We start from the raw sequence: 461,373 nt of genomic DNA on the forward strand, positions 1-461,373 counted from the left end.
GGAGATAGAGCTAGATCAAGAGCCACGCTCTCGCCATCATGGCTTGCCACCATCCAGCCGCTCTTTGGAACTTCAGTGACTACTAAGTCATCGATATCAATGGCGAATTCACCCAGTGTGGCTGATCCGGTAGAGCGCAGACCTTTTACAAGAGCGGTTGCATCAGCTGCAGCAACTAACTTTGCAACATCTTGAACAGCCTTGCCGTATTTAGCGCCGAGTGATTTGAAGTTTGCCTTCACTGAGATATCTACTAAATCTCCGTCAGCGTTGGCGATATCTTCAAGCTCGATGACATTGAGTTCGTCAGAGATCTGAGCCTTCATATCTTCTGGAAGGGAAGCCCATCCTTGCGCCGAGATAAGTGCGCGCTGAAGAGGCTGGCGAATCTTGATGGCAGATTCTGCGCGAGCAGAACGACCTAACTCAACAACGCGTCGAGTCATGGCAACCTGCTCGTTAAGTGCAGCATTAATGAGAGATAAGTCTGCAACAGGGAAATCAGTGAGATGCACTGAAGCAACTGCTCCTGAATCCGCTGGGCGCACCAGTACCTGCCACGTGTGTTCTGCGATAAATGGAACCATCGGTGCCAATAGTTGAGTCACGGTGGTGAGGCACTCATGCAACGTTGCAAGAGCTGCAACATCGCCATCCCAGAAACGGCGACGCGAACGACGCACGTACCAGTTGGATAGATCGTCGATGAAGCGAGCAAGAACGCGACCAGCAGTCTGCGAATCGAAATCGTTATATGCCTTATCTACCTCAACAATGAGTGCATTGAGTTCACTGATGATCCATTGATCCATCATGGAACGTTCGCTCAAAGCCGGGCTCTGCGAAAGTTCAAACTTTGATGCTTCTGCATAGAGAGCATGGAATGAAATGGTGTTCCAGTAAGTAAGTAGCGTCTTTCGAACAACATCAGAGATTGCATCGTGGCCAACGCGACGAGCAGACCAAGGTGAACCGGCGGCCAACATGTACCAACGAACAGCATCTGCGCCATGTTGATCCATAAGCGAAATTGGTTCTAGAACATTGCCGAGGTGCTTACTCATCTTGCGACCATCTTTATCCAAGATGTGACCAAGACAGAGAACGCTCTTGTAAGAACTTTCATCGAAGACCAAAGTTCCAATAGCCATCAAGGTGTAGAACCAGCCACGGGTCTGATCGATTGCTTCACAGATGAAGTCAGCTGGATAGGCAGCCTTGAACTTCTCAACTGAACCTTCCTTATGCGGATATCCCCACTGAGCAAATGGCATCGCGCCTGAGTCATACCAACAGTCGATTACTTCAGGAACGCGATTCATAGTTGTCGAACATTCGGCACAGGCAAAGGTGATGTCATCAACGAATGGGCGGTGTGGGTCCATTGCACTGAGCTCTTGTCCTGCAAGGGCGCCTAGCTCTTTGAGCGAATCAACGCAGACTTCATGCTTATTCTCGCAACGCCAGATGGGAAGGGGAGTACCCCAATAACGATTACGTGAAAGTGCCCAGTCAATATTGTTGGTGAGCCAATCGCCGTAGCGACCAGTCTTAATTGTTTCTGGATGCCAATCAGTCTTCTGATTTTCACGGATCAATTCATCTTTGATAGAAGTGGTGCGGATATACCAAGATGGTTGTGCGTAGTAGATCAGCGCAGTGTGACAACGCCAGCAATGTGGGTATTCGTGCTCATATGGTTGGTGCTTATAGAGAACGCCGTTTGCCTTTAACTCTTTCACGAGTGGCTTATCTGCTTCCTTAAAGAACATTCCTCCAACGACTGGCACATCTGAAAGGAATGTTCCATCAGGTGCAATCGGGTTCACAACAGGTAATCCATAGGCGCGACAAACCTGAAGGTCATCTGCACCGAATGCAGGGGATTGGTGAACAAGCCCTGTTCCATCTTCAGTGGTGACATAGGTAGCCAAGACAATGAAATGTGAATCCGGAATTTCAAGGTAATCAAATGGGCGCTTATAGGTGGTGCGCTCTAAATCCTTACCCTTAATAGTCTTCAGGATTTCGTGCTCTCCTGCGACCTTGGAAAGTAGAGGCTGTGCAACAACGAGAATTTCACTTGCCTCTTCAACAGTTGCCTTCACCACTACATAATCAACATCTGGGTGAACTGCGACAGCGGTATTAGAGACAAGTGTCCACGGAGTTGTTGTCCATACTAAGAATGAAGCGCCAAGTTCTGCGAGTTCTCCTGATGTTGCAGGAAAACGTACGAAGACAGATGGGTCGGTAACAGTTTCATATCCTTGCGAAAGTTCGTGATCGGAAAGACCTGTTCCACAACGTGGGCAATATGGTGCAACACGATGGTCTTGAACAAGCAGACCTTTCTTCCAAATTTCCTTGAGGCTCCACCAGACGCTCTCGACGTATTCCGGAGCCATCGTCCAGTAAGCCTGATCGAAATCAACCCAGAAGCCCATTCGCTCTGTCATGGTCGTAAATGCATCTACATGTCGGGTTACTGATTCACGACACTTATCGTTAAAGGGAGCGATGCCAAACTTTTCAATATCGCCCTTGCCGGAAAAACCTAACTCTTTCTCAACAGCAATTTCTACAGGGAGTCCGTGGCAATCCCATCCAGCTTTACGGGTGACGTACTTTCCCTTCATCGTTTGATAACGAGGAAAGACATCTTTAAATACGCGCGCCTCAATGTGGTGAGTGCCTGGCATTCCGTTAGCAGTAGGAGGGCCTTCATAAAAAGTCCAAGGAGTTCCATTGGCACGTGATTGCATGCTCTTCTGGAAAATCTCATTCTCGCGCCAGAAATCTAGAATCGAGTGTTCCATCGCTGGAAGGTCGATCGCTGCGGGGATTGCGCGAAATGGTGATGACATAAAAAATCCTCCAAGAAGTTAAGAACTTCTGGAGGGACGAAATCTGGCGACTTCGCGGTACCACCCGCCTTGTAGCTTCAGCCGTGATGCTGGAGATACCTCTTTATTACTTACATCCGGCTGGTTCTACCCCGCTTATATGGCGGATCTTCCAGCGTGCTCCGAAGGTGATGGCCTCATCAACGCACTTTTCCTGCAAGGTCTTGCTCGCAAAGTCTAAACCATGCGTGGCAAAGTTGGTTACGAGGGGAAAAACGCATAAGGTGCGCGGCGTGCCAGGAAAAAAGATTGTGAAGAAGGCGGCTAAAAAAGCCCCAGCCAAGAAAGCGCCTGCAAAAAAGGTCGCTAAGAAGGCTCCTGCTAAGAAGGTTGCAGCGAAGAAGGTTGCTAAGAAAGCACCTGCAAAGAAGGCTGCGGTTAAGAAAGCTCCTGCAAAGAAGGCAGCTCCTGCCAAGAAGGCGCCAGCTCCAAAAACTTCTGTGGCAAAGTCACCAGGTCGCCCATTTCCATCAAAGATTGGTAAGACAACTCTTACCGTAGATGAAAAATCTCAGACAGTTTCTGTGGCAACAGTCGTTGCACCTACTGCGGCACCTGTTGTTGAAGAGCGCCGCTTAGTAATGCCACCTCCACCGCGTCCAGTTAAGAGCGGAAAGAAAGTTGCACCGCTGAAGCCAATTAAGGCAGCTCCTACTCCTGTTACTGCAGCTGAAGGCGAAGCGCCTTGGACTACTGCAGAGCTCAAGACGATTCGTGCTGATATTGCAAAAGATCTCGAACGTCTTCGCCACGAGCTCGCACTCGTCGAAGCCGAGATGGATGACCTCATCGCTGATTCTGGTGAAGGCGCTGGCGATGATCAAGCTGATTCTGGAACAAAGACTTTCGAACGCGAACATGAAATGTCACTCGTGATTAATGCTCGCGACATGGTCTTGCAGACAGAACGCGCTCTCGAGCGCATCGACGCAAAGTCATATGGATATTGCGAAGATTGCGGTTCTGCAATTGGTAAGGCACGACTACAAGTATTTCCTCGCGCTACTTTGTGCATGATCTGCAAGCAGAAGGAAGAGCGCCGCTAACGTGCGCCGATTGTTCGCAATCGCGTGGACTATCTGGCTCTTCGATTTTGTAACAAAGACGTGGGCGCTCTCCACTTTCTCAGCTACTCCTAAATCAATAATCGGAAACCTTCTGCAATTCACCCTCATTAAGAATTCTGGTGCAGCATTTAGCCTGGCAACCGGATTTACGATTCTCTTCTCACTTCTTGCCTTAGCTGTTGTCGTGACAGTTATTTCCTATGCCTCACGAATTACATCTCATGGTTGGCAATGGACAGCAGGGCTCTTATTGGGCGGAGTTCTGGGCAATCTCACTGATCGAATCTTTCGCGAACCATCATTTCTCAATGGACATGTGATTGATTGGATTCAGATTCCTAATTGGCCGGTCTTCAATATTGCAGATATGGCTATATCAACAGCTGCGGCAATTGCATTTGTGCTGACGATGCGAAATATCCCTCCCATTACACGGGTAAGGTAGCCACATATGACAAGAGATTTACGACAGTTAACAGTCCCCGAAGGTGTCGCAGGGGAGCGCATTGATAGCGCGCTGACTCGCGTTTTAGGTCTTTCGCGCACAACAATCGTCAAACTTCTTGAAGATGGTGATATCACCACAGGCAATCAAGCGATGCAAAAATCAGATCGCGTTGCAGCAGGACAAGTTATTGAAGTGCTGATGCCAGCGCCTCTCAACCAAGATCCCATTCCTCTTACTCCGCTCGAAGGTCTGACTGTTGTCTATAACGATGATGACATCGTCGTGATTGATAAGCCTGTTGGATGCGCTGCCCACCCAAGTCCAGGATGGATGGGACCTACAGTCGTTGGTGCTCTCATGGCTGCGGGTTACACAATTTCTACTTCAGGTCCGGCAGAACGTGCCGGCGTTGTACATCGCCTCGATGCCGGAACTTCAGGCCTCATGATTATCGCAAAGACAGAAGCTGCGTATCTCAAACTCAAGGAAATGTTCCGTGAACATGAAGTTGAGAAGACCTATCACGCACTCGTCCAAGGACATATGGATCCATCGACTGGAACAATCGATGCTCCTATTGACCGCCACCCAAAGGAAGATCATCGCTTTGCAGTTGTTGCAACAGGTAAAGAGAGCATCACCCATTACGAAGTTATCGAGTATTACCGCTCTGTCTCATTGGTGAAGGTCGAACTCGAAACTGGACGCACACATCAAATTCGCGTGCACTTCTCTGCCCTCGGTCATCCACTCGTGGGGGATACGACATATGGCGCAGATCCTGTCCTCGGCAAGAAAATGAAAATGTCTCGACCTTGGCTTCATGCTCTTGAACTGCGGTTCAACCACCCAACGAATGGAAACCCGCTCGTGTTAACCGCGCCATATCCAGCCGACCTTCAGGCTTCTCTGGCGTTGCTATCCGAAGCAGTTCTGCCTTAGGCGCTAATGTTGCGCCACCATGTCATCTGAAGATTTTTCAGCTTCACGGGCATCGACGCAAGACTCGTTTGTACATCTTCATGTGCATACCGAGTACTCGATGCTCGATGGTGCCGCGCGCGTTGGAGATCTCGTTGATGAGGTAGCCCGCCAAGAAATGCCGGCAATCGCCATGACAGATCACGGAAATGTCTTCGGCGCATTTGATTTTTATAAACAAGCAACGAAAGCTGGCGTCAAACCAATTATTGGTATTGAAGCCTACGTTGCACCTGAATCTCGTTTTGATAAGAAGCGCGTGCAGTGGGCCGATGGTGGTGAAGACGATGTCTCAGGTGGCGGCGCATATACGCACATGACCATCCTGGCTGAAAACAATCAAGGGCTGGCTAACTTATTCAGGCTTTCATCGCTGGCATCTCTCGAAGGTTATTACTACAAGCCTCGTATGGACCGCGAACTTATTTCGCGCTATGCCGATGGCCTGATTGCAACGACAGGTTGCCCAGGTGGAGAAATTCAAACTCGTCTTCGTATGGGTAATTACAAAGAGGCGTTACGTGCAGCAAGTGATTACCGAGACATCTTTGGTGCCAATAACTTCTTCCTCGAAGTCATGGACCACCAAATTGATATTGAATCTCGCGTAAAAGCCGATCTTCTTAAACTCGGTAAAGAGCTCAAACTTCCATTGCTCGCCACAAATGATCTTCACTACACACGCCATGAAGACGCCGCAGCTCACGAAGCACTTCTCTGCGTGCAATCAGGATCAACACTTGCCGATCCCAAGCGCTTTAAATTCGATAACGATGAGTTCTACCTCAAGACTCCTGCACAGATGCGCGAGCTCTTTAAAGATATCCCTGAATCCTGCGATAACACTCTTCTCATTGCCGAACGCTGCAACGTCAAATTACGCGAGAACGAGAACTTGCTTCCCGCATTCGAAGTTCCCAAAGGCGAAACAGAAGATACCTGGCTACGCAAAGAATCTGTCCGCGGTCTGATTGAGAAACTCGGCGATAAAGCAACCGAGGAATATCGCACTCGTTTGCAATACGAACTCGATGTCATGGCGAAGATGGGATTCCCGGGTTACTTCCTTGTTGTGGCAGACCTTGTTGGACATGCAAAGAAAGTTGGAATTCGCGTAGGTCCAGGTCGTGGATCTGCAGCAGGTTCACTCGTTGCATATGCACTTGGCATCACAGGTCTTGATCCCATCGAACACGGTCTCTTGTTTGAACGATTCCTCAATCCAGAACGTATCTCAATGCCTGATATCGACCTCGACTTCGACGAACGTCGTCGCTCAGAGATGATCCGTTATGCAACTGAAAAGTACGGCGAAGATCGCGTAGCTCAGATCATCACCTACGGAACAATTAAATCTAAGCAATCACTTAAAGATGCAACGCGCGTTCTTGGCTATCCATATGCAATCGGTGAAAAGCTCACCAAAGCTCTTCCTCCTTCAGTCATGGGCAAAGACATCACACTTTCTGGTGTCTTCGACTCTAAAGATGCGCGCCATGGCGAAGCAGGTGAATTCCGCCAGCTCTATGAGACAGATCCAGATTCAAAGCGCGTCGTTGATTTAGCAAAGGGCCTTGAAGGTCTAAAACGTCAGTGGGGAGTGCATGCAGCGGGCGTGATTCTCTCGCGCGAACCTTTGCTCGATGTTATTCCTATCCATCGCCGTGAAGCAGATGGCGCAATCATCACGCAGTTCGATATGGGTGCTTGCGAATCAACAGGGCTTCTCAAGATGGACTTCCTTGGCCTTCGAAATCTTTCGGTTCTCGATGACGCTCTTCTTAATATCAAAGCGAATCAGAATATCGATGTCGTTCTAGAAGATCTTCCACTGAGTGATCAGAAGACTTTCGAACTTCTTTCGCGTGGCGATACCTTGGGCGTATTCCAGCTCGACGGCGGGCCGATGCGCGCACTTCTTCGCAGCATGGCACCTGATTCATTTGCCGACATCTCTGCGGTGATTGCCCTTTATCGCCCAGGTCCAATGGGCGAGAACGCGCACAATAACTATGCCGATCGCAAAAACGGTCGTAAACCTGTCGAACCAATTCACCCTGAACTCTCTGAACCACTTCAAGAGATTCTCGGTGACACTTACGGCCTCATTGTTTATCAAGAGCAAGTTATGGCGATTGCACAGAAAGTTGCTGGCTTTACCCTCGGCCGCGCAGATCTCTTGCGTAAGGCGATGGGTAAGAAGAATAAAGAGATCCTTGATAAGGAGTACATCCCATTCGAAGCAGGCATGAAGGAGAACGGTTTCTCTGTCAGCGCTATTAAACGTCTCTGGGAAGTTCTGATTCCGTTCTCTGATTACGCATTTAACCGCGCACATAGCGCGGGTTACGGAGTTGTTTCTTTCTGGACCGCCTACCTCAAAGCGAATTATCCAACTGAGTACATGGCAGCACTTCTCACCAGTGTGCGCGATGATAAAGATAAGTCTGCGCTCTATCTCTCCGAGTGTCGCCGCATGGGAATCAAAGTTCTTCCACCTGATGTCAATGAATCAGATGCCGAATACACCCCTCGTGGAAAAGATATTCGCTTCGGCCTTGCTGCAATTCGTAACGTAGGTGAAGGAGTAGTTGCTTCCGTAAAGGCTGCTCGTGAAAGCAAGGGAGCGTTCGCATCCTTCGGAGATTTCCTCGCCAAGGTCGATGCCAACGTCTGCAATAAGAAGACCATCGAATCTCTCATTAAGGCAGGAGCATTCGATTCTCTTCAACATCCTCGTAAGGGGCTCATGGCTATCCACCTCGAAGCTATTGATTCAGTGATTGAAACAAAGCGCGCTGAGGCCATCGGGCAGTTCGATCTCTTCGGTGGAGATTCGATTACGCAAGTTGCAGGTCTTGATATTGAAATCCCAACAACCGAGTGGGATAAATCAACGCTGCTCACCTTCGAGCGCGAGATGTTGGGTCTCTATGTTTCAGATCATCCGCTCTTAGGTGTTGAACATGTTCTTCGGTCACATACAGATATGTCGATCAGCCAGCTCCTTGATGACGGCCCACAAGATGGCATGGTCACAATTGGTGGGCTGATCACCGGCATTCAGCGAAAAGTTTCACGACAAGGCGCATCGTGGGCGGTTGTTAACGTTGAAGACCTGGAAGGCGCTATTGAAGTTCTCTTCTTCTCAAATACTTATAACCAATACGCGCTCTCACTCACCGAAGATCGCGTAGTTGTTGTTCGCGGTCGATTCTCACGAACCGATGAACAAGTTCGATTTACCGCTCTTGAAATGAAGATGCCTGATATTTCTGCAGCTCCTACAGGACCGCTACTAATCTCATTGCCAGCAGCCCAAGTAACTCCACCGATTGTTGAACGAATGAAAGAGATCCTTCGCTCACATCCAGGAAAACGTGAAGTTCATCTGCAAGTCATTGATCAACAGAAATCAACGACTCTCAAAATTGACGCGCTAGTAACATCATCACCAAGTTTGAGCGCAGATCTCAAGGCAATTCTTGGGTCAGACTGTCTCATCAGGATTTAAAGGGTCTTCGCCCTCTCGCTACACAAAGTAGAATCGCGCTGTGATTCGCACCGTTGACCTCCGTGGAAAGTCTCTCGACAAAGCTGGCTATCAAGCCGAGCTTCCACGTGCACAGCTCGATGTTGCGCAAGCGATGGTTCTCATTGAACCGATTCTCCGTCGCGTTCAGCACGGAAACGAATCAGATCTGATCGCTCTCGCTCAAGAGTTTGATGGAGTAACGCCTGCTTCAATCCGAGTTCCACAATCGGCATTGGATCAAGCGCTAGCTCAATTAGATCCTGCAATTCGTAGCGCACTCGAAGAATCTGCTTCACGTATTCGTAAAGTTCATAACGATCAAGTTCGCGGTGAAACCCGAACAACAGTTGTCGATGGCGGAACTGTTACAGAGAAGTGGGTCCCCGTAGATCGTGTGGGCCTTTACGTCCCAGGTGGTCGCGCGGTCTATCCAAGTAGCGTCATGATGAATGTGATTCCCGCTCAGATTGCACAAGTGCAGAGCATCGCAGTTGCATCTCCGCCACAGAAAGAATTTGGCGGACTTCCGCACCCAACAATCCTTGCGACCTGTGCACTCCTTGGAGTCACCGAGGTCTATGCGGTTGGGGGAGCGCAAGCAATTGCACTCTTTGGTTATGGAATGAAGGACGTGGCACAGAAGTGTGACCTCGTTACTGGTCCTGGAAATATTTATGTGGCAGCAGCTAAGCGCGCATTGCGTGGAATCATCGGTATCGATTCAGAAGCGGGCCCAACAGAGATCGCAATTCTTGCCGATGAGAGCGCCATCGCTGCAGATGTGGCAGCTGACCTCATCAGCCAAGCTGAGCACGATGTCATTGCAGCAGCAGTCCTAGTTACAACATCAACTCAGCTTGCCAAGGATGTTGAAGCAGAACTAGGGAAGCGAGTTGCCGCCACTAAGCACTCCGAACGTATTCGCACTGCGCTTACTGGCATCCAATCAGCAATCGTCTTAGTGGATTCAGTTGAACAAGGGCTTGACGTTGTAAATGCTTATGCAGCGGAGCACCTTGAAATTCAGACAAAGAACGCAGCGCGCGATGCTGCGCAGATTCGCAATGCTGGTGCAGTTTTCATTGGTCGCTTCTCGCCAGTTTCACTCGGAGATTACTCAGCTGGTTCAAACCACGTTTTACCTACTGGTGGATGTGCATGCCACAGCAGCGGGCTCTCTGTGCAAACTTTCTTACGCGGCCTTCACTTCATTGAGTATGACCAAAAAGCATTTACCGACATTCTCGATACCGTCGTCACTCTTGCAAACTCCGAAGATCTTCCTGCTCACGGCGAAGCAATGACAGCGCGTTTGGAAAATCTATGAACCAGTGGCCAGCGTGGCTTCCACTTCGCCAAAATCTTCGCGAACTCTCACCATATGGAGCGCCGCAACTTCCTGCAGATGCTGTGATGAATACCAATGAGAACCCATATGCGCCTTCACCCGCTCTTGCAAAGGCGATTGCTGATCGAGTCTCAGAAGTAGCGCTCACTCTTAATCGTTACCCAGATCGTGATGCAGTCGTTCTGCGTACCAAGCTTGCTGAATTCATCAATGGGCTATCCGCAACCAACTTCGATGCAAAGAATCTATGGGCTGCAAATGGCAGCAATGAAATTATTCAATCTCTCTTTATGGCATTCGGCGGAGGAACAGCTCTCGGCTTTACTCCTTCTTATTCGATGCATCCATTGATTGCCAAGGTAACTCAAGTGCAGTGGCTTAATGGAAGTCGCCGCGAAGATTTCAGCCTCGATATCGACTCTGCAATTTCACAGATTCAGCGGGACAAGCCAACTCTCACTTTCATCACAACACCAAACAATCCAACAGGTTCTGCAGTCACTATCGATGAAATCGAGAAGATTGCACGTCTCACCTCAGGGCTCTTGATAGTCGATGAGGCTTACGCAGAATTTTCTGAAGAGACCTCAGCGGTAACGCTCATCAAGAAATATCCGCACGTTGTTGTTATTCGCACTATGAGTAAAGCCTTTGCATTTGCAGGTGTTCGCCTTGGTTATCTGGTTGCAGATCCAGCAGTCATCGATGCCATGTTCCTTGTTCGCTTGCCGTATCACCTCAGCGCGCTCACGCAGGCAGCTGGTGAAGTCGCACTCGATTACAAGAATGAGTTGCTTGGCACGGTTGCTCAACTTCGCACCGATCGCGATCGCGTTGCAGCGCAACTTACCGATATGGGGCTTACCGTCATTCCAAGCGCATCAAACTTCCTTCTCTTCTCAGGATTCGATATGCCTTCGGCGCAGCTCTGGCAGGCGATGCTCGATAGGGGAGTTCTCATCAGAGATGTGGGATTATTGGGTTACTTAAGAGTCACCATTGGCAATGAGGCCGAAAACACCAGATTTGTTTCAACGCTATCGGCATGCCTGGGAGAAAAATGAGCAGAACATCACGAGTTGAACGCACTACTAAAGAGTCAAGCGTTCTTGTAGAACTCAATCTCGATGGAACTGGCGAGATTTCAGTGGATACCGGCGTCCCATTCTTTGATCACATGCTCAGCCAACTAGGTAAGCACTCTGGCTTTAATCTCACTGTAAAGACAACAGGTGATGTCGATGTCGATTCACACCACACCGTTGAAGATACTTCACTCGCATTTGGCCAGGCACTTCGCGAAGCACTTGGCGATAAGGCAGGCATTCGCCGCTTTGGCGATGCGATGGTGCCACTTGATGAAGTTCTCGTGCAGGCAGCTGTCGATCTTTCGGGTCGTCCATATCTTGTGCACCGCCAACCTGAAATAGTCGAACTCATCGGAACATTCGATACAACTCTCGGAAAGCACATCTGGGAATCAATCGTTGCTGAAGCGCGCATCGCACTTCACGTACGTGTTCTCGAAGGCCGTAATGCTCACCACGTCTTTGAAGCACAATTCAAAGCTGTTGCGCGCGCACTGCGTGATGCGGTTGCACTCGATGGTCGCGTTGCCGGGATTCCTTCTACAAAGGGCTCTCTCTAACGTTCGTGATTGCAATTCTCGATTACGGATCTGGCAATCTTCGTTCAGCCCAACGCGCTTTTGAAACTTCTGGCAAAGAGGTCGTGCTGACATCTGATTACGACGTTGCACTCAACGCCGACGGTCTCGTAGTTCCTGGCGTGGGTGCTTTTGCTGCTTGCATGCAAGGACTTGCTGGTGTTCGTGGAGATCAACTTGTTCGCGAGCGAATTTCTTTAAAACGTCCAACTTTAGGTATCTGCGTGGGTATGCAGATTCTCTTTGCACGCGGCGTCGAACATGGCAACCATGAAGGCGTTGGCGTCTGGGATGCAACAGTAGAAAAACTTGAAGCACCGATATTGCCTCATATGGGCTGGAACACCGTTTCTGCCCCAGGCGGAAGTTCACTCTTTAAAGGCGTTGAAAATGAGTCGTTCTACTTCGTTCATTCATACGCAGTAAAGAAGAAGGTCGGTGCAATCGCGACGATGGCACACCACGGCGAAGATTTTCTGGCAGCAGTTGAAGATGGAGTTATTGCAGCGACGCAATTTCACCCAGAAAAATCCGGAGATGCAGGACTACATCTGATTAAGAATTGGACGGACTCACTATGAGCTACCTCGAACTTTTACCTGCAGTCGATGTCAAAGATGGACGCGCTGTACGCCTCGTTCAAGGCGAACTTGATGCTGAAACCGCTTATGGAAACCCACTTGAAGTTGCCCTCGAATTCCAAGCAGCTGGCGCTGAATGGCTCCACCTTGTTGATCTCGATGCAGCATTTGGTCGCGGAGAAAATAGCGCGCTGCTTGCAGAGGTAGTGGGGAAACTTGATATCAAAGTCGAGCTCTCTGGTGGAATTCGCGATGACGAATCACTTCGTCGCGCACTTGCAACTGGTTGCGTTCGTGTAAACCTAGGTACTGCTGCGCTTGAAAATCCCGAATGGACTGCGCGCGTTATCGCAGAACATGGAGATCGCATCGCAGTGGGTCTTGATGTTCGCGGACATGTTCTTGCAGCTCGCGGTTGGACCAAAGAAGGCGGCGATCTCTTTGAAACTATCGAACGCCTTGAGCGTGATGGTTGTTCTCGTTATGTAGTCACAGATGTGACTAAGGATGGAACTCTTAAGGGTCCAAACTTGGAATTGCTTCAAGAAGTCTGTGCAGTTACCAAGAAACCTGTTGTCGCATCAGGCGGCATTTCTTCCCTTGATGACATAGCTGCCCTTGCATCCCTTAACGCAATCGGTGTTGAAGGTGCAATCGTTGGTAAGGCTCTCTACGCTGGCGCATTCACACTCGAAGATGCTTTAGAGCTCACGCGTCGATGACACTTTCAGTTCGCATCATTCCTTGCCTCGACGTCACCGACGGTCGAGTTGTGAAGGGCGTTAACTTCACCGATCTCGTTGATGCTGGAGACCCCGTTGAGATGGCTGCGCTCTATGGACGAGAAGGTGCTGATGAACTTACCTTTCTTGATATCTCAGCAAGTGTCGCAGGGCGTGAAACAACTCTTGATGTAGTTCGCAGAACAGCTGAACAAGTGTTTATTCCGCTCACAGTAGGTGGTGGAATTCGCACCGTCGACGATGTTGATCGCTTGCTGCGCGCAGGTGCTGACAAAGTTTCAATCAATACAGCAGCTCTAGCTCGCCCTGAATTGATTGCTGAAATCGCAGATCGCTTTGGTTCACAAGTATTGGTGCTATCCGTTGATGCGCGTCGCGCGCGTACCGATTCAGGTTTTGAAGTGACAACTCATGGCGGCCGCGAATCCGCGGGTGTTGATGCACTCGCTTGGGTAGAAAAGGCGTGCACGCTTGGCGTTGGTGAAATCCTTCTCAACTCTATGGATGCTGACGGAACTCGCGCCGGATATGACATCGGAATGATTACCGCCGTCCGCGCTGTCTCAAAGGTTCCGCTGATTGCCAGTGGTGGCGCCGGCACCCTCGAAGATTTCGCCTCGGCACTCGATGCTGGAGCTGATGCACTCCTCGCAGCCAGCGTCTTCCACTTCGGAATTCACCGTATCGGCGATGTAAAGAAGTACCTTTCTGGTCACAATTATTCAGTGCGCAATGCGCATACGGTCTAAGGCAGAATACGCATATGAGCACAGAGCTAAGCCCCGAGATTTCTGCGCTCCTCAAAGATCCTGCAGCTCTCATTCCAGCCGTTGCACAAGATATTCACTCAGGTGAAGTCTTGATGCTCGCCTATGTCAATGCGGAATCACTTGCCGCCACTCTTGCCACAGGGCGCGCAACATATTGGTCACGTAGCCGCAATGAACTCTGGGAAAAGGGCGCCACTTCTGGCCATACACAACTCGTACATTCGATCGCTCTTGATTGCGACGGAGATGCACTTCTATTTAAGGTTGAACAAACCGGGGCTGCTTGCCACACAGGCGATCGCACCTGCTTCCATAGAAATATCGAGATTGCGCGATGAAGCTTGAAGAATTTCGCGAGTACGCGAAGAACAACAACGTCATTCCTGTCTATCGCAAACTCTTAGGCGATGGCGAAACCCCGCTCAATATTTATAAGAAGCTGGCAAAGAACTTGCCCGGAACTTTTCTTTTGGAATCTGCCGAGCATGGGGGAGTCTGGTCTCGCTACTCATTTATTGGCGCGCATAGCCAGACAACGCTGACCGAAAAAGATGGTGTCGCGGTATGGCTAGGAAAACCACCTGCCGGAGTTCCGCAAGGAATGAATCCTCTTGAAGCTTTGCGCAAAACAGTGGCACACCTGAAGTCTCCAAAGATTGAAGGGCTTCCAACTCTTACAGGTGGCCTTGTTGGATACATGGGATATGACTCTGTGCGCAGACTGGAAAAGATTTCAAACCTTGCTACAAAGGATATCGATCTGCCAGAAATCGCATTTATGTTAACGAGTGATTTAGCTGTGATGGATCACAGCGAAGGAACCATCACGTTGATTGCAAATGCCATTAACTGGGATGGCTCAAACGAACGTATCGATGAATCCTATGCAGATGCGGTATCTCGTCTTGATCGCATGCAAGCCGAACTTATGGCACCTCTTGCTGGAGATGTCTCAAAGATCCCGGCAAAGACAGCGCCTCAATTTGATCGCAATATGAGCGCCGAAGAATTTATGTCTAAGGTAGAAATTGCCAAAGAAGAGATTCGCGCGGGCGAAGCTTTCCAAATAGTTCTTTCGCAGCGATTCTCAATGCCGTGCGCAGCCGATGCACTCGATGTGTATCGCATGCTTCGTCTCAATAATCCAAGCCCATATATGTACCTCTTCAGATTTGAAGATGGAATCGAAGTCGTCGGTTCAAGCCCAGAAGCGCTCGTCAAGGTAACTGGTACCGAAGTGATGGTCCACCCAATCGCTGGAACACGTCGTCGCTCTGCATCGGTCGAAGAAGATATTCGCCTCGGAGAAGAACTTCTTGCCGATCCTAAAGAACGTGCAGAGCATTTGATGCTCGTTGACTTGGGCCGAAATGATCTTGGCCGCGTCTGTGCACCCGGAAGCGTCGAAGTAATCGACTTCATGCACATTGAACGTTATTCACACGTCATGCATATTGTTTCCACAGTCATCGGAAAGCTTGGAAAAGATTCAACACCTATCGATGCACTCTTCTCAGTCTTTCCTGCCGGAACACTTTCTGGAGCACCTAAGCCGCGCGCTATGGAGATTATCGAGACTCTCGAACCAACTCGTCGCGGACTTTATGGCGGCGCTATTGGTTACTTCGACTTCACAGGAAATATTGATGCCTGTATTGCCATTCGTACTGCGCTACTTCACAAGGGGACTGCATACGTTCAAGCGGGAGCAGGGCTCGTCGCAGATTCAGATCCAGCATCTGAAAATGAAGAGACTCTCAACAAGGCAGCTGCCGTTCTTGGCGCAATTACTGCTGCTAATGAATTGAAGCGCAGCTAATGTTCAAATTAGGACTATCCCTCTTTCTTGTCTCCGTAGTTGCAATTGCGCTCAGTCGAAGAATTCGTCTCTCTGCACGCTATGAACGCGAGCCAAAGAAGCTCACGCCATGGAATGCAATGGATAAAGGAATTGATCCAACAGAGGACCGCACATGAGCGTTCTTGATTCCATCATCGAAGGTGTTCGCGAAGATCTTGCCGCACGACGTCTTCCATTGGCGCAGATTCATAAGCGTATGGAAGAGACTGCGCCGGCACTAGATGCGCATTCATTCCTATCTCGCGACGAGATGAATGTGATTGCAGAAGTAAAGCGTTCATCTCCAAGCAAAGGAGAACTTGCCACAATCACAGATCCAGCTTCTCTTGCCGAGCAATATCAAGAAGCGGGCGCTGCAGCTGTCAGCGTTCTCACCGAACGCCGTCGCTTCGGTGGCTCACTCGAAGATCTTGATGCTGTGCGAAAGCGCATCACAATTCCAGTTCTGCGAAAAGATTTTATGGTCGATGAATATCAGTTCTTAGAAGCGCGGGCACATGGCGCAGATATTGTTCTTCTCATCGTGGCCGCACTTTCAAAGAGCCAGCTCAGAGATTTCTACGATCTTGCAACTGAATTAGGAATGGCTTCTCTCATTGAAGTACATACCGCGCAAGAACTCGAGAGCGCGATGGATATTGAACCGCGCATCATCGGAGTTAATTCACGGAATCTGAAAACCCTCGATGTCGATAGCGCCGCATTTGCAGACCTCATCCCGCGTATTCCTGCTGATGTGATTCGGGTCGCCGAATCAGGTATCGCAACTCGTTCAGACGTCGAGTTCGCTCAGAACGCTGGCGCAACAGCGATCTTGGTCGGGGAAACTCTTGTGAAATCTGGGAATCCAATTTCCGCCATGCAGGAACTACTTGGGCGCAGGTAGTCTTTCGCCATGACGACTGTCGATGATCTCGCAGGACACTTTGGCCCCTATGGCGGTCGCTTCGTTCCTGAAGCTCTCATCGGAGCGCTTGAAGAGCTAGACACTGCTCGCATCAAAGCCCAGACAGATCCAACATTTATTGAAGAGTTAGCCGAACTACACCGTACATACACAGGTCGTCCCAGCATCATCACCGAAGCAAAGCGTTTTGGCGAACATGCAGGGGGAGCGCGTATTCTTCTTAAACGCGAAGATCTCAATCACACCGGCAGCCACAAGATTAATAACGTGCTTGGTCAAGCACTCCTCACAAAGCGCATGGGCAAGAAGCGCATCATTGCTGAAACTGGAGCGGGACAACATGGCGTTGCATCTGCAACTGCTGCAGCTCTGATGGGTCTTGAGTGCGTTGTCTACATGGGCGAAGAAGATACAAAGCGCCAGGCTCTCAATGTTGCTCGTATGAAATTGTTAGGCGCAGAAGTAGTTCCCGTTACTTCAGGTTCGCGCACACTCAAAGATGCAATCAACGAAGCGATGCGCGACTGGGTTACCAATGTTGAAACTACTCACTACATGCTCGGAACCGTTGCCGGTCCACATCCTTTCCCATCTATGGTCCGTGATTTCCATAAGATCATCGGCGAAGAATCTCGCGAACAAGTTCTCGCCCTAACCGGCCGACTTCCTGATGCAGTTCTTGCCTGCGTTGGCGGAGGCTCTAACGCAATTGGAATCTTCCATCGTTTTATTGGTGATAAAGATGTCCGCCTCATTGGACTCGAAGCCGCTGGAGATGGCGTTGAAACAGGACGCCATGCAGCAACCATTACGGGTGGATCACCTGGCGTTCTTCACGGAAACCGCACATATGTTCTGCAGGATGAAAATGGTCAGACCATTGAGTCTCACTCAATCTCTGCTGGATTGGATTACCCAGGCGTAGGACCAGAACATGCATACCTGCATGACATTGGCCGCGCCGAGTATCGCGCAGTCACAGATGCAGAAGCGATGCATGCATTCGCACTTCTTTGTAAGACTGAAGGCATCATTCCTGCAATCGAAACTGCGCACGCTCTTGCTGGCGCGCTTCAAGTAGGAAATGAATTAGGCAAGGATGCAATCATCTTGATCAATCTCTCTGGACGCGGAGATAAAGATGTTCACACTGCAGCTCAATACTTTGGAATCCCTCTCTAAATGACAACTGCGCTCGATGACCTCTTCGTAAAAACACGCGCCGAAAACCGCGCCGCACTTATCGCCTATATCCCTGCTGGTTTTCCCAGCATCGAAGGTTGCAAGAAAGTAATTCAAGCTTTTGTCGATGGCGGAGTCGATGCCATTGAAATCGGTTTCCCTTATAGCGATCCAGTTATGGATGGCCCAACGATTCAGGCAGCAGCTGATCAATCACTTGCTCAAGGGACAGGTGCGAAAGAAGTTTTTGAAGCGCTGAAAGTTGCCACCGATGCAGGCGTCCCAGCGGTTGTTATGACGTACTGGAATCCCATTGAAAAGTACGGCGTTGAAAAGTTTGCTCAGTCGATTTCAGATAATGGTGGATCTGGCGTTATTACCCCCGACCTCACCATTGAAGAATCTGCGCCTTGGAAAGATGCTGTCGAAAAGACTGCAATCAATCCCATCTATGTTGTCGCACCAAGTACAACTGACACTCGTCTGCCTCAAGTAACTTCACGCTGCGGAGGATTTATCTATGCAGCTAGCTTGATGGGCGTTACCGGAACTCGCACCACAGTCTCATCGGGCGCACCTGATTTAGTCGCACGAATCCGTAAGACATCACAACTTCCTATCGCGGTGGGACTCGGAGTCTCTACGCGCGAACAAGCTAAAGGTGTTGCAGGTTATGCAGATGGTGTCATCGTGGGTTCAGCATTTATTAAAGCTTTACTTGATGCACCTGATGAAGCAACAGGTTTGGAAGCGGTAAAGAACCTTGCCAGCGAATTATCGTTAGGAGTACGTGAAGGTCGATGAAGAAATATCTTCCATGGATCGGACTTGTGGCCCGCCTCGTTCTAGGCGGAACCCTAATTGTTGCCGGATACCTGAAATTTGATGAGCTCGATAAGTCGCAGATGGCAGTTCGCGCCTACGAACTTCTTCCCATCCCGCTAGCAAATTTCATGGGCGTCTTCCTCCCATTCTTTGAATTAGCTGTCGGAATTCTTCTTGTCTTGGGCGCCGCAACTCGTCTATCTGCTCTCGCAAGCGGGTTACTGATGTTCGCCTTCATGATTGGAATCTCACAAGCATGGGCACGCGGACTTTCCATCGATTGCGGCTGCTTCGGTGGCGGGGGGCAGGTTGAACCAGGTGAGGCAGATTATTTAACGCCGCTTCTGCGCGACACGGGCCTCACTCTGCTTGCCGTGTACCTAACTTTCTTCCCACACACTAAATTTGGTCTCGATAAAGAACCGAAATCTCTCACCCAAACAGGAGAAGGCACAAATGACTAAACAACAACCAGGCAAAGATAACTTCACTCGCAATCTCGTTGTTGCAGTAGTTGTAGGCGTACTTCTCATCATGTTGGTACCGACACTTCTCTCAAAGCAGACAGATTCATCTGCAAAGACTCCAGCAAGCGTTTCTGCTGATCGCGGTTATGGAATCGTATTCAATGACGAACTCAAGGGTGTTCCGGTTATTGATATCTACGAAGATTTCCAATGCCCAGTCTGTGCGCAATTTGAAGGCCTCCAGGGCGATTACATCGAATCACTTATCGCCGATAAGAAGGCAACAGTTGTTTATCACACCCTTTCATTCCTCGGACAAGAATCTGTGAACGCTGCAAATGCAGCAGCATGTTCAGCTGATGAAGGAAAGTTCTTGCAATACCACCGCGCTCTTTATTCAAATCAGCCAGCTGAAAATACCGGTGTCTGGTCAACCGATGTACTTGTAGTACTTGGTCAGGCTGCAGGCATCACATCGAAGAAGTTCTCATCATGCGTCAATGACATGGCATACCAAGGCTGGGTATCAAATGCCGCAGCTGCCGGAGCCAAGGCAAATGTGAATTCAACTCCAACTGTATTTATCAACGGTAAAGAGATTGATCGCAATGGCGAATACTTCAACGCCGATAAGTTCAAGGCAGCAGTCGAACGCGGATAAATATGAAGTACGCCTTCCCAACTCCGACAACGTCGGCAGTTGAGATTGGTCCGCTGACTGTTCACTTTTACGCGCTCTGCATCATTGCGGCAATCGCTGTAGCAATCTGGGTGGCTGACAAACGCTTTACTTCTGCGCACTCTGGCGTCGAAGGCGTTGTCGGCGATATTGCTGTCATCGCTGTTCCTTCTGGAGTTATTGGTGGACGGCTCTATCACGTCGTTACTTCTCCAGAAAATTACTTTGGAAGCAACGGATCAATCTCTAACGTATTTAAAATCTGGGAAGGCGGTCTCGGAATCTGGGGCGCTATCGCACTCGGTGCAGGTGGTGCGTATGTGGCATATAGAAAGCGCGCTCAGCAGATTCAACTTCCACCATTTTCAGAGTTTGCTGGAGCACTTGCTCCAGGGTTACTTCTCGCACAAGCGATTGGTCGTTGGGGTAATTGGTTTAATGGCGAACTCTTTGGGCGCCCGCTCACTGCGCCGTGGGCCCTCGAGATTCCTCAATATCTTCGCCCAGTTGGTTTTAGAGAGTTCTCAACTTTTCATCCCACATTTCTCTACGAATCGATCTGGTGCGCTGTCCTTGCGATCGTCTTGATTCGTCTCACCCCTCGTCTTTCTGGGGGTGCCATCTTCGCTCTCTACATCTGCGGATACAGTCTCGGCCGATTCTTCATCGAGGGACTTCGCATTGATGAAGCGCATGCTCTGGGTGGTCTTCGTCTCAATCAATATGTCGCAGCGCTGATTTTTGCTGCAGGGCTCGTTGCCTTCAGCCGAATTATGCGACGTACGAGGTAGGCTAGAAAGATGGCGCTCGAAGATGTCTATGAACGCAATCTCCACCATCGCACACACCGCGCTGGTTGGTTGCGTGCTGCTGTTCTTGGCGCAAATGATGGGCTCGTCTCCACAGCAAGTTTGATGATTGGTGTTGCTGCGGCGCGAAGCGAACAGAGTTTTCTTGTCACAGCAGGAGCTGCAGGAATTGCAGCAGGTGCAATGTCGATGGCTGTCGGAGAATATGTTTCGGTACGTTCTCAAAATGATATTGAAGAATCAGATCGACTTCTTGAAATCGAACACCTTGCCATCGATCCTGAAGGTGAATTTGAAGAACTCGTTCATATCTATATTGAACGCGGATTAACTCGCGAACTCGCAGTGCAAGTTGTCACCGAGATGCATAAGAAGGATCCTCTCGAAGCACATCTGCGTGATGAGCTAGGGCAGCATCCACACACCAAGGCTCGTCCAGTTCAAGCGGCGATCGCTTCGGCGCTCAGCTTCACCGCAGGTGGATTGATTCCTTTCGCTGGCGCTTTTGCCCCTTCAGCAGGTAAAGCGGCATGGAGCATCGTTGGATTTACGATTGTTGGCTTAATTGCTACTGGAATCATTAGTGCCAAGACTGCCGGTTCCAAGCTATTTATTCCGACTATCCGCGTGATTGCGGGTGGCTGCCTCGGTATGGCAATCACCGCTGGAATCGGCCAGCTCTTGCATGTGAGTGGCATCTAGCCAACCCCCTTGCTACCCTTTCGCTACTGATTTACCGTTTCACCCACGCTTCACCGGGCCAAAGTTGTCCCTTTTGATTCACTAAAAAAGGACAACGGGTTATGGCACTTTCATCGAACTATCCCGCAGCGCAGGGACTCTACGATCCTGCAAACGAACACGATGCATGCGGCGTCGCGATGGTGGCTACCCTCAATAAAGTTGCAACGCACGAAATCGTAGAGAAGGCGCTTACTGCCCTTCGCAATCTCGAACACCGTGGTGCATCAGGAGCTGAACCTGATTCAGGCGACGGTGCAGGAATCCTAATTCGTGTACCCGATGCTTTCTATCGCGCAGAAACCAAGTTTGATTTACCAGCTGAAGGTTCATATGCCACTGGTATCGCATTTATTGCACAAGGCGCAGATGTCACAGCAGAAATAGCAAAGATTGCAGAAGAAGAGGGCCTTACCGTTCTTGGTTGGCGCGAGCTTCCGATTAACGCTTCTTCACTAGGAAAGACTGCAGTTTCAGTAATGCCTCAGTTCAAGCAACTCTTTGTCGCTGGCAAAAATGGCGAATCCGGAATTGTTCTTGATCGTTTGGCTTTCGCTCTTCGTAAGCGCGCAGAACACGCTCTCGATCTCTACTTCCCATCACTTTCATCTCAGACAATTGTTTATAAGGGAATGCTTACAACTGGCCAGCTGGAAGAGTTCTTCCCTGATCTCAGCGATGTGCGCGTTGTGTCTCCACTTGCACTCGTTCACTCACGCTTTTCAACAAATACCTTCCCATCTTGGCCGTTGGCGCACCCTTACCGCTTTATTGCACACAACGGTGAAATCAATACCGTTAAGGGAAACCGTAACTGGATGCGCGCCCGCGAATCACTTCTTGAAAGCGATTTGATTGGTGGAGATCTCAAGCGACTCTTCCCAATTGTCGAAATGTCAGGCTCAGACTCTGCTTCTTTCGATGAAGTTCTCGAACTTCTCTATCTCGGTGGACGTTCACTTCCACATGCAGTTTTGATGATGATTCCAGAAGCGTGGGAGAACCATGCAACGATGTCTGCAAAGCGCCGCGAGTTCTATGCATTCCACGCGTCACTCATGGAGCCATGGGATGGTCCAGCGTGTGTGACATTTACCGATGGACATCAAGTAGGTGCAGTACTCGATCGCAACGGGCTTCGTCCATCACGTTTCTGGGTTACCGATGACGGTCTTGTAGTTCTTGCATCAGAAGTTGGCGTACTTGATTTCCCTGCAGAAAAGATTGTCCGTAAGGGCCGCCTGCAACCAGGCAAGATGTTCTTAGTTGATATCGAAGCAGGACGCATCATCGAAGATGATGAAATCAAGGATTCACTTGCTGATGCCGCTCCATATGGCACATGGCTCAAGGATGGAATGATCAAGCTTTCAGATCTTCCATCACGCGAACACATTGTGTACCCACATAAATCAGTTATTCGCCGCCAGAAAGCTTTTGGCTATACAGAAGAAGAAATCAAAATCATCGTGACACCGATGGCAAAGGGCGGGGGAGAAGCTCTCGGCTCCATGGGAACTGATACTCCAATTGCGGCACTGTCAGCAAAGCCTCGTCTGCTCTTTGATTACTTCACACAGCTCTTCGCTCAAGTAACTAACCCACCACTCGATGCAATCCGTGAAGAGTTGGTAACAAGTCTTGGGGGATCCATTGGTCCAGAGCACAACCTGCTCGATCCAGGTCCAGAATCTTGCAAGCAGATCTCGCTTGCATTCCCGGTTATCGATAATGATGAACTTGCAAAGATCATCCACGTTAACGCAGACGATGACTATCCAGAGCTCGAGGCATACGTTGTTCGTGGCCTCTTCCCAGTAACTGGAGATGGAAACACTCTTCGTACTCGCCTTGAAGAGATTAAGCGCGAAGTTTCAGATGCAATTTCAAATGGCGCACGCGTCATTGTTCTCTCTGACCGTGATGGCGATGCAGAAGATTGCCCAATTCCATCACTCCTACTTACAGCAGCAGTGCACCACCACCTCATTCGCGAGAAGACACGTACCAAGGTCGGTCTCGTTGTTGAAGCTGGCGATGTGCGCGAAGTTCACCACGTTGCACTTCTTATTGGTTACGGCGCAGCAGCGGTAAACCCATATCTTGTTATGGAGACTGCAGAAGATCTCGTCAATCAAGGAATCATCACTGGCATTGCTCCTGAAAAGGCAGTCCGCAATGTCATCAAGGCGCTCGGTAAGGGTGTTCTTAAAGTGATGTCCAAGATGGGTATCTCAACTATCGCCTCTTACACAGGCGCGCAGGTATTTGAAGCGATTGGTCTCGCGCAAGATGTTGTCGACGAGTTCTTCGTCGGAACAACTTCACGTCTTGGTGGCGTCGATCTCGATGTCATCGCAGAAGAGACCATTAAGCGCCACCACTTTGCATACCCTGTAGGCGGAGAAATTCCTGGCGCAAAGCGTCTTGCTGTAGGTGGCGAGTACCAGTGGCGTCGCGATGGCGAACCACACTTGTTCAACCCTGAAACAGTCTTTGCGCTCCAGCACTCAACTCGCAATAAGCGTTATGACATCTTCAAGCGCTACACAGATAAGGTCAATGATCAGAGCAAGACGCTCATGACTCTACGCGGACTCTTCAAATTTAAAGATGGAGAACGCGCACCAATTTCCATCGATGAAGTCGAGCCAATCTCAGAGATCGTAAAGCGCTTCTCAACTGGTGCGATGTCATACGGTTCTGTTTCACAAGAAGTTCACGAGACACTTGCCATCGCCATGAACCGCTTGGGCGCTAAGTCCAACACAGGTGAAGGCGGAGAAGATCCTGCTCGCTTTATTCCCATGGCAAATGGTGACTCTAAGAAGAGCGCAATCAAGCAGGTTGCATCTGGTCGTTTTGGTGTAACAAGTAATTACCTCATCAATGCAACAGATATTCAGATCAAGATTGCACAGGGAGCAAAGCCTGGTGAAGGCGGACAGCTTCCTGGCTACAAGGTCTATCCGTGGGTAGCGAAGGCTCGTTACTCAACTCCGGGTGTGGGACTTATTTCTCCACCACCTCACCACGATATTTACTCGATTGAAGATCTTGCTCAATTAATTCACGACCTTAAGAACGCAAATAAGGATGCACGTGTTCACGTCAAACTTGTTGCTGAAGTTGGCGTCGGAACAGTTGCAGCTGGTGTTTCAAAGGCGCATGCAGACGTTGTCTTGATCTCAGGTCACGATGGCGGAACTGGTGCATCACCTCTGACATCTCTTAAGCACGCTGGCGCTCCTTGGGAGCTCGGCCTTGCTGAAACGCAACAAACTCTTCTTCTCAACAACTTGCGTGATCGCATTGTTGTTCAGGCAGATGGCCAGCTCAAGACAGGTCGCGATGTGGTTATCGCAGCACTTCTTGGCGCTGAAGAGTATGGATTTGCAACAGCTCCACTTGTTGTTTCAGGTTGCATCATGATGCGCGTCTGCCACTTAGATACATGTCCAGTCGGCGTTGCAACACAGAACCCAGAACTTCGTAAGAAGTTCTCTGGAAAGCCTGAATTCGTTGAAACATTCTTCGAATACATCGCAGAAGAAGTTCGCGAAATCTTGGCTTCCCTTGGCTTCCGCACATTGCAAGAAGCGATCGGACATGTCGAATATCTCGATACACGCGATGCCGTCGACCACTGGAAGGCGAGCGGTCTTGATCTCTCACCACTTCTTGTTCGTCCAGATGTTGATTCACCACTACACAACACAACGAAGCAGGATCACGGTTTAGCTGCAGCGCTGGATAACCAGCTCATCGAGCTTTCGAAGGCTGCGCTCGATAAGAAAGAGCTTGTTCGAATCGATCTTCCTGTCCGTAACGTCAACCGTACTGTTGGAACGATGTTGGGCGCTGAAGTTACTCGTCGCTACGGCGCAGAGGGACTTCCTGTCGGAACAATCGATGTCACTCTGCATGGTTCAGCCGGTCAATCACTCGGTGCATTCTTGCCACAAGGTGTATCAATTCGCCTCTACGGTGATTCAAATGACTATGTCGGCAAGGGCATCTCTGGTGGACGCGTTGTTGTTCGTCCAGATGAGAAGGCAACCTTTAAATCCGAGAAGAACGTCATCGCAGGAAACGTCATTGGTTATGGCGCAACATCAGGTGACATCTTCATCCGTGGTTTAGCTGGAGAACGTTTCTGTGTACGTAACTCAGGTGCCATTGCAGTCGTCGAAGGCGTGGGTGATCACGCACTCGAATACATGACTGGCGGAACTGTCGTTATTCTCGGACAGACTGGTCGCAATATTGCAGCCGGTATGTCTGGTGGTCGCGCATTTGTTCTCGATCTCAATACTGCAGTGGTCAACACCGAGATGGTTGATATCTTGGCGGTTCCTGCAGATCAACGCGAGAATCTCAAAGCAATCGTCTCTTCATTCCATGTCGAGACTGGTTCAGAAATCGCAGCAGCGCTTCTTGCGAACTGGGATACAGAAATCTCACGCTTCTCACTCATTATGCCTCGCGATTACGCAAAGGTGCTCGCAGCGATTGAGCGTGCAACTAAAGAAGGTTTACCAGTCGATGAATACATCATGGAGGTAGCAGCAAATGGCTGATCCAAAGGGTTTTATGACCACACCTCGCGAGACTCCAAAGCGACGTCCCGTAGATATTCGTATTCAAGATTGGCGTGAAGTCTACGAACCACAATCTTTCGAGCACTTGCAGAAGCAAGCTGGTCGTTGCATGGATTGCGGTATTCCTTTCTGTCATAACGGTTGCCCGCTCGGTAACCTCATTCCAGAATGGAATGACCTCATCTATCGTGGAGATAAGAACGAGGCAATTGATCGTCTTCACGCAACAAATAACTTCCCAGAGTTCACAGGTCGCCTCTGTCCAGCTCCTTGCGAAACCGCATGTGTTGTTGGAATTAACCGCGATGCAGTCACCATTAAGCAGGTCGAACTTCGCACCATTGAAGAAGCATTTGATGCCAACAATGTGAAGCCACTTGCACCAGACCGTCTCTCTGGCAAGACAGTTGCAGTCATTGGTTCAGGTCCTGCAGGACTTGCAGCAGCGCAACAACTCACACGCGCAGGTCACACAGTTGCCGTCTACGAACGCGCTGAGAAAATCGGCGGACTTCTACGTTACGGAATTCCTGAATTTAAGATGGAGAAGCACATCGTTGATCGTCGCCTTGCTCAGATGGAGCAGGAAGGAACTCGCTTCCGTCCAGGCGTTAACGTTGGTGTAGAACTTACTGGTTCAGATCTTCGCTCTAAGTACGACGCAATTGTTCTTGCCATGGGTGCAACGCAATGGCGCGATCTTCCTATTCCTGGCCGCGAAAATAAGGGCATCTATCAAGCGATGGAGTTCTTGCCATGGGGCAATAAGCAAGCGCTCGGTGAAATCGAAGTTCCGCCAATTAACGTTGCAGGTAAGCACGTCATCATCTTGGGTGGCGGAGATACCGGTGCTGATTGTCTTGGTACATCGGTACGTCAAGGTGCAGCGAGTGTTACTCAACTTGAGATCATGCCTCGTCCAACTGAAGAGCGTCCATCTTCACAGCCATGGCCTACATACCCAATGATCTATCGCGTCTCTAGCGCACATGAAGAACTCGATAATCGAATCTTCTCTGTCAGCACTCAAGAGTTTGTTGGCGATGGAAATGGCAATCTCAAAGCCCTCAAGATTGTTGAAACAAAGTTCGAGAACGGAAAGTTCGAGCCAGTTCCAGGAACTGAAAAAGAACTCCCAGCGGACTTCGTATTCCTCGCAATGGGCTTCACGGGTCCTGAAAAATCAGCGCTTATCGATCAGCTTGAGGTTGAACTCGACGAACGTGGAAATATTCGTCGCGATGAAAACTTCCAGAGCAGCGAAGAAGGAATCTTCGTTGCAGGAGATGCTGGCCGTGGTCAATCTCTCATTGTGTGGGCAATTGCAGAAGGTCGCTCAGCAGCAGCTGCAGTGGATCGATATCTCGCAGGGGAGACTCAACTCCCTGCACCTATCGAGCCAACAACTCGCCAACTCATGGTCTAACTTCTAAGTAACTACTAAGCACAGATAAGGTACCGACATGCGCCGCGCCAAAATTGTTTGCACGATGGGTCCAGCAGTTGAATCTCCAGAGAAGGTTAAGGAGCTCATCGCCGCTGGCATGAATATGGCTCGACTCAACCTTTCTCATGGTGGTTATGAAGAGCACCAGGCTCGCCTTGATCGCGTGCGCTCTGCGGCAAAAGAAGCTGGCAAGGCTGTGGCAATCCTCGTAGACCTACAAGGACCAAAGATTCGTCTCGGTCGCTTTGCTGATGGTCCTCATGATCTTGCTCGTGGAGATATCTTCACGATTACTACTGATGAGATTTCAGGAACAAAAGAGCGCGTCGGAACTACGTACAAAGGTCTTCCCGGAGATTGCAAAGCAGGAGACCGCATCCTTATCGACGATGGAAAAGTTACCGTCGAAGTTATTGAAGTAAAGGGCAACGATGTTGTCACCAAGTGCATTCAGCCAGGAGCAGTAAGCAACAACAAGGGAATCAACCTTCCTGGTGTTGCTGTATCAGTTCCTGCAATGTCTGAAAAAGATGAAGATGATCTTCGTTGGGGACTTCGCGCAGGAGCAGATTTCATCGCGCTCTCATTCGTTCGCGATGCGGCAGACGTTAAAGATGTTCACGCAATCATGGATGAAGTCGGAATTCGCGTTCCGGTTATCGCAAAGATTGAAAAGCCACAGGCCGTTGAAAACTTGGTAGAAATCGTTGCAGCATTTGACGGCATCATGGTTGCTCGCGGTGATCTCGGTGTTGAACTTCCTATTGAAGATGTCCCAATGGTCCAGAAGCGTTGTGTCGAGCTCGCTCGCGATGCTGCAAAACCTGTCATTGTTGCAACACAGATGCTTGATTCGATGATCACAAACTCTTCACCAACTCGCGCAGAAGCCACAGACTGCGCAAACGCTGTTCTTGATGGCGCAGATGCGCTCATGCTTTCAGGTGAAACTTCCGTTGGAGAATTCGCTATTCAGGCAGTTGAAACAATGGCCCGCATCATCGAGCGCACTGAAGAACTTGGCCTCGATCGCATTCGCCCATTGATGACTAATCCACGTACAAAGGGCGGCGCAATCACTAAGGCTGCTGCTGAAGTTGGACTCATTGTCGGTGCGAAGTTCCTTGTGACATTTACACAATCCGGTGACTCTGCACGCCGTATCTCACGCCTTCGTTCACCTATTCCAATCCTTGCAATCACTCCTGAAGAAGGCACATATAACCGCCTAGCTCTCTCATGGGGCGTTGAACCATTGGTAACTCCAATGGTCAAGCACACCGATGAGATGGTTCTTCAGGCAGACAAGATGCTCATCGAAGGCAAGCGCGCTGAAATCGGCGAATCTGTGATGATCGTTGCTGGTTCACCTCCAGGAATTCCTGGATCTACAAACGCTATGCGCGTACACACAGTAGGCGATGCCGTTAACGGCGTAGTCGCTGCGTATCGCTAGTACACAGCCCAACTCGTTTCTCGTATCCGCGCTTCTCTAATACGATAGGGGAGTACGCCTCGGTACTCCAACGGTAGAGAGGGCAGTCTCAAACACTGCATAGTGTCGGTTCGAATCCGACTCGAGGCACATGAGCAACGAAGCTACATCGAAGACAGCAGTGCGCATTCTCGTCGCCGAGGATGAAGCGCTCATTCGTATGGACCTTGTCGAAATGTTGCAAGAAGCTGGCTATGAAGTTGTAGCGCAAGCAACCAATGGCGAAGAAGCAATTGCACTCGCTACTGAACATCACCCTGATTTAGCGATTCTCGATGTCAAGATGCCAGTGCTCGATGGAATTTCAGCAGCGGAAAAAATTATCTCGATTGCTCCAGTTTTAATGTTGACCGCATTTAGCCAGAAAGAACTCGTTGATCGCGCGCGCGATGCCGGAGTCATGGCCTACGTTGTTAAGCCATTCACTATCGGAGATCTTGTTCCTGCCATAGAAATTGCAATTAGTCGCCATACGCAGATGAGATCACTTGCTGAAGAAGTTGCCGACCTTCACGAACGTCTTGAAACGAGAAAGATTATTGATCGCGCAAAGGGCATCTTGATGAAGGCTCTCAATCTCTCAGAGCCTGAAGCTTTCTCATGGATTCAAAGGGCGGCTATGGACCGTCGCCTGACCATGAAAGAGGTCGCAAATGCGGTCATTTCCCCTGAGGCTGCCCTCGATAAGTAGCTCGTTGTGCAGTTGGCCAGCCCACAGGAAAGTCTCTTAATTTCGTAATCAAAAAGTAACCTCCCACGCCCGATTTCAGACCATTTGACCTTGTCTCAAGCATGGGTTGAGCATTACTCTTCACACCTCCCTGTCCCGGGACACAAGCAAGAAAAAACAGGAAGGCAATACATGAACAAGAAGATCGTAAGCGGCTTCGCTATTGCTGCTGCTGCAACTCTCACCCTTGGTGCAGTTGCAACAGCTCCAGCGAACGCAGCACCAAAGACAGTAAAGCTCGCATTTATGGGCCCACTAACTGGAGATTATGCTGGCCTTGGCCAGGATCAGATCCCAGGAGTTATCTGGGCACTTGATCAGTACAACCGCACAAACCCTGCAGTAAAGGTCACCCTTGTTAAGGCTGACTCACAGTGCGACGGAACAGTTGCTGCAAACGTAGCTCCTGGTGTTGCTGCAGATAAGGCAATCATCGGCGTCGTCGGAACATCATGTTCAGGTGAAGCACGTAACTCATTCCCTGCATACAAGGCTGCTGGCCTCACAATGGTCGCACCTTCAGCATCAGCAGTTGACCTAACAAACCGTAAGGCAAAGTCAAACGGTTTCCCAGTCTTCCACCGCGTTGTTGCGAATGACTCACTTCAGGGTCCAGCACTTGCTCGTTACGCAGCATCAGGTGTTGCAAACCCTAAGTACTACATGATCGATGATCAATCAACATACGGAGCTCCACTTATCAAGCAGGATACAACTCCTACTGCTAAGAAGCTTGGAACAATTGTTGGTACAGATTCAGTCGCTCAAAAGACAGCTGACTACACTTCAGTAGTAGCAAAGGTAAAGGCTTCAGGAGCGAACATCGTCGTATACGGTGGTTATGACTCAGACGCAGGTAAGTTGTTTAAGGCACTTCGCGATGGTGGATACACAGGCATCCTTGCAGGTGGCGATGGAATCAACACATCTGACTTCGTTGGATTTGCTGGTTCAGCAGCTGAAGGCGTTCGCATGACTGCGGCATCAGTTCCTTTCGCTACATTGCTAACAGCAGCTCAGCTTGCTGACTTCGTTAAGGTCACAGGCGTCAAGGTTCCTGGTCTTTACGCAGAAACAGCTTGGACAGCAACTAACGTCTTCCTAGACTGCATCAAGGCAGGCAAGTTGACACGTTCTGCTATCCAGGCATGCGTTAACAACAGCACATTTACTGACGCAGGTGGCGCTAAGTTCAAGTTCGATCGCTACGGTGATCCAACAACTGCTGCTGCAGTTGGTGGATGGGTAGTCAAGGGCGGCAAGGTCGTCTACGACAAGGTTGCTTAATAAAGCAATCAAATAGCAACATCGTATTAATGTAATAAGGCGTGGTCACTTCTTCGCACAACTTAGAAGTGACCACGCTTAACACTTATCAGCATTCATCGGATTGGTCACAATGAACTTTTCAGTTATAACGTCTCAATTTTGGTCGCTCATGCTTCAAGGCTTGGCGCTCGGCCTCATCTATTCGCTTGTAGCGCTTGGATACACAATGGTCTATGGAGTGTTAAGACTTATTAACTTTGCTAACTCAGAAGTATTTATGCTGGGCACTTTCGCAACACTTTACTTCCAAGTCACGGTTCTGGGTTTCCCAAGTAGTTCTCCTTCAATCCATGGACTTAAGCTCGTTGGGGTTTTAGTGCTCTCAATGATTGTGTCGATGATTGCATGTGCTCTCATTGCCATCTTGGTTGAAATTGTTGCTTATCGCAGATTGCGAGCACGTGGAGCTAGCCGACTCGCATCATTGATTTCAGCAATCGGAGTTTCAATTTTTCTTCTCGAAGGAGTAAGTCAGCTAACCGGAGGACGTCCAAGAACTGCCCCACGTCTTCTCGATAAGTGGTCATTTGGTGAATTTGGTGGCGCCAACTTCCGAATTGATACGATGATGGCAATTGTTTTCCCAATCATAATTTTTGTAGTTCTAGACCGATTTGTTACGAGATCTAGATTAGGTAAATCAATTCGAGCTGTTTCTATGTCAGAAGAGAATTCGAAATTAATGGGTATCAATATCAATAGAGTTATTACACTAACTTTTTGCATCGGTGGCTTAACTACCGGCGCGGCAGCGTTTCTTTACACAACGGTCTACGAGAACACAGTGTTCAATGTTGGCTTTAATATGGGAATCGCAGCCTTCACTGCTGCAGTTCTCGGTGGCATTGGAAACCTCCGAGGCGCCTTCTATGGTGGTCTTGCCCTGGGAATGGTTGAACAATTTGCCTCAGCGGTTCTTGGTTCTCAGTGGAAAGCAGTGACCGTATTTGTTATTTTGGTAGTAGTGCTTTTGTTCAAACCTAATGGTTTATTTGGCGAAGCAGTTCAGCAGACAAGGACGTGATGAGAATTATGAATAACTTCAATCTCCGCGATAAAGGTGCCGAAATTTGGTCCAAGTGGAATAAACCAACGAGGTTTATTTTCGCAGTGGTAGTCATCTTTTTGGTAGGACTTCTTCCGCTTGCGGCATCTTGGGGCCCAACTAGTTTCTTAAATACTCCGATTACTTCTTATGAAAATGTCCTTGTTTATCCGGTCGGAATGTTCGTGCTCATGGCGCTTGGGTTGAATATCGTGGTCGGAAAGTCTGGCCTCCTCGATCTGGGTTACATCGCATTCTTTGCAATTGGTGCCTATACCCAAGGAATCCTTTCAACTCTTTATGGCTGGAATACTTGGGAGACACTCCCATTCGGAATTGCATTCGCAATGTTGGCTGGAGTCCTGCTGGGACTTCCAGCGCTACGTCTTCGTGGCGATTACCTAGCAATCATCACACTCGGATTCGGTGAGATCGTACGTATCGTCGCTCTCAATATCGAAGTGACCGGGGGACCTAACGGAATTCCCGGAATTCCGAATCCGCCAAGTTTGTTTGGCCTTAAATTCGATTTAATGCACACCAGAAACTTCTTCTGGTTGGTTTTGGCACTTATTCTGCTGACGATTTGGATGATTCGCCGCTTCACAGTTCGCCGTCCAGGTCGCGCGTGGGAAGCAATCCGCCAAGATGAAGATGTCGCAGCCCTTATGGGAGTGAACACGCTGGTCTACAAGCTCTGGTCATTCGTAATCGGAGCCGCGGTTGGTGGAGCAGCTGGAGTTATTTATGCATCAAAGGTTATGGTGATTTCACCGGATATGTTCCGATTTGATATCTCGATTTTGATTCTTGCCTGCGTGGTATTCGGTGGAATTGGAAACATTTGGGGTGTCGTGGTTGGAGCTTCGTTACTGGCTTATCTTCCGGACCGCATTCGATTCTTATCTGATGCGCGTCAAATGGTATTCGGACTTGTTCTAATCATCATGATGAACCTTCGCCCAGATGGACTACTCCCTCGTAAGAAGCGTGAAAAAATTGAAGAGAAGAGGTCAATGTAATGTCTGAGAAACTTCTCGAACTCAAGAACGTCACCATCAAGTTCGGTGGTGTGACAGCGCTCAACGAAGTTAACTTCCATGTTAACAAAGGTGAAATCTGCGCACTCATCGGACCCAACGGCGCCGGAAAGACAACAGTCTTTAACGTCGTCACAGGTGTCTACCCAATTACTTCAGGCGAAATCACCTTCAAGGGCGAAAACCTTGCAGGTAAGAAGCGCCATCAAGTAACTAAGTCAGGCCTTGCACGTACATTCCAGAACGTTCGCCTCTTCGGAGATATGACCGCTCTCGAAAACGTTGTCACGGCAACGGATGTACATAAGAAGACAGGTCTCTTGCGTGCTCTATTTGGCACACCGCTTAACCGCAAGGAAGAGCGTGAGTCCCATTCTCGTGCACATGAGCTCCTAGCCCTCATGGGTATCGATCACCGTGCAGACCAGCTTGCAAAGAATCTTCCTTACGGAGATCAGCGTCGTCTCGAAATTGCTCGCGCTCTCGGAACAGAGCCTGAACTTCTTCTTCTCGACGAACCAGCAGCTGGCTTCAACCCTGCGGAAAAGGTAGAGCTTGCAAATCTCATCAAGAAGATTCGTGACAGGGGCTACACAGTCCTGCTCATTGAGCACGATATGTCGCTCATCATGGGAATCTCAGATCGCGTTGCTGTTCTCGACTTCGGTCAGAAGATTGCAGATGATCTTCCATCAGTTGTACAAAACGACCCTCGTGTTATCGAGGCTTATTTAGGAGTGCCAGCAGATGCGTCTTGAAATTAAAGATCTTCGCGTTCACTACGGCAAGATTGAAGCCATCAAGGGCGTATCAGTCGTTGTAAACCAAGGTGAGATCGTCACACTCATCGGAGCTAACGGCGCCGGTAAGACAACTATCCTTAAAACCATCTCAGGACTTCGCCCTGTTTCAAGCGGCGACATCACATTCGATGGCACAAGCATTAATAAGATCCCTGCCCACGAGCGCGTTGATCTTGGTATTTCACAGGTTCCAGAAGGCCGCGGAATTTTCCCAGGCATGACGGTCCTTGAAAACCTAGAGATGGGTAAGTTCAATCGTCCTGATCGCAAGAACGAGATGGAAGAAGATCTCGATCGCATTTACACCTTGTTCCCACGTCTTAAGGAGCGCACAGCACAAGCCGGCGGAACTCTTTCAGGCGGAGAGCAGCAGATGCTTGCAATGGGTCGCGCACTTATGGCACGTCCTAAGGTTTTATTGCTTGATGAGCCTTCAATGGGTCTTGCTCCTCAGATGATTGCAAATATCTTCCGCATCATCACAGAGATCAACAAGCAGGGCGTAACGATTCTCTTGGTAGAACAGAATGCACAGCAGGCGCTTCAGCGCGCACACCGTGCATATATTCTCGAAACAGGAAGCGTTACAAAGGAAGCAGCAGCTTCTGACCTACTCAATGACCCAGCTGTACGCGAGGCTTACCTCGGAACAGGTGCTCACTAAGTAAGTTACTCCTTAATTAAAATGAGGCAGGTTATGCGAGCTGTACAAGTTCGCTGACCTGCCTCGTTTGTTATAACGATCTCATAGACACAGAGAGTGCGACCGAGTGAAACTGGTGTCGCAACTGCGGTGACGTAGCCACTCGTTGCTGATTTGTGGTGAGTTGCATTGATATCAACACCAACAATCTTGCGATCAGGGCCAGCATGTAACTGAGTGCCGATAGAACCTAAAGACTCAGCAAGAACTACGTTCGCACCGCCGTGAAGGAGGCCGATAGGTTGCGTATTGCCTTCTACAGGCATGCGAGCAACCAAGCGCTGTGGCGACACTTCGAGCATTTCGATACCCATCTTGATATCGAGAGCCCCTTGGCCGCGATCTTTGATGATTGCTAAGTAATCAGGTTCAGTCATAGTTGCAGAGTTTATATCTATGATGAGCGCCATGGCTACGAAGAGCAATTCGACGCAAAAAAGATTGCTACTTATCGATGGCCATTCAATGGCATATCGAGCCTTCTTCGCACTTCCTGCCGAAAACTTCACAACGGCGCAAGGTCAGCACACCAACGCAATTTATGGCTTTGCCACAATGTTGATCTCACTACTCAAGGATGAAAAGCCAACGCACGTAGCTGTCGCTTTCGATGTTTCGCGAAAGACATTTAGAACAGAGATTTTCCCAGAGTACAAAGCTAACCGAGCAAAGACCCCTGATGAGTTTCGCTCTCAGATGTCTTACTTGCATGAACTCGTAAAGGGTTTTGGCATCAACCAATTTGAAATCGAAGGCTTCGAAGCCGACGACATCATCGCAACTATTACTAAGCGCGCAGAGAAAGAGGGCGCTGAGGTTCTCATCTGTACAGGAGACCGAGACAGTTTCCAACTTGTAACTCCGCAGACGACAGTTCTCTACCCAAAGCGCGGAGTCTCTGAAATGGCGCGCATGACTCCTGATGCAGTGCAAGAGAAATACGGGATGTCACCTGATCAGTATCCTGATTTTGCAGCCTTGCGCGGAGATCCCAGTGATAACTTGCCATCGATTCCTGGTGTCGGTGAAAAGACTGCAGCGAAGTGGGTTGTCGAATATGGCTCACTCACCGAACTTCTTGCGCAGGCCGAAAAGGTGGGCGGCAAGGTAGGAGAGTCGCTGCGAGCAAATATTGATAATGTGAAGCGAAACCGTGAACTGACTCAACTAATCCATGACGCACCCATTGATTTCACGATTGATGCCTTGGCTTGGAGCGGTGTTACTGAATCTGACCTCACCGGGCTCTTCGAGCAACTTGAATTCCGCACTCTCAAAGATCGCCTTAAAGTTATTTCATCCGGTGCCGAAGCAGCTCCTGCAAAGAAATCAGCAAAGAGTGCCGAACCTGAATTTTCACTCTTTGGTTCAGATATTGATTCTGCCGTCATAACTGCAGATGAAGTGAGCAAGAAGATTTCAGCGCATACAGGTGCGATCTCCATTGCATACGAACTTGTCGATGATCACCTTCATCGTTATGCAGTTGCCCTCGATAAGAAGACAGCTTTTCTTATTCACTCATCTGAAATGGGGGAGTGGGCGACTACTTCATCTACCGAGAAGATCGCTCATGATGCAAAAGCAATTGCTCGCGAAAACGGCCTCACGGGAATTACTTTCGATACAGCCCTCGCCGCGTATCTAGTGAATCCTGGTGTTCGCACACAAGAGGTAAAGGATTTACTCGAAAGGTGGGGCGATGGAAGTCAGATTGATGAATCTTCTCCTGAGCAAGTGCTTCTCACGACCGCATGCGCACTCTTCGGACTCCGTGATTCGCTCACCAAAGAACTCTCTGACCGCGGCTTAACAAAGCTCTATCAAGAACTTGAACTTCCCATCGCTGACTTGTTGGCGCTGATGGAGAACCGCGGAATTGCCGTAGATAAGAAGGGTCTTGAAACCCTTGCCACGTTCTTTGACGGCGAAGTTGCTCGCGAAACCAAGGCGGCACACGAGGCAGCTGGCCATGAATTTAATGTGGGTTCACCTAAGCAACTACAGGTAGTTCTCTTTGAAGAGCTAGGCCTACCAAAGACTAAGAAGATTAAGACCGGCTACACAACAGATGCCGATGCTCTTAACTGGCTCTTTGAAAAGACATCGCACCCATTGCTCGCTTCTCTTCTTCGCATCCGAGAGACAAAGAAGCTGGCAACAACCATCGAAGGTCTGCTTGTAGAAATCCAGAAAGATAAGCGAATTCATACGCACTTTGCGCAAACTGTTGCAGCTACCGGCCGACTCTCATCGGTAGGTCCTAACCTGCAGAACATTCCCGTGCGCACAGAAGAAGGTCGCAAAATCCGCGGATGTTTTATCGCAGGTAGCGGTTATGACGCACTTCTGACCGCTGATTACAGCCAAATCGAAATGCGCATCATGGCTCATTTATCTAATGATGCACATCTTCTGAAAGCTTTCGAATCTGGTGAAGATCTACACGCAACCGTTGCTGCTGAAGTTTTTGGCGTAAAGCCAACTGATGTCGATCCCGAAATGCGACGTCAGATTAAGGCGATGTCCTATGGCCTTGCGTATGGGTTGAGTTCTTATGGTTTAGCTGTGCAGCTTGATTTAACGCCACCTGCAGCTCAAGATCTGATGGATCGCTATTTCGAACGCTTTGGCGGTATCCGTGATTATCTAAAGACCGTGGTCGATGATGCGCGCAAAGTTGGATACACCGAGACTGTTATGGGGCGCCGCCGCTACCTGCCAGATTTAATGCACGATAACCGCCAACGTCGCGAAGTCGCAGAGCGCATGGCGCTCAATGCTCCGATTCAAGGATCAGCTGCCGACATCATTAAGCAAGCGATGCTCAATGTTCAGAGCGCACTTGTCGCTGGTAAATTCACATCCCGACTCTTGCTTCAGGTGCACGATGAATTGATTCTTGAGGTAGTGAACAAGGAAATTGATGAAGTCTCAGAGCTGGTACGCCTTCAGATGGGTAAGGCTTATCCGCTTCGCGCACCACTTGATGTTTCAGTGGGAATTGGAAAGAGCTGGAACGAGGCAGCTCACTAACTTGTAGTCGGAGAGTTATCTTTCATTGCTTCAAGATCTTCCTCATCGGTTGGAATTCGATCTGCTGCCACAAGTCGTGATTTACCGATTGCAAGGATGATGTAACCGATTCCGATACATGCTGTGGTGATGCAGAGCGCAATTGTCGGCGAGAGATGTTCTGAGATAACTCCGCCCGCAGCGGATCCGATAGACATCAAAGTACCTTCGACAGTCCAGAGCCAACCCATCATGGCAGTTGGTGAACCCTTAGGTCTGATTGCTTCCATCACTTCCCAATAGAAGACCATGATCGCTCCACCAAGAAGACCTAGTAGCGCGGCAGCGATAATCATTGACCAACCTGGATATGACAGAGCCATTGGAATCGATGCAAAGAACCAAATGCCATATGTGCGTCGCATCGCGCGCAGCGAAGATGTTCGCTTAGAAACGAGGCCCGCAAGAAGACCACCCAAAATGTTTGCAACTCCCATTGATGTAAAGATCCACGCGGTCAGATGCGGGACCTTCTCAATAGTTGTAAAGGCTGGTACTGCAACATCGAAGACGCCCCAACCGAAGCCAAGGAAGCACCCTTCAATCATTAAGAGTTGAAGCGGCTTATGGCGCCATAGCGGTTGGTAATCCGCAGACTTCTTCTCAGGAACCCAACTGCGTGAAACTTTTGTAAGAGCGAGTGCGCCTCCGCCGAGCAACATCAAACCACCAACAATATTTAACGGAAGTGATGGATTGGATGAGAGCGCCAATGACGTCGCAACAACAGGACCAACAACACCAGCAGCGCTCATGATTGCTGTATCCATTGCATATGCAGTGCGAAGGAAATCTTCAGGAACAACTATTTTCCACAATGGGCGAACAGATAAATTAATTGGGGGAGCGCTTAGCCCCATGACAAATGCGAGGATCAACATCCATGATTTTGACTCCACTGCGTTGAGAGCAAATGCCATGCCAGCATAAGTAGGAACCATGATGCGAAGTGGCCACGTTTGACCGTACTTATCCATAATCGATCCGCGAATTCCTGCGGTAAAAGATCCGGCTGCAGCATTTAATCCAATGGCAATTCCTGCGAAGGCAACGGAGTCTGTTGATTGTTCAGCTTTAAAGAAGATCGACAATCCGACCATTCCATAAGCAACTCGAGCAGGAAAACAAGCGATGAGCAGGGTCCAAACATTAGGAATCCCGAATAACTCGATATAGCGCTTCATTTGCCTGCAATTCTATTGGGTAGGCCATCTTTCTAAGCGAGGATTTGCCTGTAAATCACCCCCGCCCGTACTCTTACGCTCCTGATAATTCATTATCGGGAAAATTTCATAGTCCTATCCCTACTACTTTCTATCCCTACGGAGCATCTTGACTACACAAATTGCAGTAAATGACATTGGATCAGCAGAAGATTTTCTAGCCGCAATCGAAGGCACAATCAGAAATTTCAGTGACGGAGACCTCGTCATTGGCACAGTCGTTCAAATTGATCGCGAAGAAGTACTCCTAGACGTCGGTTACAAGACCGAAGGCGTAATTCCATCACGCGAACTCTCTATCCGCCACGATGCAGATCCAAATGACATCGTAAAAGTTGGAGATAAAGTCGAAGCTCTTGTTCTTCAGAAGGAAGATAAAGAAGGCCGCCTCATCCTTTCTAAGAAGCGTGCTCAGTACGAGCGTGCGTGGGGAGAGATCGAAGGCAAGAAGGAACGCGACGAAGTTGTCGTCGGCACAGTTATTGAAGTTGTTAAGGGCGGACTCATCGTCGACATCGGATTGCGCGGCTTCTTGCCAGCTTCCCTCGTCGAAATGCGTCGCGTTCGTGACCTCACTCCTTACATCGGTAAGCAGGTTGAGGCTCGCATCATCGAGCTCGACAAGAATCGCAACAACGTTGTGCTTTCACGTCGTGCATTCCTTGAGCAGACACAGTCACAGTCACGCACTGAATTCCTTAACCAGCTCCAAAAGGGTCAGGTTCGTACAGGCGTTGTCTCATCAATCGTTAACTTCGGTGCATTCGTTGACCTTGGTGGCGTAGATGGTCTCGTTCACGTTTCAGAGCTTTCATGGAAGCACATCGATCACCCAGGTGAAGTTGTTGAAGTTGGCGATGAAGTAACAGTCGAAGTTCTCGAAGTCGATTTCGAACGCGAGCGTGTTTCTCTCTCACTCAAGGCGACACAAGAAGATCCATGGCAAGCATTTGCACGCACACACACAATTAACACTGTTGTGCCAGGCGTCGTAACAAAGCTTGTTCCATTCGGTGCATTCATCCGTGTTCACGAAGGAATTGAAGGCCTCGTTCACATCTCAGAGTTGGCAGAACGCCACGTTGAGATTCCAGAGCAGGTTGTTGCAGTAGATGACGAACTCTTCGTCAAGATCATCGATATCGATCTTGAGCGTCGCCGCATCTCACTCTCATTGAAGCAAGCTAATGAAGGAACTGAAGTTGAGATCGAAGCATTCGATCCAACACAGTACGGAATGGCTGCTCGCTACGATGCTGAAGGAAACTTCATCTATCCAGAAGGTTTCGATCCTGATACACAGGAATGGAAGCCAGGCTTCGATGCACAGCGCGAAGAGTGGGAGCGTCAGTACGCTGTTGCTCAAGAGCGCTTCATGGCACATAAGAAGCAGAAGGCAGAAGCAAAGGCAGCTGAAGAAGCAGCTGTTGTAGCTGAATAAGTAATTAACGAAGAGGGACTCATACGGGTCGCGAGCTGCTCCTTAACCTCGCTTACCCCGCATGAGTCCCTCTTTATTTTTCCCTCTGCGCTAAATGAATTACTTCTTCGGCTGCCGAAGGTAGGGTAAGTACATGTTGGTGGTGGGGCTTACTGGTGGAATCGGTGCAGGTAAATCAACTGTCGCCGAACTCTTCGCTCGTTTAGGTGCGCTGGTTATTGATGCCGATCAACTTGCACGTATGGCAATTGAACGCGGAACTGACGGATTTGCAGATGTCATGCTCCGCTTCGGTGAAGAAGTAATCATCAATGGCGATATTGATCGTAAGAAGTTAGCTGAGATTGTCTTTAGCGATGAGCAAGCACGTAAAGATCTTGAGGCGATTATCCATCCGCGGGTACAAGCGCTCTTTGCTGAGGCCGTTGCCGATTTAGACCACGATGACATTTTGATTTATGAAATTCCGCTCCTTGTTGAGACCGGTGCGGCTGAAAAATTCGACTATGTCATCACAGTTGAGTCCAAGATTGAACTCCGTAAGGCACGGCTTCTGAAGAAGGGCCTTTACATCTCTCAGATTGAAAAGCGAATGGCTTCACAGGCATCCGAGGAAGCTCGCACTGCGGTTGCCGATTCGGTAATTCGTAACGATGGCGACGAGGATTCCTTGCTCAGACAGGTCGAAAATCTCTGGGAGAGCGTTCTCGTTCCGCAATCGCTAGGCTAACCACGTGCGCCCAGTAACCGATTTACAGCGAAAAGTCGCACCCTTTCAAGTCATCAGCGATTACGTTCCGGCCGGAGATCAGCCCGCTGCAATTGAAGAGATCACGCGCCGCATCAATGCCGGCGAACAAGATGTTGTTCTCTTAGGAGCAACAGGTACTGGAAAGTCTGCAACAACTGCATGGTTGATTGAACGTCTGCAGCGCCCCACGTTGGTGCTGGCTCCTAACAAGACTCTTGCTGCTCAGCTTGCAACCGAGTTCCGCGAACTTCTTCCTAACAACGCTGTCGAATACTTCGTCTCGTATTACGACTATTACCAACCCGAAGCCTACGTTCCACAGACCGATACCTTTATCGAGAAGGACTCCAGCGTCAACGATGAGGTCGAGCGTCTTCGTCACTCTGCCACCAACTCACTTCTCACGCGTCGCGATGTCATCGTTGTCGCAACCGTCTCGTGTATTTATGGTCTTGGAACCCCGCAGGAGTACATCGATCGCATGATCCGCCTCAAAGTTGGCGATGAAATCGAACGAAATGCTCTCTTACGTAAATTTGTTGATGTTCAGTACAAACGAAACGATATGGCTTTCGAGCGCGGAACATTCCGTGTCCGTGGAGATACCGTCGAAATCATTCCGATGTATGAAGAGCTCGCCGTTCGTATCGAGATGTTTGGCGATGAAATCGAGAAAATCATGACACTCAATCCGCTCACCGGTGAAATTGTGCGTGATGAAGAAGAGATTTACATCTTCCCAGCTACCCACTACGCAGCAGGTCCTGAAACCATGAAGCGTGCAATGAGCGATATTGAAGATGAACTTCAGATTCAACTCAATCTCTTCAAAAAGCAAGGGAAGTTGCTAGAAGAACAGCGCCTTCGTATGCGCACGACCTTCGACCTCGAAATGATGCAGCAACTGGGATTCTGTTCAGGGATCGAGAATTACTCACGGCATCTCGATGGTCGTGAACCGGGGTCAGCACCTAACTGCCTGCTCGATTACTTCCCAGAAGATTTCCTTGTCGTCATCGATGAAAGCCACGTCACCGTTCCACAGATCGGTGCGATGTTTGAAGGCGATTCAGCACGTAAGCGCACACTTGTTGAACATGGTTTCCGCTTACCAAGCGCGCTCGATAACCGACCACTGAAGTGGCCTGAATTTCTTGAGCGCACTGGCCAAACTATTTATCTCTCAGCTACGCCTGGAAAGTACGAGATGGCGAAAGTAGATGGAGATGTTGTCGAGCAAGTAATTCGCCCTACAGGTCTGGTCGATCCACAAATCGTTATCAAACCAATTAAGGGTCAAATCGATGACCTCTTGCATGAGATCAATATTCGCGCCGAGCGCAATGAACGCGTTCTTGTCACAACGCTTACCAAAAAGATGTCAGAAGATCTCACCGATTACCTTCAAGAGAAGGGTGTGCGAGTTCGCTATCTACACTCAGAAGTAGACACCCTTCGCCGCGTCGAACTTCTGCGTGAACTTCGCAGTGGTGAATACGACGTTCTTATCGGTATCAACTTGCTCCGTGAAGGACTCGATCTTCCTGAAGTTTCTCTTGTTGCGATTCTCGATGCAGATAAAGAAGGCTTCTTGCGTTCTGCCACATCTCTCATTCAGACCATCGGTCGAGCTGCTCGAAATGTTTCGGGTGAAGTTCATATGTATGCCGACAATATGACCGCATCCATGACTAAGGCGATTGATGAGACCAACCGCCGCCGCGCAAAGCAGGTCGCCTATAACCTTGAACGAGGTGTCGATCCTCAACCGCTACGTAAAAAGATTTCAGATATCACCGATCTCATCGCACAAGAGAGCGATGACACAGATGACATCATGGCCGCGCTCAAGGGAAAGAAATCCAGCTCCGCTCTTCCGTTCTCTTCGAAGCCAACCGACTCCATGCCGCGCCAAGAACTCATTGCGTTGATAGGCTCCCTCACCGAGCAGATGCGTGGCGCCGCTGATGAACTTCAATTTGAACTCGCAGCGCGCTTGCGTGATGAACTGAAAGATTTAAAGCGCGAACTTCGCGGAATGGATGAGGCTGGCACATGAGCATCGATAAGTTGGTTGTCCGCGGAGCCCGCGAACATAACCTCAAAGATGTCTCCATCGAACTTCCACGCGATGCGCTGATTGTCTTTACTGGACTTTCAGGTTCAGGTAAATCAAGCCTCGCTTTCGACACCATCTTTGCTGAAGGTCAGCGCCGCTATGTTGAATCACTCTCAGCTTATGCGCGCCAATTCTTGGGGCAGATGGATAAGCCCGATGTAGATTTCATCGAAGGTCTTTCACCAGCTGTCTCAATCGACCAGAAGTCCACGAACCGCAACCCGCGTTCGACAGTGGGAACCATCACCGAGGTCTATGACTATTTCCGCCTGCTCTTTGCGCGCGCAGGTCGTCCGCACTGTCCTAAGTGCAGCAAGGCCGTTTCTCGGCAGAGCCCACAGCAGATCGTTGATCAAATTCTTGCAATGCCAGCAGCCACAAAGTTTCAGGTTTTGGCTCCTGTCATTCGCGAACGTAAAGGTGAGTTCGTCGATCTCTTTGCAGATCTCGTAACGCAGGGCTATTCCCGTGCTCGCGTGGATGGCGAAACCATTCAGCTCACCGAACCTCCCAAACTGAAGAAGCAAGAGAAGCACACCATCGAAGTCGTTATCGATCGACTTACTGCGAAAGCTGAGAGCAAGTCTCGCCTTACTGATTCCATTGAGACCGCCCTCAAACTCGGCAACGGTTTAGTTCTTCTGGACTTCGTTGATGCCAAGGGTCCTGAGAAAGAACATACGTACAGCGAGCACCTTGCTTGCCATGATTGCAATCTCTCCTTTGAAGAGCTCGAACCACGTTCATTCTCATTTAACTCACCCTTTGGCGCCTGCGCCGAATGTTCGGGTATCGGCACCAAGTTAGAAGTAGATGAAGATCTCATCATTCCCGATGACTCAATCTCAATTAATGAAGGCGCAATTGCTCCGTGGGCTGGGGGACAGTCATCTGAATACTTCCTTCGTCTCCTCGAAGCCCTCGCTGAGGAACTTCGCTTCTCTCTCGATAACCCTTGGAAGAAACTTTCCGCAAAAGCGAAAGATGCAATCATCAATGGTTTTGAGTATGAAGTGCACGTTAAATTTAAGAACCGTTACGGTCGCGTTCGTAACTATTCAACGGGTTTCGAGGGCGTAGTCCCATTTATTCATCGTCGCCATAGCGAAACCGATAGCGACTACAGCCGTGATAAGTACGAGGCCTATATGCGTGAGACTCCATGTCCTGCATGTAAGGGAGCTCGTCTTAAGCCTGAGGTTCTTGCAGTAACGCTTGGCGGAAAGAGCATCGCTGAAGTATGTGCGCTCTCCATCGATGATTGTGCAACGTTTCTTAAGCAAGTAACTCTCAATAAGCGCGAGGCACAGATTGCTGAACGCGTCATGAAGGAAGTACATGCACGCCTTGGCTTCTTGCTTGATGTCGGACTTGATTACCTTTCGCTTGATCGCCCAGCGGCAACGCTCTCTGGTGGTGAGGCGCAACGTATTCGCTTAGCCACCCAGATCGGTTCAGGTCTTGTCGGTGTCCTCTATGTTCTGGATGAACCTTCAATCGGACTTCACCAACGCGACAACCGCCGCTTGATTGACACTCTTACTCGTCTTCGCGATCTTGGAAATACTCTCATCGTTGTTGAGCACGATGAAGAAACGATTCGCACCGCCGACTGGGTAGTCGATATCGGCCCAGGTGCGGGCGAACATGGCGGCAAAGTTGTCGTCTCAGGCTCCTACGAAGAACTTATTGCATCCGAAGAATCAATTACTGGCGCCTACTTGTCAGGCCGCAGATCTATCGAGATTCCTGATTCTCGCCGGCCTGTTGATCCAAAGCGTCAGCTTGTCATCAAGGGTGCAAAAGAGAATAACCTGAAAGATATCGAAGTATCGATTCCACTCGGACTCTTTGTATCTGTCACCGGAGTTTCTGGTTCTGGAAAATCGACACTGGTAAATGACATCCTCTACACAACTCTTGCCAACAAACTCAATGGTGCTCGTCTTGTGCCTGGTCGCCACCGCACTGTTACCGGAATCGATCAACTCGATAAAGTTGTTCACGTTGATCAATCTCCAATCGGTCGTACGCCACGTTCTAACCCAGCTACCTACACAGGCGTTTTCGACAAAGTACGCGCGCTTTTCGCTGAAACGACTGAAGCCAAGGTCCGTGGATATCAACAAGGTCGCTTCTCATTTAACGTTAAGGGCGGCCGCTGCGAAAATTGCTCAGGCGATGGAACCATCACCATCGAGATGAACTTCCTGCCGGATGTCTATGTTCCATGCGAGGTCTGCCATGGTGCGCGCTACAACCGCGAGACACTTGAAGTTCATTACAAGGGTAAGACAATTGCTCAGGTTCTCGATATGCCAATCGAGATTGCACATGAATTTTTCGAATCCGTTCCTACTATTGCGAGATACCTCAAGACGCTCTGCGACGTAGGACTTGGCTATGTCCGCCTAGGGCAATCTGCACCAACGCTTTCAGGTGGAGAAGCGCAACGCGTCAAGCTTGCGACCGAACTTCAGCGACGTTCTACCGGTCGCACTATTTATGTACTCGATGAACCAACTACCGGACTTCACTTCGAAGATGTCAATAAACTCTTAGGAGTTCTCAAGCGCCTTGTTGAATCAGGAAATACAGTCATCGTGATTGAACATAACCTTGATGTCATCAAATCATCCGACTGGGTCATCGATATGGGACCTGAAGGTGGTTTCCGTGGCGGAACAGTTGTTGCCGAAGGAACACCTGAAGAAGTTGCGAAGGTAAAGGCAAGTTACACAGGTCAATATCTCGCTGAAATTCTTGCGACCAATCGAAAAATCAACAAGAAGAAGTAGCAATGGCTGAGCCATCCAGTTATCGCCCCAAGGAGATTCCTGAAGAGCCTGGCGTCTATCGTTTTTATAACGGCAGCGACAAAGTTATCTATGTCGGTAAGGCAAAGAACTTAAAGAATCGACTCACCACCTACTTCGGATCTAATCTGGCACAGAAGACGTACCGCATGGTCCACGAGGCAGTACGCGTTGACTGGACAATTGTCGGCACCGAACTTGAAGCACTCGCTCTCGAGTTCTCTTGGATCAAGCAGTATCACCCGACCTATAACGTGCAATTTAAAGACGATAAGTCATATCCATATTTAGCCATTTCCATGGCCGATGAATTTCCTCGCATCTTCATCACTCGCAAAGAGAAGCGACCTGGCCTTAAATACTTCGGTCCATATACAAATGCGTGGGCGCTACGAAATACGTATGAAGTACTTCTAAAGGTATTCCCAGTTCGTTCCTGCAGCGCCGGAAACTTTCAGCGAGCTCAACGCACCAAGCGCCAATGTCTCTTGGGGGATATCGGAAAGTGTGCAGCTCCATGCGTTGGTTGGGTGACCCCAGAAGAACATAAAGAGATTGCCGTAAAGCTCGATGCCTTTATGGAGAAAGGTATGGAGAACCTTCTTCCAACCCTGCGCGCCGAAATGGCGGCAGCCTCTGAAAAGGAAGAGTTTGAACGCGCAGCTCGTCTACGCGATCAGATCGAATCATTCGAAAAGGCGCAACGATCTACCCAAGGAAACCTCTCTGATGATCTTGACGGAGATTTCATCTCGCTCCACGAAGAAGGTCTGCATGCCGCTGGCTCAATCTTCATCGTTCGTCGCGGTTCGATAAAGGGATCGCGATCATGGATTGTTGATCAAGAACGTGCCCTTGAAGGTGACGATCAAGTTGGCTCGCTCTTCTTCTCTATCTATAGCCAGAGCGCACCTGCCGATATTCCATCTGAAATTTATCTCAACGCCGAACCTGCTGATCGCATAGCGCTAGAGGAATGGTTGACCTCTCTGCGTGGCGCGCGAGTATCAATCAAGGTTCCGCAACGCGGGGAAAAGGTTGAACTTCTGCAAACTGTCGAGCGCAATGCTCATTACGCACTCGTCCAATACTTGAGCAAGCGAGCAACAGATGCAGCGGTATCTGGCAAAGCCCTTATTGAACTTGAAGAAGAGCTCCAACTTTCCCGAACCCCGCTTCGCATTGAGTGCTATGACATCTCAAATATTTCCGGTACGTCTGTTGTTGCATCTATGGTGGTCTTTGAAGACGGCCTAGCTAAGAAGAGCGAATATCGCAGATTCATCATCGATACCGATACTGCCCAAGATGACACTCGTGCGATGCATCAGGTGATTACGCGCCGCATGAAACGCCTGCTGGCTGATCGCAACGTAAATCAAAGCGAGGTCGCTGAGACGGGTGGCAAACTCAGCAAATTTGCATACCCGCCACAACTCATCGTTGTTGACGGTGGAGCGCCACAAGTTGCAGCTGCGCAACGAGCGCTCGATGAACTTGGAATAACGGATGTCGCTCTATGCGGATTAGCAAAGCGTCTTGAGGAAGTCTGGATGCCGGGGGATAAGGACCCACTGATTCTTCCGCGCACTTCTGAAGGAATGTATTTACTTCAGCGCATCCGCGATGAGGCGCATAGATTCGCCATCACCTTCCATAGATCGCGTCGCTCAAAGGTTATGCTCGAATCTCTGCTGGATGAGATTCCACAACTTGGAGAAACAAGGCGCGCAGCGCTCCTCGATAGGTTCGGTTCAGTAACTGCAATGCGCAAGGCGACCGCCGAAGAGCTTGCATCTACTCCAGGCATTGGCGCAACGATTGCATCCATCATCTTTACCCACCTGCAGAGCTTGTCCCAGTCGGGCGTTGAATTAGCAGGCGTTGATATGGCAACAGGCGAGATACTTGACACCTAAGGCAGAATGTTAGGTATGGCGACACAAGAACTTCTGATTCTTACAGGCATGTCAGGTGCTGGGCGTTCAACAGTTGCCCACGCACTCGAAGATCTCGGTTGGTATGTCGTCGATAACTTGCCTCCAGCGCTTTTGCCGCAGCTAGCCGAACAGAGCCTTGATACTCATGCTGCTCTCGCCGTCGTTGTCGATGTTCGCGGCGGAAAGTTTTTCGATGAACTCAATAGCGCTCTCTCACAACTGAAGAGTTCATCTACTCCTTACCGCCTACTCTTTCTCGACGCCACGGATCAAGCGCTCGTTCAGCGCTTTGAATCAACGCGTCGTCCGCATCCATTGCAGGCAAAAGATCGCATCGTTGATGGAATCGCACGCGAACGCGCCAAGCTTGAAGAAATTCGCGCGCAGGCCGATGTCGTCATTGACTCTTCCAATCTCAATGTCCATCAACTAGAAAAGCGCACCTCTGAAATCTTTGCAGCAGGAATGCTGCCAAGCCTGCGCGTCAATGTTCTCTCATTCGGTTACAAGTACGGAATTCCGGTTGACTCAGATCTCGTTCTTGATTGTCGCTTCATTCCCAATCCGCATTGGATCCCTGAACTTCGTCCACTCAATGGTTTGGATAAACCTGTCTCTGACAAAGTCCTCGGCAGTGATGGTGTCGAAGATTTCGTGAAGAGTTACGTGGGCGTGGTGCAGAAGATGATTCCTGGATATTTTCGAGAAGGTAAGAAGTACGTAACTATCGCGATTGGTTGCACAGGCGGAAAGCATCGTTCTGTCGCAATCGCTGAAGAAATTGCTCGTCAGTTGACGACTTCATCTAAGGATCTTGAGATCACAGCTCATGCAACACACCGCGATGTAGGACGGGAATGAGTCAAGAAAGAAAAGTTGTAGCGCTCGGTGGAGGACATGGCTTAGCCGCAACTCTCACCGCGCTCCGTAGTTTTACTTCGAGCATCACTGCAATTGTTACCGTTGCGGATAATGGTGGATCTAGTGGTCGCCTTCGTACTGAGTTTCCTATTCTGCCTCCAGGTGATTTACGTATGGCACTGGCGGCGCTCTGCAGCGATGATGAGTGGGGCAGAAGCTGGGCTGAGATCATGCAATATCGCTTTACCAGCGAAGGCGAACTCAATGGTCACGCAGTCGGCAATCTTTTACTCGCAGCGTTATGGGATCGCGATGAAGATACTGTCGCTGGTTTAGATCGCGTTGGGGCACTTCTTAAAGTGATTGGCCGCGTGCTGCCGATGGCATCAGTGCCTCTGGATATCGAGGCCACCTTTGAGAATTCCATTGGGACAAAGATTGTTCGTGGCCAAGCTGAAGTTGCCACAACAAAGGGAAGACTTAAATCAATCCGCATAATTCCTGAAAATCCAACTGCTCATCCAGATGCGCTCACCACTATCGCTGATGCTGAGTGGATAACGATGGGACCTGGTTCTTGGTTCTCGAGTGTTATTCCGCATCTTCTGGTTCCCGCACAACGTGATGCCATCGTTGCATCTAAGGCAAAGAAGATTCTGCTACTCAATCTCGATACCGCAGATAAATCAGCAGGGGAGTACGCAGGTTATTCACCACTCGAACACCTTCGCATCTTGTCCGAATATGCCCCAGAACTTCACTTTGATTGCGTTGCTATCGACAGCTCCGCCGATGGACAGGACGAATTACGTGCACATCTTTCAACCATAGGTTCAGAGTTGGTGGTCGCTGATTTACGCAGTGCAGGGTCGCCCCTGCACCATGATGTGAAAAAATTGGGTCAACTTTTCTCACACATTGACTCCGAAATACTGGTTGGATAACCCCCATGGCAATGACAGCAGCAGTGAAGGATGAGCTCAGTCGTCTCTCCGTGACCAAGCCTTGTTGTCGTAAAGCTGAAGTTTCCTCACTCCTGCGTTTTGCTGGCGGACTTCATATCGCCGCAGGAAAAGTTGTTATTGAGGTCGAGCTCGATACCTCACAGAGCGCACGACGTCTTAAGAAAGATATCGCCGATATTTACGGCCACGACAGTGATTTAGCGGTGCTCTCATCAAGTGGGCTTCGTAAAGGATCTCGCTACGTGGTTCGAGTAATTGAGGCAGGAGATGCTCTTGCTCGCCAGACAGGCTTGATTGATGCAAATGGTCGCCCAGTTCGTGGACTCCCACCGCAAGTTGTTGCTGCCAATGTCTGCGATGCCGAAGCTGCATGGCGTGGCGCATTTATCGCACATGGTTCATTGACCGAGCCAGGTCGCTCTTCATCTCTCGAAATTACCTGCCCAGGTCCAGAGGCAGCCCTTGCTCTTGTTGGCGCAGCGCGTCGACTCAATATCGTTGCAAAGGCACGAGAAGTTCGTGGCGTAGATCGAGTTGTTATTCGTGATGGTGATGCGATTGGTGTTCTACTCACTCGCCTGGGTGCACATGAGAGCGTCCTTGCTTGGGAAGAACGACGCATGCGTCGTGAAGTGCGTGCAACAGCAAATCGACTTGCCAACTTTGATGACGCAAACTTGCGCCGTTCTGCACGAGCTGCTGTTGCAGCTGCAGCACGTGTACAACGTGCGATGGAAATCCTTGGTCCAGAAATTCCAGATCACTTGAAGGAAGCTGGCGAACTTCGAATTTCTCACGGACAAGCAAGTCTTGAAGAACTTGGTTCACTTGCGACCCCGCCAATGACTAAGGATGCAATCGCAGGTCGCATCCGCCGCCTCCTTGCTATGGCAGATAAGCGCGCACAAGAGCTCGGAATTCCTGACACTGAAGCGGGACTTTCTCCAGATCTACTCGGCGAGTAATACTCAGCTCGCATCGAAAGTGAGCCTTCGCACGCTCACTGACCGGCCAGTAGCAATCCACAGGCTGATAGACTTCGGGCCAAGCCCCCAATGTTGTGGTGTAACTGATAGCCACCTATATGCGGGGCATTTCACTTTCTAGAAGAGGTTCTCATAATGATTAATGTCGGAATTAATGGTTTTGGACGTATTGGCCGCAACTTCTTTCGCGCAGCGCTCACAAACCCAAACATCAATATCGTAGGTATCAACGACCTCACAGATAACGCAACTCTTGCTCACTTGCTCAAGTACGACTCAATCTTGGGACGCCTTGGACTTGAAGTCTCACACACAGAAGACACTATTACTGTCGGCGGAAAGACCATTAAGGTATTTGCAGATCGCGATCCAGCAAACCTTCCTTGGGCATCAGTCAAGGCAGATATCGTCATTGAATCGACAGGTCACTTCACAAAGGCAGCGGATGCGCAGAAGCACATCACAGCTGGAGCTAAGAAGGTCATCATCTCTGCACCCGCAACAGATGAAGACATCACAATCGTGATGGGTGTAAACCACGAGAACTACGACCCAGCAAAGCACAACGTGATTTCAAATGCTTCATGTACAACTAACTGCCTTGCTCCAATGGCAAAGGTTTTGGATGAGAAGTTCGGAATCGTCCGCGGTCTCATGACAACAATCCACGCGTACACAAACGATCAGGTCATCCTCGACTTCCCACACAAGGATCTCCGTCGCGCACGTGCCGCAGCGACAAATATCATCCCAAGCTCAACAGGTGCTGCAAAGGCAATCTCTTTGGTACTTCCACAGCTCAAGGGCAAGCTTGATGGTTTCGCAATGCGCGTACCTGTTCCAACAGGTTCAGCTACAGACCTCACAGTCGAACTCGCTAAGGAAGCAACAGCTGCTGAGATCAACGCAGCGATGAAGGAAGCGGCAAATGGTTCACTCAAGGGCTTCCTCACATACACAGAAGATCAGATCGTTTCTTCAGATATCGTGACAGATCCTTCATCATGTATCTTCGATGCAGGTCTAACCAAGGCAATTGGAACAACAGTCAAGGTTGTTGGTTGGTATGACAACGAATGGGGCTACTCAAACCGCCTCGTTGACCTTGTTGGATATGTAGGTAAGTCCCTCTAATGTCTTCTTTGGTTGACCTAGATGTAGCTGGTAAGCGCGTATTTTTACGTTGCGATCTCAATGTTCCTTTGAAAGAAGGAAAGATCACTGATGATGGCCGTATTCGCGCTTCACTTCCGACTATCAATGCCCTCCTTGCAAAAGGTGCAAGCATTGTTATTGCAGCTCATCTAGGTCGACCGAAAGGCGAGGCAAAAACTGAACTTTCACTTGCACCTGTTGCAGTTCGTCTCTCTGAACTTCTTGGAAAGCCTGTGCAATTTGCAGGTGCAATCACTGGCGCAGATGTCACAGCGAAAGCCGAGGCACTTGCAGCAGGTGAAGTTCTTCTTCTAGAAAATATTCGTTTCAGCGCAGCCGAGACATCTAAGGATGAATCAGAGCGCGCTGCACTCGCTGCAGAGCTTGCAAAGCTTGCTGACTTCTATGTTGGCGATGGCTTCGGCGCAGTGCACCGTAAGCACGCCTCCGTATTCGATTTAGCCAAGCTTCTCCCGCATGCAGCAGGAACTCTCGTTGCCGCAGAAGTTGAAGTTCTCAAGAAGCTAACCATCGATCCTGTTCGTCCATATGGCGTTGTTCTCGGTGGTTCAAAAGTTTCAGACAAGATCGGTGTTATCTCAAACCTTCTTGGAAAAGTTGATGTCATGGCTATCGGTGGCGGGATGCTCTTCACATTCCTTGCAGCGCAAGGCAAAGAGATTGGTTCTTCCCTTGTAGAACGCGATCTCATTGATACCGTCAAGGGCCTCATTAAGCAGGCTGAAGATTCTGGCGTAAAGCTCTTGCTCCCAACAGATATCGTCGTTGCTCCAACGTTTTCTGCAGATGCGACACCAACTTTGGTAAGTGCTGATGCAATTCCTGCAGATCAGATGGGCCTCGATATTGGACCTGAAACTGCGGCGGCATTTGCTGCAGCAATCAAGACGTGCAAGACAGTCTTCTGGAACGGTCCAATGGGCGTCTTCGAATTTCCTAACTTTGCACACGGAACGAAGGTTGTTGCGCAAGCACTCACTGAAGTTCCCGGGATCTCCGTTGTCGGAGGTGGTGATTCAGCAGCAGCTGTTCGCGCACTCGGCTTTGCAGATTCTGCCTTCGGTTACATCTCAACTGGCGGCGGAGCTTCACTTGAATACCTCGAAGGCAAAGAACTTCCGGGTCTGACAGCCCTCGATCTCTAATCTTTAATTTTCACGTAACAACGACGAAGGAGTAACAATGCGTAAACCACTCATGGCTGGTAACTGGAAGATGAACCTCAATCACCTCGAGGCGATTGCAGTTGCACAGAAGCTTGTCTACTCACTCGAAGATAAGGATTACGACGCAGTAGATGTCGCAATCATTCCTCCATTTACAGATATCCGCTCTATCCAAACTATGGTCGATGGTGATCGCCTCCGCCTGCAGTATGGTGCGCAAGATCTTTCACCGGAAGGCTCCGGTGCATTTACTGGTGATATCTCTGGTTCAATGCTTGCAAAGCTTGGCTGCACATTTGTTGTCATTGGTCACTCAGAGCGTCGCGCAATCCATCATGAAGATGACGCACTCATTAATCGCAAGATTAAAGCCGCCCTTGCCAATGAACTCACACCCATTTTCTGCGTTGGTGAAGAGCTAGCAATCCGCGAATCCGGAACCCATGTTTCACATGTCATCCGTCAGGTACGTGCAGGCCTCGAAGGTTTCCATAAGCCAGACCTTAAGAAGATCGTTATTGCTTACGAACCAGTCTGGGCAATCGGCACAGGCAAGACAGCAACTCCTGAAGATGCACAAGAAGTATGTGCCGCTATCCGCGAAGAAGTAGAGCAGATCGGCTCATCCGAGATCGCAGCAAATATGCGCATTCTTTATGGCGGTTCTGTGAAGTCAGCGAATATCGTTGAAATCATGAAGCAGACCGATGTCGATGGCGCCCTCATCGGGGGAGCAAGCCTTGACCCTGAAGAGCTGGCAAAGATCGTTAAGTTCCACGCTCAGGCGTAGTTCGCATCTAATTCCTATCTAATTCAAAGCTTTCCAGTTCATTCGGGTATCCTGTACCCCTACCTCTAGAGGAGTTTTACGCATGGCTTTAGCTCTATCAATCTTTCTTGTCATCACAAGCGTCTTGATGATTCTTCTCGTCTTGCTTCACAAGGGCAAAGGTTCTGGCCTCTCCGATCTATTCGGTGGCGGCGTCTCATCAAACTACGGCGGATCATCTGTCGTGGAACGAAACCTTGATCGAATCACAATCGTCGTAGGCGGACTCTGGTTCGCTGGCGTTGTTAGCCTCTCACTCGTTTTGAAGGGTTAATCCATGGCAAGTGCAATTCGCGGAAGTCGTGTCGGCGCTGGCCCAATGGGCGAAGCGGAGCGCGGAGATCAGATTGAGCGCGCAACAGTTTCGTACTGGTGTGCCAATGGCCATGAAGTTCGTCCATCATTTGCAGTTGAAGAAACTGTTGTAATTCCCGATCAGTGGGATTGCCCTAAGTGCGGCCTACCTGCAGGTCGCGATAAGAACAATCCACCAAGCGCTGTAGTTAATATCCCTTACAAGACTCACCTTGCTTATGTAAAAGAGCGTCGCTCAGATAAGGAAGGCGAGAAGATCCTAGAAGATGCTCTCCGCAAACTTCGTGGAGACGATATCGAGTAATCGGCCTCTATAGAGATCGGGCAGCTGCCAAGATTTCATCAATACCCGCACTTCGCTTCTGCAGATGCAGACGAAGGAGCGGGTATTTTCTTGTAGCTAGCGCACGGTTATCACCGATTGCCTGAGCAAAGAGAAGAGTGCGCAGGCTATAGCTACGACCTGGAATCTCGTAATCAATGGAAGTCTCACCCGTAATTTGAAGGAAGGATCCGTTCTTCTGTCCACCTTTATGGAATTGACCCGTAGAGTGCATGAAACGTGGACCCCAACCAAATGAAGTTGGATGGCCAGACTTCTCTGCAAGTACCGAACGAAGCTCTGCAATCTTTACATCATCACGGCGATCGAGATAAGCCATGATGGCGATGTAACCACCATCTTTTACATCTTCGATAAACGTTGCAAGTGCATCCTTGAGTGATTGCCCATCACCAAAGATTTCAACTGACTTCTCAGAACATGCAGGAGTGAGTACAGGTACGGAGTTATTCCATTCGGTTAAACAAGCCGCAGTCTGCTCTTTTGCTTCAGTCACATTTGGTTGATTGAAGGGATCAATCTTGAGCGCAGCCCCAATAAGAGCGGTGACCCACTCCCAGAAAATAAAATGAGCTCCAAGTGGGCCTTCAACAGTGAGATCGGTAGATGATCCTGCGTAGGCCACAGTAAAAGATCCACCAACTTTGGCACGAGGACTATCTTCGGTAGCGATAGGTAAGCGCCCAATCGAATCTTTACCGGTTGATTCAGCGATGAGCTGCTCAATCCAATCTGAAAGTCCAGGAACTGCTGAACCTGCATCTGTGAAAGCTATGTACTGCTCTGCTTGGGTAACGAGAAGGTATGCAACATCGAGAATTGCTTGATCGTCTTCAAGAAAGGCGCTCTTTTCGGCGCGAGCATCTGCAAGTAAGTCAGCAATGGGTGCGCCAACGAGAGCAGATGGAAGCAATCCAAATGCGCTCAATACGCTAAAACGTCCACCAACATTGGGATCTGCATTGATGACTGAATATCCACCTGCGCGAACTTCGATATCAAGCGGAGAGCCAGGATCGGTAACAAAGAGCATGTGGTCTACAGGATTAAGCCCAGCGTATTCAAACTGTGATTGAAAGAGCGCGCGCTGTGAAGAAGTTTCAATTGTCGAGCCAGATTTCGAACTTACGACTACAACGGTCTTAGCTAAATCGCTGCCGATTGCATGCTGCGCATAGTTGGGATCCGTTGAATCGAAGATGAAGATATCTTTCTTGTAGGTATGTGCAATCACTTCAGGTCCGAGTGATGAACCACCCATGCCACAGAGAACTACTCGTGAATGTGAAGAGAATTTCGCTACAAGATCTGCAATCTGGGGGAGTAGCGCTTGCGATTCTTCAGGTAGATCTACCCAGTTAAGACGAACGGCCGCTTCTGCAGCTGCCTTCGAACCCCACGTCTGTGAATCCTTTTTAGCAATTCGTGGGTGCGTTTCGCGAAGCTTGCGATAGATATCGCTTTCGCGATCAATTGCGGCAAGCGATGGACCAGAAATCTTCATTACGCAAGAGCCTTCTTTACATCCGACACTACGCGCTCCGAAGTAAGGCCGAACTCAGTGAAGAGTTTGCCAGCTGCAGCCGATGCACCCCAATGATCGAGTGAGACGATAATTCCTGAATCGCCGACGTATTCACGCCATCCGAGTGCGATACCTGATTCGATACTGACGCGAAGAGTCGAAGTCGAAATAACTGATTCGCGGTAAGAAGCAGGTTGTTCGTTAAACCATTCAAGACATGGAGCGCTGACTACTCGTGTTGCCACGCCTTCTGCTTCAAGAGCGATCTGGGCATCGAGTGCGATTCCAACTTCAGAACCTGTCGCAATGATTGTCACCTTTGCAGCAGTTGATGACTCTTTGAGGACGTAAGCACCCTTTTCTACGCCGCTTGCCGCGCCATGTGTTGTGCGATCGACGGTACGAAGATTCTGACGTGAGAGCAGGAATCCGGCAGGCTTATTTCGCTTAATGACAGCTTTCCAGGCTTCAGCAACTTCATTGGCATCAGCCGGACGTAGCACAGCAAAGTTAGGGATAGCGCGAAGGGCAGCAAAGTGTTCGATTGGCTGGTGAGTTGGACCATCTTCACCAACGCCGATGGAATCGTGAGTCCATACAAAAGTTGATGGAATATCCATGATTGCAGCAAGGCGCACAGATGGACGCATGTAATCGCTAAAGACAGCGAAGGTTCCGCCGAATGAACGCGACAAACCGTGGAGTGCAATTCCATTGAGAATAGAACCCATCGCATGTTCGCGAATACCGAAGTGGATGATGCGACCATATGGGTCTGCATTCTTCATATCACTCGTTGCCGGCAAGAATGAATTGCCGCCCTCGATAGTTGTCATATTCGAATCAGCAAGGTCTGCCGATCCTCCCCAGAACTCTGGGAGCGCCTTAGCAATCGCATTAATGACATGACCTGAGGCAGTACGTGTAGCAACATCTTTTCCAGATTCAAAGACCGGAAGAGTTGCTTCCCAACCTGCTGGAAGTTCACGAGCGACAAGTCGCTTGAGAAGTGATGCGCGCTCTGGATGAGCGCTCTGCCACTGAGCAAACTTTCCATCCCATTCCTTGCGAACTGCAGCGCCGCGCTCTTTGACCGAACGAACATGGGCAAAGACATCTGCTGGCATTGCAAACTTCTCGTCAGGGTTAAGACCCAACTCCTTCTTTGTTGCCGCAATCTCTTCATCGCCGAGGGCTGATCCATGTGACTTTGCTGTTCCGCGAAGTTTTGGCGCTGGCCACGCAATAGTTGAGTGCATGCGAATAAGTGATGGCTTTGTCAGTTCAGCTTTTGCCGTCAGCATCGCCTTATCGAGAGATTCGAGATCAACGTTTCCATCAGCAAGTGCTGCAACTTCAATAACATGCCAGCCATATGCGCGGTAGCGAGCTGCAACATCTTCTGTAAATGAAACGTGAGTGTCGCCTTCAATAGAAATTCTGTTGTCATCATAAATGACGTTGAGATTACCGAGCGCTTGTGTTCCGGCGAGAGATGATGCTTCTCCTGAAACGCCTTCTTGTAGGTCGCCGTCCGAACAGATGACCCAGATTGAGTGATCGAAAATAGATGTGCCAATTGCTGCTTCAGGATCTAACAAGCCACGTTCGTAACGTGCCGCCATTGCAAAACCAACAGATGTTGCAACGCCTGCGCCCAATGGACCCGTTGTCATTTCAACACCTGCTGTGTGGCCAAATTCTGGGTGTCCGGGAGTGAGCGAGCCCCATGTACGGAATGACTGAATATCTTCCATCTCAAGACCGTAACCGCTGAAGAAGAGTTGTGTGTAGAGCGTCATTGAAGAGTGACCGCATGACAAGATGAAGCGATCGCGACCTAACCATTGTGGGTCTGATGGATCGTGGATGAGATGACGCTGAAAGAGGTTGTAGGCAACAGGCGCAAGTGCCATCGCTGTACCTGGGTGGCCATTGCCAACCTTCTGAACCGCATCCATTGCAAGTGCGCGAGCGTATGCAACTGCGCGATCGTCTAATTCGGTCCAACCATTGATCTTTGTCATCTTCTTCTCCTTATGCCGCTTTACGAACTACTGAAAGTCGGATGCGCCACGCTGCGATCCATACGAGTACTGAACCAAGTAAATGAAGGACTACAAGCCCTTCGGGAACTCCGAGGAAATATTGGATGTAACCGAGACCGCCTTGTGCGATAGCAAGAACGAGAAAAATTCTTAGCCAACGCTTAGTCTCGAAATTTAGACTCTTTGAAAAAAGGAATATGAGAGTTAGTCCCATCAAAAGCCAGACAGAAGCGCTGTGAAAACGCGTGATGGTGGTGATCGTAAAATCTAAACGGGGCGCATCAACATCACCGGCATGAGGACCGCTACCAGTAACCAAGGTTCCGATGGTGATTGCGACAAATGCAACGTTGATGTGGGCAAGTGATAGACGTGAAATTCGAACTTGAGAAGATGAAGTTCGTACATATGGATGATGGCGACGCGAGTGCAGTGATGTTGCTGCCGCGATGAGAAGAATGGAGAGAAGTAGATGTGAACCAACAGCTAAGGGGTTGAGATCAGTTAAAACCGTGATCCCACCCAAAACGCCTTGACCGAGAATTCCAAGTACTTGTGTTGCTCCAAGGAATCTGAGATCGCGACGTCCAGCTCGGAAAATTGCAATGACTGTTGCAAGTGCTGCAAAGAGCAGTGCGAAGGTAAGCAACCTATTTCCAAATTCAATCCATGCGTGCAGCGCACCTTCAGCTTGCCCCGGAACCGGTGTGTACGAGCCCGGTGTGCACTCAGGCCACGTGGGGCAGCCAAGTCCAGAACCAGTTACTCGAACCGCACCGCCAGTAATAACGAGCGCTGATTGAAGAAAGAGGAGTAATCCAGAGAGCGCCGGAAGGGCTCGGGTGGCTAACGATCTGGTTCGACTCACGCTCGTAGCCTATGACCCGTAGCCGCACGACGCGGACCTTTTGGATTGGCGAGGCTCAGCGAATTACGACACAATACTGTTGTGAAAATCGATGACCTCAGCACCCGCGAAGCTATCGCGCGCTCCGTCCTCGAAAATGGCCCCTCTACAGCCGTCGTTCTGGGGGAGCGCCTTGGGCTGACTCCCGCTGGTATCCGCAGGCACCTCGACCTCTTAGTCGCTGACTCGATTCTCGAAGCCCGCGAACCGCATCAGGCAATTAGCCGTGGGCGCGGACGACCTTCCAAGGTATTTGTCATGACCGATTCTGGCCGCGAAAAGTTTGAACATTCTTATGACGATCTTGCAGTTGCCGCGTTGAAATTTATGTCAGCACAATCTGGCGAACATTTAGTCAAAGCATTTGCGCAATCTCGCGCCGACGATATCGAACGTAAAGCAACGCTCGCTCTGGCAAAACGTGCCAATAAATCAGAAGCACTCGCAACTTTTCTTACTGAACAAGGTTACGCAACCAGCATCGAAAGCCGCCCATTGGGCGAGCAGTTGTGTCAGCACCACTGCCCAATTGCGCACGTTGCCGCCGAATTCCCGCAACTCTGCGAGGCAGAGACTGAAGCTTTCTCCCGTGTTCTTGGAACACACGTACAACGTTTAGCGACTATCGCTCATGGCGATGGCGTTTGCACTACTTACATCCCCAACCTCACCAAACAATCTAAAAAACTAACCGCTGGAAAGGCGTCCTCATGACAACAGCACACCCAGAGCTCGATGGCCTCGGAAATTACGAATACGGTTGGTCAGATAATAATGAAGCCAGCTCTAACGCGAAGCGTGGCCTTAGCGAGGAAGTTGTTCGCGATATCTCAGCGAAGAAGAGCGAACCTCAGTGGATGCTTGACCTTCGCCTCAAGGGCTTAGATCTCTTTTACAAGAAGCCGATGCCATCATGGGGATCAGATCTGTCTGGAATCTTCTTCGACACAATCAAGTACTTCGTGCGCTCAACTGAGAAGCAGGCGACAACTTGGGATGACTTGCCTGATGACATCAAGAACACATATGACCGTCTTGGAATTCCAGAAGCAGAAAAGCAGCGCCTTGTTTCAGGCGTAGCAGCTCAGTACGAGTCAGAGGTTGTTTACCACTCAATCCGTGAAGATCTTGAAAAGCAAGGCGTTATCTTCCTTGATACAGATAGCGGTCTAAAGCAGCACCCAGAACTCTTCAAGGAGTACTTCGGTTCAGTTATTCCTGTTGGCGACAACAAGTTCGCAGCTCTCAACACATCTGTATGGTCTGGTGGATCATTTATCTATGTACCAAAGGGCGTACATGTAGATATTCCATTGCAGGCTTACTTCCGTATCAATACCGAAAATATGGGTCAGTTCGAACGTACTTTGATTATTGCGGATGAAGATTCATACATTCACTATGTAGAAGGTTGCACAGCTCCTATCTACAAGTCAGATTCACTTCACTCAGCAGTTGTTGAAATCATCGTCAAGAAGGGTGCACGTGTTCGCTACACAACCATCCAGAACTGGTCGAACAACGTTTATAACTTGGTAACAAAGCGCGCAACATGTGCAGAAGGTGCAACCATGGAATGGGTCGATGGAAATATCGGCTCGAAGGTCACCATGAAGTACCCAGCTGTCATGTTGATGGGTCCACATGCAAAGGGTGAAACTCTCTCACTCGCATTTGCAGGTCCTGGTCAGCACCAGGATTCAGGAGCGAAGATGGTTCACGCAGCTCCTTACACATCATCTTCAGTTATCTCTAAATCTGTAGCTCGTGGAGGCGGACGTACTTCATACCGTGGACTTGTTCAGGTACAAGAAGGGGCTCACCACTCTGCCAGCACAGTTAAGTGCGATGCACTTCTTGTCGACACAATCTCTCGATCAGATACATACCCATATGTTGATATCCGTGAAGACGATGTCTCTATGGGACACGAAGCAACTGTTTCGAAGATCTCCGATGACCAACTCTTCTATCTCATGTCACGTGGGCTCAATGAAGATGAAGCGATGGCGATGATTGTTCGTGGATTTATCGAACCTATCGCTCGCGAACTTCCAATGGAGTACGCACTCGAACTTAACCGCCTCATCGAACTTCAGATGGAAGGCGCAGTCGGATAATGTCTACATTGCAATCAAACCTTCTTGAAAACCATACACCTACGGGCCGTGAAGAAGCTTGGCGCTTTACACCGCTCAAGCGTCTAGGTGGAATGCACGATGGAACAGCAACTGCTGTCGAACGTAATTCACTTGCGGTTAAAGGTTCACTTCCAACAGGCGCAACATTTACGCATCAAGATATCGAAGCTGTTACCGAAAGTGATGATGCAATTGTTAACCGTATTCGCCAGTTCACAAGCAAAGGTGCAGTTCTTGCGATTGCTGCGAACGCAGAGATTGCTGAACCAATCTTTCTCAATCGCGCAGCCTTCGGCACAGATTCAGCAGAACTCTCACGCGTACTGATCAAAGCTGGCAACCACTCGAAATCAGTAATTGTTATTGAGAACTCGGGAGATATGCACCTCGCTGAAGACCTCGAAATCGTGGTCGAGCCAGGCGCTCATCTGACTCTCATCGCTCTACAAGAATGGGGATCAAAAACCATTCATGCAGCGCGACATCATGCAATCGTTGATCGCGATGCCACATTTAAGTCAATCGTTGTCACTGTTGGGGGAGATGTAGTTCGTCTACTTCCAACCGTTGACTTCATCGCACCGGGTGCATCTTGTGATCTCTCAGGTGTGTACTTTGCAACAGCCGGACAATTCTTCGAACACCGTATGTTTGTCGATCACAAAGTTCCCAATGCCAAGTCACGCGTTAACTACAAGGGCGCACTTGCTGGCGATAAGGCACACACAGTCTGGATCGGTGATGTCTTTATCCGCGCCGCCGCTGAAGGCACAGATACCTACGAGCTCAACCGCAACTTGTTGCTCTCTGATGGAGCACGCGCGGATTCAGTTCCAAACCTCGAAATCGAAACCGGCGAAATCGTTGGAGCAGGTCACGCTTCTACAACTGGTCGCTTCGATGATGAACAACTCTTCTACTTAATGTCACGCGGAATCAATATGGACGACGCACGTCGTCTCGTTGTTCGTGGCTTCTTTAATGAGATTGTCTCTGAAATCGGCATCGAAGAAGTCCAGGAGCGCATCATGGCTCGCATCGATGATGAACTTGCAAAGGCAGGTAAGTAATGTCTGATTTAACTTTCTCATCACTTCAAGCGGGCAAGCCTGTCCGTATCGAAAAGAATGGTGAATCCATCTGCGTCACTCGCGTGGGCGATGAAGTATTTGCTATCAACGATATCTGCAGCCATTCGGATGCATCCCTTTCAGAAGGCGATGTCACAGATTTCAAGATCGAATGCTGGCTCCATGGAGCTGAATTCGATTTACGCACAGGAGAGGCGCTAACACCTCCTGCAGTAGCCCCAGTAAAGACCTATTCAGTAACTGTCGACGGAGACTCCGTCACGGTAGAGATGTAACGGAGATAGATATGAGCACTCTAGAAATTCGCGGATTGAAAGTATCTGTCGATACCGAACAAGGTTCGATTGAAATCCTTAAGGGCGTAGACCTCACCATCAAGTCAGGTGAAACACACGCAATCATGGGACCAAACGGTTCAGGCAAGTCAACACTTGCTTACTCAATCGCCGGACATCCTAAGTACACAATTACAGGTGGAACAGTCACTCTTGATGGCGCAGATGTCCTCGAGATGTCTGTTGATGAGCGCGCTAAGGCGGGTCTCTTCTTAGCGATGCAATACCCAGTTGAAGTTCCTGGTGTATCAGTTTCAAACTTCTTGCGTACAGCAGCTACAGCACTTCGCGGAGAAGCTCCAAAGCTTCGCGAGTGGGTAGGCGAAGTTAAGAGCGCAATGGAATCACTCAAGATGGATGCATCTTTTGCACAACGTAACGTCAACGAAGGATTCTCTGGCGGCGAAAAGAAGCGCCACGAGATCATGCAGCTCGAGCTCCTCAAGCCAAAGTTTGCAATCCTTGATGAGACAGACTCAGGCCTAGATGTTGATGCGCTACGTATCGTCTCTGAAGGTGTTGTCCGCGCAAAGGCTGCCAACAACCACGGAATTCTCTTGATCACTCACTACACACGCATCTTGCGTTACATCAAGCCTGACTTCGTACATGTATTTGCTAACGGCCGCATTGTTGAAGAAGGCGGACCAGAGCTTGCAGATAAGCTCGAAGCAAATGGTTATGCGGAGTACGTCACCGCTTAACCATGACATTTGACGCTCAGGCTATCGCTAAGGATTTTCCGATCTTGGATCGGACAATCCGCGATGGCAAGCGCCTTGTTTATTTAGATTCTGGAGCAACGAGCCAGAAGCCAAATGTGGTGATCGATGCAGAATCTGATTTCTACAGATTTCACAACGCCGCTGTTCACCGTGGAGCCCATCAATTAGCTGAAGAAGCTACTGATGCCTATGAAGGTGCGCGCACCATCGTGGCCAACTTCCTTAACGCACATGTTGATGAAGTTGTATTTACAAAGAGCGCTACTGAATCGCTTAACTTGGTTTCCTATGCGATGGGTAATGCTGCTCCTGGTAATCGCTTCCACCTGAAGGCAGGGGATTCGATTGTCATCACCGAGATGGAACACCATGCCAACCTCATACCGTGGCAACAGCTTGCAGCGCGCACAGGCGCAACCCTTAAGTGGTTCTCGGTTACCGAAGAGGGTCGCCTTGACCTTTCGAATATTGATTCAGTGATTGACTCGTCCACCAAGGTTGTTGCACTCACTCATCAATCAAATGTTCTCGGAACCATTAACCCACTTGACGCAATCACGCGCCGTGCGCACGAAGTTGGCGCTGTTGTTGTGCTTGATGCGTGTCAGTCAGTTCCACATATGCCAGTCGATGTGAAAGCACTCGATATTGATTTCTTGGCATTCTCTGGGCATAAGGCAGTCGGGCCAACTGGAATTGGAATTTTCTGGGGCCGTTCAGAACTACTGGCAGATCTTCCACCGTTTCTTACTGGCGGTTCCATGATCGAAAACGTCACTATGGAATACGCATCATGGGCCCAGGCTCCGAAGAAGTTTGAAGCAGGCGTTCCTAATATGGCGCAAGCTGTTGGATTGGGCGCTGCACTTAATTACTTAACGACGATCGGCATGGATAACATCCATCGCCACGAAGTAGAACTGACTTCATATCTTCTCAATGGACTTTCTGAGATAAAAGATCTGCGAATCATTGGACCAAAGACAACAGAGTTACGTGGGGGAGCCATCTCATTCACTCTCGGAGATATTCACCCACATGATTTGGGGCAGTATCTCGATAGCCAAGGAGTTGCTGTTCGTACAGGTCACCACTGTGCGTGGCCGCTTACTCGCAAGCTTGGAGTTCCAGCCACTACTCGTGCATCCGTTTATTTGTACAACACAACTGATGATCTTGATGCCCTCGTTGAGGGTGTACAAGGCGCACAGAAATACTTTGGTCGCTAATGCAACTAGATAATCTCTATCAAGAGGTAATTCTTGATCACTATAAGAACCCACAGAACAAGAAGCTCAATCCGGTTTTCGATGCTCAGGTGCATCACATCAATCCAAGTTGTGGTGATGAAATCACTCTCAATGTGACGCTCGATGGCCAAACAGTGAAGAGCGTTTCATGGGATGGCGTCGGTTGCTCTATTTCTCAGGCGAGCGTTTCAATCCTGACCGATCTCTTGATCGGTAAAGACCTCACGCAGGCGCAAGTGATTGCTGATTCATTTATGCATTTGATGCAGAGCAAAGGCACTGAAAAGGGAGATGAAAACCTTCTTGAAGATGCCGTCGCCCTGGCTGGTGTTTCGCAATACCCGGCACGAATTAAGTGCGCCCTCCTTGGTTGGATGGCCTTTAAAGATGCAAGCGTCCAAGCTTTAGCTAAGCAGAATTAACCAGCACCGTAAAAAGAAAGTAGGATGGCCACATGGTTGCAAAGATTGAAGATATCAACGAGGCGATGAAAGATGTTGTCGACCCAGAACTTGGTATCAACGTTGTTGACCTTGGTCTCATCTACGACATGATGGTCGACGATAACAACATTGCAGTACTCAATATGACCCTCACCTCGGCGGCTTGCCCACTTCAAGATGTCATTGAAGATCAAACTCGTCAGGCACTTGCTCCATTTACCGACGATGTAAAGATTAACTGGGTATGGATGCCGCCTTGGGGTCCTGACAAGATTTCAGACGATGGACGCGAACAACTTCGCGCTCTCGGCTTCACTGTCTGATCCGCATAAACTTTTCTTATGTCACAACATGCAGTCTGGATGACCTTTCGGTCAATGACTGCAGATCCTTCAGTGAAATCTCAAAAGCTAAAGCCAGGGACAATCAAAAGAATCATTTCCTATGGTCGTCCCTATAAATCTCAGATCACAATCTTTCTCATCACTGTTGTCATTGAGGCGCTCTTAGTCGTCTCGTCACCTCTCTTACTGCGAGAACTGATTGATAAAGGCGTCATTCCAAAGAATGCAGGTTTAGTAACAAAGCTTGCTCTTGCTGTTGGACTTCTTGCAGTCGTTGATGCTTTCTTCAATATCTTCGGCCGGTGGTACTCAGCTCGAATTGGTGAAGGCCTCATTTACGATCTTCGTTCCCAAGTCTTCGCTCATATTCAACGGCAATCCATTGCATTCTTCACTCGCACCCAAACAGGCGCACTCATATCGCGTATCAACTCTGATGTCATGGGCGCACAGCAAGCCTTCACCGGCACCCTCTCGGGCGTCGTCAGCAATGTGGTTTCACTCGTTCTTGTAGTGACGACGATGCTGATTCTTTCTTGGCAAATCACAGTTGTTTCACTCTTGCTCTTGCCGGTCTTCTTGCTGCCAACTAAATGGGTTGGAAAGCGTATTCAGGCTTTGACTCGCGATGCTTTCAATCTCAATGCCACGATGTCGAGCACAATGACAGAGCGATTCAATGTTTCGGGAGCGCTTCTAGTCAACCTTTATGGAAAACCTGCGAAGGAGGAGAACTTCTTCCGTACGCGAGCACGAAAAGTCGCTGATATTGGTATTCAGACTGCGATGCTCAACCGGGTCTTCTTTGTTGGAATCACCAGCGTCGCAGCAGTTGCCACCGCTTTTGCCTATGGCATTGGTGGCCACCTCGCGATTAGCGGATCAATCTCCGTCGGAACTTTGCTTGCCATTACCGCTCTCTTGGCTCGACTTTACGGGCCGCTTACCGCTCTCTCAAATGTTCGCATCGATGTAATGACGGCACTCGTCTCATTTGAACGAGTATTTGAAGTGCTCGACTTACATCCCATGATCACTGATAAACCAGGTGCATTAGAACTTAAGAATAAGAACCTACAAATTGATTTTGAAGATGTGGTTTTCACTTATCCAAGAGCTGAAGAGATTTCATTGGCTTCTCTTGAATCCGCAGCCAAGCCAGAAACCATTGATAGCGGCGAAGTCCTTAAAGGAATTTCATTTACAGCTCCCGCAGGCACGCTGACAGCCATTGTTGGCCCATCAGGTGCTGGTAAAACAACGATGAGCGCGCTTATTCCACGTTTATATGATGTAACGCGTGGTTCGATAAAAATTGATGGTCAAGATATCCGCGACTTCACGGTTCAATCACTTCGAGATTCAATCGGCGTAGTAATGCAAGATGCGCACTTATTCCACGAGACCATCGCCGAGAACCTTCTCTACGCAAAAGAAGATGCAACTGAAGCTGAAATGATTGAAGCGTGTAAGGCTGCGCAAATCTGGGAACTAGTTTCATCCTTACCCAATGGATTCGACACCATGGTGGGTGAACGAGGACATCGTCTTTCCGGGGGAGAGAAGCAACGTTTAGCGATTGCCCGACTTCTACTTAAGGCTCCTGCGATAGTTATTCTCGATGAAGCAACGGCACACCTCGATTCTGAGAATGAATCGCTCGTACAGGCTGCTCTTAAGGAAGCTCTCAAAGGTCGCACATCAATCGTTATTGCGCACAGACTTAGCACTGTGATGGAGGCAGATCAGATTCTCGTTCTTGAGAAAGGTCTGATTGTCGAACGAGGCAAGCACGAAGAGTTAATTACAACCAACGGTCTTTACTCAGAGCTCTTTAACCGACAGGACCTCACGGCGAATTAAGTAACGGCCATACACAACCAGGCCACCGAAGAAAACCCACTGCAGTGCATATGCCATATGTGGTCCATCAGAAAGTTCAGGTAGTTGCGCAGGCACTGCCGGAGTAAGTGAGCTTTGCGATCCTTCGAGTAAATCAATATAGAAGTTTTCAGATGTTGAATTAGATTGAGCATTGGCCTTCGATATCAAGCCATCGCTCTTATCGGCTGGAAGTGCGAAGAAGGAGCCCCGGGGAAGTGATGAGTCAAGACGCAAGCGACCCACGATATTGATCTGGCCAGTTGGCAGTTCTGGAATTGTTGGAGCAGTCAATGCATTGATGCCAGCTTTGACCCATCCGCAATCAACCCAGAAGCTCTTTCCATCTTCTGAAGTAAATCGCGTCAGTAGCTCAAAGCCATAAACGCCTTCGAAGTATCTATTGCGTAGCAGGATTTGCTTGCTGGCATCGAATTGTCCAGTAACCGATACCGGCTTCCACTCGTGTTTTGTTGGCTCAGATTGAACTCGCGCCAGGGCGATAGGTGGAAGCGAAGAGTTGGTTTCGATAATCGAGTTTCGTGCGTGTCGATCAAGACCTCTATGGAATTGCCATTGTGCGGCCCATAAGCAAGCTGCGATTAAAAGTAGCGCGACAAACGATTTGAGAAGTGAGAACTCCTCTTTCTTCTGAGACTTACTCAATTCCTCGCGGCCTCTTCTTCAAGATGGCAGCTCCTGGAAGTACGGTTTCACGTCCGGCATTTGCAACAACAACTGCAATATATGGAAGCACTACAGCTCCGAGAAGAGCGATCCATCGATATGGGCTTGGAAGAACGACGGTGAGAATGAAACAAGCCGTACGCAACATCATTGAAAAGAAGTAACGGCGTTGTCTCGCAGACTGGTCAGTAGTTAAGCCTTTAGGCGCACTTGTGATGTCGTAAACGTCATCTTCTTTAGCCATAGCGCAACAGTAGGGTAGTTTTCTCTCATGAGCGACTCGACATCAATCGCACTTGTAACCGGCGGAAATCGCGGAATCGGTTTAGCAATCGCTACCGCCCTCAAGGCCGCGGGTCACCGAGTTGTCATCACATACCGAAGCGGAACTCCACCCACTGGTTTCGATGCAGTTCAGATGGATGTCACGGATTCAGCCAGTGTTGATGCCGGCTTTGCAAAGATTGAAGCCGAGATTGGTCAACCAGAAATCATCGTGGCTAATGCCGGAATAACTAAAGACACTCTCGTAATGCGAATGAGCGATGAAGATTTCGAAAGCGTCATTAACGCAAACCTCACCGGCGCTTTCCGTGTTTCAAAGAGAGCAACTAAAGGCTTACTGAAATTAAAGCGTGGTCGTCTGATTTTTATCGGCTCAGTAGTCGGGGGAGTAGGCGCTGCTGGACAAGTAAATTACTCGGCTTCGAAATCAGGTCTCGTTGGAATGGCGCGATCATTTGCGCGCGAACTCGGCAGTCGCGGAATCACTGCAAACGTTATCGCTCCAGGGTTTGTTGAAACTGATATGACAGCCGAGCTCGATGAAAAGCGCCGCTCAGACATTGCGGCGCAAGTTCCGCTGGGTCGTTTCTGCTCGGCTGAAGAGATTGCAGATGTTGTTGCATTTATTGCATCGCCACAAGCAAGTTATATAACTGGTGCCATCATTCCTGTCGATGGCGGATTAGGAATGGGTCACTAGATATGGGCATACTCCAAGGAAAAAATATCCTCGTTACCGGTGTTCTCACCGATGGATCTATCGCTTTCCATATCGCCAAGATTGCTCAAGAAGAAGGCGCCAACGTTGTCCTCACTGGCTTCGGTCGCGCACTTAGCCTCACGACTCGCATCGCGGGACGCTTGCCACAACCTGCGCCAATCATCGAACTCGATGTCACGAGCCAAGAACACCTCGATGGTTTGGCAGATGAAGTGCGCAAGCACGTTCCTCATCTCGATGGCGTAGTGCACTCGATTGGTTTTGCTCCCGAAGCAGCACTTGGTGGCAACTTCCTCAACACTGCTTGGGAAGATGTCGCAACTGCAGTTCATATCTCTGCGTACTCGCTCAAATCTCTGACAATGGCATGTCGTCCAACATTTAAGGATGGCGCATCTGTTGTGGGCCTCGATTTCGACGCTCAGGTTGCATGGCCCAAGTACGACTGGATGGGCGTTGCTAAGGCAGCGCTTGAATCAACTTCACGTTACTTAGCTCGCGATTTAGGTGCTGAAAATGTTCGCATCAATCTCGTTGCCGCAGGCCCAATCCGCACCATGGCTGCAAAGTCGATTCCGGGCTTCGATGAATTTGAAAAGGTGTGGAACGATCGCAGTCCACTTGAATGGGATGTCACAGATCCAGTTCCTGCAGCTAAGGCAGCTGTTGCCTTGTTGAGTGATTGGTTCCCAAAGACCACTGCTGAGATCATCCATGTCGATGGCGGACTTCACGGCATGGGCGCCTAGGCACGCTCGGATTTTTCATTCCCAGCCCCCTCGGGTAACCTTTACCCCAGACCAGTAGCCCAGCTACTGCAAGAGGAGCTCACCGCTCCCACCTCTTCTGCTTAGGCGGATTGGTTCGTCGGTAAGTAATTCGGTCCTTGCGGGCCAATTGCTTCCTATGTGCGGTGCGCAATTTCATGCAGCGACTTGGATACTCAAGAACAAACATAGGAGCAGAAATCACAACAGAACCGCGCATCAATGACCGTATCCGCACACCCCAAATTCGTCTCATCAATTACACCGGTGAACAAGTTGGAGTTGTAGATATCGAAGCAGCGCTAGCTATGGCAGATGAAATCGGACTCGATCTCGTAGAGATCGCACCCGAAGCAAATCCACCAGTGTGCAAGATCATGGACTTCGGCAAGTACAAGTACCAGGAAGCACAGAAGGCTCGCGAAGCACGTCAGAACCAGACCCACATCGTGGTGAAGGAAGTGCGCATGACGCCAAAGATCGAAAATCACGACTACGAGACAAAGCGGTCAGCAGTCGAGAAGTTCCTCAAGGGTGGCGACAAGGTGAAGATCACGATGAAGTTCCGTGGCCGTGAACAGACACGTCCAGAGCTTGGATTCAAACTCTTGCAGCGTCTTGCAGAAGATGTAAAAGAGATTGCATTCGTGGAGTTCGCTCCTAAGCAAGAAGGTCGACAGATGACGATGGTCCTAGGGCCAACGAAGAAGAAGACCGAAGCGGTAGCTGAACAGAAAGCGGCGCGAGCTGCCAAGGAAAAGGCTGCTGAAGAAGCAGCTGCACAGTAGTTTTTAACAACGACGAAGTAACAGGAGAAGATAAATGCCAAAGATGAAAACCCACAGTGGTGCGAAGAAGACCTTCCGCGTCACAGGTTCAGGAAAGATCATGCACGAGCGTGCAGGCAAGCGCCACCTTTTGGAGCACAAGTCATCACGCGTTACTCGTCGTTTGAGCCAAGAGTCATCAGCAAAAGCAACAGTCACAATGACAGCCAAGCGCATGCTTGGTTTGAAGTAAGGGAGTCGACCAATGAGAGTAAAGCGCGGAGTACACGCAGCAAAGAAGCGTCGCACAACCCTCGAGCGCGCAGCCGGATATCGCGGTCAGCGTTCACGTCTTTTCACAAAGGCGAAGGAGCAAGTAACGCACTCAATGGTTTATGCCTTCAATGACCGCAAGGACAAGAAGGGCGATTTCCGTCAGCTATGGATTCAGCGTATTAACGCTGCAGCTCGCGAAAACGGAATGACATACAACCGCTTCATCCAGGGCCTTAAGGCATCTGGTCTTGAAGTAGATCGTCGCGTTCTTTCAGATATCGCAACAAACGATCCAGCAGCATTTAAGGTTCTCGTGGATGTTGCACGCAAGAACCTTCCTGCAGCTTAAGTAATTCATACCAATGATTGAGAGCCTTCATTCGCCGCACGTTGGGCGAGTGAAGGCTCTTATTGGTTCTAAGGGCGCAAAAGAACGTCGTGAACAAGGACTCTTTGTGGCTGAAGGCGTGCAATGTGCACGAGAAGCGTTGACCTCACAAAATGGTCCGCAGTTAAAGATTCTCTACGCAACTGAAAATGGTCTCTCGAAGATTTCTGAGTTAGATCTTGGTTCCGTTGAAATCGTTGAAGTGAACGATGCGGTTATGAAGGCGATGTCTGACACAGTCTCACCACAAGGTCTCATCTCACTCTGCTACAAGCCAGAATCTACTTTCTCCGAACTCGGCGCAACCGGAACATCGACTTTTATTTACCTCCATGAAATTCAGGACCCAGGAAATGCTGGAACTATTCTGCGTACAGCAGATGCAATGGGGATTTCGGCCATCATTACTTCCCCTGATTCAGTCGATATGTTTTCGCCAAAGGTGGTGCGTTCAACTGCCGGCTCTTTATGGCACATCCCGGTCTATGAAGGCGTTGCATTCGACCGCGTCGAAAAGCAATTCCCAGGGATTCAAAAGTTTCTACTTTCTTCACATGCCCGCACTTCAATTCTTGATCTCACAATTCCAGGCGATTGCATCGCAATCTTTGGAAATGAAGCTAGGGGAGTAAGTGCTGCAGATCTTGGAGCGGATGTCACTGAGGTAACTATTCCAATGGCTGGACGTGCCGAAAGCCTCAACTTATCTGCAGCCGCTTCCATCGTAATGTTCACCCTTTCTTCAAAGGTCGCAGGTTAGAATTACCCCCATGAATCCGGCAGATATTGCATCGTGGATAAGCGATGCCCAGAAGGCTTTTGCTGCCGCATCTGATCTCGACGCCCTCAAAGTCGCCCGCCTTGCACATACAGGCGATAAGGCTCCAGTCTCTTTAGCTAGCCGTGCGCTTGGTTCTTTGTCTCCTGAAGAGAAGGCCTCTGCTGGAAAGCTCATAGGAGATGCCAAGGGTGAAATCGCAAGGGCGCTTGCATCAGCAACCGAAAAGCTTGAAGCAGAGCGCGATGCCAAGGTTCTTCTTGAAGAAGTCGTTGACATTACATTGCCAGTTCAACGCACACACCGCGGGGGACTCCATCCCATTTCAATCATCAAGAATGAAGTTTCAGATTTTTTTATCGAACAAGGATTCTCAGTAGAAGAAGGTCCTGAACTTGAATCAGGATGGCTCAATTTCGATGCTCTCAATATTCCAGCAGATCACCCAGCTCGAACCATGCAAGATACATTCTTTATCGAGCCCATTGATTCGGGTGTAGTTCTTCGTACTCAAACTTCGCCGGTGCAGATTCGATCGATGCTTACTCAAGAACCGCCGATTTATATGATCTGCCCTGGTCGCACTTTCCGTGCCGACGAACTCGATGCAACTCATAGCCCGGTCTTCCATCAGGTTGAAGGCCTCGTGATTGATAAGGGCATCACTATGGCGCACCTCAAAGGCACTCTCGATAACTTTGCTCAACACATGTTTGGCCCTGACGTCGTTACTCGACTTCGTCCATCGTTCTTCCCATTCACCGAACCAAGTGCTGAAGTAGATATCTTCTTCAACGGCCGCTGGATTGAATGGGGCGGTTGCGGAATGGTTAACCCAAAGGTTCTTGCTACTTGTGGAATCGATACCGAGGTTTACACCGGCTTCGCATTCGGAATGGGCCTCGAGCGCACTCTCATGGTTCGTCATGGAATCACCGACATGCACGACATCGTCGAAGGCGACCTCCGCTTCACTCGTCAGTTTGGAGTCGGACTCTAAATGCGCGCACCGTTATCTTGGATAAAAGAGTTTGTTGAAATTCCCGCATCAATTACCGCTGAAGAAATCTCTGATGCGCTCATTCGAGTGGGTTTTGAAGTAGAAGAGATCATCAAGCAGGGATCTGATCTCACAGGTCCTCTCGTCTTTGCAAAGGTTCTCAGCATTGAAGAACTTACTGAGTTTAAGAAGCCAGTTCGCTACGTCGGTCTCGACTGCGGTGAAAAGGAGACCCGTTACGTTATTTGTGGCGCCACCAACTTCGTAGTTGGTGACCTCATTGTTGCTGCTCTTCCCGGTGCAGTACTTCCTGGTGATTTTGCCATCGGAGCGCGCGAGACATACGGCAAAACTTCAAATGGAATGATCTGCTCAGCTCGCGAACTTGGACTGGGTGATGATCACTCAGGAATCATGACTTTCGCGGAAGGCACAGTAAAGATTGGCGATGATGCTATTGCTGGTCTGATGATTAACGATGTCATCTTCGACGTTGCAGTGAATCCTGATCGTGGATACGCACTTAGCATTCGTGGAATTGCCCGCGAAGTGGCTGGCTCACTAGGGCTGAAATTTACCGATCCTGTTGAAGCGCTACGCACCCTTACCTTCCCAGAGACAGGCAAGGGTGTCAGCGCAAAGATTGCAGATCCCGCCACAGCATCTGTCTTCTACCTTCGAACACTGTCGAATTTCGATCCATCGGCAACAACACCACTCTGGATGCGTCGTCGCATTGAGAAGATGGGGATGCGTTCAATCTCTCTCGTAGTAGATGTGACCAACTACGTCATGCTCGAACTCGGTCAACCACTTCACGCTTTCGATAAGTCAAAGATTCAGGGCGGTCTCACGATTAAACGCGCAGGCAAGGCGCAACCATTCACCACTCTTGATGGCCAAGTGCGTCAACTAGATCCTGATGATCTTATGGTCTGTGATGATGCGCAACCTCTTGCTCTCGCCGGAACAATGGGTGGGGCGTCATCTGAAATTTCTGAAACAACGACAGATATTGCGCTAGAAGCTGTTCGTTTCGATCCGGTATGCGTCGCTAAGAACTCACGCCGTCATAAGTTGTCATCTGAAGCTTCGCGTCGTCTCGAACGAAGCGTTGATCCATCACTTGCTCAATTCGCATCAGCTCGCTTTGTTCAATTACTTACCGAGAATAGCTCTGCGCAGCACGTTGCTACGGTTATTGATGGTGAGCCTCGCTTCGCACCTGTCGTTAAAGTGGACCCTGCCTTTATTTCGCGCATTCTCGGCGTAGAAGTAACACCGAAGCAGATTGCAGAAATCCTTCGCACAATTGGTTGCGACGTAGATGAGAAAACTTTTGAAGTCGACCCACCATCATGGCGTTCAGATCTTCTGACATCTGCAGACTTCGCTGAAGAAGTAGCGCGCATGATTGGCTACGACAAGATTCCATCAATTCTTCCACCGCGCCCTAAGCACGCATCTTTGACTTCGACACAGAAGCGACGTCGTGCAGTTGCGCAGATGCTGGCAAGTCGAGGTTTGGCTGAAGTGCAAACTTTCCCTTTCACCAACCAAGAGACAATCGAATCGATGGGCTTCGTTGGCGAACGCGCTTCCACTTATCGCATCGCTAATCCAATGTCTGAAGAGTTCCCATTGATGCGTGTGCACCTCGTTCCTGGACTCATTGAAGTGGCTCAGCGCAACATCAGCCGTGGCGCTAAAGACTTTGCCATCTTCGAAATGGGTTCAATTTTCCGTAGCTCACAGAAGCTAGTGCCATTCATTTCACCCGACTTGTCTAAGCGCCCAGACCAGAAGGTTATCGACGAGATTTTTGCCAGCGTTCCACCTCAGGCTTATCACGTTGCTGGTTTGCTAGTTGGAAAAGTTGAGAATGAAGATTGGCAAGGAAAGGCTCGTGCCTACAACTGGCAGGATGCAATCGCTTATGCCCAAGACATTCTCCAACTCTGTAATCTCGAGTGGACAGTAAAGCGTTCCGATTTTGCGCCTTGGCACCCAGGTCGTTGCGCCGAACTCATTGTCGACGGAAAAGCCGTGGCTCACGCCGGTGAACTCCACCCACGTATCGTTGCTAAGTACGGTCTACCTGAACGATCTGTTGCATTCGCAGTTGGCTTAAGCGCGCTTCCAGATTCAGAAATCATTCGCCCCACAACGGTTGGCACTATGCCGGCTGCTCTTCAGGACGTTGCACTGATTGTTAACGCTGATGTCACTGCATCTCAGGTTGAATCAGCACTGCGCGATGGAGCAGGCGAACTCCTTGAATCCATCACCCTCTTTGACCGCTACGACAAGCTAGGAGACGGCAAGATTTCCTTAGCTTTCTCACTCGTATTCCGCGCACCTGATCGAACACTGACTGGCGCAGAGGTAACTGAGATGCGTGAATCCGCAGTCGCTGCCGCGGTAAAGGCAACTGGGGCCGTTCTCCGTACTGCATAATTATGCACACATTTGCATAATTATGCTATTGTCGGTCCATGAAAATCGGTGTTGTAGGCGCTAGTGGCTATGCAGGAGGCGAACTTCTTCGTCTTTTAGCTTTCCATCCTCATTTTGAAGTAACTGCCATTACGGCTCACTCCAATGCGGGGGAGTTGATCACATCGGTGCACCCACAGTTGCAGAGTTATGCGGGCAAGAAATTCAGCGCATTTGATCCGAACGATTTTGCTTCATGTGATCTCATCTTCTTGGCTCTTCCGCATGGCGAATCTGCCAAGGTTATTGCTCAGCTTCCGACTACTTCAAAGATTGTAGACCTCGGAGCTGATTACAGATTAGAGAGCGCTGATCAGTGGAGTAAGTATTACGGTGGTGACTATGCCGGCTCTTGGACTTATGGGTTAGCCGACATTGAGCCATTTAAGAGCCAGATTTCTCAATCAACAAAGGTTTCTAACCCTGGTTGCTATGCGACATCCATTGCTTTGGGCGCGGCGCCAGCAGCTTCTATCGCTGATCTATCGGATTTGGTTGTAGTCGCAGCTTCGGGCACAACTGGTGCAGGAAGAAGCGCGAAGATTAATCTCATTGCAAGTGAAGTCGCTGGTTCGCTCACCTCTTACAAGTTCGGGGGAGTACATCAGCACACGCCTGAGATTGAGCAAACGCTCACCAAGATTTCCGGAACGCAAGCAAAAATCTCCTTCACTCCAATCCTTGCGCCAATGCCGCGCGGAATCCTTTCTACAATCACAGCCAAGTTAGTTAAGACAATGACAACCGAAGAGGCTCATAGTCTCTATGTGAAGTACTTCGCTGACTCGCAATTCGTTACCGTTCTACCAATCGGAGTTATGCCAAAGACTGCAGCTCTTACCGGTACAAATCACGTGCAGATTCAAGTTGCAGTCGACGATCACACTTCGCGTCTAGTTATTTCAGTGGCCATCGATAACCTTGGAAAAGGTGCTGCAGCACAAGCAATTCAGAATGCGAACCTTATGTGTGGTCTCGATGAGGCAGCGGGGCTGCGTTTTGATGGCCTAGGCGTATGAAGTCGCTACCTAAAGGATTTAGAGGCGCTGCAATCGCTGCGGGACTTAAATCGACAGGCGCACTTGACCTCACAATTATTGAAAATTTAGGACCACATTTCGATGCAGCCGCCGTCTACACAACTAATAAAGTCGTTGCGGCACCCGTTATTTGGTCACGTGAAGTAACTAAGGGCAAGCTCGTACGCGCTGCTGTTCTCAACTCTGGCGGAGCCAATGCATGCACAGGTCCTCAAGGATTCGCAGACACTCATAAGACTGCGGAAAAGGTCGGCGAACTATTGGGAGTTTCGGCTGGTGAGGTAGTTGTCTGCTCCACGGGTCTCATTGGAGAACTTCTACCAATGCCAAAGATTCTCTCAGGACTTGAATCGATTGCCACAAATCTCAAGCCAGATTCACTTGATGATGTATCTCGAGCAATCATGACCACAGATAGCGTCCCAAAAGTTGCGACAACTTCAGTGAACGGTGCTGAATTCGCGGGAATTGCGAAGGGAGCTGGAATGTTGGCACCTGCATTAGCGACAATGCTTTCAGTTGTAATGACAGACGCGCAATTACCTAACAATGCGCAAGAGATTTTCACCCGGGTCACTGATCGTACTTACAACCGCATCGATTCAGATGGCTGTACCTCAACAAATGACACAGTGCTTCTCATGGGCAGCGGAGCCTCAGGAGTGTCACTTTCAGAGAGCGAGTTCGAGAACGCTTTAATGGATATCTGCGGCTCTCTTTCATCTCAACTTATTGCCGATGCTGAAGGATCGACCAAGACTGTCGCAATCACAATCAAGGGCGCTGTAACTGAAAGTGAAGCTGTAGAAGTTGCGCGTGCCTGCGCAAGAAACAATCTCCTTAAATGCGCAATTTTCGGTGCGGATCCAAACTGGGGTCGCGTGCTTGCCGCTGTCGGAACGGCAGATGCTCAAATGGATGCACTAAACATTGATGTGATTCTGAATGGCATTCATGTGGCTAAGGAATCAGCACCATACGAGGATAAGAACTTGGTCTCATTTGCAGAACGCCTGGTAAACCTTGAGGTAAATCTCAATATGGGTAGCGCTACGGCCACAGTAATGACCAACGACCTATCGCATGATTATGTTCACGAGAATTCGGCATATTCAACATGATCGTCATCAAATTCGGTGGTCACGCAATGACTGATGAACATGGAGGTTTTGCTAAAGCTATAGCTGAAGCAATTTCTTCTGGCGTTACACCTGTCGTAGTTCATGGCGGGGGTCCTCAAATTGGCGAGGCTCTCAAAGCTGCAGGTATCGAATCCTCATTTATAGGCGGTTTCAGAGTCACGACTCCTGAAACGTTTACCGTTGTTGAACGAGTCTTGGCAGGCGAAGTTGGACCGTCCGTGGCGCAGTCACTGAAGGAACATGAAGTGAACGCTGTTGCGATATCTGGCAGAACTTCAGGAACATTGGTTGCCACAGCTCTGACAACACTCGTTGATGGAACTCCAGCGGATTTAGGTTTAGTCGGTGTTGTTACTTCAGTAAACCCAAAGGCAATCAAAGAGCTTGTATCTACTGGCAGTGTTCCTGTCATCTCGCCGATTGCTACAAGCGAAGATGGCACTCATGGATTTAACGTCAATGCCGATTTAGCTGCTGCAGCAATAGCAGGAGCACTTGATGCCCAATGGTTGATCATTATGACGGATGTCGAAGGTATCTATAGGAGTTGGCCGGATAAGAGCTCACTGATTGGTTCAATCTCTGCAGAAGAACTTGATTCGATTAAGGGAAGTTTTGCTGAAGGAATGGCGCCAAAGGTTCAGGCTTGCCTTGAAGCAATTGAAGCAGGCGCGAAAGCAGTAAGAATTATCGATGGAACAAATCCATCGGCTCTCAAGGATGCCCTCTTAGGTGTGGGCGGAACGTTGGTGGTTGCATGAAGCGTTGGCAGAAGGCACTTCAAGATAATTACGGAACTCCGACAATCGAACTTGTCTCTGGCAAGGGATCAGTCGTAAAGGATGTCAATGGCAATACTTATCTCGATTTCTTGGCAGGAATTGCGACCAATGTATTGGGACATGCGCATCCTGCAATTGTTAAATCAGTTACGAAGCAGATTTCAACGTTGGGACACGTAAGTAATTTCTACGCTCATCCCAATGTTCTAGAACTTGCCGAAAAACTTCAGAAGTTAACCGGTGATAAAAGCGCACGTGTCTTCTTCTGTAACTCAGGAGCTGAAGCTAATGAGGCAGCATTAAAGCTCTCTCGCAAGACAGGAAAGTACAAGGTGGTGGCAACTCAAGAGGCATTCCATGGTCGCACCATGGGAGCGCTTTCACTTACTGGGCAACCTTCAAAGAGAAACCCTTTCAAGCCACTTATAAAGGGCATCAAGCATGTTCCATTCGGTGACTCTGCTGCGATGAAGCGCGCCATCACAAAGAAGACTGCAATGGTCATTGTTGAACCGATTATGGGTGAAGCAGGTGTCATCGTTCCACCGAGTGACTATCTCAAGAATTTGCGTCAATACTGCGACGATAACGGTGCGCTTTTAGTTTTCGACTGTGTCCAAACAGGCATGGGTCGCACCGGAGATTGGTTCGGTTATGAATATTCGGGTGTCAAACCTGATGTGATCACTTTGGCTAAAGGACTTGGCGGGGGACTGCCACTGGGCGCGATGATTGCACTTGGTTCTGCTTCAAGACTTTTCGTTGCCGGCGATCACGGCTCAACTTTTGGTGGCAACCCGGTTGCAACTGCAGCAGCGCTTGCAGTTATAACCTCAATTGAGAAAGAGAAAATTCTTTCTCATGTTAATGAAGTTGGTGAGTACCTCTTGACCGAGCTCGCTCTTATTCCAGGTGTAACCGAAGTTCGCGGTGCAGGACTACTCATCGGATTAACGCTCAATGCACCGGTTGCCAAAGCGTTAACGAAGAAGTGCCAAGATCTTGGCGTCCTGATTAATGCACCAGGAGATTCAACTATTCGCATTGCGCCTGCCCTCAATGTCTCAATGAAACAGGCCCAGAAATTTGTCGTGATTTTCAGCCAAGCCATGAAAGAGGTATCCCATGTCTAGCGTGACCGCTCGTAGAGCAAAGGCGATTTCACTCATTAAGGCAGGCCTCATTCATTCGCAATCAGATTTGGTGAAGCAGTTAAAGAAGGCTGGCTTCGCGGTCACTCAAGCAACGGCAAGTCGAGACCTTGAAGAGATTGGCGCGGTCCGCGGACGTTCTTCATCTGGAGAATCTATCTACAAGATTTCAAATAGTGACGATGAATCAATCTCGCGCACTATGCCCGTTCCTTCTGATTTGATCATCTCTGTTGAGGCGAGCGGAAATCTGGCCGTAGTTCGCACCCCACCTGGGGGAGCGCAGCTGCTTGCGAGTTCACTCGATCATTCTGGAATTTCCGAGATTATTGGCACGATTGCAGGCGACGACACGGTTCTCGTTGTATCGAGAAAAGCGACGGGTGGAGCCCAACTCGCGAAAGAATTGCTCGCTTACGGTGGAATCAAAAGAAGTGGAAGAGGTAGCAAATAATGGCGCTCTGGGGCGGACGTTTTTCTGAAACACCAGCTGATGCTGTCTTCGCGCTCTCTCGCAGCGTCCACTTTGATTGGCGACTGGCGCCTTATGACCTACGTTCTTCACTTGCTCACTTAGCCGTTCTTCAGTCGAGCGGCTTGCTTGAAGATTCCGTAGCTGAACCTATTCGCGGAGCTTTGAAAGAGCTCATCTCTGAAGTTGCTTCTGGAAAATTCGTCGCAAACGAGACCGATGAGGATGTTCATAGCGCTCTTGAACGTGGATTAACTGAGAAGTTGGGCGCCATCGGAGGCTCTCTTCGCGCTGGTCGTTCACGTAATGACCAAGTAGCAACTGACCTTCGCCTTTACGCCATCGATCACATGATCGAAGTTGCCCAGCAAGTTTTAGCGCTACAAAACGCACTCATCGCAAAGGCATCTGAATATGGAGATGCTCCAGCACCAGGTTTTACTCATTTACAGCATGCGCAACCCGTGCTTTTCGGTCACGAGATTGCAAAGCATGTACAAGGTTTTTCTCGTGATCTCGATCGCATCAACGATTGGCTTGATCGCGCACTCGTTAGTCCATTGGGATCAGGTGCGCTGGCTGGTTCATCGCTTCCACTTTCACCTGAGGTAACTGCAAAGAACCTTGGCTTTACATCAAGTGCCGCAAATTCAATTGATGGCGTATCTGATCGCGACTTCGTTGCTGAAGCGCTCTTCATTCTTTCCATGGTCGGCATCCACCTTTCTCGCATCGGCGAAGAATGGTGCATCTGGGCAACAACTGAATTCGGTTGGGCGAAAGTTGCAGATGCTTATTCAACTGGCTCGTCAATCATGCCTCAAAAGAAGAATCCGGATATGGCTGAACTTGCTCGTGGAAAAGCGGGACGTCTAGTTGGAAACCTCACCGGCGTTCTCACCATGCTGAAAGGTTTGCCTTTCGCTTACAACCGAGATCTCCAAGAAGATAAAGAACCTCTCTTTGATTCGATTGATACCGTGCTTCTAGTTCTTCCTGCAGTGACAGGAATGGTTGCCACAACGGATTTCGATCGCGAGAAAATGGCACTTGCTGCTCCTCTCGGATTCTCACTCGCAACAGAGATTGCTGATTATTTGGTTCAAGCAAAGGTTCCATTTGCTCACGCTCATGAAGCTGCCGGTAAGTGCGTTGCGATGTGCGAAACATCAGGGCGCCAGCTGCATCAACTCACTGATGAAGAGTTTGCAGCGATTCATCCATCGCTCAAGGGCGATGTGCGTGATGTATTGACAGTCAATGGCGCACTTGAATCCCGCACGACTGTAGGCGGCACTTCACCTTCATCCTTTAAGCAGCAGATCAAAGAGTCGACAGCAATCACTGCTTCCTACTCGAAAGAATTCACCGACAAGGCAAAGGCCTTCTCAGAGATGATGGGTGCGTGAAAAACGACATGACTGACCTAATCGATGACCTCAAATGGCGCGGGCTTATCTCGCAGACCACAGATGAAAAAGAGCTACGCGAAGCTCTCAAGAAGCCAGTCACTCTCTATTTAGGCACCGACCCAACTGCGCCCAGCATTCACGTTGGAAACCTTGTAGTACTCCTCGTTCTCCGCCGCTTCCAGTTGGCAGGACACCACACGCTTCCTTTGGTTGGGGGAGCGACCGGTCTGGTTGGAGATCCAAGCGGTAGAAACGATGAAAGAACTTTGAACACCACTGAAGTCGTCGAACAGTGGGTCAATCGCATTAAGGGTCAACTCTCCAAATTTATGGACTTTGAAACAAAGCAGAATCCAGCAGAGATGGTTAATAACCTCGACTGGACTGCTCCAATGTCCGCGATTGAATTTCTTCGTGATATTGGAAAACACTTCAGTGTTAACCAGATGCTCAATAAGGATTCAGTTTCTACCCGTCTTGAAAAAGATGGAATTTCATACACTGAATTTTCCTACCAGGTTCTGCAATCAATGGATTACCTAGAACTTTATCGTCGCTATAACTGCACACTTCAAATCGGTGGTTCAGATCAATGGGGAAATATCACCGCAGGGCTCGATCTGATTCGTCGCGCAGAAGGTGGATCAGCACATGCACTTACTGTTCCGTTGCTTACAAAAGCCGATGGAACAAAGTTTGGTAAGACTGCAGGTGGTTCCGTGTGGCTTGATCCTGAAATGACTTCGCCTTATGCATTTTTCCAATACTGGCTGAATTCAGATGATAAAGATGTCATCAAGTTTATTAAGGTCTTTTCATTTAAATCACGTGAAGAGATTGAAGCGCTTGAAAAAACACATAATGAAAATCCTGGTGCGCGTGAAGCGCATCGCGAACTCGCACGCGAATTAACTTCACTGGTTCATAGCCCAGAGATTGCACAGCGCGTAGAAGCAGCTGCACGTGCACTATTCGGACAAGGTGATATCACCGAACTCGATGAAGCAACTTTGTCTGCTGCCCTTGCAGAACTTCCACGAACTCAAGTAAAAAGTGGCGAAGAGATTCCAACATGGGTAGATCTCTTAGCAGCCACTGGCGTTGTGGACTCAAAATCGGCCGCCCGTCGCATTGTTAAAGAAGGTGGCGCATATCTCAATAATGAGAAGATCTCTGGCGAAGATTTCCGCCTCGAAAAAAGCCACTTTTTATGCGGAAAATATGCAGTTTTACGTAAAGGCAAGAGAGACTTGGCGGCTGTCGAGTTCATTTAAGTAAATTCTTACCCCAAAAAACCTCACTTTTTACGCATAAAAGTGGGGTTTTTTCATATTTCGACCCAATTTGGCCAATTCGGGGTGATCGCCAGGACCCCGATTTGACCTGTATGGGGGAGAGACCTATAGTTACGCTCCTTGCTGTGGAACGGACACGAAAGTGGTCGTACAGCATTTCCTCCAGATTAAGGCCATTACCGCCGTTTTGACGTGCGCGTAGCCATGGACTAGATTTGGCGGTCTGCCCTGAAAAGTGGAAGAGATTCCGCAAAGCAGTGCGCATCCGTACCTTGAGAACTCAACAGCGTGCCATAAGTCAATGCCAGAGAATGGTGTTAATTCGCCATTCTCTAAATAAATACTTCAATGAAGTATGTACCAGACACTATTTATAGCGTCTGGAAATACTCGTTGATTTCCTTTGGTAAAGACAAAATAAACGACAGTTTGTTTGTCTCGTAAGCCATGAACAAAACTTTCTATGGAGAGTTTGATCCTGGCTCAGGACGAACGCTGGCGGCGTGCTTAACACATGCAAGTCGAGCGATGAAGCACCTTCGGGTGTGAATTAGCGGCGAACGGGTGAGGAACACGTGAAGAATCTGCCTTCAACTCTGGGATAACTCCGGGAAACCGGGGCTAATACCGGATATGAGCCTTGATCGCATGATCGGGGCTGGAAAGTTTTTCGGTTGAAGATGACTTCGCGGCCTATCAGCTTGTTGGTGAGGTAATGGCTCACCAAGGCGACGACGGGTAGCCGGCCTGAGAGGGCGACCGGCCACACTGGGACTGAGACACGGCCCAGACTCCTACGGGAGGCAGCAGTGGGGAATATTGGGCAATGGAGGAAACTCTGACCCAGCGACGCCGCGTGAGGGATGAAGGCCTTCGGGTTGTAAACCTCTTTCAGTAGGGAAGAAGCGAAAGTGACGGTACCTACAGAAGAAGCACCGGCTAACTATGTGCCAGCAGCCGCGGTAATACATAGGGTGCAAGCGTTGTCCGGAATTATTGGGCGTAAAGAGCTCGTAGGTGGTTCGATACGTCGGATGTGAAAATCAGGGGCTCAACCCCTGACCTGCATCCGATACGGTCGAGCTAGAGTTTGGTAGGGGAGACTGGAATTCCTGGTGTAGCGGTGGAATGCGCAGATATCAGGAGGAACACCGATGGCGAAGGCAGGTCTCTGGGCCAATACTGACACTGAGGAGCGAAAGCGTGGGGAGCGAACAGGATTAGATACCCTGGTAGTCCACGCCGTAAACGGTGGGCGCTAGTTGTGCGAACCTTCCACGGTTTGTGCGACGCAGCTAACGCATTAAGCGCCCCGCCTGGGGAGTACGATCGCAAGATTAAAACTCAAAGGAATTGACGGGGCCCCGCACAAGCAGCGGAGCATGCGGCTTAATTCGACGCAACGCGAAGAACCTTACCAAGGCTTGACATATACAGGAATATGGCAGAGATGTCATAGCCGCAAGGTCTGTATACAGGTGGTGCATGGTTGTCGTCAGCTCGTGTCGTGAGATGTTGGGTTAAGTCCCGCAACGAGCGCAACCCTCGTTCTGTGTTGCCAGCATTTAGTTGGGGACTCACAGGAGACTGCCGGGGTTAACTCGGAGGAAGGTGGGGATGACGTCAAATCATCATGCCCCTTATGTCTTGGGCTGCACGCATGCTACAATGGCTGGTACAAACGGCTGCAATACCGCAAGGTGGAGCGAATCCGAGAAAGCCAGTCTCAGTTCGGATTGGGGTCTGCAACTCGACCCCATGAAGTCGGAGTTGCTAGTAATCGTAGATCAGCAACGCTACGGTGAATACGTTCCCGGGGCTTGTACACACCGCCCGTCACATCACGAAAGTCGGTAACACCCAAAGTCAGTGGCCCAACCGCAAGGAGGGAGCTGCCAAAGGTGGGATCGGTGATTGGGATGAAGTCGTAACAAGGTAGCCGTACCGGAAGGTGCGGCTGGATCACCTCCTTTCTAAGGAGCATCGAGTAGAGAAGCTAATAGTTAGCTTCATTAAACTACTCGGCTCATAAGTGGAGCATTGACTTAGGTTTATTTAAGATTTCGCAATTAGTACAGCCTTTTGAGGAGTGGAAAATTAGCGTTTATCGAATTTCAACTAGGCACGTTGTTGGGTCCTGAGGGGACGGCTAGCGCCAAACCTCTGGACTTAATAAGAAGAGATACTGCGAATTTATTCGTAAGTCTCAACTCTTATTGAGTACCGCCCGTATTTTGAGAACTACACAGTGGACGCGAGCATCTTTGTGGAAAAATTATTAAGCGCACATGGCGGATGCCTTGGCATCAGAAGCCGATGAAGGACGTAGTAGGCTGCGATAAGCCTCGGGGAGCTGTCAAACGAGCTTTGATCCGAGGATTTCCGAATGGGGAAACCCAGCTGGAGTAATGTCCAGTTATTTCCACCTGAATATATAGGGTGGATAAAGGGAACGTGGGGAAGTGAAACATCTCAGTACCCACAGGAAGAGAAAACAACCGTGATTCCGTTAGTAGTGGCGAGCGAAAACGGAAGAGGCCAAACCAATACTGTGCCAAGCCGGCAGGCGTTGCAGTATCGGTGTTGTGGGACCAGTTAGATCAGACTGCCGTTTGATCAAAGAGTCAAAAACTAGCTAGGTAGATGAATGGTGTGGGAAAGCCAGTCATAGAGGGTGAGAACCCCGTAGTCGAAACTTAGTTAACTCTTTACTGGTATCCCAAGTAATACCGAACTCGAGGAATTCGGTATGAATCTGGCGGGACCACCCGCTAAGCCTAAATACTCTCTGATGACCGATAGCGGACTAGTACCGTGAGGGAAAGGTGAAAAGAACCCCGTAAGGGGAGTGAAATAGAATCTGAAACCGTGTGCGTACAAGCCGTTGGAGCGACGAAAGTTGTGACAGCGTGCCTTTTGAAGAATGAGTCTACGAGTTAGTGTCGTGTTGCAAGGTTAACCCGTCGAGGGGAAGCCGTAGCGAAAGCGAGTCTGAATAGGGCGATTCAGTAGCACGATCTAGACCCGAAGCGAGGTGATCTACGCATGGCCAGGTTGAAGCGCGGGTAAGACCGCGTGGAGGACCGAACCCACTAATGTTGAAAAATTAGGGGATGAGCTGTGTGTAGGGGTGAAAGGCCAATCAAACTTCGTGATAGCTGGTTCTCTCCGAAATGCATTTAGGTGCAGCGTTGCGTGTTTCTTACCGGAGGTAGAGCTACTGGATGGTCGAGGGGTCCTACAAGATTACCAACATCAGCCAAACTCCGAATGCCGGTAAGTGAGAGCGCAGCAGTGAGACTGTGGGGGATAAGCTTCATGGTCGAGAGGGAAACAACCCAGAATAGCAACTAAGGTCCCAAAGCCTGTGCTAAGTGGAAAAGGATGTGAAGTCGCATAGACAACCAGGAGGTTGGCTTAGAAGCAGCCACCCTTAAAAGAGTGCGTAATAGCTCACTGGTCAAGTGATTTCGCGCCGACAATGTAACGGGGCTCAAGCACAGCACCGAAGTTCTATCATTCAAGCACTACCCCGATCGCAAGATCCAGGGGCTTGGATGGGTAGGAGAGCGTTGTGTGGCTGGTGAAGCGGCAGAGGAATCTAGCCGTGGAAGCCACACAAGTGAGAATGTAGACATGAGTAGCGAGAGAGGGGTGAGAAACCCCTCCGCCGAAAGACCAAGGGTTCCTGGGCCAGGCTAATCCGCCCAGGGTAAGTCGGGACCTAAGGCGAGGCCGTCAGGCGTAGTCGATGGACAACTGGTTGATATTCCAGTACTCGCTTATTTTCGCCCAGGACGAGGCAACTAATGCTAAGGCCGTGAAGTTGATCTGGCTTTTGTCAGATTGATGGAACCGCTGACCCAGTGTTGTAGTAGTTCAGCAATGGTGTGACACAGGAAGGCAGTCCAGCCCGGGCGATGGTTGTCCCGGGGTAAGGTCGTAGGGCGTTACGTAGGCAAATCCGCGTAACACATGCCTGAGAGCTGATGCCGAGCCGTAAGGCGAAGTGGATGATCCTATGCTGTCAAGAAAAGCATCTAGCGAGAAAATAAGTGACCCGTACCCGAAACCGACACAGGTGGTCAGGTAGAGAATACCAAGGCGATCGAGATAATTATGGATAAGGAACTCGGCAAAATGCCCCCGTAACTTCGGGAGAAGGGGGGCCCTTTGACGTGTAGGAGTTTTCCTCCGAAGCGTTGGAAGGCCGCAGAGACCAGGCTCAAGCGACTGTTTACCAAAAACACAGGTCCGTGCGAAGTAGCAATACGATGTATACGGACTGACGCCTGCCCGGTGCTGGAAGGTTAAGGGGACTGGTTAGCCGCAAGGCGAAGCTGAGAACTTAAGCCCCAGTAAACGGCGGTGGTAACTATAACCATCCTAAGGTAGCGAAATTCCTTGTCGGGTAAGTTCCGACCTGCACGAATGGCGTAACGACTTGAGCGCTGTCTCATCCGTAAACTCGGCGAAATTGCATTACGAGTAAAGATGCTCGTTACGCGCAGAAAGACGGAAAGACCCCGGGACCTTTACTATATCTTGATATTGGTGTTCGGAACGGTTTGTGTAGCATAGGTGGGAGACTTTGAAGCGGGCACGCCAGTGTTTGTGGAGTCATCGTTGAAATACCACTCTGATCGTTTTGAACTTCTAACCTCGGTCCGTAATCCGGATCAGGGACAGTGTCTGGTGGGTAGTTTGACTGGGGCGGTCGCCTCCTAAAAAGTAACGGAGGCGCTCAAAGGTTCCCTCAACCTGGTTGGCAATCAGGTGTCGAGTGTAAGTGCACAAGGGAGCTTAACTGTGAGACAGACATGTCGAGCAGGTGCGAAAGCAGGAACTAGTGATCCGGCGGTGGCTTGTGGAAGCGCCGTCGCTCAACGGATAAAAGGTACCCCGGGGATAACAGGCTGATCTTGCCCAAGAGTCCATATCGACGGCAAGGTTTGGCACCTCGATGTCGGCTCGTCTCATCCTGGGGCTGGAGTAGGTCCCAAGGGTTGGGCTGTTCGCCCATTAAAGAGGCACGCGAGCTGGGTTCAGAACGTCGTGAGACAGTTCGGTCCCTATCTTCTGTGCGCGTAAGAAACTTGAGAAGGGCTGACCCTAGTACGAGAGGACCGGGTCGGACGAACCTCTGGTGTGTCGGTTGTTCCGCCAGGAGCACCGCCGATTAGCTACGTTCGGAAGGGATAACCGCTGAAAGCATCTAAGCGGGAAGCTCGCTTCAAGATTAGGTTTCTCATTGGTTTACCAAGTAAGGCCCCCAGGAGACTACTGGGTTGATAGGGTGGAAGTGGAAGAGCCGTAAGGCTTGGAGCTGACCACTACTAATAGGCCGAGGATTTAACTACAAAGTTGCTACGCGTCCACTGTGTGGTTCTCGAGATACGGTCGAGAACCACGAATAAGTAGATCAAATTAATTTTTGATCAGACTTACTTTTCGTAGGTTCATGCCAAAAACTCAATAGCGTTTCGGCGACCATAGCGAGAGGGAAACACCCGGTCCCATTCCGAACCCGGAAGTTAAGCCTCTCAGCGTCGATGGTACTGCACGGGTGACCTTGTGGGAGAGTAGAACGTCGCCGGACTTCTTTTATAAAAAGGGGCGCTTATTTTTAAGCGCCCCTTTTTTATTTCTCAAACGTTTTTACAACGCTTTAGAAATGTAGAAGTTAAACTTAACTAAAAAATATTGGAGTAAGCAATGGAAGAGCGTCCACGCAACAGCGATCGATCAAGCAGCGATCGACCAGCGCGACCATCAAACGGTCGCCCTTCTTCGCGTCCATCTTCATCAAGACCATCGAGCGGTCGCCCATCATCGGATCGTCCAAGCTCTGGCCGTCCATCTTCATCCAGACCTTCATCTTCTCGCCCGCAATCTCGCGAAGATCGTCCAGCTCGTGGTGGTCGCGATGACCGCGCTGGCGCAACACGTCAAGTTTCACAGGGCCGTGATGTCAGCGATCCACGCGGGTTTCGTCCAGCTCCACAGGAACGAGACCAATCACGAATTCGTCCACGCATCTTTGAACCAGATATTCCTGAAGATGTAACAGGTGAAGAGCTCGAGAAGAGCGTTCGCGCAGAGCTACTAAGTCTCTCTGCTGAGAATGCAAAAGTTGTGGCTCGCCATATGGTCTGCGTAAATCTCTATATGGATATTGATCCTGAACTTTCTCATAAACATGCAGTTGCTGCTGCGCACCATGCAGGACGTCTTGCAGTAGTTCGCGAGACCGCAGGGTATGCCGCATATCGTGCAGGTCATTATGAAATCGCGCTGAAGGAGTTGCGTGCATCAAATCGAATCTCTGGCGATGTTTCGATGTGGCCAGTAATGGCTGATTGCGAACGCGGTCTAGGAAACCCTCTAAAAGCCCTGAATTTGGCTGGTTCTGACGAGGTCAAGCGATTGGCAAAGCCTGAAGAAATCGAAATGCGCATCGTCGCGTCCGGTGCACGTCGCGATCTTGGTGAATTTGATGCAGCTGTTGTCACGTTGCAATGTAAAGAGTTAAAGAATGAGAGTGAAGATTGGGCATTCCGTCTTCGCTACGCATACGCAGATGCACTTGAAGCTGCAGGTCGTTCTGAAGAAGCGCGCGAGTGGTTTTCGAAGTGTGCAGATCTCGATCCTGATGACGAGACAGATGCGCGCGAACGTTCACAGAAGTAGAGATATCCACACACTCTCTTAAACTCTGAAAGTTTGTCAGAGCAATACTCAATCATCGCCCCTTCATCTATTGAAAGGGTTTATATGGCTGCCACAAAGAGCGTTGCTAAGAAGACTGAGAAGAAGAGCGAGCAGATTGAAGAAGAAGTTGATTATTCACTCAATGATTTGCTCCTTCGAGGCCGAGTCTCAGCTCCAGCAACTACTAAAGAATTGCCAAGCGGAGATAAGGTTGTTGAATTTCGTTTGATTGTGACTCGCTCTGAACGAGAAGGCGTCGACACCCTCGATATCGCAGCCTGGAGCGCAAAGATGCGAAAGGCAGCTCTTACCCTCGAAGGCGATGAGTGGATCGAAGTTTCAGGCTCGATTCACCGCCGTTTCTGGCAGAGCCCAACTGGCGTTGCCAGCCGTTGGCAGATTGAGGCTGCTGAGATTGTCCGCCTCTAGTCGTATGGAATCGATACTCTTACGTCATGGCAAAAGCCCCTATCACCGAGATCTTCTCAACCCTCAAGAGCTATGCCCAGAAACTCTCTGACGGCGAACGCACACCTGCTGAAATCGCCACCGCTCTCAACGATTGGGCGCACGAGAGCGCAGAATCAGTGCGAGCAAAGATTCACGAAGAGGTAGAAGCTGCTGTCCTTAAGATGGGTTTTGTAAAGCGCGAAGAGTTTGATGCTCTTGCAAAGGAAGTCGCTGCTTTGAAGAAGAAATCTCCAGCTAAGAAGGCTGCAAAGAAATCTCCAGCTAAGAAGATTGCTAAGAAGGCACCTACAAAGAAGGCGGCAAGTCGATGACAGAAGAGAATGAAGTAGACCTCGTTCAAGAAATTCGTACAGAACTTGAAGAGATTGATGCCAGCGACCTCTCTGAACATTCAGCACGTTTTGAGGCGCTCCACGAAAAACTTCAAGAGTCACTCAAGTCAATCGATAACCTCTAAGAACTCACGCCATGAAGACTCGTCTCGATGCAGAACTAGTTCGTCGCGAACTCGCACGTTCGCGTGAGCATGCTGCTGATTTAATCGAGTCGCGTTCTGTACTTGTTGGTGGAATCCCTGCCACAAAGCCAGCGACCCAAGTTGATGCCGAAACTTCCATCACCATTCAAGGCGATCGCGATGATTTCGTATCTCGTGGTGGGCATAAATTGGCAGGCGCTCTTGATGCATTCACTGGCGTTGCCGTTGAAGGTAAGACTTGTCTTGATGCGGGCGCGTCCACTGGTGGTTTCACTGATGTCTTGTTACGTCGTGGTGCATCGCTCGTAGTCGCAGTAGATGTTGGTTACGGACAGCTGGCGTGGGAACTTCGACAGGACCCACGAGTGAAAGTCCTTGATCGCACCAATATTCGCCACCTCACCGGTGAACAAGTCGGTGAAGGTATTGATTTAGTCGTAGCAGACCTCTCTTTCATTTCACTCTCACTCGTATTGCCTGCTCTCGCTGCAGTGTCAAAGCCTGAGTCTGATTTCGTTCTTATGGTTAAACCACAATTTGAAGTTGGCCGCGAAAAACTTGGTGCCGGGGGAGTCGTACGCGATCCGGCACTTCGTCGAGCAGCGGTCCTCGATGTGGCAGAATCGGCTTACGACGTAGGCCTTGGAACTATGGGAATCGCTGCAAGTCCGCTTCCAGGTCCTGCAGGTAACGTCGAATACTTCTTATGGCTACGACGTGGGGCACCGGAAATTGATGAGGCTGCACTTGATACTGCGATTGCAATGGGACCGGCCTAATGACTATTCGTTCAGCTGCGCTAGTAATTAGCCCATCCCGTGCCGAAGCGATTGCGGCTGCAAAGGAACTTGCACCGCTTCTCTATTCTGCGGGTTTCTCGCTCTACACAATTTCTGATGTATCAATCGAAGGAATCAAAAAGGTTGCTCCATCTGATCTTCCTGAAATAGAGATCGCTGTTGTTCTTGGTGGCGATGGCACCATCCTTCGCGCTGCTGAAATTACTTTGAGCCGCACTGTTCCGCTACTTGGAATCAATATGGGCCATGTTGGTTTCATGGCAGAAGTACAGCGTCCAACTATCTCTGCTATCGCTGAAAGCATTATTTCCAAGAGTTACGTCTCAGAAGATCGCATGATTCTACGTTTCTCTGTCGAACGCTCTGGCAAAGAGATCGGAAAAGGATGGGCTCTTAACGAAGTAACTGTCGAACGTGATGGCACAACTATGGTTGAACTCTTCGTGGAAATTGATAGTCGGCCACTTTCACATTGGGGTTGCGATGGGCTCATCTGTTCAACTCCGACTGGTTCTACCGCCTATGCATTTAGCGCAGGTGGGCCAGTGCTGTGGCCTGAAGTTGATGCTCTTGTGTTGTTGCCAATCTCTGCGCACGCACTCTTCTCGCGTCCTATGGTCGTTTCGCCAAAGTCTGAAATTGTCGTCACCATCGAATCAACAGAGGCGCTTCTCTCTGCAGACGCACTCCGCAAGATTCCACTTCAGAAGGGTGATCGTGTTCTCATTACTCGCGATGATCAGACCATTAAGCTCTCACACGTTTCGAAGACTCTCTTCACAGATAGATTGGTAGCAAAGTTCAAACTTCCCGTTGAAGGTTGGCGCGGTGAGTGAACGTTCTTATCTAGAAGAGATTTCTATTCGTAATCTCGGAATTATCGAGCAATCTGAACTAGAACTTGGCCGCGGCCTCAATGTCCTTACCGGCGAAACCGGTGCTGGTAAGACGATGATTTTGACTGCTCTCAACCTAGTTCTCGGCGGCAAGAGCGATAGCTCTCTAGTGCGCCACGGTTCTGAACGACTGGTTGCTACTGCGCAATTTTCGATAACGAAGGATTCTAAAGATCAACTCGATGAAATCGGAGCCGAAGTTGATGGCTCTTCACTGATTGTTACCCGCACGGTCAACAGCGACGGAAAGAGCAAGGCATCATGTGGGGGAGTTACGGTTCCTGCAGGGACTCTCGCCGATGTCACCGAACCACTCATCGAGATTCACGGACAATCAGCAAATTCGCAGATCGTAAAACCCGCTCGTCAAAGAGAACTACTTGATCGTTTTGGTGGCGCTTCTGTTACTTCTTCCCTTGTCGCGTATCAGCAGAAATACTCCGGATATCTAGAACTTAAAGAACGCATCAAAGCGATGAAGGCATCTGCCAATAAGCGAGATGGTGAAATTGCAGAACTCGAAGAATTCTTAGCCGGCTGGGCAAAACTCAAAGCTGTACGCAACGAACCTTCCAGCGTCGAAGATGAGATCAAGCGACTTTCTAGCGTAGAAGATTTACGCATTGCATCAAGTGGCGCAATGTCGGCTCTTGATTCCGAAGAGTCCGGAGCTTTAACTCTGCTTCATTCCGCCCGACGTTTCCTTGATGCCGCTAAGGGAAAAGATTCAAAACTCGAAGAGATTGCAGAACGCGTTGCAGAATCACTCTTCATCCTCGATGATGCATCTTCTGATCTGGCATCGTATGCAACATCTCTTGAAGCGGACCCTGAGCGTTTGGATTTCCTGCAGAATCGAAAAGCTGAGCTCAATCTCTTTATCAAGAGATGGGGCGGCGCCGAAAGCGCTGATGAAGAGCTTGTTCTCCTTGCCGCAAAAGCTAAATCAGGTAAGGAATCAATCGCAGACCTTAAGGGTGGCGACGAACGCATTGCAGAGTTAGAAACTGAACTCGCAAAGATAAAGAAGAGCCTTTTGGCCGCTGCGCAAGAATTATCTAAGGCAAGAAGCGCTTCTGCGGAATCACTGTCACAATCAGTGACATCTGAGATTCAGGCACTTTCTATGCCGCACACTCGATTCTTTGCAGAAGTTATCTCTCCGGATTATTCCGGCGCTCTAAAGGAAAGTGATTTCACGCAATTAGGTTGCGATGAAGTTTCCATGCAAATCCAGGGACAAATGGATGGACCGAAGATTGCACTTGGAAAAGGCGCAAGCGGTGGCGAGATGTCTCGCATCATGTTGGGACTTGAAGTTGTCATCGCTAAATCACATCCAGTCGGAACATATATCTTCGATGAAGTTGACGCAGGTGTTGGCGGAAAAGCTGCGATTGAAGTTGGTAAGCGCCTTCATGCACTTGCACAGAACTCTCAAGTTATTGTCGTTACGCATTTACCTCAGGTGGCGGCATGGGCCGATACTCACTTTGTCGTAAAGAAGAGCAGCGATGGATCCGTTGTTCAGTCAGGTGTCTCGAAACTTGGACAATCTGAGCGCGTTGAAGAGATTGCGCGCATGCTGGCAGGGCTTGAAGAATCCTCAAGTGCGCGAGAACACGCCGCCGAATTGCTAGCTATGCGAGGCTAAAGCCCAGAGAGCTATAAGATGGTCTTCCATGAGCCAAGCGCATGTGACTAAGCATATTTTCGTAACAGGCGGAGTCGCCTCAAGTCTTGGCAAAGGCCTCACAGCATCATCCTTAGGTCGCCTCCTGGTAGCCCGCGGTATCCGCGTCACCATGCAGAAGCTCGATCCATACCTCAACGTAGATCCAGGCACCATGAATCCTTTCCAACACGGTGAAGTTTTTGTCACCGACGATGGCGCTGAAACGGATCTTGATATCGGTCACTACGAACGTTTTCTCGATCGTAATCTTGAAGGTTCAGCCAACGTCACAACAGGCCAGGTTTATTCACGAGTCATTGCGCGCGAACGTCGCGGTGAATATCTAGGTGAGACTGTTCAGGTTATTCCGCATATCACCAATGAAATTAAAGAGCGCATGCTTGCAAATGATTCAGCCGATGTAGATGTAGTCATCACTGAAATCGGTGGAACTGTTGGAGATATTGAATCGCAGCCATTCCTGGAAGCAGCTCGTCAGCTTCGCCAAGAAGTAGGCCGCGATAACGTTTTCTATCTTCACATCTCGCTCGTTCCATATATCGGGCCATCAGGTGAGTTGAAGACAAAGCCGACACAGCACTCAATCGCAGCCCTTCGCAGCATTGGTATTGCACCAGATGCAGTGGTTCTCCGTTGCGATCGACCAATCCCTGAAGGCATCAAGAAGAAGATTTCGCTGATGTGCGACGTCGATGTTGAAGCGGTAGTTGCAGCTGTTGATGCTCCATCAATCTATGACATTCCAAAGGTTCTATTCACCGAAGGCCTCGATTCCTATATCGTCCGTCGACTTTCTCTCGGTGGCCACGAGGTTCAATGGGGCGAATGGGATGACTTGCTTAAGCGAGTTCACTCTCCAAAGCACCACGTAAAAGTTGCTCTCGTTGGAAAGTACATCGATCTTCCAGATGCTTATCTCTCTGTTTCCGAAGCTCTTCGCGCAGGTGGATTCGCCAACGAAGCGAAGGTCGAAATTGTTTGGGTTCCTAGCGATGAATGCGAAACACCAGAAGGCGCAAAGAAGGCACTCGGAGAAATCGATGCAATCTGCGTTCCTGGTGGATTCGGTATTCGCGGAATTGAAGGAAAACTAGGGGCACTTAAATTTGCTCGCGAAAACAAGATTCCGACTCTCGGACTCTGCTTAGGTTTACAGTGCATGGTTATTGAAGCTGCTCGAAACCTTGCTGGAATTAAAGATGCAAACTCTGCAGAATTCTTAGGCGATAGCGGAACACATGTCATTGCAACTATGGATGATCAGAAAGATATCGTTGCGGGTGGAGGAGATATGGGTGGTTCGATGCGCTTAGGTCTCTACAAAGCAACCCTTACTCCTGGTTCAATTGTTGCTGGTGTTTACGGTGCAACTGAAGTCTCTGAACGTCACCGCCATCGCTACGAGGTCAATAACCAGTATCGCGATCAGATTGCAGCGGCCGGCCTTGTCTTCTCTGGAATGTTCAAGGATCGCGATCTTGTTGAGTTCGTAGAGCTTCCTCGCGAAGTTCATCCATATTACGTTGGTACTCAGGCTCACCCAGAGCTTCGTTCTCGACCAACGCGCCCACATCCGCTCTTTTCGGGGCTGATTGCTGCTGCACTTGTCCGTAAGGGCGCTCACTAAATTACAGTTGTGCAATGAAGTTCGAGGCGGCACGTAGCTCTTACCTCGATCAACTGCGCATTGAACGAGGGCTTTCGAGTAATTCGATCTCTTCCTACGCACGTGATTTAACAAAGTTCGAGCTATTTATTGAAAGCTCACGTAAGGATTTTTCAAAGCTTACGACGCAAGACTTAACCGATTTTGAAGTCTCACTTAAGACGATGGGACTGGCGCTTTCGAGCATCAATCGCACCTTGTCTGCCGTCAAGGGTTTCTATAAGTATGCATCTCTTGAATTTGATATCTCTAATCCAACTCTTGAAATCGTTAGTGCAAAGATTGCGCGGAAACTTCCTAAGGCCTTGTCTGTAGATGAAGTAACAACTCTGATTGAATCTGCAAAGCGAGAAGGTGATCCCATTTCACTTCGAGATTTCGCGATGTTGGAACTGCTTTACTCATCGGGTGGCCGTGTAAGTGAAATAGTGGGAGTAAATACCGGTGACATTTCTGTCACGCAGACCAATGATGGTGATGTAACAGTTGTGAAATTGCGGGGGAAAGGCTCTAAAGAACGCCTTGTTCCACTCGGAAAATTCGCGGTTGCGGCAATTGAAGATTACTTCACGCGAACTCGACCAGCGCTAGCTGCAAAGAACTCAAAATCCGAACCAGCGCTCTTTCTTAACGCTCGCGGAAAACGTTTATCAAGGCAGAGCGCATGGCAGATTGTTCTCGATGCTGCGGTTTCAACTGGGCTCGAGGGCAAGGTGAGCCCACACGTTTTCAGGCACTCGTATGCAACGCATTTGCTGGATGGGGGTGCAGATATCCGCGTTGTTCAAGAGTTGTTAGGACATTCATCAGTTACAACAACACAGATTTACACACTGATTACAATCGATAAAGTGCGCGAGACGTACAGCACCGCACACCCAAGAGCAAAGTGAAAGTCTGTAGGTATTAAATCCCGCGAAGGCGACGAGCAAGAATGCTCTGATCGCCCTTTGCTTCAAGGTCAGCAATTATCACTGCGATTGATTCGCGAACGATACGGCCGCGATCTACTGCAAGCCCTAGATCTCCGCGAAGCATGAGGCGCGCTTGATCGAGATCGAAGAGTTCATCTGTAGATAAATAGACAGTGATCTTCTCTTCATGAAGTTCGCGACCAGAAGGTGACTTCTCGGCGGCTGTAACGCGACGACGAGAAATGGTGCGCACACCTTTCTTTGTCTTTGGTGCAGCGCTCTGTGTTACCGCTGTAACTGGTGCTGAAGTTTGAATTGGTTCCGCAACTTGGCGTACTGCGCTTAGTGCTGGAGTGTTTGCGCGGAAGAGTTCATCCGCTCCTGGCAAGCTAGCTCTACGTGTCATCGGGCGCCTCCTCGGGTAATTAGTTCACGGGCAAGACGGCGGTATGACTGCGCACCACCCGAAGAAGATGCATAAGCAGTAATGGGTTCGCCTGCAACAGTTGTTTCAGCAAAGCGAATTGTTTTAGCAATGATTGTTTCAAATACATCTTCAGGGTATTTCTCGAGAATTGCAGTAAGAACTTCGCGGTTATGCAGAGTCTTACGGTCGTACATCGTTGCAAGGATTCCGATCAATTTGAGTTCAGGGTTAAGGAAGCTACGAACCTTGTCGATATTTCCCTTAAGTTCGATAAAGCCGTGCAGGGCGAAGTATTCGCACTGCAATGGAACGATAACTTCATCAGAAGCCACGAGTGCGTTGATTGTGAGTTGACCCATTGTTGGTTGGCAGTCAATCAAAATCACGTCGTACTCTGAGCGAAGGCGACCGAGTGCGCGCTTTAGATATTGCTGGCCGCCGATTTCAGCGCCGAGAGTTGTCTCAGCTGTTCCTAAATCGCGGTTAGCTGGAAGAAAATCAAGACCGGCAACTGATGACTTCAAAACAATCTCATTGATATTTGCATCCGGTGTCATGAGTGCGTAATAAACAGTGTTCTCAAGTGGAAGTGCGTGTGCATTTACACCGAGACCAAGAGAGAGACCGCCTTGCGGGTCGAAGTCGACGAGAAGAACGCGACGTCCTAGCTCTGCGAGCGCTGCACCTAAGTTAATTGTTGACGTTGTCTTACCGACTCCACCCTTTTGGTTGAAGATCGAAATGACCTTTGCATCGCCATGCTCTGTAATTGGCGCAGGGATGGGGAAATTCTGGGGAGTTCGCCCGAGGAGAGTGGCGGTAGTGGCCACATCATCATCAAATGTCGATTTAGCGTTCAAGCGAGAAACCTCTTTTCAGTTGCCGCGACTCTACGCGTAAAACGCGACGAACTGCAAGTAAGACAAGTATGGTTCGCCTCGTGGAAAGTGCCGTAGCGCCTGAGGAAATTACCTCAGAACAAGCTGAATCAATCGCTCCTGAGAGCGGTTTTAGCGTCCACCTCGATAATTTTGATGGCCCCTTTGACCTCCTGCTTCAGCTGATCTCGCGCCACAAGCTTGATATCACCGAAATCTCGCTCAGCATCGTCACCGATGAATTCATCGCCTTTATCCGCGCCCTCGAGGCTAGCGGTGAGGGTTGGCGCCTTGATCAAGCAACCGAATTCCTGGTCATCGCCGCCACCCTTCTAGACCTCAAGGCGGCCCGACTCTTGCCTAGCGGTGAGATCGAAGATGAAGAAGACCTTGCTCTACTTGAGGCCCGAGACATCCTCTTTGCCCGTCTGCTCCAATATCGAGCTTTCAAGGAAGTCGCCGCCTCATTCCAAGATGCAATCGCCAACGCCGATAAATCCTTCCCACGCGTTGTTGCCCTTGATCCAGCTCTTGCTTCGCTTCTGCCTGAGGTACTCATTGGCGTTGGCGCTCAGCGCTTCGCCGCTATCGCCGAGCGTGTCTTGACCCCAAAGGCCCCGCCTGTGGTGGCAGTTGAGCACCTCCATAGCGCCCTCGTGAGCGTGACTAAGGAGTCAAAGCTGGTCGTCGAAGCCCTGCGCAAGGGTCGAACTGTCTCCTTCAGAAACCTCGTCCAGGGAGCAGATTCCACCCTTGTGGTTGTCGCTAGATTCCTTGCTCTGCTAGACCTATATCGCCAGGGCGCGCTCCGATTTGAGCAGGTTATCGCCCTCGGCGAGCTCCAGATCAGCTGGGTTGGCTCCGATGAAGGCGACATTCTTGTCACCGATGAATTTGACGTACCCGTTGTGCTCGACGAAAGCGTTGTCGAAGAGCTCGAGACTGCTATGCAGGTTGTATCTGAAGAGATTTCTGATGAAAATGAGACAGAAGAGGATGAAAATGTCTAATCCCGAAGTTGAGACTCCCGAGGTTGAGGTCGCTGAAGATACCCAGCTTTCCCATGTATTTGATCCAGCTGCGCTAGCTCGTTCGATTGAGGCGATCTTGATGGTCGTTGATGAGCCAGTCACCGAGCTCACCCTGGCATCTGTTCTTCAGGTGACCGTCGATCAGGTCGTGGATTCACTTGAAGCCCTTGTTCCAACCTACGAAGACCGTGGATTCACGCTCAAGGCGATCAATGGGGGATGGCGGTTCTATAGCCACCCAGATTGCAGCGCAGTGGTCGAGAAATTTGTCCTCGATGGCCAGCAGAACCGTCTTACCCAGGCGGCCCTCGAGACCCTTGCGGTCATCGCTTATCGCCAGCCCGTATCCCGCGCCCGCGTCTCAGCCATCCGTGGTGTCAACGTTGAAGCCGTGATGAAGACTCTCATTACCCGTGGCCTCGTCGAGGAATATGGGGTCGAGAACGAGACTGGAGCGATCTTGTACAAGACGACCAGCTACTTCCTCGAGCGTCTCGGACTCAATGCTCTGACCGACCTTCCGCCTCTGGCCCCACATCTGCCAGACCTCGATGGTCTCGATGAGATCCTCGATTCGCTAACTGACTAAGTAACGCCCTACACTTCTCGCCTAAGCCTCCCGCACCCTTTGCGGGGGGAGTTGACTGTCGAGAATGGATAGCCACATGGCCGAGATGCGCCTTAATAAGATCATCGCCGATGCCGGAATTACCTCGCGCCGCGGCGCTGATGAACTCATCATGGATGGTCGAGTCACCGTCGATGGACATCAAGTTCGTGAACTCGGAGCGAAGTTTGACCCTGAAAAGGTTAAAGTCGAAGTTGATGGCGAGACAATTACTCGTTCTTTGTCTAAGACTTATTTAGTTCTTCATAAGCCTAGAGGCGTTCTGTCTACGATGTTTGACCCCGAAGGACGCCCTTCACTCGCTGACTTCATTGACCTCCGTACCGAACGTCTATTTCACGTTGGCCGCCTCGATAAGGATTCCGAAGGCCTCATTTTGCTCACAAATGATGGGGATCTGACCTTCCGTGCCACCCACCCATCTTTTGGCCTGGAAAAGACCTACATTATTGAATTCGATGGAAAGCTTCCAACAGGGGTCGATAAGGTCCTTTTGAAGGGGATTGAACTTGAAGATGGAATGGGTCGAGTTTTGAGCTTTAAGCATCTCTCGCCTCAGTGGATTGAGGTCACGATCCACGAAGGTCGATATCACATCATCCGTCGCCTCATGGAGGCTGTGGGTGTCGATGTCCTCAGGCTGATCCGCACCAAGTTCGGACCCATCTCTTTAGGAGAAACCCTCGAAGGAAGATGGCGAGATCTCAATAGTAATGAATTGATTAGCCTGCAAAACGCTTTAGATATAAAGCCTTAAATCGTTACAGCATAAATAAATATATTTATCTATAAATTGATACGATTGAGTTTGGGTTGGAATAAAAGATATATATCGACAATTATGCGCTCAGAAAATACCCGAAAAAATCGTTTTATCGATATTGGTTAAGGCTAGAATAATCGGAAGATCTTAATGCGAAGATACTTCGCTCTATTCGAAGTGAAGAAAGATTGAAAGAGATTTATCGGCAAAACGCTAAATATATAGATCCGAGATATTACGTAGAAGGGTACGATTGTTCAATGTCAGTGCGCGCAATTCGTGGGGCTACCCAAGTTGAGGTCAATACCGCCGAGGCGATCACAGCTGCCACCCAAGAGTTGATCCTAGAGATCCTCAAGGTCAACTCACTTACCCCTGACGATGTCATCTCCGTTCTCTTCACATCTAGCCCTGATTTAGATGCCGCATTCCCGGCAGCTGCGGCGCGCTCAGTTGGCTTCGAGAACACTCCTCTTATCTGTTCTGTTGAAATCGATGTTGCTGGAGCCCTTCCTCGCACCGTTCGAGTAATGGCTCATGTCGAGAGCAGCCTTTCGAAGGCCGATATCGCCCATATCTACCTCCACGGGGCTAAAGCGCTTCGTCGAGATATCGCCCAGTAGTCTCGAGGCTCACCATGACACTTTCCCACGTACGAATCGTCGGCTCAGGGCTGATCGGAACATCTATTGGACTCGGTTTAGCGCTCAAGGGCGTGGGCGTGACCATGAAAGATTCAGATTCCAGAGCCCAAGGGCTGGCCGAAGACCTCATTAAAAGCCCTTCAGATCTTCCAGTCGACTTGGTTATCTTTGCAACGCCTATCGGTGCCTTAAAATCGGTGATTGAGGGCGAGTTTGAGGCCAATCCAAAGGCAGCATTTATAGATATTGGTTCAGTAAAGTCTAAAGTTAAGGTTGAGGTATCGACATCATCGTTCCCCTCAAGCCGTTTTCTTCCCACCCATCCGATGGCAGGACGTGAAGTAGGTGGCGCGGAATCTGCGCGAGCTGATCTATTCCAGGGGCGACCTTGGATTGTCGACGCCCAAGGTGTCGATGGCGATGTACTTGAAAAGGCGTCAGAGCTGATTGAACTTCTGGGCGGCCACAAGATTGATCTCGATTCAGCTGAGCATGACAAGGCAGTCGCACTGGTTTCTCACCTGCCTCAACTTGTCTCATCACTTCTTGCCAAGCAGCTGACCGGGGGAGAAGAGCGTTGGCTCGACCTGGCAGGTGCGGGACTTCGAGACACCACCCGAATCGCGGGATCAGACTCCAAGCTCTGGCGCGAGATCGTGACGGCAAATAGCCAAGCTCTGACTCCATTACTGAAGGCGCTACAGGGCGATTTGAACAAACTCATCGACTCACTTGAGGATGAAAATTCAGTTGCAGATTTGATCAATGAAGGCCAGAAAGGTCGCGCCCGCATTCCAGGTAAACACGGCGGAAAAGCTCGCGAATACACATTCCTTCCAATCGTTATTGAAGATAAGCCAGGTCAACTAGCTGCTCTATTTGAAGAGTGCGCACAGGCATCAGTCAACGTTGAAGATCTGACAATCGAACATAGCCCGGGTCAATTCACCGGTTTAATCACACTGGCACTCTCTGAGAACGATGCGATAAAACTTTCGGGCCATCTAAAGAGCCATGGTTGGAGCGTTCACGCACCAAAGAAGTAAATGCTTCGAAGCAATTGCCAATAGAATTAACCAACTAAAGATGGGCTGTGAAAATGATTGTTGTAGCGCTAGATGGACCAAGCGGCTCAGGCAAATCAAGCACATCTAAATCAATCGCAATTCGCGCTGGATGGAATTACTTGGATACCGGCGCACTCTACCGAGCGATGACATTTCTTGCTTTATCGATAAAGAGTGAAGATCCAAAAGATATTATCTCCGCAGTTATTGATTCACCTATCTCGTTTAATTCAGATCCGCGCGATCCAAAAGTTTTCCTTGATGGACGCGATATCTCAAAAGAGATTCGATCACATGAAGTAACCGAAAAAGTTTCGGTAATTAGTGCGCTCCCTGAAGTTCGTGCAGAACTACTCACTCTACAACGTTCAATAATTAGCAAAGCTGATCGTGGCATCGTTGTTGAGGGCCGCGATATCGGAACAGTTGTTTGTCCTGATGCAGCGCTCAAGATTTATCTCACCGCAGATATTGCAGCTCGTGCCAACCGTCGTGATGCCGAACTCGCAGAAGATTCACGAGGGACAGAAGCGGTTGCACAATCACTTGCAGCGCGTGACGAAATCGATTCAACTCGCACCGTATCTCCACTCGCGATGGCTACGGATGCTGTTCATATTGATTCAACTGAACTTAATCTTGAAGAGACTGTAGATCGTATTTGGGAGCTACTTTCACAACGTTCTCTACTAGGTCTTCCAATCGTTGCAATCCTTGGCCGACCTAACGTTGGCAAATCAACTTTGATTAACCGATTCATTGGTCGTCGAGAAGCAATCGTTGAAGATACTCCGGGTGTAACTCGCGATCGCGTTCAGTACGAATGCGAATGGGCTGGTCGTCGCTTCATCATTATGGATACAGGCGGCTGGGAATCAAAGCCTGACGGAATTTCTGTTCAAGTAAGTGCAAGTGCCGAGCTTGCAATGGATGAAGCTGATGTTCTCTGTTTCGTTGTTGATGCGCAGGTTGGCGCACTTGATGAAGATGACATCTTGGTTCAAGAGCTTCGTAAAGCGAAGAAGCCAACAATTCTTGTTGCAAATAAAGTCGATGGTGATAACGATGAATCAGATGCGCATGCTCTCTGGAATATCGGATTAGGCGAGCCGCACTTTGTTTCGGCTCTGCATGGTCGCGGTAGCGGAGATTTACTCGACACAATCGTGAAGGAACTTCCTGAAGTAGGAGCTGCACAAGTTCAAGATGGCTATCGCCGTATTGCCTTGATCGGTCGCCCTAACGTTGGTAAATCAAGTTTGTTCAACGCACTTGCTGGTGAAAGTCGTTCTATTGTTGATGATGTTGCAGGCACAACACGCGACCCAATCGATGAGTTGATTGAATTTGGTGGAAGCATCTGGAGATTCGTAGACACAGCAGGTTTAAAGAAGCGCGCTAATCAAGCAAGCGGAACTGATTACTATGCAACGCTTCGCACGCAGACCGCTCTTGAACGTTGTGAGTGCGCAGTGATTGTTCTCGATGCCTCGGTGCCGATTTCTGAACAAGACCTTCGCATCATCACGATGGTTGAAGAGGCAGGAAAAGCGATGGTCATCGTGATGAATAAATGGGACCTCGTGGATGAAGATCGCCGCACCCAGTTGGATAAAGAGATTGAACGCCACCTCGATCAGGTTGAATGGGCACAGATTGTTAACGTTGCAGCCAAGACCGGTTGGCACCGAGACCGCCTAGCTCCGGCACTTCGTACAGCAATCGATTCATGGGAACGTCGCGTTCCGACATCAAAGCTCAATTCATTCTTGGGTGCCCTCATCGGCGCCACACCACCACCAGTTCGTGGAGGAAAGCAGCCTCGCGTTTACTACGCAACGCAAGCAGGAATCGCGCCACCGAAGTTCGTTGTCTTCTCATCCGGCTGGATTGAAGCTTCGTATCGTAGATTTATCGAACGTCGCCTCCGCGAGGAGTTCAAATTCCCGGGAACTCCTGTCCAGGTGGCCATCCGAGTGAAGGAACGAGATAAGGAGCAGTAAGTGCTGACTATTCCCAACGCGCTTACCTTTCTACGATTCCTCGGAATCCCACTCTTTATCTATCTTGCCCTCGACAAAGAGGCTGACGGTTGGGCAATTCTCGTTCTCGCCATCGGGGGAGCCACCGATTACTTTGATGGAAAGCTAGCTCGCGCCCTCAATCAAGAATCTAAGTTTGGCGAAATCGCCGATCCCACCATTGATCGCCTGTACATCGCAGCGACTTTGGTGGTTCTCTATTTGCGTGACGCGATTCCGCTGTGGCTTATTGCGATCCTGGTTGCTCGCGATCTTTTCATGGCAGGGGTTGCAGTTCTACTTCAACTCAAGGGTTACCAACCTCTTAAAGTCACCTACCTCGGCAAGGCTGCGACATTTAATCTTCTCTACGCCTTTCCGTTCTTGCTGCTTGCACTAAGCGATACCTGGTACGGAGCTGCTGCATTTATCTTTGGGTGGGCATTTGCAATCTGGGGCGTGACTCTCTACATAGGTACGGCCGTTGGATATTTCCGAACCGCGATAAAGACCATTACAGTTCGACCACACATCATCGAGGGCCAGTAGGAGCGCGCAATGTCAAACATTCCATCATATCTTCAGTACACAAAAGAGCATGAATGGGTTGCACCTACATCGACTGCACTTCGTATCCGTATGGGAATCACTGATTACGCACAAGGCGCACTAGGTGACATCGTTTATGTCCAGATGCCTAAGGTTGGCGAGCCAGTAGTGGCAGATAAAGTGTGTGGAGAAGTTGAATCAACTAAGAGCGTCTCTGAAATCTTCGCGCCAGTTACCGGAACAGTTGTTGCAATTAACGAAGAGCTGACAAATGCGCCAGAACTCATCAACTCAGATCCCTATGGGGCTGGCTGGTTGGTCGAGATCGAGGTTCCAGCAGAGCCATCTGGCTTGCTCTCCGCCGCAGAATATGGCGCAATTACCGCGTAAATCCCGGCTTGATTTAATTTTCTTAACTCTCTAGTGTCACCCTTAAGTTGACGTCCAAAGTCGAGGCGTTCTTTTGGGTAAAGGGGGAGTTCAATGCCATCAGCAGATGAAAATCGCGAACTCACCAGCACCCTCCACCTCGGCCTTCGCTCAGTAGTAGGCAATTCCCCAGCCGATCTCATCAGCGAGCTCATTAACCAAGCCTCAGCAGAAGAGCGTCAGATTATTGATGGCGTCCTTTCTGGCGATGGCAACTCAGCGATGGTCTTTATCCATCGTGGAGCGCAGAAAGGTTCACGATTCCTCGTTAGCGCCGAAGGCGTTTCGATCGGTCGCTCACCTGAAAGCTCAATCTTCCTTGATGATGTCACTGTTTCTCGTAAACATGCATCTATCGAAAAGGTTGGAACCAACTTCACCTTCAAGGATTCTGGAAGTCTCAACGGTTCATACGTCAACAACGAATCTGTCACCGAAAAGGTTTTGACCTCAGGAGACGAAATACAAATCGGAAAATTCCATCTGCTCTTTATCGGCAGCAAACTAGGGGAGAAGTAAGTTGAGCGTTCCAGCACGTGCTTATCTAAGTATTGGTGAAGTACTGACAAAGTTGCGCGGCGACTTTTCAGATATAACTATCTCAAAGATTCGCTTCCTTGAATCAGAAGGTCTCATCGAGCCACAGCGCACTCCTTCGGGATATCGCAAGTTCACAACAACAGATCTTGATCGACTTCGCTATGTTCTTCTCGCACAGCGCGACCAGTACTTACCGCTCAAAGTAATTAAAGAGAACCTCGATGCCCTAGATCGCGGTCTTCAGCCAGCAGCGCAAGGCGGAGTCCCATCTCCACGTCCAACACTCGGTTTAGCAACAATCGATGGCGAATTTGCACCAGCTGCTTTTGCTGAGCAGTCAGAGATGCGCCTTTCCCGCGAAGAGCTTTTGAAAGCTTCAGGGCTTGAGGATTCCCAACTCGTAGAACTCGAATCATTTGGTTTGATCACAATCCGCGGGCGCCACTACGACAGCGATGCGCTCTCCGTCGCAAAGGCTGTAGCTGAAATGGCTGGCTTCGGAATCGAACCACGCCACTTGCGTTCATTTAAGTCTGCAGCAGATCGTGAAATTGGTTTGATTGAACAAGTCATCACACCATTTACACGCCAGAAGAGCACCGAAGCAAAGGCTCGCGCCGAAGAAGTTCAGAAAGAGATTGCATCTCTCTCAGTCCGTCTCCACGCAGCACTTGTGCGCGGTGGACTTAACCGTCCTCGTTAATCGACTCGGTTAGGTATCCCACGTGTTGGTTCAGGTTGAAGTTGTTGGAGTCCGCATCGAGATGCCATCTAACCAACCAATCGTCTTACTCAAAGAGCTAGATGGAACTCGCTTTCTGCCTATCTGGGTCGGAGCTGTCGAAGCCACCGCCATTGCATTTGCGCAACAGGGCCTTGAAGCGCAACGTCCGTTAACCCATGACCTGATTCGCGATCTTTTGGACCGAGTAGACATAACTCTGACAAGTGTCCACATCACTGAGATTAAAGACGGGGTCTTCTATGCCGATCTTCTCTTGCGCAATAGCGAGGGAGGACTTGAACCGTTATCGGTAAGACCGTCTGATGCCATTGCAGTAGCTCTTCGCACAAAGAGCAACATCTTGGTCAATAGCGACCTACTCGATGAGGTTGGAATCGACATCCCAGAGCAGGTAGCGAACGAGGCATCGGCTGCGGGGGACCAGGAGCTAGAAGCCTTCCGGGAATTCCTCGATGGAATTAACCCTGAGGACTTCGCAGGCTAAGGCTCAGAAGTCTCAACCTCAAGTAGAGGTTATGTTCGTGTCGGTCTGCCATTTCAAGGAGCCTCAGGCGTAGCCTTACGCCAACCCCACTACGTGAAAGCGAGCCCCCTCTCGTGACAGATCAAGAATTTGAAATTGGTTACCGCGGCGCAACTGCATGTTCAGCTGCAGGTATTTCTTATCGTCAACTCGATTATTGGGCACGTACTGGTTTAGTTGAACCTTCAATTCGAACAGCAACAGGTTCTGGAAGTGCGCGCCTTTACGGCTTCCGCGACATCCTCGTTCTTAAAATTGTTAAGCGACTTCTTGATGCAGGTGTTTCTCTTCAAAATATTCGCACCGCTGTTGATCATCTTCGCAGCCGCGGCGTTACTGAGCTAGAACGCATCACGTTAATGAGCGATGGCGCCTCAATCTATGAATGTGCAAGCCCTGACGAAATCATCGACCTTCTCGCTGGTGGCCAAGGTGTATTTGGTATTGCAGTAGGCAAGGTGTGGAATGAAGTCGAAGGTTCGCTGGCCACACTTCAAGGTGAGGTTAACGGTGAGGTTGTTGGTGGCGAAAATAACGATGAACTCTCTCTCCGTCGCAAGGCGAAGGGCGCTTAACACTTCTATATTCCTCTCCTAGAGCGCATTAGCGCACCTTTTAGGGGAGTAGCTCGTTGAGTAATTATCAGGACTTCGAAGATCGGCATATTGGTCCATCTGCATCTGATGAATCAGAGATGCTCGGGGTACTTGGCTATTCAGATATTAAGAAGTTCATCGCCGATGTAGTTCCTGAAAATATTCATATCGAAAAGCAACTTAGAGATGTACTCGATGGTGCAAAGAGTGAAGTTGAAGTTATCGCTGAGCTTCGCGAGATAGCTTCGCAGAATGAAGTATTCACGTCGCTGATCGGTGGGGGCTATTACGGAACCATCACTCCACCTGTTATCAAAAGAAATGTTTTAGAAAATCCTGCTTGGTACACCGCCTACACCCCTTATCAACCTGAAATTTCTCAGGGTCGCCTCGAAGCACTCTTCGCTTTCCAAACAGTAATTTGCGATATGACAGCACTCGCTCTATCGAATGCTTCGATGCTTGATGAAGGTACAGCAGCAGCTGAAGCTATGACGCTCGCTCGTCGTAGTTCAAAGGCATCTGATGATGCTGTGTTTCTCATCGAAGAACACGTTCACCCACAGACAAAGGCAGTCGTCGCCACTCGCGCAAAGCCGCTAGGAATCACCGTGGTTGAAGTTGATTCTGGACATGTTGCCCGCGATGGTTATGACGGAGAATTTTTCGGTCTGCTCCTTCAATATCCAGATACAACCGGTGAAGTCTGTGATTATGCGAAGGTAACTGAATTCGCACATTCAAAGGGCGCACTTGTTATTGCCGCAACAGATCTTTTAGCGCTTACTCTTCTGAAGGCGCCAGGGGAGTGGGGCGCTGATATCGCCGTTGGTTCAGCTCAACGCTTCGGAATTCCCATGGGATTCGGTGGACCACATGCAGGTTTCATGGCGGTACGTACAGGGCTCGAGCGTTCTCTTCCGGGACGTCTAGTGGGACAGAGCGTTGATGCCCACGGTAATCCAGCATTTCGTTTAGCTCTGCAAACTCGCGAGCAACATATTCGTCGCGATAAGGCCACGAGCAATATCTGTACTGCGCAAGTGTTGTTGGCAAATATGAGCGCCTTCTATGCGATGTGGCATGGACCAAAGGGTCTGCAACAGATCGCGATGCGTATTCATGGATTCGCTTCGCGCCTACAGAAAGCGTCATCATCGCGCAATGGAATCGTTTTCGACACTGTCACAGTTGATGTGAAGAACGCTGATGCGATTCACACCTTGGCAAAGGCTAAGCGCATTAACTTCGGCCGAGTATCCGATACAGAAATTCGTATTTCTTTCGATGAAACTACGACGGAGAAAACCTTCGGAGACGTTCTCGAAATTCTTGGACTATCAGATGTTGCAGCTTCTCCGATCGCCGATTCAGTAGTGCGCTCGAGCAAGTACCTACAGCATCCAGTCTTTAACACTTACTTCTCTGAAACTTCGATGTTGCGTTACTTGCGCACACTCGCTGATCGCGACTTAGCGCTCGATCGCACGATGATTCCATTGGGTTCTTGCACCATGAAGCTCAATGCAACTACCGAAATGGAAGCGGTGACGTGGCCTGAGTTTGCTTCCCTTCACCCATTTGCACCTGCCGAACAAACTCGTGGCTCACGATTACTCATCGACCAACTTTCGAAGTGGCTCGTTGAAATTACTGGCTATGACGCAGTTTCATTGCAGCCAAATGCAGGAAGCCAAGGCGAGTTTGCAGGTCTGCTTGCCATTCGCAACTATCACGATTCACGCGGTGACCAAGGTCGCAATATCTGCTTGATTCCATCAAGTGCACACGGAACAAATGCAGCAAGTGCGGTGATGGCTGGCATGAAAGTGGTCGTTATCGAATGCGATGAAGCCGGCAATGTAAGCGTTGACGATCTCAAAGCAAAGATTGCAGAGCATGGTTCAGCACTTGCGGCGCTGATGGTTACTTACCCTTCGACTCACGGGGTATTTGAATCCGCAATCAGTGAAATCTGTGGACTTGTGCATGATGCGGGCGGTCAGGTTTATGTTGATGGTGCAAACCTCAACGCACTTGTAGGAACTGCGCAGCCAGGAAAATTTGGCGCAGATGTTTCACACCTAAATCTTCACAAGACTTTCTGCATTCCTCATGGTGGTGGGGGACCAGGAGTAGGACCGGTTATCTCTAAGGCGCACTTAGCTCCCTTCCTTCCGAACCATCCGATGGATGCTCTCGCCGGCCCAGCAACAGGACCAGGACCAATTTCCGCCGCTCCATTTGGTTCAGCAAGCATCCTGCCGATTTCCTGGGCTTACATTCGTTTGATGGGGGGAGAAGGACTCACTCACGCCACCGAGGTAGCGATTCTCAACGCTAACTACATGGCTCATCGCCTAAAAGATGCGTATCCAATTCTTTACACCGGTAATAAGGGTCTTGTAGCCCACGAGTGCATCTTGGATGTCCGTGAAATAACCAAGGTTTCTGGTGTGACCGTTGATGACATTGCAAAGCGTTTAATGGACTTCGGCTTCCATGCTCCAACCATGTCTTTCCCTGTTGCAGGAACTCTGATGATTGAGCCAACTGAGTCAGAAGATGTCTCTGAAATGAACCGCTTCATTGATGCAATGATTGCAATCAGAGGCGAGATTCAAGAGATCATCGACGGCAAGATTGCAGTGGAAGAATCCGCTCTTCGCCATGCACCCCACACCATTGGAGCTATTGCAGGCACAAACTGGGAGAGAAGCTACCCACGCGAACGTGGAGCCTTCCCAGCGACCCTCACGGGCCTGATTCCAGGTGAATTGATTGGCGCTAAGGGAAAGTATTGGCCGACTACAGGGCGTATCGATGGAGCGTACGGGGACCGCAATCTGGTCTGCTCATGCCCACCGATAGAGGCCTTTGCATAGCCTGATTCTTCTTACTTTACATAATGTAACTTATCGGCGTTAGGCCGTAAGCGTCTAGCAAAGCCCCACAGAGTTGTCTGCCACAGAGCTTCAATGACGATCGCTCGGCTCATCTTGGAAACGCCATTAATGCGTTCTACGAAGGTAATTGGAACTTCGACCATTTCAGCGCCAGCTAATTCAGATGCCATCGCCATTTCGATCTGAAAACAATAACCGGTTGCAGTCATATCTTTAAGATTTAACTTGTTGAGTAAAGCTGCACTGTAGACACGGAATCCTCCAGTTAAATCATTTAAAGGAATGCCCAGTGCAATACGTGCATATTTGGTGCCAGATTTAGATAGTAATTGTCTACTTTTCGGCCAATTAACAACCGATCCGCCAGCCATCCAACGCGTACCTAAAGTGATTGAAACCAGTGAATCGGTTGCATCAAGCATTGCCGGTAGATCCTCAACTCGATGCGATCCATCAGCATCCATAGTGACAATCCTTGAATACTTGTTCATGGACAAAACATGATCGAAACCAGCACGATATGCAGCGCCTAGCCCAGCCTTACCTGGACGCCTGAGAACACTCACCCAGGAAAAATTCATCGAGTCGACAATGTCCGCGGTCTTATCAGGAGAATTGTCGTCAAGAACGACAACATCGAAATCGCGTACATTATGTAAAGTCGATAATTGGTTGAGAAGTTCAACAATCGCAATTGACTCGTTGTAAGTCGGAATCAAGATAACCGGCTTCATATTTACTCCCCTTACCAGCCTAACGCTGATATTAATCTATCAACGCTGGCACCAAGGCCGTACTCATCCTTCATCTGATAAATCGTCGACAAATCATCGGGTTTCTTTGGCATCGAGATATCCATCTTCGGAATTGCAACATCTTTTGCACAATGCACCAAGGTTGGTGCGATCTTTAAGTAGTCAGCGCCATCAATAATCTTTTTCGCTAGAGATTTCGTGAGAGCTTCATGTTCAGCTTTAGCGCCGGCGAGTGCCTCATCCACCGTTGAGAAGTGGTTGGCGATGAGGGCAGCCCCCTTCTCTCCGATTCCGCGAACACCAGGTAATCCATCGGATGGATCTCCACGGAACATGGCAAAGAGTGCGTACCTATCCCCTGGTATTCCATATTTTTCCGCAACCCATTTGCTATCAACTAAATCATGTTGAGAAATTCCGCGTGCCAGATAAACAATCTTTACATCGCGCTTATCGTCAACCATCTGGAAGAGGTCCCTATCCCCTGTCACAACACGGATTGGCCCTTTCTCTTTAACGGCGAAGGTGGCCATGACATCGTCAGCCTCGTAATCATCAACACCAAGCATTGGTATACCGAATGCATCGAGAAGATCGAGAAGAACTGGAATCTGAGGTGTCAGTGTTTCTGGCTCTTCCTCTTCATCGCTCTCATCCTCAAGACGATTAGCTTTGTAATCCGGGAATAGATCTACGCGCCACGATGGACGCCAATCGCCTTCAATGCAGGCAACGATGCGATCTGGTGAGTACATACCGATGAGACGAGCAGTCATATCAAGATAACCGCGGATCGCATTGACCGGCATACCTGAAGGTGAGAGCAAGGTGTCAGGCATTCCGTAATAAGCGCGATACCAAAGTGAGGCGCTATCTAAGAGCATCAGTGTCATAGATCGCCCAACATATATGAAATGACGCCTCTATCCAAGCGTTTGATTCCTTCACGGCAGGCAGGTCGAAGTTCTTCCGCAGCTCCGCCAATTTGAGTAAGCAAGTCGATGAGTTGTTTGATGCTTCGCACAAAGTCACCAACTGTCATATCAGTTCCCTTGAGAATACTACTGAGCGAGTGCCCATTGGCCCATCGGAATGATGCGTAACAGAATCCAAAATCAGGTTCACGTTGTGTCTTCACATCGAACTCATTTTCAATTGCTTCTAGTTCGATCCATATCTTCGACACTGCAACGAGAGCATTTGCAACGTTGTCATTTGGCATCTTCGGCGCATATGGTTCAGAGCTTCGGCCCTGATAAATCATCGCTGATGCAACCGATAACAACTCGGGCGGGGTAAGAGAATCAAATACTCCGCGTCGAATAGATTCGGTAAGTAATAAATCAGATTCTGCAAATATTTTCGCAAGAATCTTGCCTTGTTCTAGCGGCTTCTCCCCTTCGATATAACCAAGGTGGGTCAATACATCGCAGATACGATCGAAGGTCTTAGCAATTACGTGGGTACGGTTTTCAACTCGTGCACGCAAACCCTCAGATTCACGATTTAAACGATCAGCCTTCTCCGCAAAACGAGCGTGGGTTTCCCGATCATTGCAAGAGTGACATGAATGCTGGCGCAGTGAACGACGCATTCCATCAAGTTCATTCTCTAATTTCACGCGCTGGCGTTGGTCGATACTGCGTCGACCATCACGCTTACTCAATAGACGCTCTAGATCCTTAATATCAATTCGAATTCTGGAGTACTCTGAAAAGTCTCCCAAGTGACACTGTGCAGAATCCGTTAGCTCTGCGGCTGCAGAATTATTCTTCTTAATTTGGCGAACTAAACCGACAACAGCGCGGTCCGCTTGGAACTGAGCAAAGGAAGACTCGAGACTTCCGTGGGCACGCTCTCGACCGAACCGCGCAATAAGATTGATAGACATGTTGTATGTCGGAGTGAACGATGAACGAAGAGGATAGGTACGAGTTGATGCGAGTCCTGCCGCAGTTGCTGAATCAACAGTTGGAGACCACTGGACTACAGCATTACCCTCGATATCGATACCGCGACGACCAGCTCGCCCTGTTAGTTGGGTGTACTCCCCTGGCGTGATCGAAACGTGAGCTTCACCGTTCCACTTGGTGAGTTTTTCAAGCACAACAGTTCGTGCCGGCATATTGATTCCGAGTGCAAGGGTTTCGGTTGCGAATACCGCCTTCACTAAACCGCGCTTAAAGAGATCTTCAACCGCACCCTTAAAGCTTGGCAGTAAACCGGCATGGTGGGCTGCGATTCCGCGCTCGAGCGCAATCAGCCAGTCACGATACCCAAGTACTTCGAGATCTTCTTCGGCAAGGTTCTGCGTATATCTTGCCGCGGTTTCAGCGATTTCCAGACGTTCTTCAGTATTGGTCAACTTAATTCCAGCTGCTAAACATTGTTTGACTGCAGCATCGCACCCAGCGCGAGAAAAGATAAAGGTGATTGCTGGAAGCAAGTTCTCACGTTGCAACTTTTCGATGATGTCAGGTCGCGTCAATCTGCTATCGCCATCACCGAAGCGCTCACGTCGATGGCGTGGAGTTCGTACTTGTCGAAGCGCTTCACGCTCGAGTCCCAATATCTCTGGATTAATCCGCCCTTGCTCGCGGAATAGATCCACGAGGCGATCACCGATAAGAACGTGCTGATACAGAGGAATTGGGCGGATCTCGGAGACGATGACTTCGGTTGATCCCCGTACTTCACCGAGCCAGTCACCAAATTCTTCAGCATTGGAAACGGTTGCAGAGAGTGAAATTACCTGAACACTCTCCATCAAGTGGATGAGAACTTCTTCCCATACTGCACCACGTGATTTATCTGCCAAGTAATGGACCTCATCCATGACTACAGAGCCAAGATTCTTCAACGTGGTTGAATTTGCGTACAACATATTACGAAGCACTTCGGTAGTCATCACCAAAACATCTGCTTCGGAATTGATGTTGGTATCGCCCGTAAGAAGACCTACGCGATCCTCGCCAAAGCGCTCGACAAATTCCTGAAATTTCTGGTTAGAGAGAGCCTTAATTGGTGTTGTATAGAAACATTTCTTACCTTGAGCGAGTGCGCTAAATGCTGCAAACTCACCGACAACGGTCTTGCCAGCTCCAGTAGGTGCAGCGACGAGAACACCCTTGCCATCTTCAACTGCTTGACAGGCCTTGATTTGAAACTCGTCGAAGCCGAAATCGAACTGCTCGATAAATGCAATTGTGAGTGGGTGCTTTCCACGTTGTTTGGCAGCGGCGTAACGTTCTGCAGGAGTCGTCATAGCGCCCACGTAAGTCCAGCATTGCTCACGCATTCAGCTGAAATTGGTGCTGCACCGATTCTCTCGCCGTCAGCATAAGCAATCGCATTAGCTACAAGTTTGACTCGCTTTGATCTATAGATCTTCACCTTTGGATGTGTGATGTGAGAACCGGAATAGACCTTTGGAAATACCTTGAGGAACTCAACCTTTGAGACCGGTTCTAAAACCATCACATCAAAGAGCCCGTCGTGAAGTTGCGCTTGCGGACATACATACATTCCACCGCCGTAAGAACGGCCATTACCAATGGCGATGAGCATCGCCTCAGTCGTAATCGAGTGCGTATCCAGAGTGATCTCGTAAGATAGCGGTTTAAACTTCGGAAGTTCTAGAGCGATTGCTACGTTGTATCTCTGCGGTCCCTTTGGCCAAGCCAGTTCATTGGCTCGCTCATTTACAACTGAATCGAACCCTGTTGAAAGAATCGCAGCAAACCATTCGCCATCAACATTTCCAAGATCAATGGGTTTAGCTGGTATCGAGGTGACTCGATCAAGATATGAATCAACGTCATCAAGTGACCAACCAAGAGTGCGAACGATGTCATTACCTGTCCCCGCTGGCATTACCGCGAAGGGAATATGTCGCGGAACAGCTATCTGGAGAACTAGATGAGCCAATCCATCTCCCCCGACACTAACTATGCCTTCGCAGGTATGAGAATCTAGAAAAGCCTCCAGATGAGATCTTAAATCTGCAGCGCTATGTCCTGAGAAAACCTGGTAATCAAAGCTGCGTTCTGAGAAGTAACGTACAACCGATTGGCCAACAGTGATTCCTTTGCCATGGCCAGAGGTTGGATTGATCGCTATCGCCCACATGGGTCGACTCTATCGGCTATTCGGTAATTGAGGTCGGTGCTTCAATTCTGGTGCTGCCGGTTTCCAAACTTTCGATTTTTCTATCTCGCTTCCTATCGACAAGGAGAGCGATACCACCTGCCATGAAGTAGAAGAGAATCAAAGGTGCCGACAACAAAACCATACTCATTGGATCAGCTGTTGGTGAGAGAGCGGCGACGGCGAAGAAGATTGCGAACACCCACGCCCGCCATGGCCTGAGGATAGTTCGCCCTCTCAAGAAACCGATTAAGTTAAATGTAAGTAGGAATATGGGAAGTTCGAAAGCGAGACCAACAAACAAGATTATTCTCAGTACGAAATCTAAGTAATCATCAAAGCGAACCAAATTGCTCACCGCTCCTGGTGTGAAACCTAGGAGCGCCTTTATGGCAACCGGAAGAATCAGATAGCCAAGGGTTGCACCCATCATAAAGAATGGCGTTGCTGCCGTGACAAAGAGAACGCTATTGCGCTTCTCTTTTCTGTGAAGTGCGGGAGCTATAAAAGCCCAAAGTTGGAAGAGCCAAATAGGAGCAGAGACTATGACGGCGGTCATCAACGCCACCTTTATCTGCAGATCTAGTGGACCTAAGACGCCACTGATATAGAGAGCTCCGCAACTTGCAGCTCCTGATGCTTGAGCCTCGCGCAAATCGCAGACAGGTTTAGCCAAGGTGACGAGGATTGAATTGTAGAAATACCATCCCCCACCAAATGCCACAGCAACTGCAAGTGCCGAAGTAAGAACTCGTTTCCGGAGTTCTCGTAAGTGGTCGATGAGCGGCATCTGTCCTTTTGGTGAAGATGCCATGGGATTACTTCTCTTTTTTGCCGTCTTCTTCAATAACTGAATCGTCGGCCTTCATCTCTTTCATTTCACTCTTGAAGATTCGCATTGAGCGGCCGAGAGAACGGGCTGAATCAGGGAGACGCTTCGCGCCGAAAAGGACCAGAACAACAATAAGCAGAATGACGATTTCTCTTGGGCCTAAATTCATAGTGCGAACTCCTTAACGTGAGATTTGACCATAGATTACACCAGGTATCTTTGAATGGGTAGGCGAGGAATTTACCTCTCATAACGATTGAGTATCGATTCCGCTCTTCTCGCGATTTCACTTCGAATATCCACTGGGGAAAGTAGTTCGACCGCCCCTGCCGATGCAAAGACAGATCTTGAAATCCATTGTTGTGAAAATGATGATCCTTTGAAGACGGTCCCGGCATCCAGGTGGGATTCTGCAAAGCGTTCAGCAACATCCCTGGTTGGCCTCACCACTCTTACCTGAAAACGAAGCTTCTCGGGATTCTCGGGTGATGTCGTAGAAGGTTGTTCGACTTCAGCGGTTTCGGCTGATTGAACTCTATCTATTCGAAAATGCCTGAAATCCTTGGCTGTTGAACAGTACGCGTGCAGATAGAGGTACCCCTGGTTCTCGAGTATCTCTAATGGCAATACGACTCTTGTTGAAATCTCATCTTTATATAGCGAGTGATAGGCAATCTTAAGACCACTGCGATGAGCGATTGCATCCTTTATTGATGTGGTCACTTCATGGCTGAAGTCGGTTGATGCAGTCAACGCCATGGGAAGTTTAACTAAGTCTGCGATACGTTGTGAAAGAGAAGAAATCGCTTCGATCAAATCTTCTCTTTCACTTGAGATTGCAGAACGTAAAACATCTAAACCAAGCACAAGTGCAACACCCTCTTCGTGCGTGATTGAACGAGGCTTTGCCAGGGTCGGCGCATTGGTTATCGAGACATAACCGGATTCAAAATCTAGGTCCATCAGCTCTAGTGGCGTGTAGCCGGGAAGGCCACACATCCAGAGAGTTGTTAAGTCGTTGATCATCTGTTCGGTGGAGACTTCAAATACTCCCGCTAATTCAACGATTGAGATTCCCTGATGAGTGTTGATATATGGAACGAGATCCAACATCCGAGAAGTACGCTCGAGAGGGTTGGCAGAATTCCTCTGATCGTTCTTAGCCATGTGTATTCACCAACTCTTTGAGACTTGTGATGATGCTTTCACGGAGTTCAATCGGTGAGTGAACATAAACATCCTCTCCATGCCAGAGAATCAAGCCGGCGAGAGTTCGCATATCTAGGATTGGAATCTGAACCTGATCCCACTCGCCTTTAGATTCTGTCGACGAGGCCAATGCGCGAAGCGACCTACCCTTCCCGTGCCGAATATCTACGACAGCGTGGAGATTCTTATCGCCTTCAAAAACTCGTTTTGAATCGAAGTTTTCAGGAGTTTCGAAATCTTTTGGACCCTTTTTTACCGAAAAACTTCCGATTACTCGATCGAAGCGGAATGTTCGAATCTCCTCGATGTCCTGGTCTACACCAGTGAAATACCAGAAGGTAGAACGGGTTGATAGACCTATGGGAACAATGCGCCTAACTTCTTCTGACAATTCATAGTTTCTGTAAGTGAATTCAAGGATCTGATGTTCTGCAATAGCTCGAGTGATTACAGGTAGATCAATGCCGCTTTCTGAGAAAAAGGGAACGGTATCGGGCAAATTCTGTTCATCAACGGCAATTCCTAGCGAATTCAATTTAACTAAAGCTCGCTGCGCGGCATCATCAAGTGAAGCTCCTTGCCAAGCTTGTGCTGCTAAAGAGAGGAGAGAAATCTCAAGCGGGGTGATCTGGCCAAGATCAAGTTGGTATCTCTCTTGCTTGATTCGATAACCGGCCTCATCGTTAAAGAGCGGGTCGAAGGAACCGACTTCAATTTCTATTCCAAGGGAGCGAAGATCATCCTTATCTCTTTCGAACATTCGCTCTTTAGATTCAGCGTTTCCATCGTATCCTTCGATAGTTTTAAAGATTTCAGACTTTGTGATAAATCTCTTCGTTGCTAAGAGCGCAATGGTGAGATTAATGAGCCGCTCACTCTTCCGCGACACCGTAGGCACCCTTTGCTGGACGTCTGCGTCGTGGTAGCACATCGACACCAGGAGCCATGCGACGGCTTTGAATGAGGAAACCGGTGTGACCAATCATTCTCTGCTGCGGACGAACTGCCAGACCTTCGTGATGCCAACCGCGCACGATTGTCTCCGAACTTTCTGGTTCAGTGAAATGTCCATCTTCTTTAAGTGCTTCGGCTGTCGCCGAAAGCTGAGTAGTGGTTGCAACGTAGGCAAGGAAAACTCCACCAGGACGCAAAACCTTTGCAGCCATTTCAACGCATTCCCATGGTGCGAGCATGTCTAAAATGACGCGATCGAATTCCTCTGTGAACTCTTTCTCCTGAACAGACCCCACATCGAGTGACCAATTGGCTGGCTTCTCGCCAAAGTAGTCCGTGATATTTGCGGTGGCATTGTCGGCAAAGTCTTGGCGTCGTTCGACAGAGTGAACCGAACCTTGTGGACCGACTGCGCGAAGTAAAGAAAGAGTCAAAGCTCCGCTACCAACGCCAGCTTCTAGAACACGTGCTCCTGGGTAAATATCGGCTACACCAACAATCATCGCAGCATCTTTTGGATAGACAATGGTGGCACCGCGAGGCATTGAAAGAACGTAATCAGCGAGTAACGGAATGAAGGCGGTGAATTTCAAGCCAGCGGTAGTACTTACTACCGAACCTTCGGGTAACCCGATCAAATCATCGTGAGTAATCCAGCCTTTATGGGTATGCCACTCTTTGCCTGGGGTAATCGTGAAGCTATATAGCTTGCCCTTTGGATCGGTAAGTTGAATTCGATCGCCCGCTTGGAAATACCCTTGTTTAGACACAAGCGCATCTTAGGTGAAAGTAACCATCCTGTCGGAACCTCGCTGTATCGTCCGTGCGATGGAACCGTTACGCCTCTCCCCTAGCCGCATGAACGATTTCACCAATTGTCCACAGCTCTACAAATATCGCGCTGTAGACCAGTTGCCTGAACCGCCAAGTATCGATGCCGAACGTGGCAAGTTGATTCACTCAGTACTTGAAGATCTCTTTGAACTCCCCGCCAACTCTCGTACCTTCGATTCAGCTCTCAAACTCCTCCCTACAAAATGGCGCGAGCAACTCGAAGGTAAGCCTGAACTAGCGGCTCTCGTACTTGACGAGAAAGAGTGGTTCGACCGAGCCCAGGCGTTACTCACCAATTATTTCTCATTAGAAAAACCTCCCACCTTTGAATCTACCTATCGCGAACTTCATTTAGAACGCGATATATCTGAAGAGATTTATCTGCATGGGTATGTAGACCGTCTCGATGTGGCACCAACCGGTGAAGTTCGTATCGTCGACTATAAGACAGGCAAATCTCCTAAGCCTGGTTGGGAAGAGAAAGCGCTCTTCCAATTACGCGTCTATGCACTCCTGTATTGGCAGAACGAAGGCGTCTTACCGAAGTTACTTCAGCTCATCTATCTCGGTGATTCACGCATCGTAAAGAGTGAACCAACCGAGGCTCAGTTGAAATCGACAGAGAAGATTCTTAAGAATATTGGCGATGAAATTCTGACCGCTCTTGAGACCAATCACTTCCCGACGAAGAAATCTCGACTATGTGATTGGTGTTTCTTTAAAGCAATCTGCCCTGCCCACAACTAATCATTTAAAACTTTAGTTGGCGTTGAAGTACTTAGCCTCTGGGTGGTGAACGATGATTGCAGATGTTGACTGCTCAGGGTGCAGTTGGAACTCTTCTGAAAGCTCAACACCGATACGCCCTGGTTCAAGAAGTTCACAGAGTTGAGTCTGCTGTTCAATATCGGGACACGCTGGATAGCCAAATGAGTAACGTGAACCGCGATATCCCTGATCCAGAATTCCCTGCAAATCAGGTGAATCTTCACCACGAACTGCCATCTCTTCACGGATACGCGCGTGCCAATGTTCAGCAAGTGCTTCAGTAAGTTGCACAGACAAACCGTGGAGTTCAAGATAATCACGGTAAGCATTGGCTGCGAAGAGCTCGTTAGCTGCCTTGCTTACAGTGTTTCCCATTGTGACAACGTGGAAAGCAACAACATCTGTTTTGCCCGAATCCTTCGAGGCAAAGAAATCAGCTAAACACAATCTGCGATCACGAGACTGGCGAGGGAATGAGAAACGAACTCGCTCTTTACCTGCATCAGGTCCCTCGTGATGAAGGATGATCAAATCGTTTCCCTCTGAAACACATGGGAAATATCCATAGACAACAGCAGCTTCTAGCCAACCATTGGATTGGACTTCATTGAGAAGCTTACGAAGACGCGGGCGTCCTTCTGTCTCAGCCATCGCTTCGAATTCACCACGTGCACCCTTAAGACCCCACTGCCCCATGAAGAGAGCGCGCTCATCAAGCATTCCAACGTAATCTGCAAGAGGAATGCCCTTAACAATTCGCGAACCAAAGAATGGAGCTTTAGGGATATCGATATCAAGTGCGACATCACTTCGCACTGTGTCGATTGGTCGATCCTCTGACTTACGAGCAACGGCTTTCACTTTACGTTCACGAAGAGCTGGAAGTTCAGCGCCTTCATCCCCGCGTTTAACGGCCATGATCGCATCCATCAGACGCAAACCTTCAAATGCGTCACGGGCGTATCGAACTTCACCTGGAAATATTGCGGCAAGATCTTGTTCTACATATGCGCGGGTAAGGGCTGCGCCACCAAGAACGACTGGCCACTTATCTGAAAGTCCTCGAGCTGTAATCTCTTCGAGGTTCTCTTTCATGATAACGGTTGACTTAACCAAGAGTCCTGACATGCCAATTGCATCGACTTCATTTTCTAGCGCAGCATCAATAATCTGATTGATTGTCTGCTTGATTCCAATATTGACAACCTGGTAACCATTATTGGAAAGAATGATGTCAACAAGATTCTTGCCGATATCGTGAACGTCGCCCTTAACGGTTGCAAGCAACATACGTCCACGTCCGGCATCGCTGGTCTTCTCCATATGTGGTTCGAGATATGCGACTGCTGATTTCATCACTTCAGCGCTCTGTAAAACGAATGGGAGCTGCATTTCGCCCTTACCAAAGAGTTCGCCCACAACCTTCATGCCCTCGAGAAGATGATCATTAATGATGGCAAGAGGTGCAATTCCTTCAGCCATTGCTGTATCGAGATCTTCGTTAAGACCTACCTTTTCGCCATCGATGATGCGGCGTTCAAGGCGTTCACGTAGTGGAAGAGCTGCAAGTTCGGAGGCTCGAATATTTCTTGAGGCTGCTAACTCGACACCTTCAAAGAGCTGCAGGAACTCTTGTAAAGGATCGTATGTGCATACATCGCCGTCGTAGGTGCGACGATCGTAGATGAGGTCTAGGGCAACCTCTTTTTGACGGGCTTCAATACGCGCCATCGGCATAATCTTCGAAGGATGAACAATCGCTGAATCAAGTCCTGCTTCAACGCACTCGTGAAGAAAGACTGAGTTGAGAACAACTCGCGCAGCTGGATTAAGTCCGAAAGAGACGTTACTGACTCCAAGAGTTGTCTGAACTCGTGGATATTCGGTCTTTAAGGTCTTAATTGCGCTGATTGTTTCAATTCCATCACGACGAGTTTCCTCTTGCCCGGTTGCGATTGGGAATGTCAAAGTATCAATCAAGATATCTCCGACATTCATCCCCCAGTTGCCAGTGAGATCTTCAATCAGGCGACGAGCCACGCGAAGTTTCCAATCGGCAGTACGAGCTTGTCCTTCTTCATCAATAGTGAGTGCAACTACAGATGCTCCATGTTCTTGCGCCAAAGGCATAATGCGCGCAAAGCGAGATGTAGGCCCATCACCATCTTCATAGTTGACTGAGTTAATGACGCAACGCCCACCGAGAGCTTCAAGACCTGCCTTTAAGACCGCGGGCTCTGTCGAATCAAGAACGATGGGAAGCGTTGAGGCAGTTGCGAAACGTGAAGCGATTTCAAACATATCGCGTGCGCCATCACGGCCTACATAGTCAACGGAAAGGTCGAGCATATGAGCGCCGTCGCGAATTTGATCGCGCGCGATTTCAACACACGTTGCCCAATCTTCTGCAACAAGTGCATCTCGGAAGGCGCGTGAACCATTGGCATTGGTGCGCTCTCCAATGGCTAAGTAAGTTTTATCTTGTCTAAACGGAACGTATTGATAGAGCGAAGAGGCACCAGGATCTAGTTCAGGTACGCGTGACTTTACAGAATGGCGATCGAGTCTTGCGACAACGGCTGCAAGATGGGCTGGCGTTGTTCCGCAACATCCACCAATGAGTGAAATTCCATAATCATTGACGAAGGTTTCAAGCGCTGTAGCCAATTCCTCAGGTCCAAGCGGATATTCCGCACCCTTTGCTCCGAGAATCGGCAAGCCAGCATTAGGCATTACTGAAATTGCACAGTTCGCGTTCTTGGACAGATAGCGAAGGTGTTCTGACATCTCAGCAGGACCAGTTGCGCAGTTAAGGCCGATCAAATCGATATCTAAAGGTTCAAGGGCGTTGAGTGCGGCGCCGATTTCAGAACCGAGCAACATTGTGCCCGTGGTTTCCACAGTTACTTGCGCAATCAACATGACGTCTCGTCCGGACTCTGTAATTGCCTTACGTGCACCATTGACCGCAGCTTTTGCCTGCAGCAAATCTTGGGTGGTCTCAATCAGAAGTGCGTCCGAACCAGAATCTACGAGTCCTTTGGATGCTGTGTAGTACGCATCTCTCAAATGTGAATACGTTGTGTGGCCAAGGCTAGGTAACTTTGTACCGGGCCCAAGTGAACCTAAGACGAAGCGAGGTTTATCTGTAGTACTGAAAGCATCAGCAGCTTCACGCGCAATCTTTCCACCTGCAAATGCAAGCTCGTAAATGCGATCTTCAATTCCGTATTCTGCAAGATTTGCCCAGTTAGCGCCGAAGGTATTGGTCTCGATGGCATCTACGCCAACCGAGAGGTAGGCATCGTGAACTGAACGCACTAAATCAGGACGAGTAACGTTGAGAATCTCATTGCAACCCTCGTGGTTTTGGAAATCTTCAAGAGAAGGATCTGCCGCCTGGAGCATGGTTCCCATGGCTCCATCAGCAATCACGGTGCGGCTAGAAAGTGCTTGACGGAGAAGGCCATCAGCTACAGATGCTGCCTTCTTATCGCTCGTCATGGTGCAGAGGTTATCGTAAGGTGTACGTCATGGAGATTCATAAGATTCCTGACCTGCGCTCACCTGTGATGGTGATTGCATTTTCCGGTTGGAACGATGCTGGCGAAGCAGCCACCGGCGCTGTCTCACATTTACTCTCCTCGTGGACCGACCCTTCAACTGATGTTGTCCCCGAACTCATTGCAGATGTCGATCCCGAAGATTTCTATGATTTTCAAGTAAATCGCCCCATGGTTGAAGTTGATGATTCGAGTATTCGCAGCCTTACCTGGCCCGGCACTCAAGTCTTCGGTCTTCGAACACCTGATCTCAAACATGATTTCGTGGTGGTTCGTGGCGTTGAGCCATCAATGAAGTGGAAGACCTTCGCTGCTGACATTTTGGATCTTGCTGATGATCTTGAAGTGGATATGGTTATCACCTTAGGTTCGATGTTGGCCGATACACCGCATACACGTCCGATTACAGTCAGCGGAAGCGGCGCTCACCCAGAGATTTCTCGTCGACTTGGTGTTGAAATTAGTAAATACGAAGGACCTACAGGAATTCTCGGAGTACTTCAGGATGCGTGCGTGCGACGTGGCATCGATGCAATCTCACTGTGGGCTGCAATTCCACATTACGCCTCAAGCTCTCCATCGCCGAAGGCAACTCTTGCACTCGTGAATGCACTTGAAGACTTCCTCGAAGTTTCCCTTCCGCTAGGCGATCTTCCTGATGAATCAGCATCATGGGAAGAAGAAGTCACTGAGATGGCTAAGGAAGATGCGGATGTGGCCGAGTACGTGAAAGCACTTGAAGAGAGCAAAGACTCATCCGACCTTCCCGAAGCAACAGGTGAATCAATAGCTCGAGAATTAGAACGTTTTCTTCGCAGACAGAGCGAGAACTAAAGAGTAATTCCCAGCAGAGTATCGAGTGCACGAGAAAGTTCTCCGGCTACTCCCCCCGTTACTCCAGCTTCGGTCTCATCCATCCACGTTGTGATTGATGCAAGAACACTTGGTGTATCCAAATTATTTGAAAGCGCATCAAGGATTTTCTCAATCACCGAATCTGTGGGCGCAACTTCCATACACGCAAGATTCAGTTGCAATCGTTCAATATCAATAGAAGCTTTCTGAATGAGAGAATCGCTCCACATTAAGTCGCTTGAGTATGGATGCCCCATGAGCGCCCATCGAATGGCAGCGGGATTAATACCTGCAGAAATCAGTTTTGATACGAAGACTAAGTTGCCCAGCGACTTACTCATCTTCTCGCCATCAAGACCAATCATTCCAGCGTGCACGTAGCTACGCGCGAACCTTTGATTGTTGATGCTTCGGCTCTGTGCTGCAGACATCTCGTGGTGAGGAAAGATTAAATCGCTTCCGCCACCTTGAATATCGATAGCGTATTCATCGTTCGAATCGGGGTCCAGGTAATGAAGCGCGATGGCGCAGCATTCGATATGCCATCCAGGACGGCCTGGTCCGAATGGACTTGGCCATCCTGGTTCACCATCACGTTGTGAAAGCCAGACCAAAGCATCGAGTGGGTCTTCTTTTCCAGGTTTCTGTGGATCTCCACCACGCTCGGCAAATATTTCGAGCATCTTCTCTTGCGAGTAATGCGAGCGTTCTCCAAATTCGGAGTCAGAATGAACGCGATAGTAGATATCTGAACCAACCTCATACGATGTGTTCGCGTTCTTCAACTTTTGAACTGCATCAACAACGAGAGTCATGGCCTCGACAACTCCAATGTAATCCTTAGGTGGAATCACGTGTAAGTCGGTCATATCGCCTCTGAAGAGATCAATTTGCGATTGCGCAAGATCCTTCCAATCAACACCATCGCGGTGAGCGCGCTCTAATAGCGGGTCATCGATATCGGTGATGTTTTGAACAAAATCTACCTGCGCACCCGTCGCACGTAAGAATCGATTGATGAGATCAAAAGTTAGGTATGTGGCTGCGTGGCCAAGATGCGTGGCATCGTAAGGAGTGATTCCGCAGACATACATTCTGTAGAGAGACTTCTTCGGAAGTGGCTCGACCTTTTGGGTTGCCGTATTGAAAAGCGAAAGTTGCGGAACGCTAAAGCGAGCAGGAAGCTCGGGTAGATATACATCTGGCCAGGCGCGCATATTTCACACCCTAACTTAAAACGGTGGCCATGGGACAGCAGGCCACTCATCGCTCGGAGACGGATACTTCTTTTCGCTCAACAGCCTATTGATACGTGCCAAAAGCGCTGAAAACTCGTTCTCAGAAATTAGTTGAAGCAGTTGTTCTGATGAATCGCGGACGGCGATCTCGAGTTTCTCTAGTCGATCGATCTCTATTGGAGATAGCGGCTTATCTGCCCACTGCCAAAGAACGGTGCGCAACTTGTCATCTTCATGAAAAGTTACCCCGTGGTCACAGCCATGAACAAGGTCTTCACGAATTGGAAGTAAGTGACCAATCTTTCGGTCGGTGTTATTAACTACTGCATCAAAGAGAGCCATCTTGCGAAGCTCAACGTTATCTTCCCGGTAGAACATCGCTAGATCGATATCTTCGTTGATATCAATCCATTGTTGAACCATTCCAATTCCGAATGGGCCCTCTCGCAAAACAGTAGGTGGGACGACTCCGAATTCTCCGAGTTCACTAATGAAATACGCAGCGAACTCACGTTGGGCGAGATTGCCATCCTGGAAATCCCATAGTGGTCTTTCGCCAGCAACCGGCTTATAGATGACCGGAATTGTTGAGCCATTGAAAGTGCAGTTTGCGTAGAGCGTTGCGTTGGAGGCATGAACAAGACGACCAGTAACTTCTAAATCCCCTAGGGTTAGATGTTCAATGATTTCACTCATCGGCGATATCCGTTTGCTCTTGGACAGAGGTGACCGCGAATATCAATAGGTCCACCACAGAATGGACATGGCAATCTTCCTGCGCTTACAACAGTGAGGGCACGTTTGGAGAATTGATCAGCTACTGATGGAGAGATGAGGACACGCAGAATGTCTTGATCGCCACTGAGATCATCTACATCGATGAAATCAGGTTCTTCCTGATCATTTTCTGAGACAGCCTGTAAATCGATCTGAATCAACTGACGAGAGTCATCAAATGCAATCCCAATAACACCCACTCTAAATTCCTCTTCAATCGGAGTATCCAGCGGCGCGTCATCACGAGCGATTTTCGGAATCGCAATTGTGGGGTCACTCTGCTTAATTTCTCGGAGCATGTAGATGAGGCGATCGGCGAGGGCCTGTACTTGCGACTTCTCGAGTGAAACTGAAATCAATCGCGAACCGTTGCGAGCTTGAATGAAGAAGGTGCGCTCCCCTGGTTGCCCAACAGTTCCGGCTACGAAACGTTCAACTGGATCGAAGAGCAATATTCGAGATGTCATGACTTTTTGCTCATGGATTTCCGCGAACCGCCACCGAGTAGCGCCTTAGTCGTTTTCTCCATCGCTGTCATTGGCGCTAACGGACTATGAGAATCGTTAAAGGCTAGAAGACGAGATTTGTTGCCGTCAAAATCAATAACTGTTACTGATGCTGGGTCGATGACGAGAGATTGAAAATCATCTAACTTCATCTTAAGAAGGGAGGCAATAAGCGCTTTGAGTACATCGCCATGGGAAACGAAGAGATGAGTGCCGTTCTTCTTCTCGGCCAGGGCGCTAGAAACGCTTGTGAGAGCTCGTTTCTGCATTGCTTTCATTCGTTCGCCGTCAGGAAACTGGACGGTACTTGGGCGTTCTTGAATCTCTTTCCACATCTTCTCGCGTGAGAGAGATGACAACTTTCGACCACTCCAAGAGCCGTAATTCATCTCAATCAGAGCATCATCAATCTGATAGCTCTTAAGACCTTTGGAATACTTGGAGTTAAGCCAAGGTGCAATGGTCTCTTCACAACGTTGCAATGGACTTACTCGAGCGCTATCAAATGAACTGGCGCCGATTCGCTCGACCAAATCTCGGGCTTGCTTCTCTCCCTTTTTGCTCAGCGAGACACCAGGCAATTGCCCGCTAAGAATCCCTGCATCATTCGCTGTTGAATGAGCATGTCGAATAAACACTAGGCGAGCCACAACACGAAGATTATCGTGCTATTTCTAATAACGAACTTTGAAGGCTGCTATTGCTAGGGTTGCCAACCATGGAGATGAGAAGAGCAGGTAATTCAGGGCTCTCACTCTCCCGTTTAGGGCTCGGAACTATGACGTGGGGTCGCGATACGGATACCCACGAGGCAGCCGATCAATGCAGAGCATTTATCGAAGCAGGTGGAAATTTTCTCGATACTTCTTCAACCTATGGTGATGGAGATAGTGAAAGAGTTATCGGCGGTCTAATTGGAACTCTCTTTAAGCGTGAAGATGTCGCTATCGCTTCGAAGGCTGGAGTTTCATTCCCTGATGGAGTAAGAACCGTTAACAATTCACGACAAACCCTGATCGCAGAACTCGATCGATCACTGTCACGACTAGAGACTGACTATCTAGATATCTGGCAGATTCATTCGTGGGATCCTCATAACCCACTCGAAGATACGCTCTCTGCTCTCGACTATGCATATTCATCGGGCAAAGCTCGCTATGTGGGTATATCGAATTTCTCTGGATGGCAGAGCTCTCGTGCGATCACGATTCAAGAGACCAACTCCGCAAAGGCTCCGATTGTCACCCATCAAGTTGAGTATTCATTACTCAATCGTGAAATTGAAAGCGAAGTACTTCCTTGTGCTGACGAGACCGGAGTCGGAATTTTGGCGTGGGCTCCATTGGGACGAGGAGTTCTCACCGGCAAGTATCGTCGCGGAGTTCCCAGCGATTCCCGTGCTGCGGCTCCACACTTTGTAAAGCATGTCGAGCCATATTTACGTGAAAAGCCACAACGCATCGTCGAAGCGGTCTGCGTTGCAGCCGAAGGTTTAGGTTTTGCACCTCTTGAAGTTGCCCTAGCTTGGGTGCGAGACACACCAGGTATTACTAGCGCGATTGTTGGAGCTAGAACCGGCGCGCAACTGCGTGGGATTCTTGCTTCTGAAGAGATCTCACTTCCTGACGTTGTTCGTCAGGCACTCGATGAGGTTTCAGCTCCCTAACAATTAGTCAGTTAGCAATTCTCCAAGAAGTCAGCAAGAACATTGACACCAAACTCAAGTCCTGAAATTGGCACTCGTTCATCAACACCATGGAATAACGCCATGAAATCTAAATCTGCAGGTAGTCGAAGCGGGCTAAAGCCATAGCCGATGATTCCAAGTTCTGACAGGGCCTTGTTATCCGTTCCCCCACTCATTAAATATGGAACAGGAATTCCTTCTGGATCATGTTTGGTAATTGCATTACACATCGCATCTACCAGATCACCTTCGAAGTTAACTTCCAGAGCAATATCTCGTGAAACTGTTTCAATGGTGATATCTGGACCAATAATCGAACGAATCGTCTCGTTTAACTCGTCTTCATATCCTGGAAGGAAGCGCCCATCGATGACAGCGCTGGCACTTCCGGGGATTACATTTGCCTTATATCCAGCCTCAAGCATTGTTGGGTTGGCAGTATTTTGTAGCGTTGCGCCAATCATGCGCGCTGTAGGTCCAATCTCTTTGAGCAATGGTCGCAAATCCTTTTCGTCATAAGGCATCCCTGTTGCTTGCGAGATCTTCTTAAAAAGAATTTTGACGGTGTCGGTATAACGCTGAGGCCAATTGAATTTACCAATTTTGGCGACAGCCTCCGAAAGTGCTGTCAGCGCATTCTCATCGTTCATCATGGAACCATGTCCGGCTCTACCGGCTGCAGTGAGCTTCATCCAGTGAATACCTTTTTGCGCAGCTTCAACGAAGTAGAGTCGTTTTCCATCTCCCACAGTTACAGAGAAACCGCCAACTTCTGAAATTGCTTCTGTGCAACCAGCGAAAACTTCAGGGTGCTCAGCAGCCATCCATCGTGAACCGAATGTCATTCCCGCTTCTTCATCGGCAAAGAATGCAAGAACGATATTGCGTGGCGGCTTGTAGCCAGTTCGGGCCCACTTGCGAACAATCGCGAGAATCATGGCATCGACATTCTTCATATCTACTGCGCCTCGACCCCAGATCATGCCGTCGCGAATTTCGGCGGCAAATGGATCGACAGACCAATCAGCTGCGTTAGCGGGAACTACATCAATATGACCATGGACTACCAATCCTGGGCGAGAAGTATCTGCTCCTTCAATATTCGCGATCACGTTACAGCGATTGGGCGCTGACTCGTAGATAGTTGCCTTGATTCCGACCTCTGCAAGAGATGCGACAACATATTCGGCAACTGCTTTTTCGTCGCCTCTTCCTTCTCCATAATTAACTGAAGGGATACGGATGAGATCCTGGCAAATCTTTACAACTTCTTCTTCGAGAGTCATATCCGTATTCTGCCTCGTTTCGCACTCTCTCGGTTGGATGGCTTGGCTCACTTTTGCGCGAGAAGGCGTGGCTAGATATAGTTACCCAGTTATTTCGGCCCGAACGCTTAGACTCACATCTTGAGCGAGCGGGTTACTCGTCCGGGTGGCGGAATTGGCAGACGCGCTAGCTTGAGGTGCTAGTTCTCGCAAGGGATTCGGGGTTCAAGTCCCCGTTCGGACACAGTTACGGTGGTTGGATACAGCAATGGATTTACCCTGGTGGAATTCACGATGATGGATTTAGGTCGCGCGCTTTCACTGATTCGCCCTATTCCTGATTATCCAAAGCCAGGAATTCTCTTTCAAGATATCACTCCACTTCTTGCAGATTCTGAAGCTTTCCATCGAGTTATCTCCGAGATCGCTTCACTTGATGCTCTTTCCGAAGTCGCCGCAGGAATTGAAGCGCGCGGATTCATCTTTGCCAGTGCTGTTGCCCTGCAGAAGAAGATTGGTTTTGTGCCAGTAAGAAAGAAGGGCAAGCTTCCATCGGCTACTTATTCGCGTTCGTATGGACTCGAGTACGGAATTGATGAGATTGAAATTCATCAGGATTCTTTAACACCTGGTTGCAAGGTGACTCTCATTGATGATGTCTTAGCAACCGGTGGCACTTTAGAAGCCGCCGTCGCACTGATCGCAGATGCTGGTGGCGTAGTTTCAAGCATTGTGGTTCTTCTTGAAATCGCCTCGCTCGAGGGCCGATCTAGGATCGAGAAGATTGCACCAGGTGTTCCACTCCATGCGTTGGTGACCATCTGATGCGTATCCCCCAAATTCAAGCTCTACGCGCTTTTGCTGCAACTCTTGTCGTTGTTTATCACGCTGGAATCACATCGGGTGGATATATCGGCGTCGATATTTTCTACGTAATCTCCGGTTACCTCATCACAGGATTGCTATTGCGCGAGTTAGATAAGACCGGAACTCTTGGGCTTAAGGCCTTCTATCTCCGGCGCGTCAAGCGCCTCTTGCCTACATCTTTCTTCGTTCTCTTTGTAACAGGCGTAACTGCTTGGTATCTATATCCCGCGACAATGCGTGCAGATCTGGGTAAAGATATTGCCGCAGCGGGTATTTATATCTCTAACTATTTATTCGCTTTCTGGCAGATGGATTATCAAAATCTCAGCGCTGTTCCGCCAGTAGTAATTCACTATTGGTCGCTGGCTGTTGAAGAACAGTTCTATCTCTTCTGGCCATTCATTATTCTCGCCCTGTACAAACGTGGGGGTCGCCGAACAGTTGGTTTTGGGATTCTTGCAATCTCCATTGCATCGTTTCTCTTCAGTTTGTATCAAACATCGACAGAACCAATCTGGGCTTTCTACTCGCTACCTACGCGCGCTTGGGAACTTGGAGTAGGTGCGCTACTTCTTTATATACCGCAGCGAATAAAGTTCTCCCAGAACTACCTTTGGATTGCTCTCGCACTCTTTATCTACGGAACTCTTCAGTTCAGAGATAACACACCATTCCCAGGAACGGCGGCACTCGTACCGGTTTTGGCGACAGCTATCTCAATTGCGGCAGTGCACTCTTGGCCAAAGATTCTTAACTCCATCGGAAGCCATCGAATAGTTCAGTGGTTAGGCGAGATTTCATATCCTCTCTATCTATGGCATTGGCCTCTCTTGGTTATTCCGGCAATTTACTTTGGTCGCAATTTAACGATTTTTGAACGCTTCCTCGCTGTATTGGCAACGCTTCTCTTTGCCGAGCTCACACATCGATATATTGAAGAGCCTCTTCGTCACGCGAAATTTCCACAGAAGACGGTGATCCGCGGTGGTGTTGCAGCAACGGTAATTTCTCTCACGCTGGGTCTAGCAATTAATTCATCGTATTCAGATATCGTGACGCTGAAGGATGGAAAGCAGATCTCTCTACAGGAAATCATGAAGAAGCCAGCTGTCTATGACGATGGATGTCATGTCAATAATGGCGAAACTACATCCCCTGACTGCACTTACGGAGTTCGTGGATCCGCGCGCAAGATCGTTCTCTTTGGTGACTCTCATGCAGCGCAGTGGTTCCCAACACTCGAGAAGCTGGCACGCGAGCAGAGATTCGAATTGATCTCACTTACCAAGTCGGCATGCCCAGGGGCTGCGGTCACGAAGGTAGATACTGGCGAATATAAGAACTCTGATTGCTTTGCGTGGCGTGATTATGCCTACAAGCGAATAAAGTCGATTAATCCTGATGCCGTTCTTGTGAGCGGGTTCCAACACTTCGAAGTTCCATCACAGTACTCAAGTCGTGAATCTTGGTGGCGCGAAGGTCAAGTCAAGACTTATAACTCACTTCGTGGAAGTTCACCACGAATCATCTATATCTCCGACACTCCGCATCCAAACCGAGATATTCCAAGTTGTATCGCATCCGGAAGTCTTGACCGTTGCAACGGTTCTGAACGTTCAACTCCGATCTTCTCCCCTGGGTTCTTGAAAATCAATCCGACTTCTTGGCTCTGTGAACGTAATTGCCCCGGGGTTATTGATAGCGTTGTTGCCTATCGCGATGCTTCGCACCTCTCGGTCGATATGGCGCGTGCGCTCTCACCTAATCTGCTGCAAGCTCTAAGAAAACTTGGTGCGCTCAGCAAGACATCCGATGAGCAGAAGTAGTCAAAAAGTGGCAGGATGCCGCCGTGGCTGAATTGGTGTACTACTGCGGAACAATGGATAGCGGAAAATCAACTCTCGCTCTCCAAACTGCGCATAACCATAAGAGCCGGGGACGTTCAGGTCTGATCTTTACCAACAAGGATCGAGCTGGTTCAGGTGTTATTAGTTCGCGTTTAGGTCTGAAATCAGATGCAATTGAGGTAGAACCTGAACTCGATATCCATAAATTTGTGGTTGAACATCTCTCGATGGGCGATCGCATCGATTACATCATCTGCGATGAAGCTCAGTTCTATCAGCCAGATCAAATTGACGGCCTAGCCAAAATTGTTGATGGACTTGGTATCGATGTCTATGCATTCGGCATTCTCGCTGACTTTAGAACAAAGCTATTTCCGGGTTCGGCGCGACTGGTCGAACTAGCCGATCGCGTAAACACTCTTCAGGTTGAAGCTCTCTGCTGGTGCGGTTCCCGCGCAACGCACAATGCCCGCACCGTCAATGGCGTCATGGTCACTGAGGGCGAACAGGTTGTTGTAGGCGATGTCGGTAAGAGCGATGAGATTGCCTACGAAGTTCTCTGTCGTCGCCACCATATGCGTCAGGTTACAGCGCGCGCATCGCGTGCAGGCCATATAAGTTCTGATCCCCTCCCATTCAACGAGTAGAAAAGGTCCCACTTATGAATACACGCTCCTACGCAGTGATGGAAGCAAAGAAACCTCTCGTTCCTTACGAATTTGATCGTCGCGAGCTTGGAGCTCATGACGTCGCACTTGATATCGCATACGCGGGAATCTGCCATAGCGACATTCACCAGGCACGCGAAGAATGGGGCCCTGCGATATTCCCAATGGTTCCAGGCCATGAGATCGCCGGCACTGTCACATCCATTGGATCATCTGTCACCAAATTTAAGGTTGGCGACAAGATTGGCGTTGGGGTATTTGTTGATTCATGCCGAAACTGTGAAAATTGCAAGCAAGGTTTACAGCAGTACTGCCTCGAAGGAATGACCGGCACATATAACCAACTCGAGCGCGATGGAAAGACAGTCGCAATGGGTGGATACTCAAACTACTTCGTCATTAACGAAGATTACGCAGTACACATTCCTGAAAATCTTCCACTCGAAGGCGTTGCACCGCTTCTGTGTGCGGGAATCACTCTCTATTCTCCAATTAAGCATTGGAACGTTGGACCTGGCAAGAAAGTCGCCGTCATGGGCCTCGGTGGCCTTGGCCATATGGGAGTTAAGTTCGCTGTCGCCATGGGCGCAGAAGTAACCGTTCTCTCTCATTCACCTAATAAAAAGGATGACGCTCTTGCAATGGGCGCCCATCACTTCGTTGCAACTAATGATGACTCTGTATTTGCCGCGCACGTAAAGACTTTTGACGTCATTCTAAACACAGTCAGCGCTGAGCTTGATATCAATAAGTACGTCTCACTCTTGAAGCTCGATGGCACCTTGGTGGTAATCGGTCTTCCTGGAAAGCCTTACGCGGTGCATGTGGGATCACTCCTTGATGGTCGACGCTCGATTGCAGGCTCAATGATTGGTGGAATTCCACAATTACAGGAGATGCTCAACTTCTGTGGAGAAAAATCGATTGTGAGCGACGTCGAAGTCATCAAAGCTGATTACATCAACGAGGCATACGAACGCACAGTTGCTAGTGATGTGAAGTACCGATTTGTTATCGACGCTTCAACAATCTAATTCTGACTATAAATTCGCATTTAGATAAATTGATGTAGCAGAGTGGCGATTACTGGCGCGATAATCAGCGCTGGTAAAAGGTTCGCTACTGCAATCTTTTTGACATCCAAAAGGCGCAATCCAATGCCCACAAGCATTAGGCCTCCACAGATTGTCATGGCATCGATCTGATAAGGCTGTAGGACTGAGCCCAAAAATAGGCCGACCAAGGTCCAGGCGCCTTGATAAATAGCAACAGGGATAGCCGAAGCCGCAACTCCCCATCCCAGCGATGATGCAAAAGCCATTGCTGCAAAGAAGTCGAGAGAGGATTTAAGAATCAATTGATCCAAGCCCTCTGACATTCCATCACTCACGCTTCCAAGAATTGCAAGTGGTCCAATCACAAAGAGAAGCGAAGCCGAGACAAATCCTTCAATGAATGGTCCGTCACTTGATGCCTTGAATTTCTGGCGCAGGGTTTCGCCAAACTTATCCAATCTATTTTCAAGAGAGAGTGCGGATCCGATAAGGCCGCCAATAAGCATCGCTCCTAAAATTACGAGTAGGGTTGAACCCTTCGGTAGTGAATCAATAAAGCTCGATGACCATAATGGAATGAGCGCTGATGCCGCCCCGAGCAAAGTGATAAGACCAAGAATGTCCGTGATGAGGCTCAGAGATTTCTTAGTCAAACGAGCGCCGGCACCGATACCAATACTGGATCCGATGACAATTGCAATGACATTGATGAGCGTTCCAAGACCTACGAACATTGTTTAACTATAGACTTCCATAATGAAATTTTCCGAACTTCTAAGCGTTCTCAAGCCACATAAGACTGTTCCGGTTACCCCATGGCGTGCAGAACATAGGTGGCAACTCTCCCCCACCCGCGTCCTCATACTCTTCTTCGGTCTTGCAATATTTGGTCTCGGCGATTCACTTCTTGTTCAGGGCAATGTGGGTAATGCGCCCTGGACTGTCTTCTCTCAAGGTTTAACGTTGAAAACAGGCATGAGTATTGGGTGGGCTACCTTCGTAATCAGCGTCTTTGTACTTCTGATTTGGATTCCGCTTAATGAGAAACCTGGCTTTGGAACGCTTTCGAATATTGTTCTCATCGCGACTTTTATCGAAGTTGGAACACACATCTTCCCTCAACAGAATTCAACTCTGTCAGGCATCCTCTTTTCACTCATTGGAATTGCGATGGTTGGCCTCGGCTCAGCGCTCTACATCACCTGTGGACTTGGGCAAGGCCCACGCGATGGAGCTATGACTGGAATTCACTACAAGACTGGGATCAGAGTTGGACGAGTTCGCCTGGGTATCGAGGTCGTAGTTCTCATCATCGGATGGCTCATGGGTGGGACCGTCGGTATCGGGACGGCCCTATTCGCCCTCTTGATCGGCCAATCTGTGGCAATTTTCCTTGGGGTCGTGGCGCGTTTAACCCATAAGTAGCCTTCCGGCTGAACTAGCCTTCAGGCATCTTCCCTCGGTCTGTGAGCCGTCATTTCACACGGGGTCGCAAACACCCCCGTTACCAAAATCAGGAAGGTTCGTCATGCTCGATAGTTTCTTCAAAATATCTGAACGTGGCTCCACTGTAGGTCGTGAAGTTCGTGGCGGTCTCGTCACATTCTTCACCATGGCTTATATCGTGGCGCTTAATCCACTCATCATTGGTCTCAGCAAGGATGCAGATGGAAAATTCCTCGGTGGTGGAGATGCTCCTAACCTAGCTCTCGTCGCTGCAATGACAGCTCTTATGGCTGGCGTACTCACAATCCTTATGGGAGTTGTCGGTAACTACCCACTCGCACTCGCAACAGGACTTGGTCTCAACACCTTCGTCGCAGTTGGAATTGCATCAAAGATGACATGGGCAGATGCCATGGGCCTCATCGTTCTTGAAGGAATCATCATCACAATTTTGGTTCTCACAGGATTTAGAACTGCCGTCTTCAAGGCAGTCCCCGCACAGTTGAAGATCGCTATCTCAGTTGGTATCGGTCTCTTCATCGCTCTTATCGGTCTTGTTGACGCAGGGTTCGTTCGTCGTACAGGAGCTGGTCCAGTACCAGTCACTCTCGGCGATGGCGGAACACTAGTCGGCTGGCCAATTGTCGTCTTCGCACTTGGTCTCTTCCTTACTATCGGTTTGATAGTCAAGAAGGTTAAGGGTGCAATCCTTATCGGCATCGTTGTTGCAACAGCGGTTGCTGTCTTCATTGAAACAACTCTGAAGGTTGGTCCACTTTTTGACGGAGCTACAGGTAAGGTCAATCCAAAGGGATGGAACCTCAACGTTCCTGCAATGCCTGAGAAGGTAGTCGCAACACCTGATTTCAGCCTCTTCGGCCAATTCAACCTCTTCGGCTCACTCGATCGCGTTCCATTGATCACTGTGATCCTGCTTGTCTTCACCCTTTTGCTCTCAGACTTCTTCGACACTGTCGGAACAGTTACAGCAATTGGTCACGAGGCAAACCTCATCGATCGCGATGGAAATATTCCTAACAACGATCGAATTCTTCTCGTTGACTCACTCGCAGCTGTCGGCGGCGGCGTTGGAAGCATCTCTTCTAACACCAGCTACATCGAATCAGCTGCTGGTGTTGGCGAAGGAGCTCGTACAGGTCTTGCATCCGTGGTCACAGGTGTTTGCTTCTTGCTCACAACCTTCCTTGCACCACTCGTAGCAATCATCCCTTACGAAGCAGCTACTCCAGCTCTTGTCATCGTTGGTTTCTTGATGATGACGCAGATTAAGGGAATCGATTGGGAAGATTACGGAATCGCAATTCCAGCATTCCTAACAATCATCTTGATGCCATTTACCTACAACATCTCAGTTGGTATTGGTGCAGGTTTCGTGACTCACGTTGTGATCCGTTACATGCAGGGTCGTCGCAAGGATGTTCATCCTTTGATGCTCCTCGTATCAGGTCTCTTCATGATCTACTTCCTCACATCACCAATCAACCAGTGGGTTGGCTAGTTAGATAAAAAGAAGAAGACCCCCACCTCATCTCGAGGTGGGGGTCTTCTTCTTTCATAACTTCCAATTGATAGGTTCTCGCCCTTGTGCAACCAAGAGTTGATTTACCTGAGCAAAAGGTTTAGATCCAAAGAATCCTCTATAGGCGCTCAGTGGACTTGGATGAACTCCTTCAAGTTTGTAGGTGAAGAATCTTGAAAGTTCTTGAGCTTGCTTGCCCCAGAGCACTGCAACGACATCTCTCTTGCCTAACTCTGCTGCAATGTGATCAGTTATTTGCTGCCAACCAATATTGGAATGAGCATTCGATTCGCCTTCACGCGTTGTCAGCACCCGATTGAGTAGCAGAACACCTGCCGCACTCCAGGCAGAAAGATCACCGCTGGTTGGCGGTGTGATTGCTTGATCATCTTCCAATTCCTTAAAAATGTTTCTCAAACTTTGTGGAATCTTCTCCACTGATGGTGGCGTTGAAAATGCAAGCCCCATGGCATTACCTGGCGTTGGATAGGGATCTTGGCCGACGATCACGCATCTGATCGATTCGAGATCGGATTGGAAAGCTCGAAAAATTGAATCGAAGGAAGGTGACAAATCCTCACCTGAGATCTTGGAGAGCAACTCCTCAATCAGAGGATCAATCGGTTCGAAAACCGCCGCCCAACTAGAGTGCACGTGCGAAGAAGCGAGATCCTTCATTGCGAACTTCCATAGGTAGTTCAAAGACTGCCGACATATGTTCCGACGTAATGACCTCATGAATTGGGCCTGAAACAGCAACTGCGCCATCTTTGAGAATGAGGGCATGCGTAGTTCCACTTGGAATCTCTTCGATATGGTGCGTTACAAGTATCGATGCAGGCGCAGAAGGGTCGGAAGCGAATTGAGAAAAGCGCTTCAAGAGATCTTCTCGCCCACCCAAATCGAGCCCTGCGGTTGGTTCGTCAAGTAATAGGAGTTCTGGATCTGCCATAAGTGCCCGAGAAATCTGAACTCGTTTCTTCTCGCCATCACTTAAAGTTCCATAATCTCGATCTGCTAAATCTCTGACGCCAAATGTGGTTAAAAGGGCGACCGCACGAGATTCATCCCAGAGGTCATAAGCCTCATTCCATCTTCCAAGAACAGCGTAAGCCGCTGTAAGGACAACATCGCGAACTTTCTCATCGTATGGAATATCTTCTGATATCAAAGTTCCGCAGATGCCGATACGGTTACGAATTTCCCAAAGATCTACGCGGCCCATCTCTTTATCTAAGACTTTCACCTGGCCTTGCGTTGGAAAGATTCTGGTTGCAAGAATTTGAAGGAGCGTCGATTTACCGGCTCCATTGGGTCCAAGAACAACCCATCTCTCCCCTTCAGATATTGCAAAGTTGATGGGACCAAGAATGGTTCGAACGCCACGGCGGACAGAAACTTCCCTCAATTCGAGGACGCGTTGGCTACTCATAGGGCTAAAAGATATATCGTCGAGGTGCAAAATCACTCGCAATTGTCAGCCTTAGGTAAGTGATTCGCGATAACCTGCGCCATATGAGCGATGAAAAGAGTGAATTTACAGGCCTAATCCTCGTCTCTGGTATTGATACTCCAGGAATTACGCAGGCCCTCTTTGAGACCCTGGCACCATTTGCGATCACTGTTCTCGACATTGAGCAAGTTGTCATCCGCGAGCGATTGATTCTGACTGTCCTTATCTCACTCAACCCGGCGCATTCCGAAGCAATTGAGGAAGATCTTCAACTGTGTGGGCAGAAACTCGGCGTTGATATCGCGACTTCATTCCTTGAACAAGGTCAATCTTCCATTGCAGCAAAAACTGGCCTAGTACATGTTGTTGCACTCGGCAGCCCATTGGCACCAACGGCCATAGCTGCAATCGCATCGGCCATTGCATCTCGCGGCGGAAATATCGAACGAATTCATCGCACTGCAAGCTACCCAATCACTGCGATCGAATTCATCGTTTCAGATGCGGACCAAACAGATATCCGCGCATGCCTTGCTGAAGTTACGACTGCGCACTCTGTTGATATTGCCGTGTCCCCCGGCGGTCTGATGCGTTGGGCTAAGAAGCTCGTTGTCATGGACGTTGATTCAACCCTGATTCAACAAGAGGTCATCGAACTACTCGCCAACAAGGCAGGAGTTCAGGAGAAGGTAAGAGAGATTACCGACTCAGCAATGAGAGGCGAGCTCGACTTTACCGAGAGCCTTCGTGCACGAGTGGCTCTGCTTGCAGGTCTACCTGAATCTGTCATTACCGAAGTTCAAAAGGAAATCGCGCTTACACCTGGTGCGCGAACACTTGTGAAAACTCTCCATCAACTCGGGCATAGCGTTGCTGTCGTCTCAGGTGGATTCGTCTCAGTTATCGAGCCGCTCGTTAAAGAGCTAGGCATTGCCCATTACCGTGCCAATACCCTTGAAATCATCGATGGGAAGTTAACAGGTAAGGTCATTGAGCCAATTATTGATCGAGCAGCCAAGGCAACCGCTCTCAGAGATTTTGCTGAAATCGAAGGCGTCCAACTTGAGCAGACTGTTGCAATCGGTGATGGTGCAAATGATCTCGACATGATTTCGATTGCGGGACTTGGAATAGCATTCAACGCGAAGCCAGCAGTTAAGGCAGCGGCGGCAAGTTCTGTCAGCGCGCCATACTTAGATTCAGTTCTCTATCTCCTCGGAATTTCGCGTGAAGATATTGAAGAAGCTGGCGCGCAGCGAAAGTAATTAGAGTCTGCAGGCGTGAATATCTGTGACAAGAATTCCGCGGGCACCAAGTGCCCACAGTTCATCCATCAGACGATTAGTATCTTTGCGAAGAACCATTGCGCGAACAGCCACCCAATCCGCCTTCTGTAATGGCGAGATTGTGGGAGATTCAAGGCCTGGAGTAATCGAACAAGCTTTATCAACGCTCGATGTTGGAATATCGTAATCAAGAAGAACATATTGACGCGCAGTGACAACGCCCTGCAGACGTCGAATGAGAATTTCAAGTCCTGCTGGTAACTCTGAGCCTGATCTCTTGATGACGATCGCCTCAGAAACCAAGATTGGTTCTCCGAAAATTGCAAGTCCTGCTTGCTTCAAAGTATTACCGGTACTTACAACGTCAGCGATGAGATCTGCGACTCCAAGACGAACGCTACTTTCGACTGCGCCATCGAGGCGTACGACAGATGCCGAAATATTCAGATCCGCAAGGTGTTTTTCAACAAGTCCAGGATAGGCAGTTGCAACGCGCTTTCCTGCGATATCTGAAGGCTTCCACTGGGTGCTAGCGGGTGCTGCAAACCTAAAAGTCGACGAACCGAAATCAAGTGCGAGAACTTCTTCAGCTTTAGCTCCTGAATCAATCAGCAAGTCACGTCCAGTTATCCCAGCCTCTAGTTCGCCAGAACCTACATATATCGCGATATCGCGCGGGCGAAGATAATAGAACTCAACCGAGTTATCTGGGTCCGCGAGAACCAGATCGCGAGAATCGGTGCGTTGTCTATAGCCAGCCTCTTTTAGAATCGCTATGGATGCATCGGCCAGTGAGCCTTTATTAGGAACAGCTATTCGTAACATCTTCTCCCCTAGCAATTATTAAAGAAACTTATAGATATCAGCAGGCGTTAAGCCTCGTGCAAGCATCAAAGTTTGAAGATGGTAAATGAGCTGACTGATTTCTTCAGCTAACGCCTCATCGGACTCATGCTCAGCTGCAAGCCAGACTTCGCCAGCCTCTTCAAGAATCTTCTTACCGATGCTGTGGACTCCGGCATCGAGAGCAGCTACCGTGCCAGAGCCCTCAGGGCGGTCTACCGCCTTCTGTGCCAACTCTTGCCAGAGCTGATCAAAAGATTTCATGGTGCGAGTTTACTGGAGATGGCTCGCTCGCGAAGAGCATTTACCATTTTTGCAGGATCCTCAGCGTTAAATACAGCGCTTCCAGCGACGAAGGTATCAGCACCGGCTGCAACTGCGATTTCAATGGTTTCAAGTGAAATTCCACCATCTACTTGGAGCCAGATAGGGCGTGAACCAATAATTTTACGCGTTATTCGAACCTTCTCCATCATCGATTCCATGAATTTCTGTCCACCAAAACCAGGTTCGACTGTCATGATTAAGAACATATCGACGTCGTCGAGAATTTCAGAGTATTGATCAATCGCTGTTCCTGGCTTTACTGCAAGCGCTGCTCTCGCGCCGTGGCTTTTGATTCCTTTAAGGGTTGAAGAGATATCAGCAGTAGCTTCAGCATGAATCGTCACACTGGCGGCTCCTGCAACTGCATAATCAATAGCAATCGAATCAACATCCGCCACCATTAAGTGGGCATCAATAGGGATTGGTGAGGCGGCAATAATCTTTGAAGCCGAGGCAAAATCAAAGGTGAAGTTGGGGACGAAGACATTGTCCATGACATCGAGGTGTATGAAATCACTAACAGGGGCAATCTTGGCTATCTCTTGATCTAGGTGTCCAAAGTCAGCGTTAAGGATGCTCGGAGTTATGCGAATGTGCCCGCTCATGTGTTCAGCCTAAGCCTTCTTCTTAAAGAGCGCGAGAAACATTGAATCCGTGTCATGCACACTGGTCCAGAGAGCCATCGCTCTATCGCGCACGGCACCTTGCAGGTTTGCCGGCAAGAAAGGGGCAACATCAATTTGCTCCAGCTCAGGATGCGCCTTAAGAATCATCTTTACCTGACCAAAGGTTTCAGCAAAGTGAGGACTACACGTTGCATAGCCGAAGATGCCATCATCAGAGAGATTGGCGATGGCCGAATTAGCGAGCTCTAACTGTAACTCAGTCAGTGCACGCAAATCTTGAACAGTTCTGCGCCAGCGAACTTCAGGGCGTCGACGCAAAGCGCCAAGACCAGTACAAGGAACGTCAGCGATAATCGCATCGAACTTCCGTCCATGTGAGGAAATTTCTCGACCGTCTCCCACCCAGACCGGAAACTTTCCAACAACATTCTTGACTAGCTTTGCTCGCGCCTCAGATACTTCGTTTGCTACGAAATCTCGACCTTCTACATCACAAATATGAGAGATGAGGGCGGCTTTACCGCCAGGACCAGCACAGAGATCGAGAACGGTTTTGGCAGATTTGGTTGCTTGCGAAAAGGCAAGAGCAACTAACTGTGAGCCTTCGTCCTGAACTCCGGCCTTGCGATGACGAATCAAATCGAGGGAACCAGGCGCTCCTTCAAATTTCGCACCATAAGGTGAGAAACGAGTTGCTATTGCGCCTTCAGAAACAAGTTCTTCTTGAGTTGAAGATCCTGGCCATGAAACAAGCGTTGGCGTTGCCGGGATGTTATTTGCACCCAACTCTTCCTCGACTCTTGCGTAATCTTTAAGAAGGTCAAAATAGGCAGAGACAATCCATTCTGGATGTGAATATTGAATTGAAAGTCTGGACACCGGGTCCTTCATGGCTAAGACAGGCTCAAGCCACTCTTCTAACGTCTTGGCACTGACTTTACGAAGAATCGCGTTGACGAAAGAGGCTTTAGATTCACCGATGACCTTACGTGCAAGCTCGACAGTTGCAGATACTGCAGCGTGAGTAGCAACGCGCATTTCAAAGAGTTGATGAACACCTAATCTGCAGATATCAACGATTCCTTCATCGACTTCAGACCAAGGCCGATCAGAGACTTGGGAGAGTATGTAATCGTGACGCCCTTGCATACGCAAAGTTCCGTAAAGAAGTTCAGTGATGAAACCTTTATCTCGCTGTTCGAAATTACTTGCGTTAAGCGCTTGCGGTAGAAGTAGGTTCGAATATCCCCCGCGTCGGTTTACTTCAGAGAGAATGTCGTAGACCAAGACGCGAGGTGCATCTGGTTTAGGAGATTTGAATGAGTCTCGGCGTGCTTTAACCAAAGAGTTCACCATCACCTAAACGCGCACCGTTGAGCCAGGACTTGGCATCCATTCGCGACTTCCCCGCTGGAGTCAAGAAACCTATTGAAACTGCATTGGAGGAAGTTCCTACAAGGAGCTCCTTATTGACTACCTTTAACACGCCAGGTTGAAGAGTCTCTTTGGAAATATTCACCGAATCTATCTTTACTACTTCGCCGCGGAATCGAGTCCAGGCACCCGGTGAAGATGTGAACGCTCTAATCTTTTGAGAAATCAATTGGGCATCGAGGTTCCAGTTAATTTCACATTCCTCTTTAGAAATCTTCATGGCTCGAGTGGCGCCGTCGCTCTTCTGTGGTTCAGGGCGAATTCCAGCCTTGATAGCGTTCAGAGAATCTTCGACTGCTTCGACACCAAGTGCGCCTAACTCTGAAAATAGTTCATCACTCGTGATATCTGAATCAAGCGCAAATCTCTTTACTGAATAGATGGGGCCAGTATCCATTCCAGGATCTAATTGAAAGACCGTTACTCCAGAAACAGGATCTCCGGCCTCGATTGCTCGCTGGACTGGAGCAGCTCCCCGCCAGCGTGGAAGGAGTGAGAAGTGAAGGTTGAGACAACCATGCATAGGAATGCTCAGTAGTTCTTTGGGAAGAAGCACGCCATAACCAATCGTCAAAAGAACATCAGCACCTTCTATGAGAGTGGCTGTTTCCGTTACCGAAGCAGGCTTGAAGCAAGGTACATCGTTATCACGAGCCCACTCGGAAATCACTGACTCCTTGAGAGTTCGTCCTCGTCCTGCAGGGCGGTCGGGCTGAGTAATAACAGATAGCAATTGATGCTCTGAAGTGATCAACCAATTTAAAGTGGGAATAGCCACATCGGGCGTTGCCGCCACAACTATCTTCAATTAAAGCCCTCTGCCGAAGGGATCGTGCGGTGAGACTTTAATCTGCGGCTGCATGCCTGCTGAATTAGCCATGCCGAACCAATCTGATTCACGAATCTCTTTCATGGCGAGCTTTCGATCTTCCTCGGAGAGGCGATCAATAAAGAGAATTCCATTGAGGTGATCTGTTTCGTGTTGCAAAGCTCGGGCCAGTAACTCAGTTCCTTCAACAGTAATTGGTTCGCCGTGCATATTGAAACCCTTTGCAACAGCTCTAAATGCGCGAGGTGTTGGGTAAACCAGATCAGGAAAGCTCAAGCAACCTTCATCTCCGTCTTGGAGTTCTTCACTAAGGTCGAGAGTTGGATTGATGAGATGTCCCAACGCTTCATCGACATCCCAGACAAATACGCGAAGTGGAACACCAATTTGAGGGGCGGCGAGACCCGCACCTGGTGCATCGAGCATCGTTTCGGTGAGATCTTTTACAAGAACGCGAAGTTCCTTATCGAAATCAATTACCTCAGAGGCCGGTGTAACGAGTACGGGATCGCCAAAGTGGCGAATCGGCATGATGGACATGTGCTTATCCTACTATCGAGATAGCGAATAAGGGTCAATGCGAATTGATGCAAGGCTCTTCTTAGACGAACTGCGACGACGTTGGAACTCATGCAGTAACGAGATGAGAGCCTCACCATCAATCAGTGGAACCAGAACAACGATTCGATCTATATCGCCCTTGAGTTGTGATGGGCCAAGGAATTGAGTTGATTCGGGCAAACGGGAGTCATCTTGAGCTTTCTTTAGTCCGCGCAAAAGCGATTGGGACTCAGTGGCTGCAATATCCATCGTGACAGCCCTAGTAAACGGAGGAAGATTTACTTCGAGACGTTCACGTAGTTCACGTTGCGAAATCAGCGACGGCTTCCAGGCAGAGACGGCGCCAATGATCGGGCTATCTGCTGACATGACAAATGCAACTTTTCCCTTTTGCGAAGCCGAGGCACTGGTTGAAAAGAAGAGCTCGCGGGTTCGTTCGTGAGCTCGGATATCTGCCTGCATGAAGAAGCGATCTGCCTCGAGAATAATCACAAGGGCATAGCCGTTCTTGGTGATCGGAATGGCGCCAGGAGTGGCGATGACTAACCCTCGTTCATCGTCAAAACTATCAATCATCAATTCCGATGACGATTGCACCACCTTTACTCCAGGAAAAGCCGCTCCAATCTCATATGCGAATCTTTCTGAGCCGCGACCCAAGAGATAAGGAGTTGAACCTTTACACCACACGCATCTCCACTCCGAATGAGCCTTGCCGCATATGGTGCATTCAAGGGATGTTTCTGAACCACGCTTGAGTAACTTGCCACCGCATTCACAGAGAGCAGAGTTTTTGCATTTAGAACACACGACACTTTGCGAGTAACCCTTTCGAGGCGCGAGGAAAAGTACGGGTCCCGAATTCATTGCCTTGCGAACCTCCCCCATTAACCTGCTGGGAATCAGCTCGCCATGCGATTGAGGATAAGCTGAAACATCGATGCGAGATTTACTTGATGAAAAATCGATCCATTTATTCTCAATAAGTCGAGCGACTTCAGAACTCGGTGAATAACCGACGAAAGTTAGATTGAGCTCTGATTTCATCGCTCGAAGGATGGCGACATCGCGGACATTCCATCCTGGAGAACGAACCTCATAATGTTGCTCAGAACCTTCATCCATAACGATGATTGACTCGAGATCGGTAATCGGTGCAAAGATTGCGCTTCTGGTTCCCAGCACAATCTGGCCTCGTCCATAACGACATAAAAGGAAATTGCGATATCGCTCAGATCTATCGAGTGCTGAATCGAGAACCACCGCTTCCGGTATCAGGGCGACCAGCCTCTGGACGGAGCGATTGTCGGGAACTATGACGAGTGTCGATCCCTTTCCTGAGTACCTGTCAATCGTCGAAAGCAGGAAGTTGAAACGATTAACAGCTGGTGGAATATGAATATAAGTGCGATTTGGCTTCGTTTTTAACTGAGGCAATGCTGCCTCGACCCAGTTCTCTTTATCGACTGATGCAACCCGAGGAGGGATGGCTGATCGAATAACGTCGAACGGATGGGCCGCCCAACGAGCTGCTACAGCCGAAATAAGTTCAATCGATTCAAGCGTCGCAACGCTATGCAGGGATATTGCTTTCGAGATTGATTTCAAGACGGGTGAATCCGACGTACTCTCTCGAGTAAGAACTAGCCCTTCAACTTCTCGGCCATGAAAAGGAACTTGAACACGAACGCCCGTTGAGATAACAGCTGAGAGATTATCGGGTATTAAATAGTCATAACTTTGATCTAGATGAAAGACCCCAGAATCTACCCAGACCCGGGCAATCGGCAGATCTGATGAACTGCCTTCCGGTTTGAGCTTCGCTATCTCAGCTTTGAGACGAAGTGGCCTCGTAAGTGCCACGTCAGTAAAGCCTTCGACTATTTAACGGCTGCTTGGAGTTCTGATACGCGATTAGTTGCTTCCCATGTGAAGTTAGGAAGCTCGCGACCAAAGTGACCGTAAGCAGCAGTCTGTGAATAGATCGGGCGCTTGAGATTGAGATCGCGAATAATCGCTGCAGGGCGAAGATCGAAGACAGTTGTTACTGCATTTTGAATCTTCTGAACAGGAACTGTCTCCGTTCCAAAAGTTTCAACAAATACACCCACAGGCTGCGCTTTACCGATTGCGTATGCAACCTGAACTTCGCAACGACGGGCAAGGCCTGCTGCTACAACATTCTTAGCCACCCAACGCATTGCATAGGCTGCAGAACGGTCAACCTTTGAAGGGTCTTTACCTGAGAACGCTCCGCCGCCGTGGCGAGCCATTCCACCGTATGTGTCAACAATGATCTTGCGTCCTGTAAGTCCTGCATCTCCCATTGGGCCACCAATTACAAAGCGACCTGTTGGGTTAATGAGCGTGCGCATATCTTTGCGAGGCAGATCAATCTTTGCCAAAACAGGATCGATTACTTGAGCAATGATTTCTGGTGTCAACTGCTTGATGACATCTACTTCTTCTGCATGCTGACTTGAGATAACAACTGTATCGAGAGCCACAGCCTTATCGCCGTCGTACTCAATAGTTACCTGTGTCTTGCCATCAGGGCGAAGGTATGGAAGTGCGCCTGACTTACGAACCTTAGAAAGTTGTTGAGCTAATTCGTGAGCCAACCAAATTGGAAGTGGCATGAGCTCTTTGGTGTCATCACACGCGTACCCGAACATGAGCCCTTGATCGCCAGCACCTTGAAGATCTAATGGATCTGCTGCAGATGAAACGCGGTGCTCAAATGCATCATCGACGCCTTGTGCGATATCAGGAGATTGCTGTCCGATGGAGATTGAAACGCCACAGCTATTTCCGTCAAAGCCCTTTACAGATGAGTCGTAACCGATACCAATAACTGTGTCACGGACAATGCCCATGACATCTGCGTATCCGTTGGTGGTTACTTCACCGGCAACATGTACCTGACCTGTTGTGATGAGTGTTTCAACCGCGACGCGACTTGTTGGATCCTGGTCTAAGAGTGAATCAAGGATTGCATCCGAAATTTGATCAGCGATCTTATCTGGATGGCCTTCGGTAACTGATTCTGAAGTAAAGAGGCGTTTTGACATTGTCCTAACCTAACTGAAGAAGGGCTTCATCGAGTAGTTGGTGAGCTAGCGTGTCTTTGGTGGTCTCTGCCACCTTCTTGGGTTCCTTACCTCGAACCAAGATAAATCCATGAGTTGTCTCGCTATTGAAGATATCTCCCCCAGAAACATCGTTGAGATAGAGAATGTCGGCGCCTTTTGAAACCATCTTCTCCTGAGCGGCTACGAGATTTTCGGAAGTTTCGGCTGCAAATCCGACAATAACTTGTCGAGACTTCTTTGCTGAGATTGTGCGCAAAATATCTGGATTTTCGACAAGGGCAATATTTGTGAATTCGTTCTTCTTAATCTTCGCATCCGCTATCTGCTTGGGGCGAGCATCTGCAACAGCGGCTGACATCACAAGAATATCTGTGTGAGTGAATTCTGCATCGAGTGCTGAGAGCATCTGTGATGCGCTCTCAACCTTAATTGTTCTTATGCCTTCAATGTCGGCAAGATTCGAATTTGCTGAAATGAGAGTTACTTGAGCGCCACGTCGCTGGGCCGAGCGTGCAACTGCATACCCTTGTTTGCCGGATGACTGATTTCCAATAAATCGAACTGGATCAATCGCTTCACGAGTACCGCCTGCGGTAATGAGCACTTTCTTTCCAAGAAGATCTGAACGTGAGCCCGTAATTTCGGCGAACTCCCCCAGAATGCGTGATGTTTCAGGAAAACGTCCCTGTCCCACATCTCCTGATGTGAGTGCGCCAGTATCTGGATCCATCACGTGATAGCCGCGGCTACGTAGCGTTGCAACGTTTGTCTTGGTGGCTTCGTCGTTCCACATCTCAGGGTGCATGGCCGGCACAATCAGTACAGGTGAGTTGGATGCAAGAATTACATTGGTAAGGAGATCATCTGCACGTCCCGCCGCAATTCTCGCCATGAGATCGGCAGTAGCAGGTGCGATGATGATGAAATTCGAGTTCTTTGCAAGAGAGATATGGCGGACTTCCTCTACGCTTTCAAAGACTTCCGTAGTGACCTTACGCCCTGAAAGCGCTACCCACGTTGCCGACCCGACGAAGTTCAAGCTCGAAGGGGTAGGAACAACAGTTACGCCAAAACCGAGATCACGGAGACGACGGAGAAGATCGCAGGATTTATATGCCGCAATGCCGCCACCAACGCCGAGAATTACTTCACGGCCAAAACCTTGCATGGTGGTTTACCTAAAAATTAGGCGGTTGGTTCTAGATTTTCAATAGTCAAAAGACCTTCGTTGATTTCGCGAAGTGCAATTGACAATGGCTTCTCGTGAACGTGTGTATCAACTAGTGGCCCAACGTATTCAAGAAGACCTTCACCAAGTTGTGAGTAGTACGCATTAATTTGGCGAGCACGCTTTGCTGCGTAGAGAACGAGGCTGTACTTAGAACCAGCCTTATCGAGAAGTTCGTCGATAGGTGGGTTTGTGATTCCATCCATATGTGCGCTCATCTGTACTCCTGTGTTTCGTAGCAATTAATGCTCTGCGGGTCTTGCAGCCTATTTAGGCAGATACGAATTCTATCAGGGATGCGACTACCCCATCGACCTGGTCATTGATGAGGACTTTATCGAAGAAAGAGGCGGCAGCCATCTCTTCTTGAGCCAAAGCCAAGCGGGCGGCTCTACGTTCTGGGCTATCGGTGCCACGACCTTCGAGGCGAGAAACGAGCTCTTCCCATGTAGGGGGCTCGAGAAATACGAGTATTGCTTCCGGAACCTTTGCCTTAACTTGCTTAGCTCCTGCGATCTCGATTTCAAGTAGAACGCTTTTGCCTACACGTAGTGAATCTTCAACAGCTCTTCGTGGAGTTCCATAACGGTTACCCGCAAACTCTGCCCATTCGAGAAATTCATTGGATGCAATGGCTGCATCAAATTCTTCATTTGAACAGAAGTGATAGTCAATTCCATTTACCTCATTAAAACGAGGCGCCCGAGTTGTTGCTGAGACACTGACAAAGAATGGTGATGATTCTTTCAAAACCTTTGCGACAGTGCTCTTGCCGACACCACCGGGTCCCGAAAGTACAACCAACTTCCCAGGAGTGAGGCCGGAAGGAATCTTGAATTCATTATCTAAAGATTCCAATTGATGTCTTCCAAGCCCTTGGATACGACGAGTTAATGAAATTCCAAGACGTTCCAGAATCGATTTGCCGCGAATTTTACCAACACCACTGATTGACTCAACGAGTTCAAGTACACGCATCTTGGCGATTGCTTCATCATCTTTCGACATTGATACAACATCGGTTATCGACAGTTCGCCACTCTTTACGCGCGCTTTAACAGCAGCTCTAATCTGACGCGACTCTTTAGCCTTTGCAAGCGCTCGGGCGCGCTCTTCCGGTGTCAGTTCTGGAGGTGCGCCCATGGGATAAATCTAGTTGAGAATCTCGTCAGCGATGAATCGCGCCTTGGACTTCATTGCCTGCGCCCCATCAGACCATGCCTTGGTAATAGGGCGACCAATCACCACAAAAGAAGCCCCAGCAGAAATTGCATCCTTTGGAGTCATAGTGCGCTTCTGATCATCGCTGCCAACTTCTGAGAGAGGGCGAACTCCGGGAGTAATAATGTGAGGAAGTGGTCCTACCGCGGAACGGATTGCCGCGATTTCAAGTGGAGAACAGACAATTGCTCGCGCACCAGCATCAACTGACATCTTCGCTAGAGCTACTGCGCTCTCTAGAGCTGGGTTTGCGTAGCCGATTTCAAAGAGATCCTCTTCTGAAAGCGAAGTAAGAATCGTTACAGCAGTGACATCGGTTGCAGGAACGGCATCTACCGCAGCCTTCACCATGGCTCGACCACCAGATGCATGAACAGTGAGGAATCGAGGCTTCAGGTTTTCAATTGCCTTGGCAGCGCCTTGAACTGTATGAGGAATATCGTGAAGTTTGAGATCTAGGAATATGTCCGCATCAGTCTCGGATTGGATGGCACGGATTCCTTCTTGGCCGAAGGATAGAAAGAATTCAAGGCCTAACTTATAGACGCTGACAGACTCTTGGGTTGCCGCAACCCATTGCTTTGCAATCTCGATATCTGGTGTATCAACAGCTAGAACAATTGGGGCTTTCATTACGCCTCTTCTCTATGTGCGTAGCCGATGGCTTGTTGCAGAGTGGCAAAACCACGAGCTGCAAGAAGATCGCGTAACTCATTCTGAATCTCAATAAGAGCTGATGGGTTTCCAAAACTTGCAGTACCAACTGAAACTCCTGAAGCGCCTGCCAAAATTAGTTCGAGTGCGTCCCGGCCTGATGCGACTCCCCCCATTCCAAGAATTGGAACTTTAGGAAGAGCGGCATGAACCTGATAAATGGCACGCACTGCAACAGGCTTGATTGCTGGGCCCGATAGTCCACCTGTCTTGCCACCAAGATGTGGTCGCATTGAATCGATATTAATGACCATCCCTAAAACCGTATTGATAAGCGCTAATCCATCAGCACCGGCGTCGACTACGCCTCGCGCGATTGATGGTAGATCAGTTACATCAGGTGAAAGTTTGGCGATGATGGGTAAATCACCACCAATTGTCTTCCGTACTCCATCAATGACGCGCCTTGAAGCATCAGGATCACATGCAAAGACAAGGCCTCGGTTTTCGACATTCGGACACGAGATATTGACTTCGACAGCGCTAATGCCTGAAACAGATCGCAGCTTACGAGCGAGAGTTGAATACTCTTCAACTGTTTCACCGGCAATAGAAACGATTACTCGTGCCTTCTGCTCTAATAACCATGGAACATCGTTAGCTAGAAATGAGTCGATACCGGGGCCTTGCAGGCCGATCGAGTTCAACATTCCTGAAGGAGTCTCAGCCATTCGAGGCGTAGGACGACCGTGTCGTGGCTTACTCATCACAGACTTGGTGACAACAGCACCAATCTGGTTGAGAGGGAAGAATTGAGCAAGTTCTTTACCGCTACTCGCACAACCACTGGCTGTAAATAACGGAGCTGGAAACCATGCATTTCCAAGAGTTGTAGACATATCCACTGGAAGCGTCATGCGAGTGCCTCCGGAACTTTACCGACAAGATCCCAACTAACATTGGCGCCATCCATAACAGGACCATCGATACATGATCGCAGCATCGAAGTTGTTCCATCGTCATTTTGTACTGGCAAAACACAGGTCATACAGATACCAACACCGCACGCCATTGATTCTTCTACAGCACATTGATGAATTACTTCGGTGTCAGCCACTAAGGCAGTAATCGCCGAAAGCATCGCCATTGGACCACATGAATAAATAACGTCGATGTTTCGATCTCTAACAATATGTAGAAGATTTTCAGTTACGCGTCCAGTCTCACCCATAGATCCGTCTTCTGTATAAATCTTTAGCGAGTTAACTGAACGCTTGCCTTCCATCGGCGCATAAATCTTTGTGCCAACGCTCGCACCTAACAACATATCCACTTTGCAGCCACGTCCTTTGAGAACATCCGCTAATCCGAAGAGCGGAGCTGAGCCATAACCGCCACCAATAAGAAGGGCGTTGATTGGCTCTGTGGGAATACCAAATGCAGTTCCAAGGGGTGCAATGATGTCGATCTCTGCTCCCTCTTGTTGAGAGCAGAGCCACTTGCTGCCTGAACCGTGTGGAGCAACAATTAACTCCATCGTGCCACCGTATTGGGAATTATCAGCAACACGAGAAATAGCGAATGCGCGACGCAAAATCATCTTGGAAGTATCGCCACCAACGCGAATGGCAACGAAGTTACCCGGACGACAGCTCTTCACAATATCTCCGACATTAAGAAGAATCTGGTGATAGGCACCTATACGCTTATTCGAAACGATTGTTACAACTTGTTGAAGTGCGTTCTTGTTTATCGTAGCCATTAGCGTTTCAACCACTCTTGGATTGGAGAAACGCTTAGCTCGCCAGCCTGTAAGGCCTTGATTCCTTCGACAGCTGCACTGAAACCGGCTGTTGTTGTGATGATAGGAATAGATCTCTGTACAGCTGCTGTGCGAATAGCCCAGCCATCTGCTCGGGTTCCACGACCTACGGGAGTATTGATAACAAGATCAATGTCACCTGCGTTGAGCATTTCGACAATCGTCTTCTCGCCCATTGGTCCAGTTCCTTGCGAATTCTTTCGGACTACAACAGTTGAAACTCCGTGTTCTGCAAGATACGAAGCTGTTCCATCGGTTGCGAGGAGTCTAAATCCAAGCGCTGACAATCCTTGCGCAGGTGCAATTCCGTGCTTCTTATCTTTATCTGCAAGTGAGATAAATACCGTCCCTGACTTAGGAAGTGGTCCAAAAGAACTTATCTGCGACTTGGCATAGGACTCACCGAATGTCGCTGCAATGCCCATCACTTCACCAGTTGAACGCATCTCAGGCCCAAGAACTGCATCAACACCACGTCCATCTGCGCGACGGAAGCGGTTCCACGGAAGCACAGCTTCCTTAACGCTAATCCCCTTTGCAACGGCATCGCCTTGCGCTGGAAGCAGACCTTCTGCGCGCAACTCTGCGATTGTCGAACCAAGGGAGATTCGGGCTGCAGCTTTTGCTAGAGGAACGCCTGTTGCCTTGCTGACGAATGGCACGGTGCGTGATGCACGTGGATTTGCTTCGAGTACATAAAGAACTTGATCAGCCATTGCGAATTGAATATTGATGAGCCCGGAAACTCCTACACCTTGGGCAATCTTTAACGTCGCTTCACGGATCTGCACTCTTTGCGAATCAGAGATCGTCATTGCAGGCAATACACATGCGCTATCGCCAGAGTGAATTCCAGCTTCTTCAATATGCTCCATGATTCCACCAAGGAATAGCTCGGTACCGTCATAGAGCGCATCGACATCAAGTTCGATTGCAGAATCTAGGAATCGATCAACCAATACTGGATGATCCGGAGTGATATCTGTGGCGCGGGAAATGAAGCCTGAAAGCGCCTCATCGTCGTAGACAATTTCCATGCCGCGACCGCCAAGTACAAAACTTGGGCGGACGAGAACTGGATAGCCAATACGTTGCGCGATTGAGAGAGCTTCCATTTGTGATGAAGCCATACCGAATTCAGGTGCAGTCAGTCCTTGATCCTTAAGTACCTGACCAAATGCGCCACGCTCTTCCGCCAAGTTAATTGCATCCGGGCTTGTTCCAAGAATCGTCACACCTGCAGCCTTGAGGCCTGCAGCTAAACCAAGAGGTGTTTGTCCACCAAGTTGTGTGATGACACCAAGCACTGGACCAGCCTGTGTTTCTGCATGAACAATCTCGAGAACATCTTCAAGGGTTAGTGGCTCGAAGTAGAGCCGATCTGAAGTGTCGTAGTCGGTAGAAACAGTCTCTGGGTTGCAGTTAATCATGATGGTTTCGTAATCTGCAGCTCGTAAGGTGAAGGAGGCATGCACACACGAATAATCGAATTCAATTCCCTGACCAATTCGGTTAGGACCACTGCCTAGGATGATGACAGCAGGCTTTGTTCGCGGACGAACTTCCGTCTCTTCCTCATAGCTTGAGTAATGGTAAGGAGTGAAGGCTTCGAACTCTGCCGCACAGGTGTCAACTGTTTTATAGACAGGGCGAAGACTTAGCTGATGACGCACTTTGCGGACATCTGCTTCAGCCATTCCGCGAACGGTTGCAATCTGAGCATCTGAGAAACCAGTTGATTTTGCCAATTTTAAGAGATCAAATGTGAGTTCGCCTGGTTCAGCCATAGTTCGCGCTACATCGTTAATGATTTCGATTTGGCGCAAATACCAACGATCAATCTTGGTTGAGGCAAAAACCTCATCCATCGTTGCACCCAACCAGAGAGCGCGCTGAACCTGCTGAAGTCGATATTCAGTCGGCATCTTCATTGATTCAAGAAGGTTGGACTTTTCATCTGTTGAACGAGCATCCGTGAAGGTGAAAATTGCTTCCTTACGCTCTAGTGAACGCAGTGCCTTCATAAGAGCTTCAGGGAATGAGCGTCCGATGGCCATCGCTTCGCCAACGCTCTTCATCGTGGTGGTTAAGCGTGGATCTGCATCCTGGAACTTTTCAAAGGCAAAACGTGGCGCTTTAACGACGATGTAATCGAGTGTTGGTTCGAATGATGCTGGAGTTACCTGCGTGATGTCATTCTTAATCTCATCGAGCGTATAACCGATTGCTAATTTGGTTGCAATCTTCGCGATTGGGAAACCTGTCGCCTTCGATGCAAGCGCACTTGATCGAGATACGCGTGGATTCATTTCGATAACGATGATGCGACCCGTGTCAGGATTTACTGCAAACTGGATATTACATCCACCTGTATCAACGCCTACTTCTCGAATGATGGAGATCGAAAGGTCGCGAAGCTTCTGGTATTCAACATCGGTTAGCGTCAGAGCTGGGGCCACAGTGATCGAATCTCCGGTGTGAACACCCATGGGATCGATATTTTCGATACTACAAACGATAACAACGTTATCTACCTTGTCGCGCATTACTTCAAGTTCGTACTCTTTCCAACCAATAATTGATTCTTCGATGAGAACTTCAGAAGTTGGGCTATGTCGAAGACCAGCGCCCGCAATCTGACGAAGTGTTTCCTCATCAAAAGCAATACCTGAACCAAGTCCGCCCATGGTGAAAGATGGACGAATAACAGCCGGATAGCCAAGTTGCGCAACTGCACCCATGACATCATCCATTGTGTGACAGATAATTGAACGCGCGGATTCTCCCCCGACCTTTTCAACAATTGCCCTGAAAAGTTCTCGGTTCTCTCCTCTTTCGATAGCCGCCACGTCAGCGCCGATCAATTTCACGTTGTACTTATCGAGAGTTCCAGCTTCGAAGAGCCCAATTGCAGCATTGAGTGCCGTTTGTCCACCAAGCGTTGCAAGAACTGCATCAGGCCGCTCTTTAGCGATGATGCGTTCGATAAATTCAGGAGTAATCGGTTCAATATAGGTTGCATCGGCGAACTCGGGATCGGTCATGATTGTTGCAGGGTTTGAGTTAACCAAAATGACGCGGATGCCTTCGGCTCGCAGAACGCGACAAGCTTGCGTGCCTGAGTAATCGAATTCGCATGCTTGGCCAATCACAATCGGGCCAGAACCAATAACGAGAACACTCTTAATCGTTGTATCGCGCGCCATTAGAGTGCCTCGACTTTTCTTGGATAAGCAACCATGAGGTCAACGAAGCGATCAAAGAGATAGGCAGCATCATGAGGACCGGCTGCTGCTTCTGGGTGATACTGAACGCTGAAGGCACCGCGTTCTGTGAGTTCTAGGCCTTCGACAACACCATCATTGAGGCAAACGTGGGTAACTTGTCCGGGACCATAAACCGTCGAGAATCCGGAATCGGTTGGTGCTTGTAGTGCAAACCCATGGTTATGCGCAGTGATCTCAACCTTGCCAGTTTTGCGATCCAAAACAGGTTGATTGATTCCACGATGGCCAAATTGCAATTTATATGTTTCGAAACCAAGAGCGCGACCCAGAATTTGATGACCAAAGCAGATACCAAAGACCGGAATTTCTTCACCGAGAACTTCACGCACCAAATCAATGGTCTCGGTCATAGTTGCTGGATCTCCCGGACCGTTAGAGAGAAATACTCCATCTGGACTGATTGCCTGGATATCTGCAAAAGAAGAGTTATATGGCATCACATGTACTTCAATTCCACGTTCAGCCATAGCGCGAGGTGTTGCGCCTTTGATACCAAGATCAAGAGCTGCAACGGTAAATTTCTTCTCAGCGATTGCCGGAACCACATACGTTGATTCTGTGGAAACATCATCGCTTAAATAAGCACCGCTCATCGCCTGCTGCTTACGAACCTCAATAACCATCTCTTCGCGAGATAGTTCAAGACCTGAAAAGATGCCTACGCGCATTGCGCCTCGATCGCGTAAGTGGCGAGTAATAGCGCGTGTATCAACGCCTTGAATTCCGACAATCCCCTGGCAAATTAATTCAGCCTCTAAGTCATTCTCGCTTCGCCAATTGCTTGTTAGCGTCGAAGGGTTTCGCACGACGAAACCAGCAACCCAGTACTTCTTAGATTCATTGTCATAAGCATTTACGCCGGTATTGCCGATATGGGGCGCAGTCATCACAACAACTTGCTTGTGATACGAAGGATCTGTAAGAGTCTCTTGGTATCCCGTCATTCCTGTTTGAAAGACCGCTTCACCAAAAGTCTTACCGGTAGCTGCCCATGATGCTCCCTCGAAGATTCGGCCATCATCGAGTACGAAGAAAGCTTTACTCATGAACGACCCCTTTCGAAGACAACTTCTCCATTAAAGATTGTTGCGACAATCTGACCTGGGAGCTCCATGCCATGGAACGGAGTATTGCGACTTCTTGAGGCTACTAGGTCTCTATCGACCCTGAACAGTGAGGTTGGGTCCATCACAGCAATGTGCGCGGGCGCACCAACCTTGAGTTCTTGGCCATGGTTTTCATAGAGGCCGATTCGCGCTGGCGCATAGCTCATGCGTTCGGCCACTGTCGCCCAATTGATGAGACCTGTCTCGACCATGGTCTTGTTCACAATACTGAGCGCCGTCTCGAGGCCAAGCATTCCAAAGGATGCCTCTTGCCATTCGCACTCCTTTGTTTCTGCAGGATGAGGTGCGTGATCCGTTGCAACGATATCGATAGTTCCGTCGGCGAGAGCTTCACGAAGTGCCATAACATCTGCTTCAGTGCGAAGCGGTGGATTTACCTTAAACACTGGATCGTAACTGCGCGCAAGTTCATCGGTAAGAAGTAAATGGTGCGGAGTAACCTCAGCAGTGACATTTATGCCACGAGCTTTCGCCCAACGGATAATCTCAACGCCGCCTGCTGTAGTTAAGTGACAAATATGTAAGCGAGCTTGAACGTGATCAGCAAGTAGAACGTCGCGCGCAATAATCGCTTCTTCAGCAATTGCTGGCCATCCCTTAAGGCCAAGTTGCGATGAAACAATGCCTTCGTTCATCTGTGAACCTTGAGTGAGTCGCGGTTCCTGCGCATGCTGTGCGATGACGCCATTGAATTTCTTCACATATTCAAGAGCACGGCGCATCACCAGAGGATCAAAGACACAATGTCCATCGTCACTGAAAACTCGAACGCGGGCAACTGAGTCAGCCATTGCACCGATTTCAGCAAGATGCTCACCTTCCAATCCGCGAGTAACTGCTCCAATAGGAAAGACATCAAGCAAACCTGTTGATTGACCAAGGCGATAAACCTGTTCTACAACTCCGGCTGTATCTGCAACCGGTGAAGTATTTGCCATCGCACTCAGCGCGGTAAATCCACCTTTAACACCAGCTTGCGATCCGGATTCGACAGTTTCAGCATCTTCTTTGCCTGGCTCACGTAAGTGAGTATGTAGATCTACAAGACCTGGCAGTAGAACTGATTTCGAAGCATCGATGACTCGGGCGCCCTCTGCAGTAATATTCGATGAAACTTCAGCGATCTTTCCATCTTTGATAAGAAGATCGGATTTCTTTCCATCAGGCAGCGCGCCTCCTGAGATGAGAATTAGTGAACTCATTCTGATGCTCCTATCTCTTGAGACCCTGCGAGAAGTAAGTAAAGAATTGCCATTCTGACGCTGACGCCGTTAGTTACCTGCTCAAGAATTACCGAACGAGCGCTATCGGCGCTATCGGCAGTGATTTCAAGGCCACGATTCATTGGGCCTGGGTGCATCACGATTGCAGCGGTTTTCATCTTCTTGAGACGATCCTTATTGAGTCCGAAGTAGCGCGAATATTCGCGAGCATTTGGGAAGAAGAGTTCTGTCATTCGCTCCATCTGAATTCGAAGCATCATTACGGCATCCACTGATTCGATAATTGAATCAAAGTCGTAAGAAACCTTCACCGGCCATGACTCAACTCCGACCGGAAGAAGTGTTGGCGGAGCGACGAGTGTTACCTGTGCGCCAAGCTTCGTTAGCAAGAGCACATTTGAACGTGCAACACGAGAGTGCAGAACGTCGCCAACAATGGCCACATGTAATCCAATGAGGTCATCTCCCCCATGTGCCATGTGTCTGCGAATCGTGAAGGCATCGAGTAGCGCTTGGCTAGGGTGTTCGTGCGTTCCATCGCCTGCATTCACGACAGACCCAGTCATCCATTGGCTATCTGCAAGGCGTTGCGCTGCCCCTGAAGCGCTATGACGGATGATTACCGCATCTGCTCCCATGGCTTGCAAAGTTTGCGCCGTATCTTTGAGTGATTCGCCTTTACTTACACTCGATCCCTTTGCAGAGAAGTTAATGACATCTGCAGACAGTCTCTTTGCAGCGGCTTCGAATGAGATTCGAGTACGTGTTGAATCCTCAGCAAATAAGTTAACAATCGTGCGACCTCGAAGAGTCGGCAACTTCTTCATTGGCCCATCAGAAACTCTTGCAAGTTCTTCTGCTGTGTTAAGAATTTGAAGTGCTTCGACCTTACTGAGGTCCGAGATAGAGAGAAGATGGCGCATTACTTGCCTCCTTCTTCGAGTGAGACGGCATCTACACCATCGAGTTCAGTGAATTGAACTTTGATGATCTGCGTTGGCGAGGTAGGAAGATTCTTGCCGACGTAATCAGCCTTGATGGGAAGTTGTCTATGTCCACGATCTACCAGAACGGCTAACTGGACTGTCTTAGGGCGCCCAATTTCACCGAGTGCGTCGAGGGCTGCGCGGATTGTTCGGCCAGAGAAGAGAACGTCATCAATCAAGATGATGTTGCGATCTTCGACTCCGAGTGAAGGAATTGTTGTTGGCATCAGAGCTCTTGGTGGGCGCATGCGAAGATCATCGCGATGCAAAGTGATATCTAAGGTTCCGGATTGAACCGGCTTTCCTTCGATTGCCTCTATATTGGCAGCTATACGAGCGGCGAGATGAGCGCCTCTTGTAGGAATTCCTAGAAGAGTGATTGAGTCCGAACCAGAGTTACGTTCGAGGATCTCGTGGGAAATACGGGTAATAGCGCGTGCCATATCTGGCGCCGGCAGGGCAAGGCTCATGTAAATCTCCTTCCCCGCCTCGCAGGACGGGTCGTTAAAGGATGTTGGCGGGAGTTTAGCACTTAAGTTCACCAGCCTGTGGATAGGCGAAGTTGGCGTGGCAGTAGCTCACATACCGTCACGCCATGAATACACAGGTCACGATCCAAGAAGTCTCATCCAAGTTACGTGCCATTAGAACGGCTAAATCGCTCTCATTAAGCGATGTCGAGGTTTTGAGCCAGGGCGCACTTAAAGCGGTCGTATTGGGTTCCTATGAAAGAGGAGCCAGAACACTGAGCGTCAAGCGTGCCATCGCAATTGCAGAGCTCTACCAAGTTCCGGTCTCTCAGCTCTTCACTGATGAGAAACCTATCGAATTGTTAACCTCCGGAAAGACCGTCATAGATCTTCGCGCCATCAATAAGCGGGCCCATGACTCTTCGCATCCTGCACATCATCGGTATCAATTGCTGGCCCGATTAGCTCAGAGAATCGTCCGCTCTCGACAAGATTGGAATGGTGAAGTGCTTTCTCTGCGTCAGAGCGATTTAGAAACTATCGGAATCCTATTTGACGAGCCTATTTCGACTGTACTGAATTGGCTGGAAGATGAACGAATTCTTCTCAAAAAACGAGAAGGTTAAATTGCAATGCTTTCCTTAATTGATGAGATGCGACCTAGGACGCCGTGGATATACCCGGCAGACTCATCGGTAGAAAGCTCTTTTGCAAGAGTGAGAGCTTCATCAATCGCAATTCCATCATCGAGATCAGAACTCCAAACAATCTCATAAATACCCAGACGCAAGATATTTCTATCGACTGCAGGAAGACGATCCATATCCCAACCTTGGGCATAAGTAGCAATCAGTTCGTCAATCTTTCGCTTGTTATCTGTTACGCCAGCAATGAGCGTCTTGGTGAATTCGCGGATTGGACGTGCATCCGGACCTTCCTCGACAACATCGCGAAGAGCTAAAAGTTCAGCAGCTGAAGCACCGCGAATATCAGCCTCGTAGAGTAAATCTAGAGTCTGTTTGCGAGCCTTACTGCGTGCGGACACTAGTTGGCGCGACCCTGGTAAGAGCCATCACGTGTATCGACAAGAACGATTTCATCCTGCTTGATAAAGAGTGGCACTTGAATCTGGATTCCAGTTTCAACTGTTGCAGGCTTCGTTCCACCGGATGAACGGTCTCCCTGTAGTCCTGGTTCTGTGTAAGTAATCTTGAGCGGAACTGATGCAGGAAGATCGATGTAGAGCGGATTTCCTTCGTGGATTGCCACGATTGCTTCAGTATTTTCGAGCATGTAATTTGCTGCTTCTCCAACAGTTGCTTCTGAAATTGTCATCTGATCAAAGTTAACGTTATCCATGAATACAAAGTCGTCACCTTCCTTGTAGAGGAAGTTCATTTCGCGCTTTTCAAGGATTGCGATCTCAACCTTTACACCTGCGTTGAAAGTCTTATCTACTACCTTGCCGGTCATTACCTGCTTGAGCTTGGTGCGAACGAATGCGGGACCCTTACCTGGTTTTACGTGTTGGAATTCAACGACTGTCCATAACTGACCTTCGATGTCGAGGGTCATGCCATTCTTGAGATCGTTTGTTGTTGCCACGGTAACTCCAGTTCATGCCTTCGCCTATCGAAGGTCAATAGAGAACGGAGTTTACAGTATGAAATTAGGCGACAAGCGCCTTGAGCGCGATAAGCGCCAGAACGTAAGAATTTGGTCCGAAACCACCAATAGTTCCATTGGCTACTCCAGAAATCACCGATGTATGACGGAACTCTTCGCGTGCCAAAGGATTTGAAAGATGAACTTCAATCAGCGGAGCCTTGACCAACTCTGCGGCATCGCGAATCGCATATGAATAATGTGTAAAGGCTGCCGGATTGATAATTACTGGAGTGTTGGTATCTGCGGCTTCATGAAGCCAACCAATAATTTCTGCCTCATCATTACTTTGACGAACATCGGCTTCAAATCCGTGAGTCTTTGCCGCTCCCTCAATGTGTGAAACAAGAGCTGGGTAAGTCATATCTCCATAGATTGATGAGTCGCGAATATCGAGGCGTCCTAAATTAGGACCATTGAGAACGAGAACCTTCATTGGGAAAGCCTCTCATAAGCGGCATGCAGCGCGCTCTCAATTGGGTTTTCAAGGCGTTGTGTCTTTCCAACTTCCGAAATTACGACGAAGCGCAGAGAGTTACCGCGACTCTTCTTATCAAGTTTCATCGCAGCGAGAAGTTCTGGCCATTCAGCACCCTTATATGTAACGGGCAGTCCCAGGGCAACCAGGGTTTCGATATGCAACGCGCGCAATTCAGGACTGATTAAATCCAGGGCTTCCGAGAGATAAGCGATGTACGCCATTCCGATGGAGACACACTCTCCATGGCGTAACGAGTATTTTGAGAGAAGTTCAACTGCGTGACCATATGTGTGTCCATAATTTAGAATCTCTCGATCAAAACTCTCTTTAAAGTCACCAGAGACCACGAGTGACTTCACTGCAACAGATCTCTCAATTAACTCAAGAGTTACCTCGCGGGAAGAGCGAATATCTGCAAGTGATTTTGATTTAATAAGATCAAGAATCTTCTGATCGCGGATAAATCCACACTTAACTACCTCAGCGAGCCCTGCTGCGAAATCACGATCCGAGAGAGTGTCTAACCAGATTGGATCTATCAAGACTGAGACTGGTGAATGGAAGGCCCCAATAAGGTTCTTTCCGTAATCACTATTGATGCCTGTCTTTCCTCCGACTGCTGCATCAACCATTCCTGCAACCGTTGTAGGAATGGCTACCCAATCAACTCCACGAAGCCAGCTCGCTGCCAAATATCCAGCAAAGTCTGTTACCGCTCCCCCGCCAATTCCAACGATTAAATCAGTGCGAGTGAAACCTGCAGCGCCTAACCAATTCCACGCTTGAGATAGAATCGTGGCTGACTTTCCTGCTTCACCATCTGCAATAGGAAGATAGAAGAATTCGGTATCTCCCGAATCAAATGTAGGAATTCGATCCTTCATCGATTCGCTAAAAACAATAGCTACGCGAGTTCTCTCCTTGGTTAATTTAACGAGCTCTGCCTTGAAATCAACATCAACGCAGACTTCATATTCACGATCGGCACTTACATGAATTCTCTTCACTTAAGAACCTCCAAGACAAGGGTGACAATTTCTGACTCAGACTTTTCATTCACATCTATGACGCTATCTGCAATTGATTCATAGATAGGTCTACGTGCTTCCATAAGAGTCTGCCACTGACCGCGCGGATTGTGCAGCAGCAAGGGGCGATCGCGATTAAATCCGATACGCGGCGCAACCGTTGCAAGAGATATATCTAGGTAGATTACCGGTGAAGCGATTGCTCGCAGAGCAGATTGTGCATCCACTGAAATAGGTGCGCCTCCACCCAGCGCAAGAACTGTGTCATCTGAGAGCAACTCATCCCGTAGAACTTTCTTCTCAAGAATACGGAATTCGTCTTCTCCATCTTCGAGGAAAATATCTGACACTGACTTACCAGCACGCTCTTCGATGACATGATCTGTGTCGCGAAATGCGATACCTAATTTGCTCGCTACAAGCTGACCGATGGTTGTCTTTCCAGATCCCATCGGACCAATCAGAATTACGCGAGGAGCCATGAGAATTACTTAAAGCGAAGATTCTTCATATAGGACTCGAAATTACGACGAACTTCCTGGACTGAATCGCCACCAAACTTTTCAAGTACAGCTTCCGCCAAAACAAGTGCCGCCATTGCTTCTGCAACTACACCCGCAGCTGGTACAGCGCATACATCAGAACGCTGATTAATTGCCTTTGCTGCTTCACCAGTCTTTACATCAATTGTGTCGAGCGCTTTAGGAACCGTAGAAATTGGTTTCATGGCAACTGAGACTCGCAAGATCTCTCCGTTGGACATGCCGCCCTCTGTTCCGCCTGCACGATCTGTACGGCGATGAATTGCCCCATCAGTTCCACGTTCAATTTCATCGTGGGCAACTGATCCACGGCGTGTGGCTGTTCGGAAACCGTCACCAATTTCAACGCCCTTAATCGCTTGAATTCCCATCATTGCAGCCGCTAATCGCGCATCTAATCTGCGATCCCAATGAACGTGTGAGCCAAGTCCAGGCGGCAAGTTATAGGCAAGTACTTCGCATACTCCGCCGAGTGTGTCTCCATCGGAGTGAGCGGATTCAATTTCAGTAATCATGAGTGCACTTGTTGCAGGATCTGAACAACGAACAGGATCTTCATCAATGCGATTCATGTCTGTTGCATCTGGAAGCTCGTAATTTTCAGGGATGCGAACCGAACCGATAGAGACAACGTGGCTCAAAATTGTGATGCCAATAGCCTGCTCGAGGAAATTACGTGCGATTGCACCGAGTGCAACGCGAGCGGCTGTTTCACGAGCACTTGCACGCTCAAGGATTGGTCGCGCATCATCAAAATCGTACTTCTGCATACCTACAAGATCAGCGTGACCAGGACGCGGACGAGATAGCGGTGCATTGCGAGCAAGATTTTCAATCTGATCTGCAGGAACTGGATCTGCAGACATGACCTTCTCCCACTTTGGCCATTCACTGTTTCCAACCTGAACAGAGATTGGTCCGCCTTGTGTGGTGCCTAGACGCACGCCGCCAAGAATGGTGACTTTATCTGCTTCGAAATTCTGTCGAGCGCCACGTCCCACACCGAGTCGGCGGCGGGCTAAGTGGAAATCGATATCTTCTGTTGTGATCGCAACATGAGCCGGCATACCCTCGATGATTGCCGAGAGAGCTTGGCCATGTGATTCACCTGCTGTAATCCAACGCATGAGCCTATTCTTGCAGATATCGAGTGATTCTCGCTCACCTTTAGAAGTTGCCCCATGGGGCAAGGATCAAAGCGGCACCACAGAGTGAAGGAGCAAAGGCAATTTCGCCAGACATTGAACGATTTCGAATCAGATGCACTACAACCAGGAACGAAGAAGCCAGCAAGAGCGCTAGGAAATAATCAGATAATCGACTAGTCGGAACTACGAGATTGAGAAGAATCATCAGAAGTTTGGAGTCTCCGTAGCCACAGCCGGATATCCAAGTAAATATGAAGATCAGGCATGTAGTCAGAGCCACGATTCTGAGATCGAGATTGAACCCTTTTTCGAAGATAGAGGCGATCACAAGAAAGAGAAGTGCTGAATTTGGTATGCGATGGGTTCGAATATCAAAGGCTGCGATGAATACAAGTATTGACGAGACAAGCACCTAGTCAAGATAACGAGGTTATTTAGCGTTTGGATCCCGCTTGTGAATTACCGCGACGCCCTGCGCAAAAGAGGACGAATGTGTTCGGCAAGAGCCGTGCGATCCAATGGCTTACCTAGAACAATCTCAAGTTGATCAATACCCTGATACAACAAAAGTTCTAATCCGTTGAGGACGTTTCCACCACAATCACTCCATCGTTGCGCTAGTTCAGTCGGCCAAGGCTTGTAAATAACATCGAAAAGTGTTGCCGAAATTCCAGGTTGCACTGGATTGGCAAGAAGATCTGCGGCTCCCGCTGGAGTCGTATTTACAACCAAGTCGTAATTGCCGAATTCAACATCGAGGTTCCATCTGTGATATTCGAACTTTGTCTGGATGACTGCCGATTCGAGAGCTTCTTGTCGCACGCTCGAGCGCCCAAGCACGTGAAGATTCTTAGTGATGGAATCAAGGGCGCCGGCAACTGCCCGTGCAGTTCCACCTGCGCCTAGAATGAGAACAGATTCGAATTCCCTGAGTCCTGCATGAGCAAGAGCAGCAACGAGCCCACTTCCATCGGTACTGGTGAGTGACCACGTGTTATCGCGATTGATTAAGGTATTTCCGGATTGAATTCTGCGAGTTAACTCATCCACTTCGACATCTAGGGCGAGAACCTCTTCTTTAAGAGGCATGGTCAGAGATAAGTAATCGAACTCAGAGCCACGTGTTTGTACAAACTCTTGCAAAGTGCCGGACGTAACTTCAATTGCAGAGTAAGTGCCTTCTAGACCGAGGAACTCAAAAGCAGCTTTGTGCAAAACGGGAGATAAAGAGTGGGAGATCGGAGACCCTAATACTGCGCCTTTCATTTCTTCTCACTCCTAAATTTTCCTGCTCGTAAATTCTTCTTGTACTCGACCTTCCAGTCATTGAACTGGTTGATATCGCTGGTGAATCTGGTATCAAATGGCGCGACAGTGATGAAATATAACCAATCACCAGGCGTTGGGTTCAATGCGGCGCGCAGGGCATCCGCTCCCGGATTATTAATCGGTCCAGGAGGCAATCCGTATTTACGATATGTGTTGTACGGTGAATTGAGCAAGGTTGATTGGGTGCTAAGGAAAATGCTCCCTCGTGTTTTCTTCACGTAATGAACAGTCGAATCAAACTGAAGCGGCATACCTTTGACGAGTCTGTTGCGGATCACCTGAGATATCTTGGCAAAATCCTCAGTATTTCCTTCTGCCTGAACTAGCGACGCAATGATCAGAAATTGTTGTGGCGTGAATTTCTCCCTTGATGAGAAGAACCCGGCCGCATTCATTTCCTTTGCAGCCCTATTGATCATGCTCTGCAAAGCCACATTTGCTGAAGTATCAGTAGCGAAACTGTATTGGGCAGGAAAGAGAAGTCCTTCGATTGTCGAGAATCCAGATGGTTTAACAACCTTACTTAACGCGCTAGATACATCTGACTTTGAAAAGTTCGCAGCGTAGAACTGAGGGAGAATCTCAGATAACCATGCACCTTCAAAAATATTGATAAGCCCGGTGATGCGTGATGAATCTAGAAGTTGATTGAGAGCTTCGCCCGCGCAGAGATTCAGATCGATTTCATGGTTACCAGGTGCGACTTTCTGGGAGCGAGGATCACCGACTGCAACCCGGAAATATGACTCGGGAGATTTCACAACTCCGGCATTAAAAAGGGATTGAGCTATTTCGGATCCTGACTCACCTGCTGCAATGTTTATATTCGCTCTAGTTTGCGATGGAGAGCCACAAGGGAAATCAGGCGCCGAAGTTCCAGGAACTCGAAGAATGTGGAGAGAAAACGTCACAACGCCAACAAGTCCGAGAGATACAAGAGCTCGAAAGACAGGTGAATTACTCCAGAGTTTCACTCAGCAGCCCTTGTTCCAAAATCGCGACGGCGGCCATTGCGTCAATAAGTGATTTTGAATCCCGCATCGATACCCCGGCTTCCTTCAACTTCCTCTGTGCGCTCACTGTTGAAAGTCTCTCGTCAACTAGTTGAATTGGAAGGCTTGTGATCGATTGAACCTGCTCAACAAATGCTTCGACTTTGACAGCACTCTCCCCCGTATTTCCGGACATGTTCAGAGGCTTGCCAATAAAGATTCGAATTGGTTCATGTTCAGAAAGAAGAGATGAAATCTCGGTTACGAAGTTCTTCGACTTCGTATCAAGAACGCAGAGCGGTGAAGCGAGAATTCCATCGGGATCACAGAGCGCTACACCAGTGCGGACATCTCCATAATCGAAGGCGATACGTCGGCCTCGCATATGCGTTACTTACCGGATATGGAATCGGCGATAGCGAGAAGAGCTGCTTGTGACTTTGATGCATCTGTTCCGCCACCTTGGGCGAAATCATCCTTACCGCCGCCTCCACCGCCAAGAATGGTTGAGCCAATCTTTACGAGTGCGCCTGCCTTAAGCCCTGTTGCCTTTGCTGCATCACTTACAGCAACCACGAGAACAGGCTTTCCATCGTTGGCACTGATAAGTGCAACAGCAGATTGTGGAGCGCGAGCTTTGAGGTCAAGAGCGATTTTGCGCAGGTCATCGCCAGTAATTCCGTCTGGCAGAACCGCAGTGACAGTAGTTGTCCCATTGAGTACTTGAGCCGAATCTGCAAGGGCTCCAATCTGACCCATCGCCTGCGCAGAACGAACTGCAGCAAGTTCCTTCTCAATATCTTTAATCTTATTAAGTAGATCAGAGATGCGTTCAGGAAGTTCTTCGGTTCGCGCGCCCTTGATGATCTCGGTAAGTGAATTCAAAAGTACATGTTCGCGAGCCAAGAACTTATAAGCATCGACACCAACAAGAGCTTCAACGCGACGAACACCAGCGCCAACTGATGATTCGCTGAGCAACTTCACTACGCCAAGTTGGCCTGAACGTTCGACGTGAGTTCCGCCGCAGAGTTCGCGAGCCCAATCGCCTACGCTGACAACACGAACCTGGTCTCCGTACTTTTCGCCGAAGAGCGCCATCGCGCCGATCTTCTTTGCTGCATCTTGAGTCATCGTTTCGGCGGTAACTGCCAGGTTATCGAGCAAGAGTGTGTTGACGCGAGATTCAACTTCGTTGAGAACTGAATCTGGAACCGCACCTGTCGATGGGAAGTCGAAACGGAAACGGCCTGGTGAGTTTTCCGAACCTGCCTGAGTTGCAGTTTCTCCAAGGATTTCGCGGAAAGCTTTATGGACCATGTGCGTTGCGGTGTGAGCACGCGAAATTGCATGGCGACGTTCCATATCAATTGCAGCAAGTGCCTGCGAACCAGTTGTTACCTCTCCCGAGATAACGCGGCCGCGGTGAACAGAAAGTCCATTAACAGGTGTCTGAACATCTTCGATTTCAACAACTGCGCCATTTGAAAGAGTAATTCGACCACCATCGGCAAGTTGTCCGCCACCTTCTGCATAGAACGGTGTGCGATCTAGAACAATTTCAACATCTTGACCTGAATTAGCTGAAGCCACGCTCAGGCCATCCACCAAAATTCCATTGATTACTGATTCAGTTTCATTATGTGTGTAACCCACAAATGATGAGGCGCCCTTTGAATCTGCGATCTTCTTGTATTCGGAGAGATCTGTATGGCCGCTCTTCTTCGCTTTGGCATCGGCCTTTGCACGATCGCGCTGTTCGTTCATGAGACGACGGAAGCCATCTTCATCAACTTCGAGGCCTTCTTCGCGAGCCATCTCGAGCGTGAGATCAAATGGGAAACCATAGGTATCGTGCAGTTTGAAGACTTCTTCTCCTGGAAGAATATTCTTCTTAGTTGATTTCAATTGGGTTGAAGCCATATCGAAGATCTGTGTTCCGGCCTTGAGCGTTTGAAGGAATGATTCTTCTTCAGCCACAGAGACAGCGAGAATGCGCTTCTGATCTGCAATGAGTTCTGGGTATTGAGGTCCCATTGCACCAATTGCTGCAACAGTGAGCTCGGACATAATCGGATCGTTGACGCCCATTAAACGCATATTTCGAATGGTGCGGCGCATCATGCGACGAAGCACATAGCCACGACCTTCATTGCCTGGAGTAACTCCATCGCCAATCAACATCGCTGATGTTCGTGCATGGTCTGCAACTACGCGCAGTGAGACATCCGTGTTCTGAGACTTTCCATAATTTACGCCAGCAAGTGCGGATGCCTTCTTGAGAATCTGCATCGTTGTATCGATTTCATAGATATTTTCAACGCCTTGCAATAACGCTGCAGTACGTTCTAGACCTAAACCAGTATCAATACTCTTTGCAGGTAGTTCACCGAGGATTGGGTAACCATCTTTACCGCCACCTGCACCGCGTTCATTCTGCATGAAGACGAGGTTCCAGACTTCCATGTAACGGTTTTCGTCAGCAATGGGACCGCCTTCGACTCCGTATTCAGGTCCGCGATCGTAGTAAATTTCAGAGCAAGGTCCGCAAGGTCCTGGAACGCCCATCGACCAGAAGTTATCTGCCATATCGCGACGTTGAATACGTTCGCGTGGGATACCGATCTTCTTATGCCAGATATCAGCTGCTTCATCATCGTCAAGATAAACAGTTACCCAGAGGCGTTCTTCAGGGAATCCATATCCGCCATCTGCGACAGGACGAGTGAGAAGTTCCCAAGCAAGTGAGATTGCGCCCTCTTTGAAGTAGTCGCCGAATGAGAAGTTTCCGCACATCTGGAAGAAGGATGCGTGACGTGTTGTCTTTCCTACTTCATCGATATCAAGGGTTCGGACGCACTTTTGAACTGAAGTTGCGCGCTTATATGGAGGCGTAACTTCTCCGAGGAAGAATGGCTTAAATGGAACCATTCCTGCATTAACAAGAAGAAGGTTTGGGTCATCAGCGATGAGAGATGCTGAAGGAACGACAGTGTGAGTTAAACCTTGACGGTTTTCGGATTCAAAGAAGCGCAGCCAGCGCGAACGGATCTCGGCGGAGTCCACTAGTCAGATTTTTTCTTCGACTTGCGGCCCTTGCTGAGAGTTGCAGCGCCAAGGAGCGCTCCAGCAACTCGTCCAGTAGGACTTTCCATAAAACCGGTCGTTGCGCCGGTCACCTTTGATGTCACTTCTTCCACGTTCTTAGTGATCTTTGCAAAACTTTCGAGAGGGCCATTGATGAGTTCGAGCGTGCGGGTTGATTCAGAGAGAAGCGGAGTTGTGTCATCGGTAAATGCTTTAAGGGAGGTCTTCGCCTCGTCGATGAACTTGCTTACTCGAAATACTGTGTAGGCAATCGCAACCGCAATCACGAAAAGAGATGCCGCTGCAATTATCGTTGCAATTCCGCCTGGACCCATGTTATTAGCCTACCTGACTTACTCCTTTGGAGGAGTCCAATCGATGGCAGCTTCCTTTCGTTGCGCAGGAGTAATTGGAGTTGGTGCACCAGTAAGAGGGTCGCCACCGCTTGCAGTCTTAGGGAATGCAATTACCTCACGGATTGAATCAGATCCGGTCAGAAGTGCACATACGCGATCTAGACCAAGTGCAATTCCACCATGTGGAGGTGGACCATAATTGAATGCTTCGAGTAAGAATCCAAACTTGCTCTGCGCTTCTTCATCAGAAAGTCCGATGACAGTAAATACATCTTTCTGAATATTGCGATCGTGAATACGAATTGAGCCGCCGCCGAGTTCGGTACCGTTAAGAACGATGTCATATGCGTAAGCAAGTGCAGTTGCAGGGTCAGATTTAAATGTCGATGCGAATTCAGGTTTTGGACCCGTAAATGGATGGTGAACTGCTGTCCATCCCCCGTTATCAGTCGGCTCGAACATTGGCGCATCAACTACCCAGACGAATTCCCAGGCTCCTTGATTGATCAAGTTGCAGCGCTTTCCTATTTCAAGACGTGCTGCACCGAGAAGCTGTTGAGAAGATGATCGATCACCAGCGGCGAAGAAGATTGCGTCTCCTGGCTTTGCACCAACGAGTGCTGCAATTCCTGCTTGTTCTTCTTCAGAAATATTCTTTGAAACAGGGCCACCGAGAGTGCCATCAGCGTTGACGAGAATGTATGCGATTCCCTTTGCACCTCGTGCTTTTGCCCAATCCTGCCAAGCATCCAGTTCGCGACGTGGTGAATCAGCTCCGCCAGGCATAACAACTGCACCAACATATGGAGCTTGGAATACGCGGAAAGGAGTGGACTTAAAGAATTCAGTAACTTCTGTTAATTCGTATCCGAAGCGAAGGTCAGGTTTATCTGAACCGTACTTATCCATCGCATCCGCATAGGTCATATGTTTGATCGGAGTTGGAATGTCGTAACCGACAGCTTCCTTCCAGACTTTGACCAAAATCTTTTCTGCAACAGCCAAGATATCTGCCTGATCGATAAAAGACATTTCTATATCAAGCTGAGTGAATTCAGGTTGGCGATCAGCGCGGAAATCTTCGTCGCGGAAACAGCGAGCGATCTGGTAATAACGTTCCATGCCAGCAACCATCAAGAGTTGTTTAAAGAGCTGTGGCGACTGTGGAAGTGCGTACCAGCTGCCTGGCTGCAAACGCACAGGAACTAGGAAATCGCGCGCACCTTCAGGAGTCGAACGAGTCAGGTAAGGAGTTTCGATCTCAAGAAATTCTAGATTTTCCATGACATTACGGATAGCCGATGTGACCTTAGAGCGAAGACGCAAATTGGCAGCTGGTCCTTCGCGGCGAAGATCGAGATAGCGATAACGAAGACGGACTTCTTCAGAGATATCAACTTCACTACCGGAATCAACTGGGAATGGAAGAGGTGCGGATTCGCTCAGGACTACAACGTCATCGCCCATAACTTCGATTGCACCGGTAGGAATATTTGAGTTTTCATTTCCCGCAGGGCGCAGCGCAACTTCACCAGAAATTTGAAGACACCATTCAGCGCGGAGTTGTCCGGCCATCTTCTCGTCGCGAATAACTACTTGAACAGAACCAGTTGCATCGCGGAGATCGATAAAGGCAACTCCCCCGTGGTCACGTCGACGTGCGACCCAACCAGCAAGGGTTACGGTCTGGCCTGCGTGGGAAGCGCGAAGTGCTCCTGCATCCTGATTTCTTAACATTGTGAAAAGCCGCCTTTAATTGAGGGTGGATTACAACGAGAGAGCTCGCTGCAATTCCTCCTGTAATTGGTCAATCTTAACGGAGGTTGTTACTCCATCAGACATTCTCTTGAGTTCAACAGCGCCCTCTTTAAGTTCAGATTCGCCCAGAACGATGACAAATCTTGCTCCCGACTTATCGGCAGCCTTCATTGCGCCCTTAAGAGCTCGATCTCCAAAGGCAATCTCAGTTTGAATTCCAACGCCTCGTAATTGTGACGCCATGACCAGGGTCTGCTCTTTTGCACCTTCGCCGAGAGGAATGATGAAGAGATCAGATGTGAACTCTTGGGATGGGACGGTTGATTCTGCAATGGCTGCTAACAGCGCACGATCTACTCCGAGACCAAACCCGATTCCGGAAAGTGATTGCCCACCGAGAGTTTCCATGAGGCCGTCGTAGCGACCACCACCACCGATGCCGCTTTGCGCACCGAGATCAGGATGTACGAATTCAAATGTTGTACCGGTGTAATAATCCAGTCCACGAACCATCCGTGGATTGATAACAAACGCGATACCCATTGCAGTGAGGTATTTCTGTACGGCGGCAAAGTTGGCCGCAGATTCGGGCGACAAATAATCAAGAAGCAACGGGGCATTTGCCATCGCAGCTTGCATATCAGGACGCTTATCATCGAAGAGACGTAACGGATTGATTTGTGCACGAGCCGCTGTGGCTTCATCGAGATCGAGTGTTGAAATATATGAGAGTAAATCCACGCGATGAGCTGCGCGCGATTGCGCATCTCCAAGGGATGTAATCTCGAGGCGATAATTCTTTAGCCCTAAATTCTTAAAGCCGCGATCAGCAATGGCAATTACTTCTGCATCGAGTGCAGCATCCTCTGTACCAATTGCTTCGATGCCCACTTGATAGAACTGTCGATAACGACCAGCCTGTGGTCGTTCTGCACGAAAGAATTGTCCGGAGTACCAAACCTTGACGGGAAGCTGGCCGCGATCAAGATTCTGTTCAATGACTGCACGCATGACACCGGCAGTTCCTTCGGGACGCAAAGTAATTGAGCGACCACCTCGATCTTCAAATGTATACATCTCCTTAGAGACAACGTCTGTAGATTCTCCAACTCCGCGACTAAAGAGATTGGTATCTTCAAAGACTGGAAGTTCCATCAATTGATAACCAGCGTTCTTCGCAGGCGCGATCAACTGCTCGCGAACCCATTCGAAAGACTGGGATTCAGGAGGCAGATATTCGCGGACCCCTTTGGGCGCTTGGATTTTCTCGAACTTCATGAGGTCAATTCTTTCAGATAAGGGTTGTTTTTTCGCTCGAATTTAATTGTGGTTTCAGGTCCATGTCCTGTCAGGACCCGTAAATCATCAGAAAGTGGCAACACTTTGGACTTAAGGGTCTGCGTCATATCTTTTGCGCTGCCTGTTGGTAGGTCTGTGCGTCCTATCGAGCCAGCAAAGAGAACATCTCCGCTAATCAAAATCTCGTCGTTGATGGTGAACATCAATGAACCTCGTGTATGACCAGGTGCATGGATTGCAGTGATATTCATATCGAGTAACTGCACAGTGGAACCATTCTTTAGTTCTTGCACTTTCTTAGGTTCAGTGAAATTCATGCCTTGCAGTTGAGAAATAAATTGCTCGCCATGTATTCCAGCAGGATCTGCAATAAATCTGCGGTCTTCTGAGTGGATATATGCAGGGATGTCATAGCCATCGGCGAGCGGAGTGATTGAGAAGGTGTGATCAAGATGGCCGTGAGTTAAGAGAGCAGCCACAGGCTTGAGCTTATGTTCTTCGATAATCATCTCGATCTCGTGGGAGATGTCGGGCATACCGGGGTCAACGATGATGCACTCTGAGCCTTCTGAAGGGGCGATAACCCAGCAATTGGTCGCAAACATGGGTGCCGGAAATGAACGGACAAGCATCTATATGACCCAATTTCTAGCGTGGATTTACGACCGCGGCAAGCACAGGGTACCTTTGACCACGTAAACACTCGCACATATCAACGAAGGTCGCGTTCACAATGAACTCAACCGACGCGCTGAAGGGGAAAAAGCCATGACCGATATCAATCCAACTGCTCTAGCTCAAACACACTCCACACCAAGTGCTGCATCTGCACTGGTCGGAGACCCTTCACGATTTGGTCGCGTTGCCGAAGATGGCACTGTTTTTGTCCGAACCAACGATGGCGAAAAGCCTGTTGGTTCATACCCAGGTAAGACTGCCGAAGAAGCGCTCGCTTACTTCGTCCGTAAATTTGAAGCGCTTGCTTCTGAGGTTGCACTCACCGCAGCGCGCATCACAAGTGGTGCAATGGTTCCGCAAGATGCATACGAAGCAGTCAAGAAGCTCCGCCAGCAGGTTCGCGAACTCAATGGCGTTGGCGATCTCGACGCACTTGCTGCATCCGTTGAGCAGATTGAGCCACTTATCGAAGGTCATCGCGAGGCATATGAGGCAAAGAAGGCTGCCGAGTCGGTTGCTAAGGCCGCTCGTCGCGAACAGATTTTGGTTGAGAAAGAGAAGATTGTTGCTGAAGCTGAATCACTCGCTCTCTCAGAGAATTGGAAGGTCACTGGTGATCGCCTTAAGGCGCTCCTCGATGAGTGGAAGGCTGCTCCTCGTCTGGATAAGAAGGCAGATGCTGATTTCTGGAAGCGATTCTCAGCTTCACGCAATAAGTTCGATAAGCGTCGCCGCACTCACTTCGCTGCGTTAGAAGCAACTGCTGGCAAAGTTTCAGAGGCAAAGACAGCAATCATCGCCGAGGCTGAAAAACTTGCAACATCAACTGATTGGGTAGCAACTGCTCGACGTTTCAAGGTTTTGATGGATCAGTGGAAGGCAGCAGGTCGCGGTAAGAAGGGCGACGATGCAAAGATGTGGGCTCGCTTTAAAGGAGCTCAAGATCAATTCTTCACTGCAAAGAATGCAGATCTCGAAAAGCGCGAAGTCTCAATGGCTGCAAACCTCATTAAGCGCGAAGAGCTCATCGTTCAGATCGAAGCGCTTGTTCCGTTCACTGATGTGAAGCAGGCAAAGAGCGCGCTCCGCGAACTCATGAATTCTTGGACAAAGATTGGCATCACCAATCGCGATAAGCGCGCAGCTCTCGATGCTCGCGTCTCTAAGGTTGAGGATGCAATCAAGGAAGCTGAAGCTGAAATCTGGCGTAAGACAGATCCAACAGCGAAGGCTCGTGCAGCTGAAGTTGTTAAGCAGCTATCTGACTCTATTGAAAGCTACGAGAAGGCTGCTGCTAAGGCAAAGGCTGCAGGCAATGAGAAGAAGGCTAAGGAAGCCGCTGAATCTGCTGAAGCTCGTAAATCTTGGCTTGCAGAAGCCCAGAAGCACCTCGCTGAATTTAACTAATCGTTAATTCCTAGGTTCGATAGACGTCGTAGACGCCTTCGATACCGCGCACGGCTGCCAATACTGAATCAAGGTGCTTGGCATCTGCCATTTCGAAGGTGAACCGTGAAATTGCAACGCGATCTTTTGAAGTACTCACTGCTGCACTCAAAATGTTTACATGTTGCTCTGAAAGCGTACGAGTGACGTCAGCTAACAAGCGCGCACGATCGAGTGCTTCGACCTGAATATTGACCAGGAAGATGCTGGCCGCGCCAGCAAGCCAAGAGACCTTTACTACTCGTTCATTCTGATGTGTACGTAAGTCAGAGGCATTGATGCAATCATCACGGTGTACAGAGATTCCAGAACCTTTGGTAATGAATCCCATGATGCTATCCCCCGGTACTGGAGTACAACAGCGCGCAAGCTTTACTAAGACGTCATCTACGCCTTCCACTTCGATAGCGCTCGATGTTCGCTTCGCTGCCTGAACGCCTGTAGGGATATGTTCAATAGTTTGCTCAGGGTGCGAATCTTCAACCCCCATGCTGGCGACAAGCTTCTCGATGATCGAAGCTGCTGAAACGTGGCCATCGCCGACGGCGCTATAGAGTGCGTCGATATCTGCATAATGCATATCGTGAGCAAGTTCTAATAATGAGTGTCCCGCAAAAATCTTTTGAAGCGGCAAGCCAGCTTTGCGCATCTGACGAGCGATCGATTCACGGCCTGCATCAATTGCCTCTTCACGTCGCTCTTTGCTAAACCATGCCTTGATCTTTGAGCGAGCACGTGGACTCTTTACAAAGTTGAGCCAGTCTCGACTTGGACCAGCGTGTTCACCTTTATTGGTAACAATCTCAATGACATCGCCATTATTTAACTTTGATTCAAGTGGAACCAGACGTCCATTGACCTTCGCTCCTGCGCAACGAAGGCCTACATCTGTATGAACAGAAAAAGCGAAGTCAACCGGTGTAGAGCCACCAGGAAGAGCAACAACTGAACCTTTAGGTGTGAAGACGAATACTTCAGGGCTTCCAAGATCAAAGCGCAGTGCTTCTAGGAATTCAGAAGGATCTTCGGTCTCTTTCTGCCACTCGTGTAGTTGACGCAACCAGAGCATTTCAGGAGAGCTGCTCTGTGGCTCTCCCCCTTGCTTGTACTTCCAGTGCGCAGCGATACCGAACTCTGCACGAGAGTGCATGTCATAGGTACGAATCTGAATCTCAATTGCTTTTCCATTCGGCCCAATGACTGTGGTGTGAAGTGATTGATAAAGATTGAACTTCGGCATTGCGATGTAATCTTTAAAACGTCCTGGTACCGGGCTCCAGCGAGCGTGAATTGAACCAAGAACGGCGTAACAATCGCGAACATCATTTACCAGTACGCGGATACCGACAAGATCGTAGATGTCATTGAAATCTCGACCGCGCACAACCATCTTTTGATAGACGCTGAAGAAGTGCTTCTTTCTGCCAGTTACGGTTGCTGATATTTCGTCTTTGGCAAGATCTGATTCGACAGCAGAGATTACTTCAGCTGTTAACGCATCTCGCGAAGGAGAGCGTTCTGCGACGAGACGAGAAATTTCCTCGAATTTCTTGGGTTCGAGAACGCCAAAAGATAGATCTTCGAGTTCCCATTTAATTGCGTTCATTCCTAGGCGGTGAGCAAGAGGTGCATAAATATCGAGCGTTTCGCGCGCCTTTCGAGATGCGCTTTCGCCAGATACGAAAGCCCACGTACGCGCGTTGTGAAGTCGGTCTGCTAACTTGATAACGAGTACGCGAATATCTCGTGACATCGCGATAACCATCTTGCGGACAGTCTCTGCCTCAGCAGTTGGTCCGTAGGTCAATTTATCGAGCTTGGTCACTCCATCCACAAGGTTTGCAATCTCGTCACCAAAGTCAGAACGCAATTGATCTAACGAGTAAGGGGTGTCCTCAACAGTGTCGTGAAGAAGGGATGCAATGAGAGTTGTTTCATTCAAACCTAATTCAGCAAGAATTTGAGTTACAGCAACAGGATGAGTTATGTACTCCTCACCAGATTTACGCAGCTGACCTTTATGGGCATTTTCGGCAACGAGAAAAGCCCGTTCAATTTCAGCGATGTTTGCCTGCGGATGATGCTCCTTAAGCGCACCAATGAGAGGTGCGATTAAGGGCAACGTCTGCATATTTAAAGGGTTACTTGCGACCCTTGCGCTTTGGCTGGTTACGAGGGCCGCTACCTGTTGAAGGACGAGCTGCCTTCACTTCTGCAACTACTGGCGCGCCACCACGTGCTGCAACACGCTTTGCAAGAGCCTGCATTACAGGCTCCTTCTCGCGAAGCTGAGCAAGGAATGGAGGTGCAATAAATACAGATGAGTATGTTCCCACTGCAAGACCGATGAAGAGTGCAAGAGAGAGATCCTTAAGAGTTCCTGCACCAAGTAGACCAGCACCTACGAAGAGAATTGCTCCCACTGGAAGAAGTGCAATGAGTGAGGTGTTAGCTGAGCGAACAAGTGTCTGGTTTACAGCCAAGTTTGCAGCCTGTGAATATGTCATCTTGCTATTGGCAGCAACAGACTTTGTATTCTCGCGGACCTTGTCAAAGACAACCACGGTGTCATAGAGCGAATATCCAAGGATTGTGAGGAAGCCGATAACCGTTGCTGGCGTTACATCGAATCCAACAAGTGCATAGATGCCCACTGTGATGAAGACGTCGTGAACCACTGCAACGATGGCAGCGATTGCCATCTTGGGTTCGAAGGCCATTGCCAAGAAGAGCATTACGGCAAGAAGGAATGCAATCAATCCATAAAGTGCCTTCTTGGTAATTTCCTTACCCCATGAAGGTCCAACTAATTGAGTATCAATTGATTCTGCAGTCACGCTAAATGTTGAAGTTAAAGCGTTCTCAATCGCCTGAGATTCAGCCGAAGTTAAAGAACCAGTCTGGATACGAATCTTTGAATCGCCGATCTTCTGGACGATAACTTCGCCTGGAATGCCGATGTTTTCAACTGATGCGCGCGCTTGTTCAACAGTGACTGAAGCTTTGTTGATTGTGTACGAAGCGCCACCTTTGAACTCGATTCCAAGATGTAAGCCCTGAATCAAAAGGGCTGCCATAGAAACGAGGATGAATAGCGCCGATATTGAATACCAACGTTTTCTATTTTCAACGATATTAAATGATGTCTCTCCAGTGTAGAGACGGCCACCTAGACCCGAAAGTTTCGCCATGTGCTTATGCCTCCAATGGTGATGCAGGATGAGATTTGCCGATGCTCTTGGCCGAGAAGCCTGAGAGTGGGTGACCCGAAGAGAAGAAGTTGCTCTTTGCAATAATCGAAACCATCGGTTTTGTAAATGCGAAGACAATCAAGAGATCGATCAACGTTGTGAGGCCTAGTGCAAAGGCGAAGCCTCGGACTCCACCAACGGCGAAGAAGTAAAGAAGTACGGCCGAAATGATCGAGACCATATCCGCCACAATAATTGTGTGACGTGCTCGCGCCCATCCACTTTCGACCGCAGAACGTAGTGAGCGACCTTCACGCGCCTCATCTCGAATACGTTCAAAGAAGACGATGAATGAGTCAGCAGTAATACCAATCGCCACAATAGAACCGGCAATGCCTGCAAGCGTTAGCGTGAATCCGATTGCTTCACCCAAAACGAGGAACAAGAGATAGAGAAGCAATCCGGCAATGAGCAAGGAAAGTACTGTCACTAAACCGAGTGCACGGTAATAAAGAAGTGAGAAGATGAATACAAGTCCGATACCAAGTGCTCCCGCAAGAAGTCCTGCTTCAAGCTGATCAGCACCTAGAGTTGGCGATACTTGCTGTACTTCACCGCGGTCGAATGCAAGTGGCAATGCACCGTACTTAAGAACGTTGGCAAGGTCATTAGCTTCAACCTGTGAGAACGAACCAGTGATTTGAGCATTTCCTGAAGGAATCGCTTCGTTAATTACTGGAGCAGATACAACAAGTCCATCGAGAACGATAGCAACCTGATTCTGCGGTGATGGCAAAGTCGTCACGCGTGAAGTAAGCGCACCAAAAGCTGAAGTTCCTTCGCCGTTAAATGTGAGCATTACATACCAAGCGCTTGTTCCCTGCTGATCAATTCCAGCAGATGCCTTTGAAACCTGGCGACCGAGAACTTCGGCAGGAGCCAATATGTACTTGCTCGCACCTGAGCGCGCACACGCAACGATGACATCTGATGGCGCATCAGCACCTGAACCTTGAAGATTTGCAGGGTTTGTACAGTCAAGAGCGGCAAAGCGAGCATTCACTTCTGCAGATACTCCACCAACAGGTGTTGCTGCAGATGCGCTTGTTCCGCCTAGTGCAGCAGATTCAGCCAATACTTGGCGGAAGCGAAGTTCAGCTGTCTGACCAACAAGATCGACCACACGTCGACCTGAATCTCCTGGAACAGAGATAACGATTTGGCGGTTAGCTCCACTTCCCTGTGCTGTTACTTCTGATTCAGCAACACCGAGTGAGTTAACACGCTGGCGAATAATTGAAACAGCTTGGTCAATCGCTTCGGATGTGACCTTATTGGAATCATTAGATGCGCGAGGTTGAAGCGTGACGCTTGTTCCTCCGCGAAGATCGAGACCGAGGCGAACTGAAGTCGCTCCCTGGATCAGAGCTGTGGCTAGTAGGCCGAAGATAATGACGGCCAAGAGAGCCAAGGCACGAACTGGGCGGCCCGAAGTCTTCATAGGTTTTGTAGGTGTGGACATAAGGGCAGAGTCTATGCGTCGGGCGCAGGCGTGTCGAAAAGGGTGGCGATTCCAGCAGGTGGTGTTCGTCCCACATGCTCCCACCCCATCGCTGTGGCGATACGGCCGCGTGGAGTGCGCGCCATAAAGCCATTACGGACCAAGAAAGGTTCGGCAACAGACTCAACAGTTTCGGTCTCTTCACCTACCGCGATTGCCAGAGTCGATAGACCGACCGGTCCCCCGCCAAATCGTTCAATAAGGGCAATCAAGACTGAACGATCTAGGCGGTCGAGCCCTTTGGCATCTACTTCATACATATCAAGTGCTGCCTTGGCATGTTGATGTGAAAGAGCATTAGATCCTTGCACCTGTGCGAAGTCTCGAACTCGTCGGAGCAAACGGTTGGCAATGCGGGGTGTTCCGCGGGAACGGCTAGCAATTTCAGCGATCGCAGATTTATCAATTGTCAGGCCCAGAAGTGTCGCGCTTCTGGAAATAACTTCCTCAAGTTCTGACTCTTCATAGAAATCTAAATGAGCCGTAAATCCAAAACGATCACGTAGCGGTGAAGGAAGTAATCCGGCACGAGTTGTAGCACCCACCAAAGTAAAGCGCGGAAGTTGAAGAGGGATAGCGGTTGCACCTGGTCCCTTGCCTACAACTACATCAACCCGGAAATCCTCCATAGCTAAGTAGAGAAGTTCTTCCGCAGGTCGTGGAAGGCGATGAATCTCATCAAGGAAGAAGATTTCGCCCTCAACAAGAGAGGAGAGAATCGCAGCAAGATCTCCGGCATGTGTAATTGCAGGACCACTTGAGATTCGAATAGGAGCTTGCATCTCAGAAGCAAGAATCATTGCAAGTGTTGTCTTACCAAGTCCCGGTGGACCAGAAAGAAGTATGTGATCCGCAGCCGCATCACGTTTGCGTGCCGCCGTTAAGAGAACATCAATTTGTTCGCGGACTCGGTGCTGGCCGATGAAGTCCCCCAGCGTCTTTGGGCGAAGGGCGTGTTCAGCAGCCGCGTCGTCATTTCCGCTTTGAGGGTTAACTAATCTCTCTTCGCTCATTTACGCACGCCGTCCACTTTGAAGAGCTGCCTTCAAAAGTTCAGAGATATCAACGTCCTGTGCATCCACACCATTATCTGCATACTGCGAAACTACCGCGGTGATTGCAGAATCTGAATCCTTAGCCGTGAAACCGAGTGAGATGAGTGCTGAAGTAAGTTGTTCGCGCCAGACAGGTTGGTGAATCTGCTTATGATCAACACTTCCGAAATCAGAGATCTTTCCTTTGAGTTCGAGAATCAATCGTTGGGCTCCCTTACGACCAATGCCCGGCACCTTCTCGATTGCCTTGATATCTTCTTGCGCAATTGCAACGGCTAGAGATTGCGGAGTGTGGGCTCCAAGAATGGCTAGAGCTACCTTGGGGCCAATACCTGAGACTGTCTGTACCAATTCGAATGCTGAACGACTTTCTTCATCGAGAAATCCGAAGAGGGTGAGGGAATCTTCTCGAACAACGAGAGAGGTGAAGAGTTGAACCGGAGCTCCCAAGTTAAGTTGAGAAGTCGTCTGTGAAGTAAGCGAAACGGCTAACCCAACCCCACCAACTTCAACAACGGCGCGGTCGCTTGCGATGGAACGAACAACTCCATTAATCAGAGAAATCATTTGCCCACCAACTTTGCAAGACGAGATTTCTCGGCCTTAAGAGCGGCTTCAATTTTAGAGTTACCGCTACCGCGCCAGATATGGCAAATGGCTAACGCTAAAGCGTCAGTGCTGTCGACCGGTTTCGGAATCACTTCTAGATTCAATAACCGTTTCACCATTTCAGCAACTTGTGCTTTATTGGCACGACCTGATCCAGTGACTGCAGCTTTAACTTCTGAAGGAGTGTGCATCATTACCGGGAGGCCACGACGTGCTGCAACAAGGAGAGCGATACCTGCCGCCTGACCTGTACCCATGACGGTGCGAACATTATGTTGAGAGAAAACTCGTTCTACAGCAATTACGTCAGGTTTATGCGTTGCTATCCACTCTTCGAGTTCTGATTCGAGCTGAAGGAGGCGCTGTTCAAGTGGTGCATCAGCTGGCGTGAGAATGACTCCAACTCCAACCAAGGCGAGCGGCTGACCAATTGCACCATCAACGATTCCCACACCACAGCGAGTTAACCCCGGGTCAACACCCAAGACTCGTCGCTGCACATGGCTCATAACTTCTAAGCCTAGGACTTAATGAAGTGGGATTAAGAAAGGCTCGCCATAACTTCGTCTGAGACATCGAAGTTAGAGAAGACGTTCTGCACATCATCGAGCTCTTCAATGGCGTCGATGAGTTCAAATACTTTTTGAGCGCCCTCGGCATCAAGTGGAATCTGCATCGAAGGTAGGAAAGATGAATCCGCAGATTCGTAATCAATACCGGCAGCCTGAAGTGCGGTACGAGCAGCAACCAGGTCACTGGCTTCGCAGACTACTTCGAATGATTCACCGAGATCGTTTACCTCTTCAACGCCAGCATCGAGCGCTGCTTCAAGAATTGAATCTTCTGTTGCTCCAACTGCCTTGTTGACGATGATGACGCCTTTGCGATTGAAGAGGTATGAGACTGAACCTGGGTCAGCCATGGATCCACCATTGCGAGTTACCGCTACACGTACTTCAGAGGCAGCACGATTTCGGTTATCTGAAAGACATTCGATCATGATGGCAACACCATTTGGTCCATAACCTTCGTACATGATTGTCTGCCAATCAGCGCCACCGGATTCAAGTCCTGCGCCACGCTTTACTGCACGTTCAATATTGTCTGCAGGCATTGAATTCTTCTTTGCCTTTGCGATTGCATCAAAGAGCGTTGGGTTTCCATCTACATCAGGTCCACCATTGCGCGCAGCAACTTCAATCGCCTTAATTAACTTCGCGAAATTCTTAGCGCGACGGCCATCGATGACAGCCTTCTTATGCTTAGTTGTTGCCCACTTGGAATGGCCTGACATTTTTCAAACACCTCAATCGCTACTTGGTATGGACCTACTTTATCTGCCTTTGCAGATCTCTTCAAAAAAGAAGCGGTGCACGGCTAAATCTTCAGTAAGTTCGGGATGAAAACTCGTTGCAAGAAGGTTACCTTGACGCACGGCGACGGGATGATCGGCGGCAGTAGAAAGGACTTCCACCCCCGGTCCAACTTCTTCGACCCATGGAGCTCGGATAAATACAGCGTGCAGTGATTTTCCGTTGAAGGTCAGATCGGACTCAAAGGAATCAACTTGTCTTCCGAATGCATTTCTACGGACCGTAATATCTAATCCGCCAAATGATTTCTGATCCTTAATTCCGTCGACAATGCGATCGGCTAAAAGAATCATTCCTGCGCATGAACCGTAAACGGGCAATCCCTTAGAGATGGCATCTCTTATTGGTTGATAGAGATCGAAATTCTGAGCGAGATGAACAATGGTTGTTGACTCTCCCCCAGGAAGAATTAGCGCATCCACACTTTCTAGCTCAGATACTCGGCGAACATCTACAGGTGCATGGCCACAATCAGCGACTGCTTTCAGGTGCTCGCGAAAATCGCCTTGCAGAGCAAGTACTCCAACTTTCATTGCCCGTTAACCGTTTCCCAGTATTTCTAAAGGAAAGGTTTACCAGCCGCGATCAGCGAGGCGATGTGGAACAGGAATATCTGAAACGTTGATTCCCACCATTGCTTCACCAAGACCACGTGAAACTTCGGCGAGGACCTTCGCATCATTATAGAAAGTTGTCGCCTTAACGCATGCAGCTGCGCGCTGAGCAGGATTTCCGGACTTGAAGATTCCTGAGCCAATGAAGACGCCGTCCGCGCCCATCTGCATCATGAGTGCGGCATCTGCAGGAGTTGCGATTCCACCAGCGGTAAATAGAACTACGGGAAGTTTTCCGGTCTCGGCAACTTCCTTAACAAGAGCGTAAGGTGCCTGGAGTTCCTTGGCTGCTACATAAAGTTCATCTTCGCGCATTGAGGTAAGGCGTCGAATTTCAGCTCCGATTGTGCGCATGTGCATCATCGCATTTGAGACATCGCCGGTACCTGCTTCACCCTTTGAGCGAATCATTGCGGCACCTTCGTTGATACGACGAAGCGCTTCACCAAGATTTGTAGCACCACAAACGAAAGGAATCTTGAAGCCCCACTTATCGATGTGGTTGGTGTAATCCGCCGGTGTAAGTACTTCGGATTCATCAATGTAATCAACATTAAGAGTTTCGAGTATCTGCGCCTCAACGAAGTGGCCGATACGAACCTTTGCCATAACTGGAATAGAAACCGCAGCCTGAATCTGTTGGATCATGTCGGGATCTGACATACGAGCAACTCCGCCTTGCGCGCGAATATCTGCGGGTACGCGCTCAAGCGCCATCACTGCACATGCGCCGGCATCTTCGGCAATCTTTGCCTGCTCAACATTGACGACATCCATGATGGTGCCGCCCTTGAGCATTTCAGCCATTCCGCGCTTTACGCGTGCTGTGCCAGTTGCTTCAGACATGATGTGAGACTCCTAGTGTGAAATGAAATCGAGAAGTTGAGTCTACTTTGAACTCTTGATTCCCGCATCCGAGGTTTTTTTGGTGAATACAGGCTCTTTATCGGTGAGCGCGACCCAAATCTGCCCATTAGCAAAGGCAATCTCTTCACCACCTGGGGTTCGCCATGTAGTACCGGAGCTCGCATTGTCGCGGGACCAGTTTGCTTCAAAGGCCTTTCCGTCCCGCAAGATATATCCGCGACCAATGCCCACTGTCGCTGAGAAAGGAGTAACTCCGCCAACCTTGTCTTTATAAATCGAATCAGTAATTGACACTAATTGAATGACAAGGGTCTTTGCGCCAAGTCTCTCGCCCGAAGCAGCAATATTTGGCTGCCCGACGTGATCGAGTAACCATCGCTCATCTTCTTCAGACCAATGTGCATCGTACGAGCTAGCTGGCCAAGAAAGATGAGCAGAACTGATATCCATTCCACCATCTGGCGCATCCCCGAATTCCCAACCCATGGACTTTGAAAGAGCTACTGGCAATTCTCGTTCTGCAATCTGCTGCATCAACAAATCCGCTCTTAGGACCATTGCATATGGCTGAATTCGGTTGGGGTCGGTTGTGTAGATAGTTGACGACTGACTCTGCGCACCCAGATCTTCAAGATTTGCAGCTTCAATTACCGGACGCATCTTTTTTTGTGCACCGCTATACGCGAAAGCCACGTTTCCATACTGCTCAAGAAGTTCGATATCTGAAATTCGTGCAGAACGAACTGGACCAATGTGGGTTGGAATCTTTGATGAAAAGATTGCAGCTAGTCGGGTAAGGCCACCCTCTACTTGTTCAATATAGATAATGTCGGCGTTTTCCAAACCAATTTGTGGATGAGCTTGGCGAGTGTCATCAATCTTCACAACCAAGACAGGGCCATCTCCCCCAGGTAAGCCACTTATTGAATTAGTGGGTACATCTTCAAGAAATGGAAGCTTGGATATAAGTGGATTATTCGGATTGAGAATGGCTAGCGCCACTACCCCAATCGAAAGCGCCGTGAGGGTTAGTCGCGCCGTCCTCTTAAAGAACATCGCCTTCGAATTCATAGGTGACAGGTTCTGGTGCATGTCCGGCAAGTCTGAAGAATCTAATAAACCACTTCTTTCGAACCATCTGGGTTCGGTTTACGGCATCAACGTGCATTGCAACAGCCATCTTGATTTTCTCAGTGAGGTCTTTGAGCTCACGAATGAGGTCTTGTTCATTCGCTCCTGATATATCTGTCGATGTCTCAAGCAGAATTCCCAGCGCTCCCGTTAAACCAGTTTCGGCTTGAGATCTATCACGAACACTTGCTTCGCGAGCCTGGTGTGCCGCAAAGGTCAGAAGAAGAGATGAAGCTGGGTCAGAAATTTCAGATCTCGCTATTTCAATAGCAATTGCTGCACGACGTTGCAATAGACCATCTAAGTTGGCCCAACTTGTTTCAACACGATTGTGCAAACGATCGAGCCGAGTCGCCGAATAAGAGAGATACCAAGCGATGAATGTGAGGAACAGGGCCCCAAGGATGTATTTGCTCATCGCTATCTCCCCAAGAACTTATTCCATGCACGGTTTTCAGACGAAAGTGAAACAGTTGATCCACCAACCATCGCCATTTCATAGACATCATAAATCTTCTCAGCAACCACATCCCAATCGAACTCTTGGGCGTAAAGCTTCCCGCGCTGTGCAATTGCTCGGCGCTTGCCCTCATCACCCAGCAGATCAATAATCTTTGCTGATAAATCGGCTGAGTTTTCTGATTCAAAGAGCGTTCCATATTGACCGTGTCCAAGGAGTGAATCAAAGGCAGGAATATCACTAGCGACAACGCTTGCCCCGCCCGCCAGCGCTTCGGCAAGAATGATTCCGAAGGATTCTCCACCTGTATTGGGCGCGATGTAGAGAGCAACAGATGCGAGGAAGTTCGCCTTCTCTTCTTCACTAATTCGTCCCAGGAAAGTGAATCGTGAATGTAAAGAAGGATCGATCTCCTTCAGTGCAGCTTCACTATCGCCAGGACCGGCTATGAAAACCTTTACATCTGGATATCGAGAAATTATTGCGGGAAGAGCGGCAGCCAGAATGTCTAACCCTTTTCGCTTCTCTTCGAAACGACCAATAAAACCAATTGTGTTGCCTGTCCATCGCTGATCAATCGAACCGTCTCTGTAACGGTCTGCGTAAATTCCATTAGGAACAACAATCGCATCAGTTTCAAGATGCTCAGTTAGCGTTTCGCGTGCTGCCTCGCTGACTGCGATTCGTGCTGTAAGTTTTTCAATCACGGGTTCAAGAATCGGAGCAACAGCAAAAGTAACTTTTTGGCGTTTTGCTGCAGCATGAAAGGTTCCGACCATTGGTCCCTCGGCTGCCCAACATGTCAGTAGAGAGATTGAAGGAATCGCGGGCTCGTGAAGATGTAACACGTCGAAGCTTCCATTGTTAATCCACTGTCGAACTCGAGCAAAGGCAATCGGTCCAAAGAGAACGCGTGCGACGGCCCCGTTGTATGGAATTGAAATTGGCCGACCAGCGCTGGTTACATAATCAGGAAGATTCTCTTCATCGATTGCTGGAGCAAGCACCGAAACGTAATGTCCTTGGCGGATTAAATACTCCGCAAGATCTCCGACGTGGCTTTGTACTCCGCCCGGTGTATCCCATCCATAAGGGCAGACAATTCCAATTCGCTTCTTAGATAACGGCATCAGTTGCTCCCTTCAGAACTTTCATCACGTGCATCGACCCAGATTCTTTGCAGCATATGCCAATCTTCTGGATGCTGTGCAATGCCAACGGAGAAAAGTTCCGCGGTCATCTGCACTGTCTCTTCAATGCGCTCAGTTTCACTCCCATGGCTCGGCACCTGTACTTCATGGAAATCAATGTGAATTCCGGTTTGCGTATAAGAGACGTGGGCAACGATAAGTGGGATTCCTGTTTTGACTGCCAATAAAGCCGGACCAGCAGGCATGCGCGCATTGCTACCGAAGAAATTAACATCGATTCCTGAATGGGATAGATCTCTGTCGGCGACAAGTGCAATCAAGCGCTTCTCTTTGGCCCGCTTCACGAGAGTGATGAAAGACCTGCTATCGAGAGAAAGTACTTCAAAACCCATAGATTCTCTGTGGCGCAGGAATTTCTGAAAAAGTGCTTCCGGCTTTAATCGCTCGGCAACTGTCACTAGAGGAATACCAAGTGAACAGAAGTAGGCACCAGCGTGGTCCCAGTTTCCAGAATGGGGCAGTGCGACCACTACTCCCCGACCATCTTTCATAGGATCGAGCAAGAGGTTCTCATTGGTCGTAGTGACAGTTTTGCGAATTCGCTCCGTACTCCAATTTTGAATACGGAAGGTGTCACACCAGTAACGCATATAAGAGGACATTGATTGAGCGACCAGCGTCTCAAGTTCAATCTCATTGAGTTGTGGTTTTACTTGATGGAGATTGGAGCGAAGCCTTTGGATGCTCTTTCCATTTCGACGATGAGTGATTTCGCCTATCGAATAGAAGAGTGAATAAGCCGTCTTCTCTGGCAGCGTTCGAACAATCCACCACCCGAGAAGATAAGCGATGAGCGTAATGCGATCTTTCATTGAGTCAGGAGTCCATCGCGAACTACTTTGATTCGTTGGATAACTGTGACTACACCAAGAATTGCAAGCAGCCATAGTCCGGTGGCTAGTGCGTATGGCACATTCAGGCCCTCGAATCCGACAGCGGTGAGAATGATGACGAGGCGCTCAGTTCGTTCTGCGATACCAACAGAACAATTAATTGAATAACTTTCGGCTTTAGCGCGGATGTATGGGATCAAAAGTCCTGTGACAAGAGTGATCAGTCCAAGATACGAAAGCTTGTCATCGGCTTCAATGAGCGGAATAAGGATTGCAATGATGATTGCGGAGTCAGTGATTCTGTCGATAGTTGAATCAAGAAATCCTCCCCACTTACTTGCACCACTGTGAGATATTCGAGCCATGGTGCCATCGAAGAGATCGCTAAGAGCAAAGAAAGAAATGAAGAGAGTTCCAACGAAATACTCTTCCTGCGGATAGAAATAGCCGGCAGAGATAAGAACGCCCAGTGCACCAAGCAAGGTAATTGTGTTTGGAGTCAGGCCAACTCGCAGGGCAAAGCGAGCCACAGGTTCAATTAATCGAGTGACTGCTGGTTTCAGTGCGCTACTAATCATCGGCACCATCGTAGGCTTACCCGCATGTCTTCACCTAGCGCCAACGCTGTGAAACGTATCCATGTATACGGTCATGCCAGCGCATCTCCTAAGACCGTGGCAACTGCTTTCGGGGCACGCTTCACCGATAGCCCTGAAGGGGAATCTGACTTAGCTATCTTTGCCATTAACCCTTCTGCCGGAATTGATCAGCAAGCTATAGATAACTGGGCCGCTCTAGATGATTTCCAGATCCCGCGAATGGTCGTAGTAAATGGCCTTGAAGGACAAGAGCTCGATTTTGAAGATGCCGTCATGGTTGCCAACCGTGTCTTCGATCAACTTGTAACTCCGTATCTAGTTCTTCACGATGATAACGGCGAGGTAGCAGCGCTCATTAGATTGCAGGATTTGCAGATAATTGATTACACAAAGAATCCACCTCAGCTTCGAGCAAGTGATCCTGAGCATGAAGAACTCGTACGTGAATTTCGTGAAGAATATTTCGATCTGACATCAGAGATGGATGAAGGTGCCTTTGCAGCCGGCATTTTATTTCCAGCTATTCCGATTAACTTGATAAAAGGTATCGGTGTAGATGTCGTGCACAGTTATATAGATTTACTACCAAGCAGCAGCTAACTCATCTCGCGTCATAGTAAGTAACTGCGGTAACACTTTCGTTTTTCCAATAATTGGCATGAAGTTAGCATCGCCCGACCAGCGAGGAACAATATGTTGGTGGATATGTGCTGCAACTCCTGCACCTGAAATCGCACCTTGATTCATTCCGAGATTGAATCCATCGGCACTCGAGACTTTCCGAACGGTTTTCATCGCGTGGGCGCTCAAGTCGGTGATTTCATGACGCTCTTCATCGGTCAGATCGGTTAAATCTGCAACATGTCGATACGCGCACACAAGCAAATGTCCTGGGTTGTAGGGATAGAGGTTCATCACCACATAAGCAGTCTTACCGCGGGCAACAACCAAACCTTCTTCATCTGAAAGCGATGGGATACGACAGAAAGGACATTGAACATCGTTGCCATCGAGTGGGCGATTTTCCCCACGCAGGTAATCAAGGCGGTGGGGAGCCCATAAACGCTGCCAACCATCTGGCATGCCTACACCGTTGATTTCAGACATTACTAAACCTGTTTACGGTTAGCGACGATCTCTTTGATCTCCGCGATTGCATCTGCGATAGAAATACCGTTCTTCTGATCACCATTGCGATATCTAAAGGAGACCGCCCCGGCATTCATATCTTCTTCGCCTGCAATGACCATGAAAGGAATCTTCTGCATCTGTGCGTTACGCACCTTCTTCTGCATACGGTCATCTGAAGAATCTAGTTCAGCGCGAATACCCGAAGATTTCATCTGCTTCACAACGCCATGTAAATAATCAGTGAAGTTATCGGCAACCGGGATTGCCATCACCTGAACGGGTGCAAGCCATGGAGGAAACGCGCCTGAATAATGCTCTGTAAGAACGCCGAAGAATCGCTCGATTGAACCAAAGAGCGCACGGTGAATCATCACTGGTCGCTGACGTGAACCATCTGCAGCGGCGAATTCAAGTTCAAATCTTTGTGGAAGCTGGAAGTCAACCTGGATTGTGGACATCTGCCATGTGCGACCGATTGCATCTTTAGCTTGTACAGAAATCTTTGGTCCGTAGAATGCAGCTCCGCCTTCATCAAGAACTAGTTCAAGATTCTGAGCAACTGCAGCTTTACGAAGAGCCTCAGTAGCTTCTGCCCAATCCGCATCTTCTCCAACAGATTTTTCTGGGTTGCGAGTTGAGAGTTCGAGATAGAAATCTTCGAGACCGTAATCGCGGAGCAAGTTAAGAACGAAGGTGAGAAGTGAATCGAGTTCACCTGGCATCTGCTCTTTGGTGCAGTAGATGTGAGCATCGTCTTGAGTAAAGCCACGAGCGCGTGTAATTCCGTGTAACACGCCTGACTTTTCATAGCGATAAACAGTTCCAAATTCGAAGAGTCGAAGTGGTAGCTCGCGATAAGAACGCTGACGTGACTGGAAGATGAGATTGTGGAACGGGCAGTTCATCGGCTTCATGTAGTACTGCTGACCCGCACGCTTAATTGTTCCGTCGGCATGGAGCTCTTCATCCATGATCATTGGTGGGTACATACCTTCTGAATACCAATCAAGGTGGCCAGACTTCTGGAAGAGCGCTGCCTTGGTTAAGTGAGGTGAGTAAACAAATTCGTACTCTTCTTCTTCATGGCGCTTGCGCGAATAATCTTCCATCGCACGTCGAACGATGCCACCCTTTGGATGAAACACGGCAAGACCAGAACCGATCTCTTCAGGGAATGAGAAAAGGTCTAGCTCCTGGCCAAGGCGACGATGGTCACGCTTTTCAGCCTCTGCAAGAAGTTCGAGGTAGGCGTTGAGTTCATCTTGTGATGGCCACGCTGTTCCGTAGATACGTTGCAGCATTGGATTCTTTTCAGATCCACGCCAATAAGCGGCGGCGCTACGCATCAACTTAAATGCTGGAATATGTTTTGTAGACGGAAGGTGCGGCCCGCGACAGAGATCAGACCAGACTGGTTGTCCATCTCGACCTAGATTGTCATAAATCGTTAACTCTGCGCCACCAACTTCAACGTTGGTCTCGTCAGTTCCACCACCCTTAATTCCAATGAGTTCGCACTTATACGGCTCGTGAGCCAGTTCCTTCAGTGCGTCAGCTTCAGTAGTAACTCGACGCTTAAATCGCTGTCCTTCTTTCACGATCTTGCGCATTGCGCTTTCAATCTTTTCTAGATCATCAGGATTGAAAGGGTTCTGTGGATCGAAGTCGTAATAGAAACCATCGGTGATGGGAGGTCCAATACCTAAACGTGTTTGTGCAAAAACTTGCTGCACTGCTTGCGCCATCACGTGCGCTGTTGAGTGGCGAAGAACCGATAGCCCTTCTGGTGAAGAAATCGAAATGCCTTCAATGACATCGTCATCAACAAGGTCGGTCCAGAGGTCCTTCAGAGCGCCATTTACTTTGCAGACAACAATCTCTTTATTCTCGGCAAAAATATGGGTTGGTTTCTGATCTGCCTCGATGCTGCGAACAGCGCCATCGACGGTTACAGAGATCATGGACATGGGGTTAGCCTACCGAAACAGGCTTACAGTTCGCGCGAATTTGCTCCTCAAGAACGCGTGAAGCATCTCCTATTTTCAATTTCATATCCCCGATATGCGAGATGGGCTGGGCAATTCGAAGACTGGAGACCATAAATCCAGATTCGATCTCTGGAATCTCAGAGACGTGGATTGGCCGAACCTTCACTCCGCAATTCTCTACTGCGATTGCGCGGATAACGCCCGGAAGAATTCCAGATGAAATGGGCGACGTGACCCACTCGCCTCCAATCAAGAAGATGAGATTCGATACGGCAGTTTCAGTGATTTCGTTCTTTTCATTAAAGAGCACACTGTCGTGATAACCCTCGTCATTGGCCGCATCAATTAACCCAAAGCGGAAGTCATAGGGAAAGCGCTTGTGAACTTCACCGATGACGGTTTGTGTGTAGAAATTCAAACGAGCTGGATCTATTAGCTCGACGTAAGAGTCATGAGTGATATGGAATACGTCTTCCCCGAAGCAAATTCTCATCCGTCCCACATCATGAGGATTTTCGCCGAGAACTCTAATCATCTCTTCTCGAATGAAGTCTTCAGACGGAATTGAAATACCGAGTTCTAGCGCTGATTCCAAGGCTCGACGCATGTGGCGTCCAAGGGCAATGGGTGCACCGTTAACGGTCTTAATCGTTTCAAAGATTCCAGAACCTTGAGGGAAGCCATGGCCATCTAGTTCTACCGAAGTCATAGCTCTCCCCCTGCGATCGAAATGAGATGACGCGCTTTGAGCTGCGTCTCCTCCCATTCTGCAGCAGGATCACTTCCCCACGTGATTCCCGCTCCCGTACCAAAATTAAGAGTGCTTCCTTCATGCCAAAAGGTGCGAATTGCTACCGATAATTCCGCACGGTCACCATGAATCCATCCAAGAGTTCCGCAGTAAGGTCCACGCAATCCCTCATTCTCTTCAATGATGGAGAGTGCAGAACTCTTTGGCGCACCGCTTACTGATCCAGGAGGCATCGTGGCTTCCAAGATTTCACGCCATGAGATTCCCGATTTCAATCTTCCTTCGACATCCGAGACTAGATGAGTAATCCCAGGATGCTTCTCATTTCTAAATAGCTCAGTTACTTCGATTGATCCGGCATCACAGATACGACCTAAGTCGTTACGCATCAAATCAACAATCATCAGATTCTCAGCTTTATCTTTCTCGCCAAATACATCCTGATCACTTCGAATTGTTCCCTTGATAGGCGAGGTAATGATCTTTGAACCGTTTCTAGACAGGAAGCGCTCTGGAGATGCCGATGCGACTTCCAGGCCGTCAATATTGAGATAGAAAGCGAATTGCGCCGGATTGCGTTCAAGCAATTGAGAGAACAATCCTTCTAAAGAATCGCCTTCAAAGGGTTGGCTCAAGATTCGGCAGGCGTTAACTTGGTAGACGCCACCGCGGGCAATGGATTCACGAATCTTCGAAACGTAACCGATGTATTCACTCTGACTCAGTGATGTCGACCAACGTGAAGTAAGAATCTCCCATTTATGCTCAAGGAAATTGTCTTCCGAAACATTTGCAAAACGAGCGAATCTTGCTTTTCCCTCAAAAGAAATAGAGACTGCCCAGAACGATCCATCATCTAAACGGCTAGCGTCGTCAGTGATTTCGACGCAATTGGTTGCGTGAATTCCACCCATCCACATCTGCGTTATCGGGGCTGACATGGGGCAAGGCTACGCATATAAAGCCTTCGAAATCCCTTTCAAAAATCCCGCTTTGGCAGTTCAGCCCGCACTGCGCTAGATTTGCCCCTGCACAAAATGCGGACGTAGCGCAGCTGGTAGCGCGGAACCTTGCCAAGGTTCAGGTCGCGGGTTCGAACCCCGTCGTCCGCTCGGATTAACCGCCGCTTCGAATTTATTTTCAGGTGGCGGTTTGTCTATGGTCGGATGGCCGAGAGGCGAGGCAAGGGACTGCAAATCCCTCTACACGGGTTCAAATCCCGTTCCGACCTCCAGCTCTTCTTTTTTCAATAAGAGAAGATTTGGTTGAGCACTACAATTACGACACACAATTCAATATACCTAGGACGATTGGCTCAGCGGTAGAGCACCACATTGACATTGTGGGGGTCACTGGTTCGATCCCAGTATCGTCCACTTAAGAGAAAAGCCCACCGCCACATCAGTGACGGTGGGCTTTTCTTATTTACTACTTATTCAGCTTTGCCTGCAGCCTTATTGAGCGCACGAAGCAGCTGGTATCCGATGACAGCAACGAGTGTTCCGTTGATGATTCCACCGAATGAGTAATCCCCACGCTTCCATGTCATATCTGCGATACCAATAATCAATGTAGTTGCAGCGATGAAGAGGTTGGTTGAGTTACCAAAGTTGACCTTATTTTCGATCCAAATCTTTGCACCGAGAACTCCGATCATTCCGTAGAGAGCAACTCCGACTCCACCAAGAACTCCTGCTGGAGTTGCACTGAGTACAGCTCCGAACTTAGGAGATAGTGAGAGAAGGATGGCTCCGATACCTGCTACCCAATAAGCAGCAGTTGAGTAGATGCGAGTTGCTGCCATAACGCCGATGTTTTCAGCGTAAGTAGTTGTTCCTGACCCGCCACCAGCTCCTGCAAGAGTTGTTGCTACGCCGTCTGCGATAAGTGCGTTACCCATTTGACCATCAAGATCTTTTCCTGTCATCGCAGCAACTGCCTTGACGTGGCCAACGTTCTCAGCGATAAGAACGAGGACAACTGGCAAGAAGAGCAAGATTGCATTGACATCAAATGATGGTGAGGTGAAGGTCGGTAGTGCAAACCACTTTGCAGCCTTTACGCCATCAAAGTTGATATCGCCCTGAAGGGCTGCAAATGCGTACCCAATGATGATTCCACCGAAGATGCTGATGCGTCCTAGGAAGCCCTTTGATACTGCTCCAATAATTGCAACGGAAGCAAGTGTCACGATTGCAGTAACAGGCGCTGCCTTGAAGTTGTTGTTAGCCGCTCCCGCAAGGTTGAGACCAATAATCATGACGATTGAACCAGTGACAAGTGGAGGCAATAGCCAGTTGATCCATCCGATACCAACGGCGTTAACAATCAAACCAACGATTGCTAGAAGCACGCCAGTTGCAACAACGCCGCCAAGGGCTACGGCAATCCCACCACTAGCTTGTGCAGCCGCGATTGGAGCCAAGAATGCAAAAGATGAACCGAGGTAGCTAGGTACCTGATTCTTGGTAAGTGCAAGGAAGATCAAGGTTCCGATACCTGAGAAGAAAAGTGTGGTGCTAGGCGGGAAGCCTGTGATGATTGGAACTAAGAATGTTGCGCCGAACATTGCGGCAATATGTTGAACACCAACTCCGATAGTAAGTGGCCAAGCGAGACGTTCATCTGGCTTTACAACTTCTCCATCTTTAACTGACTTACCATTTCCATGTAGATTCCACGATAGAAGCGACATCGCATTCCTTCCAGCTCAGTTGAGAACCACAGAGTTACTGTGGCCGGGGAATGTAAAAAGGGTAGAACTGAACTACCGAGTAACTTCGATATGACACGAGTCTTCTGGTGTAGATTCATCGGGTGATTGCGCTTCTGCCAGGATTCTTGACTGGGTTATCCCTCATCATCGCCATCGGCGCTCAAAATGCCTTCGTCATCAAACAAGGTCTATTGCGACAACACGTCCTCCTAATTGTTCTTATCTGCGCCATTTCTGATGCTGTTCTCATATTTCTCGGAACAGGCGGTCTGGGCGCACTGGTTCAAAGTAATCAAGGATTGCTTGAAGTCATTCGTTGGTTTGGCGTCGCTTACTTAACGTGGTTCGGAATTAAGAGTGTTAAATCGGCGTTCACTAATCAATCGTTGGAAGCTTCAGAAAGTCCAACAGTCAGTGCGCTCAAGGTTGCAACGACGGCCCTAGCGTTGACCTGGCTCAATCCACATGTCTATCTGGATACGGTCATACTTTTAGGAAGTGTTGCAAATCAATTCGATTCAAATCGTTGGTATTTCGCTATCGGCGCATCAGTTGCAAGTGTTCTGTGGTTTACCGTTATCGGTTTTGGCGCCAGGGCTGCCTCGAAATATATGTCGCGTCCAATATTTTGGAAGATCCTTGATTCACTGATCGCAGTCGTCATGTTCTCGATTGCAATAACGCTCGCTTTCTTTAATTTTTAGTACGAGAGGTAAGCAGGATTCCCAAGGCAACAATCGCGATTCCTATATAACTCTGCAGAAAAAGAGCCTCGCCAATTACGATGGCAGCCAGGATCGTTGCAGTTGCGGGTTCGGCTAAAACCACTGTCGCAGCAAGACTGGATTCGATTCTCTTGAGCCCAAACATAAAGAGCACGTAACCAATAGACGTTGTCACAAGCCCCAGCCATAGAACGGTGAGAAAGCCTTGTGAAGTAAAGATCCATTCTGGGTTTTCAGTAAACAAGAACGGGAAACTGACCAACGCTGCAACGCCGAATGTTGTTGCCGTAAGCCACATATCCTGTGCGCCCCTTGCGAGGGATTTGCGACACACCACATTAAAGATTGCAAAACCTAACCCGGCAAGGACTGCTAAACCCACACCCTTGGGTTCGAAAGATTCGACGCCATTCGCAGTTCCCACCAAGATGATTCCAAAAACTGTCACTGAAGTTCCTAGGTACCAACTCTTCTGTGGTTTCTCTCGGAGAATTAAGTAAGCGACTATTGCTGAAAGTGTTGGAGCTGAACCGAGGGCTGTAACGGTTGCTATCGCGATACCGGTTGAATGAACGGCGCTGAAGAAAGTCAGTTGATACATTCCGATTCCAACACCACAGATGATCAAATCTAGGAGCGGCATTCGTACATCTCCCCGAGTCTTTCTTTGGAAGTATGCGAAAACGAAGAGAAATGCGGAGCCACATAAAAGCCTTGCTGAGGCGACCGCGACAGGGGAAATATCCGGAACGCCAAGTTGTTGAGTTGTGCCAGTTGTTCCGAAGCAGAGAGCGGCACCAAGTACGGCGAAGATTCCCGCACGTTTCTTGGTAGTACTCATCCGACGAGGATACTCGTAGTATGCGCTCATGACATTTCGCGCGGTAAAACCAATTGATGGAACTCCATACGGAGTTGAGATCCCAGAGCACACTAAGGGTGACGTTGATTCACGAATCAAGAACGCTGCTGCCTCGGCGCATGCGATTGCTCATCAATCACCCAAAGAGCGAGCTCTTCTACTTCGTACTATCGCTGCCGAGATCGAGGCCGTGCGCACTTCACTTGTCGAATCTGCCTGTGCCGAGACCGCGCTCCCTGAAGCTCGAATCGGCGGCGAAATAACTCGCACAACAGTTCAGTTCGAGCTCTTCGCCCGTCTTGTTGAATCCGGTAAACATCTGGGAGTCGTTATCGATAAGGCTGATGCCAATTACTCCCCTGCACCACGTCCTGATATTCGCAAGATGAATGTGCCACTTGGGGTCGTTGCAATTTTTGCGGCGAGTAATTTCCCTCTCGCTTTTTCTGTAGCTGGAGGCGATGCTGCTTCAGCGATTGCTTCAGGTAACGCAATCATCGCGAAGGCTCATCCTTCTCATCCAAATACCTGCGCCACGATTGAACTAGCAATCAAGTCGGCACTGAAGAAGTGTGGGTTGAGCGAAGATATTTACTCCATTGTCCAAGGTGTTAACCCTGAGATCACTCATTGGTTGGCGCTTCATGATGATGTGAAGGCAGTTGGTTTCACAGGCTCTGAAGTTGTCGGAAGAATCCTGGTCGACTTAGCGGCAACTCGTAAGGAACCAATCCCAGTATTTGCTGAGATGGGAAGCCTCAATCCAGTCTTCGTCACAAAGAACGCAATCGCCGATCGTTCAGAAGCGCTTGCTAAAGGAATTATTGATTCTGCACTCATGGGCTCTGGCCAGTTCTGTACCAAGCCAGGGCTGGTATTTATCCCTGAAGATGAAGATTTCGTTTCAACTATGAAATATCACCTTGCAACACTCTCTGTCGCGCCTCTTCTGAGTAAGTCCATCGCTGAGCGCTACTCGGCAGCAATCGCGAAACTTTCTGCTGCCGGCAAACTCGAAGTTGCATCGGGAATTGCCAATGGCTCAGGCTTTGGAGTTACTCCAACCGTATTCATCACTGATTGGGCGACAGCCTCTTCGAACCATGAATTGCTCGAAGAGCACTTCGGTCCAACAACTGTCGTCATTACTTGTGATGAATCCCAATACGTTGACATTGCCTCATCGCTTCAGGGTCAGCTGACCGCAACGATTCAAGGAACTGATGCCGATAAGCCTGCTGAGCTTCTTTCAGTGCTGAAAGAGAAAGCTGGCCGAGTCATCTGGAACGGTTTTCCTACAGGGGTTGCCGTTACAACCGCAATGAATCACGGCGGTCCATGGCCTTCATCGTCATCGCATACAACCTCAGTGGGAACAGATGCGATCTATCGCTTCATGCGTCCTGTTGCGTATCAAGGTTTTGCGCAGAACGTTCTTCCAGAACCGCTACAAGATGCGAACTCTTGGGCAGTTCCTCAAGACATTAACTAGACGATAAAACCGCTTGGGAATGGATCGTTCTCATCGAGCATCCATGTTGCTTCACCCATCACCCATGCGCGTCCGGTAATCATTGGAATAATCGCGTCGAAGTTACCGACTTTGGTGCGCTCTTTGATTCGTCCCTCAAAGTGGGAACCGATCCAAGATTCATTGTTGAGAACATCGCCTTCTTTGAAATCTCCGCGAGCCACCATCTGGGCTAGTCGAGCACTTGTTCCTGTACCGCAAGGAGAACGGTCGAACCAACCTGGGTGAATTGCCATCGCATTGCGCCAATGCAGTGGACCTTCACTTCCGGGTGCAATGAAATCGATGTGATGACAGATTGCGATATCTGGATTTTCTGGATGCACGGGACGATTCTGTTCATTGATGGCATCAGAGATGAGAAGACCGTAATCGAGGAACTTCTGGCCATTCTCGCGCTTGAATTCAAGACCTACCCGATCGACCGGAACAATGGCGTAGAAATTTCCACCATATGCCATGTCGTACGTAATCTTTCCAAGTCCAGGAACATCAACTTCTTGGTCAAGTGCGTAGGAAAATGATGGGACGTTGGTCAAGGTGACATTCTTTGCGCGGCCATTTTCTACTGCGACATCTACGACCACTAATCCTGCTGGAGTATCTAGGCGAATAGTTGTTACTGGTTCAACAACTTTCACTAATTGCTTTTCAACGAGAGCGGTAGCTACTCCGATAGTTCCGTGACCGCACATCGGTAAACATCCTGAAACTTCAATATAGACAACTCCCCAATCAGCATCTGGTCGAGTTGGCTTCTGCAAGATTGCACCGCTCATTGCGCTATGTCCACGTGGTTCATACATCAACCAGTGACGGAAATAATCCATATGCTCCATGAAATGCAGGCGTTTATCGAACATCGTAGCCCCGGGGATTTCGCCAATCCCTGACGTCACAACACGAGTTGGCATACCTTCGGTATGCGTCTCAACAGTCGTGACGGTGCGGATGCTCTTCATAAGAGCGGTTAGCGATTCTTAAAGTAAGCCAGCGCTACATCCATCTCACGATGAATCTGCTCTTGCTCATGCTTTGGAAGAGGTAGACGTGGAAGTCGTGTAGGACCGCCATATCGACCGACGTGATCCATGCCCAACTTAATCGCCTGAATGAATTCCTTTTTAGAATCCCAGTGGAAGACATCATGAAGTGCTGCGTACATCGGAGCTGCCTCTTTGAAGTTTCCTGATGTTGCAAGGTTATAAAGCTCCATAGACTCCTTAGGAAGAGCATTTGGGAATCCTGCAATCCAACCTGAAATTCCAGCTGTTGAGAGTTCGAGGAATACGTCATCCGCGCCCACAATCACCTCAATACGTGGAGCAAGTTTTTTGATCTGCCAGATACGACGAACATCGCCAGAGAATTCCTTGATTGCGACCACGTTTGGAACTTCATCAGCAATACGGGCAACTAACTTTGGAGTCAGATCTACCTTTGTATCAAAAGGATTGTTGTAGGCGATGATTGGGATGCCAACTTTTGCTACCTCTTTGTAGTGTGCAATCACTTCGTCATCTGACGCGCGATATGCGTTAGGTGGAAGCAACATGACAGCGCCTGCTCCTGCCTTCTGTGCATGCTCTGCCCACTTACGTGATTCGGCTGCGCCGTACGCGGCTACACCAGGAACAACGCTGAAACCTTTTGGAGCTGCAGCTACTGCAACTTCAACCATCTTGGCGCGCTCTTCAGCTGTAAGTACTTGATACTCGCCGAGCGAGCCGTTTGGGATAACACCATGTGTTCCGTTAGCTGCAAGCCATGCAACATGCTCTGCATACTTGTCGTAATCAACAGAGAGATCAGATTTGAACGGGGTCGCTGTGGCGGTAAGTACGCCATTCCATGGGTTAGTCATGCTGCACAACTTATCCCGTAATCCTACTTTTTTCCATCTCCAAGAAGTCCGAGTGAGATAGGGCTAGCAATAGGTCGGTTGCTTGAAGCAATTCGTTCACTATCTGAGACAGTGCAATGAGTAAGGCCTGCGACAATTTCTGAGACATTGCGAGAACAGATTCTGCCCTGACAAAGCCCCATGCCGGCGCGAGTAAATAGTTTTGCGGTACGAGAATCTTCGGCACCGAGTTCGGTCACTGACTCACGTATTTCAGTCATCTTCACTTCTTCGCATCGACAGATTGTCGTCGTATCGTCCGACCAGCTCTGCCAACCATCACGAATTGGATAAGAACGCTTCAGGGCATTTGCAAATATCTGCTTCCGCATTCGATTGAACTTAAGTAATGAGCGAACACCTTGTCCGGATGCGGATAATCCGGCAATCTCTCCTTCAATAAGAGAAAGGTCAGCTCCCCCGATTCCCGTTGCTTCCCCTGCGATCCATACATTTTCTACCGAACTTCGCTGCGCATCATCGACCGAAAAGATGGTGGTTCCATCAACATCAACTCGTTGTGCGCATCCAACAATTCCCCCAAGTGAGAGATCGGGCATAAATCCCCATCCGACTGCAACAACATCTGCGAGGTGCGACTTCTTTCGCTTGGCCACGATCTTGAACTTTGAGTTAACTCGAGAAACGGTCGTTAAACCCTCAGAGAATGAAGAGATGGATCGCTTGAATTGCGGTTTCACGCTGAATCTCTTCAGAAGTTTTGCGTAGTAAATAAGTTCAAGGAATTTGGATGGGTTGAGCAATAAAGCGTGCGGTGACAGTGCCCAGCGCAACGGAGTATTTGCATCGTAGAGACCAACGATTTCCGCACCTGATTCAGCTAAGCCGGTCGCAACAGGCAATAAGAAAGGTCCAGTTCCAGCAACTACCACTTTCTTTCCTGCCAATACTCCATGACCTTTAAGTAAGGATTGTGCTGCACCTGGAGTCATTGATCCCGGCTTATCCCAACCAGGAAAGGGAAGTGAACGATCGTATGCACCTGTTGCAAGGATGAGTTTCTCTGCTGTTAACGAACTCTCTTGCCCACCTTGCAGATAGTTCACTCGAAAAAGATTGCCATCCTTTTCAATACTCCAGACAGTTGCCTCTGAAATTTGGGTTATCGAAGACGCGGTCTCAATCTTTGCAAATAGATTGTCGGCGCGATTGCTTCTATAACCTTTCACCGCAGTCTGGTGGCGCCAGTACTGACCACCTTTTCGAGGCGCAGAGTCGATGAGTGCAACATCTGTTCCATTGCGTGAAGCAGCTTCAGCCGCAGCAAGTCCAGCAGGACCGCCACCAACGACGATGATCATGGCGTGCTCTCCACTTTCATTCCTTGCTTTGCCTCAATAAGGCATGAGCGTTGGTTTGCGACACCGTCAACAACAACAACACAGTCATAACAGATACCAATGCCACAGAAGATTGAACGGGCTTCATTGCCAAATCGCGTAGTGCGAAGTTCTCGGGTATCGGACGCAATGAGCGCTGCAGCGATACTTTGTCCTTGCTGGCAGCTGAATTCTTTTCCATTGAAAGTAAATGAGATCTTTTTCGTCATAGCGAAACCTTCTCAAACCTTGCGGGCGAAAACGCGGAACCATCCATGAACGATTCACGCCCAAGAATTGCATCTGTAATGAGCGCTGCAGACCCCGGCGCCAATCCGATTCCGGCACCTTCATGGCCTGCGGAATGCCATAGGCCTTTAACTGTCGCATCTTCACCGATTACCGGGAGGTGATCTGGTGCATAAGGGCGAAATCCACGATACGCGCGCAACAATTGAACATCGCGCAGTATCGGAAAGAGAGATGTTGCTTGCGCTGCAAGACGACGCAGGATTTCGTAATTCATAGAACCATCAAATCCAACTCGTTCGCGGCTGGCACCGATCAAGATTGTTCCGGCGCGCGTTCCTTCAACGACTGTACTGGTCTGTAAATCGGCATCACTACTAGCAACATTTGCGACGTAGTCAGAGTCATAGACCTTATGGAAGACATATTTCTTGGTTGGCTCGGTGACAAGAATAAAACCCTTACGTGGAGCGATAGGCAGATGAGATCCAGCCATCTGAGCCAACTCCCCCGCCCATGTTCCTGTTGCATTGACGATAATCGGTGCTGAGAAATTACCTTGCGTTGTCTCGATACCAGTTACTGCACCTTGGTTAACAAGAATTCTGGTGACTTTTGCTTGAGAGATAAATGCTCCACCGCGTTTTACGACCGTACGAATCACATGAGCTGCAGCCAACATTGGTTGGCATTGAGAATCTTGTGGATAGAAAACTCCAGACTGGTATCTCTGGTCTAGGTAGGGTTCCAATTCATGGAGAGATGTGTGGTCTAACTTCTGAATCGCCACACCATGCTGACTCTGCTCAGACGCTAATTTCATCAACGGGCCATCATCGTTGCGAGCAACAACTACTCCGCCCTTGGCTTCAAGCTCAAAGGTATCGCCAACGTCATCTTGCATTTCAAACCATAAATCACGAGAGCGAAGTGCCAGTATTAGTTCTGGACCAGGATCTTTATCTGAGACAAGAATGTTGCCTTCGCCTGCGCCAGTTGTTCCGCTCGACACTGCTCCGCGATCAATAACCAGAACTTTAAATCCAGCATTAGTAAGCGAAAGTGCAACCGAAGCGCCCACTATCCCCGCGCCAATAACAATTGCGTCAGGATTTTGCATGGGAGAAGTCTGCTCTACTTTGTAATCTGTTGCAGAACTTCGAGAAGATCAGACTCTGCCGCTGGTGCGATATCCCAAGGCTTATGTAGACCATCATTTTCCCAGCGAGGAATCACGTGCATATGCAAGTGAAAAACGGTCTGCCACCCAGCATCTCGGTTCATCTGAAATACAGATGTGCCTTCCGATCCAAGTTGCTCCTGAAGGAGATCAGCCACAACTTTCGCTGTGCTTGCAACGTGACCATAAGTTTGCGCATCTGCCTCATGAATATCTTTGACGTGGTTCTTTGGAATAACCAGAGTGTGGCCACGATTGGCGGGAAAGATGTCGAGGAATGCGAAGCAGTGCTCATCTTCATAGACCTTGTAGGAAGGAATGGAGCCTTCAACTATCTTGCAGAAGATGCAATCTGACATGGCGTCACTGTAGAGCGTTGATTCTTTCGCGCGCAATCTTCTGGCTCGGAGATTCGTGGCCCAGCATGTAAGAAAGGAAATCCAGAAGTACCTTGCTAACTCGCAACCATTTCTTGGATCGTGGCTTTAATCCAAGGACAGAGAGAAAGGGTTCATCGATTGTGGCTATGGCTGCGTTCGCCAGAATTCGATAGAAGAATAGACCGCCCTTACTGAAAGGGGGCTTGAGAATGAAGCCAACAATTGGCGGAGTCATTGCAATAGAAGTCACTTCATTCTGAGCAAAGCTAGCCATGACATCCGCGAGTTCCTTCTTAGAAAGAGGTGCTGAAGTAAGTCCGAGAGGTTCTGCGCTCTTAGACCATTCGCGAACATATTGGTCTGCTCCCTGAGGCAGGTCGTAACCAAGTTCTTCATGCGCACGGAGAAAAGAATCTGTAAAAGCACAATGAACCCAGAGCAAGTACCGCGGATCTGAAGCGCTATATGGAGATCGAGAACCTGACTTCTCTTCAAATGTTCCGGTGACTCGCTTGTGCATTTCGCGAACTCGTCGCGCTTCAATCTCAATCGCTTCGGTTGAACCAAAGGAAGTAATCGTTAACCAACGAGTTGTTCGCTCTAATCGACCCAATGGGTCTGTGTCATAGGCTGAATGTTCAGCAACCCCTGTAAGCGCTGCCGGGTGCGCTGCCTGCATGAGAAGAGCGCGAATCCCACCAACAAGGGTTGCAATGCAACCATGCACTTCCCAGACCGCGCTGCGAGGACCGAATAACCCTTCATCGCTACCGATCGCCATCTGCTTTGACCAATCAGGTGCACCACTGGGATCTCCTGAAACTGTCTTACGAAAAGCATCGGCTGCTCTATTTCCGCCAAGAGCGCCCAATAATCTATTCACGCGTCGATAAACCCGCAATCATTTCTAGAACGACAAGAGCTGCAAGTCGAACAGTTCTTTCATCGCTCGAATCCCTCGTTGAATCAATCTCTGTAATATCGGCGCCGACGACCGCCTTTGTGCTTCCTGCCAGAAATGCGAATTGTCGGATTTCATCAGCACTTATTCCGCCAGGAGCTGCCGCAGGACAAGCGGGCACGACGGAACGATCGCAGACATCCATATCGAAATCTACAAAGACCTTACTTCCGGCAATTGATATAGCTTCAGCCCATACATCACTTATCGTCCGTGAACGAAGGGAGGAACGTGGGATTACCGTGATTCCATATTCCTTCGCTCTCTTGGAATATTCAACAGAATTAGAGAAATCAGCAATACCGATTTGTACAACTCTCTTTCCATCTAATCCAGCGTCGATGAGTCGACGAACAGGTGAACCATTGCTGATGCCATCGCGTAGATCGTAATGGGCATCTAAGGTGATCAGGCCAGTTGCACCCGTGGCTTTAAATGCTGCATAGGAAACAGAATTGTCCCCGCCTAAAGCAATGAGAAGTTCTGTCTCCGCTTTCAACTTCGTCAATTGCTCAATGGCAATTTGCTCGTTGCTATCAGGTGAAGAAACGTTGCCCGCATCGCGCAGACTTAATCTTTCAAGTGAAACACGTGTATCTGAATGCGCAGTCGAATATCGCAATAGCGCGCTTCGAATTGCAGCAGGTGTTTCATGAGCTGACGAAGGACTCAAACTTGTTTGCGACGCTGGAATTCCAACTAGCGTGACATCCGAATGACCGCGGACTTCAGCAGTAAAAAGTGATTGCGCTCTTGGCCAGAGAGGGTCGTGAGGCAATTTCATGGCTCAAGGGTAGTGGTAAGTACATTGACCTCAGTTATATAGTGCTCAAATGACTTCAGGACCTCGCCCCGTAAGAGCACCTCGCGGAACAACAAAGAGCGCTGTTGGATGGGGGCAAGAAGCCGCCCTTCGAATGTTGCAGAACAATCTCGATCCTGAAGTGGCAGAACATCCCGACAAATTAGTTGTCTATGGCGGTACAGGTAAAGCTGCTCGCAACTGGGAATCATTCGATGCTCTGGTTAAAACTCTTACTCATCTCAAAGATGATGAAACCATGTTGGTTCAATCAGGTAAGCCTGTCGGCGTATTTCAAACCCATGAGTGGGCTCCTCGCGTTCTGCTTGCGAATTCAAACCTAGTTGGCGATTGGGCAACGTGGCCTGAGTTCCGCCGTCTTGAAGATCTTGGCCTCACCATGTACGGACAGATGACTGCAGGTTCTTGGATCTACATTGGAACTCAGGGAATCTTGCAGGGAACATATGAAACATTTGCAGCAGTTGCCGAGAAGCATTTCGGTGGAACTCTTGCGGGAACTTTGACGGTTACAGGTGGTTGCGGCGGAATGGGTGGCGCTCAACCTCTTGCCGTAACAATGAATGAGGGAACTTGTCTCATTATCGATGTCGATGGTTCACGTCTGAAGCGTCGCGTCAGCAAGAGATACCTCGATGTCATTGCAGATAACCTCGAGGATGCCGTTTCTATGGCTGTCAAAGCTAAGAGCGAGAAGAAAGCAATCTCAATCGGACTTGTTGGAAATAGCGCCACAGTTCTCCCCCAGCTATTTGCCATGGGTGTTCCGATCGATATCGTGACGGATCAAACGTCAGCTCACGACCCACTCTTCTATATTCCTGAGGGCATTGATATCAACGATGCACGCGATAGCGCCGATCGCAATCCCGTCGACTTCGCTAAGCGTGCCAAAGAATCAATGGCAAAGCACGTTGAAGCGATGGTCAACTTCCAAGATAAAGGCGCGGTCGTCTTTGATTACGGAAATTCAATTCGCGATGAAGCCCGCCAAGGTGGATATCAACGAGCCTTCGAATTCCCTGGATTCATTCCTGCCTACATTCGTCCACTTTTCTGCGAAGGAAAAGGCCCATTTAGATGGGTTGCACTCTCAGGAGATCCAAAAGATATTGCTCGCACCGATCAAGCCGTTCTTGAACTATTCCCAGAAAATAAGCATCTTCATCGTTGGATCAAGATGGCGCAAGACCGCGTGGAGTTTGAAGGCTTGCCAGCGCGTATTTGCTGGCTCGGTTATGGCGAACGCGATAAGGCTGGCTTGAAATTCAATGACCTCGTAGCAAGCGGCGAAGTAAGTGCGCCGATTGTTATTGGGCGAGATCATCTTGACTGCGGAAGCGTGGCCTCTCCATATCGCGAATCTGAAGCGATGCTCGATGGATCAGATGCGATTGCAGACTGGCCACTACTTAATGCCATGATCAATATTTCTTCTGGTGCGTCATGGGTCTCCATTCATCATGGTGGCGGCGTCGGTATCGGTCGTTCTATTCATGCCGGACAGGTAAGCGTTGCAGATGGCACACCACTTGCAGCTCAGAAACTTGAACGAGTTCTTACCAATGACCCCGGCATGGGAGTTATTCGACACGTTGATGCTGGTTACGAACATGCAAAGGAAGTCGCCATCGATAAGGGTGTTCACGTTCCCATGTTGAACGGTGCGCCTATCAAGTGAGCTCCGTAGCTTTCACCAATATTGCAACGCTTGTCACCAATGCCTCTCACGGGGATGGAACGTTAGGCGTTCTCAAAGGAGCCACACTTGTTGTGGAAGATGGGCTCATTGCAGCAATCACGCATGGCAAACCATCCGGTGTTGACAATGAAATCGATTGTTCTGGTAAGACGCTTCTTCCGGGTTTTGTTGATTCACATTCCCATCTGATTTTTGCTGCAGATAGGGCCGAGGAGTTCTCTGCACGTTCACGGGGTGAGAAATACACTGCTGGAGGAATAGCTTCGACAGTCGGCGCAACACGAGCAGCATCAGATTCAGATCTTGCACACAATGCCCGGCGCCTATTAAACGAAGCACTTTCTTCGGGAACTACCACTATCGAGATTAAATCTGGATACGGGCTCACAGCAGCAGATGAATCTCGTTCGATAGAAATAGCAAAGAGCTTTACCGATGAGACTACGTTGCTTGCAGCACATGTAATTCCTCAAGAGTACAAGCAAGATCCTGATGCTTACGTTGATCTGATCATTAACTCAATAATTCCCCGATCGAGCGCTAAGTGGGTCGACGTATTCTGCGATCAGGGGGCATTTACTCCTGAACAATCCGAGGCGATTCTTCGAGCGGGAATTGCTCATGGCATGTTGCCTCGCATTCACGCAAACCAGCTCACCGCTGGCAAGGGCGTAGAAATCGCAGTTGGCCTTGGCGCAGCATCTGCAGATCACTTAAGTAAATCCACAGACGCGGACATTGCGCTTCTTGCATCAAGCAATACGGTCGCCACTTTACTTCCGGGCGCTGAATTCTCAACGCATCTTGAAAGCAACCTTGGGCGCAGATTCCTCGATGCGGGCGCGACAGTGGCTATTGCATCTGATTGCAATCCTGGGTCGAGCTATACCACGTCAATGCCCTTCTGTATCGCTGCCGCAGTAAGTCTCTTAGGTTTCACAGTAGAAGAAGCAGTTCTGGCAGCAACGCTTGGTGGTGCGAAAGCGCTTCGCAGAGATGACATTGGGCAACTTGCTATTGGAAAGAGCGCTGATCTCGTTCTTCTCGAAGCTTCCAGTTATATCCACCTTGCATATCGTCCAGGCGTAAATCTCGTTCACAGTACCTACAAATCAGGAAGAGCAGTGACATCATGGCAGAAGTAGTAATCTCAACATCAGGAATGACATTTAGCGATGTTGTTGCAATCGCCCGAGGAAATGCCAGAGTCACACTCTCCGCGCAATCGGTCGCCGCTATGCAATCTTCGCGTGACCATGTTGAAAGCCTTGCCGCCTCAGAAACACCTGTCTATGGAATTTCAACTGGCTTCGGTGCTCTAGCGAACCGACATGTTTCTCAAGAACTTCGCACCCAACTCCAGCGCTCACTTATTCGTTCACATGCTGCAGGTGTTGGTGATCCTGTTGAACGAGAAGTTGTCCGTGCGCTGATGGCACTTCGACTCAAGACTCTCGCATCAGGGAAAACTGGTGTTCGCCCCGTGGTTGCGCAAACGATGGCAGACCTTCTTAACGCAGGTATTACTCCCCTTGTTCGTGAATTCGGTTCTCTTGGATGCAGTGGTGATTTAGCACCTCTTGCACATTGCGCACTTGTATTGATGGGTGAAGGTGAAGCGCTTGATAAGAACGGTGTACAACGCCCAGTACCAGAGCTACTTGCTGAAGCGAAGATTTCACCAGTTCAGTTGGCCGAGAAAGAGGGTTTGGCTCTCATCAACGGAACCGATGGCATGCTCGGCATGCTTGTTCTCGCAATTGAAGATTTGCGAATGCTGGTCGATTCAGCAGATGTTGTCGCTGCAATGAGCGTTGAAGGTTTACTCGGAACTGACCGAGTCTTTATACCCGAGCTACATGAACCACTTCGTTCGCATCCTGGCCAAGCTACAAGTGCGGCCCGCATGCTTGCAACACTTAAAGACTCAGGAATTGTTGCCTCACATCTACATAACGATGACCGCGTACAAGATGCATACTCACTTCGCTGTGCACCTCAGGTTGCAGGCGCTGTTCGCGACACTATCGAATACGCAGCAACCGTCGCTCTTCGCGAACTTTCCGCGGTGATTGATAATCCCGTGGTTCTGGAAGATGGGAGAATTTCATCAAACGGAAACTTCCACGGTGCACCCGTTGCATATGTTCTCGATTTCTTGGCTATTGCAGTTGCCGATCTAGGCAGCATCGCTGAACGTCGCACAGATAGAGCTCTCGATAAGAACCGCAGCGCAGGACTGCCGCCGTTCCTTGCAGATGATCCTGGGGTCGATTCAGGTTTGATGATTGCGCAATACACGCAAGCTGCTCTCGTTAGCGAGAACAAGCGCCTAGCATCTCCTGCGAGTGTTGATTCGATTCCATCTTCTGCAATGCAAGAAGATCATGTCTCAATGGGATGGTCCGCAGCTCGCAAGCTACGCAAAGCTGTCGACAATCTCAGTCGAATCATCGCAATTGAATTAGTTACAGCTTCTCGCGCTATTGAACTTCGTGCTCCGCTAACGCCAAGTCCGGTTTCGGCCAAGATTATTGGCGAACTGCGAAAGACCGTTGCAGGACCTGGCCCTGATCGCTATCTCTCCCCTGAACTAGTTGCAGCTACAGAGTTTGTTATGGGCGGAAAAGTTATGAGTGCGATTCAATAAATAGTCGTGAATTCTCGAAGATGATTTCAGCGTCATAATCGAGAGTTGCAACGTGATAGCTATTTACCAATTCGATGCGGTTCTTCTCGCGAGAACCCACGCCCTGCATAATGATTTCAGTGTTTGAAACCGGCAGCGTGTGGTCTTCAACGCTATGGAATAACTGAAGAGGAACGGTTACATCATGTAGACGCTTGCGCGTATAGGTAAGCATCTTGAGGAGTTCATAGACTCCTACAGCAGGAAGTGAGTCGTATCCATATTCGGTGATACCAGGTCGCTTGATGTCATCACCCACAGAGTCACGCATCTTCTGGAATCGTGAAATAACCCAAGCAACCTGAGCCGGAATGAATTTCACGTGAATCATTGGATTGACCAATATGATTCCAGCCAATTGCTTGGAATATCTCGTTGCAACATTCAGCGTTGTCCCACCGCCCATTGAAAGCCCGCAGATAAATACTTTTTCGCACGATTGCAGCAACGCATTAAGGTCGTTTTCTACCTTTGCTGGCCACTCTTGCCATTTCACAAGGTTGAGATCTTTAGGAGTCGTGCCGTGCCCGGGTAATAGAGGCACGGTGACTGTGTATCCGCGCTGGTTGAGGTACTCAGCCCATGGCCGCATCGAGGCGGGAGAACCCGTGAATCCATGAACCAGAAGAACTCCGATTTTCTTATTGGCGCCATGACCTTCGGCATGCCAATCGTTAATCAAACCTGCGGGTGCGTCTTCAACTGCCATGAATTGAGAGTATTACGCATCCGATGTCATCGCAATCATCTAGGGTTTGGATATGGTCGAAAAATCTGAGAGTGCAACGTGGCAGAGCACTCTGCAAGATTTCGGTCGTCCACTCAGCGAAATTACTTTCGTTGTCATTGATCTCGAAACTACAGGTGGGGCGCCTCATCTTGGTGCAGGCATCACTGAAATTGGTGCGGTCAAGGTTCGCGCTGGTGTTGTACTCGGCGAGTTCAAGACCTTCATAGATCCACAACATCCTGTTCCTGCCTACATCACCGATCTCACCGGCATCACTGATGAGATGGTCTTTCAATCTCCCACTATTGCGCAGATATTTCCCTCACTTCTCGAATTCATCGGGTCACACAATGAAACAGTTCTTGTAGCTCAGAACGCACCCTTTGATCTCTCATTCCTTACCTTTGCTGCTCGCGCCCATGGATTTGATTGGCCAAAATATCCAGTTCTCGACACCGCAATCATCGCTCGCAAAGTTCTATCGCGAGATGAAGTACCTAATTGCAAACTCGGCACACTTGCCGAATTCTTCGGAACGCAGACAACTCCCAATCACAGGGCTTTAGATGATGCCCGTGCGACTGTCGATGTTTTCCACGGGCTACTCGAACGCTTGGGGTCGCACGATATCTACACTCTTGAAGAGTTAAACAACTTTGGCAAGAAAGCTAAGAAGCAGAAATCTGCTGAGTAAGAGCTGCCCATTTATTAAGAAGTTCTAGCGCCGCTCCAGAATCGACCGCGTTCTTTGCGCGTTCTAATCCAAGAGTTAAACGCTGCTTGATGTCACCCTCCAGGTCGCCTTCAAATGCTGCGATTGCTGCTGCTGCATTGAGAAGAACTGCGTCTCGGGGAGCGCCTCTTTCTCCTGCAAAGATGGCGCGTGAAATTTGTGCATTTTCCTGCGCATCTCCACCAACGATTGCTTCAATCGGTGCGTTCTGCATTCCGAAATCCTTCGCATCGATTCGGTCGCTCTTGATCTCTTCTCTGCCAATCGAGAGAACTGACGTTGTGGTGACAAGCGTAATTTCATCAAGGCCATCGTCGCCTCGGAATACAAAACCATCGCAACCCTTTTCAGCTAGAACTTGGGCCATCACTAAATGCATTCGCTCATTGGCTACACCGATAGCTGCGGCCTGTGGCTTTGCAGGATTTGCAAGCGGTCCCAAAATATTAAAGACAGTGGGCACCCCGAGCTCTTTTCGTGCAGGTGCTGCAAACCTCATGGCGGGATGAAATATTGGCGCAAAGCAGAAACCGATGCCGAGTTCGCGAACAGTACGTTCAACGCCTGGACCATCAAGTCCCGGAACTACACCTAGCGCTTCAAGGAAATCAGATGCCCCAGATTTTGAGGACACTGCCCGATTTCCATGTTTGACGACGCGAGCACCTGCGGCCGCAGCAATGATTGCAGCGGTCGTCGAAATATTAATTGTGTGAGCGCCATCGCCGCCTGTTCCTACAGTGTCAACTGCTCGCTCGGCGATATTGATTGGCCCAGAGTGGGCATACATCTCTGCAACGAGAGCTCCAACTTCATCAGAGGTTTCGCCCTTGTTCTTTAAAGCAATAAGAAATTTCTTTACATTCTCAACATCTGATTCACCGCTCAGAATTTGGCGCATGGCACCTTGAATTTGTTCCGGCTCGAGATCTAAACCTGATTCGAGTCTTTCAACGAGTGCACTCCAACTCAATTGTGAATTGGACATGGCTTCTTACTTACGCAGTAGCAGCAGTGCGAGCACGTAGCAGCTCGGCAACTGTATGTGAAAGAGTGAATGGATCTACCGGGTGTAGAACATTTGCCTCAGCGCGTGACCAAGCCGCAAGCCAAGCATCTTCCTTGCGACCTGTAATCACCATAACGGGAGGACAGTTGAATACTTCATCCTTTAACTGACGAGCCATTCCGATTCCGCCTTCAGGAACTGATTCTCCGTCAAGGATAAAGAGATCGATGGGGGCCTCATTGCCTGGCTTCTTTGCATCAACAAAGAGACGAAGCGCTGCTCCGGTCGCGAATTGATGGATGACATGTTCTGCCATATCCGGAGCTACTCGAGAACCCAGCGCCCCAATAACTGCTTCACGGACGGTGACGTCATCAGAGTAAAGAACGATGGAGTACTTGCGCTCTCTGAGGCCGGAATTCGAGGTCATGGCCGAAAGTCTAATAGCCAGAAGCTCAACTTCTGACCTCTAAAAGTGGCCATCGATGGGTGACCCTTTTCACCTCGGTTGAGCGGAAAAACGGGCTCTTGGCGACCCCTCTAAATAGGTTAGTGCGCTCCTTTTCGGGAATAATGCCACCCATGACAAGTACCAGCGTGAGCGCCCACCACAAGATCACTCGCCCCAATATGGTGGCTGTTGGAACAATCGTTTGGCTCTCTAGTGAGCTCATGTTCTTCGCTGCACTCTTCGCTATGTACTTCACGACACGCGCAGTGCAAGGCCCAGCAATTTGGCTTGAGTCCACAGAGATTCTCAACATTCCCTTCGCAGCGTTCAACACAACAGTTCTAGTTCTCTCATCGGTGACATGTCAGTTCGGCGTATTTGCCGCTGAGCGTTACCAAGCTCGCCGCGATGGCGCTCTCTGGAAGATTTCATCTTGGGGAATGCGCGAATGGTTCTCCATGACATTCCTTATGGGTGGATTCTTTATCGCAGGTCAGGTTTACGAATATGCACACCTCGTTGCTGAAGGAATGACTCTTTCATCTACTGCATACGGTTCCGTCTTCTACCTCGCAACTGGTTTCCACGGACTCCACGTAACAGGTGGCCTCATCGCATTCCTCATCGTCATGGTCCGCGTTGCTAAGGCTCGTCGCTTTACACAAGGTCAAGCAACAACAGCAATCGTTGTTTCTTATTACTGGCACTTCGTGGACGTTGTATGGATTGCTCTCTTCGCCTCTATCTACCTCATTAAATAATTACCACCCCGACTGAAAGGAAATCAGTGAAGCGCCTCTCGCGTCTACGCAGACATCGTGCAGCAGGACCAATTCTTTTGATCTTTGCTCTCTTCACCATTGGCACAACATTCCAAGTTGCGAGTGCTGTGAATAATGAAGCCCCAACAACAGCTGATCGCTCGGCAGTTATCGAAGAGGGTAAACAGATCTTCCTTAAGGGTTGCTCTTCATGTCACGGCCTCAACGCTGAAGGAAGCCAGATTGCTCCTTCACTTATTGGCGTCGGTGCAGCTTCTGTAGATTTCCAGGTTGCCACAGGGCGTATGCCCATGGCAGATATGAGCAGCCAGGCTATGCGCAAGCCGCCTGTTTATGATGCAGAAGAAGTGAATGCGTTAGCCACTTACGTTGCATCCCTTGCACCAGGGCCACAGATTCCTGGCGAAGAACTTTTAAATTACGAACGAGATGGCTCTGTTGCAGAAGGTGGCGAACTCTTCCGCACTAACTGCGCAATGTGCCACAACTTTGCTGCACAAGGTGGCGCTCTTACTCAAGGTAAGTACGCACCAACTTTGATGGGTGTTACTCCACGTCATATCTACGAAGCGATGATTACTGGTCCACAATCAATGCCAGTGTTTAGCGATAAGACACTGACACCAGAAGAGAAGCTCTCCATCATCAAATGGGTTAAGGCTGCAGAAGCTGAACCACAACTTGGTGGTGCTGCACTTGGTCGCGTAGGACCAGTAACCGAAGGGTTGCTTGCATGGACACTTGGAATCGGACTGCTCATTGGTTTTGCAGTCTGGCTAGCTATGAAGGCGAGATAAGAAATGTCTAACGAGATCGAATTAATCAAGGATCCAGGACTTCCTGCTCACGTTCATCGCCAAGCCGATATCGATCCCGTTGCTGCAGCACGCGCAGAACGTCAGGTCGCGATTCTCTTTATGCTTTCAGCACTTGGAACCCTTCTTCTTATCTTCTCTTACTTTTTTATCTCAGATGAGACTTTCATCTTTATCCCTGTCTTAGGTGAAACAAATGCACATCAGCTAGGTCTCGGTATGGGAATGGCGATTGCGCTCTTCTGTATCGGTGCTGGCTTGATTCACTGGGCAAAGACTTTGATGCCTGACGAAGAAGTTGTAGCGCAACGTCATGAATTTCGTTCAGAAGATGAAGATCGCTCTAACTTTGTAAAGACAGTTAAAGAAGGTGCAGCATCTGCAGGACTTGGACGCCGTCCGCTCATTAAGCGCACATTGGGTGCAGCCCTAGGTCTTTCAGCACTTTCTCCCCTTATTCTTCTTCGCGATTTAGGGCCTCTTCCAGGTGATGAACTTTCGAAGACTTCATGGAAAGCAGGCACTCGCTTAGTTACCGATCCAGGTGATCGCCCATTGCGTCCAGAAGATCTTGAAGTTGGCGCAGTTGCCCAGACTCTTCCTGAATTGCCAGCCGGTGAAGATCACCGCTCACTTGCCGACATTGGAAAAGATGCAGTCTTGCTGATCCGCCTTCGTCCTGAAGAGTTCAATCTTGATGCAGAGCGTCTTTCATGGACACATGAGGGCATCATCGCCTTCTCAAAGATTTGTTCACATATGGGCTGCGCGGTTGCTCTCTACGAGCAGCAGACCAAGCACCTGCTCTGCCCATGCCACCAATCAACATTCGATGTCACGCGAGCGGCAAAAGTTATCTTTGGCCCCGCTGCGCGACCTCTGCCACAATTGGCAATCACTGTAGATGCTGACGGTTACCTAGTAGCCCAAGCACCATTTAATGAACCTGTTGGACCTAGCTTCTGGGAGCGCTCATCATGACAGCACGCGAACGAATCGCCGGTAACGTCGCAGGATATGTAGACGATCGCACTGGTGCTGCAAAGTGGATGAAGAAGAACCTCACAAAGGTCTTCCCTGATCACTGGTCATTCTTACTTGGCGAAATCTGCCTTTACTCATTCGTCATCCTTCTTCTCTCTGGAACATTCCTGACATTCTGGTTCGACCCTTCCATGAAGGAAGTTGTCTATGACGGTTCTTACGAACCGCTTAAGGGGCTTGAGATGTCTGCGGCATACGCATCGACACTCGATATCTCATTCGAAGTTCGCGGTGGTCTTCTGATGCGTCAGATTCACCACTGGGCTGCCTTGATCTTTATGGTCGGAATCGTTGTCCACCTTCTCCGCGTTTACTTCACTGGCGCATTCCGTAAACCACGTGAATTTAACTGGATTATCGGCGTCGGACTTCTTACTCTCGGAATCGTTGAAGGTTTCTTGGGTTACTCACTTCCTGATGACCTTCTCTCAGGGACAGGTATCCGTATTGCAGAAGCGATTATTCAAGCGCTTCCTGTTGTCGGTTCCTACCTAGCATTCTTCGCATTCGGTGGAGCATTCCCAGGTGAAGCATTTATTCCACGTATTTATACAGTTCACGTTCTCTTGCTGCCTGGCATCTTCCTTGCACTCATCACAGTGCACTTGATGTTGGTCTGGTATCAGAAGCACACTCAATTCCCTGGTCCAGGTCGTACGGAGAAGAACGTAGTTGGCTATCCATTGATGCCCGTCTACATGGCAAAGGCTGGTGGATTCTTCTTCATCGTATTCGGTGTGACAGCCTTTCTCGGAGCGGTTGCATCCATTAACCCCATCTGGCTCTACGGTCCATATACACCTGGACAAATTTCAGCCGGTTCACAACCCGATTGGTATATGGGATGGCTCGACGGACTAGTTCGTATGGCTCCCCCACTGGAAACGCATGCATTTGGCTACACAGTCTCATGGAACATTTTGATTCCAGGATTGATCTTGCCGGGAATTATGTTTACCGGACTTGCTCTCTATCCATTCATTGAGAGCTGGGCTACTGGAGATAAGCGCGAACACCATCTCCTTGATCGTCCACGTAATGCGCCGAACCGCACAGCTATTGGTGCCATGGCGCTGACATTTACATTGGTTTCTCTGCTTAACGGCGGTAACGACATAATTGCAACAACGTTTGATTTAACAATCAATCAGATGATGTGGTTCTCTCGAATCGGTGTCATCGTTCTCCCACCGATAGCTTTCGTAGTGACGAAACGTCTCTGCCTATCGCTACAACGCGCAGATCGCGATCTCGTCCTTCATGGCCGCGAAACAGGTCGACTCGTTCGTATGCCTAGTGGTGAATTTGTGGAAGTACATGAGCCAATCTCTCCAGAGAAGGCATGGCTTCTTACATCTCACGAGCAGCTAGCTCCACTCGAACTACCTGAGCATGATTCAGCTGGAGTTCGTCGCCCTGCAGCGCTTAAGAACAAGATTCGTAACAGAATCTCACGCGCTAATGCTGTTGCCGTACCAAAGGCGACAGCAACTGAGCGCCGTGAACTAGAAGGACATCACTAAGTAATTAAAGAAACGACCCTGTCTCGCGCAATGTGAGCAGGGTCGTTTTTTTATGCGCCTGTGTAGTGGTGGGCAATACTTGCGAAGGCTTGATCGAGAATTGCAAAGCCTTCACGAATTTCCGCTTCAGTCACATTGCATGGTGGGCAGATATGCATTCTGTTGTAGTTGTTGAATGGGAATAGCCCTAGCTTCTTGCACGCAGCAACTAATTCATTCATCGCAGGACTTGATGCTCCATATGGGGCAAGAGGCGCACGAGTTGCACGATCAGTAACAAGGTCAAGAGCCCAGAAGACACCTTTACCGCGTACTTCTCCGATAACTTTATGTTTGGCCATCAACTCTTGAAGAAGTGGCTTAATGACATTCTCACCGATTGCCGCAGCATTTTCGACCATCTTCTCTTCTGCCATCACATCGATGGTGGCAACAGCTGCTGCAGTTGCGAGTGGATGTCCGCTATAGGTCAGACCGCCCGGGAATACTCGATCGTTGAAGGTTGCAGCGATTTCATCACTGATAACAACGCCGCCAAGTGGGACATAACCGCTATTAACGCCCTTCGCGAAGACAATGAGATCAGGTTCGACAGAAGAGTGTTGGTAGGCAAACCACTTACCTGTGCGGCCAAAGCCTGACATGACTTCATCGGCAATCCATTTGATTCCGTACTTATCGCAGAGTGCGCGAACGCCTTCAAGGTATCCAGTTGGAGGTACAAGAACACCTGCTGTGCCCACGACTGATTCGATGAGAATTGCAGCAACGGTATTTGGACCTTCGAAGATGATTACTTGCTCGAGATGTTCGAGGGCGCGCTTGCACTCTTCTTCTTCGTTCTGTGACCAGAATGCTGAGCGATAGAGATACGGACCGAAGAAATGAACGTGTCCATATGAGTACTCGTTAGGCCAACGGCGTGGGTCACCAGTTGATGTGATGGCGGCCCCTGTATTGCCGTGATAACTGCGGTAGAAAGAGAGAACTTTGTGACGATTGGTGTGAAGTCGAACTAAACGGATCGCATTCTCGATGCCATCTGCCCCACCATTGGTAAAGAAGACTTTGTTGTGGTGAGCACCAGCGCGTTCGGTGATTTTCTGTGCAGCTCTACCGCGCGCTTCGTTTGCGTGCTGAGGAGCCACGGTTGTGTAGAGCGCCGCTTGTTCCTGAATTGCGTTAATTACCTTGGGGTGTTGGTGGCCAATATTTGTAAAGACCAACTGACTTGAAAAATCCAGATACTTATTTCCATCGAAATCCCAGAAGTAACTTCCTTCTCCCCCTGCAACAGGCAAAGGAGAAATCTGGGCTTGAGCTGACCATGAGTGAAATACATAGGAACGATCAAGGTCAGCGACCTCTTTGCCGCGTGTTGGGTCTGCAGGTGGTTGAGTCATGGCCATATTCAATCAGTTCTCTGCGAAAAAAGTGAGAAGCTAACTTCGAATTACGAGTGCAACGCCCATCGCTGTCATGGCGATTCCAATAATTCCGATGGCTGAAACCTTCTCGCCGAAGAGAATGAAGGCTTGCAAGACTGCCATCGGAGGCACAAGGTAGAGAAGGCTTGAGACTTTTGCAGCCGATCCCTTATTCAAGAGCCATAGCAAGAGCAGAACAGCGGCAATCGAAGTAACCAAGACCGCCCACGCCATCGTCCAGAACGTTGTGTGGGTTAGCTCTATCGAAGTCTTGCCTCTTGCTATGGAAACAAGAAGGAGAACTACACCAGCAACCGCGAATTGATAGGTGGTGCCAATCATGAGTGGAATCGAGTGACCAATCTTCTTTTGAAGAAGGGTTGCGATCGTACTTCCAGCTAGCGCCATAAAGAGAAAGGCCAGAGACTCAGCGGTAAAACCATCAGCAGCTGAAAGTTTTGGCAGTACAACTAAAACGACACCCGCTAATCCGAAGACGAGCCCTGACATTTGTCTACGAGTCAGAGGTTCAGAAAGCAACTGCACTGCGAGTAAAGAAACGATGATTGGTTGCATGCTTGTAATAACAGATGACAGCCCAGCTGGAGCGCCTAGTTCTACCGCATACCAAACACCTGCGAGATAGAGGCCGTGTAGCGCAAGGCCAATCAGCAGAGAAGCTTTGAGATCAGTTCGAGACAGTCGTACGGGCTGGCGAAGAACAAGGGTCAAGATAAAAAGTATGAGCGCTGCCAGGATCAAACGGATCGCTAGAAAGTAGAGCGCATCAGCGTCAGCAAATGCGAACTTTGCAACAACAAATCCCGAACTCCAGATCACAATGAAAATCCAAGGAGCAGCGGAGACGAGCCTCTTCACTTAAAGGGATCGAGCGATCTTTAGTGGGTCGAAATGTGTACTGGCTTTTCGTACTCAGTCACCATTCCGATGATGCTGATAACGAGAGCGCCAAGTGCAATGAGAGTGAGCCACCAACCAATAATCAATCCAAGTCCCATAGCTGTTGCGCTGAGTGCGACCGGAAGAGGCCACCATGAATGTGGGCTATAGAAACCAAGTTCGCCGGCATCATCTGCGATTTCTGCATTGAGATCATCTGATGGAATATCAAAGCCGATGCGCTTCTGCGTAAACCAGATATAGAAACCGACCATGCCAGCTAAACATGCGGCAAGAATCATGCCGGTAATGCCGACCGCTTCCCCACCAACTACGTAATAAACAACTGCCATGATGACATAGAAGACTGAAAGTCCAACAAAGAGTTTCCAATTAGCCTTCATGATTAGTGTCCTTCTGTCTTAATGTGAGGATGGTGGAGATCAAATGCTGGGCGCTCTGAACGAATGCGTGGCATTGATGTGAAGTTATGTCGTGGTGGCGGACATGAAGTCGCCCACTCGAGAGATGCTCCGTAGCCCCATGGGTCATCAACATTGACCAACGGTGACTTTCGTGTGATCCAGACGTTTACAAAGAATGGAATCATTGAAAGAGCTAAGAGGAATGAGCCGACTGTTGAAATCATGTTCATTCCAGTAAATCCATCGGTAGCTAAGTAATCAGCGTAACGACGTGGGAAGCCCTTAATTCCAAGCCAGTGCTGGATTAGGAACGTGAGGTGGAAACCGAAGAAGAGCGTCCAGAAGTGAATCTTTCCAAGACGTTCGTTGAGCATGCGACCTGTGAACTTAGGCCACCAGAAGTAGAAGCCTGCGAACATCGCGAAGACCACAGTTCCGAAAAGTACATAGTGGAAGTGCGCAACAACGAAGTAGGAAGCGGAGACTGCGAAATCCAGTGGTGGTGAAGCAAGGATGATTCCAGTGATTCCTCCGAAGAGGAATGTCACGAGGAAGCCCATGACCCAGAGCATCGGTGTTTCGAAGGTGACGTGGCCACGCCACATTGTGCCGATCCAGTTGAAGAACTTAACTCCAGTTGGAACACCGATGAGGAATGTCATAAATGAGAAGAATGGAAGAAGCACCTTGCCTGATGCGAACATGTGGTGAGCCCACACTGCAACAGAGAGCGCTGAGATTGCGATAGTTGCAGCAATCAAACCTTTGTAACCAAAGATTGGCTTACGGCTAAAGACCGGCAAGATTTCAGTTGCAATTCCGAAGAACGGAAGCGCCAGGATGTAAACCTCGGGGTGTCCAAAGAACCAGAACAAGTGTTGCCACAACATGGCTCCACCATTTGCAGGATCAAAGAGATGCGTACCAAAGAGGCGATCTGACTCAAGACCCAAGAGCGCTGCAGCCAATGGAGGGAATGCAAGAAGAACAAGAATTGAAGTAAGCAGCACGTTCCAAGAGAAGATCGACATACGGAACATCGTCATTCCAGGTGCGCGCATTGTGAAGATAGTTGTAATGAAGTTGACGCCACCAAGAATTGTGCCGAGACCAGAAATGGCAAGACCCATAACCCAGAGATCGCCACCGATTCCAGGTGAATAAGTCGAGTTAGCAAGTGGTGCGTATGCAGTCCATCCGAATGATGCAGCGCCACCTGGAGTTAAGAACCCAGCAACTGCCTGAATCGAACCAAAGAGGAAGAGCCAGTAAGAAAGCATGTTCAAGCGCGGGAAGGCAACGTCTGCTGCGCCGATCTGCAAAGGCATAATCACGTTTGCAAATCCAACGAACAGCGGAGTTGCAAACATCAGAAGCATGATTGTTCCGTGCATTGTGAAGATCTGGTTGTACTGCTCAACGCTCAGGAACTGCATTCCTGGACGGGTAAGTTCAACGCGAAGAAGTAGCGCCAAGAGGCCACCGATAAGGAACCACGCAAATGATGTTGCCAGGTAAAGGTATCCAATGCGCTTGTGATCGGTTGAGGTGATTGTCTTTACGAATTGGCTTCCAAGAGAAGTCTTTTGAACTCCCTGGGCTGGCGCTGAAATCGTTGGACGCTCTGCGAATGTTGTCATGCTGCGCTCACCTTCAATGAATCAAGATACTTTTGATATTGCTCGGGCGTTACAACTTTTACTGTGAAAAGCATCTGCGAGTGATTACGACCGCAGAGAATGTTGCATCGACCCGGGAACTCGCCCAATTTATTTGCAGTGAATTGCAATTTATTAACTTCTCCTGGCAAGTTCTGCATTTGAATCATGAACGCTGGAATCCAAAATCCGTGAACAACATCATTTGCTGTCAATGTAAATCGAACTGACTCGCCAAGTGGAAGATAGAGAGTTGGAGCCTTTGCAGGTGTGCCAGTTACAACTGCTTCCTTACCTGCTTCTGGGTAACCAAATTGCCATGACCATTGAAAACCTTCGACGGTGATTTCGTGCTTCACAGGTGATGTCTTATCAACAATCTTTGTCTCTTTTACAGCGGTGAAGTAGAAGAGAACTGCAACGATGATAAAAGGAATGACGGTGTAGAGAATTTCAACTGGAATGTTGTACTGAGTCTGCTTAGGGAACTCACCTTTGCTCGCCTTTGCACGGTGAAAGACGGCTGGCCACAAGATAAGAATGAGCGTGAAAACGCCAACGACTCCGCCTGCAATCCATGCGCCTTGCCACAAAGAGAGCGAGATGTCATTGACGCTCGAAACTCCCTTTGGAAAACCCATGCCTGAAATATCTTCTGACTTAAATGAGCAGCCAGAGAGGAGGAGTAGCGCGGGGACAAAGATCGCTGCGACTCGGATAATGCGCTTGCTGCGCGGAGCTTGTGACGACATGGGCTAAGGATAGTGGTGCGACGTGCGGACGCTCGCCCGAGCGAGTAGCGTTCATTCGGTGGTTCGTGTCACAAGAAATTTCACCTCCGAGGGCCAGCTCCACCCTGCCGCAAGACAGGCTCTGCTAGCCGCTTTCGACCAAGGGTGGGCCGATCCTAAGAAGATTTCTCAGAGCGCTTCTAAGGCAGCAATCCTTCGAAACCAAGCCCTGGAAAATATCGCCGACAAATTGGCTATCCCTGTCTCCTCAATCGAGGTCATCGGCGAGCCAGCGCTGGGCCACTTTCTCTCGATCGCCGGCCTCTTTCGAGAGAACTCCCCCTTTGTGTATTCAGCCACCGATAAAGGAAAGATCCGAGCAATCGCCCGATCTCATTCCAATGAAGTTTCAGAACTTTCTGTCGATCGTTCCGGTGGCATTCAAAACCTTGCGGGCATAGCACCAGGATCGGTGCTTTCTCTGCAGTTAGCAAATAGTGAGACCGGAGTGATTCAGGAGCACCTAGATCTTCCAACTTCTGTCCGAGTTGCAGTCGATGCCACTGCATCGGGTTCACGACTTCCTTTTCCTCCGCATTGGAATACCGCGCTATTTGATTCGCTCTCGTGGAACGGTCCTGCGGGTATTGCAATCATGGCAATCAATAATCGTTCTGAATTCTCATACCCACTTCCGCACATCGCTCCCATTAGCTCTCCAGGCAGTTACTCACTTCCACTTCTAATCGCCTCATCTATCGCGCTTGAAAACTTTAAAGGTGAAGACCCTGCTCTTCGCGCTTTCGCACTATCCGCACTCTCTTCTCTTGAAGGTGTGGAAGTTGTCGCTCCAACTTCGCCCGCACTGCCACATCTCTTTTCATTAGTTGCTCAAGGCGTTGCCGGCGAACCCGTTATCCGCGAACTTGCTGCCCTTGGCATTGATGTGGACTCAGGATCTGCCTGTTCTCCTGAAGATTTGCAACCAAGCCACGTGCTTGCAGCAATGGGATATGAAACAACGGGACACCTGCGATTTACCTTGCACGCAGAAACCACTGAAGAAGATATTTCAGAACTTGCAACTGCCCTCAAGGCAGTGCTGCAGAAATTACGCGGGTAGGTGCGCAGCTACTTCAGCTGCTGCATCTGTTCCGTACGCCTCACTAAATCGGGTTACGAATTCTTCTTTAGTAAATCGATATTCCTGAGTACCAGTAGTCTCAATGACATAAGTTGCAATCATCGAACCTAGCTGTGCGCAGCGTTCGTGAGATAGACCCCATGCAAGCCCTGCAACAAAACCAGAACGGAAAGAATCTCCGACACCCGTTGGGTCGATCTTTGCCTTCTCTTGCGCGCAACCAACTTTGATAAATGTTCCATCAATACTTTCGATTCGGGCGCCATCTGCTCCAAGTGTGACAACTCGATATTTCACACGTTCAAGAATCTCGTGATCGCTCCAACCAGTCTTCTGAATTGCCAGAGCTAATTCGTACTCATTCATGAAGAGATAGGTAGCTCCTGAAATCAACTTCTTGATTTCTTCACCGCTCATGCGCGCCATCTGTTGTGATGGGTCGGCCGCAACTGCAACTCCCATCGCTTGAGCAACTTCTGTGTGACGCAACATTGCTTCAGGATCATCAGGGGAAACCACTAAGAGGTCGAGTTTTCCGACCTTATCCATGATGGGCTTGAGTTCAATATTGCGAGCTTCAGACATCGCACCTGGAAAGAAGGATGCGATCTGATTGAGTTCTGTATCAGTTGTCACTGTGAAGTGAGCAGTGTGCTGCGTCGTTGAAACAAGTGCGTGAGATGTATCCACGCCATGGCGAGAAAGCCATGCATCGTAATCAGCGAAATCTTTTCCAACCGCAGCGATCAAAATTGGATTGAGACCAAGGACGCCGAGGCCGAAGGCGATATTTGCTGCACATCCCCCACGACGTACATCAAGACCGTCTACGAGGAATGAGAGAGAAACTTTTTCGAGTGAACCGGCGACCAGTGAGTCAGTGAACTTTCCAGGGAAAGTCATGAGGTGATCGAGACCAACAGAACCAGCAACGCCAATTTTCATGTGGGAATCTAACTACAGCAGCGAGGTTTTAGCGCTGATTAGTTAAATGAATCGCCGCATGCACATGAACCCTGTGCATTTGGATTATCAATTGTGAAGCCCTGCTTCTCAATTGTGTCTACGAAATCAATTGATGCGCCCATGAGATATGGATCGCTCATCTTGTCGACAACAACTTTGACTGCGCCAAATTCACGAGTGATGTCGCCATCTTGATTGCGATCATCGAAATAGAGCTGGTAACGAAGACCTGAGCAGCCACCTGGCTGTACAGCAACGCGGAGGTAGAGGTCATCGCGACCTTCTTGTGCAAGAAGTGCTGCAACCTTTGCGGCTGCGACCTCTGTAAGTGTGATGCCTGTTGTGATCTCGACTGGAGTTGATGTTGTTTCAGTAGTCATGTGCCGAAGAATACCCGCGTCGGGTTGCCGTGGCGAACCCAAACGCATGACAATACGTACATGTCCATCAGCCTGAGCGAGCTACTAGTCCTTGGTCAAGGCTCCGACCTCGCTTCTGAGCGAGGCGTCTCATGTACAGGCGAGCTCCCACCCGCAAGTGACCTGCATCTGGTCGAACGAGCAATCGCTGCAAAGGCAGCACTTGGCTCTCGCGCACTTATTTTGGGCCATCACTATCAACGTGATGAAGTCATTCAATTCGCTGATATCACTGGCGACTCATTTAAATTGGCGCAAGCTGCAGCAGAACAAAGTTCGGCTGAATTCATCTTCTTCTGTGGCGTTCACTTCATGGCTGAAAGTGCCGACATCCTTACTTCAGCGAAGCAGCGCGTGATTCTCCCTGACTTGGCTGCAGGATGTTCGATGGCAGATATGGCTACTGCAAATCAAGTCAACCAGTGCTGGCAAGAACTTGAAAAACTTGGCGTTGCATCGCGAACAGTTCCAGTGACATATATGAACTCATCTGCAGCAATTAAGAGTTTCACTGGCGAACATGGCGGAACAATCTGTACTTCGTCTAACGCACAGAAAACTCTTGAATGGGCTTTTGCTAAGGGCGAGAAGGTGCTCTTCCTCCCCGATCAACACCTTGGTCGTAACACGGCAGTTCTTTCACTCGGGCTCTCATTAGACGATTGCGTTCTCTGGAACCCTTGGAAGCCAATGGGCGGATTAACTGAGGACCAGATTCGTGGCGCAAAAATGATTCTCTGGCGCGGGCATTGCTCTGTCCATGGACGATTCACTCGCAAATCTATTCAGGAAGTACGCACTCGCATTCCTGGAGTTCAGGTAATTACCCACCCTGAGTGCCAACATGAAGTTGTCGTTGATTCTGATGTAGTGGGTAGTACAGAAAAAATTATTCAGGCAGTCTCTTCTTCCCCTGCGGGAAGCAAGTGGGCAATCGGAACAGAGCTCAATCTTGTGTCTCGCCTTGCGCAGAACAATCCGGATAAAGAAATCGTCTTCCTCGATAAGACAGTCTGCTACTGCTCAACCATGAATCGCATCGATCTTCCGCACCTTGTCTGGGCGATGGAATCAATCGTTGCTGGTCATGTCGTCAATGAGATCAAGGTCGATGAGCGCGTTGCGAAGTACTCGAAGTTGGCTCTCGACCAGATGCTCGCTCTATAGTTCGGCACATGAGCGAATCAACTCCAAGTAAAAAAGGCCGTCCTACTCCAAAGCGCAAAGATGCCGTAGCTGCACGCAAGGTTTCATCTCTTGCACCTGCATCAACTAAGGAGGAGAAGAAGCGCGCCAAGGATGCAGCTCGTGCTGCCAGAATCGCTTCTCGTGCTGCATATCTTCGTGGAGATGAGAACGCACTTCCATTGCGCGATAAAGGCCCTGTTAAGCGATACGTGAGAAATTATGTAGATTCTCGAAAATCTATCGGCGAATACTTCTTGCCCATTATCTTTGTGGTGCTTTTCCTTACTCTTATTCCTTCTGCCATCTTCCAAATTGGCAGCATTGCCATTATGTATAGCGTTCTTCTCATCTCTGTGATTGATGGAATTTTCTTGAGCCGCCGAATCAAACGTCTCGTTGCAGCTAAGTTCCCTGATGCAGAAGTTAAGGGCATCGGCATGTATGGATGGCTACGCTCAACTCAAATGCGCAGAATGCGCACACCTAAGCCTCAGATCAAAGTCGGAGAAAGCTTCTAACAAAGCGCCAAAGAATTACGCTCTTGGATTAGGGCTTTCATTCTTCTTTGGATCACGTTCAGGAAGTTTTCCTAAAGCGTTATCAATCGCTTTCATAACATCAGCGCTGAGCTTTACTCCTGATGCCTTCACATTCTCTTTCACCTGTGAAGGTTTAGTTGCGCCCATGATTGCACTGGATACATTCTGATTCTGCAGGACCCAAGCCAACGCCAACTGAGACATTGAAAGATCAAGACCATCTGCAATCGGCTTTAACTTCTGAACAGCCGTGAGAACTTCTTCAGTCATCCAACGAGAGATGAAGTTCGCGCCGCTCTTTTTATCAGTTGCGCGCGAGCCTGCAGGTGCTTTCTTTCCTGGCAAGTACTTGCCTGTCAAAATTCCTTGCGCCATTGGTGACCAGACAATCTGCCCGATTCCCTCTTTCTTAGAAAGTGGAACTACTTCGCTTTCAATGACGCGCCATAGGGCTGAGTATTGAGGTTGGCTAGAAACGAATCGGTTATAACCGCGTAAGTCCTGAATCTTGAGAGCGTCAGAGATCTGCTTCGCATTCCATTCGGAGAATCCGATGTAGCTGACCTTTCCTTGACGTATCAAGTCATCAAAGGCACTCAGAGTTTCTTCGAGCGGAGTTTCAACATCGAAGCGATGTGCTTGATAGAGATCGATGTGATCTGTATTTAGGCGCTTAAGCGAAGCGTTACATGACTCCATGATGTGCTTGCGTGAAAGTCCGCGATCGTTCTTTCCTTCACCGGTTGGAAAATAGACTTTAGTAAATAATTCATATGTCTCACGACGAACACCTTTCAGGGCTTTGGCAAGAACAACTTCTGCCTTAGTGCCTGCATAGACATCTGCAGTATCAAAAGTGGTAATCCCCTGGTTCAGTGCTTCGCGCACACATTTCACGGCCGCTTCGGTCTCAACTTGTGAGCCGTGCGTGATCCAATTGCCGTAAGAAATTTCAGAGACATACATTCCTGTGTTGCCGAGGCGTCTATATTCCATAGCGCCACCTTAAGCGCCGCGTGGTGAGTTGCCAACAGCATTTCGCTATGGTTTGGTACGACCACAACTTAATAGATGTCCCGATAGGGGAAGTTCGGTGCAATTCCGACGCTGACCCGCAACCGTAAGACAGTTCATCTCTGAACCGTTCAAGTCGGATTACCTATCGGCGATATTTGATTTTGACCAACACCCGCCGAGGTTTGCGGGGTGTAGTCCAAAGGTATTTGGCGCATTCGCACCGACCGCTAGCGAGCTACCCCTGTGAGACTCTTCAACTCTGGAGTTCACATAATGAATACAAGATTTACAAAATCGACAACACAGAAAATTGCACTCGCAATTATTCTCATCTCATCCCAATTGGTGGCAATGCCATCTTCACAAGCTGCATCTAAAGGTTGGCGCTACTGGGGTTACTTCCAATCAGCCCCAGGCTCAACTACATGGAAAGCTGCAATGACTGGCCCAACAGTAGATATTGAAGATGGAGCAGTTGAAGGATGGTCATTCGTTTTCAGCAGCGATGACGTTCCATCTGTAGCGCCAAAGACAAAGCCATCATTTGCTTCAATCTGCGGCAAGACCAAGTCAGATCCCGATACAAAGCGCATTGGCCTCGTAATTGAATTCGGAAGCGCTGCCTATGCGCCCAAAGGTGAAAAGGTTCAAAAAACTATCGTGCGCTGCGTGACAACTGCGAAGGGGTCGCAAGGTATTGACGTCCTTGGTCAAGTTATCAAGGTTAGATCCGCGAGCTCTGGGTTGATCTGCGGACTTAATGGCTTCCCGAAGAAGGAATGTGGCGTAGAGATCAACACTCCTGCTTCGCTACTCAAGAAGTAAATAAGAAGATATGAAGAAGCCACTGCATCCACTTACCCTGTGGATCTGTGCGATTCTCTTAGCAATAGGAGTCGTCGCACTCGATAACGCATTTATCGCCCTGGCGATAGTGGGTGCGGTGGCACTTCTTGTCTACATCCGTCGCGATGGTTCTCCTTGGCAGAGAAGTTTCGCTCTCTCCATTCGCATCGGTCTGACAATTCTCGCCATTCGTACCGTTGTGGGAATTCTGATCGGTGTTCCAATTCCAGGAACCAATCTCTTTACTCTTCCGATTCTTGATTTGCCGTCATGGATGCCTGGAATTCGCATCGGAGGCGCAGTTACGCTCGAGCGACTGTCATCTTCTCTCCACGAAGGGGTAATCATTGCGACGATGATTGCACTTTTCGGTGCAGCAACTTCTCTTACTAGTCCCCACAAACTCCTGCGCGTCACTCCGTCATTTATTTATGAAATCGGCATCACGCTTGTGATTGCAACTTCCGTCTTTCCGCAACTCGCTACGAGTGCACGTCGCATCCGTACTGCTCAGAAATTGCGCGGTTTTGAAAAGCTTGAACTTCGATCCATTGCTATTCCCCTGCTAGAAGAATCTCTCTCTCGCTCATTGCAGCTTGCCTCAGCCATGGATGCTCGCGGCTACGGCATCAGTAGAAAGCGCTCACGCTATAGACCCATTCCTTGGTTGATGCGCGATAACCTCACTCTTCTCTTCACCTCTGTCTTAGCGGTCGCGATGGTGACACGATGATTACTTTCTCCAACGTCTCACTCATCTATCCGCAATCGACAAAGACAATCCTCGAAGACCTTTCATTCCAGATTGAAGAAGGCGAAATGGTTCTCGTGATGGGCGAAACGGGTTCGGGAAAATCTTCCCTTCTGCGTCTTATTAACGGCCTCGTCCCCCATCACACTGGTGGCATTTTGGCGGGCGATATATCTGTAGATGGAATTTCAACCAGAACAGTAAAGCCCGGATCTCTTGCGCATCTCGTGGGAATTGTTGGGCAGAACCCCATAAATGGATTTGTCACAGATATTGTTGAAGAAGAGCTCGCCTTCAGCATGGAGGCTCTGAACTTCGCGCCCGATGTAATGCGCAAGAGAGTCGAAGAAGTTCTCGACCTACTTAGCTTAAGTGCCTTGCGTAACCGATCCATTGCAACGTTAAGTGGTGGCGAGCAACAACGCCTTGCAATCGGTGCCGCCCTTGTAATGCATCCAAAAGTTCTGGTGCTCGATGAACCCACAAGCGCGCTAGACCCGATTGCCGCCGAAGAAGTTCTCTCCGTTCTTCACCGACTCGTTCATGATTTGAGCGTGACTGTCATCATCGCTGAGCATCGCCTGGAACGCGTCATTCAATTTGTAGATCGCATTATCTTTATCGAAGGTAATGGCGATACCTCAATAGGCACTGCCGATGAGATTCTCAAGAACTCAGACTTAGTTCCACCCATCGTAAAATTGGCTCGCGCTCTTAATCTCTCTGAAATTGGGACAAGCGTTCGTGAGGTAAGAAGACAGACTGAAGATGTTCGAAGTAAAGAGTATGTGCGCCCATCGAATACGCCAACACACACATCAACTGCGATAGAAATTTCAAAAGTTTCCCATTCGTATTCAGGGAAAACCGCTCTTAATGGCGTAAGTGCATCCATCAACCACGGTGAGATTGTTGCAATTATGGGTCGCAACGGCGCAGGAAAGAGCACACTGCTTCACTCGATTGTTGGACTTCACTCCCCACAAGCTGGTGAGATACGAGTCGATGGCGTCGATCCCACAACGCTCAAGGGTGCCGAGCGCCGGAAATCAATCGGATATGTTCCTCAAGAACCTAGCGATCTTCTCTTTGCTTCAACTGTCTCCGAAGAGTGCGCCCTTGCAGATCGCAGTAATGACTTAACTCCTGGTTCCACGGCTTCATTACTCAATCGTTTAGTTCCAGATATCTCGACCCACGCCCACCCCAATGACTTATCTGAAGGTCAACGTTTAGCACTTGTCTTAAGCATCGTGCTTTCTGGAAATCCTGAAGTTCTCGTTCTCGATGAACCAACCCGCGGCCTTGATTATCGCGCCAAGAATTTATTTGCCATCGCTCTTAGGGAATATGCAACACAGTTCAATCGTCCTGTCCTCTTAGCTACACATGACGTTGAGCTAGTAGCCGAACTCGCAGACCGTGTTCTCTTCCTTGCTGAAGGCGAAATAGTTGCCGACGGAACAACGCTCGATGTACTTCTTTCATCCCCTGCCTTTGCACCTCAAGTTGCAAAAGTTATGTCTCCCAATCCATGGCTCACAGTCTCTGATGTCGTTCATGCAATCGAAGGTCAGTCATGAGAACTTCAGGAGTTTTTACCTTCAAAGGCGCATCTTTGATCGCACTATTTCTCACAAGTGCCATTGGCGCTCTTGGCTTTTTATGGCCCTTTCTAATTAATGAGAAGCAAGGTCATCCGCAGTGGATTTTCTTGATGGCAACACCATTCGCCCTACTACTTCTATTGATTAGTTCCAGTAATAATCAATTAGATAGTAAATCCATCGCTCTGTTGGCAGTGCTCACAGCTCTCATTGCGGCGTTGCGCCCAATGGGTACTGGCGCTGTGGGAATCGAACCGATGTGGTTCGTGCTTATTCTCTCCGCCCGAGTATTCGGTCCTTCATTTGGTTTCTTGTTAGGAACGCTTTCTATGCTTCTTTCTGCAATTCTTACGGGCGGCATGGGTCCGTGGGTTGCGTATCAAGCTTTTGCAGCTGGATGGATTGGTTTAGGAGTTGCACTCATTCCACGTTCTTTGCGCGGCAAGAAAGAAATTTTCGCACTCGTTATCTACGGAATTCTCGCCGCCGAGTTCTTTGGAATTGCGATGGACCTTCAATTCTGGCCGTGGGCGCTAGGTACCGATACGCAGCTTTCATATCTGGCTGGTGCACCCATCGCTGAAAATCTCTCAAGGTTCTTCTCGTATCACTTCTTATCAGCGATGGCCTGGGATATTCCGCGAGCAATCTTTACTGCTTCGCTCATTGCAATTGCCGGAAAATCAATCCTTCAGACGCTACGAAGAGCCCACACAAAAGCTGCCTTCTTAACCCCGATTGAATTTATCGAACATGTGAAGGTACAAAAGGCATCGAATTAATCGTTGCTGAAGATTCGCGTCCTCTGACATCGATTGTTACTACATCACCCACTGCATACTCGGGATCAAGCAGCGCCAACGCAATTCCCACTTTGAGTGACGGTGAGAAGGTTCCGCTCGTGACAACACCAATCTCTTTTCCATCCGCACCCTTGACTGACATGCCCGCGCGAGGGATTCCTCGGTCATTTGATTTCAAAGCTTTCAGTGTTCGGACCGTGCCTGCTTCACGTTGAGATTGCAGTACTTCAGAACCTCGGAAACTATCTTTCTTCCAGCCTATTGCCCAACCAGCACTTGCCTGCACCGGTGAGATTTCAAGTGAGAGTTCGTGTCCGTGCAGTGGATAACCCATCTCCGTGCGCAATGTGTCGCGAGCACCCAGCCCGCAGATCAATCCGTCGAAAGGCTTCATCGCCTCAACAAGTGCATCCCAGACAACAGAGGCATCGTTCCATTGTGGAACTAATTCATATCCGTGTTCACCGGTGTAGCCGGTACGGCAGAGAATGACATCGCAGCCAGCGATAGAAACATGGGCAAAAGCCATGTAATCCATTGTGGGATTAATTCCTAAACTGCGAATCACTTCAACCGCTTGCGGACCTTGTAAAGCCAAAACTGCAAACTTTTCATGGAGGTTGGTGACGGTAATTCCAGAAGGAACGTTCTCGTTAAGCACCCGCACAACATCAGTTGTATTGGACGCATTTGGAATCAAGAAAAAATCTGAATCCGAATTTCTGTAGGCGATGAGGTCATCTACAACACCCCCATCTGGATTACAGAGAAGCGTGTATTGGGCTTTGCTATCGACAATCCGATTGAGGTCATTGGAAAACATTGCATTGAGGTATTCGAGAGCACCGTCACCTACAACGCTCGCTTTTCCGAGGTGCGAGACATCAAAGAGTCCGACTCGTTCGCGAACAGCTGTGTGCTCAGCGAGGACTCCTGCGCCTGGATATTCGATAGGCATAAGCCAGCCCCCGAAATCGGCCATCTTCGCCTTGAGGTCTACATGCTTCTGATGCAAAGGTGAGTTTTTCACAGCAACAACTTACACTTACGCTCTCGCATCTGCTCAGTTAAGGCAGAGTGAAATCAATCAATTTAGTGTTAGCTAGAGGAGCCACCATGACCACGATCCGCCTTTCAGACGGAATTGTTAAAGATGATGTTCTAGTCGTTGGGTTGGCCTCTAAGAGTTCTAAGTCTTCAAAGACTGGGGCTGTTTCTCTTCAGATTGAATCAGGCGACCTCGCAATTGACACCAAGGTTCTCATGCAGGCGCTTTCAGATTTGGGTGCTACTGGAAAAGCTGACGAAGTAATCAAGGTCCCTAGTACTTCAACGCGTCTCATTGTCTTTACTGGTCTTGGAAAAGCTTCAACACATTACGATCACGAAGTATTGCGACGCGCAGCAGGGGCTGCAGCTCGCGCGCTAGCTGGAAATTCAAGTGCAACTTTTTCACTCCCAACAAAGAACGCTGCAGCAGTAAAGGCGATTGCTGAAGGTGCAGCGCTTGGCTCATATCTATTCGATCAATTCAGAGGTTCAACCAAGAGCGCGCAAAAGGCTCCTCTGAAATCGGTCACTGTTCATACAGATTTAGCACCAAAGGCAGATGTAAAGTCAGTAGCAAAGTCAGCTGAAGTTATCGGTACCTATACAAACTTGGTACGGGACTTAATCAATACACCTCCAAGCCACCTCACTCCTGAAACTTTCTGCAAAGCCATTACAGATGCAGTGAAGAAAGCTGGCGGTGCATCTGCTGGACTTAAAGTTTCAGTAATGACTGATGCACAATTGAAGTCAAAGGGTTACGGCGGAATTATCGGAGTAGGTCAGGGTTCTGCAAATCCCCCACGTTTACTTCATGTCTCATATACGCCAAAGGGTGCAAAGGCGAAGAAGAAGTACGCCTTCGTCGGCAAGGGAATCACATTTGATACTGGCGGTCTTGCTCTTAAGCCAGCTCTTGGCATGGAAGCAATGAAGTCAGATATGTCTGGCGCAGCTGCTGTCTGTGCTGCAACTATTGCGATCGCACTTCTTAAGTTGCCTGTTGCAATCGAAACGTGGGCTCCTCTTGCCGAGAACATGGTCAGCGATACAGCAACCCGTCCTAGCGATGTCATCACAATGTACGGCGGTAAGACTGTTGAAGTTCTCAATCCAGATGCTGAAGGTCGTCTCGTTCTCGGCGATGCACTTGTTCGCGCACAAGAGACAAAAGATCTTGATGGCATTGTTGATGTAGCCACCCTTACCGGTGCGCAGGTTGTTGCACTCGGAACTCGCACTAGCGCTGTCATGACAAACAATCCGGAATTTTCATCTCACTTTATGGATGTGACAAAAGAGACTGGCGAAGCGTTCTGGCCAATGCCTCTTCCCGTAGAACTTCGCGCCTCCTTGGATTCACCGGTTGCAGATCTTGCCAATATCGGCGAACGTATGGGCGGCATGCTCGTGGCGGGCTTGTTCCTCAAGGATTTCGTCTCAGATGAACTCCCATGGCTACATCTGGATATTGCGGGTCCTGCCTATAACGAGAGCCAGCCCCACGGATATACCCCGGTTGGCGGAACTGGCGTAGCTCTTCGCTCTCTCGTTCAGCTAGCCGTGGCCGCCAGCGCCTAACCGCGTTATGCAATCACCCGCCTAGGCTGGCAAGATACGGCTGTTGAGCTCATTTCAAACAGGGCTCACTTGCGAAGGAGTATCTCGGTGGCAGATTTTGATCTCGTAGTTCTCGGCGGCGGAAGCGGCGGCTATGCAGCAGCTCTTCGTGGAGCACAACTTGGACTCTCAGTTGCTCTCATCGAGAAAGATAAGGTCGGCGGTACCTGCCTCCACCGCGGTTGCATTCCTACCAAGGCTCTTCTGCATGCAGGCGAAGTTGCAGATAGCGCACGCGAATCTGCGCAATTCGGAGTAAATGCCACTTTCAACTCGATCGATATGGTCGGGGTCAATTCCTACAAAGATGGAGTTATCGCCGGTCTCTATAAAGGTTTGCAAGGTCTCGTTAAATCTCGCGGAATCACATTCGTTGAAGGTTCAGGACGACTTGTTTCAAATAACACCGTTGAAGTAAATGGAACGAAATATGTTGGCAAGAACATCGTTCTTGCAACCGGTTCATACGCTCGCACTTTGCCTGGCCTAGATATCGACGGTCAACGCGTCATCACTTCAGATCATGGAACTTCACTTGGTTACGTTCCACAGAGCGCAATCGTTCTTGGTGGCGGAGTCATTGGTTGCGAGTTCGCATCTGTCTGGAAGTCATTCGGTGCAGATGTAACAATCATCGAAGGTTTGCCACACCTCATCGCACTTGAAGATGAATCATCAAGTAAGTTGCTTGAGCGCGCCTACCGCAAGCGTGGAATTAAATTTGAACTCGGAGTTCGCTTTAAGTCGCATCGTGTCGACGCAAATGGCGTCACAGTCACTCTTGAAGATGGCCGTGAATTCACTGCCGATGTTCTCCTCGTATCTGTTGGCCGAGGCCCTGTAACCGATGGAATTGGCTACCAAGAAGTCGGTATTGCAATGGATCGCGGATACATCACCGTTGATGACCACTGCCGCACAAATATCCCTGGCATCTTCGCAGTTGGCGACATCATCCCTACTCTTCAGCTCGCACACGTTGGATTCCAAGAAGGAATTCTTGTTGCCGAAACAATCGCAGGACTTAACCCCCGCCCAATTAATTACGACGGCGTTCCACGCGTTACATATTCAGAGCCAGAGGTTGCATCCGTTGGTCTCTCAACAAAGATTGCTAAAGAACGCGGTTACGACGTTGTCGAACTTGATTACAACCTCGCTGGAAACGGTAAGGCTCAGATTCTTAAGACTGCAGGCTCAATCAAACTTGTTGCCGAAAAGAATGGTCCAGTTCTTGGAATCCATATGGTCGGCGCACGCGTTGGCGAACTTCTCGCTGAAGCGCAATTGATCTTTAACTGGGAGGCGACAGCAGATGATGTTGCACCTCTCGTTCATGCACACCCAACACTGTCAGAGGCAATGGGCGAAGCTCATATGGCTCTTGCAGGCAAACCACTTCACGCGCACGGTTAAGTAAGAGGAGAAAATAACGATGTCATTCTCAGTAACAATGCCAGCTCTCGGCGAGAGCGTAAGTGAAGGAACAGTTACACGTTGGCTTAAGAACGAAGGCGACATGGTCGCTGTCGACGAACCGCTCCTCGAAGTTTCTACAGATAAGGTCGATACCGAGATCCCTTCACCTGTTGCAGGAATTCTTTCTAAGATTGTTGTCGGCGTAGATCAGACTGTTGCAGTTGGCGCAGAGCTTGCCGTGATTGCGGATAGTGCGGTGTCCGGAGGAAGTAACAATGTAAATGTGGCAGAGGTTCCACCTCAGGCTGCGACTCCAGTTGCTGTGCCTGAAACCGTAGTTGCCCCCGTAGCGCCTACAGCACCAACTCCCCCACCAGCTCCTGCTGCAGCACCCGCTGCTCCAGCAGGCGGAGGAACTGTCATCACAATGCCAGCACTTGGCGAATCAGTGAGCGAAGGAACTGTTACTCGTTGGCTTAAAAACGTTGGCGATTCAGTTGCAGTTGATGAAGCGCTCCTAGAAGTTTCTACAGATAAGGTCGATACAGAGATTCCTTCACCCGTTGCCGGAACGCTTCTTGCAATCGATGTTGCAGTTGATACAACTGTTCCAGTCGGTGCGCGTCTCGGACTCATCGGGGTAAGCGGATCCGCTCCAGCACCTGTGGCCGCAGCACCAACACCTCCTCCAGTTCCTGTTGTGTCCGAGCCAATAGCCCCCGTTCAGGTGGCACAGGTTTCAGCTCAAGTTTCTACTCCAGTCGCTGTGCCTGTAACACCAGCGCCAGTTTCACAACCACAAGATGCTTATGTCACTCCAATCGTTCGCAAACTTGCAAATGATCTCGGAGTAAATCTCGCATCTGTTCGCGGTACCGGTATCGGCGGTCGTATTCGTAAGGAAGACGTGGTGTCCGCGCAGACCACAAATAGCGCTGCGGCAGGGGTTCCTCCTCAGGCTGCGAATGTCGCAAGTTCGTCTGTGCAAACTCAACGTCCAGCAGCTCCAGTCGCATCTCCACTTCGCGGAACAACTGTGACAATGTCACGACTTCGCAAGGTAATTGCAGCGCGCATGGTTGAGTCACTTCAGGTTTCAGCTCAGCTCACCACAGTGATTGAAGTAGATGTCACAAAGATTGCTCGACTTCGCGATCGCTCAAAGGCAACTTTCGAAGGCCGCGAAGGCGTCAAGCTTTCATTCCTTCCATTCTTTGCAGTTGCAGTATGCGAAGCGTTGAAGCAGCACCCAGTTCTTAACTCATCTGTCGAAGGTGATCAGATTATTTATCACGGCGCAGAGCACCTTGGTATCGCAGTTGATACCGAACGCGGTCTCTTGGTTCCAGTGATTCACAATGCTGGCGACCTCAACATGGGTGGCGTTGCTCGTAAGATTGCAGATCTTGCAGCTCGCACACGCGATAACAAGGTAACTCCAGATGAACTCGGTGGTGGAACATTTACTCTCACCAATACAGGTTCACGTGGTGCACTCTTTGACACGCCAATCATTAATCAGCCACAGGTAGCAATCCTCGGACTCGGCGCAGTTGTTAAGCGTCCAATGGTTGTTAAGGGTGAAGACGGTGGCGAGACAATTGCTATTCGTTCCATGGTTTATCTCGGACTTTCATACGATCACCGTGTCGTAGATGGTGCAGATGCGGCTCGTTTCTTGGTGACTCTCAAAGAGCGCCTTGAAGGTGGAGCATTCGAAGCTGACTTGGGTCTCTAACGCCAATGTCAGTTCCACAACGCATCGCTATTACGGGTGCATCAGGGCTTATCGGAACCGCACTCGTTGGTCACCTCAAGAGTGAAGGCCATACGGTTCAGCGTTTTGTGCGTCGCCCTGTTGTTGCACCTGATGAAATTCAATGGGATCCAAAGACAGGTTATGTAGATATTGAAGCGCTCCGCGGAGTAGATGCAATCATCCACTTAGCTGGCGTCGGTGTTGGCGATAAGCGCTGGAGCAAGAAGTACAAATCAGAGATTCTCAATTCACGTTTACTCGGCACAACTGCCATCGCACACGCAGTTAATGAAGTGAAGCCACAGGTCTTTATCTCAGCTAGCGCTATCGGTTGGTATGGCGAATCAGGCAATCGCTCTGTCGTCGAAACAGATCGCGTCGGAGATGACTTTCTTGCCGCCGTTTGTCGTGAATGGGAAGGCGCCGCTGACCTCGTGACTGATGTTCGTACCGTCAAGATTCGTACCGGACTAGTCCTTGATCCAACTGGTGGCGCACTTGGCAAGATGCTTCCGCTCTTTCGCTTAGGTCTGGGCGGAAAACTTGGAAATGGTAAGCAGTGGTGGTCTTGGATTACTTTGCACGATGTTATTCGCGCAATTACCTTCCTACTTGAAAGCAAGGTTTCAGGTCCGGTAAATCTGACTTCACCAAATCCAGTTACTAATCAAGAGTTCACATCAGCTCTTGCGCGCGCGATGCACCGCCCGGCACTTTTTCCAGCGCCTGCAATCGCACTCAAGATTGCACTCGGTGGATTTTCTTCTGAGATCTTGGGAAGCAAGAAGGTTATGCCTCAAGCGCTTACTGATGCTGGATTTACTTGGGATTACCCCCATATCACCAACGCTCTTACCGCTCTAATTCAGGAGTAACTCCTGCGCTGCTAAGCGCCCTGATAAGAGTGCACCATTTTGTGATGGCGCCGTTCTGTAATCTCCTGCGACAAAGAGATTATTTGCAACCTTTGCCGATTGGATTCCCTGCTTACCAACGCCGAATATAGGAAGAGATTTTGGAATCTCGTACTTAGCAATCAACGCCCAATCAGATGTTGATACGCCCCACATAATCGCAAGGTGGCGACGTACTTCAGATTCGGATGCAAACTCGATTGTTGTTGATGAGAGCAAAGTTTTTCCGATGGGCGCATACGTTGGGACCATATTTGAAATCGCAATCGAGTTAATAACTGGCCCGCGGGATTGTCCATCAATCAATAGACGATTAGATAGCGTCATCTCCATAGGAACCTCGTGATACCAGGTCGTACTAGAGGCAAGTTTTGGCACGTTCGGAATATCTAGAAGTTGTGCTGCAGTTGTTAAATCAGCTGCAACTATGACGGCATCTGCCTTCAGGTCATCAAGTGAATCAATCCGAGTGTTGAGATGAATTGAGCGAACCCGTTGTGCCAGTGCCTTTGGCAACTCCCCCGCACCATGTGCTGGCAAGCCGGGTCTCCCTGAAATAAATGAGCGAACAATCTCTTTGCCACTTACCGCATCAACGTTTGCCGGCGATGTCAGAAAAACGCCTGATAAGAATGGTTTAAGTACGCGCTGATATAGATTGCCGTACTGAGAAAGTTCATCTTCAACAGAGCGCCCTTGCTTCGAAGTGCTCGTTAGATAACCGATAAAACGCAGCTTTGTAAAGATAGAACCTGTCGCAGGGTTAAAGGCAGATAAAAGGCTTTCGCGAGGATCGCCCAAAGCGACAGTGAACTCATCAAGAGAGATATCGACAGAACGAAATGCTTCAACAAAGTTTAATTCTCTAACGACATCAAGGCGCAGCAGCTCTGGGTAGCGCGAGTTAATGAGCTGGAATCCTCTATCAAGTCGATACCCGTCAATCAGATCTGTTGCGACTCGACCACCTACGCGATCTGAAGACTCGTAAACATCGACTTCGCAACCCGCATCCTGCAAAGTGATTGCTGCACTGAGACCAGCAAGTCCTGCCCCGATAATTGCAACCTTCTTATCGGACACTAATTTCACGCGCCTTATCAATAATCGTTGCCACCGCAAGAATCTGTTCTCGAGTTACTGGCATTGAACCTTTACCCTCGAGGGCATCACGTACTGCTAAATAGAAGTAACCATAATTTCCAGGCACTGCTTGAATCTCTTCGCGCTGATCACCGCGTTGAATGTAAGCCTTTGATGAAGTTGGCTCTTTCCAAATTCCACCTTCAGGGAAATTACCTGCTCGCAATAGCGCTTCTTGTGGGTCTAGGTCTTCAATGATGAGGGCACCCTCGGTACCTAGTACACGAACTCGCGGACCTGTTGATCCTGAAATAGCACTAACTGAACAATATGAATCAACGCCCGAATGATGACGAAGATTGAGAACGACATCATCTTCTGACTCACCGCGAATCTTTCGAATACTTGCGTAGGTAAGGTCGGCTGGTCCGAAGCAATCAAGGGCAGTAGAAAGTAAATGTGTTTGAAGATCGAGAAGTAGACCACCACCTTCATCAGGTGTGAGGTTTTCTCGCCAGGCAGTGGGGTTGAGCTGAGGACGGTAGCGCTCGAACCGTGAATCCATTCTGAAAACTTTTCCAATAAGGCCGTTTGCCGCCACCTTCTTAATGGTGAGTGAATCGCTATCCCATTGGCGGTTATAGAAAGCGGTGACCGGAACTCCTGATTTCTCACTCGCATCGAGAATGCGCAGGGTTTCAGTAACGGTGCGTCCCATGGGCTTCTCGACAACTACAGGGATTCCTGCGCTTATTGCAGCAAGTGCATGTTCGCAGTGCGCTGCATTGGCTGTTGCAATCACAACCAGTTCAAGATCTTGTGCAAGAAAGTCTGTGAGGTTTTCAGCAACCTTTACCAAGGGGAAATCTTCCTTGGCTTGTCGCGCACGCGTTGAATTGCCGGTCAGAACTGAGGCGACTTCAAATCCACACCCTTTGAGTAACGGTGCGTGAAAAGATCGACCTGCAAGTCCGTAACCGGCAATACCAACGCGCATCAGTATTACTTGTTCTGCAACTTAGACGGCCACCAGATCTTTGGACCAATCTCGTGGACTAGCGCTGGGACCAAGATTGAACGAACGATGATGGTGTCGAGCAATACTCCAAAGGCCACCGCAAAACCAAGCTCTGCAAGTGGAACGAGTGGAAGTAGACCGAGCACAGCAAATGTTGCTGCAAGAACGATTCCAGCAGATGTAATAACTGCACCTGTCACTGTAAGTCCCTTGATGACGCCTGCTCGAGTACCAATCTTCATAGATTCTTCGCGAACGCGAGTCATCAAGAAGATGTTGTAGTCAATTCCGAGAGCGACAAGGAAGATGAAGGCGAAGAGTGGGAAGGATGTATCTCCCCCGGCGAAACCAAATACATGGTTAAAGACGAGTGCACATACACCCAGTGTTGCGAAGTAGGAGAGAAGAACTGTGCCGAGCAACAGCGCTGCACTCAAAATGCTTCGAAGAAGTAGGCCAAGGATGAGAGTGATTGCGATAAGGATCAGGGGAATAATTGTCTTATTGTCACGATCATTTGCAGTTCGCACATCGAAGTAGACGGCGCTTGTGCCACCAACCAAAGATGTGGAATCTGCTTCATGTGCCAACCGGCGAATTTCGGGAATATCGTTTCCTGCTTCGACGCTATCAGGCGCCTTATCGAGGGTCACGTTAAGAATTGCTCTATTGCCGACAACCTTCACTGCAGGAAGTGGCTGTCCTGGAATAGGAATTCCATCGAGTTGTGGTGAAACATCTGTAACGCCTGGAGCGCTCTTGAGTGCTGAAGAGACTGCCCCAATCTTGTTGGCGTTGACGACAACCTGCGTTGGGTCTCCTTCTCCGCCTGGAAAGTGCTTAGTAAGCAACTTCTGACCAACAACGGATTCAGGCTTGCCTGTAAAGGTGTCGACTGTTCCGATTCCATCTGCCTTCAGAGTTGTTGAGGCAAATGCAAAGAGGAGAAGTACTGAACCTGAAATAACCCACGCCTTGCGCGGATTGCGATCGATTACGTTACCGACCTTTGACCAGGTTCCTGTCATGACATGGTCATCCCCGTCATTACGAGGAACGCGTGGCCAGAAGATCCAGCGACCGAAGAGAAGTAGAAGCGCAGGAAGCAAAGTAAGGATGGTGATCATCGCGCAGACAATGCCGATAGCACCGATTGGTCCAAGTCCTGCTGTATTTGTCAGTTGGCTGAACAAGAGAATGAGAAGTGAAATCGAGACTGTTGAACCGGACGCAATGATTGGTTCCCAGACGCCTTTATAGGCAGCTTTCATTGCAGCGAATCGATCCTCGTGATGATGAAGTTCTTCTCGATAACGTGCAATAAGTAGAAGTGCGTAATCAGTTGCTGCTCCGATTACAAGAACCGAAAGAATTCCTTGCGACTGACCATCAACATCGATGATGTCTGCCTTAGCCAAAAGATAAACAATTCCACCTGCCATGGTGAGCGCGAATAGCGCTGACAAAAGCGGTATCACCCAGAGAATTGGTGATCGATACACAACAATCAAAATGACTGCAACAACAGCTAATGTGGTGAGCAAGAGCGTTGAATCGATACTTCCAAATGCTCCGAAGAGATCGCCAAGAAGACCAGCAGGTCCAGTGACGTAATGAGTGACTCCATTAGCTTCAGCCAATGGTGTTACATCTTCTCGTAGGGCCTCAACGATTGCCGGAAGAACGGGTTCATCATTGGGCAATAGAAGTGAGATCGCATTTCCATCGAGTGGAACGTTGGCAAGAATTGCTTCGCCATCTTGTGATGGGAATACGGAGATAGCCTGATCTGGGGCTAAGTAATCTGAAATCTTCGCAGTGGTTCCTGCAAGTGTGAGTGAACCAACGCCTGCCATATGGGATTGAATATTTGCCAAGACCTCTGGCTTTACAGCGCCCTCAAAGAGAATAAGCGTTGGGAAACTGAACGAATCGCCTGCAGAGAATTTCTGAATCTCATCGGATGCAAGTGTGGCTTCGGCTCCCTTAGGCAAGAAGGAAGAGTTATTATTTTCTTGAACCGAGGTGAGCTTTCCAAAGAGTGGACCGAAGACACCTGTGAGAACGAACCAGACGATGACGACCAACATTGCAAGAGCAAATGGCTTACGAGATTTCTGAGCAGTAATTGTTGACACGATAGATCAGGCCTTTCAGGCTTGGAATGAGCGTAATTCGCGAGAGCGCTAGCCTACCTTTAGGCTGTGTCTGTGCCCCTTGCAAGCGCTTCATATGACTCACATATTTCTCACTCTCCTTTGGCGATTCAGCGCGCAGGTCTTATCGAGTACGCAACAGCACTCGAGACTCAACGACTTATACATAAAGAAGTAGCCGAAGGCGTTCGCCCGAACACCCTTCTGCTTCTTGAACATCCTTCTGTCTACACAGCCGGGAAGAGAACGAGCGATTCAGAGAAACCTCATGATGGAACTCCAGTGATCAACGTCGATCGCGGTGGCAAAATCACTTGGCATGGTCCTGGCCAGCTCGTTGGCTATCCAATCGTTAAATTGGCAAAGCCCACCGAGCTCGTTGGTTTTGTTCGCGAAATTGAGGCCGGTCTCATCCGTGTATGCGGTGAGTTTGGCCTTGAAACCCAGAGAGTTGATGGCCGTTCCGGTGTCTGGGTCTGCGATGAGAAGGGTGAAAGAAAGATTGCCGCCATCGGCATACGCGTAGCAACGGGCGTATCGATGCATGGCTTTGCTCTGAACGTGAATCCAGACCTGACTGAATTCAATAGAATCATCCCCTGCGGAATTGAAGATGCCTCGGTGACTTCGCTGCAGCAAGAACTTGGTCGCGACATTTCTATCGATGAAGTGGCTCCGGTTGTTGAGAAATATCTCTACGAGACATTGGTAAAGGTGAGCGCATGACTATTGCACCCGAAGGTCGCAAACTTCTGCGCATCGAGGCTCGTAACACTGAGACTCCCATTGAACGTAAACCCGAGTGGATCAAAACCCGCGCCAATATGGGTCCTGAGTACACCCGACTTCGTTCTCTAGTAAAGAGCGAAGGACTCCACACAGTCTGCCAAGAAGCCGCTTGTCCAAATATTTTTGAATGTTGGGAAGATAAGGAAGCGACTTTCCTTATCGGAGGCGAGCGTTGTACTCGTCGTTGCGATTTCTGCAATATTGATACAGGAAAACCAGATCCACTTGATCGCGATGAACCACGCCGCGTAGCTGAATCCGTTCAAGCTATGGGGCTGAAGTACGCAACTATCACTGGTGTTACTCGCGATGATCTTGAAGATGAAGGTGCGTGGCTATACGCAGAAACTATTCGCAAGGTACATGAACTCAATCCCGGAACCGGCGTTGAAATGCTTGCACCAGATTTCAGTGGCAACCCTGTCTATCTCAATGAAGTCTTCGAAACTCGTCCAGAAGTATTTGCACATAACTTGGAGACTGTTCCACGTATCTTCAAACGCATTCGCCCTGCATTTACCTACGAGCGTTCACTCAATGTCATTACACAAGCTCGTGAATTTGGTCTGATTACAAAATCCAACCTCATCCTTGGCCTCGGAGAAACCCGCGAGGAAATTTCACAGGCGCTCGTTGATCTTCATGCAGCCGGCTGTGACCTCATCACCATTACTCAATATCTACGCCCAACAAATAAGCACCATCCAGTCGAGCGTTGGGTTAAACCTGATGAGTTCGTCGAGCTTGCGAAAGAAGCTGAAGATATTGGATTTAGCGGCGTCATGAGCGGCCCACTTGTACGCAGCTCTTACCGTGCAGGTCGTCTTTATAAGCAAGCGCAAGAAAAGCGAAGCTTGCGTGGCTGATCTCGTCTATCCCCCAGTAATTGTTGCCATTAAAGCATTTTGGCGTTACTTGGGACTGCAATTTGATTTTCAAGGCGAAGAGAACATTCCGCGTGATGGTGGGTCAATTCTGGCAATCAATCACATTGGCTATTTAGATTTCGCACTCACTGGAACCGCTGCACTTCCAGCTGGTCGATATGTTCGATTTATGGCAAAGAAGGAAATCTTCGATAACAAATTAGCTGGACCACTCATGCGCGGAATGCACCACATCTGCGTTGATCGCTCAAATGGTTCAGCCTCCTTCGTTACGGCACTTCGCGCTCTTCGTGCAGGTGAAATCATTGGCATCTTTCCTGAAGGAACAATCTCTGTAAGTTTTGAAATCAAGGAACTTAAATCTGGTGCAGTTCGATTAGCTATGGGCGCCGGCGTTCCAGTAATTCCTACAATTGTCTGGGGCTCACAGCGAATCTGGACCAAGAAGGTCAAGCGAGACCTGCGTCGTAAGAATGTGCCCATAACAGTGGCTTTTGGCGAACCTCTCTACTTCGATAAGAAATCTGATGTCGAGGCTGGCGAGAAGCTTCTGCGCGAAACAATGCTTGCGATGCTCCATGAAGTGCAGGAAAAGTATCCAGATTCACATGAAGGACAGCGCTGGGCGCCTGTGCGCCTTGGTGGTACAGCCCCTGCTCCCCTAAACTAACGCGCATGTTTAAGAAGAAAAATAAAGAAGCAAAGATCAAGACTCCTCGTTTTCAGACATTTCGTGATGCCTATAACGTCACCAAGGCTGTAAAACCATGGATTGGCATCGCCCTCATTGCAATCTTCTTGGTTGTACTTGTAGTCGGCATCTCACTTGGCTTTATCTTTGATCATCCTATTTATGGTGGATTCGTCACGATCCCACTTGCAGCACTTGCTGCCATGTTCTTCTTTACTCGCATTGCAGGCTCTGCTGCTTACTCTTCTATTGAAGGACAGATCGGCGCAGGCGCTAGCGTTCTTATGGCTATTCGCAAGGGATGGACAACAACTCCGGCTGTTGCAGTAAATCGCCAACAAGATATGGTCCACCGCAGCGTTGGACGTGCAGGAATTGTTCTTACCGGTGAAGGCGGATTTGCAGTTCGCCAGATGATTCAAGATGAGAAGCGAAAGTCTGAGCGATTCGCACCTGGCGTTCCAATCATCGAGGTTTACGTAGGCGATGGAGATGGACAAGTTCCTATCCGCAAATTACAGAAGCACCTCGCCAAGCTTCCAAAGAAATTATCTGCACATCAGATGCGTGAAGTTCGTGCGCGCCTGAAGGCTGTTGGTGGAATGTCTCTTCCTATTCCAAAGGGACCAATGCCAAAGGGAACAAAGATTCGCTAATTACCTTCTAGAAACCAAGACGGTATTTGAAAAGCGTTCATTAATTCCCCGACCATTCTCATCGAATGTGATTGCAGTGATGAGCGGTAGCAGAAGCGCAGTTCGAATCAAGGCCTGAATTGGCGTCACCGCCCCACCATCTGAGAAACGGACCACCTTGAGACCGACAAGGCGATGTCCGAATGACGATCCCCCAAGGGCGACGAAAATCGAGTACTCAGCGAAGAGCAGTATGAGGACCGGGATTCGGGCCTGCGGTACGCGATCGGTGAAGGAGCCGCCGCCGGCAAAGAAGCCGAGAGCGATGGCGTAGCAGGCGAGCCAATCAAGAGATATGCCGAGTAGTCGTCGGCCCTGGCTTACGCGTGGAAACATGCACGAAGCCTATCCCCAGGCGCCGGCGGGTGCGATGTGAGCCATTCGACGATGATGTAACACAGTTGTAACACCAAAATTATGACATTTTTACTCGGGCAAACTAGCCTTCACTCCATCAGCAGTACTCAATGATGAGGCAGCTGGGCGATAAACAGCCTCAATTGGAGTCCACACTATGTTTAAGAATTCTTCAGAGATTTTTGCATACATCAAGAAGGAAGATGTAAAGCTCGTTGACGTTCGCTTTACAGATCTTCCGGGAATTCAGCACCACTTCAACGTTCCTGTTGAATCATTCGACGAAGCAGTCTTCACAGATGGTCTTATGTTCGACGGTTCATCAATTCGCGGTTTCCAGTCAATTCACGAATCAGATATGAAGTTGCTTCCAGTTCCAGAATCAGCATTTATTGATCCATTCCGTCTTGAAAAGACTTTGGTCATCATCTTCTCTGTTCACAACCCTTCAGATGACACTCCTTACTCACGCGACCCACGTGGCGTAGTGAAGAAGGCAGTTGATTTCTTGAAGTCAACAGGTATTGCAGATCAGGCGTTCTTCGCTCCTGAAGCTGAGTTCTACGTCTTCGATGCAATTCGCTTTAAGACCGGAATCAACGAGGCATACCACCACATCGATTCATACGAAGGTTCATGGAATACAGGAATCGTTGCAGATCCAGATGGCACACCAAACCGTGGTTATCGCACACGCGTTAAGGGTGGCTACTTCCCTGTTTCCCCAACAGATCAGTTCGCTGATCTTCGTGACGAGATGGTTATGGAACTTGGTCGTGCAGGTCTTCAAGTTGAGCGTTCACACCACGAAGTTGGAACTGCTGGACAGATGGAGATCAACTACCGCTTCACAGACATTCTTACTGCAGGCGACGAATTGATGAAGTTTAAGTACATCATCCGTAACGTTGCATGGGAAGGTGGAAAGACCGCAACATTTATGCCAAAGCCACTCTTCGGAGATAACGGCTCAGGTATGCACGTTCACCAATCACTCTGGAAAGATGGCAAGCCACTCTTCTTCGAAGCTGGCACATATGGCGATCTCTCAGATATGGCACGTTGGTACATCGGTGGTCTCTTGAAGCATGCTCCATCACTTCTTGCATTCACCAACCCAACAGTGAACTCATACCGCCGCTTGGTTCCAGGTTATGAAGCGCCAGTAAACCTCGTTTACTCAGCTCGTAACCGTTCTGCATGTATCCGTATTCCAATTACTGGTTCATCACCAAAGGCAAAGCGCGTTGAATTCCGTTGCCCAGATCCATCATCAAACCCATACCTCGCATTTGCAGCAATGCTCATGGCTGGTATCGATGGAATCGTAAATAAGATCGAACCACCTGCTCCAGTTGATAAGGATCTCTACGAACTCGAAGGTGCAGAAGCTGCAGCTATTCCACAGGTTCCAGGATCACTCGATGCAGTTCTCGATTCACTCGAGAAGGATCACGAATTCCTTACAAAGGGTGGCGTCTTCACTGAAGACCTCATCGCTACATGGATCGAATGGAAGCGTAAGAACGAAGTTGATTACGTACGTCTACGTCCGCATCCAGCTGAATTCGAGCTCTACTACGACATCTAAAAATACTTACCCAAAGAACCCCGTCAGAAATGGCGGGGTTCTTTCATTTTCAAACGCTAATCTGGCGTCGTGACATACAGCAAAGAGTTCGTTGCAACGCTAAAACCTCAGCTCTCAGCCCTACGAAATCGCACGGCGGCAATTGGCGCTCAGAGCTATATGAAAGATATCGCCCCATTTCTTGGAGTTAAAACCCCAGAACGGAGATCTCTGGTCAAGAAGATTGCTCGAGAATTCGACCTTCCGACTAGCGATGAATTGGCACAGACCGCTCGTGCGCTCTGGAAGTTAGACGAGCGCGAGTTTCACTACGCCGCCTTTGATCTCATTCAAATCCATATCGATCAGGCGAATAAGAAATTTCTTGAAGAACATGTCGAGTATTTGATTACACATAAATCTTGGTGGGATACCGTCGATGGCCTGGGTTCGGCCGCCGTTTCTCCCCTGACCGATAAATATGGGTGCGAGAAGTTAATTGAGAAGTGGAATAAATCAACGAACATCTGGCTTATTAGATCTGCAATTCAACATCAACGTGGCAGAAGATTTGAAACAGATAATAAGTTGATTCTTCAATACTGCCACGAACACGCTGACTCACAGGAGTTCTTCATTGTGAAAGCAATTGGATGGGCCCTCCGCGATATGGCGAAGGTTTCTCCCCGCGATGTGCGAAATTTCTTAAGAGAGCATCCTGATTTGGGTCGTGTTGCTGTTCGCGAAGCAGAACGAGGTTTAGGCCGGAGTTGAAATCCAAGAACGAGTCACAAGTTTGTGCATCAGAACTCCGTTAATCAGGAATATTCCAGCCATGATGAACCATCCTTTTTGACCCAAGGTAATTGCCATCAGCGTTACGAATGCAGGCCCAAGAGTGCCTCCAAGTCCCCAACTCAGCGACCAGACTCCTTGATATTGCCCTTGATGTTTTTCATCAGCTAACCCAAAACCAATACTCCAGGAACCTGCTGATCCAATGAGCTCGCCATATACGTGTACTGCTGATGCCAAAACAAGAAGTGCGCTTGCAGTTATCGCACTGACTCCGTGTGATGTCGAATAGAGAATGCAGGCGATCGCAATCGCCAAGCTTGCCCGCCTATATAGCTTTGCGCCAGCAAATATCGGCCCGCTACCTTTACTCGCAGCCACCTGAAAGAGCATCACTGCGATGGTGTTGACCATCATAATCACAGATACCCACCAACGTGGCGCAGACGTCTCTCGTACCACCCACAAAGGAATAGCTACAGATTGCAATACGAAGTGAAGTGAGTTGATGGCATTGAGAGCAGTGGCCGCAACAAATCGCTTATCGCGAAGAGCCTGGAACGAGATCGGTTCGCCTCGTTCAACCGTTGGCTCCATGTAGGGCATCTTGCGAAATACAACCCCCGCAAGAATGAAGGTCACCGCATCCCCTGCGAGCATCAACTGATAACCAAGCGGCGTATTAACCGCAAGAGCAATTCCTGCAAAGACAGTACCGAGTGAAATTCCAAAGTTGGTAATTGCGCGTTGATAGGCACGAATAGCTACGCGCTCTTCACCTTCTCCCAATTTTGCGATGGTTGCCATTCGCATCGTCTGAGAGATATTTCCGAGTATTCCCATACCGATATTGACCAGTAAAAACGGAAGATAGGTATGAACTGACAGAAGGGCAAACATCAGCATGCCTTCAAGGATCATCGCAAGAGCTGCAATGTCACGAGGACCAAAACGATCAGAAATATGACCAGCAGGAACGCTTACAGAAAGCGCTACTCCCCCAGCGATTGAGAGAGCGAGAGCAACCTTTGCAGGAGATAGTCCGACAATCAGAGTGAAGTAGATGACCTCAATTGTCATAAATAGCCCGTTACCAAATGTATTAATGAGCGTGGATAAGCTCATCGTTCGCTTGGCATGATCAGCCGGAATTATGCGAGCAGTCCAATGCCCTAAGCCCCTAGAGATATTCATCAGTTAGTTAACTCTTGAGATGAGCTTTGGCTGCAAAAAACTTAAAGAGAATGACGCTCAAGAGGCCACTTACTACGGATGCGAAAATCACCGCAATAATTGCAAGGTCCTGATCTGCCTTTTCGCGGAATGCTAGATTTGCTATGAATATCGCAACGGTAAATCCAATACCTGCAGCGCTTCCAGTGGCAAGAATTGCAGGCTTTGAAGCACCTTCTGGGTAATCCCCCACATTCAATTTCTTAGCCGTTACTACTGTGATGATGATTCCAAGTGGCTTACCGACAACAAGTCCTACAAAAATACCCCACGCAATAGGTGAGTTAGCTGCACTCTCAAGTGCGTTGGCAGAAATCTCCACACCGGTATTGGCAAAGGCGAAGATTGGAACGATGACAAAGCTGCTCCATGGGTGAAGTTTCGCTTCCAGCCATTCGATAATCGTCAGTGTGCCATCTTCTACATCTTCAATATGAGAATTGGTCTTAACGATATTAGGAGTAAGAAGTCCCAGAATTACTCCCGCCAAAGTCGCATGAATTCCGCTGCGATATAGGAAGTACCAGAGCGAGGCTCCCAAGATGAGATAGAAGAAAGGATGCATAACTCCGAGTCTTGCTATTGCAACGATAAGCAGAATTGAGATACAGGCAGATATAACCCATCCGAATCCGACACCTGTTGAATAGATGAAGGCGATGATCAGAATTGCACCGATATCGTCAATGACGGCAAGCCCCAGAAGAAAGGTGCGCAGTGACGGCGCAACAGATGTGCCAATCAAAGCGAGTAACCCAACGGCAAGTGCTATATCCGTAGCTACAGGAACTCCCCAACCTCGAGAATCAGTCTTTCCGGCAATTGCCAAATAGATTGCTGCGGGTAGTGCCATTCCACCAATCGCTGCGATGAAAGGCATTACTGCACTTCTAGAGGTTGCTAAATGACCAGATGTAACTTCGCGCTTAATCTCAAGACCTACAACAAAGAAGAAGACTGTCATCAAGATGTAGTTAATAACTTTGAGAGTTGTTAACTTCAGATAGAAAAGTCCACCACCGATTTCAAAACCAGAATCGAGAGTGGAAAAATACTGTGAGCCCAATGGGCTATTGGCTACTAAAAGACCGAGCGCCGCTGCTGCGAGAAGGAAAATACCGCTAGAGGATTCGCGGTGAAGAAAATCCTTAAGTGGAGCAATTCTTGCGCGCATTAGCGCACGTTATCACGAAGCGTTGTTGTGAAGTCTGATTCTTTTTCGCGCAACGATGAAATAACCCACGAAACCGATAATCAGGGCAAAGAAGATTCCAAGATTGGCATAAGCCCAAGATCCTTCTTTACCGCCAAGGACTCCTAAGAAGTAACCTTGCCAAGATAGCCAGCTTGCAAAACTATTTGTGACAAAGCCCCATCCAATGATTGTTCCCACAGCCATTACTGCAATAGAACCAAAATTCCAAGATCCGTATATTCCATCAGTTCTATAAAGATCTGTTTCGTCGTAACGCTTCCGCATCAGAACATCTGTTACGAATATTGCAGACCACGTTGCTACAGGTACTCCGAGAGTGATGAGTAACCCTTGGAATGGGAAGAAGAAGTCATCTGCGACCCAGACAAAATAGATGGTTCCGATAAGCATAAGTATCGAATCAATCGATGCTGCGATATGTCTCTTCACAGGAAGTCCAATTGAAATCAGAGTCATCCCTGAAGAGTAGAGATCAAGAATCGCTCCCCCAACCAACCCAAGGATTGCGACAAGTGCAAAAATAATCAGATACCAGGTAGGCAAAATTGTTGTCAGTGCGCCGATTGGGTCTGTTGCAATAGCTCCTGCAAGTTCTTCACTACTGCCAGATAGCGCTGCACCATAAGTTACGAGAATGATCGGAACGATTGAGGCTCCGAAAACGGTCCAGAAAACTACAGAACGGTTTGAAACGGTTCGTGGCAAGTAGCGCGAGTAATCTGCTGCTGAATTTACCCAGCCAAGACCAATCCCTGTTGCTCCGAAAATAAGAGCGCCAATAAATGCCTGACTATTTCCATTCTTCATTGACGAGATTACGTTCCAATCAACCTTAGAAATTGTCAGTGCGATGTAAATAAGCGTTGCGATAATCGTGATTGTCGTGATGTATCTCTGCAATTTCATGATCGCTTCGAAGCCGAGCACTCCAGCTGAAACGGTCAGCGAAACGGCGATAACGAAGCCAATAATCATCGCGACGTTGTGCTCAATGCCGCCAAGTCGGATGAATACAGTTCCAGTAGCAAGTGTCGCTAGCGAGACTAGAACTGTCTCCCATCCAACGAAGATGAGATAAGAAAGCGCGCCCGGAATTAGGTTTCCCTTAACTCCGAATGTGGCGCGCGATATCACCATCGTTGGAGCATTCGACTTCTTTCCAGCAAGTGAGCTAACCCCAACAAGCAAGAAGGAAAGAACTGTTCCAAGGAAGGCAGCAATTGTCGCCTGCCAGAATGAGATGCCGAATCCAAGAAAGAATGAACCGTAAGAAAGCGCTAGAAGCGAAACGTTTGCACCACACCATGGCCAAAAGAGCGAAGAGGCCTTGCCCTGTCTTTCGCTCTCGCGAATGACATTTGTTCCGTTCAATTCAAGGTTCATAGCGACGAAGGTTACGCGGTTTCAATCTAGCTAGCACTCTTGATAGTCTTCGCGTCGGTCACGAGTATCAAAGAATGCACCGGCACTTTGATCGGCAACCCTCCAAGGCGGCGGGGTGCCCTTCCGGATGAATACGACCAGGTCTTGAGTACATCACCAAGACAAGCGCATCAGAAAGGCGTGGAACGTTGAATACAAAAATCAAAATCGCTCTCGTAGCACTCGTAGCCATTGTGGCTATTGCAATTCCTGTTGTTAACGCACAGAAAGATTCTGGCTGCGGTCAGATTAAAGAAGGCGTACTTACTATCGGAACTGACGATCCTGCATATGGTCCATGGTTCGATGACAACACACCATCAAACGGCAAGGGTTATGAAGCTGCAGTTGCTTATGCAGTCGCAGAAGAACTCGGTTACTCAGCTGACAAGGTTGAATGGGTAAAAGTTCCATTCAATAAGGTAATTCAGCCAGGTTGCAAGGATTTCGACTTCGATATCAATCAGGTCTCAATCACTGATGAACGTAAGAATGCTGTTGATTTCTCATCTGGCTACTACGACGTTTCTCAGACAGTAATCACTGTTAAGGGATCAAAGATTGCAGGAGCAAAGTCCATCGCTGATCTCAAGGGCGCAAAGCTCGGAGCTCAGGTAGGAACTACTTCTTACGCAACCATCACTGATGTCATCAAGCCAACTCAATCACCTGCGGTATTTGATACCAACGATGTTGCGAAGCAGGCTCTTGCTAACGGACAGATTGATGGACTCGTCGTTGATCTACCTACAGCTTTCTACATCACAGCGGTTGACCTAGAGAACGGTCTCATTGTTGGACAGTTCCCGGCTCAAGCTGGCGGCGAGCAATTTGGTCTCGTGCTTTCTAAGGGAAGCAAGCTCACCAAGGATGTAACGGCTGCTGTCGATGCACTTCGTGCAAATGGAACTCTTGCAAAGATTGCTGATGCTTGGCTAGCAAGCACAGTCGGCGCACCAGTTCTTAAGTAATACTTAATTTCACGTATTACAGATTTAAGAAAGCGAGAGGTCCGATGACTTATCAGCCATCTTCGTTGCAACTGCAACGCGAGGCTGCCAAGCGTCGGGCCTCTCGCCGTTCTACCCTTATTGCACTTTCAAGCACGCTGGCGGTTGGTTTCCTTCTTGTCTTATTAATCACCGGCGCTCAAGGTTATGAGATGGTGAAGAACTCATTCTTCAACTGGAGCTATGCCAAAGAAGCAATGCCTTCGGTCTTTCGCGGGCTACTGCTCAACCTACGTGTTTTAATAGTCGCCGAATTCTTTGTGCTGTTATTGGGTCTTCTTATTGCTATTGCACGAACTACAACTTCTCCAGTGCTTTATCCATTACGCCTGGTGGCAACGATTTATACAGATCTCTTCCGCGGACTTCCTTTGCTACTCGTCCTCTTGCTAGTCGGCCTCGGCATCCCAGGACTTCGTATTAGCTGGATTCCAAATTCCGCAGTTGTTCTTGGAACGGTCGCATTGGTACTTACCTATTCAGCTTATGTTGCGGAAGTAATTCGAGCGGGCATCGAAGGCGTGAATCCAACGCAACGTCAGGCAGCTCGCGCGTTAGGACTTTCACAGTCACAAACTCTTGAGCATGTGGTTCTTCCTCAAGCATTTCGAAATGTGACTCCCCCACTTCTCAATGACCTTGTCTCGCTACAGAAAGATTCAGGGCTGATCTCTGTTCTCGGCGCGGTTGACGCAATTCGTGCAGCCGGAATCCAAACAGCTCAATCATTTAACTTCACCCCATATCTCGTTGCTGGTGCGCTCTTCGTACTTCTCACGATTCCTCTTACTCGCTTCACGGACTGGCTCACTCGCAGGCAAGATGCTCGTCAACGAGCACAAGGACAGTGGTAGCCATGAGCGCGCTCTTTGAGGTTAAGAACATCCGCAAATCCTTTGGCGAGAACTTGGTTCTCGATGATGTCTCCATTGATTTCCCAGCGCAGTCTGCAACGGTAATCATCGGAGCAAGCGGTTCTGGCAAGAGTACTTTGATGCGCTGCATGAACCTTCTGGAAGAACTTAACGATGGTCAGATTAATCTCGATGGCGCAGATATCTCTGCCTACGGAACAGATATAGATACAGTGCGCGGACAAATAGGTTCGGTTTTTCAAGCATTTAACCTTTTCCCACATTTATCTGTAGTAGATAACATCACGCTCGCTCCACGCTTGGTTCATGGAGTTAAGAAAGATGTCGCAGATAAGAACGCTCGCGAACTCCTAAAGCGCTTTGGTCTACTGGAGAAAGCCGATGAGTTTCCCAATCTACTCAGCGGTGGGCAACAGCAACGCGTAGCAATTATTCGCGCAGTAGCTACGAACCCCAAGATCCTCCTTCTCGATGAGGTAACGAGTGCGCTCGATCCTGTACTCATCGCAGAAGTACTGACTTTAATTGCAGAACTTAAAGAAGAGGGCATGACTATGGTCATCGCAACTCACGAAATGGGATTTGCAAAGAAGATTGCCGATAGCGTCGTCTTTCTCCACAAGGGGCGAGTCCACGAATCAGGAACACCTGATCAAATCTTTGGCTCACCTCAAACGCAAGAGTTGAAAGATTTCCTAAGCGCGCTTCATCAAGCAGGCAGGCTCTAACTTATAACCTTCCAGGTTGAATTAGTCGAGGAAGAAATCGAGCAAGAAATCCTTAGTTCCAGGAACTACCGAATATTTCTCTAGATCCGTAATGCCTTCAGAAGCCAAAACTTCATCATCAACAAAGAAGTTTCCAGTGCACTCTTTAGAATTTCTATTGAGAATGATGTAAGCGCTATCGGACAAAATTTCCGGGGTTCGGCACGCAGCAGTATCAACACCTGGGATCATCTGTAGCGCAGCGGTATCGATTGCAGTGCGCGGCCAGAGTGCATTAACTGCAATCCCATCGCGCTTGAATTCTTCGGACATTCCAAGAACGCACATGCTCATTCCATACTTTGCCATTGTGTAAGCAACGTGGTTCTTAAACCACTTTGGTTTCATGGAAAGTGGAGGTGACAGAGTCAAAATATGTGGGTTGCGTCCAGCCTCAGCTGACTCGCGCAAGTGTGGGATTGCAGCCTGAGAAGTAAGAAAAGTCCCGCGAACGTTGACATCAAACATGAGATCAAATCTCTTTGCAGGCGTATCTTCAGTGCGAGTTAAGTTGATGGCACTTGCATTATTAATCAGAATATCGATTCCACCGAACTCTTTTGCAGCAAGCGCAACAGCCTCGGCTATCTGATTCTCATCGCGTAAATCGCATTGAATAGGAAGCGCCGTTCCGCCAGCTGCTCGGATTTCATCAGCTGCTGTATGGATAGTTCCGGGCAACTTTGGGTTGGGATCAGAAGTCTTTGCAGCAATCGCGACAGATGCGCCATCTTGGGCAGCGCGAAGTGCAATTGCCAAGCCGATTCCGCGAGATCCCCCTGTGATGAAGATGCGCTTACCTTGAAGTGACATTTACTTTCCCTTCTTTGCCATGAACTTCATAAATGCTTCTGCTGCTTCTTCGGATTGAAGAGCGAGAGCAAAGAGCTGGAACTCAGCGAGCATGACATGGGCCACTGCATCATGCTTATTCGCCTTCATAAGCGCTTTGGTATTCATAATCGCTTTCGGTGGTTGTTCAGCAATCTTCTCTGCAATTTCTAGAGCTTCGGTTTCGGGATCCCCCGCGATGCTGGCAATCATCCCCATCTGGAGGGCAACATCGGCAGAGAAGGATTCACCTGTCATGAATATCTTTGCAGCTCGTTGATATCCAACTAACTCAGGAAATAACTTGGTAGACCCAGCTTCAGGGACAAGTCCAAGTGAGGTAAATGGCATCGAGAAACTGGCGCTCGGAGAAGCAACGACAACATCGCAATGTAGAAGCATTGTTGTGCCAACTCCTACGGCATTTCCTTTAACTGCAGCTAGAAGTGGTTTTGGGAACTCGAGTAGAGAGCCGAGAAATTTTGCTACATCGGAATCTGCTTCAGTAGGTGGATTCGACATGAAATCTCTAATGTCATTTCCTGCCGTGAAGTGATCGCCTTCGCTGGTGATTACGACACAACGAATTGATTCATCTTCGGCTGCCTGGTTGAGCTGTTGCGCCAGTTCGCCATACATTCCCCGAGTAATCGCATTCATCTTTTCTGGGCGATTGAAGCGAATAACAAGGGTTTGCCCTTGCCGAGAGGTCGTGATTTCCGTCATTTGGGCATCCTAAAGGGTGGCAAAGGCAAATGAAAGGATGTTTGCAGGAGCATAATAGGAATTAGCAACGGAGATGTCGCTGAAATGGCTAGAGACATCACAATTACAAGTAGAGAATTATCGCCCTTTGAACAATTGGTGCTGGGTTTACTCTGCGAAGGTAAAACAAATATCGCTATTGCCCGCGATTGTCACAGCAGTTGGATTTGGACTTTCTGTATTTCTATTCACGGCAGCTGCTCTTCTTAACTGGGGTGCCACATTTGCCTCTGATTCAGTCAAGAGCCAACTAGATAATCAGAACATTTCATTCCCAGCTGCCGATGCCATGCCAGAAGCAACTAAGGCTCAACTGGCAAAGTGGGCCGAGAAGAAGGTTACAACAGGTGAAATGGCTCGCGATTATTCAGATCTTTACATTTGGGAACATATGAAGGGATCTGCAATTGCAGCACTCGTTGGAGGGCTCGTCATGCTTCTTCTCTCAATCGCGGGGTTAGTACACATTCGTCGCACTCCAGATAGCGCGACGATTTAACCCTCCTCTCTTCAACTCTCCGTGAAGGTTGAGGGGATAAGAAACCCCGGCCCTGAGCAATCAGGACCGGGGTTTTCTCTTACTCAATAGATTTATCGATCAAGCTTTCCGGAGATGAAATCTTCAACCTTAGTATGAGCCTGTTCATCTGTGTACTGCACTGGTGGAGTCTTCATAAAGTATGAAGAAGGTGAGAGTAGCGCTCCCCCAACCTTGCGATCTAAACCGATCTTTGCGCAACGAAGTGCATCAATGATGACACCTGCTGAGTTTGGCGAATCCCATACTTCTAGCTTGTATTCGAGGTTCAAAGGCACGTCACCGAAAGCACGACCCTCAAGACGAACATATGCCCACTTGCGATCATCAAGCCATGGAATGTAATCCGATGGACCAATGTGAACATTCTTTGCACCCATATCGTGATCAAGCTGGGAAGTAACAGAGTTAGTCTTCGAAATCTTCTTTGACTCGAGGCGGTCGCGTTCGAGCATATTCTTAAAGTCCATATTTCCACCTACGTTGAGCTGATAGGTGCGATCGAGGTGGACACCGCGATCTTGGAATAACTTAGCCATGATTCGGTGTGTGATGGTCGCGCCAACTTGGCTCTTGATGTCATCGCCAACGATAGGAAGACCCGCATCCTCAAACTTCTTTGCCCAGACTGGGTCAGATGCAATAAAGACTGGAAGAGCATTAACGAATGCGCAACCTGCATCAATTGCACACTGTGCATAGTACTTTGCAGCATCTTCTGAACCAACAGGTAGGTAACAGATAAGAACGTCTACTTGTTCTTCCTTAAGAGCTGCAACAACATCTACTGGGCTCTCAGTTGATTCTTGAATTGTCTCTTTGTAATACTTTCCAAGTCCATCATGAGTCACTCCGCGCTGGACAGGAACGCCTGTCTCTGCAACGTCAGAGAACTTAATCGTGTTGTTTTCACTTGCCCAGATTGCATCCGCAAGATCTAAGCCGACCTTCTTTGCATCGACATCGAAAGCTGCAACAAATTTGATGCTGTTGATGTGATACCCGCCGACTACTGCGTGCATAAGTCCTGGAATCTCTTGATCGAGGGCTGCATCCTTGTAATAGGTAACTCCCTGTACGAGTGAGTTAGCGCAGTTGCCAACGCCAACAATCGCTACACGGATGTCGCCTTCTTGAGTCTTGATATTCACTTATTGTTCCCCTCGGTTGTGATCATGTCTTTAAGCCAGGCGATCTCACGCTCTAGCGACTCGAGAGAGAAGCGGCGCCACTCCTCGAGGTATCTATCAATCCCTGCAGAAGAACTCTTAAGATCTTCGCGCAGAACATCTGCTTTTTCTTCTAAGCGACGAAGTCGCCCTTCTAAAATTCGAACGCGGTTCATCGTTGTAGTTGGGCTGAAGAAGGCGAAGCGAATGCCAAAACCTTCATCTTCCCAAGCGTCGGCAGTCACAGCGCTATTGAGCTCTTCGAATCTCTGTGACCCTTTTTTGGTGATCGTGTAGACGATGCGAGTTCGGCGTGAAGTCACGCCAATCTCCTTCGCCTCGATAACTTCCGAAATAACCATCTTCTTCAACTGTGGGTAGAGAACTGAGAACGAGAGCGCTCTGAAGGGGCCGAAGATTGCCATCAGCCTCTTGCGAAGCTCGTATCCATGCAAAGGACCCTCTTCGAGAAGGCCCAGGAGGGCGAACTCGAGAGATTCTGAGCGTGAACGCATCGCATCTTCCCCCCATCTATGTTGATTAGATATATCGTATCGATATATAGCAATTAAAGCCCCTCTTGGCCTTGAGGGCAAATCGCCACGCACATTTCAAGGGTTCCATTGGTTACCTTTACCCCATGTTGAGCGGAGTGATTCCTAGTCGCATACCGGAATATCTGGTGGCTGCGATGATCATCATCATCGCTCCTGGGCCAAGCGTCCTCTTCGTCATTGCTCGAGCTGTTTCCTGGGGTCGGAAAATCTCGATCCTCACCGTCGCCGGAAATGTCATGGGCTCTTTCGTACTTTCGACACTTGTCGCCCTAGGCGTTGGTCCAATTCTTCAGAAATGGCACATCACATACATTGCAGTGCAATGGGCTGGTGGTCTTTATCTGATTTATCTTGGAATCGATGCAATTAGGAAACGCGCGCTACACGCCGCAGATATGACAAACCAAGGACCCGTTGCGCCAACCGTTCGTCAATCAATCCGCGATGGATTCTGGGTCGGAGTACTTAATCCCAAAGCGATTGTTTTCTTTGCTGCAGTTTTGCCGCAATTTGTAGATATCGATGGCGGACATGTCACCACTCAATTAATTTTTCTTGGTCTTGTCTTCTGCGTTCTGGCATTTATCTCTGACGGAAGTTGGGGTCTGCTTGCCGGTACTGCACGCGCTTGGCTTGCAACAGATAATAAACGCCTAGAACGACTCCGTGCTGCCGGCGGAACAATCATGATTATCTTGGGACTCGCCGTCCTATTCTCGGCAGTTGTCACTGGGTAAGGAGAAGATGAGATATGAAAAAGCCTGATGTTCCTGCGCGCGACACCATTGCCCCATCCGATCTCACCTTTGGGCTTTCTACTTGCAAGCGCTGCTTATGGCTTAAGTACTGGTTTAAATTTGATTTGAAGAAAGAGTTTCCACTCGTCAAACCGCTTGCTGATTCTCAAGAAGAACATTTCCGCCGAGCTTCGATGCAAGATATCGATGCCTCGTTAAAGCCGGGTGTTGTGAAGCAATGGGGTCAATGGGTAAAGAGCGCACCAATATCAATCAATGGCTTCGAAACACGTTGGAAGATTCTTGGAATCTACGACCTGCTTGGCCATTACACAGATGGCACTGTAGGAATTATTGATTGCAAGGTTTCAGATTCTGCTCGCGACAATGGGCCCTTCTATGCGCCACAGTTAGAGGCATATGCACATGCCCTCGAGAACCCTGATCGCGGAAAGCCATTTCCGGTTTCCAGCATGGGTCTTCTGATTTGGAAATTAGCTGGAGTAACCGAGACTTCACCGAGTGAACTCGCTTCCAACTCTCATGGCTTTGGCGTCAATCAACACTATGTTCCAGTCGAGCGAGATTCCGATCGTTTTATGTCGATTCTCGAAGAGTTGATTACAACTATCGAGGGTGGGATGCCAGATTCAGGCCCTGAATGCAGCGTCTGTAATTACTTGGTTAAGCGTGCAGAGCTAGAGATTGATTAATCGTTCTCTTCGCTATTTTCGACGTTAATTCCTGATTTCTTCGCCTTCACAGCGTAGGTGTCGACGTACTCCTGGCCAGATAACTGTTGGATACGTTTCATGATTTGATCAGTAACTTCGCGCAAGTATTGCAAATCTGTTGAATCGCCTTCAAAGTACATTGGTTCGCCAAATGTGATTCCAACGCGCATGATCTTTGGAATGACTGTGCCAGTCGGCTGAATCTTGTCGGTGTTAAACATCGCAATTGGAATTACGGGTGCGCCTGATTCAATAGCAAGGCGAGCAATACCTGTGCGTCCTTTATAGAGGCGCCCGTCAGGAGAACGAGTGCCTTCAGGATAAATTCCTAGGGAATTACCCCCGGCAAGTACTTCGAGCCCGGTGATCAAAGCTGCTTCACTACGTCGTCCACCTGAACGATCGACAGGTACTTGTCCCAAAGCGATGAAAGTTAATTTCTTGAGAAGCCCCTTGGGTCCAGGAGATGTGAAGTACTCACTCTTTGCCAAGAAGGTAACTTTGCGAGGCACGACGAGCGGCATAAAAATCGAATCACTAAATGAGAGATGGTTCGAAGCAAGAATCAGTGGTCCAGTTGATGGAACGCTACGCAGCCCCTTCACCTTCGGGCGAAAGAGCAACATCAAAAATGGTGTCAGAAATGCCCGGAGGGTGCCGTAGGGCAGATTGTTCATAGGCGCTAATTTAGCCTGAATCGACCCATTTGTGCGAACATAAACCATGAGCAAGCGTGAATCGGGCCATGAATCAGATGATGCATTCGATGACAAAGAACTCATTGATGCAGAATTCCAATCAATGGTTGAGGGTCTATCGCTCGATGAATCTGCTCCAACGACGTACCTCGATGAACTAGATGCGATAGATCATTCCAATAGATTCTCACCGCCGACAATTCCAAAGAGATCACTTATTAATCAAATAAAAGATTCACTGAACGCAATGGTGCGCTGGAAGAATAATCGCAATAACCAACACCCTGACGACGGTGCTGCTCTGTAAAAAAAGTTTACGAACGAGCTAAATCAGCAACTCCGACTAGCCCTGCTTCATTACCCAATTGCGCTGCAATGATTTCTGGGTATGGATGCTTTCCAGCAAAAGGCATTGACTGCTCAAGTGCTTTTCGAGTTGGTTCAAGGAGAATCTCGCCCGCATCGATTACTCCACCGCCGATGACAACGCATTCAGGATCGAGAACTACAGAAAGCGTTGCAATTCCCGCGCCCAGCCATTGTCCAGTTGTGTTGAAGGCAGCGAGTGCAACTGCATCGCCGTCACGAGCAGCTTCAGTTATATCTTTTCCAGTAAGTCCCTGAATAGTTCCATCGCCTCGTGAAAGTAAGTTACGTGCAATATCAGGACTTGCTGCAATCGCTTCACGGGCATGGCGCATGAGCGCATTTCCAGAACCATATTGTTCAAAGCAACCACGTGCTCCGCATCCGCAGAGATGGCCTTCTGGAACTACGCGGATATGACCGATTTCAGCAGCAACTCCGAACGCACCGCGGTAGAGCTCGCCATTTACAACAATGCCGCCACCAATACCTGTGCCCACAGTCAACATCAACATGTGGCGCTTTCCACGTCCTGCTCCGAAACGAGCTTCGCCCCAAGCGGCCGCGTTGGCATCATTTTCAATCACAACAGGTAAACCGATTAGTGAGGTGAGTTCATAATCTAAATCAACACCATTCCAGCCAGCGATGTTGGGAGTAGCAAGCATTGTTTTTCTATCTGATGAGACAAACCCTGCAGCAGATACTCCGACAGAGTCGACTGTAAATTCTTTCTTTAATTCAAGTGCCACATCGGCGATAGTTTGCGTAAGAGCAGCTCCACCTTCACGTGGCGTATCTCGTCGGGCAGTCTTTAGGACAGCGCCGAATTCATCGACAACTCCCCCGAGGACTTTTGTACCGCCGACATCGACGCCAATGGTGTAACTCATTTAGCCGACTCGCTCAGCCAACTCCTTGAGAGCAGCATCAATGGTCTGCTTCTGCGCCTTTGTGATCATCATGGCAGGAACAGGCATGCCAACAGCGACTGTGAGTTCGTAGGTAACTTCTGTTGAATCTGAATCGATTGCCTTGAGCGTGTAGGCGCCATCCATCTGTGTCAGTAAATCAGCTTCATCCATTGTGAAAGAGAGCGAAGCAGGTGCTGCGCTCCAATCGTAATCAAGAGTGACTCGATCTTTCATCATGCCGGCATCGATAGCTAATTTCGCCTTGAGTACCCGACCGGACGAATCACTTTCAATGACATCCGCCTTCTTGATGGAGCTCAGCCACTCGGGGTAGCTCCCAATAGAAAATAGGGCGGCTTCAACATCCGCTAGGGGTGCATCGATAATGACTGTGGAAACGCTCTTCTCTGACATGGGCGCAAGGCTACCAACACTCACCCAGAAGTAATACGCGCTCGGAATCTTCCCTTTTCACCCACTCGCCCGCTAGCGTTAGCGTCATTAACGAAATCAACAATCCTCCAATCATCCCTGCTGCGACAGCCGGAAACCTCACCAATTTGATTGCAGAACGAGCATGGTTTGAGCCAGATCGCGTCACCATGTCACGTCCTCTTGGAGATGGGTGGCAGCCACTGACTGCACGACAAGTTGAAGAAGAAATCCGCGCAACTGCCAAAGGTCTCGTTGCTGCTGGAATTCAAATTGGCGATCGTGTCGCAATCATGGCGCGCACTCGATATGAATGGACGATTCTAGATTTTGCAATTTGGTACGCCGGTGGATGTGTTGTTCCGATTTATGAAACATCTTCTGCTGAACAAGTTGACTGGATCCTCAATGACTCAGGTTCTGTTGGATTAATCGTCGAAACTCCAACGCATCGCGAACTTGTAACTCCTGTTCTTCCTGGACATACAAAGCATGTTTGGGTCATGACAGAAGATGTACTCGCTATCTTGAAGGATGCTGGTTCTAATATCTCTGATGAAGAGATTGAACGCCGCAGAAATGCTCTCGTTCCTGCAAGTCTCGCCACTTTGATTTACACATCAGGTACAACTGGGCGTCCAAAGGGCGTACAACTCACACATTCAAATTTTCTCTCAGAGTGTGGCAACGTTGTTGAAGGCGCAAGCGATCTCTTCCTTAAGCCTGGTGGATCTACTCTCCTCTTCCTTCCAGTAGCGCACGTCTTCGGACGCATGGTGCAGATTGGTGCAATCCATGCAGGACTTCACCTCGCGCATTGCAGCGACCCAGTTGGTCGCCTGCAGCCAGATCTCGCTTCATTTAAGCCTTCATTCGTTCTTGCCGTTCCTCGCATCTTCGAAAAGATCTACAACGGCGCTGAAGCTAAGGCAGAAGCTGCTGGCAAGGGAAAGATCTTTAGAAAGGCTGCTGAAGTCGCTATTGCCTATAGCGAATCGAAAGATAAGCGCGGATTCAATCCACTACTTACTCTCAAGCACGGCCTCTTCGACAAGTTGGTCTACTCAAAGATTCGCGCAGCAATGGGCGGTTCTGTTGAAGCAGCTATTTCAGGTGGAGCACCACTTGGAACACGTCTAGGTCACTTCTATCGTGGCGCAGGAATCACAATTCTTGAAGGTTATGGATTAACTGAGACAACAGCAGGTGCAACGCTTAACCTCACAAAGAAGATTCGCGTGGGTTCAGTTGGCCGACCAATCCCTGGTACTTCAATCAAGATTGCCGATGACGGCGAAGTTATGATCAAAGGTCCAATTGTCATGCGCGGTTACTGGCAGAACGATGCTGCTAACCAAGAAGTATTTGATGGCGAATGGTTTAAATCTGGAGACCTAGGTCGTCTGGATGATGAGGGATATCTCTACATCACGGGACGAAAGAAGGAACTCATCGTTACAGCGGGTGGAAAGAACGTCGCACCTGCGGTTCTTGAAGATCGCCTACGCGCGCATCCGCTGGTCAGCCAGTGCATGGTCGTTGGAGATAACCAGCCATTTATTGCATCCCTCATCACTATCGATCAGGACATGCTCAAAGGGTGGATTGCTTCTAACAATAAGGCCGGAGCCACAATTGATACTTTGGTAAATGATCCAGACCTCATTGCGGTTATTCAAACTGCAGTAGATGAAGCCAATAAGGCAGTGTCGAAAGCGGAATCTATTCGTAAGTTTACGATTCTTGCCAAGGACTTCACTATCGCTGGTGGCGAGCTCACAGCAAAGCTATCTCTTAAGCGTCACGTCATCGCTGAGAAGTACTCAGCTGAAATCACAGCGCTCTTTACTAAGTAAATGGAACTCCCGTCACCCGAGAGACTTCGGGTTGCACGGGAGCTCCATGATGGGATTGCGCAAGATTTAGTTGGAGTGGGTTACTCACTCGACCTTCTGCTAGCCGATCCATCTCTTTCGACCAATTCACGTCAGGAAATCCGACGTACTCGTCTTTCCATAGACGCACTCATTACAAAGGTTCGCCGGGAAATTCTGAACCTGCGCACCAGCACTTCGCATTCCTTTAGCAGTGAAGTTAAACGACTCCTCAGCGAATTAGCGCCCTCCCACGAGGTAGCGCTCTCTATCGAAGAGATAGACCTCGATGAAGCATTAACTACCCAACTTCTGCTGATTACTAAGGAAATCCTACGTAACTCCATCGCTCACTCTGGGGCTACCCACATTGGAATAAGCCTCTATCCCGTCAACAATCGAACCTGTCTTGAGGTGATCGATGATGGGATTGGAGGGGCGCACGTGAAAGATGGACACTTTGGTATTTCTGGAATTATTGAACGAGTACATGCCATGAATGGAAGTATCACAATCGAAAGTATTGATGGGACTCGTGTAGCGATCTTGGTTTGAGCGACCCATTAGTTGCGCTCATTGTTGATGACCATGCCATGGTTCGTGAAGGGCTACGTCGAGCCCTGGAAACACGACAGAGCTTCTCAATTTACGAAGCTTCTTCAATCAACGAAGCTCGCGCCCAGATTGCAAGAGTAAATCCAAACTTGCTGATACTCGATATCAATCTTCCCGATGGTAGTGGCTTGGAAATTGCACAATGGGTGCGTTCACTTTCGTGGACAGTTGCGATTGTCATTCTTACCTTGAATGAAAAGGATGAATTCGTCATTGCAGCCATGAAAGCTGGGGCCAGCGCATTCGTGAATAAATCGGCGCCACTTGCAGACTTCCTTGCCGCGGTAGATCACGCGCTCTCATCGCCTGGCACTTTCTCCGCACAAGATCTTGCTGGGGCTCTTAACCGCAAGAATGAAACTTTTGGTCTGTCGCAACGGGAACTACAAATTCTTGGAACTTTACATATGGGCCAACCGCTAAAGGAGTTGTCAGCCTCTTTATTCATTTCAGAATCAACACTGAAGACCCACCTCAATACAATCTATAGAAAGTTAGAGGTCAGTAATCGAACTCAAGCTGTGAAGAAGGCGCAACAATCAGGGTTGAGTGAGTAACTGGGCAAATTTCTTTGACCAAATTTCCCAGCGCCATTCATCAATAATCCATTGGCGACCACGTGCACCCATCTGGCTTGCGCGTTCTGGATTCTTCAAAAGAATAATCACTGCTTCAGCTACTGCTTGCGCTGACGTTCCATCAACTGCAAATCCGGTCTCACCTTCAAGAACTGCATCTGGTGCTCCCCCAGATTTCCCACCGACTACCGCAAGACCACACGCGCTGGCTTCTAAGTAAACGATGCCAAGACCTTCAACCTCAAGACCCGCAAGACGAGAGCGTGAAGGCATTGCAAAAATATCTCCTACACAGATGTAACGAGGAAGTTCGGCATACTGAATTCGTCCAATAAAGGTAATTGCATCGCTAACCTTTAATTCAGCTGCGCGCTTTACTAAATAATCCTTATATGGACCTTCGCCTATGAAAAGTAAATGCGCATCCGGAACCTGCGACAGGATCTGTGGCATTGATTCAACGAGTGCGTCCTGTCCCTTGCGATGGACCAAACGCCCAACAGAGACGATTACCTTCTTCTCTGAAAGTCCTAGCTCGGCTCGTAGCGTTTGTGCATCAGCGCGAGGTGCGAAGTGATCTGTATCGATTCCGGGTGCGATCTTCACCATTGCATTCGCTGCGCTATCTGTGAGCGCACGGGAAATCTGCGAACGTGTGAAATCACCAAGGTATGTCAGATTATCTACGCCACTTCCAATGCGCCGCATGGCCCAAGAAAATGGCCAAAGCTTTGCCCACCAGACTTCATGTCCGTGAGTAAGTGAAATGATTCGTTTTGCACCTGCGCGACGTAGCCCCTGAGATAGCAGCCCTAATGGCGCTGCTGCCCCAAAGAAAACCGTGCTGATTGATTCACGACGGAGAATCTTTCTGACAGCACTTGCTACACGTGGAGTAGGTAAAAGAACCTTAGATTTGTCGCGAATAACGAGTACTCCGTAATTCTCCATCCACGCTCTATCAAAGGCAGCAGAGTCTGGTTGCGAAGACGTGTAAACGACGACCGAGTGCTTGGGAAGGCGTTCGATTAGACCAATAACAAATGTTTCAATTCCACCTGCGCGTGGGCCGAAATCATTTGTGATGCAGAGAATCTTTGAGTCACTCATTAGAAACGGCGGACTGCAACCAAAGGTTTACGTCCAAGTGAATTCGACTCAGCCACTTTCACGCGTGAGCCCGAACGTGGTGCATGAACCATGCGACCGCCACCGAGATAAATTCCTACGTGAGATACAGGACGGCCGAAGAAGAGGAGGTCGCCAGGCTTCTTTTGTCCGAAGGGTATTGATTTACCCATTCTTGATTGAGCAGCTGATGAGTGAGGAAGTGAAACTCCGGCCGACTGGAAGGCACGCATCGTCAAACCAGAGCAATCCCACGTAGTCAGACCTGCTGCACCAAAGACATAGCGATCACCGATCTGCTTCAGCGCATATTTGAGTGCAATACCACTGCGACCTGAAACCCCGGCGGCAGCTTTTGCCGCAACTAGTGAAGATGCCTGGTCTGCATTCTCACGATCTTCTGCCAACTTAGCGAGCCGTTCGCGATCTTCTTTCTTTAGTTTAGATAGCAAGAGCTCTGCTTGAGCCAACTTTCGTTGCGCAAAGGCGCTTCGTTCGGCCAATTTTGTCTGCAATACCTTCACTTGAGCCAAGCGGTCGCTGACAGTTAATGAGGTCGCATTAAGCTGTTGTTCTGCAGATTGGAATTTGCGAAGTTGCGTTGATTTACGACGAGTGATCGCTTCGAGAGAACCGGCTGATGAAAGATAGAGCGCAGGATCTGATGAGAAGAGAAGTTCTAGGCTTTGGCTCAAAGTTCCTGACTTGTATTGATTGACAGCGATAACTCCAAGAGTTTTTGAAATCGCATCAACAGTCTTTCCTTGAATCGCTGCTTGAGCTTGGATTCCTGCCAAGCTGCGCGTGAGAGCTGCGAGCTTAACCTTGGCTTCCTGCGCACCTTCAGCAGCTTCAGTGGCATCTTCTTCAAGTCGATTTACTTGCGCTTGTACCTGCGCCAAAGTTTGCGCAGCATTGGCACCAGTCGAAGGGAAAATCGAGAGGAGAAAAACCGCGCATGCAACCGCAGCGCCAGCACTCATAGCTTTTCTCATGTTGAAAGGCTAACGCTCCTAGTAATGAACTTTCAATTTTAAGCGGGAGATTTTCCTGATAAATGGGTGAGAAAGTGAATATTCTTACCTTTATGACGGTCACAGTAACTCTCGTAGTCGGAAGTGATGGATCTACCACAAAGGATGGCAGCTCCGCAGGTGTAACCACTGCAGCTGATCGCTCAGAGTTCTTAGCGCGACGTCGCACAGCTGATTGCATTCTTATCGGAGGCAATACTGCACGTACAGAGCCCTATCACCGCACACCAGTGCCTGTAGTAGTTATTTCACGCTCTTTGATTAACCCTTTAGCCGATAATCGCCTGGCGCATTGTTGGAATCTCTCCCCCGAGAAAGCGCTAGATCGAGCGATTAAAACATTCGGCCCCAACGTTCATATTGAAGCGGGCGTTGCAATCATCACAGAATTAATCAGCGCAGGACGTATCGACGCTCTTGAACTCAGTATTACATCCGTTACCGGTGGAGAAGATTTTATTGATATCGAAAAACTAATTGGACACTTCTCGCAGCGTAGCGAAGTAACGAAAACAGATACGCGCTTTATTTCTGCACGAAAATAATTAAAAGGCGGAAATTAGCGCTACACCGATTACAGCAAAGAAGATTCCAACATATTGCACTTTATGTAATCTTTCGTGGAGAAATTTGTAAGCCAATAACGCAGTAGCGATTGGGTAGAGCGAACCTAAGACCATGGCAAGTGAGACAAGGCCCTTTGTCGTTGCAACGCCAAGAAGCAAATTAGCTGCGAAGTCTGCGACACCGATAAAGATAAGAATGGGAAGTTCGGCTTTTCCTAGCCCGCCGATATGTCTAAATCGAATAAAGATCGCAATGCCGATAAGAAGAGTGGTGGCGCGCATTGTCGTCATGGTCATCAAGGCGCTGCTCTGCGATCCGATTGCCATAAAGACAAGGGCTAGGCCAAAGAAGACCGCAGCAGATAAAGCGAGGAGAACTGGCTTAAGCGGAAGACCTTGCGAAACTTCTGGTCCACTTGCAAGAAAGCCACCAAGAAGTGCAGCGACAACTCCGATACTGACGATTGTAGAAAGTTGATCACCTTTAATGACAATTGCGTAAGCCAAGGGAATCAGCGCACCAAGTGAGCTAATTGGTGAAACAACACCCATTCTCCCTGTAGAGAGTGCGGCGTAGAGACTAATCAGACCGGCGTACCCACACAGACCTGCAAGTGCTCCTGCAAGAAGGTAGCCATCACTTCCGAGTGCTTGCGCATTCCAGGATGCACTCACAATGACAAGAAAGAGACCGGTAATAAATCCAATCGCCTGACTGGTTGCAAGAACTGCAATGGCTGGGAATCGTTTACTGAGTTTTCCAGCGTGATAATCGGCGCTTCCCCACAACGCGCTAGAAAGTAGCGCTAGAAGGCTTGCCATGGAGAGGACTCTACAGGGCAAGACCATCAGCCTCCCATGCAAAGCACACCTTGAACTTTAGAATTAACCAGTGAAATCGACATTTACTTTTGAAGAGATGATCGACCTTCTTCGTACCTTTACCCCAAGAAATGAAATCATTCTGGAAGAAGTGCCTGCTCCTCAAAAGCTTGCGGCTTATTCCTTTGCATTCACCGCAGATATCTCAAATGGCTCACTCGGAGATGCAGAAGATGAGGTTGCCTCTGGACGTTTCGTCATTTTGCACGAACCCGGTGGGCAAGACACTTGGGAAGGCGATTTCCGCTGCGTCACCTTTATGCGCGCCGATGTAGATAGCGAGATGCAAGAAGATCCACTGCTTCCAGAAGTAGGTTGGAATTGGCTTCTTGATTCACTCAATGCAACGGGTGCTTCTTACAACGCACCGAGCGGCACAGTTACTCGCGTATCCAGTGCATCCTTTGGAAAACTTTCACCACGTAATGACGAATCCGAAATTGAAATTCGTGCCTCTTGGTCTCCGGTAATCACATCTCCTGACGACATGTTCGCTCACGTGCAGGCGTGGTGCAATCTTATTACCGAAGTCGCAGGACTTCCACCCGTTCCTGAAGGCGTTTCAACTATTGCATCAGCTCGACGTCGTGTCTGAAGTAGAAGAGCTTCCCACCGCAATCCCTTTGCTACATCCAGCAGAGGGAGTTCCCGCGATTATCGACACCGAGGAAGCATTCGATGCAGCTCTTGCACAGTTAGCTTCAGGCACTGGCCCTTATGCATTCGATGCAGAACGTGCATCTGGATATAAATACAGCGCCCGTGCATATCTGATTCAGATCAAACGTACTGGTGGCGGGTTGCACCTCATCGATCCGATTCCATTCGGGCCAGGACATCGTTGCTTTACTGCACTTAACGCACTTATCCAAGACGTTGAAGTCATCTTGCATGCAAGTACGCAAGACCTTCCCTGCCTTCGCGAAGTCGGCATATTTCCTAACATTCTCTTCGATACCGAACTCGGCGGTCGTATCGCAGGGCTTCCGCGCGTAGGTCTTGGTCCGCTCCTTGAAACGCTAATGGGCGTCTCGCTTGCAAAAGAACACTCTGCTGTTGATTGGTCGACGCGACCACTTCCTCACGATTGGCTTAATTACGCCGCTCTCGATGTAGAACTTCTTGTCGAGTTGCGCGACAAGGTTTACCAACTCTTGGTCGATGCCAAGAAATGGAAATGGGCTGAAGAAGATTTCGCATCAATCATTGCAGCTCCACCGGCGCCACCGCGAGTAGATCCATGGCGCAGAACTTCTGGAATGCATAAGGTGAAGAAGCGCAATCACATGGCGGTAATCCGCGAAATCTGGCAGGCGCGTAATGAACTTGCACAAGAATTAGATGTATCGCCCAGCCGGCTTTTATCAGATTTAGCAATTACAGAAATTGCACTTGCATCCGATAAAGGTCCGATAACCAATCGCAAACATCTTGAAAAAATTCTTAGGCCGCTGGGCTTGCGAGCGCGCTGGTTAGAAAATGCTGCAACATGGATTAGCTGTATTACCGATGCCATTGCAATGCCAGAAGATCAATGGCCTGAAGCGCGTTCTAAAACTGATGCGATGCCACCGATTAAAATTTGGCGCGAGCGCTTTCCGGAAAAGTACGCACCTCTCACCCACGCGCGATTTAATTTGCAGGTACGGGCTGAGGAACTTTCCATTCCTCTTGAAAATATGATCTCCCCCGAACTGGTCCGCCGTATCTGTTGGCAGCCTCCGACCTCATCTGTGCACGAAGCCCTGCTCGCCATGGGAGCGCGCCGCTGGCAGGCTGAGATTGCCTCTCCCATCCTTGAACTGGCCCTCACGCAAACTGAGCCACTAGAAATACCTGAGCCTGAGGCGGAAGTCACGCCTGCAGAGTGACGAATTACGCAACATCGGAGTTGCGTAATTCCCTTAGCTCAATTACTCTCAAGCCATGCTCAGTACATTCATCATCGCACTACGCGAAGGCCTAGAAGCCGCGCTCATCGTTGGAATCCTTGTCGCCTACCTTGTGAAGAGCGACCAAAGAAGCCATTTACGCGCACTTTGGACCGGGGTAGCTCTCGCTATTACTGCAAGCCTTGCCTTCGGAGCCTTCTTGTCTTACACCTCTGCTGAGCTCTCAGAGAAGGGCGAAGAGCTCTTCGCCGGAACTACCTCTTTCGTGGCGGTCGGCCTTGTCACCTGGATGGTCTTCTGGATGAAGCGCGCAGCCCGTGGCTTGCGTGATGAGCTCCATGGAAAGGCCGAGGTCGCTGTGACCTCTGGTGCCCTCTCGATGGCAACCCTCGCCTTCTTTGCTGTTGCTCGCGAAGGCCTGGAAACATCACTCTTTCTCTATACCAACTTTAAAACCGTTGGCGCTTTCTCTACAGCGACCCTTGGCTTGATCCTTGGCCTGGCTCTGGCAGTAGGTCTTGGTTATGGAATTTACAACCGCGCAGTCAAAATCAACCTTGGCAAGTTCTTCACCTACTCAGGTGTGGCTCTAATCGTTGTGGCAGCGGGCGTTCTTTCATACGGAATCCACGAGTTCCAGGAGTTTGGCATCCTGCCTGGCCCTGATGCCTTTGCATGGGATGTCACTTCATGGATGCCAAAGGAATCATTTATCGCCGCCCTCCTTGGAGGAACAATCGGATTTGATACAACGACATCGTGGCTCCAGCTCTTCGTCTGGCTCGCCTACCTCGGTCTGACTATCAGCGCCTACTTGTCGCCAGCGAAGGTAAAAACACCTCTTAACGCATAGCCAATTCCCCTACTGGCGAGTAACCTTTCCAAAGATACTCACCAGCGAAGGAAGTTCTATGTCGTCACAACTCCGTTCAGTCGTCCTCGTCGATGCTGTCCGCACCCCATTCGGTAAGGCCGGCAGCATGTATTCAGGTACTCGCGCCGATGACCTGATGGTGCGCGCTATGCGTGGCCTCTTGGAGCGAAATCCCAATGTAGATCCCGCATCCATCGATGATGTCGCTATCGCTGCTGCAACGCAGACCGGTGACCAAGGAATGAATATCGGGCGAAGTGCAACGCTTCTTGCTGGTCTTCCTAAGACTGTGCCTGGCTACTCCGTTGATCGCTGGTGTGCAGGTGCACTGACTGCAACAACAACAGTTGCTGGTGCAATCGCTATGGGCGCTATTGATATCGCAATTGCTGGTGGCGTTGAACATATGGGTAACCACCCAATGGGTGAATTGATGGATCCCAATCCTCGCTACCTTGCAGAGAAGTTGGTGGAACAAGATGCGCTCGCTATGGGTGCAACTGCCGAGCGTTTACATGATCGCTTTCCGCATCTAACAAAAGAGCGCGCTGATGCATATGCGCTCAACTCGCAGATGAAGACGGCTAAAGCATATGTTGATGGCAAGATTCAAAGAGATTTAATCCCGACAGCTGCGCGTAATGCAGAACTCGGTTGGACTATTGCAACCGTTGATGAGGCTCCGCGTCCGACAACAACGATGGAAGGTCTTGCAGGTTTGAAGACGCCTTTCCGTCCAGCAGGTCGCGTCACTGCAGGAAATTCATCAGGACTCAACGATGGCGCAACCGCGGCCCTTCTTGCCAATGAAGATAAGGCGAAAGAGTTAGGTCTTACTATCAAAGCGCGCATGGTGACATTTGCATTTGCTGGCGTTGAACCTGAAGTCATGGGTTACGGGCCAGTTCCTTCAACTATCAAGGCTCTCGATAAAGCGGGCTTGAAGATTGAAGATATTGGCGCATTTGAAGTCAATGAGGCATTCGCTGTACAAGTTCTCGCATTCCTTGATCACTTCGGAATTGCAGATGATGATCCTCGCGTGAATCCTTATGGCGGAGCAATTGCCGTCGGTCATCCACTTGCATCATCTGGTGTGCGTCTGATGCTCAACTTAGCTCGCACCTTTGAAGAGAAGCCAGATGTTCGTTATGGCATCACCACCATGTGTATTGGCCTCGGAATGGGCGGAACAATTATTTGGGAAAACCCCCATAACAAAGAAGCGCAGATTTCAGGAGGTTCGAAGTAATGACTACTGCAATCCAACTTCCAGAAGGTGCTCCTGAAGAGGTCGTTACCAATGCACTCGTTCGCGATGTTGACCTCACCCCCTTTGGTTTCAAGGGCACACTCGCACTCATCACTCTCGATAATGGCCATGACCACAATCGTCCCAACACATTCGGTCCACAATCTTTGATGGCACTCGATGCGGCAATCACAGAGGCCGCTTCCCGCAAACCTGCTGCTATTGCCATCACAGGTAAACCATTTATCTTCGCAGCGGGCGCAGATTTATCGGCTCTGGCATTTCTTAATAAGCGCGAGCAAGCAGTTGCTATCGGCAAGTTAGGCCACGATGTCTTCCGTCGCTTTGATGAGATCGGAATTCCAACATTCGCCTTTATCAACGGTCTTGCACTCGGTGGCGGACTTGAAGTCGGACTTCACTGTAACTACCGCACACTTTCAGCGACAGCATTTACCGCACTTCCTGAGGTTTTCCTTGGGCTAGTTCCAGGATGGGGCGGAGCGACAATCGTTCCTAAGTTAATTGGTCCAGAGCGCGCCGTTCAAGTAATTATCGGAAACGCACTTAATAACAACACCATGATGAAATCTAAGGATGCTCTCGGTCTTGGCATCGTTGATGCGGTCTATGCGCCAGCTGATTTCCTCGAAAAATCTGTGGCATTTGCGGCCTCCATTTTGAGCGGTGCAACCAAGATTGAACGTAAAGATTACTCAACCGATCCTGCGTGGGATTCAGCCCTTGCAGCTGGTCGTGCTGCAGCTCTTAAGAAATACGGTGGCGCAGAAATTGCATCACCAATGAAAGCGCTCGAACTGATTGCGCAAGCGAAGACAAATTCACGTGGTCAGGGTTTTGATGCAGAAGATGCAACTCTTGCAGATCTGACAATGTCTGACCCGCTTCGTGCATCGCTCTATGCCTTTAACGTCATTCAGAAGAAGCGCAAGAAAGTTGAAGGTGCACCAAAGCCAGCCCTAGGTCGCAAGGTTGCACGTGTTGGCGTTGTCGGTGCTGGTCTTATGGCTTCGCAACTCGCACTCCTTCTTCTTCGTAATCTCAAGTGTCCTGTCGTCATGACAGATATCGATCAAGAGCGCGCCGATAAAGGTGTGGCATGGGTAAAGAACGAGCTCGCTAAGTTGGTTGAGAAGAAGCGCATGAGCGCTGAATCCGCTGGCCGTCTCTCACTTCTCATTAGCGGATCTTCAGATCAGCAAGTATTTGCCGGCTGCGACTTCGTTATTGAAGCGATCTTTGAAGAGCTATCCCTTAAGCAGGAACTCTTTAAGAAACTTGAAAAGATTGTCGGACCTGAATGCGTTCTCGCTACCAACACCTCTTCCCTATCGGTCGAACGCATGAGCGAAGGGCTAGAACACCCAGAACGCGTTGTTGGATTCCACTTCTTCAACCCTGTGGCTGTCATGCCACTTCTTGAAGTTGCTCGTACATCCAAGACTGATGATGCAACCACTGCAACGGCTGTCAACATTGGAAAAGAGCTCAAGAAGACGATGATCATCTGTAAAGATGCTCCGGGCTTTGTTGTAAACCGACTTCTGACTCGCTTCATGGGTGAAATCACCGATGCAGTTGATGAAGGAACCGACCCAGCAACGGCTGATAATGCAATGCGCAGTATTGGTTTCCCAATGTCGCCATTTGAGCTCCTTGGCCTGGTTGGTCCTGGCGTTGCACTCCATGTCTCTGAAACTCTCAATGCAAACCTTGGACCTCGCTACCGCATCTCTCCAACGATGCAAGCAATGGTCAAAGAAGGCGTCAAGACTTTCTACATTAAAAACGATGATGGCTCAGTGGGCCCAAACCCAGCAGCTCTCGCTCTCGTTCACAAAGGAACAACTCCTTCAACTGCTGAAGAAGTACGTCTTCGCGCACTGAAAGCTCTGGCCGAAGAGGCGCGCATGATGCTCGATGAAGGCGTTGTTTCAACACCAGCAGAGATTGATCTCTGTATGTTGATGGGCGCTGGCTGGCCGATGCATCTCGGCGGAATCTTGCCTTACTTAGATCGTGAAGGAATTAGCGAGTCTGTTTGCGGTCAGCGTTTTCATGCACCGGGAATTGCATCTCTTCCACAGTAGAACTCCACTCGACGATGTCGCGTGAAATCTTCTGAGCAGTAATTCCAAGATCTTCAAGAATTTCTGCGCGCTTTGAATGCTCGATGAATTCAAGTGGAACGCCGATGCTGTGCAGTGCGACGTTCAGCCCTGCTTCGCGGAAGAGCTCTGAAATCGAACTTGCGATTCCTGCATGGCGGATTCCATCTTCAAGAACGACAACGCTCTTATAGCGCTGCGCCATCGTGACAAGTGATTGAGGAAGCGGCTTTACCCAACGAGGATCGATGACGGTAACGCCAACGCCTTCACGGTATGCCTGTGATGCTGCCTCGACTGCAATCGCTGCCATTGCACCAACGCTGACAAGAAGAACATCTACGCTCTCGCCACGATAGAGAACATCAATTCCGTCGCGTCGTTCAAATGCTGGAATATCTGCCTGTACTGCACCCTTTGGAAAACGAATGAGCGATGGAGCACCTGAAATTTCGAGTGATTCGCGCAGAGTTTCACGCAGACGAGCTGCATCACGAGGAGCAGCAACATGAAGCGTAGGAACGATTCCGGTAAGAGCTAAATCCCACATCCCGTTATGTGAAGGACCGTCATCGCCTGTAATTCCAGCGCGGTCCAAGACAAAGGTGACACCCGCCTTGTGCAAGGCAACATCCATCAGCATCTGGTCGAATGCGCGGTTGAGGAATGTTGAGTAAACGGCAACGACAGGGTGCATGCCTGCAAATGCAAGACCTGCGGCACTTGTTACTGCATGTTGTTCAGCGATACCCACATCGATTGTGCGATCAGGGAATGCCTTTTCAAATTTATCAAGACCGGTAGGGCCAAGCATTGCCGCTGTAATTGCCACAATATCTTTACGTTCGTGGCCAAGTGCAACAAGTTCATCAGAGAAGACGCTGGTCCAGCTTGTAACTGACTTGCTGAGCGGTGTTCCTGTTTCAGGATCAACGATTCCGACCGCGTGGAACTTTTCGGCCTCATCAGCAACAGCGGGCTTATGTCCCTTTCCCTTTTCGGTAATGACGTGAAGAAGAACTGGTTCACCAAACTCTTTTGCCTGAAGTAGTGCGCGCTCCATGGCGGCGACATCGTGTCCATCGATGGGTCCGACATATTTCAAACCAAGATCTTCAAACATGCCTTGCGGGGCGACAATATCTTTGATGCCCTTCTTCATTCCATGAAGGGTCTCGTAAATTGGATTGCCAACAACTGGAGTCTTAGTAAGAACCTCTTTGCCCCAGTCGAGGAAGCGTTCGTAGCCACGAGTGACACGAAGCGTAGAAAGATAGGTAGCAACGCCACCGATAGTTGGTGAGTAAGAACGTTCATTATCGTTTACGACGATGATTAAGTTTCGGTCATTGGCTGCAGCAATATTGTTGAGCGCTTCCCAAGACATTCCGCCTGTCAGCGCTCCGTCGCCTACGACAACAACAACGTGACGATCTGACTGACCGGTAAGTGAGAAACCGCGAGAGATTCCATCGCCCCAAGAGAGCGCAGTTGATGCATGTGAATTTTCGATGACATCGTGCTCGCTCTCGCTACGGTTTGGATACCCAGCGATTCCCCCACGTTGACGCAACTTATCGAATTGATCTGCGCGCCCCGTCAGAATTTTATGAACGTAAGACTGGTGGCCGGTATCGAAGAGAACGACATCCTTCGGTGAATCAAAGGTGCGATGAATTGCAATCGTGAGCTCGACTACGCCTAGGTTAGGGCCTAAGTGCCCACCGGTCTTAGAGACCTTGGTGATCAGGAATTGGCGAATCTCTTCAGAGAGTTGCTCCAGCTGCTCAGGGCGAAGAGCCTTGAGGTCACTGGGACCTTTGATCGATTCAAGCATGGTTGCAGTCTAGATTAGCCGCGGAGCTGACGCAGTACGTACTGCATGATTCCACCGTGGCGGTAGTAATCCGCTTCACCTGGTGTATCAATTCTCACCTTAGCCGTAAAGGTCTTATCCCCTGCAGTCACTGTGACTTCCTTAGGGATTCCTCCGTCATTGAGCGCGGTTACGCCGGTAATCGAGAAAGTCTCATCACCCTTAAGACCAAGTGATTGAGCATTTGCACCGTTGGTAAATTGCAATGGAAGTACGCCCATGCCGATCAAGTTAGAGCGGTGAATACGCTCGAAGCTTTCTGCAATTACTGCGCGAACACCAAGAAGCGCTGTTCCCTTTGCTGCCCAGTCACGTGAAGATCCAGATCCATACTCTTTACCGGCAAGGATGATCAGACCAACACCTGCTGCTTGGTAAGCAACTGATGCATCGTAAATTGTTGTCTGCTCGCCATTGGCAAGGAAGTTCTTGGTAAAGCTTCCTTCAACTCCATCAAGAAGAAGATTCTTAAGGCGGATATTTGCAAATGTTCCGCGAATCATAACTTCATGGTTTCCACGACGTGATCCGTAAGAGTTAAAGTCCTTACGATCTACGCCATTAGCCTCGAGGTACTTACCTGCAGGTGAATCAGCCTTGATATTTCCTGCTGGAGAAATGTGATCCGTTGTTACTGAATCTCCGAGAATCGCAAGAATGCGAGCTCCGGTGATATCTGTGACCGGCTTTGGTTCTGCTGGCATTCCTTCAAAGTAAGGAGGCTTGCGAACATAAGTGGATTTTGGATCCCACTCGAATGTCTTTCCAGTCGGAGTATCAAGTGACTTCCAACGGTGATCGCCATCGAAGACAGTTGCATAATCCTTCTTAAACATTTCAGATGAGATTGAAGAATCGATAACTGATTGGATCTCCTGTGCAGATGGCCAGATATCTTTCAGAAGTACTGGGTTGCCATCTTTGTCGTTACCCAAAGAATCGTTTTCAAAGTCGTGATCCATTGTTCCGGCAAGTGCATAGGCAACAACAAGCGGTGGTGAAGCAAGGTAATTCATCTTCACATCAGGGCTAATGCGGCCTTCGAAGTTACGGTTTCCTGACAAGACAGCAGTGACGGCGAGATCGTTCTCGTTGACCGCCTTGCTGATTTCGATAGGAAGCGGTCCTGAGTTTCCGATACAGGTGACGCAGCCATAACCGACCAAGTTGAAGCCAAGGGCTTCCATGTACTTGGTGAGATCGGCGCGATCGTAGTAATCGGTGACAACCTTTGAGCCTGGTGCAAGAGTTGTCTTTACCCATGGCTTAGATGTCAGACCCTTTTCAACGGCCTTCTTTGCAAGCAGAGCTGCACCGATCATGACTGAAGGGTTTGAAGTATTGGTACACGATGTAATTGAAGCGATAACAACATCGCCATTCTTGATTGTTGTCGCCTTCGCGCCAACGTTTACTGGATAAGCCTCTTTACCTGTCTTATCTGAGAAGTATGTAGGAAGAATCTTCTCGAATGATGACTTTGAAGCTGTCAGCGAGATGCGATCCTGCGGACGCTTTGGTCCAGCGATTGATGAGACAACTGTCGAAAGATCGAGTTCGATATTTTCTGAGAATCGTGGAGATACAGAAGGGTCATGCCACATTCCCTGAGCCTTTGCATACTGCTCAACTAGCGCAACCTGATCATCGCTACGACCTGTAAGGCGAAGGTAGCGAAGTGTCTCTTCATCAATAGGGAAGATGGCACATGTCGAACCGTATTCAGGTGACATATTTCCGATAGTTGTGCGGTTTGCCATTGGTACTGAGACAACACCTGGACCGTAGAACTCTACGAACTTGCCGACAACGCCATGCTTACGAAGCATTTCAGTAATTGTCAGAGCCATATCTGTTGCAGTTGTTCCAACTGGTAGCTCGCCAGAAAGCTTGAATCCAACAACGCGTGGAATGAGCATTGACACAGGCTGACCAAGAAGTGCTGCTTCTGCCTCGATGCCGCCAACGCCCCAACCAAGGACTCCGAGTCCGTTGACCATGGTGGTGTGCGAATCTGTTCCAACAACGGTATCTGGGTATGCGCGAAGAACGCCATTGACAGTACGTGTCATAACAACGCGAGCTAGGTATTCAATATTTACCTGGTGAACGATTCCGGTTCCTGGTGGAACAACCTTAAATTCATCAAAGGCGCCTTGGCCCCAACGCAAGAAGCGATAACGCTCGCGGTTACGTTCGTATTCAATATCAGTGTTCTGCTCGAAAGAATCTTTTGTTCCAAAGACATCTGCAATAACTGAGTGGTCAATAACGAGTTCAGCGGGAGCAAGCGGATTTACCTTAGATGGGTCTCCCCCGAGATCAACGATTGCTTCGCGCATGGTTGCAAGGTCGACGACACAAGGAACGCCAGTGAAGTCCTGCATAACAACGCGCGCTGGCGTAAATTGAATTTCAGTATCTGGCTCGACAGATGGATCCCACTGGGCAAGTGCCTTGATGTGATCCGCAGTGATGTTGGCGCCATCTTCGGTGCGCAAGAGATTTTCAAGAAGTACCTTAAGTGAGAACGGAAGGTTGGTTGCGCCTTCTACTGCTGAGATATCAAAGATTTCATAATCTTTGCCGGCAACTGTGAGGTTCTTCTTTGTACCAAGTGAGTTCTTGCTCATCGCGATTCTTCTTTCGAGGGAGATATCTTGACGTCAAGATACCTTAGTGGGTACGAATTTCGCAACAGATTCGATGTGATGCGTCATGGGAAAGAGATCAAATGCCCGCATGGAATCGAGTTGGTAGCCGGCATCGCGTAGGTATCCGGCATCTCGAGCCAGCGCTGCAGGGTCACATGCGACATAGACGATAGCTCGCGGCTTTAACTGCGCGCAATGCGCGATGACATCTTTGCCGGCACCTTCACGTGGTGGGTCGAGAACGATGACATCTGCAGACGAGAAGCGGGTAATCAACCGTGCAACATCGCCTGTGTAGATATTGACGTTGCTCTTACCCTCAAAGTTTCGGGCCGCGTCCGCCGTTGCGCTCTTGCTACCCTCGACAATATCTACTGAACCCGATTCACCGATATGAGATAAGAAGCTTGCGGCAAAGAGGCCGACTCCGCCATAAAGATCAAGAACATGATCTCCTTCGCGCAATTGCGCGTATTGCAGAACTGCCTCTGTTAGTACACGAGGAGCGTCTTTATGGCTCTGCCAAAATGATTTCTGGCTGACTTCAAAAGAATTATCCCCTACTGTGTAATGAGCGACATCAGGTCCGTCGCTGATTCGAAGCGGAGATTCATCGCGAGAATTGGCAGTTGCGATTGTTCGCTCGCCCGTGTTCGAGATAGAAATATCAATACGTTGATCACCTTTAGCACCGCGTTGAGCGAGCTCTGAATAACGCATCTCAGGTACAAGAATTCTGCAATCATCAACGGGGATAATTTTGTGAGAGCGGGCTTGGTAGAAACCCAGAGCGCCAGCCTTGGTAGTAACGGCTGAGCATCGTGTTCGCCATCCAAGAGGGCCTGCAACTTCTTCGACTTCTACTTCAATATCCATCTTTGCAATTCGTGAGAACTGTTCCGTAATGACATCGCTCTTCAAGCTGCGTTGGCGTGGAAGAGAAATATGCTGGAAATCGCATCCCCCGCATCCATTTCTATGCGCAAAGCGGCATGGTGCGCTGACGCGATCTTCTGAAGGTGCGGTGACTTCAATAACGTCGGCACGATTAAATGAGGAGCCCGTGCTGGTTATCTCGATTGTGCACTCTTCGCCAGGAATGCCGTGGCGGACGAATATAACGGCACCTTCATAGCGAGCGATGAAGTGTCCCCCGTGGGCAACCTTCTCGATTGTTACCTGAATTTTCTGCCCTACTTCGAGCGTTGTTCTCTTGGTAGATGACATGGAGGCAAGCCTAGTCGAGATCCGAGTATGAGAGATTTTTGGCGCGACCAGTAGTAGGTTAACCCTGTGCATGTTGTCATCATGGGTTGCGGTCGAGTTGGTTCATCTCTCGCTATTGAACTAGAGGCTGCCGGCCATTCCGTTGCAATTATCGATCAAGCAAAAGAAGCTTTCCGCCGATTGGGTCCTGACTTTAAGGGCCGCACAATCGTCGGCGTTGGATTCGATAGAGATACTCTCCTTGAGGCAGGTATCGAAGGTGCTCAAGCATTTGCCGCAGTAAGTAATGGCGATAACTCAAATATTTTGGCTGCACGTGTGGCGCGCGAAAGTTATGGCGTTACCAATGTTGTGGCCCGCATTTACGATCCAGGTCGCGCAGAAATTTACCAGCGCCTTGGTATCCCAACAGTTGCAACAGTTATCTGGGCAACAGATCAGATTTTGCGTCGTATCGCACCTGAAGGTGCTCGTTCTGAATGGCGCGATGCAACCGGAACTGTTCAACTTCTAGAAGTTCATCCTCATCTCGATTGGTACGGACGTCCAATCTCAGAGCTCGAATCTGCAACACAAGCACGCGTTGCCTTCCTTACTCGTCTCGGTGAAGGCCTCATCCCTGAACCACAAACTGTTCTTCAAGATGGCGACCTTGTTCACATGACTATCCGTGATGATGGCATGGCCGCTGCAGAAGAAGCACTTACGCAAGGACCGGGTGAATAGTCCATGAGAATCGCTATTGCAGGTGCAGGAAATGTTGGTCGTGCTATTGCCCGCGAACTCCTTGATAACGGACACCAAGTTCTACTTATCGACCGTGACCCTAAGGCTCTCAAGATTGATTCTGTCCCAGATGCTGAATGGCTTATGGCCGATGCTTGCGAAATTGCATCCCTCGACAACGCTCAGCTCAATCAATGTGCCGTCTTAGTTGCCGCTACCGGAGATGACAAAGTTAATTTAGTTGCTTCACTTCTTGGAAAGACTGAATACGGCGTTCCAAGAGTTGTGGCACGTATTAACCACCCAAAGAATGAATGGCTCTTTGATCAATCGTGGGGTGTAGACGTTGCTGTATCTACTCCACGCATTATTGCCGCACTTGTTGAAGAAGCGGTCAGCGTCGGAGATGTTGTACGACTCTTCTCATTCCGCCGCGGTCAAGCAAACCTTGTAGAACTCACATTGCCTGATTCATCAACATGTATCGGAAAGACAGTGGAAGAAGTAACACTTCCTGATGATGCTTCCCTTGCCGCAATTGTTCGTGATGGCCGCGTTATTGCACCGGCACCAAGCGATGTCTTTATTGCAGGAGATGAATTGCTATTTGTGGCCTCTGCAACTGCAGAAGATTTGATTAAGGGCTGCTTTATCGCTCAGTAGTTCGTTGTGGCGCGTTCTTTAAAATCAGCCACGATCCATATGCAGTTGCAATAAAGAGTGGATATCCCATTGCTAGATTTACCGTGCCAAGTAGATTGACATTGCCACTCTTGTAAATTGGATACTGCACAGCAATACGAGTGAAGAACATCGCAACCCAGAGCCAGCTCGCCAAGGTATATGCACGCTTACGTTCAGGATGGTTTCTCCATGTGAGGTTCTCACCAAGAATCGGCCCCAACATCACACCAAGAATCGGCCATCCAGCAAGGTTTGCAATGAGATAAACAGTTCCGTACCCAAGGTTGGTAAGTAACTTAGGGATATATAGATCGCTGGCATTGCCTGTTCGGTTGGCAAACCAAGCACAGATCAGAACGCCGATAAATCCGCTGAGAGCATGCTGGATGGTGTCCTTCATCGCCAATCGAATGATTGTCAGAAGTGCTGAAACAGCGATTGAAGCAATAAGTGCTGTTTGTAGCTCCTTTGAGATGTTGAATACAACTAAGAAGATGACCGATGGAATTCCAGAATCAATCAGACCTTTTTTGCCACCGAATGCTGCAAGTACCTTTTCGCGATCTTCGTGTTGGCTCATTGACGACCCGTCGATCCAAATCCACCTGTGCCGCGGCCCGATCCAGGCAATTCATCAACTTCTACAAAATGTGCGCGTTCTACCTTTTGGAAAACTAACTGCGCAATCCTGTCGCCGCGCTTAAAGGTGACACTCTCTTTAGGGTCGTGATTAATCATGATGCATTGCAACTCTCCGCGATATCCCGCATCAACGGTGCCGGGTGCATTGACCATTGTGACGCCATGCTTAATTGCTAAACCAGAACGCGGGTGAACCAGTGCTACATATCCATCCGGCAGTGCGATTGAAATCCCAGTGGGAACGAGTGCGCGCTCCCCCGGAGCCAAAGTGATGTCGATGCGAGAGACGATATCTGCTCCAGCATCTCCGCCTTTTGAGTACTGAGGCAATGGAAGATCAGGATCGAGCCTCTTAATCAATACTTGAAATTCGTTCATGGGTTGATATCAAACTCTGGATCTACAAAGTTAAGAAGTTCAGGATTCTTGCGCAGAGCTTCCATGTATTCGGCAGGCGCATTTTCAAGGAAGTGTTTCATCGGAACAATGACGAAGAGAGCCGCGGCACGCACTGCTACTTCTCCATCAGGGCCTCCAAGGCGCCCTTCAGCTTCGGAATACACCTTGCGATTTACTTGTCCTGTAATTCGGGCAGTGATGTGAAGTTTTGTTCCAATCGGGACAGGTTTAAGAAAATCTGTTTCTAAGCGCGCAGTAACTGCTGGGGCGCGAAGAAGCCACATAAGTTTTCCAAGAGCTTCATCAAATGCTAGAGATAAGAGCCCGCCATGAGCCAAGCCAGGCGCTCCTTGGTGATTTTCTGTGACGACAAAATCTGCAGTGATATCTGCGCCTTCTCCGACATGAGCGACAAGATGTAAGCCGGTCGGGTGAAGTTCTCCACACCCGAAGCAGTGTTTAAAGTGGGATGGAATCTGGGTTCCAGTTGCCGGCGACATTGGATGTCGAGCAGGAATCTCGGCTCCCTCGGGAGGCGTAGTGCTTGCAACGCGACTCATGTATGTAGATTACTTGATGAATAGAGAGATAACCTAGACCTCGTGGCGAAAAGTGAAGTGATATTCAAGGAAGTAATTCGTCCACCACTATGGCTCTTAGCCTTTATCTACTTCATGTTTCTCTCACTTGTTGTCGCCATTTGGGCGGCTCTTGATAATCGATCTGCGCTCATTGCTTTGATTTTGGCAACTGTCGCACTCATCACTATCGCTCGTTCAGCGCGATCTGAAATAGTGGTTACTGAGAACGAGCTACGCGTTGGCCGAGCTCATATCGAGTTGAAATATCTTTCAAAAGTTGAGCAAATCGATACTCAGCAGATGAGGCTACTTCGGACTCGAGATGCAGATCCGGCAGCTTATCTAGCGATTACCTTCTGGATTTCAACCGGTGTGAAGATCACGTTACAAGATGACCGTGATCCCACTCCGTATTGGTTGGTAAGTTGTAAGAATTCGAAAGAGCTTACGAGCACTCTTTACAAATTGCTTTAGCGCCTTCGCCCTTAGCAAGTTGTGTAATGTGATGAATCAAGAAACAACGTGAACAGGTAAATTCATCAACCTGAACTGGAACTACTCGAACAGCTAATTGCTCACCCGATAGGTCAGCGCCTGGAAGTTCAAGATTCTCTGCAGCTTCTGCCTCATCAACATCGATCTGTCCTGATTGTGCATCAACGCGCTTAGCTTTGAGTTCTTCTAACGATTCCTCGTGAAGCTCCTCGTCGGTCTTTCTAGGTGTGTCGTAATCTGTTGCCACTGCTCTCACCTCGCTTCCGTACTTTTCTCATGAGCGGGTCTAATTACCCGGCATGCGCGAATAGTGGCGCATTCTTTGCTCTATAGACGATACAACACTCGGCGTGTCGTCTTTATTCCTGCTTTGCCGTGGCTTTTTCAATCGCTTTGGCTAATCCACCATCGACATAGGCATGAATTGCGGTGCCTTCTGCAAGATGTTCTTCGCTCAAGATCTCACCTTGTTCATGGATCGCACTTACGAGGTCTCCGCGGTTATACGGAATGACTGTTGTGATTTCTACGCTGGGATGCGGCAGAGACTTTTCAATGGCGTGAACAAGTCCTTCAACTCCGAAGCCAGAACGGACCGAGAACGCATAACTATTTGGCTCTTTTCGCAGAATTTCCATAACCACATCCGGGCTTGCGATATCCACCTTATTGATTGCGATGATTTCAGGGATATCTCCCCCACCGATTTCAGTGATGACTTGTCGTACAGCGCGAATTTGTTCAAAGGGATCAGGGTGTGAGCCGTCAACGACATGCACAATTAGGTCTGCGCCCGACACTTCTTCAAGAGTTGATTTGAAGGCATCGACCAATTGATGCGGAAGGTGGCGCACAAAACCTACGGTGTCAGAGAGTGTGTAAACGCGACCATCTGCGGTCTCAGACTTACGAACAGTTGGATCAAGCGTTGCAAAGAGCGCGTTTTCAACGAGCACGCCGGCACCGGTTAAGGCGTTGAGGAGAGATGATTTTCCAGCATTGGTGTATCCAGCAATAGCAACAGATGGGATATTGAAACGCTTTCGCTCTTGTCGTTTTGTATCGCGAGACACTTTCATCTCAGCGATTTCACGACGTAGCTTTGCCATCTTGTCACGAATACGACGGCGATCAGTTTCAATCTTTGTCTCACCAGGTCCGCGACCACCAATGCCGGCACCACCTGCAGCGCGACCACCAACCTGGCGCGAAAGAGAATCTCCCCAACCGCGAAGGCGTGGGAGTAGATATGCAATCTGGGCTAGCTCTACTTGAGCCTTACCTTCTTTACTCTTGGCATGCTGAGCAAAGATATCGAGAATCAAGGCAACGCGATCAACGACCTTTACCTTCAACTTATCTTCAAGAGTTCGAAGCTGTGCCGGTGAAAGTTCTCCGTCGCAAACAACAGTGTCAGCGCCCGTTGCAACGACAATCTGCCTGAGTTCAATCAACTTTCCTGAACCAATATATGTTGCAGGATCCGGGCGATCGCGACGTTGAATCAACGCTTCTAGAACTTCAGAGCCCGCAGTCTCTGCCAGCGCCTTAAGTTCGGCCATTGAATTCTCAGCCATCTCAGCTGTTCCTTCAGTCCAGACACCAACAAGCACAACGCGCTCTAACTGTAATTGGCGATATTCAGCTTCAGAGATATCTTGAAGTTCAGTGGAAAATCCCTTGATTCTTCGAAGCGCATTACGGTCAGAAAGTTCTTGTTGCTCATTCTCCTGAAAATCACTCTCATCGTAATCAAAATCTGAGGCAACTCGTGCGCTCTCGCGCAGGAGCTCATCGAATAGCTTGTCGTAACCGTCGTCAGTCATTACGACAAGTACTTTGTGAGGTCGTGATCTTCGAGGATAACGGCAGGACCTGTAAGGGTTGCATTGGAGTGTCCATCAATATCGACGATGAGGCGGCCACCTGGTGGGTAAATGGTCCAACGCGATGGAAGCTTTCCATTTGTCCTAAGTGTTGCTGCAAGTGCAACTGCACATGTGCCGGTTCCACAAGAACGAGTCTCGCCGCTTCCGCGTTCGTGAACCCGCATCTTTGCTTCAAAGTTCGGCAAGATTTCTACAAATTCGACATTGACGCCTTCAGGATATGACGATGCTGGCGAAACAGCAGGTGCATCAGCGAGTGAACCAATATCGTCCATGGAATCTACAAAGACAACGGCGTGCGGGTTACCGACATTGATGTTGAATCCACTCCAGGTATGACCATTATTTGAAGCTTCGACTTCTTCCATCTCATCGGTGACATGTCCCATATTTACTGAGATATCCCCCTCGCGAGGTACACGCAGATGTTTGATTCCGGCACGAGTATCAATGGCGAAAATTCCTTCGGGCTGGATATCCCGAGTGACCAGATATTTAGCCATCACGCGGATTCCATTGCCACACATCTCTGCAATCGAACCATCGGCATTGCGGTAATCCATAAACCACTTACCGTCGGCCTTAGTAATGCGGATAAATCCATCTGCACCGATTCCAGTACTGCGGTTACAAATAGCAGATATTTGAGCCTCTGAAATCGTGAATGAATTTTCTGGGTCATAGACCAGCACGAAGTCATTTTCGGTGCCGTGGCCGTAAGTGCCGATTACTGGGTTGGTCATGATGCTAGGAGTTTATCTTCTGGAGGATAGTTTCGAGACGTGGTTGATGTTGGGCAACCCATTGAATACGCGCATCACGTGAGAACCAGGTCTCTTGGCGACGGGCATACTGACGGCTTGCGCGCTTTGTATCTTCCTTGGCTTCGATTTCACTCATGGTTCCATCACGCATCGCAATGATTTGGGCATACCCAAGTGCACGTTGAGCTGTGACTCCGTCGCGGATACCTTGAGAAATCAATCGATCTACTTCGCCGACAAAACCTGCATCCCACATGCGATCGACTCGAAGGTCGATTCGCTCGCGCAGATGCTCGCGGTCCATGACAAGGCCAAATTGAAGGGCGTCGGGATAGCGAGAACTATCTTCGCGAGGAAGATTGGCGGTAAATGGTTGACCAGTAATCTCAATAACTTCTAGCGCGCGGATGATGCGTCGTGTATTTGCTCGATCAATCGCCAAAGCTGCTGCCGGATCCAACTCTTCCAATCGAGAAAAAAGCGCAGCCGATCCAAACTCTTCCACTTCAGCCTCAAGCTTTGCGCGCACGGCAGGATCTGTATCTGGAAAATTGAGGTCATCGAGAATCGCTTTGATGTACAGGCCAGTGCCTCCCACAATCACAGCATCTTTTCCGCGGGAGTGAATTTCTGTAATCGCAGCGCGAGCATGTTCTTGATACCAAGCAACGGTGGAATCTTGATTTACATCGAGAACATCAAGAAGGTGGTGCGGGATTCCGCCACGCTCTGCTTCAGGCAACTTTGCAGTTCCAATATCCATGCCGCGATAGAGCTGCATCGAATCAGCGTTGATAATTTCAGCGCCCAGCTCTTGTGCTATTTCTATTGCGATATCGCTCTTGCCTGTGGCAGTAGCCCCACAGATGACAATTACTCGGTTCACTTTCTTACCGTTGGAATTCCAAGGGATGTAGAAGCAGGAGCTGTGCGAGCTGTGTGTGCATCTCCCCCGCGCGTGCGATGAACCGCTACGGCATCACCAATCAAATAATGGGCAGAGCTTTCAACAATCTTTACATCGACAAAGTCGCCTGGGCGAGCATCGGTATCACTACTGAAGTGCACGAGACGGAAATCTTCAGAGCGACCAGTCATTCGAGATCTCACTTCGTCGCGACGGCCTTCAATTTCAGAGACCATCACGCGATGAGTCGTACCGATTGCTTCTTCATTGACTGATTGGGAAATTTTCTGCTGATGCTCGTGAAGGCGTGTGTACCGTTCTCCCACGACATCTTCAGGAACTTGGTTCTCCATCGCTCCTGCTGGAGTTCCTGGGCGGATTGAATACTTGTAGGTGTAAGCAGCCGCGAAACGCGCTTCGGTTGCAATATCGAGAGTTCCTTGGAAATCTTCTTCTGTTTCTCCAGGGAAACCAACGATGATGTCAGTTGTAATCATCGCGTGAGGCATTGCAGTACGAACGCGATCGAGAATGCCCAGGTACTTATCGGTGCGGTATGAGCGGCGCATTGTCTGCAAAATTGCATCTGAACCAGATTGCAGTGGCATATGCAGGTGTGGCATCACATTAGCCGTTTCGGCCATAGCTTCGATGACATCATCAGTGAAATCGCGCGGATGAGGAGACATGAAACGAACGCGCTCAAGTCCATCAATTTTCCCAGCCTCGCGGAGAAGTTTTGCAAAAGCGCCTCGGTCACCAAACTCGACTCCATAGGCATTCACATTTTGGCCAAGCAGGGTAATTTCGATGACGCCTTGATCGACGAGCGCGCGCATCTCGGTAAGCACATCCGCAGCTGGTCGATCCCTTTCCACCCCGCGCAGAGTCGGAACGATGCAGAATGTACAAGTGTTATTGCATCCAACAGAGACCGAGACCCATGAAGTAAAGGCCGAGAAGCGTCGGGCAGGCAACGTGGATGGGAAGTGCTCCAGGGCCTCAAGGATTTCAATTTGTGACTCTTCTTCGATGCGGGCGCGCTCGAGCAACACTGGCAGTGAGCCCACGTTGTGAGTACCAAAGACAACATCTACATAAGGTGCTTTTTTGAGAATGATTGATTGATCTTTCTGTGCAAGACAGCCACCAACTGCAATTTGCATCGCTGGATTCTTCTTCTTGATAGGCGCTAAGAAGCTCAAATTTCCATAGAGTTTATTGTCGGCATTTTCACGCACCGCACAGGTATTAAAGACGACGATATCTGCCTGCTGGCCTTCGGGAACTGGAAGATAACCAGCTTCATCCAACAAACCAGCGATACGTTCGGAATCGTGCACATTCATCTGACACCCGTAGGTCTCAACGAGATATGTGCGCGTCATGGCGCCTATCTTATTTGAGCTTTAGTTGGTGATGCGAATTGGCTGAATGCCGCGCGCAATTTGACGCTCGAAGTGAACTTCGCGCTTATCGTTAAATGTTGCAGCCGCCTTATATGTCGTATCCATAAATGCAGCAAGCTCTTCACGCGCCTTGAGGCCATCACCAGAAAGATCGGTACGTTCGAAGACATTCCATGCACGAAGAACTGGAGCTACGACATCATCGAGATGCTGCTGCAGATCATAGATACCAGCAAGGGCAATCTGAACTGCCTTGCGTCCGAAGCCCGGCATATTTGCTCCTGGCATATCGAAGTTAGTGACGACATCTGCGATTGCGCGCATTGCAGCATTTGGTTCCATATCAAGGGCTGCTGAAAGTGTGTTGCGATAGAAGAGCATGTGGAGGTTTTCATCGAGAGCAACTCGCTGCATCATGCCTTCAGCGATTGGATCATCAGAAAGTTTTCCGGTGTTGCGGTGAGAAATACGTGTAGCAAGCTCTTGGAATGAAACGTATGCAATGGTGTGCAACATGTCGTTCTCATACGGGGTTTGATACCCGAGGGACATATGTGCCATGCGAAGATCTTCGAGTTCGTATGGATCAACTCCACGAGTTGCCATCAGGTAATCGCGAATCACAATTGCGTGGCGCGCTTCTTCAGCTGTCCAACGTTCAATCCAGTTTCCCCACGCACCGTCGCGGCCCATCGAGAGAGCGATTTCGGTGTGATAACTCGGCAAGTTATCTTCGGTAAGAAGATTCAGTACGAGTGAATCCTGGGCAACAGGAGTCAGGCGTGAATCTTTCGCTTCCCATGCATCTCCATTGAGTGGGCCTGCATAGTCGCGACCTTCAGACCATGGGACATACTCGTGTGGGTACCAGTTCTTCTGGACCTTGAGATGGCGTTCGAGTTCTACTGCTACGACTGGTTCGAGATCACGAATAAGACGTGACTGAATGCGTGCTGACTCTTCGCTCATGGGCGCAACAGTACGGCAGTGAATTGGTTACTAACGAGTTAGAGATTATCTTTCGCGCGTTGCCCCGCCTGTTGTGTGCGCCACTTCGCAATTTCGGCGTGGTTACCACTCAAAAGAATCTCGGGAACTGAGATACCGCGCCATTCTTGAGGTTTGGTGAAGTTTGGATATTCGAGATATCCCTCACTGTTATGTGATTCTTCAGCGAGCGATTCAGGGTTACCAAGAACACCCGGAATCAATCGTGTGATTGCTTCAATCATCACCATTGAAGCAACTTCTCCACCACCAAGTACAAAGTCTCCGATGGAGACTTCATGCACACGAATATTGCGAGATTGAAATTCAGGTTGTGAGTAATACTGACGAACGCGATCATCGATACCTTCATAACGACCACAGGCAAAGATCAATTGTGTAGATGAAGAGAAGCTTTCGGCCATTTTCTGATTGAAACGCTTGCCAGCAGGCGTGAGGATGATGATGTCGGCGCCATCGGCAACTACTGAATCAATTGTTTTGCCCCAGACTTCAGGGAGCATCACCATGCCGGCTCCACCGCCATATGGAGTGTCGTCGACAGTGTTGTGATTGTCATTTGTCTGAGCCCGAAGATCGTGAACAGAGATATCTACGAGTCCAGCATTCTGTGCTTTTCCAAGCAACGAAAGCTTGAGCGGTGAAAGGTATTCTGGAAATATCGAGATGACATCAATCTTCATTAGATGCTCCCATCGATTTCCGGAGGAATAACGGTCATCGTCTTCTTCTTGATATCTACGACAGGAACAAGTTGATGAACAAATGGGATCAGGACTTCACCTGATTCAGTTTTAATGACGAGGACATCTTGCCCCGGAAGATTGAGCACGTCGGTCACATCGCCGAATTCATCGCCATCGACTAAATGGGCTTTACAGCCAACCAGCTGTAAGACGTGATAATCATCTTCATCAAGCCCAGGTGCATCGATATCAACGTCTGCGTAGAGAAGCTCATTGCGTAACGTTTCAATGGCGTTGCGATCTTCAATGCCCTCGAAGCCAAGCAGGAGGATTCCGTTGTGTACACGTGCAGAAGCCACGGTTAATTCACCGTGGCTTTCTGTCTGTAAAACTGCGCCGATAGCGAAGCGATCTTCAGCTTCATCTGTTCGGACTTCGATTGTTGCTTCACCGAGAATTCCGTGAGCTTTACCGATGCGGCCCACGTTTAATTTCATGGGTGAGTTATGACTTAGCGAACCTCGTCGGTATCGATGAGATCGACACGTACTGAGCGACCAGCAAGTGCGCTTACGACTGTGCGAAGCGCCTTTGCTGTACGTCCATTACGACCGATTACCTTGCCGATATCTTCAGGATTAACACGCACTTCGAGCGTTGTGCCGCGACGGTGTGTCTTCTCCTTCACATTGACATCGTCAGGGTTATCAACGATTCCCTTTACGAGATGTTCGAGAGCTTCATCAATCATTATTACTCTGCTGCTTCTGCTGCTGGAGCTTCAGTGTCCGGAGTTGCAACAGAGCTTGCTTCGTCCGAGGTTCCAGCTGAAGTTGTGTCTTCAGCAATTTGTTCTGTAACAGCAGGTGTCTCATCTGCAGCAGCCTCAACGGGAGCTGACTCGACTACAGGTGCCGCTGCTTCTTCAACCACAGGTGCTGCCTTAGCAGCAAGCTTCTCTTGCGCCTTCTTCTTCAAAGTTGTTGCACCTTCTGCAGGTTCTGCAGCAGCAGCCTTAACTGCAGCTTCATATGCAACGCTCTTTGCAGGCTTTGGAGCCGCGAACTTAAGAGTTCCTTCAGTTCCTGGAAGACCCTTGTGCTTCTGCCAATCGCCAGTGACCTTCAAGAGCGCCTCTACAGCCTCTGATGGTTGTGCACCAACGCCGAGCCAATAGAGAGCGCGCTCTGAATTAACTTCGATGATTGATGGTTCTTGTCCTGGAACATAACGTCCGATCTCTTCGATTGAGAGTCCGTTACGAGCCTTGCGAGAATCTGTGACGACGATGCGGAAATAAGGTGTGCGAATTTTTCCCATGCGCATTAAACGAATTTTTGTAGCCAAAGAAGTAGTGCTCCTAAAAAGTATGTCGTACCAAATTGCTACAGCGGGGTGCGTAGCGAAGAGGTCCAACTGTGGATTGGATTGTTACCGGGGTAGAGGGCCCTGTAACAGGTGGCTAATCTTGCCAGTTACGCTCACAATGTGGAAATTGGTGGAAATTGGTGGAAATTGGTGGAAATCAGCCGTTTTCTAGCGCTCGTTTAGCGGGGTTTCCAGACTTCGACTTCTTCTTCTGTGGCGGGGCTGCACTTCTTGGCGCTGCAGGCAGACCTGGCATTCCTGGCGGCAGAGCCATTCCGGCCGGCATTCCCCCACCCTTACGCATCTGTTTCATCATCTTCTGAGCCGCTGTGAACTTATCGACCAGAGCATTTACATCTGAAACTTTGCGACCTGAACCAAGAGCAATACGCGCGCGGCGTGAACCGTTTAGAACTTTGAGATCTCGGCGCTCAAGCGGTGTCATTGATTGCACAATCGCTTTTGTGCGAGTGATCTCAGATTCATCGAAGTTCTCAATCTGCTTCTTCATCTGACCAGCTCCTGGCAACATTCCGAGCAATTTACCCATTGAACCCATCTTCGACATCGCTTCAAGTTGTTCGAGGAAATCATCGAGAGTGAAATCTTCACCGGCTATGAATTTCTCTTCGAGTTTCTTTGATGTATCGCCATCAAATGCTTTCTTAGCTTGTTCAGCAAGAGTTGCAACATCGCCCATGCCGAGAATGCGTGAAGCCATGCGCTCGGGATAGAAGATATCGAAATCAGAAAGCTTTTCACCGGTTGAAGCAAACATAATCGGACGGCCAGTAAGGGCTGCAATCGAAAGCGCTGCGCCACCTCGAGCATCACCATCGAGTTTTGTGAGAACCACGCCATCGAATCCAACACCGTCTTTGAATGCTTTGGCGGTCCGCACAGCGTCTTGACCGATCATGGCATCGACTACAAAGAGGATTTCATCTGGGTTTACCGCGTCGCGAATTGCAATCGCTTCCTTCATGAGCTCTTCATCAACACCTAAGCGGCCTGCGGTATCGACAATGACAATGTTGTGAAGCTTTGATTTTGCAAATGCGATTCCATCTTGAGCAACCTTTACAGGATTGCCAACGCCATTTCCTGGTTCTGGTGCAAAGACCGGAACTCCTGCGGATTCACCAACAACTTGAAGTTGATTGACGGCATTCGGGCGCTGCAAGTCTGATGCAACCAAAATCGGTGTATCGCCTTGCTCTTTATAGAACTTGGCAAGTTTTGCAGCGAGTGTTGTCTTACCTGCACCTTGAAGACCGGCGAGCATGATGACTGTTGGCGGATTCTTTGCAAAGCGAACACGACGGGCTCCCCCACCAAGAATTTCAGTGAGCTCTTGATTTACAACATCAAAGATTGCTTGTGCTTGATTGGTTCCAGATTGGAGCGTGGGTAGAACCTCAAGAGACTTCTGGTGAATTCGTTCGGTAAATCCTTCGACAACTTCGAGAGCAACATCTGCTTCAAGTAGAGCTTGGCGGATATCGGCAGTTGTTGCATCGATATCTTTCTCGGAAATCTTTCCACGCGAGCGAAGCGCGCTAAAGGCGCCGGCAAATTTGCTGGAGAGATTGTCGAACATAGTGGTGGAACTCTACTTGAGCGCAGACCTCAAACGAGTTGCCACTTCATCAGCGCGTTCAGAGCTGAGCGGACCCCCACCAATTTCTGTGACATACAAGGTATCGATCGCTTCAGCGCCAAGGGTTGTGACGATTGCTGAGCGGATATCGATATTGCTCTTAGTGATGGAATCACCGATACCAAAGAGCAAGGCAGGTCGGTCATGGCTGCGTACTTCAATAATGGTGGCGTCTGTCGCAGCATCGGCGAAGATATCGACAATCGGATCTGGCACAGGAATTGTCGGCAGTTGGGCATAAGCCTCGATGCGCTCTTCAATACGGCGAGCAAGTGAGCTCTTACTTTCTAGCGCATCATGGAGTTCCTGATGCAACTTCTTCTCCGATAACGGCGGTGCATGAGGATCGGGAATAACAATCCACTCCATCACAGCAGAATTTCCGTGAGACTTAGTACGTGCAGATCTGACATCTAGGCGTAAGAGATTGAGAACGCCTGCAACTATTGAGAGAAGTCCAGTTTTATCGGGAACGACGATTTCAATGGCATAAACGCTTTCGCGATCTTCGATTGATACAGCAAGAACTCCACTCTCCGCCTTCTGACGTTGATCTTCAGTCAGCTCGGGCTGCAGCGCCACTGTGTTATCGGTAATCGCTAGCTCTACGCGCTTTACCAATTCAGCCACCAGTGAAGCTTTCCAATCGGTCCAAGCTGCGCGGCCCGTTGCTTCACCATCAGCGATGCTGAGCGCGTGCAAGAGTTCGAGTACTTGCAGATTTGGGATTACTTCAACAACTGAGGCAATTGTTGCCGGATCATCAAGATCGCGGCGAGTAGCAGTGGCAGATAAGAGCAGATGATGCTTCACAAGAAGTTTGATAGTTTCAACATCGTCGGCGTCGAAACCAATTCGCTTGGCTAGTGGTTCAATCAGACGCATGCCGCGTTCTGAGTGATCTTCTTCTGTGCCTTTACCAATGTCATGGAAGAGCGCGCTAAAGAGCAGGATGTCAGGGCGATGCACTTGGCGTGTAAGTGCTGCGGCTTGCACTGCAGTCTCAACCATATGGCGATCAACTGTATGTCTATGCAGAACATTGCGCTGTGGCAGCGAACGTACCGCTTTCCACTCTGGAATCCAGTGAAAGATGATTTCTTCCTGATCTAGGGCTTCAAAGATCTGAACCATTGCTGAACCAGCGCCGATCAGTGAGATCAGATTCTCGCGCGCATCTCGGGGCCATGGATTTGGAAGTTGCCCGACTTTCTTACTGAGGCTTGCAGAAAGTCGTTCTAGCGAATCCATTGAAATCGGCAACCCCAGTTGAGCAGCCGATGCGGCAGCGCGCAATCCGATAACGGGATCCAGTGAGAAATCGGCATCGCCACTTATGACTACTTCTTTATTGGAAACCGAGATATCTCGAGATAGCGGAGTAGAGCGAACTTTCTTGAGGAAGCGACCAGCGCCATCTTTTCCTTTATGAGCCAGCCTGTAAAAAGTTGAGTCTAATAAGTAATCAACTGATCGAGCTGCTTGTGCAACATCGCTCATAAGCGCATCTGCATCTGTATAACCGAGATGCTCAGCAACTTTATCTTGCTCTTGAAAGAGGAGGCGATCTTTATCTCGCCCGCTGACTATGTGAAGCGCCTCGCGGACATTGGCCAGAATGGATTCGGCGACACTAATGCGTTCGATGGGTACCGCAATTGCGGATGATTTATGTATGGCGCGAAGTGAGGTGATATCGCGTAAACCTCCGCGCGCTTCCTTTAAATCAGGTTCAAGAAGGTAGGCCAGTTCTCCGATGCGCTTGTGGCGTTCAGTTAGAGATGCCTCAAGTTCTTGCAATCTGCTCTTTGAATTACGGCGCCAAGATTCAAGGGCATCCACCTGCACGGCAGCGACTAAATCGGCGCTTCCACATACAAGGCGAATATCAAGTAAGCCCATTGCAACTTTGAGATCTGAATCGGCGACATCGCGAATTTCAGAGCGAGTGCGAACCGAATGATCAATCTTTACATTCTGATCCCACAACGGGTACAGAATCTTATTAACAAGCTCGGAAAGTTCTTTTTCGGGAAGTCCTCCCGTATGAATGATGACGATATCTAAATCTGAACCTGGAGATAGCTCGCCGCGGCCGAAACCTCCGACCGCGGCGATTGCTACATCGTGCGGATTAGCGCCACTACTTGAGAAGAGAGAAGAAAGAAGCAGATCACCCTCGTTTGATCTATTGCGTCTTTCTCGTGTTCCCATGTCGCCAATCTTAGTTTGTCTTACGTGGATAGATGAAGAGACTAAATTGCGTCTGCTCCCTTTTCGCCCGTGCGTACACGAACAACCTGATCTACCGGAGTAGTCCAGACCTTTCCATCACCGATTGAACCCGTTGATGCTGCTTTGACAATGACATCTACTACTGATGCAGCGTCTTTATCATCAACGAGAACTTCGAGACGGACTTTTGGAACTAGGTCCACGGTGTATTCGGCACCTCGATAGACCTCGGTATGTCCGCGCTGGCGACCAAAACCACTGGCCTCAGAGACAGTCATACCTGTAACGCCTGCAGCTTGCAGAGCATCTTTTACTTCATCTAACTTAAACGGCTTCAGAATTGCGGTAATCAACTTCATAGTGATGCACCTCCACGTGATGAGCTTGCTAGTTCGTATGCGGATTCAGCATGTTCCTTGAGGTCGATGCCTTCGATTTCAACTTCACGTGAAACGCGGAAGCCGATTGTCTTCTCGATTGCAAAACCAATAATCAGAGTTGCAATAAATGAATATGCAGCGACTACGCCAACGCCCAGTGATTGCTTCACTAGGAGATCAGTTCCGCCGCCGTAGAAGATTCCATCGATCCCGATGCTGTTGACAACATGTGTGCCGAAGAATCCAACTGAGAGTGAGCCCCAGATACCACCGACAAGGTGAACGCCAACGACATCGAGTGAATCATCGAAGCCGAACTTGTACTTGATTCCGACTGCAAGTGAGCAGAGGATTCCTGAGATAAGTCCGATAACTACAGCAGCCCATGGAGCTACGAATGCACAAGCTGGGGTGATTGCGACAAGACCTGCAACTGCTCCAGAAGCTGCTCCGAGTGAAGTTGCATGACCGTTACGAATCTTCTCAACGAGCAACCAGCCGAGTACTGCGCCAGCTGTTGCAACTTGAGTATTCATAAATGCAAGTCCTGCGATTCCATTTGCAGCAAGTGACGATCCAGCGTTGAAGCCAAACCATCCAAACCACAAGAGTCCTGCGCCAAGCATTACCAATGGCAATGAGTGAGGACGCATAGATTCTTTGCGCCATCCGATGCGCTTTCCTAGAACGATAGCTAGCGCAAGGCCGGCAGCTCCAGCATTGATGTGAACTGCAGTTCCGCCTGCAAAGTCTTCAAGACCCTTGCCTGCAAGATAACCAGTGCCTGTAATCGTGTCGCCAACCTTGTTTCCAAATGCGAATACCCAGTGTGCAACTGGGAAGTACACAACTGTTGACCAGATAGCAACGAAGATTGCCCATGATGAGAACTTTGCGCGATCTGCAATTGCACCAGAAATAAGTGCAGGAGTGATGATCGCAAACATGAGCTGGAATGCTGCGAATACGAGAACAGGAATTGGGTAGACGCCACCGTTGTTGGTGAAGTCATTAACCATTCCGCCGAATCCGCTAAAGCCAATTCCTCCATACCAAGGTGAATCAGCTGAATGTCCGAACGCTAATTCAAATCCGTAGATAACCCAGAGAACACTTACGATTCCCATTGTGATCATCGACATCATCATCATGTTGAGAACGCTCTTTGTACGAACCATTCCTCCGTAGAAGAATGCCAAACCAGGTGTCATAAGAAGTACTAATGCAGTACTTGCTAACATCCAAGCGGTGTCTCCACCGTTAAGAACTACGTCTTCCATATCTAATCCATTTCCAAAGATGAGGGGCACTCGTCGTTGAGATGGCGTAAAGATGCATGAAGTGAGTTACATATGAAGGATTTGCAGGTTAAGAAAGGGTCACAAAATGGCCCGTTGTGTTACGAGCGGGTTACGCGAGCAGGCCGGCGATATAGGCCTCAGGCTCGAATGGGGCGAAATCCTGAGCAGACTCGCCTGTCCCGATGAACTTAATCGGAATATCGAGCTCGCTCTCGATTGCTAGGGCAACTCCCCCGCGGGCGCTTCCATCGAGTTTGGTAACAATAAGGCCGGTGACTTCAACTGCTTCACTAAAGATTTTTGCTTGCGCCAATCCATTTTGACCGGTGGTGCCATCAATCACGAGAAGAACTTCAGCAAGTGGTGCGCCCTTTTCAATGACTCGCTTTACCTTTCCAAGTTCAGCCATCAGATCGCTCTTATTGTGCAGGCGTCCTGCTGTATCAACGATCAGATATTTGCTGCCGAGTTCGACGGCGCGTTTCACGCTATCAAATGCCACTGATGCTGGTTCTGCGTTCTCTTTACCCGCAATGACTTCGACGCCAATGCGCTGGCCCCAGGTTGTCAGCTGATCAACAGCTGCAGCTCGGAAGGTGTCCGCTGCTGCCAGTGTTACTGACTCACCGTTCTTGTGGAGCAAGGTGGCAAGTTTTGCGACAGATGTTGTCTTGCCGGTTCCATTAACTCCAACGACCATGATGACATTTGTTGAAAGATCACTTCGCAGTGCACGTGGCTTTGAGGAAAGTTTTGAAGTAAGAATCTCTTTGACTGCAGATTCAGCATCATCGCCACGCATCTTCTTCGATGCAGCAAGTAGCTCGGCAACCAGTGAAGGACCTAAATCGGAGGCAAGAAGTTCGACTTCAATCTCAGACCAATCCAGGGCTGAAGCAGTAGAAGTTCCGCGAACTTTGGCGATTAACCGATTGAAGAGACCCATCGCTTACAACCTAATGAAGTTAGGCAGTTTCAGATTCGCGCAGACGCTGCGAAATAACTTCAGTCACGCCATCGCCGCGCATTGTCACGCCGTAGAGCGCATCAGCGATTTCCATGGTGCGCTTTTGGTGGGTAATGATGATCAGCTGAGAACTTTCGCGAAGCTCTTCAAGGATTGTAAGAAGACGACCGAGGTTTACATCATCGAGCGCTGCTTCAACTTCATCGAGTACGTAGAACGGACTTGGACGTGACTTGAAGATTGCGACCAACATTGCAACGGCAGTAAGTGACTTCTCTCCGCCTGAAAGGAGCGAGAGGCGCTTGACGCGCTTTCCTGGTGGTCGTGCCTCAACATCGACACCTGTATTGAGCAAATCATCAGGGTTGGTGAGGAAGAGGCGACCGTCTCCACCTGGGAAGAGGCGCGAGAAGATATCTTTAAAGTGTTCTGCAACTTCTTCGTATGCTTCCATGAAGATCTGCTGTACTCGATCATCAACTTCCTTGATGATGTCAAGGAGATCCTTCTTAGTGCGCTTGAGATCTTCCAGCTGTTCAGCCAAGAACTTCAAGCGTTCTTCGAGGGCGTTGTACTCCTCGAGAGCGAGTGGGTTGATCTTTCCGAGCAAGGTCAATGAGCGCTCAGTTGCTGCCAGGCGCTTCTCTTGTTGATCGCGACGATAAGGAATGAGTTCGGTGGCAACGATTTCGCCCTCTTCGGTTTCGATAAATGTTGGGACATCTTTATCAGGACCGTATTCAGCCACGAGAGTTGGGATATCAATGCCAAGTTCTTCCACAGCCTTGGTCTGAAGAGCTTCAACACGCATACGTTGCTCTGCGCGAGCAATTTCGTCGCGGTGAACACTTGAGGTGAGCTGATCAAGTTCTTGTGTGAGTTCGCGGTTACGAGCACGAACCGTGAGGGTCTCGCCTTCGCGATCTGATCGAGCGTTCTCGAGTCGGGTGCGCTCTGTCTGTGCTTTTGCGATAGAGCGTTCAATATTGATAAGTGCTTCATAGGCGGCCTCTGCGATCGCCTGCGAAATTACTGCTCCTCGTGCACGTGCACCGCGACGAGAGACAGCGCGTTCTGATGCTTCACGTTCAGCCTTTGCGGATTCTTCAAGAGCAAGTGCGCGTGCTGCAATCGATGCCACTCGCTCTTCAGAGGTGCGCACTGCAAGACGTGCTTCTACTTCTGCAGTACGAGCATTTGATACATCGTTACGGAGAGTTTCAGCGCGTGCGTGATCAGGTTCTGCAATCTCGCCATGGTTCTGCATCTGATTTGAAGCGATAGAAAGTTCGTTCTCATCGCGTGACTTTGCAGCCGTTGCCTCATTAATTGCAACGGTAAGGCGTTCAACTTCGGCAGTTGCAGATTTGATGTTCTGACCAGAGACTGCAAGTTGCTCTGTAATCGCTGCAATGCGAGCATCAGATTCGTTGAGCTTTCCGAGCGCTGTATCAAAGGCAGCTTGTTTTGCTTCTACCTCTGTTGCAGCTGTTGAGATTTCAAATTTAAGTCGATCACACTTGTGGTTAAGGTCTTCGAGCTTCTTAGCGAGGTCATCGACAAGCGCCTTGATTTCGATCAGTGAAGTAGAGGAAGCGGAACCACCACGTGCACGGTGAGATGTAATGACATCACCATCACGTGTAACTACGGTTACATGTGGGTGCTGGCGAAGGATTGATTCAGCGCCCCGCGCATTGTCTGCAACGACTGTTGTTGCAAGAAGAGAAGCGAGAAGTTCTGAGATTTCAGATGAGCGAACATGGCTAAGAAGTGATGTTTGGCCTGAAGGGGTTTCGCCACCCGTGCGCTGACCTGGTTCGTAGACCAAGACATCTGCCTGGCCCAAGTTCTCGCTGCGAAGAGTTGTGAGCGCACTGACAGCAGATGAAAGATCTTTAACAACTACTGCATCTGCGAGCGAGCCAAGTGCTGCTGCAGTTGCAGCCTCCCAACCAGAATCAATCTGAATGAGTGAGGCGATGCTTCCAAGTATCTGAACGCCACGGGAATCACGGATAAGAGCTGCTGCCCCGTCTCGTGAATCGGATGTAAGGCGCATCGCTTCAAGCTTTGATTCGGTGGCATTGCGTTCGCGATCTGCGGCGCGTTCTGCATCAACGAGTTCAGCGTGAGCTTTCTTAGCTGCATCGAGTGAATTCTTTGCGCCTTCGAATTGTGAATCGAGACCTTGTTCGCCAGCATCGGCGTTTCCGATCTCCATCTCAAACTTTGCATAATCGCTCTTTGCTGAATCAACGCGTGATTGTGCTTCTGCGCGAGCTGCTGCAAGTCGAGATATTTCCTCGGTGATTGCTTCAAGGCGGGCAGCAAGAGATTTGATATGTCCCTCTTGGCGCGCAGTACCTTCACGCTGATCTGCAATTGCGCGCATTGCAGCAGCAATAGTGTCTTCTTCAGCTTTGAGTGCAGCTTCTGATGTAGCAAGTGCTGCAGTCGATGCAGCTAGCGCGTTCTGCGCTTCAACAACTGCCCTACGAAGTTGGGCTTCTTCTTGGCGAAGAGTTGCTGCTTCTTGATCGAGCGCTTCAGGATCACGTCCTGCGCTGCGCGCTTCTTCTGCCTCTTCAGCAAGGAAGCGTGAGCGTTCCTGCGCTAGAGATTGAGTTCCGCGGAACTTCTCGCGAAGACCGCTAAGTGAATAGAAGTTCTCTTGCGCCTTAATAAGAAGCGGGCTTTCAAAGGCAGACTGTGCGTCGAGCTCTTCTTCGCGACGACGTACCTTGTCGAGTTCGCCTTCAACATCTGCGCGACGCTCGCGTAGCGCGTTCTCGTCTGCAACTTCTGCATCCAGTGTCTTTGAAAGAGAGATGTAATCATCGGCAAGCAGACGCAACTTCGCGTCGCGTAAATCAGCTTGGATTGTTGCCGCCTTCTTTGCGACCTCAGCTTGCTTACCCAATGGGCGAAGTTGGCGACGGAGTTCGACGGTGAGATCGTTTACGCGAGCAAGGTTCGCCTGCATCGAGTCGAGCTTACGAATCGCCTTCTCTTTACGCTTGCGGTGCTTGAGTACACCTGCAGCTTCTTCGATAAATCCGCGACGCTCTTCAGGTGTTGCCATCAAGATTGCATCAAGTTGGCCCTGGCCAACGATGACGTGCATCTCGCGACCGATACCTGAATCGCTCAAGAGTTCTTGGATATCAAGAAGACGTGATGCTTCTCCATTGATCTGATATTCGCTCTGTCCATTGCGGAAGAGAATGCGAGAGATAGTTACTTCGGTGTAATCGATAGGGAGCGCGCCATCGGTGTTATCAATTGTTACTGCCACTTCTGCACGGCCTAGTGGTGCACGACCAGAAGTTCCGGCGAAGATAACGTCTTCCATCTTTCCGCCGCGAAGTGACTTTGCACCTTGTTCACCCATAACCCAGGTGAGTGCATCAACGACGTTTGATTTTCCAGAACCGTTAGGACCGACCACGCAGGTGATTCCGGGTTCGAGGCGAAGAGTGGTCGCCGAAGCAAAGGATTTAAATCCTTTGAGGGTGAGGCTCTTCAAATACACGCGGTTAACCTATCGTTGCGCGAGCCATTGGTATAAAAGCGACTCGGTTCAAGTTCTACTTGAGGGTTTGTCTTAACTGCAGGGTTTTGACTAAGAAATCTGTTGTTGCGAAAGTAATTCGAAGGCGGTGCGCGCAGCAGATTGTTCTGCCTCTCGCTTGCTCTTTCCAAGGCCTTCTGCAACTGCTTCACCCAAAACCATTGCGACAGCAGTGAAACTCTTATCGTGATCTGGGCCGGTTTCTGTCACTACATATTCTGGTGAACCTTTACCGAGTGAAGCAAGGAGTTCTTGGAGTGCGGTCTTTCCATCAAGTCCTGCGCCTTTTGCCATCGCACTTTCGAGAGTATCGGCGATCAATCGGTTGACGACAGTTGTGCATTCGGCAAAACCGCGTTCGAGATAGATAGCGCCAATAAGAGCTTCAAGTGCATCGGCAAGAAGTGAGTTCTTATCGCGACCATTGGTGACTTCTTCGCCCTTTCCAAGGCGGATGTACTTACCTAGATCGAGAGTTCGAGCGATATCTGCGAGCGCACGCATATTGACGATGCCAGAGCGCAGCGGAGAGAGACGACTTTCGTCGAGATCTGGATATTTAAGATAGAGCTCTTCAGTAACAATGAGACCAAGAACAGAGTCACCTAGAAATTCAAGGCGTTCGTTAGTGGTTGTAATACCTGTCTCATACGCAAAAGAGCGATGGGTAAAAGCTAACTCGAGCAGTTCAGGAGAAAGTTCAACGCCTAATTGCTCAAGAAGTTTTGAGAACAGATCAGACCTCGAGAACCTGACGGCGGTTGTATGTACCGCATGTAGGGCATGCAACGTGGTTGAGCTTTGGAGCCTGGCACTGTGGGCAGGTTGAGATTGCTGCAGCAGTTGTCTTCCACATGCTTCGACGTGAACGTGTCTTCGAACGAGACATCTTTCGCTTTGGTACTGGCACGGTAATCGTCCTTAATCTTCTTAGGTTCTATGGAGAGCTTCAACAAAATTGCCGCTGCTATGGGCGTAAGTATCGCTTATTTATCGGTTTTGCCAAAATCGAGCTTTTCAAGGCCTGACCAGCGGGCATCGATGACCTCGTGGGCATGGTCCTCAGGCAGGCTCGCCCACTTCTCGCCACAGTCTGGACAGAGGCCTAGGCACTCCTCCGAGCAGAGGGGGTTCACAGGCAAGGCCAAGATGATGGCATCGATGATGGGGATCTCAAGGTTCATGACATCGCCCTCCATCTGGAGTTCATCCTCAACATCTAGATCAATATCGTCTTCTTCGCGGCGCTTCTTACGACCCTTTTCATTGGTTGGTTCGTATCGATAAAGCTCTTGAATTTTACGTTCGACAACTTGTTCGACGGTATCGAGACAACGAATACATTCGCCAATCGCAACAGCATAGATATCTGCACTCAGCAGTACGCCTTCGGTAACTGATTCAAGGCGCACATCGGCTTCGATGACATCGCCTTCAGGAACTGCAATAAGTGGAACGCCAATGCGAGCGTTAGCTTCAATATCGAGCTCGTACTCCTTGAGCTCCCCCGCACGACGAGGTAGTTCGTGGGTGTTAAGCAGGAATGGGTTGGCTTTCTTAGTCATCAGAGTTGAGCTGCGAAAGAATATCTTTATCGTCAGCACCCTCAAGGCGTTCGCGACCGCGTGCAACAGCTTCCATGGTCTTATTGAGAATTACTTCAAGAGTTGCCAGACGTCCATCGATATATGCCTCAACTTCACGGCGCTCATCTTCGGCTACATCGCGCGCTTCATCGAGGATGCGCTGGGCTTCATCACGAGCTGCTTGAACGATTGAAGTCTGCTCGACCATGCGAGCGACATCTTCGCGTGCAGTTGCAATCATTGATTCAGCGCTTGTGCGCCCCTCTTCAATAATTTGGTCGCGCTTTGTAATGATCTCTTCGGCGCCAGATAAATCGGCAGGAAGAACATCGCGAGCACCTTCGAGGATTTCAAGCATCTCACCGCGATGGACGACGCATGAAGCAGAGAGTGGAACGCCACGAGCTTCTTCAACGATTGCAATCGCAGTGTTGAGTTTTTCGATTGAGTCCATTGTCATTTCTGTACCTCTGCTCTTGCTTTCAGTGCTGCGTTGACATTTGCCGGAACCATTGATGAGACATCGCCACCGTAGTGTGCGAGTTCCTTCACAATGGATGAAGATAAGAATGAGTGGGTGGGAGATGTAGCCATAAACATCGTCTCCACGCCAGATGCTTGGATATGTACTTGCGCCATCTGAAGTTCGTAATCGAAGTCAGTAACTGCGCGAAGACCTTTCACAATAGCCTGCACGCCATTCTTCTTGCAGTACTCGACGAGGAGTCCGCTTCCTGAATCAACGCGCACATTAGGGAACTTCTTCACATTTTCAGCGATCATGTCGATGCGCTCTTGGATAGAGAAGAGCCCTGATTTATTACGGTTAACGAAGACTGCAACGATTACTTCATCAAATTGCCCGCTTGCGCGCTCGATGATGTCGAGGTGGCCATACGTGATGGGATCAAAGGATCCTGGGCACACAGCGCGTTTCATAGTGCAAACGCTAGCAATGATTGCTGTGGTTATCCATTTTCGCCATCGCCCAGCGTGGGAGCCCCATAGAAGATTGTCGCCTGACCGTAATTCTTTTCACGTACCGCTTCTAATCCATCAGGCCATGAAATCTCTTTCACTCGCGAATTACGTTCGATAGCAATGAGTGCTTGTGGATGCAAATAGCCACCATCACGTAACTGAATGAGTGTTTCTATAACATCAAGGTCATCGACTTCATATGGTGGGTCGATATAGATGAAGTGATATTGATGAGCAGCTTTATCTTGCAAAAATCGATGCACGCTCATTGCATAAAGATGGAAAATTCCGGGGCAATGCGCACTCTTCAGATTTTCATGATTGCTTGTGATCGCCTTTGCGGCAGAGTCATCCTTTTCCACTGCATGAACAACAGATGCCCCGCGGGATAACGCTTCAAGAGCTATGGCACCTGTTCCTGCATATAGATCGAGAACGTTGAGTCCGTCGAAATCTCCGAATTCAGAGGCGAGTGTAGAAAAGAGCGCTTCACGTGCACGATCTGATGTAGGACGAGTAGAAGAGGAAACAGCGTCGATAGTGCGACCTTTTGCAAGCCCAGCAATGATTCGCATCTTTACGCCTTATCTATATATTCGGCTGCTGCATCAGCTTGAATCTGTGCAAGCTCAGCAGCCAAGAGTGGGTATTGTGAAATATCTGATTCGATAAGTGTAGTGGCGTCAACGCGCGCTTCTTCAATCATTGATTCATCGCGCAATACTCGAAGTAAACGTAGATGTGAACGAGATCCGGATTGGCTAGCACCTAAGACATCGCCTTCACGGCGTTGCTCGAGATCGATGCGAGATAGTTCGAAGCCATCGAGAGTTCCGGCAACGGCATCAAGGCGTTCGCGTGCAGAACTTTCTGGATCAGCGTTAGTGACAAGAAGACATAACCCTGGTGATGTTCCTCGACCTACGCGTCCACGTAACTGGTGTAATTGTGAGACACCGAAACGATCGGCATCCATAATGACCATCACCGTCGCATTCGGAACGTCTACACCGACTTCAATAACAGTTGTAGAGATCAAAACATCAATCTCTTTATTGGCAAATGCCTGCATCGTCGAATCTTTGAGTTCTGCACTCTGTCTGCCGTGTAAAGGTGCAACCTTGACGCCTTGCAGCGCTCCTCCAGAAAGCAATGGGCCAAGCTCTTCAACCGATGCAATCTCTGTAGAAGTTTCTCCCATGAGAAAATCCATATCGCTATCTTCAGAAGTTCCTGCGGCGATACGCGGAGCAACGATATACGCCTGATGTCCTTTCGAAACTTCTTCCTTAATCCGCTCCCATGCGCGTTCAAGGAAGCCAGGCTTCTCAAGCACTGGCACAACATGCGTTGTAATTGGCTGGCGACCAAGCGGCAGTTCGCGCAACGTAGAAACATCGAGATCACCAAAGACTGTCATTGCAACGGTTCGCGGAATAGGCGTTGCTGTCATCACCAAAAGATGCGGCGGATTTGTTGCTTTGCTCTTCAACGCATCGCGTTGTTCAACACCGAAGCGATGTTGTTCGTCGACAACGATAAGGCCCAAATCTTTAAAGGCAACGCTTTCACCAAGAAGTGCATGTGTTCCAATAACAATGCCTGCAGCACCTGATGCTGCCAGCGCCAGAGCTTCCTTGCGGGAAGCTGCGTTCTGGGATCCAGTAATAAGCGTTACCTGCGTCGCAAGATCTGAACCACCCAACATTCCACCTTGAGCAAGTGGCCCAAGTAATTTCTGCATGGTGCGAAGGTGTTGAGCTGCTAATACTTCGGTTGGTGCAAGCAGTGCGGCCTGTCCCCCGTTATCAATGACAGAAAGCATCGCTCGGAGCGCAACTACCGTCTTACCGGAGCCAACTTCTCCTTGCAGCAATCGGTGCATGGGATGAGGTTGTGCAACATCGCTTGCAATCTCTTCAGCTACAGCGCGCTGGCCCGCAGTGAGTTGAAATGGCAGCAATGCATCGAAGGCATCGAGCAGGCCGCCAGTAATTGGTGGTCGTGCAACTGCATCAAGATTCTTTAACTCTTTTCTGCGAGTGAGCAGAAGTAACTGCAACATAAACGCTTCATCAAAAGTAAGACGTTGACGTGCCTTCTCTGCGCTATCTAGATCTACAGGGTTATGAAGTTGAACAAGCGCTTGATGTAGCGTGGGATATCCATGCTTTTCCCGCACAGATTCAGGTAGATAGTCAGGAACTTCATCAAGGGCTCCGATTGCAAGCTCAATACATTGTGCAATTTTCCATGAAGGCATCTTTGAGCTGGCCGGGTACATCGGAAGATATTTGCCCGCGAATCCTTCGACAGCAGCATCAACGTCATTGCCATCGGGAATTAATTCGTAATCGGGATGAGCTAACTGGCGCTTGCCGTTAAAGACTCCGACCTTTCCGGCAAAGAGTCCCTGCTTACCTACCTTGAGATCCTTCTCGCGCCAGGCTTGATTGAAGAAAGTGAGCGAAAGTTTTGCAGAACCATCGGTGACGATTACTTCAAGAATATTTCCCTTACGTGCATGGAGTCGGCGGCTGGTTGCGCTAAAGACTTCAGCGAGAATTGTGACTTCATCGCCTTCGTTGAGTTCAGAGATATTTGAGAGTTCGCCACGAACTAGATAGCGACGTGGATAGTGATGGAGTAAATCCCCGACGGTGACATACCCAAATAAATCGCGGAGCACCTTCGTGGTGCGATCGCCTAAGACTCCAACAAGTTTTGAGTCGAGGGTGGCCATGCGCCTATTCTCTCCTTGCATCGCCTGGGTTGGGCTTGTTTATGCAGGGATTTCGGTGGATTCGCTCTATCCCGCCCCCTCTTGCTACCCTTACGCCCTGTTCCTCACAGGAACGAGAATTCTTTAGATCTAAGGAATTTGTAATCTAGAAGGAGTACCGACATGGCATCTTCATGCGACATCTGTGGCAAGGGCCCAAGCTTTGGCAATAACGTTTCACACTCACAGGTGAAGACACGTCGTCGTTGGAATCCAAATATCCAGCGCGTTAAGACAATCGTTGCAGGCGCATCAAAGCGTCAGAACGTATGTACTTCATGCCTTAAGGCTGGCAAAGTAACTCGTTAATTCTTATCTTTAGCTAAAAATGGCTCCAGGAAACTGGGGTCATTTTTCTTTCTAACCCAGAAATTCCTGAGCCTGCAATAACTGATCCAATTCGAATTCCAGGCAGGTTTACACCCGTTGCAAGTAAGGCATGGTCTTCTCCCCCGGCAAGAATCCATTGCATGATATCCACTTTGAGTTCATCGGCCAATGCGCTCAGTTCGGCAAATTCACTCGCCTGCACAATCGCCTTCTGATCAATAGAAATTTGAACACCTGATGCATCAGCGATCTGTTCAGCCTGGACAAGCACCGAATCGCTGACATCAGCCATTGCAGTCGCGCCCGAAAAATCAATTGTGTAATCCAAAGTCGGTGCAGAGAATTCTGACAGCGCTTTCTCAGCTGTTGCACTATTAATTGAAATCTCTCGGGTGAGTAGTTCAAACCCTGCTGCAGACCATCCTGTGAGAGATGAGAGATAGAGACCATCTCCGACCTTGGCGCCTGATCGCAGAATTGGGGAAGATGAGTTTCCAACAGCAGTCATGGAGATGACGATTTTGGGGCCACGCGCAATATCTCCACCAACAACAAGTGCGCCGGCAAGGTCTGCTTCATGTTTCATTCCGCGAGCTAGATTTTCAATCCACTGCAAAGTTTCATCGCCGGTAAGGGCAACGGAAGCAGTGAGGAAGTCGCACTTTCCACCCATTGAGAGAATGTCGGCAACGTTTGCAGCGGTGATCTTGCGCCCGATATCGAACGGTGAGGACCACTCGAGTTTAAAGTGAACATCCTCAACAGCCATGTCGGATGTAATGATGGATTGAGATTGCGTGGCTACGACGGCGGCATCATCGCCGATTCCGACTTTGAGCCGAGAGTCTGCGGTTGCGAATATCTGCTGTAAGACAGAGATAACTTCGCGCTCCTGAAATCCCATAGCCACAAGACTAGGACATGAGATAGCGTTAGGTCGAAGCGCAGGGAAAGAAAGAAGGAACTCACATGTCAGTACAGGCTTACATCTTGATTCAAACAGAAGTCGGCAAGGCCTCATCAGTTGCGGCTGCAATTAAGTCGATCGCTGGAGTCTCACTCGCTGAGGGTGTAACCGGTCCTTACGATGTGATCATGCGCGCTGAAGCTCCATCAATGGAAGAGTTCGGCCGTGCAATTTTGACCAAAGTTCAAGCAGTGCCAGGTATTACTCGCACGCTTACATGCCCTGTTACTAATTAATAACTTAGCTAGGTAATGCACTCTTAAGTAGGTTGGTAATTACCTCTGAATATTCAACTCCCGTGGCTTGCCACATCTTTGGATACGCCGAAGTTCTCGTAAATCCTGGCATCGTATTAATCTCGTTAATAATGATTTCTCCGCTATGAGTGACAAAGAAATCAACGCGCGCTAGACCTTTTGCACCAATCGCCTTGAAAGCGGTGAGTGCATAGCTTCGAATCTTTTCAATAATCTCATTGCTAAATGGTGCCGGAATATCAATGCGAGTTGCACCATCGAGATACTTAGCTTGATAGTCATAGAACTCGTACTGAGGATCTATCCACACTTTGCCAGGAATTGAAGCTTGCGGATTGCCATCAATTTCAAGCACTGCACATTCAACTTCGGCGCCATCAATTCCACTTTCGATTAATACTTTTGAATCGAATGAGAGCGCTTCTTCCATTGCAGAAGTGAATGCGTCAATCTCTTTGACTTTAACAGTCCCTCGACTTGAGCCACCACGAGAAGCTTTTACAAAGAGAGGCATGCCGAGATTTGAAATCGATTTCGTAACCGCGCTGGGGTCGCGCTTCCACTCTGCTTCAGTGACGGTAACGCCAAGTGCGATAGCAATTCCTGCCTTTTCAAAGAGCAGCTTTGCATCGGACTTATCCATCGCAAGTTCAGAGGCAACCGCACCGCTTCCGACATATGGAATTCCTAGCTGATCGAGATCGCTTTGAAGTTGTCCATCTTCTCCATATGTACCGTGCAGAACGGAAAAAATCACATCAATTGCAAGATCTTCGCCATCTACAGATAGTCCGTTGGTCCCACGAAGTACTTCAGGAAAATTGCCGCTAACTGCTGGAAGATTCTTATTATTGATTGCTAACGGATAATCAATAGGCAGAGCAATCCATTTACCTTCGCGCGTAATGCCGATGAGGATGGGTTCATATGCAGAGCGATCAATTGCTGAGAGCACGCCACCGGCAGAGAGACATGAAATCTCGTGTTCGCTACCTGGTCCCCCGCATAAAATTGCAACGCGCATCATCGAATGAAGTTTTCTGCCTTAGTGGTGATCTCCATCAATTTCTGAAGTGCGGCCTCAGGCGACAACTGCTCACTCACTATTTCGCCCACTGCCTCAATGACAGGAACTTCAACCCCTACGCGGTGTGCAATTTCAACAACTGCTCCAGCTGAAGCAACACCTTCGACAGTCTTTGCTACTTCCTCACGGGCTTTAGCCATCGAACCAGTGCGCCCCACAACTTCACCAAAGGTACGGTTGCGAGATAGCGGAGAGCCGCAACTTGCGACGAGATCTCCCATGCCAGCAAGACCTGCTGCTGAAAGTGGATCAGAACCGTGGGCTGCGCAGAGTCGAGCAACTTCATTAAGTCCTCGAGTAATCAACATCGCTTGAGTGTTCTCGCCATAACCCATTCCAATCGAGATTCCTACAGCGAGAGCGATAACGCTCTTGATTGCCCCGGATAGCTCGCAACCCATGACATCAACGGATGTGTAGACGCGGTAATACGGAGTACGGAATAAATCGCGAATGGTTTCAGCAAGTTCGGTTGTAGGTGCCGCAGCTACAGCGCCTGCTGGTTGGCGAAGAACGAGTTCGTCAGCAAGGTTCGGACCTGTAATGATGGCAATCTTGTGGCTGCCGAGTACATCTTCAATGACCTCAGTCATTCGCATCTGCGTGCTGATCTCAATACCTTTGAGCGTGCTCACGATTGTTGACGTTGGCTTGAAGAATGGCTTCCACTCTTGCAACGTTGTACGAAGTTGCTGGGCAGGAATAGCTAATACATAAGTCTCAGAAAAGTCGAAAGCCTGCTGAAGATCAGTGGTTGCAGTGAGTGCATGAGGAAGGGTGTGAGCCCCGAGGTATTTGGTATTTGTATGCGAGGTATTTATCTCAGCAATGACTTCTTCGCTTCTGCCCCACAAGAGAACATCATTTCCAGCATCGCATAAGACCTGCGCCATGGTTGAACCCCAAGCGCCTGCTCCGAATACCGTTACTTTGCTCATGCTCGCTTCTTCTTGAAGTTTCCTGTACGTGGTAAATCTGATGTGTGCGGGTCAAAGATTACTTCAGGGCGCTTCTCGCCACGAATCTCTTCGAGTAAATCAGTAATTGCGCGCATGATTGCAGCAGTTGCTTCGATAAGCGCCTGAGGGTCATCACCTTTACCTTTCCACTTGGAAAGATCTACTGGCTTGCCTGCGCGGATAATGATGGTCTTGCGAGGGAAGAGGTTGAGCTTCGTTGTGTAGTTGGGAACGACAAGTTGAGAACCCCACTGCGCAATGGGAATAACGGGGGTATCAGTTTGAAGTGCGAGACGAGCACAACCCGTCTTTGCGATCATGGGCCACATATCGGGATCACGAGTAAGTGTTCCTTCAGGATAAACACCCAACATATGGCCTTGTTCAAGAATGATTTTGGCGTGATCTACAGCTTTCTTTGCATCTGCTGATTCGCGTTCGACAGGAACTTGGCCCGCAGCCAAGATGATTTTGCCAATGATTGGAACTTTAAAGACGCCCGCTTTGCCTAAGTATCTCGGTGCACGGCCATTGCGAAAGAGAAAGTGTGTAAAGACGAGCACATCGAGATATGACATGTGATTGCTTGCCACAATGACGCGACCCTTGGACGGAATATTTTCAGCGCCCTTCCAATCACGACTCATAAAGAGATTGAAGATTGGAATGATGAGATTTGCGCAGATTTTGAAGGTGAGGTTTGTGCCAAGCGGATACCCGCGAGGCGGCTCGTAGCGAACCTTGAACTGCGACATAGTTGAAATCCTAACCATAAAAAAACTGAGGCCGCACATTGTGCGACCTCAGTTTTATAGAAGTTTGAGAAAGAAGAATTAACGCTTCTTTGCAGCCTTCTTAACTACCTTCTTAGCTGCTGGCTTCTTCTTTGCTGGAGCCTTCTTAGCAACCTTCTTTGCAGCTGTCTTCTTCTTTGCTGGAGCCTTCTTAGCTGCCTTCTTCGCAGCTGGCTTTACAGCAGCCTTTGGAGCTGGCTTTACTTCTGGCTTTGGTGCTGGGCCGAGCTTGCGATCGCCAGCGATAACTTCCTTGAGTGCCTTTGCAGGGAGGAAGCGAGCCTTCTTTGAAGCCTTGATCTTGATTGTCTCGCCAGTGAATGGGTTACGTCCCATACGTGCCTTGCGGTCAACCTTCTTGAACTTACCGAAGTCGTTGATCATGACATCGTTTCCAGCTGACATGTTACGAACGATTGTGTCAAAAACGATATCTACAGCGTGAGCTGCTTCTTTCTTGCTGCCGTTGAAGTGTGGGGCCAACGCAGCGATGAACTGGGCCTTATTCATGGATTTCCCCTAAGTTTTACGCGTAAATAATTAAGCTTTTGCTTAACTGCGTAAAACTTAAACCTATTTGTAGGGTGAGAGCGTTATTGACGCGTGCGTGTCGCAAGTAAATATTTTGCGAAAATTCAACTTTTTATGCGTAAAAAACTCTCATTCTGAAGTTGAGACTTTTACACAATCAACTCACCCTAGATAAAAAACCAGCGATTTACGCTCGTTTTCAGTGGCTAGATGCGAATCGGAAGTGTTGTTGGCTTATATGAAGCGCGCTTTGCTTCAAATGCATCGATGGAATCGGTGTGTTTCAAGGTTAATCCGATGTCATCAAGACCTTCCATTAAACGCCAACGGGTGTAATCGTCGAGTTCGAATGGAACGGTGACATCGTTATAGGAAACGGTGCGAGTATCGAGATCCACAGTGATTTCAGTGCTTGGGGTGGCTTCGATTGCCTGCCAGATAGCTTCGACAGATTCCAGAGGCAAGATCACAGTAAGCAGCCCGCCCTTGAGTGAGTTGCCGCGGAATATGTCTGCAAAGCGGCTTGAGATAACTACCTTGAAGCCGTAGTTCTGCAGCGCCCACACTGCGTGCTCGCGTGATGAACCAGTTCCGAATTCAGGTCCTGCAACAAGAACTGTTCCGTTCTTGTACTCATCCTTATTGAGGACGAATTCAGGATCGTTGCGCCAAGCTGAGAAGAGGCCATCTTCAAAGCCGCTACGGGTAACGCGCTTGAGATAAACGGCAGGAATGATCTGGTCGGTATCAACATTGCTGCGACGAAGAGGGACTCCGGTGCCAGTGTGTTTAATGAATTTTTCCATTGTCATATACCTCTCTTACAAATCTGCCGGTGATGAAAGTGTTCCGCGGATTGCTGTTGCTGCTGCAACGAGCGGGCTGACGAGGTGTGTACGTCCACCCTTTCCTTGGCGACCTTCGAAGTTACGGTTTGAAGTAGATGCAGAACGTTCGCCAACTGCTAGTTGGTCTGGGTTCATTCCAAGACACATAGAGCAGCCAGCATTACGCCATTCTGCGCCGAAATCGATAAAGACCTTATCGAGGCCTTCCTTCATCGCTTGCTGACGAACGCGCTCTGAACCAGGCACTACAAGCATGCGAAGTTTTGGTGCAATCTTCTTGCCTTCAATAACCGAAGCTGCTGCACGAAGATCTTCGATGCGACCGTTGGTGCATGAACCCAAGAAAACAGTGTCAATAGCTATCTTCTTCAGCGGTGTTCCAGCAGTAAGTCCCATGTACTCAAGTGCGCGCTCTGCTGCACCACGCTCTTCTGAATCCATAATATCTGCAGGATTTGGAACAGATGCGTTCAGTGGCAAACCTTGTCCTGGGTTAGTTCCCCATGTAACAAATGGCTCGAGCGTGTTGGCATCAAGGTTGATTTCAACGTCGAACTTGGCATCAGCGTCTGTGAAGAGTGTCTCCCAATAAGCCTGTGCAGCTGCAAAATCTTCAGGTGCATGTGGCTTGCCCTTGATGTAATCAAATGTCTTCTGATCAGGTGCGATTAGTCCTGCACGTGCGCCTGCTTCGATAGACATGTTGCAGACTGTCATGCGCCCTTCCATCGAAAGTTCGCGAATTGCTGAACCGCGATATTCAATGATGTAGCCCTGTCCCCCACCAGTACCGATTTGAGCGATGATGGCAAGGATGATGTCCTTTGCAGTGACGCCTGGCTTCAATGAACCTTCGACATTAATTGCCATTGTCTTTGGACGACGTGATGGAAGAGTCTGAGTAGCAAGAACGTGTTCAACTTCTGAAGTTCCGATACCGAAGGCGATTGCGCCAAATGCGCCATGTGTAGATGTATGTGAATCGCCGCAAACAATTGTCATACCTGGCTGCGTGATACCAAGCTGTGGTCCAACAACGTGCACAACGCCCTGGTCAGCGTCTCCTAATGAGTGGATACGAACACCGAACTCTTTTGCATTGTTGCGAAGTGTGTCGATCTGAAGCTTTGAAACTGGATCTGCAATCGGCTTCAAGATATCGAGCGTTGGTGTGTTGTGATCTTCTGTTGCAATAGTTAAATCAGGGCGACGTACCTTGCGACCCGCAAGACGCAATCCATCGAATGCCTGCGCACTTGTTACTTCGTGTACGAGTTGTAGATCGATGTAAAGAAGATCTGGCTCTCCCTCGGCCTGTCGAACGATGTGGTCATCCCAAATCTTCTCGGCTAGCGTCTTACCCATCAGCTGTTGTGCTCCTTTAGAACTCGTATATTTTGCATCTCAGTAAGTGGGATGCTAATATCAATCCGTGGATAAGAAGAATAGCGGAGTCGGCGTTCTAGACAAAGCTGTAGGCATCTTGGCGACGCTCGAATCAGGGCCTCATTCGCTGGCAGAGCTTGTTGCAGCTACCGGAATTGCCCGCCCTACCGCTCACCGCCTAGCGGTCGCGCTCGAGTTCCACCGTCTTGTTGCTCGTGATCTCAACGGTCGCTTCATCTTGGGTCCACGTTCTGCCGAACTCGCAGCCGCTGCTGGTGAAGATCGCCTTATAGCAGCTGCTGCCCCAGCGTTAGCAGCGTTGCGCGATGCCACTGGTGAATCTGCACAGTTATATCGCCGCCAAGGAGATATCCGTATCTGCGTCGCGGTTGCTGAACGTCTTTCAGGTCTGCGCGACTCTGTTCCGGTTGGTGCCTCTCTTACGATGCAAGCAGGATCTGCTGCACAAATTTTGATGGCTTGGGAAGACTCAGAGAAGATTCATCGCGGCCTTAAGAATGCGCGTTACACAGCAGCACACTTGGCTGCAGATCGTCGTCGCGGTTGGGCGCAATCAGTTGGAGAACGCGAAGCAGGCGTTGCTTCAGTTTCTGCTCCAGTGCGCGGTCCTAATGGAAAAGTAATCGCCGCAGTTTCAATTAGCGGACCTATCGAGCGTTTAGGTCGTCAACCTGGTCGATTGCATGCAGCAGCTGTTGTGGCAACTGCAGAGCGCCTTACAGAGCACCTAAAACAAGGCAAGTAAGAAGCAGGGTAAGTAGTTAGTTACCTGCAAGATCGAGTTCGCGAAGAACTCGAGAGATGATTGTGAAGTTAAATCCCTTACGCGCTAAGAGCGATTGAATTCGGCGAATCTGCACATCGGGTTCAAGTCGTGACATGGTGTTGTACTTCTTAAAACCTAAATCAAATGCCACTCGGTATTCAGATTCATCGTCGATACCATCGAGAGCCTCATCAATCTGCTCTTGAGTAACGCCCTTCTGACGAAGTTCACCGGCGATGATGCGCTTCGATAGCTTCTTATGTGAGTGGCGTGAAGTTGCCCAAGCGGATGCGAATTCACGATCATTGACGAGGCCAGTCTCTTGGAGACGGAAGACGACTGCTTGCGCCACATCATCTTCTACGCCACGGGTCTTAAGGTGAGCGAGAAGCTCGCCCTTACTTTTCGCTCTAGCCACAAGTGCATTGAGTGCAATTGTGTGAGCTACTTCGTAAGGGTCGGAGCCCTCACCACGTTCAACCTTTGCAAATTGCAGTGAAATTAGAAATCAACCTCTGCTGCTGCTTCATCGATCTCTGCGATCAACGCTGCATCTACCTCGACAGGTACGAAGCTTGCGCGAATCTTAGATTCGATCTCGTTTGCGAGATCTGGATTGTCGATGAGGAATGCGCGTGAATTTTCCTTACCTTGGCCGAGTTGATCAGCTTCGTAGGTGTACCAAGCGCCAGATTTCTTAACGATACCGAGCTCGACGCCCATATCGAGAAGTGAACCTTCGCGAGAGATTCCAACGCCGTAGATGATGTCGAACTCTGCCTGCTTAAATGGTGGAGCCATCTTGTTCTTGACAACCTTGACGCGTGTGCGGTTACCGACAGATTCGGTGCCATCCTTCAGCGTTTCGATGCGACGGATATCGAGGCGAACAGATGCATAGAACTTGAGCGCCTTTCCACCTGTTGTTGTTTCAGGAGATCCGAAGAAGACGCCAATCTTTTCGCGGAGCTGGTTGATAAAGATTGCTGTTGTCTTTGATTGGTGAAGTGCGCCAGTGATCTTACGAAGCGCTTGAGACATAAGGCGTGCCTGTAGACCCATATGTGAGTCACCCATCTCGCCTTCAATTTCTGCACGTGGAACGAGAGCTGCAACTGAGTCAACGACAACGAGATCGAGAGCACCAGAGCGAATCAACATATCCATGATCTCGAGAGCTTGTTCGCCAGTATCTGGTTGTGACACAAGGAGCGCATCGATATCGACCCCGAGCTTCTTTGCATACTCTGCATCGAATGCGTGTTCAGCATCGATAAATGCGCAGATACCGCCAGCCTTCTGTGCATTAGCAATTGCGTGCAGTGTAAGAGTTGTCTTACCTGAAGATTCAGGTCCATAAATCTCAATGATGCGGCCACGTGGTAGGCCACCAATTCCGAGAGCGACATCGAGTGCGACAGAACCGGTTGGAATAACCTCGATTACTTGTGCTTGTCGATCTGACATCTTCATTACTGAGCCCTTACCAAACTGTCGTTCGATTTGAGCAAGCGCGGTATCTAACGCCTTTTGGCGATCAGATGTAACTTTTTCTTCAGGCTTTGATTTTTCAGCAGCCATTGTTATCTCCATTTCATCTCGAACGTCTGCGAGCGCAGCCGTTGGTATTCGGCCCAGAAGGTACGGAAATTCTCTGCGACGGCCCTCGCGTTATAGAGACGCTGTGGGCGGAGGCTGAGCACCGCTCTGGTTGATCAGGCCACTTTTGATGGCCTTATTACTTTCGTAATGGCTAAAGGGTATCCGAACATCTGTTCGAAAGGTAGCAGGAGCCACTGACAAGTAGGGTGTGTCGCGTGTTGATCCTGTTGCCACCCTCCGAGAAGAAGAGCCAGACGGATAAACCCACCCCGGCCATGAGCGTCTATGCGGGGGTTCTCTACCAAGCCCTCGATTGGAGCTCGCTCTCCCCTGCTGCAAAGAAGCGCGGCGAGACCGCCCTTGCGATTATCTCGGCCAAGTACGGCGTAGTTCGTCCAACGCAGCGGATTGAAAGTTATAAAGAGAAGATTGATAACAAGGCGATGCGCGAACCTGTGGCCGCGATCTTAGATCCCATTAAGACGGGGCTGATTGTCGATTGCCGGTCATCGACTTATAAGACCGTGTGGCACTCCCCTGTCGATATCACGGTTGAAGTCCGAGTCTCGACTGTGGTCGATGGCGTACGAACCGTCGTGACCCATATGTCCAAGAAGACTCGTGGCGAAATAGCGCGCTGGTTACTGCAGAGCCGTTCGATGCCGAAGACTCCTGAAGACCTCTATGCAATTGTCTCTGAGAAATACCCGTGTGCTCTTACGCCATCTGATGGAGTTGAGCCGTGGGTTCTGGAAGTTATTGCGGTTTAGCTAGGCGCGTGAAAAAGCTGTTCGCTTAATGAAGTCAACAGTAAGCGCTGGGTAGTTCCACATAATCACATGCGCGCAGTTATCGACGACAATCCACTTCGAATGACGTGGTGCAACTTCACGTTCTTGGGCGCGTGGGTGAGGCAAAGTTAAGTCGTAATCTCCGAAGACAATCGATACTGGAATTTCCTCAGAGATTGACGAATCAAACTTCTTAAACCGAATAGCTTTCCACATCGGCATATAGCCGACAGAGCGCGCCATTGCTATTACGGAATCTTTACAGGATTCAAATGAAAGCTCTCGCCAAAGGTGAGTGATCTTCTTATAGCCCAGTGCTTTGAGTGGCGGTAAATTGTAAGCAAGGCGGAGAAAGTACTGAGATATCTTTGCAAGGATTCGCGCCAATAAGCTTGGTGGAAGTTTCTGCGTTGGTCCTTCATGCCATAAACCAGCTGGGGCAAGGGCTGTAACGCTCTTTACTCGGTCTGGAAATTGCGCAGCAAGTTCGAGTGCAATCCATCCGCCTAACGAATTGCCCGCCACATGGAATTCACGGACTCCGTGATCTTTCTCCATCGCTGTAACAATTGAGTGCGCAAGTGAGCGCGGATCAAGGGGTTCGTCGTGCAAAGGTGCGCTGCCGTGTCCTGGAAGATCGACTGGATAGATAGTGAATGAATCTTCTAGACCTGCGTGCAGCGTCTTCCAGATATTTCCAGCTGAACCCAATCCATGCACCAATACCAGGGCTGGCAAATCTGGTTTACGTGAAAATACTTCAGAAGTTACAGGCATTATTAATAACGGTATTTCTCGGTCTCGGTGGGACATTGCTTGCACACCGCCCGCCATATTTCATCCGCTTCGCGACCTGCAGTGAGAGCCTCATTGACCGTCATAGAACCCAATTCGCTAATAGCTATATCTTGAGAGAAGGAGGTTGCCCATGCATCACCAAATGAGAGCACGATTCTTTCGCGCAGATCCGAAATACGCATCAGTTTAAAAGAGAGTGCGCTCTACAAGAAGCTCAGCTTGTTCGCGAGACTGCTTTGGGGTGATGGGTTGCATTACTTGCCCCAGCAACCAACGCATTGCAAGTCCTGTGCCAGCTTCTGATTTCGTTGCCTCATAAATACATGTTGCTAGAACTAAGTAGAGCGGGTTTTCTGCATGAGACATAATCGCAATGAGCAGCTGCGCATCATGTTGACGCATGGCTGAAAGTGCAGGGTCTGCTGAGATGACCTTGGAAAGTGTTTCGAGTGCATCTGCCGGTGTTCCTGCACGTTGTGCCAGATCAACTAGCTTTTCAACTTCGAGAGTTATGAGCGCTTCAAGTACAGCGTTCTTATCGCGGTAATGGTTATATAAAGTCGCACGAGAGACTTCGGATGCATCTGCAATATCAATCATCGAAATATTTGAGACTCCGTGAAGAGCAATAAGAGATTTTGTTCCTTCGAGAATTGCGCTCTCGGTGCGACGATGGATTCCGCCTTGCAAGGCGTACTTAGGCTGCGTCGACAACGGAGAGCTTTGCGCTTTCACGAGATTTGATTTCGTGTGCAACGCCTGTCATTACAGATGACAATGTAAGTCCGAGCGCATCGCAGATTGCATTGAGAAGTTCAGAGGATGCTTCTTTTTGACCACGTTCTACTTCAGAGAGATAACCCAAAGAGACGCGGGCTTCGCGAGCAACATCGCGGAGTGTGCGAGATTGTGAGGTGCGAGCATCACGAAGTGTGTGGCCAACTGCTTCACGCAATAACGTCATCGCCCATCCCCTCTTCTCGTGGTGTATTAGCTAAGGATACGGGCAAAGGTGCCCATCGCGCTGGATATAGCGCCTTGTCGCACGCCATCGCGACCGCTATCGAGGGTCAAGTGCAGGGTTTGGCAGATTGGTCCACAGATTGCAATCCAGACCGTGCCTTCTCGAATTCCCATGTAATCGCCTGGGCCAGCAATGCCTGTCGTTGCAATAGCCCATGTGCTTCCCAATTTCTCTATTGCACCTTGCGCCATTTCGATCGCTACTTCTTCGCTGACGACAGTATGTTGATCAATCGTGGACTGCTTGACTCCAAGAACATTTACTTTTACATCAGATGTGTATGCGACTACTCCCCCGATAAAAACGGAGGACGCTCCGGGAACTTGGGTAAGTGCGTGACCAAGACCGCCACCAGTAAGTGATTCGGCAACCGAAACAGTTTCGCCACGAGATTTCAAAATCTCGATGATGGACTTAGCGTGAGCTTTGGAAGGCATACGGTAAATCTACCGCTTGGAATACCACGAGCGTAAGTAGTCGTAGGCAGAAGTTATTGTCAGAATGATTGCCACGCTGATAAATCCATATTTAAACCAATCAAGCCAAGCTGGCAGCGGCAGGATGAAGAACCCCACTCCAAAGTTCTGCATCAGCGTCTTAATCTTTCCGCCTTTGCTTGCAGGTATTACGCCATTCTTAATGACAAGCAGCCTGAAGAGTGTGATTCCGATTTCGCGGGTAAGGATGAGAATCGTGATCCACCAAGGGAAACGATCAAGAATCGAAAGCGAGATCATTGCCGCGCCAATAAGCGCTTTATCTGCCACAGGATCTAGGAATGTTCCGAGTGGCGTAATTTTATTTGAGTGGCGTGCCCAGCGACCATCGACGATATCGGTCATGCCAAGGGTAAAGAAAATGGCATATGAAATTAATTGATAGGTCGAATTACTGCCACCATCGTAAAAAAGGGTATAGACACCAAACGGAATCAGAAGGATTCGAGTAACAGTCAAAGTATTTGGCGTGATGAATCCAGGGACTTTCATTGAACTTCAGCCACCAAATCTGCGCCCATGGAATCAACCACCACGGCATCAATATATTGCCCGACTTCGAAATTTGTACCTATGAAGGTGGTTGTTCCATCTACTTCTGGCCCTTGGTGCGCAGCGCGCCCTTCTTGTAATTCTGCATCTTCGATCAGAACTCGCACGGCTTCACCGATACGTCCTTGGGCTCGCAAGGAAACCATTTCATCAGCCAAAGAAGAAAGCGCCTCAACGCGTTCGCGAATGACTTCATCGGCAACCTTGTCGCTGAGATCAAGAGCCTCGGTGTTATCTTCATCGGAGTACCCGAAAATTCCAACTGCATCTAGCTTTGCAGCAGTAATGAAGTCGGCAAGCTCGTTGTAATCTGCTTCAGTTTCACCGGGGAAGCCAACGATAAAGTTAGAGCGGATTCCTGCTTCAGGTGAGAGTGCGCGGATTTGGGTGATCAGATGCAAGAATTTTTCGGAATCACCAAAGCGGCGCATGCGACGCAAGACGGTCGGGCTGGTGTGCTGGAATGAAAGATCAAAGTAAGGCGCGACCTTATCAGTCTCAATCATTGATTGAAGCAAAGAGGGGCGCATCTCAGCTGGCTGCAAGTATGAAAGTCGCACACGTTCGACGCCAGGGATTTCAGCGAATTCATGGAGGATCTTCTCCATCAACTTAAGATCGCCTAGGTCTTTTCCATACGAAGTCGTATTTTCGCTGACCAAGAAGAGTTCGCTGACGCCATTCTGGGCAAGCCATGTGGCTTCCTGCAGAATTTCAGTAGGACGGCGTGAAATGAATGAGCCACGGAAATATGGGATGGCGCAGAAAGAGCAACGGCGGTCGCAGCCAGATGCAATCTTGAGCGGAGCCCAAGGTGCGCTACCTAAGCGCTTACGAAAGAGTGAACCACCTGCACCAAGTGAAGAGGCATAGCTTTCATCGCGTGCTGCGGCACGTTCGACGGGAGCAATTGGCAGAAGAGCACGACGATCGCGAGGAACATGAGGAGTATGTGATTTTCCGCTGACAATTGATTGCAAACGTTCAGAAATATCTTGGTAATCATCAAAACCTAGAATTGCGTCTGCTTCAGGCAGCGCTTCAGCTAACTCTTTGCCATATCGCTCAGCCATGCATCCAACGGCTACTACAGCTCGTGTAGTTCCGTGGCCCTTGAGCGAGTTTGCTTCGAGAAGTGCGTCAACTGAATCTTTCTTGGCTGATTCAATAAAACCACAAGTATTTACAACGGCGACTTCAGCAGATTCAACATCATCTACAAGTGTCCATCCATCGGCTGCTAATCGGCCGGCAAGTTCTTCAGAATCGACTTCATTGCGTGCGCAGCCCATAGTGACGATGGCAACGGTACGAGACATAGGGGTGATGCTATCGGAAGGTGCGACGAACCTCTTCATTTTGGCCGCCCAATGGTGCAAGTTGCTTACCATTGAGAGTTACATCGAGCCCTGCTGGATTACTGAAGTAGATACTAATTACTTTTTCGCCCTTAAATGATTTGGTTTCGCCTTGGAAGATTGATCCCTTCGCGAGAGTCTCACCATCGGCAATGATGTGAATGTAAGAATTTCCACGAGCGGCCGTAATGCTCAGTTCAACTGGACCTGAGTTGGTTTCTGTAGAAGCCGTAGGCGCAGCGGCCGGAGTCGGAGATGCCGTAGTAGTTTTTGGCTTAGCTGGTGCAACATCTGCACTCTGATTAGAAATAACAATTTGAACAAGTCCCAAAAGGAGCAGAACGGCTACTGATGCAATTGCAGGAACTTTCCATGAGATTTTCTTAGCTTCGGATGGAACTTGCATCACATTATTTTCAACCAATAGATCTTGAATCGCACGATGTTCAGTTGAATGCTCTTCGTTATATAAATTAATGAGAGTCTGTGCATCGAGCCCAATTTTTGGCGCAATATTTCTTAAGTGGCCACGGGCGTAGGTATCTCCCCCACAATGAATGAAATTATTGTTTTCCATCTCGGTAAGAAGACCGATGCGAATACTTGTCGCTTCAGATAATGACGTAATGCTCAGGCGTGCAGCTTCGCGAGCATCGCGAATCGTGCTTCCGAGAGTCATTTTTTGCCGCCTTGCTGTGGGGAACCTAAGTGGTTAATTGTAACTTTAGAGGTATGGGTGATAAATAGATAGTTTCTCTATTTCGTCAAAATCACCCCTAAAACGCACCCAATGTTTGGCGCGAATTAATAATCGCGGAGCGTAGCAAGCACAGAATCGATTTCATCAGGCTTGACCATCACCGTGCGCGCCTTAGAACCTTCTGACGGTCCAACAATTCCACGAGATTCCATCAGATCCATGAGACGACCTGCTTTTGCAAAACCAACCCGAAGTTTGCGTTGCAACATAGAAGTTGAACCAAATTGCGTGCTGACAACAAGTTCGACTGCCTGAATAAGAATTTCGAGATCATCGCCAATCTCTTTATCAATATTCTTATTTGCCTGGGCAACCTGCGTAACATCATCACGATAACGTGGCGCTAATTGCTTCTTTACGTGGCCTACTACGGCTTCGATTTCGCGCTCTGAAACATAGGCGCCTTGGATACGGATTGCGCGGCTGGCTCCCATTGGAATAAAGAGGCCATCGCCCTGACCGATGAGTTTTTCGGCACCTGGGCTATCGAGAATAACGCGTGAGTCAGCAAGAGAAGATGTAGCAAATGAAAGACGCGAAGGAACGTTTGCCTTGATAAGTCCTGTAACGACGTCAACAGATGGGCGCTGTGTTGCAAGTACCAGGTGAATACCTGCAGAACGTGCCAACTGAGTAATTCGAACAACTGATTCTTCTACTTCTCGCGCTGCAACCATCATGAGATCTGCAAGCTCGTCGATGATGACAAGTAGATATGGATAAGGCTCAACGATGCGATCAGATCCCGGAGGCGCAACAACCTTGCCAGCGCGTACAGCCTTATTGAAATCATCGATATGTCTAAATCCAAATGTTGCTAGATCTTCGTAACGCAGATCCATTTCACGAACAACCCAGGTGAGTGCATCGGCTGCCTTCTTTGGATTCGTGATAATCGGAGTAATCAAATGCGGAATACCTTCATAAGCAGTGAGCTCTACGCGCTTAGGGTCAATCAAGATAAGTCGTACATCATCAGGTGTTGCGCGCATCAAAACTGATGTAATCATCGCGTTAATCATCGAAGATTTACCTGCACCCGTTGCACCAGCAACTAATAAGTGCGGCATCTTGGCAAGGTTTGCACAGACAAAGTTGCCTTCTACATCTTTACCGAGGGCGACCAACATTGGGTGGTGATCTTGTCCCGCCACACTTGAGCGCATGACATCGCCCAAAGCCACGATTTCACGGTCAGCGTTGGGAATCTCGATACCTACAGCGGACTTACCTGGAATTGGAGAGAGAATTCGTACTTCGCTACTTGCAACAGCATACGAAATATTCTTTGAAAGCGCCGTGATGCGTTCGACCTTTACTGCATTTCCAAGTTCAACTTCATAACGAGTAACAGTTGGTCCGCGCATGAAGCCAGTTACTTGGGCATCGATATCAAATTGCTTGAAGACTTCGGTAAGCGATGCCACAACAGTTTCATTTGCCTTGCTCTTAGCTTTCGCTGCTGGGCCAAGCTTGAGAAGATCTTGCGAGGGAAGTTCGTACTTCGTATCGCTGGTGAGCAAGAGTTGCTCTGGGCGCTTCTCTGACTTAGGTGCGCTCACTAATTGCGCATCAAGAGGAGCCTTTGGAATTTCAACAGTAAATTCTTGGTCGAACTCTTCTTCATCAATCTCATCAGGCTCTTGATTCCAGGCGACAACCGGTGACTCAAAAGGAGGCGTATCGGTAATTTCAAAGTCATCTTCTTTACGTGCAGGCTTCTTTGACCATAGCCAGATAGCAATTACCTTGATGCGGATTCCGACTTTAGATATTGGCGTTGCAGTGATGATAAGTACGCCGAAGAAGAAAGTTGCGAAGAGAACTGGGTAAGCAAGAAGTGAAGTCATGAGCGCAACCAACGGTTTGGCGACCCAGTAGCCCAGCTGGCCTCCGCCATCACGAATTGCTGTAGCGCCAGTTGGATTTACCGCGCCAAGAGATCCGTTAAGAAGGTGCGCAATACCCGTTGCACTGACTAGAAGTGTCAGAGTTCCAACAGTGATGCGACCCATTGTGTGCTTATCTTCAGGTTTTCTAAAGAGACGAACGGCAAAGTAGAGAAGAACGAGTGGAGCCAAAATTCCGATACGACCAAAGGCGCCATAGAAGAGTGAGTAAAGATTGCGCCCTACAAAATTATCGGCCTTAAACCATGTTCCTGCGAATGCCGATAGCGAGAGCAGAAGGACGAGCAGAGCTGCTCCGTCACGGTGATGTTCGGGATCAAGATCGCGAGCACCGCGCGCTACAAATCGAATTGATGAGCCGAGAGATTTAGCCAGAAGGCGCCAGAGAGAGGACAGCGCAGATCCAACAATCTTTAGGAAAGACTTGTTAGTTGTGCGTTTCTTCTTCTTAGCCACACCTTCAATCTTAGGTGGAGGGTATTTTTCAAGCCCGTAGGCGCGCCGACCTAAACCTCGACGACAACGGGAACGATCATCGGACGTCGGCGGTGTTTCTGGCCGACCCATCCCCCGATAGTTCTGCGCACTACTTGTGAAAGTTGATGTGTTCCGTTAACTCCCTCTGCAACAGCTGCTGTGAGAGCTTTCTCAATCTGTCCACGCACTTCATCAAAGAGCGCTTCATCCTCATTAAATCCACGTGCATGAATATCTGGTCCCGCAACAATCTTTCCTGTTTGGGATTCAATGACGACAATGACAGAGATAAATCCTTCTTCGCCAAGGATTCGACGATCCTTCAATGAGGATTCAGTGATATCTCCAATGCTTTGGCCATCGACATAAACGAACCCGCAAGGAACGGCGCCCACAACTTCTGCCTCGTGGTTAACGAGATCTACAACGATTCCGTTTTCAATAATGAAAGCGTTTTCACGTGGCACACCGGACTGAATTGCAATCTCAGCATTTGCTTTGAGATGGCGCCATTCGCCATGAACAGGTAAGACATACTTCGGCTTCACGATGTTGTAGCAATAGAGAAGTTCGCCGGCAGCAGCGTGACCAGATACGTGCACCATGGCGTTAGCTTTATGTACAACTTTTGCACCAAACCGTGTGAGTTCGTTGATGACTCGGAAAACAGAATTTTCATTACCTGGGATAAGTGATGAAGCCAATATGACAGTGTCGCCATCGCCCACGCGAATCTGGTGGTCTCCATTTGCCATACGTGACAAGGCGGCCATTGGTTCGCCTTGCGAGCCTGTACAGATAAGTACAACACGATCATCGTAGTTATCGAGTTCGCGCGCATCGAAGAGAATTCCGCTTGGAACGTTGAGGTAACCCATATCTTCAGCGATCTTCATATTGCGAATCATGGAGCGGCCAATAAAAGCTACGCGACGATTGTGAAGTGCTGCGGTATCGATTACTTGTTGCACGCGGTGAACATGTGATGAGAACGATGCGACGATGACACGTCGTTTAGTGGATGCAATAACGCGATTGAGCGCAGGCATGATTTCGCGCTCTGAAGGAGTAAAGCCCGGAACATCCGCGTTTGTTGAATCAACGAGGAAGAGGTCAACTCCTTCTTCGCCCAAACGAGCGAAGGTGCGCAAATCTGTAATGCGGCCATCAAGTGGAAGTTGATCCATCTTGAAATCGCCTGTGTGTAGAACAGTTCCAGCCTTAGTGTGGATTGCAACGGCAAGCGCATCTGGGATTGAGTGGTTGACTGCAACAAATTCGAGTTCGAATGGGCCGACATCTTCGCGATTGCCTTCGGTGACTTCACGAGTTAAAGGTGAGATGCGATGTTCTTTACATTTTGCTGAAATTAGAGCGATGGTTAGTGGAGATCCGTAGACAGGAATATCACCGCGTTCGCGCAAGAGATAAGGAACTGCACCGATATGGTCTTCGTGGCCGTGGGTAAGGAAGAGACCGACAACATCGTTGAGGCGATCGCGGATATAACTAAAGTCGGGAAGAATCAGATCGATTCCTGGTTGATTATCTTCAGGGAAGAGAACTCCGCAGTCGACAATCAATAACTTTCCGTTGGTCTCATAGACAGTCATATTGCGACCGATTTCGGAGATTCCACCGAGTGCAACTATGCGCAGGCCACCATCAACGAGCTTGCTAGGCGTTCCGAGATTTGGATGGGGATGTTGTGTCATAAATTAATTCTTCAGCGTGACGCCGCCAGCAATCAGATCTTTACGTAGCTGTTCGATCTGTGCTTCGGTTGCATCAACGAGTGGCAGACGAGTTGTTCCTCCGGGTAGACCCATGAGAGACATCGCTGCCTTGGTCAAAATTGCTCCTTGTGTGCGGAATGTGCCGGTAAATACTGGCAAGAGTTGTTGGTGAATCTCAAGAGCCTTTGCAGAGTTACCTGCAAGCCAAGCATCAAGCATCGCTTTGAGCTGAAGTCCAACTGTGTGGCCACAGACAGATACGAAACCTACTGCCCCCACTGAAAGGAATGGCAGGTTGAGAATGTCGTCACCTGAGTAAACAGGAATTCCGCAGCGCTTGATTACCCAAGAGGTTGCAGCGATATTTCCCTTTGCATCTTTGAGAGCCACGATGTTATCGACAGTTTCAAAGAGTTTAACGATGGTGTCAGATTCAATTTCAACGCCAGTACGACCTGGAATGTCATACATCATGATTGGTAAATCGGTAGCTGCTGCAACTGCGCGGAAGTGCGCTTCGATGCCTGCTTGAGGAGGCTTGTTGTAATACGGAGTTACGACGAGAAGTCCGTCAGCTCCTGCATCCTGTGAACGCTTAGCTTGTTCGACAGTGTAAGAAGTTTCGTTATCGCCTGCGCCTGAGAGAACTTGAATCTTTGAGCCAACAACCTTCTTGACGACTTTGATGATCTCAAGTTTTTCAGAAGATTTTGTTGTTGGGGCTTCACCGGTTGTTCCGTTGACAGCGATGCCGTCATGGCCGGTATCAACGAGATGTTGCGCAAGCTTTTCTACGCCAGCCCAGTCGATGGATCCATCTTTATCAAATGGGGTCACCATTGCGGTGAGGAGTCGACCGAAAGGCGCTTGCGTACTCATTTGGGCATCTTATCGCTTAAGGCGCGATACGACCAGATTTTTCAAATGCCCCGTATGTAAGAGGCATTAATTTCGCGAATTCGGCTTCCATCTTTTCGGCAACCATCTCGATTTCGCGTTGTGGGTAGCTTGGGAAGTGTGAACCTTCACGAGCTGTACGAAGAGAAAGGAAGTTCATAAGTGCACGCGCATTCATGGTTACGTACATTGATGAATAGGTAGCAACAGGAAGTACTACGCGCGCGACTTCGCGGGCAACGCCAGCTTCGAGCATCTTCTGATAAGAATCGTAAGCAATGAGATATGCATCTTTCATCGCCTTAACGCTGATATCAAATTGTTCAGCTGTTCCATCTTCGAATGTATAGGCGCCAGTCTTGCCGACTTGAACCAACTTACGTTCCTTAGATGGAATGTAGAAAACTGGCTTGAGTTCGCGGTAGCGACCTGACTCTTCGTTATATGAAGCGATGCGGTGGCGCATGAATTCGCGGAATACAAAGATGGGAGCTGAGACAAAGAAGGTCATAGAGGTGTGTTCGAATGGTGAACCATGGCGTTCGCGAGCAAGGTAATTGATTAGCCCTGCAGAACGAGCTGGGTCTTCACCGATCTCATCCATTGATTGTTCGCCAGCTGTCGATACACGCGCTGCCCAAATAACGTCGGCATCGCTCGCGCTTGCCTTGATGAGTTCAACGGATACATCGTCTCTAAAAATTACGGTCTCAGACATGTCCGCACCTTATCTTTCAACCCCCCTCCACCCTCTGGATATCTAGGGCACAATTGCCGCGTGTCCAGAGTGAACCGCGCCACCGCTACCCAAAGTCTGAGCGTCTCCTTCACCGTTGGCCTATATGGAACCGCTTTTGGGGCGGCATCAATCGCAGCAGGATTTTCAATCCTGCAAACCTGCCTTCTCTCACTTCTTACCTTCTCTGGAGCATCACAGTTTGCAGTCGTTGGAGTAATGGGCGCAGGAGGAAGTGCAATCTCGGGAATTGCTACTGCTTCACTTCTTGGAATTCGCAATGGCCTCTATGGATTGCGAATGGCACCTGTATTAAAAGTTCGAGGGTTCAAGAGAGTTGTTGCTGCGCAAGTAACGATTGATGAATCAACCGGTGTATCAATCGGACAGGAAGATCTTGGGCTCGATGCGATGAAACATGGCTTCTGGCTTACCGGTTTTGGCGTCTATATCTTCTGGAACTTCTTCACACTTCTTGGCGCACTCGGTGCGCAAGCGATGGGCAATCCATCAGCATGGGGTCTTGATGCCGCAGTCCCTGCTGCATTTCTTGGCCTTGTGTGGCCCAGACTTCTCGGAAAATTCGAACGCGTACTTGCTGCATCTGCCGTTGTTCTGGCAATTGCACTCAGTCCAGTAATTTCAGCGGGCTTGCCGATTATTGCTACAGCGCTACTTGCCGTTGCATTTGGATGGAAGGCTCGAGCATGAACGCACTGTGGATAGGAGTTTTAGGAACCAGCGCAATTGCATTTGCCCTTAAATACACAGGGCATTCAATTCCAGAGAAGTACCTAACAAATCCGCGCATGCTGCGAATCAATACTCTGATTCCAATTGCCCTACTGAGCGCGCTCGTTGGCGTTCAGACTCTTACCGAGAAAGGTAAGTGGGTTATTGATCAGCGTTTAGCAGGAGTTGCCGTAGCACTTATTGCCCTCAGCCTGAAAGCTCCATACTTCGTCGTCGTGATTTCAGCTGCCGTTACATCTGCAGTGTTATACAGACTGTAAAGTTAAATAATGCCGAGCGAAGTGAGCTTGGCCTTGAGATCGTTATCTGATGGTTCTGTCAGATGAGTTCCATCTGAGAAAACGATGACAGGAATCGACTTCGCTCCCCCATTGATCTCTTGCACCTTTGCTGCAGCTGATTCATCTACTTCTACATCGATGTGATTGACCTGAACATCTAGCTCTTCAAAGAGGCGCTTTGAGCGACGGCAATCTCCACACCAATCGGCGCCGTACATTGTGATATCTGCCTGTGCCATCTCTTAACCCTCCATAAAGTTTTCCAGGCCGAATGTCAGCCCTGGATGAGTAACAACCTGACGAACACCAAGAAGAACTCCTGGCATGAAACCAACTCGGTCAATTGAGTCGTGACGAATGGTGAGTGTTTCACCGATTCCGCCGAGCAGAACTTCTTGGTGTGCAACTAATCCACGAAGTCGGACAGAGTGAACTGGAATATCCCCCACTGTTGCACCGCGTGCGCCGTCGAGCGATGATGATGTTGCATCTGGCATCTGAGCAAGACCTGCCTCTTTACGAGACTTCGCCATGAGTTCTGCTGTACGAGCCGCGGTTCCAGATGGAGCGTCGACCTTATTTGGGTGGTGAAGTTCAATAATTTCTGCAGATTCAAAGTACTTAGCTGCCTTAGTCGCGAACTCCATCATCAGAACTGCGCCGATAGCGAAGTTAGGGGCAATCAAGACTCCGGACTTAGATGAAGCAAGCAGGCTCTTAATCTTTGCGATGCGAGCATCATCGAAACCAGTTGTTCCAATAACCGCGTTGATGTTGTTGGCAATGAGAAATTCGAGGTTGGCCATTACTGAATCTGGAGTCGTGAAATCAACGACTACCTGTGCGCCATTGGCAACAAGTGCGTCTAGTGAATCACCAAGATCGAGCGCAGCAACGAGTTCGAGATCAGTCGCATCAGTAACTGCCTTAACAACTTCTGAACCCATGCGGCCACGTGCACCGAGTACGCCTACTTTGATCATTTCTGGAGCACCTTTTCAAATTTTGATTCGTTCTTAAATGGACCGACAAGAGCAAGGGTAGGCGTTTTCACCAAGAACTCGCTGGCAATTTCGCGGATGTCTTCAGCGCTTACGCGAGAAATAGCTTTGAGGATGTCATCAAAATCCATGACCTGGCCGTAAACGATTTCATTCTTGCCGATTCGGCTCATGCGAGAGCCGGTATCTTCTTGGCTCAAGACGAGTGAGCCACGGACTGCGCCCTTAGCGCGCTCAATCTCTTCATGAGTCATTCCATTATCTGCAACGTCTGATAAAACACTGCGGATGATTTCGACAACTTCGATTGCCTTTGTTGGATTGCAACCGGCATAGAAACCAAGAACTCCAGAACCTGCGAACTGTTGCGCATAGGCGTAGACAGAATAGGCAAGGCCGCGCTTTTCGCGGATTTCCTGGAACAAGCGCGATGACATTCCGCCACCGAGAGCTGCAGAGAGAACGCCCATAGAGAAACGACGATCATCGGCGCGAGCAACGCCTTCCATGCCATAGAACATGTGGGCTTGTTCGCTCTTCTTGTACATCAGCCCAACTGATTGCTGCTTGGAATTCTTGACCAGAGTATTAGGACGAACAACTGGTGCAGCAAGGACATCGAGGAAGTTATCGCGAGAAAGAGCTTCTTCAACCATAGCAACGACGCGCTTATGTTTGATATTTCCTGCAACAGCAACAACGAGATCCTGAGGCAGGTACTTCTTCTTGTAATAGTTAAAGACTGTATTTCGAGACATGCCGTTGATGGAGTTAATTGTGCCCAGAATAGGGCGACCAATTGGTGTGTCACCGTAATAAGTATCGCTAAAGAGATCGTGCACGAGATCGCTTGGATCGTCATCGCGCATCGCAATCTCTTCTAGGACAACCTTGCGTTCAGCATCCACATCGAGGGCTGTAACGATGGATGAAGTGATGAGGTCGCTAACGACCTCAATCGCCATCGGAAGATCGGTATCAATGACGCGTGCGTAGAAGCAGGTGTACTCCTTCGAGGTGAAGGCATTCATCTCGCCGCCAACAGATTCGATAGAAGATGAAATCTCTAGCGCTGTTCGGCTGGTTGTTCCTTTGAAGAGAAGGTGCTCTAAAAAGTGAGAAGCACCAGCTGTTGCCGGTGCTTCATCACGTGAACCTACATTGACCCAGATTCCCACAGCAGCGCTGCGCACTGACGGAACTTCTTCCGTAACAATGCGCAGGCCACTTGAGTGAACTGAGCGTTTGACTGACATCTACTTATTCAGCAGCTGGAGTCGTTCCATCTTCGAGAACTGGAACCAAAGAGAGCTTGCCCTTTGGATCAATCTCGCCGATTTCTACCTGAATCTTGTCGCCAACCTTCATGACATCTTCAAGGTTTTCAATGCGCTTTCCACCATGCATCTTGCGAATCTGAGATACGTGGAGCAAGCCATCTTTACCTGGCATCAATGACACAAACGCACCGAATGTCGCGAGCTTTACGACTGTACCGAGGTAGCGCTCTCCGACTTCTGGCATCTGTGGGTTAGCAATTGCATTGATCTGTGCGCGAGCTGCTTCAGCTGAAGGTCCATCGGTTGCACCGATGTAGATAGTTCCATCATCTTCAATTGAGATATCTGCGCCAGTTTCATCTTGAATCTGGTTGATGATCTTGCCCTTAGGACCGATTACTGCACCGATCTGATCGACAGGAATCTTTACAGAGATGATGCGTGGAGCGTATTGGCTCATCTCATCAGGAGTATCGATTGCTTCGTTCATGACATCGAGAATCGCAAGACGCGCTTCCTTCGCCTGGTGAAGTGCGCCAGCAAGAACTGATGCAGGGATTCCATCGAGCTTTGTATCGAGCTGAAGAGCTGTAACGAAGTCCTTTGTTCCTGCGACCTTAAAGTCCATATCTCCGAATGCATCTTCTGCACCGAGGATATCTGTAAGAGCAACGTATTCAACCTTGCCATCGACATCATCAGAGATGAGACCCATTGCAATACCTGCAACAGGAGCCTTAAGAGGCACGCCTGCTTGAAGCATTGAAAGTGTTGATGCACAGACAGATCCCATTGATGTTGATCCATTTGAACCAAGTGCTTCAGAGACCTGACGGATTGCGTAAGGGAACTCTTCGCGAGTTGGAAGTACTGGGATAAGTGCGCGCTCAGCAAGTGCACCATGACCGATTTCGCGGCGCTTAGGTGTACCAACACGACCTGTTTCACCAGTTGAATATGGTGGGAAGTTGTAGTTGTGCATATAGCGCTTTGATGTGTCAGGGCTCATTGTGTCGAGCTGCTGTTCCATCTTGAGCATATTAAGAGTTGTAATTCCGAGAATCTGTGTCTCTCCACGTTCGAAGATTGCAGAACCGTGAACGCGTGGAATTACTTCTACTTCAGCTGACAAGGCACGGATGTCGCGGAGTCCACGGCCATCGATACGGATCTTGTCGCGAAGTACGCGCTGACGTACAAGCTTCTTTGTGAGTGAGCGGAACGCTGCAGGAACTTCCTTTTCACGGCCTTCGAAGGCAGCTGAAACTGATTCCTTTGTTGAAGCTGAGATTTCGTCAATCTTAGTTTCGCGCTCTTGCTTACCTGAAATTGTGAGTGCCTTTGCAAGATCATCCTTTGCAGCCTTTTCAACTGCTGCAAATACATCATCCTGGTAATCAAGGAACACTGGGAAGTCAGCTGTTGGCTTTGCAGCAACTGCTGCAAGCTTTGACTGTGCTTCGCAGAGAATGCGAATAAATGGCTTTGCAGCATCAAGACCCTGCGCAACGATCTCTTCTGTTGGAGCCTTAGCGCCTTCAGCAATGAGTCCGATTGTGCGAGTTGTTGCTTCTGCTTCAACCATCATAATTGCAACATCGTCAGCTGTTACGCGACCTGCTACGACCATATCGAAAACAGCGTTCTCGACCTGTGAATGGTTAGGGAATGCAACCCACTGGCCGTCGATTAGTGCAACACGTACACCACCAATTGGACCAGAGAATGGAAGACCTGCGAGCTGTGTAGACATTGAAGCTGCGTTGATCGCAATCACGTCGTACATGTGATCTGGATCGAGCGCCATTACTGTCACAACGATCTGAACTTCGTTACGAAGTCCCTTAATAAATGATGGGCGCAATGGGCGGTCGATCAAACGGCAAGTAAGAATTGCCTCTTCTGATGGACGACCTTCGCGACGGAAGAATGAACCAGGAATCTTGCCGATGGCATACATCTTCTCTTCAACATCCACTGTGAGTGGGAAGAAGTCGAATTGATCCTTAGGTGTCTTTGATGCTGTTGTTGCCGAGAAGATCATTGTCTGATCATCGAGATAAACAGCTGCAGCTCCTGCTGCTTGCTTAGCGAGGCGTCCTGTTTCGAACTTGATCTCGCGCTTTCCGAACTTTCCGTTATCGATAACGGCTACTGCTGATTTTACGTCTTGACCCTCCATAGGGCGCTCCTTTAATTAAGTCAGCGCACCACATAAGGCAAATGAATCTTCGATCGAAGTCCACGAAATTATTTTCTGAATCAGCATTTCGTGAGCCACTACCGAGGACCATTTATCCTCGTGGGCGCTGATGCTCCAGTCAGGCCTCCGTATGAGGCCCAACTTTCCTACCAAGTACTACTTATTAACTTTTAAAAATTAACGGCGAATTCCGAGCTTCTCGATAATTGCGCGATAACGATTGATATCTGTCTTTGCGAGGTACTGAAGAATGCGGCGACGCTGACCTACGAGCAACAAGAGGCCACGACGGTTGTGGTGGTCATGCGGGTTGGTCTTGAGGTGAGTTGTGATGTCTTCGATTCGACGTGACAAAAGTGCGACCTGAGCTTCAGGGCTTCCTGTATCAGTAGCTGATGATCCGTACTTTGCAATGATTTCTTTCTTAACTTCTGGTGTTAACGCCATTTTTATTTCCTTTTCATTCAGTCATTCTGACCAGGAGGCCATCCGGTTGTACTCTCGGATGATCGACAATCTCGTTGGACAAGCTGAAGTTTACCTGCGGGCTGTGGATAAGTGAAATTGAGGCGGGATTACGCCTATTTCTCGGTCAATTCGCGAGCTTTATCGCAATCTTTCTTCATCTGTACAAGAAGTTCATCGAGACCATCGAATTTGAGAGTTGGACGTAAATACCAACCAAATTCAATCGATGCGTTCTTGTCATAAAGGTCGAGGCCCTGTTGATCGAGTGCATATGCCTCTACTTGTCGCCCGCGCTCACCTTCAAATGTTGGATTGGTGCCGATTGAAATAGCTGCAGGCCAGAAGTTAATTCCGACAGTGAGCCAGCCTGCATATACGCCATCGGCAGGAATTGTTTGACCATCAATCTTTCCAAGGTTGGCAGTTGGGTATCCAATTTCACGCCCGCGCTTTTCTCCATGAACCACAACCCCATCGAGGCGATGAGGGCGAGATAAGAGTTCGCGAGCTTCTTCAACTTTGCCTTCGATGACAAGCTTTCGGATACGTGAAGAGGAGATGACTTCTGTATCAGCTTTGAGCTCTTGCACATCTACGGAGAAGTTGTGTGCAGTTCCAGATTCAATAAGTGAATCTATATTTCCCGCAGCTTTATGGCCGTAGGTGAAGTTCTTGCCCACAATGACCGTGCTGGCATGAAGCTGATTGACCAAAACTGTCTGTACGAAATCTTCGGGTGACATCGCTGCGAATTTCTCGTTGAACTTCATGACGGCAACTTGATCAGCGTTATGAATCTTTAAGAGTTCTACGCGATCAGCCAACGTCGTGAGCATTGTTGGAGCGCGATCTGGTGCAAAGACTGTGGTGGGGTGCGGGTCAAATGTCAGGGCGATAATTGAGCGCCCATCGGCTATCTCTTTGGCGCGATTGAGCAGAAGTTGATGGCCCTTGTGGACGCCATCAAAAACGCCAATTACGACGACGCTGGTCTCGCTCATGTTCGAATCTTGCCTTACCTAGTTCGCCGCCGCAAAAACCGCAATGGGTTTCGCCTTGCCGCCTTCATCTTTCAGAAGCGCAATGAGTCGATTATCTGGTGAAAGTGCGGCGTTGATTACAGTATTTCCATTTTCGGAAAGCGGTCGCCCGAATGAAAGTTCCTGAACTTCTTCCAAGCTCAATTCGCGTGGGGTAAATGTTGTGCGCGCTACGTCGGCGAGGTTGAGAGCTGTGAACTTCTGCGCCTTGAGGTCTTCAAAGCTACATGCATCTTTTTCAGTAAAACTTGCAACGCGGGTACGGCGCAGAGCGCTGAGGTGTCCCCCGACACCGAGAGATTCGCCGAGGTCGCGAGCAATCGCGCGTATAAATGTGCCTGCAGAGCAGGTGACTTCAATATCGACTTCTGTGGTGACTTCGAGGTGACGCACCGCAAGAATGTCGAGCTGAGTAATGGTGACGTTACGTGCTTCAAGTTCGAATTTTTCACCCGCGCGCACGCGATCGTAGGCACGCTCTCCCCCGACCTTTACGGCAGAGACAGATGAAGGACGTTGTGCGATTGTTCCAATCATTGCCTTAAGAATCTTTTCAATATCTGAATCTAAAACCTTCGATGCATCAGCAGAGGCGATTACTTCGCCTTCTTTATCATCGGTGATTGTTGATGCGCCAAGAACTACGGTTGCTATATAGGACTTATCGCCATCCGTGATGTATTGCAGTAAACGAGTTCCGTTGCCAAAGCCAAGTACAAGGATTCCGGTGGCCATCGGATCAAGAGTGCCCGCATGTCCTACTTTGCGTGTGCCGAGTGCTTTGCGACCCACGGCCACAACATCGTGGCTAGTCATTCCGCCAGCTTTATCGACGACTAAGAATCCGTCAGTTATCAAGAGTTTTATTCTTCTTCGATGACACGTGGGACTTTGTAAGGATCCTCAACGACAGGCTTAGCATTTTCGCGAGCCTTAGCAACCTCTGCATCGAGAAGATGAACTCGTTCAAGGAGTGAATCAAGCGCCTTTGCAGATTCTGGAAGACCATCGAGGATAAATTCAAGTGATGGGGTAATGCGAGTTCCCAAATCCTTGCCGACAGCGCTACGAATAACGCCCTTTGCAGATTCGAGAGCCGCAGCAGTTGCAGCACGCTCATCTTCATCACCAAGAACGGTGTAGAAGATAGAGGCGTTCTGGAGATCTCCAGTAACGCGCGCATCGGTAACAGTGACAAAGCCAAGACGCGGATCTTTGATCTTTGTCTCGAGCAGCTGTGCCACTACTACCTTGATGCGGTCTGCAACCTTATGGCTGCGGTGTGAAGTTCCCATGGTTATGCGCGCTTCTTCTCGCGCATCTCGAATACCTGAATGATGTCTCCAACTTGAAGATCAGCACCCTTGCCTACGCCGATACCGCACTCAAAGCCTTCCTTGACTTCAGTTGCATCATCTTTAAAGCGCTTGAGGGATTCGATAGTGACATCTTCTGCAAGTACTGCTCCGTTACGCAATACACGTCCCTTTGCATTACGGCGGATGATTCCGTCAGTAACGATAGATCCAGCAATTGTTCCGACCTTTGAAGATTTGAAGAGATCGCGAACTTCTGCGTTACCGAGAATAACCTCTTCGTACTCAGGCTTAAGGAGACCCTTAAGTGAGAGCTCGATTTCTTCGATTGCGTTATAGATAACAGAGTAGAAGCGAACTTCAACGCCTTCTTGATCGGCGAAGATTGCTGTCTGTGGTTCAGGCTTAACGTTGAAGCCGATCACAACAGCAGTCGATGCTGATGCAAGAGTGATATCGCTCTTGGTAATTGCGCCTACGCCGCGGTGAATAACACGGAGGTCAACTTCTGCTCCGACATCGAGCTGCATAAGTGCATCTTCGAGGGCTTCAACAGAACCTGAAACGTCACCCTTGAGGATGAGGTTAAGTGTTGAAATCTTGGACTGCTCCATGAAGTCTTCGAGAGAAACCTTCTTGCGAGCCTTAGCCAATTGTGCATTACGTTCTGCAGCCTGACGCTTCTCGGCGATCTGGCGTGCGGTGCGGTCATCTTCTGCAACGAGGAATGTATCTCCAGCGTTTGGAACAGATGTGAAACCGAGAACCTGTACAGGACGTGATGGACCAGCTTCTTCAACATTTGCACCGTGCTCATCGAGCATTGCACGTACGCGACCGAATGAACCACCGGCGACGATTGCATCACCAATCTTCAAAGTTCCGCGTTGTACTAGAACAGTTGCAACTGGACCGCGACCACGATCGAGGTGCGCTTCAATAGCAACACCACGAGCATCATCGGCAGCAATCGCGCGAAGATCGATAGCAGCATCTGCTGTGAGGAGAATTGAGTCGATAAGTGCATCGACGCCTTCGCCCTTCTTTGCAGAAACGTTTACGAAGATTGTGTCTCCGCCATACTCTTCAGCGATCAAGTTGTACTCGGTCAATTGCTGGCGGACCTTATCCGGGTTCGCGCCTTCCTTATCAACCTTGTTCACTGCGACAACGATTGGAACATCAGCAGCTTGAGCGTGGTTAAGCGCTTCAATTGTCTGAGGCATGATGCCGTCGTCGGCAGCAACTACGAGTACTGCAATATCTGTGACCTTTGCACCACGGGCACGCATCGCTGTAAACGCTTCGTGGCCCGGTGTATCGATAAAGGTGATTGCGCGGTTAACGCCATCGTGGTCGTGGTGAATTTGGTAAGCACCGATGTGCTGAGTAATTCCACCCGCTTCGCCCTTAATTACTTCAGTCTTACGGATTGCATCGAGAAGAGATGTCTTACCGTGATCGACGTGACCCATGACAGTAACAACTGGTGGGCGTGCGACGAGATCATCAGGGTTCATATCTTCGAGCTCTTGAGCTAGATCGATATCGAAGTCCTGGAGAAGTTCACGATCTTCATCTTCAGGTGAAACGATTTCAATCTGGTACTTAAGCTGCGCACCGAGAATTTCGAAGGTATCGGCATCCACTGATTGCGTTGCAGTAACCATTTCACCAAGGTGGAATAGCGCTGATACGAGTGCTGCTGGATCTGCACCAATCTTTTCAGCGAAATCTGCAAGGGATGCACCGCGGCGCATACGAATCTTTGTCTTTCCATCACCGTGAGGAATAACTGCTCCACCCAGTTGTGGTGCTTGCATATTGTCGAATTCTTCGCGCAGCGCCTTACGTGACTTCTGCTTACGCTTTGAAGATTTACTTGCATTCTTTCCGAACGCACCTGCTGTACCGCCACGACCTGGGCCGCGATTAGGACCGCCACCACCTGGACGTTGTGGACCACCGGCTGCTCCACCTGCGCCCGGTGCACCTTGTGAACGGTACGGACCTGATGATGGTGCTCCACCTGTACGAGGTGGGTAATTTCCTGTCCCTGTTCCAGCACCTGCTGGTCGAGGTGCACCAGGACGTGCTGCAAAACCTGGACGTACAGAACCTGGACGCGCTCCCGCCATTCCTGGACGAGGTGCACCTGGGCGTTGTGCTGGTGGACGTGGAACTGCGCCACCTGCGGAGAAAGGATTATTTCCTGGACGAGGTGGGCGTGGAACTGCGCCACCAGTAGAGAATGGATTGTTACCAGGACGCGGTGCAGCTGGAGTTGCTGGCGTTGCACCTGGCGCTGGAGTTGATTCAGCAGATGCTGCTTCACTTGCTGCAGCCTTTGCTTCTTCTTGCGCAACCTTTTCAGCATCGCGTGATGCCTTAAGAGCTGCAAGATCAACGCCGAGTTCTGCTGCGAGTTCTGCTGCTAATTCTGGATTTACTTCGGCAGTCTTCTTTGAGGCAGCGGTCTTCTTTGCTGCTGCTTTCTTGACTGGCTTTTTCTCTTCAACTGGCTTTGCATCTGGATAGAGCGCAACTAACTTGCGAACTACTGGTGCTTCAACTGTTGATGATGCTGATCGGACGAATTCGCCCATTTCTTGGAGCTTTGCAAGGACTTCCTTGCTCTCCATACCGAGTTGTTTTGCCAACTCATGTACGCGGACCTTTGACACATTTCTCCTGTCTTGGCCCGCATAAATTCTTGTGGGATGCGAGCCCTAGTTGTTCGACCTCATGATGTAAACGAGCTCATTTGAGTTTCATATCTTTCGCATCCATTTCGTTAATTACGCCGCACTTACGTGCCAGCGTGATGGGGTAAGTCTATCGAAAGAGGGGGAAATTCCCTATTTCGTGCGGGGCTTTATGCGGTTGGCGCCGGGGTATCTGGGTGGATATCGATACGCCAGCCAGTAAGGCGTGCAGCAAGACGGGCATTCTGTCCATCTTTTCCGATTGCAAGTGAAAGTTGGTAATCAGGAACGACAACCTTCGCTGAACGTGAAAGTTCATCAACGACGGTCACGCTTGTTACCTTTGCAGGAGCTAGAGCATGTGCAACATATTTTGCTGGATCTTCATCGTAATCAACGATGTCAATCTTCTCGCCGTTGAGTTCATCCATCACTGCGCGAGAACGTGCACCGAGTGGACCGATGAGTGAGCCCTTGGGTGAAACACCTGCGCGAAGAGAACGCACTGCAATCTTGGTGCGATGGCCCGCTTCACGAGACACACCCATGATTTCAACGATTCCATCTTTGATTTCAGGAACTTCGAGTGCAAAGAGTTGCTTCACAAGTCCTGGGTGGCTTCGAGACAACATGATTTCAGGACCCTTAAGCCCTTGCTTAACTTCAACAACAAAACACTTGATGCGTTCGCCGTGTGTGTACACCTCGCCGGGAACTTGTTCTTGTGGTGGAATCTTTCCTTCGATGCGGCCAAGGTTGACGTGAATCATCTTGGGATCGCGACCCTGTTGAATAATTCCCGAAATAACATCGCCTACAGAAGTTGTGAACTCGCCGACGATTTCAGCATCGTTAGTTGCACGCATCTGCTGCTTAATGGTCTGACGAGCAGTTGATGTTGCCATGCGATCAAAACCTTCGACCTCGAGCACATCTTCGCTGACGCGTTCTCCGAGTTCGTTAAATGTTGGAACGAAGATCTGGATATCACCGGTTTCGCGATCGAGTTGAACGCGCGCATAGCGATTTGGTTCTGGAGTTTCGGTGTAAGCGGTAAGTACTGCAGCCTCGATCATTTGAATCAATTGCTCGAGTGGCATTCCCTTAGCCTCAGTGAGCTGAATGAGCGCTGAGATATCGACGCCCATTACTTATCTCCATCCTTGCGATTAAATTCAATTTCTACTTGTGCGCGCTTGATATTCGCAAGAGAGATAGTGACTTCCTTGGTCTCTTTCTTCTCTGCCACCGTGAGCGTTACATCGGTATCGGTATTAGAAAGAATGCGACCTGTAACAACAACGCCGTCAGTCTGGGTGACCTTCAGAAGGCGGTCATTGTTCTTTGCAAAGTGACGTGGAAGCGTAAGCGGACGATCAATTCCGGGTGAGGTAACTTCGAGGGTGAATGGAGTCTCTCCCATAAAGGTAGCTTCATCAAGAAGTTCGGAGACAAGCTTTGAGGCGACAGTGACTTGATCAAGATTGAGGGCGCTCTCGCCATCGACAATTACAGTGACGATGCGGTGCTGTCCAGGTGAAACGATATTTACATCTTCGAGGAAGTATCCAGCTTGCTGTAGCGCTGGCGTAATGTGTTCAGAAACTTGGTCTTTCAGAGCCATGGTTATGTCCTATTCGATTGTTATTCAGTTGTTGAGCAAGTGTAATTTTACTCGAAGTAGAGCGAGTATCCAAGTCGCAAGATGAGTAGCGCAGTCACGATGAGATAGAAGATTCGGACAAAACCCGAACCCTTCTTAAGCGCCATATGAGAACCTGCATATCCCCCAGCCAAGTTAGCGATACCCATAACCAAGCCAAGCTTCCACATGACTCCGATGGTTAAACCCACCACAATGATTGAAGCCAAGTTCGTGGTCGCATTTACTACCTTGGCGATTGCTGAAGCTCCGACAAAGGCAAAACCCATGATGGCAACGAGTGCAATCATCAACATGGTGCCCGTACCTGGACCAATCAATCCGTCGTAGAAACCAATAATGACAGCTGCGATGGCACCGATGGACATCAACTTTCGTGGCGCATACTTTTCGACGTGGTTCTTGCCGAGTTCAGGTTTGACCAAGGTATAGATAAAGATCGCAATCATGATGAAGAAGATTGAGCTCTTATAACTTTCAGATGAGATTCTCGAAGCCAAGTGCGCACCGATTGCCGCCCCAATGAATGCTGGAAAGACCATCGCAAGCAGTAAACGGGGATCTGTCTTGATGGATTTACGATATTTAATTGCTGCTGTTGTTGTTCCGAAGAATGCTGCAGTCTTTGATGTTGCAACGACTTCAACAGGGTTGCGATCAGGAAATGAGAGCAACATTGCAGGAGTCTGGATAAGTCCTCCCCCGCCTGCGATGGCATCGACAAAGCCGGCGGTGAACATGGCAAGCCCTAGGAGAGCGAGATTAATCGCGGTGAGATTTTCGAGCATTAGCTCAGCGTTGGAAGGAGCGCTGCAATCGAATCGACGGCAGAAGCCACAGCAACCTCTGACTTTTCACCGCTCTTGCGAACTCGAACTTCAACATTTCCTTGTTCAAGTGCTTTACCGACAACAACGATTACTGGAATACCGATTAGCTCGGCATCCTTGAATTTAACGCCTGGGCTCGTTCCGCGACGGTCATCAATCATGACGCTGATTCCGCGTGATTCAAGATCGGCTGAAATCTTCTCGGCAGTTTCAAAGACTGCATCGTCTTTGCCAGTTGCAACAACGTGAACTTTTGCAGGTGCGACTTCGACTGGCCACGAAAGACCGATTTCGTCGTAGCTCTGTTCAGCGATAGCTGCGACTGCGCGTGAAACACCGATGCCGTAAGAGCCCATTGTCACTACCTGAGACTTACCGTTCTGATCAAGAACTGTAAGGCCTAGTGCATCTGCATATTTGCGACCAAGCTGGAAGATGTGGCCGATTTCGATTGCGCGATCAATGATGACTGGGGTTGCACACTTTGGACATGCATCGCCTTGTTTGATCTGCGCTGCTTCGATGTAGTGATCGACTTCGAAGTCACGGCCATTAACAACATTGCGCGCATGCTTATCTTTAGCGTTTGCACCTGTTACCCATGAAGTACCTGGTGCAATACGTGGATCTGCATAAACAGTAATGCCATTCTTCTTTGCATCCTGTGGTCCGATGTAACCCTTGACGAGTCCTGGGAACTTGGCGAAATCTGGTTCTTCAAATACGCGGATGTCATTGACGCCAGCAAGGTTCGCCTGCAGGCGCTTGAGATCTACTTCGCGATCTCCTGGAACAAGAACAGAGATTGGAGTTTCATCAGCCATCAACATGACGTTCTTAAGAGTCATTCCTCCGTCGTATCCCCCGCCAAACTTTGCATTAAGGAGTTCTACGAGAGTGTCGATAGTGGGAGTATTTGGTGAGTCAAAGACTTCAAGAGCTGCAATACCTGACGCATCACTTGGTGCAACGACAGTTGTCATGGCTTCAACGTTTGCGGCATAGCCACACTTTTCGCAGAGAACGTAGGTGTCTTCGCCTGTTTCACAAGGAGCTAAGAACTCTTCGGAAGCAGATCCACCCATTGCACCTGATACAGCGCTAACGATGTTGTACTTCATGCGAAGGCGATCAAAAGTTTTGATGTAGGCAGCGCGATGGCGCATATAGGACTCGACGAGACCTTCATCGGTAAGGTCGAATGAGTAAGAATCCTTCATGACGAATTCACGGCCGCGGATGATTCCAGAACGTGGGCGCGCTTCATCGCGATACTTTGTTTGGATTTGATAGAGAGCAAGAGGCAGATCTTTATAAGAGGAGTACTCGCCCTTGACCATGAGCGTAAACATCTCTTCGTGAGTTGGTCCTAGAAGATAGTCAGCGCCCTTGCGATCTTGGAGGCGGAAAAGGTCTGGGCCGTAATCGTTCCAACGACCAGTTGTTTCGTAAGCATCTTTTGGAAGAAGCGCTGGAAAGTGAACTTCTTGGAAACCAGCTTTATCCATTTCATCGCGAACAATGTTCTCGATATTGCGAAGAGTGATGACGCCCAGCGGTAGCCATGAGTAAACACCTGCAGCGATACGGCGAATGTATCCAGCGCGAACTAAGAGGCGATGGCTAGGAACTTCAGCATCTGCTGGGTCATCGCGGAGCGTGCGTAAGAAAAGTGTGGACATTCGCAACATATCGCGAACCCTACCTGACTATTACGAAGTTGTGACGGAAGGTTCTCCTGATGGAACGCCTGCGGCTTCCATCTCTTCAGCAAGACGCATAGCTTCTTCGATAAGTGTTTCAACAATCTGCGCTTCAGGCACAGTCTTGATGACTTCACCCTTAACAAAGATCTGACCCTTACCGTTTCCGGATGCAACACCGAGATCAGCCTCGCGCGCTTCGCCAGGACCATTTACAACGCAACCCATTACGGCAACGCGAAGAGGAACTGTCATTCCTTGAAGTCCCGCCTGAACCTTTTCAGCGAGTGTGTAGACATCTACTTGTGCGCGTCCGCATGAAGGGCAAGAAACAATTTCAAGTTTACGTTGACGCAAGTTAAGGGATTCAAGAATTGAGATTCCGACCTTCACTTCTTCAACAGGTGGTGCTGAAAGTGAGACGCGGATTGTGTCGCCGATACCTTCTGCAAGAAGGATTCCAAACGCTGTCGCAGATTTGATCGTTCCTTGGAAAATTGGACCAGCTTCAGTGACGCCAAGGTGCAATGGGTAATCGCACTTTGCCGCAAGGATGCGGTAGGCGTTCACCATTGTTACTGGGTCGTGATGCTTTACTGAAATCTTGATATTGCTAAAACCGTGCTCTTCAAAGAGGGAAGCTTCCCAGAGAGCAGACTCTGCAAGTGCTTCAGGAGTTGCCTTGCCGTACTTCTTAAGAAGTCGTGGATCGAGTGATCCTGCGTTTACTCCGATACGGATTGGAATGCCTGCATCTCCTGCAGCCTTAGCAACTTCTTTAACCTTGTCATCGAACTGCTTGATGTTGCCTGGGTTTACTCGAACAGCGGCGCATCCGGCATCGATTGCAGCGAAGATGTACTTAGGCTGGAAGTGAATATCTGCAATAACAGGAATCTGTGACTTCTTAGCGATCTGCGCAAGCGCATCTGCATCATCTTGAGAAGGAACAGCAACGCGAACGATCTGGCAACCAGAGGCTGTGAGTTCTGCGATCTGTTGCAAAGTTGCATTGACATCAGATGTAAGTGTTGTACACATTGATTGAACGCTGACCGGTGAATCAGAACCTACGCCGACTCCGCCCACATTGAGCTGCCGTGTCTTGCGACGTGGGTGCAGCGTAGGAGGTGGAGCACTTGGAATTCCGAGATCAACCATGAGCCGTATTCTGCCTTATCTCTACAAATTGAGCGAGACGGGATTGAAAATGTCGGCAATGAGCAGAATTACAGTGAGAACTGCAAGAACTGCGAAGACGCCCATCGTTAGTGGTGTGAGCACATTGACATCAATTGCAGCTGGTCGTGGTCGACCACGAAGACGGGCAAAGAACGCACGAATCGCATCAGCGATTGCTACTGCCATATGGCCACCGTCGAGAGGTAAAAGTGGCAAGAGATTGAAGAGGCCAACAAAGATATTGAGGCTTGCAACAAGAAGTAAGAATGTTCCAAAACGTTCAGTGCTATCGAGTTTCTGACTTCCGACTGCTTCACCTGATACACGAGCGGCACCGACGACGCCAACTAATCCATTTGGATCACGCTCTTCATCACCAAAAGTCTGTCGAATCAGTTGTGGGACTTTGGTAGGAAGAGCGACAAGCGCCTTCGCAGATTCACGGGTCAGTACCCCTGTTGCTCGAGCAGAGTCCTTTATTGAAGTGACGAAACCTTCACGCTTGGTTCCGACCTTTGTTACGACGCCAAGCACGTAACGTTTTTCAGATTCTAGATATGTAGGTGCGGCTGTTAAAAAGATTTCTTTGCCATCACGAAGAACTGTAAATGAAAGTTCTTTGCCTTTTGACTCTCTGATGGCACTGGAATCTTCATACCAATTAGTGACTTTCTTGCCTTCTACTTCAACGATCTTGTCTCCTGGTTGAAATCCTGCTGCAGCTGCTGCTGAATTTGGAGAGACTTGAGTGATATCAGAGAGAAGTGCGTTAACGCCCACGCCAAAGAGAATTGAGAAGATCAGTAAGAATCCAATAACGAAGTGTGCAAATGAACCTGCTCCAAGAACAATAAGTTTTTGAAGAGTTGATGCCCCGTAGAAGGCGCGAGATTCCTCGCCAGCAGGCATCTCATCACGTGGAGTCATTCCTTCGATGCGGCAATAACCGCCTGCTGGAATTGCTTTGATACCGAATTCAGTTTCACCGCGAGTGAAAGACCAGATGCGCTTACCGAAGCCCAAGAAGAATTCTGTGACCTTCATTCCGAATCTCTTTGCAGTCAGATAATGGCCGAATTCGTGGACCATAACGGATAAGAGAAGTGCGATAACAAATGCCAGGGTTCCGAGAAGTTTCATTAACCGACCTTCTTCAATAGATCATGAGCAGTACGTCGCGCATCATTCTCGATGGCACTGACATCAGCTAGATCCCGAATCTTTCCAGTGTGAGAGCTACGAAGGGCTTCGACTACCTGGCTCACAGTCTTAACAATCTCTGTGAACTTAATCTGTCCCTCGACAAATGCCTGAACGGCTACTTCATTCGATGCATTAAAGATTGCCGGAAGCGATCCCCCAGTAGTTCCGCATTCGCGTGCAAGTGCCACGGATGGGAAGCGAGATTCATCAATCGGTGAGAAGTTCCATGTATGTGAAGAGGTCCAATCAATCGGAGTCGTCGCACCTGGTACTCGATGTGGATATGAGAGCGCCAAAGAGATTGGCCCCTTCATATTCGGAGGTGAACCTTGCGCAATGGTTGAACCATCTACGAATTCGACCATTGAATGCACAACCGACTGCGGGTGAATAACGGCTTCGATACGTGAGTAAGGAATACCAAAGAGATAGTGCGCCTCGATTATTTCAAGACCTTTATTCATAAGAGTTGCTGAGTTAATTGTGACTACCGGTCCCATAACCCACGTTGGATGTGCGAGTGCTTCTTGCACAGTTACGCTCGATAATTCCGCGCGATCTCTAAATGGGCCTCCACTTGCAGTAAGAATCAGCTTCGAGATTTCAGACTTCTTCTCACCAATTAGTGCCTGCCAAATAGCTGAATGTTCAGAGTCAACAGGAAGAAGTTGATCTTCCTTTGCGCGAGCAATAACGAGGTCGCCACCAGCGACAAGCGATTCCTTATTAGCTAGCGCCACACGATTATCGGCATCGAGTGCCGCAAGGGTAGGAGCCAGGCCGATAGATCCTGTGATTCCATTAAGAACTACATCGCAAGAAATAGCTGCGATTTCTGTTGAAGCATCAGGTCCATCAATTACTTCGACGCCAGGCAGAGCTTGGCGAATAACATCGGCGTTCTTGGTAACACCAACTACTTTGACCTTGAACTTCTTCGCCTGCTCAATCAAAAGTTCTGGGTTACTGCCTGCTGCAGTAATGGCAACAACGCTAAAGAGCGTTGGATTTGCTTCAACTATTTCTAGAGCCTGAACTCCGATGGAACCTGTGGAACCCAGAATGACGAGTTCGCGCGTCATGAAACTTTGCGCTTGCGTCCTACAAATTGTCCGATGATGACAATGGCAAGAGCTAAAAAGAACATCGCAGAACCAATGACGTTGGCCTGTGCGGGGATTCCGCGAGCTGCAGATGTGTAGACAAACTTAGGGAAGGTTGTCATGGTGCCTGAGTTGAAGTTTGTAATAATGAAGTCATCGAATGACAAGCTAAAAGCCAAGAGTGCAGCAGCTGCAATTCCAGGAGCAACGAGTGGCAAAGTCACTCGGCGGAATGTTTCGCGCTCGTTGGCGTAGAGATCCATCGCTGCTTGTTCAAGGCGTGGATCTAGGCTGGCAATACGCGCCTTTACGGTGACTACAACAAATGAGATACAGAAGAGAACATGTGCAATCACTGTTGGCCAGAAGCCTGGGTTGATTTTAAAGACCAAAAAGAGTGAGAGAAGGGATGCACCCAGAACGATTTCTGGTGTCGCCATCGGCAAGAAGATAAGGATGTTAGTTGTTGAACGTCCCTTAAATTTATGGCGACCAAGTGCAAAAGCAATCATGGTGCCGAGAATTGTTGAGAAGAGCGTTGCAAGGAAGCCAATCTTGATTGAATTTCCAAGCGCACTACAGACTTCAGGTGCACCGCATGGGTTCTGCCAATTGGAAAGAGTAAAACCCTTCCAGACTAGGTTGCTTTTGCCTGAGTCGTTAAATGAGAATGCAAATGTGTAAGCAACCGGAATGAAGAGATATGTGAATGCCACAACTGCATAAACGCGGATGAGATTGCGACCGAACCAGCGAGAGATTTGCTTCATACGAGCTCCTCGGTTCCGGCCTTACGGACATAGACGGTGACAAGAATAAGGATTGCTGCCATGAGCGTGAACGAGAGCGCTGCAGCCGTTGGGTAATCAACAATTTTGAAGTAACGAGATTCGATGACGTTTCCGAGCATCTTTGTCTGCGGGCTACCCAAGATTGCAGCGTTGACGTAATCGCCCGCTGCAGGGATAAAAGTGAGAAGAGTTCCCGCAACCACACCTGGCATTGAAAGCGGCAAAGTTACTTTGCGGAAAGTAGTAAATCCGTTTGCGTAGAGATCACCCGATGCTTCAAGGGTACGTGGATCAATACGGTCGATTGATGCGTAAAGCGGAAGAGTCATAAATGGCAAGAAGTTGTAGGTCATACCTGCAACAACTGCGAATGCGCTAGAAGTAAGCGTTGTACTTTCCGAGATGATTCCGAAGGTTCGTAGGGTTGGAACTACAAAGCCTTCTTCTCCAAGAATCTGCTTCCATGCAATAGTGCGGAGTAAGAATGAAGTAAAGAACGGTGCAACAACGAGAACCAACATAAGGTTCTTGAGCTTGCCGCCCTTAAATGCAATCGCATAAGCAAGTGGGTACGCAATTGCTAGCGCTAAAACTGTGGCGATTGTCGCGTACAGAAATGAGCGACCAAATTGCTCTTTATTTTCAATGAAGGCATCGATGTAATTCTGGAAACGGAAAGTCTGTTCGTACTGCCCTGTATCTCCCCCACCAACCGGAGTCTGTGTTGAAGTTTGTGCCAGGTTAAAGAGTGGAAGAAGGAAGAAGGTGAAGAGAAATCCCATTCCTGGGATCAGTAAGAGATAAGGAGTACTTATCTTCTTCATTAGACCGATGTCATTCTTCGTCAAGATCCTCATCAGGGTTTACTTCAGTACCTGCTTCAGCATCTTCATCTCCGCGAAGACCAAAGGTGAAGATTGGTTCCCAAGAAATGTTGACGGATTCGCCCACGCTAAATGGTGCAACGCCATCATCATTTTGTTCGAAGACCATGAGCTCTTGTCCCCACGGCATCATTACTTGGTACTGAGTTGAAACACCGATGTATGAGACATCTTCAACTTTTCCACCCGTAAGAACGTTGCCTGATGTCGCTGTTTCAAGACGCGAAATACGGAACTTTTCAGGGCGGATGCCTGCATAAATTGAGTTATCTACTGCATGTGAACGATTCTTCTGCAATGAAATCTTCTGTCCGAAGAGATCGATAACCTGGTTTGCGCCATCGTTTCCGGTGACAGTTCCCTTAATAAGGTTTGACTGGCCCAAGAAGTTAGCAACAAATGCTGTCTCGGGATTGTCATAGAGATCAGCAGGTGAACCCATCTGTTCAATCTCGCCCTCGTTCATAACAGCGATGGTGTCAGCCATAGTCATGGCTTCTTCCTGATCGTGAGTTACGTGAACGAATGTGAGGCCAACTTCTTTCTGGATCCACTTGAGTTCAATCTGCATCTGACGACGAAGCTTGAGATCGAGTGCGCCAAGTGGCTCATCAAGAAGCAAGAGCGCTGGGCGGTTAACAATTGCGCGAGCAAGTGCGATGCGCTGCTGTTGACCGCCTGAAAGTTGTGTTGGTTTGCGTTGTGCAAGGTGAGGTAGCTCTACAAGATCAAGCGCCTTATTGACTGCACTATCTACATCTTTGATTCCGCGACGGCGAAGACCGAATGCGATATTTTCAAAGATTGTCAGGTGCGGAAAGAGCGCGTAATTCTGAAAGACAGTATTGATTGGACGCTGATACGGCTTTGTATCCGTAATATCTGTTGCGCCTAATGAGATGCTGCCTTTAGTTGGTTCTTCAAGCCCTGCAATCATTCGCAGCGTTGTTGTCTTGCCGCATCCTGAAGGTCCAAGCAATGCAAAGAATGAACCTTCAGGAATGACAAGCGACAAATCATTTACAGCTGTGAAATCACCATATGACTTGGTGACATTGCTGAGCTTGAGATCCCCGCGTGCAGAGATAGCCTTTTCTGACACTTAGTTGCCGGCAGCCTTCTGGAAGGCTTCAGTCCAAGTTGTCTCTTCTGTTGGTGTGAGTGAACGGAAGACAGAGAGGTTTGCCATTGTCTTCGCACTTGGGAAGATGAATTCGCTAGATGCTAGATCTGGATCGATCTTCTCCATCTCAGCCTGTGCACCCTTAACTGGGCAGACGTAGTTAACGTATGCAGCTACTTCAGCAGCAACAGCTGGCTCGTAGTAGTAGTTAATAAGCTTTTCAGCGTTGACCTTTGCTTCAGCGGTAACTGTTGAAGGAATCATCATGTTATCGCCTGAGATTGTTCCGCCTGATTCTGGGATTGCGAAGTCGAACTTACCTTCGTTTTCAGACTTCAAGATGAACATATCGCCAGACCAACCAATAACAGCAGTTGCATCCCCTGATGTGAGGTCTTCTGCATATTCGTTGCCCTTAACTCCGCGGATCCATCCATCAGAAATCTTCTTCGCAAGGAAGTCGACAGCGTTCATAAACTGATCTTCAGTAACAGTTGAAAGGTTTACGCCTTGTGAGCGAAGAATGATTCCGACGGTGTCGCGCATTTCAGAGAGAACAACAATCTTTCCCTTATTTGCTGGAGAGAAGAGATCTTCGAGTGTGCGGATTCCCTTTGGATTCTTTGCAGTGTTCCAACCGAATCCACCCATGATGCCCTGCCATGTAAGTGTGCTTTCGCGCTTTGCATCAAATGATGGGCTTGCAAGTGTGTCGAGAATGTTTACAGCGTTAGGAACATTTGCTGCATCAAACTTCTGTGCGTATCCAAGACGGATCCAACGTGATGCCATCCAGTCTGTTGGGCAGACTAGGTCGTAACCAATATCTTTTCCAAGCTTGAGTTGTGCCTGAACTTTTCCGAAGAACTCATCGTTATCGTTGTAATCTTCGAAGTACTTAACATCAATGCCAGTCTCTTTTGTAAATGCTTCAAGAGTTGGGTACTTCTTACCTGAGTCATCAACATCGAGGTATAGAGGCCAGTTGCCCCAACGAACTGCATTAGAAGAGTCAGAGCCTCCTCCGATTCCGCATGAAGCGAGCGCACCAACGCCTGCAACTGCGCCTGCGCCTGCAAGAACTGCACGACGTGAAACGTGTGAATTAAGAATTGAACGTGCTTCTGGAGATAGTGGGTTCTTAGCCATGACGAGGGCTCCTTTTATGTGCCGGAATAAGGGACGGTTGTGCAGGGCTCATTATGTAGCCCTTTTGAGCGTGAGCCAAACCTAAATCGAGGTTAATTTCAGAGGATTTAGGTCTAGCCCCTGATGTCAGTTACCCGTTGAGGTTGGTCATGACGTGCTTGATACGGGTGTAATCCTCAAAGCCGTAATTGGAGAGATCCTTGCCGTATCCGCTTCGCTTAAATCCACCGTGAGGCATTTCAGCGACGATTGGGATGTGGGTATTAATCCAGACGCAGCCGAAGTCAAAGGCCTTAGACATACGCATCGCGCGGCCATGGTCCTTGGTCCAGACTGAAGATGCCAAGCCGTAGTCGACCCCGTTGGCCATCGCCACAGCCTCAGCTTCATCCTTGAACTTTTGGATAGTGATGACTGGTCCGAAGATTTCAGATTGAATCAATTCATCTGACTGCTTCAAATCTGCAATGACAGTGGGTGCCACAAAGTAGCCAGGGCGATTAGTTGGCTGTCCGCCAGAAACGATGCGCGCATGTGATGGCGTGCGAGAGATAAATCCTGAGACGCGCTCAAATTGAGAAGCATTGTTGACTGGTCCAACGATGACATCTTCATCTGGCATACCCATACCGATGTGGTTCGTTGCCTGATCAGCAAGTAACTTCACCATCTCTTCGTAGACACCTTCTTGAACAAGAACGCGAGTAGCTGCTGTGCAATCTTGACCAGAGTTGAAGAATCCAGCGACTGCAATTCCTTCAGCGGCTGCCTGAAGGTCAGCATCATTAAAGACAACCACAGGTGCCTTGCCACCGAGTTCAAGGTGTACGCGCTTGAGTGATTTCGATGCAGCAGATGCAACTTCCATACCTGCGCGCACTGAACCTGTTACTGAAACCATCGCAGGTGTTGCATGATCAACGAGAGCTGCACCAGTTTCACGTTCTCCGGCGATGACGTTGATTACACCATCAGGAAGAAATTCGCCCATGATCTGTGCCATAAAAAGTGTTGATACAGGTGTTGTATCTGAAGGCTTGAGAACAACTGTGTTTCCTGCAGCGATTGCTGGAGCCCACTTCCATACAGCCATCATCATTGGATAGTTCCACGGTGTTACCTGTGCACAGACGCCAATTGGTTCGCGGCGGATATATGAAGTCATTCCGTGCATATATTCACCAGCTGAGCGACCTTCAAGGTTTCGAGCAGCGCCTGCAAAGAAGCGAATCTGATCAACCATCGGAGGCATTTCTTCAGATGCAGTAAGGCTCTTTGGCTTTCCGCAGTTCTCGGACTCCAAGTTAACGAATTCATCTGCACGAGCTTCGATGGCATCGGCAATCTTCAACAGCGCACGCTGACGTTCGGAAGGAGTTGAGTCGCGCCATCCTGGAAACGCATCACTGGCAGCCTTCATCGCCTTATCAATATCTGCAGCGCTCGACTTAGGAGCAGTAGCAAAAGCTTCGCCAGTTGATGGGTTAATCAGGGTTGTAGTTTCACCTGATGCTCCATCGACTGATTTACCGTTGATGAAATTCTGTAGCTTCTTCACCTTTTATGCCTGACCCTTCGTAGCGCGAACCATCTGATCACCGTGATCGTATGGGTGTTTTGTATAAGTCTCGAGCCAGCGAGCGACTGTGTACTTGCCCGCCTCTGTATGCATGCCAAACTTTTCTAGATCGCTCTCAGTCAATCGCTTCACTAAATCCAAAGATGCTGCACGCACTGCCGCATACACAGCAATCGAATTCGCAACATCGCCATCAACATAAGCAAGCTTTGGTTCATTTGCCCAAGCGGCCTCGTCGTACCCCTGAATTACAGAACCTTCAGGTTCTGCAACCAATCGACGTAAGCGTGCATATGACTGCGCCTCAGAATCTGCCATGTGATGAATACATTGACGTGCAGACCATTCGTTCTCGGCATGTACATCCAATAAATCTGGAGTTACAGCGCGAGCTAAGTTAAGAAAATACTGTGAGGCTGCTTCATATGCTGCAGCTGCTTCCTTCAAATCCACGGATGTCATGGAAGTGATACTAGTTAAATCTTTTCCTTTTCACTAGCAGCCAACTGCCCGCATGCTCCGTCGATTTCACGACCACGGGTATCGCGCACAGTTACTGGGACTCCGTAGCCTTCGAGAATTCGAACGAATTCAGCTTCATCTTCTCGACGTGATGCTGTCCACTTAGATCCGGGAGTTGGATTGAGCGGAATCAAGTTGACATGGGCATTGCGATTTTTGAGCAATCGCCCCAGCAAATCTGAGCGCCAGGATTGATCGTTAATGTCGCGAATAAGTGCATACTCGATTGAATATCGACGACCAGTCTTCTTTTCATAAGCATCTGCGGCAGCCAAGACTTCACGGACTTTAAAACGATTGTTGATTGGAACTAGGCTGTCGCGGAGTTCGTCATCTGGAGTGTGGAGTGAAACTGCGAGCGTGCAGTTAATGCCTTCATCCATCAACTTCTCAATTCCATTGACGAGTCCAACAGTTGAAACTACAACTGAGCGAGCTGAGATACCAAGACCATCTGGATTTGGATCGGTGATGTTATGAAGTGTTCGAACAACCGCGTTGTAGTTAGCAAGCGGTTCGCCCATTCCCATAAAGACGATGTTAGAAAGTCGTGTAGGTCCGCCAGGCATTTCACCATTTGCGCATGCGCGAGCTGCCGCAACAATCTGATCGGTGATTTCTGCCGCTGAAAGGTTTCGTGTAAGTCCCGCTTGCCCTGTTGCGCAGAAAGGGCAGTTCATTCCGCAGCCTGCTTGAGAAGAAATGCAAACTGTTGTGCGATCTGAGTAGCGCATAAGGACGGATTCAACGAGAACTCCATCGTGTAACTTCCAGAGATCTTTACGAGTCATGCCGCCATCTGTTGTGCGAGTGGTAACAAGTTCAATCATCTTTGGAGTAAGTGCATCGGCGATTGCTTGGCGCTCTGCCGCAGGAATATCAGTCCAGTCATCTGGGTTATTTGAAAGATGAGAGAAGTAGTGAGTTGCTACTTGGGCTGCGCGGAAAGGTTGGAAGCCGAGTTCTTTTGCAAATGCTTTACGTTCTGCAGGACCGAAGTCAGCAAGGTGTTTAGGAGCTTTCTTGCGCTGAACAGGTTCATCAAAAACTAATTTGAGTTCGGTTGGACGTTCTGTTGTCATAACAAACCTGAATCCTGTGCGCGACGCACGATTTCGAGAGCGAGCCACAGGGCTGGAGCTGCGAAGAGAACTGAATCAAGGCGATCCATGATGCCGCCGTGGCCAGGAAGTAAGTTGCCCATATCTTTAATTGCCATATCGCGTTTGAGCGCAGATTCGATGAGATCGCCGGCAGTAGCCGTAAAGACAGTGACGAGTCCTGCAATCGCACCCAACCACCAATCAGAATCCATGATGAAGTGGAAGGCAAGGGATCCACCGATGACGGTGAAAACAAGTGAGCCGACTAAGCCTTCGATAGTTTTCTTTGGGCTGATCTTTGGAGCAAGCGGGTGCTTACCGAAGAGAACTCCGGTCAAATACGCAAACGTGTCATTGCATCCAACGAGAACAACAAGTGTCATGACCCGAGCCAAGCCATTAGATGGACGGGCAAGAAGAATCAGGAAGCCTGCAAGAAATGGAAGATAGATAAGAGCAAGGGCAGAAGCGGATGCGGTTCCAACGAAACCTTCGGTTCCGCGAGGAAGAAGAAGGACAAGTAAACAAGGGAAAGCGATTGCTGTTGCAACAGAAAGCCCAGAGACTCCCCCGAACCATGCAGCAGCAGAAAGTGCCACAGCTGCTGTGGTTAAGGACCACTGCGGGATATCGATCTTTGTTGTTGTCAGCGCGTGATGGAGTTCGCGGATTCCTAGAATGACAGCAATTGTTACAAGGCCAGCAAAGATAACTCTGTAGCTTGCCAACGAGAACCAGACCAACGAAATCAGAAAGAGACTGACGCCAATTGAAGGCAGAAGCTTGCGACCTGCGCGCTTATTAATCGCCTCGTTGATCGAATGTAGGTCTGACACAGTGGGTGGAACTTAAAGAAGTCTTTAGACCTCGAGAAGTTCGGCCTCCTTGTGCTTTAAGAGTTCATCAATCTTTGCAACGTGATCTGCGGTGATTTTTTCGAGTTCTTTTTCACCGCGGCTGAGATCATCTTTTCCGATCTCGCCATCTTTCTCGAGCTTCTCCATCAATTCCTTAGCGGTACGACGGATATTGCGCATTGAGATCTTGGAATCTTCTGCCTTGGTCTTTGCAACCTTGATGTAATCCTTACGGCGCTCTTCTGTGAGCTGTGGGAAATTAACGCGTATAACTGCGCCATCAGTTGCTGGGTTTACGCCCAAATCTGATTCGCGTATTGCCTTTTCGATGGATGTCATTGCGCCCTTGTCGAAAGGAGAAACAATTGCCATGCGAGATTCAGGAACCTGAATTGATGCAAGCTGTGAAAGCGCGGTCCATGAGCCGTAGTAATCGACCATGATCTTGTTAAACATCGCTGGGTGAGCACGACCTGTGCGGATGGCACCGAAATCATCTTTAGCAACTTCGACAGCCTTATTCATCTTGTCGGTCGCATCTGCGAGTGTGCTTGTTACATCTGCCATGGTCTTTTACTCCTCTAGTAGCTCTCGTTTAAGAAACGAGAGTTCCAATCTTTTCACCGCGAACTGCGCGGCCGATATTTCCGTTGGTCATCAAGTCGAAGACCACGATAGGTAGGTGGTTCTCGCGGCAGAGGCTAAAGGCTGCTGCATCTGCAACGGCGAGTGACTTCTGAAGAACTTCGTTATAAGAAATTGTGTCGAACTTAGTTGCGTTTGGATCCTTGCGCGGATCTGCGTTGTAGACACCATCGACACCGGACTTTGCGAGTAACAATGCGCCTGCTCCGATTTCGAGTGCTCTCTGAGCTGCAACGGTATCTGTTGTGAAGAATGGCATTCCTGCGCCTGCACCAAAGATAACTACGCGACCCTTTTCGAGGTGGCGGATGGCACGGCGTGGGACATATGGCTCGGCAACTTGGCCCATGGTGATTGCAGTTTGGACGCGAGTATCGACGCCTTCTTTTTCAAGAAAATCTTGGAGAGCTAAACAGTTCATCACTGTTCCGAGCATTCCCATGTAGTCAGCGCGTGAACGTTCCATGCCGCGCTCTGAGAGTTCGGCGCCGCGGAAGAAGTTGCCGCCGCCAACAACGATTGCTACTTGAGTGCCGGCGCGAACAACATCGGCGATCTGTTTTGCTACATCTGCTAAAACATCGGGATCAACACCGATGCCTTTATTGCCACCGAAAACTTCTCCGGAAAGCTTAAGGAGCACCCGCTGATACGTTCCTCTTGTACCTGGCATTGGTGCTCCTCTCGCTCTACGAATTCTTACTTTTCTTGAGTCTATTACCCTCTATAGAAAAGCTTATTGACCCACGCGGAAGCGATGGAATGCCTTAACAGCGGTTCCTGCCTCATCGAGAATCTGCTTAACAGTCTTCTTTGCATCCTTAGCGAAAGCCTGCTCGATTAGTGAAACTTCCTTCACAAAACCGGTGACGCGACCTTCGATGATCTTTGAAAGAGATGCCTCTGGCTTACCTTCGGCAATAGCTGTCTCTTCTGCAAGACGACGCTCTGTCTCGATGAGGTCTGCTGGAACATCTTCGCGGTTAACGAAACGTGGTGCAAATGCTGCGATGTGCTGTGCAACATCACGACCGACTTCAGCTGCTTCCTTAGCAAGTGAAACCAAGACGCCAACCTGAGGTGGCAAATCTGGGCTTGTCTTGTGAAGGTAGAGACCGACTGGCCCTTCGATAACTGCAACGTTACGAATTTCAATCTTCTCGCCCAATGTTGCGTTTCCTTCATCGATTACAGCCTGAACGGTCTTGCCGTTAGCCATTGTTGATGAAAGGAATGCAGCAACATCTGCTGACTTAGATGAAACGAGGTGCTCTACGAGTTCATCGCCAAGTGCGATAAAACGCTCACCCTTTGCAACGAAGTCTGTCTCGCAGTTGAGTTCGAGCATGACACCAACTTCGCCCTGAACCTTTGCAACAACCAAACCATTTGAAGTAAGGCGGCCTTCGCGCTTTGTAACGCCCTTAAGTCCCTTTACGCGAATGATTTCGACAGCCTTGTCGTAATCACCTTCTGCTTCATCAAGTGCCTTCTTGCAATCGAGCATTCCTGCTGCAGTTGCTTCGCGAAGACGCTTTACATCATCTGCTGAATAGTTAGCCATTTTTACTTATGCCTCCACTGGTGCATCTGTTGCTGGAGCTGCTGCAAGGATTTCCTTCTCAAGCGCTGCTGCTGCCGCTGCTTCTGCAGTTGCTACAGGTGCTGGAGCTGCTGCAGAACGTGCCTTAAGGCCTTCTGCAATTGCATCTGTGATGACGCGTGTTAGCAATTCGATTGAACGGATTGCATCGTCGTTACCAGGAATCTTGAAATCAACTTCGTCTGGATCGCAGTTTGTATCGAGGATAGCGATAACTGGAATGCCAAGCTTTTTAGCTTCCTGTACTGCGAGGTGCTCCTTCTTGGTATCGACAACCCAGATTGCTGAAGGCAACTTGGTCATGTGACGGATACCGTCGAGGTTCTTGAAAAGCTTTTCGCGCTCACGGCGAAGAACAAGAAGTTCCTTCTTTGTAAGCAAAAGGTCGTTAGCTGTCTCGAGAGCTTCGAGCTCCTTGAGGCGCTGAATACGCTTGTAGACAGTTGGGAAGTTGGTAAGCATTCCACCTAACCAGCGCTCTGTAACTGTTGGCATTCCAACGCGAGCTGCTTGATCGATGATTGGCTTGTGAGCCTGCTTCTTTGTTCCTACGAATAGGACGTGGCCACCCTTAGCAACTGTCTCCTTAACGAATGCGTATGCAGAATCGATAAGTGCAAGTGACTGCTGGATGTCGATGATGTAAATGCCATTGCGTTCTGTGAAAATAAAACGCTTCATCTTTGGATTCCAACGACGAGTCTGGTGTCCGAAGTGGACTCCGCTGTCGAGGAGTTCGCGCATTGTTACTACTGCCATGACGGCACGCTCCTTCTTAGGTTTTTGCGCGCTGCGCAATAAACCTGCTCGGTTAATGTCTAAGCAATTTACCTAGACCGTCGCACCTACAACGCCGACCATCCTCAAAGAGGTTGGACCGAAGTGGCTTGTAATCATCGCTAGCGAGTCATACATAGGTGCTGAGATGTCACGCCAATTCCTTGTTTCCAAGTCGCTCGCGTGCAGGCATGAGTCTAAACGCTGGCTCCGATCGCCCCAAATCCACCATGAGACCGTAAAGTTCCTAAAAGTTCCTTTTTGGTTTATGCTCGTCCGATGGCCACCAATGTGAAATTCAAGGACGAATTCGTCATTAAAGCTCGCCAAGTCGCAAAGGCTGAGCATCGCTCCGTTCCAAGCCAGATTGAGTTTTACTTCAAAATTGCGCTCATCGCCGAACAGAACCCAGAGCTAAGTTTCAAATTAATTAAAGAAATTCTTCAAGCCCAATCACAAGACGCTGATACCGATTACGTATTTGGCTGATGCGGTTTATCGCTTCCCCACCGTTTCAACGCTCTGTTAAAAAGCTCCACCCGAACCAGAAGAAAGAATTAGATGTAGCAATTCACTCTCTTGGTTCAAACCCACGATTAGGTGATGCAAAGCGAGGAGATCTCTCCGGAGTCTTCGTTCTCAAGTTCAAGGTAGGTCAACTGGATTGGCTCTTGGCATATGAAATTGTTGATACAGAAATTATTCTGTTGCTCTTAGTTGGCCCTCATGAAAATTTTTATCGGGACTTGAAAAGGTAACTAAGCGCGAGGGTGGGCCTGCTTGAAAGCCTTTTGCAATCTTTCAGTCGAGACGTGGGTGTAGATCTGGGTTGTTGCAAGGGATGCATGGCCCAGAATTTCTTGGACGGTACGAAGGTCGGCTCCCCCTTCAAGTAAATGAGTTGCTGCCGAATGTCGCAGAGCATGAGGTCCCATTCGCTCGAATCCTTCTAGAGCAGATAGTGCCTCATAAACAATTGTCCGAACTGTGCGCTGATCTATGCGACCACCACGAGAGCCAAGAAAAACAGCGCGGGCAGATTTATCTGTCGCAACAGAAGGACGGCCGTTCTTCAGCCAATCGTTTAGCGCCTTGATTGCAGGACCGCCCAAAGGAATTGTGCGTTCTTTATTTCCTTTACCCAATACGCGAATTGTGTTGCGGTTGTAATCAACATCATCAATGTCGAGGCCACAGAGTTCAGAGACGCGCGCACCGGAGGCATAGAGAACTTCAAGAATCGCACAATCGCGTTTTGATAACGGCGTCTCTTCCTCGGCGACGCGAGTGGCAAGTGAATCCATTGCTATAGATGCATCAGAAACGGTGAGTACTTCAGGCAGAGTTCTATGACCTTTAGGTGTGGCAAGGGTTGCTCCCACATCTTTGGTGAGGTACCCATTCTTCGTCGCCCACTTAGTGAAGAGGCGAATAGAGACAGCCCTACGTGAAAGCGTTGTGCGCGCTCCCCCTTTTGCCTGCTGATTAGCTAACCAAGAGCGAATATGCGCGATGGTGAGTTCTGAGATTTGATTAACTTTCTGCATCTCGAGGTGGCTGAGAAAACTTTCAAGATCTCCCAGATAGGCACGCACTGTATGGGTTGAAAGATTGCGTTCTTTCTCGAGGTAGCGGGTATATCCCTGGCGTATTCCCTCGAAGTCAGACATGAATAAAGAATATATCCACAGGCTGCGAAAACACCTGCGCAAGTGTGATGCGGATACGCATCAGAGACGATACGGTAAAGATATGCGCATTCGAGTCTCTGAATCCACAGTGATTCCTTCACTGACTCGTGAAGCGGGCATGGTTATTCTTAATATCAATACAGATCTCTCATTCGAGAATATTGAAGAATTTATTGGGGATCAATTCTTACCCGGCGAAAGAGATGCAGCATTTTCACTGTGGGCTGATGATGAGAGCAAGCGGACATTTACTCCGATTGCGGGCACCACAGACTTCTATATCGACGCTCGCTAGTTCTTTCTATCAATCGCGCCAAGCGCAATCAGAAGAGTCTCAGGCGATACTTCTAAAACTTCGCACAGTGGTGCGATCACATCAATTGAAGGTCTGCGCTCTTGACGAAAGTAACGAGAAAGAGTTCCGCGATCAATATCCACGAGTGCAGCAAATTCTTCATACGATGAAATATTGAGTTTAAGCAATCTCTCTGACAGCCACTGCGAAGATTCAGCTTGCGAGAATCTCTTACCTGCAAGTCTGGTTGTCATTTAGACAAGATATAGCAGTTGAGAGCAAAAAGTGAGCCGAACTTATTCGGGTTTGCGACCCTGTCTTAATAGGCCAAATGTGAGCGCATCTTCAAGCGCCATCGCCGAAGCGGCAATAACGTTTTCGTGAACTCCGACTGTGTTCCACTCGCCTTTTCCATCAGAGGTTTCAACAAGCACACGGGTTACTGCGCCAGTTCCCAGACGACCTTCGAGGATGCGAACCTTGTAATCGGTGAGTTCGAGTGAAGTCAATTCTGGGTAAAGCTGGTTAAGACCATCACGAAGTGCATTATCAAATGCGTTAACAGGACCGTTTCCGGCACCTGAACATGTGATCTCTTTACCTTGCGCTGTAACGGTTACTTCTGCCTTGGTGATGATTGAGTTCTTTTCATCGCGTTCGGTTGTGGTGAGCCAGTGATCGATAGTGAAGAACGATGGACGCTTTCCAGTTGCTTCTTCGCGAAGAAGAAGTTCGAATGAAGCATCGGCCGCTTCAAAGGTAAAGCCGCGTGATTCCATCTCTTTTACGCGATCGACAACACGACCAATGAGTTCGCGGTCTCCACCAAGATCAACGCCGAGTTCCATTGACTTAAGTTCGATAGAAGCACGCCCAGCCATATCTGAAACGAGCATGCGCATATCGTTTCCGACAGATGCTGGATCTTCATGCTGATAGAGCGATGGATCTACCTTGATTGCAGATGCGTGAAGGCCTGCCTTATGAGCAAATGCCGATACGCCTGTATATGGCTGACGTGGTGATGGAGAAATATTGGTGACTTCAGCAACGGCATGTGAGATGCGGAAAGATTCACGAAGCGCGTTTTGTGGAAGAACTTCTTTCTTCTTCTTAAGTTCAAGATTTGCAATGATGGTGACTAAATCGGCGTTACCTGTGCGTTCGCCGTATCCATTGAGAGTTCCTTGGATATGTGTGGCGCCTGCGGCGTAAGCAGCCATTGAGTTTGCGACTGCGCAACCTGTGTCGTTGTGGCAGTGAATTCCAAGACGGGCTGAAGTTGCGCCCAGTACATCATGAACAACATCTGCGATTTCATCAGGAAGCATTCCACCGTTGGTATCGCATAGAGCTGCAACATCGGCTCCTGCTTCCATCGCTACGCGGATAACTTCAAGAGCGTATGCGCGATTAGCGCGGTAGCCATCGAAGAAGTGTTCAGCATCAAGAAAAACACGTTGTCCTTCATCGCGAAGGTGCTTTACTGAGTCGCGGATCATTGCAAGGTTCTCATCGAGAGATGTCTTCAGCGCTAGATCTACGTGGCGGTCATATGACTTTGCCACGAGAGTTACAGCCGGTGCTCCTGAATCACGGAGTGCACCAAGCAGCACATCGTCGGCCGCCTTTACGTTGGGGCGACGGGTCGCACCAAAAGCTACAAATGTTGCATTCTTAAGTTTGAGTTCTTTCTTTGCAAGTGCAAAGAATTCCGTGTCCTTTGGATTAGCACCAGGCCATCCGCCTTCGATGAAGCCAACGCCTAGATCATCCAGGTGACGAGCAATAGTGAGCTTGTCGTGGACGGAGAGATTAAGGCCTTCTTGTTGTGCACCATCACGAAGAGTGGTGTCATAGATATGGATTGCCTCTTTATCAAATGACATTAGAGCGCGACCTTCTGAACCCAGCCGTGCTTATCTTCAGTGGTTCCATGTTGAATAGCGAGCAGGTGGTTACGAATCTGCATTGTGATTGGACCAGGTTGTCCATCTCCTGTTACCCATGTACCCATTGCAGATTTTGCTTGTCCTACTGGAGAGACAACTGCGGCAGTACCGCATGCAAAGATTTCAGAGATATCTCCAGATGTAACGCCTTCGCGCCAATCATCGATAGAGAGCATGACTTCTTCGGTCTTGTAGCCAAGATCTTTAGCCACAGACAAGATTGAGTCGCGAGTAATTCCGGGAAGAAGAGTTCCGGTTAGCTTTGGAGTGATGACAGTTGCATCAGCGCCCTTGCCCTTTACGAAGTAAAGGTTCATGCCGCCCATCTCTTCAATCCATTTGCGTTCTTTTGCATCGATCCAGACCACTTGATCGCAGCCTTCTTTAGCGGCAGCCTTCTGTGCAACGAGTGAAGCTGCGTAGTTTCCACCGCACTTTGCTTCACCTGTTCCGCCTTGTGCTGCGCGAACATATTCTGTTGAGATCCAGACAGAGACAGCCTTTGATGGATCAAAGTAAGCACCCGCTGGGGTTGCAATAAGAAGGTAGGTCGCCTTATTTGTTGGGCGAACTCCAAGACCAACTTCGGTAGCAATCATGAATGGGCGAATGTAGAGCGCTTCGCCCACTTTTCCTGGAGTCCAACCTGCATCTTGCTTAACAAGTGCATGAACGGTTTCAAGGAATAACTCTTCTGGCATTTCAGGAAGCGCCAGGCGCTGCGCAGAACGTGCAAAGCGTCGAGCATTTGCTTCAGGACGGAAGAGTGCAATACCTCCATCAGGTTGACGGTATGCCTTCATTCCTTCAAAGATTTCTTGACCGTAATGAAAAACAGCAGTTGCAGGATCCAAAGTAATTGGGCCGTAAGGCTTTAACTCTGGCTCTTCCCAGCCACCAGCTTCAGTCCACTCGCAGACGACCATATGGTCGGTGTAATACTTTCCAAAACCACAGTTAGCGACCTTTTCTTCGCGCTCTGCCGTTGGAACTGCATGTGGATTGAGAGTGATTTTCATTTACTTCACCAATTCTGCTAACGCTGAACCGATTTCGGTTGTGCCACGCTTTGAATCACCGCGTGAGAGTAGGTCAGTAGCAACTGCTTTTTCTACATCGCGTGCTGCATCAGCTAGCCCAAGGTGATCCAACATCATCGCAACAGACATTACTGTCGCAGTTGGGTCAGCCAAGTTCTTGCCAGCAATATCTGGAGCCGAACCGTGTACTGGTTCGAACATTGATGGGAATTTACCTTTTGGATTGATATTGCCTGAAGCTGCAAGTCCAATACCGCCACAGATAGCAGCAGCAATGTCAGTCAAGATATCTCCGAAAAGGTTATCTGTTACAACGACATCAAAACGCTCTGGGTTAGTTACGAAGAACATTGAAGCTGCATCGACGTGCAAGTAATCAGTAGTAATGCCTGGGTACTCCTTAGCGACTTCGTTAAAGGTACGAGTCCATAATCCACCTGCACGAGTAAGAACGTTGTTCTTATGTACAAGTGTGAGCTTCTTGCGATCGCGAGCTGATGCGCGAACAAATGCATCACGGATTACGCGCTCAGCACCACGACGAGTGTTGAGTGATTCCTCCGTTGCAATTTCAGCGTCAGTGCCTTCGGCAAGAACTCCGCCTGCACCAACGTATGGGCCTTCAGTTCCTTCGCGAACAACGACGAAATCGATTGGCGCCTTGGTAGCAAGTGGCCCTGTCACACCAGGCATCAACTTCGCTGGGCGAAGGTTGATGTAGTGATCAAAGGCGAAGCGGAGCTTGAGAAGTAATCCACGTTCGAGAACGCCGCTTGGAACTGTTGGGTCCCCCACTGCGCCGAGCAAGATGACATCTGACTTAGCGAGCTCTGCAAGAACTGAATCAGGAAGAACTTCGCCCGTGCGATGCCAGTAACCAGCACCTAGGTCGTAGTGAGTCTTATTAAATGTCACGCCGTATTTAGCGGCAACGACATCAAGAACCTTAAGACCTTCTCCTACAACTTCGGTGCCAATACCGTCGCCTGGAATAACTGCAAGATTGATTGTTCGTGACATTAGTTCACCAATGTCACTGAACGTACGAGATCTGCACCGATTTCCTTCTTGAGCGATTCAGTAACTGCATCCGTGACAGCTGAATCAACGGTAAGTGCCATGAGAGCGCTTCCGCCTGCTGATTCGCGAGCAACCTGCATTCCTGCAATGTTGATCTTTGCAGTTCCTAGTGCATTTCCGACTGCACCTACAACACCTGGCTTATCTGCATAACGCAAGAACAAGAGGTTATCCGTTGGTGGAAGATCGAGATCGAAGTTATCAATTGCAATAATCTTTTCAACCTTACGGATGCCCATCAAAGTTCCATCAACCTTGACTGACTTTCCATTTGAAAGCGCTGCATGCAATGAAATCATGCTGCGGTATTCAGGGCTATCAGGTGTTGTTGTAACAGTTGATGTAAGTCCGCGCTCTGATGCAAGACCAGGTGCGTTGACGTAGCTAACAGATTCGATTCCTGCAGCGACGAGTGCGCCCTTAAGCGCGCTGATTGCTAGAACTGATGAATCATGTCCAGAGATATCGCCCTTGACTGTGATCTCCATTGAGACAGGAGTCTCGCCAGCGATTGCAGCGGCAATCTGTGCCATCTTCTCAACAAGTGGAAGTGATGGACGGATCTCATCGTGGATTGCTCCACCCTTAACGTTGACCGCATCTGGTACCAATTCGCCAGCGAGTGCCTTGCGAACTGAAACAGCAACGGCGATACCTGCGCGCTCCTGTGCTTCATCAGTTGAAGCGCCAAGGTGGGGCGTAGCAACAACTTGATCAAGCTGGAACAAAGGTGAATCCGTGCATGGTTCGGTGACATAAACATCAAGTCCAGCGCCTGCAACGCGACCTTCGACGATTGCGTCGTAGAGAGCTGCTTCATCAAGTACTCCACCGCGTGCGGCATTGATGATGCGAACTTCCTTCTTAACCTTCTTGAGCGCCTCGACGCCAATGAGGTTTGCAGTCTCTTTGGTCTTTGGAAGGTGAATGGTGATGAAGTCAGAGCGCTTCAAGAGTTCATCGAGTTCAACGAGTTCGACTCCAAGTTGCGCAGCCTTAGCTGGCTGTAGGTATGGATCGTATGCAACAACATTCATACCGAATGCCTGCATGCGATGAGCAACCAACTGACCAATGCGACCAAAACCAACTACACCGAGAGTCTTCTCGAAGAGTTCAGCGCCTGTGTACTTAGAGCGCGCCCACTTTCCATTCTTAAGTGCAGCGTGCGCTGGTGAGATAAAACGCGCTGAAGCAAGAAGCAGAGAGATTGCTAGCTCTGCGGCAGAAACGATATTTGATGTTGGTGCATTAACAACCATGACTCCTGCTGCAGTTGCAGCTGGAATATCAACGTTATCGAGACCAACACCTGCGCGAGCAATGACCTTAAGGCCCTTTGCTGCAGCAATCGCTTCCGCATCCATCTTGGTTGCAGAACGAATCAGAACAGCGTCAACGCCTGCACCGAGGGCAGCTAGAAGTTCTGGACGGTTTGCACCATCGCAGTTACGAACTTCAAAGTCAGGACCTAGAGCATCGAGCGTTGCAGCGCTGAGTTCTTCAGCAATCAGAACGACGGGTTTAGCCACGCGCTGCACTTCCTTCTTTGTAATCATCCTTGTTGGTGTTCTTCATCCAGCTAAACATCTTGCGGAGTTCGCGACCAACGGTCTCGATTGGGTGTGATTCACCCTTTGCGCGAAGTGCTGAGAATTCCTTTGCACCGCTCTCGAGGTCATCGACGAAACGCTTTGCAAATGCACCAGATTGAATATCAGCGAGAACTGCCTTCATGTTCTCCTTCACGTGTGGATCGATAACACGTGGACCTGATACGTAGTCACCGAATTCAGCAGTGTCAGATACTGACCAGCGCTGCTTTGCGATTCCACCTTCGTACATGAGGTCAACGATTAACTTAAGTTCGTGCAAGCACTCGAAGTAAGCAACTTCTGGCTGGTAACCAGCTTCAACCAAAGTTTCGAAGCCGTACATAACCAACTGTGATGCTCCACCACAGAGAACTGACTGCTCACCGAACAAGTCTGTTTCTGTCTCTTCTGTAAATGTTGTGAGGATTCCGCCTGCGCGAAGTCCGCCGATTGCCTTTGCATATGAAAGAGTCAATGGCCACGCGTTATTTGTTGCATCTTGTTCTACTGCAACGATTACTGGAACTCCACGACCTGCTGCGTACTCGCGACGAACCAAGTGTCCTGGACCCTTTGGCGCGACCATACATACATCGACATCAGCAGATGGCTTGATGTAACCGAAACGGATATTGAAACCGTGACCGAAGAAGAGAGCATCGCCCTTTTCAAGGTTAGGCAAGATTGATTCTGTGTAGATGTGGCGCTGCAAGTGATCTGGAGCCAAGATCATGATGACGTTAGCTTCCTTGACTGCATCCGCTACTGAAGTAACGCGGAGACCTTCTGCCTCTGCCTTTGCACGTGAAGGTGAACCTTCCTTAAGACCAACGCGAACATCAACACCTGAGTCGCGGAGGTTCAGTGCATGTGCATGGCCTTGTGAGCCGTAACCGATGATCGCGACCTTGCGACCCTGGATGATTGATAGATCTGCATCCTCTTCGTGATACATCGTTGCCACGGTATTTCTCCTTTTGTAGTTTCTTGCTTAGTTTTGATAGTCAGGTTGTGTGTCGTGAACTTCTTTTGCCTTAGCGGTTACATCCTTGATGGAAATAACGCTGACGAGCTTGTCGAGCTGAGCAATTACTTGCTCGAGAGAGTGGCCTTCTACAGCTACTCCAATGATCATCTTCGAGATTGATGAATCTTCAGTGGGTCCAACATTGAGGGTTTCGATGTTGAATGCGCGGCGGGAAAAGAGGCCTGCAACGCGGGCTAGAACGCCTGGTTCGTTCTCGACGAGAACTTCAAGAGTGTGTTGACGGCGATTAGTAGTCATTAGAGCTCCTGTGAATCCCAGTCAGGCGCTGTAGCGCGGGCGATCATGATCTCGTCATTCGATGTTCCGGCAGCGACCATTGGCCAGACCATGGCATCGCGATGAACACGGAAATCAACCACAACTGGCTGGTCGTTGATAGACATCGCTTTCTCGATTGTCTTATCCAAATCTTCTGGGCGTTCGCATGAAAGACCAACACAGCCCATTGATTCTGCAAGCATTGGGAAGTTAGGAACGCGCTTTGATTCGAGTGAAGTATTTGAATAACGACCTTCGTAGAACAAGGTCTGCCATTGGCGAACCATTCCGAGTGATTCGTTATTGATAATTGCAACCTTGATAGGAATATTGTTCAGTGCGCAGGTAACTAACTCTTGGTTAGTCATCTGGAAGCAACCATCGCCATCGATAGCCCAGACAGTTGTGTCTGGTGCGCCAACTTTTGCGCCCATCGCTGCAGGTACGCCATAACCCATAGTTCCGGCTCCACCTGAGTTGAGCCATGTACGTGGGTGTTCGTATGAAATAAATTGTGAAGCCCACATCTGATGCTGACCAACGCCTGAAGTAAAGATTGTGTCAGTTCCGGAAATCTTTCCGATGCGCTCGATAACGTGCTGAGGTGAGAGCGAACCATCTTCAGGTAAGTCATAACCCAATGGGTATGTAGATTTCAATGAATTCATCTGACGCAACCATGTTGTGAGATCAGGTTGGTTCTTTGCAAGGGCTGCCTTCAGCGCAGGAATAAGTGCAGAGATTGTTTCTTTTACATCGCCGACAACAGCTACATCTGCAAAGCGGTTCTTACCGATTTCAGCAGGGTCGATATCTGCATGAAGAATCTTTGCATTGGGAGCAAATGTTGAAAGCTTTCCAGTTACGCGATCATCAAAACGAGCGCCTAAAGTGATTAATAAATCAGCCTTTTGCAGCGCTGTCACAGCAGCAACCGTTCCGTGCATTCCTGGCATGCCCATATGCAATGGATGTGAATCAGGGAATGCGCCACGTGCCATAAGAGTTGTGACTACTGGTGCACCGAGAAGTTCGACGAGTTGGCGAAGTTCTGCAGAAGCATTCGCCTTGATAACTCCCCCACCAACATAGAAGACAGGCTTCGATGATTGCGCGATAAGAGCTGCAGCATCAGAAATTGCCTGAGCATCAGGAGTTGTCTTTGGGTTATATCCAGCAAGCTTGATAGAAGTTGGCCAATTAAATGTGGTCATCTTCTGCAGAGCATCTTTTGCAACGTCAACGAGAACTGGGCCAGGTCGACCAGTTGTTGCGATGTGGAAAGCTTCAGCGATAACACCCGGGATTTGCGCAGGATCAGTTACTAAGTAATTGTGCTTCGTAAATGGCATTGTGATGCCGCGAATATCTGCCTCTTGAAATGCATCGGTACCGATTGCAGCAGATGGAACCTGGCCAGTGATGGCAACGAGTGGAACAGAGTCCATCGCTGCATCCATAAGAGGTGTAACAAGGTTGGTTGCACCTGGACCGGAAGTTGCAATACAAACTCCTGCACGGCCAGTCACTTGTGCATATCCAGTTGCTGCGTGTCCTGCGCCTTGTTCGTGGCGAACCAAGATGTGGCGGATTGTTGAATCAAAGATTGGATCGTAAGCAGGAAGAATTGCGCCACCTGGAAGTCCAAACATCACATCTACGCCGGCTGCTTCAAGGCTTTTCACCAATGAAGTAGCTCCTGTCATTTCTGTGCCGTTCGCTGTTGGAACGTGTTTCGCCATCTTCTTGCTCCTTTCTCTCTCGTATCTGCCGACCTTGCTGTTAATACTTTCTTAAATGAAAAAACCCTCAGATATCTGAGGGCGCGCGTGACTTGGAGGCACGCGCTATCGAATCACCACCACTGAAACTACTGAAGCGCGTGTTGAAGTCATGCCCTTATTCTCCAACGGGGCAGGGCTATGCGTCAAGAGATGAGATGAACGTCTCAATAAGTGAAACTACTAGTCGCAGACAGCGCCCTTAGATGCTGAGCCGACGAGCTTTGAATACTTATTGAGAACGCCACGGGAGTACTTGTGAGGCAGCGGCTTCCAGCCAACCTTGCGGGCTTCGAGTTCGGCTGGGTCTACCAAGAGATCCAATGTGCGATTTGGGATATTGATACGTACGCGATCGCCATCCTTGATGAATGCAATCGGTCCCCCATCAACAGCTTCAGGTGCAACGTGTCCAACACAGAGACCTGTTGAACCACCAGAGAAGCGACCGTCTGTAAGGAGAAGAGTTGTCTTCCCTAGACCAGCACCTTTAATTGCACCGGTAATCATCAACATCTCGCGCATACCTGGTCCACCCTTCGGACCTTCGTAGCGAATAACAACAACATCTCCAGCTTGGATGGTTCCGTTCTCGAGCGCTTCCATCGCTGCTTGTTCGCGTTCGAAGACACGGGCAGGACCTTCAAATGATTCGATTCCGATTCCGGCTGTCTTACATACAGCACCTTCTGTAGCAAGTGTTCCACCAAGAATTGTGATTCCAATATCTGTCGACATCGGTTTATCAACTGGGAAGAGAACGCTTCCGTCGGCAAGTGGAGGATTAATGTCGGCCAAGTTTTCGGCCATTGTCTTGCCAGTAACTGTGAGGCAATCTCCGTGTAGATAACCAGCATCGAGAAGAATGCGAAGAACTACAGGGATTCCGCCAACACGATCGACATCTGTCATGACATATTTTCCGAAAGGCTTGAGGTCACCCAGTAGTGGGACCTTTGAGCCAATGCGATGGAAATCTTCGAGGGTCAGGTCAACTTCTGCTTCATGTGCAATTGCAAGCAAGTGCAGAACTGCGTTGGTTGAACCACCGAGAGCCATCAAGATGGTGATGGCATTTTCAAATGCCTTCTTGGTCAAGATATCGCGGGTAGTAATTCCCTTTGCAATCAGATTAACGACTGCAGCACCTGCTTGTTCAGCATAAGCATCGCGACGACGATCAACAGCAGGAGGGGCCGCAGATCCTGGAAGTGAAAGTCCGATAGCTTCAGCGATACTTGCCATGGTGTTAGCGGTGTACATACCGCCACATGCACCTTCGCCTGGGCAGATAGCTTTTTCAATCTGGTCAACGCGATCTTTTGTAATCAATCCGCGAGCACATGCACCGACTGCTTCAAAGGCATCGATGATGGTGACATCTTTGCCATCAACTTGGCCAGGAAGAGTAGAACCTGCATATACAAATACTGATGCAACATCGATTCGAGCTGCTGCCATCATCATTCCTGGAAGTGATTTATCGCAACCAGCAAAAGTGACCATGCCATCGAGGCGTTCTGCCTGCATCACGGTTTCAACTGAGTCTGCAATTACTTCGCGTGAAACGAGTGAGAAGTGCATACCTTCGTGGCCCATTGAAATTCCATCAGAGACAGAGATGGTTCCGAATTGCATTGGAAAACCACCAGCGTCGAGTACACCCTTCTTTGATGCCTTAGCGAGACGATCAAGAGAGAGATTGCATGGTGTGATTTCATTCCATGAAGATGCAATACCGATCTGTGGCTTAACCCAATCTTCATCGCCCATGCCTACTGCGCGAAGCATTCCGCGTGCTGGTGCGCGCTCTAATCCATCGGTTACGAGTCCAGAACGTGGTTTCATCTTCGACATGAGAGAATTCTATCCTTACATAAGCAATTTATGAGAAGCCCAAAAAACAACCATTTAGGAGATACACCCTTGTCAAAGCAAGCCCAAGACCAGACTTTAGACCCAACTCGTTGGCGCACACTTTTCGTTGTGGCCATTTCTCAGTTGATGATTGTGCTCGATAGCTCAATCATGAATATCGCGATTCCAAGCGCCAAGATTGACCTTGGAATCTCAGATGCGAATCAGCAGTGGGTCATTACGGCTTACACCTTGGCATTTGGTTCACTCCTTCTTCTCGGTGGTCGTATCGGCGATTACATGGGCCGTAAGAAGATTTTTCTCGTTGGTCTTATTGGTTTTGCTGCAGCTTCGGCTCTTGGCGGAATCGCTTCAACTCAAGGTCTTCTTTTCGCATCCCGTGCACTACAGGGTGTCTTTGCCGCACTCCTTGCACCAGCAGCTCTTGCGATCATCTCAGTGACATTTAGCGTTCCTTCAGAGCGCGCTAAGGCATTCGGCGTTATCGGAGCAATCTCAGGTGGCGGTGCTGCAATCGGTTTGATTCTCGGCGGAACTCTGACTCAGTACGCATCATGGCGCTGGTGCCTCGGAGTAAATACTCCGATCGCAATCCTTGCTGCAATCCTTGCAATTAAGTTTGTTCACGAATCAAAGGCATCTGGAGATAACACCTATGACATCCCTGGTGTAATCACTGCAACAGCTGGTCTCTTCTCACTCACATACGGATTCAATGAAGCGGCAACAAAGGGTTGGTCTTCAACAACAACCATCGGATTCCTTGCAGCCGCTGTAGTTCTGCTCATTGTCTTTGTAGCAATCGAGAAGAAGGTTGCAAACCCATTGATGCCTCTTCGCGTCATCACAGAGCGCAACCGTGGCGGTTCATACCTTGGCTCACTCGTTGTGGGTGCTGGCCTCTTCTCTATGTTCCTCTTCCTCGGTCTCTACCTTCAGGTCATCCTTGGATTTAGCCCGTTGAAATCTGGCTTTGCATTCTTGCCATTCACAGCAGGAATCATCGTCTTCGCTGGAATCGCTTCGCAGTTGCTACCAAAGGTTGGACCTAAGCCGCTGATGGTTCCTGGTCTTATCTTCGCTGGTATCGGTCTCTTGCTTCTTACTCGCATCACGCCAGAAACTGCCTACTTCACACATGTTGTGCCATCACTCTTGATCATGTCGAGCGGTATGGCACTTGTCTTTATTCCATTGACTTCAACTTCACTGCACGGTGTCTCTAATCACGACACTGGTGTGGCAAGTGCGATGCTCAATACATCACAGCAGATCGGTGGATCACTCGGAACCGCACTCCTTAATACTGTGGCTGCAACAGCAACCACTACTTACGCAGCAGCGAATACCGAGCTCGGAAAGGCAGTAATGCCATTTGCGATGACTCACGGATTTACAGTGGCATTTAAGTTCAGCGCAGCGCTTCTCTTTGCAGGCGCTGTAGTTCTCTTCTTCTTTATCAACATTGGTAAAGAGTCACTCGTTGAAACAGAAGGTGCTGGCTTGCACTAATAATTAATACGAAAAAGCCCGCCGAAGATTACTTCGGCGGGCTTTTTCTTTGAGTATTTATTGACCAAGGAATTTGAGGAGAAGCTCGCGCACCTTGGCGGCATCTGCTTGACCCTTGGTCTCCTTCATTACTGCACCGATCAACGCGCCAGCTGCGGGAAGGTGTCCCCCGCGAACTTTCTCGGCTGTATCAGCTTGTTCAGTACAAACCTTTTCAATGGCAGCCATGAGTGCGCCATCGTCGTTAACAACTTTGATTCCGCGCTTTGCGACAACTTCTGATGGCTTTCCTTCACCAGCAATGACGCCTTCAACCACTTGGCGAGCAAGTTTGTCGGTGAGGTCACCACTTGCAACGAGAGCTACAAGTTCTGCAACATCAGCAGGTGTGATTGCAAGGTCTGCGATAGCAACGTTCTGATCGTTAGCAATACGTGAAATTTCACCAAGCCACCATGTGCGCGCCTTAGTTGGATCTGCACCAAGAAGAACAGTTGCTTCAACGATATCGAGAACGTCAGCGTTAATCATCGCTTCCATCTCTTTATCAGGAACGTTCCACTCTTCCTTGATGCGCTTACGGCGAAGAGATGGGCGCTCTGGAAGCGTTGCGCGAAGCTCTTCGATCCAAGCTGCTGCAGGTGTTACTGGAACCAAATCTGGATCTGGGAAGTAGCGGTAATCCTCAGCCTGCTCCTTGGAACGACCTGAGCGAGTGAGCCCAGTATCTTCTTGGAAGTGACGAGTCTCTTGCTTAACTTTCTTGCCTTCATTGAGAAGCTCTGCATGGCGAATCATTTCACCGCGGATTGCGCGCTCAACAGATCGAAGAGAGTTAACGTTCTTTGTTTCAGAACGTGTACCCAATACATCAGAGCCGATCGGCTTCAAGGACACGTTGGCATCGCAGCGAAGTGAGCCTTGTTCCATCTTTACATCGGAAACCTTGAGGCCGCGCAAAATGTCGCGCAGTTCTGCAACATATGCCTTTGCAACTTCTGGGGCGTACTTGCCGGTGCCAGGAACAATTTTGGTAACGATTTCAACCAGAGGAATACCCGCGCGGTTGTAATCGAGCAGTGAGTAATCGGCGCCGTGAATACGACCAGTTGCTCCACCTACGTGAAGTGACTTTCCGGTGTCTTCTTCCATGTGTACGCGTTCGATTTCAATACGGAACTGCTTTGGGCCTTCTTCTGTATCGATCTCAACATCGACGTAACCATCAAAGCAGATTGGTTCGTCGTACTGGGAAATCTGGAAGTTCTTTGGCATATCTGGATAGAAGTAATTCTTACGAGCAAAGCGGCTGTAAGGAGCAATCTTGCAGTTAAGTGCAAGGCCAATGAGGATCGTGGATTCAATCGCCTTTTCGTTAACAACAGGAAGTGCGCCAGGCAGTGCCAAACAGACAGGGCATGTCTGAGTGTTAGGAGCCCCACCGAATTCAGTAGCGCAAGAACAGAACATCTTGCTGTTGGTATTGAGTTCGACGTGAACTTCAAGACCCAATACAGGATCCCACTTAGCAATTACCTCGTCATATGTTGGAAGAGCCATCACTTCGCTCCCTTCAACTCTGGTGCCTTGGAAAGAATTGGTGCGCCCCACTTTGAAAGAAGCGCTGCTTCAAGTGCTGCGCCTGCTTGGTACAAACGCTGATCTTGCATGGCTGGAGCCATAATCTGGAAACCAACTGGCAAGTTATCTTCATCGGCAAGACCTGCAGGAAGTGACATTCCGCAGATACCGGCAAGGTTTACAGGAATTGTTGCAACATCGCCTAAGTACATAGCCATTGGGTCATCGACCTTTTCGCCGATCCTGTATGCGGTAGTTGGCGCAGTTGGTGAGACCAGAACATCTGCCTGAGCAAAAGCCTTTGCGTAATCTTGAATAATCAAGGTACGAATCTTCTGCGCGCTTCCGTAGTAAGCATCGTAATAACCTGAAGAGAGAGCGTATGTACCAAGGATGATGCGGCGCTTTACTTCGCGGCCGAAACCAGCATCGCGAGTAGCGCTCATAACTGCTTCAGCAGAAGCGCCATCGACATCGCCAGTGCGAAGGCCGTAACGCATTGCATCAAAGCGTGCAAGGTTGGAAGAACATTCTGATGGTGCGATTAAGTAATAAGCAGCAAGTGCGTATTCAAAGCTTGGGCAATCTACTTCAACGATTTCTGCGCCAAGGGATGCAAGAACCTGCAGTGATTCATCAAAGCGTGTTTGCACGCCCTTTTGATATCCCTCGCCTTGCAACTGCTTGATAACGCCAATCTTCATTCCCTTTACATCACCGCTCTTTGCCGCGTTTACAACTGCAGGAACAGGTGCGTTGATGCTTGTTGCATCCTTTGCATCATGTCCAGCCATAACTTCGTGAAGAAGTGCTGTATCCAAAACTGTGCGACCGAAAGGACCTGCTTGATCAAGGCTTGATGAGTATGCAATCAGACCAAAACGTGAAACAGCACCGTATGTTGGACGAACTCCAACGATTCCTGTCAGCGCTGCCGGTTGACGGATAGATCCACCAGTATCTGAACCAATCGCCAGAGGTGCTTCAAATGAAGAAACGGCTGCAGCTGATCCGCCTGATGATCCACCTGGTGTGCGGCTTAGATCCCAAGGGTTAAATGTTGGCCCGTATCCTGAATTTTCGGTCGATGAACCCATTGCAAATTCATCCATATTTGTCTTACCCATGATGACAACGCCAGCATCTTTAAGTTTGCTGACAACTGTTGAGTCATACGGTGGACGCCATCCCTGCAGAATCTTCGAACCTGCAGTTGTTGGAACGCCCTTCTGTGCAAGAACATCTTTAAGTGCAAGTGGAACACCTGCGATTGGAGAAAGTTTTTCACCCTTGGCGCGACGTGCATCAACATCTTTTGCTTGAGCAAGCGCACCTTCAGAGTCGACATGCAAGAAAGCTTTTACTTGGCCATCAACTGCAGCAATGCGGTCAAGGTGTGCTTGGGTGAGTTCAACAGAAGTTGTCTCGCCCTTTGCAAGGGCGCCAGCCATTTGAGCAGCGGTCTGATTAATCATTCAGCTTCACCCAAAATCTGCGGAACACGGAAACGAGATTCTTCTTGCGCAGGTGCGCCAGAGAGCGCATCTTCAGGAGACAGGCTTGGAAGAACAACATCGGGGCGTGCAATATTTTCAAGAGGTTGTGGGTGCGAAGTTGCCTTCACGCCAGATAGATCCATCTCTTGCACCCGAGCTACAGCGTCGAGAATCATTCCAAATTGTGAAGAGAGTTCGACTAGTTCTGACTCGGTCATCTCAATGCGGGCTAGGCCTGCAAGCTTTGCGACATCATCGCGGGAGAGGCTGCTCATGGTCGCAGTCTATAAAAAGAGCTCTTTAAGAGCGAATCTGCCCGTCGCCCGTAACAATCCATGTGGTTGTTGTCATTGCCTCAAGGCCCATTGGTCCTCGTGCATGCAACTTCTGATTAGAGATTCCGATCTCAGCGCCAAAGCCCATCTGCTCTCCATCGGTGAAACGAGTAGATGTATTGACCATTACAGCGGCGCAATCTGAGAGCGCGATGAAACGTGCAGCGTTGTCCTTATTTTCGGTAACAATCGCTTCGGTGTGGTTGGTGCCGTATTGAGCGATGTGATCTGCAGCAGCATCAACGGAATCGACTACAGCCACATTCATCTCAAGAACGCCGTATTCGGTAGACCAGTTCTCTTCTGTTGCGATTGTTGATGCAATCTTGAATGTATCGGCGACTTTCTGCGCTGTGGCATCTGAGTGCAAAATAACGCCAGCATCGCTGAGTGCCTTGAGTGCCATAGGTAAGAATGTTGGGGCAATCGATTTGTGGACCAATAAAGTCTCGGCTGCATTACAGACGCTTGGTCGATGAGTCTTTGAGTTAATCACAATTGGTAAAGCTTTTTCGATATCTGCAAACTCATCGATATATACATGACATACGCCAGCGCCAGTTTCGATTGTTGGCACAGTTGCTTCATCTACGACCATGCGAATAAGAGCCGCACTCCCACGAGGAATAACGAGATCGACCTTTCCACGGGCCGTAAGTAAAGCCTTAGTGGTCGCGCGATCTTCGGATGGAATTAGCTGAAGCACATCAGGTGAAATCTTGGTCTGTGAAAGCGCATCACGCATGACGTTTACGAGAATCTCATTGCTATTACGTGCCGTTGATGAACCGCGCAACAGGGCTGCATTTCCAGACATCAAGAGAATGACAGCAGCATCTACAGTCACATTTGGACGAGCTTCATAGACCATTCCAATAACTCCGAATGGGACTGAGATTTGTTCAAGCTCGAGGCCATTAGGAAGAGTTGATTTACGAAGTATTTGACCAAGTGGATCAGGAAGAGCTGCAACTTGGCGCGCTCCCCCAGCCATTCCTTTAATTCGATCTGCGGTAAGAAGCAAGCGATCTTGCATCTGTGGGTGCATACCTTCTGCGCGAGCGTTATTCATATCAATTTCATTGGCAGCAAGAATTTCAGCGCTGCGAGATTCAATTGCCTGCGCAATAGCCTCGAGTGCTGCCTTGCGTTCAGCACCCGTTGCAGTAGAAAGTGAGCGCGAAGCTTTGCGAGCCTTGAGCGCTAACTCTCCGACAATCTGCACTGCGTCCATGGGAATAAGCCTATCGGGAGTTACGATTTTACTGTGCTGAAATTAATCCGCAGGGTAGTCATCGTTGTACTCGTTATCTATCTCGCCCTCTTTGGTCTGACCAAGGCGATTCGTTATCCAGAGCCCATAGCAACAATCAAGCTCGGCCTTGCTCCAGCATCCAAGACTCCCGATCTCATGCCTTTTCATTGGATTGTCGCTGCTCCATCGACCTTTGCGCCATGGAAGAACGGAAAACCTGAAGTGGTTGGCGATGTCACCTATGATGGCAAGAAGATTTCATTCGATGAATTTCTTAAAGAAACAAAGACAAATGCTTTCATCATCGTTCGCGATGGAAAAATAACATTCGAGGGTTATTACAACGGTAAAACAAATAAGACCATCCTCCCTTCTTACTCAGTAGCCAAGACAATGACTTCGCTACTTATTGGCCAATTAATTGATGAAGGCAAATTGCGCGAGAGCGATACATTTGTAAGCCTGTTACCTGAATTCAAAGCTAACTCATCTTTCGACAAGGTGACGATTAAGGATTTGCTTGATATGAATTCCGGTATCGGTGTCTCAGATAACTACCCTTCTGGCCCTGCTGGTTGGGGTGTGGCCATTGCACAGATGTATGCATCCACCGATTCAAACTGGTGGTTAATGAACAATCGCAAGATGCGAGAAGAACCAGGCACATTTGCTGAATATCGAAGCGTCAATACTTTGATGCTGGGTCTCGTCATACAACGACTTACCGGAAACGATCTTGCAATGGAGATGACGAACCGGATCTGGCAACCTATGGGTGCGGATTTTGATGCAACGTGGAACGTAGATAAATTGAATGGTCATGAAAAAGCATTCTGTTGCTTCAATGCGATTGCTCGTGATTACGCGCGCGTTGGTCAGGCACTTATGACCGGAAATCCAAAGATTGCGAGTTCGGCCTGGTTAAAGCGACTTTCCACACCTGTTGTGACATTGGATTACGGCTGGGGCTATAGCGCACAGATGTGGCATCCGTATCCTGGAATTAATTTGATGCTCGGATTGCATGGCCAGTACGTGTATCAAGATCCAGCCAATAAGACGGTAATCGTGAAACTTAGCGATCTACCAACAAGTGCCGATGGAATAAGCCCAAAGATTACGGATGTTTTGAAGGCAATTTCAGAGAAGAACTAAATCATCTCTATGTACAAGTTCGCGCTCGTATTCAGCGCCAAGTGATGCAGCAAGTTCCTTGGTAGAACGTCCGAGCATCTGCGGGATTTCTTCAGAGTCGAATGCAACGAGTCCACGTGCAATAACTTTGCCGGCCTTTGAGGCGAGTTCGACCGTGTCGCCTGAAATGAAATCGCCCTCAACCGCTGTGACTCCTGCAGGAAGTAGTGAGACACCACGTTCAAGAATTGCTGTGACTGCGCCATCATCGAGAATCAAACGCCCACGCGGAGTTGATGCGTGAGCAAGCCAGAGAAGTCGTGAATTCGCTTTTGAAGTGTGCGCTTCAAAGAAAGTTCCGAAGTCGGCACCTGCGATTGCCTCTGCAGATTCTTTCAGAGAAGTAAGAAGCATTGGAATACCAGCACTTGTTGCGATGCGAGCAGCTTCGACTTTAGTAACCATTCCCCCGCTGCCGACGCCTGCTGAACCTGCACCACCGAGAGTGATTGAATCGATATCTGACATATTTGCCACATAGCGAATTGGTTGCGCACCCGCTTGGCTTGGTGGTGCGTTATAGAGCGCATCGATATCTGAAACCAGAACTAACAGATCCGCATGAATGAGGAGTGCGACAAGTGCTGCAAGGCGATCGTTATCGCCAAAGCGGATCTCTTGCGTTCCAACAGTGTCATTCTCATTAATGACTGGAACTACGCCGAGTGAGAGAAGTTTTGTCAGAGTCTGCTGAGCATTTGCGTAATGTGAACGACGCACGACATCTTCAGTTGTGAGCAAGACTTGAGAAGAAATAACTCCATGGGCTTTGAACTTCTCGCTGTATTGCGCAATGAGTAAACCTTGGCCGACAGATGCTGCAGCTTGTTGCGTAGCTAAATCCTTTGGACGAACTTTGAGTCCGAGTGGTGAAAGACCGGCAGCGATGGCGCCCGATGAGACGACTACTACTTCAGCTCCGCGCTTTTTGAGTGAAAAAGCGAGATCAACAATCTTTTGAACTGCATGTGGATCGAGTTCAGAACCAGCTGAACCTGTGAGCGATGAGGAGCCAATCTTGATAACAACGCGCTTAGCGTTAGTTATGGCCTCGCGGTTCACTTGTCATTGCTTTCTGTTTCGCTCTCTTCAATCTCATCGAGAGTCAATTTAATCTCAGGGTTATGTGGTTCGGCAACGTTGTATTCCCATTGGCGAGCAACTTCTTCATCTGAAAGACGATCGCGTTCAGTTTCAACGGTATTCCAGGCGCCTTCAAGACGTGAATCTTCTCCGCGACGGTGCAGGAAGCCGGCAAGTTGTTCGGCGCCTGCTTCGATTGTTGGTTCCCACTCGAAGACAACTTCATTATCGCCAGAGCCAATTCGAACTTCAGAGCCAGCAACTGCGCCCTTCTTAAACAATTCCTTTTCAACACCGAGCTGTGCGAGGCGATCTGCAAGGTAACCAATTGCTTCAGCATTCTTAAAGTTCGTCTGACGAACCCAGCGAACAACCTTCTGTCCACGAACGCTAAATGATCCATCCCCATTCTTCTGAACAGTAAATCCTGAATCATCAACTGCAACTGGGCGCAAGATAATGCGAGCGCGCTCTTCCTTTGCAGCTTCTGCGCGTTCGCGCTGAACAAGGCGGGCCATTGAGTAGAGAAGTTCTTGCAGGCCTTCACGGCTTGCAGCCGAAACCTTATAGACCTCGTAACCCTTTTCCTTAAGTTGTTCTTCAACCATATCGGCCATTGCTGAACCGTCAGGTAAATCAATTTTGTTGAGTGCAACGATACGAACGCGATCTTCGAGTCCACCGTAGAGTGCAAGCTCGTTTTCAATTGCTTCGAGGTCATCGATTGGGTTGCGATCTGTTTCAAGAGTTCCGCAGTCAAGAACATGAACGAGCGCAACACAACGTTCGACGTGGCGAAGGAATTGAAGTCCGAGCCCCTTGCCTTGTGATGCTCCTGGAATAAGTCCTGGAACATCGGCCACAGTAAAGCGAGTATCTCCTGCTTGAACTACGCCGAGGTTTGGAACCAGTGTTGTAAATGGATAGTCAGCAATCTTTGGACGTGCTGCAGAAATTGCTGCAATGAGCGAAGACTTTCCGGCGCTTGGGAATCCAACGAGAGCAATATCAGCTACAGATTTAAGTTGAAGAGTAAGTCTGCGTTCTTCGCCTGGTTCACCAAGGAGAGCAAATCCTGGTGCGCGACGCTTTGATGATGAGAGTGCAAGGTTGCCGAGGCCGCCATGTCCACCACGAGCTGCAAGAAAAGTTGTACCGATACCAATGAGATCTGCGATTTGTTCGCCATCTTCATCGTAGATAACTGTTCCATTAGGAACAGGAAGGATGAGATCTTCACCAGAAACGCCATCTTTACGATCGCCATAACCCTGGTGACCAGAAGTTGCCTTGCGATGTGGTGAGTGGTGGAAATCAAGAAGAGTTGTAACAGATGAATCAACGACGAGAATGACATCGCCACCGCGACCACCATTGCCACCATCTGGTCCACCAAGTGGCTTAAATTTTTCGCGCTTTACAGAGACGCAACCATCTCCACCTTTTCCGGCAGTGGCAAAGAGAGTGACGCTATCGATAAACGATGTCATTGTTTTTCACTCCCCTTCTTCGTTGCTACTTCTGTTAGTTGCTTGCTGAAATAAAAAAGCGGACCGCGATAAATGCGGCCCGCTCCTTTAAGAGAAACCTAAATTAAACTGCAGGAACTACGTTCACTACGCGGCGACCGCGAGCGCGACCGAATTCAACTGCTCCTGCTGCGAGAGCGAAGAGAGTGTCATCCTTACCGCGTCCAACGTTCTTGCCTGGGTGGAAGTGTGTTCCACGCTGACGTACGAGAATTTCACCTGCATTAACTTCTTGGCCACCGAAACGCTTAATACCGAGGTACTGTGGGTTTGAATCGCGACCGTTACGTGTTGAGGAAACACCCTTCTTACTTGCCATTTATTTGCTCCCTTAACCGGTTCGCTTACTTAGCACCGCTGATTGCGGTGATCTTTACTCGTGTGTGCTGTGCACGGAAACCTTGACGACGGCGATGGCCTGTCTTGTTCTTGTAACGAAGGATGTCGATCTTTGGACCCTTGACTGCGTCGATAACTTCGCCAGTTACCTTCACTGCTGAGAGTGCAGCAACATCAGTTGTGACGTTAGCGCCATCAACTACGAGGAGAGCCGGGAATGAAACTGATGCGCCTGCAGCAGCGTCGATGCGATCGACGGTGATGATCTCGCCAACAGTTACCTTCTCCTGGCGTCCGCCAGCTTTAACGATTGCGTACATGCTCATTGCCTCAGTTCTTCGTATTAGTCATCAAGCTCAATTCACGCGTGAGGCGTGCTCGAGCAGACGCTAAGAGTACGGATTTCGTACCCTCAGGGTCAAATTGGCCCTGGTCTTAGGCGGTAATGACCCCTGAGCTAGCGGCCCTGCGGCGGCGCTTTCCCTTAGGGGTTGTGACCGCTTCGGCCTCTTCTGGGGCCTCTTCGTTCAAGGTTTCATGGAATTCGTGGTCGGTTGCTGAATCTTCTTCAACATCTGGGTGATGTGCGCTCTGTGAATTTACCTGAGGCATTGGTGCCTTCATCTTCACTGGATCCATATGGATATGGATTCCGCGTCCATTACATGAATCACATGTTGTTGAGAATGCTTCGATGAGACCCTGTCCGACGCGCTTACGTGTCATCTGAACAAGTCCGAGTGAAGTTACTTCAGCAACCTGGTGCTTGGTGCGATCGCGACCGAGACATTCAACCAAACGGCGCAATACTGCGTCGCGGTTTGATTCAAGAACCATATCGATGAAGTCGATAACAACAATTCCACCTAAGTCGCGAAGACGAAGTTGGCGTGCAATTTCTTCTGCCGCTTCAAGGTTGTTCTTGGTAACTGTCTCTTCGAGGTTTCCACCCTTACCGATGAACTTACCGGTGTTAACGTCGATAACAACCATAGCCTCGGTGCGGTCGATAACAAGAGAACCACCTGAAGGTAGATAAACCTTGCGATCAAAAGCCTTAGCAAGTTGTTCTTCAACGCGGTAATCAGCGAACAAGTCACCGCTACCTGAATACTTTTCAATCTTAGAAACGAGTTCGGGTGCAATCGAACCAAGGTATGAACTGATCTCATCCCAGGCTTCGTTACCTTGAATGATGAGCTTGCGGAAATCTTCATTGAAGATATCGCGGATAACGCGCACAGCAAGATCTGGCTCTGAGAGCAGAAGTGCCGGTGCATGGAAGTTTGGATTAACTGACTTCTGATAAATATCTTCCCATTGCGCTTTAAGGCGCTCGACATCGGCAGTCAGCTCAGCTTCAGATACGCCTTCAGCTGCAGTACGAACAATGACGCCTGCATCTTCAGGAATAAGTGTCTTCAGGATTGTCTTAAGACGTGAGCGCTCTGATTCAGGAAGTCTCTTAGAGATACCGCTCATCCCGCCACCAGGAACATAAACAACATAACGTCCTGGAAGTGAAATCTGGCTTGTCAGGCGTGCACCCTTTTGGCCAATTGGATCCTTAGTAACTTGAACGAGAACAGGCTGGCCTGTCTTTAAAACCATTTCAATCTTGCGTGGTTCAGATTCAGAGATACCTGCTGCATCCCAGTTAACTTCACCAGCGTACAAAACAGCGTTACGGCCCTTGCCGATATCAACGAATGCAGCTTCCATCGAAGGAAGAACGTTCTGAACGCGACCTAGATAAACGTTTCCAACGTATGAAACGTTGGCGTTACGGTTTACATAGTGTTCAACCATCACGTTATCTTCGATAACTGCAATCTGTATACGGTCTCCAACTTGGCGGACAACCATTTCGCGATCAACGTTTTCGCGACGAGCTAAGAATTCGCCATCAGTGATGATGGTTCCACGGCGGCGATATGGCTCGCGGTATTCACGAGAATCGCTGCGGCCACGATCGCGGTCGCGATCACGGCGGTTACGAGTTCCACGTTCTGAGCGATCACGTGATGGGCGCTCAGTCTTTTCACGGACTTCGCGGACCTTAACAACTGTGACAACGCCATCTTCATCGATGGTTTCACCTGGTGTAACGCCTTCGCCAGTTGCGCGACGGCGACGGCGACGGCGGTGTGTGGTGCCGTCAGCGCTCTCGGTTGAATCTTCAGAGGAATCTTCTGATTCGTTATCGGAATCTTCTTGTGTATCTACACCTTCACCATTTGGCTTACGGCGACCGCGTCCACCACGACGGCGACGGCGGTTACGGTTTCCACGACTTTCGGAATCTTCGGAATCAGATGCGGCAGCTGGTGCTGAAACTTCTTCCTTCTCTTCAGCCTTTGCAGGCTTGTCAGCCTTTGCAGCTTTCTTCGCACGCTTAGGTGCGGCTTCAGTAGGAGCTGCTTGGAAAATTGGAACTGGAATTGCAGCAGCTTTCTTCGCACGCTTAGGCGCAGCGGCTTCGGTAACTTCTGCAGTCGCTTCTGTTGGCTCAGGTGTAGTACCTGCGCTCAGTGATTTCTTACTTGATTTCTTAACCGCGCGCTTACGCGGTGATTTTGGCTCAATAGCCATGGCACCAAATCCTTTAGCGCGTATTTCCAGATTGTTCTGGAGCTACGCATTCTCGTGGTCCGCAGATGAAATTCATTCACGAACAAAACCTTTGTTGTAGTCCGCCGCAGGCGCGATAAGGATCGCTGGCCGCGCTGAACTGTTGGGGTAATTATGGCAGAAAAGGCTAAGGAAAACCTATTTTGAGCGTGATTTAGCTGCGCTGGCTTGCGTGAACGTTCTGCAAAAGGCCAAAGCCAATGAGGTTGGCAAACATGCTCGATCCGCCATAAGAAAGGAATGGAAGGGGAACGCCCGTCATCGGCATAAGCCCCAGAGTCATTCCAATATTTTCAAATATCTGAAAAGCAAACCAGGCAATTACTCCGGTACATACCAAGGTCCCGTAAGGGTCCGTCGCTCTTCGTGCAATTCCGAAGGCTCGCATCAGGACAAGGAAGAGGAGGAAGATAATGAATCCACTTCCGATAAATCCAAGTTCTTCGCCAGCAACTGTAAAGATAAAGTCAGTCTGTTGTTCAGGAACGAAACGCCCATTTGTTTGCGGTCCGTTAAAGAGGCCCGTTCCAATAAGTCCGCCAGATCCGACAGTGATACGTGCTTGGCGAAGTTGATAGCCAGCGCCTTGTGAATCTGCATTGGGATCAACGAAAGACTGTAGACGCTTCACCTGGTAATCACTGATGATTCCAGCTTTCGTTGCAACGAAGCCACCGATGAGTGCCAAGAGAACTAATCCGACTACCCATCGAGTAGGTGCACCAGAAACAGCGAGAATGGTGACAACAGATGCGCTAATAATGAATACAGTTCCCATATCGGGCTGGGCGAGAATCAGAAGAATTGGGATCGCCGCAACGCCAAGTGCCTTGAGTACATCTTGGTTAGTTGGTTCATCGCTGTTATGCGTGCGTTCAGATAACAACATAGAAATACCGATGATGATGGATATCTTTGCAATTTCAGCAGGCTGAATCTGGAAACCACCAGGAAGTGGAATCCACGCCTTCGCGCCGTTAATTTCGCTACCGACGCCAGGAATCAGAACCAAGATCAATCCGAAGACACCAGCAACCCAGATGAATGGGGTGTACGCGCGTAGAAGTCTGTAATCAATAATCGTTGTCCCCCACGCAAGCGCAAGGCCAATCACAATATTGATGACATGGCGCTTGAGGTAATACTGCGGATCAAGGCCGTTTGCCGAATACCACTCACGAGTTGCTGCATAAACAAGCAAGGTTCCGATGACTAAAAGGAGAGCAACTGCGCCAGTGAGAACTGGGTCAAACCCTGCTGTTACTGATGCGCGACGAGATCTGCGGTAGGGATTGCGATTAAGGAATGTACTCATCGCTTCGCCTTCGCCTTCACTTTAGGTGCGGAAGTTGCAGATGCAACAGCCTTTGGTTTTCCTGGATTGAGAATAGATGGCTTTGGCTTAGTCGCAGGTGAAATTCGCGGAAGTTTTGTCGGTGGCTTTCCTGCAGGAAAAAGCGCCAATTCAGGTTTTACTGTTGAACCTTGTGCACCAAAAATCGCTTCATAGATCTGACGTACACCAACACCAGATGTTCCTGATCCGTATCCGCCCTGGCTCACCATCATGACAACGGCGTAACGCGGATTCTTCGCGGGCGCGAATGATGCATACCAAGATGTATCTGCCTTTGCGCTGCCATTTGCATTTCGACCGAAGACTTGTGCAGTTCCAGTCTTTCCCGCAGTTGCCACAGGGAATCCTGAAAATGCACCGGCTGCTGTTCCTGAAACCGTTACTTCTCGTAGTGCATCTCGAAGGAATATGAGCGTCTCTTGATCCACGCCAAGGTCACCAAGTTTTTCAGGCTTGAATGTTCGAAGAACAGTTCCATCTGTCTTCACAATCGCCTTAGCAATAGTTGGCTTCCAGATGGTTCCACCATTTGCAATCGCTGCATACATCTGTGCCAATTTAATCGGCGTAACGACTGTATCTCCCTGACCAATCGAGAAGTTAACAGCGTCACCGGCACGGATCTTGTCACCGTCGATGCAGTTTTCGCGCGCTAGCTGCAATAAGAATGGTGTCTGCTGAGCTTTAGTGGCACGTGCTTTGTAGTTGCAATAGAAATCCTTATTCTGGCTATACCAATCCTTGCGCCACTCGCGATCTGCAAGGCGACCAGCAGATTCTGAAGGTAGATCAACCCCAGTCTTCTCGCCTACCTTGAACTTTGCCGCGGCCTTAAAGAAGTAGTCATTGGGGTTTGATTTTGGCTTCAATCCACCATCACGAAGCCATTCGTCGTAGGCAATGCGATACCAAATGGTGTCGCAAGAAACGGCCAGAGCTTTCTTCATAGAGAGCGTTCCTTGGGCCTTACTTTCAAAGTTTTGGAATGCGCGAGTACCGACCTGTACTTCAGATGGGCAGGCATAGGAAGCGTTGAGGTTATATCCCGCATCTTTCGCAGCGATGATTGAAACAGATTTAAACGTTGATGCTGGTGCATACAAACCTTGAAGCGCACGATTCAGTGCAGGTACACCGTTTGACTCGCTATACAGATCATTCGCCTCTTGGACGCTCAAGCCTTTTTCAAATGCATTGGGATCAAATGTTGGATATGAAGCAAGTGCCAACACCTGTCCATTGCGCACATCGAGAACAACAGCAGCTCCACCATCGGCGCGGAATCCCGATCCTCGTGCACGTTTTACTGCACCGGCAAGTGCCGCTTCAGCTGCTGCCTGAAGACGTATATCAAGGCTAGTAACAAGATGGTTTCCAGCAGTTGGCTTAGTGTTCTTACTTGTCGTAGTTACCGCTTCTTTGCGATCAACGATAAAAGTTTTGATGCCCGGAACACCACGCAGATATTCGTCATAGACAGTTTCAAGTCCAGCCTTACCAATCGATTCAGATCTAAAGTAAGAACGTCCATTTGCGCCCGCTAGGTCTGCTTCAGTTAATGGACCGACATACCCAAGAACGTGTCCCCCATTAAGTCCGAGCGTTGTTGGGTAACTTCTAATAGCAAGTGGTGTTGCAGAAATTCCTGGGTAGCGATCAGATCGCTCAACAATGCGCAGAGCAAGTTGCGGATCTGCAGTCTTTGTAATTGGAATCGGTTGGAAGCGTGAACCTGTCCAACATCCCGCTTTCTTGCCTTTAGGAAGTTCACCGCATAGACGCGTACGTTGCCAGACATCATCGAAATTTAAGCCGAGCAAATTAACAAGATCTTGAACTACCGCAACGCCCTTATCTGGCAACTTATCAATTTTGGTACGGTCTACTGTGACGGCGAGCCCCACTTTATTGAGGGCCATCGGAACACCTGAAGAATCAACGATAAATCCACGGTTTGCAGGCGTCACAACATCGCGGCTTTGAATGCTGAGCGCTGCATCGCGATATTTAGGACCTGCGGCTACTTGAAGATAGAAGAGACGGCCGAAGAGGGCGAACATCAACGAGGCAATAAAAATTTGGATAACGAGAAGGTTGAGTCGAGAACGTTGATTCATAGCTGCGAACGCAATCCGAAGATTAAGGCGTGAATGTAAGAAATCACTTTAAGAATTAGAGGAGAAATAATTGCTGTCCAGAAGGCTGATCCGGCAAGAAGATATAAGACATGCTGGATACTTCCGATTTCTTGGCCAAGCATCAGTCCCAAAAGTAAGAAGACTGCTTGCGCAGCAACAACACCAATCGTTGTTAAGAGAACGATATTGATGGGGTTGCCACGAATATTGTCGTCACCGTAACCAAGGAATGCGATTGCATAGCAAGCGATAATCAAAACAAGTGTCCAATGCCCAAGCGGTCCTGGTGCGCTTTGAGATAAATCCATCATGATGCCCGCACCGAATCCGGTGAGCGCTCCAATTTCAGGAGTACTCAACGCTGCCCAGATGAGAGCGACGATAAGAAGTAAGTTGAATCCGCCTGCAGGAAGTCTTAACTGCGTCACGAAGGCTTCTTGCGCCAAGTAGATAAATAGGAAAACGGGTGCTGAGATAAAGAATCTACGTAGCGACATGATTAGCTCGTTGGAGTTGGCTGAGGTTCGCCCGGAGTCGCATAGACGGTGACGGTCGGAATCGGTGTTGGTCGTGGCTTTGGTGGAACCAAGGAGTCACGAGGATCAACAGACATTCCTGAAACAACAACGGCTACAACTCCAAGAGTTGAAAAGTTTGCATAGAACTTCACATCGGCTGTTTGCGTAACAGCACCTGGTGAGTTATCAACGGAAGTAACTTCGCCGATAGGTGCACCTGGTACGAATGGCCTTCCGTTCTGACTTCCACGAGCAAGAAGTACATCGCCTTTACGAACCTGGGTGGTGTTATCGAGAAGTTGTAGAACGCCTTTTCGGGTTCCCTGGCCGCTCAAAATACCAATCTGCTGACTTCCGGCGATGCGTGCACCGATTCGGAATGCAGGGTCAGATGCCAACTGCACAAGTGCGCTATCTGTATATGCGTACTTCACTACGCCAACGAGACCATAACCAGAGAGCACGGTCATGTTGGTATGAATACCTGAAGATGTTCCTGCATCTATCGTGATTGTCTGAGTAAATGAAGTACTTGAACCTTGAGAAATTACTCGAGCGTTAACGACTTTATAACCTGCAGTTCCGGCCAGATTTAGAACGCCCTTGAGCTGCTTGAGTTGGGCATCAGCAATCTTGCGATTAAGTAGTGCTAACCGAAGCTTGTCGTTCTCACTCTTTAACTTTTCAATCTGATTGCGTGTGCGACCCAAGTGGGTGACGTCAGAGAAGAAGTTTCGAAATGGCGTGACGGCCCATGAACCAACTTTTTGAACTGGTGTGAGGGCTGTCTGAGTTCCTGTGCGCAATCCATCGATTACTTGTACACCGCGCAGATCAAGAGTAATCATGAAGAGCGAAGTAACAATTAAAACGATGATGAGTAAGCGACCGCGGTTGTCGCCGCCGTAGCGCACTTGGGGTTACCTATCGACGAGGCTCGGAGATCAAAACCTTTTCAAGGGCTTCGAACTCTTCAATGCACTTACCTGAACCTTCGACAACTGCATCGAGTGGGCGGTCTGCAATGTGGATTGGCATACCTGTCTCTTTACGAAGACGCTCATCAAGACCCTTAAGAAGTGCGCCTCCACCTGTAAGAACGATTCCACGATCCATAAGATCTGATGAAAGTTCTGGTGGGCACTTATCGAGAGTTGCCTTTACTGCGTTAACAATCTGGTTTACAGGTTCTTCAAGAGCCTTACGGATTTCAGCAGCTGTCACAACGATTGTCTTTGGAAGGCCTGTTGCTAGATCGCGTCCGCGAATTTCTGCATCGTTCTCACCCTGTAGTGGGTAAGCAGAACCAATAGCCATCTTGATTTCTTCGGCTGTGCGCTCACCCAAGAGAAGTGAGTATTCGCGCTTAGTCCAGTTAATAATCGACTGATCGAGCTCGTCTCCACCAATACGGATCGAGAGCGCAGTAACGATTCCACCGAGTGAAATAACTGCAACTTCTGTTGTTCCGCCACCAATATCAACAACCATGTTGCCTGTTGGTTCGTGGATTGGAAGACCTGCACCGATAGCAGCTGCCATCGGTTCTTCGATGATGTAAACCTTGCGTGCGCCAGCTGCATAGCCAGCATCTTTTACAGCGCGCTGTTCGACGCCAGTGATACCTGAAGGAACACAAACGACAATACGTGGCTTAGCCAAGTAGCTACGACGGTGAACTTTCTGGATGAAGTAACGGAGCATGCGCTCTGTTGTATCGAAGTCTGCGATAACGCCATCCTTAAGTGGACGGATAGCAACGATGTTGCCAGGGGTGCGGCCAATCATCTTCTTCGCTTCAAGACCAACAGCAAGGATGCCGCCAGTATCTTGGTTCACAGCAACTACTGATGGCTCGTTAAGAACAATGCCACGACCGCGCACATAGACAAGAGTGTTAGCAGTACCTAGGTCAACCGCCATATCGCGGCCGATGAATGACATTCTGTTAGACATTTATTTCCCCTCGAAGAAGATAGCAATTTCACGAGCTGCAGATTCTGGTGAATCCGAACCGTGAACAATATTTTGTACAACCTTTGTTCCTTGATCGCGAGCAAGGTCTCCGCGGATAGTTCCGGGAGCAGCAACAGTTGGATCTGTTACTCCTGCGAGTGAACGGAAGCCTTCGATGACGCGATTGCCTTCAGCAACGAGAGCAACGATTGGACCTGACATCATGAATTCAACAAGTGGTTCGAAGAATGGCTTGCCCTGGTGTTCTGCGTAATGCTTTTCTAGTAACGCGCGATCTGCTTGCAACATACGAAGCGAAACGATCTTGTAACCCTTAGCTTCGATACGAGCGATGACTTCGCCGACCAAACCACGTGCAACGCCATCTGGCTTAACTAGGACGAGTGTCTTTTCTATGCTCACGGGAGCAGTCTATTAGGGGTTGGGGGTGCGTGATGCCATGAGTTCGGCGCGGATGGCCTCACCCCTGCGCCCCACCACAATGGCTGCAATCCAGAGTCCCCCGAAAATCAGCCCCACGATGGCCATAGAAGGCACCACAACGGCATAGCCAATCATCAGAAATTGCAAGATAGATCCGAGAATCCAACCTGTGCGCTTCTTGAGAAGTCCTGGGGTGAGAAGCATCAAGATTGCGATAATCGCCCCAGCGATAATTGTTGAAGGTTCGTGGTTATCTTTTGCAAGCAACATCGCAAAACCCATGACAAAGAACTCCATGACGAGAACTGCAGAACCAAGAATGCGCATTACTTCTCTTCCTTTGCGAATTTCTTATGAAGAATAGTGCGAGCCTCGCCAGCTGTCACCACAGAACCAGTAATTAAAATTCCAATAGTGTCTTCGCTCAAGGGGCGGATTGAATCCTTGATTGCCTTATCGATTGCCTCGGTAAGTGAGTCCGCTGAGAAGACTCGGTCGATTCCAAATATTTCAGCGGCAATGGTTTCGAGCTCGTTGACCTTCATGGCGCGTGGTGATGAATTCGCAGTAACGATAATTGAATCCATGACCTGTTCCAGCTCGAGCAGAATGCCGCGGACATCCTTATCCCCCATGGGAGCGAAGACTCCGATCACATCATCGAAGGTGAATTCGTTTTGAATCGTATCGGCGAGTGCTGATGCGCCATGTGGGTTATGGGCTGCATCCAAAATTATTGTTGGATCGCGATGCACAACTTCGCAGCGACCGGGTGATGTCACATTTGCAAAGCCAGCACGAACTGCTTCGATATCAAGTTCTTGATCACCGAAGAACGCTTCAACTGCTACTAAGGCTGCGGCTGCATTTGATGCCTGGTGCTTTCCATGAAGTGGAATGAAGATATCGGTGTACACATCTTTTGCGCCTTGAATCGCAAGTAGCTGACCGCCCACAGCGATTGAACGTGAAATTACAGAGTACTCAATGCCTTCTCGAGCAACATCGGCGCCAACAAGTGCTGCTTGCTTAAGAAGTTCAACAGCGCACTCAGGCTCTTGCTGTGCAAGAACTACAAAGCCACCTTCTTTAATGATTCCAGCCTTGGTCTGGGCTATCTCAGTAAGAGTTTCGCCAAGATATTCAGTGTGGTCAAGGCCAATCGGCATGATCACTGAAACATCGGCATCGACAACGTTTGTCGCATCCCACAGCCCGCCCATGCCAACTTCGATGACACCAACGTCGATTGGGTGCTCAGCAAAGGCGGCAAATGCAAGTGCGGTGATTGCTTCGAAGAACGAGATTGGATGTTCGAACTTTGTATCCATCAAATCAAGGTATGCCGAAATATCGTTGAAAGAGAAGATAAGCGCTTTGGCATCAATTGGTTGAGTATTAATTGCAATTCGTTCGAGATAGCTTTCAAGATGGGGGCTAGTAAAGCGACCAGTACGAAGACCCATCTCAAAAAGCAATGAATCAATCATGCGTGATGTCGTGGTCTTACCGTTTGTTCCACCAATATGAATTGTTGGGTAAGTAAGTTGTGGTGAACCCAAAATATCTACGAGGGCTGAAATGCGCTCGAGCGTTGGTTCGATACGCGTTTCTGGCCAGCGCGCTAGTAGCGCCTGTTCGATGGCATCAATGCGTGCTTGATCTTCAGGTGAAATATGTGTCATTTACTTTAACGCTGCAAGTTGTGCGGTGATGCGCTCGATATCTGCAGATGTTGCAGCCATGCGCTCTTTAATTTCTGCAACAACGTTTGCAGGAGCTTTTGCCATAAAGCCTTCGTTACTCAACTTCACTTCAGCGGTTTTCATATCCTTCTGCGCTGTAGCAAGATCTTTTTCAAGACGTGCACGTTCTGCAACGACATCGACAGTTCCTGATAGATCGAGTTCAACCTTCATGGATCCGATTTCAACAGATGCACTTGGCGTGAATTCAGTAAGTTCGAGCTTGAGCAGAAATGCCATCGCACCTGAATATGCAGTCACATCGGCAGGGGCGATGATGCGGCCAGGAATTTTCTGTGATGGCTTTACGCCTTGATCGTTACGGAAGCGACGTACTTCGGTAATGATCTTCTGGAGTTCGCCAACAAGTGCTTCTGACTTCTTATTGATGTGAGATGGATCAGCGACTGGCCAGGCAGCGGTGACAAGGGTTTCTCCCCCAGTCAACGTGGTCCACATAGTTTCAGTAATAAATGGCATCACTGGGTGGAGCAATCGGAAGAGGGTGTCAAGAACATGGCCCAAGACGCGCTGTGATGCTGCTGCATTTCCGGATGCGAATGCTTCCTTAGAAAGTTCGAGGTACCAGTCGCAGAGATCATCCCAAGCAAAGTGGTAGATAGATTCGCAAGCGCGAGCAAATTCATAATTTTCAATCAGCGATGTGTATTCCGCCGTTGTTTCAGCAAGGCGAGAAAGTACCCACTTATCAATATCTGAAAGTGTCTCAGTTGCAGGCAGCGGTCCATCGATTGTTGCACCGTTCATCATTGCAAAACGAGTTGCGTTCCAGAGCTTGGTTGCAAAGTTACGAGAACCCGCAATCCAATCTTCAGCCAGCGCCTGATCCTTGCCTGGGTTAGAACCGCGAGCCAGAGTAAAGCGAAGCGCATCAGCGCCGTACTTATCGATAAATTCAAGTGGGTCTACAACGTTGCCGCGAGACTTAGACATCTTCTTGCCAAACTGATCGCGCACAAGTCCGTGCAGAACGATTGTGTGGAACGGTGGAACACCATCCATTGCAAAGAGACCGAAGAGCATCATGCGCGCTACCCAGAAGAACAAGATGTCATAACCAGTTACAAGAACGCTGGTTGGGTAGAACTTCTTTACATCTGCTGTGTTGTTCGGCCAACCAAGTGTTGAGAATGGCCAGAGCGCAGATGAGAACCAGGTATCGAGAACATCAGGATCTTGTGTGTAACCAGCTGGTGCTGTTTCGCCAGGGCCAACAACGATAACCTCATCGTTAGGTCCGTACCAAACAGGAATGCGGTGACCCCACCACAACTGACGTGAAATACACCAGTCGTGCATGTTGTCGACCCACTCGAAGTAACGTGGTGAAAGTTCTGCTGGTTCAATCTTTACGCGACCATCGCGAACAGCATCTCCTGCTGCCTTTGCAAGTGGTGCAACTTTGACGAACCATTGCTTTGAAAGACGTGGTTCAACAGTTGTATTGCAACGTGAGCAGTGCCCAACTGCGTGAATGTATGGGCGCTTTTCTGCGACTACGCGACCCATCTCTTTAAGCTTTGCAACGACAGCAACGCGAGCCTCGAAGCGATCCATGCCATCGAATTCTGTTCCTGTGCCATCCATGATGCCGTGTTCGTTCATGATGACAACAAAAGGAACGTTATGGCGCATAGCCATTTCAAAGTCATTTGGGTCGTGAGCCGCTGTGACCTTTACAGCGCCCGTTCCGAAATCTGGGTCTACAAGTTCGTCAGCAATGATTGGAATCATGCGGTTAACAAGAGGCAGGAGAACTTCAGTGCCGATCATGTGCTTATAGCGAGGATCGTCTGGGTGAACAGCGACCGCGCCATCGCCCATCATTGTTTCGGCGCGAGTTGTGGCAACAACAATGCTCTGCTCGCCTTCGCCGTAACGAACTGAAACAAATTCGCCTGCATCATCTTGGTGTTCTACTTCAATATCTGAAAGTGCTGTTAAGCAACGTGGGCACCAGTTGGTGATGCGCTCGGCGCGATAGATAAGACCTTGATCAAAGAGCTTCTTAAAGATTGTGAGAACTGCTTGCGAAAGATTGTCATCCATTGTGAATGCTTCACGAGACCAGTCAACAGAATCTCCGAGACGCTTCATCTGTCCAAGGATTTGTCCGCCTGATTCAGCTTTCCATTCCCAGACTTTCTTTACGAATTCTTCGCGACCTAGGTCATGACGTGAAAGACCTTGCACGGCTAATTGTTTTTCAACAACGTTCTGGGTTGCGATGCCTGCGTGGTCCATTCCGGGGAGCCAGAGAGCTTCGAAACCTTGCATTCGCTTCATGCGAGTTAAGCAATCTTGCAAAGTCTGATCGAGCGCGTGACCGATGTGAAGGTTGCCGGTTACGTTGGGAGGCGGGATAACAATCGTGAATGGTTCTTTAGATGAATTTGCATCTGCGGTGAAGTAACCAGCATCGAGCCATTTGGAGTACAGAGGGCCTTCGATATCGCCAGGAAGAAATGACGACGCGAGTTCGCGCTTTTCGGAGGACATGGTGCGGAGTCTAACTGAACAAGAAGGCGCGAACTAACTAGGCGCTTTTCTCCTCAGAAGACTTGTCGCGACGTGATGCGCGCTTTGGAATATCACCTGTGCGAGGCACCAAAGTTGGAGCTGCATTGGATTCGATGCACTCCTTTTCAATGATGACCTTTGCAATATCGGTACGGCTTGGGACGTCATACATAACGCCAAGAAGTGCTGACTCCATGATCGCGCGAAGGCCACGTGCACCAGTGCCGCGATTGAGCGCGAGATCTGCAATCGCATCGAGTGCATCTGCTGAGAATTCGAGCTGTACATCATCGAGATCAAAGAGCTTCTGATACTGCTTTACGAGAGCGTTCTTTGGCTCGGTAAGGATCTGCATGAGTGCAGGCTTATCAAGATTTTCAACGCTAGTTAATACTGGAAGGCGACCAATGAATTCTGGAATCATTCCAAACTTCAAAAGATCTTCAGGCATAACATCAGCGAAGATATCGCGACGGTTCTTATCCTCTGCAGTCTGAAGTTCTGCACCAAAACCTACGCCTTGTGAACCACTGCGCGCTTCGATGATCTTGTCAAGACCAGCAAATGCGCCACCGACAATAAAGAGAACGTTGGTTGTATCAATCTGAATAAATTCTTGGTGTGGGTGCTTACGTCCGCCCTGTGGTGGAACGGATGCAACTGTTCCTTCAAGAATCTTAAGAAGGGCTTGCTGAACGCCTTCACCCGAAACATCGCGAGTAATTGATGGGTTCTCAGATTTGCGTGCAACCTTATCGATTTCATCGATGTAGATGATTCCCGTTTCAGCTTTCTTAACATCGTAATCCGCTGCCTGCAGAAGCTTGAGAAGAATGTTTTCAACATCTTCACCGACGTAACCTGCTTCGGTGAGCGCCGTTGCATCTGCAATAGCAAAAGGAACGTTGAGCATACGGGCAAGAGTTTGCGCCATCAGAGTCTTACCGCAACCAGTTGGACCCAAGAGAAGAATGTTTGACTTTGCTAATTCGATTCCGTCTTCGTTACGTGAGTCGCCAGATTGAACGCGCTTGTAATGGTTGTAGACGGCGACAGAAAGTGATTTCTTTGCACGGTCTTGACCGATGACATACTGATCGAGGAATTCGAAGATTGCTTGTGGCTTTGGAAGTTCGCTTAATCCGAGTGAAGTTGCTTCAGAGAGTTCTTCAACGATGATCTCGTTACAGAGCTCGATACATTCGTCGCAGATATAGACGCCAGGTCCGGCGATGAGTTTCTTAACCTGCTTCTGAGTCTTTCCGCAGAAAGAACATTTGAGGAGGTCATTTGCTTCGCCGATACGTGTGGACATGGGTAAAGAATAGTTTTCGAGCCTGCGTTATGTGGCCTGAATCAGGCTCGACTTTGTTCGCCCTAAGAAGAAATTGGATTGCGTGGAGAGTACGGCGGACGCGTTGACTTCATCTCTTTAACTCCGGGTACCAAGAGAACTACTGCGCAGATAAATAAGTGGAAAACGGCAACGCCGATAAGGAGTTCGCTCTCACCGAAGAGATTGACCATCGGACCGGCAAGTGCCATTCCAAGAGGCATCAGCCCAAGTGAACCCATGTAATCAATTGCAAAAACGCGCCCTTGATATTCAGGTGGCACTTCACGTTGCACCTGAGTTGCCCAGAATGCTTCCCAAGGACCTACAGAGAATCCGGCGATGAAATATGCAATAAAGATAACGGTCCTGGAATTTGGAAATGCCAGGACTAGCGGTGCGAGTACGAAGAGTCCCCACACGACAACAGAGACAAGGCCGGGATTCTTTACCTTAGCTTTTATACAAATGACTGCAGAGATTGCACCGCCTGCGCTAAATAGCGCTGCCGATGTTGCATAAACAGATGCGGTTCCAAAATCTCGCTTTGTGATTACTGGAAGCAGAACATTTTCGACACCTATAACCATCATCAATTGAATTGATGCCATAAGGATCATGGCGGCAATCCACTTGTAGTACCAGACAACGCTTAGGCCTTCGCGAATCTCTTCAACAAAAGTCGTCTGTGGATTCTCTGAAGCTACTTTCGCGCCTTCATTGATGCGAAATAGAAGAGCTGCGCCAACCAGGAAGAAGATTGAGGTCGCGACATACGTTGCATGCGTTCCGAGAGATACAACGATGATTCCTGCAACGCCTGGTCCTGCAATAGTTGAACCTTTAAATGCAATTCCCTTAACAACATTTCCAGCTGGCAATAAATGATCGGGCAAGATGCTCGGCATAATTGCACCAGAAGCGGGCCCACCGAATGCATCACTTATTCCCATTAAGACAACGATGGCACCGAGGATCCACATTGAAATGTTCTCTGGATCAATAAAGACGACGATGCTTCCAATGATTGCGCGAAAGCCATCGGAGAGAATCAGGATTGTTTTTCGAGGCAAACGATCAACCCAGACTCCCCCAATAGGAGACATCAGAACTCCAGAGAGAACGCGCACCGCGAGGATTAAGCCAAGAGTTGTTGCACTTCCGCCTGCATCAAGAACGGTAACTGCGAGTGCCACAGGGAATGCGGACATCGCAATAACAGTCAGAATTCCGGAGATGAGTAGCGCCCGATATGCCGGGAAAGATAAAAGAGCGCCGGGCTCGAAATATTTCTTCAACATTTCTAGACCGACGCTCCTTTAGTAATTATTTACGCGACAGGCTTGGCCTTTCGTGAAGCCATTACCTTATCGATAATTCCGTACTCGACTGCTTCAGCAGCGGTAAGAATCTTGTCGCGCTCGATATCTTTTTCAATCTCTTGAACAGTTTTATTCGAGTGCTTTGCAAGCATTGTTTCGAGCAATCCACGCATACGCATGATTTCGCGCGCCTGGATTTCGATATCAGATGCCTGTCCGCCGCCTTCAGAAGATGGCTGGTGGATAAGGATTCTTGAATGTTCAAGTCCGTAACGCTTGCCCTTTGTGCCACCCGCAAGGATGATCGCAGCAGCTGATGCTGCCTGTCCGAGACAGATGGTGGTGATGTCAGGGCGAACAAATTGCATAGTGTCATAAATAGCGGTGAGCGCCGTAAATGATCCACCAGGTGAGTTGATGTAGATCGAGATATCGCGATCTGGATCCATTGATTCGAGAGTCAAGAGCTGTGCCATGACATCGTTTGCAACAGTGTCATCGATTGGCTGACCCAAGAAGATGATGCGCTCTTCAAATAACTTTGTATAAGGATCGAGGCGCTTGTAGCCGTATGCGGTCTTCTCTTCGATTGTTGGAAGAACGTAGCGGTTTGTAATTTCCTGAATGTGCTTCATTACTTCTTACCTCCCGCAATGCTTGCCTCGTTTGTTGCAATGTGATCGATGAATCCGTAATCGAGAGCATCCTTGGCGTTGAACCAGTTGTCGCGATCAGAGTCGGCAATAATCTTTTCAAGTGGCTGACCAGTGTGCTTGGCATTGAGTTCAGACATTGTCTGCTTTGTAATTGCCATCTGTTCTGCCTGGATACGAATATCAGTTGCTGTACCGCCGATGCCACCAAGTGGTTGGTGCATCAAGATGCGTGCATGTGGAGTTGCGTAACGCTTTCCTGGAGCACCAGCTGTGAGCAAGAACTGACCCATTGATGCAGCCATTCCCATTGCAACAGTTGCAACATCGTTCTTGATGTAATGCATGGTGTCGTAGATCGCCATACCTGCAGTGACTGATCCACCAGGTGAGTTGATATAAAGGTAGATATCTTTTTCAGGATCTTCGGCAGCTAGAAGAAGCATCTGCGCACAAATAGCGTTTGCCATTTCATCGCGTACTTCGCCTGCAAGAAAGATGATGCGTTCGCGGAGCAAACGGCTATAAATCTGATCACCTAGTCCCATGAGTTCTGAACCAGCTGAGCGGGCAACGGTTGTGTTGTCCTGTGGGTTATTAAAATCCACGTGTCATCCTTCCGATCGTTTTACTTGTATTGACCTTAACAATGGCGGCAGCAAAATGCTTCCCAAATTGGTCAGATTGCCTCGAAAAGGCCGGATGTTCGCTTACGGCTAAAGATTATTCAGCGTCTGAAGCAACTGCTTCGTCTGCAGCCTTGACCTCTGCAGGTTCAGCTGGGCGAAGAGCTTCGAGTTCGACCTTGTTGCCTGATTTATCGACAACAGAGATGCGAGCAAGAACTGATGCAAGAGCCTTAGCGCGAGTTACTTCAGCAACTACCTGGCTGATCTGTCCTGCCTTTTGAAGTTCTTGTGCAAACTGCTCTGGACCCATTCCGTAGCGCTGTGACATGCGGATGAGGTATTCAGTTAATTCGATTTCGTTTACCTGAACATCTTCAGCCTTCACGATTGAGTCGAAGAGGAAATCAGATTTGATTGATGCACGAACCTGGCCATCTACTTCTGCGCGGTGTTCTGCATCTTCCATACGTCCTTCACCTTCAAGGTGCTCGTTAACTTCGTCGAGGACGATGTCATCAGGGACTGGAATATCGAGATCTGCAAGAAGCTTTTCAACGAGAAGGTCGCGAGCTTGTGCGCCTTGCTCCATCTTCTTAACTCGGCTTAGACGCTCTGTGAAATCAGCACGAAGTTCAGCAACAGTGTCGAACTCAGATGCAAGCTTTGCAAATGAATCATCGAGTGCTGGGAGTTCGCGCTCCTTAACAACCTTGAGCTTGATTTCTACATCGCCCTTTTCGTCATCCTTCTGGCCGACGAGCTGAGTTGTAAATACCTTTGTATCTCCTGCGCTCATATCGACAAGTGCCTCATCGAGGTTATCGATCATTTTATTTGAGCCGACTTCGTATGAAATGTCATTTGCCTTGCCGCCATCTACTTCAGCGCCATCAATACGTGCTGTGAGATCGACAGTGACAAAGTCGCCTGTCTTAGCTGCGCGTTCGACTGTATGAAGAGTTCCGAAGCGAGCGCGGAGTTCGTCAATCTGCTCATCGATATCAGCATCAGATACTTCAACGTTATCGACGGTGATTGTGATCTTTGAGAAATCAGGAAGTGTGACATCTGGGCGAACATTTACTTCGACAGAGAAATCAAGCTTCTCGTTATCTACGAAATCAATTGCATCAACAGTTGGGCGACCTACGACAAGAACATCGTTCTCGCGAGCTGCAGCTACATAGAAATCTTGAATCGCAGAGCTGATTGCTTCATCGATTACAGCTTGGCGACCGACGCGCTGATCGATCATAGAGTTAGGAACTTTGCCCTTACGGAATCCTGGAATATTTACTGTTGCAGCAACTCGCTTGTATGCAGCATCAACATATTGACCCATCTCTGCATAAGGAACATTCACATCTAAACGAACGCGAGTTGGGGAAAGTGTCTCGAGAGTGCTCTTCACGAAGTGCTCCTTGTTATGTGCATTGAGATAGCTCCAAAATTTTGGCTTCAGAGCTTTGAAGAAATTCTGGTCGGGGCGGGGAGATTCGAACTCCCGATCTCCTGCTCCCAAAGCAGGCGCGCTAGCCACTACGCTACGCCCCGAGGCGCATGCGGAAGTCTAGACGAATTTTTTACTCTCGCTTACACACCCTGTACGCTCAGCCTCCGCACCACTCGCGGGTGTAGCTCAATGGTAGAGCCCCAGCCTTCCAAGCTGGCCATGCCGGTTCGATCCCGGTCACCCGCTCCAGATCTTTAATTAATGCTGCCGACCTTGGCTATATATGCGGTTCCGCTGAAGACCATAGGACTCCCGCCTGTATCAGCCAGGCGATCAATTACTCGAACAGAGAATGCCTGTGGGCTGCTTGATGTTTGAAGAGTTCCAATAATTAAGAAGCCGTAGTTATTGGTCCAACTTGAGTCACCAATCTTCTTGAAGTTGTTCCCGATTATTTTGAATGACGGAGCGACTCCCGTTGTAAGCAAGTTAGCCCCAAATTCAAATGATGACGAACTTGTTGCTGAAACATATATCTGGAACCAGTAAGAGGAATTGGCTGCCAATGTTCCGAACTCGGTCGAAGTTGTAGAACCGTACGGAGTGTTAGTACTTAACGTGAAGTTAGCAATTGAAACAACACTCACTTCAGAGACTCCCGCAGGGCCTGCGGAACCAGTTGCACCTGTCGCGCCAGCAGCTCCTGTTGCGCCCGTTGCTCCTGCACTTCCCGTTGCACCGGTAGAGCCAGTTGGACCAGCAGGTCCTGTTGCACCCGTTGCTCCTTGTGCACCTGTTGCACCTTGCGGTCCAGGTGTTCCTGTACCTGATCCCGATGCACCCGCTGGTCCTTGTGGGCCGGTTGCACCTGCAGCTCCTGAAGGTCCCGCGGGACCGGTTGCACCAGTCGCGCCCTTTTCTCCTTGTGGTCCTGCAGGTCCTGATGTTGCAGTTGTTGTTGATGCATTAGTAATTGTCTTTCCATCAGAACCATTCTTGCCATCACTTCCATTTTTTCCATCGCTTCCACTGACACCTGCAGCACCAGTTGGTCCTTGCAGATTTGAAGGAAGTGGCCACTTACCACTGGCTTTAGGTCCGTAAAGCAAAAGACTGCGAGTATCGATGTAGAAATCACCGTTGATGCCGACCTTGCTTGTTGGCGCGCCTTTGCCATTCAAAATTGTGTTTGGAATTGAGGTAGCACTTCGCCCTGCAGCAGTTGCGGGTAGCGAATGAATTGATGTGGCAAGAAAAGCAAGAACAAATATGGCTGCGAATCGATTTAACTTCACTGGTGACCTCCGGGTCCTTGGTATGTAACCAGTGTGAAGTTGGGTCTTAAGTCAGGAAATCGGAAAATCCCCCAGTTTTCTCTCAGGAATCTGTGGTGCTCACGCGTAGCCAGTCCACAGATTGGGGGTAAAAACTCGCATGCCGCTCACAGGTAAACGGGATATCTTTTTGAGCATTGAGGGGTTAATTACTCACAAGTCGATACGAGGGTGTCGACACAAAGTACGGGACAGGAGACATGCAGATGTCAACAAAGAAGAAGATAGCAACGATCGTTATTACGACCTTTGCACTAACAGCAGGAACTGTTGGAATCTCATCAGCAGCCTCAAAGTCAACGACAACTCGAGTGTCATCGACTACTGCAGTGAAGGGACCTCGTGGAGTTGATCTCGCAGCAACTCTTACAGCACTCGTTGCAAAGGGAACAATCACTCAGGCACAAGCTGATGCAATTACTGCAGCAGCAAATGCAGCGAAGGCAGCAGCCGAAGCTGCTCGACCTGCAAAGCCAACAAGTGCAGATCATGCAGCACGTCTTGCACTCATTGCGACAACAATCGGAATTGATTCAGCAACAATTCAGACACGTCTCAAGGCTGGAGAAACTCTTGCAGCAATCGCAGGAGCAAAGAAAGATGCACTTATCTCAGCACTTGTTGCTGATGAAACTAAGCGCATTGATGCAGCAGTAACAGCTGGAAAGCTCACAGCAGCGCAGGCAACAGCAATGAAGTCAACGCTGACTGCACATGTCACCGAAGAAGTTAACTCAACACGTCCTATGGGACCAATGGGTGGGCACGGTGGCAAGGGTGGACGTGGACACGGCGGACCAAAGGGTGGCGCAATGGGAACAGCTCCACTCACACTTCCAGCAACCCCAACTGCGTAATCAACAGCAATAAATAGATTCGACATGTAGTAACTCCGTGGGTAGAAAAACCCGTCACGTGAAAGCGTGGCGGGTTTTTCCTTGCCCGCAGGTAGCGTGCTTAAATTGCGCATGCGCATTCATATCGGCAGCGATCATGCCGGCCTTGATTTCAAGAATGAACTCATCACCCACCTAGTAATGAATGGCCACGACGTCACAGACCACGGCCCTTACGAATACGACGCTCTCGATGATTACCCAGATTTCTGTATTCCTTGCGCCGAATCTGTTGCGAAAGATCCAGCTTCAATGGGCATCGTCCTTGGTGGTTCGGGCAATGGCGAACAGATGGCGGCAAATAAGGTCAAGGGAATTCGCGCAGCTCTTGTCTGGAGCATCGAAACTGCAAAGTTAGCTCGCGAACATAACAATGCAAATGTCATCGCAGTAGGTGGGCGAATGCATGAGGCAGATTTTGTAAAGCAACTAATTGACACCTTTATTGCAACGCCTTTTCCTGGCGATGAGCGCCATGTGCGCCGCATTGAAAAGGTTGGAAATTACGAAGTAACGGGCGATCTCTAAACCCAAATAATTTACGACTTGAAATATCGCAGGTCGTTAACTTGATGATCTTTAGTAATTCCTTGTCCTTCAAATCTGGTTACTGGTCGCCATTCAGGGCGTTCAACTAATCCCCCAGTAAATAATGGGCTTGCCGCAAATACTTCTTGGATGTATTCGGCATAGGGAACCCAGTCGGTTGCAATATGGAAGAAGCCACCATCTTTAATCTTTGGGTGAATGAGCTTGAGGAACTCTGCATTAATAATGCGACGCTTGTTATGTTTCTTCTTTGGCCAAGGATCTGGAAAGAAAAGATGCACTCCGTGTACCGATTGATCCGGAATCATCGTCTGCAAAATCGGATGCGCATCGCCTTCAATAATTCGAATATTTGATAGACCGAGTTCTTCAATGCGGGCCATTAATTTGCCGATGCCTGGTTTATGTACTTCCACTGCAAGGAAACCCGTGTCAGGGAAATCGCGACCGATGAGTGCAGTTGCTTCTCCCATTCCAAATCCGATTTCAAGAATAATTTGGTCAGAGGTAGGAAAGAGCCCGGCTGGGTCGATAGGGGTGATGGAGTAGTCGATTCCATATATCCCCCAGTACTTATCGAGGGCGCTCTGCTGGGGGCCGGTGATGCGCGTACCGCGTATGCGATAGCTGCGAATCGATGGTTGCTCCATTTCATAATCGTAACGTGTGACGGGAGCGCGAGTTGGTGGTTGGATAAGGCGATCGGAACACCCCAGTCTTCATAAGACCATCAATAAGGAGTCATCGTGCCAGGCACAAATATCAAGCAGGTTGAAGCAGCAGAACGTTCAGCACTCATCAAGGTTTCTCGCTACTCAATCGATCTCGACCTCACAACTGGCGCAGAGAACTTCCGCGTCAAGACAGTCGTTCACTTTGCTGGATTGAAACCTGGTGCAACTACATACATCGACTGCGTCGGCAGCAAGGTCATTAGCGCAAAGCTCAATGGCGTTTACTTCGATCCTAAATTTGATGGCGAGACAATCTTCCTTCCTGCAATTGCTGCCGACAACGTTCTTGAAATCGAACACGATGGCATTTACTCAAACTCAGGTGAAGGTCTCCACCGTTTCGTAGACCCAGCTGATGATGAGGTCTACCTCTATACACAGTTCGAAACTGGCGATGCTCGCCGTATGTATGCCTGCTTCGATCAACCAGATCAGAAGGCAACATTCAAGATCAGCACAATCACTCCAAAGCATTGGGAAGTCATCTCTAACTACGGCATCGAAGCCACCAAGGATCTCGATGGAGACCGCAAGTTCACACAATTTGCTGAATCGCAGGTCATCGCTACTTATGTCACAGCAATCGTTGCAGGTGCATATAAGTCAGTTCATGATGAGTACAAGGGCGAGAAGACAATTCCTCTTGGAATCTATGCTCGTAAATCTTTCTTCCAGTATGTCGATGCTGAAAATATCTTTGAAGTCACCAAGCAGGGTTTTGCTTACTTCGAGAAGACCTTTGGTCTTGCCTATCCATTTGGAAAGTATGACCAGATTGCAGTTGCTGAATACAACTGGGGCGCAATGGAGAACGTTGGCTGCGTGACATTCCACGAAGATGTTTTGATCTTCCGCTCGAAGGTAACTGAGCGCAATTACGTCAGCCGCGCGACAACTATTCACCACGAGATGGCGCATATGTGGTTCGGTGACTTGGTCACTATGAAGTGGTGGGAAGACCTATGGCTCAACGAATCATTCGCCGAATGGGCTTCATATCAATCAGTTTCTGAATCAACTAAGTACACACACGCTTGGACTGAGTTCAACTCACTCCGTAAGAACTGGGCTTACCGCGTAGATCAGCTTACGACTACGCACCCAATCGCTACCGAAATGGAAGATCTCGACGCAGTTCGTACAAACTTCGATGGAATTTCCTATGCGAAGGGCGCATCAGTTCTTCAGCAGCTTGTTGCACATGTTGGTCGCGATAACTTCATCAAGGGACTTCGCCTGTATTTTGCAAAGCACCAATATGGAAATACAACTCTTAAGGACCTCATTGACCAGCTAGAGGCTGCATCAGGTCGCGACCTCACTCCATGGGTATCAACCTGGCTTCGCACAGCTGGCGTAAATACTCTTCGCCCAGTTATCGAAATCGATGGCGATTCATACAAGTCAATCTCAATTAAGCAAGAAGCACCTTCAATGCCAGTTGGTTCAAAGGAACTTCGCCCGCACCGCTTGCACGTTGGACTCTTCGATATCAAGGGCGACAAGCTCTCACGTCGTACCAGCGTTGAACTCGATGTCGCAGGTGCACTTACTGAAGTAACAGAACTTGCTGGCCAGAAATTGGCTGACCTCGTTCTCATTAACGATAAAGATCAGACCTACGCAAAGCTTCGCTTTGATGATCGCTCAATCGCCACAATGAAGAGCCACCTCGGCACTTTGGATGATTCTCTGGCTCGCGGCCTTATCTGGGCATCGCTCTGGGATTCATGTCGCGATGGCGAGCTATCAACATCTGACTACGTCACAATCGCTTTGAACGCGCTGAAGACAGAGAGCGATATTTCAATTGTCGCTGCTACTTATCTTCAATTTGAAACAGCTATCTGGGCATATGCAAACCCAGCAAAGCGCGATGCACTCCGTGCACAGGTTGCTGATGCAACAGCGGCGATGCTTGCAACTGCAGCTCCAGCAAGTGACCACCAGATGCAATTCGCTAAGGCATTTGCTAACAATGCGATTACTCCAGCACATATGGAGAAGCTCAAGGCAATCCTTAACGGATCCGAAAACGGTCTCGTCATCGATGCTGAAATCCGTTGGTACATCTTTATCTGTGGCGTAAAGCGCGGAGTATTTACAGTGGCTGATATCGAAGCTGAGTCAGCAAAGGACAACACAGCTCACGGTAAGCAGTACACCGCTTACGCCCACGCTGCGCTTCCAACAAAGGAGGCAAAAGTTGCTGCCTTTAAGTCAATTACGACAGATAACCTCTCAAACACAATCCACTCATATATGTGCCGTGGATTTAACGAGAATATCCACCACGAACTTCTTGCTGGATTTGTCGATCAGTACTTCGATGCAATCTTGAAGGTCTGGGAGACCAAGGGCTTTGAAATCGCTGAAACAACTGCAACGTTGTTATTCCCATCATGGGTAATTGGCGAAGAGACTGTGAAGAAGGCTCAGCACTGGCTTGATGTCACTGGCAAGGATGCATCACATGCACTTCGCCGCTCAGTGACCGAAGGTCGCGATGCGATGTCTCGTGCGATTAAAGCTCGCGCTGCAGATAAGTAATTACTCGATAGAGGTGATGACAGAAGAAGAGCCTGTGCTCTTCTTCTTCTCGCCTGTCAGCGCCCAAGCGATAACAGAGATGACAACAAAGAGCGCGATTGGTGCTGCAACAAAGTAGGTAAATGTCTGCAGAGCTGTGAGACCTTCGCCTGGCATAGCACCTGGCTCTTGGTTAATTCCTGGAGAGAGTAAAGCGACCTGTGAAAGTGACTTAATCATGTGCGCAGTCTATGCAGTTGCTGCAGAGACGCCAAATGGTTCTAGGTATGGCAACCAACGAGATTCGGTGCGACCGGTTCCGAGAATTCTCCAGGCAGCGCCCACTGGTTCGCGTGGCAATGAACGTAGACGCCAGCCAAGTTCCTTCAGCGGCTTATCCGCCTTTACATGGTTGCACTTATGGCATGCACTAACGACGTTCTCCCAGTTGTGACCGCCACCACGAGAACGTGGAATAACGTGATCGATAGAAGTTGCTGGTGCATGGCAGTAAACGCAACGTCCGCCATCACGAGCAAAGATTGCGCGACGTGAAAGTGGAACTGCATGGCGATATGGAATCTTCACGAATTTGTTCAGGCGAATAACTAGCGGAAGTTCGAGTTGGCCAGTTGCAAAATGCAGAACTGTTCCGGATGACTCAATCATTGTTGCCCGGTTATTGAGAACCAGAATAAGCGCGCGTCGATCAGTCACAACACCTAGTGGTTCATAGGTGGCGTTGAGTACCAATGTGCGGTTCATCATTACCCCGGTTCCAACGCGTGGCTCGCGTTGATTGGGTTATATTGCCTCAAAACCGAGCCCCTTAGGGGTATTTCATGGTGAAATTTAGATAAAGATTTCACTACCCTTAACACCTATGAGCGAACGTACGCAGGCAATTTGGGATTGGTTCAACGGAGCCCCACTTCGAGTCCTAGTCATCTTCCTGGTCGCCTTCATCAGCCACCTTGCCGGCCACCGCGCCATCAATCGCGCTATCGGCCGACTTTCTCAAGCGGATTTGAAACCAGGCCCAGGAACTGCAAAGCGCCAGAGTGAACGTGCCCGCACAATCGGCACAGTCTTTAGTTCAACATTTAATGCAGCTGTCTGGATCATTGCAATAGGAATGATTCTTGGAGAATTCGGTTTTAACTTAGGTCCTGTTATTGCATCTGCTGGTGTTATCGGTGTTGCACTTGGTCTTGGTGCGCAGACACTAGTTCGCGATGTGCTCTCTGGAATCTTTATGCTGATTGAAGATCAGTATGGCGTTGGCGATGATGTCAAAGTTCAAGATATTGAAGGAAAAGTTGAGCGCGTGGGTCTTCGTATTACACAAGTACGTGATTCAAAGAATGTGCTCTGGTATGTCCGCAATGGTGAAATTCTCATTGTCGGAAATAAATCTCAGAAGCGCTAATTAGTCCAAACGATTTACGAGGTGCTCTGCCGCGCCTTCCAGATAGCGCCATAACTTTGCCTTAGCTTCTGCTTCCATCTCCATCCCATCAACCGCCGCCTTCATGCATGACATCCATGCATCGCGAGCAGCCGGATTGATATGAAAACCTGCATGGCGCATCCGTAGACGAGGGTGACCGCGTTCTTCTTGATAGGTAGTTGGTCCGCCCCAGTATTGCTCGAGGAACATCTGCAATCTGCGCGCAGCGCCCTTCATATCTGATTCTGGATACATGGGACGCAAGATTTCATTTGTTGCAACATGGGCATAGAACTGCGAAGTTAGATCGGAGAAGAATGCTTCTCCCCCGAATAGTTCGTAGTAATTCGTTGTATCGCGCTCCACATTAACCCCGTAACTCAGCTGCTGTCTTACCCTTTGCAATTTGTAGTACTGCAAGAGCTGAAATCAAGCACATCGTGGCCGCGATGTAGAACGAGAGCGCATAGTCTCCAAGTTTGACTCGAAGAATTGCTGCGCCTAATGCGGCGATTGAAGCACCGACCTGGTGCCCCACAAATACCCATCCATAAACCACAGTAGAGCGCTGTGGGCCAAGCACGATTCGGCAGAGGATGAGCGTGGGTGGAACCGTTGCAACCCAATCTAAACCATAGAAAATAACAAAGACCAGTGTTGATGGATGTAGTGAGCTGAAAAGAATTGACGGCAGTAAGAAGAGTGAGAGACCACGAAGACCGTAATAGAAAAATAGCAACTTACGTGGATCCATACGATCAGTGAGCCACCCTGAAAATATTGTTCCAATAACATCAAAGACACCGATGAGTGCCAATAACCCTGCTGCGACAGTTACCGGCATGCCATGGTCGTGTGCAGCCGGAATGAAGTGAGTGCCAATCAGCCCATTTGTTGAAAGCCCACAGACTAAGAATGTTCCGAAGAGAATCCAGAAATCTTTTGACTTGGATGCACGAGAAATTGTGTCGATTGCAATGCGACCGGCAGACATATCGCTCTTGGCATTTGGCTGCCAATTATCCGGTGCACCATATGGAGTGATTCCTAGGCCTTCAGGACTCTCCTTTAAGAAGAAGTAAATAAACGGAATAACGAGTGCGGCAGCAGTGCCGACAGAAATTGAGACGCTCTTCCAGCCATAGGTAACGGCAAAGTGCGAAAGCATCGGTAAGAAGATCAATTGGCCGCTTGCAGTAGCCGCAGTCAGTGCACCAATAACAATTCCCTTACGGGCCACAAACCATCTGTTAGCTATTGTTGCGGCGAAAACTAACGCCATTGAACCTGCGCCAACGCCAACTCCAACGCCCCATAGCGCCCAGAGATGCCACGGTTGATTCATAAAGATTGTTGAAGTTGCACTGAGTGAAACAAGTGCGAGTGCAGACATGACAACTTTTCGAACTGTAAAACGCTCCATGAGAGCAGCTGCAAATGGCGCGACTAACCCAAAGAGAAGTACGTTGATCGATACTGCCGCTGCAATTTGAGAACGCGACCAACCGAAAGCCTCTTCAAGGGGAACGATGAGAACAGAAGGTGCAGAGCGATATCCGGCAGAGGCCATCAAAGTAAAGAAAGTGACTGTTGCCGCTATCCAACCCGGGTGGATCTTCTGCTTATTCATGGATTAAGCCTTGAGGTAAGTGTTAAGAAATTCCCGCTCTGGTTCTGTAAGTGGGCGCGATTTCTTGGTCTCCATCGAGACTGCTACCTGAACAGATTTAACTCGAGCATGCACGACTCCGTTATCGCCAACTACTTCATAGCCCATTGAGAAAGATGAATTGCCAATCGATTCAACCCAGAGGTTTACATCGTAGAAACGGCCACCTTCATAGATCGGCACGAGGTAATCAACTTCCGCTCGCGCCACAACCATTTCGACAAGGGTTGGCTTTTCGTTCTTTGCTGCATATTGATAGAAGGACCATTGAAAGCGAGCTTCCTGAATATAGGTCAGGTACTTCGCATTGTTGACGTGCCCGAATGCATCGATGTCATCCCACCGAATAAATTGCTTATCGGTGTAAATCATTAGCGAGTGAGCTTTCGGTATGTGGCGCGATGTGGACGAGCCGCATCAGCACCCAAACGTGCAATCTTGTTCTCTTCGTAGGATTCGAAGTTTCCTTCAAACCAGAACCACTTTGAGTCACCTTCGTAAGCCAAGATATGTGTTGCAACGCGGTCTAGGAACCAACGATCGTGAGAGATTACAACGGCGCAACCAGGGAATTCAAGCAACGCATTTTCAAGTGAGCCCAGTGTTTCCACATCAAGGTCGTTTGTAGGTTCGTCGAGAAGCAACAAGTTTCCGCCCTGCTTCAAAGTGAGAGCCAAGTTAAGGCGGTTACGTTCTCCACCGGAAAGGACTCCGGCTGGCTTCTGCTGATCAGGGCCCTTGAAACCAAATGCTGCAACGTATGCACGTGATGGCATTTCAACTTGTCCGACCTTCATGAAGTCGAGTCCGTCTGAAACAACTTCGAAGAGTGACTTCTTTGGATCGATTCCACCACGTGACTGATCAACGTATGAAATCTTTACAGTTTCACCAATCTTGACGTTTCCTGAATCAGCTGGCTCTAGACCAAGAATTGTCTTAAAGAGCGTGGTCTTACCAGCACCGTTAGGTCCGATAACTCCAACGATTCCATTGCGAGGCAGCGTGAATGAGAGATCATCAATCAAAACGCGATCGCCGAATCCCTTAACGAGATGTTCAACTTCAACAACAACGTTTCCAAGACGTGGCCCAGGTGGAATCTGAATTTCATCAAAGTCCAACTTACGCATCTTGTCTGCTTCGGCAGCCATCTCTTCATAACGTGCAAGACGAGCCTTCGACTTGGTCTGACGACCCTTTGCATTCTGGCGAACCCAATCGAGTTCTTCAGCCAAACGCTTTGCGCGCTTTGCATCTTTCTGGCCTTCGACCTTAAGGCGCGCACCCTTTGTTTCAAGATATGTTGAGTAGTTACCTTCATATGGATATGCACGACCGCGGTCGAGTTCAAGAATCCATTGAGCAACGTTGTCCAAGAAGTACCTATCGTGCGTGATCGCTACAACAGTGCCTGGGTACTTGCTCAAGTGTTGTTCGAGCCAAAGAACAGATTCAGCATCCAAGTGGTTAGTAGGTTCGTCGAGAAGCAATAGATCTGGTGCTTCAAGGAGCAATTTACAAAGTGCAACGCGGCGCTTTTCTCCACCAGAGAGCACGCTTACATCGGCATCAGGTGGTGGGCAGCGAAGTGCATCCATCGCTTGTTCAAGTTGTGAATCAAGTTCCCACGCATTGCGGTGATCGAGTTGTTCTTGGAGTTCGCCCATTTCAGCTAACAACTTGTCGTAGTCAGCATCAGGGTTTGCCATCTCTTCAGAAATTTCATTAAAGCGGCGAACCATTTCCATGGTTTCTGCCACACCCTCTTGCACATTTTCAAGAACTGTCTTCTCTTCATTCAACTTCGGTTCCTGCATCAGGATTCCGACTGTGTATCCAGGAGATAGGTATGCCTCGCCGTTAGATGGTTGTTGAAGACCAGCCATGATCTGGAGGACTGTTGATTTACCTGCACCGTTCGGGCCAACAACACCGATCTTTGCGCCAGGCAAGAACATCAAAGTTACGTCGTCGAGAATTACCTTCTCACCATGCGCTTTACGCGCCTTCTTCATCGTGTAAATGAACTCAGCCATAAGGCGAGACTCTACCCGTCAATGCTTCGGTAGACTTAATCCGCAATACAGCAAGTTCCTCACACGCGCCCGTAGCTCAGTCGGATAGAGCAACCGCCTTCTAAGCGGTAGGTCGCTGGTTCGATTCCAGCCGGGCGCACACATCTTTTCAATAAAAAAACTCGGTAGCCCACCAAAGTGGACTACCGAGTTCTTTACTTTAAAGGGTTACTTATTTGCCTTAGCGATAAGCGCCTTAGCCTTGTCTAGGTATGCTCCTGAAAGAACTACATATCCAAGCTTTGGATCTACCGCAGAACACGCTGGAGACAAGATGTACTCAGCGAGCTGCTTTACAGCTGCTCCACGAGCCTTGTCCTTGTATTCAGTTTCGAGCAACATGTACGACACGATACCGAGTGTGTATGCACCAGCAAGCTTTGTACCGTAATCGTATGAAACGATTCCGTTAGCATCTTGCTTTGCTTCTCCGAGGAACGCTGATACAGCGCCTGATTCTGGGTAGATGAAGTTACCTGAAGCGTTACCGATTGATGCTGCACGGAGACCGTATGCATCTCCCCAGTTCTTCTCAGCGTATGTGATTGAGTACTTTGTCTTCGCTGCGAGTGTTGCTACACCCTGTGAAGCGTTAGCACCGACGATACGGCCGATATTTCCTGTTGAGTTGATGTTTCCTGGGAATGCTGTTGTGAATGCATCGTTAGCTGGCTTTGTCCATACTGATGGAGCTACACCGTTAAGCCACTTTGTGAAGTTATTTGAAGTACCTGATCCGTCTGCACGGTAGATAACCTTGATTGGCTGGTTAGGAAGTGTGTAGATAACTGACTTTGATGTTGAGCGAAGTACAACTGGGTTTCCGCTCTTATCCTTGACAGCGTTACCTTGTGCATCCTTCTTGTAAACAGTGACTGAAACTGAGCGGTTGTTATCAGCAACAATTGCTGGGTCATTCCACTTTGTGATTTCGCCTGAGAAGATCTTTGCAACTGTTGTTGCTGAAAGATAAACATCCTTCTTCGCTGGAAGGTTTACGAGTACTGCAACTGGTGCAGCGATGATTGGTGCATGGTAAACAGTTGAGCGCTTTGTTGCCGCTGTGTGAGCTGAATCTGAGAACCAGAAATCTCCGATATTTGAATCAGAGTTCTTCTTGCCTGTACCTGAACCTGTTGATGTGTAAACATATGAGTGGCTAGTTGCCTTAGCGAAGCCTGCCTTGCAAGCCTGGAGAAGTGGATCAACGAATGAAGCTCCAGAACCCTGGAGGTCAGCTGCGTGAGCTGGTGTTGCTGATGAAACTGCAATAAGGCCCGCGATTACGAGCGCCTTTGCCTTCTTTGAAAACGACATGTTTTCCCCTTCGAGATGTTTAAGTAAGTAACCCTTACATCAAGAAAAGTAACGAGAACTGTTTACTAAATAGCCACTTTCAGGTTAACAACTGGGTGTGCCAAAGTGAACAAAAGGTGCTTAGCCGAAGCGGCCGGTTACGTAATCTTCGGTGCGCTTGTCCTGTGGTGAAGAGAAGATTCGGCTTGTAGGAGCGGCTTCAATCATCTCGCCTGGGCCACCATCAGAAAGGAAGAAGGCTGTGTAGTCAGAGACTCGGGCCGCCTGCTGCATATTGTGGGTAACGATGACGATTGTCATTGTTTTTGCGAGTTCGCCGATTGTCTCTTCAATTCTAAATGTTGATCCTGGGTCGAGCGCTGAACATGGTTCATCCATCAAGAGAACTTGTGGTTCAACTGCAAGTGAGCGAGCGATACAGAGACGCTGCTGCTGGCCACCTGAGAGCGCGCCACCGTGCTCGCCTAGACGGTCCTTAACTTCATTCCATAGACCTGCGCGTGTAAGGCAGGACTCAAGGAGATCATCCGTGTTCTCTTTCTTAAGCTGCGCGAGCTTGAGACCAGAGAGAACGTTTTCACCGATAGTCATTGATGGGAATGGGTTTGGCTTCTGGAAGACCATACCTACGCGAAGACGAATCTTGGTGACATCTGTTCCTGGTGAGTAAATATCTTTTCCATCAAGGAGCACTTCTCCAGCCATTGCAGCTGTTGGAATAAATTCGTGCATTCTGTTGAGTGTGCGAAGGAATGTTGACTTACCGCAGCCTGATGGGCCGATAAGTGCTGTCACAGTTCCAGCAGCAAAATCCAAAGTTACATCTGAGAGAACATGCTTCTTACCGAACCACGCGTGAACGCTACGAGTCTCAAGACCTGTGCCGAGGAGCGCTGTACCTGGCTGTGACAAGGTGCGCGCTGATGCAACGTTTGCAAGTGATGCTGGTTGTGCGTGGGCTGTTGTCATCTTGTTCTCATCCTTATCTTCGTTATTAATATTTCTTGAATCGGTCATCGTGCTACCCAACCTTTCGTCCGCTTAAGTAGCGTGCTAATCCAAAGAGAATAAAGATGAAGCTAAGGAGCACCAACATACCGCCCCATGCGCGAGCAAATGCTTCCTCAGTTCCGCCGGTAAGGAACGCCTTCCAGATGTAATAAGGAAGAGATCCCATAGCGCCCTGTGTTGGGTTGAGGTTCAGTGCATCTCCACCACCTGAAACAAGAAGTAGAGGTGCGGTTTCACCAATGATGCGGGCGATGCCAAGAATGATTGCAGTTACAAGTCCGCTCTTTGCCGCTGGCAGAACTACTCCTGCCACAGTGCGCCACTGGGTTCCGCCCAGTGCAACGCCAGCTTCACGTAATTCATTTGGAATGAGGTGAAGCATTTCTTCTGCAGTACGAGCGATTGTTGGAATCATCAAAATGGTAAGAGCGAGAGATCCCATCAAACCCGAAAGCTGCTTTGTTACTGGGTAGATAAGACTTGAAAGGATGAAGAGACCAGCAACGATTGATGGAACACCAGACATTGCCTGAACTAAGAATTTAATTGGTCGAGCGAGTGGGCCACGAATTTCAGTGAGATAAAGAGCTGTGAGGACTCCGATTGGGAAGCTGATAATCAGTGCGCCACCAACCATAATGATTGTTCCGGCTAGCGCGTGTAGCAATCCACCATTTGCGATTGGGTCGTTAACGGATGCAAGCGCCATATCTTTTGTGAGGATTCCCCAGTGAAGACCTTTATAGCCTTTGCTAAATACTGTTGCAACGATGCTGACGATTGGAATCAAAGTGATCACGATTGCCATCACAGCAAGAACTTGGAGCATTGAATCTTTAGCTGCTGCAGTTCCACGCTTTAGGTATTGGAATCCAAAATTAAGAATAAGTAATGCGAAGAAGAGTGAGAAGAAGAATCCGAGCTTGCCATTGAGCCCAGTGAGTTTAACTGAGGCGCCCGCAAGGCCAAATGCAGCGATAACAATCAGTAAGTCTTCCAACTTATCGAGCGCAGTTGGTTGCCATGGTTTCTTTGGCGTAGGAATCGCTTTTTTCATCGTCCCTTACCTCCGAAGCGTGTAATGAGTAAATCTGCTGTTGCGTTGACCAAGAGGGTGAGCAGGAAGAGAATCAATCCCGCAGCCATTAGTGCGTCAACTTCGTAAGGACCAGCTTCACCGAACTTAAGAAGAATAAGAGATGCAACGTTTCCGCCTGCACCAAATAGCAGCTGCCAGTTCACCTGGTAAACAACGTTTAGAACTGTGTAAACCGCAACGGTTTCTCCCATTGCGCGGCCAAGACCGAGCATTGCTCCGCCGATGATTCCACCGCGACCGTAAGGGATAACTACCGCTTTGATCATTGCAAGTTTTGTTGCACCCAGCGCGTATGCCGCTTGCACTCGATCAAGCGGAGTCTGGTCGAAGATTTCACGGGAGATCGAGGTAACGATTGGGATGATCATGATTGCAAGGACAAGTCCTGCAATAAAAGGTGAGCGTTCAAAGATGGGAGTTGGAACATCAAAGATAGGAATGAATCCAAGGTACTTGTTAATTAATTTTGCCCAGTATTCAGCTGAAGACATAAATACGAAGAAGCCCCAGAAACCGAAGAGCAGTGATGGGAATGCAGCCATCAAATCGATAACAGAGATGAGGAACTTCTTAACTTTTCCGTTTGCATAGAAAGTTAAATAGAGCGCACTGAGTACAGAGATGGGAACACCCACAGAGATTGCAATAACCGCCGAGAGCATGGTTCCGATGAGCATCGCACCAATTCCGAAGTTGGATTGTGTAACCGCTCCACTTTCGTCAGTGATTACTTCCCATGCAGAGTTGGTGATGAAACCAAACTTCTCTTCAAGAAGAATGTGCACGCCTTTAATTGAGAGGAAGAGCGCAATCAATCCAAGAATGACGAGTGATGCCATTCCGCCCGCAGTAACAACCATGCGGAAAACTTGATCAGAACGTCGAGGCTTTGTAGTGATCTCGCGGGGTGACGGGGGCGCGGGACGTTCCTTAAGCTCAATTGCCATGGGCAGATAATGGCTGTAAATCGAGGGCGAAATTCGGACTTTGGGTGAACTCAAGGTGAACGAATGGTGAAATCAGCCTCGGATTCGTTCCGCCCGGATGATAGGTACCCTTCCCCCATGACTGCTGTCTTGCCACACCTGATCTGGATAGATTGCGAAATGACTGGGCTCGATCTCACGACCGATGCCCTCGTTGAAATCGCAGTCCTTGTTACCGACTCTGATTTAAATGTGATTGGCGATGGCGTTGATGTTGTAATTCATGCAACGCAAGGTCAGCTTGATTCCATGAATGACTTTGTCCGCGAGATGCATACTTCTTCAGGACTGATCACTGAGATCCCTAATGGAATATCGATGTCGGCGGCCGAAGAACAGATACTTACTTATCTCCAATCAGCTGGTACCGAACTTGGTAAATCTCCATTGGCAGGAAACTCTGTCTCAGTCGATCGCAACTTCATCGCCCGCGATATGTTGAAGTTAAATGAGTACCTTCATTACCGAACCATCGATGTCTCATCGATTAAAGAGCTTGCTCGTCGCTGGTACCCAAAGACCTATTTCGCAGCCCCAGCCAAGACGGGCAATCACCGCGCGCTGGGCGATATTCGTGACTCAATCGCTGAACTGGCCTACTACCGCCAAGCGCTATTTATCGATTCAGGGCGCGAGCAGGTAAAGTAGCCCCTGCACAGCACATGGTGGGCGTAGCTCAGCTGGTAGAGCACTCGGTTGTGGTCCGAGATGTCGCGGGTTCGAGCCCCGTCGTTCACCCCAAGTTTTTCTTCTCAACATTTATGTAAAGAGAGTCGGTTCATATGATCTTCGACGTTGTTGTTGAAATTCCTGCAGGTTCACGCAATAAGTACGAGATCAATCACGATACTCACGAAGTCCGACTCGATCGCATGCTCTTTACTGCGACTCGCTTTCCACATGACTACGGTTTCGTAAAGAACACTCTTTCAAACGATGGCGACCCACTTGATGCTTTGATCATGTTGGATGAACCAACATTTCCTGGCTGCGTAGTTTCATGTCGCGTCATCGGAATGTTCCGCATGACCGATGAAAAGGGTGGCGACGACAAGCTTCTCTGTGTAGCTGCCGGAGATATCCGTAAGAACAACCTTAAAGACCTTTCAGATGTTCCTTCATACGAACTCGATGAAATCAAGCACTTCTTCGAGGTGTACAAGACACTTGAACCAGGTAAAGAAGTACACGGCGGAGACTGGGTTGGCCACGACGCTGCTGAACTAGAAATTAATGCTTCATACGCTCGTTACAAGGAGACTCATTAAGAATGCAGGCGATCAATAGCGGCGATACAGCTTGGGTTTTAGCAAGCGCAGCACTCGTTCTCTTTATGACGCCAGGTTTGGCAATCTTCTACGGCGGTATGGTCCGCGCAAAGTCAGCGCTCAACATGATGATGATGTCATTCGCTGCAATGGGCGTTACAACAATTATCTGGGTTCTCTACGGTTACTCACTCGCCTTCGGTAAGTCACAAGGTGGCTTTATCGGAAACCTCGATCACATCGGGCTTTCATCAACTCTTGATCAAGTAACTGGCGCTGAAGGACATCAGATTCCTGTTCTTGCCTTTGCAATGTTCCAATTAACTTTTGCAATCATCACCGTTGCACTTCTTTCGGGTGCAATTGCTGACCGCGCTAAGTACGGTTCGTGGGTCATCTTCGTTGGCGTATGGATCACTCTCGTTTATCTCCCTGTAGCTCACTGGGCATTTGCTGCTCAAAATGGCGAAGGCGGATGGATCATCGACAAGCTCAAGGCTCTCGACTTTGCCGGCGGAACAGTTGTTGAAATTAACTCAGGCGCTGCAGCACTTGCACTCGCTCTAGTTCTTGGAAAGCGCGATGGTTTCAAGCGCGATCCAATGCGTCCTCACAATATGCCGCTCGTGCTTCTTGGAGCAGGAATGCTCTGGTTCGGATGGTTTGGATTTAACGCTGGCTCAGCTCTTTCTGCAGGTTCACTTGCTGCAACAGCGATGATCAATACTCAGATTGCAACAGCTGCTGCTGCAATGACATGGGTTGCATACGAAAAGAAGCGCGATGGAAAGGCAACAACACTTGGCGTTGCATCCGGCGCTGTTGCAGGTGCAGTAGCTATTACACCTGCTTGCGGATATCTCAATCCAATGGGCGCACTTGCACTCGGTCTTATCGCAGGTGTTGTCTCTGCTTGGGCAGTTACTCGTAAATACAAGTTTGGGTACGACGATTCACTCGATGTTGTTGGCGTACACGGAGTCGGCGGAATCCTCGGAATGATCGCTATCGGACTTCTTGCAACTGTGACAGCAAATGAAGCTGGCGCTGACGGACTCTTCTTCAGCGGCGGAACAACACAGCTCAATCGTCAGCTGATTGCAATTGTCGCTGTCGCTGCCTTCTCATTTATTGCAACATGGCTGATCGCCACAGTCATTCAAAAGACCATCGGTTTCCGCGTTTACCGCGATGACGAACTCACCGGCTTGGATACAACTTTCCATGCTGAATCTGCTTACGACATCACTGGAAACTCAAACCGTTACTAGTATTGAATTAACGAATAGAAAAGAGACAAAATGAAACTCATCACCGCGATCGTAAAACCAGCAAAGGTTGATGACATCAAGGTTGCGCTACAAGCAGCTGGTGTTGCAGGTATGACAGTCTCTGAAACTCGCGGCTTTGGTCGCCAGAAGGGCCACACCGAGATCTACCGTGGCGCTGAATACACAGTCGATTTCATCCCGAAGGTTCGCATCGAGGTTCTTGTCGAAGATGCTGAAGCGCAATCAATTATCGACACCATCGTCACCACAGCGAATACAGGTTCGATTGGCGACGGAAAGCTATGGGTAACCGCTGTGGAGCAAGTCATACGAATTCGCACTGGTGAACGCGGAGGCGATGCACTTTAATAAAGTGCATGACACAGTCTCTTAAGACCCAATCTTGGGCAACACCTGCTTCACAAGAAATCATCACTCGTATCGCTTCTCAAGTCGATATCAAGTCAGGTGCTGATGTTCAGAACTGGATCGAAGAGCTAGCGCAAGAGAATCATCGCCTTCACGATGTTGAAGGAATCAATCTCAATCCAGCAACAAATATTCTCAACCCTCGCGCCGAAAAACTACTTGCGTCAGGCATGGGTTCACGTGCATCGCTTGGCCATCCAGGAGATAAGTACGAAACAGGACTTGGCGCTATCGAGCAGATTGAAATCATTACTCAGGAACTTGCCTGCGAAGTATTTGGATCAACGTACGCAGAATTCCGCGTTCCATCAGGTGCTATCGCAAACCTGTATGCATTCATGGCAACAACCGAACCTGGCGATACCATCATCGCTCCCCCAGCCACAATCGGTGGCCACGTCACTCACCACAAGGGTGGATCAGCTGGTCTCTATCGCCTCAACACAATCTCTGCACCCGTCGATGAAACCGGATACACAATCGATATTGATGCGTTAAGAAAACTTGCACATGAAGTTAAGCCGAAGCTGATCACCGTGGGTGGTTCTCTCAATCTCTTCCACCACCCCATCGCAAAGGTTCGCGAGATTGCTGATGAAGTCGGCGCAAAGGTTTTATTCGATGCCGCGCACCTATGCGGAATGATCGCTGGAAAAGTTTGGCCACAGCCACTCGTTGAAGGCGCGCACTTGATGACTTTCTCTACTTATAAGTCTCTTGGTGGTCCTGCAGGTGGGCTCATCGTTACCAACGATGATGCAATTGCACAGAAGCTTGATGCCATCGCATACCCAGGACTTACAGCGAACTTCGATGCAGCTAAGACAGCAGCTCTTGGCGTCACTCTTCAGGATTGGAAAGCAGTCGGTTCTGATTACGCGCAGATGATGGTGAAGACCTCACAAGCCCTCGCACAAAACTTGCAAAACCGCGGCGTCAATATTTATGCAGCCGATAGAGGTTTCACGACTTCACATCAATTCGCAATCCTTGCCGCGCCTTACGGCGGCGGACAGACTGCAGCAAAGCGAATGGGAGAAGCTGGTTTACTCGCATGCGGAATTGGTTTACCAATTGCACCCGTTGAAGGTGATCTCAACGGACTTCGTATCGGAACACCTGAAATTGTGCGCCTTGGCATGAAGATCGAGCACATGGAGCAACTGGGTGACTTCATTGCGCGTTCACTTGAATCATCAGCTGATTCGAAATCTATTCAGCGCGAAGTCACTGAATGGCGTAAGCAATTTAGCGGTGTGCATTACACCGTAGATCTTCCTAACTGACAGGAACTTTCTGCGTTGGACACTTTGCCAAGATTGCAGACATCGCCGCTTTCTCGGGAGCCACAACCCACAACGAGTACTTTGCCTTCACTGCAATTTGTTGGGCAACATAAGTACATCTAAAACTCTTTAACGGTGGCAGCCATGTTGCAGCATCGCCATCGCCTTTCTGCGAATTCAATCTTCCCTTAACGGCAAATAAATTCATCGGGTCGTTGGCGAGCGCCTTGCGCTGATCAGCAGATAACTTGAATGCCCCGGTCTGCCAGGCATTCGATAGAGCAACCACATGGTCGATTTGAACTTCCATGCTTGTTACATTTCCGCGAACAAAGTTGATGGTCTCCCCCGAGTATCGATCAACTAAAGTTCCTGAAGCCACAACGCAATTTCGAGTACCTGCCTTGTAGGTAACCGCAGTGAGATCTCGCTTCAACATATCGTTGCGGGTATCGCATCCATTGCGGTCTACATCGGCCCAGGCCTGTCCGAATTGGGCTCGCGTGTAACCGGTCTTTGGTGCGCGACCCTTCACTGCAAGAGTCTCAAGTACGGCTGTAGCCAGCCCTGGTTGCTGCTCTGCCGCGGTAGAAGCCGACGGGGTAAACCCGACAACTAGTGCGCCAATAAGTGTGGCTATCCGTATTTCCCAGCGAGACATCTCACTATCTTCGCGCCAGATAGGTGGTTAGACAAGGGTCGCCGCGCTGGTAAGGTCTGCTCTGCATTTAAGCGTTCCCGCGTTTAAATGGGTTGTTAGCTCAGTTGGTAGAGCAGGTGACTCTTAATCACCGGGTCGGGGGTTCGAGTCCCTCACAACCCACTTACTTACTCTTTAGCGCCGCCTTTTTGGTGGCTTTTTTCTTTGGGGTGACTTTCCTGGTTACAGCTTTCTTTGTAGCCGCAGATTTTGAAGTAACACTCTTTACGGGTTTCTTAATCACTTGCTTCTTGGGCCTCGGCTTTGTTGTCTTCTTTGCGACCTTGGCCTTTGCTGTTCGCCTATTTAACGAATCTAACCATTCAATAAAGTCAGGATCTTCCAAAGCTGAAACGGGCTTCGGTGCAGTCTTCTTGCGACGGAGCATACTCAGTCTTTGTAGCGTTAAAACTTTGGGCCTTGGTTCTGAATCCACAGATTCAGGTCTTGCCTTCAACTTGCGTTGGAGTAGAAGCAGCGCAACTAAAGCCAACAAGGAACCTAGAAAGAGTATAAGTCTTGGCAGCTGTGATGTTCGCTTATAGTCAAAGGATAAATCCTTGGTAATAACTACTGCTTCCCCATAGCTCCCGACATATGCCTGAACAAATATCTTCCACTTTCCAGCAACCATCTGCTCCGGCAGACGAAGAACACCAAATCCAGTCTTTCCAGGCTGCAACGGCGGCAAGGTGAATAACAACGGGCCGACATTTGTCGTCTGAAAATCTAGGTTAGTAAATTGAATGTCACCGTTTATCTCCACCGGTCCAACGCCATCGTTCAAGATCTCTACTTCAGCATACTTTCCGTTTTCATCAATATAGGAATCAACATCCTTGATCTGAATACTCATTAAATTCTCGATGTTGCCAACTCCGTAAAAAACGGGGGTTGCGTACTGGAACTGGGATGATAGGACCGCGGTAGTTCTACTCTTATCTATTTTTGGGCCAGAGGTGGCGCCAGATTTAACAATCAGGAAGGCATCCTGCGAGTAATCCTTTAGATCTTTAGGTGGATCTATCGTGATTTGGATTTCTGTCTGCCCAAAAGCGGGAAGGACAAATGAACTCTTTGAAAACTTAGTCCACGGAGCAATTTGAGAAACTCTGTCCATATCAAGCTCAGTAGATTCACCTACACGTCGTGCGGAAGCCATCTGGAGACTTATCAATTGGGAGTTTTTTACAGAGCTAGTAATTCGTATAGTTCTAGTTGTTGGCTTGGCTTCCGATGTGACAAGCCATAGCCTGCGATTCTGGGAATAAGGCTCAGACTTACTTGCAGTGCCATTTGGAAGAACATCAATTCGCAGTCCCAGGGAATCTGCCCCACTTGCAACATAGAGGCTGATTGTCATCATCGCCAAGATCAAAAAAAGAATGAATGATGATTTCAGACTGGAATGGCGAAGAACCGACTGATGAAAACTCATCAGTCGGTTCTTCGCTTGAATCATAACCAACTCATAAACTCCTTAGATCAGGAAGTTGTGAGCGTGTGAACCAAAGTCGGCCCTGTGAATGTGTAGGTGGAATCACCATATGTCGGCAACTTTCCGCCAGGAACAGTTGCAGTGTAGGCAACTGAATAACTGCAGAAGTCATTGGTAGAAACAGCCCCTGAGAGGATGCTCCAAGCCGTACTTGTTCCTGAAGCAGCCATTGATGCTCCAGCATTTGGGGTGAAGCCAGCAGCTTCACAACCAGCAGCGAAGGTATTAGCTATTCCTAGTGGTTTAGTCGATAGAGACCAATCCATTGCAGTATCTCGCCCTGCGGTCGACGTCGCGGTGAAGGAGTCATCTCCAGATGCAATCGTTACTGCAAAAGTAGCCGCTTGAGGGGTCTTACCGAACCAAGAGCAGTTTTCTTCACCTAAAGCTTCAGTTGCACCCGTTGTCGCGCCAACGTAGGCATTTACCGAGCTGGTTGAACCGGTGAGCGCAAGATCTGCGCCAAGATACTTCGCACCGTCACTAGGTGCGAGAGTAATAGCAGAGAGGACTGGATTGATGTTCCATCCACACCAAGGTGGTACTACAACCGATGCAGAAGTGGTGGCAGAACCAGCTGTACTGGAACCATTTGTAGGAGTATTACTCCCAGCTGCGAAGCCTGAAGTAACGCCAGAAAGCGCTACAACCATGCCCAACATTGATGCAGCGATACCAATTTTGGTCGCTGTTATCTTCGAATTTATCATTTCAATCCCTTTCTAGGATTTAGTCACAGAAAACGCCATTACGTATGTGGCGCTTGATCTGATTGGGTAAAGAATCGGTCACTCTGTGTTTCTCATGCATAAGCGCGTAGGGTCACCCCTAACACACATTAGGGATACCCCTAATTTTGGAGAATGATTCGGGGTTATGAGGGCCGTAAAGCTAGGAAGTATTCTCGTTGTCGATGACGACAAGTTCATCCGCACGGCCTTAGATAGCGCATTAAGCAATTCAGGTTTCGACATTGCTGGCTCGGTTTCTACAGCCAAAGAAGCACTTCTAATTAATAATGCAATCCCCGCTGATGTTGCACTTCTTGACTTGGATTTAGGAATTGGGCCAACAGGCTTTGACTTAGCGCATGCGCTGAGAAAGTCTTCGCCGCAGATTGGAATTGTTTTTCTCACCTCTTACCAAGATCCAAGATTTGCATCGATTAGCGGAATTAGCGCTCCTAAAGGATCTAGATACCTGGTGAAGTCCGAGATTGATAATGTGGCTCAGATTATCTCGACGATTCTCCAGACTAAACACCGACCATTTAATGAGAACGTCAATCACATTAACAAATTTGAGAAGCTCACCGATCTTCAGATAGAGGTGTGGCGAGAAGTTTCTGAAGGGCTCTCTTCCTCTGAGATAGCTGCGCGACGAAACATTAGCGAAAAAGCTGTAGAGGCAATTTTGGCGAGAATCTACACCTTCCTTGAAATCAAGCGAGAGAAGTCAATCAATCCGCGAATTCTCTTGGCAAACTCCTTTAAGAAGTTCTCTGGAAAGATCTAAGGCCCACATGTTCAAGTTTGGACTTCAAAACCTTAAGTTTAGAAAGATTTCTTTCTTCTACTACGGCTTGGTCTCAATATTCTCTGTTCCTTCTCGTCTTATCCAAGATGACTCATCTTTTGCATTCCTTCTTCTCTGTCTTTCTATAGGTCTTCTCATCACTGTGATAACTCTTCCCATGCTGTGGCTAGTCTGCTTCTTCACTGAGAAATTTGGCTTAGGAAGGCGAAGCATCTTCTATCCATTAGGACTTATTGCGCTTGTGGGGGCCGTAAGAGGCAAAATTTTGTATCAGTTGATTAGCGCTTTTGGCTTTATTGACAATTTGGGACCTCTCTTTTCGATCCTTTCTTCAGTGATTTTCACAGGTATCTACTTCATAACAATTTCTTCATTCATGGAGATGGTCTTACACAGGCGAGACAAATTCCATCAGGTATTCGCTGAAGCATCGCTGTTGCTTGCAAATCCCCGCTCTGTTATCAACGACAAAATGGATCCACGTCGTCTGTATTTGGAAACACTTGATGGCATAAAGAACAGCGTGGGCGCTGTCGGGGTCGGAAAAGAGAGAGTTGAGCCAGGGGTATTGCTAGAAGCTTCAAAGGCGATCCAGTCACAGATAAATGAAGTTCTAAGGCCGCTGAGCCACCGTTTATGGGTGAACGCACTGGGCCAGGTTAAACACCGCCACATGCTTGGAATTTTGAAAGATGCGATTGAGCATTTAGATTTCAGCGTCAAGTACATTTTGGCTTACCAGTTCTTTGTCGGTGGATACGGAATTGCTCTTGTTCTTGGATTCAAATCATCTCTTTATGTGACAACGATTGGTGCAGTTACATCGCTGCTTCTGATTCAGAGTTACTTCTTCTTGCAAAGTAGAGTGGGAAATAGACTTTTTCCTCTCGGTATCACTTTCTTAGCCCTCGTTGGATTACTGCCTGTCTTTGTCCCCATTGCTATTCGTAACCCACTCAATGAAACAGCCAGTGCTGTTGCTGGATTACTCATCTCCCCAACTATTCCTGGACTGATCTTGTTGGTTTCAGCTTATCGTTTGGTGATTCGAGATCGAGATTTTGCAATCGGGGCTGCTGCCTCCGTTGGATTTAGAGTCGCCTCTCTATCCGTGGAAGATCAGACCTCTAAGAGTGGGGTTGAGCTTGCTGAGTATCTCCATAACTCCTTGCAATCAGAGTTATTTGGTATTTCCAAACGTCTAGAGGCCGCCTCTCGAGATTCGTCAGGTGCAGGTACTGCAGAGGCATTGCAATCTCTTGAATCTGCTCTCAGTCGTGACTATCAAGATATTTCAACTAGTGAGTTGGGTGGAGTTATGCGTATTCAAAAATTGATTGCCTCTTGGCAAGGAATTGCGGATATTGAAGTAGTAGGGCTCAATTACCTCGAAGAGGGTTCAAGCCTCGCGCAGCGAACTTCACAAGTCTTGGAAGAGATGATTACAAATACAATTCGCTACGGCATGGCAAATAGCATTCAGGTCGAGCTTGCAAAAGGCTTAACTCATCTACAGATTGAACTTACACATAATGGTAAAGGTGAGATCTCAAAGAAGTCGGGGCTTGGCTCTCTGCTTTTGGCCCAACATTCTGCTGATGGTATAGATATCAGCTCTGAGTCAGGAAAGACTTACTTGCGAATCAGCCTGCCTCTCGCCTCAACTGTTTAAGGTCGATTGCAATCTCTGTTCCAGGGCGGTATATGCTGCATCAAACTCAGGGCTTGATATTTCCATCTTCCAACGTGCGCTGGTCGCGTTCTCGGGGGTTCGAGTCCCTCACAACCCACTTAGGAAGTCTTGCTGAATTTTGGCAAGTGCAGGTCGAATTGGATTGAAATCACGCGAGTAAGAATTACAACCACTCCTCCAACAATTGCGCAGATATTGTCTCCGAAGCTGAATTGGTGAAGTGCCACAAAAGTAATTGAACCCATCAAGGCTGACGTTCCAATTGTCTCGCGGTGAAGCAAGACGGGCTCTAACTGGCATAGAACATCTCGCAAGAGCCCCCCAGTCACCGCCGTAATTACCCCCAAAAGAATTGCAGCAAACCAGGTGACATCCATTTCAAAGGCCAACTGGGTTCCAGACATGGTTGCAACCGCTAATCCAAAAGTATCCATAATCAGCAAGGTCTTACCGATATGGGTCACGCGCCTGAAGACAAGAGTGATCACAACAGCTGCAATAACGCTTGCAACAATCCATGGATCAATAATCCAGATAGGTCGCATTCCTAGGAATACGTTACGAAGTGTTCCTCCAGATACAGATGCGATACCGGCGATGAAGGCGATGCCACCGTAATCAAGACCCTTATCTGCAGCAACGCGTGCCCCAACGAGTGCGAAGACGAAAGTAGAAAGTAGATCAAGGACGTGGAGCAAAGTCATGGGTACAGGGTACGGATGTCTGACCGCTTGAGCCTGCACAAAACTGCAAAATAGTTTCATTTCCGTCACATTTTGCGTGTTTGGCTACCGGTATGACGGTGGCTTCCGTAGAGTTCCGCGCATGTCGAAAACAACAGGACTCTCAACAGATAAGAATTGGTGGCGCCAAGCTGCCATCTACCAGATCTACCCACGCAGCTTCGCTGATTCAAATGGCGACGGCATCGGTGATATCAAGGGAATCACTTCACGCATTCCTTACTTGAAGTCACTTTCGATTGATGCAGTGTGGTTGAGTCCTTTCTATCCATCAGCTTTGGCTGATGGTGGTTATGACGTTGATGATTATCGCGATGTGGATCCAAAGCTAGGAACGCTCGCTGACTTTGATGAAATGCTTGCAGGGCTTCATAAAGAAGGAATCCGCGTATTCGTAGATATCGTGCCAAACCATTCATCAAACTTGCACGAATGGTTTAAGGAAGCACTCGCTGCCGAGAAGGGTTCGGCTGCACGTAACCGATACATCTTCCGTGATGGCAAGGGCGCTAATGGCGAACTTCCACCTTCAGATTGGGTTTCGCACTTCGCTCCATCATCGTGGACACACGAATCAACATTCGGCGGAAAGAACAACCAGTGGTTCCTCCACTGGTTCGCTCCAGAACAACCAGATTTCAACTGGGAGAACCCAGAAGTACATGAAGATTTCCTCAAGACGCTCAAGTTCTGGTCTGATCGTGGCGTAGATGGATTCCGCATCGACGTTGCACATGGATTGGCCAAAGATTTAACTGAACCTTTCCGCAGCATGCCTGTTCACGAAGGTCTTGTTGAGCGCGGCAATAAGGGAAATGGTATTTGGGGCGATCGCAATGAAGTCTTTGCGATTTACAAAGAATGGCGCAAACTCTTCAATCAGTACGACCCACCACGCGTGGCAGTAGCAGAAGCATTCGTTCACCCAGAGCGTCTCCCACTCTATGCAAGCACAAAGACTTTGGGTCAGTGCTTTGACTTCCGATTTATTGAAACTCCATTCGAGGCAAATGCCTACAAGATTGCGACTCAAGAAGCGATTGAGTTGGCAGCGAAGAATAAATCTTCATGCACATGGACACTTTCAAACCACGACCAGATTCGCCACGCGACAAAGATGGGCCTAAACCCAGCTGTTAATCGTCGTAGTTGGATGCTTTCAAATGGAACATCGCATCCACTTGATGCTGATTCAGGTACAAAGAACGCGTTGGCAGCAACTGTCTATATCTTGGGTCTTCCAGGCTCTACTTACATGTACCAAGGTGAAGAACTCGGCCTGCACGAAGTAACGGATATTCCTGAAAGCGAAATCCAGGATCCTCAGTACCTTCGTAACCTCAAGGTTGATAAGGGTCGCGATGGTTGTCGCGTCCCATTGCCTTGGACTGCATCAGGCTCATCATTTGGTTTCGGTTCTGGTGGAGCACACTTGCCACAGCCAAAGTGGTTTGCTGATTACGCTGTTGAGGTAGAAGAGAAGCAGGAAGATTCAGCGCTCTCTATCTATCGCAAGGCGCTAGCTCTTCGTAAGGAGTTGGTAACTGACGAAAAGATCAAGTGGCATAACACGACAGATATTTCTGTTCTCCACTACTCACGTCCGAATGGCTGGAATGTGATTATCAACTTCCGTGCAGAAAATTACCAAATGCCAAAGGGCGAGCTATTGCTTTCAACTCGCCCCGTGGTTAATGGAAAGATTCCTGCTGGTACAACCGTTTGGTTTAAAGCTTAAATAATTAAGCAACACCAATAATGTCGACTGAAAAGATCAAGGTCTCATTCGGCCCGATTGGTCCTGAACCAGATGCGCCGTAACCCATTGATGGAGGCAAGATAAGTAGGCGTCGCCCGCCTGCCTTTGCTCCTGGCAAACCTTTCTGCCATCCCTCAACAACTTGTGCCAATGGGAAAGTTGCAGGCTGTCCGCTCCATGAAGATTCGATGATCTGTCCTGTTGACCATGCCATAAGTGTGTAATGAACTGTCAGCGTTGAAGTAGGAAGAACTTCTGCACCAGTTCCGACGATGACATCTGAGAATGTGAGCTCTGCTGGAGGAGTTCCTTCAGGCTTTGAAATTGTCGGTGCCTGGCCTGCAACTGCTGAAACTACTGGAAGCACTGTTGAATCTGATCCTGACATTTGTATTCCTCCGAGAATTGTTACTGCGACGAGAGTGATAGCAAAGATTGCGGCAAGAATTTTGCGGGTCATGTTATTAATTTTCTAGCTCCTTGATCAGGTTGAAGTCTCCGCCACCTAGCTGGCCTTGTTCGCGGTACATCTCGAGCTTGGCGCGAGTATCTGCGATATCAAGGTTGCGCATAGTCAGCTGTCCGATGCGATCTGTTGGGCCAAATGCAGCGTCTTCTGTGCGCTCCATCGACAATTTATCTGGGTGATAGCTCAGCGCTGGTCCAGTTGTATTGATGATTGAGAAATCATCTCCACGACGTAGGCGAATCGTGACTTCGCCAGTAATTGCAGATGCAACCCAGCGAGTCAATGATTCGCGAAGCATGAGGCTCTGTGGATCTAACCAGCGACCTTCGTAGAGCAAGCGACCAAGGCGACGACCTTCAGCGTGATAATTCGCGATGGTGTCTTCGTTATGAATTGCAGAAACTAAACGCTCGTAAGCAATAAAGAGAAGCGCCATTCCTGGAGCTTCATAAATTCCGCGAGACTTTGCTTCGATGATGCGGTTCTCGATCTGATCGGCCATTCCGAGTCCATGGCGGCCACCAATCTTGTTTGCTTCATCCATGAGCGCCACAACATCGGTGAAATCTTTACCGTTAATTGCAACAGGGCGACCCTGAACAAATTGAATCTTTACATCTTCTGATGGGATCGAAACGCTTGGATCCCAGAACTTGACGCCCATGATTGGTGTAACAATTTCGATCGAAGCGTCGAGGTTTTCTAGATCCTTGGCTTCGTGTGTAGCGCCCAAGATGTTGGCATCTGTTGAGTATGCCTTCTCGGTGCTGTCGCGATAAGGAAGCTTGTTAGCGACCAACCACTCGGACATCTCTTTACGTCCACCTAATTCGCGAACGAAATCAGCATCTAGCCATGGCTTGTAAATACGAAGATTTGGGTTGGCAAGAAGTCCGTAGCGATAGAAACGCTCGATGTCATTGCCCTTGTATGTGGAACCGTCGCCCCAGATTTCAACTTTGTCATGCAACATCGCGCGAACAAGAAGAGTTCCGGTGACTGCGCGGCCAAGAGGTGTTGTATTGAAGTACTGCTTACCGCCTGAACGGATATGGAAAGCTCCGCATGCAATTGCTGCGAGGCCTTCTTCAACAAGTGGCGTCTTGCAATCTACAAGTCGAGAAATTTCTGCGCCATATTCTTTTGCGCGGCCTGGAACTGAATCGATATCTGGCTCGTCGTATTGGCCTAGGTCTGCGGTATAGGTGCAAGGAACGGCGCCCTTTGAGCGCATCCAAGCGACTGCAACAGATGTATCGAGACCACCAGAAAAGGCGATACCGACCTTTTCGCCAACAGGAAGGGAAGCTAGAACCTTAGACATGACCTCAGTCTAACGGCTTCAGAAGTGAGGCGAGAACAGGTTTTACTTTCCAGAGACCAATCAACTCTTCGTACTTACGAGTTTCAGCCTGATCGGCGATAGCCCCTGTCTTCACCGCTCGAATCATGAGATTTCGCGGCGTATGTTCTCCCCCAATAAATTCAATTGCTTCAACGCGATATCCGCGTAACTTCATTATCTGCATACGAAGAGCATCTGTGAGCAGATCACCCAGACGTTCTTTCATAATTCCATTACGCGTGATGAGCGACCAGGGTTCAGGAATCTCATTCATCTGGGCCTGAATATCGTGATGACAGCATGGAGCAATCAGCGCAAGCTTTGCATCGGAGTTAATGGTCCATGCGATTGCATCATCCGTTGCTGTGTCACAAGCATGCAGGGCGATAGAAATGTCAGCGTTCTTAATAGTTGTATCGGCGATCTCTTCTGCTCGGAATTCAATTGTCTTATTAATATCTAGTTGACGAGCAATCTCATTATTTCGATCGCGAGCAGCCGTACGGACATCAATCCCGATTACATTGACCGCCATGCCCTGCGAGCGTAGATACTGGTGAGCAGCGAAAGTCAGATAAGCATGTCCGCAACCAAGGTCCACTATTGTGAGCGGATCGTTTTCAGAAGGCTGGTGAATCTGTCCTGCTGAAATTGCGGCAGTCAAGGTAGGCATCAACAGACGAAGAAACTCTTCCACCTGCTTGTACTTATCCATCTTGCTGGGCTTTACATGGCCCTTGGCATCTGAAATTCCAATGGCAACCAAATATGGATCGGATGCATCAAGTAAGCGAGATTTACTTCGATCGTGCGAAAGATCTTGCTCGCGCTTTGCGCTTTCGCGATGAACGAGTGGCTCGCCCTTCTTAGTAATTCGCAAAGCTAGCGAACCTTCGGTGTGCTCAAGCAATATGTTGGCAAAACCAGCGCGAATTAGTTGAGCAAATGGAGCATCGGCGGGCGCATAATTCTTTGATGTCATTTGTCTGCCATCGCTATGGCTAATTTGAATGGCGACTCCGTCTTTGAGTGCAACTGGCCTGATATCAATGCGTTCGTTCGGGGTCTGCATGTTGCGACGACGACCGGAAAGGACAACGCGCACTAGTGAATCAGTATTGGAGAAGAGCGCCTCTAATTCAGAGAAAGTAGATTCTAGGTTCTGATCGCTCACATACGTGAGTTTAGTCTTTAACGACAGGTAATTCGACCACGATTGCAAGGCCACCTAAAGAACTCTTGCGAAGGGAGAATCTTCCGCCAAGCTTTTGTATGACTGCAGACATGATGCTCATTCCCAGCCCAGAGCCACCATTTTCACGCGAGCGAGATTTATCAAATCGATTGAGTGAGCGAATATCTTCACGGTAAGCGCTTGCAGGTAAGCCCTTACCAGCATCTTCGATTATCAGCTCTGCAGTTTTTCCATATGTTGTGAGTGAAATGTTTACAGCAACGTCGTTATCTGTATGGCGCACAATGTTTGTCAGAGCGTTCTGAATAAACCTCGCCATGTAATCACGTGACGCTTCGATGATGACACTTGAAGAAATCGCAAGCGTCACTTTTCGCTCAGGGTTTAAAGTGATGAAGTCAGTGCCATGCGAATTCAAGATTTCGCTGAGATCAATCTTTTCAATATCCCGAGCCCCGCTCTCCCCTAGTTCTGCAAGAAGGAGCAGATCTTGAACAAGAGTCTCCATACGTTGAATCTCATTGCCAACGCGATTAAATGCACGTTCTTTATCTGAATCTTCTTTCAGCTGATTCTTGCTCAGCATTTCGACATATCCCTTGATGACAGTTAGCGGGGTTCGCAGTTCGTGGGATGCATCTCCTAAGAACTCTTGCATGCGAGCAAGAGAGGCTGTCTCGTCGCGACGATTGATGCGCCTGAAATAGAAGAAAAGAAGTAGCGCGGCCAAGGTGTCGATGACAAAGGTAAAGACAGCAAGTGATTGAAGATTTGAACGGAAGTTAGAATCTAAATCATCAGTTGAGCGCGCAATGATGATGAAATCGCCACCTTCTACGAGAACAGATCGAAATCGATAGGGAGCACTTCCAGGAATTCGAACTGGCACCATCGATGCACGCTCTACAGTTGGAAAATCGGGAGCACCTAAGTAATTAAGAGATGACTCATTAATAAGCGTTTCATCGCCCTCGTGAGTTAAGAAGCTAAGGGTGATATCTAATCCTGATTGCTCAATAGCAAAGAGGGCAGCACCAACAGGTTGTGTGGGATTCTCGAATGCGGATTGAGCAACAAAATTAAGAGTGCGGTCGACTTTATCAATCTCGGCTCCTTGCGAATGCAGGACCGAGAAGCCTCCGACTCCGACAGTAATTAAAGTGAGGAGTAAAACGGTGACAATACTGATGCGCGAAGATGAGGAAAATTTCACTTCTTCTCCGCTTGAAGCTGAAAGCCAACTCCTCTGACAGTACGAATTCCTTCAAAGCCATCTCTATGCAACTTTTTGCGAAGGTAGGAAATATAGGTATCAACCACGGTACTCTCGGACTCGAAGGTAATTCCCCAGACTTCGTCTAGCAGGTAGGTCTTGCTCAATACGCGACCTTTACTTTCGAGAAGCACGTGAAGCAATCGAAATTCTGTAGGTGAAAGATCGACAACTTCATCATTGAAAGTGACCTGATGTGAATCGCTATCCAGAGATATTGGACCGCATGACAGACTTGCAGAAGTAGCAACCGTAAATTGCGAACGGCGCAGAATCGCTTTGATGCGTAGAACGAGCTCTTCAAGACCAAATGGTTTTGTCACGTAGTCATCGGCACCTAGCGTCAGCCCGCGAGTGATATCTGCACGATCGCCACGAGCGCTCAACATCAGCGCTGGGGTGTTATCGCCGTTGCTGCGGATTCGCTCAACAAATTCAAATCCATCCATCATCGGCATATTGATATCGACTATGAGCAAATCAGGCTTAGTTGTTCGCAGCAGGGTCTGCGCGACCATTGCATCAGGTGCGGTTACGGTCTCAAAACCAGCCAACTTGAGAGCATCACCCAATAAATCACGGACTCCTGCTTCATCATCGATCACCATAATTAATTGGCTCATGCCCCAACCTTGCCATGTACAACGCTCAATTGCCACCGTCATTCAACTTCGCACACGGAGCCACGAGGACTTTCACAGAATATTCACACGTCATAAGAATTACTATTGGCGCATGAGAAGAAACTACCGACAGGCAACTATTGCCCTTTCAGTCGCGCTCTTCTCTCTCGCTCTCACTCCATCACACGCAGATGTAACTCCTTCTCCGACTCCTTCTCCGACTGCAACTTCTTTCAAAGCACTTCAGGAGCAATACAAGAAGGATCGCGAAGCTTTTATTCAAGCAGTCAGAAACCGCGAACAACGCATTCGTGAAATTAACTCTGCATTTAAAGCTTCAGTAGATAAGGCAACGTACGAAGCAAAGACTTTGATGGCGACTGCAACGACTCCAGATCAGAAGAACGCTATCTCCGCACAACGTCGAAGCGCTGTTGCTGCAGCAATTGTTGCTCGTGAAAGTGCAGTCGCCGCTCTTGGTTCATTGCCAACGCCGCCTACCGAACCTGTTCGACCAACCAAGATGGCATCTCCGAGCATGAGCGATCAGAAGGCAAAGCCAAAGCGTTAACTATTCGCTTAAATCCACTTTCATAGTTCGCAGAGTCTGTCGATCATGACTCTTATCTTTCTCATGAATACGACGAATTTGAAGTTCAATACTCTTTATCGCATCATCGAATGCAGCAACATCATTGAAGCCCAATGACTCGGCTCGAAGCAAAGGCCCTGAACCATGCGATGTAATAACGACTTTGTGGGAATTCTTGCCTTGTCGAGGATTCGCCTCGTGGGTAACTTCTACTTCAATGCGATCAATTACGACGCTAAAGCGTTCCATTGAGTGAAGTTTCTCTTCTGCTATCTCTTTAAAGTCTGATGCGAGTTCTGCATGTCGAGTATGGATAATGATTTTCACATCTCCAACAATGTCACTCGGCAAGTGAAAATGTAAGAGGGAAGAAAAAATTAATTAAGTGGCAAGAGATAAACAATGAGTGTCAGTACTGCGGCCAGAGCCAGCGACTGAACGAGGATGGTGATAGCGGTCTTGCGGTCAGCTGCCAGAGCGGCCTTATCGGCTACGCGAGAGATTTTTCCTAGGCGTCCAAAGTTAAATGTGCCCATAAAACCGTATGCCAGACAGAAGCGCTTACGTGATTGAACGAAGCCAATGGAGAAGACTGCAAGCGGGAGGAAAATTCCCAAACGAATCGAAGGCGCTGCATCTGTTGAAATAAACCCAACGAGAGCACTTACGCTGAGAAAGAGTCCGATTAGCGCAACAACTTGGCGTTGGCGAACTTCAGCCTTACCGATATTGCAAGAACCTGCAACGTATTGATCGCTCATTTATGCATCTTCGAATTCATCTTCATCAACCCAAGCATCGGTAGATGTGTCATCTTGCTTCTCAACCCATGAGAGAAAAGAGCCGACAGCACGAAATGCCAGAATCGCAACGGTTACCGCTGCGATGAGTCGTCGAAGTGCCTTCATGAGGATAAAAATACTCCTCTTTAAGGATAAGTGCCTCTTTTATGCCTTAGAAAGTGCGGTGTCGATATCTCGCCACAAATCTTCAACATGTTCGCATCCGACTGAGAGGCGGATGAGGTTTTCTGGAACGCTGTCGCTTTCAAGTGCCCAACGGCGACGACGTTCCCATGTGGTCTCAACTCCCCCAAGGCTTGTCGCATTGGTGATGATGGCTGCGCCATCGCATACGCGTTCAGCTGAAACAGCATCACCTGTGATCTCGAAGGAGATAATCGCACCAAAACCTGGGTAGCGAACATTGGTAACAGCGTTATGCCCCGCCAACTTCTTAGCCAATTCTGCAGCGCTCTTCTGAGCCTGCTCAAAGCGGAGTGGGAATGTGCGAATGCCTCGAAGGCCAAGCCATGATTCAAATGGGCCAGGGATAGCGCCATAAGAGACTCGTGCATCTTGTAGACGAGCAAGCAGCGCTGAATCCTTCACTGAAAGAGAGCCGAGGATGACATCGCTATGGCCGGCTAAATACTTGGTCACCGAATGCATCACGATATCTGCACCGAAAGTAAGTGGTTTCTGATTAAGTGGTGTAGCAAAAGTGTTGTCGAATCCAACGCCCATGTTGCGCTTCTTTGCTTCGCCAATAATGACTGAAACTTCAGCGACACCAAGACCAGGGTTTGTTGGAGATTCAACCCATAAGAAAGCTGCGCCTTGCAATTGTGCAATTACCTCTTTCGTATCGGTGATATCTACGAAGCGAACTTCAAGGCGACCTTCTGCGTGATATCGCTTGAGCAGAGCCATCGTTCCGCTGTAACCCTCGTGGGATGCAACAACTGGCGCACCGTGAGGCAGAAGTGAGAATGCAGCAGTGATTGCAGCCATTCCAGAAGAGAAGAGCAGGGTTGATGTGGCTTCTTCAAGCGCGCTGATCGCTTCTTCAAGAGGCTGCCAGGTTTCATTGCCTGTACGTCCGTAATTGATTGGGCCACCAGCAACAAATGTTGAATTGAGCGAAATCGGAATATTGATACCTTCACCGGCTTCATGGCCTGGGCGACCCGATGAAATGGCAAGGGTCTCGGGATGAAGGTTCTCGTTGCTCATTGGATAAGAGTAATCGTTAGCGTAGAACTGTGGCGAGGCGATTGAAGGCCTCTTCAAGAATTTCAGGGCTTGTTGCAAAGTTGAGGCGCACAAATTGCGTTGCTTGTGAGCCGAAACGGTGGCCAGGAACAAAGGCGACCTTCGCTTTTTCAAGTAAAACACTAGAAGGATCTTCTCCTAAATTGAAGGACGTGAGATCTAGCCATGCCAAATATGAGCAATGCGGGATCAAATAACCAACTCCAGGAGTCTTCTCTGCGATCAGTTGAGAAACCAAATTTCTGTTGTGATCTAGTTGAACCATTAACTCGTTGAGCCACGGCTCGCCCTTTTCGAAGGCGGTCACTGTGGCAAAGGCTCCAAGAAGGGAAGCCCTGTAATGCGTGGCCGGCGCGATCCCATTAAGAAGCTCGTGCATCTTTTCGTGGTCGGTAACGATGATTGCGCACTTAAGGCCGGCAATATTCCAACCCTTGCTCGCTGCGGTGATTGTGATTCCAACTTCGCGCGCATTGTCAGATACAGCCAGGAACGGTGTGAATGTCTGCTCGGCAAATGTAAGCGGCGCATGGATCTCATCGCTCAAGACATAGACGTTGTGCTTCTTCGCTAAATCTGCGAGTCGAGAAAGCTCTTCCTTCGTATATACGCGGCCGAGAGGATTGTGGGGGTTACTGATCAGGTGCACCTTGATCCCAGATGCGTATGCCTTTTCGATTCCATCCCAGTCAAGAATCCAATGGCTTCCGTTAACTTCTGCTTCAGATTGAGTCAAAGGCACATCAACTTCTACTAGATGCGTCTCTTGAGACCATGTCCAAAAATTAGGATAGACAGGTTGATTAATTAAAATCTTATCGCCAGGTTTTGTAATTACACGAAGAGCTTCAACAACACCAACGCCTACATCGGCAGCAATGCGAACTTGTAGTGGATCAACTGTCCAACCCCAGCGACGCTTCGCAAATCCTGCAAAAGCTAGGCCCATTTCTGGAATCGACCCAAGATAACCTAAATCAGAATGATCGATCATCTCGCGAAGGGTTTGGCGAATTGGATCAGCTACGGGGAAATCCATTTCAGCAACAGGAAGTGGAAGGATCTCCTTAGGAAAGGCCCGCCATTTTTCGCTGCGGTGTGTCTGTAATTCAGCGAGATCGAGGGCCTTGAGGTGATGCATGGACTTAGTATGTCACTGCGAATAAAGTTAATCCATGATCTCCGAGTCGCAAATGAAGAAGATTGCGCGCGACTTAGCAGCACGTGATGCGCGACTCGCCAAAGTGATTGAGGCTCATCCTTTATGCACGCTAGGCAGAAACCCTAAGCCAGTCACCCACTTTGAGGCTCTCGTTGAATCGGTAATCTCACAACAATTAGCAGTAAAGGCTGCAGACACTATTTATGCCCGAGTAAAGGGTTTAGCTAAAGGTCGCATGGTTCCTGGTCGTATTGCCGAAATATCTGAGACAGATATGCGAGCAGCGGGGGTATCGGGCGCGAAGTTTAAAACTATCCAAGGTCTAGCCGATGCTGCACTTTCAAAGAGAATTAATATCAATAAGTTGCACGAAATTGAAGATGATCAATTCGTCTTTGATCAACTGACCTCGCTTTGGGGTATCGGTCCATGGACTGTCGATATGTTTATGATGCATCAACTCAGCCGATTAGATATTTGGCCGACCGGCGACCTCGGTGTGCGCCGAGGCTGGGAGAAGATGTATTCCCTTAAGGAAGAAATTCAACCCAAAGCGCTAGAAAAGAAGGGCGAGAAATTCCGCCCCTATCGAAGCGTTGTGGCGTGGTACTGCTGGAGAGCGATTAGTTAGCTAGCGCTGGAAATGTCACACCGGTCGATGAATGACAGTCATATCCGTTGGGATTCTTCTGCAGATACTTCTGGTGGTATTCCTCAGCGAGGTAATACGGAACTCCATCAGCGCTCAAGATTTCGGTGACAATCTGATCAATGCCTTCGCGGGTCAAAGCTGCTTGATAGACATCGCGAGTTACCTCGGCTTGAAGCTGTTGCGATTCAGAGGTCGTGAAGATGGCGCTGCGATATTGAGTTCCGATATCTCCACCTTGGCGATTAAGCGATGTTGGATCGTGCATCACCCAGAACTCTTCAAGCAATCTGCGATAGCTCACGCGAGTTGGATCAAAGGTGACTTCAACCATTTCTGCGTGGCCAGTGACGCCGGTGCAGACTTGTTCATATGATGGATTTGGTCGAACTCCACCCATATAACCAACGCTTGTCTCGAGTACGCCGTCGATATTCCAGAATCGACGTTCTGCACCCCAGAAGCAACCAGTTGCAAAATATGCTTTCTCTGAACTGTTCATAGTCGGATAACCTACCCTTGTACCTGCGCCCCCGTAGCTCAGGGGATAGAGCACTGCCCTCCGGAGGCAGGTGCACAGGTTCGATTCCTGTCGGGGGCACGCGATATAAATCACCCGTATTTAGAAAATCTCTTTCGCTACCTTCTTGTTTAAATATCTCGATATAGAGAGAATTGTCCCTTGCGCAGAGCACGCGCCGCATAATCAAGAATTACGAAGAGGAGGTAGAGCCATGGACTGGAGACATCAATCTGCATGTCGTGAAGAAGATCCAGAGCTCTTCTTCCCTGTCGGAAATACTGGACCTGCTATCACTCAGATCGAAGAGGCGAAGAAGGTCTGCAATCGCTGCATCGTGAAAGATCCATGTCTTGCATGGGCTCTTGAATCTGGACAAGATGCTGGCGTCTGGGGCGGTCTCTCTGAAGATGAACGTCGCGCATTGAAGCGCCGTGCTGCACGAAATCGTGCACGACTAGCCGAGAGCGGTCAGTAGTAACTTTCTTAATTACTTGGGAAGGAAAGCACGGCCCGAGTCTCTTGCTCATCTGTAATCAAAGATAGCGTTCCGCGTAATTCATTCTCTGTCAGGGTGCGAACAATCTGTAGCCCCAAGTTTGGTGAAGTTGAAATATCAAAGCCTTCAGGGAATCCCACACCATCATCTGAAATAGTTACCGATAACTCTGAACCATTACTTGAGACATGAATGCCGAGTGCGAGGCCTTCTTCGGCCAGGCCATGTTCGAGCGCATTATGAATTAACTCGGTGATGACAAGTGCAAGCGGTGTAGCAATTCGTGGTTCAAGAGAACCCAACTTTCCAGTTCGCTCAATGTGTAGTTCATTCATTCGCGGGCTGAGTTCGAGTGCGTGTGAAACCAAGCTATCGAGAACTTCATCAAATGCAACGGAAGAATCTCGGCTACTGGAAAGAGTTTCGTGAACAAGTGCAATTGATGCGATGCGACGTACTGCTTCATTGAGTGCAGCACTCGCACCTGGATCTTCGATGCGACGAGCCTGTAGGCGAAGTAGCGCTGAAACCGTTTGTAAGTTGTTCTTCACACGGTGATGAATCTCGCGGATAGTTGCATCTTTCGTGACCAATTCTCGTTCACGGCGGCGAAGCTCTGTGACGTTATTGAGCATCACGATCGCGCCAATTCTGTCACCGCTCTTAATCAGTGGAAGTACTGTGAAATCAATCGTTCCGCCCGCATTTTCAATCTCAACTCGCTTGAGAGATTTTCCTGTAAGTCCAAGTGCGATTGTCTCTTCATGTGCATCAGGGCGCACTCGCGCAAGAGATTGTGCAACTTCTCCAAGTAAATGTCCTTCTACTTCACTCATCCAGCCAAGTCGACTAAATGCCGAACGCGCATTTGGACTTGCATAAGAAACAACGCCATTTACATCAAGGCGGATAAGTCCATCACCTACGCGTGGTGCTGGATCAAAGAGTGACCCTGCATCTGGGTAAGGAAAAGTTCCTTCAGAAATCATTCGATAGAGGTTATGCGCAATCTCTCGGTAGTTAAGTTCGAGGCGGCTGGGTTGTCGCATCAGCTCTGAGTTTCGGTGGCGGGAAATTACTCCGATGACATGTTCATCAAAGATGACTGGAATCGTCTCTTCTTTCACCATGAAATCGCCCATGGGCTCAGGTTGCGTATCGCGAATAATTTCAGCGCTAGCAAGTGCTTGATCAATATGTGGGCGCGCTCCATATGTGATTTCTTCACCAATGACATCGTGTGGAAAGAGTGTGGCCGCAGTTGTTGGGCGTATATGCGCGACGGCAACATAACCTGTTGGCCAGCTCTTCATATCTTTACGCAACGGCACCCAGAGAATTAAGTCTGCAAAGGAGAGATCAGAAAGTAATTGCCAATCAGCTACAAGCTCGCGAAGACGATGGACTTGATCGGCAGAGAGCGGGCTTCTACCCTGAACGTAATCCTCGATTGATGCCATGGAAAACTACTTCAACCAGCTCTCGAGATTGTTGGCAATCTCTTGCGTTGCAAACCATGTCAGCTCTTCGCCATCATCAGAAACTTCAAAGAGGCATTCGAGGTGTTCCCAGAGCAGTGGGGTTAAGAGCGAGATAGACATATCGTGGCTCTCTTTAATGAGTTCCGGCGGAACTTCAAATGCGAGAACGCAGGCCTTGCCCGAGGTTGCGGTCTTCATTTCAATGGCATCTTCGGCTGCAACCATGGATAGCGTGAATTCGATTTCTTCATCATCTAAGTCTTGGTTATCGACAATAAATTGTGATGTCGGCGCGTAAAGATCTGAAACATCGAATTCGCGGGATTGAGCGAACTCGGAAACCTCTTGAGCTGTCATAGCTAGATATCCGCGCATGAGCCAAGCCTATAAGAAGTTATGAGGTTAATTCACCGGCAATATCTGCGATGACTTTACGCAAAAGCCCTCGTTCATTGGACTCGATAAGAGGAGAAAAGTTCTCTTCAGCAGCGTTGACACTTCGCGGGTCCCATGGGAGTCGAAGTAGTCGGGTTGGGCGAAGAGGAGTGACTAGCTGCAGAAATTGCTCTTCGCGCGAAGAGCCTCTCTTCACATGTGCACTTTGCGCATTGACAAATGATGGAGACGGTTTCATCGGATTGCGGTTTAGTTCATTGATAAGAGTCTTGAGGCGTTCTAATCCCAAATGGTTGGTCCGAGTAAGAATCCATATTTCATCTGCGTGCGTTGTCGACCAAATTATCGCCTCGCTCCCCCAACGACGCCCAGTGAGCGATTTATCAAAATCACGTAGTACTCCACAATCGATCAGAATGAAATCGAATTCAGAGAGAGCTCGATCGAGCAGTGAAAGATCTTGAGCAACGCTTTCTTGGGTGATTTCTAAAATATGTAACCCTGAAGAAATTGCACGGATTTCACCTGAGGTATTAAGGCCTCTCTCTCCCAACAGAGATGCGAATGACGCTGACTCTGCATGAGCATCAACAATCAAAACCTTTCTGCCTAGCTCGCTCAGTTCTGCTCCGAGATTGATAGTTAGCGTTGAAGTTCCCAGCGCTCCCGATGCTGCACTCAGAACAATCGTGCGTGCTCGCACCTTTGCGCCATGGCTACTGCGTATGAGTGGGTTGCGCAGCGATCCTCGCAAGAGAGCGACGAGTTCAAGAGTTGTTGCAGGCCGCGCTACTGCCTCAGGGTATTTATCTTGCAGATCGTTTTCTGCGCGAAAGAGTATGTACTTGGCTCCTTGCTTACGCAGAAGTTCTAGCCCAGCAGAAGTCAGCCCTTCGCAATCCGTAGAGAGAAGGAGCAAAGGCTTATCAGTTGTACTTGTATCCAAATAAGTAGTGAGGGATTGAAAATCCAGCGCACGAAAAAGAACGTTCCACCCTTGTTCATAGAGAGCGCTTGCTACGAAACCTTCGAACTCTGCATCCCGAATACCTGTAACGGCAATTTGCTGAACGAAATCACCCATGTGATCTCACGATGACAAGTCTTCCACTGGTTGTAGCCGATAAGAGATCGGGGACAGAATCTCGATTTACTGAAATCGTAAGTGCTGCTTCTCCCCCGAAGTTGCTTCCCTTGCGATCTAAACCAACGATAAACACTCCGCTAAGAATGTGATTGGGTTCCAGTGCTGCCTCACCATTTGATGCATCGTGTAGCTGAAAGATTGTTACAACTTCACCCACCTGCAGAGTTGATGGAATATCCACATTTCGAAGACTGATTGAGAGCTGTTGATTGACCAATGCTGCCGAATTATTAGTCAAGGCACTGACTTCAAGCAGATCACCTGGTGCTAACGGCCGTTTGGTAATCGATCCTACTGGGTTGCTCTGTTCGCCCAGATAGTTACCTCCTGAATTTCCTAAGGCGACCATTTGATAGCCAACATCGGATTGTTCTAACTGTGTTCCCATAGCAATAGGTTTGAGCACTACCCAATACTTCTCCCTCTGATTTGCAGCCTTCGACATAGCAAATGAGGCTAGGAGCGCTGCAGCACAGAGTGCGGTGGCAACAATGAGGCGAGTTTGGGAATTCTTCTTCTGATTCATGGGCGCAAGATACGAGCGACTTCACTCAATTTTCGAGGAGTTCTCCACAGTAGATCTTTAGTGCGACTGTAAATCATTCTTTGGGGCGATTCATTCAGCGCCTGAGTAGCCAAGTATCGGCAAATGACTACTTATGAAAATCTCACAGCGACATATCGATCTCAGGCTCCCATGATGCAGTTGATATCAAGCACTGAAGATCCTGCCCTCTGGAGCCATCCTGTTCTCGACCTCTTTGCTCCCCCCGTCATTGAACGAGTGGAGCAGAAAGCAAAGTTGTATCTGGTTCCTTCAACTTTTGGCGAAGAGCTAGAACTAGATGAGATGCCCATTCCAACTTCAGCATCGGACTTACCTGAGCTTCACGCTTGGACCATGAAATTTATTGTGAGCGTCATTGAGGTATGGGCAGGACGTCGCCAACCAGCGCAATTGATTCGATGGTGTCATCGCGTAATTTATATGGAACTACTGAAGAAATCAGGTAGTCAGAAAGAGATTGGCAAAATCAAGAGCATTCACCAGACCGAACCTCTAGATGGAATCTGCGAATCCACTGTAATCATCAGGTACAACGACCGCTTTCGCGCAGTAGTAATCCGTTTTGAAGGCGTTGATGGACGCTGGTTATGTACGGCGCTACAGATGCTTTAGAGCGTTACAGATTTAGGAAGCAGCCCCGTGGCAACGCTTGTACTTCTTTCCAGAGCCACAAGGGCAAGGTGCATTGCGAGTTACATCTCCTGATGAAGTAACTCCATTTTCATCGGCAGCGGTGTACTTCAGTGGCTGTGTTTGTACTGGCTTTTCAGTAACGCCACGAGCCTTTACCTGAGATCCGTCGCCTTCAATGGTTACTTCGACGTTAAATACAAGACTTGCAAGCTCTTCCTTGATGGCATCCATCATTGCTGCGAAAAGTTCGTAACCTTCACGCTGGTATTCAACGAGTGGATCGCGCTGTGCCATCGCACGCAGCCCGATACCTTCTTGTAGGTAATCCATCTCGTAAAGGTGTTCACGCCACTTGCGATCAAGGACTGAAAGCAGAACTTTTCGCTCAAGTTCGCGAAGAACTTCAGCTCCTAGCTCTTCTTCACGCTTCTTATATGCAGCAGCTGCATCATCAAGGATTCTTGCCTCAAGGAAATCAACATCGAGTGCCGATGCAGTTCCAACTTCAGCAATGATCTGTTCAGGTGTGAATGAGATTGGATAGATCAACTTGAGCGCAGTCCATAGCTGATCGAGATCCCAGTCTTCGCCAAAGCCCTGCTGCGCGGCAGCGCGAACGTAAGCCGAGATTGTTTCTCCCATAAAGTCTGAAACCTGCTCGCCGATATCTTTACCTTCAAGAACAAGACGGCGCTCACCGTAGATAACTTCGCGTTGGCGGTTCATGACATCGTCATACTTCAAAACATTCTTACGGATTTCGAAGTTCTGTGCCTCAACTTGAGTCTGGGCAGAGCGAATAGCATTTGAGACCATCTTGGATTCGATTGGTTCATCTTCAGGCAAACCGGCAGCGGCAAGTACGCGCTCGACAATTCCTGAGTTAAAGCGACGCATCAAATCATCTTGAAGTGAGAGATAGAAGCGAGATTCACCAGGATCGCCCTGACGTCCTGAACGTCCGCGGAGCTGGTTATCAATACGACGTGATTCGTGGCGCTCTGTGCCTAGAACATAGAGTCCACCGAGAGCGATAACTTCTTCATGCTCTTTTGCAATTGCAGCTTTCTGCTTCGCAATCTCTTCAGGCCATGCAGCTTCATACTCTGCTGCGTTATCTACTGGTGAAAGTCCGCGGCGCTGTAATTCGAAATCAGCCATGAATTCTGGGTTTCCGCCGAGCATGATGTCTGTACCGCGGCCTGCCATATTTGTTGCAACAGTTACGGCTCCCTTAACACCAGCTCGAGCAACAATCGCTGCTTCGCGTTCGTGGTGCTTGGCATTGAGAACTTCGTGTGCAACGCCTGCCTTCTTGAGGAATCCTGAAAGTTCTTCAGACTTTTCAACGCTGACAGTTCCGACAAGAACAGGTTGTCCCTTGCGATGGCGCTCGACAATATCGCGAGTAACGGCAGCGAACTTTCCGACTTCTGATTTGTAGACCAAATCTGGTTGATCGATACGTTGCATATCGCGGTTGGTAGGAATTGGAACTACGCCCAACTTATAAATCTGGTGGAATTCAGATGCTTCTGTCATTGCAGTACCAGTCATACCTGAGATGGTCTCGTAGAGACGGAAGTAGTTCTGCAAAGTAATTGTTGCCAAAGTCTGGTTTTCATCCTTGATATCGATGCGCTCTTTCGCTTCAAGCGCCTGGTGCAAACCTTCGCTATAACGACGGCCTGCAAGCATGCGGCCAGTGTGCTCATCGACAATGAGAAGTTCGCCATTCATGACAACGTAATCCTTGTCGCGCTTGAAGAGTTCCTTGGCGCGAACTGAATTGTTGAGATAGCCAATCAAAGTTGTATTTGCAGCTTCGTAGAGGTTTTCAATCTTGAGAAGTTCTTCAACTTTGGTCACACCTTCTTCAAGGATGCCGATGGTCTTCTTCTTCTCATCTACCTCATAGTGCGTATCGCGCTGTAATTTCGTCGCGATATTGGCGAATTCGACATACCACTTGGTTGCCTTATCAGCAGGTCCGCTAATAATCAGAGGCGTACGAGCCTCATCGATCAAAATAGAGTCGACTTCGTCAACGACTGCGAAGAAGTGATCGCGCTGTACACAATCTTCGAGAGACCAAGCCATGTTGTCGCGGAGATAGTCAAAGCCAAATTCGTTATTTGTTCCGTATGTAATATCTGAGAGATATGCAGCGCGACGCTCGGTAGGAGTCATGCTGTTAACGATGACGCCAACAGTGAGTCCTAAGAATCGGTGAATGCGGCCCATCCACTCGCTATCGCGTTCTGCGAGATAGTCGTTCACGGTGACGACGTGGACGCCGCGTCCTGCCAAAGCGTTGAGATAAGAAGGAAGGGTTGCTACAAGAGTCTTTCCTTCACCGGTGCGCATTTCTGCAATGTTTCCTTTGTGAAGCGCCGCACCACCCATGAGCTGAACGTCGTAGTGACGCTGGCCCAAAGTGCGCTTAGCAGCTTCGCGAACAACAGCGAAAGCTTCAGGCATCAAGTCATCAAGGGTTTCACCTTGAGAAAGGCGAGATTTAAATTCATCAGTCTTTGCACGCAACTGATCATCAGAGAGTGGAGAAATGGATGCTTCAAAGGCGTTGACCTTATCGACGATTTTGCTTAAGTCGCGAAGAATCTTGCCTTCGCCGGCTCGCATAAGTCGATCGAGAATTGAAGCCATCGGCCTACCTTCCACTTGCTTGTTAACCCCCTTATCTTAGGGGTTCGGCTATGCAGGCTGTTACGGCAGCTATGACCTCAATCCCGTTTTCACGCAGGGCCCGGGCGCCTTCATGAATAGTTGCCCCTGTTGTGACGAGGTCATCAACCAAAATTACCTTTTCACTGAGATATCTCAGGGATTTCATTGAACCCTCAATATTTACCAACCTCTGCTTTGCATCGAGAGAAGATTGATCTCTCACCTTTCTAATATGCGAAAGCATTTCAATCGTTTCTATTCCGGTGCCTTTACTTAGTCGCAGAGAAAGTTCGGTGATGAATTGGCGACCACGGGATCGTGCCACTGCGTGACGTGACGGAATCGGAACAAGTACACCTACTCCCCTCTCCTTAGCGCAGAAGTGGAAAGACCTCTGAAGTGCTTGAACCAATAAATCATCTGCCAACTTAATGTTGTTCTCTTTCGCAGCTAAGAGAACTTTACTTGCAACAGTTGAGTATTGAATTGAAGAGAAAATTGGGAAGTACGGTGAGGTTCTAGACCAACTTCGATAGATATGGGGATTCCATTTGCTTCTGCATTGTGAGCAAATCTCTAGGCCCAACGCAGAACAACCTAGGCATCGAACGGGAAAGATTATTTCTTGTAGCGACTTCAAGCTCTTCATCTCTGCATTCTCTATGCAGATAAGTTATGAGTTAGAGGTAAAAAGTTTCCTCGTGGAAATCTTTTGGCGCAGCCTTTATTGGACGTCCCTCAATTGCATCCCCTGCTCTGCGTGGCAAGGTGAGTACAAAGTGAGCGCCAAGCCCCGGTCTTCCCCACGCATCTAGTTCACCGTTGTGAAGGCGCGCATCTTCAAGTGCGATAGATAGACCCAGCCCTGTGCCGCCTCGAACGCGCGCACGTGAAGGATCTGCGCGCCAGAAGCGGTCGAAAACTCGAATGAGCGCTGACTCATCAAGTCCCGATCCGAAATCACGAACTCCAATTCCAACTTCACTCTCTGTCGCAACGATTGTGACTACAACTTCTTTGCCATCGCAGTGATCGAGCGCATTAGATAAGAGGTTTCGCATAATGCGCTCAACGCGTCTGATATCAGCTTGAATCTGCACGACAGGAAGTTCAGATTCAATTCGGATTCCAGAGTCTGTATCAAGTTCTCCCACTTGGAAGTCTTTAACGCAGCGGTTGATGAGTGCAACAACATCAAAATCCACAGGTTCAAGAACTGCTACTTCGGCATCAAATCTACTTACCTCGAGCAGGTCTTCCAGCAGACGTTCAAATCGATCAATCTGCGCAGCCAAGAGCTCGGAGCTACGTGCAACGAGCGGATCAAAGGAGGCTCGCTGGTTATAGATAACTTCAGATGCCATACGAAGAGTTGTGAGCGGAGTACGAAGTTCATGGGAAACATCAGATACAAAACGTTGTTGGACGCGAGAAAGGTTTTCAAGACGTGAAATCTGCTGTTCAATAGATTGCGCCATCTCGTTATACGAGTTGGCCAGAGTTGCCATTTCATCCTGAGATTCAATGCGCATACGTTGGCTGAAATCACCTTGGGTAAATTGCGTTGCAATTCGGGCAGCATCTCGCACTGGGCGTACAACCTGGCGAACTACCAGCCAGGTAATCATTCCGATTAAGAAGATAAGTGCAACGCCTGTAAAGAGAAGTGAGTTTCGAATGAGGTCAAGAGTTTCAGTCTGGCTTGTCAGAATAAAGGCGATATACATTTCATATCGTCCCGCAGTTGGAATGTTGATTCTCTCTCCAACGAAGAGGGTATTACCTTGGCTCACTTGCGCCGAGCGCAGGTCTCCGTATTCGTACTGGAGATCAGTGCCTTTTTGAATTCGTTCACGCAGCGCTTGTGGGACTGACTCGGCCTTAATCAAACTCGAAGACATCTCATAAGAAACTTTTGTTTTTCGCTCTCCTGGAACTTTAATGAAAATAACTTCACGGCGGCTCTGTTCTGAGCTCTGCGTCGTCGAACTAATAATCAAATCAGCGAGAGCTTTCTTACGCTCTTCCACTGAATCACCTTGCGATAGAAGCATCTGATACTGCGCGTTAAAGAAGGTGAATCGAGCTTCAGCAAGTGCTGAATCAAGGCTTACTTGGCGAATTCCGTCAGATAGACGTGAGTAGAGCGCAGATCCTGTTAGCGAAATTACGCCAAGAGAAAGCATGACCGTCGAGAGAATTACTTTGGTCGCAAGAGATTGCGAAAGCTTTCTACGAGCACCCATGTTATGTGAGCCCTTTACGCTGGGCCGCCCGCCTTATAACCAACGCCTCGTACCGTCATCACTATCTCTGGATGTTCTGGGTCATGTTCGATCTTTGAACGAAGACGTTGTACGTGAACATTTACAAGACGTGTATCTGTGCTGTGGCGGTATCCCCACACTTCGCTCAAGAGTGCATCGCGAGTAAATACGCGACCTGGATCTTTTGCTAATGCAACAAGAAGATCAAACTCGAGACGTGTAAGTGCAATCTTCTGTGAACCACGGAGAACTTCGTGGGCAGTTACATCGATAGATAAATCTCCGATAGTCAGTAGCCCAGTTATGTCCGCATTGGTACGACGAAGTCGAGTGCGAATTCGCGCTATGAGTTCGGCTTTGTCGCGAAAAGGCTTCTGCATATAGTCATCAGCGCCAGCTTCAAGACCGCGAACAATGTCTTGGGTTTCACCTTTAGCGCTTAGCATCACGATTGGAACCATTGATTCTTGTCGAATCAATCTGCAGACCTCAATGCCATCAATTCCTGGCAACATCACATCGAGCAAGACGAGGTCTGGAGGATTATTTCTAAATACCTCCAGCGCCTCATCTCCTCGACTGACAAGATCTACATCGAAGCCTGAACTTGTGAGAACAATTCCAAGCATTTCTGCAAGGTCTTGATCGTCATCGACGACCATAACCAGAGTCATTTATGAACCGTGCTCCCAAGAGTTGAGGTACATATCTTGTGCAGGTGTAAGTGTGTCGATGTGACCACCCATTGACTTGAGCTTCAGTGAAGCAACTTCCTTATCAATGTATGTAGGAACTTCGTGAACGCCTGCAGGAAGATTCTTTGCTTCCTTGACGAGGTATTCCGCTGTAAGTGCCTGATCAGAGAATGACATATCCATTACTGATGCTGGGTGACCTTCTGCAGCACCTAGGTTTACCAGGCGACCTTCTGCAAGAAGAAGTAGACGACGGCCATCCTTCATGACGTATTCGTCAGTCTGGTGACGCATCTTCTCGTTCTTTGTCACTGCATTCTGCTCGAGCCATGCAACATCGATTTCAATATCGAAGTGGCCTGAGTTGGCCATGATTGCGCCATCCTTCATAACAGAGAAGTGTTCGTCACGAAGTACATCGCGGTTACCAGTAACAGTGATGAATACATCGCCGACCTTTGCAGCATCAACCATTGGCATGACGCGGAATCCCTGCATCATGGCATCGAGTGCCTTAGTTGGATCAATTTCTGTAACGATGACGTCTGCGCCCATGCCCTTGGCACGTTCTGCAACACCCTTACCGCAGTAACCAAATCCTGCAACGACGACGATTCGACCTGCAAGAAGGAAGTTAGTTGCACGGAAGACAGCATCGAGAGTTGATTGACCTGTTCCGTAACGGTTATCAAACATATGCTTTGTATCGGTGTCATTGACAGCGATCATTGGGAATGTCAGTGCTCCATCTTTAGCCATCTGGTTAAGACGGATAACGCCTGTTGTTGTCTCTTCGCATCCACCAGCAATATTTGGAAGGAGTTCCTTACGAGTTGTATGAAGAGTGTTTACGAGATCGCAACCGTCATCAAATACTTGATGTGGGTTGATATCAAGTGCTGCGTTGATATGTGAGTAGTAACCATCACGGTCAACGGCATTGCGAGCAAATACTGAGATACCGTATTCATGCACGAGAGCTGCAGCGGTGTCATCTTGTGTTGAAAGTGGGTTTGAAGCACAGAGAGCAATCTCAGCTCCGCCAGCTTTAAGAACGCGCATCAAGTTTGCTGTCTCTGTTGTGACGTGCATACATGCTGCGATACGTACACCAGCGAATGGCTGTGACTTTTCGAAGCGTTCGCGGATTTGAGCGAGAACAGGCATGTTGCGTTCTGCCCATTCAATCTTCTTGCGGCCCTGAGCTGCAAGTGATGCATCCTTGATATCGTGCTTTGGAATAGTTGTAACAGGTGTCATTTAAATATTTCTCCCTAATGTAAAAACGGCTGTTTTTTCGCTTGACCTTCGGCGTAGGGCTCTACTGTGCTAGTCGGCTATGGGAATAGCCTACTAGTTAACTGATTATTACGACGAAGTCGTCATCGCCACGAATCGTGTTAAGTACATCATCTCGAACCTTCTTCATACGGGCTTCCGTTGAAGCCTCAACGTTGAGTCGAAGGAGGGGTTCGGTATTGGAAGCGCGAAGGTTGAACCACCAGTTATCTCCGTTAATGGTGAGGCCATCGAGATGATCGACTTCGACGCCGCCCTTCTTTCCATAAATCTTCTCAATCTGGTTCATCGCAGCTTTTGCATCAGAAACGGTTGAATTGATTTCGCCACTTGAGTGATAGCGATTAAAGGGAGAAAGAAGTTTAGAAAGTGGCACTTCTGTTTCACCAAGCGCTGCAATCGCATGGAGCGCTGCCAGCATTCCTGAATCTGCTTTCCAGAAATCACGGAAGTAGAAGTGGCCTGAGTGTTCGCCACCAAAAACAGCATTTGTTTCAGCCATGAGCTTCTTAATGTAAGAGTGGCCAACGCGAGAACGAACTGCGGTTCCACCATTCTCTTCTACAACTTCTTTCACCGCGCGCGAAGAAATTAAGTTATAAATAATGTTTGATGATGGGTAGCGCTTAAGTTCCCGAGTTGCGATAAGGGCTGTAAGTGCTGATGGATTAACCAAATCACCTTTCTCATCAACAAGGAAGCAGCGATCTGCATCGCCATCAAATGCGAGCCCAATGTCTGCTTTATGTTTCTTAACGGCCTTTTGAAGATCTTTGAGGTTTGAAGGCTCGATGGGGTTTGCTTCGTGATTTGGGAAAGTTCCATCAAGTTCGAAGTACATCTCAATGACTTCAGCGTTGAGTCGCTTGAATACGGCAGGAGCGGTATATCCGCCCATTCCATTTCCAGCATCGATAACAATCTTGAGCGGACGGATTGATGAAACATCGACGAGGGTAAGGAGGTGATCGACATATTCCTCGAGCATCTCTTGGCGCTTCTCGACACCTACATTGCGCATCGCCATAGGAGTTCCCTCTTTGACGAAGTTCTCGATGGTGACGAGCCCTGATTCTTTTCCAATTGGGCGTGCACCGCTGAGGCAGAGTTTGATTCCGTTATATGCGGCTGGATTATGACTTGCAGTAAACATTGCTCCTGGAAGATTGAGCTTTCCGGAAGCGAAATACAACATATCTGTTGAAGCCAACCCGATTCGGATGACATCAAGACCTTGCGAAGTAACACCCGCTGAGAAAGCAGTAGCCAAGGTGGGTGAGGATGGGCGCATATCTTCACCGATTACAACGGTTCCGGGCTCTCGCTCTTGTTCTAGGAAGCGTGCGACAGCAACACCAGTTGCAAATGCGAAATCAGCAGTAAGTTCCTTATCGACTAAACCACGGATGTCGTACGCCTTAAAGATGGAAGAGCTCATGAGGCAATCGTAAAGAGAAAGGAGGGGTTAAGAGAAATTAGGAGGGAACGGCGCGTAAATGTCCGCGTCGTCCGACGTTGGCGTGAGATGCCGAGATTTCAGGGGCGCTCTCTTGGCTGCGTGGAGCCTGGGCCACTTCTCTGACCGCATCCGCGATCGCCATCAAATCATCTTCGCTTGGCCCTGTTGCATTCGCATCAATTGATTGGCGAATAACTTCCCAGCCATTTGGCACAGTAAGTCGCGCAGAGTGTTTTTCACAGAGGTCGTAAGAATGAGGTTCAGAGAAAGTTGCAAGCGGTCCAAGCACTGCAGTGGAATCCGCATAGATGTATGTAAGAGTCATCGATGCAACTGATCGGCAACTGACGCGCGAACAGGCGCGACCGGTGCGAAGTTGTGAACTCATAGCGCTAAGGCTAGTGGGGGTGCTTCGAAAAGTTATGGATTGAGTACCCGAATATTTGATGCCGGGATTGAAGATTTAGTTAAGACGCTACCTGGGTTGAGAGGGATATATCCATATCCACTCTTGGATGTAATGAGGGCGGCACCTGAAGTACCAGTTGAGATTTGAGAGAAGGAAACAGATCGCACGGAACTAGAGACCACAAAGGTTGCAATATCTTCAGCATCGATCTTTACAGACTTGCTCTTGCCGTTGGTATATGTGAGATCTAGTGTGACCTTGACTCGCTTGCCGGTGAAGACCAGTGTGGGTGCAAGCCCAGTCGTTGCCAATGTAAATTCGCTGAGCTGGCTTGCTCCAGTACTCCAGACAAAGTCACGTTTGCCGCCAGATAACGTGCGAGAGAAAACGGATCCCAGAATTGGCTGATCAGATGTGACGTGTAGGGCAAATTTGCCGGATGCCATTGTTATATCCATCGGAATCTCGACTACTTTTTTATGCGCGATTGTGCGCCCATTGATTCCTACAGGTGAAAAGGTGCCATCGGTAGATCGAATCTCTGCAGATATACGTGCATCTACATCACCAGGTACGAGCAAGCGCAAAGTGTGAGGCGTTGAACTATTTCGACCGGTCTGCTGAGGGATTGCCGGAATCTGCAGCGTCTTGGTTGCATCCCCAGTTGAATTCACGAGATCTCCACCGAGGGCTTGAAGACCTTTGCCGCGTTCGTCAATGAGGAAACCATTAACGCGCCCTGAGCGAGTAAGAAGGTGAATTGCAATCTCTTTAGATCCGGGTGCAAGTGTTGCCAAGGAAAGTGATGCATATGAATTTGGCTTGAGTGAAATGCTCCGTGGCGCAAGCTCTCCATTTTCATTAAAGAGTGTGATCTCGACTAGTGCGCGACCTAAACCGCTGTTGACGATATTGAGCGAACCTTTCGTAGTGATATCGGCGATTGCACCGACAAACCATTGAGATGCAATAGGTGCACTACATGGAACAGCACCTGCCCAAACGCCCTTACGCACTTGCCACACAACAGGTGTGACAGGACCTGCTTCAATCACTGCAGATTGCGCAGCTATGGCATATCTTCTAAAACCGACTTCAGAAGTCTTCATCGAAGATGTACCGGTCTTGCGAACCAGAGTCTTCGGAGATGTCAGAGATATTGCAGTGGTAAGCCCGGAGATATTTGGAGGGCAGACAACAGCTGGGTAGCTTTCGTTAAATCTGCTAGTGGACGCAGTGAAATTTAGGATGTTGCTGAGAAATACTGTGGCGGCAGTAGCTACGGCAAGAATAAGGACTCTTCTATTTTTCATGAGAGCTCCGATTCTGAGATCTCGCGACGGCGACGTCCTGCTGGCAAGGCCAGAACAACTGTGGTGACAAGTGCGATGAGGAAGAAGGAGATCCAAGCACGTCGAGCGGTGCCATCATGAATTACTGAAATATCTCCACCGGTTGTTACCTCAAATGTTGGTAAACCGTTGGCGTTCTCAATCTTTGCCAATCGATAACCATCTTGGAATACCTGCCAACGTTTGCTATAGGTCTCAGTCAACGTGATCGTGCCTGGGGTTGGAGCATTGGCGCTTACGCCCTTTGATTCAAGTACAAATTCTTTTCCAGAGTAATCCACAAATTTAATGCGGCCGGTACTTTCCAATACTCGCCAGACGATTCCATCTCGGGTCGCAGAAGTTCTGTTAAAACCGCCCAACCCATCGATCGTCTGAACTACTTCCGGGATTACCGGGTTCTTGAGGAACACATACTTGATTCCGTAATCCGCAAAGACCTTACTTGCTGTCACGCCAGTGTTATCTACCAGTCCTTCAATAGCTCGTGAAATAACCTCAGTATCGGCAGGGGCCACATCAACTTCACCTAAAGTCGCTGAGCTTCCACGTGAAATGTAATAAGAAAGTGTTGGTTCTCCATTGCTTCGATACGGTCTTAGCACGACGGTCTTTGCATCATTTTCTATTGCTAAGAAAGCAGGCAGCACCTCTTTTGACGATGTACGAACGGGAGAATCTGCACCTGCAGTAATGAGCCAGAAAATAGATGTTGTTGAGTAGAAGAGAGTCAGTATTAGCACTGCTGCTACAGAGATATGTCTGTAGTTGATATGTGATTGTTGAAGGCGGGCTCGAATCTTGTCGAACATAACTACTGCTGAAGTAATTGAGAGCAGCGTTGCAATCGAGAGAAGAGTGCCGGCAAAGACTCGAGATGATGTTGCAGCGCCATTGCCATGAAGAGTAAGGGCACTCATGAGGGTTGCTGAGAGCAAGAAGACGATGCCAAGGGATGCAAACTTACGAGCTGCGGTTGTCGAGAAATATGTAACAAAGAGAACAAAGGCGATTGGGCTGACTGCCCACCATGGAAGTGAACCTGGGCCTCCTGGATTTGCAAGGAGAGCGAGGTTGGGTCCCCCACCAGAAACTGTTAATCCGATTTCGCCAAGTAAGCGAGATGGGTGAACAAAGTATGCAAATGAACCAGGGGCAGATAAGAGGAAAGGAATAAAGAGCAATGTCAGACGGCGAATTACTCGCTGGATAAATTGAGAATCACGATAATTCTTTTCAGCAGCTAAGTAATCGCGGTAGATCCTAAAAAGAACAGCTGCGAGAACAATGAGGATTGCAGATGGATTAAAGGCAAAGATCAACCAGATGAAGAGGGAATATGCGTAGATGCTGCGCCACGAGCTCTGATCAATGTCATTCCAATTCTTGAGCTCGCCGATAAATATAGGAAGCAGAGCCAGGAAGATGATGACGCCGAGGCGCCCAGCATTGATGGATGCGATTGCTACCGGTGAGAATGCATAGAGAAGAGCGGCGCCGGATGAGAGCCACTCATTATCTGTAAATCGCTTGAGGTAACGATATGAAGTAAGCAGGAGCAGAAATGGTGCTGCAAAGAAGAAGATAGTGATGAGGAGCGGAACATTTCCTAATGTAAATATCGATGCAGTTGAAACGAGTAATACCCAAGCAGGAGTCGATTCACCGCTACCCATTCCGATTCCATGCCAGCTAGCAAGGTAGAGCTTGAAGAGATCAGATAACCCATCTGGTGATGGCGCTAGCGCCCCACCTGAGATTGGACCGATGCGATGTCGAGCCCAGAAAAGTGAGACCACAAATATCAAAGTTGTTACGGCAACAATTGGCTGCGTAAAGAAGAGCTTCCAAGGGCGGTGGGCTACTGGAACCAATAGATCTTCTTCTTCATTAATTGTTAAATCACTCAGCGCAGCAGTTGTATCGCCCGAGTTGTCGGGCAAGAGTTTGCCTCTGATTACTTCAAATCCGCGTGAGAATGAACTGCGAAGTTGCGTCCAACGAGATGGAATAAAAGCTTTTACTACTCGACTTGAAACAAAGCGGCTCTTCTTTCTCGCCTTGCGAGCTTCAAAGAGTTCATTGGGATGGATGATGAGTGAGCCGATTGCCAGAATTTCATCACTTGCATATCCAGGTAACTTTGCAAAGAGGTAACCAATCGCGCGAAAGAGTGCACCGGCAAATAATTGAATTGTGAGCCATGGCAGCGACCAAAAACTTGAATTAGCTAAGAGCACGTAAGCGGCGTTGCGGCGATCGAGCAAGAGTGGACGATGAAGGAATGCGCCCTTTACATCGACATCTCTGCGCTCTGTTGCCGAAGCTTGTGCGTGATAGCCAACGGCATCTGTTACTACAACGACAGAATGGCCAGCTGTACGAACTCTCCAACCGAAATCGACATCGTCGCGGAATAGTTCGAGGTTCTGATCGAAGCCGCCAAGCTCTTCAAAGATATCTCGTCTGATGAGTGCACCTGCAGTACTGACTGAAAGTACTTCGTGGATTCCATCTCGTTGACCTTGGTCATATTCAGATGGTTCAAGACCTGTCCATCGCACACCATTGGAGGCCAAACTAATTCCGACTTCGAGTAAGTGGCTGCGATCATGCCAACCAAGAAGTTTGGGTCCTGCCATGACAACACTTGGTCGTTCAACGAGAACTGCAAGAAGTGATTCAAGAGAAGATGCGGTCAGAGCGCAATCATCATGGAGAATCCAAAGCCACTCATCAACGCCTTCGACGGGAGCTGCAAGTTGATCAACCCCGTATGCAACTGCCGCACCAAAACCAGTTGCGCGATCCATCGTTGCAACCGGGATGCGAGCGCCTTTAAGAAGTTTTGCTGATGAATCTATTGAGCCAGTATCGACTGCAAGAATTTGATCAACCTGACGAGTTTGTGAAGCGATTGAGGCAACAACTTCAGGCAACCACGTTGATCCATCATGGACAACGAGAATTGCTGACACGCGTTGCGTACTCATAAGGGAAACTTATCGTTTGAAACTGTGAAGTAAATGAAGTGCCCGTGCTTACGCAGGACGACGCTTCAGGCGGCGGCGCTCACGTTCAGAGAGGCCTCCCCAAATTCCGAAACGCTCATCATGCGCGAGCGCATATTCGAGACATTCCTGACGGACTTCGCATGAAAGGCAGACACGCTTTGCTTCACGTGTTGATCCGCCCTTCTCAGGGAAAAATGCTTCTGGGTCGGTCTGGGCGCAGAGTGAGCGCTCCTGCCAGGAGAGTTCAATGTTCTCTCCGTTAGCGAGTTGGATAGTTGGTCCAGCAGTGGGGGCTGATGGCTTGCCAGTCGATGTTCCTTCTGGGCGGATCGGCATGCGCGAGTCTCCTCAAGTCATTAGGGCGCACTTCAGTGTGAAGAACGCGCTCTAGGAGTGAATTACACCCGTGTAATCCCTCTGAGTCAACCCCGAGATTGAGACTTTTTTCCATATTTCTCGAGAAATATTCGAAAATCTGGGGTGATTGTCGATTTTTTCTAGAGATTGATGGGTAGATCGAGCTTTTTGGAGAGGTAATGCGCATTCTTCTGAGTACCTGCAGCAACCCTTGTTCCATGCGCGATGAAAGAGTGAGTAAGTGCCGCCCCATCGCCAATAGTGACATCGTCACCAATAATGCAATCCTCAATCTGAACACCTGAGCCGATGGAACAGCGAGCCCCAATTGAAGTTCCACCTGTAATCCGCGCATCTGAAGCGATTGTTGTATCAGCCATAGTCTGGAAATCTCCATCGACTAAATCGCGAGAGCCCTTAAAGAGCGCTGCAGGAGTTCCCACATCTAGCCAATATGACTGCTCTTTGTAACCGAATACAGGTCGTCCACTTGAAACGAGCGCTGGGAAAGTTTCGCGTTCAACACTCACAACCTTGCCAAGTGGAATCTGATCTATAACGGATGGGCTGAATACATAACAACCAGCGTTAATTGAATTAGTGACCGGGTTATCCATTTTTTCTAGGAACGCGGTTACACGACCATCTGAATCTGTAGGAACGCAACCAAAGGCGCGAGCATCTGCAACATCGATTAAATGCAGCGTCACATCTGCCTCATTTTTAAGATGGAATGCAATCTGATCTGCGATGGAGTGGCGGCTGAGTACATCGCCATTAAAAATAACAACCGGTTCATCGCGTCCGAGATGCTCTGCGGCATTGCGAATTGCACCACCGGTGCCAAGAGGCTCTTTCTCAACTGCATAAAGAATCTTCATCCCCCACTTAGCGCCATCGCCAAAGTACGGAGTAAAGACGTCTGCAAGATATGAAGTTGCAAGCACTAACGTGTGAATGCCAGCTTTCTTTGCAGCAAGTATCTGATGTTCTGTTACAGGAAGTCCTGCAACGGGAAGCATCGGTTTCGGTGACTCATCCGTCAGTGGCTTGAGGCGAGTACCAAAACCACCTACAAGGAGAATACCTACAGCCATTACTGTGCACTCACTTCATGTGTAATGCGCATTGCTGCTTCAGAAATCTGTTGATCCGTTGCAGTCATAGCGATACGGATATGCGTTGCATCTCCGTAGAAAATTCCGGGCGTTGCCAGAATTCCAAGAGATGCAAGCCAAGCAACAGATTGCCAGCAATCTTCATTACGGGTAGCCCATAGGTAGAGGCCGGCATCGGAGAAATCAATGGAAAATCCTGCAGCTTCAAGAGCCGGAATTAAGAGATCTTTACGTGAGTTATAGCGCGCTCGTTGTTCAGCGACATGTTCTGAATCTGAAAGCGCAGCGATCATTGCTTTCTGAACTGGAAGCGGAACCATCATGCCTGCATGTTTGCGCACCTCAAGAATCTGCGCGATGAGTTGAGCATCGCCCACAACAAATGCTGCGCGATAGCCAGCTAGGTTAGAACGTTTAGAAAGTGAGTGCACGGCAAGGATATTTTTATTGTCTCCGCGGGTGTGAGCAAGAATTGATGTAGGAGTAATAGTCTTTCCGAATTCGAGATAACACTCGTCAGAAACGACTACTCCCCTAGTTCTGCGCGCCCAATCAATTGCAGATTGATATTCAGATACGGAATGCACACGTCCGGTTGGGTTTGATGGTGAATTAACCCAAGCCAAATCAGCTTGAGGCCAATGTGATGCATCAATTCCTACTGGCGTTGCTTCAGATCTAGAAATCATTGCCCCGACTAAATAGGTTGGGTAAGCAACTTCAGGATAAAGAACGCTCTGCGATGTAAGAAAAGTTGGTAGCCACGCAACAAACTCTTTTGAACCAATGAGTGGAAGAACTCCGAATTCGCCTGTGGCGCCAAGATTTACCTTTGCCCATTCTGTAATTGCAGTACGAAGTTCAGGAGTTCCCATCGTGACGGGATAACTTGGCGAATTTGCAGAGTCTTTTAGAGCCTGCTGAATAAAGACCGGGGTTGCATCAACAGGGGTGCCAACAGAGAGATCAATAATTCCTGCTGGATGTTCTTTCGCAGTTGCGCCATATGGAGCGAGCGCATCCCACGGGAAATCAGGAAGTTTGTGGCCCAAGAGCAGTTACATCTGCATGGTCGGTATTTGTCTCGCCGACCTTTGATGCTCCCCCAGGTGAACCGAGTTCGATAAAGAATTCTGTATTGATCTTCTTGTAGTTCTGCCACTGTCCTGGAACGTCATCTTCGTAATAGATAGCTTCGACTGGGCATACTGGTTCGCAAGCACCGCAGTCGACGCATTCGTCAGGCTGGATATAGAGCATGCGGGTACCGTCATAGATGCAGTCGACAGGGCACTCTTCACGGCAAGACTTATCTTTAACATCCACGCATGGTTCTGCAATTACATATGTCACGAAAAGTCCTCCGGGAGCTATTAACGGTAGGCGGTAATTCTAACCCTGCGAGAGCGCTCATGCACGATTAGGGTTGGGCCATGTCCAGCAAAGTCTTGGGTCAGCGATGAATTTGCCCACCCAGATTGCCCAAGCGCTCGGCAAGCGAGTCACTATCCGGCTTCGCGATAGCGATGGAACTTTCCGTGATGTGGTTGGCGTTCTACAGAGTGAGACAACTCTGATTAATCGACGCGGCGAAAGCATCTCTTTTGATCCTGAATCAGCAGTCGCATTTCGAGTAATTCCAGTCTTCAATCGTCGCGACACTTCTGCAGGTTCGCTATCCATGTACGACACGATGTCGCGGGCCCTGAAGACGATTTCTGGTCGCGACGGCGCAGTACGAATTTACTGCTGTGGACCAACTGTCTATCGCGATGCCCACGTAGGAAATCTTCGCACTTTTTTGCTATCTGATCTCATCTCTCGAACTCTGCAGATGACTGGTCTTGAAGTAACTCTCGTTCAGAACATCACCGATGTCGGTCATATGGCCGATGACTTCTCCGAAGAAGACAAGATGCTGGCTGAATCTGAGAAGACGAAGGTTGACCCTTTTGAAATCGCTCGGACATTTGAAGCGCGCTTTCATTTAGATTTACAACGCCTCAATATTCAGGGTGCTGATTCTTATCCGCGAGCATCAGAGAAGATGCCTCAGATGATTGCTGCAATTGAGAAGCTCATCGAACTTAAACATGCATATGTTGGTAGCGATGGTTCGGTCTACTTTGATGCAACATCATTTCCAACGTATGGTGCTTTAAGTGGCAACAAACTAGAAGCGCTCAAGCCGGGACATCGTTACGAATTTACCGATGAAGGCGGAAAGAGATTTCACGCTGATTGGGCGCTCTGGAAATTAGCAGGTGCGCGCACACAAATGATTTGGGATTCACCTTGGGGCGCAGGTTTTCCTGGCTGGCATATCGAGTGCAGTGCAATGTCCATCGAGCTTCTTGACGGTCATGTAGATCTTCATATCGGCGGTATTGATCTGCGCTTTCCACACCACGAAAATGAGCGTGCCCAATCAGATTCACTTACTGGTGATGAAACGGTAAATACCTGGGTACATGGCGAGCACTTGCTCTTTGAAGGTCGCAAGATGTCAAAAAGTGCTGGCAATGTCGTATTGCTGCAGGATGTGATTGATCGAGGACTAGATCCGCTTTCGCTTCGCTTTGCACTCCTCGAGAACCGTTATCGATCTCAAATGGATTTAAGTTGGGCGTCCCTTGAAGCAGCGCATTCAACTCTTAAGCGTTGGCGGCAATTGCTTGCAGATTCAGGCAGTGGCGTTGAATTAAAGTTTGATCAAGAGATTAGCGATGCGTTCACAACTGACCTGGATACTCCCCGCGCCATGCAGCGAATTCGTGCCATTGAAAAAGACTCGACAATTGGTGCACTCGATAAACGCGCGCTGTTCTTATTTGCCGATCAAGTACTTGGCTTAGAGCTCGACCGTGGTGTCGAAAGTAAAGAACCGAGTGATGAGATCAAAGCCTTGCTTGCTGCTCGAATCACGGCACGTGCAGAAAAGAATTGGTCTTTAAGTGATTCGCTCCGAGATCAGCTTTCTGAAGCAGGACTTGAGATTAAAGATGGAGCAAACGGTCAAGAGTGGAGCTGGCGTTAACTAAGGACGCCTGGCTACGGCAAAGATTCCTGCAATAAATCCAAGAGCTAAAAGCGCACTTCCTGGGTTATCTCCCTGAATAAGTAGCTCGTTTCCTACTCCAAAAGATCCAGCTTTAGCGATGACTGCAAGCCAAGAGATGAGCGCAAAGAATTTATAACGTCTCTTGCCTGTGAAACGACCTACCCACCAAATTGCTAGGTAACTGGCAACGATGGCAGCAATCGCACCGATTGGTGGAAGTGTTTGATGAATAAGCGTTGCGGAAAGCGCGGTTGCTACGCCAATGAAAATCGCATAAACGAAATTCATCGAGAGATATCTACGCCCGCAAAGAGATCTTGCTCGTAGCCCTTGCTATCAAAAGGTGCGGTCTTCTCGCCCTTAACCAAGGTGTAATACTCATATCCCCACACCTGTAAACCCAAATTGTTTGAGAGCGCGAAAAATGGTCCGTCAACTTCAATTTGTGTTGCATGTGCGCGCATTGCATCCATCTTCTGCTCGACATATGCGTTTCCATCAACCATGGCATGAACGAATGAATCATCTTTAGCAAATGGAAGGTCTTCTGCCTTTTCAGCACCAAAGAAATCAGAACCGACTTCCTTCATCGCATCAATGCCCTCTTGAATAACAGACCTTGGCATGACGTTCCAATAAATCTTTTCAATCTTCCAACGTGATTTCTCCGACGCTCGCATGGCAACGCGATGGGCTTGAATGTGATCAGGGTGGCCATATCCGCCAATTTCGTCATACGTGATCATCACATGAGG

General features: G+C 49.0%; 450 protein-coding genes, 11 tRNA genes, 3 rRNA genes, 2 pseudogenes and 2 riboswitches (2 of these 468 cut by a window edge). Of the genes and pseudogenes, 189 read left to right on the plus strand and 277 right to left on the minus strand.

All coding sequences use genetic code 11. The features are described 5' to 3' along the window. A protein-coding gene (gene ileS, locus AC8GFK_RS02940; RefSeq protein WP_506625679.1) for an isoleucine--tRNA ligase crosses the window boundary here: on the minus strand, positions 1–2,867 show its 5' portion. It extends 250 nt beyond the left edge of the window; the window shows 2,867 of its 3,117 coding nt (coding positions 1–2,867); the start codon lies at positions 2,865–2,867; its stop codon lies beyond the left edge, outside the window. 272 nt (positions 2,868–3,139) lie between these two features. Between ileS and AC8GFK_RS02945 the strand changes: the two genes are divergently transcribed. The 30 genes from AC8GFK_RS02945 (at position 3,140) to AC8GFK_RS03090 (ending at position 34,670) form a co-directional block, all read left to right on the plus strand. After that, a complete protein-coding gene (locus AC8GFK_RS02945; protein WP_506625680.1) occupies positions 3,140–3,952 on the plus strand; it encodes a TraR/DksA family transcriptional regulator in 813 nt (270 codons plus the stop codon). A 1-nt stretch (position 3,953) separates the two neighbouring features. Continuing rightward, a complete protein-coding gene (locus tag AC8GFK_RS02950) occupies positions 3,954–4,418 on the plus strand; it encodes a signal peptidase II (protein WP_506625681.1) in 465 nt (154 codons plus the stop codon). 6 nt (positions 4,419–4,424) lie between these two features. Then, positions 4,425–5,363 (plus strand): RluA family pseudouridine synthase, encoded by a 939-nt coding sequence (locus AC8GFK_RS02955; RefSeq protein WP_095673435.1) that lies wholly within the window; start codon positions 4,425–4,427, stop codon positions 5,361–5,363. Between the two features lie 19 nt (positions 5,364–5,382). Next, positions 5,383–8,916 (plus strand): DNA polymerase III subunit alpha, encoded by a 3,534-nt coding sequence (dnaE, locus tag AC8GFK_RS02960; RefSeq protein WP_506625682.1) that lies wholly within the window; start codon positions 5,383–5,385, stop codon positions 8,914–8,916. 40 nt (positions 8,917–8,956) lie between these two features. Further along, positions 8,957–10,264, plus strand: a complete 1,308-nt coding sequence (gene hisD / locus AC8GFK_RS02965; RefSeq protein ID WP_506625683.1) for a histidinol dehydrogenase — start codon at positions 8,957–8,959, stop codon at positions 10,262–10,264. Continuing rightward, complete coding sequence (locus AC8GFK_RS02970; protein WP_506625684.1) at positions 10,261–11,349, plus strand: histidinol-phosphate transaminase; 1,089 nt, start codon at positions 10,261–10,263, stop codon at positions 11,347–11,349. The genes hisD and AC8GFK_RS02970 overlap by 4 nt, the downstream gene beginning before the upstream one ends. Then, positions 11,346–11,933, plus strand: a complete 588-nt coding sequence (gene hisB, locus AC8GFK_RS02975) for an imidazoleglycerol-phosphate dehydratase HisB (RefSeq protein ID WP_095673439.1) — start codon at positions 11,346–11,348, stop codon at positions 11,931–11,933. The genes AC8GFK_RS02970 and hisB overlap by 4 nt, the downstream gene beginning before the upstream one ends. A 5-nt stretch (positions 11,934–11,938) precedes the next feature. Beyond that, positions 11,939–12,532 carry an imidazole glycerol phosphate synthase subunit HisH gene (gene hisH / locus AC8GFK_RS02980; RefSeq protein WP_506625685.1) on the plus strand — a complete coding sequence of 198 codons (594 nt, stop codon included), beginning with the start codon at positions 11,939–11,941 and terminating at the stop codon, positions 12,530–12,532. After that, positions 12,529–13,254, plus strand: coding sequence for a bifunctional 1-(5-phosphoribosyl)-5-((5-phosphoribosylamino)methylideneamino)imidazole-4-carboxamide isomerase/phosphoribosylanthranilate isomerase PriA (priA, locus tag AC8GFK_RS02985; protein ID WP_506625686.1), 726 nt, complete (start codon positions 12,529–12,531; stop codon positions 13,252–13,254). The genes hisH and priA overlap by 4 nt, the downstream gene beginning before the upstream one ends. Then, on the plus strand, positions 13,251–14,024 hold the full coding sequence (hisF, locus tag AC8GFK_RS02990) for an imidazole glycerol phosphate synthase subunit HisF (RefSeq protein WP_506625687.1): 774 nt from the start codon (positions 13,251–13,253) through the stop codon (positions 14,022–14,024). The genes priA and hisF overlap by 4 nt, the downstream gene beginning before the upstream one ends. A gap of 14 nt (positions 14,025–14,038) precedes the next feature. Further along, positions 14,039–14,383 (plus strand): phosphoribosyl-AMP cyclohydrolase, encoded by a 345-nt coding sequence (gene hisI, locus AC8GFK_RS02995; protein WP_506625688.1) that lies wholly within the window; start codon positions 14,039–14,041, stop codon positions 14,381–14,383. Beyond that, positions 14,380–15,864 (plus strand): anthranilate synthase component I, encoded by a 1,485-nt coding sequence (locus AC8GFK_RS03000; protein ID WP_506625689.1) that lies wholly within the window; start codon positions 14,380–14,382, stop codon positions 15,862–15,864. Before hisI ends, AC8GFK_RS03000 begins: the two co-directional genes overlap by 4 nt. Next, positions 15,864–16,022 (plus strand): hypothetical protein, encoded by a 159-nt coding sequence (locus AC8GFK_RS03005; protein ID WP_506625690.1) that lies wholly within the window; start codon positions 15,864–15,866, stop codon positions 16,020–16,022. The genes AC8GFK_RS03000 and AC8GFK_RS03005 overlap by 1 nt, the downstream gene beginning before the upstream one ends. Further along, positions 16,019–16,792 carry an indole-3-glycerol phosphate synthase TrpC gene (trpC, locus tag AC8GFK_RS03010; protein ID WP_506625691.1) on the plus strand — a complete coding sequence of 258 codons (774 nt, stop codon included), beginning with the start codon at positions 16,019–16,021 and terminating at the stop codon, positions 16,790–16,792. Before AC8GFK_RS03005 ends, trpC begins: the two co-directional genes overlap by 4 nt. 9 nt (positions 16,793–16,801) lie before the next feature. Next, entirely contained in the window at positions 16,802–17,995 is a 1,194-nt protein-coding gene (gene trpB / locus AC8GFK_RS03015; protein ID WP_506625692.1) for a tryptophan synthase subunit beta, read from the plus strand. Continuing rightward, a complete protein-coding gene (gene trpA, locus AC8GFK_RS03020) occupies positions 17,996–18,799 on the plus strand; it encodes a tryptophan synthase subunit alpha (RefSeq protein WP_506625693.1) in 804 nt (267 codons plus the stop codon). Further along, on the plus strand, positions 18,796–19,284 hold the full coding sequence (locus AC8GFK_RS03025) for a MauE/DoxX family redox-associated membrane protein (RefSeq protein ID WP_506625694.1): 489 nt from the start codon (positions 18,796–18,798) through the stop codon (positions 19,282–19,284). The genes trpA and AC8GFK_RS03025 overlap by 4 nt, the downstream gene beginning before the upstream one ends. After that, the gene (locus AC8GFK_RS03030; protein WP_506625695.1) at positions 19,277–19,948 is read left to right on the plus strand and encodes a DsbA family protein; all 672 of its coding nucleotides are present in this window, start codon (positions 19,277–19,279) and stop codon (positions 19,946–19,948) included. The genes AC8GFK_RS03025 and AC8GFK_RS03030 overlap by 8 nt, the downstream gene beginning before the upstream one ends. A 2-nt stretch (positions 19,949–19,950) precedes the next feature. Further along, on the plus strand, positions 19,951–20,757 hold the full coding sequence (lgt, locus tag AC8GFK_RS03035) for a prolipoprotein diacylglyceryl transferase (RefSeq protein ID WP_506625696.1): 807 nt from the start codon (positions 19,951–19,953) through the stop codon (positions 20,755–20,757). Between the two features lie 9 nt (positions 20,758–20,766). Next, positions 20,767–21,477, plus strand: coding sequence for a VIT1/CCC1 transporter family protein (locus tag AC8GFK_RS03040; RefSeq protein WP_506625697.1), 711 nt, complete (start codon positions 20,767–20,769; stop codon positions 21,475–21,477). A 101-nt stretch (positions 21,478–21,578) separates the two neighbouring features. Then, positions 21,579–26,096: a glutamate synthase large subunit gene (gene gltB / locus AC8GFK_RS03045; RefSeq protein ID WP_506625698.1), complete on the plus strand. Its 4,518-nt coding sequence runs from the start codon at positions 21,579–21,581 to the stop codon at positions 26,094–26,096. Then, positions 26,089–27,543, plus strand: a complete 1,455-nt coding sequence (locus AC8GFK_RS03050) for a glutamate synthase subunit beta (protein WP_506625699.1) — start codon at positions 26,089–26,091, stop codon at positions 27,541–27,543. The genes gltB and AC8GFK_RS03050 overlap by 8 nt, the downstream gene beginning before the upstream one ends. A 37-nt stretch (positions 27,544–27,580) precedes the next feature. Then, positions 27,581–29,020 (plus strand): pyruvate kinase, encoded by a 1,440-nt coding sequence (pyk, locus tag AC8GFK_RS03055; RefSeq protein ID WP_506625700.1) that lies wholly within the window; start codon positions 27,581–27,583, stop codon positions 29,018–29,020. A gap of 56 nt (positions 29,021–29,076) precedes the next feature. Beyond that, positions 29,077–29,149 (plus strand) — tRNA-Leu (locus AC8GFK_RS03060). Between the two features lies 1 nt (position 29,150). Next, on the plus strand, positions 29,151–29,750 hold the full coding sequence (locus tag AC8GFK_RS03065; protein WP_506625701.1) for an ANTAR domain-containing response regulator: 600 nt from the start codon (positions 29,151–29,153) through the stop codon (positions 29,748–29,750). A 171-nt stretch (positions 29,751–29,921) separates the two neighbouring features. Next, positions 29,922–31,076 carry a branched-chain amino acid ABC transporter substrate-binding protein gene (locus AC8GFK_RS03070; RefSeq protein ID WP_506625702.1) on the plus strand — a complete coding sequence of 385 codons (1,155 nt, stop codon included), beginning with the start codon at positions 29,922–29,924 and terminating at the stop codon, positions 31,074–31,076. 112 nt (positions 31,077–31,188) lie between these two features. Then, positions 31,189–32,142, plus strand: a complete 954-nt coding sequence (locus AC8GFK_RS03075) for a branched-chain amino acid ABC transporter permease (protein WP_506625703.1) — start codon at positions 31,189–31,191, stop codon at positions 32,140–32,142. An 8-nt stretch (positions 32,143–32,150) separates the two neighbouring features. Next, positions 32,151–33,185, plus strand: coding sequence for a branched-chain amino acid ABC transporter permease (locus AC8GFK_RS03080; RefSeq protein WP_506625704.1), 1,035 nt, complete (start codon positions 32,151–32,153; stop codon positions 33,183–33,185). Then, entirely contained in the window at positions 33,185–33,961 is a 777-nt protein-coding gene (locus AC8GFK_RS03085; RefSeq protein WP_506625705.1) for an ABC transporter ATP-binding protein, read from the plus strand. The genes AC8GFK_RS03080 and AC8GFK_RS03085 overlap by 1 nt, the downstream gene beginning before the upstream one ends. After that, positions 33,951–34,670, plus strand: coding sequence for an ABC transporter ATP-binding protein (locus AC8GFK_RS03090; RefSeq protein WP_506625706.1), 720 nt, complete (start codon positions 33,951–33,953; stop codon positions 34,668–34,670). Before AC8GFK_RS03085 ends, AC8GFK_RS03090 begins: the two co-directional genes overlap by 11 nt. Positions 34,671–34,675: 5 nt before the next feature. On the opposite strand, the gene AC8GFK_RS03095 is transcribed toward AC8GFK_RS03090, so the two are convergent. After that, complete coding sequence (locus AC8GFK_RS03095; RefSeq protein ID WP_506625707.1) at positions 34,676–35,086, minus strand: PaaI family thioesterase; 411 nt, start codon at positions 35,084–35,086, stop codon at positions 34,676–34,678. A 19-nt stretch (positions 35,087–35,105) separates the two neighbouring features. Here AC8GFK_RS03095 and polA point away from each other — a divergent pair, with 19 nt between their 5' ends. After that, positions 35,106–37,745, plus strand: coding sequence for a DNA polymerase I (polA, locus tag AC8GFK_RS03100; RefSeq protein WP_506625708.1), 2,640 nt, complete (start codon positions 35,106–35,108; stop codon positions 37,743–37,745). Here the strand turns inward: polA and AC8GFK_RS03105 are convergent. Beyond that, a complete protein-coding gene (locus AC8GFK_RS03105) occupies positions 37,742–38,968 on the minus strand; it encodes an MFS transporter (protein ID WP_506625709.1) in 1,227 nt (408 codons plus the stop codon). The genes polA and AC8GFK_RS03105 overlap by 4 nt on opposite strands. Before the next feature lie 145 nt (positions 38,969–39,113). On the opposite strand from AC8GFK_RS03105, the gene rpsA reads away from it, so the two are divergent. The 13 genes from rpsA (at position 39,114) to AC8GFK_RS03170 (ending at position 54,676) form a co-directional block, all read left to right on the plus strand. After that, positions 39,114–40,448 carry a 30S ribosomal protein S1 gene (gene rpsA, locus AC8GFK_RS03110; protein WP_095673464.1) on the plus strand — a complete coding sequence of 445 codons (1,335 nt, stop codon included), beginning with the start codon at positions 39,114–39,116 and terminating at the stop codon, positions 40,446–40,448. Positions 40,449–40,581: 133 nt separating this feature from the next. Then, entirely contained in the window at positions 40,582–41,178 is a 597-nt protein-coding gene (gene coaE, locus AC8GFK_RS03115) for a dephospho-CoA kinase (protein WP_506625710.1), read from the plus strand. Between the two features lie 4 nt (positions 41,179–41,182). Next, positions 41,183–43,258, plus strand: a complete 2,076-nt coding sequence (gene uvrB, locus AC8GFK_RS03120) for an excinuclease ABC subunit UvrB (RefSeq protein ID WP_506625711.1) — start codon at positions 41,183–41,185, stop codon at positions 43,256–43,258. Then, on the plus strand, positions 43,255–46,116 hold the full coding sequence (uvrA, locus tag AC8GFK_RS03125; protein WP_506625712.1) for an excinuclease ABC subunit UvrA: 2,862 nt from the start codon (positions 43,255–43,257) through the stop codon (positions 46,114–46,116). The genes uvrB and uvrA overlap by 4 nt, the downstream gene beginning before the upstream one ends. Positions 46,117–46,118: 2 nt before the next feature. Next, positions 46,119–48,053, plus strand: coding sequence for an excinuclease ABC subunit UvrC (uvrC, locus tag AC8GFK_RS03130; RefSeq protein WP_506625713.1), 1,935 nt, complete (start codon positions 46,119–46,121; stop codon positions 48,051–48,053). Positions 48,054–48,068: 15 nt separating this feature from the next. Further along, positions 48,069–48,935 (plus strand): RNase adapter RapZ, encoded by an 867-nt coding sequence (gene rapZ, locus AC8GFK_RS03135; RefSeq protein ID WP_506625714.1) that lies wholly within the window; start codon positions 48,069–48,071, stop codon positions 48,933–48,935. Further along, positions 48,932–49,879: a gluconeogenesis factor YvcK family protein gene (locus tag AC8GFK_RS03140; RefSeq protein WP_506625715.1), complete on the plus strand. Its 948-nt coding sequence runs from the start codon at positions 48,932–48,934 to the stop codon at positions 49,877–49,879. The genes rapZ and AC8GFK_RS03140 overlap by 4 nt, the downstream gene beginning before the upstream one ends. A 5-nt stretch (positions 49,880–49,884) precedes the next feature. Continuing rightward, positions 49,885–50,865 (plus strand): DNA-binding protein WhiA, encoded by a 981-nt coding sequence (whiA, locus tag AC8GFK_RS03145; protein WP_095673471.1) that lies wholly within the window; start codon positions 49,885–49,887, stop codon positions 50,863–50,865. A gap of 153 nt (positions 50,866–51,018) precedes the next feature. Then, positions 51,019–52,020, plus strand: a complete 1,002-nt coding sequence (gene gap, locus AC8GFK_RS03150; protein ID WP_506625778.1) for a type I glyceraldehyde-3-phosphate dehydrogenase — start codon at positions 51,019–51,021, stop codon at positions 52,018–52,020. Then, positions 52,020–53,207, plus strand: coding sequence for a phosphoglycerate kinase (locus tag AC8GFK_RS03155; protein WP_506625716.1), 1,188 nt, complete (start codon positions 52,020–52,022; stop codon positions 53,205–53,207). Before gap ends, AC8GFK_RS03155 begins: the two co-directional genes overlap by 1 nt. 37 nt (positions 53,208–53,244) lie before the next feature. Continuing rightward, positions 53,245–54,018: a triose-phosphate isomerase gene (gene tpiA, locus AC8GFK_RS03160; protein ID WP_506625717.1), complete on the plus strand. Its 774-nt coding sequence runs from the start codon at positions 53,245–53,247 to the stop codon at positions 54,016–54,018. Positions 54,019–54,100: 82 nt separating this feature from the next. Beyond that, a complete protein-coding gene (secG, locus tag AC8GFK_RS03165; protein WP_095673475.1) occupies positions 54,101–54,331 on the plus strand; it encodes a preprotein translocase subunit SecG in 231 nt (76 codons plus the stop codon). Positions 54,332–54,334: 3 nt separating this feature from the next. Continuing rightward, positions 54,335–54,676: an RNA polymerase-binding protein RbpA gene (locus AC8GFK_RS03170; RefSeq protein WP_095673476.1), complete on the plus strand. Its 342-nt coding sequence runs from the start codon at positions 54,335–54,337 to the stop codon at positions 54,674–54,676. A 7-nt stretch (positions 54,677–54,683) separates the two neighbouring features. On the opposite strand, the gene AC8GFK_RS03175 is transcribed toward AC8GFK_RS03170, so the two are convergent. The 3 genes from AC8GFK_RS03175 to AC8GFK_RS03185 are packed head-to-tail and all read right to left on the minus strand — an operon-like array spanning position 54,684 to position 59,156. Further along, positions 54,684–56,219: a phosphoglucose isomerase-related protein gene (locus AC8GFK_RS03175; protein ID WP_506625718.1), complete on the minus strand. Its 1,536-nt coding sequence runs from the start codon at positions 56,217–56,219 to the stop codon at positions 54,684–54,686. Continuing rightward, the gene (tkt, locus tag AC8GFK_RS03180) at positions 56,219–58,267 is read right to left on the minus strand and encodes a transketolase (RefSeq protein ID WP_506625719.1); all 2,049 of its coding nucleotides are present in this window, start codon (positions 58,265–58,267) and stop codon (positions 56,219–56,221) included. The genes AC8GFK_RS03175 and tkt overlap by 1 nt, the downstream gene beginning before the upstream one ends. 10 nt (positions 58,268–58,277) lie before the next feature. Further along, entirely contained in the window at positions 58,278–59,156 is an 879-nt protein-coding gene (locus tag AC8GFK_RS03185) for a COX15/CtaA family protein (protein ID WP_506625720.1), read from the minus strand. Between the two features lie 81 nt (positions 59,157–59,237). On the opposite strand from AC8GFK_RS03185, the gene AC8GFK_RS03190 reads away from it, so the two are divergent. From AC8GFK_RS03190 to AC8GFK_RS03230, 9 genes are read left to right on the plus strand one after another with little or no spacing between them, the layout of a single operon-like run. Further along, positions 59,238–59,909, plus strand: coding sequence for a helix-turn-helix transcriptional regulator (locus tag AC8GFK_RS03190; protein ID WP_506625721.1), 672 nt, complete (start codon positions 59,238–59,240; stop codon positions 59,907–59,909). Next, positions 59,906–61,315, plus strand: coding sequence for a Fe-S cluster assembly protein SufB (sufB, locus tag AC8GFK_RS03195; RefSeq protein WP_095673481.1), 1,410 nt, complete (start codon positions 59,906–59,908; stop codon positions 61,313–61,315). The genes AC8GFK_RS03190 and sufB overlap by 4 nt, the downstream gene beginning before the upstream one ends. Next, a complete protein-coding gene (gene sufD / locus AC8GFK_RS03200; RefSeq protein ID WP_506625722.1) occupies positions 61,315–62,406 on the plus strand; it encodes a Fe-S cluster assembly protein SufD in 1,092 nt (363 codons plus the stop codon). Before sufB ends, sufD begins: the two co-directional genes overlap by 1 nt. Continuing rightward, a complete protein-coding gene (locus AC8GFK_RS03205) occupies positions 62,406–62,702 on the plus strand; it encodes a non-heme iron oxygenase ferredoxin subunit (RefSeq protein WP_506625723.1) in 297 nt (98 codons plus the stop codon). The genes sufD and AC8GFK_RS03205 overlap by 1 nt, the downstream gene beginning before the upstream one ends. Before the next feature lie 11 nt (positions 62,703–62,713). Then, a complete protein-coding gene (gene sufC, locus AC8GFK_RS03210) occupies positions 62,714–63,466 on the plus strand; it encodes a Fe-S cluster assembly ATPase SufC (protein WP_095673484.1) in 753 nt (250 codons plus the stop codon). 2 nt (positions 63,467–63,468) lie between these two features. Continuing rightward, on the plus strand, positions 63,469–64,716 hold the full coding sequence (locus AC8GFK_RS03215) for a cysteine desulfurase (RefSeq protein ID WP_506625724.1): 1,248 nt from the start codon (positions 63,469–63,471) through the stop codon (positions 64,714–64,716). After that, on the plus strand, positions 64,716–65,159 hold the full coding sequence (gene sufU, locus AC8GFK_RS03220) for a Fe-S cluster assembly sulfur transfer protein SufU (RefSeq protein WP_506625725.1): 444 nt from the start codon (positions 64,716–64,718) through the stop codon (positions 65,157–65,159). The genes AC8GFK_RS03215 and sufU overlap by 1 nt, the downstream gene beginning before the upstream one ends. Before the next feature lie 32 nt (positions 65,160–65,191). Beyond that, complete coding sequence (locus AC8GFK_RS03225; protein WP_095531491.1) at positions 65,192–65,503, plus strand: metal-sulfur cluster assembly factor; 312 nt, start codon at positions 65,192–65,194, stop codon at positions 65,501–65,503. An 18-nt stretch (positions 65,504–65,521) separates the two neighbouring features. Then, positions 65,522–67,387, plus strand: coding sequence for an ABC transporter ATP-binding protein (locus tag AC8GFK_RS03230; protein ID WP_506625726.1), 1,866 nt, complete (start codon positions 65,522–65,524; stop codon positions 67,385–67,387). Here the strand turns inward: AC8GFK_RS03230 and AC8GFK_RS03235 are convergent. Both AC8GFK_RS03235 and AC8GFK_RS03240 read right to left on the minus strand, forming a co-directional pair. Beyond that, positions 67,349–68,071, minus strand: a complete 723-nt coding sequence (locus AC8GFK_RS03235; protein ID WP_506625727.1) for an SURF1 family protein — start codon at positions 68,069–68,071, stop codon at positions 67,349–67,351. The genes AC8GFK_RS03230 and AC8GFK_RS03235 overlap by 39 nt on opposite strands. After that, entirely contained in the window at positions 68,064–68,336 is a 273-nt protein-coding gene (locus AC8GFK_RS03240) for a DUF3099 domain-containing protein (RefSeq protein ID WP_095673489.1), read from the minus strand. The genes AC8GFK_RS03235 and AC8GFK_RS03240 overlap by 8 nt, the downstream gene beginning before the upstream one ends. Before the next feature lie 27 nt (positions 68,337–68,363). On the opposite strand from AC8GFK_RS03240, the gene fabG reads away from it, so the two are divergent. From fabG to AC8GFK_RS03375, 27 genes are all read left to right on the plus strand, one after another. Then, positions 68,364–69,077, plus strand: a complete 714-nt coding sequence (gene fabG / locus AC8GFK_RS03245) for a 3-oxoacyl-ACP reductase FabG (protein ID WP_506625728.1) — start codon at positions 68,364–68,366, stop codon at positions 69,075–69,077. Between the two features lie 2 nt (positions 69,078–69,079). After that, positions 69,080–69,847, plus strand: coding sequence for an enoyl-ACP reductase FabI (fabI, locus tag AC8GFK_RS03250; RefSeq protein WP_095673491.1), 768 nt, complete (start codon positions 69,080–69,082; stop codon positions 69,845–69,847). Between the two features lie 176 nt (positions 69,848–70,023). Continuing rightward, positions 70,024–70,653 (plus strand): translation initiation factor IF-3, encoded by a 630-nt coding sequence (gene infC, locus AC8GFK_RS03255; RefSeq protein WP_095673492.1) that lies wholly within the window; start codon positions 70,024–70,026, stop codon positions 70,651–70,653. A gap of 34 nt (positions 70,654–70,687) precedes the next feature. Next, positions 70,688–70,885, plus strand: coding sequence for a 50S ribosomal protein L35 (gene rpmI / locus AC8GFK_RS03260; RefSeq protein WP_095531484.1), 198 nt, complete (start codon positions 70,688–70,690; stop codon positions 70,883–70,885). Positions 70,886–70,897: 12 nt separating this feature from the next. Next, a complete protein-coding gene (gene rplT, locus AC8GFK_RS03265; protein WP_017955365.1) occupies positions 70,898–71,257 on the plus strand; it encodes a 50S ribosomal protein L20 in 360 nt (119 codons plus the stop codon). A gap of 13 nt (positions 71,258–71,270) precedes the next feature. After that, the gene (locus AC8GFK_RS03270) at positions 71,271–72,056 is read left to right on the plus strand and encodes a TrmH family RNA methyltransferase (protein ID WP_506625729.1); all 786 of its coding nucleotides are present in this window, start codon (positions 71,271–71,273) and stop codon (positions 72,054–72,056) included. A 10-nt stretch (positions 72,057–72,066) separates the two neighbouring features. After that, positions 72,067–73,074, plus strand: a complete 1,008-nt coding sequence (gene pheS, locus AC8GFK_RS03275; RefSeq protein ID WP_506625730.1) for a phenylalanine--tRNA ligase subunit alpha — start codon at positions 72,067–72,069, stop codon at positions 73,072–73,074. Continuing rightward, positions 73,075–75,531, plus strand: coding sequence for a phenylalanine--tRNA ligase subunit beta (pheT, locus tag AC8GFK_RS03280; RefSeq protein WP_506625731.1), 2,457 nt, complete (start codon positions 73,075–73,077; stop codon positions 75,529–75,531). It abuts the gene before it with no gap. A gap of 38 nt (positions 75,532–75,569) precedes the next feature. Then, entirely contained in the window at positions 75,570–76,589 is a 1,020-nt protein-coding gene (gene argC, locus AC8GFK_RS03285; protein WP_506625732.1) for an N-acetyl-gamma-glutamyl-phosphate reductase, read from the plus strand. Continuing rightward, entirely contained in the window at positions 76,586–77,731 is a 1,146-nt protein-coding gene (gene argJ, locus AC8GFK_RS03290; RefSeq protein ID WP_506625733.1) for a bifunctional glutamate N-acetyltransferase/amino-acid acetyltransferase ArgJ, read from the plus strand. The genes argC and argJ overlap by 4 nt, the downstream gene beginning before the upstream one ends. Continuing rightward, positions 77,728–78,513 (plus strand): acetylglutamate kinase, encoded by a 786-nt coding sequence (gene argB, locus AC8GFK_RS03295; protein ID WP_506625734.1) that lies wholly within the window; start codon positions 77,728–77,730, stop codon positions 78,511–78,513. Before argJ ends, argB begins: the two co-directional genes overlap by 4 nt. Next, positions 78,510–79,667 carry an acetylornithine transaminase gene (locus tag AC8GFK_RS03300; RefSeq protein ID WP_506625735.1) on the plus strand — a complete coding sequence of 386 codons (1,158 nt, stop codon included), beginning with the start codon at positions 78,510–78,512 and terminating at the stop codon, positions 79,665–79,667. The genes argB and AC8GFK_RS03300 overlap by 4 nt, the downstream gene beginning before the upstream one ends. Then, positions 79,660–80,139, plus strand: a complete 480-nt coding sequence (argR, locus tag AC8GFK_RS03305; protein ID WP_506625736.1) for an arginine repressor — start codon at positions 79,660–79,662, stop codon at positions 80,137–80,139. Before AC8GFK_RS03300 ends, argR begins: the two co-directional genes overlap by 8 nt. Beyond that, entirely contained in the window at positions 80,139–81,566 is a 1,428-nt protein-coding gene (gene argH, locus AC8GFK_RS03310) for an argininosuccinate lyase (protein WP_506625737.1), read from the plus strand. The genes argR and argH overlap by 1 nt, the downstream gene beginning before the upstream one ends. An 8-nt stretch (positions 81,567–81,574) precedes the next feature. Further along, entirely contained in the window at positions 81,575–82,843 is a 1,269-nt protein-coding gene (gene tyrS, locus AC8GFK_RS03315; RefSeq protein WP_506625738.1) for a tyrosine--tRNA ligase, read from the plus strand. Between the two features lie 481 nt (positions 82,844–83,324). Continuing rightward, positions 83,325–84,837 (plus strand): 16S ribosomal RNA (locus tag AC8GFK_RS03320). 295 nt (positions 84,838–85,132) lie between these two features. Then, positions 85,133–88,224, plus strand: a 23S ribosomal RNA gene (locus tag AC8GFK_RS03325). Between the two features lie 122 nt (positions 88,225–88,346). Beyond that, positions 88,347–88,463 (plus strand): 5S ribosomal RNA (rrf, locus tag AC8GFK_RS03330). Together the 16S, 23S and 5S rRNA genes form the textbook arrangement of a ribosomal RNA operon. A 116-nt stretch (positions 88,464–88,579) precedes the next feature. Further along, entirely contained in the window at positions 88,580–89,554 is a 975-nt protein-coding gene (locus AC8GFK_RS03335) for a tetratricopeptide repeat protein (RefSeq protein ID WP_506625739.1), read from the plus strand. 33 nt (positions 89,555–89,587) lie between these two features. Then, positions 89,588–90,004, plus strand: a complete 417-nt coding sequence (locus tag AC8GFK_RS03340; RefSeq protein ID WP_506625740.1) for a single-stranded DNA-binding protein — start codon at positions 89,588–89,590, stop codon at positions 90,002–90,004. 26 nt (positions 90,005–90,030) lie between these two features. Further along, entirely contained in the window at positions 90,031–90,357 is a 327-nt protein-coding gene (locus AC8GFK_RS03345) for a hypothetical protein (protein ID WP_506625741.1), read from the plus strand. Continuing rightward, positions 90,354–90,503, plus strand: coding sequence for a hypothetical protein (locus AC8GFK_RS03350; protein WP_506625742.1), 150 nt, complete (start codon positions 90,354–90,356; stop codon positions 90,501–90,503). The genes AC8GFK_RS03345 and AC8GFK_RS03350 overlap by 4 nt, the downstream gene beginning before the upstream one ends. Positions 90,504–90,514: 11 nt before the next feature. After that, the gene (locus AC8GFK_RS03355; protein ID WP_506625743.1) at positions 90,515–91,303 is read left to right on the plus strand and encodes a TlyA family RNA methyltransferase; all 789 of its coding nucleotides are present in this window, start codon (positions 90,515–90,517) and stop codon (positions 91,301–91,303) included. After that, complete coding sequence (locus AC8GFK_RS03360) at positions 91,303–92,160, plus strand: NAD kinase (RefSeq protein ID WP_506625744.1); 858 nt, start codon at positions 91,303–91,305, stop codon at positions 92,158–92,160. Before AC8GFK_RS03355 ends, AC8GFK_RS03360 begins: the two co-directional genes overlap by 1 nt. Next, the gene (recN, locus tag AC8GFK_RS03365; RefSeq protein WP_506625745.1) at positions 92,153–93,874 is read left to right on the plus strand and encodes a DNA repair protein RecN; all 1,722 of its coding nucleotides are present in this window, start codon (positions 92,153–92,155) and stop codon (positions 93,872–93,874) included. The genes AC8GFK_RS03360 and recN overlap by 8 nt, the downstream gene beginning before the upstream one ends. Before the next feature lie 28 nt (positions 93,875–93,902). Beyond that, a complete protein-coding gene (gene pyrG, locus AC8GFK_RS03370; protein ID WP_506625746.1) occupies positions 93,903–95,543 on the plus strand; it encodes a CTP synthase in 1,641 nt (546 codons plus the stop codon). A 14-nt stretch (positions 95,544–95,557) separates the two neighbouring features. Further along, on the plus strand, positions 95,558–96,475 hold the full coding sequence (locus AC8GFK_RS03375) for a site-specific tyrosine recombinase (RefSeq protein WP_506625747.1): 918 nt from the start codon (positions 95,558–95,560) through the stop codon (positions 96,473–96,475). 13 nt (positions 96,476–96,488) lie between these two features. Here the strand turns inward: AC8GFK_RS03375 and AC8GFK_RS03380 are convergent, their stop codons facing one another. Next, positions 96,489–96,902, minus strand: coding sequence for a hypothetical protein (locus AC8GFK_RS03380; RefSeq protein ID WP_506625748.1), 414 nt, complete (start codon positions 96,900–96,902; stop codon positions 96,489–96,491). Then, the gene (locus tag AC8GFK_RS03385) at positions 96,899–97,783 is read right to left on the minus strand and encodes a ParA family protein (RefSeq protein ID WP_506625749.1); all 885 of its coding nucleotides are present in this window, start codon (positions 97,781–97,783) and stop codon (positions 96,899–96,901) included. The genes AC8GFK_RS03380 and AC8GFK_RS03385 overlap by 4 nt, the downstream gene beginning before the upstream one ends. Before the next feature lie 68 nt (positions 97,784–97,851). Here AC8GFK_RS03385 and AC8GFK_RS03390 point away from each other — a divergent pair, with 68 nt between their 5' ends. The 13 genes from AC8GFK_RS03390 to gcvP all read left to right on the plus strand — a co-directional run bounded on the left by AC8GFK_RS03390 (position 97,852) and on the right by gcvP (position 110,222). Continuing rightward, positions 97,852–98,811, plus strand: a complete 960-nt coding sequence (locus AC8GFK_RS03390; RefSeq protein ID WP_506625750.1) for a segregation and condensation protein A — start codon at positions 97,852–97,854, stop codon at positions 98,809–98,811. Then, positions 98,804–99,421, plus strand: a complete 618-nt coding sequence (gene scpB / locus AC8GFK_RS03395; protein ID WP_506625751.1) for an SMC-Scp complex subunit ScpB — start codon at positions 98,804–98,806, stop codon at positions 99,419–99,421. The genes AC8GFK_RS03390 and scpB overlap by 8 nt, the downstream gene beginning before the upstream one ends. 76 nt (positions 99,422–99,497) lie before the next feature. Continuing rightward, the gene (locus tag AC8GFK_RS03400; protein WP_506625752.1) at positions 99,498–100,217 is read left to right on the plus strand and encodes a pseudouridine synthase; all 720 of its coding nucleotides are present in this window, start codon (positions 99,498–99,500) and stop codon (positions 100,215–100,217) included. Positions 100,218–100,483: 266 nt separating this feature from the next. Beyond that, positions 100,484–100,846, plus strand: coding sequence for a chorismate mutase (gene aroH, locus AC8GFK_RS03405; protein ID WP_506625753.1), 363 nt, complete (start codon positions 100,484–100,486; stop codon positions 100,844–100,846). Positions 100,847–100,860: 14 nt separating this feature from the next. Further along, positions 100,861–101,913 carry a prephenate dehydrogenase gene (locus tag AC8GFK_RS03410; protein WP_506625754.1) on the plus strand — a complete coding sequence of 351 codons (1,053 nt, stop codon included), beginning with the start codon at positions 100,861–100,863 and terminating at the stop codon, positions 101,911–101,913. Positions 101,914–101,966: 53 nt separating this feature from the next. Further along, positions 101,967–103,937, plus strand: coding sequence for a ribosome biogenesis GTPase Der (gene der, locus AC8GFK_RS03415; protein WP_506625779.1), 1,971 nt, complete (start codon positions 101,967–101,969; stop codon positions 103,935–103,937). Continuing rightward, on the plus strand, positions 103,938–104,504 hold the full coding sequence (locus AC8GFK_RS03420; protein ID WP_506625755.1) for a CDP-alcohol phosphatidyltransferase family protein: 567 nt from the start codon (positions 103,938–103,940) through the stop codon (positions 104,502–104,504). Between the two features lie 9 nt (positions 104,505–104,513). Further along, entirely contained in the window at positions 104,514–104,894 is a 381-nt protein-coding gene (gene gcvH, locus AC8GFK_RS03425; protein WP_506625756.1) for a glycine cleavage system protein GcvH, read from the plus strand. Between the two features lie 93 nt (positions 104,895–104,987). Further along, positions 104,988–105,452, plus strand: a complete 465-nt coding sequence (locus AC8GFK_RS03430; RefSeq protein ID WP_506625757.1) for an FHA domain-containing protein — start codon at positions 104,988–104,990, stop codon at positions 105,450–105,452. Position 105,453: 1 nt separating this feature from the next. After that, positions 105,454–106,176 carry a transcriptional regulator FtsR gene (ftsR, locus tag AC8GFK_RS03435; protein WP_095673520.1) on the plus strand — a complete coding sequence of 241 codons (723 nt, stop codon included), beginning with the start codon at positions 105,454–105,456 and terminating at the stop codon, positions 106,174–106,176. A gap of 25 nt (positions 106,177–106,201) precedes the next feature. Beyond that, entirely contained in the window at positions 106,202–106,702 is a 501-nt protein-coding gene (locus AC8GFK_RS03440) for a bifunctional nuclease family protein (protein WP_506625780.1), read from the plus strand. A 113-nt stretch (positions 106,703–106,815) separates the two neighbouring features. Further along, a complete protein-coding gene (locus AC8GFK_RS03445; RefSeq protein ID WP_095673522.1) occupies positions 106,816–107,316 on the plus strand; it encodes a MerR family transcriptional regulator in 501 nt (166 codons plus the stop codon). A 56-nt stretch (positions 107,317–107,372) separates the two neighbouring features. Then, entirely contained in the window at positions 107,373–110,222 is a 2,850-nt protein-coding gene (gene gcvP / locus AC8GFK_RS03450; protein ID WP_506625758.1) for an aminomethyl-transferring glycine dehydrogenase, read from the plus strand. Positions 110,223–110,233: 11 nt separating this feature from the next. Here gcvP and AC8GFK_RS03455 read toward each other — a convergent pair whose 3' ends face one another. From AC8GFK_RS03455 to AC8GFK_RS03495, 9 genes and pseudogenes are all read right to left on the minus strand, one after another. After that, positions 110,234–110,977, minus strand: a complete 744-nt coding sequence (locus AC8GFK_RS03455; RefSeq protein ID WP_506625759.1) for a polyprenol monophosphomannose synthase — start codon at positions 110,975–110,977, stop codon at positions 110,234–110,236. A gap of 11 nt (positions 110,978–110,988) precedes the next feature. Continuing rightward, entirely contained in the window at positions 110,989–111,891 is a 903-nt protein-coding gene (locus AC8GFK_RS03460) for a 5'-3' exonuclease (RefSeq protein ID WP_095673525.1), read from the minus strand. Beyond that, positions 111,888–114,263 (minus strand): DEAD/DEAH box helicase, encoded by a 2,376-nt coding sequence (locus AC8GFK_RS03465; protein WP_506625760.1) that lies wholly within the window; start codon positions 114,261–114,263, stop codon positions 111,888–111,890. Before AC8GFK_RS03465 ends, AC8GFK_RS03460 begins: the two co-directional genes overlap by 4 nt. Further along, positions 114,260–115,126, minus strand: coding sequence for a diacylglycerol/lipid kinase family protein (locus AC8GFK_RS03470; protein WP_506625761.1), 867 nt, complete (start codon positions 115,124–115,126; stop codon positions 114,260–114,262). Before AC8GFK_RS03470 ends, AC8GFK_RS03465 begins: the two co-directional genes overlap by 4 nt. A gap of 16 nt (positions 115,127–115,142) precedes the next feature. Next, positions 115,143–115,958, minus strand: a complete 816-nt coding sequence (gene tatC / locus AC8GFK_RS03475; RefSeq protein WP_506625762.1) for a twin-arginine translocase subunit TatC — start codon at positions 115,956–115,958, stop codon at positions 115,143–115,145. 34 nt (positions 115,959–115,992) lie between these two features. After that, positions 115,993–116,145: pseudogene (gene tatA / locus AC8GFK_RS03480) on the minus strand (Sec-independent protein translocase subunit TatA); the annotation flags it as partial. Positions 116,146–116,216: 71 nt separating this feature from the next. Then, a complete protein-coding gene (locus tag AC8GFK_RS03485; protein ID WP_506625763.1) occupies positions 116,217–117,143 on the minus strand; it encodes a helix-turn-helix transcriptional regulator in 927 nt (308 codons plus the stop codon). Further along, positions 117,136–118,074, minus strand: coding sequence for a helix-turn-helix transcriptional regulator (locus tag AC8GFK_RS03490; protein WP_506625764.1), 939 nt, complete (start codon positions 118,072–118,074; stop codon positions 117,136–117,138). The genes AC8GFK_RS03485 and AC8GFK_RS03490 overlap by 8 nt, the downstream gene beginning before the upstream one ends. After that, a complete protein-coding gene (locus AC8GFK_RS03495; RefSeq protein WP_506625765.1) occupies positions 118,058–118,909 on the minus strand; it encodes a tRNA (adenine-N1)-methyltransferase in 852 nt (283 codons plus the stop codon). The genes AC8GFK_RS03490 and AC8GFK_RS03495 overlap by 17 nt, the downstream gene beginning before the upstream one ends. 58 nt (positions 118,910–118,967) lie before the next feature. Between AC8GFK_RS03495 and AC8GFK_RS03500 the strand changes: the two genes are divergently transcribed. Beyond that, complete coding sequence (locus tag AC8GFK_RS03500; protein ID WP_506625766.1) at positions 118,968–119,720, plus strand: RecB family exonuclease; 753 nt, start codon at positions 118,968–118,970, stop codon at positions 119,718–119,720. 12 nt (positions 119,721–119,732) lie between these two features. Here the strand turns inward: AC8GFK_RS03500 and metH are convergent, their stop codons facing one another. After that, the gene (metH, locus tag AC8GFK_RS03505) at positions 119,733–123,245 is read right to left on the minus strand and encodes a methionine synthase (RefSeq protein WP_506625767.1); all 3,513 of its coding nucleotides are present in this window, start codon (positions 123,243–123,245) and stop codon (positions 119,733–119,735) included. A gap of 29 nt (positions 123,246–123,274) precedes the next feature. Between metH and AC8GFK_RS03510 the strand changes: the two genes are divergently transcribed. After that, positions 123,275–124,138: a PAC2 family protein gene (locus AC8GFK_RS03510; RefSeq protein ID WP_506624683.1), complete on the plus strand. Its 864-nt coding sequence runs from the start codon at positions 123,275–123,277 to the stop codon at positions 124,136–124,138. Here the strand turns inward: AC8GFK_RS03510 and mshC are convergent. The 4 genes from mshC to AC8GFK_RS03530 are packed head-to-tail and all read right to left on the minus strand — an operon-like array spanning position 124,135 to position 127,330. Further along, on the minus strand, positions 124,135–125,376 hold the full coding sequence (gene mshC / locus AC8GFK_RS03515; protein ID WP_506624684.1) for a cysteine--1-D-myo-inosityl 2-amino-2-deoxy-alpha-D-glucopyranoside ligase: 1,242 nt from the start codon (positions 125,374–125,376) through the stop codon (positions 124,135–124,137). The genes AC8GFK_RS03510 and mshC overlap by 4 nt on opposite strands. Positions 125,377–125,391: 15 nt before the next feature. Then, positions 125,392–126,093 carry an SCO1664 family protein gene (locus AC8GFK_RS03520; protein ID WP_506624685.1) on the minus strand — a complete coding sequence of 234 codons (702 nt, stop codon included), beginning with the start codon at positions 126,091–126,093 and terminating at the stop codon, positions 125,392–125,394. Then, positions 126,090–126,641 (minus strand): DUF3090 family protein, encoded by a 552-nt coding sequence (locus tag AC8GFK_RS03525; RefSeq protein ID WP_506624686.1) that lies wholly within the window; start codon positions 126,639–126,641, stop codon positions 126,090–126,092. Before AC8GFK_RS03525 ends, AC8GFK_RS03520 begins: the two co-directional genes overlap by 4 nt. Then, entirely contained in the window at positions 126,638–127,330 is a 693-nt protein-coding gene (locus AC8GFK_RS03530; RefSeq protein WP_506624687.1) for a histidine phosphatase family protein, read from the minus strand. The genes AC8GFK_RS03525 and AC8GFK_RS03530 overlap by 4 nt, the downstream gene beginning before the upstream one ends. Positions 127,331–127,398: 68 nt before the next feature. Here AC8GFK_RS03530 and AC8GFK_RS03535 point away from each other — a divergent pair, with 68 nt between their 5' ends. Beyond that, positions 127,399–128,346 carry an aldo/keto reductase gene (locus tag AC8GFK_RS03535; protein ID WP_506624688.1) on the plus strand — a complete coding sequence of 316 codons (948 nt, stop codon included), beginning with the start codon at positions 127,399–127,401 and terminating at the stop codon, positions 128,344–128,346. A gap of 11 nt (positions 128,347–128,357) precedes the next feature. On the opposite strand, the gene AC8GFK_RS03540 is transcribed toward AC8GFK_RS03535, so the two are convergent. Continuing rightward, the gene (locus AC8GFK_RS03540) at positions 128,358–129,692 is read right to left on the minus strand and encodes a M20/M25/M40 family metallo-hydrolase (protein WP_506625781.1); all 1,335 of its coding nucleotides are present in this window, start codon (positions 129,690–129,692) and stop codon (positions 128,358–128,360) included. Positions 129,693–129,792: 100 nt separating this feature from the next. Between AC8GFK_RS03540 and AC8GFK_RS03545 the strand changes: the two genes are divergently transcribed. From AC8GFK_RS03545 to AC8GFK_RS03565, 5 genes are all read left to right on the plus strand, one after another. Further along, positions 129,793–129,876 (plus strand) — tRNA-Leu (locus AC8GFK_RS03545). Positions 129,877–129,929: 53 nt separating this feature from the next. Then, the gene (locus AC8GFK_RS03550; protein WP_506625782.1) at positions 129,930–130,457 is read left to right on the plus strand and encodes an adenine phosphoribosyltransferase; all 528 of its coding nucleotides are present in this window, start codon (positions 129,930–129,932) and stop codon (positions 130,455–130,457) included. Then, on the plus strand, positions 130,457–132,325 hold the full coding sequence (locus AC8GFK_RS03555; RefSeq protein ID WP_506624689.1) for an acyltransferase family protein: 1,869 nt from the start codon (positions 130,457–130,459) through the stop codon (positions 132,323–132,325). The genes AC8GFK_RS03550 and AC8GFK_RS03555 overlap by 1 nt, the downstream gene beginning before the upstream one ends. 23 nt (positions 132,326–132,348) lie before the next feature. Beyond that, complete coding sequence (locus AC8GFK_RS03560; protein ID WP_506624690.1) at positions 132,349–132,993, plus strand: thymidine kinase; 645 nt, start codon at positions 132,349–132,351, stop codon at positions 132,991–132,993. Between the two features lie 14 nt (positions 132,994–133,007). Next, positions 133,008–134,048 carry an NAD(P)-dependent alcohol dehydrogenase gene (locus AC8GFK_RS03565; RefSeq protein WP_506624691.1) on the plus strand — a complete coding sequence of 347 codons (1,041 nt, stop codon included), beginning with the start codon at positions 133,008–133,010 and terminating at the stop codon, positions 134,046–134,048. A gap of 20 nt (positions 134,049–134,068) precedes the next feature. Here the strand turns inward: AC8GFK_RS03565 and AC8GFK_RS03570 are convergent, their stop codons facing one another. Next, positions 134,069–134,803 carry a DUF554 domain-containing protein gene (locus AC8GFK_RS03570; protein ID WP_506624692.1) on the minus strand — a complete coding sequence of 245 codons (735 nt, stop codon included), beginning with the start codon at positions 134,801–134,803 and terminating at the stop codon, positions 134,069–134,071. 22 nt (positions 134,804–134,825) lie between these two features. Between AC8GFK_RS03570 and yczE the strand changes: the two genes are divergently transcribed. Both yczE and AC8GFK_RS03580 read left to right on the plus strand, forming a co-directional pair. Then, a complete protein-coding gene (gene yczE / locus AC8GFK_RS03575) occupies positions 134,826–135,494 on the plus strand; it encodes a membrane protein YczE (RefSeq protein WP_506624693.1) in 669 nt (222 codons plus the stop codon). 103 nt (positions 135,495–135,597) lie between these two features. Continuing rightward, a complete protein-coding gene (locus tag AC8GFK_RS03580; RefSeq protein ID WP_506624694.1) occupies positions 135,598–137,034 on the plus strand; it encodes an NCS2 family permease in 1,437 nt (478 codons plus the stop codon). Positions 137,035–137,088: 54 nt separating this feature from the next. Here the strand turns inward: AC8GFK_RS03580 and AC8GFK_RS03585 are convergent, their stop codons facing one another. Next, a complete protein-coding gene (locus AC8GFK_RS03585; RefSeq protein ID WP_506624695.1) occupies positions 137,089–137,793 on the minus strand; it encodes a uracil-DNA glycosylase in 705 nt (234 codons plus the stop codon). Then, positions 137,699–138,487, minus strand: a complete 789-nt coding sequence (locus AC8GFK_RS03590; protein WP_506624696.1) for an ABC transporter ATP-binding protein — start codon at positions 138,485–138,487, stop codon at positions 137,699–137,701. Before AC8GFK_RS03590 ends, AC8GFK_RS03585 begins: the two co-directional genes overlap by 95 nt. Positions 138,488–138,546: 59 nt before the next feature. Between AC8GFK_RS03590 and serB the strand changes: the two genes are divergently transcribed. Then, entirely contained in the window at positions 138,547–139,773 is a 1,227-nt protein-coding gene (gene serB / locus AC8GFK_RS03595) for a phosphoserine phosphatase SerB (RefSeq protein WP_506624697.1), read from the plus strand. On the opposite strand, the gene hisG is transcribed toward serB, so the two are convergent. From hisG to pyrR, 19 genes are read right to left on the minus strand one after another with little or no spacing between them, the layout of a single operon-like run. Further along, positions 139,774–140,619 (minus strand): ATP phosphoribosyltransferase, encoded by an 846-nt coding sequence (hisG, locus tag AC8GFK_RS03600; protein ID WP_506624698.1) that lies wholly within the window; start codon positions 140,617–140,619, stop codon positions 139,774–139,776. Positions 140,620–140,637: 18 nt separating this feature from the next. Then, positions 140,638–140,901 (minus strand): phosphoribosyl-ATP diphosphatase, encoded by a 264-nt coding sequence (locus tag AC8GFK_RS03605; protein WP_506624699.1) that lies wholly within the window; start codon positions 140,899–140,901, stop codon positions 140,638–140,640. Further along, positions 140,898–141,569, minus strand: coding sequence for a ribulose-phosphate 3-epimerase (gene rpe / locus AC8GFK_RS03610; RefSeq protein WP_506624700.1), 672 nt, complete (start codon positions 141,567–141,569; stop codon positions 140,898–140,900). The genes AC8GFK_RS03605 and rpe overlap by 4 nt, the downstream gene beginning before the upstream one ends. Before the next feature lie 9 nt (positions 141,570–141,578). Next, on the minus strand, positions 141,579–142,943 hold the full coding sequence (locus AC8GFK_RS03615; protein ID WP_506625783.1) for a transcription antitermination factor NusB: 1,365 nt from the start codon (positions 142,941–142,943) through the stop codon (positions 141,579–141,581). Beyond that, positions 142,927–143,832 carry a methionyl-tRNA formyltransferase gene (gene fmt / locus AC8GFK_RS03620; protein ID WP_506624701.1) on the minus strand — a complete coding sequence of 302 codons (906 nt, stop codon included), beginning with the start codon at positions 143,830–143,832 and terminating at the stop codon, positions 142,927–142,929. The genes AC8GFK_RS03615 and fmt overlap by 17 nt, the downstream gene beginning before the upstream one ends. Next, entirely contained in the window at positions 143,833–144,393 is a 561-nt protein-coding gene (gene def, locus AC8GFK_RS03625; RefSeq protein ID WP_095673555.1) for a peptide deformylase, read from the minus strand. A 12-nt stretch (positions 144,394–144,405) separates the two neighbouring features. Beyond that, positions 144,406–146,277, minus strand: a complete 1,872-nt coding sequence (locus AC8GFK_RS03630; RefSeq protein ID WP_095673556.1) for a primosomal protein N' family DNA-binding protein — start codon at positions 146,275–146,277, stop codon at positions 144,406–144,408. A 17-nt stretch (positions 146,278–146,294) separates the two neighbouring features. After that, complete coding sequence (metK, locus tag AC8GFK_RS03635; protein WP_095673557.1) at positions 146,295–147,485, minus strand: methionine adenosyltransferase; 1,191 nt, start codon at positions 147,483–147,485, stop codon at positions 146,295–146,297. Between the two features lie 4 nt (positions 147,486–147,489). Further along, a complete protein-coding gene (gene coaBC, locus AC8GFK_RS03640) occupies positions 147,490–148,674 on the minus strand; it encodes a bifunctional phosphopantothenoylcysteine decarboxylase/phosphopantothenate--cysteine ligase CoaBC (protein ID WP_506624702.1) in 1,185 nt (394 codons plus the stop codon). A 17-nt stretch (positions 148,675–148,691) separates the two neighbouring features. Then, a complete protein-coding gene (rpoZ, locus tag AC8GFK_RS03645) occupies positions 148,692–148,952 on the minus strand; it encodes a DNA-directed RNA polymerase subunit omega (protein WP_017955438.1) in 261 nt (86 codons plus the stop codon). Between the two features lie 52 nt (positions 148,953–149,004). Continuing rightward, positions 149,005–149,877 carry a guanylate kinase gene (gmk, locus tag AC8GFK_RS03650; protein WP_506624703.1) on the minus strand — a complete coding sequence of 291 codons (873 nt, stop codon included), beginning with the start codon at positions 149,875–149,877 and terminating at the stop codon, positions 149,005–149,007. A gap of 9 nt (positions 149,878–149,886) precedes the next feature. After that, positions 149,887–150,588 carry an orotidine-5'-phosphate decarboxylase gene (pyrF, locus tag AC8GFK_RS03655; RefSeq protein ID WP_506624704.1) on the minus strand — a complete coding sequence of 234 codons (702 nt, stop codon included), beginning with the start codon at positions 150,586–150,588 and terminating at the stop codon, positions 149,887–149,889. Then, positions 150,588–151,526 (minus strand): dihydroorotate dehydrogenase, encoded by a 939-nt coding sequence (locus tag AC8GFK_RS03660; RefSeq protein WP_095673561.1) that lies wholly within the window; start codon positions 151,524–151,526, stop codon positions 150,588–150,590. Before AC8GFK_RS03660 ends, pyrF begins: the two co-directional genes overlap by 1 nt. Continuing rightward, entirely contained in the window at positions 151,523–152,371 is an 849-nt protein-coding gene (locus tag AC8GFK_RS03665; protein WP_506624705.1) for a dihydroorotate dehydrogenase electron transfer subunit, read from the minus strand. Before AC8GFK_RS03665 ends, AC8GFK_RS03660 begins: the two co-directional genes overlap by 4 nt. Then, positions 152,371–155,637: a carbamoyl-phosphate synthase large subunit gene (carB, locus tag AC8GFK_RS03670; protein ID WP_506624706.1), complete on the minus strand. Its 3,267-nt coding sequence runs from the start codon at positions 155,635–155,637 to the stop codon at positions 152,371–152,373. Before carB ends, AC8GFK_RS03665 begins: the two co-directional genes overlap by 1 nt. After that, the gene (gene carA / locus AC8GFK_RS03675) at positions 155,637–156,764 is read right to left on the minus strand and encodes a glutamine-hydrolyzing carbamoyl-phosphate synthase small subunit (RefSeq protein WP_506624707.1); all 1,128 of its coding nucleotides are present in this window, start codon (positions 156,762–156,764) and stop codon (positions 155,637–155,639) included. Before carA ends, carB begins: the two co-directional genes overlap by 1 nt. Beyond that, positions 156,761–158,047, minus strand: a complete 1,287-nt coding sequence (locus AC8GFK_RS03680) for a dihydroorotase (protein ID WP_506624708.1) — start codon at positions 158,045–158,047, stop codon at positions 156,761–156,763. Before AC8GFK_RS03680 ends, carA begins: the two co-directional genes overlap by 4 nt. Then, on the minus strand, positions 158,044–158,991 hold the full coding sequence (locus AC8GFK_RS03685) for an aspartate carbamoyltransferase catalytic subunit (RefSeq protein WP_506624709.1): 948 nt from the start codon (positions 158,989–158,991) through the stop codon (positions 158,044–158,046). Before AC8GFK_RS03685 ends, AC8GFK_RS03680 begins: the two co-directional genes overlap by 4 nt. Then, the gene (gene pyrR / locus AC8GFK_RS03690) at positions 158,991–159,524 is read right to left on the minus strand and encodes a bifunctional pyr operon transcriptional regulator/uracil phosphoribosyltransferase PyrR (RefSeq protein ID WP_095673567.1); all 534 of its coding nucleotides are present in this window, start codon (positions 159,522–159,524) and stop codon (positions 158,991–158,993) included. Before pyrR ends, AC8GFK_RS03685 begins: the two co-directional genes overlap by 1 nt. Positions 159,525–159,649: 125 nt before the next feature. On the opposite strand from pyrR, the gene AC8GFK_RS03695 reads away from it, so the two are divergent. Next, positions 159,650–160,150: a helix-turn-helix domain-containing protein gene (locus tag AC8GFK_RS03695; protein ID WP_506624710.1), complete on the plus strand. Its 501-nt coding sequence runs from the start codon at positions 159,650–159,652 to the stop codon at positions 160,148–160,150. Here AC8GFK_RS03695 and nusB read toward each other — a convergent pair. The 15 genes from nusB to AC8GFK_RS03770 all read right to left on the minus strand — a co-directional run bounded on the left by nusB (position 160,147) and on the right by AC8GFK_RS03770 (position 173,814). Next, positions 160,147–160,569: a transcription antitermination factor NusB gene (gene nusB / locus AC8GFK_RS03700; protein ID WP_506624711.1), complete on the minus strand. Its 423-nt coding sequence runs from the start codon at positions 160,567–160,569 to the stop codon at positions 160,147–160,149. The genes AC8GFK_RS03695 and nusB overlap by 4 nt on opposite strands. Beyond that, on the minus strand, positions 160,569–161,129 hold the full coding sequence (efp, locus tag AC8GFK_RS03705) for an elongation factor P (RefSeq protein WP_506624712.1): 561 nt from the start codon (positions 161,127–161,129) through the stop codon (positions 160,569–160,571). Before efp ends, nusB begins: the two co-directional genes overlap by 1 nt. A 64-nt stretch (positions 161,130–161,193) precedes the next feature. Further along, positions 161,194–161,625: a type II 3-dehydroquinate dehydratase gene (gene aroQ, locus AC8GFK_RS03710; protein ID WP_506624713.1), complete on the minus strand. Its 432-nt coding sequence runs from the start codon at positions 161,623–161,625 to the stop codon at positions 161,194–161,196. Beyond that, positions 161,622–162,677, minus strand: a complete 1,056-nt coding sequence (aroB, locus tag AC8GFK_RS03715; protein ID WP_506624714.1) for a 3-dehydroquinate synthase — start codon at positions 162,675–162,677, stop codon at positions 161,622–161,624. Before aroB ends, aroQ begins: the two co-directional genes overlap by 4 nt. Further along, positions 162,674–163,180, minus strand: coding sequence for a shikimate kinase (locus AC8GFK_RS03720; protein WP_506624715.1), 507 nt, complete (start codon positions 163,178–163,180; stop codon positions 162,674–162,676). Before AC8GFK_RS03720 ends, aroB begins: the two co-directional genes overlap by 4 nt. Before the next feature lie 5 nt (positions 163,181–163,185). Next, on the minus strand, positions 163,186–164,367 hold the full coding sequence (gene aroC / locus AC8GFK_RS03725; protein WP_506624716.1) for a chorismate synthase: 1,182 nt from the start codon (positions 164,365–164,367) through the stop codon (positions 163,186–163,188). A gap of 40 nt (positions 164,368–164,407) precedes the next feature. Further along, positions 164,408–164,800 carry a prepilin peptidase gene (locus AC8GFK_RS03730; RefSeq protein ID WP_506624717.1) on the minus strand — a complete coding sequence of 131 codons (393 nt, stop codon included), beginning with the start codon at positions 164,798–164,800 and terminating at the stop codon, positions 164,408–164,410. Positions 164,801–164,847: 47 nt separating this feature from the next. After that, positions 164,848–165,654, minus strand: coding sequence for a shikimate dehydrogenase family protein (locus AC8GFK_RS03735; RefSeq protein ID WP_506624718.1), 807 nt, complete (start codon positions 165,652–165,654; stop codon positions 164,848–164,850). Beyond that, positions 165,651–166,691: an endolytic transglycosylase MltG gene (gene mltG / locus AC8GFK_RS03740; protein ID WP_506624719.1), complete on the minus strand. Its 1,041-nt coding sequence runs from the start codon at positions 166,689–166,691 to the stop codon at positions 165,651–165,653. Before mltG ends, AC8GFK_RS03735 begins: the two co-directional genes overlap by 4 nt. Then, entirely contained in the window at positions 166,675–167,094 is a 420-nt protein-coding gene (gene ruvX, locus AC8GFK_RS03745) for a Holliday junction resolvase RuvX (RefSeq protein ID WP_506624720.1), read from the minus strand. The genes mltG and ruvX overlap by 17 nt, the downstream gene beginning before the upstream one ends. A gap of 5 nt (positions 167,095–167,099) precedes the next feature. Then, on the minus strand, positions 167,100–169,775 hold the full coding sequence (gene alaS, locus AC8GFK_RS03750) for an alanine--tRNA ligase (RefSeq protein ID WP_506624721.1): 2,676 nt from the start codon (positions 169,773–169,775) through the stop codon (positions 167,100–167,102). Then, complete coding sequence (locus AC8GFK_RS03755; protein ID WP_095673580.1) at positions 169,775–170,131, minus strand: DUF948 domain-containing protein; 357 nt, start codon at positions 170,129–170,131, stop codon at positions 169,775–169,777. The genes alaS and AC8GFK_RS03755 overlap by 1 nt, the downstream gene beginning before the upstream one ends. A gap of 18 nt (positions 170,132–170,149) precedes the next feature. Then, positions 170,150–171,889, minus strand: a complete 1,740-nt coding sequence (gene aspS, locus AC8GFK_RS03760) for an aspartate--tRNA ligase (protein WP_506624722.1) — start codon at positions 171,887–171,889, stop codon at positions 170,150–170,152. Between the two features lie 30 nt (positions 171,890–171,919). Continuing rightward, on the minus strand, positions 171,920–173,188 hold the full coding sequence (gene hisS / locus AC8GFK_RS03765) for a histidine--tRNA ligase (RefSeq protein WP_506624723.1): 1,269 nt from the start codon (positions 173,186–173,188) through the stop codon (positions 171,920–171,922). Then, positions 173,185–173,814 carry an MBL fold metallo-hydrolase gene (locus tag AC8GFK_RS03770; RefSeq protein WP_506624724.1) on the minus strand — a complete coding sequence of 210 codons (630 nt, stop codon included), beginning with the start codon at positions 173,812–173,814 and terminating at the stop codon, positions 173,185–173,187. Before AC8GFK_RS03770 ends, hisS begins: the two co-directional genes overlap by 4 nt. A gap of 163 nt (positions 173,815–173,977) precedes the next feature. Between AC8GFK_RS03770 and AC8GFK_RS03775 the strand changes: the two genes are divergently transcribed. Beyond that, a complete protein-coding gene (locus tag AC8GFK_RS03775) occupies positions 173,978–175,294 on the plus strand; it encodes a DUF349 domain-containing protein (RefSeq protein WP_506624725.1) in 1,317 nt (438 codons plus the stop codon). 10 nt (positions 175,295–175,304) lie between these two features. Here AC8GFK_RS03775 and AC8GFK_RS03780 read toward each other — a convergent pair whose 3' ends face one another. Genes AC8GFK_RS03780 through pgsA (AC8GFK_RS03845) form a run of 14 tightly spaced genes read right to left on the minus strand, consistent with a single transcriptional unit; the run spans position 175,305 to position 188,816 of the window. Further along, positions 175,305–177,464 (minus strand): RelA/SpoT family protein, encoded by a 2,160-nt coding sequence (locus tag AC8GFK_RS03780; protein WP_506624726.1) that lies wholly within the window; start codon positions 177,462–177,464, stop codon positions 175,305–175,307. Between the two features lie 10 nt (positions 177,465–177,474). Beyond that, the gene (gene secF / locus AC8GFK_RS03785; protein ID WP_506624727.1) at positions 177,475–178,524 is read right to left on the minus strand and encodes a protein translocase subunit SecF; all 1,050 of its coding nucleotides are present in this window, start codon (positions 178,522–178,524) and stop codon (positions 177,475–177,477) included. Between the two features lie 4 nt (positions 178,525–178,528). Continuing rightward, complete coding sequence (gene secD / locus AC8GFK_RS03790) at positions 178,529–180,046, minus strand: protein translocase subunit SecD (protein ID WP_506624728.1); 1,518 nt, start codon at positions 180,044–180,046, stop codon at positions 178,529–178,531. A gap of 11 nt (positions 180,047–180,057) precedes the next feature. Then, on the minus strand, positions 180,058–181,098 hold the full coding sequence (gene ruvB / locus AC8GFK_RS03795) for a Holliday junction branch migration DNA helicase RuvB (protein ID WP_095673588.1): 1,041 nt from the start codon (positions 181,096–181,098) through the stop codon (positions 180,058–180,060). Further along, complete coding sequence (gene ruvA / locus AC8GFK_RS03800; RefSeq protein WP_506624729.1) at positions 181,099–181,707, minus strand: Holliday junction branch migration protein RuvA; 609 nt, start codon at positions 181,705–181,707, stop codon at positions 181,099–181,101. Beyond that, positions 181,704–182,258 (minus strand): crossover junction endodeoxyribonuclease RuvC, encoded by a 555-nt coding sequence (ruvC, locus tag AC8GFK_RS03805; RefSeq protein WP_506624730.1) that lies wholly within the window; start codon positions 182,256–182,258, stop codon positions 181,704–181,706. Before ruvC ends, ruvA begins: the two co-directional genes overlap by 4 nt. A 32-nt stretch (positions 182,259–182,290) precedes the next feature. After that, positions 182,291–183,043, minus strand: coding sequence for a YebC/PmpR family DNA-binding transcriptional regulator (locus tag AC8GFK_RS03810; protein WP_506624731.1), 753 nt, complete (start codon positions 183,041–183,043; stop codon positions 182,291–182,293). Positions 183,044–183,082: 39 nt separating this feature from the next. Beyond that, a complete protein-coding gene (gene pdxT / locus AC8GFK_RS03815; RefSeq protein WP_506624732.1) occupies positions 183,083–183,655 on the minus strand; it encodes a pyridoxal 5'-phosphate synthase glutaminase subunit PdxT in 573 nt (190 codons plus the stop codon). Between the two features lie 39 nt (positions 183,656–183,694). Then, positions 183,695–184,582 (minus strand): pyridoxal 5'-phosphate synthase lyase subunit PdxS, encoded by an 888-nt coding sequence (gene pdxS, locus AC8GFK_RS03820; RefSeq protein WP_095673593.1) that lies wholly within the window; start codon positions 184,580–184,582, stop codon positions 183,695–183,697. 42 nt (positions 184,583–184,624) lie between these two features. After that, positions 184,625–185,605 carry a DUF3048 domain-containing protein gene (locus AC8GFK_RS03825; RefSeq protein WP_506624733.1) on the minus strand — a complete coding sequence of 327 codons (981 nt, stop codon included), beginning with the start codon at positions 185,603–185,605 and terminating at the stop codon, positions 184,625–184,627. Between the two features lie 43 nt (positions 185,606–185,648). Next, positions 185,649–186,152, minus strand: coding sequence for a LemA family protein (locus AC8GFK_RS03830; RefSeq protein ID WP_506624734.1), 504 nt, complete (start codon positions 186,150–186,152; stop codon positions 185,649–185,651). A 2-nt stretch (positions 186,153–186,154) separates the two neighbouring features. Next, complete coding sequence (locus AC8GFK_RS03835; RefSeq protein WP_506624735.1) at positions 186,155–187,324, minus strand: glycosyltransferase family 4 protein; 1,170 nt, start codon at positions 187,322–187,324, stop codon at positions 186,155–186,157. Continuing rightward, on the minus strand, positions 187,324–188,217 hold the full coding sequence (locus AC8GFK_RS03840; RefSeq protein ID WP_506624736.1) for a phosphatidylinositol mannoside acyltransferase: 894 nt from the start codon (positions 188,215–188,217) through the stop codon (positions 187,324–187,326). The genes AC8GFK_RS03835 and AC8GFK_RS03840 overlap by 1 nt, the downstream gene beginning before the upstream one ends. After that, entirely contained in the window at positions 188,214–188,816 is a 603-nt protein-coding gene (pgsA, locus tag AC8GFK_RS03845) for a phosphatidylinositol phosphate synthase (RefSeq protein ID WP_506624737.1), read from the minus strand. Before pgsA (AC8GFK_RS03845) ends, AC8GFK_RS03840 begins: the two co-directional genes overlap by 4 nt. Positions 188,817–188,840: 24 nt before the next feature. On the opposite strand from pgsA (AC8GFK_RS03845), the gene AC8GFK_RS03850 reads away from it, so the two are divergent. Beyond that, positions 188,841–189,437, plus strand: coding sequence for a hypothetical protein (locus AC8GFK_RS03850; RefSeq protein WP_506624738.1), 597 nt, complete (start codon positions 188,841–188,843; stop codon positions 189,435–189,437). Here the strand turns inward: AC8GFK_RS03850 and AC8GFK_RS03855 are convergent. From AC8GFK_RS03855 to AC8GFK_RS03870, 4 genes are read right to left on the minus strand one after another with little or no spacing between them, the layout of a single operon-like run. Next, positions 189,420–189,944 (minus strand): HIT family protein, encoded by a 525-nt coding sequence (locus AC8GFK_RS03855; protein WP_506624739.1) that lies wholly within the window; start codon positions 189,942–189,944, stop codon positions 189,420–189,422. The genes AC8GFK_RS03850 and AC8GFK_RS03855 overlap by 18 nt on opposite strands. Positions 189,945–189,946: 2 nt before the next feature. Beyond that, positions 189,947–191,935 carry a threonine--tRNA ligase gene (thrS, locus tag AC8GFK_RS03860; RefSeq protein WP_506624740.1) on the minus strand — a complete coding sequence of 663 codons (1,989 nt, stop codon included), beginning with the start codon at positions 191,933–191,935 and terminating at the stop codon, positions 189,947–189,949. Between the two features lie 4 nt (positions 191,936–191,939). After that, entirely contained in the window at positions 191,940–192,665 is a 726-nt protein-coding gene (locus AC8GFK_RS03865; protein WP_506624741.1) for an aminotransferase class IV, read from the minus strand. After that, positions 192,662–193,648, minus strand: coding sequence for a chorismate-binding protein (locus AC8GFK_RS03870; RefSeq protein WP_506624742.1), 987 nt, complete (start codon positions 193,646–193,648; stop codon positions 192,662–192,664). The genes AC8GFK_RS03865 and AC8GFK_RS03870 overlap by 4 nt, the downstream gene beginning before the upstream one ends. Before the next feature lie 98 nt (positions 193,649–193,746). Here AC8GFK_RS03870 and AC8GFK_RS03875 point away from each other — a divergent pair. From AC8GFK_RS03875 to AC8GFK_RS03885, 3 genes are all read left to right on the plus strand, one after another. Then, positions 193,747–193,819, plus strand: a tRNA-Gly gene (locus AC8GFK_RS03875). 48 nt (positions 193,820–193,867) lie between these two features. Further along, a tRNA-Cys gene (locus AC8GFK_RS03880) sits at positions 193,868–193,941 on the plus strand. A gap of 70 nt (positions 193,942–194,011) precedes the next feature. Further along, positions 194,012–194,083, plus strand: a tRNA-Val gene (locus AC8GFK_RS03885). Positions 194,084–194,139: 56 nt separating this feature from the next. Here the strand turns inward: AC8GFK_RS03885 and AC8GFK_RS03890 are convergent. Next, on the minus strand, positions 194,140–195,402 hold the full coding sequence (locus AC8GFK_RS03890; protein ID WP_095673603.1) for a uracil-xanthine permease family protein: 1,263 nt from the start codon (positions 195,400–195,402) through the stop codon (positions 194,140–194,142). A gap of 122 nt (positions 195,403–195,524) precedes the next feature. Here AC8GFK_RS03890 and AC8GFK_RS03895 point away from each other — a divergent pair, with 122 nt between their 5' ends. After that, entirely contained in the window at positions 195,525–196,127 is a 603-nt protein-coding gene (locus tag AC8GFK_RS03895) for a LysE/ArgO family amino acid transporter (protein ID WP_506624743.1), read from the plus strand. On the opposite strand, the gene AC8GFK_RS03900 is transcribed toward AC8GFK_RS03895, so the two are convergent. Further along, a complete protein-coding gene (locus tag AC8GFK_RS03900; protein ID WP_506624744.1) occupies positions 196,117–196,989 on the minus strand; it encodes a DMT family transporter in 873 nt (290 codons plus the stop codon). The two genes, AC8GFK_RS03895 and AC8GFK_RS03900, sit on opposite strands and share 11 nt — an antisense overlap. A gap of 28 nt (positions 196,990–197,017) precedes the next feature. Here AC8GFK_RS03900 and AC8GFK_RS03905 point away from each other — a divergent pair, with 28 nt between their 5' ends. Beyond that, the gene (locus AC8GFK_RS03905) at positions 197,018–198,502 is read left to right on the plus strand and encodes an aldehyde dehydrogenase (NADP(+)) (RefSeq protein WP_506624745.1); all 1,485 of its coding nucleotides are present in this window, start codon (positions 197,018–197,020) and stop codon (positions 198,500–198,502) included. Here the strand turns inward: AC8GFK_RS03905 and AC8GFK_RS03910 are convergent. From AC8GFK_RS03910 to AC8GFK_RS03945, 8 genes are read right to left on the minus strand one after another with little or no spacing between them, the layout of a single operon-like run. Next, complete coding sequence (locus AC8GFK_RS03910) at positions 198,499–199,503, minus strand: proline racemase family protein (protein WP_506624746.1); 1,005 nt, start codon at positions 199,501–199,503, stop codon at positions 198,499–198,501. The two genes, AC8GFK_RS03905 and AC8GFK_RS03910, sit on opposite strands and share 4 nt — an antisense overlap. Before the next feature lie 8 nt (positions 199,504–199,511). Further along, positions 199,512–200,405, minus strand: a complete 894-nt coding sequence (locus tag AC8GFK_RS03915) for a dihydrodipicolinate synthase family protein (RefSeq protein WP_506624747.1) — start codon at positions 200,403–200,405, stop codon at positions 199,512–199,514. Between the two features lie 23 nt (positions 200,406–200,428). Beyond that, complete coding sequence (locus tag AC8GFK_RS03920) at positions 200,429–201,766, minus strand: FAD/NAD(P)-dependent oxidoreductase (RefSeq protein WP_506624748.1); 1,338 nt, start codon at positions 201,764–201,766, stop codon at positions 200,429–200,431. Next, positions 201,763–202,014 (minus strand): (2Fe-2S)-binding protein, encoded by a 252-nt coding sequence (locus tag AC8GFK_RS03925; protein ID WP_506624749.1) that lies wholly within the window; start codon positions 202,012–202,014, stop codon positions 201,763–201,765. The genes AC8GFK_RS03920 and AC8GFK_RS03925 overlap by 4 nt, the downstream gene beginning before the upstream one ends. Then, on the minus strand, positions 202,011–203,153 hold the full coding sequence (locus AC8GFK_RS03930; RefSeq protein ID WP_506624750.1) for an NAD(P)/FAD-dependent oxidoreductase: 1,143 nt from the start codon (positions 203,151–203,153) through the stop codon (positions 202,011–202,013). Before AC8GFK_RS03930 ends, AC8GFK_RS03925 begins: the two co-directional genes overlap by 4 nt. 14 nt (positions 203,154–203,167) lie before the next feature. Beyond that, the gene (locus AC8GFK_RS03935; RefSeq protein WP_506624751.1) at positions 203,168–203,572 is read right to left on the minus strand and encodes an HIT family protein; all 405 of its coding nucleotides are present in this window, start codon (positions 203,570–203,572) and stop codon (positions 203,168–203,170) included. Positions 203,573–203,576: 4 nt separating this feature from the next. Then, complete coding sequence (locus tag AC8GFK_RS03940; RefSeq protein WP_506624752.1) at positions 203,577–204,476, minus strand: oxygenase MpaB family protein; 900 nt, start codon at positions 204,474–204,476, stop codon at positions 203,577–203,579. Continuing rightward, the gene (locus tag AC8GFK_RS03945) at positions 204,469–205,338 is read right to left on the minus strand and encodes an arginase family protein (RefSeq protein WP_506624753.1); all 870 of its coding nucleotides are present in this window, start codon (positions 205,336–205,338) and stop codon (positions 204,469–204,471) included. Before AC8GFK_RS03945 ends, AC8GFK_RS03940 begins: the two co-directional genes overlap by 8 nt. Before the next feature lie 49 nt (positions 205,339–205,387). Between AC8GFK_RS03945 and hutU the strand changes: the two genes are divergently transcribed. Genes hutU through hutH form a run of 3 tightly spaced genes read left to right on the plus strand, consistent with a single transcriptional unit; the run spans position 205,388 to position 209,729 of the window. Further along, complete coding sequence (gene hutU, locus AC8GFK_RS03950) at positions 205,388–207,058, plus strand: urocanate hydratase (RefSeq protein ID WP_095673615.1); 1,671 nt, start codon at positions 205,388–205,390, stop codon at positions 207,056–207,058. Beyond that, entirely contained in the window at positions 207,055–208,224 is a 1,170-nt protein-coding gene (gene hutI, locus AC8GFK_RS03955; RefSeq protein WP_506624754.1) for an imidazolonepropionase, read from the plus strand. The genes hutU and hutI overlap by 4 nt, the downstream gene beginning before the upstream one ends. Beyond that, entirely contained in the window at positions 208,212–209,729 is a 1,518-nt protein-coding gene (gene hutH / locus AC8GFK_RS03960; protein WP_506624755.1) for a histidine ammonia-lyase, read from the plus strand. The genes hutI and hutH overlap by 13 nt, the downstream gene beginning before the upstream one ends. On the opposite strand, the gene AC8GFK_RS03965 is transcribed toward hutH, so the two are convergent. Then, positions 209,710–210,477, minus strand: a complete 768-nt coding sequence (locus tag AC8GFK_RS03965) for an alpha/beta hydrolase (protein ID WP_506624756.1) — start codon at positions 210,475–210,477, stop codon at positions 209,710–209,712. The genes hutH and AC8GFK_RS03965 overlap by 20 nt on opposite strands. Before the next feature lie 52 nt (positions 210,478–210,529). On the opposite strand from AC8GFK_RS03965, the gene AC8GFK_RS03970 reads away from it, so the two are divergent. Continuing rightward, positions 210,530–211,192 carry an exonuclease domain-containing protein gene (locus AC8GFK_RS03970; protein WP_506624757.1) on the plus strand — a complete coding sequence of 221 codons (663 nt, stop codon included), beginning with the start codon at positions 210,530–210,532 and terminating at the stop codon, positions 211,190–211,192. On the opposite strand, the gene trpD is transcribed toward AC8GFK_RS03970, so the two are convergent. Both trpD and AC8GFK_RS03980 read right to left on the minus strand, forming a co-directional pair. Next, positions 211,167–212,219, minus strand: a complete 1,053-nt coding sequence (gene trpD / locus AC8GFK_RS03975; protein WP_506624758.1) for an anthranilate phosphoribosyltransferase — start codon at positions 212,217–212,219, stop codon at positions 211,167–211,169. The two genes, AC8GFK_RS03970 and trpD, sit on opposite strands and share 26 nt — an antisense overlap. A gap of 10 nt (positions 212,220–212,229) precedes the next feature. Further along, positions 212,230–212,670, minus strand: a complete 441-nt coding sequence (locus AC8GFK_RS03980) for a hypothetical protein (RefSeq protein ID WP_095673621.1) — start codon at positions 212,668–212,670, stop codon at positions 212,230–212,232. Between the two features lie 152 nt (positions 212,671–212,822). Here AC8GFK_RS03980 and ctaE point away from each other — a divergent pair, with 152 nt between their 5' ends. The 4 genes from ctaE to qcrB are packed head-to-tail and all read left to right on the plus strand — an operon-like array spanning position 212,823 to position 216,855. Next, positions 212,823–213,452 carry an aa3-type cytochrome oxidase subunit III gene (gene ctaE / locus AC8GFK_RS03985; protein ID WP_095673622.1) on the plus strand — a complete coding sequence of 210 codons (630 nt, stop codon included), beginning with the start codon at positions 212,823–212,825 and terminating at the stop codon, positions 213,450–213,452. Between the two features lie 26 nt (positions 213,453–213,478). Further along, positions 213,479–214,270, plus strand: a complete 792-nt coding sequence (gene qcrC, locus AC8GFK_RS03990) for a cytochrome bc1 complex diheme cytochrome c subunit (RefSeq protein ID WP_506624759.1) — start codon at positions 213,479–213,481, stop codon at positions 214,268–214,270. A 3-nt stretch (positions 214,271–214,273) separates the two neighbouring features. Beyond that, a complete protein-coding gene (qcrA, locus tag AC8GFK_RS03995; protein WP_506624760.1) occupies positions 214,274–215,269 on the plus strand; it encodes a cytochrome bc1 complex Rieske iron-sulfur subunit in 996 nt (331 codons plus the stop codon). Continuing rightward, a complete protein-coding gene (gene qcrB, locus AC8GFK_RS04000; protein WP_095673625.1) occupies positions 215,266–216,855 on the plus strand; it encodes a cytochrome bc1 complex cytochrome b subunit in 1,590 nt (529 codons plus the stop codon). The genes qcrA and qcrB overlap by 4 nt, the downstream gene beginning before the upstream one ends. 50 nt (positions 216,856–216,905) lie before the next feature. Here qcrB and AC8GFK_RS04005 read toward each other — a convergent pair whose 3' ends face one another. Genes AC8GFK_RS04005 through ctaC form a run of 5 tightly spaced genes read right to left on the minus strand, consistent with a single transcriptional unit; the run spans position 216,906 to position 222,017 of the window. Then, the gene (locus tag AC8GFK_RS04005) at positions 216,906–218,258 is read right to left on the minus strand and encodes an aspartate aminotransferase family protein (protein ID WP_506624761.1); all 1,353 of its coding nucleotides are present in this window, start codon (positions 218,256–218,258) and stop codon (positions 216,906–216,908) included. A 39-nt stretch (positions 218,259–218,297) separates the two neighbouring features. After that, positions 218,298–219,122 carry a DMT family transporter gene (locus tag AC8GFK_RS04010; protein WP_506624762.1) on the minus strand — a complete coding sequence of 275 codons (825 nt, stop codon included), beginning with the start codon at positions 219,120–219,122 and terminating at the stop codon, positions 218,298–218,300. Between the two features lie 59 nt (positions 219,123–219,181). After that, complete coding sequence (locus AC8GFK_RS04015) at positions 219,182–219,586, minus strand: cytochrome c oxidase subunit 4 (RefSeq protein ID WP_506624763.1); 405 nt, start codon at positions 219,584–219,586, stop codon at positions 219,182–219,184. 2 nt (positions 219,587–219,588) lie between these two features. Beyond that, positions 219,589–221,247 (minus strand): aa3-type cytochrome oxidase subunit I, encoded by a 1,659-nt coding sequence (gene ctaD / locus AC8GFK_RS04020; protein ID WP_095673629.1) that lies wholly within the window; start codon positions 221,245–221,247, stop codon positions 219,589–219,591. Next, the gene (gene ctaC / locus AC8GFK_RS04025; protein WP_506624764.1) at positions 221,244–222,017 is read right to left on the minus strand and encodes an aa3-type cytochrome oxidase subunit II; all 774 of its coding nucleotides are present in this window, start codon (positions 222,015–222,017) and stop codon (positions 221,244–221,246) included. Before ctaC ends, ctaD begins: the two co-directional genes overlap by 4 nt. Positions 222,018–222,075: 58 nt before the next feature. Between ctaC and AC8GFK_RS04030 the strand changes: the two genes are divergently transcribed. After that, on the plus strand, positions 222,076–223,119 hold the full coding sequence (locus AC8GFK_RS04030; protein ID WP_506624765.1) for an aminotransferase class V-fold PLP-dependent enzyme: 1,044 nt from the start codon (positions 222,076–222,078) through the stop codon (positions 223,117–223,119). Here the strand turns inward: AC8GFK_RS04030 and AC8GFK_RS04035 are convergent. Continuing rightward, a complete protein-coding gene (locus AC8GFK_RS04035) occupies positions 223,108–224,085 on the minus strand; it encodes a carbohydrate kinase family protein (RefSeq protein WP_506624766.1) in 978 nt (325 codons plus the stop codon). The genes AC8GFK_RS04030 and AC8GFK_RS04035 overlap by 12 nt on opposite strands. A gap of 38 nt (positions 224,086–224,123) precedes the next feature. Then, positions 224,124–224,486 (minus strand): HesB/IscA family protein, encoded by a 363-nt coding sequence (locus AC8GFK_RS04040; protein WP_506624767.1) that lies wholly within the window; start codon positions 224,484–224,486, stop codon positions 224,124–224,126. Positions 224,487–224,546: 60 nt separating this feature from the next. Here AC8GFK_RS04040 and nadA point away from each other — a divergent pair, with 60 nt between their 5' ends. Together nadA and AC8GFK_RS04050 are read left to right on the plus strand one after the other, a co-directional pair. Beyond that, the gene (nadA, locus tag AC8GFK_RS04045; protein ID WP_506624768.1) at positions 224,547–225,692 is read left to right on the plus strand and encodes a quinolinate synthase NadA; all 1,146 of its coding nucleotides are present in this window, start codon (positions 224,547–224,549) and stop codon (positions 225,690–225,692) included. 8 nt (positions 225,693–225,700) lie between these two features. Further along, complete coding sequence (locus AC8GFK_RS04050; protein ID WP_506624769.1) at positions 225,701–226,231, plus strand: DUF3043 domain-containing protein; 531 nt, start codon at positions 225,701–225,703, stop codon at positions 226,229–226,231. A 15-nt stretch (positions 226,232–226,246) separates the two neighbouring features. Here AC8GFK_RS04050 and AC8GFK_RS04055 read toward each other — a convergent pair whose 3' ends face one another. Next, positions 226,247–227,248 (minus strand): aldo/keto reductase family protein, encoded by a 1,002-nt coding sequence (locus tag AC8GFK_RS04055; protein ID WP_506624770.1) that lies wholly within the window; start codon positions 227,246–227,248, stop codon positions 226,247–226,249. Positions 227,249–227,308: 60 nt separating this feature from the next. Continuing rightward, positions 227,309–227,469, plus strand: a riboswitch (adenosylcobalamin (AdoCbl) riboswitch). A 73-nt stretch (positions 227,470–227,542) separates the two neighbouring features. Between AC8GFK_RS04055 and AC8GFK_RS04060 the strand changes: the two genes are divergently transcribed. The 4 genes from AC8GFK_RS04060 to AC8GFK_RS04075 are packed head-to-tail and all read left to right on the plus strand — an operon-like array spanning position 227,543 to position 231,255. After that, positions 227,543–228,094 carry an SCO2322 family protein gene (locus AC8GFK_RS04060; protein ID WP_506624771.1) on the plus strand — a complete coding sequence of 184 codons (552 nt, stop codon included), beginning with the start codon at positions 227,543–227,545 and terminating at the stop codon, positions 228,092–228,094. A gap of 10 nt (positions 228,095–228,104) precedes the next feature. Then, positions 228,105–228,848 (plus strand): energy-coupling factor transporter transmembrane component T family protein, encoded by a 744-nt coding sequence (locus tag AC8GFK_RS04065; RefSeq protein WP_506624772.1) that lies wholly within the window; start codon positions 228,105–228,107, stop codon positions 228,846–228,848. Next, a complete protein-coding gene (locus tag AC8GFK_RS04070) occupies positions 228,845–230,449 on the plus strand; it encodes an ABC transporter ATP-binding protein (RefSeq protein WP_506624773.1) in 1,605 nt (534 codons plus the stop codon). Before AC8GFK_RS04065 ends, AC8GFK_RS04070 begins: the two co-directional genes overlap by 4 nt. Then, positions 230,446–231,255: an ECF transporter S component gene (locus tag AC8GFK_RS04075; protein WP_506624774.1), complete on the plus strand. Its 810-nt coding sequence runs from the start codon at positions 230,446–230,448 to the stop codon at positions 231,253–231,255. Before AC8GFK_RS04070 ends, AC8GFK_RS04075 begins: the two co-directional genes overlap by 4 nt. On the opposite strand, the gene gcvT is transcribed toward AC8GFK_RS04075, so the two are convergent. Beyond that, a complete protein-coding gene (gcvT, locus tag AC8GFK_RS04080) occupies positions 231,218–232,306 on the minus strand; it encodes a glycine cleavage system aminomethyltransferase GcvT (RefSeq protein ID WP_506624775.1) in 1,089 nt (362 codons plus the stop codon). The genes AC8GFK_RS04075 and gcvT overlap by 38 nt on opposite strands. Before the next feature lie 86 nt (positions 232,307–232,392). Between gcvT and AC8GFK_RS04085 the strand changes: the two genes are divergently transcribed. The 4 genes from AC8GFK_RS04085 to AC8GFK_RS04100 all read left to right on the plus strand — a co-directional run bounded on the left by AC8GFK_RS04085 (position 232,393) and on the right by AC8GFK_RS04100 (position 237,999). After that, on the plus strand, positions 232,393–233,907 hold the full coding sequence (locus AC8GFK_RS04085) for a leucyl aminopeptidase (RefSeq protein ID WP_506624776.1): 1,515 nt from the start codon (positions 232,393–232,395) through the stop codon (positions 233,905–233,907). Positions 233,908–233,994: 87 nt separating this feature from the next. Next, entirely contained in the window at positions 233,995–235,362 is a 1,368-nt protein-coding gene (lpdA, locus tag AC8GFK_RS04090; protein ID WP_095673641.1) for a dihydrolipoyl dehydrogenase, read from the plus strand. Positions 235,363–235,381: 19 nt separating this feature from the next. Further along, positions 235,382–237,103, plus strand: a complete 1,722-nt coding sequence (gene sucB / locus AC8GFK_RS04095) for a 2-oxoglutarate dehydrogenase, E2 component, dihydrolipoamide succinyltransferase (protein ID WP_506624777.1) — start codon at positions 235,382–235,384, stop codon at positions 237,101–237,103. A 5-nt stretch (positions 237,104–237,108) separates the two neighbouring features. After that, entirely contained in the window at positions 237,109–237,999 is an 891-nt protein-coding gene (locus AC8GFK_RS04100; protein WP_506624778.1) for a TIGR01777 family oxidoreductase, read from the plus strand. Here the strand turns inward: AC8GFK_RS04100 and AC8GFK_RS04105 are convergent. From AC8GFK_RS04105 to AC8GFK_RS04115, 3 genes are read right to left on the minus strand one after another with little or no spacing between them, the layout of a single operon-like run. Continuing rightward, positions 237,985–239,130: an NAD(P)/FAD-dependent oxidoreductase gene (locus tag AC8GFK_RS04105; RefSeq protein WP_506624779.1), complete on the minus strand. Its 1,146-nt coding sequence runs from the start codon at positions 239,128–239,130 to the stop codon at positions 237,985–237,987. The two genes, AC8GFK_RS04100 and AC8GFK_RS04105, sit on opposite strands and share 15 nt — an antisense overlap. Continuing rightward, positions 239,111–240,118: a Gfo/Idh/MocA family protein gene (locus tag AC8GFK_RS04110; RefSeq protein WP_506624780.1), complete on the minus strand. Its 1,008-nt coding sequence runs from the start codon at positions 240,116–240,118 to the stop codon at positions 239,111–239,113. Before AC8GFK_RS04110 ends, AC8GFK_RS04105 begins: the two co-directional genes overlap by 20 nt. A gap of 5 nt (positions 240,119–240,123) precedes the next feature. Further along, positions 240,124–242,229 (minus strand): MMPL family transporter, encoded by a 2,106-nt coding sequence (locus AC8GFK_RS04115; protein WP_506625784.1) that lies wholly within the window; start codon positions 242,227–242,229, stop codon positions 240,124–240,126. A 120-nt stretch (positions 242,230–242,349) separates the two neighbouring features. Here AC8GFK_RS04115 and lipB point away from each other — a divergent pair, with 120 nt between their 5' ends. From lipB to AC8GFK_RS04135, 4 genes are read left to right on the plus strand one after another with little or no spacing between them, the layout of a single operon-like run. Further along, the gene (lipB, locus tag AC8GFK_RS04120; RefSeq protein ID WP_506624781.1) at positions 242,350–243,021 is read left to right on the plus strand and encodes a lipoyl(octanoyl) transferase LipB; all 672 of its coding nucleotides are present in this window, start codon (positions 242,350–242,352) and stop codon (positions 243,019–243,021) included. After that, positions 243,018–243,950: a lipoyl synthase gene (gene lipA, locus AC8GFK_RS04125; RefSeq protein WP_095673647.1), complete on the plus strand. Its 933-nt coding sequence runs from the start codon at positions 243,018–243,020 to the stop codon at positions 243,948–243,950. Before lipB ends, lipA begins: the two co-directional genes overlap by 4 nt. Next, the gene (locus AC8GFK_RS04130) at positions 243,943–244,641 is read left to right on the plus strand and encodes a lysophospholipid acyltransferase family protein (RefSeq protein ID WP_506624782.1); all 699 of its coding nucleotides are present in this window, start codon (positions 243,943–243,945) and stop codon (positions 244,639–244,641) included. The genes lipA and AC8GFK_RS04130 overlap by 8 nt, the downstream gene beginning before the upstream one ends. A 5-nt stretch (positions 244,642–244,646) precedes the next feature. After that, positions 244,647–245,318 (plus strand): DUF4191 domain-containing protein, encoded by a 672-nt coding sequence (locus AC8GFK_RS04135; protein ID WP_095673649.1) that lies wholly within the window; start codon positions 244,647–244,649, stop codon positions 245,316–245,318. Here the strand turns inward: AC8GFK_RS04135 and AC8GFK_RS04140 are convergent, their stop codons facing one another. Continuing rightward, positions 245,319–245,693, minus strand: a complete 375-nt coding sequence (locus tag AC8GFK_RS04140; RefSeq protein WP_506624783.1) for an RDD family protein — start codon at positions 245,691–245,693, stop codon at positions 245,319–245,321. Positions 245,694–245,871: 178 nt separating this feature from the next. Here AC8GFK_RS04140 and glnA point away from each other — a divergent pair, with 178 nt between their 5' ends. Both glnA and AC8GFK_RS04150 read left to right on the plus strand, forming a co-directional pair. Further along, on the plus strand, positions 245,872–247,305 hold the full coding sequence (gene glnA / locus AC8GFK_RS04145; protein WP_095673651.1) for a type I glutamate--ammonia ligase: 1,434 nt from the start codon (positions 245,872–245,874) through the stop codon (positions 247,303–247,305). A 69-nt stretch (positions 247,306–247,374) separates the two neighbouring features. Next, entirely contained in the window at positions 247,375–248,058 is a 684-nt protein-coding gene (locus AC8GFK_RS04150) for a DNA alkylation repair protein (RefSeq protein ID WP_506624784.1), read from the plus strand. Here AC8GFK_RS04150 and AC8GFK_RS04155 read toward each other — a convergent pair. Genes AC8GFK_RS04155 through AC8GFK_RS04165 form a run of 3 tightly spaced genes read right to left on the minus strand, consistent with a single transcriptional unit; the run spans position 248,044 to position 251,911 of the window. After that, the gene (locus AC8GFK_RS04155) at positions 248,044–249,273 is read right to left on the minus strand and encodes an MFS transporter (RefSeq protein ID WP_506624785.1); all 1,230 of its coding nucleotides are present in this window, start codon (positions 249,271–249,273) and stop codon (positions 248,044–248,046) included. The genes AC8GFK_RS04150 and AC8GFK_RS04155 overlap by 15 nt on opposite strands. Positions 249,274–249,280: 7 nt before the next feature. Beyond that, a complete protein-coding gene (gene nhaA, locus AC8GFK_RS04160; protein WP_506624786.1) occupies positions 249,281–250,486 on the minus strand; it encodes a Na+/H+ antiporter NhaA in 1,206 nt (401 codons plus the stop codon). A 12-nt stretch (positions 250,487–250,498) separates the two neighbouring features. After that, entirely contained in the window at positions 250,499–251,911 is a 1,413-nt protein-coding gene (locus AC8GFK_RS04165; RefSeq protein ID WP_506624787.1) for a purine-cytosine permease family protein, read from the minus strand. A 56-nt stretch (positions 251,912–251,967) separates the two neighbouring features. Then, positions 251,968–252,085: riboswitch (SAM riboswitch) on the plus strand. 65 nt (positions 252,086–252,150) lie between these two features. Here AC8GFK_RS04165 and AC8GFK_RS04170 point away from each other — a divergent pair. Genes AC8GFK_RS04170 through AC8GFK_RS04180 form a run of 3 tightly spaced genes read left to right on the plus strand, consistent with a single transcriptional unit; the run spans position 252,151 to position 254,563 of the window. Beyond that, positions 252,151–252,921 carry an ABC transporter substrate-binding protein gene (locus AC8GFK_RS04170; protein WP_506625785.1) on the plus strand — a complete coding sequence of 257 codons (771 nt, stop codon included), beginning with the start codon at positions 252,151–252,153 and terminating at the stop codon, positions 252,919–252,921. Positions 252,922–252,965: 44 nt separating this feature from the next. Continuing rightward, positions 252,966–253,814, plus strand: coding sequence for an amino acid ABC transporter permease (locus tag AC8GFK_RS04175; protein WP_506624788.1), 849 nt, complete (start codon positions 252,966–252,968; stop codon positions 253,812–253,814). A gap of 2 nt (positions 253,815–253,816) precedes the next feature. Beyond that, on the plus strand, positions 253,817–254,563 hold the full coding sequence (locus AC8GFK_RS04180) for an amino acid ABC transporter ATP-binding protein (protein WP_506624789.1): 747 nt from the start codon (positions 253,817–253,819) through the stop codon (positions 254,561–254,563). 21 nt (positions 254,564–254,584) lie between these two features. On the opposite strand, the gene AC8GFK_RS04185 is transcribed toward AC8GFK_RS04180, so the two are convergent. Together AC8GFK_RS04185 and AC8GFK_RS04190 are read right to left on the minus strand one after the other, a co-directional pair. Then, positions 254,585–255,415, minus strand: coding sequence for an SDR family oxidoreductase (locus AC8GFK_RS04185; RefSeq protein WP_506624790.1), 831 nt, complete (start codon positions 255,413–255,415; stop codon positions 254,585–254,587). Beyond that, the gene (locus AC8GFK_RS04190) at positions 255,416–256,159 is read right to left on the minus strand and encodes an enoyl-CoA hydratase/isomerase family protein (protein WP_506624791.1); all 744 of its coding nucleotides are present in this window, start codon (positions 256,157–256,159) and stop codon (positions 255,416–255,418) included. It abuts the gene before it with no gap. A 178-nt stretch (positions 256,160–256,337) separates the two neighbouring features. Here AC8GFK_RS04190 and AC8GFK_RS04195 point away from each other — a divergent pair, with 178 nt between their 5' ends. Next, complete coding sequence (locus AC8GFK_RS04195; RefSeq protein ID WP_506624792.1) at positions 256,338–256,697, plus strand: hypothetical protein; 360 nt, start codon at positions 256,338–256,340, stop codon at positions 256,695–256,697. 92 nt (positions 256,698–256,789) lie between these two features. Here AC8GFK_RS04195 and AC8GFK_RS04200 read toward each other — a convergent pair whose 3' ends face one another. Together AC8GFK_RS04200 and AC8GFK_RS04205 are read right to left on the minus strand one after the other, a co-directional pair. Then, entirely contained in the window at positions 256,790–257,887 is a 1,098-nt protein-coding gene (locus tag AC8GFK_RS04200; RefSeq protein WP_506624793.1) for an inositol-3-phosphate synthase, read from the minus strand. Beyond that, the gene (locus tag AC8GFK_RS04205; RefSeq protein WP_506624794.1) at positions 257,884–258,420 is read right to left on the minus strand and encodes a PadR family transcriptional regulator; all 537 of its coding nucleotides are present in this window, start codon (positions 258,418–258,420) and stop codon (positions 257,884–257,886) included. The genes AC8GFK_RS04200 and AC8GFK_RS04205 overlap by 4 nt, the downstream gene beginning before the upstream one ends. Before the next feature lie 125 nt (positions 258,421–258,545). Between AC8GFK_RS04205 and AC8GFK_RS04210 the strand changes: the two genes are divergently transcribed. Then, a complete protein-coding gene (locus tag AC8GFK_RS04210) occupies positions 258,546–259,199 on the plus strand; it encodes a LysE family translocator (RefSeq protein WP_506624795.1) in 654 nt (217 codons plus the stop codon). Between the two features lie 14 nt (positions 259,200–259,213). Further along, complete coding sequence (locus AC8GFK_RS04215) at positions 259,214–259,912, plus strand: PD-(D/E)XK nuclease family protein (RefSeq protein ID WP_506624796.1); 699 nt, start codon at positions 259,214–259,216, stop codon at positions 259,910–259,912. On the opposite strand, the gene AC8GFK_RS04220 is transcribed toward AC8GFK_RS04215, so the two are convergent. Then, positions 259,909–260,610: a lysophospholipid acyltransferase family protein gene (locus AC8GFK_RS04220; protein WP_506624797.1), complete on the minus strand. Its 702-nt coding sequence runs from the start codon at positions 260,608–260,610 to the stop codon at positions 259,909–259,911. The two genes, AC8GFK_RS04215 and AC8GFK_RS04220, sit on opposite strands and share 4 nt — an antisense overlap. A 46-nt stretch (positions 260,611–260,656) precedes the next feature. Here AC8GFK_RS04220 and AC8GFK_RS04225 point away from each other — a divergent pair, with 46 nt between their 5' ends. Next, positions 260,657–260,938, plus strand: coding sequence for a hypothetical protein (locus tag AC8GFK_RS04225; RefSeq protein ID WP_506624798.1), 282 nt, complete (start codon positions 260,657–260,659; stop codon positions 260,936–260,938). A 7-nt stretch (positions 260,939–260,945) separates the two neighbouring features. Here the strand turns inward: AC8GFK_RS04225 and AC8GFK_RS04230 are convergent, their stop codons facing one another. Together AC8GFK_RS04230 and AC8GFK_RS04235 are read right to left on the minus strand one after the other, a co-directional pair. Further along, the gene (locus tag AC8GFK_RS04230) at positions 260,946–261,890 is read right to left on the minus strand and encodes an ROK family glucokinase (RefSeq protein WP_506624799.1); all 945 of its coding nucleotides are present in this window, start codon (positions 261,888–261,890) and stop codon (positions 260,946–260,948) included. Next, entirely contained in the window at positions 261,891–262,325 is a 435-nt protein-coding gene (locus AC8GFK_RS04235) for an SRPBCC family protein (protein WP_095673666.1), read from the minus strand. An 86-nt stretch (positions 262,326–262,411) separates the two neighbouring features. On the opposite strand from AC8GFK_RS04235, the gene AC8GFK_RS04240 reads away from it, so the two are divergent. The 3 genes from AC8GFK_RS04240 to AC8GFK_RS04250 are packed head-to-tail and all read left to right on the plus strand — an operon-like array spanning position 262,412 to position 265,389. After that, complete coding sequence (locus tag AC8GFK_RS04240; protein WP_506625786.1) at positions 262,412–264,199, plus strand: AMP-dependent synthetase/ligase; 1,788 nt, start codon at positions 262,412–262,414, stop codon at positions 264,197–264,199. Beyond that, positions 264,200–264,772: a sensor histidine kinase gene (locus AC8GFK_RS04245; RefSeq protein WP_506624800.1), complete on the plus strand. Its 573-nt coding sequence runs from the start codon at positions 264,200–264,202 to the stop codon at positions 264,770–264,772. Then, positions 264,769–265,389: a response regulator gene (locus tag AC8GFK_RS04250; RefSeq protein ID WP_506624801.1), complete on the plus strand. Its 621-nt coding sequence runs from the start codon at positions 264,769–264,771 to the stop codon at positions 265,387–265,389. The genes AC8GFK_RS04245 and AC8GFK_RS04250 overlap by 4 nt, the downstream gene beginning before the upstream one ends. Here AC8GFK_RS04250 and AC8GFK_RS04255 read toward each other — a convergent pair. Both AC8GFK_RS04255 and AC8GFK_RS04260 read right to left on the minus strand, forming a co-directional pair. Next, complete coding sequence (locus tag AC8GFK_RS04255) at positions 265,372–266,520, minus strand: glycosyltransferase family 4 protein (RefSeq protein WP_506624802.1); 1,149 nt, start codon at positions 266,518–266,520, stop codon at positions 265,372–265,374. The genes AC8GFK_RS04250 and AC8GFK_RS04255 overlap by 18 nt on opposite strands. Then, entirely contained in the window at positions 266,520–267,533 is a 1,014-nt protein-coding gene (locus AC8GFK_RS04260; RefSeq protein WP_506624803.1) for a C40 family peptidase, read from the minus strand. Before AC8GFK_RS04260 ends, AC8GFK_RS04255 begins: the two co-directional genes overlap by 1 nt. A gap of 92 nt (positions 267,534–267,625) precedes the next feature. On the opposite strand from AC8GFK_RS04260, the gene AC8GFK_RS04265 reads away from it, so the two are divergent. After that, positions 267,626–268,117, plus strand: a complete 492-nt coding sequence (locus AC8GFK_RS04265) for a dihydrofolate reductase family protein (RefSeq protein WP_506624804.1) — start codon at positions 267,626–267,628, stop codon at positions 268,115–268,117. Here AC8GFK_RS04265 and AC8GFK_RS04270 read toward each other — a convergent pair whose 3' ends face one another. Then, entirely contained in the window at positions 268,118–268,960 is an 843-nt protein-coding gene (locus AC8GFK_RS04270) for an EamA family transporter (protein WP_506624805.1), read from the minus strand. It lies immediately after the preceding gene. Between the two features lie 70 nt (positions 268,961–269,030). Between AC8GFK_RS04270 and AC8GFK_RS04275 the strand changes: the two genes are divergently transcribed. From AC8GFK_RS04275 to AC8GFK_RS04295, 5 genes are read left to right on the plus strand one after another with little or no spacing between them, the layout of a single operon-like run. Then, a complete protein-coding gene (locus tag AC8GFK_RS04275; RefSeq protein ID WP_223298402.1) occupies positions 269,031–269,615 on the plus strand; it encodes a DUF3000 domain-containing protein in 585 nt (194 codons plus the stop codon). Further along, complete coding sequence (locus AC8GFK_RS04280) at positions 269,608–270,891, plus strand: HRDC domain-containing protein (protein WP_506624806.1); 1,284 nt, start codon at positions 269,608–269,610, stop codon at positions 270,889–270,891. Before AC8GFK_RS04275 ends, AC8GFK_RS04280 begins: the two co-directional genes overlap by 8 nt. A 55-nt stretch (positions 270,892–270,946) precedes the next feature. Then, complete coding sequence (gene efeU, locus AC8GFK_RS04285) at positions 270,947–271,765, plus strand: iron uptake transporter permease EfeU (RefSeq protein WP_506624807.1); 819 nt, start codon at positions 270,947–270,949, stop codon at positions 271,763–271,765. Between the two features lie 58 nt (positions 271,766–271,823). Continuing rightward, positions 271,824–273,038, plus strand: a complete 1,215-nt coding sequence (locus AC8GFK_RS04290; RefSeq protein WP_506624808.1) for a thiolase family protein — start codon at positions 271,824–271,826, stop codon at positions 273,036–273,038. Next, complete coding sequence (locus AC8GFK_RS04295; protein WP_506624809.1) at positions 273,038–275,149, plus strand: 3-hydroxyacyl-CoA dehydrogenase NAD-binding domain-containing protein; 2,112 nt, start codon at positions 273,038–273,040, stop codon at positions 275,147–275,149. The genes AC8GFK_RS04290 and AC8GFK_RS04295 overlap by 1 nt, the downstream gene beginning before the upstream one ends. Here AC8GFK_RS04295 and dxs read toward each other — a convergent pair. The 3 genes from dxs to AC8GFK_RS04310 are packed head-to-tail and all read right to left on the minus strand — an operon-like array spanning position 275,088 to position 280,924. After that, positions 275,088–277,004: a 1-deoxy-D-xylulose-5-phosphate synthase gene (gene dxs / locus AC8GFK_RS04300; protein ID WP_506624810.1), complete on the minus strand. Its 1,917-nt coding sequence runs from the start codon at positions 277,002–277,004 to the stop codon at positions 275,088–275,090. The genes AC8GFK_RS04295 and dxs overlap by 62 nt on opposite strands. Positions 277,005–277,018: 14 nt before the next feature. Beyond that, on the minus strand, positions 277,019–279,676 hold the full coding sequence (acnA, locus tag AC8GFK_RS04305; protein WP_506624811.1) for an aconitate hydratase AcnA: 2,658 nt from the start codon (positions 279,674–279,676) through the stop codon (positions 277,019–277,021). Between the two features lie 33 nt (positions 279,677–279,709). Beyond that, complete coding sequence (locus AC8GFK_RS04310) at positions 279,710–280,924, minus strand: class I SAM-dependent RNA methyltransferase (protein WP_506624812.1); 1,215 nt, start codon at positions 280,922–280,924, stop codon at positions 279,710–279,712. 66 nt (positions 280,925–280,990) lie between these two features. Here AC8GFK_RS04310 and AC8GFK_RS04315 point away from each other — a divergent pair, with 66 nt between their 5' ends. Further along, positions 280,991–281,650 carry a potassium channel family protein gene (locus AC8GFK_RS04315; protein WP_095673681.1) on the plus strand — a complete coding sequence of 220 codons (660 nt, stop codon included), beginning with the start codon at positions 280,991–280,993 and terminating at the stop codon, positions 281,648–281,650. A gap of 3 nt (positions 281,651–281,653) precedes the next feature. Next, complete coding sequence (locus AC8GFK_RS04320; protein WP_506624813.1) at positions 281,654–282,313, plus strand: potassium channel family protein; 660 nt, start codon at positions 281,654–281,656, stop codon at positions 282,311–282,313. On the opposite strand, the gene AC8GFK_RS04325 is transcribed toward AC8GFK_RS04320, so the two are convergent. From AC8GFK_RS04325 to AC8GFK_RS04335, 3 genes are read right to left on the minus strand one after another with little or no spacing between them, the layout of a single operon-like run. Beyond that, entirely contained in the window at positions 282,300–282,914 is a 615-nt protein-coding gene (locus AC8GFK_RS04325; protein WP_506624814.1) for a DUF3159 domain-containing protein, read from the minus strand. The genes AC8GFK_RS04320 and AC8GFK_RS04325 overlap by 14 nt on opposite strands. Further along, positions 282,911–283,354 (minus strand): dUTP diphosphatase, encoded by a 444-nt coding sequence (dut, locus tag AC8GFK_RS04330; protein WP_506624815.1) that lies wholly within the window; start codon positions 283,352–283,354, stop codon positions 282,911–282,913. Before dut ends, AC8GFK_RS04325 begins: the two co-directional genes overlap by 4 nt. After that, on the minus strand, positions 283,351–283,935 hold the full coding sequence (locus AC8GFK_RS04335) for a PaaI family thioesterase (protein ID WP_506624816.1): 585 nt from the start codon (positions 283,933–283,935) through the stop codon (positions 283,351–283,353). Before AC8GFK_RS04335 ends, dut begins: the two co-directional genes overlap by 4 nt. A 42-nt stretch (positions 283,936–283,977) precedes the next feature. Here AC8GFK_RS04335 and AC8GFK_RS04340 point away from each other — a divergent pair, with 42 nt between their 5' ends. Continuing rightward, a complete protein-coding gene (locus AC8GFK_RS04340) occupies positions 283,978–284,430 on the plus strand; it encodes a DUF3093 domain-containing protein (RefSeq protein ID WP_506624817.1) in 453 nt (150 codons plus the stop codon). Here AC8GFK_RS04340 and AC8GFK_RS04345 read toward each other — a convergent pair. From AC8GFK_RS04345 to recG, 23 genes are all read right to left on the minus strand, one after another. Continuing rightward, positions 284,402–284,698, minus strand: a complete 297-nt coding sequence (locus AC8GFK_RS04345; protein WP_095531292.1) for a DUF4193 domain-containing protein — start codon at positions 284,696–284,698, stop codon at positions 284,402–284,404. The genes AC8GFK_RS04340 and AC8GFK_RS04345 overlap by 29 nt on opposite strands. Positions 284,699–284,810: 112 nt before the next feature. After that, positions 284,811–286,277 (minus strand): GTPase HflX, encoded by a 1,467-nt coding sequence (gene hflX, locus AC8GFK_RS04350; RefSeq protein WP_506624818.1) that lies wholly within the window; start codon positions 286,275–286,277, stop codon positions 284,811–284,813. After that, the gene (gene dapF / locus AC8GFK_RS04355) at positions 286,277–287,083 is read right to left on the minus strand and encodes a diaminopimelate epimerase (protein WP_506624819.1); all 807 of its coding nucleotides are present in this window, start codon (positions 287,081–287,083) and stop codon (positions 286,277–286,279) included. The genes hflX and dapF overlap by 1 nt, the downstream gene beginning before the upstream one ends. A 4-nt stretch (positions 287,084–287,087) precedes the next feature. Next, positions 287,088–287,990: a tRNA (adenosine(37)-N6)-dimethylallyltransferase MiaA gene (gene miaA / locus AC8GFK_RS04360; RefSeq protein ID WP_506624820.1), complete on the minus strand. Its 903-nt coding sequence runs from the start codon at positions 287,988–287,990 to the stop codon at positions 287,088–287,090. Further along, positions 287,987–289,399 (minus strand): tRNA (N6-isopentenyl adenosine(37)-C2)-methylthiotransferase MiaB, encoded by a 1,413-nt coding sequence (gene miaB / locus AC8GFK_RS04365; protein WP_506624821.1) that lies wholly within the window; start codon positions 289,397–289,399, stop codon positions 287,987–287,989. Before miaB ends, miaA begins: the two co-directional genes overlap by 4 nt. A 21-nt stretch (positions 289,400–289,420) precedes the next feature. Next, the gene (locus AC8GFK_RS04370) at positions 289,421–290,389 is read right to left on the minus strand and encodes an acyl-ACP desaturase (protein ID WP_506624822.1); all 969 of its coding nucleotides are present in this window, start codon (positions 290,387–290,389) and stop codon (positions 289,421–289,423) included. Between the two features lie 38 nt (positions 290,390–290,427). Further along, positions 290,428–291,111 carry a tRNA (guanosine(37)-N1)-methyltransferase TrmD gene (gene trmD / locus AC8GFK_RS04375; protein ID WP_506624823.1) on the minus strand — a complete coding sequence of 228 codons (684 nt, stop codon included), beginning with the start codon at positions 291,109–291,111 and terminating at the stop codon, positions 290,428–290,430. Next, positions 291,111–291,611, minus strand: coding sequence for a ribosome maturation factor RimM (gene rimM / locus AC8GFK_RS04380; RefSeq protein ID WP_506624824.1), 501 nt, complete (start codon positions 291,609–291,611; stop codon positions 291,111–291,113). The genes trmD and rimM overlap by 1 nt, the downstream gene beginning before the upstream one ends. Before the next feature lie 14 nt (positions 291,612–291,625). Beyond that, positions 291,626–291,865, minus strand: coding sequence for an RNA-binding protein (locus tag AC8GFK_RS04385; protein WP_095531284.1), 240 nt, complete (start codon positions 291,863–291,865; stop codon positions 291,626–291,628). 2 nt (positions 291,866–291,867) lie between these two features. Beyond that, positions 291,868–292,440: a 30S ribosomal protein S16 gene (gene rpsP, locus AC8GFK_RS04390; protein ID WP_506625787.1), complete on the minus strand. Its 573-nt coding sequence runs from the start codon at positions 292,438–292,440 to the stop codon at positions 291,868–291,870. 199 nt (positions 292,441–292,639) lie between these two features. After that, positions 292,640–294,082, minus strand: coding sequence for a signal recognition particle protein (ffh, locus tag AC8GFK_RS04395; protein ID WP_506624825.1), 1,443 nt, complete (start codon positions 294,080–294,082; stop codon positions 292,640–292,642). 12 nt (positions 294,083–294,094) lie between these two features. Continuing rightward, positions 294,095–296,464 (minus strand): [protein-PII] uridylyltransferase, encoded by a 2,370-nt coding sequence (locus tag AC8GFK_RS04400; protein ID WP_506625788.1) that lies wholly within the window; start codon positions 296,462–296,464, stop codon positions 294,095–294,097. After that, entirely contained in the window at positions 296,398–296,736 is a 339-nt protein-coding gene (locus tag AC8GFK_RS04405; protein WP_095673697.1) for a P-II family nitrogen regulator, read from the minus strand. The genes AC8GFK_RS04400 and AC8GFK_RS04405 overlap by 67 nt, the downstream gene beginning before the upstream one ends. Then, positions 296,733–298,037, minus strand: coding sequence for an ammonium transporter (locus tag AC8GFK_RS04410; protein ID WP_095673698.1), 1,305 nt, complete (start codon positions 298,035–298,037; stop codon positions 296,733–296,735). Before AC8GFK_RS04410 ends, AC8GFK_RS04405 begins: the two co-directional genes overlap by 4 nt. A gap of 130 nt (positions 298,038–298,167) precedes the next feature. Next, a complete protein-coding gene (gene ftsY / locus AC8GFK_RS04415; protein WP_506624826.1) occupies positions 298,168–299,004 on the minus strand; it encodes a signal recognition particle-docking protein FtsY in 837 nt (278 codons plus the stop codon). Between the two features lie 19 nt (positions 299,005–299,023). Then, positions 299,024–302,560, minus strand: coding sequence for a chromosome segregation protein SMC (smc, locus tag AC8GFK_RS04420; protein WP_506624827.1), 3,537 nt, complete (start codon positions 302,558–302,560; stop codon positions 299,024–299,026). Between the two features lie 90 nt (positions 302,561–302,650). Next, positions 302,651–303,286: a ribonuclease III gene (gene rnc / locus AC8GFK_RS04425; RefSeq protein WP_420021862.1), complete on the minus strand. Its 636-nt coding sequence runs from the start codon at positions 303,284–303,286 to the stop codon at positions 302,651–302,653. A 49-nt stretch (positions 303,287–303,335) separates the two neighbouring features. Next, a complete protein-coding gene (gene rpmF, locus AC8GFK_RS04430; protein WP_095673701.1) occupies positions 303,336–303,509 on the minus strand; it encodes a 50S ribosomal protein L32 in 174 nt (57 codons plus the stop codon). A gap of 76 nt (positions 303,510–303,585) precedes the next feature. Continuing rightward, positions 303,586–304,164 (minus strand): YceD family protein, encoded by a 579-nt coding sequence (locus AC8GFK_RS04435; RefSeq protein WP_506624828.1) that lies wholly within the window; start codon positions 304,162–304,164, stop codon positions 303,586–303,588. Next, on the minus strand, positions 304,157–304,645 hold the full coding sequence (locus AC8GFK_RS04440; RefSeq protein WP_223298405.1) for an ATP synthase subunit B family protein: 489 nt from the start codon (positions 304,643–304,645) through the stop codon (positions 304,157–304,159). Before AC8GFK_RS04440 ends, AC8GFK_RS04435 begins: the two co-directional genes overlap by 8 nt. Then, positions 304,642–305,124 carry a pantetheine-phosphate adenylyltransferase gene (gene coaD / locus AC8GFK_RS04445; RefSeq protein WP_506624829.1) on the minus strand — a complete coding sequence of 161 codons (483 nt, stop codon included), beginning with the start codon at positions 305,122–305,124 and terminating at the stop codon, positions 304,642–304,644. The genes AC8GFK_RS04440 and coaD overlap by 4 nt, the downstream gene beginning before the upstream one ends. A gap of 29 nt (positions 305,125–305,153) precedes the next feature. Next, positions 305,154–305,741 carry a 16S rRNA (guanine(966)-N(2))-methyltransferase RsmD gene (gene rsmD / locus AC8GFK_RS04450; protein WP_506624830.1) on the minus strand — a complete coding sequence of 196 codons (588 nt, stop codon included), beginning with the start codon at positions 305,739–305,741 and terminating at the stop codon, positions 305,154–305,156. Positions 305,742–305,743: 2 nt separating this feature from the next. After that, positions 305,744–307,909 (minus strand): ATP-dependent DNA helicase RecG, encoded by a 2,166-nt coding sequence (gene recG, locus AC8GFK_RS04455; RefSeq protein ID WP_506624831.1) that lies wholly within the window; start codon positions 307,907–307,909, stop codon positions 305,744–305,746. A gap of 162 nt (positions 307,910–308,071) precedes the next feature. Between recG and rpmB the strand changes: the two genes are divergently transcribed. Further along, a complete protein-coding gene (gene rpmB / locus AC8GFK_RS04460) occupies positions 308,072–308,257 on the plus strand; it encodes a 50S ribosomal protein L28 (RefSeq protein ID WP_095531270.1) in 186 nt (61 codons plus the stop codon). A 13-nt stretch (positions 308,258–308,270) separates the two neighbouring features. Here rpmB and thiL read toward each other — a convergent pair whose 3' ends face one another. Beyond that, entirely contained in the window at positions 308,271–309,182 is a 912-nt protein-coding gene (thiL, locus tag AC8GFK_RS04465; protein ID WP_506624832.1) for a thiamine-phosphate kinase, read from the minus strand. 65 nt (positions 309,183–309,247) lie between these two features. Here thiL and AC8GFK_RS04470 point away from each other — a divergent pair, with 65 nt between their 5' ends. Then, on the plus strand, positions 309,248–309,481 hold the full coding sequence (locus AC8GFK_RS04470; RefSeq protein ID WP_095531268.1) for an Lrp/AsnC family transcriptional regulator: 234 nt from the start codon (positions 309,248–309,250) through the stop codon (positions 309,479–309,481). A 4-nt stretch (positions 309,482–309,485) separates the two neighbouring features. On the opposite strand, the gene AC8GFK_RS04475 is transcribed toward AC8GFK_RS04470, so the two are convergent. From AC8GFK_RS04475 to leuC, 6 genes are all read right to left on the minus strand, one after another. Beyond that, the gene (locus AC8GFK_RS04475) at positions 309,486–310,529 is read right to left on the minus strand and encodes a D-alanine--D-alanine ligase family protein (protein WP_506624833.1); all 1,044 of its coding nucleotides are present in this window, start codon (positions 310,527–310,529) and stop codon (positions 309,486–309,488) included. Beyond that, positions 310,526–311,527 (minus strand): NAD(P)H-dependent glycerol-3-phosphate dehydrogenase, encoded by a 1,002-nt coding sequence (locus tag AC8GFK_RS04480; RefSeq protein ID WP_506624834.1) that lies wholly within the window; start codon positions 311,525–311,527, stop codon positions 310,526–310,528. Before AC8GFK_RS04480 ends, AC8GFK_RS04475 begins: the two co-directional genes overlap by 4 nt. Continuing rightward, positions 311,524–312,303, minus strand: a complete 780-nt coding sequence (locus AC8GFK_RS04485) for a lysophospholipid acyltransferase family protein (RefSeq protein ID WP_506624835.1) — start codon at positions 312,301–312,303, stop codon at positions 311,524–311,526. The genes AC8GFK_RS04480 and AC8GFK_RS04485 overlap by 4 nt, the downstream gene beginning before the upstream one ends. A gap of 78 nt (positions 312,304–312,381) precedes the next feature. Beyond that, positions 312,382–312,852 carry an HU family DNA-binding protein gene (locus tag AC8GFK_RS04490; protein WP_506624836.1) on the minus strand — a complete coding sequence of 157 codons (471 nt, stop codon included), beginning with the start codon at positions 312,850–312,852 and terminating at the stop codon, positions 312,382–312,384. Positions 312,853–313,079: 227 nt separating this feature from the next. Then, positions 313,080–313,679 (minus strand): 3-isopropylmalate dehydratase small subunit, encoded by a 600-nt coding sequence (gene leuD, locus AC8GFK_RS04495; protein WP_506624837.1) that lies wholly within the window; start codon positions 313,677–313,679, stop codon positions 313,080–313,082. A 15-nt stretch (positions 313,680–313,694) separates the two neighbouring features. After that, positions 313,695–315,086: a 3-isopropylmalate dehydratase large subunit gene (leuC, locus tag AC8GFK_RS04500; RefSeq protein WP_506624838.1), complete on the minus strand. Its 1,392-nt coding sequence runs from the start codon at positions 315,084–315,086 to the stop codon at positions 313,695–313,697. A 67-nt stretch (positions 315,087–315,153) separates the two neighbouring features. On the opposite strand from leuC, the gene AC8GFK_RS04505 reads away from it, so the two are divergent. Further along, positions 315,154–315,873: an IclR family transcriptional regulator gene (locus AC8GFK_RS04505; protein ID WP_095531261.1), complete on the plus strand. Its 720-nt coding sequence runs from the start codon at positions 315,154–315,156 to the stop codon at positions 315,871–315,873. A 16-nt stretch (positions 315,874–315,889) separates the two neighbouring features. Here the strand turns inward: AC8GFK_RS04505 and AC8GFK_RS04510 are convergent, their stop codons facing one another. Both AC8GFK_RS04510 and recA read right to left on the minus strand, forming a co-directional pair. Next, complete coding sequence (locus AC8GFK_RS04510; RefSeq protein WP_506625789.1) at positions 315,890–316,330, minus strand: regulatory protein RecX; 441 nt, start codon at positions 316,328–316,330, stop codon at positions 315,890–315,892. Between the two features lie 65 nt (positions 316,331–316,395). Further along, on the minus strand, positions 316,396–317,475 hold the full coding sequence (gene recA / locus AC8GFK_RS04515; RefSeq protein WP_095673713.1) for a recombinase RecA: 1,080 nt from the start codon (positions 317,473–317,475) through the stop codon (positions 316,396–316,398). Between the two features lie 236 nt (positions 317,476–317,711). Between recA and yaaA the strand changes: the two genes are divergently transcribed. After that, the gene (gene yaaA, locus AC8GFK_RS04520; RefSeq protein ID WP_506624839.1) at positions 317,712–318,266 is read left to right on the plus strand and encodes a peroxide stress protein YaaA; all 555 of its coding nucleotides are present in this window, start codon (positions 317,712–317,714) and stop codon (positions 318,264–318,266) included. On the opposite strand, the gene AC8GFK_RS04525 is transcribed toward yaaA, so the two are convergent. The 12 genes from AC8GFK_RS04525 to thyX all read right to left on the minus strand — a co-directional run bounded on the left by AC8GFK_RS04525 (position 318,267) and on the right by thyX (position 329,014). Beyond that, positions 318,267–319,064, minus strand: coding sequence for an alpha/beta fold hydrolase (locus AC8GFK_RS04525; RefSeq protein WP_506624840.1), 798 nt, complete (start codon positions 319,062–319,064; stop codon positions 318,267–318,269). A gap of 2 nt (positions 319,065–319,066) precedes the next feature. Then, complete coding sequence (locus AC8GFK_RS04530) at positions 319,067–319,267, minus strand: DUF3046 domain-containing protein (RefSeq protein WP_095673716.1); 201 nt, start codon at positions 319,265–319,267, stop codon at positions 319,067–319,069. Positions 319,268–319,271: 4 nt separating this feature from the next. After that, on the minus strand, positions 319,272–319,799 hold the full coding sequence (locus AC8GFK_RS04535; protein WP_223298407.1) for a TetR/AcrR family transcriptional regulator: 528 nt from the start codon (positions 319,797–319,799) through the stop codon (positions 319,272–319,274). After that, positions 319,783–320,049, minus strand: a complete 267-nt coding sequence (locus AC8GFK_RS04540; RefSeq protein ID WP_095673718.1) for a helix-turn-helix domain-containing protein — start codon at positions 320,047–320,049, stop codon at positions 319,783–319,785. Before AC8GFK_RS04540 ends, AC8GFK_RS04535 begins: the two co-directional genes overlap by 17 nt. Before the next feature lie 26 nt (positions 320,050–320,075). Then, positions 320,076–320,546, minus strand: coding sequence for a CinA family protein (locus AC8GFK_RS04545; RefSeq protein ID WP_095673719.1), 471 nt, complete (start codon positions 320,544–320,546; stop codon positions 320,076–320,078). A gap of 9 nt (positions 320,547–320,555) precedes the next feature. Continuing rightward, a complete protein-coding gene (gene pgsA, locus AC8GFK_RS04550) occupies positions 320,556–321,098 on the minus strand; it encodes a CDP-diacylglycerol--glycerol-3-phosphate 3-phosphatidyltransferase (RefSeq protein ID WP_095673720.1) in 543 nt (180 codons plus the stop codon). After that, positions 321,095–322,477: a 30S ribosomal protein S12 methylthiotransferase RimO gene (gene rimO / locus AC8GFK_RS04555; protein WP_095673721.1), complete on the minus strand. Its 1,383-nt coding sequence runs from the start codon at positions 322,475–322,477 to the stop codon at positions 321,095–321,097. The genes pgsA (AC8GFK_RS04550) and rimO overlap by 4 nt, the downstream gene beginning before the upstream one ends. Before the next feature lie 10 nt (positions 322,478–322,487). After that, entirely contained in the window at positions 322,488–323,195 is a 708-nt protein-coding gene (locus tag AC8GFK_RS04560; RefSeq protein WP_095673722.1) for a helix-turn-helix domain-containing protein, read from the minus strand. A gap of 125 nt (positions 323,196–323,320) precedes the next feature. Further along, positions 323,321–325,642 carry an FtsK/SpoIIIE family DNA translocase gene (locus tag AC8GFK_RS04565; protein WP_506624841.1) on the minus strand — a complete coding sequence of 774 codons (2,322 nt, stop codon included), beginning with the start codon at positions 325,640–325,642 and terminating at the stop codon, positions 323,321–323,323. A gap of 50 nt (positions 325,643–325,692) precedes the next feature. Continuing rightward, positions 325,693–327,378: a ribonuclease J gene (locus AC8GFK_RS04570; RefSeq protein WP_095673723.1), complete on the minus strand. Its 1,686-nt coding sequence runs from the start codon at positions 327,376–327,378 to the stop codon at positions 325,693–325,695. 3 nt (positions 327,379–327,381) lie between these two features. Beyond that, on the minus strand, positions 327,382–328,278 hold the full coding sequence (gene dapA / locus AC8GFK_RS04575; RefSeq protein WP_506624842.1) for a 4-hydroxy-tetrahydrodipicolinate synthase: 897 nt from the start codon (positions 328,276–328,278) through the stop codon (positions 327,382–327,384). 16 nt (positions 328,279–328,294) lie between these two features. Further along, positions 328,295–329,014: an FAD-dependent thymidylate synthase gene (gene thyX, locus AC8GFK_RS04580; RefSeq protein WP_506624843.1), complete on the minus strand. Its 720-nt coding sequence runs from the start codon at positions 329,012–329,014 to the stop codon at positions 328,295–328,297. Between the two features lie 60 nt (positions 329,015–329,074). On the opposite strand from thyX, the gene AC8GFK_RS04585 reads away from it, so the two are divergent. Beyond that, complete coding sequence (locus tag AC8GFK_RS04585) at positions 329,075–329,743, plus strand: AzlC family ABC transporter permease (protein ID WP_506624844.1); 669 nt, start codon at positions 329,075–329,077, stop codon at positions 329,741–329,743. Further along, positions 329,740–330,045, plus strand: coding sequence for an AzlD domain-containing protein (locus AC8GFK_RS04590; RefSeq protein WP_506624845.1), 306 nt, complete (start codon positions 329,740–329,742; stop codon positions 330,043–330,045). The genes AC8GFK_RS04585 and AC8GFK_RS04590 overlap by 4 nt, the downstream gene beginning before the upstream one ends. Before the next feature lie 2 nt (positions 330,046–330,047). Here AC8GFK_RS04590 and AC8GFK_RS04595 read toward each other — a convergent pair whose 3' ends face one another. The 28 genes from AC8GFK_RS04595 to rpsB all read right to left on the minus strand — a co-directional run bounded on the left by AC8GFK_RS04595 (position 330,048) and on the right by rpsB (position 358,778). Then, a complete protein-coding gene (locus AC8GFK_RS04595; RefSeq protein WP_095673728.1) occupies positions 330,048–330,305 on the minus strand; it encodes a glutaredoxin domain-containing protein in 258 nt (85 codons plus the stop codon). A 3-nt stretch (positions 330,306–330,308) separates the two neighbouring features. Further along, positions 330,309–331,049, minus strand: a complete 741-nt coding sequence (gene dapB / locus AC8GFK_RS04600) for a 4-hydroxy-tetrahydrodipicolinate reductase (protein WP_506624846.1) — start codon at positions 331,047–331,049, stop codon at positions 330,309–330,311. After that, complete coding sequence (locus tag AC8GFK_RS04605; RefSeq protein ID WP_506624847.1) at positions 331,046–332,323, minus strand: M16 family metallopeptidase; 1,278 nt, start codon at positions 332,321–332,323, stop codon at positions 331,046–331,048. Before AC8GFK_RS04605 ends, dapB begins: the two co-directional genes overlap by 4 nt. Before the next feature lie 4 nt (positions 332,324–332,327). Further along, complete coding sequence (locus AC8GFK_RS04610; protein ID WP_095673731.1) at positions 332,328–334,529, minus strand: polyribonucleotide nucleotidyltransferase; 2,202 nt, start codon at positions 334,527–334,529, stop codon at positions 332,328–332,330. 198 nt (positions 334,530–334,727) lie between these two features. Next, entirely contained in the window at positions 334,728–334,997 is a 270-nt protein-coding gene (rpsO, locus tag AC8GFK_RS04615; RefSeq protein WP_095673732.1) for a 30S ribosomal protein S15, read from the minus strand. A 134-nt stretch (positions 334,998–335,131) separates the two neighbouring features. Further along, positions 335,132–336,019, minus strand: coding sequence for a bifunctional riboflavin kinase/FAD synthetase (locus AC8GFK_RS04620; protein ID WP_506624848.1), 888 nt, complete (start codon positions 336,017–336,019; stop codon positions 335,132–335,134). Between the two features lie 18 nt (positions 336,020–336,037). Beyond that, entirely contained in the window at positions 336,038–336,916 is an 879-nt protein-coding gene (gene truB, locus AC8GFK_RS04625; RefSeq protein WP_506624849.1) for a tRNA pseudouridine(55) synthase TruB, read from the minus strand. A gap of 5 nt (positions 336,917–336,921) precedes the next feature. Further along, the gene (gene rbfA, locus AC8GFK_RS04630) at positions 336,922–337,353 is read right to left on the minus strand and encodes a 30S ribosome-binding factor RbfA (RefSeq protein WP_506624850.1); all 432 of its coding nucleotides are present in this window, start codon (positions 337,351–337,353) and stop codon (positions 336,922–336,924) included. A gap of 2 nt (positions 337,354–337,355) precedes the next feature. After that, positions 337,356–340,058 (minus strand): translation initiation factor IF-2, encoded by a 2,703-nt coding sequence (gene infB, locus AC8GFK_RS04635; protein WP_506624851.1) that lies wholly within the window; start codon positions 340,056–340,058, stop codon positions 337,356–337,358. Positions 340,059–340,249: 191 nt separating this feature from the next. Then, on the minus strand, positions 340,250–341,227 hold the full coding sequence (gene nusA / locus AC8GFK_RS04640; protein ID WP_506624852.1) for a transcription termination factor NusA: 978 nt from the start codon (positions 341,225–341,227) through the stop codon (positions 340,250–340,252). Then, positions 341,227–341,703, minus strand: a complete 477-nt coding sequence (rimP, locus tag AC8GFK_RS04645; protein ID WP_506624853.1) for a ribosome maturation factor RimP — start codon at positions 341,701–341,703, stop codon at positions 341,227–341,229. Before rimP ends, nusA begins: the two co-directional genes overlap by 1 nt. Before the next feature lie 47 nt (positions 341,704–341,750). Continuing rightward, on the minus strand, positions 341,751–342,530 hold the full coding sequence (locus AC8GFK_RS04650; protein WP_506624854.1) for a sulfite exporter TauE/SafE family protein: 780 nt from the start codon (positions 342,528–342,530) through the stop codon (positions 341,751–341,753). Next, entirely contained in the window at positions 342,530–344,263 is a 1,734-nt protein-coding gene (locus AC8GFK_RS04655; protein ID WP_506624855.1) for a proline--tRNA ligase, read from the minus strand. The genes AC8GFK_RS04650 and AC8GFK_RS04655 overlap by 1 nt, the downstream gene beginning before the upstream one ends. Before the next feature lie 21 nt (positions 344,264–344,284). After that, positions 344,285–345,436, minus strand: coding sequence for a flavodoxin-dependent (E)-4-hydroxy-3-methylbut-2-enyl-diphosphate synthase (gene ispG, locus AC8GFK_RS04660; protein ID WP_506624856.1), 1,152 nt, complete (start codon positions 345,434–345,436; stop codon positions 344,285–344,287). 21 nt (positions 345,437–345,457) lie between these two features. After that, a complete protein-coding gene (locus AC8GFK_RS04665; protein ID WP_506624857.1) occupies positions 345,458–346,597 on the minus strand; it encodes a M50 family metallopeptidase in 1,140 nt (379 codons plus the stop codon). Next, on the minus strand, positions 346,597–347,742 hold the full coding sequence (gene dxr / locus AC8GFK_RS04670; protein ID WP_506624858.1) for a 1-deoxy-D-xylulose-5-phosphate reductoisomerase: 1,146 nt from the start codon (positions 347,740–347,742) through the stop codon (positions 346,597–346,599). The genes AC8GFK_RS04665 and dxr overlap by 1 nt, the downstream gene beginning before the upstream one ends. Next, on the minus strand, positions 347,739–348,533 hold the full coding sequence (locus AC8GFK_RS04675; RefSeq protein WP_095673744.1) for an ABC transporter permease: 795 nt from the start codon (positions 348,531–348,533) through the stop codon (positions 347,739–347,741). The genes dxr and AC8GFK_RS04675 overlap by 4 nt, the downstream gene beginning before the upstream one ends. Continuing rightward, a complete protein-coding gene (locus AC8GFK_RS04680; protein WP_506624859.1) occupies positions 348,530–349,378 on the minus strand; it encodes an ABC transporter permease in 849 nt (282 codons plus the stop codon). Before AC8GFK_RS04680 ends, AC8GFK_RS04675 begins: the two co-directional genes overlap by 4 nt. A gap of 10 nt (positions 349,379–349,388) precedes the next feature. Continuing rightward, positions 349,389–350,540, minus strand: a complete 1,152-nt coding sequence (locus AC8GFK_RS04685; RefSeq protein WP_506624860.1) for an ABC transporter ATP-binding protein — start codon at positions 350,538–350,540, stop codon at positions 349,389–349,391. Beyond that, positions 350,541–351,710, minus strand: a complete 1,170-nt coding sequence (locus AC8GFK_RS04690; protein ID WP_506624861.1) for an ABC transporter substrate-binding protein — start codon at positions 351,708–351,710, stop codon at positions 350,541–350,543. Between the two features lie 130 nt (positions 351,711–351,840). Next, a complete protein-coding gene (locus tag AC8GFK_RS04695) occupies positions 351,841–353,268 on the minus strand; it encodes a gamma-aminobutyraldehyde dehydrogenase (protein WP_506624862.1) in 1,428 nt (475 codons plus the stop codon). A gap of 3 nt (positions 353,269–353,271) precedes the next feature. Then, entirely contained in the window at positions 353,272–353,751 is a 480-nt protein-coding gene (locus tag AC8GFK_RS04700) for a DinB family protein (RefSeq protein ID WP_506624863.1), read from the minus strand. A gap of 14 nt (positions 353,752–353,765) precedes the next feature. Continuing rightward, positions 353,766–354,893: a dual-specificity RNA methyltransferase RlmN gene (gene rlmN / locus AC8GFK_RS04705; RefSeq protein ID WP_506624864.1), complete on the minus strand. Its 1,128-nt coding sequence runs from the start codon at positions 354,891–354,893 to the stop codon at positions 353,766–353,768. Beyond that, positions 354,890–355,750 carry a phosphatidate cytidylyltransferase gene (locus tag AC8GFK_RS04710; RefSeq protein WP_095673751.1) on the minus strand — a complete coding sequence of 287 codons (861 nt, stop codon included), beginning with the start codon at positions 355,748–355,750 and terminating at the stop codon, positions 354,890–354,892. Before AC8GFK_RS04710 ends, rlmN begins: the two co-directional genes overlap by 4 nt. Before the next feature lie 24 nt (positions 355,751–355,774). Next, entirely contained in the window at positions 355,775–356,338 is a 564-nt protein-coding gene (gene frr, locus AC8GFK_RS04715) for a ribosome recycling factor (RefSeq protein WP_095673752.1), read from the minus strand. A 28-nt stretch (positions 356,339–356,366) separates the two neighbouring features. Continuing rightward, positions 356,367–357,089 (minus strand): UMP kinase, encoded by a 723-nt coding sequence (gene pyrH / locus AC8GFK_RS04720; protein ID WP_095673753.1) that lies wholly within the window; start codon positions 357,087–357,089, stop codon positions 356,367–356,369. 63 nt (positions 357,090–357,152) lie between these two features. Continuing rightward, the gene (gene tsf / locus AC8GFK_RS04725; RefSeq protein ID WP_095673754.1) at positions 357,153–357,980 is read right to left on the minus strand and encodes a translation elongation factor Ts; all 828 of its coding nucleotides are present in this window, start codon (positions 357,978–357,980) and stop codon (positions 357,153–357,155) included. 6 nt (positions 357,981–357,986) lie between these two features. Further along, complete coding sequence (gene rpsB / locus AC8GFK_RS04730) at positions 357,987–358,778, minus strand: 30S ribosomal protein S2 (RefSeq protein WP_506624865.1); 792 nt, start codon at positions 358,776–358,778, stop codon at positions 357,987–357,989. 297 nt (positions 358,779–359,075) lie between these two features. Here rpsB and AC8GFK_RS04735 point away from each other — a divergent pair, with 297 nt between their 5' ends. Both AC8GFK_RS04735 and AC8GFK_RS04740 read left to right on the plus strand, forming a co-directional pair. Beyond that, positions 359,076–359,285, plus strand: a complete 210-nt coding sequence (locus AC8GFK_RS04735; protein WP_506624866.1) for a TA system antitoxin ParD family protein — start codon at positions 359,076–359,078, stop codon at positions 359,283–359,285. Next, positions 359,285–359,554, plus strand: coding sequence for a type II toxin-antitoxin system RelE/ParE family toxin (locus AC8GFK_RS04740; protein ID WP_506624867.1), 270 nt, complete (start codon positions 359,285–359,287; stop codon positions 359,552–359,554). Before AC8GFK_RS04735 ends, AC8GFK_RS04740 begins: the two co-directional genes overlap by 1 nt. On the opposite strand, the gene AC8GFK_RS04745 is transcribed toward AC8GFK_RS04740, so the two are convergent. Beyond that, the gene (locus tag AC8GFK_RS04745; RefSeq protein ID WP_506624868.1) at positions 359,555–360,466 is read right to left on the minus strand and encodes a tyrosine recombinase XerC; all 912 of its coding nucleotides are present in this window, start codon (positions 360,464–360,466) and stop codon (positions 359,555–359,557) included. 82 nt (positions 360,467–360,548) lie between these two features. Between AC8GFK_RS04745 and AC8GFK_RS04750 the strand changes: the two genes are divergently transcribed. Next, a complete protein-coding gene (locus tag AC8GFK_RS04750; protein WP_095673757.1) occupies positions 360,549–360,782 on the plus strand; it encodes a hypothetical protein in 234 nt (77 codons plus the stop codon). On the opposite strand, the gene AC8GFK_RS04755 is transcribed toward AC8GFK_RS04750, so the two are convergent. The 9 genes and pseudogenes from AC8GFK_RS04755 to ilvD all read right to left on the minus strand — a co-directional run bounded on the left by AC8GFK_RS04755 (position 360,779) and on the right by ilvD (position 371,393). Then, positions 360,779–361,036 (minus strand): helix-turn-helix domain-containing protein, encoded by a 258-nt coding sequence (locus AC8GFK_RS04755; RefSeq protein WP_506624869.1) that lies wholly within the window; start codon positions 361,034–361,036, stop codon positions 360,779–360,781. The two genes, AC8GFK_RS04750 and AC8GFK_RS04755, sit on opposite strands and share 4 nt — an antisense overlap. Before the next feature lie 42 nt (positions 361,037–361,078). Continuing rightward, positions 361,079–362,671 (minus strand): citramalate synthase, encoded by a 1,593-nt coding sequence (cimA, locus tag AC8GFK_RS04760; RefSeq protein WP_506624870.1) that lies wholly within the window; start codon positions 362,669–362,671, stop codon positions 361,079–361,081. Continuing rightward, the gene (locus AC8GFK_RS04765) at positions 362,671–363,753 is read right to left on the minus strand and encodes a branched-chain amino acid aminotransferase (protein WP_095673760.1); all 1,083 of its coding nucleotides are present in this window, start codon (positions 363,751–363,753) and stop codon (positions 362,671–362,673) included. The genes cimA and AC8GFK_RS04765 overlap by 1 nt, the downstream gene beginning before the upstream one ends. After that, positions 363,754–364,794, minus strand: a complete 1,041-nt coding sequence (locus AC8GFK_RS04770) for a 3-isopropylmalate dehydrogenase (RefSeq protein ID WP_506624871.1) — start codon at positions 364,792–364,794, stop codon at positions 363,754–363,756. Continuing rightward, entirely contained in the window at positions 364,794–366,413 is a 1,620-nt protein-coding gene (serA, locus tag AC8GFK_RS04775) for a phosphoglycerate dehydrogenase (protein WP_506624872.1), read from the minus strand. The genes AC8GFK_RS04770 and serA overlap by 1 nt, the downstream gene beginning before the upstream one ends. Beyond that, complete coding sequence (gene ilvC / locus AC8GFK_RS04780; RefSeq protein ID WP_223298484.1) at positions 366,379–367,404, minus strand: ketol-acid reductoisomerase; 1,026 nt, start codon at positions 367,402–367,404, stop codon at positions 366,379–366,381. Before ilvC ends, serA begins: the two co-directional genes overlap by 35 nt. A gap of 87 nt (positions 367,405–367,491) precedes the next feature. Continuing rightward, positions 367,492–367,734 (minus strand): annotated as a pseudogene (gene ilvN, locus AC8GFK_RS04785) (acetolactate synthase small subunit); the annotation flags it as partial. Then, positions 367,734–369,497, minus strand: coding sequence for an acetolactate synthase large subunit (locus AC8GFK_RS04790; RefSeq protein WP_506624873.1), 1,764 nt, complete (start codon positions 369,495–369,497; stop codon positions 367,734–367,736). The pseudogene ilvN and the gene AC8GFK_RS04790, both read right to left, overlap by 1 nt. A 222-nt stretch (positions 369,498–369,719) precedes the next feature. Continuing rightward, positions 369,720–371,393, minus strand: coding sequence for a dihydroxy-acid dehydratase (ilvD, locus tag AC8GFK_RS04795; protein WP_506624874.1), 1,674 nt, complete (start codon positions 371,391–371,393; stop codon positions 369,720–369,722). Positions 371,394–371,462: 69 nt separating this feature from the next. Here ilvD and AC8GFK_RS04800 point away from each other — a divergent pair, with 69 nt between their 5' ends. Continuing rightward, positions 371,463–372,926, plus strand: coding sequence for an MFS transporter (locus tag AC8GFK_RS04800; protein ID WP_506624875.1), 1,464 nt, complete (start codon positions 371,463–371,465; stop codon positions 372,924–372,926). A 57-nt stretch (positions 372,927–372,983) separates the two neighbouring features. On the opposite strand, the gene gatB is transcribed toward AC8GFK_RS04800, so the two are convergent. From gatB to AC8GFK_RS04820, 4 genes are read right to left on the minus strand one after another with little or no spacing between them, the layout of a single operon-like run. After that, a complete protein-coding gene (gatB, locus tag AC8GFK_RS04805; protein WP_506624876.1) occupies positions 372,984–374,486 on the minus strand; it encodes an Asp-tRNA(Asn)/Glu-tRNA(Gln) amidotransferase subunit GatB in 1,503 nt (500 codons plus the stop codon). Beyond that, the gene (gatA, locus tag AC8GFK_RS04810) at positions 374,486–375,982 is read right to left on the minus strand and encodes an Asp-tRNA(Asn)/Glu-tRNA(Gln) amidotransferase subunit GatA (protein WP_506624877.1); all 1,497 of its coding nucleotides are present in this window, start codon (positions 375,980–375,982) and stop codon (positions 374,486–374,488) included. The genes gatB and gatA overlap by 1 nt, the downstream gene beginning before the upstream one ends. Next, complete coding sequence (gene gatC / locus AC8GFK_RS04815) at positions 375,979–376,278, minus strand: Asp-tRNA(Asn)/Glu-tRNA(Gln) amidotransferase subunit GatC (RefSeq protein ID WP_095531205.1); 300 nt, start codon at positions 376,276–376,278, stop codon at positions 375,979–375,981. Before gatC ends, gatA begins: the two co-directional genes overlap by 4 nt. 25 nt (positions 376,279–376,303) lie before the next feature. After that, positions 376,304–377,572 (minus strand): glutamate-5-semialdehyde dehydrogenase, encoded by a 1,269-nt coding sequence (locus tag AC8GFK_RS04820; protein ID WP_506624878.1) that lies wholly within the window; start codon positions 377,570–377,572, stop codon positions 376,304–376,306. A gap of 33 nt (positions 377,573–377,605) precedes the next feature. Here AC8GFK_RS04820 and AC8GFK_RS04825 point away from each other — a divergent pair, with 33 nt between their 5' ends. Next, positions 377,606–378,748, plus strand: a complete 1,143-nt coding sequence (locus AC8GFK_RS04825; protein WP_506624879.1) for a serine hydrolase domain-containing protein — start codon at positions 377,606–377,608, stop codon at positions 378,746–378,748. Here AC8GFK_RS04825 and proB read toward each other — a convergent pair. The 20 genes from proB to AC8GFK_RS04925 form a co-directional block, all read right to left on the minus strand. Then, positions 378,734–379,849, minus strand: a complete 1,116-nt coding sequence (gene proB / locus AC8GFK_RS04830) for a glutamate 5-kinase (protein WP_506624880.1) — start codon at positions 379,847–379,849, stop codon at positions 378,734–378,736. The genes AC8GFK_RS04825 and proB overlap by 15 nt on opposite strands. Further along, the gene (gene obgE / locus AC8GFK_RS04835) at positions 379,846–381,360 is read right to left on the minus strand and encodes a GTPase ObgE (RefSeq protein ID WP_506624881.1); all 1,515 of its coding nucleotides are present in this window, start codon (positions 381,358–381,360) and stop codon (positions 379,846–379,848) included. The genes proB and obgE overlap by 4 nt, the downstream gene beginning before the upstream one ends. Positions 381,361–381,463: 103 nt before the next feature. After that, the gene (gene rpmA, locus AC8GFK_RS04840) at positions 381,464–381,718 is read right to left on the minus strand and encodes a 50S ribosomal protein L27 (protein ID WP_017954955.1); all 255 of its coding nucleotides are present in this window, start codon (positions 381,716–381,718) and stop codon (positions 381,464–381,466) included. A 25-nt stretch (positions 381,719–381,743) separates the two neighbouring features. Further along, the gene (rplU, locus tag AC8GFK_RS04845; RefSeq protein ID WP_095531201.1) at positions 381,744–382,058 is read right to left on the minus strand and encodes a 50S ribosomal protein L21; all 315 of its coding nucleotides are present in this window, start codon (positions 382,056–382,058) and stop codon (positions 381,744–381,746) included. A gap of 115 nt (positions 382,059–382,173) precedes the next feature. Beyond that, positions 382,174–384,330, minus strand: coding sequence for an Rne/Rng family ribonuclease (locus AC8GFK_RS04850; protein WP_506624882.1), 2,157 nt, complete (start codon positions 384,328–384,330; stop codon positions 382,174–382,176). 193 nt (positions 384,331–384,523) lie between these two features. Then, positions 384,524–385,684, minus strand: a complete 1,161-nt coding sequence (rodA, locus tag AC8GFK_RS04855) for a rod shape-determining protein RodA (protein WP_095673774.1) — start codon at positions 385,682–385,684, stop codon at positions 384,524–384,526. Further along, positions 385,681–387,843, minus strand: a complete 2,163-nt coding sequence (gene mrdA / locus AC8GFK_RS04860) for a penicillin-binding protein 2 (RefSeq protein WP_506624883.1) — start codon at positions 387,841–387,843, stop codon at positions 385,681–385,683. The genes rodA and mrdA overlap by 4 nt, the downstream gene beginning before the upstream one ends. After that, positions 387,840–388,361 carry a rod shape-determining protein MreD gene (gene mreD / locus AC8GFK_RS04865; protein WP_095673776.1) on the minus strand — a complete coding sequence of 174 codons (522 nt, stop codon included), beginning with the start codon at positions 388,359–388,361 and terminating at the stop codon, positions 387,840–387,842. The genes mrdA and mreD overlap by 4 nt, the downstream gene beginning before the upstream one ends. 2 nt (positions 388,362–388,363) lie before the next feature. Then, positions 388,364–389,296 carry a rod shape-determining protein MreC gene (gene mreC, locus AC8GFK_RS04870; protein ID WP_095673777.1) on the minus strand — a complete coding sequence of 311 codons (933 nt, stop codon included), beginning with the start codon at positions 389,294–389,296 and terminating at the stop codon, positions 388,364–388,366. 10 nt (positions 389,297–389,306) lie between these two features. Beyond that, positions 389,307–390,338 carry a rod shape-determining protein gene (locus tag AC8GFK_RS04875; protein ID WP_095531195.1) on the minus strand — a complete coding sequence of 344 codons (1,032 nt, stop codon included), beginning with the start codon at positions 390,336–390,338 and terminating at the stop codon, positions 389,307–389,309. After that, complete coding sequence (ndk, locus tag AC8GFK_RS04880; RefSeq protein WP_095673778.1) at positions 390,339–390,761, minus strand: nucleoside-diphosphate kinase; 423 nt, start codon at positions 390,759–390,761, stop codon at positions 390,339–390,341. Between the two features lie 12 nt (positions 390,762–390,773). Further along, a complete protein-coding gene (locus AC8GFK_RS04885; RefSeq protein WP_506624884.1) occupies positions 390,774–391,109 on the minus strand; it encodes a DUF4233 domain-containing protein in 336 nt (111 codons plus the stop codon). Next, positions 391,109–392,467 carry a bifunctional folylpolyglutamate synthase/dihydrofolate synthase gene (locus AC8GFK_RS04890; protein ID WP_506624885.1) on the minus strand — a complete coding sequence of 453 codons (1,359 nt, stop codon included), beginning with the start codon at positions 392,465–392,467 and terminating at the stop codon, positions 391,109–391,111. The genes AC8GFK_RS04885 and AC8GFK_RS04890 overlap by 1 nt, the downstream gene beginning before the upstream one ends. Then, entirely contained in the window at positions 392,468–395,047 is a 2,580-nt protein-coding gene (locus AC8GFK_RS04895) for a valine--tRNA ligase (RefSeq protein WP_506624886.1), read from the minus strand. A 37-nt stretch (positions 395,048–395,084) separates the two neighbouring features. After that, positions 395,085–396,383, minus strand: coding sequence for an ATP-dependent Clp protease ATP-binding subunit ClpX (clpX, locus tag AC8GFK_RS04900; RefSeq protein ID WP_506624887.1), 1,299 nt, complete (start codon positions 396,381–396,383; stop codon positions 395,085–395,087). A 62-nt stretch (positions 396,384–396,445) separates the two neighbouring features. Further along, on the minus strand, positions 396,446–397,702 hold the full coding sequence (locus tag AC8GFK_RS04905; protein ID WP_506624888.1) for an MFS transporter: 1,257 nt from the start codon (positions 397,700–397,702) through the stop codon (positions 396,446–396,448). 29 nt (positions 397,703–397,731) lie between these two features. Then, complete coding sequence (locus AC8GFK_RS04910) at positions 397,732–398,358, minus strand: ATP-dependent Clp protease proteolytic subunit (protein ID WP_506624889.1); 627 nt, start codon at positions 398,356–398,358, stop codon at positions 397,732–397,734. Beyond that, entirely contained in the window at positions 398,358–398,924 is a 567-nt protein-coding gene (locus AC8GFK_RS04915; RefSeq protein ID WP_095674187.1) for an ATP-dependent Clp protease proteolytic subunit, read from the minus strand. Before AC8GFK_RS04915 ends, AC8GFK_RS04910 begins: the two co-directional genes overlap by 1 nt. Positions 398,925–399,099: 175 nt before the next feature. Continuing rightward, a complete protein-coding gene (tig, locus tag AC8GFK_RS04920; RefSeq protein ID WP_190276989.1) occupies positions 399,100–400,416 on the minus strand; it encodes a trigger factor in 1,317 nt (438 codons plus the stop codon). Between the two features lie 67 nt (positions 400,417–400,483). Beyond that, a tRNA-Pro gene (locus AC8GFK_RS04925) sits at positions 400,484–400,559 on the minus strand. A 74-nt stretch (positions 400,560–400,633) separates the two neighbouring features. Here AC8GFK_RS04925 and AC8GFK_RS04930 point away from each other — a divergent pair. Further along, positions 400,634–400,707, plus strand: a tRNA-Gly gene (locus tag AC8GFK_RS04930). A gap of 5 nt (positions 400,708–400,712) precedes the next feature. Here AC8GFK_RS04930 and AC8GFK_RS04935 read toward each other — a convergent pair. After that, a complete protein-coding gene (locus AC8GFK_RS04935) occupies positions 400,713–401,753 on the minus strand; it encodes a hypothetical protein (protein ID WP_506624890.1) in 1,041 nt (346 codons plus the stop codon). Positions 401,754–401,998: 245 nt separating this feature from the next. Here AC8GFK_RS04935 and AC8GFK_RS04940 point away from each other — a divergent pair, with 245 nt between their 5' ends. Together AC8GFK_RS04940 and AC8GFK_RS04945 are read left to right on the plus strand one after the other, a co-directional pair. After that, positions 401,999–402,649, plus strand: coding sequence for a hypothetical protein (locus tag AC8GFK_RS04940; RefSeq protein ID WP_506624891.1), 651 nt, complete (start codon positions 401,999–402,001; stop codon positions 402,647–402,649). A 111-nt stretch (positions 402,650–402,760) separates the two neighbouring features. After that, positions 402,761–403,216 carry a ribose-5-phosphate isomerase gene (locus AC8GFK_RS04945; protein ID WP_506624892.1) on the plus strand — a complete coding sequence of 152 codons (456 nt, stop codon included), beginning with the start codon at positions 402,761–402,763 and terminating at the stop codon, positions 403,214–403,216. Positions 403,217–403,227: 11 nt separating this feature from the next. Here the strand turns inward: AC8GFK_RS04945 and trmB are convergent, their stop codons facing one another. After that, positions 403,228–403,887 (minus strand): tRNA (guanosine(46)-N7)-methyltransferase TrmB, encoded by a 660-nt coding sequence (trmB, locus tag AC8GFK_RS04950; protein WP_506624893.1) that lies wholly within the window; start codon positions 403,885–403,887, stop codon positions 403,228–403,230. Between the two features lie 96 nt (positions 403,888–403,983). Between trmB and pepN the strand changes: the two genes are divergently transcribed. Beyond that, complete coding sequence (gene pepN, locus AC8GFK_RS04955) at positions 403,984–406,521, plus strand: aminopeptidase N (RefSeq protein ID WP_506624894.1); 2,538 nt, start codon at positions 403,984–403,986, stop codon at positions 406,519–406,521. Here the strand turns inward: pepN and AC8GFK_RS04960 are convergent, their stop codons facing one another. Next, complete coding sequence (locus tag AC8GFK_RS04960) at positions 406,522–406,740, minus strand: hypothetical protein (protein WP_095673790.1); 219 nt, start codon at positions 406,738–406,740, stop codon at positions 406,522–406,524. Positions 406,741–406,749: 9 nt separating this feature from the next. Next, positions 406,750–407,265, minus strand: coding sequence for an HNH endonuclease (locus tag AC8GFK_RS04965; RefSeq protein WP_095674188.1), 516 nt, complete (start codon positions 407,263–407,265; stop codon positions 406,750–406,752). Positions 407,266–407,383: 118 nt separating this feature from the next. Here AC8GFK_RS04965 and AC8GFK_RS04970 point away from each other — a divergent pair, with 118 nt between their 5' ends. After that, entirely contained in the window at positions 407,384–407,929 is a 546-nt protein-coding gene (locus AC8GFK_RS04970) for a mechanosensitive ion channel family protein (protein WP_506624895.1), read from the plus strand. Here the strand turns inward: AC8GFK_RS04970 and AC8GFK_RS04975 are convergent, their stop codons facing one another. From AC8GFK_RS04975 to ettA, 4 genes are read right to left on the minus strand one after another with little or no spacing between them, the layout of a single operon-like run. Next, positions 407,930–408,316, minus strand: coding sequence for a globin (locus tag AC8GFK_RS04975; protein ID WP_506624896.1), 387 nt, complete (start codon positions 408,314–408,316; stop codon positions 407,930–407,932). It abuts the gene before it with no gap. A gap of 1 nt (position 408,317) precedes the next feature. Further along, on the minus strand, positions 408,318–409,580 hold the full coding sequence (locus AC8GFK_RS04980; protein WP_506624897.1) for an MFS transporter: 1,263 nt from the start codon (positions 409,578–409,580) through the stop codon (positions 408,318–408,320). A gap of 3 nt (positions 409,581–409,583) precedes the next feature. Next, positions 409,584–409,991, minus strand: a complete 408-nt coding sequence (locus tag AC8GFK_RS04985) for an acyl-CoA thioesterase (RefSeq protein ID WP_506624898.1) — start codon at positions 409,989–409,991, stop codon at positions 409,584–409,586. Then, positions 409,991–411,658 carry an energy-dependent translational throttle protein EttA gene (ettA, locus tag AC8GFK_RS04990; RefSeq protein ID WP_506624899.1) on the minus strand — a complete coding sequence of 556 codons (1,668 nt, stop codon included), beginning with the start codon at positions 411,656–411,658 and terminating at the stop codon, positions 409,991–409,993. The genes AC8GFK_RS04985 and ettA overlap by 1 nt, the downstream gene beginning before the upstream one ends. A gap of 65 nt (positions 411,659–411,723) precedes the next feature. Here ettA and AC8GFK_RS04995 point away from each other — a divergent pair. Next, positions 411,724–411,797: transfer RNA gene (locus tag AC8GFK_RS04995), tRNA-Arg, on the plus strand. 68 nt (positions 411,798–411,865) lie between these two features. On the opposite strand, the gene AC8GFK_RS05000 is transcribed toward AC8GFK_RS04995, so the two are convergent. The 4 genes from AC8GFK_RS05000 to pstC form a co-directional block, all read right to left on the minus strand. Next, positions 411,866–413,014 (minus strand): substrate-binding domain-containing protein, encoded by a 1,149-nt coding sequence (locus AC8GFK_RS05000; RefSeq protein ID WP_506624900.1) that lies wholly within the window; start codon positions 413,012–413,014, stop codon positions 411,866–411,868. 120 nt (positions 413,015–413,134) lie between these two features. Further along, on the minus strand, positions 413,135–413,983 hold the full coding sequence (gene pstB, locus AC8GFK_RS05005; protein ID WP_095674189.1) for a phosphate ABC transporter ATP-binding protein PstB: 849 nt from the start codon (positions 413,981–413,983) through the stop codon (positions 413,135–413,137). Between the two features lie 52 nt (positions 413,984–414,035). Next, positions 414,036–415,082 carry a phosphate ABC transporter permease PstA gene (pstA, locus tag AC8GFK_RS05010; protein WP_506624901.1) on the minus strand — a complete coding sequence of 349 codons (1,047 nt, stop codon included), beginning with the start codon at positions 415,080–415,082 and terminating at the stop codon, positions 414,036–414,038. Then, positions 415,079–416,071, minus strand: a complete 993-nt coding sequence (gene pstC, locus AC8GFK_RS05015; protein WP_506624902.1) for a phosphate ABC transporter permease subunit PstC — start codon at positions 416,069–416,071, stop codon at positions 415,079–415,081. Before pstC ends, pstA begins: the two co-directional genes overlap by 4 nt. 117 nt (positions 416,072–416,188) lie before the next feature. On the opposite strand from pstC, the gene orn reads away from it, so the two are divergent. The 6 genes from orn to glyA all read left to right on the plus strand — a co-directional run bounded on the left by orn (position 416,189) and on the right by glyA (position 420,364). Beyond that, positions 416,189–416,758 carry an oligoribonuclease gene (gene orn / locus AC8GFK_RS05020; protein ID WP_506624903.1) on the plus strand — a complete coding sequence of 190 codons (570 nt, stop codon included), beginning with the start codon at positions 416,189–416,191 and terminating at the stop codon, positions 416,756–416,758. 17 nt (positions 416,759–416,775) lie between these two features. Beyond that, positions 416,776–416,851, plus strand: a tRNA-His gene (locus tag AC8GFK_RS05025). A 41-nt stretch (positions 416,852–416,892) separates the two neighbouring features. Further along, complete coding sequence (locus AC8GFK_RS05030; RefSeq protein WP_095673800.1) at positions 416,893–417,378, plus strand: inorganic diphosphatase; 486 nt, start codon at positions 416,893–416,895, stop codon at positions 417,376–417,378. A 2-nt stretch (positions 417,379–417,380) separates the two neighbouring features. Further along, entirely contained in the window at positions 417,381–418,649 is a 1,269-nt protein-coding gene (locus tag AC8GFK_RS05035) for an ammonium transporter (protein WP_506624904.1), read from the plus strand. Between the two features lie 30 nt (positions 418,650–418,679). After that, positions 418,680–419,018 (plus strand): P-II family nitrogen regulator, encoded by a 339-nt coding sequence (locus tag AC8GFK_RS05040; protein ID WP_506624905.1) that lies wholly within the window; start codon positions 418,680–418,682, stop codon positions 419,016–419,018. An 8-nt stretch (positions 419,019–419,026) separates the two neighbouring features. Further along, positions 419,027–420,364 carry a serine hydroxymethyltransferase gene (glyA, locus tag AC8GFK_RS05045; RefSeq protein ID WP_506624906.1) on the plus strand — a complete coding sequence of 446 codons (1,338 nt, stop codon included), beginning with the start codon at positions 419,027–419,029 and terminating at the stop codon, positions 420,362–420,364. On the opposite strand, the gene AC8GFK_RS05050 is transcribed toward glyA, so the two are convergent. Then, the gene (locus AC8GFK_RS05050; RefSeq protein ID WP_506624907.1) at positions 420,357–421,025 is read right to left on the minus strand and encodes an HNH endonuclease family protein; all 669 of its coding nucleotides are present in this window, start codon (positions 421,023–421,025) and stop codon (positions 420,357–420,359) included. The genes glyA and AC8GFK_RS05050 overlap by 8 nt on opposite strands. 89 nt (positions 421,026–421,114) lie before the next feature. Between AC8GFK_RS05050 and AC8GFK_RS05055 the strand changes: the two genes are divergently transcribed. Then, positions 421,115–421,187 (plus strand) — tRNA-Lys (locus AC8GFK_RS05055). 1 nt (position 421,188) lies between these two features. Here AC8GFK_RS05055 and AC8GFK_RS05060 read toward each other — a convergent pair. Continuing rightward, entirely contained in the window at positions 421,189–422,526 is a 1,338-nt protein-coding gene (locus AC8GFK_RS05060; RefSeq protein ID WP_506624908.1) for a hypothetical protein, read from the minus strand. 23 nt (positions 422,527–422,549) lie between these two features. Beyond that, positions 422,550–423,272 (minus strand): hypothetical protein, encoded by a 723-nt coding sequence (locus AC8GFK_RS05065; protein WP_506624909.1) that lies wholly within the window; start codon positions 423,270–423,272, stop codon positions 422,550–422,552. A 166-nt stretch (positions 423,273–423,438) separates the two neighbouring features. On the opposite strand from AC8GFK_RS05065, the gene AC8GFK_RS05070 reads away from it, so the two are divergent. Then, complete coding sequence (locus tag AC8GFK_RS05070) at positions 423,439–424,077, plus strand: response regulator (protein WP_506624910.1); 639 nt, start codon at positions 423,439–423,441, stop codon at positions 424,075–424,077. 7 nt (positions 424,078–424,084) lie between these two features. Further along, positions 424,085–425,770, plus strand: a complete 1,686-nt coding sequence (locus AC8GFK_RS05075) for a sensor histidine kinase (protein ID WP_506624911.1) — start codon at positions 424,085–424,087, stop codon at positions 425,768–425,770. Between the two features lie 119 nt (positions 425,771–425,889). On the opposite strand, the gene AC8GFK_RS05080 is transcribed toward AC8GFK_RS05075, so the two are convergent. Beyond that, the gene (locus AC8GFK_RS05080) at positions 425,890–426,495 is read right to left on the minus strand and encodes a trimeric intracellular cation channel family protein (RefSeq protein WP_506624912.1); all 606 of its coding nucleotides are present in this window, start codon (positions 426,493–426,495) and stop codon (positions 425,890–425,892) included. A gap of 121 nt (positions 426,496–426,616) precedes the next feature. Here AC8GFK_RS05080 and AC8GFK_RS05085 point away from each other — a divergent pair, with 121 nt between their 5' ends. Next, on the plus strand, positions 426,617–428,272 hold the full coding sequence (locus AC8GFK_RS05085) for a glycoside hydrolase family 13 protein (RefSeq protein WP_506624913.1): 1,656 nt from the start codon (positions 426,617–426,619) through the stop codon (positions 428,270–428,272). 4 nt (positions 428,273–428,276) lie between these two features. On the opposite strand, the gene AC8GFK_RS05090 is transcribed toward AC8GFK_RS05085, so the two are convergent. The 5 genes from AC8GFK_RS05090 to AC8GFK_RS05110 all read right to left on the minus strand — a co-directional run bounded on the left by AC8GFK_RS05090 (position 428,277) and on the right by AC8GFK_RS05110 (position 433,198). Continuing rightward, positions 428,277–428,681 carry an FKBP-type peptidyl-prolyl cis-trans isomerase gene (locus AC8GFK_RS05090; protein WP_095674190.1) on the minus strand — a complete coding sequence of 135 codons (405 nt, stop codon included), beginning with the start codon at positions 428,679–428,681 and terminating at the stop codon, positions 428,277–428,279. A gap of 76 nt (positions 428,682–428,757) precedes the next feature. Further along, entirely contained in the window at positions 428,758–430,086 is a 1,329-nt protein-coding gene (gene argG, locus AC8GFK_RS05095) for an argininosuccinate synthase (protein WP_506624914.1), read from the minus strand. A gap of 4 nt (positions 430,087–430,090) precedes the next feature. Next, positions 430,091–431,281: a class I SAM-dependent methyltransferase gene (locus AC8GFK_RS05100; protein ID WP_506624915.1), complete on the minus strand. Its 1,191-nt coding sequence runs from the start codon at positions 431,279–431,281 to the stop codon at positions 430,091–430,093. A 10-nt stretch (positions 431,282–431,291) separates the two neighbouring features. Beyond that, entirely contained in the window at positions 431,292–432,515 is a 1,224-nt protein-coding gene (locus AC8GFK_RS05105; RefSeq protein ID WP_506624916.1) for a sensor histidine kinase, read from the minus strand. Beyond that, positions 432,512–433,198 carry a response regulator transcription factor gene (locus AC8GFK_RS05110; RefSeq protein WP_095673809.1) on the minus strand — a complete coding sequence of 229 codons (687 nt, stop codon included), beginning with the start codon at positions 433,196–433,198 and terminating at the stop codon, positions 432,512–432,514. The genes AC8GFK_RS05105 and AC8GFK_RS05110 overlap by 4 nt, the downstream gene beginning before the upstream one ends. Positions 433,199–433,310: 112 nt before the next feature. Between AC8GFK_RS05110 and AC8GFK_RS05115 the strand changes: the two genes are divergently transcribed. Further along, positions 433,311–433,769: a hypothetical protein gene (locus AC8GFK_RS05115; protein WP_506624917.1), complete on the plus strand. Its 459-nt coding sequence runs from the start codon at positions 433,311–433,313 to the stop codon at positions 433,767–433,769. Here AC8GFK_RS05115 and hpf read toward each other — a convergent pair whose 3' ends face one another. From hpf to AC8GFK_RS05140, 5 genes are read right to left on the minus strand one after another with little or no spacing between them, the layout of a single operon-like run. Further along, the gene (gene hpf / locus AC8GFK_RS05120; RefSeq protein ID WP_506624918.1) at positions 433,770–434,117 is read right to left on the minus strand and encodes a ribosome hibernation-promoting factor, HPF/YfiA family; all 348 of its coding nucleotides are present in this window, start codon (positions 434,115–434,117) and stop codon (positions 433,770–433,772) included. Between the two features lie 50 nt (positions 434,118–434,167). Further along, the gene (locus AC8GFK_RS05125) at positions 434,168–434,551 is read right to left on the minus strand and encodes a hypothetical protein (protein WP_506624919.1); all 384 of its coding nucleotides are present in this window, start codon (positions 434,549–434,551) and stop codon (positions 434,168–434,170) included. Beyond that, positions 434,552–434,698: a hypothetical protein gene (locus AC8GFK_RS05130; RefSeq protein ID WP_190276991.1), complete on the minus strand. Its 147-nt coding sequence runs from the start codon at positions 434,696–434,698 to the stop codon at positions 434,552–434,554. A 39-nt stretch (positions 434,699–434,737) separates the two neighbouring features. After that, positions 434,738–435,805 carry a trans-sulfuration enzyme family protein gene (locus AC8GFK_RS05135; RefSeq protein ID WP_506624920.1) on the minus strand — a complete coding sequence of 356 codons (1,068 nt, stop codon included), beginning with the start codon at positions 435,803–435,805 and terminating at the stop codon, positions 434,738–434,740. Positions 435,806–435,821: 16 nt separating this feature from the next. Beyond that, on the minus strand, positions 435,822–436,985 hold the full coding sequence (locus AC8GFK_RS05140; protein ID WP_506624921.1) for a MalY/PatB family protein: 1,164 nt from the start codon (positions 436,983–436,985) through the stop codon (positions 435,822–435,824). 34 nt (positions 436,986–437,019) lie between these two features. On the opposite strand from AC8GFK_RS05140, the gene AC8GFK_RS05145 reads away from it, so the two are divergent. Continuing rightward, the gene (locus AC8GFK_RS05145) at positions 437,020–437,637 is read left to right on the plus strand and encodes a DNA-3-methyladenine glycosylase family protein (protein ID WP_506624922.1); all 618 of its coding nucleotides are present in this window, start codon (positions 437,020–437,022) and stop codon (positions 437,635–437,637) included. Here the strand turns inward: AC8GFK_RS05145 and msrA are convergent. Further along, positions 437,630–438,157: a peptide-methionine (S)-S-oxide reductase MsrA gene (gene msrA / locus AC8GFK_RS05150; protein WP_506624923.1), complete on the minus strand. Its 528-nt coding sequence runs from the start codon at positions 438,155–438,157 to the stop codon at positions 437,630–437,632. The genes AC8GFK_RS05145 and msrA overlap by 8 nt on opposite strands. Before the next feature lie 27 nt (positions 438,158–438,184). On the opposite strand from msrA, the gene AC8GFK_RS05155 reads away from it, so the two are divergent. After that, positions 438,185–438,256, plus strand: a tRNA-Arg gene (locus AC8GFK_RS05155). 133 nt (positions 438,257–438,389) lie between these two features. Next, positions 438,390–438,653, plus strand: coding sequence for a WhiB family transcriptional regulator (locus AC8GFK_RS05160; protein ID WP_095673817.1), 264 nt, complete (start codon positions 438,390–438,392; stop codon positions 438,651–438,653). An 8-nt stretch (positions 438,654–438,661) separates the two neighbouring features. Here the strand turns inward: AC8GFK_RS05160 and AC8GFK_RS05165 are convergent, their stop codons facing one another. Genes AC8GFK_RS05165 through AC8GFK_RS05180 form a run of 4 tightly spaced genes read right to left on the minus strand, consistent with a single transcriptional unit; the run spans position 438,662 to position 442,224 of the window. Then, complete coding sequence (locus AC8GFK_RS05165) at positions 438,662–440,134, minus strand: sensor histidine kinase (protein WP_506624924.1); 1,473 nt, start codon at positions 440,132–440,134, stop codon at positions 438,662–438,664. Positions 440,135–440,140: 6 nt separating this feature from the next. After that, a complete protein-coding gene (locus AC8GFK_RS05170; RefSeq protein WP_506624925.1) occupies positions 440,141–440,530 on the minus strand; it encodes a DUF6912 family protein in 390 nt (129 codons plus the stop codon). Positions 440,531–440,549: 19 nt separating this feature from the next. Continuing rightward, positions 440,550–441,635 (minus strand): CpaE/TadZ family protein, encoded by a 1,086-nt coding sequence (locus AC8GFK_RS05175; RefSeq protein ID WP_506624926.1) that lies wholly within the window; start codon positions 441,633–441,635, stop codon positions 440,550–440,552. Further along, positions 441,628–442,224, minus strand: coding sequence for a hypothetical protein (locus AC8GFK_RS05180; RefSeq protein WP_506624927.1), 597 nt, complete (start codon positions 442,222–442,224; stop codon positions 441,628–441,630). Before AC8GFK_RS05180 ends, AC8GFK_RS05175 begins: the two co-directional genes overlap by 8 nt. A 123-nt stretch (positions 442,225–442,347) precedes the next feature. On the opposite strand from AC8GFK_RS05180, the gene AC8GFK_RS05185 reads away from it, so the two are divergent. Then, the gene (locus AC8GFK_RS05185) at positions 442,348–442,878 is read left to right on the plus strand and encodes an Rv3235 family protein (protein WP_506624928.1); all 531 of its coding nucleotides are present in this window, start codon (positions 442,348–442,350) and stop codon (positions 442,876–442,878) included. 12 nt (positions 442,879–442,890) lie between these two features. On the opposite strand, the gene secA is transcribed toward AC8GFK_RS05185, so the two are convergent. The 13 genes from secA to fdxA all read right to left on the minus strand — a co-directional run bounded on the left by secA (position 442,891) and on the right by fdxA (position 458,910). Further along, positions 442,891–445,566, minus strand: a complete 2,676-nt coding sequence (gene secA / locus AC8GFK_RS05190; protein WP_506624929.1) for a preprotein translocase subunit SecA — start codon at positions 445,564–445,566, stop codon at positions 442,891–442,893. A gap of 31 nt (positions 445,567–445,597) precedes the next feature. Beyond that, positions 445,598–446,236 (minus strand): ComF family protein, encoded by a 639-nt coding sequence (locus tag AC8GFK_RS05195; RefSeq protein WP_506624930.1) that lies wholly within the window; start codon positions 446,234–446,236, stop codon positions 445,598–445,600. Positions 446,237–446,267: 31 nt separating this feature from the next. Then, complete coding sequence (gene mtrB, locus AC8GFK_RS05200) at positions 446,268–447,833, minus strand: MtrAB system histidine kinase MtrB (RefSeq protein ID WP_506624931.1); 1,566 nt, start codon at positions 447,831–447,833, stop codon at positions 446,268–446,270. Positions 447,834–447,847: 14 nt separating this feature from the next. Continuing rightward, complete coding sequence (gene mtrA / locus AC8GFK_RS05205; protein WP_506624932.1) at positions 447,848–448,528, minus strand: MtrAB system response regulator MtrA; 681 nt, start codon at positions 448,526–448,528, stop codon at positions 447,848–447,850. Continuing rightward, positions 448,529–449,809 carry an adenosylhomocysteinase gene (gene ahcY, locus AC8GFK_RS05210; protein ID WP_095673827.1) on the minus strand — a complete coding sequence of 427 codons (1,281 nt, stop codon included), beginning with the start codon at positions 449,807–449,809 and terminating at the stop codon, positions 448,529–448,531. A 97-nt stretch (positions 449,810–449,906) separates the two neighbouring features. After that, positions 449,907–451,286, minus strand: a complete 1,380-nt coding sequence (locus AC8GFK_RS05215) for a phosphomannomutase/phosphoglucomutase (protein WP_506624933.1) — start codon at positions 451,284–451,286, stop codon at positions 449,907–449,909. 37 nt (positions 451,287–451,323) lie between these two features. After that, on the minus strand, positions 451,324–451,695 hold the full coding sequence (locus AC8GFK_RS05220) for a DUF3499 domain-containing protein (RefSeq protein ID WP_095673829.1): 372 nt from the start codon (positions 451,693–451,695) through the stop codon (positions 451,324–451,326). A 32-nt stretch (positions 451,696–451,727) separates the two neighbouring features. After that, entirely contained in the window at positions 451,728–453,029 is a 1,302-nt protein-coding gene (locus AC8GFK_RS05225) for a DUF5719 family protein (protein WP_506624934.1), read from the minus strand. After that, the gene (locus AC8GFK_RS05230) at positions 453,026–456,061 is read right to left on the minus strand and encodes a glycosyltransferase (protein ID WP_506624935.1); all 3,036 of its coding nucleotides are present in this window, start codon (positions 456,059–456,061) and stop codon (positions 453,026–453,028) included. The genes AC8GFK_RS05225 and AC8GFK_RS05230 overlap by 4 nt, the downstream gene beginning before the upstream one ends. Positions 456,062–456,109: 48 nt before the next feature. Further along, complete coding sequence (locus AC8GFK_RS05235) at positions 456,110–456,418, minus strand: WhiB family transcriptional regulator (protein ID WP_506624936.1); 309 nt, start codon at positions 456,416–456,418, stop codon at positions 456,110–456,112. 161 nt (positions 456,419–456,579) lie between these two features. Next, positions 456,580–457,536, minus strand: a complete 957-nt coding sequence (locus AC8GFK_RS05240) for a nucleotidyltransferase family protein (RefSeq protein WP_506624937.1) — start codon at positions 457,534–457,536, stop codon at positions 456,580–456,582. Further along, positions 457,536–458,609, minus strand: a complete 1,074-nt coding sequence (gene dapC / locus AC8GFK_RS05245; RefSeq protein WP_506624938.1) for a succinyldiaminopimelate transaminase — start codon at positions 458,607–458,609, stop codon at positions 457,536–457,538. Before dapC ends, AC8GFK_RS05240 begins: the two co-directional genes overlap by 1 nt. Next, the gene (gene fdxA / locus AC8GFK_RS05250) at positions 458,590–458,910 is read right to left on the minus strand and encodes a ferredoxin (protein ID WP_095673834.1); all 321 of its coding nucleotides are present in this window, start codon (positions 458,908–458,910) and stop codon (positions 458,590–458,592) included. The genes dapC and fdxA overlap by 20 nt, the downstream gene beginning before the upstream one ends. Before the next feature lie 106 nt (positions 458,911–459,016). On the opposite strand from fdxA, the gene cysS reads away from it, so the two are divergent. After that, positions 459,017–460,594, plus strand: a complete 1,578-nt coding sequence (gene cysS, locus AC8GFK_RS05255) for a cysteine--tRNA ligase (RefSeq protein WP_506624939.1) — start codon at positions 459,017–459,019, stop codon at positions 460,592–460,594. On the opposite strand, the gene AC8GFK_RS05260 is transcribed toward cysS, so the two are convergent. Both AC8GFK_RS05260 and mshB read right to left on the minus strand, forming a co-directional pair. After that, positions 460,595–460,906: a hypothetical protein gene (locus AC8GFK_RS05260; RefSeq protein ID WP_506624940.1), complete on the minus strand. Its 312-nt coding sequence runs from the start codon at positions 460,904–460,906 to the stop codon at positions 460,595–460,597. It lies immediately after the preceding gene. Beyond that, a protein-coding gene (mshB, locus tag AC8GFK_RS05265; protein ID WP_506625790.1) for an N-acetyl-1-D-myo-inositol-2-amino-2-deoxy-alpha-D-glucopyranoside deacetylase crosses the window boundary here: on the minus strand, positions 460,903–461,373 show its 3' portion. 402 nt of this gene lie beyond the right edge of the window; 471 of the gene's 873 nt are visible here — the last part of the coding sequence; its start codon lies beyond the right edge, outside the window; it ends in the stop codon at positions 460,903–460,905. Before mshB ends, AC8GFK_RS05260 begins: the two co-directional genes overlap by 4 nt.

Origin of the sequence: Planktophila turicensis (SeqCode), from assembly GCF_965234405.1 — a bacterium.
GTDB classification, from domain to species: domain Bacteria; phylum Actinomycetota; class Actinomycetes; order Nanopelagicales; family Nanopelagicaceae; genus Planktophila; species Planktophila turicensis.

Coding starts and splice junctions, on each gene's coding strand:
- AC8GFK_RS02955 (WP_095673435.1), top strand. CDS start 4,425: ATGACAAGAGATTTACGACAGTTAACAGTCCCCGAAGGTGTCGCAGGG.
- dnaE (WP_506625682.1), top strand. CDS start 5,383: ATGTCATCTGAAGATTTTTCAGCTTCACGGGCATCGACGCAAGACTCG.
- AC8GFK_RS02970 (WP_506625684.1), top strand. CDS start 10,261: ATGAACCAGTGGCCAGCGTGGCTTCCACTTCGCCAAAATCTTCGCGAA.
- hisB (WP_095673439.1), top strand. CDS start 11,346: ATGAGCAGAACATCACGAGTTGAACGCACTACTAAAGAGTCAAGCGTT.
- priA (WP_506625686.1), top strand. CDS start 12,529: ATGAGCTACCTCGAACTTTTACCTGCAGTCGATGTCAAAGATGGACGC.
- hisF (WP_506625687.1), top strand. CDS start 13,251: ATGACACTTTCAGTTCGCATCATTCCTTGCCTCGACGTCACCGACGGT.
- hisI (WP_506625688.1), top strand. CDS start 14,039: ATGAGCACAGAGCTAAGCCCCGAGATTTCTGCGCTCCTCAAAGATCCT.
- AC8GFK_RS03000 (WP_506625689.1), top strand. CDS start 14,380: ATGAAGCTTGAAGAATTTCGCGAGTACGCGAAGAACAACAACGTCATT.
- AC8GFK_RS03005 (WP_506625690.1), top strand. CDS start 15,864: ATGTTCAAATTAGGACTATCCCTCTTTCTTGTCTCCGTAGTTGCAATT.
- trpC (WP_506625691.1), top strand. CDS start 16,019: ATGAGCGTTCTTGATTCCATCATCGAAGGTGTTCGCGAAGATCTTGCC.
- trpB (WP_506625692.1), top strand. CDS start 16,802: ATGACGACTGTCGATGATCTCGCAGGACACTTTGGCCCCTATGGCGGT.
- trpA (WP_506625693.1), top strand. CDS start 17,996: ATGACAACTGCGCTCGATGACCTCTTCGTAAAAACACGCGCCGAAAAC.
- AC8GFK_RS03025 (WP_506625694.1), top strand. CDS start 18,796: ATGAAGAAATATCTTCCATGGATCGGACTTGTGGCCCGCCTCGTTCTA.
- AC8GFK_RS03030 (WP_506625695.1), top strand. CDS start 19,277: ATGACTAAACAACAACCAGGCAAAGATAACTTCACTCGCAATCTCGTT.
- lgt (WP_506625696.1), top strand. CDS start 19,951: ATGAAGTACGCCTTCCCAACTCCGACAACGTCGGCAGTTGAGATTGGT.
- AC8GFK_RS03040 (WP_506625697.1), top strand. CDS start 20,767: ATGGCGCTCGAAGATGTCTATGAACGCAATCTCCACCATCGCACACAC.
- gltB (WP_506625698.1), top strand. CDS start 21,579: ATGGCACTTTCATCGAACTATCCCGCAGCGCAGGGACTCTACGATCCT.
- AC8GFK_RS03050 (WP_506625699.1), top strand. CDS start 26,089: ATGGCTGATCCAAAGGGTTTTATGACCACACCTCGCGAGACTCCAAAG.
- pyk (WP_506625700.1), top strand. CDS start 27,581: ATGCGCCGCGCCAAAATTGTTTGCACGATGGGTCCAGCAGTTGAATCT.
- AC8GFK_RS03065 (WP_506625701.1), top strand. CDS start 29,151: ATGAGCAACGAAGCTACATCGAAGACAGCAGTGCGCATTCTCGTCGCC.
- AC8GFK_RS03070 (WP_506625702.1), top strand. CDS start 29,922: ATGAACAAGAAGATCGTAAGCGGCTTCGCTATTGCTGCTGCTGCAACT.
- AC8GFK_RS03075 (WP_506625703.1), top strand. CDS start 31,189: ATGAACTTTTCAGTTATAACGTCTCAATTTTGGTCGCTCATGCTTCAA.
- AC8GFK_RS03080 (WP_506625704.1), top strand. CDS start 32,151: ATGAATAACTTCAATCTCCGCGATAAAGGTGCCGAAATTTGGTCCAAG.
- AC8GFK_RS03085 (WP_506625705.1), top strand. CDS start 33,185: ATGTCTGAGAAACTTCTCGAACTCAAGAACGTCACCATCAAGTTCGGT.
- AC8GFK_RS03090 (WP_506625706.1), top strand. CDS start 33,951: ATGCGTCTTGAAATTAAAGATCTTCGCGTTCACTACGGCAAGATTGAA.
- AC8GFK_RS03095 (WP_506625707.1), bottom strand. CDS start 35,086: ATGACTGAACCTGATTACTTAGCAATCATCAAAGATCGCGGCCAAGGG.
- polA (WP_506625708.1), top strand. CDS start 35,106: ATGATGAGCGCCATGGCTACGAAGAGCAATTCGACGCAAAAAAGATTG.
- AC8GFK_RS03105 (WP_506625709.1), bottom strand. CDS start 38,968: ATGAAGCGCTATATCGAGTTATTCGGGATTCCTAATGTTTGGACCCTG.
- coaE (WP_506625710.1), top strand. CDS start 40,582: ATGTTGGTGGTGGGGCTTACTGGTGGAATCGGTGCAGGTAAATCAACT.
- uvrA (WP_506625712.1), top strand. CDS start 43,255: ATGAGCATCGATAAGTTGGTTGTCCGCGGAGCCCGCGAACATAACCTC.
- uvrC (WP_506625713.1), top strand. CDS start 46,119: ATGGCTGAGCCATCCAGTTATCGCCCCAAGGAGATTCCTGAAGAGCCT.
- rapZ (WP_506625714.1), top strand. CDS start 48,069: ATGGCGACACAAGAACTTCTGATTCTTACAGGCATGTCAGGTGCTGGG.
- AC8GFK_RS03140 (WP_506625715.1), top strand. CDS start 48,932: ATGAGTCAAGAAAGAAAAGTTGTAGCGCTCGGTGGAGGACATGGCTTA.
- whiA (WP_095673471.1), top strand. CDS start 49,885: ATGGCAATGACAGCAGCAGTGAAGGATGAGCTCAGTCGTCTCTCCGTG.
- AC8GFK_RS03155 (WP_506625716.1), top strand. CDS start 52,020: ATGTCTTCTTTGGTTGACCTAGATGTAGCTGGTAAGCGCGTATTTTTA.
- tpiA (WP_506625717.1), top strand. CDS start 53,245: ATGCGTAAACCACTCATGGCTGGTAACTGGAAGATGAACCTCAATCAC.
- secG (WP_095673475.1), top strand. CDS start 54,101: ATGGCTTTAGCTCTATCAATCTTTCTTGTCATCACAAGCGTCTTGATG.
- AC8GFK_RS03170 (WP_095673476.1), top strand. CDS start 54,335: ATGGCAAGTGCAATTCGCGGAAGTCGTGTCGGCGCTGGCCCAATGGGC.
- AC8GFK_RS03175 (WP_506625718.1), bottom strand. CDS start 56,219: ATGAAGATTTCTGGTCCATCGCTTGCCGCAATTGATCGCGAAAGCGAT.
- tkt (WP_506625719.1), bottom strand. CDS start 58,267: ATGACAAAGATCAATGGTTGGACCGAATTAGACGATCGCGCAGTTGCA.
- sufB (WP_095673481.1), top strand. CDS start 59,906: ATGACAACAGCACACCCAGAGCTCGATGGCCTCGGAAATTACGAATAC.
- sufD (WP_506625722.1), top strand. CDS start 61,315: ATGTCTACATTGCAATCAAACCTTCTTGAAAACCATACACCTACGGGC.
- AC8GFK_RS03205 (WP_506625723.1), top strand. CDS start 62,406: ATGTCTGATTTAACTTTCTCATCACTTCAAGCGGGCAAGCCTGTCCGT.
- sufC (WP_095673484.1), top strand. CDS start 62,714: ATGAGCACTCTAGAAATTCGCGGATTGAAAGTATCTGTCGATACCGAA.
- AC8GFK_RS03215 (WP_506625724.1), top strand. CDS start 63,469: ATGACATTTGACGCTCAGGCTATCGCTAAGGATTTTCCGATCTTGGAT.
- sufU (WP_506625725.1), top strand. CDS start 64,716: ATGCAACTAGATAATCTCTATCAAGAGGTAATTCTTGATCACTATAAG.
- AC8GFK_RS03225 (WP_095531491.1), top strand. CDS start 65,192: ATGGTTGCAAAGATTGAAGATATCAACGAGGCGATGAAAGATGTTGTC.
- AC8GFK_RS03230 (WP_506625726.1), top strand. CDS start 65,522: ATGTCACAACATGCAGTCTGGATGACCTTTCGGTCAATGACTGCAGAT.
- AC8GFK_RS03240 (WP_095673489.1), bottom strand. CDS start 68,336: ATGGCTAAAGAAGATGACGTTTACGACATCACAAGTGCGCCTAAAGGC.
- fabG (WP_506625728.1), top strand. CDS start 68,364: ATGAGCGACTCGACATCAATCGCACTTGTAACCGGCGGAAATCGCGGA.
- fabI (WP_095673491.1), top strand. CDS start 69,080: ATGGGCATACTCCAAGGAAAAAATATCCTCGTTACCGGTGTTCTCACC.
- infC (WP_095673492.1), top strand. CDS start 70,024: ATGCAGCGACTTGGATACTCAAGAACAAACATAGGAGCAGAAATCACA.
- rpmI (WP_095531484.1), top strand. CDS start 70,688: ATGCCAAAGATGAAAACCCACAGTGGTGCGAAGAAGACCTTCCGCGTC.
- rplT (WP_017955365.1), top strand. CDS start 70,898: ATGAGAGTAAAGCGCGGAGTACACGCAGCAAAGAAGCGTCGCACAACC.
- AC8GFK_RS03270 (WP_506625729.1), top strand. CDS start 71,271: ATGATTGAGAGCCTTCATTCGCCGCACGTTGGGCGAGTGAAGGCTCTT.
- pheS (WP_506625730.1), top strand. CDS start 72,067: ATGAATCCGGCAGATATTGCATCGTGGATAAGCGATGCCCAGAAGGCT.
- pheT (WP_506625731.1), top strand. CDS start 73,075: ATGCGCGCACCGTTATCTTGGATAAAAGAGTTTGTTGAAATTCCCGCA.
- argC (WP_506625732.1), top strand. CDS start 75,570: ATGAAAATCGGTGTTGTAGGCGCTAGTGGCTATGCAGGAGGCGAACTT.
- argJ (WP_506625733.1), top strand. CDS start 76,586: ATGAAGTCGCTACCTAAAGGATTTAGAGGCGCTGCAATCGCTGCGGGA.
- argB (WP_506625734.1), top strand. CDS start 77,728: ATGATCGTCATCAAATTCGGTGGTCACGCAATGACTGATGAACATGGA.
- AC8GFK_RS03300 (WP_506625735.1), top strand. CDS start 78,510: ATGAAGCGTTGGCAGAAGGCACTTCAAGATAATTACGGAACTCCGACA.
- argR (WP_506625736.1), top strand. CDS start 79,660: ATGTCTAGCGTGACCGCTCGTAGAGCAAAGGCGATTTCACTCATTAAG.
- argH (WP_506625737.1), top strand. CDS start 80,139: ATGGCGCTCTGGGGCGGACGTTTTTCTGAAACACCAGCTGATGCTGTC.
- tyrS (WP_506625738.1), top strand. CDS start 81,575: ATGACTGACCTAATCGATGACCTCAAATGGCGCGGGCTTATCTCGCAG.
- AC8GFK_RS03335 (WP_506625739.1), top strand. CDS start 88,580: ATGGAAGAGCGTCCACGCAACAGCGATCGATCAAGCAGCGATCGACCA.
- AC8GFK_RS03345 (WP_506625741.1), top strand. CDS start 90,031: ATGGCAAAAGCCCCTATCACCGAGATCTTCTCAACCCTCAAGAGCTAT.
- AC8GFK_RS03350 (WP_506625742.1), top strand. CDS start 90,354: ATGACAGAAGAGAATGAAGTAGACCTCGTTCAAGAAATTCGTACAGAA.
- AC8GFK_RS03355 (WP_506625743.1), top strand. CDS start 90,515: ATGAAGACTCGTCTCGATGCAGAACTAGTTCGTCGCGAACTCGCACGT.
- AC8GFK_RS03360 (WP_506625744.1), top strand. CDS start 91,303: ATGACTATTCGTTCAGCTGCGCTAGTAATTAGCCCATCCCGTGCCGAA.
- pyrG (WP_506625746.1), top strand. CDS start 93,903: ATGAGCCAAGCGCATGTGACTAAGCATATTTTCGTAACAGGCGGAGTC.
- AC8GFK_RS03375 (WP_506625747.1), top strand. CDS start 95,558: ATGAAGTTCGAGGCGGCACGTAGCTCTTACCTCGATCAACTGCGCATT.
- AC8GFK_RS03380 (WP_506625748.1), bottom strand. CDS start 96,902: ATGACACGTAGAGCTAGCTTGCCAGGAGCGGATGAACTCTTCCGCGCA.
- AC8GFK_RS03390 (WP_506625750.1), top strand. CDS start 97,852: ATGGTTCGCCTCGTGGAAAGTGCCGTAGCGCCTGAGGAAATTACCTCA.
- scpB (WP_506625751.1), top strand. CDS start 98,804: ATGTCTAATCCCGAAGTTGAGACTCCCGAGGTTGAGGTCGCTGAAGAT.
- AC8GFK_RS03400 (WP_506625752.1), top strand. CDS start 99,498: ATGGCCGAGATGCGCCTTAATAAGATCATCGCCGATGCCGGAATTACC.
- aroH (WP_506625753.1), top strand. CDS start 100,484: ATGTCAGTGCGCGCAATTCGTGGGGCTACCCAAGTTGAGGTCAATACC.
- AC8GFK_RS03410 (WP_506625754.1), top strand. CDS start 100,861: ATGACACTTTCCCACGTACGAATCGTCGGCTCAGGGCTGATCGGAACA.
- der (WP_506625779.1), top strand. CDS start 101,967: ATGATTGTTGTAGCGCTAGATGGACCAAGCGGCTCAGGCAAATCAAGC.
- gcvH (WP_506625756.1), top strand. CDS start 104,514: ATGTCAAACATTCCATCATATCTTCAGTACACAAAAGAGCATGAATGG.
- AC8GFK_RS03430 (WP_506625757.1), top strand. CDS start 104,988: ATGCCATCAGCAGATGAAAATCGCGAACTCACCAGCACCCTCCACCTC.
- AC8GFK_RS03455 (WP_506625759.1), bottom strand. CDS start 110,977: ATGAAGCCGGTTATCTTGATTCCGACTTACAACGAGTCAATTGCGATT.
- AC8GFK_RS03460 (WP_095673525.1), bottom strand. CDS start 111,891: ATGACACTGATGCTCTTAGATAGCGCCTCACTTTGGTATCGCGCTTAT.
- AC8GFK_RS03465 (WP_506625760.1), bottom strand. CDS start 114,263: ATGACGACTCCTGCAGAACGTTACGCCGCTGCCAAACAACGTGGAAAG.
- AC8GFK_RS03470 (WP_506625761.1), bottom strand. CDS start 115,126: ATGTGGGCGATAGCGATCAATCCAACCTCTGGCCATGGCAAAGGAATC.
- tatC (WP_506625762.1), bottom strand. CDS start 115,958: ATGGCATCTTCACCAAAAGGACAGATGCCGCTCATCGACCACTTACGA.
- AC8GFK_RS03485 (WP_506625763.1), bottom strand. CDS start 117,143: ATGGCTAAGAACGATCAGAGGAATTCTGCCAACCCTCTCGAGCGTACT.
- AC8GFK_RS03500 (WP_506625766.1), top strand. CDS start 118,968: ATGGAACCGTTACGCCTCTCCCCTAGCCGCATGAACGATTTCACCAAT.
- metH (WP_506625767.1), bottom strand. CDS start 123,245: ATGACGAGCGATAAGAAGGCAGCATCTGTAGCTGATGGCCTTCTCCGT.
- AC8GFK_RS03510 (WP_506624683.1), top strand. CDS start 123,275: ATGGAGATTCATAAGATTCCTGACCTGCGCTCACCTGTGATGGTGATT.
- mshC (WP_506624684.1), bottom strand. CDS start 125,376: ATGCGCGCCTGGCCAGATGTATATCTACCCGAGCTTCCTGCTCGCTTT.
- AC8GFK_RS03520 (WP_506624685.1), bottom strand. CDS start 126,093: ATGAGTGAAATCATTGAACATCTAACCCTAGGGGATTTAGAAGTTACT.
- AC8GFK_RS03525 (WP_506624686.1), bottom strand. CDS start 126,641: ATGACATCTCGAATATTGCTCTTCGATCCAGTTGAACGTTTCGTAGCC.
- AC8GFK_RS03535 (WP_506624688.1), top strand. CDS start 127,399: ATGGAGATGAGAAGAGCAGGTAATTCAGGGCTCTCACTCTCCCGTTTA.
- AC8GFK_RS03550 (WP_506625782.1), top strand. CDS start 129,930: ATGGATTTAGGTCGCGCGCTTTCACTGATTCGCCCTATTCCTGATTAT.
- AC8GFK_RS03555 (WP_506624689.1), top strand. CDS start 130,457: ATGCGTATCCCCCAAATTCAAGCTCTACGCGCTTTTGCTGCAACTCTT.
- AC8GFK_RS03565 (WP_506624691.1), top strand. CDS start 133,008: ATGAATACACGCTCCTACGCAGTGATGGAAGCAAAGAAACCTCTCGTT.
- AC8GFK_RS03570 (WP_506624692.1), bottom strand. CDS start 134,803: ATGTTCGTAGGTCTTGGAACGCTCATCAATGTCATTGCAATTGTCATC.
- yczE (WP_506624693.1), top strand. CDS start 134,826: ATGAAATTTTCCGAACTTCTAAGCGTTCTCAAGCCACATAAGACTGTT.
- AC8GFK_RS03580 (WP_506624694.1), top strand. CDS start 135,598: ATGCTCGATAGTTTCTTCAAAATATCTGAACGTGGCTCCACTGTAGGT.
- AC8GFK_RS03585 (WP_506624695.1), bottom strand. CDS start 137,793: ATGAGGTCATTACGTCGGAACATATGTCGGCAGTCTTTGAACTACCTA.
- AC8GFK_RS03590 (WP_506624696.1), bottom strand. CDS start 138,487: ATGAGTAGCCAACGCGTCCTCGAATTGAGGGAAGTTTCTGTCCGCCGT.
- hisG (WP_506624698.1), bottom strand. CDS start 140,619: ATGTTACGAATAGCTGTTCCTAATAAAGGCTCACTGGCCGATGCATCC.
- AC8GFK_RS03605 (WP_506624699.1), bottom strand. CDS start 140,901: ATGAAATCTTTTGATCAGCTCTGGCAAGAGTTGGCACAGAAGGCGGTA.
- rpe (WP_506624700.1), bottom strand. CDS start 141,569: ATGAGCGGGCACATTCGCATAACTCCGAGCATCCTTAACGCTGACTTT.
- def (WP_095673555.1), bottom strand. CDS start 144,393: ATGTCCATCATGCCGATTCGCCACTTTGGCGATCCCGTACTCGTTACA.
- metK (WP_095673557.1), bottom strand. CDS start 147,485: ATGTCAAAACGCCTCTTTACTTCAGAATCAGTTACCGAAGGCCATCCA.
- coaBC (WP_506624702.1), bottom strand. CDS start 148,674: ATGCAAGGTTTTGGCCGTGAAGTAATTCTCGGCGTTGGTGGCGGCATT.
- rpoZ (WP_017955438.1), bottom strand. CDS start 148,952: ATGAGCGCACATATGGATGGAATCACAAACCCACCTATCGACGAACTT.
- gmk (WP_506624703.1), bottom strand. CDS start 149,877: ATGGGCGCACCTCCAGAACTGACACCGGAAGAGCGCGCCCGAGCGCTT.
- pyrF (WP_506624704.1), bottom strand. CDS start 150,588: ATGAAAGCCCCAATTGTTCTAGCTGTTGATACACCAGATATCGAGATT.
- AC8GFK_RS03660 (WP_095673561.1), bottom strand. CDS start 151,526: ATGACGCTTCCAGTGGATATGTCTACAACTCTTGGAAATGCATGGTTT.
- AC8GFK_RS03665 (WP_506624705.1), bottom strand. CDS start 152,371: ATGGCTACGATAAACAAGAACGCACTTCAACAAGTTGTAACAATCGTT.
- carB (WP_506624706.1), bottom strand. CDS start 155,637: ATGGCGCGCGATACAACGATTAAGAGTGTTCTCGTTATTGGTTCTGGC.
- carA (WP_506624707.1), bottom strand. CDS start 156,764: ATGAGTAAAGCTTTCTTCGTACTCGATGATGGCCGAATCTTCGAGGGA.
- AC8GFK_RS03680 (WP_506624708.1), bottom strand. CDS start 158,047: ATGAGTTCACTAATTCTCATCTCAGGAGGCGCGCTGCCTGATGGAAAG.
- AC8GFK_RS03685 (WP_506624709.1), bottom strand. CDS start 158,991: ATGCGCCATCTTCTCTCTATCTCGGACCTCAGTAAGGTCGAAGCACTT.
- pyrR (WP_095673567.1), bottom strand. CDS start 159,524: ATGAGCCTTGCCCTGCCGGCGCCAGATATGGCACGCGCTATTACCCGT.
- AC8GFK_RS03695 (WP_506624710.1), top strand. CDS start 159,650: ATGAATACACAGGTCACGATCCAAGAAGTCTCATCCAAGTTACGTGCC.
- aroQ (WP_506624713.1), bottom strand. CDS start 161,625: ATGAAGGTTCTCGTTCTCAATGGTCCTAATTTAGGACGCCTCGATATT.
- AC8GFK_RS03720 (WP_506624715.1), bottom strand. CDS start 163,180: ATGGCTCCTCGCGTAATTCTGATTGGTCCGATGGGATCTGGAAAGACA.
- aroC (WP_506624716.1), bottom strand. CDS start 164,367: ATGCGTTGGATTACAGCAGGTGAATCACATGGCCAAGCTCTCTCGGCA.
- AC8GFK_RS03735 (WP_506624718.1), bottom strand. CDS start 165,654: ATGAAAGGCGCAGTATTAGGGTCTCCGATCTCCCACTCTTTATCTCCC.
- ruvX (WP_506624720.1), bottom strand. CDS start 167,094: ATGCGAGGCCGACGTATCGCCTTCGATTATGGAGATGTCCGCACTGGT.
- AC8GFK_RS03755 (WP_095673580.1), bottom strand. CDS start 170,131: ATGGGTCCAGGCGGAATTGCAACGATAATTGCAGCGGCATCTCTTTTC.
- aspS (WP_506624722.1), bottom strand. CDS start 171,889: ATGTTAAGAAATCAGGATGCAGGAGCACTTCGCGCTTCCCACGCAGGC.
- hisS (WP_506624723.1), bottom strand. CDS start 173,188: ATGAAGTTCGAGAAAATCCAAGCGCCCAAAGGGGTCCGCGAATATCTG.
- AC8GFK_RS03770 (WP_506624724.1), bottom strand. CDS start 173,814: ATGTTTGCGACCAATTGCTGGGTTATCGCCCCTTCAGAAGGCTCAGAG.
- AC8GFK_RS03775 (WP_506624725.1), top strand. CDS start 173,978: ATGACCGATATCAATCCAACTGCTCTAGCTCAAACACACTCCACACCA.
- AC8GFK_RS03780 (WP_506624726.1), bottom strand. CDS start 177,464: ATGCAGACGTTGCCCTTAATCGCACCTCTCATTGGTGCGCTTAAGGAG.
- secF (WP_506624727.1), bottom strand. CDS start 178,524: ATGGCGAAACTTTCGGGTCTAGGTGGCCGTCTCTACACTGGAGAGACA.
- secD (WP_506624728.1), bottom strand. CDS start 180,046: ATGTCCACACCTACAAAACCTATGAAGACTTCGGGCCGCCCAGTTCGT.
- ruvB (WP_095673588.1), bottom strand. CDS start 181,098: ATGAGCGAAGAGAGATTAGTTAACCCTCAAAGCGGAAATGACGACGCG.
- ruvA (WP_506624729.1), bottom strand. CDS start 181,707: ATGATTTCTCTGATTAATGGAGTTGTTCGTTCCATCGCAAGCGACCGC.
- ruvC (WP_506624730.1), bottom strand. CDS start 182,258: ATGAGCCATGTGCAGCGACGAGTCTTGGGTGTTGACCCGGGGTTAACT.
- AC8GFK_RS03810 (WP_506624731.1), bottom strand. CDS start 183,043: ATGTCAGGCCATTCCAAGTGGGCAACAACTAAGCATAAGAAGGCTGTC.
- pdxT (WP_506624732.1), bottom strand. CDS start 183,655: ATGAAAGTTGGAGTACTTGCTCTGCAAGGCGATTTTCGCGAGCACCTG.
- pdxS (WP_095673593.1), bottom strand. CDS start 184,582: ATGTCTGAAGCAACTGGCACAGCACGCGTAAAGCGCGGAATGGCTGAA.
- AC8GFK_RS03830 (WP_506624734.1), bottom strand. CDS start 186,152: ATGAGCAAATACATCCTTGGGGCCCTGTTCCTCACATTCATCGCTTGG.
- AC8GFK_RS03835 (WP_506624735.1), bottom strand. CDS start 187,324: ATGCCGTTATCTAAGAAGCGAATTGGAATTGTCTGCCCTTATGGATGG.
- AC8GFK_RS03840 (WP_506624736.1), bottom strand. CDS start 188,217: ATGAAAGATCGCATTACGCTCATCGCTTATCTTCTCGGGTGGTGGATT.
- pgsA (WP_506624737.1), bottom strand. CDS start 188,816: ATGATTAGTAGCGCACTGAAACCAGCAGTCACTCGATTAATTGAACCT.
- AC8GFK_RS03850 (WP_506624738.1), top strand. CDS start 188,841: ATGTCTTCACCTAGCGCCAACGCTGTGAAACGTATCCATGTATACGGT.
- AC8GFK_RS03855 (WP_506624739.1), bottom strand. CDS start 189,944: ATGTCTGAAATCAACGGTGTAGGCATGCCAGATGGTTGGCAGCGTTTA.
- thrS (WP_506624740.1), bottom strand. CDS start 191,935: ATGTCCATGATCTCTGTAACCGTCGATGGCGCTGTTCGCAGCATCGAG.
- AC8GFK_RS03865 (WP_506624741.1), bottom strand. CDS start 192,665: ATGACTTCGGTAGAACTAGATGGCCATGGCTTCCCTCAAGGTTCTGGA.
- AC8GFK_RS03870 (WP_506624742.1), bottom strand. CDS start 193,648: ATGTCAGCCCCGATAACGCAGATGTGGATGGGTGGAATTCACGCAACC.
- AC8GFK_RS03890 (WP_095673603.1), bottom strand. CDS start 195,402: ATGTCGCTTCTATCGTGGAATCTACATGGAAATGGTAAGTCAGTTAAA.
- AC8GFK_RS03900 (WP_506624744.1), bottom strand. CDS start 196,989: ATGAGTACTACCAAGAAACGTGCGGGAATCTTCGCCGTACTTGGTGCC.
- AC8GFK_RS03905 (WP_506624745.1), top strand. CDS start 197,018: ATGACATTTCGCGCGGTAAAACCAATTGATGGAACTCCATACGGAGTT.
- AC8GFK_RS03910 (WP_506624746.1), bottom strand. CDS start 199,503: ATGAAGAGCATCCGCACCGTCACGACTGTTGAGACGCATACCGAAGGT.
- AC8GFK_RS03915 (WP_506624747.1), bottom strand. CDS start 200,405: ATGACTAACCCATGGAATGGCGTACTTACCGCCACAGCGACCCCGTTC.
- AC8GFK_RS03920 (WP_506624748.1), bottom strand. CDS start 201,766: ATGATCATCGTCGTTGGTGGCGGTCCTGCTGGACTTGCTGCGGCTGAA.
- AC8GFK_RS03925 (WP_506624749.1), bottom strand. CDS start 202,014: ATGACGAAAAAGATCTCATTTACTTTCAATGGAAAAGAATTCAGCTGC.
- AC8GFK_RS03930 (WP_506624750.1), bottom strand. CDS start 203,153: ATGCAAAATCCTGACGCAATTGTTATTGGCGCGGGGATAGTGGGCGCT.
- AC8GFK_RS03935 (WP_506624751.1), bottom strand. CDS start 203,572: ATGTCAGATTGCATCTTCTGCAAGATAGTTGAAGGCTCCATTCCTTCC.
- AC8GFK_RS03945 (WP_506624753.1), bottom strand. CDS start 205,338: ATGAAATTGCCTCACGACCCTCTCTGGCCAAGAGCGCAATCACTTTTT.
- hutU (WP_095673615.1), top strand. CDS start 205,388: ATGACTTCAGGACCTCGCCCCGTAAGAGCACCTCGCGGAACAACAAAG.
- hutH (WP_506624755.1), top strand. CDS start 208,212: ATGGCAGAAGTAGTAATCTCAACATCAGGAATGACATTTAGCGATGTT.
- AC8GFK_RS03965 (WP_506624756.1), bottom strand. CDS start 210,477: ATGGCAGTTGAAGACGCACCCGCAGGTTTGATTAACGATTGGCATGCC.
- AC8GFK_RS03970 (WP_506624757.1), top strand. CDS start 210,530: ATGGTCGAAAAATCTGAGAGTGCAACGTGGCAGAGCACTCTGCAAGAT.
- trpD (WP_506624758.1), bottom strand. CDS start 212,219: ATGTCCAATTCACAATTGAGTTGGAGTGCACTCGTTGAAAGACTCGAA.
- AC8GFK_RS03980 (WP_095673621.1), bottom strand. CDS start 212,670: ATGACCTCGAATTCCGGCCTCAGAGAGCGCAAGTACTCCATCGTTCTT.
- ctaE (WP_095673622.1), top strand. CDS start 212,823: ATGACAAGTACCAGCGTGAGCGCCCACCACAAGATCACTCGCCCCAAT.
- qcrA (WP_506624760.1), top strand. CDS start 214,274: ATGTCTAACGAGATCGAATTAATCAAGGATCCAGGACTTCCTGCTCAC.
- qcrB (WP_095673625.1), top strand. CDS start 215,266: ATGACAGCACGCGAACGAATCGCCGGTAACGTCGCAGGATATGTAGAC.
- AC8GFK_RS04005 (WP_506624761.1), bottom strand. CDS start 218,258: ATGACTCAACCACCTGCAGACCCAACACGCGGCAAAGAGGTCGCTGAC.
- AC8GFK_RS04015 (WP_506624763.1), bottom strand. CDS start 219,586: ATGAAGGCTAATTGGAAACTCTTTGTTGGACTTTCAGTCTTCTATGTC.
- ctaD (WP_095673629.1), bottom strand. CDS start 221,247: ATGACAACATTCGCAGAGCGTCCAACGATTTCAGCGCCAGCCCAGGGA.
- ctaC (WP_506624764.1), bottom strand. CDS start 222,017: ATGTCGTCACAAGCTCCGCGCAGCAAGCGCATTATCCGAGTCGCAGCG.
- AC8GFK_RS04035 (WP_506624766.1), bottom strand. CDS start 224,085: ATGAAAATTGGCGTTGCTGGTTCTGTTGGTCTCGATCACCTCATGACT.
- AC8GFK_RS04040 (WP_506624767.1), bottom strand. CDS start 224,486: ATGACTACTGAAACAACATCAACTCCAGTCGAGATCACAACAGGCATC.
- nadA (WP_506624768.1), top strand. CDS start 224,547: ATGTCCATCAGCCTGAGCGAGCTACTAGTCCTTGGTCAAGGCTCCGAC.
- AC8GFK_RS04050 (WP_506624769.1), top strand. CDS start 225,701: ATGAGCGAATCAACTCCAAGTAAAAAAGGCCGTCCTACTCCAAAGCGC.
- AC8GFK_RS04055 (WP_506624770.1), bottom strand. CDS start 227,248: ATGGAATATAGACGCCTCGGCAACACAGGAATGTATGTCTCTGAAATT.
- AC8GFK_RS04060 (WP_506624771.1), top strand. CDS start 227,543: ATGAATACAAGATTTACAAAATCGACAACACAGAAAATTGCACTCGCA.
- AC8GFK_RS04065 (WP_506624772.1), top strand. CDS start 228,105: ATGAAGAAGCCACTGCATCCACTTACCCTGTGGATCTGTGCGATTCTC.
- AC8GFK_RS04070 (WP_506624773.1), top strand. CDS start 228,845: ATGATTACTTTCTCCAACGTCTCACTCATCTATCCGCAATCGACAAAG.
- AC8GFK_RS04075 (WP_506624774.1), top strand. CDS start 230,446: ATGAGAACTTCAGGAGTTTTTACCTTCAAAGGCGCATCTTTGATCGCA.
- AC8GFK_RS04085 (WP_506624776.1), top strand. CDS start 232,393: ATGACCACGATCCGCCTTTCAGACGGAATTGTTAAAGATGATGTTCTA.
- sucB (WP_506624777.1), top strand. CDS start 235,382: ATGTCATTCTCAGTAACAATGCCAGCTCTCGGCGAGAGCGTAAGTGAA.
- AC8GFK_RS04100 (WP_506624778.1), top strand. CDS start 237,109: ATGTCAGTTCCACAACGCATCGCTATTACGGGTGCATCAGGGCTTATC.
- AC8GFK_RS04110 (WP_506624780.1), bottom strand. CDS start 240,118: ATGCGCGTTGGTATTGCCGGTTACGGACTTGCAGGTCGATCTTTTCAC.
- AC8GFK_RS04115 (WP_506625784.1), bottom strand. CDS start 242,229: ATGTTGGTCGTCATCGTCTGGTTCGTTCTCACAGGTGTCTTCGGTCCA.
- lipA (WP_095673647.1), top strand. CDS start 243,018: ATGACTATTGCACCCGAAGGTCGCAAACTTCTGCGCATCGAGGCTCGT.
- AC8GFK_RS04135 (WP_095673649.1), top strand. CDS start 244,647: ATGTTTAAGAAGAAAAATAAAGAAGCAAAGATCAAGACTCCTCGTTTT.
- AC8GFK_RS04140 (WP_506624783.1), bottom strand. CDS start 245,693: ATGTTTCCACGCGTAAGCCAGGGCCGACGACTACTCGGCATATCTCTT.
- glnA (WP_095673651.1), top strand. CDS start 245,872: ATGTTTAAGAATTCTTCAGAGATTTTTGCATACATCAAGAAGGAAGAT.
- AC8GFK_RS04155 (WP_506624785.1), bottom strand. CDS start 249,273: ATGAATATCTCTAGGGGCTTAGGGCATTGGACTGCTCGCATAATTCCG.
- nhaA (WP_506624786.1), bottom strand. CDS start 250,486: ATGCGCGCAAGAATTGCTCCACTTAAGGATTTTCTTCACCGCGAATCC.
- AC8GFK_RS04165 (WP_506624787.1), bottom strand. CDS start 251,911: ATGAACCTTGAATTGAACGGAACAAATGTCATTCGCGAGAGCGAAAGA.
- AC8GFK_RS04175 (WP_506624788.1), top strand. CDS start 252,966: ATGACTTATCAGCCATCTTCGTTGCAACTGCAACGCGAGGCTGCCAAG.
- AC8GFK_RS04180 (WP_506624789.1), top strand. CDS start 253,817: ATGAGCGCGCTCTTTGAGGTTAAGAACATCCGCAAATCCTTTGGCGAG.
- AC8GFK_RS04185 (WP_506624790.1), bottom strand. CDS start 255,415: ATGTCACTTCAAGGTAAGCGCATCTTCATCACAGGGGGATCTCGCGGA.
- AC8GFK_RS04190 (WP_506624791.1), bottom strand. CDS start 256,159: ATGACGGAAATCACGACCTCTCGGCAAGGGCAAACCCTTGTTATTCGC.
- AC8GFK_RS04205 (WP_506624794.1), bottom strand. CDS start 258,420: ATGCGTTCACGCTCAGAATCTCTCGAGTTCGCCCTCCTGGGCCTTCTC.
- AC8GFK_RS04210 (WP_506624795.1), top strand. CDS start 258,546: ATGTTGAGCGGAGTGATTCCTAGTCGCATACCGGAATATCTGGTGGCT.
- AC8GFK_RS04215 (WP_506624796.1), top strand. CDS start 259,214: ATGAAAAAGCCTGATGTTCCTGCGCGCGACACCATTGCCCCATCCGAT.
- AC8GFK_RS04220 (WP_506624797.1), bottom strand. CDS start 260,610: ATGAACAATCTGCCCTACGGCACCCTCCGGGCATTTCTGACACCATTT.
- AC8GFK_RS04225 (WP_506624798.1), top strand. CDS start 260,657: ATGAGCAAGCGTGAATCGGGCCATGAATCAGATGATGCATTCGATGAC.
- AC8GFK_RS04230 (WP_506624799.1), bottom strand. CDS start 261,890: ATGAGTTACACCATTGGCGTCGATGTCGGCGGTACAAAAGTCCTCGGG.
- AC8GFK_RS04235 (WP_095673666.1), bottom strand. CDS start 262,325: ATGTCAGAGAAGAGCGTTTCCACAGTCATTATCGATGCACCCCTAGCG.
- AC8GFK_RS04245 (WP_506624800.1), top strand. CDS start 264,200: ATGGAACTCCCGTCACCCGAGAGACTTCGGGTTGCACGGGAGCTCCAT.
- AC8GFK_RS04255 (WP_506624802.1), bottom strand. CDS start 266,520: ATGAGTGACTCAAAGATTCTCTGCATCACAAATGATTTCGGCCCACGC.
- AC8GFK_RS04260 (WP_506624803.1), bottom strand. CDS start 267,533: ATGAGAAAAGCTATGAGTGCTGGCGCTGCGGTTGCATGCGCGGTTTTT.
- AC8GFK_RS04265 (WP_506624804.1), top strand. CDS start 267,626: ATGACGGTCACAGTAACTCTCGTAGTCGGAAGTGATGGATCTACCACA.
- AC8GFK_RS04270 (WP_506624805.1), bottom strand. CDS start 268,960: ATGGCAAGCCTTCTAGCGCTACTTTCTAGCGCGTTGTGGGGAAGCGCC.
- efeU (WP_506624807.1), top strand. CDS start 270,947: ATGCTCAGTACATTCATCATCGCACTACGCGAAGGCCTAGAAGCCGCG.
- AC8GFK_RS04290 (WP_506624808.1), top strand. CDS start 271,824: ATGTCGTCACAACTCCGTTCAGTCGTCCTCGTCGATGCTGTCCGCACC.
- AC8GFK_RS04295 (WP_506624809.1), top strand. CDS start 273,038: ATGACTACTGCAATCCAACTTCCAGAAGGTGCTCCTGAAGAGGTCGTT.
- dxs (WP_506624810.1), bottom strand. CDS start 277,004: ATGCTTGAATCGATCAAAGGTCCCAGTGACCTCAAGGCTCTTCGCCCT.
- acnA (WP_506624811.1), bottom strand. CDS start 279,676: ATGAGCAAGAACTCACTTGGTACAAAGAAGAACCTCACAGTTGCCGGC.
- AC8GFK_RS04310 (WP_506624812.1), bottom strand. CDS start 280,924: ATGTCATCTACCAAGAGAACAACGCTCGAAGTAGGGCAGAAAATTCAG.
- AC8GFK_RS04320 (WP_506624813.1), top strand. CDS start 281,654: ATGAGAATCGCTATTGCAGGTGCAGGAAATGTTGGTCGTGCTATTGCC.
- AC8GFK_RS04325 (WP_506624814.1), bottom strand. CDS start 282,914: ATGAGCCAACACGAAGATCGCGAAAAGGTACTTGCAGCATTCGGTGGC.
- dut (WP_506624815.1), bottom strand. CDS start 283,354: ATGAACGAATTTCAAGTATTGATTAAGAGGCTCGATCCTGATCTTCCA.
- AC8GFK_RS04335 (WP_506624816.1), bottom strand. CDS start 283,935: ATGAGTCGCGTTGCAAGCACTACGCCTCCCGAGGGAGCCGAGATTCCT.
- hflX (WP_506624818.1), bottom strand. CDS start 286,277: ATGACTGACGACGGTTACGACAAGCTATTCGATGAGCTCCTGCGCGAG.
- dapF (WP_506624819.1), bottom strand. CDS start 287,083: ATGACCAACCCAGTAATCGGCACTTACGGCCACGGCACCGAAAATGAC.
- miaB (WP_506624821.1), bottom strand. CDS start 289,399: ATGACGCGCACATATCTCGTTGAGACCTACGGGTGTCAGATGAATGTG.
- AC8GFK_RS04370 (WP_506624822.1), bottom strand. CDS start 290,389: ATGAGCGAAGAGTCAGCACGCATTCAGTCACGTCTTATTCGTGATCTC.
- trmD (WP_506624823.1), bottom strand. CDS start 291,111: ATGAAGATTGATGTCATCTCGATATTTCCAGAATACCTTTCACCGCTC.
- rimM (WP_506624824.1), bottom strand. CDS start 291,611: ATGAAATTAAACGTGGGCCGCATCGGTAAAGCTCACGGAATTCTCGGT.
- AC8GFK_RS04385 (WP_095531284.1), bottom strand. CDS start 291,865: ATGATTGATGAAGCTCTCGAACATCTCGTAAAGGGAATCGTTGATAAC.
- rpsP (WP_506625787.1), bottom strand. CDS start 292,440: ATGCGCATGGGAAAAATTCGCACACCTTATTTCCGCATCGTCGTCACA.
- ffh (WP_506624825.1), bottom strand. CDS start 294,082: ATGTTCGACAATCTCTCCAGCAAATTTGCCGGCGCCTTTAGCGCGCTT.
- AC8GFK_RS04405 (WP_095673697.1), bottom strand. CDS start 296,736: ATGAAGTTGATTACCGCAATTCTGAAGCCGTTTAAGTTAGATGAAGTA.
- AC8GFK_RS04410 (WP_095673698.1), bottom strand. CDS start 298,037: ATGGAAGACGTAGTTCTTAACGGTGGAGACACCGCTTGGATGTTAGCA.
- ftsY (WP_506624826.1), bottom strand. CDS start 299,004: ATGGGTCTCTTCAATCGGTTAATCGCCAAAGTTCGCGGAACTTCTACT.
- AC8GFK_RS04435 (WP_506624828.1), bottom strand. CDS start 304,164: ATGACTAAGAAAGCCAACCCATTCCTGCTTAACACCCACGAACTACCT.
- AC8GFK_RS04440 (WP_223298405.1), bottom strand. CDS start 304,645: ATGACAATGGACTCAATCGAAAAACTCAACACTGCGATTGCAATCGTT.
- coaD (WP_506624829.1), bottom strand. CDS start 305,124: ATGAAACGCGCTGTGTGCCCAGGATCCTTTGATCCCATCACGTATGGC.
- rsmD (WP_506624830.1), bottom strand. CDS start 305,741: ATGCGAATCATTGCTGGGCTTGCAAAAGGTCGCACTATCGACGCTGTT.
- recG (WP_506624831.1), bottom strand. CDS start 307,909: ATGGCCACCCTCGACTCAAAACTTGTTGGAGTCTTAGGCGATCGCACC.
- rpmB (WP_095531270.1), top strand. CDS start 308,072: ATGGCATCTTCATGCGACATCTGTGGCAAGGGCCCAAGCTTTGGCAAT.
- thiL (WP_506624832.1), bottom strand. CDS start 309,182: ATGGGATTTCAGGAGCGCGAAGTTATCTCTGTCTTACAGCAGATATTC.
- AC8GFK_RS04470 (WP_095531268.1), top strand. CDS start 309,248: ATGTCAGTACAGGCTTACATCTTGATTCAAACAGAAGTCGGCAAGGCC.
- AC8GFK_RS04475 (WP_506624833.1), bottom strand. CDS start 310,529: ATGATGCGCGTTGCAATTTTATGCGGGGGACCAGGTAGCGAACACGAG.
- AC8GFK_RS04480 (WP_506624834.1), bottom strand. CDS start 311,527: ATGAGCAAAGTAACGGTATTCGGAGCAGGCGCTTGGGGTTCAACCATG.
- AC8GFK_RS04485 (WP_506624835.1), bottom strand. CDS start 312,303: ATGTCGCAGTTCAAGGTTCGCTACGAGCCGCCTCGCGGGTATCCGCTT.
- AC8GFK_RS04490 (WP_506624836.1), bottom strand. CDS start 312,852: ATGAATAAGGCCCAGTTCATCGCTGCGTTGGCCCCACACTTCAACGGC.
- leuD (WP_506624837.1), bottom strand. CDS start 313,679: ATGGAAAAATTCATTAAACACACTGGCACCGGAGTCCCTCTTCGTCGC.
- leuC (WP_506624838.1), bottom strand. CDS start 315,086: ATGGGTAAGACGCTAGCCGAGAAGATTTGGGATGACCACATCGTTCGA.
- recA (WP_095673713.1), bottom strand. CDS start 317,475: ATGGCTGCTGAAAAATCAAAGCCTGAAGAAAAAGTTACATCTGATCGC.
- AC8GFK_RS04525 (WP_506624840.1), bottom strand. CDS start 319,064: ATGCCTGTAACTTCTGAAGTATTTTCACGTAAACCAGATTTGCCAGCC.
- AC8GFK_RS04530 (WP_095673716.1), bottom strand. CDS start 319,267: ATGCGTATTTCGGATCTGCGCGAAAGAATCGTGCTCTCATTTGGTGAT.
- AC8GFK_RS04540 (WP_095673718.1), bottom strand. CDS start 320,049: ATGACGTTATTGCGTGAAGCAGTTGGCCACACACTTCGTGATGCTCGC.
- AC8GFK_RS04545 (WP_095673719.1), bottom strand. CDS start 320,546: ATGCCTTCCAAAGCTCACGCTAAGTCCATCATCGAGATTTTGAAATCT.
- pgsA (WP_095673720.1), bottom strand. CDS start 321,098: ATGAAAGTCCCTGGATTCATCACGCCAAATACTTTGACTGTTACTCGA.
- rimO (WP_095673721.1), bottom strand. CDS start 322,477: ATGTCTCGTACCGTTGCCATCGTCACTATGGGCTGCGCACGCAATGAA.
- AC8GFK_RS04560 (WP_095673722.1), bottom strand. CDS start 323,195: ATGACTCTCGGAAGCACGATTCGCGATGCTCGCGAAGCTGCACGCCTG.
- AC8GFK_RS04570 (WP_095673723.1), bottom strand. CDS start 327,378: ATGACACAACATCCCCATCCAAATCTCGGAACGCCTAGCAAGCTCGTT.
- dapA (WP_506624842.1), bottom strand. CDS start 328,278: ATGAGTACGCAAGCGCCTTTCGGTCGACTCCTCACCGCAATGGTGACC.
- thyX (WP_506624843.1), bottom strand. CDS start 329,014: ATGTCTGAGACCGTAATTTTTAGAGACGATGTATCCGTTGAACTCATC.
- AC8GFK_RS04590 (WP_506624845.1), top strand. CDS start 329,740: ATGAACGCACTGTGGATAGGAGTTTTAGGAACCAGCGCAATTGCATTT.
- AC8GFK_RS04595 (WP_095673728.1), bottom strand. CDS start 330,305: ATGGCACAGGCAGATATCACAATGTACGGCGCCGATTGGTGTGGAGAT.
- dapB (WP_506624846.1), bottom strand. CDS start 331,049: ATGATCAAAGTAGGCGTACTCGGTGCACGTGGCCGCATGGGTTCAGAA.
- AC8GFK_RS04605 (WP_506624847.1), bottom strand. CDS start 332,323: ATGTCAGTCAAACGCTCAGTTCACTCAAGTGGCCTGCGCATTGTTACG.
- AC8GFK_RS04610 (WP_095673731.1), bottom strand. CDS start 334,529: ATGGAGGGTCAAGACGTAAAATCAGCAGTAGCCGTTATCGATAACGGA.
- rpsO (WP_095673732.1), bottom strand. CDS start 334,997: ATGGCGTTAACACCAGAAGTTAAGAAAGAAATCATTGCAAAGTACGGA.
- AC8GFK_RS04620 (WP_506624848.1), bottom strand. CDS start 336,019: ATGAGCGAGACCAGCGTCGTCGTAATTGGCGTTTTTGATGGCGTCCAC.
- rbfA (WP_506624850.1), bottom strand. CDS start 337,353: ATGGGAACTTCACACCGCAGCCATAAGGTTGCAGACCGCATCAAGGTA.
- nusA (WP_506624852.1), bottom strand. CDS start 341,227: ATGGGCGTCGATATCTCAGCGCTCATTCAGCTCACTGAGGCTAAGGGA.
- rimP (WP_506624853.1), bottom strand. CDS start 341,703: ATGGCTCTGAAAGACCAAGTTTCTGAACACATTACGCCAGCGCTACAG.
- AC8GFK_RS04650 (WP_506624854.1), bottom strand. CDS start 342,530: ATGCTCGAAAATCTCACCGCGATTAATCTCGCTCTCCTAGGGCTTGCC.
- AC8GFK_RS04655 (WP_506624855.1), bottom strand. CDS start 344,263: ATGTTGCGAATGTCCACACTTTTCTTACGCACGCTCCGCGATGACCCA.
- ispG (WP_506624856.1), bottom strand. CDS start 345,436: ATGGTTGATCTCGGAATTCCAAGTGCTCCACCTCCTACGCTGCACCCA.
- AC8GFK_RS04665 (WP_506624857.1), bottom strand. CDS start 346,597: ATGAAACTTCTCGGAACCCTGGCATTTGTTATCGCACTTCTCTTATCC.
- dxr (WP_506624858.1), bottom strand. CDS start 347,742: ATGACGCGCGAACTCGTCATTCTGGGTTCCACAGGTTCCATCGGAGTT.
- AC8GFK_RS04675 (WP_095673744.1), bottom strand. CDS start 348,533: ATGAAGCAAATCTCTCGCTGGTTCGGTCGCAATCTCATCCGCGTTTAT.
- AC8GFK_RS04680 (WP_506624859.1), bottom strand. CDS start 349,378: ATGAAGAAGATAAGTACTCCTTATCTCTTACTGATCCCAGGAATGGGA.
- AC8GFK_RS04690 (WP_506624861.1), bottom strand. CDS start 351,710: ATGGCTAAGAACCCACTATCTCCAGAAGCACGTTCAATTCTTAATTCA.
- AC8GFK_RS04700 (WP_506624863.1), bottom strand. CDS start 353,751: ATGACATCCGTGGATTTGAAGGAAGCAGCTGCAGCATATGAAGCAGCC.
- rlmN (WP_506624864.1), bottom strand. CDS start 354,893: ATGACAACAGAACGTCCAACCGAACTCAAATTAGTTTTTGATGAACCT.
- frr (WP_095673752.1), bottom strand. CDS start 356,338: ATGGCAGATGTAACAAGCACACTCGCAGATGCGACCGACAAGATGAAT.
- pyrH (WP_095673753.1), bottom strand. CDS start 357,089: ATGCCAGGTACAAGAGGAACGTATCAGCGGGTGCTCCTTAAGCTTTCC.
- tsf (WP_095673754.1), bottom strand. CDS start 357,980: ATGGCTAACTATTCAGCAGATGATGTAAAGCGTCTTCGCGAAGCAACT.
- rpsB (WP_506624865.1), bottom strand. CDS start 358,778: ATGGCAGTAGTAACAATGCGCGAACTCCTCGACAGCGGAGTCCACTTC.
- AC8GFK_RS04735 (WP_506624866.1), top strand. CDS start 359,076: ATGGCCACCAATGTGAAATTCAAGGACGAATTCGTCATTAAAGCTCGC.
- AC8GFK_RS04740 (WP_506624867.1), top strand. CDS start 359,285: ATGCGGTTTATCGCTTCCCCACCGTTTCAACGCTCTGTTAAAAAGCTC.
- AC8GFK_RS04745 (WP_506624868.1), bottom strand. CDS start 360,466: ATGTCTGACTTCGAGGGAATACGCCAGGGATATACCCGCTACCTCGAG.
- AC8GFK_RS04750 (WP_095673757.1), top strand. CDS start 360,549: ATGCGCATTCGAGTCTCTGAATCCACAGTGATTCCTTCACTGACTCGT.
- AC8GFK_RS04755 (WP_506624869.1), bottom strand. CDS start 361,036: ATGACAACCAGACTTGCAGGTAAGAGATTCTCGCAAGCTGAATCTTCG.
- cimA (WP_506624870.1), bottom strand. CDS start 362,671: ATGTCATTTGATAAAGAGGCAATCCATATCTATGACACCACTCTTCGT.
- AC8GFK_RS04765 (WP_095673760.1), bottom strand. CDS start 363,753: ATGAAAATCACTCTCAATCCACATGCAGTTCCAACGGCAGAGCGCGAA.
- AC8GFK_RS04770 (WP_506624871.1), bottom strand. CDS start 364,794: ATGTCACGAACAATCAATCTTGCAGTTATTCCAGGCGACGGTATTGGC.
- serA (WP_506624872.1), bottom strand. CDS start 366,413: ATGATTACAAAGAAGGAAGTGCAGCGCGTGGCTAAACCCGTCGTTCTG.
- ilvC (WP_223298484.1), bottom strand. CDS start 367,404: ATGTATCACGAAGAGGATGCAGATCTATCAATCATCCAGGGTCGCAAG.
- AC8GFK_RS04790 (WP_506624873.1), bottom strand. CDS start 369,497: ATGGCGAAACACGTTCCAACAGCGAACGGCACAGAAATGACAGGAGCT.
- ilvD (WP_506624874.1), bottom strand. CDS start 371,393: ATGTCGAAGATGAAACCACGTTCTGGACTCGTAACCGATGGATTAGAG.
- gatB (WP_506624876.1), bottom strand. CDS start 374,486: ATGGCTCTTCCAACATATGACGAGGTAATTGCTAAGTGGGATCCTGTA.
- gatA (WP_506624877.1), bottom strand. CDS start 375,982: ATGATTAATCAGACCGCTGCTCAAATGGCTGGCGCCCTTGCAAAGGGC.
- gatC (WP_095531205.1), bottom strand. CDS start 376,278: ATGAGCAGCCTCTCCCGCGATGATGTCGCAAAGCTTGCAGGCCTAGCC.
- AC8GFK_RS04820 (WP_506624878.1), bottom strand. CDS start 377,572: ATGGACGCAGTGCAGATTGTCGGAGAGTTAGCGCTCAAGGCTCGCAAA.
- obgE (WP_506624881.1), bottom strand. CDS start 381,360: ATGACATCGTTTATCGATAGCGTCACTCTCTTTGCCACTGCCGGAAAA.
- rpmA (WP_017954955.1), bottom strand. CDS start 381,718: ATGGCAAGTAAGAAGGGTGTTTCCTCAACACGTAACGGTCGCGATTCA.
- rplU (WP_095531201.1), bottom strand. CDS start 382,058: ATGTACGCAATCGTTAAAGCTGGCGGACGCCAGGAGAAGGTAACTGTT.
- AC8GFK_RS04850 (WP_506624882.1), bottom strand. CDS start 384,330: ATGGCTATTGAGCCAAAATCACCGCGTAAGCGCGCGGTTAAGAAATCA.
- rodA (WP_095673774.1), bottom strand. CDS start 385,684: ATGAGTACATTCCTTAATCGCAATCCCTACCGCAGATCTCGTCGCGCA.
- mrdA (WP_506624883.1), bottom strand. CDS start 387,843: ATGAATCAACGTTCTCGACTCAACCTTCTCGTTATCCAAATTTTTATT.
- mreD (WP_095673776.1), bottom strand. CDS start 388,361: ATGTCGCTACGTAGATTCTTTATCTCAGCACCCGTTTTCCTATTTATC.
- AC8GFK_RS04875 (WP_095531195.1), bottom strand. CDS start 390,338: ATGTCTAACAGAATGTCATTCATCGGCCGCGATATGGCGGTTGACCTA.
- AC8GFK_RS04885 (WP_506624884.1), bottom strand. CDS start 391,109: ATGCGCATTCTTGGTTCTGCAGTTCTCGTCATGGAGTTCTTTGTCATG.
- AC8GFK_RS04890 (WP_506624885.1), bottom strand. CDS start 392,467: ATGACACATATTTCACCTGAAGATCAAGCACGCATTGATGCCATCGAA.
- AC8GFK_RS04895 (WP_506624886.1), bottom strand. CDS start 395,047: ATGTCCTCCGAAAAGCGCGAACTCGCGTCGTCATTTCTTCCTGGCGAT.
- clpX (WP_506624887.1), bottom strand. CDS start 396,383: ATGTCCACACGTATCGGCGAAGCAAATGACCTCCTCAAATGTTCTTTC.
- AC8GFK_RS04905 (WP_506624888.1), bottom strand. CDS start 397,702: ATGTTGAAGAAATATTTCGAGCCCGGCGCTCTTTTATCTTTCCCGGCA.
- AC8GFK_RS04910 (WP_506624889.1), bottom strand. CDS start 398,358: ATGAAGCACATTCAGGAAATTACAAACCGCTACGTTCTTCCAACAATC.
- AC8GFK_RS04915 (WP_095674187.1), bottom strand. CDS start 398,924: ATGGGACTAGGTGATCAGATTTATAGCCGTTTGCTCCGCGAACGCATC.
- AC8GFK_RS04940 (WP_506624891.1), top strand. CDS start 401,999: ATGTCAACAAAGAAGAAGATAGCAACGATCGTTATTACGACCTTTGCA.
- AC8GFK_RS04945 (WP_506624892.1), top strand. CDS start 402,761: ATGCGCATTCATATCGGCAGCGATCATGCCGGCCTTGATTTCAAGAAT.
- trmB (WP_506624893.1), bottom strand. CDS start 403,887: ATGGAGCAACCATCGATTCGCAGCTATCGCATACGCGGTACGCGCATC.
- AC8GFK_RS04960 (WP_095673790.1), bottom strand. CDS start 406,740: ATGATTAAGTCACTTTCACAGGTCGCTTTACTCTCTCCAGGAATTAAC.
- AC8GFK_RS04965 (WP_095674188.1), bottom strand. CDS start 407,265: ATGAACCGCACATTGGTACTCAACGCCACCTATGAACCACTAGGTGTT.
- AC8GFK_RS04970 (WP_506624895.1), top strand. CDS start 407,384: ATGAGCGAACGTACGCAGGCAATTTGGGATTGGTTCAACGGAGCCCCA.
- AC8GFK_RS04980 (WP_506624897.1), bottom strand. CDS start 409,580: ATGAATAAGCAGAAGATCCACCCGGGTTGGATAGCGGCAACAGTCACT.
- AC8GFK_RS04985 (WP_506624898.1), bottom strand. CDS start 409,991: ATGATTTACACCGATAAGCAATTTATTCGGTGGGATGACATCGATGCA.
- ettA (WP_506624899.1), bottom strand. CDS start 411,658: ATGGCTGAGTTCATTTACACGATGAAGAAGGCGCGTAAAGCGCATGGT.
- AC8GFK_RS05000 (WP_506624900.1), bottom strand. CDS start 413,014: ATGTCGTTTTCAAAGAAGGCAAAGGCGCTCGTAATCGCGGGCCTTATT.
- pstB (WP_095674189.1), bottom strand. CDS start 413,983: ATGACAACAGCCCACGCACAACCAGCATCACTTGCAAACGTTGCATCA.
- pstA (WP_506624901.1), bottom strand. CDS start 415,082: ATGAAAAAAGCGATTCCTACGCCAAAGAAACCATGGCAACCAACTGCG.
- pstC (WP_506624902.1), bottom strand. CDS start 416,071: ATGGCAATTGAGCTTAAGGAACGTCCCGCGCCCCCGTCACCCCGCGAG.
- orn (WP_506624903.1), top strand. CDS start 416,189: ATGACTGCTGTCTTGCCACACCTGATCTGGATAGATTGCGAAATGACT.
- AC8GFK_RS05030 (WP_095673800.1), top strand. CDS start 416,893: ATGATCTTCGACGTTGTTGTTGAAATTCCTGCAGGTTCACGCAATAAG.
- AC8GFK_RS05035 (WP_506624904.1), top strand. CDS start 417,381: ATGCAGGCGATCAATAGCGGCGATACAGCTTGGGTTTTAGCAAGCGCA.
- AC8GFK_RS05040 (WP_506624905.1), top strand. CDS start 418,680: ATGAAACTCATCACCGCGATCGTAAAACCAGCAAAGGTTGATGACATC.
- glyA (WP_506624906.1), top strand. CDS start 419,027: ATGACACAGTCTCTTAAGACCCAATCTTGGGCAACACCTGCTTCACAA.
- AC8GFK_RS05050 (WP_506624907.1), bottom strand. CDS start 421,025: ATGTCTCGCTGGGAAATACGGATAGCCACACTTATTGGCGCACTAGTT.
- AC8GFK_RS05060 (WP_506624908.1), bottom strand. CDS start 422,526: ATGATTCAAGCGAAGAACCGACTGATGAGTTTTCATCAGTCGGTTCTT.
- AC8GFK_RS05065 (WP_506624909.1), bottom strand. CDS start 423,272: ATGATAAATTCGAAGATAACAGCGACCAAAATTGGTATCGCTGCATCA.
- AC8GFK_RS05070 (WP_506624910.1), top strand. CDS start 423,439: ATGAGGGCCGTAAAGCTAGGAAGTATTCTCGTTGTCGATGACGACAAG.
- AC8GFK_RS05075 (WP_506624911.1), top strand. CDS start 424,085: ATGTTCAAGTTTGGACTTCAAAACCTTAAGTTTAGAAAGATTTCTTTC.
- AC8GFK_RS05080 (WP_506624912.1), bottom strand. CDS start 426,495: ATGACTTTGCTCCACGTCCTTGATCTACTTTCTACTTTCGTCTTCGCA.
- AC8GFK_RS05085 (WP_506624913.1), top strand. CDS start 426,617: ATGTCGAAAACAACAGGACTCTCAACAGATAAGAATTGGTGGCGCCAA.
- AC8GFK_RS05090 (WP_095674190.1), bottom strand. CDS start 428,681: ATGTCAGGATCAGATTCAACAGTGCTTCCAGTAGTTTCAGCAGTTGCA.
- argG (WP_506624914.1), bottom strand. CDS start 430,086: ATGTCTAAGGTTCTAGCTTCCCTTCCTGTTGGCGAAAAGGTCGGTATC.
- AC8GFK_RS05110 (WP_095673809.1), bottom strand. CDS start 433,198: ATGAGCCAATTAATTATGGTGATCGATGATGAAGCAGGAGTCCGTGAT.
- AC8GFK_RS05115 (WP_506624917.1), top strand. CDS start 433,311: ATGAGAAGAAACTACCGACAGGCAACTATTGCCCTTTCAGTCGCGCTC.
- AC8GFK_RS05125 (WP_506624919.1), bottom strand. CDS start 434,551: ATGAGCGATCAATACGTTGCAGGTTCTTGCAATATCGGTAAGGCTGAA.
- AC8GFK_RS05130 (WP_190276991.1), bottom strand. CDS start 434,698: ATGAAGGCACTTCGACGACTCATCGCAGCGGTAACCGTTGCGATTCTG.
- AC8GFK_RS05135 (WP_506624920.1), bottom strand. CDS start 435,805: ATGAGCAACGAGAACCTTCATCCCGAGACCCTTGCCATTTCATCGGGT.
- AC8GFK_RS05140 (WP_506624921.1), bottom strand. CDS start 436,985: ATGCATCACCTCAAGGCCCTCGATCTCGCTGAATTACAGACACACCGC.
- AC8GFK_RS05145 (WP_506624922.1), top strand. CDS start 437,020: ATGATCTCCGAGTCGCAAATGAAGAAGATTGCGCGCGACTTAGCAGCA.
- msrA (WP_506624923.1), bottom strand. CDS start 438,157: ATGAACAGTTCAGAGAAAGCATATTTTGCAACTGGTTGCTTCTGGGGT.
- AC8GFK_RS05160 (WP_095673817.1), top strand. CDS start 438,390: ATGGACTGGAGACATCAATCTGCATGTCGTGAAGAAGATCCAGAGCTC.
- AC8GFK_RS05165 (WP_506624924.1), bottom strand. CDS start 440,134: ATGGCATCAATCGAGGATTACGTTCAGGGTAGAAGCCCGCTCTCTGCC.
- AC8GFK_RS05170 (WP_506624925.1), bottom strand. CDS start 440,530: ATGCGCGGATATCTAGCTATGACAGCTCAAGAGGTTTCCGAGTTCGCT.
- AC8GFK_RS05175 (WP_506624926.1), bottom strand. CDS start 441,635: ATGGGTGATTTCGTTCAGCAAATTGCCGTTACAGGTATTCGGGATGCA.
- AC8GFK_RS05180 (WP_506624927.1), bottom strand. CDS start 442,224: ATGAATCAGAAGAAGAATTCCCAAACTCGCCTCATTGTTGCCACCGCA.
- AC8GFK_RS05185 (WP_506624928.1), top strand. CDS start 442,348: ATGACTACTTATGAAAATCTCACAGCGACATATCGATCTCAGGCTCCC.
- secA (WP_506624929.1), bottom strand. CDS start 445,566: ATGGCTTCAATTCTCGATCGACTTATGCGAGCCGGCGAAGGCAAGATT.
- AC8GFK_RS05195 (WP_506624930.1), bottom strand. CDS start 446,236: ATGAAGAGCTTGAAGTCGCTACAAGAAATAATCTTTCCCGTTCGATGC.
- mtrB (WP_506624931.1), bottom strand. CDS start 447,833: ATGGGTGCTCGTAGAAAGCTTTCGCAATCTCTTGCGACCAAAGTAATT.
- mtrA (WP_506624932.1), bottom strand. CDS start 448,528: ATGACTCTGGTTATGGTCGTCGATGACGATCAAGACCTTGCAGAAATG.
- ahcY (WP_095673827.1), bottom strand. CDS start 449,809: ATGACACCTGTTACAACTATTCCAAAGCACGATATCAAGGATGCATCA.
- AC8GFK_RS05215 (WP_506624933.1), bottom strand. CDS start 451,286: ATGAGCTCTTCCATCTTTAAGGCGTACGACATCCGTGGTTTAGTCGAT.
- AC8GFK_RS05220 (WP_095673829.1), bottom strand. CDS start 451,695: ATGAGTTCACAACTTCGCACCGGTCGCGCCTGTTCGCGCGTCAGTTGC.
- AC8GFK_RS05225 (WP_506624934.1), bottom strand. CDS start 453,029: ATGAAAAATAGAAGAGTCCTTATTCTTGCCGTAGCTACTGCCGCCACA.
- AC8GFK_RS05230 (WP_506624935.1), bottom strand. CDS start 456,061: ATGAGTACGCAACGCGTGTCAGCAATTCTCGTTGTCCATGATGGATCA.
- AC8GFK_RS05235 (WP_506624936.1), bottom strand. CDS start 456,418: ATGCCGATCCGCCCAGAAGGAACATCGACTGGCAAGCCATCAGCCCCC.
- AC8GFK_RS05240 (WP_506624937.1), bottom strand. CDS start 457,536: ATGGCTGTAGGTATTCTCCTTGTAGGTGGTTTTGGTACTCGCCTCAAG.
- cysS (WP_506624939.1), top strand. CDS start 459,017: ATGAATTTGCCCACCCAGATTGCCCAAGCGCTCGGCAAGCGAGTCACT.
- AC8GFK_RS05260 (WP_506624940.1), bottom strand. CDS start 460,906: ATGAATTTCGTTTATGCGATTTTCATTGGCGTAGCAACCGCGCTTTCC.